A 461,373-nucleotide genomic window follows, 5' to 3' on the forward strand; every position below is an offset into this window, starting at 1 on the left:
TCGAATTTAAAACTACCTGTACCGAATGGTTGTGATTTTTGTTCCCATACGGGCTTTACAGGACGTACTGCGATTTATGAAATTGTGCCGATTGATGAGCAGATGCGCCGTTTGATTCATGGTAATGCAGCAGAATATGAGCTTGAAGAATATGCACGTAAAGATGCAGGTTCAATTCGAGATGATGGTTTACGTAAAGTATTAGCGGGTAAAACCACAATGGAAGAGGTTTTACGTGTTACCAATGAAGCGGCTGAATAATTGAAAATTATTTATCTATCTTTTTAAAATTTTCTCAGAGTATGCTTTAGGCTTTATAATTTAGCTATAAATTCTACAGAGCCTTTAGTTACTTTTATAAGTATAGTTTCTGGTTCGTTCTCAGGTGTTAAAATAATCTGCTTATTTATTAAATTCGAAATACAAATCATGTAGTTGATGATTTTTTCATGGTCTTGTAGTGAATTAATATCATTTGGATTAATATCATTTTCAATTTTGTCGACTAAGAAAAAATGATTATTTATCTGAGTTTTGTCTAAATAGAGATTAGCATGTCAACATAGATTATGAGCGTCATTTAAACATTCTTGAAGGACTTCAAAATTAATTTGGCTCTCATTCTTTTGTGTCTGCTGGTTAAGCCATTTGATTGTATAATTTTCATTTACAAAGGCAGTCCATTTTTCAGGTCTTTAATATTAGTATCGAATATATAAAGGTCTCTTAGAGTATCATCGCAATAATATATTTTATCTTTTAGTTCTACCCAGTCCATAAAAAACCAACCAGAAAAATAAAAGTAAGCATTACCCCTACCTAAAAATAAATTTATACTTCTAGGTAGGTTTTATCATAGCATTAAACAATCACATTCAATGTCACATCAATATTGCCACGAGTCGCATTTGAATATGGACAAACGATATGTGCAGCATCTACTAATTTCTGTGCTTCTTCTTGCTCTAAACCTTCTAAATGAATATTTAAAGTCACTTGAATACCAAAACCAGTAGTAATTGGACCAATACCAACATCACCTTCGATATAAACATCTGGGGTAATTTTTAAATGATCACGATTTGCAACGAACTTCATCGCACCAAGGAAGCAAGCAGAATAACCTGCTGCAAAAAGTTGTTCAGGATTGGTACCACCACCAGCCCCGCCCATTTCTTTAGGCACTGCTAATTTAACATCTAAAATTCCGTCTGATGATGTTGCACGACCATCACGACCGCCAGTTGCTTTTGCATGTGCTGTATAAACCACTTTTTCTAAAGACATCGGAAATCTTCCATTTTTGATTGTGTTCAATTATATCGTATACGATATAAATATTTAAACAAGTAGCGTTTGTGTAAAATTTGATAACTTTAGTTTGAAATATTTTCGCGTAAATTTGAAAGAAGATCTTTCAATTGAGTAATGCTGTCTAAATCACAAGCACTGGCTTGAGCAACTTGTAATGGAATATCCACTGCTTTTAATTTTAGTGCATGACCTTCAGCAGTGAGGCTGATAATCACTTGACGTTCATCTTTCGTAGAACGTTCGCGGTTAACAATACCATTACTTTGTAATTTTTTGAGTAAGGGGGTAAGCGTAGATGATTCTAAAAAGAGTTTTTCACCGATTTCAGACACAGTTAGACCATCTTTTTCCCAAAGCACTAACATAACTAAATACTGTGGATAGGTCAGTCCTAGTGGTGTGAGTAATTTACGATAAAGTTGATTTAATGCTAAGTTTGTAGAGTAAACAAGAAAGCAGAGTTGATGATCAAGATTTAAGTTTGAATAGTCTTGTTGCATGCTTGTCTCGTGAAGATATTACGCCTCACAAGTATAACGTTGTTTTGTCTTGTTCAGGAAATAAAAGTCATTAATGGCAATACGGACTTAGAATGACATCAATTTGCGATGTTGCATTAAAGGCATTGATTCACGAATTGAGCGCTGCTCATTCAAATTAAAAGGAACTGTCATCAATTGCGCACCTTCTGCATCTGTGATCGCTAAAATTTGTCCACGACTATTAGTTGCGCCAGCATGTCCCCAGGTTTGACGTTTTTCACCATGCCAACCTTGTTGTGCTGCACCTAAAACATGACATTGACTGTCCATCGCACGTGCTTGAAGTAATAACTGCCAATGCATTTGGCCTGTGGTATAGGTAAATGCAGCTGGTGCAGTCAAAATATTTGCACCTTGCGCTCTCAAGGTGAGTGCAAGTTCTGGAAAGCGTAAGTCGTAGCAAACCATCAAACCGATTTGTCCAAAAGGTGTTTTCGCGACAACAACATCACTGCCTGGTTCAAAAAACTGAGATTCTTGATACCCGCCAACAGCGTCACCCACGTGTACATCAAACAAGTGAATTTTGTCATAACGTGCTTCAGTGCCTTCTGGACTGATACATAGGCTGACAGTACGAACTCGACCATCAGCAATAATTGAACCATCTGGACGGAAAGGGCAAGGTAAAGTCCCTGCAACAATCCATATTTGATAATGATGTGCTAAGTTTTCTAAACGCTTTTGAATTTCTTCAAAACGTGCAGCAGTTTCCCGTTGTTTACCTGCGGCAAAGCAGACAAAATTTTCAGGAAACACAATCAAAGAAGCGCCATCAGCTTTACTTTGTTGTATCAATGACTCAATCACACTGAAGTTTGCTTCGATGTCATTTTGAGAGTTCATTTGAACAACGGAAAGTAAAGTCATGGGCTATCCCTGATAAAGCAATCTTGAGATGATTAAGCGTTTTGCTGGTTTGAAGATACACATTCCATAGTATCTTGCTGCTTTTCAAGTTGTTTAACTAATGGCTCGAACATATTTTGGTTGTTTTCATTGAGCTTCATTAAAGTTTTATGTGCATCGAGAACGGTACACAGCATTGTGCTGTGATTAACATTATCGTCAATCAAAGCATTGGTGCACACTTGAGGGTCACCACAGTAATTTAAAATGACAAAAACCTGCCCTAAGCCCATGCTATTGGCTAGAGTGGTAATATCTGGATTTGTGGACAGCATCACCGCTTGGATGTGGTGTACTTGTTTCAACTTTAAGCCAAGCTTGGCAAGTATTCCAAGAACTGTACTATCAATAAATGTGGTTTGGGTTAAATCAACAATTGCGCCAATGACGTTTTTTTGTTGTTCAATCCTTGCCAAAAGTTTGTCTAAACTAATACAAGATTGGGCTCGCACTTCACCAATAAGTTTGAAAATATGCGTTCCATTCAAGCTTGCATATTCAACATGACCTGTTGACATATAAATGCCATTTGCAGAGAAGGATAGGAAAATTATCACATAGCGCAAGTCTATACTCAAGCGTTTGCGTATAGGTTATTAGTCTAATTTGTTATATATGTTTGATTATATTGTTAATTCATTCTGCGGAGACTGAGGATTGCTATGTCATCTGCTACATGTTCTGGTGCACGGAATGATTGATTTTGCAAATGATAGACCAATTGTGAGAACTGTTCATTCAAACCACCCGAGAATGGTTCAAGGGCACCATCAGAACAAATAATAAACCGCGCATGCTTAGTTAAGGTACATTGAAACTCTTCAACCTCTAAGTCTTCGGTGAGTCCTAAAGGAAAACTGCTGGTATTCAAAACACGAGGGGCTTGGTTGGGTTCAAAAATAATGGGGGGAGGGTAATGCCCTGCACTTGACCATTTTAAAGCATGTGTTTCTAGATTTAGAATTCCAGCCAACATTGTGATATGTTTTTCAATATTTTCTTGAACCAGCATACCATTGAGTTTTTTAATCAATTCTCTTGGTGTTTTCGAGCGACCATGAAAGGCAGCCATCCAAGATGTCAGTAAAGAGCTGGTTACCCCATGACCCGATACATCGGCCAAATAGAACATGATTTCTTTATCACTGATTTTCCAGTAATCATACCAGTCACCAGACAAATACGCAGAAGGCTGGAAAAGCGTCTCAACTTTATAGTTTTGTAGTTCAATTGGATTTGGAAGAAGTTTTTTTTGTAGTTCTGCGGCAGAAGGTAAATCACGGCTATCTTGATTACGTTTATATTGCGCATCAATTTTTAATAAAGAATCTTCAAGATTGGCGGGAAGCTTGGTCCAGATCCAACCCGCAAGGGCGCCAAGCTCCCATGCTTGGGAAAGTTCGCTTCCTTCATTTTCTTGCGCAATCACAATGGTAGGCAAAGCCCATTGGTACTGTAAAAAATCGTGGACGTCTGCAATTGCAATAATTGTTGGATCATAACGATGAATGTCTTCAATGGTAATCATCTGCAAGCTAGGAAGCGTATCTAATACTTGTTCTAAGCTTGAAATTTGGCGACTGGGTTGAATGAAATACATAGAAGAAATGAATGATCCTTAATCGGTATAAAAGCATTATCCAGTAGATTTACTATAGATGACACCACAATGCTAGTAAAACCATATGAATTACTAGCAAATAAGTTTAACAAAATATTGTGGTTATTTGTCTGCGTTTGTATCAGCAGGACTATTGCTATCATCCTCGTCATCATCTACAAACGCCACAGCTTCCTGTCCACGGCCTTTTTTCTCAGCGATTTGGAATGCTAAACGTTGTAAATAGATATCGCGAATTGCTGAGTAACGATCACCTTGCAATACACTTTCCACATCTAGAAGTTTAGAACGAGTATTAATCCCACCTAATGCACGGTTACCCCAGATTAAACCCGTTTGATGGTTGTTATCCATTGGATAGGTAAGCGGATTGGCATAACCTTCAGCAACATAATCAACTGAGTGACGAAGTGTGCTTGGCCCTAAGATAGGCAGCATGACATAAGGACCACTTGGAATACCGTAGTAACCTAATGTGGTACCTAAGCTTTCTTCTTCAGTTGCTAAACCTAAGCGAGTTGCAGGATCAGCTAAACCTAAAGAGCTGACGGTGTTAATGGTAAAACGACCTAGAGACTTGGCTGCACGACTAAAACGCCCTTGAGCAAGTTGGTTGACTGCATTCCATGGTTCACTTAAGTTTTTACGAAATAAACTATATGAAGAACGTACATCACCAGGCACTTTTGCTTTGTACTGAACAGCAATAGGTCGAGCAACATTACGGTCGATCATGTCATTAAACGCATAAATTTCACGGTTCAATGGTTGTAGTGGATCTTTTACAGCATCTGGTTGAGCTGCATTGGCATTCACTTTTAAGTCATTTTTTGTGATGTTTTTAAGCTCTCTAAGGGCTTCAATTCTTGGGTGTTTAGAAGCTGCTTCGTTTTCTAGTACCGAAGAATTCTCTTGAGACGACTTATCATCTGAATCAGAGTTTGTAGAAACAGCATTGTCCGAATTCTCTTGAGCAGATAATTCGTCTTGAGCAAATACATGGCTAGTCAGACCAATGCTAAGTAAACAAGCCCAAAGTACATGATAAGGACGCATAGAATTCCTTGAAATATTCTTAAAGTAAAAGTAGTCGATAATGATATAGCTATATTAAAGACTTCATAATCGTATTCTAACAGTAGTTATTGCATATGTATTAAAGCAAATTTGATTAAAAAGTGTGAATAAATATGATAAACGAACATTATTTGTTCGAACAATTAAAATAATTAAAAAAAGGGGTTGTGTTGAGTTGTTAATGCTGTAGAATGCACATCCATCGGCGGTGATGTTAAATAAAACTTCTGATAAATCAGGCACTTGATTAAGTTGTTAAGATTTCGAATTGAGATTTTAAGATAAGGTTAGAGTTGGGTTTGTTAGAAAAAATAATTAACATTATGGATTGACTTTTTAGAGATAGAGAGTAGTATAGCCGACCTAGCTTGATGCTGACGAAGCATTGAGAAGATCATTAAGAGAATATGAAGAACAACTTGTGTGGATTTTTACTAATTGATTGATCGAAATATTATCATTGATTGATTGGTTTAAATTACTCGAAGTTTATTTGAGAGAATTTGTCAGTACATTGATGAGCCAGAATTGTGACCTTAAGTCACTAATGATTTTTAACTGAAGAGTTTGATCATGGCTCAGATTGAACGCTGGCGGCAGGCTTAACACATGCAAGTCGAGCGGGGGAGATTACTTCGGTAATTGACCTAGCGGCGGACGGGTGAGTAATACTTAGGAATCTGCCTATTAATGGGGGACAACATCTCGAAAGGGATGCTAATACCGCATACGCCCTACGGGGGAAAGCAGGGGATCACTTGTGACCTTGCGTTAATAGATGAGCCTAAGTCGGATTAGCTAGTTGGTGGGGTAAAGGCCTACCAAGGCGACGATCTGTAGCGGGTCTGAGAGGATGATCCGCCACACTGGGACTGAGACACGGCCCAGACTCCTACGGGAGGCAGCAGTGGGGAATATTGGACAATGGGGGGAACCCTGATCCAGCCATGCCGCGTGTGTGAAGAAGGCCTTATGGTTGTAAAGCACTTTAAGCGAGGAGGAGGCTCTTCTAGTTAATACCTAGGATGAGTGGACGTTACTCGCAGAATAAGCACCGGCTAACTCTGTGCCAGCAGCCGCGGTAATACAGAGGGTGCGAGCGTTAATCGGATTTACTGGGCGTAAAGCGTGCGTAGGCGGCTTTTTAAGTCGGATGTGAAATCCCCGAGCTTAACTTGGGAATTGCATTCGATACTGGGAAGCTAGAGTATGGGAGAGGATGGTAGAATTCCAGGTGTAGCGGTGAAATGCGTAGAGATCTGGAGGAATACCGATGGCGAAGGCAGCCATCTGGCCTAATACTGACGCTGAGGTACGAAAGCATGGGGAGCAAACAGGATTAGATACCCTGGTAGTCCATGCCGTAAACGATGTCTACTAGCCGTTGGGGCCTTTGAGGCTTTAGTGGCGCAGCTAACGCGATAAGTAGACCGCCTGGGGAGTACGGTCGCAAGACTAAAACTCAAATGAATTGACGGGGGCCCGCACAAGCGGTGGAGCATGTGGTTTAATTCGATGCAACGCGAAGAACCTTACCTGGTCTTGACATAGTAAGAACTTTCCAGAGATGGATTGGTGCCTTCGGGAACTTACATACAGGTGCTGCATGGCTGTCGTCAGCTCGTGTCGTGAGATGTTGGGTTAAGTCCCGCAACGAGCGCAACCCTTTTCCTTATTTGCCAGCACTTCGGGTGGGAACTTTAAGGATACTGCCAGTGACAAACTGGAGGAAGGCGGGGACGACGTCAAGTCATCATGGCCCTTACGACCAGGGCTACACACGTGCTACAATGGTCGGTACAAAGGGTTGCTACCTAGCGATAGGATGCTAATCTCAAAAAGCCGATCGTAGTCCGGATTGGAGTCTGCAACTCGACTCCATGAAGTCGGAATCGCTAGTAATCGCGGATCAGAATGCCGCGGTGAATACGTTCCCGGGCCTTGTACACACCGCCCGTCACACCATGGGAGTTTGTTGCACCAGAAGTAGGTAGTCTAACCGTAAGGAGGACGCTTACCACGGTGTGGCCGATGACTGGGGTGAAGTCGTAACAAGGTAGCCGTAGGGGAACCTGCGGCTGGATCACCTCCTTAACGAAAGATTGACGATTGGTAAGAATCCACAACAAGTTGTTCTTCATTGATGTATCTGAGGGTCTGTAGCTCAGTTGGTTAGAGCACACGCTTGATAAGCGTGGGGTCACAAGTTCAAGTCTTGTCAGACCCACCAAGTCTACTGAACACAGAAGAGCAGATATATTAAGATCTTAAGCTGGGGACTTAGCTTAGTTGGTAGAGCGCCTGCTTTGCACGCAGGAGGTCAACGGTTCGACTCCGTTAGTCTCCACCACTAATTACAGACTAAGTGATTACAGAACTTAGTAAGCCGATAGCTTATTAAGTTCTGTGATTTATCACAGTTAACTACTCGCTGACGAGGCGGTAGTGAATCATTAACAGAATATATTTGAGTTGAAATAATTGTTTAACTCGTTTTAGTTGATGTTAGCAAGCAATTGTTAATATTGAATGAAATGAGAACTAGCGATAAAACTGAATCAAGCGTTTTGGTATATGAATTAAATTGAAGCTGTATAGTGATTAAATTCACAGGCAACAAATAGAAGTGGTTGAATCCATATTGTTGATCCTCCTTGTAGGGATTAGCGACTGTTTGGGGTTGTATAGTCAAGTAATTAAGTGCATGTGGTGGATGCCTTGGCAGTCAGAGGCGATGAAAGACGTAATAGCCTGCGATAAGCTTCGGGGAGGCGGCAAATATCCTGTGATCCGGAGATTTCTGAATGGGGAAACCCACTTACCATAAGGTAGGTATCGCATGATGAATACATAGTCATGCGAGGCGAACGAGGGGAAGTGAAACATCTCAGTACCCTTAGGAAAAGAAATCAATTGAGATTCCCTCAGTAGCGGCGAGCGAACGGGGATCAGCCCATTAAGTTATATGTGTTTTAGCGGAAAGCTCTGGGAAGTGCTACCGTAGAGGGTGATAGTCCCGTACACGAAAGGGCACATATAATGATGACGAGTAGGGCGAGGCACGTGAAACCTTGTCTGAATATGGGGGGACCATCCTCCAAGGCTAAATACTCCTGACTGACCGATAGTGAACCAGTACCGTGAGGGAAAGGCGAAAAGAACCCCTGTGAGGGGAGTGAAATAGATCCTGAAACCGCATGCATACAAGCAGTGGGAGCCGACTTGTTCGGTGACTGCGTACCTTTTGTATAATGGGTCAGCGACTTATATTCAGTAGCAAGGTTAACCGTATAGGGGAGCCGTAGAGAAATCGAGTCTTAATAGGGCGTTTAGTTGCTGGGTATAGACCCGAAACCGGGTGATCTATCCATGAGCAGGTTGAAGGTTGGGTAACACTAACTGGAGGACCGAACCCACTGTCGTTGAAAAGCCAGGGGATGACTTGTGGATAGGGGTGAAAGGCTAATCAAACTCGGTGATAGCTGGTTCTCCCCGAAAGCTATTTAGGTAGCGCCTCGGACGAATACCATAGGGGGTAGAGCACTGTTTCGGCTAGGGGGTCATCCCGACTTACCAAACCGATGCAAACTCCGAATACCTATGAGTACTATCCGGGAGACAGACTGCGGGTGCTAACGTCCGTAGTCAAGAGGAAAACAATCCAGACCGCCAGCTAAGGCCCCAAAATTATAGTTAAGTGGGAAACGATGTGGGAAGGCATAGACAGCTAGGAGGTTGGCTTAGAAGCAGCCACCCTTTAAAGAAAGCGTAATAGCTCACTAGTCGAGTCGGCCTGCGCGGAAGATGTAACGGGGCTAAAACTATATGCCGAAGCTGCGGATGTATACTTAGTATACGTGGTAGGGGAGCGTTCTGTAAGCCGATGAAGGTGTATTGAGAAGTATGCTGGAGGTATCAGAAGTGCGAATGCTGACGTGAGTAACGACAATGCGAGTGAAAAACTCGCACGCTGAAAGACCAAGGGTTCCAGTCCAACGTTAATCGGGGCTGGGTGAGTCGACCCCTAAGGCGAGGCCGAGAGGCGTAGTCGATGGGAAATTGGTTAATATTCCAATACTTCTGTGTAATGCGATGAGAGGACGGAGAAAGTTAAGTCAGCCTGGCGTTGGTTGTCCAGGTGAAAGGCAGTAGGCATGCATCTTAGGCAAATCCGGGGTGCTCTATGCTGAGAGCTGATAGCAAGCTAGTTTACTAGCGAAGTGGCTGATACTATGCTTCCAGGAAAAGTCTCTAAGCTTCAGTTACACAGGAATCGTACCCGAAACCGACACAGGTGGTCAGGTCGAGTAGACCAAAGCGCTTGAGAGAACTCTGCTGAAGGAACTAGGCAAAATGGTACCGTAACTTCGGGAGAAGGTACGCTGCTGACGGTGATAGGACTTGCTCCTTGAGCTATTGGCAGCCACAGAAACCAGGCCCCTGCAACTGTTTATTAAAAACATAGCACTCTGCAAACACGAAAGTGGACGTATAGGGTGTGATGCCTGCCCGGTGCTGGAAGGTTAATTGATGGGGTTAGCGTAAGCGAAGCTCTTGATCGAAGCCCCAGTAAACGGCGGCCGTAACTATAACGGTCCTAAGGTAGCGAAATTCCTTGTCGGGTAAGTTCCGACCTGCACGAATGGCATAATGATGGGGGCGCTGTCTCCAGCAGAGACTCAGTGAAATCGAATTCGCCGTGAAGATGCGGTGTACCCGCGGCTAGACGGAAAGACCCCGTGAACCTTTACTGCAGCTTGACATTGAACTTTGATCTTACTTGTGTAGGATAGGTGGGAGGCTTTGAAGTAGTGACGCCAGTTGCTATGGAGCCATCCTTGAAATACCACCCTGGTAATATTGAGGTTCTAACTCTGTCCCGTTATCCGGGACGAGGACCATGTCTGGTGGGTAGTTTGACTGGGGCGGTCTCCTCCTAAAGAGTAACGGAGGAGTACGAAGGTGCGCTCAGCGTGGTCGGAAATCACGCGTAGAGTATAAAGGCAAAAGCGCGCTTAACTGCGAGACCCACAAGTCGAGCAGGTACGAAAGTAGGTCTTAGTGATCCGGTGGTTCTGTATGGAAGGGCCATCGCTCAACGGATAAAAGGTACTCTGGGGATAACAGGCTGATACCGCCCAAGAGTTCATATCGACGGCGGTGTTTGGCACCTCGATGTCGGCTCATCTCATCCTGGGGCTGAAGCAGGTCCCAAGGGTATGGCTGTTCGCCATTTAAAGAGGTACGCGAGCTGGGTTTAGAACGTCGTGAGACAGTTCGGTCCCTATCTACCGTGGGCGTTGGAAATTTGAGAGGATCTGCTCCTAGTACGAGAGGACCAGAGTGGACGAACCTCTGGTGTACCGGTTGTGACGCCAGTCGCATCGCCGGGTAGCTATGTTCGGAAGGGATAACCGCTGAAAGCATCTAAGCGGGAAGCCTACCTCAAGATAAGATTTCCCTAGGACTTTATGTCCTCTAAAGAGCCGTTGAAGACTACGACGTTGATAGGTTGGATGTGGAAGTGCGGTGACGCATGAAGCTGACCAATACTAATTGCTCGTGAGGCTTGACTATACAACACCCAAGCAGTTGTATACGAACTTCGAAAGAAGTAAGCATCATTTGATTCATAAAAGATCAAACATACTTGATTTAGTTGTAAAGCTAGTTAAAATATTCAACTCAAATGTTCTGTTAAACTCATTTGGTACGAAGTAAGGCATTTAAATAAGACCCGAACAAGTCCATAACAGTTTGCTGGCGACAATAGCAAGAGTGAACCACCTGATCCCTTCCCGAACTCAGAAGTGAAACCTCTTAGCGCTGATGGTAGTGTGGGGTTACCCATGTGAGAGTAAGTCATCGCCAGCTTTTAAATCTAAAACACCCCGGTCTCTAGCGAGAACGGGGTGTTTTTTATGCGTATTATTTTTAAGTGTTTTATTATTTTTAAAGACATAAATATAAAATCTAGACCAAGAATTTTTTATCATTAAATGATAAATTAATTGCTTTACCTAACATGAAAAAAATATAGGAATATAAAAAATGTCAGAATACACCTTGCCGCATTTTGGAACACTGAAATTAGAATCCCTAGAAGAATATTATCAAGTGGATATTGAGCTTAATGGCAAAGCCATTCAAGTTGATTTAAATTTTGAAGCGAACACTTTGGACGTAGAAACTTTTCAACGAATTAAGTCTTTTATTGAAAATATAGAAAAATTTGATCAAAAAAACCAAGATTATATTCAGCAAGATCTTGAAAATGAAAAGGAAGGGACTGTTAAAGAATATGTGGATTTTCATATTGAAGAATTAGGCGATGATTTCTTAGAAAAAATTGGGATTGCTAATCCAATAGACAAAGCACAGCAGTTTTTAACCAAATTATATTTAACAAGAGTTGGGCTTTATCCAGATGGAAAGTATGATACATCGTATTTTGCTGTCTTTGATTACACTACAAATAGAGAGTTAACTGATCAGTTAATCGTCGTTAAAACAGATCATTACGGTAATTTGGATCATTTAAGTTGGGAAAGCTAACGATGCAGTGAAGTGAAGCAACGGTATTCAACAGTCTATAGATTTTAAAACAATGTAGGTATAAAAAAGAAAACCCCATCACGATGACGGGGGCTTCATATTGATGCATTAGATCTAGCTTTTGTTAAATTTCACACCTTATCTTTAAAGTTTCAATCCAACAAACTCATGACATCATCTTCAGATAATTTCACTTCATTTTCATGATCGATACTTAGAATAGATTTAGCAAGATCAGCTTTATTTTTCTGTAAGGCTAAAATCTTTTCTTCAATACTTTGGTTAGTAATTAACTTATAAACGAATACAGGTTTATCTTGACCAATGCGCCATGCACGATCAGACGCTTGATCTTCAGCAGCTGGGTTCCACCAAGGATCATAATGAATCACAGTATCAGCAGCAGTGAGATTAAGCCCGACACCGCCTGCCTTTAAACTGATGAGGAAAACAGGAATATCGCCTGCTTGGAATGCGGTGATGACTTCATCACGCTTCTTGGTTTGTCCAGTAAGTTTTACATTTCGGATATTTAAGGTTTTTAAATGCTCTTCAATGAGTTGTAGCATCGTGGTGAATTGAGAGAAGATTAAAATCTTACGTCCTTCCTCAACCATATCTTGAACCATTTCTAATAAATGATCTAATTTTGCTGATTCAACATTTTGATTTTTGATTTGATCCAGTTGTAAAAGGCTTGGATGGCAGCAAACTTGTCGAAGTTTAAGTAATGCACTTAAAATTTGAATCTGACTACGATGGAAGCCTTTAGCTGCAATCAACTCACGAATATTCTTTTGCATTGTTGCACGAACAGCTTCGTAGAGCTTAGATTGCTGTTCATTCATATCAATATTGACTTCAATCGTGGTTTTTTCAGGAAGCTCTTTCGCCACCTCTGTTTTTAAACGACGCAACATAAACGGTTTAATACGAGAAATGAGTTTGGTTTTAACCTGAAGATCTGCATATTTCTCGATAGGATTGCGATATTTTTTATTAAACAATTCCTGACTATATAAAAAACCAGGCATTAAGAAATGGAACAATGACCATAACTCACCCAAATGGTTTTCCATCGGCGTACCAGTTAAGCATAGACGATGTTTTGCTTTGATTTGTCGTACAACTTGAGAGGCTTTGGCACGTGGATTTTTAATGTTTTGTGCTTCATCCAAAATCAATAAATGATATTGATAAGGCAGTAAAAACTCTTCATCACGGCCCAAAAGTGGGTAGGTACTGAGCACAATATCTACATTTTTAATCTCTTGAAAATGCTCAACTCGATCATGCCCTTGTAAGACCAAAACTTTTAATTCAGGAGTGAACTTCTCAGCTTCTTTACGCCAGTTATGCATTAAAGATGTTGGTGCAATAATCAAGGCAGGTCGTTGATTTAATCTGCCTGCTTGCTTTTCTAATAGAATATGTGCAAGTGTTTGTGCGGTTTTACCGAGTCCCATATCATCTGCAAGGATACCACCATGTTCAGTTTCACGTAAAAACTGTAGCCATGCTAAACCTTGTTGTTGATATGGGCGTAGTTCGCCTTGGAAACCTTGTGGTGTACAGATTTGATCTTGATAACTATTTTGAAGCTTTTCAGCAAATATTTTCAGGCGTTCGTTGGTGCGCCAAGGCATGCCCAAATGATGCTGTAAGTCTAAGAATTGAGCGGCATCGTATTGATCTAATGTTGCAGATTCAGGATGTCGTAAAATTTCTTTTAAATAGATCAGGATGGGCTTAATTTCTTGATTTCTAAGTGCCAGTTGTGTTTGAGCTTCTCTTAAATGAACAATTAAGAAGCTGTCACTGTCCATTTTTTCAATATAGTCATCTTCTAAAAGATGTGGATTATGCTGTATCGCATAGCCAAGAAGATCAATCAGGTTATAGGTGTTGCCATTCATATCCTGAATCGTCGCACCGACATTAAACCAGTCTTGTTTTTTTTCAGATTCATTTAATGAGAGTTGCAGGTTTTGTGTTGCACTTAAATTGAACTGACTATCTAGGGTATGTTCAACTTTCCAGCCAAGACCTTCGATTTTATTTTCAGGAACCAGTTGCTCAACCCAAGCCATGGGATCTGCATACACAATTGAGTTTTCAGTGATGTCATCAAAAGCAGGGCGTTTGCTCTTTGGTAGCTTGCTAATCCGTTGCATGGATTTAACTGAATGAATTAATTCATCAATATGTTTCTTTTCAGCAACTAAGTCGCGTTGTTGGCGAACTGCTTTTTCATCAATATTGATAATGAAGCTGTCATCAGGGAAACCCGCTTTAATTCGTCCAGCTGAGTATTCAAATTCAATTTCAGCAATTGCATAATGATGCATATGACCAAGACGATCATATTGCGGATGTGTTCCAAAACGTAAAATAGGTGTGGGTTTGCCTTTTAATATTTCTATACTTTGTGTAAATGGCGCTTGAGGTAAATCTTCAAAAAATGCATAGGGTTGAATCACTTGCTCAAATTCAGCCATTAATTCCACAGGCATTTGTGGCATATTCAGCAATTCTTCGATCATTTCACTAGAATATAACGACTCAAGTACACCGACTTGGTTTTTAAGGGTATCGAGATAACTTAATGGATGAGAATGAATAATATAAATTTGTTCAGCATGGTCAGGTGAAATTTCTAGATGATTTTCATCAAAAAATTGTGCCTTGAGTTTTTCTGTTTGCTGTTCTGTACGCGTTTGCCAGTTGAATTCAATTTTATAAGATTGATCAGACCATGTTAAAGGTAATCTTTGTACATCTAGTGCAAAACAAGCGCTACTTTGAATAGCCGTTCTTAGATGTTCTTGATAGATTCCTGAAATATCCCATGACGCTGGATAAAAATGAACATCGCTAAAATTTAGCTTAGCGAAAAAGTACAAATGACTAAAGATTTTCTTTTCTTCTTTACTCACTTTAAGACGTTCATTTAATACATTGTCATAGCTGGTGTAGAGTGCAGTATCTCTAATTTTTCCATCTTTGTTACGCCGAACTTTAAAAACACTCAGTTGTAATTTGGCGGTGTTATTTTTTGGTTGGAAAATATAAATAAGTTGGTGCTGTACTGGCGTTTCAGTACGTTGAACTTGTGCCAATTGTTGTTTAAATTGAGCGAGCCAAGCTTTTGCCGTGGTGTGGGTAGAGCTATTTGTTGTGGTTTGAGCTTGGTCTAATGGGTTTAGTTTTTGACGAGCAGCTGGGTTGGAAAGTTGTTGATCATAAAAATAACGTGCAAGTGCAGCCGAATGCTTACAATCGTAACCAACAGGGCAACTACAGTCAGTATCCACAATTTTATTTGTTAAAGGATTATAGATAACAGCCGTTTCATAATAATCCGTTCCCTGAATTTGAGCTTCGATGACTAAATTATCCCGATCAGGGTAGACCTCTAAGGATTTTAGATCAATTTTTTTGACATAACTCAAGCTTCTTTGAATGGTTGCAGGGTTAAAACGTGATAAAAATTGATTCAATGTCGCCATTATTTATAGAGCTAAAAATTAAAAGGAAATTACTAACAGTGTAACGGATTTTTGAGCATGAATCTGAAATTAATATAAGAGTTTTGATCAAAAATGACATGTTTTTAAATACAAATTGATCGTTTCTGCAACTTTAAATTAAATAAAATCTGTCAGTATAAGTTTTTCAAAATAATGCTGGGAAGCAAATCAAGATGAAGCATAATCCAATTTACTATACAGATCAGCATTTTGCATTTGCAGATTCCATTCGAAAGTTTGTTCAAAAAGAATTAATGCCACATATCAATCAATGGGAAGAGGCAGAAACCTTTCCAAAAGAACTTTATAAAAAAGCCGCAGATATTGGCTTATTGGGGATAGGTTTTGACGAAAACTATGGGGGAATTCCAGAAACCGATGCTTTTCATGTGTTGTTGTCTTCGATTGAGTTAGCCAAAACAGGTTCAGGTGGTCTATGTGCTTCCTTATTGTCACATTCGATTGGCGCACCTCCAATCAACCATTTTGCTTCAGATGAGATTAAACAAACTGTACTGACTCAAATCTTGGCAGGTGAAAAAGTTTCAGCGTTGGCGATTACTGAACCTACGGGTGGTTCTGATGTGGCAGCACTTAAAACCAAAGCTGTAAGGGATGGTCAAGACTATATTGTTAGTGGTGAAAAAACCTTTATTACATCGGGCATTCGTGCGGATTATTATACCGTTGCGGTACGTACAGATCCTGATGCTAAAGGCCCGAATGGTATCTCGATGTTATTGATTGATGCTCATAGTGACGGCATAAGCAAATCAAAACTCGATAAAATGGGATGGTGGGCTTCGGATACGGCTCATCTCCATTTTGATCAGGTTCGTGTTCCTGCAAGCAATTTGTTGGGGGCAGAAAATATGGGTTTCCTTGTGATTATGAATAACTTCAATATGGAGCGTTTTTTCCTTGCTGCCAGTAGTTATGGTTTTGCATTAACCTGTTATGAAGAAGCATTGGAATGGGCACGAGAACGAAAAACCTTTGGTAAACGTTTAGTTGATCATCAAGTGGTTCGGCATAAATTAGTTGATATGGCGACTCGCTTAACCACAACACTTGCTTTGTTGGAGGATACTGCTTATCGCTTAGGGAAGCCTGAAATGCAGGGCAATGAGTTAATTGCACAAATCTGTATGCTTAAAAATGTGGCCACTCAAACCATGCAGTTTTGTGCAGATGCAGCTGTACAAACTTTAGGGGGCATGGGCTTTATGCGAGGTACCAAGTCTGAACGGATTTACCGTGATGTTAAAGTCAATATGATTGGTGGTGGGGCAGAAGAAATTATGAAAGACCTCGCGAGTCGTCAATTGGGCTATTAGAATATCGAGAATGGATTAAACTAGAACTGTACACAATAAATCGCAATAAAAATAAGCAGGGAACAACAAGATATGGATCATTTAAATAACCCGATTTACTACACCGCTGAGCATCGTGTATTTGCAGAGAGTGTGAAGAAATTTGTTGAAAAAGAGATTTCTCCTTTTGTGAATGAATGGGATGAGGCTGAAACTTTTCCTCGTGCGCTTTATCAAAAGGCTGCTGCAATTGGTCTATTGGGCTTAGGCTTTGATGATGAGCATGGGGGAATCTCAGATGCAGATGCATTTCATGTGTTCTTAGCAGCAGTTGAAACAGCCAAAGCTGGCTCTGGTGGTGTACATATTTCTTTGATGATTCATACCATAGGTACACCTCCCATTCATCATTTTGCCCAGCCACATATTCGTGACAAGGTGATGCCACAAATTATTTCAGGTGAAAAAATTTCTGCACTTGCGATTACCGAACCAAGCGGCGGTTCTGATGTTGCTGCACTACAAACCAAAGCAATCCGCGAAGGTGATTTTTATTTGGTGAGTGGTGAAAAAACCTTTATTACTTCAGGTATGCGCGCAGATTATTATACGGTTGCAGTGAGAACCGATCCTGAAAATAAAGGTGCAAATGGTATTTCGATGTTATTGGTTGATGCACACAGTTCTGGCATTACTAAATCACCTTTAAAAAAAATGGGCTGGTGGGCATCGGATACTGCTCATTTGCATTTTGACCAAGTCAAAGTTCCTGTCGAAAATCTTCTTGGTGAAGAAAATGCTGGGTTTAAGGTCATTATGAAAAACTTCAATATGGAACGCTTTTGGTTGGCTTCTATGGCCTATGGTTATGCCTTGGTCTGTTATCAAGAGGCTTTAGAATGGTCTAAAGCGCGTAAGACTTTTGGAAAACGCTTAGTTGATCATCAAGTAGTACGTCATAAGTTAGTTGATATGGCGACGCGTTTAACCTCAACACGCGCATTATTGGAAGATACTGCTTATCGTATGGGGCAAGTTGAACTACAGGGCAGTGATTTAATTGCCCAAATTTGTATGTCAAAAAATGTCGCAACCCAAACTATGCAGTTCTGTGCAGATGCTGCAGTGCAAACCTTGGGGGGGATGGGCTTTATGCGAGGGACTAAATCTGAGCGTATTTATCGTGAAGTCAAAGTAAATATGATTGGTGGTGGTGCTGAGGAAATCATGAAAGATTTGATTAGTAAGCAGTTGGGGTTTTAATGAGGCATTTTTAAGTGATAAAAGCTTACAATGCTGCTTTCTGTAAAAAATAACCATAGGTGCGCTATAGACCTATTGGTTATTATCAACTTAAGGAGTTCTTATGAAAGTAACAAAGACTTTTCAATCAGGACAGAGTCAGGCCGTTCTTTTACCTACGGCATTTCATTTTAAAGGCAAAGCAGTTGTGGTTAAACACTTTGGTAATGGTGTTTTGCTATTACCTTTAAATAATCCTTGGAAAATTATGCAAGAGGCTGTGTTTGAGTTTGAAGATAGTTTTTTGCTTGAGCGGGAAGATCAAGGTACTTAAAGTTGAGAAAAATTGTTGTAACTTCTCAAAAGTTTTCACTTTTAGAACAACTCAATGCCTAAATCTAATGCTGCTCTTATTGTGTGATTTTTAGATGATTCCGAAGTTTAATTTTACGTAGATATGGCGTTATTCTCCAACAAAGATTGTAAGCTGAATTTCCACATGCCCAATAACAAATGGTCGTTGCATGAATGTCTAGATTGTCTTGTAAAATTTGAAGAATCGTCATCCATTGTCGATCTGAGCCTAGTATTTTCGATGATTCCTCAAACGATTGTAAAAGTGTTTCCATAAGTGCAAATTTTTCGTCATCGTTAAGTTCATTTGAAAGATAAGCATGCATAAATTCATCAATACGACTGGGATCTGCAACTTCGTATTGCCAATCTTGCATATAAGGATCAGTGGGTAAATTGAAACGTTGAGCTAATGCGTTAATTGCCGAAGCTATAATGTACCGTTGAGGGTATATTTTATAAATTATTTCTGTCTGTTTTATCATGCAAGCAAATGTTAAGTTATTTTGGTTCTATAGAACTTAGAACAAGTGAAGCTGAGAAATTAACCATTGCTTGTCAATCTTCGGCCCAATCCTCATTAATTATCGCCCAACGTTGATGATCCATCCATTGCTGACCACCAATCCGCAAATATTGTCGAGAAAAGCCTTCCTGAATAAAGCCAGCACCCGCAACAAGGCGAATGGAAGCAGTATTCTCAGGTTGTATATTTGCCTCTAAACGATGCAAATTTAAAACATGGAATGCTTCATTCAACAATAAATTGATGCCTAAACGCATGTAGCCATGTCCTTGAAAAGGCTCAAAAACCTCATAACCTAAATAAGCAGAATGAAAATAACCGCGAATGATATTGGAAATGTTAAAGGTACCTATAATTTGATGGGTTTCAGTCAGACAAAGGAAATATCTGCCTTCTTGTTGTAGGTAATGTTGAAAATCATTAGGAGGATATGTCCAAGGATGATGAAGTATTTGGCTTTTTTTATAGGCCTTTTCGATTTCTTCAAGATCTGAAATGTTGGGCTTGCGAAGATAAACTGTGCTCATTTCAAAGCCATTTCCAAAACGATTTCAGTCAGTTCATCTAAGCTCATTTTACCATTGGGATTATACCAAGTGACGGTCCAAGCAATCGCACCGCCCAGCAAACGGCGCCAAATAAAAGCATCATGCTGAACTTTACCGAGGTCACGTAATTTTTCAATCACAGCGAACCAGATATCCTCATAATCATTTCGCAGTTTAAGGAGTTCTTCTTGCCGTTGTTTTGACAATGCAAACCATTCATAAACTAAAACAGCCATGGCTGAACCCGTATCTCCCGTAATCGAAATTAACTCAGCTTTGATTAAGTGTTTTAACTGTTGTTCAGCATCATCCGATTTTTGGATCGCATCAAGCATACGGGCATGATTGTAAATAATGGTTTCATGCATGACATGGGCAAGAATATCATCCTTGCTTTTAAAATGATGAAACAAACTACCTGATTGAATTCCAATAAAATTTGCTAACTCACGAACTGTGGTTTTGGCATAACCTTGCTTATGAAATAAATAGGCAGCACCAAGTAATAAACGACCTTTAGGGCTGTCATCAAAACATGCGATTGGTTGGATATCATCGATTGAGTGAGCAATCATCGGATCATTTTTTCCATAAAGTTAAGCAAATTATTCATTGTTAGAAACGCGTTTTAACACATTTGCCAATTCAGGATAACATTTTGCTCTTTACAAACCAAGCGCTTGCTTGGTAGATTGGAGTATAAATTTTATTCAGAACAATGAAAACAAGATAGGTGTGAAAATGGAAGATCAGCGTATTGTAAAAATTGGATGTGCTTCAGGTTTCTGGGGGGACACCAATACTGCAGCATTTCAGTTGGTACATTTATCTGACATCAATTATTTGGTTTTTGATTACCTTTCAGAAATTACCATGTCTATCATGGCAAAAGCGATGATGACCAATCCAGAACATGGTTATGCTTTGGATTTTGTCAGTCGGGTGATGACACCGCTGCTTAAAAAAATCAGTGATAAAAAAATAAAAGTGATTAGCAATGCTGGTGGTGTCAATCCATTGGCATGTCGTGATGCCTTACAGAAAGTGCTTGCAGCACAAGGATTGGATTTAAAAATTGCAGTGGTATTAGGAGATGACCTATTGCCACAACAAGCCGAATTAAAAACACAAAATATTAAAGAAATGTTTAGTGGCGAAGATTTACCCAGCCAATTAGCCAGTTGTAACGCTTACTTAGGAGCTGTTCCAATTCGAGACGCACTTGATCAAGGTGCAGATATTGTCATCACTGGGCGAGTGGTGGATTCAGCTGTGGTGCTTGCACCTTTGTTGCATGAATATCAATGGTCCTTAGAGGATTATGACAAGCTATCCCAAGGTTCTTTAGCAGGGCATATCATTGAGTGTGGTGCACAATGTACCGGTGGCAATTTCACGGATTGGCGCTTAGTACAAGGCTTTGACAATATGGGGTTTCCAATTGTTGAGGTGAAAGCAGATGCATCATTTATTGTAACTAAACCCAAAGGAACCGGTGGACTGGTTTCGGTTGCAACTGTTGCTGAACAAGTTGTCTATGAAATTGGCAATCCGCAAGCGTATTTACTGCCCGATGTTACTGCTGACTTCAGCCAAGTGAAATTAGAACAAGTGGGTGAGGATCGAGTTTTAGTGACTGGTGCAAAAGGTAGAGCACCGACACAACAATATAAAGTCAGTGCAACCTATCCCGATGGTTATCGTGTTTTGGTGAGCTTCCTGATTGCAGGACGCGAAGCCCCTGAAAAAGCCCAAGTTATTGCAGATGCGATATTAAATAAGTGTGAGCGTGTTTTAGCATTACGTTCAGTTCCGCCATTCTCAGAAAAATCAGTTGAAATATTGGGTATTGAAAGTACCTATGGCGCAAATGCGCAGCAGATTAATAGTCGAGAAGTAGTTGTCAAAATCGCTGTAAAGCACATGTTTAAAGAAGCATGTATGTTCTTTGCTTCTGAAATTGCCCAAGCATCTACCGGAATGGCACCTGCATTGGCTGGAATTGTTGGGGGGCGTCCCAAAGCTTCCCCTGTGATTAAGTTGTTCTCATTTTTAGTGGATAAATCAAAACTAAGTGTTGCGATTGATATTAATGGTCAGCGTCAAAATATACAGATTCCATCAGGTTGCTCAGATCAATCTTTTGATGCTGTTGCAGTAGGTGAGGTTGCTCAATTTACGGGGCAGGAGATTGAAGTTCCTTTAGTTGAAATTGCCCATGCTCGGAGCGGTGATAAAGGCAATCACAGTAATATTGGAGTGATCGCACGTCAGCCTGAATATCTACCCTGGATTCGCGCCAATTTGACTGAAGAAAAGGTCAAAGAATATATGCAGCATGTTTTAGACCCTGAAAAGTCTAAAGTGATTCGTTATGAAATCACGGGATTTAATGCCTTAAATTTTATGCTGGAAAACGCATTAGGTGGTGGAGGAATTGCCAGTTTACGTATTGATCCACAAGGTAAAGCTTTTGCACAGCAGCTTTTAGATATGTCAGTCAAAATTCCAGCGAGTTTAAAGTCCCTCTAATCCTTCTTTAAGAAAGTAGGGGGAATTCGTCGCTTTTTAAAAGGGAGCTTGGAGTGGTATTTAAGCAAGTTAAACGACAACAATTTGGATATAAAAATGCATTATCACTCAATATTTAGATCGGATGCTTTTCAGGGCCAAGTCATCATTGTGACCGGTGGTGGTTCGGGTATAGGACGCTGTACTGCTCATGAACTGGCTGCTTTAGGGGCTCAAGTGGTGATTACAGGGCGGAAAATTGAAAAGCTGGAAAATGTCAGCAAAGAAATCATCGAAGATGGTGGCAAAGTTCATTTTATCGTTTGTGATAATCGCGAAGAACAAAACGTGAAAGAGATGATTGCTGAAGTGATTGAAAAATTTGGCAGACTCGATGGCCTTGTCAATAATGCTGGCGGTCAGTTTCCCTCAAATTTAGAAGGGATTTCTGCCAATGGTTTTGATGCAGTGGTGCGGAACAACCTGCATGCGACCTTCTATTTAATGAAAGAAGCCTATAACCAATGGATGGCAAAACATGGTGGCAGTATTGTCAATATGGCAGCTGATATGTGGGGTGGCATGCCGGGGATGGGACACTCTGGTGCAGCCCGTGCTGGGGTAGATAATTTAACCAAAACAGCAGCGGTGGAGTGGGGACGTTCTGGCGTACGTGTTAATTGTGTTGCACCTGGCTGGGTTGTTTCTTCAGGAATGGATAATTATACCGGTGATTTTGCCAAATTTATTATCCCAAGTTTGGCGGGAAATGTGCCATTGAAACGGATGGGCACGGAATCTGAAATTTCTTCTGCCATTTGTTATTTACTTTCAGAAGCCGCAGGTTTTATTTCTGGCATGACGATTCGTATTGATGGTGCTGCATCCTTAGGTACTCGAATGTACCCATTGGCAGATGCTTCAAATAGTGAGTCGTTTAATGGCTTCCATCGTGCCTTTATTCCAGATGTATTAAAACAACAATTGAGTGATCAAACCAATAACCAACAGACAGGGGAAAACTCATGACTGTTCTCCAATCCGAAATTACAGTTGGTAGTGAGCAATTTGAACAGAACAAGCAGGCATTACTTGCTCAAATTGCCGAAGTGCGTGCAGTACAAAATAAGAATATTGAAAAATCTTATGCAGCCAAACCTAAGTTTGACAAGAAAGGTAAAATTTTACCGCATGAACGTGTCCGTTTAGCCCTTGATGCTGATTCGCCATTTGTTGAACTGTGTGGCTTGGTGGGTTATGCCATGCATGATGACAAAGATGGGTCAGATGCAGGTGGTGGGATTATTTCAGGGATCGGTTTTGTCAGCGGTGTTCGTTGTCTGATTTCAGCAAGTAACAGTGCAATCAAAGGCGGAACAATGTCACCGATGGGGGTACAAAAAACCTTACGTTTGCAGGCGATTGCTTTTGAACAAAAATTACCGATGTTGACTCTCACTGAAAGTGGGGGTGCCAACTTAAATTACGCAGCTGAAGTATTTACTTATGGTGGAATGACCTTTGCCAATCAGGCACGACTGTCTGCCGCAGGTTTACCCCAAGTCTCTGTGGTACATGGCAATGCAACAGCGGGTGGAGCGTATCAACCGGGTCTATCTGATTATGTGATTGCAGTTCGTAAGCAAACTGAGATGTTACTCGCAGGGCCACCTTTACTTTTGGCGGCAACCGGAGAAGTGGCAACAGCAGAGGAACTCGGTGGTGCAGAGATGCATGCACAGGTTGCTGGAACAGCCGAATTCTTAGCCGAGAATGATGCTGATGGGATTCGTATTGCCCGTGAGGTTTTTGAGCATCTTAACTGGAAAGAGCAAACTCAAAAGTTAAACTTAAGCTATAAAGAGCCACGTTATCCTGCCGAGGAGCTGTTAGGGATCATTCCTGCAAGTCCGAAGCAGCCTTTTGACATGAAAGATGTGATTGCACGAATTGTTGATGACTCTGAATTCTTTGAAGTAAAACAAGAATATGATGCATTGACCGTGTGTGGCTGGGCAAAAATTGGTGGATTACATATCGGAATTATCACCAACAACGGACCGATTACCCCACAAGGCGCCACCAAAGCTACACAGTTCATTCACCTCTGTGAACAGACCAAACGCCCATTACTTTTTTTACATAACACCACAGGCTTTATGGTCGGAACTGATGCTGAACAGAACGGCATTATTAAGCATGGTTCGAAATTGATTCAGGCCGTTGCCAATACCACTGTGCCGAAAATTTCTATCGTTGTGGCAGGTTCCTATGGTGCGGGCAATTACGCGATGTGTGGACGTCCATTGTCACCGCAATTTATTTTTGCATGGCCAAACTCGCATGTGGCGGTGATGGGTTCAGCTCAGGCAGGCAAGGTATTACGTATCGTAGCGGAAGGAAAGCAAAAAGCTTCAGGGATGGAGCCTAACGAGCAGATGCTGGATTTCTTAGAGCAAAGTACAGCAGCAAAATTAGAACAGCAGTCAACCGCCTTATTTAATACGGCCATGTTGCATGATGATGGAATTATCGACCCGCGTGATACACGCAAAGTCCTGATCTTCTTATTAGAAACAATTTATGAAGCAGAACATCGCAAACTAAATCCAATACGATTTGGTGTATCGAGGCTTTAAAAGTACTCACCCTTGCGAAACTCATTATTCCTCATCTTTTAAAAGTGAGGTGTTCTCCGCTTTATTAAAGCGAGTGAGAGAAGATTAAATTTAAGGAAAAAAACAATGAAATTTACCACAGAGCATGAAGCACTACGCCGTACTACACGTCAGTTTGTTGAGACTGAACTCAATCCTTATATTCCGACATGGGAAGCTGAAGGGCGATTTCCTATTCATGATGTGTTTAAAAAACTGTCGGATTTAGGTTTGCTGGGGATTTGTAAGCCTGAAGAAAATGGCGGATTAGGCTTAGATTATTCTTATAACCTTGTGGTTGCAGAAGAGTTAGGACGGGCCGCCTGTGGTGGAGTACCTTTGGCGATTGGTGTGCAAACGGATATGGCAACACCAGCTTTGGCCCGCTTTGGTAGTCAAGAATTACGAGATGAATTTTTAACACCTGCAATTGCGGGTGAATATGTTGCTTCGATTGCTGTATCGGAAGTACATGCAGGATCAGATGTCGCAGCCATCAAAACAACCGCAAAAAAACAGGGTGATGATTATGTGATTAATGGCAGCAAAATGTGGATTACCAATTCACTTCAAGCTGACTTTTTTTGCTTATTGGCCAATACCTCTGATGATAAACCGCATGTCAATAAGTCCATGATTATTGTTCCTGCAAAATCCGCTGGCATCTCTTTCTCTGAACCGCTTAATAAATTGGGAATGCGTTCAACCACGACAGCAGAAGTCTATTTTGACAATGTTCGTGTACCACAACGCTACTTGGTGGGTGCAGAAGGTATGGGCTTTATGATGCAAATGATGCAGTTCCAAGAAGAACGAATGTGGGCGGCTGCCAATGCAATTGGTGGTTTGGAAAATGTGATTCAACAAACCATTCAATATACCAAAGAACGAAGCACCTTTGGACAACCATTGATTAACAACCAATATGTACATTTTCGTTTTGCGGAGTTGATGACCGAAGTGGAAGCTTTACGTGCCTTAACCTATCGTGCTTGTGAAATCCACATTGACGGCGGGAATGCAACAGAAATTGCCTCTATGGCAAAACTTAAAGCAGGTCGTTTGACGCGAGAAGTTGCAGACAGTTGCTTACAGTTCTGGGGTGGAAATGGTTTTATGTGGGATAACCCCGCTTCTCAGCTGTACCGTGATGGCCGTTTAGGTTCGATTGGTGGCGGTGCAGATGAAATTATGCTTGGAATTATTTGTAAGTTGATGGATATTCTTCCATCTAAACGTCAATAACAAGGAGAATAAATATGGCACTTTCGCAATCTCTAACAATACAACAATTTGATCGCAGTATTGAGCTTGAGCAAGAGGGCAGCATTTTAACCCTATGGCTCAATCGACCTGAGAGTCGCAATGCCATGAGTTTGAATATGGTCAAAGCGATTCAACAGGTGTTTAAAACGATTCAAGATGACATCTCCATTCGTGCAGTCATTTTACGTGGTAAAGATGGACATTTTTGCGCAGGCGGTGACATTAAAGATATGGCACAACTGCGTGGTGAGGCTACCAGTGTTGGTTCTAATCAGCCTTATGTTGATTTCAATCGTCAATTTGGATATATGCTGGAGCAAGTGGATCAAGCACCACAAACCGTTGTTGCGGTTTTAGAAGGTGCGGTGTTGGGTGGTGGTTTTGGCTTGGCCTGTGTTTCAGATATTGCAATTAGTCTTGCCGATGCCAAATTTGGTTTACCTGAAACAGGATTAGGGGTTATTCCCGCCCAGATTGCCCCATTTGTGGTAAAGCGAATTGGCTTAACTCAAGCGCGCCGTTTGGCTTTACTTGGCGCACGTTTTGAGGGGCATACTGCATTGAAAGTTGGTGTTGTACATGAAGTGGTTGAGAATGAAAAAGCACTGGAAGTTTTATTGATCGAAACCATTCAGCAGATTAAACGTACTGCCCCACAAGCATCTCGTGTGACCAAAGCTTTATTGCACCGTACTTTAAATGAAGCTTTGACGCCTTTATTGGATGATGCCGCACAACAATTTGCCAATGCTGTGGGTGGTGAAGAAGGCATAGAAGGCACAATGGCCTTTATCCAAAAGCGTCATCCAAATTGGTTTGATGCATAAGTCTAACAATGCGGATCACTGATCTTGATTGAGATCGGTGTGATTCAACCAAGATAATCAAGTGAATATAAAACCAAAAATAGGGAAAACGAGAATGGCATTTTCAAAAATATTGGTGGCGAATCGTGGTGAAATTGCTGTTCGCGTGATGAAAACAGCAAAAGCAATGGGCTATCAGACTGTGGCTGTCTATTCAGATGCAGATCGTTATGCACGTCATGTACAGCTTGCAGATGAGGCTGTATATATTGGTGCTTCAAAAGTTTCAGCGTCTTATTTATCTATTCAGAATATTATCGATGCATGTAAAAAAACGGGAGCTGATGCTGTTCATCCCGGTTATGGCTTCCTTTCTGAAAATACCGATTTTGCAGCAGCTTGTGCGAAAAATGGAATTACCTTTATTGGCCCACCTGCACCTGCAATTGAATTGATGGGCAGTAAACGCCTGTCAAAAATTGCCATGATTCAGGCGGGTGTACCATGTGTACCAGGCTATGAAGGTGATCAGCAAGATATAGAGTATTTAGAACAACAAGCCAATAAAATTGGTTATCCACTGATGGTCAAAGCTTCAGCAGGCGGTGGTGGGCGCGGTATGCGTCTGGTACAGCAATCTGCTGATATTGTTGAAGCCTTAAAAACAGCGCGCTCTGAAGCAGAAAATGCCTTTGGTTCAGGTGAGCTGATTCTTGAAAAAGCTGTGATTGCTCCACGCCATGTTGAGATACAGGTATTTGGCGATACCCACGGCAATTATGTGTATTTATTTGAGCGTGATTGTTCGATACAGCGTCGTCATCAAAAAGTGGTTGAGGAAGCTCCATGCCCAGTGATGACTGAAAACTTACGCCAACAAATGGGTGAGGCTGCTGTTGCAGCAGCGAAATCATGTGATTATGTCGGTGCAGGAACGGTTGAGTTTCTATTGGATCAATCAGGTGAGTTTTATTTCCTCGAAATGAATACACGTTTGCAAGTTGAGCATCCAGTAACAGAGCTGATCACGGGTTTAGATCTGGTGGAATGGCAACTGCGTGTGGCCAATGGTGAAACCTTGCCCTTACAACAATCTGAATTGACCTTGTCAGGGCATGCGATAGAAGTTCGCTTATATGCAGAAGACCCACGCCAAGACTTCTTGCCACAGACTGGTCAAATACAGCGCTGGCAAGCTGCTGATTTACCCAATGTTCGAATTGATCATGGTTTGTTGCAACAGGATGAAATTAGTCCGTTTTACGACCCAATGGTGGCAAAAGTCATTGCATATGGTCAAACCCGTCAGGATGCCATTCGGCTCTTGGCGCGTGCTGTAGATGATTGTGTATTGTTGGGGGTGAATAGTAATAAGCAGTTTTTAGTGAATTTATTAAGACACCCTATTATTGTTAAAGGAGACACCAATACTGCCTTTATTCAAGAACATTTCCAAACAGATGGCAGCTTACATAAACAGGCTTTGGGCTTAGAACACCTAGCTGTTGCTGCGGCACTGTTGACCAATGCTTCCAGTCAAAGCAGTTGGAATACCGGAATTGCGTTATCTTTACCTTTAAAACTCAAACATGATGATCAGTTATTACAGCTTTTAGTGAAACGTGATCAAAACCAAGTGAGCGTTGAAATTTGTGGGCAGACACTTGGGATCAGCATTATTGAACAGCAAGCAGAAAAATTCATTTATGAGGTGGATGGTGTACGCCGTTCGATTGACTATGTCTTAGATGGAAATCAGCTGTATTTAGATGCGGTAAATGGCAATATCAGCATTGAAAATATCACCTATGCAGCACCTGAAACTTCCGATGTCGCAGGCGATGGTCACATTCGTGCACCAATGGATGGTGCAATTATCAATATCTTGGTAAATGCGGGTGATGCCGTGACTAAAGGTCAAACTTTGTTGATTTTAGAAGCGATGAAGATTCAGCAACAGATTAAGTCTGATGTTGATGGGGTCGTGAATGAGATTATTGGGCAAGTTGGACAACAGGTAAAGAAACGTCAGTTGGTATTGAATATTCAGGCTTGATTGATCAGATCAAGCGCATTGTATAGTGACTTAAAAACTTCAATATCCTTGTGTATTGGAGTTTTTTTGATTGCTGAAAATAATAAAGCATGTACATGCTTGACAGCTTTTTAGTCTATTGTTATTTTTCGGCAATTCTTCTCAATATGCGATCCACATGCCGATTGATGATGGCTTTGTTTATCAGCCTCCTTTAGATCCACTTGACATTATTTTTGAAGATAATGACTTTGTTGCCATCAATAAACCCGCAGGGTTACTTTCAGTTCCGGGGCGTTTGCCTGAACATCACGACAGCGCTTATTTTCGAGTATTAGCAATATATCCAAATGCCAAGATTACCCATCGTTTGGATATGGCAACCTCGGGTATTCTGTTGTTCGCCAAACATCGTGATGCGGAAGTTGCAGCAAGTAAAATGTTTCAAGCGAGAACTGTTAAAAAAAATTATATTGCTTTGGTGCAAGGGCAAATCAATAGCAATGGTCGTGTGGATGTGCCTTTGATTACCGATTGGGAAAATCGTCCACGCCAGATCGTGCATTTTGAGTTAGGCAAACCCGCTCAAACTTTATTTGAATCTGTAAGCTATGATGCTGAAAAGGATGTAAGTCGAGTGCTACTTACACCGATTACAGGACGTTCTCATCAATTACGGGTGCATATGCAACATATTGGGCATCCGATTATGCGCGATAAGCTTTACCATCCTACGCCGTTTAACACCGATTTAGCGCGTATGGCATTACATGCAAGCTATTTGTCTTTTATGCAGCCTTTTAATAATCTACTGGTTGAGATTGTATCTGAGCCTGAGTTTTAGCATTTCGCTAAATCAAAAAAGCCTGCAAAATTGCAGGCTTTGATCATTGAGAGGGTGATTAAACTTGGTTGTTAACATCATCATGTTTTGTTTCACGAATGGCCAAGAATGCTAACAGTGAAAGAATGGATGCTGCTGTCAAGTAGTAACCCACCGCTTGTAAGCCATATTTGGTTGCAAGTTCAGTTGCGATCAGAGGTGCAAAAGATGCGCCTAAAATACCTGCCAAGTTAAAGGTTAATGCAGAGCCTGTATAACGTACAGAAATTGGGAAAATCTCAGACAAGACTGTACCAATTGGACCGTATGTCATTCCCATCAATGCTAAACCTACACATAAGAACAAGAATACAATCACGGTACTGCCAGACTCAAGCATGCTAGCAAATACTAAACCAAAAAGTGCAGAGGCAATACATACCCCAATAGAGGTTGCTTTACGCCCAAACTTCTCAGCAAATACAGCAGAAAGTGGAATAAACGCAGCAAAACACAGTGTTGCGACCAGTTGCATCTCTAAGAATTCTGCACGTGAGTAACCCAGTTGTTTGGTTCCCCAGTTGAGTGCAAATACTGTTGTGAGATAGAACACCACGAATGTACACACAGCAGCAATTGTGCCGAGGAAGAGCATTTTATAATGTTTGGTCACAACTTCTTTAAATGGAACATTAACTTCTTTTTGTTTGTCTAATACTTTTTGGAACGCTGGGGTTTCATGCAATTTTAAGCGAATATATAAACCCACAATCACCAATGCAGCACTTGCAAGGAATGGAATACGCCAGCCCCATTGCATAAAGTCTGCTTCAGACATCAATGCGCCAAGACCAAGGAATGAACCCGTTGCCAAGATAAAACCGATCGGTGCGCCCAGTTGTGGGAACATCCCATACCAAGCACGTTTGCCTTCAGGTGCATTTTCGGTTGCAAGCAGGACTGCGCCAGACCATTCACCACCAAGACCTAAGCCTTGACCTAAACGACAAAGTGCAAGTAATAGCGGTGCAACGATACCAATCTGTGCATAGGTTGGAAGTAGACCAATACACACTGTTGAAACACCCATGGTCAATAAAGCCGCGACGAGGGTTGCTTTACGACCAATACGATCACCTAAGTGACCAAAGATTGCTGCGCCAATAGGGCGGGCAATAAATGCGATGGCAAATGTTGCGAGTGATTGAATTGTTGCCGTCATCGGATCTGTACTTGCAGGGAAGAACAGATGCGGAAAAATGAGGACTGCAGCAGTTGCATAGATATAAAAATCGAAGAATTCGATTGTTGTACCCACAAGACTTGCGAAAAGCACACGAGTCTTTGAATTTGTTTGAATTTCTGGAGTAGCAGTAGATAATGACGCCATGGTGAACCTTACACTTTTAAAAGTAAAACGAGTCTTTAAAGCGTAATCTTTTTAAAAAAGGCGTAATTTCTTAAAAAAACAACGAGATCAACCCAAATTCACTCCATCAGGGTCACTGAATTTTGAGTGTCTATGAATTAAATGACGTAAAGATAGATTGCAAGGAAATGTGATCCTGCACCGACCAAAACAAATATATGCCAAATAGCATGAGTGTATCTTACTCTTTTTAAGGCATAAAACAATGCGCCTATTGTATATGCTAAACCACCAATGACCAATAATTTTAATGCTTCTGGTTTTAAATACTGTTGCATATCATCCATTACAAGCACGGCAAGCCAACCCATGACCAAATAAGCAATCAGTGAAATTTTTTCAAAACGATGAATGAATATTAACTTGAATAGTGTTCCAATGGCCGCGATGACCCAAAGTGCAATCAATAAATAATGTGCTTTTGCTGTTGGGATGGCAATTGCCAAAAAGGGCGTATAGGTTCCCGCAATTAAATAATAAATCGCGGTATGATCCAGCTTTTTATACCACTGGCGTTTTTTTTCATCGACAGAAAAATGATAAATCGCTGAACTGGAAAACAGTAGAATCATACTTAGACCATAGACAAGCAATCCAAAAAATTGCCATCCATGTAGATAGTTGCCTTTAATCAGCATCAAAACAGTCGCTATCGCAGCCAAAATCGCACCAAATGCATGACTCAATGCATTAATACGTTCTTCTTGTGGTGCATAGATGTGAATCAATTTATCTGTCGACATTGGACCTTATTATCCTAAAAATACAATTGTATAGTAATGGAGTTTTACCTTTAAAGTAAGACGTCTTAAAATAGGTAACTTAATTAATACGAGTTTTGATTATGTCCAATGTGGCAAGCTTATCTGTTCAGGAACAACAATTTTTTGATAGCGTACAGCAAGCTATTGATAATCAAAGCTTAGATCGTTTGATTTTAAGTCAGTATAAAGGAGAATTGGTTGATTTAGAGAAAATGACCTTTCGCGTCATTCAGCTACAGAATGAAACGGTTCTAAGCTGTCTATATCGTTATAAAACCAATGATATTACTAAAAACTATCCACTTCCCCATGCGTTAACGACAATTCAGGGGCTGGCTGAGGATTGTAAACAAGCCAATTTATTTACCGATGAGGCTGAAACGCAGCTGAAGAAAAATAAAAAGAAAGCCTTGCTGACCATCAGTAAAAATAAGCTGGATAAAACCGCTAAAAACCAACAACAAGGGCATGATCGTACAAAACATCGTTTTGTCGACCAAGAAAGCTATTTTCTCCAACCGCTCGGCATTACCGATGCCAATGCACAAATTATTCCAAGCATGGCACGTAAGTGGAAGCAGATTAACAAATTTGTTGAAATCTTTTCAGGTGCTTTAGTGCATATTCAACAGTCAGAGACTTTAGTGCATGATGGAAAAACCAAAGAGCAGGCTTTAAAAATTGTCGATTTTGGTTCAGGAAAAGGCTATTTAACGTTTGCTTTATATGATTATTTGGCAAAACAACATCAAACCCCATTTGTAACGGGTGTTGAGCTGAATGACAAAATGGTGAAATTTTGCCAAGAGGTTGCGCAAAAGTCCGATTTTAATCAATTGGATTTTTTCCAAGGTGATGTGAGAACGTATCATCCATCTCATTTGGATATTATGATCGCCTTACATGCGTGTGATGTTGCAACAGATTTTGCGATACATACAGGTATCCGTTTAAACGCTCAAATGATTATGTGTGCACCATGTTGCCATAAAGAATTACGCCCACAATTGAACAGTCCGCAAGTGCTACAACCAATGTTGCAATTCGGTATTCATGCAGGACAACAAGCTGAAATGCTGACAGATACCATGCGAGCTCTGTTGCTGAAAGCGTATGGTTATGAAACCAAAGTCTTTGAATTTGTGGCATTAGAACATACCAGTAAAAACAAAATGATTTTGGCAACCAAGCGTAAAGATTTCACTGCACCTGATCAAACAGTCTTAGATCAAATTCGTGCTTTAAAAGAGATGTATGGGATTCAAAAGCAATCCTTAGAATTATTATTGAATGATCAGTGGGACCAGCAAGACATTGGCGCTAAGTGCTAGCGCGTTGTGAGGAGAGAAAGCAGGTTTAACTGCTTTCTCTCTTGGTACTATTTAGATAAATTATTTTATTGCTGATTCATTTCATCAAGCTCAGCTTCGCTTGAGCCCGTGGTTTTTTGAGAAATAGTATCTGGAAAATATTGCGGATCATCCATTTCTGGAATCAATTGTTCACCCATTTTATGAATCAAGATATTGGTTTTTAATGTTTCTGTTGGGGCTTTAACCAGTAGTTCTGTCAGAAAGTCTGTTGCTTTAGCTGCAAATTGCGCATCACTTTCTTTGCTAGCACGTTCAGGCATTTGGACATTGTCTAAATTAAGCACAGGGACTTTACAGGTTAACGGTACTTGAAAACTTTGACTATTTTCAATAATTTTACCATCCTGTTTACAGCTTTGATATGCAACACTTTGAGCTTTCATTTGGCGTTCAAATGCTGGCGCGACAATTTTAAAATCGTTGGCATTAAATTGTTCTTTGAGTATTTCCTTCATCTTTTCAGATGCAGTGGCTTGTTTTTCGCCACTTTCATCGCGGTTTTTTTTAGCTTCAGCCTCTGAGATACCTGCAATTGCGGCACTCATTTTTAAATTAAGCTGATCTTGATTTGGGTCTTGAGAAAATAAGCCAATCATGCTTTTTGAGATAATGTTCACACGATCTAGCTCGGATGTTTTTGCATAAATACTTTGAGTCGTCAGTAAAATTGCGCTATAAATAAATACTTTAAATTTATGATTTAGAAACATAATTATTCTACAAGTTTAGTTAAGTTGGTGGAAGTGAGCGTATTGTCACTGTGCATTACATTAACATAATTGCAAGAATGAAGGATCAATTTCTCAACCATTAGGATTTAAATAATGAGTCAATTTGTCATTCAATCTGGGCCGTGGAGCCAGCTTCAACATGATGCGAAATTGATTCGAAGCATGGTTTTTATCGAAGAACAAAACATCAGTGAAGCAGATGAATGGGATGAGCAGGATGCCATTTCATTGCATTTTGTTGTATATGCGCAAGATCAAGCCATTGCTACAGCGCGGTTATTGGAAAATAACAGTATTGGTCGAGTTGCTGTGTTGCAACAATATCGAGGTGAGGGGATTGGTAAACTGCTCATGCAACATATTATTCAAGTTGCAAAACAGCAAAATAGAGCATTTCTTCAATTATCTGCTCAAGTCTATGCAATACGCTTTTATGAAAACTTAGGCTTTCAGGTACAAGGTGAAGAATATTTAGATTGTGAGATTCCACATATCGATATGGGGTTAAGTTTAAAAAATGAATGAATTGTAATAAACCAACATTGAAATAAGCCAAGATTGAAATAAACCAAGAGAATCGATTTGCCCATGCTCAGTATAAAAACCCCGTTAATACAATCTTTAGTTTTAAGCCAACTGAATCAATGTCAGGTGTGGTTAAAAATGGAAGCCTTACAACCGTCGGCATCATTTAAACAACGAAGTATTAGCCATGCCTGTCAGAAATATTTTGAACAAGGTGCCCAGCGTTTTATCAGTTCATCGGGTGGCAATGCAGGCTTAGCTGTTGCTTATACAGGTCGACAACTGGGTGTTCCAGTGACCGTCGTTGTTCCTGAAACCACAGCACAACGTGCGAGAGAATTAATTGCCCAGCAAGGGGCAGAGGTTATTGTACATGGCGCTTCATGGACTGAAGCCAATGCTTTAGCGCAGTCCTTATTAACACAGCATGATGTATTTATTCATCCTTTTGATCATCCACTGTTATGGGAAGGCATTATCCCGATGATTGATGAAGTCATTGCAGAAGGGGTTACTCCAGATGCAGTGGTCTTATCTGTGGGTGGCGGAAGTTTACTTTCAGGTGTTGCAGCAGGATTAAAGAAACATGGTTTAGCCCATATTCCAATTTATGCGGTTGAAACCCAAGGTACAGCATCCTTACATGCTTCGATTGTCGCTAAGCAACATGTTGAATTGGATCAAGTGAGTGGTATAGCAACAACACTTGCAGCAAAAAAAGTTTGTCAAAATGCATTTGAAGTGGGCCAAGAACTTGAAGTTCGTAGTTTGGTAGTTTCAGATCAAGACACTGTAGATGCTTGTTTAAAATTTGTGGATGATCATCGTATTTTGGTTGAGCCGGCATGTGGTGCAACGTTATCAGTGCTTTATGATCAGACGATTCAATTTAAACCCGCTGATCAGGTCTTGGTGATTGTATGTGGTGGCGCAGGGATTACCCTAGAAACACTACAAGCATTCAATGGATAGATCGGATTGAATAGATAATCAATGATTATAATCTATTGATCCTTTAGCAAGTCTTTTCGATTTAGAGGATGGTGAGATGATTCAAGTTATACTTTTTGATTTAGATCAAACCTTACTTGATCGCACCTCCTCCCTAAAGGCTTTTTTAAATTGGCAGGTAAATTTCTTTGAGCTGGTTGAGATACAACAGAAACCACAATTTATTCGGCGCTTTATGGAGCTGGATAACAATGGTTCTGTATGGAAAGATCAGGTGTATGCTCAACTTATTCAAGAGTTTCAAATATCTAACTATTCAACACAAGCGCTATTAGAGAATTATATTCTAGACTTTAATAAATTTTGTCGAAGCTTTAGCGATGTTGATCTGGTTATTTATAGCTTATTTAAGGCAAATTTTTCTCTTGGATTAATTTCTAATGGAAAGACACCTTTTCAGGAAGATAATTTCAAAGCCTTAGGTTTAAGTGAGTATTTTTCGAGTGTGATTGTGTCAGAAGCTGTTGGACTGCGAAAGCCTCATCCAGAAATTTTCCAATTGGCATGTCAGCAGCTCGGTGTTATTCCTCAGCACTGCGTTTTTGTTGGCGATCATGAGATAGCAGACATTCGCGGTGCAAAAGCGTTGGGTATGAAAACGATCTTATTTGATCCTCAACAAAAAGAAACATCGACACAGGCCGATCATCGTGTAAAGTCTTTTCAAGACATACTTAGTATTTTAAAAATAAAATGAAAAGATTATATAAGCACGGCATGGTAAAGTTTCAGGTTTTATTTTTATTTGGAGTTGTATCTCAATTCAGTGTATTTGCACAAGCCGAAACAGATAAACAACAACCGTTAGCCTATGAGTTGCAGGTAGAAACAAAGCCAAAAACTTATGATCCAGCGACACAGTCACGGATTCGGGTCTATCGAAAGGGTGCGACAAAAACTTTAATTCAACATTCATTTGATTGTGCAGGAAGAAAAGCTGGGATACGGGATTACTTAAGTGGAAATGGTGCATTATCTGCGCTAAAAGCGTATGCCAGAATCACCTTTAATATCGAAGAAGGGATGCCTCGTAGTGCGATTCAGAAAGAAGCTGAAAGCAATGCTATGCGAACTTACCAACTGATTTCTTATAAAGAGTTTATTTTAAATGCAGACCAACCTGTGAATTTATATGGTTTTGTATTTGGAGCGACTGATTCATCTCGGACAAAAGCACAAGTTTTTGATCAATGTGTGGATGCTGTTGCTTCGTTCAGACCACAGGCTGGACACGATTATGAAATTTTAGGTAAATATCAAAATAACCAATGCCAATTTCAAGTATTTGATCTCAAAACCAATGATCAAATCCCTATTTCTGACAAACTTTATACTTGCCCTGAAAAGTCATGGAAGTTTTGGAAAAAGGATCAGTAAATGAAAAGTGCAATACTCGGTATTTTTTTGATGATGGGTCTTATTGTGCCCAATTTGACCTGGGCATCTTATCTCAATAAATGTCTCTTAACGGTTAAAGTCTTAGAAGAAACCTCAACCATGACGATGGCAATCAATGGGCCACAAGGTGAGTTTGAAAAAAGTAAATTGACGATGTATATTAAAATATTAAAAGCTGAAAAGAATGGAAGAGCTGACAGTGGATGTCAATCACTGGTCAATCAACGCATGCGGATTACGATTGAACAGCCACCTTTGATCAGTTTAGTCAAAGGGCAAGTTGTACAAGTAGAAAGCATCACTCAGGATGCTTTTCCACAAGAAAGATATGTCACGCAATACAAGCTAAAAAACTAATTTGTGGGGAACTTCGCTTTTAGCCTTTGTGTGTGTTGCTCCAGTCTTCTATAGCTTTTTGTCCGCTTTCTAAGCCAACTTCATAGGTATATTGCAATTTGCGTTTATCTTTACATAAACGGCCTGCTAACTTTTTATTGTCAGGTGGGCAGATTTCCAAAATTCTTTGTTGAGTATTTTGGCGGATAAAATCGACTGTTTGGTTATAACGAGTACAACGGTTTTTCAGACTATCTGCAAAGCCAGTATGTTGATTAAGCAAATATTTTGCAAAGAATTGATCTGCTTTACTGCTCGCTTTAAAGTAATTTTGTGTACGCGTACGAATCACCAAGAGATTTTGAATATTTGCTTGTTGCGCTGCCCATTGAACAGGGAGGGCATCTGCGACACCACCATCAAAATAAGGCTCTCCAAAGATTTCTACAGCCTGTCGTGTTAGATAGGGAATAGAACTAGAAGCACGTAAGCCATCAATAATATTGTCTTTCCCAGCACGTAAATATTCAGGATAACCTGTACGAGCATGAGTCAAAACCATATAAAAGTCAGGATTTTGACTAAATAATGCCTGTTGATCTAGAGGATTCTCTTTCTCGACAATATTCCACATCCACTGCATATCCAGTAAATCCCCACCTTTAAAAAAGCGAGCATAACGAATAAATTCAGGTCGAAGTGAGTGGTCTAAATAGAGTTCGATATTGCGACCTTGTTGTCGAGCAAGGTAATTGGCGAGGTTTGTTGAACCAGAAGACACCCCAACAAAAAGATCAAAAGGGTTAAAATTTTGTTGTAGGAAAGCATCAAGTACACCGCAGGTAAAAGCCCCACGCATACCACCACCTTCTACGACAAGCGCATTACGTGAATCATTGATCATAGATTGTTTAGTTTGCATGTTCTGGCTGAGCTGAGTTGTGTGGCATGTTTTTCATTTCATCATTCGACATTTGCTGCGTGTCATGTGGAGGTGCTGTACCGGTATGCTCAGTCTGAGGCGTCGCTATCTGCTTATTTTGCTGACTCGGCATATAATCTGGTTCATTGGTTACAGCCATATAGAAGAATACAAGGAATAAACAGCTAAAGATTGTTGCGAAAATTACTGCTTTAGATTTCCACAACGGTTTTTTGGGAGAGTTAACATCGTTCATAGGAAAATTCCTAAAAGAATGAAATGTGTAGCTATTTTATAACATAAAGCAGTAGTAAAGTTGGCATTGCTATAAAAGACATAAATTAAATGAGGCTTATGTATATAAACCCAACATGAATTGATCAGTATTGAATACATATCAGACATAACAAGCAGGCTGAGATTAAAATTGAAATCAAGCATATAAAAAAGATTATTTTGAGCTTGATTTTAGGTGTTTGTGGAAATAAATAATGTTGATTTATTAGAAATATGTGAATATTTAAACTGCAATTTTAGTAAGATTATTTATTTAATTTTTCAACAATTAATCAAAAAATCTATTTGAATTTAAGTATTTTTAGTAAAGAAATTGTTTTTTTAAATAGAAAAATTTTAGAATTAATTTATAATAGAGGCAATTAAAATGAATAAATTATTAAAATGAACAGCTTAGTAAATAGCATTTATAAAATATTGGATCAGCTTGGACTAAACGCACAAAAACGAGCTTTGCATATCCAATTTAGCAATACAGACTTAAACAACCAAGTCTTCTTACAACGCATCGATGGACAACATGGTCTAAACCAAGGCGTGTCTATTGAACTGATTTGCCTTGCCACTTCGGCTGTGATTCCACTTAAACAATTTATCGGTAGCCAAGTGGCGATTGATCAAGTCACAGATCATGGACAACTGTTTCGTAGCACAGGGGTGATTACCGAAGCAGCACAAGGGCAAAGTGATGGTGCGCTGACGCTATATAAACTCAAACTCGAAGATGGCACTTCACTGTGGCATAAACGCCGTAATAGCCGAGTGTTTATGAACAAGTCGGTTGTGCAAGTGATAGAAACGCTGTTTAAAGAATGGCAAGACAAAAGCCCCCTCTTTGCATCGAGTCTAAGCCTTGATAAAAGTGGACTGAAAAAAGATTACGATATCCGCCCATTCATTATGCAGAGTAACGAAAGTGACTATGCATTTTTAACCCGCTTGATGCGCAGTGAAGGGATCAACTGGCTGATTGATGAGGCGCAATTGATTGTGCCTAGTTCTGCGACTCAAATTCAACCACAAAAACTGCGTTTAGTGGATGACAACAGCGAATACAAAGCGCTAGAACGAAGAAAAATTCGTTTCCATCTTAGCAGTGCCGCAGAGCAACAAGACAGCATCACCAGCTTTATCGGGCAACGCAGCTTACAACCCACTGCTGTCCATGTACAACGCTGGCAAGCAGATGTGTTAGAACAAGAAGAAGGTGCAGGCAGTGTTCAAAGTAAACATCAACATAGCCAAAACCAAAACAATGCCAGTCTTGGTTTAGAACAAGCTTGGCATATCAGTCCAGCATGGATTCAAGACCTGAATGGTGAAGATCAAGCAACCGCTTCAAATAACAATCAGATTGAAAAGATTAACCAAAACCTGAGCCATTATTACGATGCTCAATCCAAACAATTTATAGCCAATTCCACTGTACGCGATGCACAAGTGGGGTATTGGTTTGAGCTAAACGAACACCCAGAAATAGACCAACACATTGGCTCAGACAAAGAATTTCTGATCACGTCAAAGACATTCTATAACCAGAACAACTTACCCAAAGACCTGAACGAGCAAATCAATCGCTTGCTCCAACAAAGTGATTGGGTCAATTCAAATGTAGACTCAAACAACCCAGAACGCCAAGCCAATCAATTGGTACTACAACGCCGTAATATCACCACTGTTCCTGAATACCACCCACTACAACATCGTCCAAGTACCCATCCACAACGAGCCAAAGTGGTTGGGCCAAGTGGAGAAGAAATCCATGTCGATGAATGGGGACGTATTAAAGTTCGCTTCCTATTTACCCGTAATGAAGATCATAGTCATGATGGTGGTGCAGGGAGCAATGACAACGATACTGATTCCGCTTGGGTGGATGTACTGACCCCGTGGGCAGGTGAAGACTATGGTGCGCGGTTCTTACCGAGGATTGGTGAGATTGTCGTGATAGATTTCTTTGATGGCAATATTGACCGACCATTTGTGGTGGGGCGTATCCATGAAGCGCAACGAAGCCCAACGAAATTTGATGACAAAGGCCAATTGCCTGATACTAAAAAACTAGCAGGGATCAAAAGTCGAGAAGTTAAAGGCAGTGGCTATGGCCAGCTTAGATTTGATGATACCACAGACCAAATTAGCAGCCAGCTACAAAGCAGTCACGGTGCGAGTCAACTTAACCTTGGTAATCTGAGTCATCCTAAAGAAACGGATACGAGTGAAGGACGAGGCGAAGGCTTTGAACTAAGAACAGACCAATGGGGTGCAGTGCGTGCAGGGCAAGGTCTATTGCTGAGTACCCATGCTCAAGACTCAGCTTCAGGTAATCATCTTGATGCAACAGCCGCGAAAAGTCAGTTAGAAAGTAGTCTAAATAATTCCAAGGCCCTAAGTGAAGTTGCCAAGAATCAGCAAACTGATCCACTAGATGTATTGGAAAATCTCAAGCAATTTCTTGATCAAATCGAAAAAGGTGAAAAAGACAAAGCGGATGCATTTAAACAAGCTTTGATGATTTTAGCTGCACCGAATTCAATCGCATTGGCAAGTAATGAAGACTTACATCTTTCTGCGGATAAACAAATCAGTTATACCGCAGGTGACAGTATCAACCTGAGTACGCAAAAGAATTTAGTTGCACATGCACAATCAAAGATCAGTCTTTTTGCGGCACAAGAAGGTGCAAGACTTTTTGCTGGGAAAGGTAAGGTTGAGATCCAAGCACAAGGCGATGGTGCGGATTTGATTGCACGTAAAGGTATTCAAATTATTTCGACTGAAGAGATGATTGAGCTCAAGAGTCTCAAAGAAATTATTATCACATCTGGTGGCTCTCAATTAAAAATTAATGGTTCAGGTGTATTTGTGACCACGGCTGCTAAGTTCGAAGTGAAGGCAGGGCAACATAGTTTTATTGGTGGAGCAAAAGTCGATTATTCACTTCCATCATTCTATGAAAATATCTGTAAGCCTTGTTTGTTGGATGCAGCAAAGTTTGGAATGGCATTTGTTGATAAATAAAATGAAAAGAAAAATTGTTCCATTTAAAAATATAAAAAGTTGTATCGAAGATGATCGACATGATTTGAACATGTATTTAATCTTGGATGCGGCGCAAGTTTCAGATCAAACTTTGCACTTTATCAATACATGGCGAAATGACGCAAGGTTAGAGTTTTATTCATTATTTTCAGGTACAACGGAGGGCAATGCACCTTTTGAAGTTGCCCCTGTACTTGTCTTAATCAATGATTTAGAGGCGCTCGAAGAAGATGGATTTAGCTTTATTCATCAAACATGGAAAGACGAACAGGCTTTAAATCTGGTATTCAGTTCATTGGATTTGGCTCAGTTTGTTAAAAAAATGAAACGCTATCTCACAGTAGAATTTCCTGATGGTACACAAAAATTATTTAGATGGTTTGATCCAAGAATTGTTAAAAAAATTCATAAAATACTGACAGATCAACAAGAAGATGAGTTTTTTGAGGGTATTACAAAATGGATCATTTCAATTCGAAATTATCAGGATGTAGATTCTAATCAATTAATGGTATTGGAGAATGCATAATGCTCATACTCAGCCAAGAAAAATTATATGAATTAGATGTTGAGCAAAATAAAGAATTTTTATATGACCTTGTCTATGAAATTATAAAAGAAAACCCAGCCCTTAAACTGAATGGGCAATTTGATCAGCTATTAGAACCTGTCCAAAGCCTGATCAATCTATATGTTGAAAAAGGTATCAATCAAATTTATACACTCAAATATATGGTGAAGAGCCATGTTTATTTGGGAATAGATTATACAAATGATCCGCAATATCTTTGGCTCAAAAATGAAATGCAGCATTACAATATTGCGGAGCAAGTGTCCTATGTAGATGCTTTTTATACACTTTTGGAAAGCTATAAAAGTGTAGTTTTAGGACATAATTTTAAATTTGTTTTTAAAGCAATAGACCAGTTAAATCAGAGTTTTAGTCATTCCAATCTTCAAGAAAATCTTTCAATTATTTATCCAGAAAAAATAGAGTTTTTAAAACAAAAAGATTTATTGGGTTCACTTCAAGAAAATTATTCCAATGATATCCAATCATATAAAGAGTATGTATTGGGAAAAGAATTTCATCATAACGTTTTTATAAAAAATTTGATTAATTTGGAGGTTTAAGATGGATGTTGTGGTGCAAGTCCTACAGCGGGCGCTTCATGTGCAACGTGTTTGAAAAAATTTTTAGTTCATTTTCGGAGACCCTATAATTTTCAAAAAAGAACAAAAGAATATAAGGGAGAGTTTGGATTTGATTGGTTAAGAGATGAGTACATATTCCCTGTTTTTGAAATAAATAGAAAAATGCAGCCTGCGTTAATTAATAAAAATTACATTAGTGGTTTAAAGAAAGTATATATAGATGGTACACGGAAAATAACCCCTTGGGGTATAGAGTACATCCCATCTCATTTAGCAATTTTTGCAACTAAGGTAAAAGATAAAAATGCAAGTTCTAAAATTAATGTAGATGGTGCACTATTATCTATTGAACTTCACCAAGTTGTCGGGGATGATGAAGTACCTCTACAAGATGATGGTACAAAAATAATATTTGAAACTAATGAAAAATGTATAAAAATTTCTACATCAACTGGTAATGAAAAAAGTAATCGTCTGGAGTTACCAATTTCTTTTTTCATAAAAAATAGGAAAAAAACAGATTTGGTAGATCAGTCTAGGTGGAGTTACAGTACTAAAAATGCAATTAGAATATCTTGTGAAGGAGCAACAACTAAAGGTGCTCTAATTAGTGTAAAAGCAATAAAAGGGAATAATATTTTTGAAGTTGGGCAAATGAGCGTTTTTGCAAATGATAAAGTTCCAATAGCTAAAATATGCTTTGTTGATGTTAGTTTTAATCAAAATAAAGTTCAACGGCCTACAGGTACAGGATTGGAATATAGTTTAAAATATGAATCTTTTAATCAAGCACTTATACGACCTAAAATAGTAAGAGATACAATTTTTAATATAAAGGACATGTTAGATAAAAATAAAACATGGGACTTGGAAGGATTTTATAATAAATATTATGTAAATCAAACGAAAAATAGTTTAGGTAATAGTATAATTAGCAATACTTTAGATGATGAATTTAAGCACGATTTAATCTTTTTATTTCAGAAATATGCAAAAGTTAATGGTTTAATAAATTCTGATTCTAATGATGTTACATATGTTTTTTTTACAAATACACAATGTTCATATACCAAAAATGGTCAAATTTTTAATAGAAAAGGTAGTGCTATTTTTGCACCTGAAGCAGGATCTAATAGGAAAAAAGTATGGGGGAACTCAGTTGTTATTTATCATCATGGAGCAACTGAATTGGAGACTGTAGTTCATGAAATAGTTCATAGCTTTGGATTATCCCATGTATTCCAAAATGGGAAAGATATACCATATTGTTTTCATAAAGGTTTTACCGATAATTTTATGGATTATGAGGATACTGATGAAGATCCACCTAAAAAATCGCTTTATAAAGGTAATCAAATAGCTTTATTTAGGCATCAATGGTTACTTATGCGTAACGATAGAAGCTTAGATTACAATGGATAAAGATATTATGAAATTTTTGATTTTATTAGTAGTAATTTTAAGTCTGTCTGCTTGCTCATTTGACTCAAATAAGGATAATTGTAGTTTAAAAAATAGTGAAAATATAAAAAATGAAAATGGCTATGATGTTCGAGTAGCTAGAGATATATCATCATTTGTTGAAAATAATAAAATTTATTTAAATTATGATCAAAATGAAATTGTTAAAAGATATTTTGAGTTAAATAGTCATTATTTAGTATTGAAAGTTCTAGATAGTCTTTCTCCTGAAGTAGGTTTTAGTGATGGTACTGTTAATAATAATGTGAAGAGGAATTTTGATTACATTTCTCGTCTTTCAGCTAATAGTAATTTAAAGGGTAATCATATGTTTTTTAGTAGTGATAACTATGTTCCTTATAGTGAGCAATTAGAAGAAGAAATTGTATCTATGGTTAAAGATCAGATTTATGTGGTAAGTGGTGATAAAGTGGGTGGGGTAGATTTGAATAGTAAAGTTAGTACTTTTATAAAAAAACTAAAATGTAGTAATTCAAATGAACCTGAAGTAGAAGAATGGAATGTAAATGATATGCACATTGTTTTGGAAGCTGATGGAAAACAAATTAAAAATAGGAAATATAATAGTTTGAATTTTTTTATTTATTTTACAAAGAAAACGGATAAAAAATATGAGACATCAATATATTAGTGTTTTATATCTATGATATTGAAAATCATATAAAAATTTTATACCTTTGATAAGGCTTAATAAGTTATGAGGAAAATTTTAACTATTTTTATATATTCTTTTTTTCTATTTGCATGTGCTCCTAATGAGCCATTAGATCATCTATGCCAGATAAATAACAAAACTAAGAAAAGCGATACTCGAAGTGACGTAAAGGAAATATCGAGAGATATTAATTTATTTGTTGTTAATCATGATTTGTATTTGGACTATAATTTTAAAAAAATATATAGCAAATATAAGGAAATGAATTCAAATTATTTGAAGTTAAAAGTTATAGATCGATTATCTGCTACTCAAGGTTTTGATAATGGAATAGTTCACAATGAAAATTTTGAAGATAATTATCATCATATGTCTACATTAGAAGTACGAACTACAGGACAAGGTCCAAATACAAATTATTATGCTAGTGATAATTTCGTTCCATTTGATGAAAATATCCATAAAAATATCGATCAATCAATTTCTGATCAAATTTTTTTAATAAATTCAGTAGCTTTAGATAAAAGCAGTCTTGATAACTTCATAGAAAATTTTTTAACTAAAGGGCGATGTCAAGGTGGGGATCAGTACAGAAAGGTTATTTCTGAAAAGAATTTTAATGGTGTACATATTATCTTGGAATCTGAACCTGAATGGTTTGTAAGCAAAGGTCAAGTCAATAGTTTTGCTTATACTGTATACTATACAAAAATGACAGATAAAAATTATGAAAAATCATTATATTATTAAATTTAAAACTGTATTCCTGATATGTTTTTCTTTGACATCCTATAGTTTTGGAGCGAATGTAGAAAATCGAATTTTTAATTTTGAAGATAAAGAAATATCAGCGTTATCTTCTGAAATAAATTACTCAAGATTTGCACCAGTAAACCAGCTTAATTTAAAAGCAATGTCTGTAGATTTAGGCGAAATAATAAAGAACCTTGAAAAAATAGATTATATCAATAGGGATACAGTCTCGCATAGTAAACGCTATGAAGTGCTATCCTATGGTTTGACGACCAAGAAAATTTATTTTTTTAATAATAGCAGTCAAACATCTGATCTCTTTTCTGAGATTTATGCAACGAACTCTAAATTTAATCAACTCAAAAGCATTCGTCTAGGGTTAAGTGTTGAATACAATGGGAAAAGATTTAAAAAAATGAATACAGATCCGATTGTTCCCACAAGTTTTATTTCTGCTCTGAATGTGATTGATGAGAGGAAATCAAAAGAGGTGTATGTTTCACTCATGAAGCAACATATTTTAAATATAAAAAATAATGTGAATGAGTATTGTGAATTTTTAGTGACGACGAGAGTAAATGTTAAGGATTATTGGTTAGAATTAAATACTGAACTCACAAAGAATAATACTTATTTCAATATTTACCAAAGTAAAGGAATTCCTCAAAAATGCAATTTGTGAAATTCTTTGTTTGGATTTTTTGCTTAGTCCCTTTTCCGGCATCCTGTGGTGATTATAGAAAAACTAATAGTGATGGTGATTTCGTATCCCCTCAGCAGTAGATGCTTTATGAATATAGTTTCCTAAACGAGATTAAAGCTTTTATAATAATTTAAATTCAATAGCTTAAATCTTGATAATTTGAAATTCGAGGCTTAAGGATATCCAATTGAGCACTCAGATCAATTCCATATCTACCGTGAATAAGCTATATTAATGGCACCAAAAATAGACAATCAACAACATGCAAAATTTACAACAACTCTTTATCAACACCCAAGAAAACTACGAATTGATCCCTGATTTTATCGATCTGCTTTTAGCATCGGATATTTATTGTTTGGGAACACAAGATCAGCATAAAAAAATTCAATTCCGTATTCTAGAAACACCCGAAGGTGATCAAGCAATACCATTCTTCATAGAGCTAGAAACCATTCAAAATGATATTGGAGTCGATGCTGAATATATCGCTTTAAATACACGGCAGTTTTTTGAAATGACTCAAGGGGCAACATTGGTATTGAATCCAACTTCTGAATTATCAAAAGAATTTCAACCTGAAGAAATTAAAGCAATTTTAGAGATTGATGAAGCAATTTAAAAATGTGCAGGATTCAATTTCTCCAGCACTTCATCAATTTTTTTCAACCGTTTGATTTCATCCCATAAGGCTTTGGCTTCGGGGTAATGCTTAGACATCATCCCAATCCATTGTTTATAACGGCCGACCATGTTCAGCTCTTTTTTATATGGACCATTTAAAAAACGAATTTGTAAATTTAATAGTTCAGACCAAGTGATAAGTGGTTCATCTGTATTTTTACGAATACATTGTGTGAGATCTGGTGTAGTCACAGCACCACGACCAATCATCAAATCTTGGCAACCTGATTCAAGTTGGCATTGCTTCGCATCAGCATTGGTCCAGATTTCACCATTGGCAATCACATTGATCTTGAGTGCTTCACGAATCGGCTGTAGCTGATCCCAAAATGCTGGAGGGGTGTACCCATCAGCTTTGGTCCGAGCATGGACAGTGACCCAAGCTGCGCCAGCATCTTCAATGGCATGCGCATTTTCAAGGGTAAAATTTCGGTCCATATAACCTAAACGCATTTTTGCAGATACAGGAATATGTTTGGGTACTGCATCACGTACAGCCTTGACCAACTCATGTACAACCTCAGGCTCATCGAGAAGTACTGAACCACCTCTATGACGGTTTACTGTTTTAGCAGGACAACCAAAATTCATATCGATTGCAGGAGCACCTAATTCAGCAGCGCGTACCGCATTGGCTGCGAGCATTACAGGATTATTTCCTAAAAACTGAACATGTACTGGTGTGCCAGCAGCTGTTTTGCCTTGATTGTTTAGTTCTGGACAATAGCTATGGTAAACATGGTCAGGTAAGACCGAATCCGTTACACGGATAAACTCAGTCACGCACCAGTCAAAGCTACCGACATGTGTGAGAACGTCACGCATGATAGGGTCGGTTAAGCCTTCCATTGGGGCGAGTATAAGTTTCACGATTGTTACCTGATGAGATGAAAACAGCGTTATACGCATTTTTGTAGGAGATGTCTACTGATGCAAATATATTCTAGATCAGTGCTAAATGGAGTGTTATTGAAAAGTTGATCCATAAATTTTCATTATCGAAACCTCTATATAAAGTCGAGTTTTTTGCTGTGTATACATGTTTTTAGAACCTAAATGTGATTCACAATCCTTCTCATTGGCTAAACTATGAAATCCTTTGCCTTATTTAACGATCACCCTTTGAGGGTAGAAACACAAGATCTCGGTTTCAATGTTTTGCCCAATGTAAAATTTGTTCGTTAATTCATCCAATCACTTAAATATTTAGAGATCGATTGATTCCAAAAATTTAAAAACTTAACATTTTCAATGGGAATAATTTCGTCTAAAACGTCAGAAAAACTTCTTTCAGCTAAGAGAAAATGTGCTTGTTCTATGTTTAAATTTGTATTGGATGCTGAGTTAAGCTGTCACCAGAATTGATCTAAGGCAGTAATATTCCAGATCTAACTCATATAAAACAATTTCTTCTGCTTCTGTATTAATATACTTAATAGTAAGAATACAAAATACTGCCCATTTTTGTTCAGTGCTGCGTTTATCAACGATGCAAAATCATTTCCAAAACAAATTTAGAACCAATAAAGCCAACTGCCAATAAAAAGAATCCAATCATGGTAAAGCGAATGGCTTTCTGACCACGCCAGCCAAACTTATAGTGACCAATTAACAACGCACCGTAAACAAACCAAGACACAATACTAAACACAGTCTTATGTGCTAGGTGCTGTGCAAAGAAGTCATCAATGGTAAAGAAACCAAAAGATAAAGCGACAGTTAATAAAACAAAACCAGTAATGAGCATATCAAAAAGTAAGGATTCCATGGCTTGATATGATGGTAAGAAGTTGACCCAAATACGTTTTTTTTGTTTCTTTTTGAGTTCGCGGTTTTGAAACCAAATCAAAACGGCTTGTATGGTTGCCATGAGTAAAACGGCATAAGCAGATAAAGACAGAATGATATGGATGTCTAAACCGATAGAATGCTGTTCAATAAATTGATCTGGTTTACTAAAACAAAATCCTAAAATCAGACCAAAGGCTGCAACCGGAATGCCAATCAAATTTAGTGAAATAACAGGACGATAGGTACTATAAAGCATACTTAGAACCAACATTAACGCAGAGGTAAAAGACATCAAGTTAAAGACGTCGTAATTAATCCCTAGTGGTGTAAGTATGTCGTTATGCAGTACACTTGCATGTAATATCAGCCCTAAACCTGACATGATGCCAATAAACCAAGGGTTTGCGGAACGTTTAGCCATTAAGTGCATGAACAAATACCAAAATGAAGAGGTATAGGCAATTAATGCTAAAATCGTATAAACCAAGGGTAGGCTAATCATGTCAAACCTTTTTCAGGATGATGAATATTCATGTTATAAGATATAAATTCCATGTGAACTACAGTATCCTATAGCATCTTGAGCATAAATTTTCTATTTTAAGAAAGATTTTTTTGCTACTAGCTATTTTAAGCGGATTTTGCAATGTTTGATACCTTAACAGAACGACTCACGCAGAGTCTCAGAAATGTTACTGGCTCTGGGCAGCTAACCGAAGATAATATTAAAGATACCTTACGTGAAGTGCGTATGGCACTTCTTGAAGCCGATGTTGCTTTGCCTGTAACTCGTGAGTTTATTGCGAAAGTTAAGGAAGAAGCATTGGGTCAAGAAGTCATGACTCAGCTTTCACCAGGTCAAGCTTTCGTTAAAATTGTGTATGACGAACTCACCAAAATGATGGGTGAGGCAAACGAAAGCCTAGACTTAGCTGCAAAACCTCCTGTTGTGATTCTTCTCGCAGGTTTACAAGGTGCTGGTAAAACCACGACAGCTGCAAAACTTGGACGTTTCTTAAAAGAACGTCAAAAGAAAAAAGTGGCGATGGTTTCTGCCGATGTTTACCGTCCTGCTGCGATCAAGCAACTGCAAACAGTTGCTGCTGAAGTGGGTGTTGATTTTATTGAATCGGACGCTTCTGAAGATCCGATTAAAATTGCACAACGTGCAATTGGTCAAGCCAAAATTAACTTTAACGATGTTTTGATTGTCGATACGGCAGGTCGTTTGCATGTCGATGATGACATGATGGACGAAATTAAAGCATTACACGCTGCAATTGGCCCAACAGAAACCCTATTTGTCGTTGATGCAATGACAGGTCAGGATGCAGCAAATACCGCTAAAGCTTTCAATGATGCATTACCATTAACGGGTGTTATCCTCACCAAAACCGATGGTGATGCACGTGGTGGTGCGGCGCTTTCGGTACGTGCGATTACCGGTAAGCCAATTAAATTCTTAGGTATGGGTGAAAAACTCGATGCCTTAGAGCCATTCCATCCTGAGCGTGTTGCACAACGTATCTTAGGTATGGGTGACGTACTTTCTTTAGTCGAAGAAGTTGAACGTAAAATCGACAAAGAAAAAGCCGAAAAAATGGCGAAAAAATTGCAAAAGGGCGGGAGCTTCAACTTTGAAGACATGCTGATGCAATTTGAACAGATGAACAAAATGGGCGGTATGATGGGCTTCTTGGATAAGTTGCCTGGTATGAGCAATTCAGGCATTCAAGATGCGATTGCACAAGCAAATCCTGAAAAGCAAGTGAAAAAGATGGAAGCGATTATTCAATCGATGACCATTAAAGAACGTCGTAACCCAGACTTAATGAATCCGAGCCGTAAAAAGCGTATTGCAGCAGGCTGTGGTATGGATGTGGTTGAAGTCAATAAACTGATCAAACAACATGCGCAAATGGCGAAAATGATGAAGAAATTTGCCAATCCATCGGGTATGGCAAAAATGATGCGCTCATTGGGCGGGATGCAAAAACAGTTTGGCGGTGGTGGCGGTATGGGACCATTGTTTGGTAATAACGATAAAAAATAAGCCTCATTTATTTTATAAAAAGCGCCTTCGGGCGCTTTTTTGTTAAATAAAAATAACATACTTTTATTGGTTGTTTAGATATTCTAAGCACATTATTTGAATATGATTTAAACAATAATTGATAAGTAGTCTATTTATGAAAAAAGTATTTATCGTACACAGTTATAAAGACTCCCCTGAACAGCATTGGTATCCTTGGTTGAAGCAGCAAGTATTGGCTATAGGGCATACATGTGAAATTATTCATCTAGAACATGCAGAACAACCTCGCTATGAGGTGTGGAAGCATAATATTACTCAGCAAATTAAGTCACTCAATGAAGATACCATCATTGTGGCACATGGCTTAGGTGGTATTGCCACTCTGGATTTCCTTTCAAGTGAAATATTGGGGCGAAAATTAGGTGCTTTGTTTTTAGTAGCAGGATTTAGTAAAAATTTATCCGTTGTACCTGAACTTAATTCATTTTTACAACAAGCCGAGGTTGACGATGCATTGTTAAGAATGAATATTCTCAATCGTTTTGTCTTTTTCTCCAACAATGATCCTTTTGTTCCAGCACCGATCAGTATTCAACAGGGTTATTCTCTGAATTCACAAATGATTGAAGTGAAAGATGCTGGGCATTTTATGGCAGCTGAGGGATATACTCGCTTAAACGTACTTTGGGAAAAGTTAGCGGTTTTATTACAACCTGAATCTCAATCTCGCACTCAAGTCGTATACTAGATTTATCTCGATTTTCTTTTGTTTTATTGATTTAGTTTTTGATAAAGCTCGTCAAGAATCTCCTGAGCGCGTTGCTCATCTTGAATCAAATTGCCTTGTTGATCCCAAACTTTACTGTCTAGAATCGAATAATCTTCACTTGGGCTTAATTTTAGTTCTGCTGCAGGTTTGCCATCTTCATACCATACCTTTTGAACGATGGGCTGAGCATCAAGATGTTCTTCCTGTAGCCCAAGTTGACCATTTGAATAGTACGTTTCAGTTTTTCCAACTAATCTCTGGTCTTGGCTGGTCGATTTAAAGCTGACTTTTCCATTTTCAAAATAGCCCACAACTTCACCATCGACATATTTACTATCAAAGCTATTTAAGCCTTGAGGGGCTTTAATCCAAAAGGTATCAGATTGTTTTTTACGACTATTTTGATAGAAGTCCTGAACTAAGAAACGGCCATCTTTATCACGACCTAATAATTTTCTGAAATATCCATTTTCTACGGGTGTGAGTGAATAACCCTGATCCATGATTAAACCGCAGTCACAGGCTTCTTCACCTGCATCTGGAGCAAAGTAAGCAATAACGGGTTCAGTTGTTGCCATGGTTGTTGAAGATGAGTGCGTAGTTTGTAAACTGGTACACCCCACCATTGTGAAGCTCATTAAACAGGCACTAAGCAGTAAGGGTATCGTTTTCATAATGATTGCTCTTTTATCGTGTTTATGGTTGTATTTATTAAAAATGGAAGATTGCTGATCTTCCATTAAATTGTATTTGGGTTTAAGCAGTTTGTCGATCTATATAGAACTGTAAGCCTTTAAGTAATAAATCTGATTCAATTCTTGGTTGATATTTCTCAAGAAATTGTGCAAATAGATTGGCATCACCGCCTGTTAAAATAAGCTTGCGTGGTTGTTGCTCAAGCACTTTTTCAATGGTGCTTAACAGTCCTAAGAAAATGCCATGATGTACTGCATCTATGGTATTTCGACCTGGACTCAGCTCTGAAAAAGCCGCATCTGGAATTTTAATACCTTTGGTTTTTTGAATTAAAGAATCGCGTTGTAAATAGAGGTTAGGCAGAATATAACCGCCTAAATGTTGTAAGCCTTGGGTTAAATCAATTGTTAAAGCTGTACCACAGCTAATCACACACAAGTCATCATCAGCTTTCGCCACGGCCAAAACTTGTAACCAACGATCGATTCCAAGTTGTTCTATATGGTCATAGCCACAACGTAATCCTGCATATTCAGCATGCACTTTGGCAAAAGTCACCGGAATATCGAGTAATTTTAAAATCTGGACAATGCGTTCGTTGTTCTTTTTATCTTGGACTGAGGAGATTCCAATTTTGTCTAAGCCTAAACCACGAAAATGTTGAATTAAACCCAGTAGCAGATCCGCAGGGGATTGGAGATGTAATTCTGCTGCCTGTTGGATAATTTGATTATTTTCAGTAATCCAATATTTTAGACGGGTATTTCCAATATCTAACCAAAGTGCTTTCATGATTTTGCCTAATTGAAACTGAACACAATCTGCATAATTATTTTATTTGAAAATATTGAACGACTTAGAGAGCCTCTCAATCTGATCAATCAAATAGGGCAAATAACCTGCGGTTCATTTTGCTGAACGTTGTTCCGTACTGTTAGTAACTGTTTGCTATGATCTTTGGATCAATACGATTACTGCGCAATATATAGCGAAATGTATAGCGAAAAAAGCCCTGTTTTAAATAGGGTCTGTTGATAATTCGTCTATGTTTGCGACTACGTGTGTTTTTTAGGCGATACTAGGCGCGAAATACGAAATTTAGTTATTCTAAATCAGTAGTTCGTAACAACGTAGCGGCAAAAAACACGCTAGTCCCCCGCTGCGCCTTGCGCTGCAAACAAAGCAGTGCTTTGTTCTTGCTCAGGGTTGTGGCTAAAATTATCTCAGCCTTCGTTATGAAACTCGAAAATAGTCTCGCTATTCTCTCCGTTTCATGCCTTGCCTGCTCAATTTTAACCTACAACGCAAGCCATTTATGAAATGTCAACAGCCCCTAATTGCCGATCACTTTTTCACGATACATCTGATCAATCCATCTCATTTTAGAAAACAGATCACCTCGTTATTTATGCTTCAGCTAAGCGTAAACGCCCCTGATAGACATTGACTAAACCTTGAGCCGTCAATAAATTCAGTGCACCATCATCAGAAATCCCTTTGAAAATACCTTCAATTGAATTTTGAATTTGTTCAAAATAAACCTGCTGATCCATAAAGGCAGCATAGTGATTAAATCGTGCTGAGAGGTTATAGCAACCATGATCAAACCATTGTCCAGCTTGTTGAATTGCCAAATACATTTCTGCAATGATTTGGATTCGATTTGGAAATTGTAGGCCTAATTGCATTAGCGAGGTAGCTTGTTGAGTCACATTTTCTTTAGGGATCGGAAATAAGTTGATCCCGATTCCAACAATGGCTTGATGTGGTGAAATGGGCTCAACCAAAATTCCGCCCCATTTTCCTTGAGGGCTATATAGGTCATTGGGCCATTTAATTTGTAATTCTGGTAAATTCTTAAGTGTTGGCATTTGTAAGATATTTAAAGCAATTTCCAATGCTAAACGCCCATCTAAGGGTGTTCGTGTTTCAAGCAATGTGCTTAAATAAATATTACCAATTGGCGAAACCCATTCCCGTTGGTGCTGACCTCGTCCTTGAGTCTGAGTTTCACTACAGACCAAAACTGTCTTGACGCCGCTGAGCGCAATTTCACGCACATCATCATTGGTCGATGCTGTAGTCTGCTTTAAAAGCAGCACTTCAGGGAGCTCATTTGCTTGTGTAAGAAGTTGTCTAAGATGACGAGTCTCTAAATCCATGTTGAATCTGAGAAGAGTGAAGGAACATTTATGGAGTTAATCATATATTTAGGTATTGGTGCAATCGCAGGATTTGCTGCTGGGCTATTTGGTGTTGGCGGTGGCTTAATTATTGTACCAATTCTCTATGTGGTCTTTACCAAAATGGGCTATGATCCTTCGGTCATTATGCACATGGCATTGGGAACTTCACTTGCAACTATTATTGTAACTTCAATTAGTTCTGTAACAGCGCATCATAAAAAAGGTGCAGTACTTTGGAGTGTTTTTAAAAACTTAGCTCCAGGTTTGGTGATTGGCTCATTTATTGGTGCTGGCATTGCAGATATTTTATCAGGTCAGCATTTACAATTGATTATTGGGGCATTTGCAATTTGGGTGGCATTTAAAATGTTTAAAGGGGCCAATGTCAAAGTCGATGAATCTAAACAATTGCCGACTGCACCTATGCAAATGCTGGCTGGTGGGGGAATCGGGGTCGCATCGGCAATTTTTGGTATTGGTGGCGGAAGTTTAACTGTTCCATATCTCAACAAAAATGGTGTGGTGATGCAAAAAGCCGTTGCAACATCAGCAGCTTGTGGGTTACCGATTGCAATCGCAGGGGCATTAGGCTTCATGTTCTTCGGCGCGCAAGAACCAATTGAAATTAAAAATTCAATTGGTTATGTCCATATCTATGCCTTTATTGGGATCAGTGTGATGAGTTTTATCACCGCCAAATTCGGCGCAAAGGTTGCGCATGCGCTTTCTCCAGCCATGTTGAAAAAATGTTTTGCATGTTTACTTACAGTTGTTGGTCTTTATTTTATTTATCAAGGAATTACTAAGTAGATTCCGATCAAAGGTACTTTTTCTAAACACTAAATTGACTTAAAATGCATTAAAATTGTCGGACAATGTCATGGTTTCAATTGAATTAAATCAGGTAAAACTAAAATAATGACAATTGACATTGTCTGAGAAAGAATAATAAACCCAAGATAGGAATTATATGCATTCGGAAGAAGTGGATAGCCTTTCAGAACAAATTGCCAAACATATTAGTGAACAAATTATTAGTGGCGAGTTGGTTGAAGGAGAAAGAATACAAGAACTACGTATTGCCAAAGAACTGGATGTCAGTCGTGGCTCAGTACGAGAAGCCCTTTTGCTTTTAGAAAGAACCCACTTGATTGAAATTTATCCTCGCCGTGGTGCTATTGTCTCAGAAATGTCAGCTCAACAAGTACGCGCATTATTTGATACCAGTGCACTGTTATTAGGTCAAATCGTGCAACGTATGAGTGAAACATGGCGTAATCATGAGGCTGAAGCGATCCAGCAGATGATGAATCATTTGGTTGAGCAAGTGAAGCAAGGCAATACTGAAAAGTTTTATGATGGTATTTTTCAATTTTTATCGGGGCAACAAGACATGGTGGGGAATCCCTACCTGATGAAATTTTATAAAGAGTTGTTACCCTCACTCCGAAGAAGTTATTTTTTAACCTTAAATACTTCAAGACGCGAGCTTCAAGAAGCTTTAGAATTGCTTAAGTTGGTGATTGACGCAATTTTAATCCGAAAATCACAACAAGCTACTTTATTTATGGAAGATTTTTGTCGACACTTACGTAATCTGGTGTTGGAATCTCTGACACGGATGAAACAAATCGAACTCGCTTGGGCGCGGAGATCGCGTCGGTAATTACTAGGACATTATGCGTTTAAGCAGCTTAAAACTTTCAGGCTTCAAATCTTTTGCCGATAGTACAACACTACAATTCAAAGATAACCGTACAGCGGTGGTTGGTCCTAATGGTTGTGGTAAATCCAATGTGATTGATGCTATCCGTTGGGTGATGGGGGAATCCAGTGCACGCCAGCTCCGTGGTGGCAGTATGCAGGATGTTATTTTTACAGGAACGGCAAAACGTAAACCTGTAGGTATGGCAAGTGTAGAACTGCGCTTTGAAAACACCTATGGCAAATTAGGTGGGGCCTATAACGCGTATACTGAACTTGCTGTTCGCCGTCAAGTGAATCGTGATGGAAAATCTGAATACTTTCTCAATGGGACGAAGTGTCGACGTCGTGATATTACCGACATTTTCTTGGGTACAGGCTTAGGTCCTCGTTCCTACGCAATCATCGAACAGGGAATGATTAACCGTTTGGTTGATGCCAAACCTGAAGAAATGCGTATTTTTCTTGAAGAGGCTGCTGGGGTTTCTCGTTATCAGGCTCGTCGTCGTGAAACACTACAACACTTAGAACATACCACGCAGAACTTAGACCGTCTCGAAGATATTGCTTCAGAACTCAAATCACAGCTTAAAACCTTAAAACGTCAGTCTGAAACTGCGGTTCAATATAAGACTTTAGAAACTGAAATTCGTACATTAAAGATAGAAATTCTATCTTTTCAGTGTGATCGTAGTTCCCGTTTACAAGAACAATATACGGTTGAAATGAACGAATTGGGGGAGCACTTTAAATTGGTGCGCTCTGATATGAGTACCTTGGAACATGATCTGACTTCAACCAATGAGTTGTTCCAACGTCTGATTCAACAGTCCACGCCTTTGCAAAATGAGTGGCAACAAGCTGAGAAAAAACTCTCTGAGTTGAAAATGACTTTGGAACAGAAACAAAGTTTATTTCAACAAAACTCAGAAGCTTTGGGAAGTTTTGAACAGCAAAAAGCTCAAACCAAAGAAAAAATTCAGTTGATGGAATTGCAATTGGAAACCTTGCACAGTCAATTGGAGCAGCAGACTGAACATTTACAACATGCTGAGGCTGATACACAACAACGTAGCCAAGCATTTACCGATTTAAAAGCGCAGCAATTGCAAGCACAACAACAATATGAACAGGTCAAAGTTCAAGTTGAAAAGCAACAGCAGCAAAAAGCACAAATGCAGGCGCAAATTGAACAACTTGCAAAAAATGTTGCACGTATTGAGCAGCAGAAAGACACCTTAAAAACCCAAGCAGTTCAGGTTCAAAGTCAATTTAAAATTGAAGATGTTCAACAACTTGAGCAAGAAAAATTAGCAATACAAGCTGCGATTGTTGAATTAGAACAAAAAATTAATCAAGCAAAGCAGCAGTTTGAACAGCTACACGAGCGCATTAATCAGCAAAAAGCTCAGATTTCAGCTTTAAAATCTGATGTACAAGTGTTGCAATCTGAACAGAAAAACCTCACCCAATTAATGGCGAAGAGTGCTGTAAATAGTAAGGCTGATACTGTGCAATTGATGCAGGTATTAACGCTGAATGAACATGGCAAAGCACATGCACAGCTGGTTGAAAAATTTTTAGCCAAATGGTTGTCAGCCCATATTGTTGATCAAAATGCTGATTTTGCTGAAAGTATGGCACGCCAGCTTAAAGCATCAGGCTCACAAGATAAAATTCAAATGAATGGAGTGGCGTGTCTAGCAGATTGGATTGAATCTCCACAGTATTCACTGTGGAGTCAAGTTGTTGTAATTGAAAACCTTGCTCAAGCTTTAACGGAAAAAGCACAGTTAAAAGTAGGGCAAAGCATATTGACGCTGGATGGTTATCATGTCGGTCAAGATTGGGTGATTGGTTTGTTCTTTGATGAGTCGAGTCAGGCTGCACAGGGTGCACTCAGTCATCGTATTCGCCTTGAAGAAATTGAAACACAACTTACGCAGCTACAACCACAGTTGATTGAAGCTGAAACTATATTGCCGAGTTTAAATCAGCAATTGCAGGATCTGCAAAAACAGATTCAAATAGAGCAAGATACGCTAAAACATCAGCAAAAACAGCTACAACTTTTTGATGTGCAAATTGCTAAGCAGCAAAGTGCTTCACAAGCATTTGAGTTGCAGAAAGTTCAGCTCAATAGTCAATTGCAACAGTTAGATGAGCAACTTGAAGAAGATGCAATGCAGAAAGATGATCTTGAAATCGATATGCACTCGGTCATCCTCAAGCTTGAACAAAATCTTCCTGAGTTTAAAACCTTGCAATTCAAATTGGACGAGCTCAATGAGCACGTTGAAGAACAACAACAGCAATTACAGCTTAAACAACAAGATTCCGAAACCACACGTCGTCTAGCTGAACAAAATAAACAGCAAATTGAATTATTAGACAAAGACCTATCTTTCTCTAAAACGCAATATCAACAAATTATTGCGCAAATGGAGCAAGCCAAGAAGTTTGTAGATCCAATTCAATTGGAATTACCAAGTCTAGAATCGCAATATGCTGAGCAGGCACAACAAACTGAAAAACTGCAAAGAACTTGGAGTGAGTGGCAAGTTGAATTGAATAATATTCAATCTAAACAGCAACAACTTACAGAAATGCGCCATTTGCATCAGCAAAATGATGAGCAATTGCGTACAAAACTGGAAGAGCGACGTTTAGCTTGGCAAGCGGCAAAATCAGATTTCCAGCATTATTCAGATCAACTCAAAGAGATGAATGCTGAAGTTAAGCAAGGTGTATTGATTGATTTACCTGCACATCAAGAAAAATTTGAGAAAGCACAGCGTCAGTTTGAGAAATTAGGCGCGGTCAATTTAGCAGCTTCAGAAGAATATGAAGAAGTTTCTAAGCGCTTTGAAGATCTAACCCATCAAATGCAAGATTTGGAAAATACGGTTGGGCAATTGAAAGATGCCATGAAGACCATTGACCAAGAAACCAAAAAATTATTTATGGGGACTTTTGATCAGGTTAATGCTGAATTAAAAGTACTATTTCCAAAAGTCTTCAATGGTGGTGAAGCCAGTTTAAGCCTTGAGGATGATTGGCAGTCTGGCGTAAAGCTGATGGCACGCCCACCGGGTAAGAAAAATAGTTCATTGGCTTTGTTATCTGGTGGTGAAAAAGCATTAACGGCATTGGCTTTGGTATTTGCTATTTTCCGCTTGAATCCTGCACCTTTCTGTGTTTTGGATGAAGTTGATGCGCCTTTAGACGATGCTAACGTTGGTCGTTTTTGTAATTTAGTAAAAGAGCTTTCTGATCAAGTCCAATTCATTTACATTACACATAATAAAGTTGCAATGACGATGGCAACCGATTTGCTGGGTGTGACGATGCCTGAACCAGGCACATCAAAGCTCGTCACTGTGAATTTGGAAGAGGCAAGAGAATACGGTTTAGCCGCGGAGTCATAGTATGGAAGTCACCACAATTATTGGAATTGTTGTTGCAGTAATCATCATTCTGGTGGGTTTAAGGATGGTGCTACGAAAGCCCAATGATGCCGCACCTTCTTTAGAGTCTGAATTGCATATCAATGAAGATTGTAAGCAACCCGTGATTCCTCGTCATGTACGAGATCAATTGCGAACAGATCGTGAGTCTCAAGAGCAAGTGCGTGTTGAACCGAATTTAACTGCTTTAGACTCGGTCGAAGTTGTAGATGAAAAACAGCAAAAGATTGAGGATGCAGCAGCGGAGTCGAATGTTGTTCAGTCAACTGAGCTTGAGCATGCAGCAATTACACAACAAACTGAAAAGACGGATACAGTGGCAAGTGCTGAATCCACAACAGAATCTGAAAAAGCACTTAATGTGCAAACAGAACCGACGACTCAAACTAATGATTCTGCCAAAGTCGTAATCAGTCAGGACAAAGAGGAAGCTTTTCAGTTTAATGCCAATGTTGAAACAGCTGAAATCAAAGAGTTTGATGAGGAAAGCAGTATTTTAGATGTTCATTTAAACGAGCAACAAAAATATGATGATGAAAGCGTATTGTCTACGGCTGAAACTATTATTGCACTGAATGTTTATCCGAATCCACGTAAAGCATTGTCCGGGGATAAAACCTTAAAAATGTTGTTAAAATATGGTTTACGTTTTGGTGAACTCTCTTGCTTCCATCGTTATGAGAATCCAGAGGAAGAAAGCCATTTACTGTTTTCTGTATTACGTGTCACCGACAACGGTCCAGATGGTTTTGATTTAGAAACCTTATCGACTGAACAAGTTCAAGGTTTGGCTTTTTTCTTGGCACTCCCTCATTCAGATGTGCAAAAAGGCTTTGATACCATGGTCAGTATTGCTGGCTTAATTGCTCGTGAAATAGACGGTACGGTCTATGATGAGAACAATCTTGAATTTACCCCACAACTGAAAGAGCATTGGCGCCATAAAGCGATCGATTATCGTTCAGGGCATGACGCTTAGCATAACGTCATATTTACTTTATAATTGGTATTCAGAATTTTGGGCGGAGTATTCCGCCTTTTTATGGTGAAAAAAATTTATGGAAAATAATCCTGTCGTAACGCAAATGCGTCAATTGATTCAACTCATTGCGAAACATAATCATGCTTATTATGTGATGGATCAGCCGAGTATTGAAGACAGTGAATATGATCAGTTATTTCACCAACTCAAAGCCTTAGAGCAACAACACCCAGAATTGGTTCAGGCAGATAGCCCAATCAATAAAGTGGGTGGAAAACCACTGTCTAAATTTGAAACCATTACCCATACTGTACCGATGTTGTCCTTGGGCAATGTATTTAATCAGGACGAATTATTTGCCTTTGCTCGCCGTATCGAAGAACGATTGCCCAATCAAAAGATTCAATATGATGTTGAGCTAAAATTTGACGGATTGGCGATTTCGCTCTGGTATGAAAATGGAGTCTTGACACGTGGTGTAACCCGTGGTGATGGTGAAACAGGCGAAGTAATTACGCAAAATGTAAAAACCATTCGTAATTTACCGAAAGTCTTGTCTTCGGATAAAGTGGCAGTGCCACGCTTGTTGGAAGTTCGTGGTGAAGTATTGATGCCAAAAGCTGGCTTTGAGCGACTCAATGCTGAAAATGAAGCGAAAGGCGAAAAGACCTTTGCCAATCCTCGAAATGCTGCGGCTGGTAGTCTACGTCAACTTGATCCAAGTATTGCAGCATCTCGCCCGTTGGCTTTTTATGCTTATGGTATTGCACAATGTGAACCGCATCATGGCATTGAGTCAATGTCAGCGAGTCTTGAATGGTTGACTAACTTTGGCTTTGCTGTGGGAGAACGTCATTTTATTTGTGAAAGTATTCAAGAAGTGCAAGAAAAATATCAGCAAATCAACCAAGAGCGCCCGAACTTAGCGGTTGAAATTGATGGCATGGTGATCAAAGTTGATGATCTTCAACAACAACAAAAGCTGGGCTTTTTAAGTCGTGAACCGCGTTGGGCAACGGCGTATAAGTTTCCTGCAGTTGCAGCATTAACAACAGTTGAAAATATTGATTGGCAAGTCGGACGTACTGGGACTTTAACCCCTGTAGCACGCTTAAATCCCGTGGCTGTGGGGGGGGTAACCGTTTCTAATGTGACTTTGCACAATATTGGTGAAATTCACCGTTTGGACGTTCGTATTGGCGATACGGTCAGTGTCTATCGTAGTGGTGATGTGATTCCCAAAGTTGAAAAAGTATGGTTAGAATTCCGGCCAAATGACGTGACAGAAGTACATTTACCTGAAAATTGTCCAGTATGTTCTTCTCCAGTGGTCATGCCAGAAGGCGAGGCTTTAGCACGTTGCTCAGGTGGTCTATATTGTTCTGCACAACGTATTGAAGCCATTCGTCACTTTGTTTCTCGTAAAGCAATGGATATTGAAGGTCTCGGTGATCGCTGGGTAGAGTCATTATTACATCTTGATTTATTAAAGGATGTCGCCGATATTTACCATTTACATGAGCATCGTGAACAGTTACTGACCATTGAAAAAATGGGTGAAAAATCTGTCCAAAATTTATTGGATGCGATTGAGAACAGTAAGAAAACCACACTTGCTGCATTTATTTATGCCTTGGGTATTCGTGGTGTAGGTGAAACGACAGCACGTATGCTGGCCAACACTTTCCAGACGCTGGATGCGATTCGTCATGCTGATCTTGAAGCATTGAAGAAAACTCCAGATGTTGGTGATATTACCGCTGAGTGGATTGTTGATTTTTTCCAAGCCCCACATAACCTTGAAGTGATTGATCGTTTACTTGCAGCTGGGATCCATTGGGATGCACCAGTTGCACCCACCCGTCAGCCTTTAAATGGTGAGAGTTGGGTGATTACAGGCACATTGGCAACCATGGGGCGTGATGATGCGACTCAAATGCTACAAGCACTTGGTGCGCGTGTCAGTGGCAGTGTGTCGAGTAAAACTAAATGTGTGGTTGCGGGTGAAAAAGCCGGTTCTAAGCTTGAAAAAGCAGAGAAACTGGGTGTCGCTGTACTGAATGAACAGGAGTTTTTAGCATTAATGGCTGAGTATGGACAGGCATAGATTCGTTTAAACTAACTCTAAAATTACTGTAAAGATACAGGTGTTGTATCTTTGCAGTTTTCAAAAATTAAAATCATCAATTTGAGATTGATGCGATAGCAAATCAACAAGTCATCATTTTTTAATAAAACTTTGAGCACTGTATTTTAGCGATTGTATTTCGCAAGGTTGCTTGATCTATCATTAGCACGCTATATGATAATAATTCTTATTTATTAGAATTTTCCATTAAACTTAACTTTAGATGAGAAATTACAATTCTTAACAATTGTGAAAGTATATATAATAATCATTATCATTTAAAAAGTGTCTTATTATTTATATGAAAAATTTTTCTCGAACATTTCTAGTCAATTCTATTTCAATCGTGCTTTTTGGTGGGGGACTTACACAAATAATCTGGGCAAATAATGAAATTACTGCTTTGCCTACGATTAAAGTCGCTGCTGAAAAGGAACAAGAAAAACCAACATTTGCCAACGGTGCTTTGCAAAAAAATACAGATTTGGGGTCATTGGGAAATAAGAAAATCATAGACACGCCGTTTAGTATCACGTCTTATTCAGCACAATTGATTGAAAATCAACAAGCAAGCACTGCGGGGGAAGTGTTAAAAAATGATGTCAGTATTCGCACCACAACCAATCAAGGACATTTAAATGAAAACTTTAAAATCCGTGGTTTCGATGTCAATCATGAAGATTTAAATTATAACGGCTTTTATGGCGTTGCACCTTATGGTCGGATGCCTACGGAATTTTTAGAGTCAGTGACTGTGCTTAAGGGTCCAAATGCATTGGTTGCAGGTGTTGCACCTACAGGCAGTGTAGGCGGTATTGTGATGGGGCATTCTAAACGGGCAGATCAAGAACTCACTCGAGTTTCTGCATCGTTTCAAGATGAAGGATATTATCAATCAGGCTTTGATGTATCTCGTCGTTTTGGTGAGAACAAAGAGTTTGGTCTGCGTGTGAATGGTGCTTATGCAGATGGTGAACATATCATTGATGGAATGAATGATCGTCAAGCTTTGGGGGCAATTGCTGCGGATTACACCACGGATAAACTAAAGATTAATTTAGATGCTTATGCGGTCAAAGGAAATCGTAAAGGCGGTTCACCTGCAATGGTTGCCATGGGTGGTAAGGGCAGTGTTAATCATGTACTTGCAGCACCTAAAGGGGATTTAAACTACTTTTCAAACTTAGAAGGCAATACCGACAGTCAATTTGTAGGTTTGTCAGGTGAATATAAATTTACCCCTGATATCAAAGCATTTACAGGCATTGGATATGTAGAAAAATCATATGATGGTCATCTTTTTGGCACACGTATGATTGTCAATAATTTAAATGGAAATGCAACCTCACAATATTATCGAGTGGGATCAAAAGAACATAACACTGCTGCTAATGCAGGCTTTGAAGCAAAATTTGATACAGGGGCGATCAAGCATACTTTGGGATTGCGCACTGATTATTTAACCCGCAAATATTCACAACATAGATCCGCAACTAGTTCAGGGTTTACGACCAATTTATATGAGCCATCAAATACAGGTACAATGCCAACAACTTACCCAGAAATTGTTCCTTATGGTGATAATGAGTATATGAGTTATACCTTAACGGATCAGCTTTCAATGTTGGATGATAAATTACAACTTATTTTAGGTGGACGTTATCAAGATATCGATACTAAGAATCTTGTCAAAAAATCAGCTTATAGTGCAGACAAGCTATCACCAAGTTTGGGGGTTGTCGTCAAACCATTTGGTGAGGATTTATCTTTTTATGCAAGCTATGTCGAGGGTTTAGCTGAGGGGGTAACGGTCTCTGAAATGACCTATCCAACAGCAACAAATAGGGGCGAAACACTTGCACCTTATCAAACCAAGCAATATGAGTTAGGTGTAAAATATCAGTTGGGTTCGTGGTTAAATACTTTGGCACTTTATCAGATTAAAAAGCCTGAGGCTTATCAGGACACCATAAGTAATAAAGTCAAAGATGATGCTGAAACGCGTTCTCGTGGGGTAGAATGGTCATTCTCTGGCAATGTTACAGATACTTTATCTGTGATGGGGAATTTGGCCTATATCGATGCTGAATACGTGAAATCAGCTAAGGTCGCTTTCGAAGGTAATAAAGTATATGGTGTACCCGATTTTACTGCTTCGTTAGGGCTTGATTATGCCATTCCTAATGTTGAGGGGCTTCATATTAATACTCGTGTGAGTTATGTGAGTGAGCAATATTTGAATGAAGAGAATACGTTAGAGCTACCTGACTATACGATTGTTGACTTAGGCGCCCGCTATAAAACCAAACTTGGTGGGGTAAATACCACCTTCCTCGCCAATGTTGATAATGTCGCCAATAAAAAATATTGGGAAGGTGTGTTTAATTCAAACTATGCTTTAGTCGGTGGTGCAAGAACTTATAAAGTCGGTGTAACTTTTGATTTCTAAGCCTTAGCTGATATTGAGCGCTATAAGCCAAAAAGCCTTTTTCATGATTGAAAAAGGCTTTTTTGATTTAACAATCATTTGAGCTGTTATTAAATATATTTCTTTACCACACCGTCATCAAGAAGCTGCTGGAAATGCTCGACTAAACTGATTTCAATATTACGATAACTCATCCCCAATTCTTGTTTGCTTTTATCAGCATTAAAAAAGATAGGGTAGCCCATATTCTTTTCAATAAAATCACGTGAATAGCCAAATACAGGTCCAATGAATTTAAACGCTTTTTTCGGGACTTGGTTGCGTGGAAAAGGAAATTTTTGTCCAAAATTTTGACGTAAAATTTTACCCATTTCCAAGAGGCTGAGTGAACCACCACTAATAACGTAACGTCCAGCTGCATTTTCCTTGAATGCTGCCAAAAGATGTGCATCGGCAACATCACGCACATCTACAATACCATTCCACATCGGTGGGACACCGAGTAAGGTCATGCCGTTGGCAAACTGCTCTAAAACTTCCACACTCCCTGACTGTGTATTTGCGGTCAGTGATGGACCAAGTACCAATGCAGGGTTGACACAGATCAGCGTCCAACGATTTTGTGCTTCCGCCATTTCCCATGCTTTACGCTCTGCCATAACTTTCGAATAAGGGTACGGTTGGTGCGTGGTTGAACTGGTGGTATTCCAGTGAGATTCATCAAACTGATTATGCTGTGTTTTTAAAATATCAATTGCATCGCCATAAGTAGAGGCGATACTTGAGGTCACAATAACGCGTTTGACAGAATCTATTTTATTGACACTATTTAAGACATTTTCCGTGCCTAAAATTGCCGGTTCAATAATATCTTTAACGGCATCTTTATAATTGGTTACAACAAATGGTGAAGCCATATGTAACACAACTTCACAGCCTTGCATGGCTTCATCAAAAGAACCATTTTCTAAAAGGTTAGCTTTAAATAGTTTTAGTGTACCAGAGCTTGCTTGTGCGATTTTCTCTAAATGTGCAAAGCTTTGTTTTTTATTCAGATCACGTACTGTCGCATGCACGGTATAACCTTGCTCAAGTAATTTTTTAATCACCCAACTGGCGATATAGCCTGTTGCACCTGTAACTAGAATGGGTGCTGATGTGTTTCCCTGAGACATTATTTTTTTCCTGCTAATTGTTAATATTCAATATCATAAATATTAAAGTTAAAATTGTCTTGAAATATTAGTATTAAAAAAAGCCAATAAGATAAAGGGATGGGGCTGTCATTGAAAATGAACAGAAAATAGAATAATGAGGATGAATAAGAAGCATTTTTAATGGTTACAAAATAAATCATTTAGAATTTGAAAGAAAAAAATACCAATCAACCATCAGTGCAAGATTGTAAGCAGTTATTTTATATATGGAAAAATGCTTATTCAAATTGCAAATGCGTATGCTTATCATTTTAATTTTATAAAAATCATAAACTTACACATTTTGTCTTTTGCAAATCTTGTGGAATTTGTCCATACTATTGCAAAAGAATGTGGAGTAAGTGAAATGCGTGGCAATCCAGAAGTCATAGACTATCTAAACATGTTGATCGGTGGCGAACTGGCTGCTCGTGATCAGTATCTTATTCATTCACGTATGTATGAAGATTGGGGCTTAAGCAAAATTTATGAACGTATTGATCATGAAATGCAAGAAGAAGCTTCACATGCAGATTCTTTAATTCGCCGCGTACTTTTCCTTGAAGGTACGCCGAACATGAATCGTGACGATATTGTCACAGGTGAAGATGTTGTAACTTGTTTAAAAGCCGATTTGGCATTGGAATATCATGTGCGTGAAAAACTGGCGCAAGGCGTAAAGCTATGTGAAGAAAAAGGCGATTACGTGACCCGTGATATGCTTCGTCAACAAATGAACGATACTGAAGAAGATCATACTTACTGGCTTGAAAAACAATTAGGTTTGATTGAGCTAATTGGTTTACAGAATTATATTCAATCTCAAATGTAAGACACACTAAGCTTCTTGCTTAAGGTGAGACGTTTTAGATTAAAAAAGCCTTTAGACATTCATCTAAAGGCTTTTTTTATACTTCAGTCTTCATTTTTTTGAAAACTTCTGAATATCCGCTAAAACTTGATCAGCATGGGTTTGAGTATTTACACTACTATAGTGATAAACAATTGTTCCTTGTGGATCAATCAAAAAAGTTTCTCGTTTTGCTATTTTGGCGATACCTAAGTTTCGGATAATTCCAAATTGGTCTGCGAGTTGATGATTACTATCGGCAAGAATTGGAAAATTTAGTCCCAGCTTTTCGGAGAATTTTTGATGAGATTTCACATCATCCAAACTTACACCGAGTACCACCGCATTGTTTTTTATAAATTGTGGGTAGAGTGATTTAAACTGATTGGCCTCTTGAGTACAGCCAGGTGAATCATCTTTTGGGTAAAAATATAAAACAACCCATTTACCTTTATATTGACTCAGATCATGCCATTTTGAATTTTGATCTTGTAGTTTAAAACTTGGTGCAGGCTTACCTACCCATTGCTTTTGGTTGGAATCCAGTTTGGAGAGGATAGAGCTTTCCGCATGGCTGGGCGTGTTCAATACGCATAAAGCTGAAACGGAAAGTAAGCTAATACTGAACAGTCGTGATAATTTCATGACAAACACTTTCCTAAATTGATCCTGATTTGATCTTAGCAAATTTTAAGGTTTTGCCGGTATGTAAAATGTTTTGCAATTGTTCACATGCTATTTACGATGAAAGTACATTTAAAATAAATAGGACGTAGAATTATGGACGTTGGTGCAGTATTGATTCAATTAAAAGTGGCCATGATGGACGATGTTATTACATGGCAAAATGAGTTGAATAGGCGTAAGCATGAAGCGATTGAAACACTTCAGGCTGAAGGTGTGCATATTGAATCATGGTTCCATGTGGAACTCGATGGACTAGATTATTTGATTGCTTATACTCGTGCAGATGATATTGCAAAAGCACATGAAATTTCGAAAAAAAGTCAGTTTGCAATCGATCAAGTACATCAGCAATTTAAACGCACTTGGCAAAAAGTCATTCCAGCTAACTTATTGGTCGATTTACAAGATCAGAAATAGTTGTAAGTCTGATTGTCCTTCAATTTTAAGCATGATCTAATAAAACATCTTTACAGTTTTATAGTGATTTAAATTGAATCAATGTATTTTGCTGATCACCGGTTGGGGCGGTGGAACCAACCTACTCCATGCTTTACAACAGGTTCTACAACAGCAAGGCCATGAAGTTGTATTAATCAATATCTTTAATGCATTGGATGAAAGTGTCTTACAACAGCATGTGGAAATAGCCAAAGATTTTGATGTGATTTGTGGGTGGTCTTTAGGGGGGCAATTGGCGACTTTGTTAGTCAAGCAAATTGAACAGCAATATCAACAGCAAAAAGTCTTGATTACACTGGCTTCTAATCCTTGTTTCGTCGCAAATGCTGAATGGCAAACCGCAATGAGCCAAGCAATGTTTCATAACTTTAAACAGTCCTTTGAACATGATGCGATAGCGACATTAAAGAAATTTGGTTTTATGGTTTGCCAGGGTACCGCAACCACACGAGAAGATTTTGTACATTTGCAAAGTTTGGTTCAGCCACAAAATTTAGAGTTACTGAAACAGGGTTTGGCCTGTCTTGAACAATTAAATAATGTGGCTATCTTAAATAACTATGCAGGCAAACAGTATCATATATTTGCTCAACAGGATTTCTTAGTTAGTCACAAAGTCTATGAGAAATTTAAAAATTTCACAGCAAAGTTTTTAGATGTTGAGCTGGTCAATGGTTCACATGGTGTTCCAGTTTTTGATTTTTTAAGTCTAAGTGACAAAATCTGCCAATATTTACAAAAAATAGAATAAATCTATGGATCAGTGGTGAATCTCGCAATTTATTTTTATTGCGCGCAGGTTTAACATCGCTAAACTGTTTTTTGCTGTAATTGTAATGCACATGGAGTGAACGGATGACCGATTTAAACAATGGGTTTGATGATGTCAATCTTGAACAATCAAAGTTAGATGATCTGGACTTTGATCGGCAACATATTTGGCATCCATATACTTCTATGACCAATCCGTTACCGACCTTCAAGGTTAAAAAAGCCTATGCTGCAACTATTGAACTTGAAGATGGCCGCCAATTGATAGATGGGATGTCTTCGTGGTGGTGTGCCATTCATGGTTATAACCATCCTGAGTTGAATCAAGCGGTGACAGATCAGTTAAAGGATATGTCACATATCATGTTTGGTGGATTTACCCATGATCCTGCGATTCAGCTTGGAAAATTACTGGTTCAACTGACCCCGCCTAATTTAGATAAAGTGTTCTTTGCCGATTCTGGTTCTGTCGCTGTAGAAGTGGCATTAAAGATGGCGGTACAGTTTTGGTCTTCACAGGGCTATACAGAGAAAACTAATTTTGTCACTCCGCGATCTGGCTATCATGGCGATACTTGGAATGCGATGTCTGTCTGTGACCCTGTAACAGGCATGCATCAAATTTTTGGTTCAAGTTTGCCCAATCGCTTATTTGTTCCAGCACCACAAGTCGGATTCTATGAGCAATGGGATCAAAGTGATATTACTGAACTTGAGAAAAGCTTGGCTGAACAACATGCAACGATTGCAGGTTTAATTCTTGAACCGATTGTGCAAGGTGCGGGAGGGATGCGTTTTTACCATCCTGAATATTTGCGTCAAGCCAAACTACTTTGCGAAAAATACAATGTTCTGCTGATTTTTGACGAAATCGCTACGGGTTTTGGGCGTACAGGGAAACTATTTGCTTGGGAGCATGCACAAGTTGAACCTGACATTATGTGTATCGGTAAAAGTTTAACCGGTGGCTATATGACGCTTTCTGCGACATTAACCACCAAACATATTGCTGAAACGATAAGTCAGGGTGAAGTGGGGGTGTTTATGCATGGCCCAACCTTTATGGCAAATCCCTTGGCATGCGCGGTTGCTGTCAAAAGTACACAATTATTAATTTCTCAAGATTGGCAGAGCAATATTCAACGAATTGAAGCTCAGCTTAGACATGCTTTACAGCCCTTACAGTCCTTTAATCATGTTCATGACGTGCGAGTTCTTGGTGCGATAGGGGTGGTTGAATTGACTGTGAATGTCGATATGAAAACCTTACAGCAGGAGTTTGTACGTCGTGGTATCTGGATACGACCATTTGGTAAATTGGTCTATGTTATGCCTCCATATATCATCACAGCACAAGAATTACAAACTTTACTTGAGCAATTGGTTGAGGTGGTCAAGGCTATGGAGCAAAGCGCATGAGCTTGATCAATACACATCTTGAACATTTTTCACAGCAGCTTGATGGGCTTAAGCAGCAAGGCAATTTACGCCAATTTCGTTCGAATGTTCAGCAAGGTCGCTATATCTGCCTTGATCAGCATCAAATGCTCAATTTGGCTTCAAATGATTATCTAGGATTGGCATCTGATCTCACATTACGTGAACAGTTTTTTGATGAAACACCCCATGATCAACGACGAATGAGTTCTTCATCCTCACGTTTGTTGACGGGAAATTTTCCAGAATATGAACTACTTGAAAATAGTTTAAGTCAGGCTTTCCATGGTCGGGCGGCATTGTTATTTAACAGCGGTTATCATATGAATATTGGTATTTTACCTGCACTTGCAGACAGTAAAACGCTGATTCTGGCAGATAAATTGATTCATGCCAGTATGATTGATGGCATTCGTTTATCCTCAGCCAAATATGTACGTTATCGCCATAATGATTTAAATCATTTGACTCAGCTTTTACAAAAATATCATGCAGATGAGGCTTTTGAGCGCATTATTGTGGTGACTGAGTCGATTTTTAGTATGGATGGCGATGAAACTGACTTAGCAGCATTGGTGAGTATTAAGCAACAATTTTCAAAAGTCATGCTCTATGTGGACGAAGCACATGCAATTGGGGTGCGTGGTGAGCAGGGCTTAGGTTGTGCTGAACAATATACAGTGATTGATGATATTGATCTACTTGTGGGGACTTTTGGTAAGGCAATCGCTTCGGTTGGCGGTTATTTAATTTGTCATGCGGTAATTCGGGAATATTTGATTAATTCTATGCGCCCTTTGATTTTCAGTACTGCACAACCGCCAATGTGTATGGCATGGACAAACTTTATTTTTCAAAAAGTTTTAGGCTTAGATCAGCGCCGTCAACATTTACAATCTAAAAGTCAGTATCTACAACAGGCTGTTCAAAACAAAGGTTTTGAGTGCCCCTCAACATCACATATTGTTCCTATTATTCTGGGTGATTCGATTAAAACGGTTGAAAAAGCCAAAGCCTTACAAGATGAGGGTTTTTATATTATGCCTGTACGTCCTCCGACTGTGCCGCAACACAGCTCACGTCTACGAATTTGCTTAACTGCTCAAATCACCCAAGCTGATCTAGATCAGCTGATTCCGTTGTTGTGAGTTGAATGTGACCCCCCCAGAAATTGATAAATCACAGGTTGCCTTGCGTTTTGCACAGGCAGGGCAGAGCTATACCGAGCATGCAGTTGTGCAAAAGAGTATTGCACAACAACTGTTTAATTTAATAAGTGAATATTGCCCAGCACAATATGAAAATGTGTTTGAAATCGGTTGTGGTTCAGGAAATTTAACTGAGCTTTTACTGCAAAATTTTCAAATTAAACATTTGATTTTAAATGATCTATATCCGGAAGTTCAGCAGCATTTTCCTGCGGATAAACCGATTAAATATCGGATTGGCGATATAGAGCAGCTTGAATTTCCAAAACATTTAGACTTAATTAGCTCAAGTTCGGTTTTACAATGGATGAGTGATTTAAATGGTATTTTTCAACAAGCCTTTCATCATTTAAATCCTAATGCGTATTTTTGTTTTTCAACTTTTGGACAGCATAATTTACTGGAAATTAAAAGCTTAACGGGGCAAGGTCTGAATTACTTATCTCTTGACGATCTGCAACAACAATTAAAGCGAAATGGTTTTGAAATTCTACATATTTCCGAGCAAATAGAGCATCTCAATTTTCCACATCCCAAATATATTTTGCAGCATTTAAAAGCCACAGGAGTGACTGCGACAGCATCTGGCTTTAGATGGACAAAGCAGAGTCTCTCCGATTTTTATCATCACTATCAACAGTTTTCACAGGCTGATCAGTCAGGCAATATACGCTACTCACTGACTTATCATCCTATTTATTGTATTTTGCGGAGAATGTCATGACTGGATCGGTTTACTTTATCAGTGGAATAGATACCGGAATTGGCAAAACCTATACCACGGGGTATTTAGCCAAATTATGGAATGAGCAGGGTCAGAAAACCATTACTCAGAAATTAATCCAAACTGGTAATACCGATATTTCAGAAGATATCGAACAACATCGTGAGATTATGGGAATGGGGTGGTTTCCAGAGGATGAAACCAAGCTGACTATGCCTGAAATCTTTAGCTATCCCGCATCTCCTCATTTAGCCAGCAAAATTGACGGACGTGAGGTTGATTTTCAAAAAATTGCAGATGCAACTCAACAACTTACAGAAAAGTATGATGTTGTCTTGTTAGAGGGTGCGGGTGGATTGATGGTACCCCTAACAACTACTTTGCTTTCAATTGATTATGTGGCAGAGAAAAAGTTTCCTGTGATTTTAGTCAGTTCAGGGCGATTGGGTAGCATTAACCATACTATTTTGAGTTTAGAAGCTTTAAAAAATCGTGGGTTAGAACTTTATGCACTTGCTTATAATTTAAATGATGAATCTCAGGATGCTGTCATTTCAAAAGATACTGCAGAATTTTTAAAGCATCATTTAATGAAACATTTTCCGAACAGTGCATGGATTGATATTCCAGTAATCTCTTAATTTGATTTCTTAATTGAGTGCTGAGACACAAGATTCACTATTTTGATTCTCTGTGTTTTTATTGCTTAAAAATTTGAATGCTTTAAAAAAGCGATGTGTATAAAAGGTAATCCTGATGAGTTTTAAAATTCAAATTGAGTTATTTAAAGAACTTGAAATAACTTACCTTGATTTTGAAAGTAATGCGGCGACACAAATCTTGAGTAGTTTTGATCAGATTGATTGGATGCAGCAAGCTGTATGGGGATACATGGAAGAGCACAATGGTGATTTTCCATTTTTTCAGATTGAGCATATTCAAACTGGACGTAAGTTTGGTGGATTATTTGTGGTTTATAGTCGCAATGAATTTAACTTTAATACACATGCTGAGCTCTACCAAAAGCAACAAAAATCGCATTTGTTTGGGCTATTTAAATCTGAAGCGATGCCAAGTTTTGATAATGATGATGTTCCTTTTGCTGTATTTCGAGATTGTTTAGAAAATTTTTTACGTGGCAATGATGTTGAAATAGAGCGTTTAATGAAAACAGTCTATCCAAGTTATACCAATACTGGTTTTTTTGATCATTAAACTTGGAATCAAAATTTAAAGTCATTTTTTGATGGCTTTAAAATTTTATATGATTTTGATAATAAAATGAATTTTCGTAATTTGGGTTTTGTGGCAATGCAGGATTACATAAAGAATAAAGTTATAACAAATTAATCTTTTTTAAACATGCAAAGTCATTTATATTTCATATCAGTAGCGTACTTTATGTTCAATCAGCGCTGTGAAATAAAATAAACCGAAAATAATGAAGAGGTGAAGCATGTCAGGATGGTATGAAATTAGTCAAGCTAAAGATGGTCAATATCGCTTTGTATTAAAAGCCGGAAATGGGGAAATTATTCTCACCAGCGAGCTTTATAAAGCTAAAGCTTCTGCACAAAATGGGATTGCATCCGTGCAAAAAAATAGCCCTGATGATGCACGTTATGATCGTTTAGAAGCGAAAAATGGTAAACCTTATTTCAACTTAAAAGCAGCAAATCATCAAATTATCGGAACAAGTCAATTCTATTCAGGCGATGCTGCTCGAGATAATGGTATTGAGTCAGTTAAGAAAAATGGTCTATCAGAGAAAGTAAAAGATTTAACAGAACAGGCATAGGATCAGCAATAAATTACCCACATCAATCACTAAAAGCATGTCATTGCAATGATGTGCTTTTTTTTGAACCAAAAACAAACGATAAAAAAATGTATTATTAAGTTGTATAGAATAATTACCCTAATCACAATATATTCGCTTTAGGTCGGTATCGGTTTAGAGAGTTTATCTATATTTTTGGCTTTGAATTTCTCCTTATACTCAACAGTTAATATGATTTTTTTTCATGATCTTTTATGATTTTTTTAAAGCTTTTTAAAAGTTTAAATATGTTAGGCTAACTTCAATATTAAATAAAAGGAGAATGATTATTTAATAAAAGATTCAACATTAATTAAAATTATTATTAACTTTAATTAATGAGTTTTTAAAGTATTATTAATCAAATTAAGAGGTAAGTTTTTGATGATGAAAGACTAACTTAATATATCTATTTGTATTATTGAGTGATTTATTTTTGTGAAAGGTTTTGTTTATCTCTAAGCATAATATTGTTGTTTTATAAACTGATTAAATCGAATTAAGTAACTGTGATATTTGATTTAAATTGATTATGCTGGAAAAAATAAACAAAAAACTTCACATAATACTTATTAAGTGTTAAATTCATCACAAACAAGAATAATGAGGTTTTATGATGAAAATAGCAATCGATGGTAATGTGAAAATTGCTGACGAGATAATATCTCAAATTGAATTATGGGATGCTGCTGTTCTTGGTAATAAAATTGATCATCTCTTAGATCAATGTGCCGATGATGTCAATATGTTTGATGTGAGTATACAATTAGACGGTGTTGATGCATACAAAAAAGAATGGGAGAAGTTCAGTCCATATTTTAGTGAAAATGTGCAGATTGTACGTCGAAATATGAAAATTTATGTATCAAACGATTTAGCTGTATTGCATTGCCATTCAAAAGTGGAGAATGCTGTGCTTAAAGAAAAGATACAGATGCCATGGTGCCGAACGACATTATGCCTTAAAAAGAAAGGAGGCCAATGGTTAGTGGTTCATCAACATATTTCTATGCCAATTGATATGAGCACTGGTAAAGCCATCGTGATCAAGGATATTTCTAAATTGAAATTAGTGGTTTAGCCCAATAGATTTATTCGTTATTAAGCCCTTTGATTGGGCTTTTTATTGATGAATTTTTAAATTTTTCCGATACATTTTGGATCATTAACAAAATTGTCAAAAGAACTCAGTTTTTTACTTGAATGAAAGCTAGAGTTTTGAAAAAATCATGATAATAATCCCAATAATGTGAAAATAATGCCAAATTCATTATTTGTAAAATATGGGTGGTTAAAGCCACTTGCTCCACGAAATCCGCACGAACCACATCGCGCAGCAACCTCATTAGAATTATTATTTGACTTAATTTTTGTCGTAGCCATTGCCACAGCAGGGCAACAATTACACCATAGCATTATCGAAAATCATTTATCCCATGGCTTAACACTTTATTTTATGGTGTTTTTTGCATTGTGGTGGGCATGGATGAACTTTAGCTGGTTTGCATCTGCCTATGACAATGATGATGTATTTTATCGAATCATGACCTTTGTGCAGATTATTGGTTCACTTGTGATTGCAGCAGGGATACCTAGCGCATTTCAACAACAAGATTTTGATGTGATCATTATTGGTTATGTCATCATGCGTTTGGGCCTCGTTACACAATGGTTTCGTGTTGCTAAAAATGATCCTGAGCGTAAACAAACAGCATTGAGATATGCAACTGGTATTATCATCGTACAGATTGGCTGGTTACTTTTTCATTTTACGCCGATCAATTTCACCCTTTATTTGTTTCTACTTTTGGTGGTCGCTGAACTGACTGTGCCAATCTTTGCTGAAGCACATAATATGACGCCTTGGCATCCACATCATATTTCCGAGCGTTATGCCTTACTTACGATTATTGTCCTTGGTGAATCGATCATTGGTAGTTTTGCTGCAATTTCTGATGCATTAAACAATCAGTTATTAAGCCAAGAGTTAATCTTTTTGATGATTGGTGGGCTACTCATTATGTTTACTATGTGGTGGGCTTATTTTGATCATGATGTTGCTGAACGACTCAATAGCCGTAAGCGTGCATTTTCATGGGGCTATGGTCATTTTTTTATTTTCGTGAGTATTGCAGCTCTTGGCGCAGGTTTAGCTGCTGCCGTGGATGTTGTGACGCATAAAGCTGAAATCTCGGCTGACATTGTTAGCTATTTTGTTGCAATCTCTTTGATTGTCTATACTGCGAGCCTTTGGTTATTGCAGGAAATTCACCATCTTTCAGGGATTAAGAAATGGTTTTATCCAATTACAGCAGCCATTGTACTCTGTATTCCGATGATATTTACGCAAGTGGGTTATGCTGTTTTTGCTATGGCAATTGTTTATGCGCTACGTTTGATTTTTTCAAAATGTTATTTGGCAAGATAATAAATTAATTGGGTTCTGAGCAATGGGATTTCATGATTTTTATCGTTTGAGTTCGCACGCTGTGATTTTTAATGAAAATCGACAAGTCTTATTATTGAAAGCGACTTATGCTGATTGTGCATGGGGTTTACCTGGTGGTGGATTGGATCAAGGTGAAACAGTGCATGAAGCGCTAATTCGTGAATGCCAAGAAGAATTAGGTTGTGAAGTTTCGATCGAATATTTATCAGGGGTTTATTATCATTCTGCAGTAAATTCCCACGCATTTATGTTTAAGTGTACATTGCAGAGCGATCAGCCAATCAATTTAAGTGATGAGCATTCAGAGTATCGATGGTTTGATTTTGACCAACTTTCACCTGTGCAAAAAATTCGTATTGAAGATTGTTTTCATTTTGATGGTCAGGTAAAGAGCAGGGCATTTTAAGGATTGGATATCGCTATCAAACAGGGGATAGAATATCCGTCTCATTCAAAAAGCAGATTCACTTTCAAACAATGGTATGGGTTAAAATAAAGCAATAAAAAACAGGTCATCAAGACCTGTTTTTTATTTACCTCAATTTAATATTATTTATCTGGTAATGCATAAGCAACGATAGAGTCACCCATTTTGGTACCAAATGAACCATGACCACCCGCCATGATCACAACGTATTGTTTACCATTGCTTTCATAGGTCATTGGTGTTGCTTGCCCGCCCGCAGGTAGACGACCTTTCCATAGCTCATCACCATTGCTGACATTGATCGCTCGGATGTAATCATCTTGAGTTGCTCCAATGAACATCACATTACCCGCAGTTGAGATCGAACCACCTAACATTGGCACACCCATTTTAAATGGTGGCAATGGAATACCTGGCATACTGTCACGAATTGTACCAATACGACGTTTCCAAGCAACATCATGCGTTTTCAAATCTACACCAGCAACATAACCCCATGCAGGTTGTTTGCATGGTAAGCCAAATGGTGAAAGGAATGCACTGATTTCAACACCGTAAGGAACACCGTACATGGGTTGAACACCCGCTTCTGTGCCTGCACCTTTAGCTGTTTGTTTACGGTTAGGATCAGCAGGAATCAATCGACTGACAAAAGGTAGGCCAATTGGATTCATGACCGCGATTTGACGATCAGGGTTAAGTGATAAGCCACCCCATTCAAATACACCCAAGTTACCAGGGAAAACTAAAGTTCCGTTTTCTGAAGGTGGGGTATAAATACCGTCATAATTTAACTTGTGGAATGACACACGACAAATTAACTGGTCAAACATGGTTGCACCCCACATTTGTTTATCCGTTAATTTTTCTTGAGGAGCTAAGTTAAAGTCTGAGAACGGTTGTGTTGGAGAATAAAACTCACCTTTAGTTTGCGGACCACGTTTTACACTTTGTGGTACTGGACGTTCGTTAATCGGTACAATTGCTTTACCATTACGGCGGTCCAAAACAAAGGCATTTCCTGTTTTAGTCAATACATAGATTGCTGGAACAGTTTGCCCAGTTTTATCTTTGATATCCGCTAAGGTTGGTTGTGATGGTACATCCATATCCCATAAATCATGGTGAGTTGTTTGGAAGTTCCAGATCAATTTACCTGTTGTAGCATTGATTGCTAGCATTGAGTTTGCATAACGTTCATGCAGTTTTGTACGGTTACCACCCCAAATATCTGGTGTACCTACACCTGTTGGTACATAAACGATATCGAGTTTTGCATCATATGCCAGCGGAGCCCATGCATTCGGTGAGTTTTGGACATATTTCTGACCAGGACCCGGAATTTGATTCGGATTTTCAGCACCAGTATCAAATACCCAAAGCAATGCACCTGTATTTACATCATAACCACGGATAACACCAGAAGGCTCTTGAGTAGAATAGTTATCAGTTGTTGAACCACCAATAATAATGGTAGTGCCTGTTACAACTGGAGGTGATGTTGGAATATAACCACCTGGATAAGGGAATGGCATGTCTTTCTGTAAATCAACTTCACCGTTATGACCAAAGTCAGAACATGCTTTACCTGTTTCAGCGTTTACAGCAACAATACGACCATCATTGACTGGTAAAATAACTTTACGAGGACATTCTGTAGAAGCCGATTTTTTAGCTTGTAAACTTGCAGCGAACCCAACGGTATTATCTGCATCGTAATAAGAAACACCACGACAAGTTAAATGTTGGAAAGTATTATCGGCTTTGAGTTTAGGATCAAATACCCATTTCTCTTTACCTGTAGAAGGATCAAGAGAAACCAATTTTTGGTGTGTTGTACACAGGTACATGTTGTTACCGATTTTAATCGGTGTGACTTGATTGGTCGTCTCGCCTGAGTCATTTTCCGTCTTGACTTCGCCTGTACGATAGGTCCAAGCAACTTTAAGATCTTTAACATTCTCTGAGTTGATTTGGTTCAGAGGCGAATAGCGTAAACCTGATTGAGTCCGACCATAAGCTGGCCAGTCTGCATCTGCAATACCATCAATCGCTGCTGGTGTTGGCTGTTTACTGGTTAATGTCCCACGAATTTCTTGTGGATCATTAAAGATAGAATAAGCCATAACCGCTATGGTGATCGCCAATGTACCTGAGAGTGCAATTTTAGCACCTTTGGCATCGAAACCACGTGTCACTGCTGGAATGAGTAGCCATAAGCCAAACACACCTAAAATATCTAAACGCGGTGCAAGCGCGAAGAAGTCTGAACCGACTTCCCATAGTCCCCAGACAACTGTGCCGAGTACTAATGCTGAATAGACGTATAAAGCAGAACTATTTAATTTGCGTAATAAGATTGCTGTTGCAATGAAAAGTATACCGGCAATGATGTAGTACCAAGACCCACCCAGTGCTGCCAGCCATACTCCGCCGCCTAATAGAACTACACCGAAAACAATTGCAATCACAACTGTTAGGGTTCTGAGTCCTGAAGATGGAGTTTGCATATTGACCACCTATCTATTTGATTAATTTTCTACGCTTTACCTTCCCATTAAGGAGTGATGAAGCACATTGTTTAAATTTTTAGATTTTAAATATTTCGATGCGAGGGGAGAGAAAGAGTTAAAATGGCATCGAAATATTTATGATCTATAACACTAGAATGCAGTTTGGAATTTGATACCGCCAACCCATGCATTTTCACCATCTTTATATGCACCTACATGACGAATATATTGCACATTTGGACGGATCGTCAGCCAATTTGTTGCATGTACACCGTAGTAAATTTCAGTGTTGTACTCTTCATCTTGTTGACGAATTTGAGTGTTATTCACATCATTGTTGATGCTGATACGAGAAAAACCAATTGCGACATCATCTTGAGGACGCGCATCGAAAGGACCTTTATAGACCAATCCAATATTTTGCATATTGTCGACAGTGTTTGTGTCTGAGTCATGAAGGGTTAAATTAATGAAACCCGTTAAGCCACGACGTGCATCACCGTGATGTGCTGTAAGTTGTTGCTTGGCAACCAGCCATCCACCTTGTTTATGATCTGTTTCATTTGGATTTTTAATGCGTTGTGTATCGACAGTACTGTAGTAATAGCCCAAACGGTATTCACCTGGCAATTTTGCAACACTGAGTTTCGGTTGCCAAACGATTTCCGCAGGAATAATTGCACCATGTGAACCATCTGTACTTAAGTTAAATCCTTTGCCACGTTCTAAGTTTTCAGGATTATATTCATAAGCGCCAACTTGAGCATATAAGTCAGATTGGATGTTATATTTAACCCGCGCAGCCCATTGGCTAACAGGCCAGTTATACCACTGATCGCCTACCCAGTTACCCACTTGAGAGCCACAAAGTGCGAGATTTTGAAAATCACAGTCAAAGCTGTTAAAATCCTCACCTTCGCCAAAACGACCCATTTTAATATCTAATTTTTGATCAAAGAATTTTTTCTTGATCCAAAAATCAGTTAAGCGCCAAGTTTGACCACGACCCCAAACTTCTTGGGTTGAGCTGAGTTGTCCTGCAAGGGCATCAGAGGTTTGAGACAATGAACGACCATTACGTTCAGTGATGGTGATTTGGGCTTCAGTGTCTTTCCATCCAAGCACTTTTTCCAAGTCTACATGACTACCAATTGCAAACTGGTCTGCATACTCAGTTCCATGGCTTGAATGGTTTTTTGAATCTAATAAGGTGGCTAATTCGCCAGTGTAGCCGAAGCTGAAGTCATAACCTTTTTGTTGGAGCTCGGTTCTTTTTCCGTTCCAATCACCAAACATCCATGGGCTTTCTGCATTAAATGCTTCAGCTGCATGAGCACTTTGAAAAGAACTACATAAAGATAATAAGCTGATAGCCCAATAAAAGTGACCTTTAGATTTATTCATATTTGGTGACCTTGATAACACTTTGTAACTAATTATTTATAATACTCTCATATTTGTATAAAAATCTATTATTTTTGACTTTTAATTGTAATTAATGTGAGTATTTTATCTCATGGTGATAATTTTTTAATAAATGAATATTGGCTTTTTGAATATTTTTGGTTAATTTAATCTATTGTTTTTAAACCACTAAATTTTATTTAAAAATTAATTAAAAACGATGGATTAAAATTGATTCGAGAAAATTAGGCCACCTGTGTAACTTATTTAGAATTAAGATTACACAGGATGCTGAGCTTACAAATTATACAAATTGTAAAGAAAATGACAGAATTGTAATTTTATTTAACTTGAATTGTGTTGTATTAACTGGGTAATTACCATTTCCCTTCACCCAATTGCTGGCCAATATAGTGATATTGCATTTGTGATCTTGAAAACTTAATTGGACAGGCTAACTGTGGTTCAGTTTGATCAGAATTGGGCTTCAATGGAACATTAACCACCCAATTGCGTTGTTGTGAAATTTGGGACTGTAGTGCTTCATCTAATCTCAGTACGGGTTCTACGCAAACGTCCAGTTGCTCAAACAGTTGATTCCATTCAGCCAGATTTTTACTTTTAATTTTATCTCGAATCGCTTGTTTGACCATTTGACGATCTTCAGTATCGAAAGAAGCACCTTTTTGTAGAAGGATTGGCAATTCTAAGGCGCTTGCCAGTCCTGTCATAAATTGTGGCTCTAAGCTACCAATAGATAAATAACGAGCATCGGCAGTTTCATAGTAATCATAAAAGGTTCCTCCATTGAGCTGTTCTGATTCACGTTGTTGGTGCTGACCACCAGCTAAACTGGCTGCTGCTGCCATATTATTGAGTCCCACCACACAATCGGTCATGGAAATATCAATATATTGACCCAGACCGCTACTTTGACGTTCCACTACAGCAGCAAGAATGCCAATGACAGCATGTAAGGAGCCTCCTGCCACATCTGCGATTTGAATCCCCATTGGCGGTGGCCCACTGTCTTGACGACCACAATGTCCAGCGATACCAGACAGTGCAATATAGTTAATATCATGTCCAGCTTTGTCTTTATATGAGCCTGTTTGACCATAACCCGTAATTGAACAGTAAATTAAACGCGGGTTAATTTCAGCCAAGGTTGGATAATCTAAGCCCAAACGTTGCATTACCCCCGGACGAAACTGTTCAACAACAATATCAAACTCGGAAATCTTTTGTTTGACTTGTTCAATACTGATAGGGTCTTTTAAATCTAAAGTGACGGATTGCTTATTTCTGTTGAGATAACTGTGTGAAGTTGCTTGTCCATTGGCATAAGGCGGGAACAAGCGAACCAGATCTGGACGCGTTGGTGATTCAATGTGGATCACTTCTGCACCTAAGTCTGCAAGGTATAAAGTTGCAAATGGACCGGGTAATAAAGTGGAAAAATCGAGTACTTTCAATCCCTTTAAAGCTGTTGTCATAATTGTTTTTACCAATAGTGTCTTGATTTTAGACCCATAATAGAAATATAAAATTAACAAAACAATGTCATGTTCAGCCATTTACCTTGATCATTTCGGCAATTTATGATGTAAAAAGGTGATCTGCACTGTTGTAAATCGCCAATAAAACATTTTTTAGCGTCATTTAGGTCAATTGTTAGTGAACATCAAAGAGAGTGAAGGATTTACCATGAGTCGTGATACGATCAGTATCCATTTTGTGAATGCCGCCTTAACAGGTGTGAAGCGTCTAGGAATGGACGTTGACACCTTACTTTCACATGTTGGCATAGAAGCAGAGTTACTTCGCCAACCTAAAGCACGTATTTCACCAGAGCAATATACACGTTTTGTAAAAATGCTGTGGATGGTGACCCAAGATGAACATGTTGGCTTTGATATCCAACCTCGTCGTTTGGGGTCTTTTGCCATTATGTGCCAATTGATTATCCACGCTAAAACTTTGGGTGATGCTTTAGAGTTATCATCACAATTTTATAAATTATTTGGGGATGAGTGGTCGGTCGCAGTTGAACGTGATAAACATGAAGCGCGTTTAGTACCACTGATTCCAAAAACCATGGATCCTGATCATTTTATTACTGAAAGTATGCTGATGATTTGGCATGGTTTAGCTTCATGGTTAATTGAACGTCGTATTCCTTTAGAACGGGTACATTTTGGTTACCCACGTCCAAATCATGCAGATGAGTATGATGCGCTGTTTTTTGCACCTGTGATGCAATTTGATATGCCACGTACTGAAATTACTTTTGCCGCTGACTATTTGGATTTACCGATTCGTCAGGATGAAGCAAGTTTAGAAGAGTTTTTAAAAGCTGCGCCTGCTCAGCTTTTGGTGAAGTTTAAAAATACCAATTCTTTAACTTCGCGTATTCGTGAAGTCTTAAAGAGTCAAATTGGTGAAGAAATGCCAACCTTAAATGATGTGGCTTCAATGTTGTATTTATCACCACAAACCTTGCGCCGCCGCTTAGCTGCAGAAGGTAAGAGTTACCAAGGCGTTAAAGATGCCTTGCGTCGTGATGCAGCGATTCATTTGTTGTTAAATCCGGATTTAACCTTGGAGGATGTAGCACAACAAGTGGGCTTTAGTGAAACCAGTACCTTCCATCGCGCATTTAAAAAATGGACAGGGGTTACCCCAGGGCTTTATCGTCAATTGCATGGTTATCATTAATCAAACATAGATGAATTCAAAAGTATTTTTGTTGATCCTAAGCCCAAGTATCACTTGGGCTTTTTTATGCCTGATCATTTCAGCTAAAATATCTTGTAAGATATAAGCGATAAAGCAAAAGAATTTTAAACAAATAGGGTATTAAAAAATGATTAGGCTGGCTGAGTTTGATGATATGCAGGTACAAGATTTACTCAGAATTCACTTACATGGTATGCATAAAAACTCACCGATTGAGCATAGTTTTGCATTAGATCTAACTGCGTTACAACAACCAGAAATTAGCTTTTTTACCCTTTGGGAGCAAAATGAACTTTTAGCTTGTGGTGCAATTCAAGAGCTTTCATCTACACATGCCGAATTAAAGTCCATGCGGACACATCCCAAACATTTACGTAAAGGTGCTGCAACAGAAATGCTGAAACATCTTTTAATGATTGCTCAACAACGTAAATACCAAAAATTGAGTTTGGAAACGGGAACACACTTATCTTTTGAACCTGCAATTTGCTTGTATAAAAAATTTGGCTTTATTAAAGGTGCTTCTTTTTCAGAATATCAGGAGTCTGATTTTAATCAATTCTATCATTTAGATTTATCCACTCAATAGCGCATTGAATAATATTAGTGATGATTGTGAAAAAAGAGAATATCGCACCTGCTTATTTTAGATTTGAGCTAAGTAATTAGGTGAGATTTGAATGTTTTTATACTGGATACATAGATGGCATGTTTAATTAGAAAAATTAATCCTTCGGATATAGCGCAACTGATCGAAATAGAAAAATCTGCTACACAAGCATTTTCAAGTATTCCCGAGTTATCTTGGCTTGTCGAAAGCCCCGTATTGTCAGCACAAGATCACTTACAATTGATTTCTTCTGCTTATGCATTTATCGCGATTAATCAAAAGAATCAAGCTACAGGCTTTTTATATGCAGAAAGACAAGCACTTGATTTATATATCATTGAACTAGATGTGAGTGCCGCATTTCAAAAACAAGGGATTGGTCGGCAATTGATTGAATATGCGATTACTATAGCTCAGGGAGAGGGCTGTGATGCTGTGACATTAACTACCTTTCATAATGTGATTTGGAATCGGCCATTTTATGAAAAATTAGGCTTTGAAAAGATCAATGCGCTTGAGATGCCTCTCTATCTTGAGCATAAACTTGAGTATGAAGTTGCATGTGGTTTTTCTCGTAACAGCAGATGTGCAATGAGATTGGCACTTAATTGAAATACGCGATTTGTTTTCGTTTTCCCATTCAGAACGAACCAGCCAATTGACAAAAAATATCAACTGACTATTTCGTTCTCGTCATTGAACTCTCAACTTTATAACGTACACTCAAAGCAGATAACAACCTAGAAGTCATAAGAAGGAACAGCTATGAGCGAGGCTTACATCATTGATGCTATTCGCACACCACGCGGAAAAGGAAAAAAAGATGGTTCACTGTATGAAGTGAAACCAATTACATTATTAACCACATTGCTCAATGAATTGAAAGATCGTCATCAGCTTGATACTTCAAAAGTAGACGATATCGTACTGGGTTGTGTAACACCAATTGCCGATCAAGGCGGTGATATTGCTAAAACTGCTGCAATTGCAGCAGGTTGGGACAATGATGTTGCCGGTGTGCAAATCAACCGTTTCTGTGCTTCAGGTCTTGAAGCCGTCAATATGGCTGCACAAAAAGTACGTTCAGGCTGGGAAGACATTATTGTTGCTGGCGGCGTAGAGTCTATGTCACGTATTCCAATGGGTTCTGATGGTGGACCTTGGGCGTTAGACCCTGAAACAAATTTAAAATCACATTTTGTTCCTCAAGGGATTGGAGCGGACTTAATTGCCACGCTAGATGGTTATAGTCGTACAGATGTGGATGAGTTTGCTGCCAACTCCCAACGTAAAGCTGCTGCTGCACAGGCTGCGGGTCGCTTTGATCAGTCAGTGGTTGCTGTTAAAGATAAAGCTGGTGTTACGATTCTTGACAAAGATGAATTCATTAAACCAACTACAACTGCTGAAGGCTTGGCAAAACTCAATCCAAGTTTTGAAATGATGGGTGGAATGGGCTTTGATGCGATTGCATTACAACAATATCCAGAAGCGCAAAAAATTAACCATGTACATCATGCTGGAAACTCATCGGGTATCGTAGATGGTGCAGCAGTGGTGCTGATTGCTTCTGAAAAAGCAGTCAAAGAGCAAGGTTTAAAGCCACGTGCAAAAGTGTTGGCAACGGCATTGGTTGGAACAGATCCAACCATCATGCTAACAGGCCCTGCACCTGCTGCGCGTAAGGCGTTGGCAAAAGCAGGTCTTAGCATAGATGATATTGATCTCTTTGAAGTGAATGAAGCATTTGCATCTGTAGTGATGCGCTTTATGACTGAACTTAAAGTCCCAGCTGAAAAAGTCAATGTGAATGGGGGGGCAATTGCAATGGGGCATCCGTTGGGTGCAACAGGTGCAATGATTCTCGGTACGTTACTCGATGAATTAGAACGTCAAGGTAAAAAACGTGGTCTAGCAACATTATGTGTAGGTGGTGGCATGGGTATTGCGACCATTATTGAGTTGGTATAAGGAGAATAATAATGAGTGCAATTCAATATGAAAAAAATGCGGATGGTATTGTTATTTTAACGATGGACTCTCCCAACCAGTCTGCAAATACCATGAATGCTGATTTTCGTGTGGCTTTAGAAAATATTGTTTCTAAACTTAAATCTGAAACAGACCTAACAGGTGTGATTTATCGCTCTGCGAAAAAAACTTTTTTTGCGGGCGGTGATCTGGATGAGCTGATCGAGGCCACGCCAGAACATGCCACTGAATTCTTTGATATGACTGCAAAGCTAAAAGGTGATCTTCGTACAATTGATACTTTAGGTGTTCCTGTGGTTGCGGCAATTAACGGAACAGCATTAGGTGGTGGATGGGAAATTGCTTTAAGTTGTCATTATCGTATTGCTTTAAATGATCCTAAAACCAAATTAGGTCTACCTGAAGTAACACTGGGCTTACTTCCTGGCGGCGGTGGTGTCGTGCGTATGGTGCGTTTGCTTGGTTTGCAAAATGCATTCCCATTCCTCATGGAAGGTAAGCAATTTGGAGTAGATAAAGCCAAGTCTCTAGGCTTAGTCAATGAGCTTGCAGATAATGAGCAAGACATGATGAATAAAGCGATTGCTTGGATCAAAGCCAATCCAAAATCACAACAACCTTATGATGTAAAAGGTTATAAAATTCCGGGTGGAGACCCAAAAACCCCTGCAGTTGCTCAAGTTCTCGCAATTGCTCCTGCAATGCTACGTGATAAAACCAAGGGCTGTTATCCGGCGCCTGAAGCGATCATGGCTGCTGCCGTTGAAGGGGCTCAAGTTGATGTAGATACAGCTTTCCGTATAGAGGGGCGCTACTTTACTTACCTTGCAACAGGGCAAGTTGCAAAGAATATGATTGGAACATTCTGGCACGGCTTGAATGCAATCAAAGCAGGTGTAAGCCGACCTAAAAATATTGCCAAGTGGCAAGCGACCAAAGTCGGTGTTCTTGGTGCTGGCATGATGGGGGCTGGTATTGCGTATTCGACAGCAATCAAAGGTATTCAAGTCGTTCTAAAAGATGTATCTACTGAAAATGCTGAAAAGGGTAAAGCATATAGCCAAAAACTATTAGATAAACGTGTTTCACAAGGTCGTATGACCGCTGAAAAACGTGATCAAGTTTTAAGTTTAATTACAGCAACTGCATCCGCAGAGGATTTAAAAGGCTGCGATCTGATTATTGAAGCGGTTTTTGAAAACCAAGAATTAAAAGCCAAAGTGACGCAAGAAGCGGAACAATTTCTTGCAGATGATGGTGTTATGGCTTCCAATACATCAACATTACCGATCACAGGTTTAGCTAAAGCTTCTAAAGACGATACGCATTTTATTGGTCTACATTTCTTTAGCCCTGTCGATAAAATGCAACTGGTCGAAATCATCAAAGGTAAAAATACCTCTGCTGAAACTTTGGCAAAAGCCTATGATTATGTGCAACAAATTGGTAAAACACCTATTGTAGTCAATGATAGTCGTGGATTTTTTACCAGCCGTGTGTTTGGTACATTTGTGCAAGAAGGTTTACGCTTGCTGCATGAGGGTGTGCATCCTGCGCGTATTGAGATGGCTGCACTTAAAGCAGGAATGCCAGTTGGTCCATTGGCAATTCAAGATGAAGTGGCACTCACACTTTCTGAACATGTTGCTAAAGAAACTCGTAAAGCACTTCAAGCAGAAGGTAAAGACTTACCACTTTCAGGCGCAGATGATGTCATTGAAACCATGATTCATACATTTGAACGTAAAGGAAAGGCTGCAGGAGCAGGATTTTACGAGTATCCAGAAGGTGGCAAAAAGCATCTGTGGGATGGTTTAAGTCACTGGAAGAAAGATGTTGATATTTCAGAACAAGAAATGATTGACCGTTTCTTATTTGTTCAGGCTTTAGATACTTTACGTTGCTATGAAGAGAATGTATTGGAATCTGTGATTGATGCCAATATTGGTTCAATTTTTGGTATTGGTTTTGCACCATGGACAGGAGGTGCGATTCAATTTTTGAATCAATATGGTTTAGAGAAAGCTTTAGTTCGAGCAAACACGCTTGAAGCAAAATATGGCGAGCGTTTTAAAGCACCACAAAAGTTAATTGATCAAATTCCACATGGAAAGATTATCTGATTTTATATATTGCTTTAAAAGTTGTAGATGAAGAGTCAATTCTAGGTTAGACAATGATTTAAAAAAGAGGCCAAGCGCCTCTTTTTTTGACTAGATTTAACTTTTAATTAAATAAATGTGTGAGAAAAATAGGCAGAACCCGTTAAGATTGACTACAGCTTGAGTGCAAAAACTCTATTAACATATATAACATAAACGGAGAAAATCAATATTACACAATAGAACTAAAAATTAATATAATTCAATCGATTGGTTTAAAATATCTAAGTAACTACATCAACTTTTCTGAACTCGCTCGCCATAATGAATAAAAGTTCTTGATGTGGATACAGTTGGTGCGCTTATCATTGTAGTGATTATCTATTCAATCATTTTTAAGAAACTATCGTTATTGTATCTTATCTCTTCAATAGCATTTATAGTGCCTAGAATATCAGTCCTTTCTTGTCGTTTACATGATGCGTGAAGAGTTGGTGGGTGATACCTGATCGTTTTTATTCCCTTTTATTCCCTTAGGTGTTTGGTATTAATCTACTTGTAAATTTCAGATATCAAGCCTCAGACAAAACTGTGGCGGGCTACAAAGTAATATTTTACATATCAACCAAATGGTCGATAGGTTTAATCATGATAAAAATGGATTGATTGGGTGTGAGATAGTGTTGCTATATTCAAAAAAATAGCAATAATCAAAGAACCGACTAAAGTCTAATATTTCCCTTATAAAAGGATTGGGAATTCACATGGATTTAATACAAAGCAATGGTCAACCCCGTTATGGGCGTTTTAAAGATATTCCAAGTAAGATTAATGTCAATCAATACATCTACAAAACACCGTATGGCAAAGTATTAACTGGTTGGCGTAAGCATTTAAAATATAAAAAATTTAAATTTTGTGGTATCCAGCATGAACATTATTCAATTGGTATCGCAATTGCAGATATTGGTTGGGCTGGGCATGGTTTTATTTATATATATGACCATTCTAATAATGACGTTTTTGAATGGAATGCCAATACAATCTTAGGGCGTGGCACAGCTTTAGATGAACAACCTTTATACAGCCAAAGCCACTTTAATAAGTCACCTTTTGAATTTGAAATGCAACATGCGAATGGTGTGCGTTATATTCGAGCGACAAGAAGTGGAGAAGAGCAGTTAAAAGCCCGCATTTTCTGTGCAGGAACAGAACCTTTAAGCTTATGTAGCCCCAACGGCATTAATGGTTGGACCTATACGCAAAAAAAAACAACATTGGCTGTAGAAGGTTTCTTTATCAATAAAAATAAAGTGCGTATAGATTTTAATGAAAAAACATTGGCATCTCTAGATGATACTTGTGGGTTTTTAAGACCAGAAACAGCGTGGTTTTGGCTATCGTGTAACTTTTGGGATACGCAAGGAAATCGTATAGGGTTAAATCTAGCTTCAGGGGTGAATGAGAGTTTTGGCAATGAAAATTGTCTTTGGGTCAATGGTATTCTATACCCAGTTGCAGATGTGCTTTTTGAAAAGTTAGATGTAAACGTGTGGTCAATTCGTTCTTTAGATCATAAATTAAATCTGACAGTGGAAACAGGCTGGCGTAGGTTTGAAAATCTAAATTTACGTTTGGTAGGAAGCCAGTTTAGTCAATGGCAATCACGTATTAGTGGAACTGTAGAATCTGAAATTGGTGAGTGTATTCAATTAAATCAAGTCTATGGTTTGTTGGAACAGCATTATGCTAAATGGTAAAGCTGTTCCGACTCTAAGGTTTTTAATTTTATAAAGCTGCTTTCCAAAAAGCTTCACCGGCTTGAATAGGATCATTGGTTTCAGCCAACACATCTATCCAAACCTGATATTGTCGTATCACAGGATGTTGGCTAGGATGAAAATTAGGCTTAAACCAGTCTAGATATTGTTCACGCATTGCAGATAATTTACCTTGTTTCCCAAAAAACCATGGAATGCCTTTGATAGCAAATTTAGCGCGTTGGAAACGACTAAATCCATCATATTTGAGCATGACATTGGCACGGTAGAAGGTAAATCCAAACATTTGTAAAGTGACAAAGGCAAGCGCAAATTTACGTAAGTTTTCAGGGACTTCTCCAACCTCTTTCATGACATCAAAAGCAACATCTCGATGTTCCATTTCTTCAATTGCATGCCAAGCAAATAGGGCCCGCACAAAAGGATGAACATCGGCTAAAGTTTCCCTTTTACTATAAAAAGTTTCTGCCATTAACGCTGTGAGATGCTCTGCTGCGGCAGTCATAGCAATGTTGTACTGTTTGGAACGATGTTTGAGTATATGTTCGAAATGCGCACTCATAAATTTTACAAACTGGTCAACAGGCATGCCTTGGTGCAGCATTTCTTCATTCATTTTGTCATGAGCAATACCATGCTGTGCTTCCTGTCGAATAAAATCTGTGACACGTTGCTGTAAATCTGGATCGGTAATTTTGTCACGCAGTGCCCGAACACTTTGAATGAAATATCTTTCCCCTACAGGAAAGGTCAAACTCAGGGCATCAAACATACGGGTACGAAAAGGGTCATTATCAAACCAAAAGCGTGGAACTTCATTCAATCTAAAGTCTAAATTGCTGCGAACCACAGGATCAACTTGGTGTTTTACATATGCATTCATTGTTTTATTTCTCGCATTATTCAGTTCAAAGCCTTATTCAAGACAGAACTGATCAGTTTATATCAAGACGGCTATAATCCAGCCTGCCAAAATGCTTCACCTGCTTGAATAGGATCATTGGTTTCAGCCATCGTATCGACCCAAACTTGATATTGTCGAATTACAGGGTGTTGACTAGGATGAAAATCTTTTTTAAACCAGTCCAAATATTCACCTTTCATTGCAGATAAAATCCCTTTTTTACCGAAGAACCAAGGTAATCCTTGTGTTGCCATTTTTAAACGTTCTATACGGCTGAATCCATCATGTTTAAGCATGATATTGGCACGGTATAGGGTAAAGTTGAACATCATTATTGTGGTAAAGGCTAAAGCAAATCGACGTAAGTTATCTGGCACCTCTCCAACCTGTTTCATGACATCAAAAGCAACATCACGATGTTCCATTTCTTCAATAGAATGCCATGCCAGTAACGCTCGTACATAAGGATGTGCTTCAGATAGCGTTACTTTATGGCGATAAAATGTTTCTGCCATCAAAGCAGTTAAGTGTTCTGCTGCTGCTGTCATAGCAATATTGTATTGAGGCGAGCGCTGAGTCAGTTCAAATTTAAAAATTTTACTTAAAAACTGGATAAATTGATCAACAGGCATGCCTTGATCTTTCATGACTTGATTCATTTTGTCATGGGCAATGCCATGTTGTGCTTCTTGACGAATAAAATCCGCAACACGTTGTTGTAAATCTGGATCGGTGATTTTGTCACGAAATAGACGGACACTTTCAATGAAATAGCGCTCACCATCTGGGAAGGTAAGACTTAGTGCGTCAAATAGTCGCGTGCGGAATGGATCTCCTCCAAACCAGAAGCGCGGTACTTCTTCAAGTTTAAAGTTGAGTTTGGTTCGAACCACAGGATCGACCTGATATTTAACTAATGCATTCATTTTATTTTACTTGCATTGCTGTTGATGAATTCAGTATGTCGGGAATTTGCAAGTTTGTTTTGACAGATATTGCCATTTTTTATACATTTTACGACAAAATGAAAATTTGGAATGTCAGTTTTTTACTTTAATGATCATAAAAGAGTGCAAGACTATGCATGAATTACAGATCCCTAATGGTTATTTTCATCTCTGGCAGATGTATTTGTCTGAACAAGGGATTGATCTTGCGACCCTTGATTTCTTACAAGCGGATGAAAAAAAACATTTAATTGAAATTCTATCGCAGCCGATTGATACACAATCTTCCTATTTCTTCTTTCATCAACTGATTGAAAAAACCAAACAAGTGCTAGATTGTCCTCAGATTGTTTTTGAAATGGCAGAATATGTTCGACCTGAACATTTTGGGGTTTTGGGCTATATGGCATCGCGAAGTACAACTGTCGCAGAAGCGTTACAAAATATTATGCGTTTTAGCCGTTTGGTGATTGATGGTGATGAAGTTATTCCAATGCAAATGCGGCTCAAGGGGGAATATGTACATTTAATTTGGCCCTTTCATCATGAAAAATACATTCTTATAAATGAATTTACCAATGCGTTAATGATGCATCTCGCACGTAAAATTGTACCGCCAAATCAATTTCCATTACATGCGGTGCGTTTTGCTCATGCACCACAAATGGCAATGTATCATTATCAAAAGTTCTACGACTGTGAAGTCTCTTTCCATCAACCGCAATACAGTTTTGTCTTAGCCTCAGCAGGTTTAAATTTAAAAATCCAACAGGCAGATCCATCCTTAATGCAGCTGTTGGTCAAGCAGGCAGAGGAGGCCATTGCGTCTAAACCGCGTTATGAAACCATTGCTCAACGCTTACATTTGATTGTGGCGGAATATTTAAAATTAAAACAACAAGCACCAAAAATAGAAGAACTCACTCAAGAACTTCATATATCTACACGGACTTTACAACGACAGTTAAGTGACTTACAGACATCGTTTAAGAAAATTGTAGAAATTGAGCGAATGAAACGTTGTGAATTTTTATTGGAAAGCCAAATGCCATTCAGTGAAATTGCAATGCATTTAGGTTATTCAGATCAGTCTGCTTTAACCAGAGCATATAAGGCTTTTAGTGGGCAAACCTTATTAGAGAAAAAACAAAAGTTGAAGTCAACATAAAAAACCAGTGCAAATAAAGTTAGCTTCAAAAGTCAAGCACCTTAGATCGCGTTACTGCGATCAAAGTGCTTAGTATGATTGTATTTTTTTAATTTATGTACAAAGCGCTGGTTGATCTGATTGTTGAATTGGTTTTTAAAACCCTGATTTAACATGGTTTCAAGTTCTTTTTAACTTAGGAAATCTAAATACGATTGCCAATACTGCAAATATCGCCAATACCCAACAATAATAAATTGAACCAATTAGTTCAACAGGGGACAGTTTGGCAATTGAGCATGCAAGTAAAAGTTGAGCGCCGTATGGAATCAAACCCTGAACCACACAAGAGAAAATATCCATAAATGCGGCTGCACGTTTGGGATCAACAGCATATTCTTTGGCAACTTCTCTTGCCATGTCTCCAGATAAGATGATGGCAACCGTATTATTTGCAACAAACACATTTGAGAAAACCACAAGAAAGCTAATTCCAATTTCTCCCGCATGTTGCTGACCGATTTTAAATCGGCGGGTTAAGGCATAAATATGTTGAATTAACCATTCTAACCCCCCTTCTTTTTGCATAATGGCAGATAAACCACCTAAGAACATAGAAAGTAAGGCAACTTCAAACATACCAACAAAACCATCATAAATAGCGGTATTGTATTTAAGCAGGGTAAATTCAGGATTTTCAATGATGCCAAGACAACCAGAAAGTACTATTCCAATGGTCAGTACTGCAAGCACATGCAAACGTGTAAATGCTAAAAAGAATACGATTACATAAGGCAAAATAAGCCATAGGTTATAACTTTTATATTCAATAGTTTGTGCATGATGGCTGGTCAAAATATAAATTAATATGGTGATGATCGCAGCAGGAAGTGCAATCCAGATATTTACCCGAAATTTATCACGCAGTTCTACATTTAGGCTTCGAGTAGCTGCAATGGTGGTGTCTGAAATCATGGACAAATTATCACCAAACATTGCCCCACTGACCACAGCACCAATTGCATAAATAGGTTGAATGTCCGTTGCTTGAGAAAAACCAAAAGCAATCGGTGCACATGCTGCAATGGTTCCCATCGATGTTCCCATTGCTGTGGCAATAAATGCTGAAATGATGAAAAGCATCGGAAGGACAAATTCAGATGGAATAATTGATAAACCAAATTGAACAGTGGAGTCCACACTACCGATTGCACTGGTTACGCTGGCAAAGGCCCCTGCAAGCATAAAGACCATAAACATCAAAATTAAATTGGGATGGCTTGCACCATGCAAAAATGTTTCTATAGCGGCATTGATTTTCCCTCTATACAGCAGGATGGCTAAAATAATTGCAGGAAGAGCAGCAATAGGGGCTTTCACTTGATAAAAAGCAAATTCAGTACCAATGATCGTGTGATAAATACCACTGCCTAAAAAAATGGCTAAAAAAACAATAAGCGGCAAGAGCGCAAGCACGCTGGCTTGCACTTTAGCCTGAGAATGTGTGGTCATAAGAGGAGATAAAAAATCAGAATCCTGACTAGTATAAACAGCTTTTGCAATTTCTGAAAAATAATTAAGTAATGTGGGTGATAAGGTTTTTAGTTATAGGATTATGATTTAACTTTATTTTTTACTTATATTGATATTTTTTCACAAGCTTAAAAATAGGTAGCTTTGATCATTGTCCTCAACTTGAAAATAGCGCTAAATGTATCCATGGGTTGTTTTATTATTTGTGATATAAAACAAGATATGCGAGAGCGACTATGTGACTCTATCCTTTGAGTAAAAAATAGCGTTACAATGCAGTGTCTTGTATTTATACATTTGGATGATTAAACCGTAAATAAATCTATTTTGAGTTTGTTTACTGGCGTTTAATGATCTAAAAACTCCTCAAGTTTGAACAATTCAAGGAATGTACAATCCTATGTCACGTTTAGCCACTCGTTTTGCACAGCTTAAATCTCAACAGCGTAAGGCTTTGGTTTCTTATGTTATGGCGGGTGATCCTCAACCACATGTAACCGTACCATTGTTACATCAAATGGTTGCAGCAGGCGTAGACGTAGTTGAACTTGGATTGCCATTTTCCGATCCTATGGCAGATGGTCCAGTGATTGCACTTGCAGCAGAGCGCGCTTTAGCTGCGGGTACAAATACCTTTGATGCCTTGAATATGGTTAAAGAATTTCGCCAAAAAGACACGACAACGCCGGTTGTTTTAATGGGGTACTTAAACCCTGTTGAAGTGATTGGTTATGAAAAGTTTGTGGCTTATGCGAATGACTGTGGTGTTGATGGGGTACTTCTTGTGGATTTACCACCTGAAGAAGCACAAGATTTAGATGAAGTATTGCAAAAGTACAATATGGATCAAATCTTTTTGCTTGCACCAACCTCTACCGATGAACGTATTCAGCATGTAGTGAAACAAGCAAGTGGCTTTATTTACTATGTGTCTTTAAAAGGCGTAACGGGTGCAGCAACATTGGATACAACGGAAGTTGCAGCACGTATTGAAAAAATCAAAACCTTTACCGATATTCCAGTTGGGGTAGGTTTTGGGATTAGTGATGCCGCTTCTGCAAAAGCAGTAGGTCAAGTTGCTGATGCAGTGATTGTCGGAAGTGCTTTTGTCAAACCATTTGCAAATCTTGCACCAGAACAAGCTGTTGAAGCAGCAGTGAATAAAGTCAAGGAGCTTCGAGCCGCGCTCGATGAGTTAGTATGAATCAAGAAGTGAAATCAGGGAAAATCCTCAGCGCAACAACGCCGTGGACAGATCGTACAGTTCCAGGCATTCATATGCCTGACCAACAACAAACACTCAAAGCGACGTTTACAGAACCAACCATTGAGTGCCCTGAATGTCATGCACTCGTGACTCGTACTGCAATGTCTTTCAATGCTTATGTTTGTCCGTCATGCGATGAACATTTGAAAATGAAAGCACGTGATCGTTTAAATTGGTTTTTTGATAATGTGACCACTGAACTTGGTCAAGAATTTGCTGCAAAAGATCCTCTGCATTTTGTAGACAGCAAGCCTTATCCAGAGCGTATTAAAGAAGCGCAGGAAAAAACAGGTGAAACTGAAGCCCTTGTGGTGATGCAAGGTCAAGTTAAAAATATTGCAATGGTTGCATGCGCATTTGAATTCGACTTTATGGCTGGATCAATGGGTACTGTGGTCGGTGACCGTTTTGTACAAGCTGCTGAAAAAGCGATTAAAGACAAGCAACCACTGATTTGTTTTGCTGCTTCAGGTGGTGCTCGTATGCAGGAAGGCATGTTGTCTTTGATGCAAATGGCGCGTACCTCTGCGGCGATTCAAAAAATGAAAGATGCGCATCTTCCTTATATCGTGGTATTAACCCATCCTGTGTATGGTGGTGTAACAGCATCATTGGCAATGTTAGGTGATGTACATATTGCTGAACCTAAAGCGATGATTGGCTTTGCAGGTAAACGTGTGATTGAACAAACTGTACGTGAGAAGCTGGAAGAACCATTCCAACGTGCGGAATTTTTGCTTGATCATGGTGTAATCGATCAAATTGTTCATCGTCACGCATTACGTGATACTGTATATCGTATTGTAGCGAAACTGATGAATTTGCCTTGAACAACCAAACAGCACCTTTAAATACTGATGATTTACAAACATGGCTCAATTATTGGAGCCATGTTCACGTTACAGGGATTGATTTAGGCTTAGAGCGCGTGATTCCTGTGGCAGAACAACTTGGAGTGATCAATCCCAAAGCCAAAGTGATTACCGTTGCGGGAACAAATGGCAAAGGTTCAACCACAACTACACTCGCTGCGATTCTCAATGCCCAAGGATTGAATGTTGGTTTATACCAGTCTCCACATATTTATCGTTTTAATGAGCGGGTTAAACTGGCTGGACAAGAAGTTGATGATCAAACTTTGATTGATGCTTTTGTTGCGGTTGATCAAGCCCGCCGTATTTGTGATTTATCTTTATCTTTTTTTGAAGCCACAACTTTGGCTGCATTTGTTATTTTTAAACAAAAACAATGTGATGTTTGGGTACTTGAAGTCGGTCTTGGTGGTCGTCTGGATGTGGTCAATGTGATTGATCCAGATGTGGCTGTGATTACCAATATTGGCTTAGACCATACCGATTGGCTTGGCGATACGATTGAAAAAATTGCTTTTGAAAAAGCGGGCATTATTCGGGCAAATATCCCCGTTATTTTTGCAGGTGCACAAGACATACCACAAGCTATACAACATAAAGTACAAGAAACCAATGCTACGCTATATACGTTAAACCACGATTATTTTTATGATAACTCAGAAGATGGCCAATCTTGGAATTTTGCAAGCTCAGGAACGACTTTAAAACTTCCTTTGGGACACTTGGCACTGGAAAATATTTCTGCGGCTGTCGCTGCAATTTTGGTGAGTGGTTTAACAGTTTCACAACAGGCAATTTCGCAAGGTATCCTGAACGCACAATTGTCAGGGCGCTTTGAGATTAGAAAAATACACGATAAAACAGTAATTTTTGATGCGGGACACAATCCGCATGGTGTAGAATTTTTGTTAAAGCAATTGCGAAAATTCCTAGAATACAATAAACAGTACACAGAAGTTGTCTCTGTTTTTTCAATGTTGTCCGACAAAGATGTAGATTCTGTGGTCAAGTTGTTGAAAAATACTGTATTAAAGTGGAAAATTGCACCATTAACTGTGCCTCGTGCGGCATCATTGGAACAATTACAAACTGCTTTACAGTATGAGACAGTTGAACAGTTTGATTGTGTACAAGCAGCATTTCAATCAGCGCTTGCAGAAACCAATAATAATCAGCTGATTTTGGTGTGTGGTTCATTCCATACCTTAGAAGCGGTCTGGGAGTATTTAGACGAATGTCAATGAATAACAAACAACGCTGGATGGGTGGTGTTGTTTTATTAAGTGGTGGTGTTCTATTGGCGGCATTGCTTCTAAAAGGTAAAGAAGAAATCCACCAAAGCCAAGTAGAGACACAGCCGACAAGCCAAGCTCAGCAAAATAAAGCGACACCTGCAGGTGAGCCTGTACAATTGCAGCCGTTGACTGTCGACGTTGCGACTGAAAAACGTCTGTTAGAAGAGCAGAAGCGTGCCCGTGAAAAAGCGGTTGCTGAACAAGAAGCAAAAGCAGCTGATTTTTTACGTACGCAACAACAGGCAGAAGCAGATGCTGCACGTAAAGCAGCTGAAGAGTATGCCGCTGCAAATGCAAGACGTGGTGCAGCTGCTGCGGCAGCACAGGAAGGGGCTGATATTCCTCCTGAGCTGGTACAGGATGAAAAAGCCAAAGCGCAACAGAAAGCAGCAGAGCAGAAAAAACTTGAACAGCAAAATGCTCAATTAAAGCAAAAAGCCGATGCTGAAAAAAAGTTAGCTGAGCAGAAGCGTCAAGCTACCGCAGAAGCAGATAAAAAAGCCGCTGAAGACAAGAAACGTAAATTAGAAGAACAACAAAAAGCAGATGAAAAACGTAAGCTAGATGCTGAAAAGAAAGCTGCTGCTGAGAAAAAGCAAGCGGAAGACAAGAAAGTAGAAGCGGATAAAAAACATAGAGCACAAGAAGAAGCAAAGAAAAAAGCGGAAGCTGAAAAAGCACGTGATTTGCTTGAAAATGGTGATAAGCAATGGATGGTACAAGTTGCGCTTGCCGCCAATGAAGCCAATGCAGATGCTGTCGCTGCTAAACTACGTGCCAAGGGCTACAAAGTGACTAAGAGTCCAACCTCAAAAGGTATTCGTATTATGGTTGGACCATCGAAAGATCGAGAGACTGCTGATTCAGCACGTAAGAAGATCAATTCTGATGCGAGTCTAGGCATGAAGTCGGCTTGGGTAATCGAGTGGGTACCTCTAGACCGACGTTAAACGCTATGAATTAGGTCTTTGTGGTTAAAGATGGATTCGCGAGTTGCTCACGGATCCATTTTATATTTTCAGGGGTAAAAAGTTTTTCAATATTGCCCCAGATTGGATGGAAGCCATAACCGCCATGCTTCATTTCATTTAAAGCATCCTTCACAGACCAGTTCTCAAAAATAATTCGGTACATTGCAACACTTGCCCCAGTACGATCAGAACCATGATAGCAATGGATTAAAACCTTCTGGTTTTGGGCTTTTGCGATTTGAATTGTTTTCATGACATTGAGTAGATCATGACGATCAATTGCCCAAGTATTGATCGGGATATGAACCAATTGAAAGTTTTGTTTTGAAAAGACGGTTTTATCTTTATTGCGACTTCTTAAATTAATAACGACATCAATATGATTGGTTTTTAACTCAGGAATAAGTTCAGCACTGGGTTGTTCACTACGAAAAACGGTGTCACTGATTCGATAAAAATTATACTGTGGAGCAACAATAGTTCCCCATTGTTTTGGGCGCTCATGATCTGGAAGTGCAGCTGTTGTCATACATGCTGAAAGCTGTACGCTGAGTGCGAAGATAGTGGTATAACGTAATAATTGAGATTTAAGCATGCTTTAAATATCGGTCTAGTTCAACAGGATCGTGGGCACAGATAATTTCAATTTTTGCTTTATTCTGTGCAAGCTGTTGCAGTTGTGATAATGTTTTTAAGCGCAATGTATTATCTTCTGCTAGGAGATATTCAATTTTGTCGAGCGCGCGTAATTTATTCTTAGGGTTGAGTTCTAGATGATTAAAATAAGCATCGCCACAGAACAATAACCATCTCTCTTGTTGTTTGATCGCTATACCGCAATGTCCTACAGTATGACCGACTAAAGGAATTAATAAAATTTCATCATTGAAAATATTAAAACCTTGAACTTTTTGGAAGTTAAACCATGCTTCGCCATTTATAGGTTCAAGAAAATTCCAGTAGCGATGATTTTTAAATTGTTGTGGTCGATAGCGCAATTTATTCATGACTGAAAGTTTTTGTGCAGCATTAAACTCACTGGATAAGATGTGAACCGTGGCATTGGGAAAGTCTGAAATACCACCTGCATGATCTAAGTCTAAATGGCTGACCAAAATATGTTGAACATCGGATGGTTTAAAACCCAATTGTTGAATTTGAGAAATGGCTGTGAGATTGAAATCAGCTTGTATGCCACTTATTTTAGTAAAAGCTTTACCTAAACGTGTTTGTGGGTGAAGGTAGTCTTGCATCCCAAAACCGGTATCGACCAAAACAAGCCCCTTGTCTGTTTCAATCAATAGGCAATGACACACCATTTTTCCATACAAACCTTTTTGTCCGTATAGTGGTGCACACATCGGACACATGGTTCCACAATGTAAATGATGTACCTTATAAATCATAATTAAGCATTTGTTTTTAGGATTGTGCTTTGTTTATAAACTGAATTGAGAAAAATACCAATCTAAAAATACAATTGTTGTGTTTAATAGAGCTCAAATCACAGCTCATGGAATGAAGATTTTTAAGCGTTTACGTGTTGAAAAACCAGAGCCGTTGTTTCCCCAGATTGAAACAATATAAGTTTCATTTTTTAATAGGCACGGTTTTACTGTGGGGTGTTGAAATGCGCTTCCCCAAATACTCAGTTCATCATTGATCCCTTTTTTGAGTCTGATCTGTTGCTTATTATTTGCTTGATGAATGCTTACTTGATGAGTATTAATCTTTTGCCGATCTGCAGGGTAAAGAATGTGAGGGTGTTCAATTTCACAAATAAGGGTATGATTTTGTATAGATTGAATTTTTAGTTTATTGAAACCTCAATAATACTCACCTAAGAAAATGTTTTCTAAAATGATTTCATGCTCTTCATGATAAATACGAACATTAGGTGATTTAATAAAGGGATAACTGATAAGTAATCCAAGAATAATGACCAAGACATAAAGAATTTTTTTCATATTTAATCTAAGTTTTAAAGATGTTGAATAATTTTATTTTTTTCAAGGACATGTTCGATAATTAAATAGCACAGCTCTATTAAACAAACATTTCGAGTTTCAAACTGCAAGACTAAGTGTTTTAGTTCATTGACTACTAGATAGAACTGAAATTTTTTTGCTAAGGGATTTTTTAGCGAAAGAGACATGTAACACAGTAACTTGTGATTCAGGTGTCCAAGGCTTTTCAACAAATAAAATTTGATCATTTTGTACGTTATTAATATTTAATAACGTGGTGAATAAATCCATCGCATCTTACTTCTATCAAGCCTTGATTCTTTAATCACGTATCAGCGATTAAATGCAGTTTGGAGCTTACTCAAAAGCGCTTACATCGCCTACACCACGACGAATAATTTCAGGGTTCGCTCCTGATAAATCAACGATACTAGTGGTGGTTAAGGTACCTAAACCACTGTCAATAAACACATCAATACGTTTTTCCAGTAATTGTTCAATATCGTAGGGATCATCCATTGGTGCATCTTGACCAGGTAAAATCAAAGTACTGGTCAGTAAGGGTTCTCCCAACTCTTTTAATAGTATCTGACAGACGGGATTACTTGGAACACGTAAGCCGATAGTTTTTTTCTTGGGATGCATCAAGCGTCGTGGAACTTCACTGGTTGCGGGTAAAATATATGTGGTTACGGCTGGGGTATTGGCTTTAAGTAGACGATACATTGCATTGTCTACTTTGGCATAGGTTGCAATATCAGATAAATCTGCACAGATAATCGCGTACTGATGCTTTGCCCCTAGACCGCGGATCTGAGCAATACGCTCCATTGCACTTTTATTTCCAATTTGACAGCCGATTGCATAAGCGGCATCAGTTGGGTAAACCACAACATCACCTGCTCGAATTCTTTCGACTGCTTGGCTGATTAAACGTGGTTGAGGATTGTCAGGATGTACTCTTAAATGCAGCATATTTATTCTCCTGATTTATTGTTAATTCAATTATTACTTGGGAAAGTAAATCGTTGCAATCAATGTTTTAAAAAAATTACGGGTTTAATCAAGATCGTTACGATTAAATTCAGTGCTTTGTAATGTTTTGCCACCTCGAGTACATAGACAAATACACTGAATTAAATGTTTTGCATCGCGTGGAAGTTTGGCTTTACCCGAAAAAAATTCCTGCACTTGTACATAGACATTGTCTTTAAATGTCGAGCCGTCACCACCTTCACCAGTCAGATTATCCAGCGAAACTCGAAATTTTCGTCCAAATGCTTTGGAAAATAACCATTCAATGGCTTGAGGCTTGATTTCAACTTGCTCAAATAAGGCTTGTTGTTCAGCTGTACGACCATCGGGTGCATACCAGTAACCGAGATCAGGCAATAAACGGCGTTGTTCTCCGGCAATGCTCCAATGACTGATTTCATGCAGAGCACTGTTGAAAAAACCATGTGCAAACTGAATACGGGCAGGGCTGTGTTCGCTAGCAGGGAAATACTCTGGTTCAAAATCACCACGAACAAGCGTCACATTTAGGTGGGAAAACCAGTGATTAAAGTGTAAGATAAGCCAATCAACGTGTTGTACTTCTGTTTGTAAGTTAGCCCATGATAAGCGTTGCACATCGGCGGCTTGCAATATGTTTTCAGAAGTTGAATGCGTATTGAATTGTAATGAAGTAGTGACTTCAGGTTGCGGCTGCAACTGATGCATGGCTTGTATTACTCAAGAGATCTGTCTAAATAAGTACAAAATTGTATCTTAATCTTTGACAGAGTACCTATGAATTTGTAGAATTGCCGCCTTAATTATGTCAGCAAATACCTTTCCGGCACAGATAGAGCCGTTTAAATGGGCTGAACAAGGCTTTACATGGTCAGGTACCCTGCCATTGTCTCGCTTTGTTCGTATTTCCCGTGAAGCTGTTGGATCAATTGATGATCAATTGATCAATATAGACTGTAAGCTATCAATGGATGCGTATCATCGTATTGTTTGGCTAGATGGTCATGTAGATACTAAAGTTCCAATGGAATGTCAGCGTTGTCTGGATTCTGTTGAAATTACACTAGTTTCTGATTTCCATTTAGCTTTAATAGATGATGAGTCACTGATAGAGCGCTTGGATGAGGATGCTGATTTCATCGTACTAGGTGAAAGTGAAGCAACAATTAAAGGGGATTATTTAACCAATACTCCTGCAACTGTTGATTTACTTGCACTTTTAGAAGATGAATTGTTATTGTTGATGCCTCTGTCTCCTAAGCATGATGCTTGTGAACATAAGCACCAACCAGCCGTTCAGGACACTGTTGAAGAAAAACGGGATAATCCGTTTGAAGTTTTGGCAGGTTTGAAGGGTAAACTTAACTAAATTTTGTGTTATACTGTTAAGTTAAGACAACCGAATTTGTTCTGATCCATTTTTTCGATTTGTAAGGAGCCATCATGGCCGTTCAGCAAAACCGTAAAAGTCGCTCTCGCCGTGACATGCGCCGTTCACATGACGCTTTAACCGAGAATGCACTAACTGTAGACCAAACTACTGGTGAAACTCACCGTCGTCACCATGTGACTAAAGATGGTTTCTACCGTGGTCGTCAATTATTCGCTAAAGCAGCTGATGCTGAATAATTGGTAAGTATTAAGCGCAAGCTTAGTAAAAAATGGGAGCGAAAGCTCCCTTTTTTTGTTTTGAATGACTGGTTTTTTTGTTGTATTTCGCAATTAAATTAATTTTTTTTTAATGTAAAATTGCGCCATCGGAAACGATCAAGATTAAATAAGGGACTTTTTATATGTCTGCCAAACGATTCGAACAAGCAGCTCAAGCAACAAAAACTGCATTTTTGTTTCCAGGTCAAGGTTCACAAAAAGTGGGTATGCTTGCTGAACTTGCAGAACAGTTTAGTGGTGTACAAGAAACCTTTACTGAAGCATCAGATGCCATCGGTTTTGATTTATGGCACATTGCACAAAGCGGTGAAGGTTTAGATCAAACTGAAAATACCCAACCTGTTTTATTGACAGCAAGTATTGCTTTATGGCGTGTATGGTTAGATCTTGGTGGTGTTGTACCAAAATACCTCGCAGGTCATTCATTAGGCGAATACAGTGCTTTAGTTGCTGCAGAGTCGATGACTTTGGCAGATGCAGTCAAGTTGGTAAATTTACGCGGTAAATTGATGCAAAGCGCTGTGCCTCAGGGGCAAGGCGCAATGGCCGCCATTCTCGGTCTAGATGATGCGAAAGTACTTGAATTGTGCGAGCAAGCCAATGTGCAAGGTCGTGGTTCTGTTGAAGCTGCAAACTATAATGCGCAAGGTCAAGTTGTTATCGCAGGTGACAAAACTCTAGTCGAAGCTGTCATGATCGTTGCGAAAGAAAACGGCGGTAAAGCAATTGCATTACCTGTATCTGTACCATCACATTGTTCTCTAATGAAACCTGCTGCTGTACAGTTTGCAGAAGCTTTGGAACAAACTGCCATTGAGCTACCAAGCATTCCTGTAATACAAAATGTCAATGCTGGAATCGCGACAGATACAAGCCAATTGCGCTTAGCGTTAACAGCACAGTTGTATCAGTCAGTACAGTGGACTAAAACCATGCAATTCATTCAAGACCAAGGCATTCAGTATGTTGCTGAATGTGGTCCAGGGAATGTATTGGCGAATTTAGCAAAACGTTTACCAAATATCGAAAAAGCATTTCCACTCGATACACAAAGTCGTATGGAAGATGCACTGAATGCTATCTTAGTGGCTGAAGGGAAAATTGCATGACACAAGAACGCAAAGTCGCATTAGTGACAGGCGCGAGCCGAGGGATTGGTGCTGCCATCGCTCAGCAATTAATTCAAGATGGTTATTTTGTTGTAGGTACAGCAACATCGGCAGCGGGTGCAGAAAAACTTTCAACAGTTTTTGCTGAAAATGGTGCTGGTGCATTACTAGATGTACGTGATGGTGCAGCAATTGATGCATTGGTATCAGACATTGAACAAAAATATGGTTCAGTGATGATACTGGTGAATAATGCTGGAATTACCAAAGACAATTTATTGTTGCGTATGTCTGAAGAGGATTGGGACGATATTCTCAATATCCATCTAAAAGCTGTATTCCGCTTATCTAAACGTGTATTGAAAGGTATGACCAAAGCTCGCTTTGGGCGCATTATCAATATTAGTTCTGTTGTTGCACATTTTGCTAATCCAGGGCAAGCCAACTATTCTGCTGCAAAAGCAGGGATTGAAGCTTTCAGTCGCAGTCTCGCAAAAGAAATGGGAAGCCGTCAGATTACAGTCAACTGTATTGCACCAGGTTTTATTGCAACAGAAATGACTGAGCAGTTGAGTGAAGATATTCGCAAAAAAATGAGTGATCAAGTTGCGTTAAATCGATTTGGTCAACCAGAAGATATTGCAAATGCAGTAAGTTTTTTGGCTTCTGACAAAGCCAGTTACATTACAGGCACAGTATTACACGTAAATGGTGGTTTATACATGGCGTAATGCGATGTATAAACTTTGAAAAAAGTAAATATTCAATTAAACTATCAGGCAATTAAAAGCCGCCACAAGCAATGAGGAGAATTCCTGTGAGCGATATCGAACAACGCATTAAACAAGCTGTTGCAGAACAATTAGGTATCAAAGCTGAAGAAATCAAAAACGAAGCATCTTTCATGGATGATTTGGGTGCTGATTCTCTAGACCTAGTAGAACTTGTTATGTCTTTCGAAAATGACTTCGACATCACTATTCCAGATGAAGATTCTAACGAAATCACAACTGTTCAATCAGCTATCGACTATGTAACTAAAAAACTTGGTTAATGTGTTGATTGTATAACACGGTGTTGTTATACGTAAAAAGACCACCTTTGGGTGGTTTTTTTATGCCTGAAGTTAGGGTTTCGAGCGAATCTTTGATTGGCGATGACTCAACCATTAATAACAACTAAATAAGTTTAAAATCAAAACATTGGTTACATATCGTTACCTTTTTATCACCAATGACAACGCACATCCTGATACTTTTTAGCTATAAAAATAGAGTTCGTAAATTTGTATAACAGTTCACAGTAATACATTCTCAGTAAAACAATTTTCAATAATGATATGGAGTACTAAATATGGGTCTTTTTGATTTTATTAAAGGAATTGGTAAGAAAAATACAGCACCAGCTGAGCCACAAGCAGCACCAGCAACGCCATCAGAACCATCTGCACAAGAAATAGCCAATAAGTTATTGGGACACATTAAAGCGTTAGGTTTACCAGTAACAGGACTTTCCGTAAGTTATAACGGTGCTTCTGATTTGGCGACAATTCATGGTCAAGTACAAACTCAGGCAGATAAAGAGAAAATCATTCTTGCTGTGGGAAACATTGATCATGTTGCGCAAGTTGATGACCAAATGACAGTTGCAACACCTGAACCTGAAAGTAAGTTTTATACGGTTAAATCAGGTGATAATTTGTCTAAAATTTCAAAAGAATTTTATGGTGATGCCAACCAATATAATAAAATTTTTGAAGCGAACCGCCCTTTGTTAAAAAATGCGGATGATATTTTCCCAGGACAAGTTTTACGTATTCCTGCATAATATTTGTTCGCTGATCTTTGATCATAAAAGGCACTTCGGTGTCTTTTATATTTTTTAATGATTTTATTGTTGTTTGAAGTGTTTTTTAAAGTGTATTGAAAATATTTTTTTATAACAAAAGGATGTAAAAAAAGATCACATAAAATTGCTATGTGATCTTTTGAAGTTAATCGCTTTATTCTAAAAAATTCAATATTGTATATTATTTATTGGGTTGTGGAGTAAGACGAAGATAGGGCTTAACCGCCGTATAACCTTTTGGGAAGCGTTGCTTCAGCTCCGCTTCATCTTTGATCGACGGGATAATGACCACATCTTCACCATCTTGCCAATTTGCAGGTGTGGCAACTTTATAATTGTCAGTCAGTTGTAATGAATCAATCACACGTAGAATTTCTTTAAAATTACGTCCAGTTGATGCAGGGTAGGTAATGATTAAGCGAACTTTCTTATTGGGATCAATAATAACTAAAGACCGCACGGTGAGAGTTTCACTGGCATTTGGATGAATGAAATCATACAGCGTCGACACCTTACGATCTTTGTCTGCAATGATTGGAAAGTTTACAGTGGTATTTTGCGTTTCATTGATGTCGTTGATCCAACCTTTATGCGATTCCACATCATCCACTGAAAGGGCAATGGCTTTTACCCCCCGTTGTTCAAACTCATCTTTTAGTTTTGCGGTATAACCCAACTCAGTGGTACATACTGGCGTATAATCGGCAGGGTGTGAGAATAAAACACCCCAACTGTCGCCCAAGTAATCATAAAACTTAATTGGACCTTCACTAGATTCCTGAGTGAAATCTGGTGCAATGTCACCTAATCGTAAAGTCATTTTGAAACCTCAATATCTAAAAATGTTGTTTGTTATTTGGCTCGTCCAAACTACTATTACCCAGTTTTTTTATAATTAAAAATAGTGTTTTTGTATTTCTTTATGAAGAAAATAGATATTAATAAAAGAAGCATATGAAAAAAAACATATAATTGATCTCTACCTCACTGCAAATATCGGTTAAATTTGCTACATTAATGCGCCTTAGCTGATACGTGCTAGAACTAATCGTCAGATTTTTTTGATTGGATTTGTGCAAAACCCTTGTACTTCAAATTTCTACCACCATAATATCGTCTGAGAAAAATTTATTTCACAAAGATTTAGAGAGTTTATATGTTGGCAAGTCTGATCGGAGGAATCTTCGGTACTAAAAACGAGCGCGAACTAAAACGTATGCGTAAAATTGTCGATAAGATTAATGCGCTCGAGCCGACGACATCTGCACTCAGCGATGCAGACTTATCTGCAAAAACTGAAGAATTCAAACAAAGATATAAGAAAGGTGAAAGCCTAGATAAATTAATGCCAGAAGCGTTTGCGGTGTGTCGTGAAGCAGCAAAACGTGTCATGGGTATGCGTCATTATGATGTGCAGCTCATTGGTGGTATTACTTTGCATGAAGGAAAAATTGCAGAAATGCGTACAGGTGAAGGTAAAACCCTGATGGGTACTTTGGCTGTATATTTAAATGCAATTAGTGAGCAAGGTGTTCATGTCATCACGGTCAACGATTACTTGGCACAACGTGATGCTGAATTAAACCGTCCGCTTTATGAGTTCTTGGGTTTAAGCGTTGGTGTAATCTATTCGATGCAATCACCGATAGAGAAAGCTGAAGCATATCGTTCAGATATTACTTACGGTACCAATAATGAATTTGGTTTCGATTATCTGCGCGATAACATGGTTTTCTCTATGGCTGAGAAAAAGCAACGTGGTTTGATTTATGCGATTATCGATGAGGTCGATTCGATCTTGATCGATGAAGCACGTACACCGTTGATTATTTCGGGTCAAAGTGATGACTCATCACAGCTTTATGTTGCAATCAATAGTATTCCACCGAAGTTGCATGCTCAAAAAGAAGAAAAAGTCGCAGATGGCGGTCATTTCTGGATTGATGAAAAGCAACGCCAAGTTGAAATGACTGAAGTCGGTTATGAAACTGTTGAAGATGAATTGATTAAAATGGGCTTGTTGGCTGAAGGCGAAAGCTTATATTCACCATCAAATCTAAATCTCGTTCATCATGTGTCTGCTGCAATTCGTGCACATTTCCTTTATCAACGTAATGTTCATTACATCGTACATGATGGTGAAGTAATTATTGTTGATGAGAATACTGGTCGTACCATGCCAGGTCGTCGTTGGTCTGAAGGTTTACATCAAGCCGTTGAAGCCAAAGAGGGCTTAGACGTTCAACCTGAAAACCAAACTTTGGCAACTACGACATTCCAAAACTATTTCCGTTTATACAAAAAACTTTCAGGTATGACAGGTACTGCTGATACTGAAGCTGCGGAAATGAAAGAAATCTATGGTTTGGATGTGGTGCTTATTCCAACCCATCGTCCGATGATTCGTAATGACCAAAACGATTTAATTTATTTAAATCGTAATGGTAAATACAATGCAATTATTGAAGAAATTCAGAAAATTCATGAAGCAGGTGTTGCACCTATCTTGATTGGTACTGCAACCATTGAAGCATCAGAAATTTTATCTGATAAGTTGCGAGATGCAGGTATTACCCATGAAGTCTTGAACGCTAAACAACATGAGCGTGAAGCAGATATTATTGCTCAAGCAGGTTCACCACGTGCAGTAACCATTGCAACGAATATGGCTGGTCGTGGTACAGATATTTTGCTTGGTGGTAACTGGAAAGCAAAACTTGCCAAAATTGAAAACTATACTGCTGAAGACGAAGCTCGTCTTAAAGCGGAATGGGAACAAAACAACGAAATGGTGTTGAGTTCAGGTGGTTTACACATCATTGGTTCTGAGCGCCATGAATCGCGTCGGATCGATAATCAGTTGCGTGGGCGTTCTGGTCGTCAAGGTGACCCCGGTGTTTCACGTTTCTTCTTGTCATTAGAAGATGATTTGATGCGTATTTTCGCAGGTGATCGTGTTGTGGCAATGATGCGTGCGATGGGATTACAAGAGAATGAAGCCATTGAACATAAAATGGTGTCACGCTCTATTGAAAATGCACAGCGCAAAGTTGAAGCACGTAACTTTGATATTCGTAAAAATTTATTGAAATACGATGATGTAAATAATGAACAACGTAAAATTATTTATTCGCAGCGTGATGAAATCTTAGAGGAAAGTTCACTTCAAGATTATATTGAAGAAATGCACCGTGAAGTCGTGAAAGGTTTAATCGAAACCTATATTCCACCTGAATCTATCCATGATCAATGGGATATTCAAGGGCTTGAAAATGCATTGAATGAAGATTTGGGGATTAATCTTCCTGTAAATCAATGGTTGGAAGAAGATCGTCGTCTAGATGAAGAAGCCTTGGTTGAGCGTATTTCTGATGAGATCGTTACACGTTACCGTAATCGTCGTGAACAGATGGGGGATGATACTGCTGCGACACTTGAACGTCACTTCATGTTGGGTTCATTAGACCGTCATTGGAAAGACCATTTGGCTGCGATGGACTATTTGCGTCAAGGGATTCACTTACGTGGTTATGCACAAAAGAACCCTGAACAAGAATATAAGAAGGAAGCCTTCAATTTATTCGTCAATATGTTGGGTGTGATTAAGTCAGACGTGGTTACTGATATTTCTCGTGTGCATATCCCAACACCTGAAGAGCTTGCTGAAATGGAAGCTCAACAACAGGCTCAAGCTGAATCTATGCGTCTTAACTTTGCACATGATGAAGTGGATGGTTTAAGCGGTACGGTCAGTAATGAAATTGTTGATGCACAATTCACTGATAGTGATGAGGTTGTTGCACCAGAAAGCCGAAATGCACCTTGTCCTTGTGGCTCAGGTTTGAAATACAAACAATGTCACGGCAAAATCTAATTAGTGAATAGACCCTGAAAGTGTTACGAAAAAGCAGAACAATTGTTCTGCTTTTTTTACAAGTTATTACCATGCGTTAATTTTTATTGCAGGAAATGTGATTAAGTGGTATTAAGTTGCTCAATTGGAAAAGATCTTTGGGAAGATAATGAAAAAATTATTAAAACCTTTATTTGTTGCAACTTTAGCAGTTCCAGCATTGGCATTTGCAGATACAGCACCACAAACGACGACAGTGGAAAAAGTACAAGCTGCTACAGGCGCAGTGACAGCCCAAGCAGAAGTAAAAAATGAAACCACGACTGTAATCAGTCCACGTACTGGTATTCGTTATACTTTAGGTAATACAGGCGGACGCCCAATTATTTTAAAAACTGCGGCAATTGCTGCGGTAACACCGGCCACGATTAATCGTGTTGTTGCTTCGAATCCAGCCTTGTCAGTATCTAGTCAAGAAAAAGTAAAGCAAGCATTGTTGGCTGCAGATACAACAACTGCTATTCAACAGTGATACGTTGCTGATGTAAAGCCAGTATATTTACTGGCTTTTTTATTTTATATTCAAATGAATAAGCTTTTCTTATAGTAAAAATAAATAAGCATTTTAATAAGCTCGATTTTTATGGAGAATTCTAATAAGCTGTATTTTCATTTTAATTCATGTGGACATTTGAAAATGGCTGTTGGTGACGTGTCTATGCCGCATATGCATGTGGTACAAGGTGTAAAAATTGGCTCTGCTGAGGCGTATGTCCGTTATCCAAATCGACGAGATTTAGTTATTTTTGAATTTGCACAAGGTACCAATGTTGCGGGTGTATTTACCCAAAATGCATTTTGCGCAGCACCAGTTCATGTGTCGAAAGCGCATTTAGCACAAGCTAATCCGCGCTATTTGGTCATCAATACTGGGAATGCTAATGCGGGTACAGGCAAATTGGGCATGCAAAATGCACAATTGACCTGTTTAAAGCTTGCTGAGTTAGCGCAGGTAGAAGAATTTGAGGTATTGCCATTCTCTACAGGGGTTATTGGTGAACAACTGCCCATTGAGCGTTTAACGCAAGGTTTACAGCCTGCACTAAATAGTTTGAATGACTCCACTTGGACAGACGCTGCGACTGGGATCATGACCACGGATACTACACCAAAAGGCGCCTCAGAACAGTTCGAGCTTGATGGTATAACCTATACAATGACTGGGATTTCTAAAGGTGCAGGCATGATTCGCCCCAATATGGCGACCATGTTGAGTTTTGTTGCAACCGATGCGCCAATTGCACGAAATCTTGTGCAAAAAATGTTAAAAATTAGTGCAGACCAATCATTTAATCGGATTACTGTGGATGGTGATACTTCTACCAATGATTCATGCATCTTTGCTGCAACCGGAATGGCTGGTGGTATAGAAATTAGCAGTGAAGATGATGCTCGTTATACTGTGATCTTGGATGTTTTATCGCGTGTGATGAAGCGTTTGGCGCAACTGATTATTCGTGATGGGGAAGGGGCGACCAAATTCATTACTATCACGGTTGATGGTGGAAATGACACACAAGAATGCTGTGATATTGCTTATAGCATTGCCCATTCACCATTGGTTAAAACGGCAATTTTTGCGTCTGATCCAAACTGGGGGCGTATTCTTGCTGCGATTGGTTATGCTGGCGTGAAAGATTTGGATGTTGAAAAAATTCAAGTCTGGTTAGACGACGTGCAAATTTGTAAAGATGGTGGTGCTGCTGAAGACTATACCGAAGAAGCTGGTGCGCGTGTAATGTCACAGACAGAAATGACCATTCATGTAAACCTTGGTCGAGGGCAGGCCAAAGATACGGTATATACCTGTGACCTATCATATGATTATGTGAAAATTAATGCGGACTATCGTTCTTAACTACTGATTTTTTAAGGAGCCTCATTCGTGAGGCTTTTTTATAACAAAACATTTTTCGTGGTGAATTTATGTGCGCTAAACCGTACAATCAATTCACAAGTGTATAAACGCTAGCATGATGCCAGCGACAAGGAAAGAGAAGACCTCTTATGAATGATGCGAATAATTTAATTGCCAACGAAGCAAAATCGGTTGTGCAAGCGCATTTAGATCGTTTAGGTGAACCTAAGGACAATAGTCTGAGTCCAGTGGTAAAACAGCAGAAGTTTGCGCAAATTAAAGCTGAGTTGCAAAAAAACAATGCTGTTTTGGTGGCACATTATTATTGTGATCCAGATGTACAAGAACTTGCGGAAGCGACGGGTGGTTGTGTTTCTGATTCTTTGGAAATGGCACGTTTTGGACGTGATCATGAGGCAACTACTCTGGTTGTCGCTGGGGTTAAATTTATGGGAGAAACCTCAAAAATTCTTTCTCCTGAAAAAACAGTACTTATGCCAACTTTGGAAGCAACCTGTTCGCTTGATCTAGGTTGTCCTGTAGATGAATTTACTGCATTTTGTGATGCGCATCCTGAACATACTGTTGTGGTCTATGCCAATACCTCAGCAGCAGTTAAAGCACGTGCTGATTGGGTGGTGACTTCAAGTTGTGCTGTAGAGATCATTGAACACTTAGACAGTTTGGGCGAGAAAATTATTTGGGCACCAGACCAACATTTAGGCCGTTATATTCAAAAGAAAACTGGTGCTGATATGTTGCTTTGGGATGGTGCCTGTATCGTGCATGAGGAGTTTCGTGCCCGTGGTATTGAAAAGATGAAAGCACTGTATCCGAACGCAGCTGTATTGGTACATCCTGAGTCACCAGAATCAGTGATTGATATTGCGGATGCGGTGGGAAGTACTTCACAACTAATCAAAGCAGCTCAAACATTGCCACAAGACACTTTGATTGTGGCTACAGACCGTGGCATTTTCTATAAAATGCAACAAGCTGTACCGCATAAGACCTTGATTGAAGCACCTACAGCAGGTGAGGGTGCAACTTGTCGTTCTTGCGCACATTGCCCGTGGATGGCAATGAATGAATTAGATGGCATTTTGTCAGTTTTGCAAAAGGCTGATCAAGAAATATTCGTAGATGCAGCTTTGGCTGAACGTGCTAAATTACCTTTAGATCGTATGTTGAACTTTAGCGCTCAATTAAAACGATAGAAATTGTATAAAAAACATCTGAAATGTTTGATTAATATACATTTGACGTGTTTTTTTAACTTTTTTTCAAGATAGGTGTTGACGTCTTGTGGCGTCACGCCTAGAATGCACACCGTACCGCACGATGTGCGATACACAAAAGCTGAGATGAACGGAGCATAGCACAGCCTGGTAGTGCACCTGGTTTGGGACCAGGGGGTCGTAGGTTCGAATCCTACTGCTCCGACCAATTCTTCAAGGCAAGTTAATCTGTGATATTAGTATCATTGGTCATGCGCCTGTAGCTCAGTTGGATAGAGCATCCGCCTTCTAAGCGGATGGTCACAGGTTCGAATCCTGTCAGGCGCACCATATGTTGCTTGATACTATAGATCCTAAAACTTAATGTGACGGTGGATGTAGCTCAGTTGGTAGAGCCCCGGATTGTGATTCCGGTTGTCGTGGGTTCGAGCCCCATCATTCACCCCAATTCCTTAAGTTTGTTGTAAATTCGGAGCATAGCACAGCCTGGTAGTGCACCTGGTTTGGGACCAGGGGGTCGTAGGTTCGAATCCTACTGCTCCGACCATTTAAGTATTAGCTTAAGTATAAATTATCCGCTTAGATGCGGTTTTTTTATGCCTAAAATTTGTGCTTGTCAACGAGTGTCAAATTCTATAGATCTAAAAAAAGATCTCCGTAGAGATCTTTTTCAATAAAGAGAAGATTATCAAGGAATAATAATCACAGCAACACGACGGTTTTCAGCTTTATTTTCTTCTGAATCATTTTCTTTAAGTGGCTGGTCAGCCCCTTTTCCAATCACTTGGATATTTTGTGGATTGAATTTTTGCTCAATAAATATATTTGAAACATTTTGAGCACGTTCTTTGGATAATTTTAAATTGTATTCAGGATTTCCGATATTATCGGTATGACCTACAATTTTAAGCTTATCGAGATGATATTTGTTTAATTGCGTGGCTAAACGAACCAATTCAGTTTGTCGCTCGGTATTAATATTCGATTCATTAAAACCAAACAATAAACGTTCTGGTAGTCCTAGACTCCAGCCTTCATCCGTTAATACAAAACCTTCTTTCTTGAGTACACGAGCTTGTTTATAGCTCAATCCACCTAGATTCATACAACCCGTAAGTGCTAGGCAGAGTATTGCAAGAATAGAAAGTTGTACGTTTTTTAAAGTCATAAAAACCCCCTAATATTATGAATGGTAAATAAACCAATGATGCTGTAAAGATTTTGCTTTGTACATGGCTTGATCTGCTTGAGAAATTAAGTCTTCTGGGCTTGATGCCTGACTAGAGATGGCAATACCGATACTAAAGCTAAAAGAAATCGATTGTCCTTTATAAATTAAAGGATCTTCACAACATTTAATCAGATTTTCCGCAATAGAGATGAGGTGTTCAATTTTAGAAATGGAACGTAATATAATTGCAAACTCATCTCCCGCAAGGCGCGCGACAAAATCATCTTGACGAATATGGCGTCTTAATCGTGAAGCCATTTCTTTTAAAACTTCATCACCGACCAAATGTCCATATTGATCATTAATGGCTTTAAAATTATTATTATCAATAAATAATAAAGCTAAATTCTCACGTTGATTGGTATCTTCATATAGATTACATAACACTTGATAAAAATAATTACGATTAGGTAATTCGGTTAAATGATCATGTTGAACTTGATAAGAAAGTTCACTATTCTCGTTTTGAAGATGGGTGTGCCAAGATTGAATTTCATCTAAGAGTTGGTTGAACACACTGTTTAAGTCTTGAAATTCTTTTACATCACTTTTGGGGAATCTTAAGTTGTATGCTTTCTGATTCCTTAATAGTTGTGCAATTTGTATAATCGGTAAAAATGACCCCATAATATGGCGATAAGTTAAGTTTACTGACCACCATACAGCAAAAACCATAAATAGCATGCCAAATGCTAAGCCCGTAAAAATTTTAAAAATAAACATTAAAATTTCATTGGAACTTCCATAGAGCACAACTTGGCCGACAAGCTTTCCTTGATGTTGCACATTTAGCTTGATGGCATCTTTTAAAAAGATATGGTCAAAAAAGTTTTGAATATAGGAATAGTGTTCAACATTTTTTAGGCTTTCAGCAACTTTATGACCTTGATTATCATAAACCTCAATCAGACGTACTGAATGTTGAAAGGTATATTCATTGATAATCTGTGAAATCGCGATTCTATCAGAGAAGACTAGCGCAGGTTGAACACGTTCAGACACGGTTCGACTGATTAATAATAGGTTTTGTTTCGCATAAGATTCAACGGTAAATACTGAAATCGTGACAAAAGTAGACGTACTAATAAATAAAGTGATTGCAAAGGTCGTAAATTGAGATTTACGAAACAATGTTTGTAAGGAACTCGATTTAAAAAATTTATTCATCATTATTTTAATCCGAATTCTTTGCCAGCAATAAAACACGTGGATCAACATGTATTTTAGACTGAGCTAAACTATCTAAATTCACTTTAAAAATAGTATTTCCTGTTTTGTTGGTGGATAAGCAAAAAACGCTGCCAATTTCACATTCAGAATTACTTGAACTAAACGATAAAATAGATGAATTTAATGATTTCCCAATAAGGGCCTGTTCGGTTTGTGCTGAAGTATTCGAAAAAAATACCGCATCACAATGACGATTTTTTAGATCAGCGGAATGTATTGAATTTATATTAAAAGGAGACTTATTTGATTTGATATAAGCAGAAAATTGGTTTGCATAGGATGCATTATCAACGACGCACAATTCTGGATTAGGAGTGTTCCATTTGGCATAGCTTAATATAGACAATGTCATCATGAAAATATTATGTGACGAATTGGCTGAGGAATAGTTGCAACATAAGAGCAAAATTCCTAAACAGAAGCTTCTTCTATTTATAAAACGGGCCATATTCGACTTAATTTATTAAATGATAAAATTATTTCAAATAGTTTAAAGAAAAAAAACAAATATAAATAGCTTAAAATTTAAATAAAAACATGAAAGGGGTTGCTCTTATGATGAAAAAAGCGACAAAAAATAGCGGAAAAAGGACTTATTTTGCCATTTTGGTCGAAAAAATGTCCAACTGATAAAAAAGTTTAAAAAAAGGGGTTGTGTTGGGAATGGAATGCTGTAGAATGCACATCCATCGGCGGTGATGTTAAATAAAACTTCTGATAAATCAGGCACTTGATTAAGTTGTTAAGATTTCGAATTGAGATTTTAAGATGAGATTGAAGTTGGGTTTGTTGGAAAAAATAATTAACATTATAGATTGACTTTTTAGAGATAGAGAGTAGTATAGCCGACCTAGCTTGATGCTGACGAAGCATTGAGAAGATCATTAAGAGAATATGAAGAACAACTTGTGTGGATTTTTACTAATTGATTGATCGAAATATTATCATTGATTGATTGGTTTAAATTACTCGAAGTTTATTTGAGAGAATTTGTCAGTACATTGATGAGCCAGAATTGTGACCTTAAGTCACTAATGATTTTTAACTGAAGAGTTTGATCATGGCTCAGATTGAACGCTGGCGGCAGGCTTAACACATGCAAGTCGAGCGGGGGAGATTGCTTCGGTAATTGACCTAGCGGCGGACGGGTGAGTAATACTTAGGAATCTGCCTATTAATGGGGGACAACATCTCGAAAGGGATGCTAATACCGCATACGCCCTACGGGGGAAAGCAGGGGATCACTTGTGACCTTGCGTTAATAGATGAGCCTAAGTCGGATTAGCTAGTTGGTGGGGTAAAGGCCTACCAAGGCGACGATCTGTAGCGGGTCTGAGAGGATGATCCGCCACACTGGGACTGAGACACGGCCCAGACTCCTACGGGAGGCAGCAGTGGGGAATATTGGACAATGGGGGGAACCCTGATCCAGCCATGCCGCGTGTGTGAAGAAGGCCTTATGGTTGTAAAGCACTTTAAGCGAGGAGGAGGCTCTTCTAGTTAATACCTAGGATGAGTGGACGTTACTCGCAGAATAAGCACCGGCTAACTCTGTGCCAGCAGCCGCGGTAATACAGAGGGTGCGAGCGTTAATCGGATTTACTGGGCGTAAAGCGTGCGTAGGCGGCTTTTTAAGTCGGATGTGAAATCCCCGAGCTTAACTTGGGAATTGCATTCGATACTGGGAAGCTAGAGTATGGGAGAGGATGGTAGAATTCCAGGTGTAGCGGTGAAATGCGTAGAGATCTGGAGGAATACCGATGGCGAAGGCAGCCATCTGGCCTAATACTGACGCTGAGGTACGAAAGCATGGGGAGCAAACAGGATTAGATACCCTGGTAGTCCATGCCGTAAACGATGTCTACTAGCCGTTGGGGCCTTTGAGGCTTTAGTGGCGCAGCTAACGCGATAAGTAGACCGCCTGGGGAGTACGGTCGCAAGACTAAAACTCAAATGAATTGACGGGGGCCCGCACAAGCGGTGGAGCATGTGGTTTAATTCGATGCAACGCGAAGAACCTTACCTGGTCTTGACATAGTAAGAACTTTCCAGAGATGGATTGGTGCCTTCGGGAACTTACATACAGGTGCTGCATGGCTGTCGTCAGCTCGTGTCGTGAGATGTTGGGTTAAGTCCCGCAACGAGCGCAACCCTTTTCCTTATTTGCCAGCACTTCGGGTGGGAACTTTAAGGATACTGCCAGTGACAAACTGGAGGAAGGCGGGGACGACGTCAAGTCATCATGGCCCTTACGACCAGGGCTACACACGTGCTACAATGGTCGGTACAAAGGGTTGCTACCTAGCGATAGGATGCTAATCTCAAAAAGCCGATCGTAGTCCGGATTGGAGTCTGCAACTCGACTCCATGAAGTCGGAATCGCTAGTAATCGCGGATCAGAATGCCGCGGTGAATACGTTCCCGGGCCTTGTACACACCGCCCGTCACACCATGGGAGTTTGTTGCACCAGAAGTAGGTAGTCTAACCGTAAGGAGGACGCTTACCACGGTGTGGCCGATGACTGGGGTGAAGTCGTAACAAGGTAGCCGTAGGGGAACCTGCGGCTGGATCACCTCCTTAACGAAAGATTGACGATTGGTAAGAATCCACAACAAGTTGTTCTTCATTGATGTATCTGAGGGTCTGTAGCTCAGTTGGTTAGAGCACACGCTTGATAAGCGTGGGGTCACAAGTTCAAGTCTTGTCAGACCCACCAAGTCTACTGAACACAGAAGAGCAGATATATTAAGATCTTAAGCTGGGGACTTAGCTTAGTTGGTAGAGCGCCTGCTTTGCACGCAGGAGGTCAACGGTTCGACTCCGTTAGTCTCCACCACTAATTACAGACTAAGTGATTACAGAACTTAGTAAGCCGATAGCTTATTAAGTTCTGTGATTTATCACAGTTAACTACTCGCTGACGAGGCGGTAGTGAATCATTAACAGAATATATTTGAGTTGAAATAATTGTTTAACTCGTTTTAGTTGATGTTAGCAAGCAATTGTTAATATTGAATGAAATGAGAACTAGCGATAAAACTGAATCAAGCGTTTTGGTATATGAATTAAATTGAAGCTGTATAGTGATTAAATTCACAGGCAACAAATAGAAGTGGTTGAATCCATATTGTTGATCCTCCTTGTAGGGATTAGCGACTGTTTGGGGTTGTATAGTCAAGTAATTAAGTGCATGTGGTGGATGCCTTGGCAGTCAGAGGCGATGAAAGACGTAATAGCCTGCGATAAGCTTCGGGGAGGCGGCAAATATCCTGTGATCCGGAGATTTCTGAATGGGGAAACCCACTTACCATAAGGTAGGTATCGCATGATGAATACATAGTCATGCGAGGCGAACGAGGGGAAGTGAAACATCTCAGTACCCTTAGGAAAAGAAATCAATTGAGATTCCCTCAGTAGCGGCGAGCGAACGGGGATCAGCCCATTAAGTTATATGTGTTTTAGCGGAAAGCTCTGGGAAGTGCTACCGTAGAGGGTGATAGTCCCGTACACGAAAGGGCACATATAATGATGACGAGTAGGGCGAGGCACGTGAAACCTTGTCTGAATATGGGGGGACCATCCTCCAAGGCTAAATACTCCTGACTGACCGATAGTGAACCAGTACCGTGAGGGAAAGGCGAAAAGAACCCCTGTGAGGGGAGTGAAATAGATCCTGAAACCGCATGCATACAAGCAGTGGGAGCCGACTTGTTCGGTGACTGCGTACCTTTTGTATAATGGGTCAGCGACTTATATTCAGTAGCAAGGTTAACCGTATAGGGGAGCCGTAGAGAAATCGAGTCTTAATAGGGCGTTTAGTTGCTGGGTATAGACCCGAAACCGGGTGATCTATCCATGAGCAGGTTGAAGGTTGGGTAACACTAACTGGAGGACCGAACCCACTGTCGTTGAAAAGCCAGGGGATGACTTGTGGATAGGGGTGAAAGGCTAATCAAACTCGGTGATAGCTGGTTCTCCCCGAAAGCTATTTAGGTAGCGCCTCGGACGAATACCATAGGGGGTAGAGCACTGTTTCGGCTAGGGGGTCATCCCGACTTACCAAACCGATGCAAACTCCGAATACCTATGAGTACTATCCGGGAGACAGACTGCGGGTGCTAACGTCCGTAGTCAAGAGGAAAACAATCCAGACCGCCAGCTAAGGCCCCAAAATTATAGTTAAGTGGGAAACGATGTGGGAAGGCATAGACAGCTAGGAGGTTGGCTTAGAAGCAGCCACCCTTTAAAGAAAGCGTAATAGCTCACTAGTCGAGTCGGCCTGCGCGGAAGATGTAACGGGGCTAAAACTATATGCCGAAGCTGCGGATGTATACTTAGTATACGTGGTAGGGGAGCGTTCTGTAAGCCGATGAAGGTGTATTGAGAAGTATGCTGGAGGTATCAGAAGTGCGAATGCTGACGTGAGTAACGACAATGCGAGTGAAAAACTCGCACGCTGAAAGACCAAGGGTTCCAGTCCAACGTTAATCGGGGCTGGGTGAGTCGACCCCTAAGGCGAGGCCGAGAGGCGTAGTCGATGGGAAATTGGTTAATATTCCAATACTTCTGTGTAATGCGATGAGAGGACGGAGAAAGTTAAGTCAGCCTGGCGTTGGTTGTCCAGGTGAAAGGCAGTAGGCATGCATCTTAGGCAAATCCGGGGTGCTCTATGCTGAGAGCTGATAGCAAGCTAGTTTACTAGCGAAGTGGCTGATACTATGCTTCCAGGAAAAGTCTCTAAGCTTCAGTTACACAGGAATCGTACCCGAAACCGACACAGGTGGTCAGGTCGAGTAGACCAAAGCGCTTGAGAGAACTCTGCTGAAGGAACTAGGCAAAATGGTACCGTAACTTCGGGAGAAGGTACGCTGCTGACGGTGATAGGACTTGCTCCTTGAGCTATTGGCAGCCACAGAAACCAGGCCCCTGCAACTGTTTATTAAAAACATAGCACTCTGCAAACACGAAAGTGGACGTATAGGGTGTGATGCCTGCCCGGTGCTGGAAGGTTAATTGATGGGGTTAGCGTAAGCGAAGCTCTTGATCGAAGCCCCAGTAAACGGCGGCCGTAACTATAACGGTCCTAAGGTAGCGAAATTCCTTGTCGGGTAAGTTCCGACCTGCACGAATGGCATAATGATGGGGGCGCTGTCTCCAGCAGAGACTCAGTGAAATCGAATTCGCCGTGAAGATGCGGTGTACCCGCGGCTAGACGGAAAGACCCCGTGAACCTTTACTGCAGCTTGACATTGAACTTTGATCTTACTTGTGTAGGATAGGTGGGAGGCTTTGAAGTAGTGACGCCAGTTGCTATGGAGCCATCCTTGAAATACCACCCTGGTAATATTGAGGTTCTAACTCTGTCCCGTTATCCGGGACGAGGACCATGTCTGGTGGGTAGTTTGACTGGGGCGGTCTCCTCCTAAAGAGTAACGGAGGAGTACGAAGGTGCGCTCAGCGTGGTCGGAAATCACGCGTAGAGTATAAAGGCAAAAGCGCGCTTAACTGCGAGACCCACAAGTCGAGCAGGTACGAAAGTAGGTCTTAGTGATCCGGTGGTTCTGTATGGAAGGGCCATCGCTCAACGGATAAAAGGTACTCTGGGGATAACAGGCTGATACCGCCCAAGAGTTCATATCGACGGCGGTGTTTGGCACCTCGATGTCGGCTCATCTCATCCTGGGGCTGAAGCAGGTCCCAAGGGTATGGCTGTTCGCCATTTAAAGAGGTACGCGAGCTGGGTTTAGAACGTCGTGAGACAGTTCGGTCCCTATCTACCGTGGGCGTTGGAAATTTGAGAGGATCTGCTCCTAGTACGAGAGGACCAGAGTGGACGAACCTCTGGTGTACCGGTTGTGACGCCAGTCGCATCGCCGGGTAGCTATGTTCGGAAGGGATAACCGCTGAAAGCATCTAAGCGGGAAGCCTACCTCAAGATAAGATTTCCCTAGGACTTTATGTCCTCTAAAGAGCCGTTGAAGACTACGACGTTGATAGGTTGGATGTGGAAGTGCGGTGACGCATGAAGCTGACCAATACTAATTGCTCGTGAGGCTTGACTATACAACACCCAAGCAGTTGTATACGAACTTCGAAAGAAGTAAGCATCATTTGATTCATAAAAGATCAAACATACTTGATTTAGTTGTAAAGCTAGTTAAAATATTCAACTCAAATGTTCTGTTAAACTCATTTGGTACGAAGTAAGGCATTTAAATAAGACCCGAACAAGTCCATAACAGTTTGCTGGCGACAATAGCAAGAGTGAACCACCTGATCCCTTCCCGAACTCAGAAGTGAAACCTCTTAGCGCTGATGGTAGTGTGGGGTTACCCATGTGAGAGTAAGTCATCGCCAGCTTTTAAATCTAAAACACCCCGGTCTCGTTAGAGAACGGGGTGTTTTTTATGCGCAGATGAAAGAAAAAGATAAGAAATTAAGAAGCAAAATAAAAGCTCTAGCCTTAGCAGGAGCTTTTAAAGATCATTAAAAAGATTCTACTTAAACAATAAAATCATTAATCTTTAAAATGAACAGGAATCCATTGATAGCTCTTCCCATCTGCTGAGTAAATATGTCCAATGCCTGGGAAAGGCAAATGGGGTGCTGCGATGGTTGGTCCACGTTTTGCATAATCAGCAAACTGCTTTAATCGGGTTTGAACAGCTATTTTCGGGTCAATATCATATTCTATTGCTGTTTCAGGTTTATCGAATTGTACTGTATGAGAGTGGACAATATCCCCAATAAAAACAATATCTTCACCCGTTGTTTTTAGTTTGTAACTAAAATGTCCCGGGGTATGACCTGCTGTGTTGATCACTTCAAATCCATTGATGTTGTCACCCAGTTTAAATGTTTTAAACTGCTTTTTAGCTTGATAGGGTGTAAGGGCGGCTTTGATCTTTTCTACAGTTGCTAAGTAATTGGCACGTTTATCTTGTGCTATTTTTTCAGCCTGTTTCGGATTCAACCAATAATTTTCTTCATCTTCAGAGACATAGATAGTGGCATTTGGGTAGTTTGCTATGCCATTTTTACTGACACCACAGGAATGATCAGGATGTAAATGTGTCAGTAAAATCGTATTGACTTGTTCAGGTTGATGACCTGAAGCTTTGAGATTTTTTAATACAGAGCCTAGATGCGCACCGAAACAATCTGCAGTACCACTATCCACCAAAACCAGTGATTTACCTGTGTTAACTAAAAATGCATTCACCGATGTTTGTACACCTTTGGCTTGATCTGCATGATATTTCTTTAAAATTTCTTGAACCTTGTCCTGTGAAATATCTTTAAATAGTGTGGGAGACATAAAGTTGGTGCCATCTAGCAAGGCGGTAATTTGTGTATTGCCCAGCTGATGTTGGTAAAACCCTGCTACTTGCGCTTGTTGTTCAATGATCGGCAATGTTTTGGTGACTTCTGCTTGTGATGTAAGAGGGAATAAGCCGAATAAAAGGACTGATAATGATAGGGCAGTTTTTTTCATTGGATTTGATCAAAATTAATTTAACGAATTATTTTTTAACATGGATTGGTTCATCACGGCGCTTTTTATATATGAAAAAAAATCTACTTTTGTAAGCGAATTTTTTATTAATATGCACAATGATCGAATCAGCTATGGGAGGTCATTCGTTTATATTCTGACGATTTCTGGCTCTTATCCATTCAATAAAAGTACAAATCAGCGTTGTTGGTAGTATAAGGACAAACTGGAGGTAAAGAAAAGTAAATAAAGGGGAAGGCGTAACTATAGCGATGATAAGAATAAAAGGAGCTAGCATAAAGCCTAAAAGACACCCATAGATTAAACTATAACGCCAAGAGGCTAAGGCTAATTTACTTGCAAAAAAGTGTTTAAATAAGAGATTGGTAATGATAGCTGGAATGCACCCTAGGAGATAACCAAATGGAGTAATCAAGATGAATGCAGCGATCATTGGAAATATAATAGATGGTGTAATGAGTCCTTTTAAAAACCGCATTGGATTATAAAAAATAATTTCGCTGTGAAATGTGATTGCGATAATAAATGTACCGATGAATGGACCACAGAGGATAAATGCAGATATTTTTCTTTTGTTATTTTTTGACATATCCATATTGAGGCTAGCCCTTTTTTCATTTTTATAATGATAGTATAGTAAAACATTAGTATAAAAAAAGACTTCCGAAGAAGCCTTTTAGTGATTTATGATCGTCTAGGATGAGACAATCAATAATTAAGAAACTTTATCACCTGGTTTTGCACCAGATTCAGGTGAAATCACCCAAACACCATCACCATTTCCAGCAGCAAGCACCATACCATTTGAAATACCAAAACGCATTTTACGCGGAGCAAGGTTTGCAACCATAACCACCAATTTGCCAGTTAAGTCTTCAGGTTTGTAGAACTCACGGATCCCACTGAATACATTACGTGGTTCAGCTTCACCGACATTTAGAGTCAATTGAAGCAACTTATCAGAACCTTCTACTGTTGCTGCTTCTAAGACTTCAGCAACACGCAAGTCAACTTTGATAAAGTCATCAATCGTAATGATTTCTGCTTCACCCACTTTGGCTTCAGACTTTTTCTCTTTGGTTTTTTCAGTTTTCTTTTCTGCTTTCGCTGGTGTTACCGCAGCTAAAGATTCTTTTGATGCATCAACCATTGCAGCAACTGCTTTTGGATCAACACGTTGCATCAATGGCTGGAATTGAGCAATTTCATGCGCAACTAAAACCGTTTTTCCTGAAGCAAAATCAAAACTTTCAAGTTTTAAGAAGTCTTGAACTTGTGTTGCCAAAGTTGGAAGTACTGGTGCCAAGTAAACAGCCAATTGACGGAATAGGTTGATTCCAACAGAACAGACATCATGAACTTGTTGTTCCTGGCCTTCTTGTTTCGCCAAAGCCCATGGTTTTTTCTCATCAATATACTGATTTGCACGATCAGCAAGTGCCATGATTTCACGTATAGCGGTTGAAAACTCACGAGCTTCATAAGATTGAGCAATCGAGTCACCCGCATCAATAAAGCTTTGAACCAGTTCAGGTTCAGCACATGTTGCAGACAAGCGATTGTTAAAATTGCTGTTAATGAATTTTGCACAACGACTGGCAATATTCACAACTTTTCCTACTAAATCTGAATTTACTTTTTGTACAAAGTCATCAAGATTTAAATCAGAATCTTCAACTTTATCAGAGAGTTTTGATGCAAAGTAATAACGTAAATATTCAGGATTTAAGTGCTGTAAATAGGTTTCAGCTTTAATAAATGTGCCACGCGATTTTGACATTTTTTGACCATTTACAGTCAAGAAACCATTTACAAATAAACCTGTAGGGGTGCGGTAATTTGCACCTTCTAACATCGCAGGCCAGAACAATGCATGGAAATATACAATGTCTTTACCAATGAAGTGATACACCTCATTTTTAGAATCTTTTTTCCAGTAGTCGTCAAAGCTTAATTCTGGGCGTTTCGTTTTGATGTAATTTTCAAAACTTGACATATAGCCAATCGGGGCATCAACCCAAACATAGAAATATTTATTAGGTGCATCTGGAATTTCAAAGCCGAAATAAGGTGCATCACGAGAGATATCCCAATCGTTTAGACCATTTTCAAACCATTCATCTAACTTATTGGCGATCGAAACAGGTAAACGACCTTCATCACGCGTCCATTTTTGCAAGTATTCAGCAAAGTTTGGAAGTTTAAAGAAATAATGATCTGATGATTTTTCAACAGGTGTGGCACCACTTAATGTTGAGCGTGGATTTAATAGCTCTGTCGCATTATAGGTCGTACCACACACTTCGCAAGAGTCGCCATACTGATCTTCTGATTTACATTTTGGGCAAGTCCCTTTAATGAAACGGTCTGACAAGAACATGCTTTTTTCAGGATCAAACAACTGAGTAACAGGACGAATCGCAATATTGCCTGCCTCACGGTTTTTAATATAGATTTCTTCCGAGCGTGTTTTATTTTCATCGCTATTGGTTGAATCATAGTGATCGAAATGTACCCCAAAGCCATCAAAATCACGGATATGCTCTTTTTGCACATTGGCAATTTGTACTTCTGGACTAATCCCATTTGCTTCTGCACGGAGCATGATTGCTGTACCGTGCGCATCATCCGCGCAGACATAAGTCACTTCATGACCCATTGCACGCATGGCACGAACCCAGATATCTGCTTGGATGTAGCCGAGTAGGTGACCCATATGAATAGGACCATTTGCGTATGGAAGGGCGTTAGTGACTAAAATATTTCGCACGGATATAACTCTCTTTCTCAAAGTTAATGCAAGGGCATTGATTTTAGCGTAATTGCTATGAAGATGCACAACAGAATAGGTGAATTCTTTTCAAATGTAGATTTTTATGCTTATTCTTATAACTGCCAATTCATTATTATAGAATGGTGTATTCGTGTATTTCTTAAGAGCAATAAATCTATGATTGATGATGAATATTTTGATGATGACCAGCCTGTAATCCGTATTCCACAAAATCAAAATAGTAAAAATCTAATTGAAAAAAATATTCTGAAACAAGCTGAACGCTATTTTGAAGATATTTCAGAAAATGAACATCAGTATCTTATTGAAACACTCAATGGGTTTGCTCAGGAGGAGGCTTATTTTGAAGTTTTAGCCAATCAATTGAATCAGCCTGTTGGGACTAAAATTGCCAATGACGCTCTTAATCTATTGTATTTTTGGCAATTGATACATGAAGCTAAAGATATTACTCAGTTTAATCTTTTAGATGTGATCAACAGTGAGTTTTTTCAGTCTGAAATGTTTAAAGCTTTTGATCAATTAGCGTTGGGCGAGCAGAAGCCACAATATCAAGCTGTGTTAGAACAAAGCTTTAAACTCTATCAATTAGAGTTGTATGCGGGATGTATTCCATTGCTTTATGCCCAATTGGAAGGTTTGTTAACAGCTGTTTTAGTTCAAAATGGTTATTTAAAACAACAGGACACCAAGTTTATTGATGTCTATAAAATCGTTCCTGGGTTAAAAGGTCATGAGATTAAAAGTTTGTGGCATAAAGCTAAAATTGCCAATGAATTGAATCATTATTTTTTAGAGTTGGCTGCTTATAAGATGGATAGCAGCTCAACGGTAAGCATGACCCGGCATAACATTCTACATGGTACAGATTTGAATCATTTTAATCAGGAGCGCAGTTTCGTATTGTTTATTTGGCTGTTTGCGGCAGTCAGTTTTATGGGAAATGTCCGATCATAAAGTTCGAATCGTGATGATTCTTCACCTAAACTTCACATCCTAATCAAACACGCTACATTTTAATTTTAGAAACTAACACCAAGATCGAAGAAGGAGAAAATCATGCGGTCTTGGTATGTATTTGTTGCCTCAGCAATTGCCAGTTTGGCGGCTGTTCTCAGTTTAGTTGTGCCATTTTGTTTTTTTCTATATTTTTATCAAGGTGATTTATTTATTTCGGCTTCAGAACGAAGCCCAACACAGGGTATTCAAGTCGTGTTTTATCTCACCCCGTGTTTTCTGCTGGTCGGGTGTTTTAGCTACACAGTTATTTTTAAAGTATTTAAAGCACCTCAAAAAATCATCGAAACAACACAAATTATAAAATCTATAACTTTGATCTTTATCATGATGCTAAGTTTTTTATTCTTAGTTTTATGTTTAGATGGTGCTCTATATAGCTTTATCGAGGTATTGAGTTATTTAATTTTGGTTTATTTACTGTTATTGCTCCCGTTTTGTATAGGTTTAAGCTTCGGAAATGCTGTTTACTTAATTTTAAATAAAAAATTTAATACTCAGAAGATATTTAGAAAACAAGTGCATCATTGGGTTTAATTGAATGATTGCCTATAGGTTAACATTTCATGTTATGTTCAAGCTTTGATATCAATAAGAAATCATCCATGCTTAAACTGATTGCCGAAGACTTTATCCAAGTGGATAAAATTGATTTAGTTTTACCATTATATAAAGAGTTAGTTGAGAAAACCAAACAAGAAGCAGGCTGTATTGCCTATGATTTATATCATGATTTACGCAACAGAGGGCATTTTGTATTTATTGAGGAATGGATTGATCGTGCTGCTTTAGACGCCCATGTTCAATCCTTCCATTTTCAGGATTTAGTTCCGAAAATTGATCAACATAGAAGACAAGATGGAATTTTTACCCATATGCAGCATTATGATGAATTGTTTAAAAAAATGAATACTTAGTCTTCATTTTCGATCATTTTCTTAATTTTTATTGCCTTTTCAAAATGATCAAGTTGATGGGTTTTAATCCACCATTCTGCCACTTGCATTAAGGTTTCAGGAGCATCATTTTTATTGGCAAAGAATGCATAAAAGGATAAACCAACATCATCTCCCTTTTTGGCAATTTTATCATTACAGACTCGGATAATTTTTTCTTTCATTATTTGTTGCATTAAATAGACTCAGTGTTTGTTTTAATTGAAGGATTTTTCAATCAATCAGAATAAGCTATTTTATTCATTTTGAAACAAAAAAACACATCGATACAAACTGTGTATGAATTGTTAAAGAAATGCATCTTTTTACATTTTATGGAGTTTCTGTTGTTATAACTAGGGTGAGACTTAATTAAATAGGAAGAAAATCATGACAAATTTAGACGATTTAAAAAACAAAGCTTCTGAAGTAATTGATGACGTGAAGTTAAAAGCCAAAGAAGCAAAATTAGGTGCTGAAAAGGTTGCAGATGATCTCAAACATAAAGCAAAAGAAACACTGCTTAAAGGTGAGCAAGCTGTAAATGATTTGAAGCACAAAAAAGATGATGAAAATTAAATGGAACAATCACTGAACAGCGTCACGCTGTTCAGTGATACCTTGTAGTTAATATTTTTTACGAATCCACTCAATTTCATAAATCTGATTATTCACCACAGTAAAACTATCATTTAAATGATCAATCTCATAGGTATAGTTAGATACTGTCACTGTTGTTTTCTTTTTGTACGTTCATAAGTGTTCATTGAAATTGGAGATTGGTCAATACGTTATGACATTTCCGTCAAACTATCACCTACAGAAACCAATTGTGCTTAATGCTTAAGATGTACGTACGCAGTTGGAAGTTGTAGACGTTCTAGCAAAAGCTAAACTTAAAATGATTAAAGATAAAAATAATAGAAACTCCATAGATGGATCTTATTATTGTCAAGAATTACATAAAGTTGTTATTGACCCAATGTGACTATAGCTATTTTTTATCCAGTATTTGTATGGGAATTATTAACACAGAGTTTGCCATAGAAATCTAAATGATAAAAACTAAAAGTTCATTCTGAACAAGCAGATAAAATGATTAAATGGACTATTTTGGATATTAAAACCAACTAAATAAGTAGGATTAATAATGACATTCAAAAAGCTGAATAGAAGTTTACTTAACCTCACGTCAATTTACAGTTAAACTAGCTGTCTCAGTATTTATTGTATTTGCAAATTTGGAGCAAATCTATGTCGTGGCTTTCTTCGCTTAAATCAGTTTTTTCTCCTGCACAGGAGGTGAAAGAGGAAGAAGTCCAATCTGTTTTGCAAAACTATATTTTGCCAAATTCCAGTGTTTTAAAAGAACGTATTACCCAAGTCAATGTTGTAGGTCGGGTATTACAACTGACAATTAATACTTATCCTGAAGAAGCAGATCATTTACAAAAAATTCATGATGATCTTGCAGATGAATTGGAGAAGTGCGGTATTCAAGAGTTGAATCTGCATGTGATTCAACAAAAAATTCAACATGATTCGAGTTGTGCTAGTGATCAGCATGGAAAAGCAGGACATAGTTGCTCTTCAAAGCCAAAAGCTGAACACACTAATCTTCCTCCTGTTGTTGATGCTTCTACTAAAATGGCAAACACACAAGTAGATCCTAATAATCCGCCAATTCAAAAAGCAGCACCACAACAACGAGATATTCCGAAGCATCCTCGAATTCAAAATGTCATCCTTATATCATCGGGTAAAGGTGGTGTGGGTAAATCAACCACCACAGTAAATATCGCATTGGCTTTGCACAAACTAGGCTTAAAAGTCGGGGTTTTAGATGCTGATATTTATGGTCCAAGTATTCCAACAATGTTGGGGAATGCAGGACAAACACCTAAAATTGAAGGTGAAAATTTTGTTCCACTAGAAGCTTATGGAATGGCGGTACTTTCGATCGGTCATTTAATTGGGAAAGAAAATACGCCAGTTGCTTGGCGTGGTGCAAAAGCTACAGGTGCATTGATGCAACTGTTTAATCAAGCGCTATGGCCTGATTTAGATGTTCTAGTCATTGATATGCCACCTGGTACAGGAGATATCCAATTAACCCTTGCCCAACGTATTCCTGTGACAGGTGCCGTGATTGTGACAACACCTCAGAATGTTGCGTTAATGGATGCAGTTAAAGGTATTGAACTGTTTAATAAAGTACATATTCCTGTCATGGGGGTTGTAGAAAATATGTCAACGCATATTTGCTCAAACTGTGGTCATGAAGAACAAATTTTTGGTACAGGTGGTGGAGATCAATTGTCTGAGCAATATAATATCCCGTTGCTGGGTCGATTGCCTTTAAATGTTCAAATCCGTGAAAATGCTGATGCAGGCAAGCCTTCTGTAATTGCAGGAGATGTTGCTGCAGAAAACTATATGGCTATTGCTGAAAAAATTGCACAAGCTTTACCTAAAGCCGAAAAAGATCCACATAGAATTTTCTAAGAATCAACTTCAAAAGCGTCCTCTCTTTATTTTAGAGACCGAATTAAAGAGAGGAAAATTGAGAATGAATCAATGAAATATTTAAACTTACTCGATAATAAGATTTTATACGCACTGCCCATTTTTAGTATCCTTAAAAATCAAATAATTAATGCTAAATATGAGGAGTAAGGTAAAATAGGGCTAATCAGCGTACTATGCTAAAATGATTAAAAATATTCTTAATTCAATAATAGAATTTAAATCATCTTCTCTTTAATATCGATATAAAAATATAGAAAATTGATCAACTGGTATATTCATTGCTTAGGTATAATTTCTAATTTAAACCATTGAGTAGACCATGCTATTAAAAAATTTTTTATGTGCTTTGGGAATCTGTAGTTCGATGTTCTTGGCTGCATGTAACGATAGTGATTCAGATAAAACAAGTTCTAATTCAACGACCCAGAAAACTTTACAACCCATCGTCATTCAAGGTGCATTACCTGTAGAGTCTGAGCAAATGGCCTCAAAACTAAGCAATTCTACAGTTGAAACTTTTGGTGGCTGGACGTTTTGGAAGGGTAGCTATCAAGGGTATCCTGTGATTATCTCTAAAACAAGAATGGGAATGAGCAACTCTGCTGCTGCAACAGCAATTGCGATTGAACGTTATAAACCTATCGCAATTATTAACCAAGGAACATCGGGTGGCCATGATCCAGATCTTAATGTCTATGATATTGTTTTAGGTCGTTACACCACCAATATTGGTGCATTTAGAACACCTAAAAAAGCTGTTGGAGAGGGTTCGAATTCTCTTGAATGGACAGAAGCTTTTGATGTGCTTCCTACGGATGAGTCTGATCCTGAACCGATTGCGATTCGTAAATTTGAAGCAGATAAAGAGCTGTTATTGGCAGCGCAGCGTGCAAAAACTAATTATAGTAAGGGTCGTGTGGTTGAAGGTACTATTGGTTCAGCTGATGTATGGAACAATGAATTAGATCGAATTGCATTTTTCCATAAAAATTATGGCACTTCTGTAGAGGAAATGGAGGCGGCATCGGTAGCACAGATTGCCAGCCAATATAAAGTACCATTCCTTGGTGTTCGTATTTTATCGAACAATATTACCAACGGGGGCGCATATGACCCAGGTACTGGAGAAGCATGCCAGCATTATGTTTTAGATATCGTTGTTGAATACATGAAAGCTAAACAAGCCACTTTGAAGTAAAGTTTTACCAGAATAAGTTGGAGCTTGCTTAGAGAGTATTTGGCTGCTTTTTACGGTTATTCCACTTCTTAATCACGCTCCAACGCCAATAAATACGTGTCACAATAAAGAGTAGCGATGCAAATACAAATGCTTCAATAAACAAACCCGTCGCAAGAATTTTAGCTAGGCTAAAGTCAATATGTCCGTGTCCAAAGTTTTTGATCCAATGAATGATTTGATGGAAAACGCCGAGTAGCATTTCCTTATTGATCATATGTACATGATAAATTTTGGAACCAATCCAAAAGGCAAAAATCAAAATCGGGACAATAGTTAAGGGATTCATGATCCAAGCTAAAATTAAACCAATGGGTAGGTTTGCTTCAAAGAATAATACTGAAAAAATAATTAATAAGGTGTGGAATGGAATAGGCAAGATGCCCCAAAACGTGCCAATAAACATTGCCTTAGAAATCGATTTTCGATTGACATACCAAAGCTGAGGACTTAAGGCTTTATCGCCAAAAATCTTCATGAATTTCAAATTGTTGACTCGCTCTGGACTCGGGAGCCAAGACTGAAAAAAATGCTTTGCCATAAAAGTAGAAAATGCAAGAAAGGTCACTATTGTGCATCAATGTAGATAAAAACGACAACCTTTCTGACAAAAACCTAATGAGTAAGGGAAAAATATGGATAAAGAATAGTCAATAAAACTGAAAATTTACTTAAAAAAGCCCTCTATTCGTAACTAGATCTGCCTATATTGGAACTACTTCTTATTTTATGGCTAATCAATGTTCTATTTTGGAATAAACATACTGATTTAAAAGATATTATTATTAATTTTTAAGTTTAAATTTGGACATAAAGCAGTATTTCTTCGACCAGTGACTTTGCAGTTTTTATCGGATTTTAAGTTATCAATGCATTGAAAATTAAATGTATTTTAATCTGGGATAATGTTCTTTAATAAGTTCTCTTACAATTATTTTTTTGCCAATTCAATTTAAAAGATTTAATCTGCGGTCAATCCATTGATGAGGTCATTTGATGATTTCATGGTTTTTTATTGGCTTGGTGGTGACGATTCTTTTGACACCAGGACCAACCAATACACTTTTAGCATCTTCTGGGATTCAAGTTGGAATTAGAAAATCTCTTGCATTAATTCCAGCAGAAGCACTTGGCTATCTGATCTCCATTTCGATTTGGGGATTAATTATTGGATCTGTGTCTAAACAGTTTCCAAGTGTACCTGTTATTCTTAAATTATTTAGTGCAGGTTATATTTTATTTCTTGCTTTAAAATTATGGCGTACAGCAAATCGAGATGAAAACTTTAGTCATGCGACAATTCGGGCGCGTGAGTTATTTTTTGCAACCCTTTTAAACCCGAAAGCACTTCTTTTTGCTTCTGCAATTTTCCCAACATACGTTTGGCAAAATGCATCTGCTTATACTTCACATATGTTGGTGTTTTTATTGTTAATCATCCCCATTGCATTTTTTTGGACATTTATTGGTTCTGTAATTTGCAGTAATAAAGTGACGTGGCTCAATCAGCGCAATATGCAAAGAACTGCATCTTTAGTTTTAGTGAGTTTTACTGTACCTCTGAGCTATTCAGCACTTTTAAGCCTTTAAAAATCGATGTTAGTTAAACTTAAGTTTGTACGTTTACTTACAGACTTGGGTTGCTCTATTTCGTCATAAACATTCCTTTCAAAAGCAATTTCAGTTAAAGTACAGCGCAGTAAATAGCACAGTTTTGGGATAGAGATAAATGGCAATTAAGTCTGATCGTTGGATTCGTGAAATGAGCGAAAAGCACGGTATGATTGAACCTTATGCAGAAAACCAAGTGCGTTATGATGAACAAGGTGAAAAGCTAATTTCTTATGGCGTATCTAGCTATGGTTATGATGTACGTTGTGCACGTGAGTTTAAAGTCTTTACCAATGTTCACTCTGCCATTGTAGACCCTAAAAATTTCGATGAGCGTAGTTTTATCGATATTGAGTCTGATGTCTGTATCATCCCTCCAAATTCATTTGCATTAGCACGTACAGTTGAATATTTCCGTATTCCTCGTAATGTTTTGACGATCTGCTTAGGTAAATCGACTTATGCTCGTTGTGGTATCATTGTAAACGTCACACCTCTTGAACCCGAGTGGGAAGGTCATGTGACATTAGAGTTTTCAAATACAACGAATTTACCTGCACGTATTTATGCTGGTGAAGGTGTTGCTCAAATGCTGTTTTTTGAATCTGATGAAGTCTGTGAAACTTCTTATAAAGATCGTGGTGGTAAATACCAAGGTCAGGTTGGGGTAACCTTACCTAAAGCTTAAATTAAAAAATGAGATGAAAGAAGCAAGTGTATATCACTTGCTTCTTTATGTGTTCACCAACATAATAAATATGATTTAGACATTATTTTATAATAAAAATTTTGTAATAGAATGAGAGTTAAGTTTAGTTAAATAAAATTTTAATTTATGTGAAATTATTGTTTTTTATCGGAAAATACAAATTTTTATTCGGTCTGAATTTCGATCTATGATACAAATAAACATTAAATCTAAATGTAATTTATATCATGTTATTTATTCTTATCTCGAAGGATAATTTGGCATAAGTAATAAGGTCAAGCTTTGCTAAGGATGGAAGCGTAAGATGTCCCAAAGAAAATATTTAAGTTTTGTATTGCTAGCATTGAGTGGTTTAGGGATAAATGCTACTTATGCTGCAACATTACAAGCACTGACTGATGAGCAATTATCAGAAACGACAGGTCAAGCATTGATGAGTTTGACGTATACAGCACCTACAGATGCTAGCAATCTTGAATCTCAGCGAGTGAATGGTGCGAAAAATGTTGGTTTTTATAAATTAGGCTTAGAAGCAGAAGTATCAATAAATGCGAACATAAAAAAATTACAACTTGGTTGTGGTGGTATGAATGGTGCTGGAGATTGTGACATTGATATTGATAATTTAAGTTTGAGCGGCTTAAAATTAAATAGTGACGGGAATGTCGCTATGACTAACGAAGAAAGAGCCTCTTCAGATGCAGTACTAACTAATCCATTTCTTGAGTTTGCAATAAAGAACCCGGATAAAGCGTCTACAAGGGAAATAGTTGGTTTACGATTAAGTGCTGATAAAATAGTCGGTCTATTGTCGGCTGGAACTAATAATAATACACCTAATGGAATCAATACATTATCTGGTTTCATGCAAATTAGTGGGTATGGTACAGCAACGACCGCGCAATCAACGTTTGGTTTAAAAAATTCTGAACAAGTTACATCTTATGCGGATGTAAATGTTTTACCTCCGTTGTGTACTAGTGGTTGTGGTAGTAATCAAAAGTATACAGCTGGTAATGTGAACAGTGATAATAAAGGAATTGTGATTCCTTCACTAAAAGCAGACTTTGTTATTAATAATGCACAAGTACTGGGCAATCGTATGAAGTCAGCAAATGTACTAGCTGTCACGGATATTCCTGCTATTCCTTTGACTGAAACAGCTGGGCAATTAGGTGTTCATATGGCTGATTGTATTAAGATTTTAGGCATATGTGCAAAACAAGATACTTTTATTAAACTAAATACAAATCTAGTTAATTTAAAAGGGGATATTCAGTTTAGTGAAGGGTTAGGCTATATCCATAATATACCAATCAGTAGTGCAGGTTATTTGTCATTGCAAGCGGGGCAAATCCAGTGGCCCGGAGCTAAAGAGGTTGCTCAAAATGGATGGTGGTTATCTATGCAAGATCCAATTAATTTAGGTAAGTTAAACCCGCAAGGAGAAGTTGATATTTCTTCAGTATATAGCCAAGTAGCGTCAATTTTAGGTACATATCTTGCTACTGCACCTTATAAAGTTTCAGTTGATAGTGCTGATGGTATAAATGCATTATTTGGAAGTGGTATTACAAAAACATTGCCAAATATTGATTTAAGTGGTCAACGAGTAAATATACCTTTGTCAAATCTGATCTTGACTTCTCAAAATGTAGTATCGAACTGCTATGGCTCATTAAAATTCTGTTAGTTTTATCACGTTATAGCGATTTCAAAAAGCTTTAATATTTTGATGAATTAATTTTCTGTATAAATATTTTAAAACCCACTTTTGTGGGTTTTTATATGTTAAATACGATTACCGCAGATATCTTTGGTGTTGGAAGAGTATTTTAAAGTCAGTTAGTGGCTGTCAAAGATAAGTGTTTCCATTGGCTGATAAGTTCCTTTAAATAATACTAGATAGCTATCTATAAGACCAAAAATTTGGAAACTGATTCTTATAGTGCTGTATTATTAATATAGTCTTTATCTACACCATTTAAATTTATTCCAATTTGTTTTGAATCTTGCTCTAAATAAAAACCAATTCTGAATAGCCATCGATTTTATAGACGTCCTTAGCTTTGGGTTGATAGTTGAATTTGCGTGGATTTTTCCTTGTAATGAGTTTTAGAGTTTTTTTATTTTATAGCATCATAATTTTTCAATAAAAATTACAATCATTTTGTCGGAAATTTAGTCTTAACAGAAATATATTGTGATAGATTAATCACAATATATTTCTCTATTGAAAACTAAAATACATTTTTGTAGCGCTAACAGCCTAAATTTTATGAGATTTATCTAAGAACTGGCTGCGTTATTAAAATAATAGAGATTCACAATTTTGAACATAGTCTAAGGATAAGGAGATGTTCATGCTGAAAATAAAGCCTTTATGTTTAACACTTTTTTCTTTAAGTGCTTTTGCAGTATTTAATGTATACGCAGAACCTACAACTTTAAAAAGTATGTCAGATGAACAACTGTCTGAAACCACAGGCCAAGCTTTGATGAGTCTAGCTTATCTTGCACCAAATGATTCTACTAATTTAATGAGTAAATATAGTAGTGGTTCAAACGTTGGTTTTTATAAACTTGGACTTGAAGCAGAAATGGACTTAAATGCAAATATTAAAAACTTGCAGCTAGGTTGTGGTGGTGCAAATGGTGCTGGTGCATGTGATGTTGATATTAAAAATTTATCATTGAGTGGGTTACCTGCAAATTACGATTCCTCAAGTGGTAATTCCCCTGATTTCGGAAGTGCGGGTCGAGCATCTACTAGCGCAAAATTAAGCAATCCATTCATGGAGTTTGCTGTAAAAAATCCAAACTCCGCTTCAACTCGTGAAATTGTTGGTTTACGTTTTAGTGCTGAGAAAATTACGGGGCTTTTAACAGCAGGTTTAACCAATGGAAGCACTCCTTCTTCAACAGATGGCATCCAGTCACTTAGTGGCTTTATGCGTATAGCACAGACACAAGGGGAAGTTGATACTTTAGGTGGTAAATTTGGTTTGGTAAAAGATCAATCAATTGGTGGAAATATTAAGTTATTAGGAGGGGCTATAAATAAATGGATTCAAAGTTATCCAAATGCACAAGACAATATACTCAATGGTACAACAGGTATTACTGTTCCTGAAATTAATGGAGTAGGTTTCACATTACCATCATTTCAGGTAAATGGTTCTCGACTAAATGCTGCAATAGCAAAAGATATTTTGTTAACACTTCCTTCAATTCCTTTGGCAACTCCTGATAATTGTACTGGAGGGGCAACATATTGTAATCAATGGGCAAATGATCAATTAAAAGTAAATTTAAGAGATACGGGTAATCATAATGCTGAGTCATGTATTTTATGGTTATGTGATGCAACTTTCAAAATGGGTCAAGGTTCAAATTTAAGTAATTTAAATTTAAATGTAACTTTTAATCAGGCTTTAAGTATGTTTCATAATATTCCATTACAAGGAACAGGTGGTTATTTAAGTTTGCAACAAATGGCTTTACTATGGCCAGGAAGTTATGTGGATTCATCTGATACTACTGGTAAGACATTAAACCAAATGACAAAAACTGATGTTGCTCAAAAGGGGTGGTGGATGTCTTTTGCTGATCCTGTGCAGCTAGGCTATTTAAAAGGTGGGGATAAAGTTGACATTTCTCCCGTTTTGCCACAATTAGCAGTTCTGATTACTAAACAATTAGCAGATAATCCAATTGATTTAGGACTTGGAGATGCAATTACAGCATTAGTCAGTGCGCCAATTACCAAAACTCTGAATATTGATATTGGTCCATATACGGCCACAAATCCAGCAAGATTAACACTTCAAAATTTAAAATTAACGAACCAAGAAGTTTCAACCAACTGTTATGGTTCTTTAAAATTTTGTTAACCCAACTATTTGAAGATCTATAAAGCAATAGCGTTAAAGGCTATTGCTTTTCATTGTCTACGAATATTCGTTTATCGGAAAATCGTATATTTTACATAAAAGACTTTGTCATAATAAAAAATATTGCATAATATAAAATGTGATATAGATAACAAAACTGTATGAACAAGGGAAGATAATTTTATACAGTTGAAGTGAAAATTTAAGAAATAAAATAAAATATGGTGCGGAGCATCGTATAACACAGGAAGGTCGTGGATGACTACACTCAATTATACGGTAAAATTTCATAAAACCGTTTTAGCGAGTTTTATTGGCTTATTGATCAGTCAATCTTGCTTCGCACTTGAAGAAATGTCAGATGAAAAGTTAAGTAATACAACGGGTGAAGGGATTGCCTTACTTCCTCAAGATGCTTATATGGTTTTTCGTGGCGTTGGTGTTAATGAAACAGCTACACAATTATTAGATCGAACTAAAGATACGGGATCTATTAACTATATTCCTGTTGGACCATTAAGTCTTACGGCCGCAGACACTAATAAAAATAACAGCATTGATTCTGGTGATTTGGCTGTAGGAAAAGCGGATTTATTTTTATACGGTTTAGCACTTTCTAAAGCCAATGATGCAGATCCAAATGATATCAATGAACGGGTGGGAATGCTTAAAAACACTTCAGGTGTTGCAACAGCAATTAATGCAATCAAAAGCTGGGGAACTGCAACTAATCCTTGGATTTTGAAAGTAGATACGATGGATGCAGTCCCAACATTTACGCCAGATATTGCAGGTGGCTCAAAAAATACGGACACAGGCAAAGTCACTTATTTAGCTTTAGAAGCACCTGCTTTTGAGACTGGAACATTGGATGCCGAGGGTTCAGATGCTTATAAGCTTAAACTAGGGATGTGGGCAGATGCTTTTGTCCGAAATCCAAACAAAAAAGATGGTGATCCAAACCAGTTTCAATATGGAACAAGTACAGGCACTCGAGGTAATGGAACCGAAATAACAAATCGAGAAAATCGGATTCGGTTGCAAGCAATTTGGAATAACTTTAGTTTAAATGGTAGTAAAATTCAGTTATTTCAAACTTTAGATGGTGCAACTAATACTGGTGGTTTGAGTCCATTTTATAATAAAACTTTGGGTTTAGCGGGTGTAATCCGTTTAAATAGTGGTGATGCTGCTAATTTGAAGCTAAACTCTTCGGATGTAATAACTGAAAATAATGGCACGTTTTCAGCGTGGAATACGATTCATGCTGGAGCAAACTCAGGTTTGAGTGCGTCTTCTACAGGGGATTGTGGAAATGCGGGAACTGGAGCTTTCGGTACAGGAACTGGTTGTCAATATATAGTACAGAATCGCTCACGTACTGACTCCAAGACTTTAACACGAAGCTGGTCTTTACCCGCAGAATATCAAAATAGAGTATTACGTTTAAGCACTCAAGAAACCACAGATACTAATTTACTGTACACACCAGCATTAGATACTTCTGGAAATGCAAAAGCACCAACATTTGCAAAAGACGAAGGTATTTTTATTTATAATTTAAATACCAACTTGGTTTTAGGTTCTCTGTACCAGCCTTTAATTTTAGGATCTGATGGTAAGAATTTTAGTTTGGAAATTGCACGTATTCCAAATAAAGAGTCGATCTATAAAAAGATTTATACGGATTATACTGGAGCCGATTCATCCTATTTGGGTTCAACTTGTAATATTTACCAATGTGGTACTTCTAGTATTTCAGGCTATCAAGGTAACAATGCAACCCACAGTAGTATTAGTATCGGAACCGTTTATAGTGATGACGGTGGAAAAACTTTAAAAGCGTATACAGGAGCAGATGCTGTGGGGGTGTCTTTTGGGAATTTAGCCCAATCACGTTCTGCAACTACTACTGCAACGGGTCGTGAAGTTAGGTATGCGCAACGTCAGCTTAATGATTACAATTGGAGACAGGGTTATACTTGTACATGGACTGGAAGTTGTACAACTACAACGGGATCCCTCAAACAGTGGGAATATTACACTGGTACTGCATGGTTAATAAAAGATCCACAAACAAAATATCCAGACACGCCAACCTGTTCAACAGGATTTCTCACTGGATGTACTAGTCCGAATTCTGGAACAACACCATTGTATGGCTCAACAGCTAATCGTACATGGTCCGATTCAAATTTAAATGGAGCCGCTTGGCGGACAATTTCAAATACTACAGTGGATAATTTTATAGGATCAGGTAATGGTATTACAGGGACGACAATGTCGAATAACGTAGCGCCAACACCGACTATGTCAGCAACACCCTTGAACAATTTAGGTTCAGCCTTAATTGATGGAATGCTGATTCAGCATATGAAAATAACCACCAAAGGCTTATAAGATAAGGAGAAATATGATGAAAAAAAGTGTGCTTCTTATTTTAACCAGTTTGGTAAGTTTTCATTTGGCCGCTATGGAAGCTTTAACTGATTCCGATTTGCAACAGGTTGAGGGGCAAGCTGGCGCAGATTTATCTTTAAAATTGGTGTTGAATCAGGTTAATGCAAGTGACTCATATTACGCTACTGGAAATGCTTATAAGTTCGATAGTGATACTGGTGGGGTGTGTGCAAAATTAGAGTTTTGCCGCTTAGCACTTTCAGTAAACAATAGATATGTAGATGCTGGTGGCGCTGCAAACAGTGTCAGTGGCAATAAACTGTGGGTGGTATTTAAAGGAATTCAAGGTACGATTAATATTCAGAAACTTGGATTAGATGGTGTGGACTTAGTCTACAGAGGTATTGACGCTGCTGGGACACCATGGATTAAACCTGCGATTCAGCTGGGTTTTGATGCAACAAATCCAATTCAAATTCGAAACTTTGGTTTTAATGCATTATCGATTGAAAAGGATGAGTTCACAAGCCAGACCAATGCAAATGGAACAGTCACTGAAAACTCTTCTGGAGCAACAGCCGATAAGTACGGCTATTTAAAAAAGACCATCTATGATGCAACGACTGCAGCCAACTCCACTTATGACCAAGGTAACGAAACCGGTTTTATGGGCATGCGTATGAATGGAAATTTGGCATTGCAAGGTAAAATCATGATGTTTAGTTGTAATTCTACGAGTAACAAGCGTTGCTAAGATAAAGTAAATCTGAGGGTTTAGGAATGAACATAAAAAAACAAGACCATGGAAAAAGATTTATTTTAAATACATTAGCTTTGAGCTTGTTGGCTATACATATACCAGCTTATGCGTTGCAAGCTTTAGATGATAGTGATTTAAGAAACGTAAATGGTCAAGATGGTGTACATATTGAGGCAAGCTTAAAAGAAGCCAATATTAAAACATTATATTGGACAGATCAGGTCGGTCGCGCAGAATCAGATGCAACCAGTCAAGCGCTTATTGCAACAGCAGATACGGTTAAAATACAACAGAGCAATACTTCTACAGATCCATTAAAAGCCGATATGAAGCTTAATATAGGGACTGTTGCAGGAAAAACTGGAGTGAATTTAGATTTATCCCTCTCTCCTATGCTTATGACTGTCGATTCATTTCGTGTTTGTGATAGTGATCCAAGTGGAGCACGTTGTAGTGCAAAACTGGGCAATTTAGCGGTACAAACGGCGTCAAATACAAGTATTGGATTAAAAACCAGCAATGGCCTTTTAAGTAAAACAGATCAGGTTGAGCTGACTTTAGGACTTCAAAATGCCAACATCTATTTGGGGCAGAGTAGTGCAAAAAGTGAGTTAAATCAACTAATTCTAAAAAACTTTAATTTTAATTTTAAAGGTAAAGGCTTTGCATTTATAGATGCCGCTGAAGGTTTTAAATTACAAACGAATTCTGGAAGCAATATAGCAGGTGCAAGTCAGGCACCCGATACTAATTATGGCTATGTGGATTTAACACGAGTGGTTGATCCAGCTTCATCAAAAGCAGGTTTTATTAATACAGGTAGTTATGGAAACGGAAGTTCTACAACAAATGCCGGACTAAACCTTGAAATTATGGTGAATAATAAAGGAATAAATCCTACCTCTCTTTATGATGTAGATAATTATAATACGCCAACGGGAGCAAAAGGACTGATTCGCGTAGGTGCAAGTGGGCGTATGGTGAATGGCTCACTCCAATTTCGTGGTGTGCAAAATGCCAGTAGTTTAATTGGTTCTGCTGTTAATTCGAGTGGTACAGATACAGGAAAAGATATCGTTGGTAGTTCAGGTATCGCCTTTCGTATGAAGACGGATTTCACCAAAGAGGGCGATACTATGCTGACTGGCGGTGGAGATGCAACAACTTTGGAAATTGGTGGTGCAGGATTAAATAGTTATGGCTTCGAGTTTGGTAATTTAACAGGTTTACAAAAAGGAACTCGTGCTTCTTTTGATACGGGAAATATTTTTTTAAACCTAACTGATTCTAAGCAAGTCACCATACCTGTAAATGCAACCTTTCAAAATTCAAGTTTTGGTAATGGTCAAGCTTTAACTAGTTTGAATGATTATAAACAAGATATTTATACGACCCTATCGGCAGCTAATCGTCCTTATGCTGTGGTAGCTTCAATCCGTGGTGGAGAGTTCCAAGCCATCTCCAGACGAGGACGATTTACTACTACTGCTGGTGTTGCAGCGGGGAATTTATTTACCGAGAACGGTCTAAATAATCGATGGGGGCTGGCTTTACCATTTTATAACTTAAATGCTAATTTAGCGATGTATGGTACAACAGTTGATGCTGATAAAGCCTATTACTACTTAACTGATGGTACTAAAAACAGTGTAGCAGCAACAGCTGGTACTCAAACCTCTCGACTTGGATTTTCTTTAGGTCTTAGTACGGACGGTGTGGATAAAAATGGGACAACTAAGCTTGGCAATAAAACCACATCTATTCTGGTGATTGATGGTGGTCAGGTGAAAAATGATGCTGGTGTTCCTATAGCAGGTACTTCTAGGGACTATTATTTAGGCTTAAGAAACATTGATATGTTGCTGAAAGGGAATGGCAGCATAGGCGTTGAGAATGGAAGTTTAAATTTAAGTTTAAAAAACATGCTGGTGGTAATGGCGGCAGAAGTGGCAGCAGGTTATTTGCCTGGAACCACATATGCATCATGTGCTGGTGGTATTGCGACAGCAAGTGTAGCTTGTGGAAATAAGCGTGTTTCAGATTCTAATAATTTCGCCAAAAGTGATGATGTGCTATTTGGTCTAAAACTTCGCTTTGGTGGTGATATGGATTTGTCACTTATTCCAAATAGTGAAATTAAAGCAGATGGAACAGGAAATCGATTAACTGTGGTCGGTGATTTAAAATTGGCAACTACAAATAATACAATTCAAATTAGTGATCCAGCAAATGGTTCTACACTTGGTTTAGATAATTTGACAGGCGATATTCGCTTTAACAATGCGATTGTGATCAGCAAAAACTCAACCACTGGGAATGGTCAGGTTGGATTTAATGCAAGTTTACAATTTAATCCAACACAATCGGTTGATGGTGTATTTAGAGCGAGAGATTTAAACTTTTATCCACCTTCAATGAATGGTGCTTTGGTTTCAGGTGCGCGTTTAGGTGAAATGGCGTTGACAGGTGGTCGTTTAACCAGTGAATTCAACATTATTCCACGGAACTAATGCGTTATTGGTCGGGTTATGCTTTTATCATAAAGAATTTCTGATTAGACTGTGACGTGGTAGGCAGTATATAAATTTTCCTAAGGATTAGGATAATGAAAAAAAATAGAAAGCTAGGATGTATATCATTATTGATACTAAGTCCAGTTGCGATGGCAATGGAACCTATGGATGATCAAAGTCTTTCCCAAACAACAGGGCAAGATGGAATTAATGTTGGTATAAATCTGAGTAAGGTTCAACTGAATCAACTGTCAATCATTGATCGTGATGGATTTGGTTCGACTGTGAATGATGCCAATAAAGCATCCCTAGTTCTTGCGGGTAAAAGTGCAACTACTGTTGCTGACCAAAGCGTTAATATTACTTTTCTTGGGGCTTCAAATACCCCAACCATGAATATTGTCATGGACACAGATAGTGGAATAAGTGGTAAACCTTTTGCCAATATAGGAATGAGCTTTGCAAGCAATGTTTCGGGTATTAAAGTTTCACCATTTGCACTTTACTTGGTTGGGGCGAATTCATCTTCTGGGCCTACAGGATCTCAATCTATTTTTACAGGAACCAGTGAAAAGTCAGATGTCATTAAATTTTTAAAAATGGATAACGGTTTTGATATTAACTTTACTGCAGCTAAACCATCGATTAATTTGCAGCTTGGAAATGCACCTCAAGGACGTATGATTGTATTTGGTGGGGCAATTCAATCAATTTGTGGTACGGGAACAGGCTGTGCTATTACACTTTTATCGGATGATAGTGATATTGGTGCAAATTTTAATTTCCAGTTAACAGGAACAGATAAAACCAATGGTTTTTCATTAAAAGGTTTCTATGCTGGTGTTGAACCAACAGGTTTTGTATTTGGTAATACAGGTGAATCGAGTAAGTTTGATCTTGGAATCAATCAGATGATTATGGGAACAAGTGGAGCAAGTGCAGCAGGAGCTTTTAATGGTTTGCAAAATGGCTCGATGGGGAACTTTGGGGCAATCGGGACATCCGTTACAGATTTAAAAGTAAAAATTAATGGGCTGTAATAATGTTTTATAAATAGTAAAGTATTAAAAAACCCGCATGCAGTGGGTTTTTTAATACTATTGAAAAAACTATTTTACTAATTTAGCCAATAACTCATCTTTACTTAGATTTATAGATTCTGCATCTCTACGACCTTTATATTCGAAAGTACCAGCATCTAAGCCTTTTTCACCAATGACAATACGGTGAGGAATACCCGTTAACTCTAAGTCAGAGAATTTAACGCCTGGACGTTCATTACGATCATCGAGTAAAACATCGTAGCCTGCAGCCTGTAATTCAGCATAAAATATTTCAGCAGCCTCAAGTGTACGTGGAGATTTTTGAGCATTCATTGGAACAATTGCAACTTCAAAGGGTGCAATCGCAGATGGCCAAATAATACCTTTCTCATCAAAGTTTTGTTCTATTGCTGAAGCGACTACACGTGTTACACCAATCCCGTAACACCCCATCGTCACGACTAAAGGTTTGCCATCATCACCTAAAACTTTACAACCTAATGCTTCAGAATATTTTGTACCTAATTGGAAAATATGACCAACTTCAATACCTCGTTTAATTAAAATTGTTCCTTGACCATCTGGAGAGGGATCACCTTCAACCACATTACGTAAGTCAAAAACTTCTGTAAATTTTGCATCACGCTCCCAATTTATTCCAGTTGCATGTTTATCAACTTCATTGGCACCAGCAACAAAATCAGAAAGTACTGAGGCTGCACGGTCAACAATTACAGTTAAACCTTTATCTACGAGTCCTTGTGGACCACAGAATCCTGCGGTTAAACCTAGAGCATTCAGTTGAGCATCTGTTGCAAATGTTAAAGGTGCAGCAATGAGTGGATGCTTTTCAGCTTTAATTTCATTAAGCTCGTGGTCGCCACGTAAGAATAACGCGATAACTGGGACATGGCCCTTTTCATCAACAACACCTTGTACAAGTAAGGCTTTTACAGATTGAGCTGGATCTGTATTTAAAAATACAGAAACGTCAGCAATTGTTTTTTTATTTGGTGTATCTACAATTTTTAGATCTTGAGTTGGTTCAGCACGCTCACCAGTCAATACTGCTTCAGCCATTTCAACATTGGCCGCATAGTCCGATACTGTTGAAAAGGCGATATCGTCTTCGCCACTTGAAGCAAGTACATGAAACTCATGTGAACCTGAACCACCAATGGAGCCAGTGTCAGCTTGAACAGGGCGAAAATTTAAACCTAAGCGTGTGAAAATTCGGCAATATGTGTCATACATGACATCATAAGTTTCTTGTAATGAGGCTTGATCGACATGAAAAGAATAAGCATCTTTCATAATAAATTCACGAGAACGCATTACGCCGAAACGTGGACGAATTTCATCACGGAATTTAGTTTGAATTTGATAAAAATTCATCGGAAGTTGTTTATAACTTTTTAATTCATTACGAGCTAAATCTGTGATGACTTCCTCATGTGTAGGACCTAATACAAAATCATTGCTATGACGGTCTTTAAAACGCAGCAGTTCTGGACCATATTGTACATAACGACCAGATTCCTCCCATAGCGAAGCTGGTTGTGTTACGGGCATTAATGTTTCCAAAGAGCCTGCACGATTCATTTCCTCACGAACAATCGCTTCAACTTTATTGAGCACACGCACACCCATTGGCAGCCAAGTGTATAAACCTGAAGCCAATTTACGGATCATCCCAGCACGTAACATGAGCTGATGTGAAATGACTTCAGCATCATTTGGGGTTTCTCTTAACGTTGCAAATAAAAAGCGACTCGCGCGCATGGAAACTGTCCTAAAATTTTTAGATTTAAAAAAGGATTATACGATAAAAAAATACGATAAAAAAATAAGCTGAACATTTTTAATGATTGTTTAAATTGAAAACTTTATATTCTTACGCTATCGATGTGATCTGACTTTGCTTTTAACTTAAAAGCATCCAACATTGCGGGTGGCTGTTGTCAAAGTTTAGATTTTTTGTTAAGATTTCTTTAATAATAAAGCTGAAAAACTTTTAATTAAAAGGTGATTATTCAAGCTTTTTGAGGCGGTTAATAATATCATCATAGTGTGTTTGTGTAGAGCGATAGTTGTTTTGTAGGTTTTCGATATAATTTTTTGTTTTTTCGATATTTTCTGAGTTGTATTTGATCCGATCTTTAAGTGTTACAGGGACGGTATTTCCTTTGCGATAATATTCCATTTCCTGTCGTTTAAGTATAATTCTTGCACTTTGAAGCTGTTTAAGTGTTTGGTTTTGAAGTGCTATTTGTTGTTTTAGACTGTTTAGAAGTTCATTTCTTTTGTTGATTGCAACAGATGAGTTGCCATAAGCACGCTTTAAACGTGCATCTTGTTCTAACTTACGTACTTTAGATGCGCGTGAAGTCGATTGTTGCAAATCTTTTTCGACATTATAAGCTTGGTTGCGTTTGATGACTTGCATATTGCGATCAAGTGCTTCATAACCATTTTTAATGTGTGCCGGTGTAACCGATGTGCTGATGTTAGCAACCCCATTTTTATCATAATACCTATACCATACTGCCTTAGCCGGAGGTGTATCAGCATAGACCGATAACGTGTAAATGAGTAAGCAAACTGAGAGCAAAATACTGAATATTTTTTTTATTTTTGAACCTAAATTTTGGTAATAGATTATTCTATCCATTTAAAGTCTGCCATCCCCAAAAAATCAATGTAAGTTATATGATTTTGAAACTATCTTTGGCCATTTTATGTGGTTACAAAATTTTAATAAACAATTAACTTCTAAAAAAAAGCATAATATTTTTTTTTATGTGAGCTTTGCTGTGTTTTACTGTTTGAAGTGAGATTTCCGACAAGAAATGCTCATTGATAAAGTGAGTTAATATATGTTAAAAAAACATGCTTAATTGTAAAAATAAATCTGTACAGCACAATTCATTCCAAGCTTACGGAAAGGGGCATTAAATGGACGATAAATTTCAAAATTTAAAAGTCATGGTGATCGATGATTCTAAAACTATTCGTCGTACTGCTGAAACATTATTACAAAGAGAAGGTTGTGAGGTTGTCACTGCTGTAGACGGTTTTGAAGCTTTATCTAAAATTGCTGAAGCAAATCCAGATATTGTTTTTGTCGATATCATGATGCCTCGTCTTGATGGCTATCAAACCTGCGCTTTGATTAAAAATTCTCAAAATTATCAAAATATTCCAGTCATCATGTTATCAAGTAAAGATGGCCTGTTTGATCAAGCAAAAGGTCGTGTTGTCGGTTCGGACGAATATTTAACAAAACCATTTAGTAAAGATGAACTATTAAATGCTATTCGCAATCATGTAACTGCTTAACGGTTAATTTGGGGGAAATAATGACAAAAATTTTAATAGTTGATGATTCACCGACAGAAATGTTTAGATTTAAAGAAATTCTAGCTAAACATGGATTCGAGGTGATTGAAGCGACCAATGGGGCAGATGGTATAACACTCGCGCAAGCTGAATTGCCTGATCTTGTTTTAATGGATGTTGTTATGCCAGGTGTAAATGGTTTCCAAGCGACTCGTCAGATCGCGCGCGGTGCGGTCACCAAGCATATTCCGATTGTGATTGTAAGTACTAAAGATCAAGAAACCGACCGCGTTTGGGGAAAACGTCAAGGGGCTTGTGACTACTTAACAAAGCCAATTGATGAGAATCAGCTGATCAATACGATTAAGCAACATCTACAAGCAGGGTAGTGTATGGCAGCAAATGGATTTATCGAATTACTTCGATTGTCTAAGCGAGGAAATAAAAATTACGCTGACAATGAAAATGAAGTAAACCGATGGTCAGGCATTGCATTTGAAATGATGGGGCAATATTTTGTTGCTCCTTTGGGTGAGGTTTCAGAAGTTATTTATCCGCCAAAATATACACCTGTTCCTAATGTTCAAGGTTGGGTGAAAGGTTTAGCAAATATTCGCGGACGATTATTATCAGTTTCTGATTTGGCTTTTTATTTAACGGGGCATAGAAGCCAATTTCTACCTACTCAAAAAGTCTTATGTATTAGTCATAATGACCACTATGTTGGGCTGATCGTAGATCAGGTTTTGGGGATTCAACATTTTAATAAAAAAGGTTTTTTTTCTAAAAACAATGAATTAGAAGAAAACCTTCAAACTTACTGTCAGGGATATTTTCAGCAGCATAATCAAGCTTGGAATATATTCTTATTTAGTCGTTTGTTAAATGATCCTCAATACATGAATGCATCAGAAAAATTTATAAACTAGCTTTGACGCCTAATTAAGAGTTAAGCGAATCGGGAGAAGCTGAATGGGCTTTAAACTAAAGAAGAAAAATACAGGGGATACTGCTCAAAAAAGTAGTTCAGGTGTAGTAACCAAAACCAAATCAAAAATTGATGAATTTGCAAAGTTGTTTGGGGAAAGCGACAAATCTAAGCCATTTATTCAAATGGCCATTGCCAGTATCATCGTTGCGATTATTTTGCTTTTGGTTTTATTCTATACAGTTCCTCGAAATAACGACTTAACTCGTAGTTTGGGTGAATTAAAACTTTTATCACAGACATTATCTCGTCAAGCAACTGAAGCGACGGCATCTGGTTCAGCAGAATCAATTAGTGCTTTAGTTACATCACAAAAGAAATTTAAAGAAAACTTAGATGTCGTCAAAGATATTCATGCGTCTTCAAAACAAGTAGAGGGTGTTGAAAAAATTTGGCAACAAGTTTCTGCTGATATCGACATGATCGCGACACATCAGAAAATTATTAACCAATTATATGATACCAACATTGCTGTTGCTGATGTGATTCCTGGGATGCAGGCTGAATATAACGCAATGGTTGACCAGATGGCTCGTGATAATATGCCAAGTACCCAGGTTGTCATCGCGAAGAACCAAGTATTTCTTGCGGAACGTATTTTACGTTCTATTGGTTCAGTACTAGGTGGTTCTGATAATACACGTGCTTCAGCTGACGACTTTAATGCGGATACCGAAACTTTTGGTACCTACTTAAATGCTCAATTAGATGGTAGTGCTGATTTAGGTGTAACACGTATTGATAAACCTGAACTACGCGAGTCTTTAGAGAGTATTAAAGCTGATTACAATGAAATTGTGCAACTTGCTTCGACTTCTGTATTGAAGAACTCGGATCAGATTTTTAAAGTACGTCAAGCATCGTCAGACATCTTTGCTCAATCGGATAATTTATTAAAAGGTTTGGATCGACTTTCAGTGAATACTGGTGTGGGTACGATTTTACCTGCATTGATTTTAATCCTTGCCCTCGTCGCATTTTTATTTGCAGTATTTAAACTACTCGGTTTACGTAGTGAGTCGGATAAAGTCCGTGTAACACGCTTACAAGATGAGTATGACCGTAACCAGAATGCGATTTTACGTTTACTTGATGAAATTGCCGATTTGGCAGATGGTGATTTAAGTTCGTATGCAACAGTATCGGAAGACTTTACGGGTGCTATTGCCGATTCGATTAACTTTGCGATTGACCAATTACGTGATCTGGTATCTCGAATTAACGATACTTCTCAAGAAGTTGCACAATATACTCAGAATACGCAACAGATTACTAACCAATTGGCTGAAGCCTCTGAGCATCAGGCTCAAGAGATTGCAGGGGCATCAACAGCGATTAATGAAATTGCACAGTCCATTGACCACGTATCTGCAAATGCGGCTGAATCAGCAGAAGTAGCACAGCGTTCAGTACAAATTGCATCCAATGGTGCAGATGTGGTAAACCGCTCAATCGAAGGTATGGATACCATTCGTGAACAGATTCAAGAAACTTCTAAGCGTATTAAACGTTTGGGTGAATCTTCTCAAGAGATTGGTAACATTGTATCGCTAATTAATGATATTGCCGACCAAACCAACATTCTGGCATTGAATGCAGCAATTCAGGCATCTATGGCTGGTGAAGCGGGACGTGGTTTCGCTGTGGTTGCGGATGAGGTACAGCGCCTTGCTGAACGTTCAGCATCTGCAACGAAACAGATTGAAACGCTGGTTAAAACCATTCAGACCGATACCAACGAAGCTGTAATTTCAATGGAACAAACCACATCGGAAGTTGTGCGTGGTGCGAACCTTGCAAAAGATGCGGGCGTTGCTTTGGGTGAAATTCAAACGGTATCAAGTAATTTGGCTGGTTTGATTGAAAGTATTTCTGAGTCGGCTAAATTGCAGTCTGCTTCAGCAGGTCATATTGCAAATACGATGAATGTCGTACAAGAAATTACTTCACAAACTACAGGGGCAACGTTTGATACAGCCCGTTCGGTTTCTGAATTGGCAAGTATGGCGGATTCATTACGTCAATCAGTTTCAGACTTTAAATTACCTGACTAAAACGATTGATACTTTATACGTGCAATATCTCCTGTAACAAGTGGGTATTGCACTGAATGGAAAGCCTTCTAAAGCCATTCAGATTGACTGTATTTTGAAAGGTTTTAGTCCCAAAGACGGGAACTAACATAGAAGCCTGAGCTATGAAAGAAATATTAAAACATTTAGTGGAACATGTCACTTTACCTGAAGATGAGTATCTTGGTCAGGATGATGAAATTTTAGAAATTTTTGTAGAAGAACTCGAAGAAATTTTTGAATTGTTACAAACGTCTCTTGATCGCTGGCAACTCGAAGAGTTTAAAGATACAGAATTGGTCAATATTCGCCGTTATTTTCATACTCTTAAAGGGTCTGGACGCATGGTGGGGGCTAAACGTTCTGGTGAGCTTGCTTGGACTGTTGAAGATACATTAAATCGTACTATTACGAAAAATCTGGAACTTACTGCTGAGATTCAACAATATGTACGCGCAGTATTTAATATTTATAAGTTTAAACTGTATTCAGAGTTTTTAAATAGAAAACCGCATCATTTAGCTTTAGCACCTTTGGTGTATTTGGGGCAACAATTACAACAGAAACAAAGCTTAGAACCTGCTTTAGGCGAGTTACTGGCATTATCAAATACACTAGATAATGAAAATGTCATTACGGGGTTGGAGATTGGCGAAGATACGGTAATAGCAGACCTAATCTCTATGACAACTCCGCATGTGATTGATCCAGTTGTAAGTGGTTCCTTAAATACTGTTGAAGATGTAGTGCTTGAATCGACGATTTTAGATGATAGTTTAACATCTGAAACCTTGGAGATTTTTGTCGAAGAGTCAGAGGAACATCTGGCGGCAATTAAAGACTTTTTGCACTTAGAAGAACATACGCCTGATCAATATAATCGCTTGATTCGTGCCTTACATACTTTGCGTGGTAGTTCTTCAATGGCGCATGTCAATGAGGTCTTTGAAGCAAGTGGTAAAGTAGAGCATTTATTTAAAGTATTGGTTCAAGAAGATACTGAATCTTCAAAAAATGAAAATGCTTTACTAACCTACTATGCTGAATTTGTCAGTGACTATCTCTATGTTTTAAAGCTGAAAGGTAATCAAGCCATTGAGCTGAAAACTATATATCAAAAATTTAATGATGCTTGGGAGCGTTATGATTTCCAACACCAATATCAGCATTCACAAACGGGGTTAGTCACACAATTAGTTGATCTGGAGATTGATCTACTGTTAGATGCCGAGTTTGAGTTTGATAAGCGAGCCCAAGTTGAATATCCAGCATATTTCCAACAGCTAACACAACAAGCACAGATGCTGATTGATCATACTAATAATCGTGCTGCACAAGGCATCCATGATTTTAGTCTGGCTTTAAAAGATGGCTATGAGCAAGTTATTCGCAAGCCTGATTTATTAAATACTGATTATGCTTTTGAAATGTTTTCTAAGGCGCATCAAGAATTTATTCATTTATTCGACACCTTGGCCTCAGGCCAACGGGTCAGCTTAAATGATTCAACACAAGCGATTCTGGCTGAGTTACATGACTATTTACACCAAGAAATAGACACAAGTATTGATGATCAGACTATTGAAACAAGTATAGAGCCGGAAATTGAGCAACAGTCAAGTACAGTATTCATTGAAGTAAATCCTGTTGAATCAGTGGGTAATTATGTACTGACACAAATTAATCTTGATAAACAGAATATTGACTCAGAGCATAGTCAGCGTGAATTTGATGCAGATGTCTTAGACATTTTTATTGAAGAAGCGGATGAGTTGTTGGTTGGGATGGATCATGACTTAAATACTTGGTCAAGCCATCCTGATGACACAACTGCATTAAATAATTTGATGCGTTATTTGCATACCTTAAAAGGTGGGGCAAATATGGTTCAAGCCACCTTTATTGGTTTGATTGCACATGAGTTAGAAACGATTTATGAACGAGTGATCAAAGGTCAGCTCAAAGCTGAACCACATCTTATTCAATCTATTCGTTTAATTCAGGATGATGTGGCAGATCGTATTCAATTGATTCGTGAAAAAGCAATCGATTATCCTGCGACTTACATTCTCAATGTTTTACAAAATATTGATCAGCAACGTCCGATTGACACGAGCCAAGCTTCAACAGCACTTGAATCGCAATTTACCCATGATTTATCAGATTTGCATGAAGTTGAATATATTGAAGATGAAATTGTTTTAACGAACGATCCAATATCGGAACAGCTTGAAATTGAACAATCTGATAAAGATCATCAATCAGCAATTAATGATCATCACTTGTTTGTAGATATTGATCAAGATCTGAATTTGGATCCTGTTGAAATGATTGCTCAAGAAACTTTTATTGAAGAGGCTCGAGAGCTGATTGATGAAGGTCTAAGCATTTTAACTCAATGGTTTGATCACCGAAGTAATCGTAGCTTCTTACTCCAATTACAACGTATTGCACACAGCTTAAAAGGTGGTGCGAAGATGGTGAAATTGGAAGAAGTCGCGGATATTGCTTATGAGTTGGAAAATGCATTTGAACAATTTGGTTTACATAATTTTAACTCAAATGTTTATGATGGCTTGCTGGAAAAAACCTTTCATTGGCTAGATACAGCTATTTTTAAACATGATTATGACAACTTTGAAAGCTTAAAATCGAGTTTAAATAGCATTGAATATGTTGATGTATCTGCACAGCTTCCAGAAAAATTATCCCGTACCAATTTAATTTTTGAGCAATCAATTAATGAGTTTGTTCAGGGGGATGGCACTGAGCCACCGTCAATGTTGGGTGAATGGGATCTTTCACAAAAAACTGAATCCAACAATGAGATGATCCGTATCTCTGCGGATTTAGTCGAAAAAATGATTGATCTTTCTGGTGAGAATGCAATTAACCGTTCACGTATTGAGATGGATCTAGGGCAGTTAGGTAATACCTTGACTGATATGGAGTTGGCAATCCAACGTTTGGCTGATCAGCTACGCCGAATGGAAGGCGAGTTGGAAAGTCAAATCATTGCAAAACATGGTGATTTAAGCTCTCGTTATGCCGATTTTGACCCTTTAGAAATGGATCAATATTCATCTCTAAATCAGTTATCAAAATCGCTGGCTGAATCTGCATCTGACTTGGTTGATTTTAAGACCACACTGGCTGAAAAGATTCGTGATACTGAAGGCTTATTGCTGCAGCAATCTCGTATTCAAGCTGAAATTCAGGAAAGCTTGATGCGTACTCGTCTTGTACCATTCTCAAGATTGTTACCTCGATTACAGCGCTTGGTTCGCCAGACCTCTTCAACAGTTAATAAGCCCACTGAGCTTTTAGTCAATAATACTGAAGGGGAATTGGACCGCAATATTCTGGAAAAGTTAGTTTCGCCGTTAGAACATATGCTACGTAATGCGATTGACCACGGGATAGAAGATGCCGAACAGCGTCAGAAATCTGGCAAAGCGTTGACAGGTCGAATTGATTTGAATATTAGTCGTCAAGGTACAGATGTGCTTGTATCGTTTAAAGATGATGGTAAAGGAATTGATCCAAAAGTTATTCGTGACAAAGCGATCGAAAAAGGGTTGATCAAAACTGATCAACAGTTAGAGCCTGAGGAAATACTTCAGTTTATTTTCCATCCTGGTTTCAGTACAGCACAGCAAGTAACACAAATCTCTGGTCGTGGTGTTGGCTTGGATGTCGTGCAAAGTGAAATTAAATCACTTGGTGGACAAGTGAGTGTCAGTTCTGAATTAGGTTACGGCTCAACCTTTACAATTACTGTACCCACAACAGTTGCGGTTAGTGATGCCTTGATGGTGAAAGTGGGTGATCAGCAATTTGCAGTGCCATTATCGCAAATTGATCGTATTGTTCGAATTTCTCCAGCTGCTTTGGAAGAGTATTTTGAAACTCAAAATGACTATTTTGACATCGATTTCCAGAGCTATAAACTACGTTATTTAGGTGAGTTCACAGCGAGTCAAGTCACTCCACGTTTACACGGGCTTGCACATTCATTACCGGTATTGCTGATCAAGGGAAGCTTAGGGCAATCCATTGCCATTCTTGTCGATCAATTAATTGGTTCACGCTCACAAATTGTGGTCAAACCAATTGGTAAGCAGTTTGCAACAATCAATGCGATTGCAGGTGCAACCATTCTTGGTGATGGGCAGGTTTGTTTGATTCTTGATGGGCAAAATATTGCACGACAGGTTCAGGCATCTACTCGTAGTAGTGCTGAACATCTTCAACAGGACAAACAACGTCATCGTGATCAACGCCGTTTGATTATGATTGTGGATGACTCAGTTACAGTTCGTAAGGTCACTTCACGTTTGCTAGAGCGTCAAGGTTTCGATGTGATTACTGCCAAAGATGGCGTGGATGCGATTGAACAACTTGAAAATGTCAAACCAGACTTGATGTTGCTGGATATTGAAATGCCTCGAATGGATGGCTTTGAAGTCACAAATTTGGTTCGCCACCATGAAATTCACCGCGATTTGCCTATTATTATGATTACGTCACGAACAGGGGAAAAACATCGTGAACGTGCATTTAGCTTAGGGGTGACAAATTATATGGGTAAACCATTCCAAGAAGCTGATTTATTGGAAAATATTGATGCTTTGTTGACGGTTAAATAGGAGCACTCATGATAAAGAATATCGAAAAATCTTCTATTGATAAAATTAGCACACGGGAATTACAGCACTTAATTACGGTGTCTACTGGATTTATTGATGCATATATTATTGATTGTTATGATAAAGCACCGATGTTGTTACCACAAAATGTGGTGCTTTCTGCTCAGAATAGTCCGACCTATGTTAATGTCGTAGAATGGCATGAAAAGAAGTTACCGACTTTTAGTGTGAATGATCCTAAAAAGACACTGGGTGTCGCATTGATCATTGAAGGGGAAGACGCAGATGAGCGTTTTGCCTTGATGTGCAATGAAATGCCAAGTTCGATACGGTTACGTATTTCTGAAGTAGTCGATGCAGAGGATACAGTTAAAGATAAAACTATTTTACAGTATGTGAAAATTGGTGATCAGACTTATCATGTGCCAGATCTAGATCAAATTCAGTTACAGATTGGGATAAAGAAGACTTAATCTGTCATAACTCCAAAGAATATCAATAAAAAGGACGCGTTTGCGTCCTTTTTATTGATTGAAAATTATAAAACTTAAGCAAGTAATTCGACTAAGATTTGTTCGTAGATCTCAGCTAATGGCTCTAATTCATCAATGTTTACATGTTCATTAATTTGGTGAATAGTTGCATTCAAAACACCTAACTCTAGCACTTGAGCACCTGTAGGCGCAATAAAACGTCCATCAGAAGTACCACCACTGGTTGATAGTTTGGTCTCTGTTCCTGTCACGTTCTTAATTGCAGTTTGTGCAGCATTGACCAACTCGCCAACTGGAGTTAAAAACGGCAAACCTGATAAAGTCCATTCAATATCATGTTCAACATTATGAAGATTTAGAATTTCAACAACGCGTCGTTTAAGCTGATCCGCAGTAACTTCAGTAGAATAACGGAAGTTAAAGGTTACTGTCATGCTGCCAGGTACAACATTGGTTGCTCCAGTACCTGCTTGAATATTGGAAATCTGAAAAGAAGTTGCTGGGAAATACTCATTGCCATTGTCCCAAACAGTATCACATAATTCAGATAAGGCTTTTGATGCAGTATGAATTGGGTTAATGGCTAAATGTGGATAGGCAACATGACCTTGCTTACCTTTTACAGTTAATACTGCATTTAATGAGCCACGACGACCATTTTTTACTATATCCCCCAACGTATCTGTACTTGAAGGCTCACCTACCAGACACCATGTCATTTTTTCATTACGTGCTTCTAAAGTTTCAACTACTTTAACCGTACCATTGATAGAAGGGCCTTCTTCATCAGAAGTAATTAAAAAAGCAATAGAACCTTTATGGTTGGGATGATTTTTCACAAAACGTTCTGATGCAACCACCATTGCGGCCAATGCTGTTTTCATATCAGCACTACCACGACCATAAAGTTTACCATCTCGAATTTCAGGTAAGAATGGATCAGACTCCCATGCATCTAGATGCCCTGTAGGTACCACATCGGTATGACCTGCAAAACAGAAAACTGGAGATGCTGTTCCGCGTCTTGCCCAAAGATTATCAACATCCTCAAAACGCATATTTTCAATATTAAAGCCGATAGCAGATAGACGATCTGCCATAATGGTTTGGCAAGTGTGATCTATAGGTGTCACAGAAGGCTGGCGAAGAAGTTGTAAACTCAGTTCTAAAGTATCCGAATGATTCATGGACATTGATCAAGTAAGTAAATTGAATAATATAATAGAGGAAGATAAAACCGAATGAAAACCTAAAAACGAGAGAAAGTAGAAAACTATTTAAATCAGCATTAAAAAGCCTTATCTAATTAGATAAGGCTCATGTTGTAGAATAAAATTGAGAATTACAATTTATTTTCAACTTTTTCTGCAGAATTCGATACAGCATCCCCCGCTTTAGAGACATCCTTGCCAACACCTTTAAATGTGTTGCAACCAGCTAAAACAAAAGCGAATAACATTGAAACTGCTAAAATTTTTTTCATTACTATCTCCGTGTTTCACGCGTTAATTAGAATTTTAGTATACGAGTATCTCGTAAATATATCGTTATGCTTTTATGAGTGAATTCGTTAATCCATGTATAAGAAACGTGAATAATTAAGCATTTATGTCAAAAGAAAATACCAGAGGGGGCTTGGCGGTACATATAAAATTGTAGGGTACTTGTGTTGTGATATAAGCCATTACACCACCATTGTGCAACAGGTGAGCTTTGCTCTAGATCTGGACAAATCCATTCATGCCGCTGTAACCGATAATACCCTGTTTCAATATGATGACCCCACTGTCCCAATCGATGTTGAGTATTGATCCATGAGGGAAGTACAGTAAGGTCTGCAAGATTTGGCAAATAAAGTTGTCCTTTCATTATAGCCAGCCTCTTTTCAATTTTAAAATCTAAAGCCTGTGTAAATTGAAATTGTTTTTTTGAGAAATGATTAAGTTTTCGTAAAAGAGTGTCACTACGGTTTAGACCATACCAATGCATTAATTGTAAGTTTGATTCGCCTAAATAGTACTTTAAAGCAACTTCCCAATGCTCGATCTGTTTTGTGGCCTGATTACGAACAAGGAAATCAATTTCGCCTAATGTATTCTTTGCTTCAATGATTTGGATACTATGCTGAATGAGTTGATAATGTTGATTGGCTTCATCTTGCAACCAGAACCAAAATAAATATTCAAAACGTAACCCTAAACGTGTACTTTTGAGTTGTTGCAAAAATTCAATGAGTGGGGTGGGGTCGTGATCGAGTTGATCTAAGCGCGTTTGAAAATCTATATATTGTTGTTGCCAAAACCCCGTGTCGTGTACTTCAAAACGATTTTTAATTTCTAATTCATCAGGCAGATGCTGAATAATATTGGGACTGGCAATGCAAAAAGCCAATTGACGAACAAGAGGGTGTTTGTACTTTAACCAAGGCTCAAAGTAGTCTGTCATTGTATGCTGTCCTAAGCTGAGGACTCACTCAGTTTATTTTTAAAGAAAAGGTTTTTAGTGTATTGAGATTCAAGCAAATAAGTAGATATACATGCAAGCTCAATTTGACTGTATTGGAAATGATGAACATCGTGATTTTAAAATACAATGATTTCAATTGATTTAAAATATACTGGCAAAATCATTTGGGCGGTATACTAGTCGAATGGGCAGATTGAGTTAATCTATGAAAGTTTTGTTTTGGCGAACATTGGTGATTGTTTTTATTGTACTCGGGTTTATCGGGGCAATATTACCGGGAATGCCAACGACAGTTTTCCTCATCTTGGCAGCTTGGGCGGCATCAAAAGGTTGGCCACAGGTTGATGCTTGGTTACTCAATCATCCCAAATATGGTGCAACGCTTCGTGCATGGCGTGAAAATGGCACAGTACCACGTAAAGCAAAGTGGATCGCCAGTATTATGATGTTGATCAGTGGGGTGATTATGTTATTCACCAATGCGCCATTGGCTGTGAAAATTTTTACCGATGTGACCATGTTAATTGTGGCTATCTGGCTTTGGTTACGTCCTGAACCAAAACTTACTATAAAAAATCTGAATGAAGTGGATAAATCCGAATAGCCTTTATTCGGTATTTTTAATCACTGAAAATCTTATTAAGTCTAGATGAAATGAATAATACGATTAAAATAGTGATTAAATGATCAGCTAAATTTATTTAAATACAGGTTTTAAAACTTTATAAATAGATAAATAATAAACAAAAAACACCAATTAAAACAAAAATGATCTATTTTTTAATCACTCAAACCTAAAATAGGTAAAACATCGAGAAAAGCGTTTGACACTCAGTAAAGATTCTCTATAATGCACCTCACAAACGATGAAGTCGTTAGGGCGCTTAGCTCAGTTGGTAGAGCGTCTGCCTTACAAGCAGAATGTCGGCGGTTCGATCCCGTCAGCGCCCACCAAGCTTTAACGTTGAATTTTTTAGTGCAGCGGTAGTTCAGTTGGTTAGAATATCGGCCTGTCACGCCGAGGGTCGCGGGTTCGAGTCCCGTCCGCTGCGCCACTTAAATTCAATCATCGTATGTGTAGCAATTTTATTGTTAAAAGTGCAGCGGTAGTTCAGTTGGTTAGAATATCGGCCTGTCACGCCGAGGGTCGCGGGTTCGAGTCCCGTCCGCTGCGCCACTTTACAATGATTTTGTAGTAAGATGTAATACCTAATTAGAATTTAAATAGTTTTTTATTTTTTCTAGTTTAGGGCGCTTAGCTCAGTTGGTAGAGCGTCTGCCTTACAAGCAGAATGTCGGCGGTTCGATCCCGTCAGCGCCCACCATATACAACGCAGCGGTAGTTCAGTTGGTTAGAATATCGGCCTGTCACGCCGAGGGTCGCGGGTTCGAGTCCCGTCCGCTGCGCCATTTATCTTTTTTCCTGAGATCAAGATATTTGGAAGTATAGGAATTTGAAAGAGAATTTTGTTTTCTTTTATCTTCTGATAAAGTAATATTGTGATGATCCTCACTAAGGGCGCTTAGCTCAGTTGGTAGAGCGTCTGCCTTACAAGCAGAATGTCGGCGGTTCGATCCCGTCAGCGCCCACCATATACAACGCAGCGGTAGTTCAGTTGGTTAGAATATCGGCCTGTCACGCCGAGGGTCGCGGGTTCGAGTCCCGTCCGCTGCGCCATTTATCTTTTTTCCTGAGATTAAGATATTTGGAACTGTAAGAATTCAAAGTTTTTGATTTTTAAAGATCAAATATTATATGCTTTGTATAGCTTATCCCCATCTTTAGGATAGAACTTAAAATTAAATCATCGATTTTCTATAGGTTCAAACAGAGTTAACAACTTTGTTCATCCTCGCTCAGGGCGCTTAGCTCAGTTGGTAGAGCGTCTGCCTTACAAGCAGAATGTCGGCGGTTCGATCCCGTCAGCGCCCACCATGTTTTCCGATCTAGTTATTTGTTTAGAACTTCTATATAATATATAAGCATAAGTATTTTAAGAATAAATTTTCAATGAGAAATCCATATCAACGTAAAGCTGCGTCCGCAACTCAAAAAAACTCAGTACAAACTCTAGATCAATACAAACATTTTGTGGAAACGATTGTTTCACAAACTAAGGTTTTTGTACTTTATGATGATGGTTGGGCTTTATGTGCATCACCTACCGGGCAACAGTCTTTAGCCGTTTGGCAAAGCCGAAATTTGGCACAAATTTTGATTAAAGATAACTGGAGCCGTTATGCGGTTCAAGAAATTGAACTCATTGTTTTTATTGAACAGATGATTCCTTTTATTAAACAAAATAATACTGCGATTTCTATAAATTTAACCCCAGAAGGGCAAAATATTTTAGTTTCAACAAATAAATTTCTACTTGATATAAAGAATTATTTATATCGAATGTATACGACTCAACCAGAACTATTTCAAAACAATAAGCGCTTGCCTTTACCACGTAAAATTCGCTTACATTAGTAAAGTCGTATACATAATCAACGTGATTGCGTTGTGCATTTTAATATTCGCCTAAAATCCAACCACTGATATAGGCAAAATACTCTCTTAACCATGCGTTATAGCGTGTCCTGAGTGGGGTTTCAGCGCCTACTGTAATGAAATTGTGATAGCCTTGTTTTCTTGCGATTGCTGCGGCACGTAAAGTATGAAAATCACTGGTGACAATTGCAATTTTAGAATTTAAAGTCAAATCATGTTCTTTTAAAATCGCTTGGCTATTTTTAAGATTTAAGTCAGTACTGGTGCTTTTATTTTCTTGTAAGATTCTACTGGCTTTGATTTGCAGATTTTCTTGTAAATATTGCGACATAATTTCTGCTTCAGTTTTTTCTTCACCAAAATCTAAACCACCACTGACAATGATCCAAGCCTGTGACTGTTGTTTGGCAATTTTACCCGCTTGATCTAAACGTTTTGCAAGAGTCGGTGAGGCTTTTCCTTGGGTAATGCCACTGCCTAAAACAATAAGCGCTTGTAGATCATTTTCTGTTGTGTTTTGTTGGGATTTCAAGTGGATATAGCTAAAGAAGCCGATTAAGCTGACTACCCAAATTGTAAATAGAACCCATCCTAAACGCCAGATTTTCTTTAACTTTAAGTGTTGTGCTAAATACTGCTGAATGCGTTGACTCCATAGCGCTGTAGTGATAAAGACTAAGCCAATCAGCAAAGGGAGTATAGTTCCTAAGTGGATTTTTTTATATAAAATTAAAATAAATCCATCGAGGAATAAGACAAATCCCAGCAAAAAAAAGACAATGTAGAAGAGTTTATTGTTATACATGGGTGAAAACAAATCATTAAAAATTAGTCTAATTCTAAACGAAATCTGTGCATTTATTATATATGAATCAAAAAAAACCGAGCAATTGAGCTCGGTTTTGGTGGGTAAATTTATTCAATAGACCCTAATAAACATCACGACGATAACGACCATCTAAACGTAATTGTTCAACTGTGTCTTCTCCAAGGATATCAATTAAAGCGAGATCAACATCAGTCGCCATACCATTGATACTGCCACAGACATAGATCACCGCATCATTTGCAATCCATTTTTTCAGTTCTTCGGCATGATCACGCAGTTTATGATGTACATAAATTTTTTCAGCTTGATCACGAGAGAAAGCTAAATCAATACGTTTTAGCATTGCTGTATTTTGCCAAGCTTGAATTGTATCTTTAAAGAAATAATCGTTTGCTTGTTGGCGTTCACCAAAAATCAACCAGTTTTCAGTATAGTCCATACGGACACGGGCATGAATCAAACTCATTAATCCAGCAATTCCTGTACCATTTCCAATGCAAATAATCGGACGGTTATCCGTAATTAAATGGAATGATTCATTATTACGAATTCTCAACGCAATTTTATCACGTAATTGAACATGTTCCGTCAGCCAACCAGAGCCTAGACCAAGTTCACCTTGAGCATTCAGTTGCTGGCGAACTACTAAACGCAATACTTGCTGACTTGGAATACTGGCAATCGAATACTCACGAGTAGGTAGTGCAGGGAGTTGCTCTAGTAAATGCTGCATGTTGGCAAAAGGTTCAACATCAACCGTTAAATCGCGATCCCAAAGTGCTTCTTGAATACTTTGCTCGAGTGAATCCACGGTTGTATCTGCATGAACTTGATATTTATTTAAAAACAATTGAATACGTTCAGGACTATTCCCAGTTTGAATTTCTGCAATATCGCCAGCTTGCCAATCCGTATCATAGCTTGTTTGTAATTCAAGATTAAATGCGGGTGCGCCTAAGCTGTTTGGATTGAGTAATTCTCGTTTTGTTAGACGCCATTGATCAAATACTTTATCAATAGACATTGTTTGTAGATCGAGTTTTGTGGCTTTTGCTAAAGCATCATTCCAATGTTGGATATCTGCATTATTACCATTGTTGACTTCAAGCGTAGCAAACAATTGTTGCGCGCCAGAATGTTTTAACCATGCATCTATGCGATGCCCAAAGCTACAATAGGTCTCAGGATAGTCTTGTGAACCCAATGCTAGAACCGCATATTTCAAATGCGAAAGATCCAATGATGTAGCCATAAGCTTTTTCTCAAAGTGCGAGGCTAAGTCAGGTGCTTCACCTGTACCATAGGTACTTGCAATCAAGAGAATTTGTTTGGCTTGCTTGAGGTCATCTTCAGAGATTTGTTGTACAGCTTTTACTGTTGTTGGCTGATGGGCTTCTTGCAGACTGGTTGAGGTGCGCCATGCCAATTGCTCAGACATTCCTGTTTGAGAGGCATAAGCAATTAACCAAGGTGTTGCGTTGGGATCAATTTGAATCGCTGAACCAGATTGTTTTGCAGCAAGGGTGAGTCGCTTTTGCTTACGACGTTTTAAATACAGCATCCATCCAGTAACAAAAAATAATGGCATTGCCAATGCTGCAAGCATTGCGATGAATTGAAAAACTGGGCCAAAGAAACTACCACGGTGCACAGGGAGCATACTTCCCATGATTTTTTCATTGAGTGGTTTACTTTCGTATAAGTCTAATTTTTCAATTTGTGCAGTTTGATAGTTATAGGTTGCTTTGTTTCGTGCACGCTCATGTTGTGGAATAGCATCAACAAAGGTGAGTTCAACTTTACCATCTGGCTTTTTAGGAATCGAAACAGTTAGTGTCGAATAGTCACGTTTAATTTGAGCATTAAACCCATTCCATGTTTGAGTAAGTACATGTTGAATTTGTTCTGGTTTTAAACCTTCTTTATTCTCATGCTTATTTTCACGACCTGATTGTGCTTGATGACCTGCCGTTGGATTTTGCTTTTCGCCATGTTGTTGTTGAGGATTGCCAGAAGCCCCTTGACGTCCTTGACCTTCTCCACCGCGTACCGCTTGCATTTCAGGCTGAGGTCGTTCAACCCCCATTACTTTAAACATACCATTACGCCACCAGTCATACGACCAATACAGCCCTGTACATGCTAAAAGTAAATAAAAGATCACCACCCATGTTCCGACAACAGCATGTAGATCCCAAAGGAAATTACGACCTTTGAGTTTAGGCTTAATGGCAAACCATTGTTTAAAAGAATGCTTTTTCGGCCAGCGTAAATAGAGACCACTGAGTACAAAGAAAATTAACATCAAGGTACTGGCACCAGTAATTTGTTTACCGACTTCACCCACAGTTAAGTTACGATGTAATTGCTGTATAAATTGAAAAAAATCTTTGCCTTTCACTTCAGGAAGAACTTCGGCCGTGTAAGGGTTTACCATCATGGTATAACCTCTACGTGCGCCTTCTTTGACAATATTAATATTTGAAGCTTCTTCAGCGGCTTTCGCAACCGTAATACTGTTGATCTTCATTTCAGGGTTTTGGGTTTGGAAATGCTGATAAATTTCAGCAGGCGTGAGTTTTGCCTGATTTTCAACTTTTACCGTGTAGCTATCTGGGTTTAACCATCTTTGAATAGGTTGTTCATAAGAATAGATTGCACCAGTCACTCCCATAATTGAGAGAATTAAACCAGCTGTAATCCCTAGAAACCAGTGAATTTGAAAAAAAGTCTTTTTAAACATGGCAATGCAAAGGGCAGAATATTTTTGATAGCAAATTATAGCTGAATAAATTGGAGAGATAATGAATTTTGCAGATAATATTTATTCTCATTATCATTTTTATTAAAATAGCGAAGTACAAAAAACCTCCAAAAATGGAGGTCTTTTAAAATTTTAAATTAAAGTGTCTTGGGTTCACCAACAACTTCTTTTAAATGTTTACGCAGTGTTTCAAAGGGGAAATTCTTGCTATCCATACGTTTAGGTAGAATATATGCGCCTTGTTGGCCTTTTACTTTAAAGTTTACCAGTAAGAATTCAGGGGTGTTGTACCATTCATAAATGTCTTTCCAAGCCACTGTTCCAACACCTTCTTGTACACCCATTTGTTGACGCATCACAATACCGCTTGGCTGTACACCTAATTTTACACCTTTGATTTCCTGAACTGGAAATTCATTCATCTTGCGTTTTACATACCATTCAAGACCGAACTTGCGAACCAAAAGATAGATGGCAACTGCAGCAAGAACCACCCAAAAAATAATGGTTGAATAGTTTTTAATTAAAGCGATGCCAAGTAATGAGAGTGTGACTGCTACACCCATGATTGCCCAAGCTTTAATCCCAATTTTATTGGTACTACGCCAAATTGCAAGTTGAGCGCCGCGTTGTTCGGCTTCCGAAACTTCGTACGGAACAGGTTGTAAGGTATAAGCGTAAATATTCTTGGCAGTCATAGTGTCAGTAATGTATGTAAATCTAGTCAGAGTTTAGCACTAAATCTCAAGATTTAGTGCACCTATTGTACCAAATAACGATGCAATTTTGATGCAGATTTATAAAGAAGCCAATTCAGTAGATTGATCATCTCGTTCATGGCTTAAATTTTGTTTCAAGCTACTCAGTTGCTTTAAAATACTGAACATTAATGACAATTGTTGAAGAATAATGAGTGATTTAGAGTCTTCTGACTCAGATTGGCTTAAACGGGCACGAATGGCTTTCAACATATTATGCGCGGTTAAATCAGGCATTTCATCCCGTAATAAAGCCCCAGAGATATCATCTAAAGCTTGATCCAATAGATTAAGTACCTGTTGGTCTTTCACTTGCTCACGATGTGCACCGAGTGCTGCGATATAGCTAAGGAATGTATGATTTAGACATAAGAACTCAAAAGCTAAGCTTTTTTGACTTGGGTCAAAATCTGGTTCAGTGGCAAGGGTTGAAATCAGTGAGGCAACATCTGCATCGCGATTATGCGCAGCACGACGAACAATTCGATAATCTAAACTATTGTTGCGTCCCTGATGATATTGAACGACAACGTTTGCCAAATAATTGCATTGAGCTTCCAGTGAGCGTTGAATGGTGCGGGGTAAACGACGGAACTTCCAGTCAGGGAAAATAAAACTGACACCGAACCAGGCGAGGGCACAGCCAATAACAGTGTCGATCATACGGGGCAGAGCGGCTTCATACCCCAATCCGTCCAAGTTGAAATTGATCAATGCCATGATGGTAATAAAGGCTGTGGCTTGAGCATATTGTTTACTGCGTAAATCAAAAAACAATACACCACTGAGTACGAGTAATAAGAGTTGTCCTTCAATAGATGGCACAAAATACAAAATCATATAACCTAAAATAATACCACCCAATGTTCCAATAATCCGTAATCTCAAACGACGCTTGGTGGCGTTAAAGTTCGGTTGACTGACAAACAGCGCGGTTAATAGAATCCAGTAACCGTATTCAATATTGGTGAGTTGCACAAAAACGTAGCCAATAAACAAAACAATCGAAACGCGAATTGCATGTCTAAAAAGTACAGACTCGGGGGTTAAATTTTGTTTGATTCGAATGGCAATATCATCCCATCCTTTGAGGTCATCATCTTTGAGTTGGTTTTCAAAATTTTTACTTTGATCGTATTTTATATGTCGTTCAGTTTCGAGATTTTGTAATTGTGCATCAATCGACTTTAAGTTTTGATAAAGCGCAAACAGTGAATTGACCCAAATTAAGTCATAATTTTCTTCTTTTTTGAGTTTATCCAGCGAGTATCTGAGGTTTTTAAAAGCATGCTCAAAACGGACATTATGCTGGTAGGTGGTACGGTGTAAGATACTATCGCTTAGATCCTTGCAGGCTTTGCCTTGCAGCGCTAAAATGCGTTGAAAACGAAATAACACATCACTATGTTCAAACATTTTGGCCAGCTTTTGATAATCAATATGTGCTGAATCGGCCCGTTCATGAATATCTTGTGCAACAAAGTAATATTGTAAACTACGACGCGTATCTCGTTGACCTCGGTCACCCTTTAAACGCGTCAACAAGGCAGTACGCATATCATTAAAAATGCTGATGAGCTGCCCATTTTCCATAGACAAACTAATCATACTGTCTTGATAGCTGGTTGGTGTCATATCGACATCAAACAAATTGGATTTGGAAAATAGAAAATTACCTAATGATGAAAAACATTGAGACAATTTGTCTTGAACTTGCCGTACAGGGAACAGTAAAAAACTGATGGTTGAAATAAGCCCATACCAAATTGCACCAACCACCAATAGACTTGGCTGGATATACCATTGATCAAATAAATGCACCCCAAGCATGGAATACACAGAAACCACCAAACAGCCATAAGAAATGGTGGCATAGCGACGTCCCAAAGAACCCAATAAAATCCAACCGATACAAGAAACAATCAAACCTAAGGCAAACAGAATAGGGTAAGGAAAGAGCAGGCTCACTGAGGCAGCGGTGATAAAGAATCCAATATAGGTATAGATCAAATTCATGATACGTACAGAGAAGCGATCGTCTATATCACTGAGACCTGCTGCAACCACACCTAATGTAAGAGGAATAGTCATTAACTGCTGCCCCAACAGATAAGGTACAAATGCAGTCCCTGTAAAGGCAATGATCATTCTCAAGTTATACATGAAACTTGTGTTGTAGGTTGCTTTTCTGAGTTTTAACAGCCAAGTGTTCAAAGGAAATCCTTGTTAAATCAATAGGGTGTTATTTACTTGGGCAATGCGATTTGGCTTATATGGCTTTTCACTTATCTTTGTGACAAATCATACAATGGACAGTGTAAACTTGTCTGCAACATTCCTTATCAAATTATAAACCATCTATGTCTGAAAAAAACGTTGGTCAGCAGTATTCAACGGGCTGGATTATGCTTTTGGCTTTATTTACCTCTTTGGGCCCATTATCCATTGATATGTATTTGCCAGCATTGCCACAAATGGCGCAAGATTTTAATGTGACGACCCAGCAGATCGCCAATACCTTGCCGGCGTATTTTTTTGGTCTTGCTGTTGGTCAATTGATTTATGGACCAATCAGTGACCGTATCGGGCGTAAGAAACCGCTTTATTTTGGTATGACCTTGTTTGCTTTTGCTAGCTTGTTGTGTGTTTTAGCACCTGATCATTGGTCGTTGATTGCCGCACGTGTTTTACAAGCCTTAGGGGGCTGTGTGGGGGTGGTGATGGCACGGGCTGCAATTCGAGACCGTTTAGATGTGCAAGGTTCGGCGCAAGCTTTTTCCAGTATGATGATTGTGATGGGGATTGCCCCAATTCTTGCTCCAACCTTGGGTGCAGTGATTCTACAATTCTTTAGTTGGCAAAGTGTATTTATCGCTTTGTTTATAATTGGATTATTTTGCTTGTTTTGTGTACATTTTTACTTTAAAGAAACACTAGAATCAGAACGCAGGTTGCATCTCAATTTTAAACAAGTTTTTATCCTCTATGCTTCTATTTTTAAAGACCGAAGCTTTCGTTTTCCAATGTTGGCAGGTTGTTTTACCGGAGCAGCATTATTTTGTTATATCAGTTCCGCAGCAGCAGTGTTGATGGATGGCTATCATTTAACTCAGCAACAGTTTGCTATTGCCTTTGGTTTTAATGCTTTCGGTATTATTTTGCTGTCTTCTATCAATAAGCATTTAGCCAACCGACTCTCGGTGATTCTACGTTTAAAAATTGGTGGTGTGATTCAAGTAATAGGTGGGCTGATTGTTGTCTATGCAGGTTTCATGTCTATTGCGCCACTGGCGATTGTGATGTTGGGTTTATTCCTTACGGTTTCAGGTATTGGTTTTACTGGGCCGAATGCGATGGCATTAGCGATGTCTGAACAAGGCTCAAGAGCAGGAACTGCAAGTGCAATTATGGGCAGTATGCAGTTTGCTTGTGGTCTATTGGGTGGTGTTATATTGAATTTTCTCGTATGGAATCATTTATTGAATATGGGAATTTTGATGTTGGCTTTTACAGTCGCTGGGTTTATGGCGATTTTAAAAGTGGCTCAACAGTTCAAAATGAAGCAAACTTCACATTGAGCAGATGTTTAACCAGAGATTGTCTTACTTATTGACACTACAAAAAAGTGAAAATTGTTTTATCAACTACAAGGTGATTTATACATTTTTATTGAGGCATGATTTTAATTGCAAGTTTTAAAATTTTTTGTCTTAGAACGAGTACACAAAGCACATGTAAGTTTTATCAGCAGAAACGCTAGAAACATAAACGCCAGAAAAACAAAAGCCGACGATTCGAGTGATGAGTAAATCGTCGGCCAAAATACTTCGTTATAAAGATTCAGGCTGCTAAGTTGAATCTTAAGAAGCATAAGTTTTTAGTTTCTCTGAGAGAAGGTCTCCAAATTTTTTTGCGGATGCCGTGCAATCAATTTGGTTGCTGCAGACCTTATACTTATATAACGACAACAGTTTCAAATTGGTTGACAAGAAAATGAAAAAAAGTTGAAAAAAAATTATAATATTGTTCTTTATGCAATCAAGGCTGTATTCATGGTGTCTTTAAACAAATATTTTTTGTGGTTTTTGCTGCTTTGTTTAGTCTTGACCATGATTGCAGGTGTATTGGCTGCATTATTGCCCAATGAAATTGCTGGCGTGTTAACCGCAATACCTTATTTGATTGCGATGATTATCGTGTTATATCGTTTTCTCAAACAACAACGCCGTGCGCCTACAGACCAAGAGCGTAAAAAACTGACCCTTGGTTATACTGCAATATTTTGGGGCTATAATTTACTTGGGGTATTTGCGGGTGTTTGGTTTTTTTCTCAGAATGATCCAGAAGTGTGGAAAACCTTTGTGATGTATCTGCAAAATACTCAATTTTTGCTCACTGCATTGATCATGTTGCTGATGTTAGCAATCCCTTTATATTTAATTACCTATTGGTTTTATGGAAAGCAAGCGCAGCGTATGGCAGCTAAAATGTTTGGTCAATGAGCTATTTAAATTGTTGACTTTACTTTGAGAAATCAAAGTCATTGATGAAATTTGTATTAATACAAATAAGTAAAAAATAAATCTTATTTTTAAGCTATGGATATGCTGTTAGTGTACGAACATATCCATAAATTCGCGTAATTCTTGAATGGCAATTTCAATGTCTGTTGTTAACCACGTCGGTTCAAAGATCCCTGCATAATGTTCTAAACGATCTTGAGGTACAACAAGTCGTATAGGGCAGTCTTCTTCAAGTAAACGCCATGGCACGATTGGAACTTCGTTATCCAGAAATGGCACAATATTGCGAATATCAATAATCATGGCATTGATACATTCTGGGAATGGCATAACTGATAATTCATCTGTACGGCGACGGAAATACTCCAAATCGCCCCATTTTAGAATATAACTTGGCTTATTAAATTCAATAATTCCAATGAGATGATCATCTCTTGAGGTATGTGTGAAGCATTGATGCGTGACATCAGTGTCCAAGTCCAACTCGACACTTTGTCGTTGATAAGCCATATCTACAATAGCCAAAAAATGGGGTACATATTATAGCTCATTTATCTTTCAAGAACTGCCCGAATTAAAATTTACTTTTGCTTAAAATATTTTTACACACAGATCACAAATAGCCTGTTAGTATAAAAATACATCAATTGATGGAGGTGGACGTCATGAAACACGATTTCAATAAACCATCTTATGTAACAAGTACTGAAGATATAACGCATAAGAATCGCTTACCCATTTATATGCTAATTCTTGTGGGGCTATTTCTCGTTTCCTTGCTTGTTTACATGATCGCTGACTGGCTTTAATTTTTATTTATCACATATAAATAAAATATTCATAAGACAAGACTCTAGCTTTAAAGCTGGAGTTTTTTATTTTTTGCATGCTTTTGTTGTATTTATGCAGTTAAATTTGCTCGTTATATAAGCAATAGATAAAGTAGAAGAGTAATTCATCAAGTATTCAATTCAAATAAAGAATGTTGCTTAAAGTCATTTGAGCACGCTCATATTGCTATAAATCTATAACTTGAGGGAATAAAAATGAATGAAATTTTACAAACAAGGGGTCGATTTGATGCCATGTATTATTGGGATCAATTCCATCCGATTCTTGCTGCTGTAGCCATCCTTATTGTTGGATGGATTATTGCACTTATTGTTGCAGCAGGAATTAAAAAAATCCTAGAAAAATTAGGTACAAATACAAAATTATCTTCCGCAACAGGTCATCGTTCAAATATTGAAAATATTCTTTCACGAATTATTTTTTGGGTCGTGATGGTGATTGCTGTGATTGGTGCATTAAATGTGCTTAATCTTACCAGCGTAAGTAGCCCATTCAGTTTGATGATTCAGCAATTCTTATTATTTATTCCACAATTACTTGCTGCTGTAGCTATTGGATTTATTGGTTGGATTGTAGCAAATCTGGTTAAAGTTGGTTTAAAAAAAGCGTTGGATCGTACTCAGCTTGATGAAAAATTAAGTGCAGATGTGGGAGTGAGCCCGATCAGCCAAAATATCGCTGATATTGTTTATTGGCTCATTTTATTACTATTCTTACCAATTGTTTTGTCAATTCTAGGTTTACAAGGTTTATTGCTTCCAGTGCAGAATATGTTGACTGAAGCAGTCTCTTATATTCCAAATATTTTCATTGCGGGTGTAATCGTCTTTGTAGGCTATATCTTGGCAAAAATCCTACGAGGGATTGTCGAAGGTTTAATCAACAGTTTAAATTTACAAACCCAAATTGAAAAGGTAGGACTATTTAAAAACTCAAATCAAGGTTTAGCTAAGTTTTTAGGTTCTTTTGTTTTCGCAATTGTCATGATTACTGCTTTAATTGTGGCATTTGAAGCACTTGGTATACAAGCTATTTCACAGCCGGCAACCGCTATGCTGGGTGAAATCATGTATGCGATTCCACATATTATTGCAGCTGGATTAATTTTAATTGTGGCTTATGTGGTGTCTCGTTTTGTGGGGCGTTTGGTTTCAGAAGTTGTTGCTGGAACAGGTGTTGATGAGATTCCTGCAAAATTAGATTTGCAACGCTTTTTGGGTGACACTAAAGTTTCTTGTATCATTGGTTATCTGATTGTTTTCTTTACCATGTTATTTGCAGTTTCCGAAGCGGCAAATCGACTTGGATTTGAACAAGTCAGTCATTTGATCTCCATGTTTATTTACTTTGGTGCCAACATTTTGTTAGGCGCAGTAATTTTGGTGATTGGTTTTTGGTTGGCCAATATCGTGGCGAATGTGGTACAGCGTGGTGAGTACAATAGCTCAAGATGGTTAGGCAACTTGGTTCGGGTTTTGATCATGGGCTTGGTTATCGCAATGGGCTTAAAAGCTATGGGAATTGCTGACTCGATTGTTAACCTTGCATTTGGTTTAACCTTGGGTTCTGTTGCGGTTGCTTTTGCATTGGCTTTTGGTCTAGGTGGCCGTCAACCTGCAGAACGCGTTTTAACCGATTTAATTGATAAAGCCAAGAAAGAGGCAAATCAGCCGAATCCTTTAAAGCAAGAAAATACTTATTCATCACAGCCAAGTAGTACAGATGCTACGCAAGTAACAGCAGATACTCCTACGATTGAAAATGAGTACAAATCACTTACTGATTCGCTCAAACAGGATAAAGATGACCCGAATTAACATTTAAATTCTTTTAAAGATCGATCAGGATTGATGCTTGATCGATCTTTTTATTTTTAGGGCAAAAGTGAGAGGAAAATAAAGATGTCAAAGAAAAAGCCAAATAATTTTATTGCGCCGATTGTGATTGCAGGAATCACTGTAGGTTTTTTAGCAAGTGCTTATAAATTTGTATTTGCAAAACCCAAAAAGCAACCATCAGAAATCGTTAAGCAACAACATGAATCTCAAAACAAATCTCAAGAGTGATTGTATTTGCAACGCATGAATTTTATCGGCTTTTTTAAAGAAAATAGATAGACATCAGATGATTTATTGTCTAAATTTGATGGATAAATATGTAGGCGATATAAAATTTATATATCTGATAAATATCATTTTCAAAGGAATTGAAATGAAGATAATCTTTTTTTTAAACAAAATTCATCAGTCGTTATTTGCAAAAAACAATGATCTAAAGTCGATGGACTTGGCGATTCAACGGGTGACGCAGAAGCAGCAAATCCAAAGCCATCTTATTTTATTTAAAACAGATTATTTAGAATAAGCTTTCTATTGATCACTTTAGATTAAACATATTCTGAAGCGGCATGTGCTGAAGCCCATGCCCACTGAAAATTAAAACCGCCTAAATGACCTGTCACATCTAATATCTCACCAATAAAAAATAAACCTTTTTGTTTTTTACTTTCCATGGTTTTTGATGAAACTTCAGCGGTGTTGACACCACCTAAAGTGACTTCTGCAGTACGATAACCTTCAGTGCCAGAAGGCTTAACTTCAAATTTCTGTAATTTATTGGCTATATTTTCTAGTTTTTCATCACTTAATTGTCCAATCGCCGTTTCAGCCCACTCGGACCAAATGAGATTTTGGAGTTCAATCACCACACTTTTAGGTAGATGTTCAGTCAGTAAGGTTCTGATTAACACCTTCGGTTGGCTTTGCTTTTTGCGCTTTAAAAAATCAAACAGCTCAAGACTTGGTAGAAAGTTAATGTGGAATGCTTGTCCTGCATGCCAATAATTTGAAAGTTGTAATGAGCTTGGTCCGCTTAAGCCACGATGTGTAAACAACAACGCTTCAGTAAATGCAATTAGCTCGTTAGAAAGCGTGGCTTCAACCGCATTCCCGCTTAAACGAGTCGTAACTTCTTTAAATTGATCTGAAAAAGTGAAGGGAACTAAACCTGCGCGTGTAGGATAGATATGATGCCCAAATTGTTTGGCAATTTCATAGCCGATGCCAGAGCCACCCAATGTTGGTATAGATAAGCCACCTGAGGCAACAACAACAGATTCAGCTTGAAAATAGCCTAAATTGGTGGCGACTTGAAAAGTCTGATCGTCAACGGTATTTATCGCTTTGACTTCACAACTAGTTTTGATCTCAACACGATGTGTTTTTTCACATTCGTTGAGCAGCATGCTTAAGATTTCTTTTGCGCCATTTAAGGTAAACAGTTGTCCATGTTTGCGTTCTTCGTAGTCAATGCCATATTCACAGACCATTCCAATAAAGTCCCAATTGGTATAACGCGTCAGGGCAGAGATGACAAAATGTGGGTTATGTGAAATAAAATTTTCAGGCTCGACATAAAGATTGGTGAAGTTGCATTTACCACCACCTGACATGAGGATTTTTTTACCAATTTTATTGGCTTTCTCAACCACTAAGACTTTACGACCACGGGCAGCTGCTTTTGCCGCAAGCATTAAACCTGAAGCACCTGCGCCGAGGACAATCACATCATATTGGTTAGAAGACATATTACACTCATGGAATCTTTGAGCATGGGATTATAGACAAATTTAAATTAATTTTCAGGACAAATATAAACTGATGTGATTCAGCTACGTCCTTGCAAACCACCACTATGCAGGATCAAAATTTTTGAATTTTCTTTAAAGTAACCTTTTGAAATCAAATCAAAAACTCCATAAAACATTTTTCCAGTATAAATCTGTTCAAGCGGAATGCGATATTGCTGCTCAAAGTTATTTATAAAGCTAAGTAATTCATCATTGGTTTTGGCATAACCTCCAAAACAATAATCATCCAATATTTGCCAATTTTTTTTATGAGTGAGTTGACTGATATCTTGTTGTAAAAAATCACCTTTAAGTGCTGAAAATCCTAAAATTTCCTGCTGCGGTGAACTTGCGTTAATCAGACCGGTCATTGTGCCACCTGTTCCTACCGCACAGCAAATTACATCATAATGATTTAAATCTTTTATAGTTAAAATTTCCTGACAACCTTGTATAGCAAGCTCATTGGTTCCACCTTCAGGAATAATATAAGTGTTCGGATAATGTTGGGTTAATTCATCTATCCAGTAATGATTATTTTTTTGCCTATATTTTTCACGTGAAACAAAAACTAGCTGCATACCCAATTGTTGTGCTGTTGTCAGTGTCGGGTTGAGCGGTTTATGCGCTAACTCCTCACCCCTAATTATGCCGATGCTTTTAAATCCAAATAACTGTGCTGCATATGCTGTTGCAGCGATATGATTGGAATAAGCACCACCGAAAGTCAGAATCTGTTTTAGGCCAAGCTGACGTGCTTCAATCAAATTATATTTGAGTTTAAAAAATTTATTGCCAGAAATTTGTGGATGGATTAGATCAAGCCGTTTAACTATAAGTTGAACAGATCCAGCAACATCTAAATTTTGGTAGGGAATAGCTTGGGCAATATGATCAAACATGCTGATTTTTAACTGAATGGGGTTATATGAATCGCTTTGAATTAAGCCTGTTCAAGATATTCTAATCAAACCTGTAAAACAAGACAGGTTTGATTTAGTTTCATCCCTATATGCGTTTTTCAATCTCTAGGTTTTTAACTCAAGCTTTTCAATTAGGCGGATCATGGAGTGCTGGTATCTACGGAAGTCACTACAGACATCCCTGGTCGTAAAAATTCTAAACCTTTCTGATTGGGATCAATCGCGATTCGCACAGAAATACGCTGCACGACCTTGGTAAAATTACCTGTGGTATTGTCAGGTTTAAGTACACTAAACTCAGCACCAGCAGCAGGAGAAATCTGTTCAATACGGCCAGTAAATTTTTGATGTTTCATGGCATCTACTGTAAATGATGCTTTTTGTCCGATGTGCATATCGGCAATTTGTGTTTCTTTGAAATTGGCAATCACCCATGTTTGTTGTGGAATCAGATACATTAACTGGGTTCCAGCTGCAACATATTGTCCCACACGAGGGCTAACTTCGCCCAACTGCCCATCCATTGGTGCCGTAATCAGGCTGTAATCCTTTGTCGTTACCGCTTGATCAAATTGTGCCTTGGCATTGGTGACTTGTGCTTTTAAGCCCGATTGAGCCACTTGTGCTGTTTTTAATGCTTCTTGAGCAACCAATACATTGGCTTCAGCTTGTTTGAGTAAGGCTAAATTATTTTTTACATCCGCAGCCGCTTTGTCTTGCTCTGTTTTGGAGGTTGCACCACTATTTCCCAATTGTTGATAACGATTGAGCTGTGCTGTTGAAAGTTCATAACTTGCTTTGGCTTGTTCAACTTTGGCTTGTGCAGCCACAATGTCCGCTTTACGTTGTTCAATAGTTTGGGTTTGATTGGCTAAAGTGGTGTTGGCCTGATCAACTCCAGCTTCAGCCTGAGTCACTTTTTGATCATAGGTTGTAGTATCAATATGCATTAACGGCTGCCCCTTTTTGACATGGTCAAAATCAGTCACCAACACATCTTTGACATAACCATTAATTTGAGAAGATAAAACTGTGGTTCTGCCTTTGATATAACTATTGTCGGTGGATTCTATGGTGCTATCAAAAGGACCAATTTTCCAAGCGCGCATAATCACAGCAATTCCCACTAACAAGACCAAGAGCATCAACAGCAATGTTCTTTTCGCTGTTGGAATAAGCTTACTGGATGGTGGTGGCGCTGCTGCTGTTGCAGGTGCTTGTGGTGGTGTTACTGCTGTTTGCTCTGTTGGTTTTTGATCTTGCGACATAAGAATTCTCAAATATTTTTTAATACATAGCGTGACATCATGGATCATCTGATCTAGAAATAGCCTGAGATCTGTCTAACTGCTATTGAGGAGCTGTTGCTGTTTTTTGAGTTGATAGCGTGTCCAAGCAATATTAAAGCTACTCCAAATCAACAGTAAAATGGCGAAAATTCCATTTAATGCAATCACATCATTATAGGCACGCACTTGCGCTTCTCGTGTCACAATCTGGTTTAAATTGCGATAAGCTTGGTTCTGTTCAAGTGCTACATCTAAAGTATATTTATTGGCTGCTTGCTGATAGGCTGCAAGTCGTTGTACCACCAATGGATCAGTTGGTGACAAGTCACTGACAATTTCAGCCCGATAATTTTGGGTGCGTAATTGTTGATAGGTTGAAAAAAATGAATTTCCAATTAAACCACCAAAGCTTTGTGTTGCAGAGAACAACACCACAAAAGTGACCATGTGTGATGGGCCTTTTTGTAAGGCATTAATAATCCCTGTCAGCAATAATGGTCCAATAAACATACCACTGGCAAAGCCAACGATAAATTGGCTGCGGTAAAAATTTTCTGGTCGTACATCACTGGTGAGGTGATAGTCTAGAGCGCAGGCAATAAGAACCAAGACCACAGCACCGACCAAGTGCCATGAGATGCGTTCTCTTTTAAAGGTCATGGCGCTAAAAACCGTGCCGAGCACAATGCCAAGAAAAATTACGCTATACAAGGTAACGAACTGATCAGGTCCCATGCCCATAGTTTTTAAAAAGTTAACAGCCGCATAACTTTGCTCAGACATAAGCAAACGAATTGCCAATGCACCAAACACAAACTTAAGTGTGGTGGCTGAGCCTAGCCAACGAGTGATGATAAGTGGATTGACACGGTAATGTTCATAAGTCAGTCCTATAATAATAAGACTGAATCCAGCAATTAAGGCATAACCTAACCATTTGACTTCAAACCACCAAAGGATTGGGCCTTGGGTCAAGACGATACATAGCAGCGCAAAACCAGGTGCAAGTAAGGAAAAAGTGAAAAAATCCTGTTTTTCAAAGACTTCGATTCTTAAGCTGCGTGGCAGTTTTAAAGAAACCACCATTGCCAAACAACATATCGCTAAACCTAACTCAAAGGTATAGAGCACAATCCAGTCATTTACATCGACCAGAGATGGGGAAATGATCCATGCTAGTGGAATACCCAATTGCTGAAAGCCCAGTGCGAGATAAATTCCTCGCCCAAAGTTTTCTCGTTTAAAGGCCTGCATGATGTAATACATGCCTAAAGAACTAAGAGGGGCAGCAACTAAACCACTGATCACACGGACAAATAATGCCATTTCAAAGGTATGCACAAAGATATGCAGCAGCAATACACAAATAAAAAGCACTAAACCAATTTCAGAAAAAAGCCGTAATCCATATTGTTGTCGAGCTTTAAACAGAATCATGTTGGAACTAATATTTGCCATCACATAAGCTGCGGGAATCCATGCGGCTTCTGAAGGCGTTAGCGAGTATTCACCCTGAATAAGTGGTAAATTTGCGGTAATAAAACCATTACTTAAACTGCCTGAAATGGCAACAAACAGACCAATAAAAAAATAAATCAGTTTTTTATGTGTTGGATGAGCGATAGCCGCAGGCGAACCTGGTAAGGTTGGACGCTCTTCAGGTGTCCAATCTGGAGCGGGTTCAAGTAAACGTGGCGATTTATCCATAACTGCCTCAATTACGCCTTGATGCCATCAATTAGTAAGTCGACTGCCCGTGCGGCCAGTTGAACTTGCTCTTCATCGGTTAATCCTTGAAAGGAAGCTCTTAGAATACCCGTAATCAGCGCATAGTCTTTTGGGGTGAGATCTGGTCGGCAAATATGATGGTTAATGGCTTGATCAATCAGCGGTTGAAGAATTGCATCACGCCGTTGGTAAATATCCACCATACTTGGGTCATTACGATCAATCACGCGCCAATATTCCATCAATGCGGTGAGATAAGGCAGATTCTCGACATGGTTGCGAATTAACCGAATCAAACCATCAGGATATTCTGAAAAGCTTTTTGCACGTTCGTCTAGACGAGTTAATGCTTGTTCCATTAAGGCGATGACCAACTCACGGCGATCTTGAAAATTTCGATAAAAGGTTGCTCGTCCAACACCAGCTTCATCAATCACAAGCTGTAATGGCGCACGAATCCCTTGTTTACGGAATATTTTCAGTGCAGCATTGAGCAAATCTTCGCGATTTTGTGCCGCTTGTTTTTGACGTATACGCATAGGGGAAATTGCATTAAATTTTATTATGATATTTAACGGACATTTTTGTCCGTTGTAAATTACTAACTCTGTGGATTTTTGTAAATAGCAGCTTTAAAGTGAATGAGATTGGTTAGAATGACTTATGGCAATGATTAATAAATCGTATAAATAGGTTTAGATTTCTAAATATTTACCCTTTAAAATAAAACAATAAGTGTGCTGAAATTGTGAAAATTTTTAAAAATATTGTTATTTCGATCTGCTGCATCGGTGTATTAGTTTTCAATGCCTGTACGCCATCTGAGAAAAAAGCAGATCAGGCCACATCTTCAAGAAAATCATCAGATCAACAGATTGAACAACAATTCAAGCTTTGGAAGGCGCAACAAGACCCCCAATTATTGGCAGATTATTATCAGTTTATGTCGCAGTATTTAAAACACCCGCCTAGTCTGATGGAGCTGACAACCAGCCGAAACTATATGCCAGAACAGTGTTACTCAAAACGTTTTGCCATTCCACCTAAAGCCTTTTGGAAAAATGTGGTGAGTAGTTTACAATTGGTAGAAAAATTAAATCGAAATGACTATTTTAAAACATATACGATTTCAGCGATCTATCGTGCCCCTGAATTAAATAAATGCATAGGTGGGGCTGAAAAAAGTAAGCATTTAAGTAATTATGCAGTTGATTTTCATGTGCTATCTCCCAAAGAAACGATTAAAAAAGATCGCGAAGTATTACTTAAAAAAATGTGTCATTTTTGGCAAGTGGAAGGCAAAAGTTATAAAATGGGTTTAGGCGTTTATGGTAATAATCGCTATCATATTGATACTCAAGGATATCGTACTTGGGGTAAGGACTTTAAATCGAAAAGTTCGCCGTGTGTAAAAAGTTAAAATTGTATTTTTTGAGCAAGAATTGAACTTGCATCTATATTAAAAAATGTTGAGATATCGGGAACGTTATTTATGTTGAAAATAATAAAGAGTTGTTTATTTGCTCTGCCTTTTTTGAGTAGCTGTTCTGCTTTTGCGCAAGCTGATACTGCTGTCGAAGTTGATTCTGAATACGAAGTATTGGGGCGTGCAGGAAAACTGAAAATTCAAAAAGAGTCGTGTACTCAGTATGGTTCTAGTTGTGACTATGTGCTCTATGATGCGAAAGGAAAGAAGCAGGTATTAATGGAAAAATGGAGTAAAACCGCAAACGTTTATCAATTTAATCCAAATTTAATGGGTTTTTTGTTGGGGGTAACAGGAAGTGAGTATAATCTCACTGTGATTAACGATAAAAACCAACAAAAAGATTATGGCAGTTTTCTTGCGATGAATGCGCAGCAAAGTTGTTTTACAACTTTTGAATCGAATTTAAAAAATATGCCAAATTCATTGGTATTTTATAGCATTCCTGATTTTCGGGTACGTTTAGTGCTCAATAACAAAGTGCCGCAATTTAAAAAACTGAACTATCCTACAACGGCGAATTTTGAGGATAATGGTGATTTTTCATTTAACTATAATATCAAGATCGGAAACGAGATGGGGGTACAGGATGTCATCATTCAAAACCCGTGTCAGTCTGATTATCGGGTGATCATGAGCTAACAATAAAATAAAGTTATTAATTTTATTAAAATTCATTATTTTTATTTTTAAATTGAGTTGTCTATTGTAGTTTTATTCAACAAGAAGGACACGATAATGACCACTCAACAGCAAGTTAATCAGTCACAATATCAAAATAAATCAGAAGCATACTTAAATAGCCAAGTACATGCACAAGGCATTGAGTTTGAAAAAATGCAAAATTTAATCCAACAGCATCAATTAAAGCGAGTTTTGGATCTTGGCTGTGGCGGTGGGCATGTGACTTATCAGATTGCAGCATTGACTGAGCAAGTGATTGCTTATGATATTACGCCTGAAATGGTCAATCTTGTGACTGCGCAATCTCAAAACAAGGGATTCAATCATGTCATAGGGCAGGTTGGTGCGGCAGAACAATTGGACTTTCCTGTTGAGCATTTTGATTGTGTGATCAGTCGTTATTCTGCGCATCATTGGCAAAGTATCACTCAAGCGATTCATGAAATTTACCGTGTATTACGCGCTGATGGTAAAGTAATCTTGTTTGATATTATTGGTAATTCTAACCCTATTTTAGATACCTTTATTCAGACTATAGAAACCATTCGTGATCCAAGCCATGTTCGAAATTATAGTTTGGCGGAATGGGTAACAATCGTTGAACAAGCGGGCTTTAAGGTAGAAACCATTGAAAAGCAAAGTTTACAGTTAAATTTTCAAAGTTGGGTAGAGCGTATGCAAACACCCTTAGAGGGGATCAATACCATTCGCTATTTACAGTCCAAAGCCGCTGATCAAGTACAACAGTATTATCAGATTCAGCAAGATGGTACATTTACCAGTGAGGCTGTATATTTGGTATTGAGTAAAACTTGATTAGAAGTCTGATGCCAAAAAAAATAATCAATACAATATTTCCGATATTATTAAGCATGATGGCTTATACAAGCAGTAGTTATGCTGAGCAGATTCATCGCACAGTGGCGAAGATAGGACAATTTTCAGTCATTCAGCAAACATGCGATGAAGATGCAAATTATCATTGTGATTTTGTACTCTATGAAGGTGATGATTATAGATTGCCCTTGGTCATGGATTGGGAGCGTGGTTTAAATGTCGAAAACCAAACCGAGGATTTCTTGCATTTAAGCTATGGGTATACTTTTAATGTTCATCATAGTCTTTTCATTTCGAAGGTGGGGATTGTTCAGGCTTTAGACAACGTTGTTGCTGTGGATGAAAACACCGGATGTATCGCTCGATTTGAATTAAAAGATGCGCCTATGATTATTTTCCAAAAAGCATTTACCGCGAAAATTTTAAACAAAATTCAACTTCAGCCAGAGCAACACCCTAAAATTGAGTCTGTAAGTGTAGATGCTTTTCAATATTTTAGTGACATGGAGTTTGATGGAAATGGTGGCTTTCACTATCGTTACAAAAATAAAAATGGTGAAGATCAAGCTGTTTTAATGATACATTCTTGTGATGTATAGCTACTTTCTATAGATAGACACCTTTTGAAATAAAAAATAGCTGTATTTTTAATCAGAACTGTTATGCTCGAACTATAAATAAAACAAAAAATGGAGGAGATACTATGAAAAAGCTAGCCATCAGTGTGAGTGTAATACTTGCAGTATTTTTGGTTGGGTGTGAAAAGAAACCACCTACACCAACAAAAACTGAAGTTCGTTCAATCCATATTGCAGGTATGCCTGTGTATGAAAAAGATTATCGTCTCAGTGCTCGTTCAGTGGATTCACAACCTTGATTTGTATTCAAAATATAAAAACGAGTGCATGAAAAGAGGATGCACTCGTTTGGTTTTAATTCTATTTAACTCAGTTGATTTTAAATGAATTAATGAAAAACAGTTTCTAAAGCTTTTAATCCGACTTTAGGATCAAGTAATCCATTATAGATCTCAGGAATTTTACGTTCTACGCCAAAGAACTCATAAATTGCAATCATGGCACCACGAACAGAATATTCAACAGTAAAAACCACATCATCTTCAATTTCAACAAATTGGCCCAAGAATGCGAAGTTTTTTGCACCTTGTGGAATAACCTGTGGGCGGTCACCAGGCTTACGACAGGCAAATAACGCCGATGCATAAGGCATCATTGCAGTTGTTACAATGGTATTTGCTAGAACATGCTCAAGAATTTCATCAAAACCGAGTTGTAGAATTAGTTCAGTAAGTATTTCATTACCTGTTGCTTGTGACATTGGTTTTTTGATGTAGTCACCAGTTTGATCAATTTGAAAGCCATAACCCCAGAGGGTAAATGTGCCTTTTGGCAAATTTGCAAAATGAGGTTGAGCAGGTACTACAATTGATAAATGCCAGCCCGATTCAAACCAAGTCATCAGTGCCCCAGTACCTGGCTGGTTGCCTGTGTAATCAATGATGCGATTTAACAGAACATCATCTTTCATGGTGAGGGTAAAAGACTCCCATTTATGTTCATCAATGTTGCCATAAAAGGTCATTGGTCGACCAAAGTCAGGTGCTTTTTTCGCAAGGGTTTCCCATAGCGTCCAACCATGATCAAGTCGATCACGAATAAGCGCTGGAACATCATCATTCCCTGCATAACGAGAATCTGCTGTAATTGAACCTAAAGTAAATATGGCTAGATCATTCTCCTGAAGGTCAATTTGCTCTGTACCTTCAGGAAGGTTGACATACAAGCGTGTTGCACGACGCTCTAGGGTTGCTTCATCGGTTAGAAAGTCTGCATCTGTCACATAATTGCTAAAACGAACGTCTACGCCTTGTGCAATCAACCAACGTTGTAGCGGCAAAATCATTGAATCATATTGATTGTATTTAGTTCTTTTTACTCCAGCTAGGGTATGAATGCGTGGTAACTCTTGGATAAAACGTAAGAAATAGCGACGAAGTTCTGCAGCACTGTGCCATTTTTGGAAGGCAAATGTAGTGCGCCACATACGCCAAAAGTTCGTTTCAAAGAAGATCTCATCAAAAAACTCATCAATACGACGACTGCCAATTTTTTCTTCTTTCGCTGCCAATAAGCGTAGCATCTGCGCACGATGGCGTGTATTTAAACCCAGTTTAGCGGCGTCTGAAATCACATGTTGCGCATCAATTAAACGGGCTTGTGCATGAGTTTTGACTTGTTCATTGAACTCACGACATTCTTCACGAACAGAAATTTCAGGATTTTCTAAGGATGGAATACTCGAAAATAAGTCCCAAAGGCATAAATATGTTTCATCTGTTAGCATCCGCCCACCACGGGTAACCCATGCTTGCGCAGCATGTGGTGTATGACCGCCATCCATTGAACCACCTGAGACATCTAACTCTTCGAGAATGTGGATATTTTTAGCGGGTACTTTAGCATCACGTATGGCAAATGCGGCAGCTGCCATTCCTGCAATTCCACCACCAATGATCCATAGATGTGCTTGGTTTGCATCTAAACGATTCGTTTTGTTGTTGTGCATTTTTTACCCCTAAGTATAAATATTGATTTTGGATAATTTAAAACCATAGTTTTATTATGGTTTTTTATAGCCTATAAATACATGAAAATGGAAGTTAATTTTTGTGATTAAAATGGTCGATTTCATAATTTTTTAGGATGTTTTATATACGTTGATGATTTTATTGATATAATTAAAATATTGAAAAATAAAATTTTTATTGAGTTTTTGCTCTAAAATAATTTATTTGCTCTGTGCATAATAATACACAAGTGTATTTAAATTCATGATTGAGACTTTAATGAATTTGCATTGAATAAAAGCGTGGTCGCGAAATAATAAAGATTTTTATATCTTCAAAAATCGGTTGTAGCGTAAAATATCTATTCTTAAAAATAGTTTGGGTTGGGGTGTCTCTTGGAATCATTATTGATTTTAGGTTCAATTGCATTGGCATTAATGCTAGGCGCAATTAGCCCTGGTCCTACATTTGTTTATGTGGCTAAAAATTCAATTGCGATTTCTCGTAAACATGGTCTGTTTACCGCTTTAGGGACTGGCACGGGCGCAGCTTTATTTGGTTTTTTAGCTGTAATGGGGTTACAAGCAATTTTATTGGCTGTACCTTCTGCATATTTAGCTTTAAAAATTTGTGGTGGTCTGTATTTACTTTGGCTGGCCTATAAAATTATTAAACATGCTAAAGATCCAATGGCACAAGCATCTGACTCATCCACGGTGATGAGTTATCAACAAGCGTTTCGTCTAGGTTTAATTACTCAATTAAGTAATCCTAAAATTGCGATTATTTTAGCCAGTATTTTTACTGCGCTTTTACCCAAAGAAATTCCAACGTATTTTTATTTTGTTTTGCCTATCTTGTGCTTCTTTATCGATGCAGGCTGGTATTCACTGGTTGCTGTTGCGCTTTCAGCGGAAAAACCGCGTCGTGTTTATTTAAAGTTTAAAAAAGTCTTCGATCGAATCGCGGGTGGTGTTATGACATTACTTGGTTTAAAGCTAATTTTTGGTATGAAATGATTGTTTTTACTAAAAAAATAGTTATGCATTTTATCAGTAAATTCTATTTGTTAAAAATTAATTAATGGTATGTTTATTTTTTATTATATATTTATTCATTATAATGGTTCAAACTTTAGAGAGATGTAATTTTGAAAAAAATATTATTGATTGCTGCCTTAAATGGCTTGGTACTTACAGCTTGTTCTACCACTGAAAGTTCTAAAACCATCCAAGCACCCCAAGTGGCTGTAGCGACTTCAGCGGTTAAATATTCAGGTGTGAAAACAGCAGTTTCGATTGGTAAGTTTGATAACCGCTCAAGTTATATGCGTGGAATTTTCTCTGATAATGTAGATCGTTTAGGCGGTCAAGCAAAAACGATTTTAGAAACACACTTGCAACAAACAGGTTATTTTTCAGTCTTAAATCGAGACAACTTATCTGAACTGCAACAAGAGGCTGGTTTTGGTAAAGCATCTCAATCAATTAAGGGCGCACGTTATGTGCTTACTGGGGATGTGTCTGAATTTGGGCGCAAAGAAGTGGGCGACCATCAATTGTTTGGGCTATTAGGGCGTGGTAAAACTCAAATTGCCTATGCAAAAGTCAATATTAATGTTGTTGATGTAAATACAGCAGAAGTTGTCCATTCTGTGCAGGGTGCAGGTGAATACGCGCTCAGTGAACGTGAAATTTTAGGTTTTGGTTCTACAGCATCTTATGACTCAACTTTAAATGGTAAGGTTCTAGATCTGGCTGTACGCGAAGCGGTTAATCACCTTGTCACAGATATTCAAACAAACAAGTGGTCCGTACAATAGGTTTGAATAAATGAAACGGGTTTTATTATTCTTAAGTTTTTTTTCTACGTTAACTTTAGTTGGGTGTGCATCTGGAACACACTCTTTATATAGTTGGGGCGGATATCCACAGCAGACTTATTTAATGCTGGCGGTTCCTGAAAAAACTTCGCCTCAGCAACAAATTTTAGCGCTCGAAAAAGATGTTGAGAAAGCAAAAGCAAAAAATGCTGCAGTGCCGCCAGGTTTATATGCACATCTGGGGCTATTAAATCTTAATATTCAAAATGGCCCACGTGCAATTCAGTATTTTGAGTTAGAGCGCCAAATTTATCCTGAGTCAACTGTATTGATGGATCGTTTATTGAAGAAAATGACCACTCAATCGACTGAGGTAAATTCCAAATGAAAAATATGAAACAATTATTCATCCTTGGTTTACTGATGATGCTTTTTACAGGTTGTGCGGTGTCACCTAAACAAAATCGTGATTTAGCAGCATATCGTGAGCATATCCCTAAGTCGATTTTGGTACTTCCTCCAATCAATGAGTCTCCTGATACCCGTGCAACCTATGGATACTGGTCAACAGTAACATTGCCTGTGGCTGAGGCTGGTTATTATGTATTTCCAATTTCGGTTGTTGATATAATGTTTAAAGAGAATGGGGTGACCAATGGATTTGATGCTCAAGCAATCCCACCTCAAAAGTTAAAAGAAATTTTCGGTGCTGATGCTGCGTTATATATTAAAGTTAAAGAGTATGGTTCTAAATATCAGGTGATTCAATCTGTAGCAGCAGTTGCAGTAGAAGCCAAACTTATAGATTTGCAAACTGGCACATTACTTTGGCAAGGTGAGCAGAGACTTCAGCAAGCCAATGATAATAGTAATGCTGGTTTGATTGGCGCATTGGTGGGTGCTTTAGTTGATCAAATATCTAATCATCTGTCAGACAAAGCCTATACTTTATCCAATACTGTAAGTTCGCAACTATATTCACCGAGTATAAATCAGCAAAAAGGTCTGTTATATGGACCACGATCTCCAAACTTTAGCCAAAATGCGGCGAAACCTTAAGTACTGGTATTGTTTGTAGGTATTAAATAAAAACCCCAATTAAAAATTGGGGTTTTTATGTTTAATGCATATTGCTGATTAGTGCACCATAGAAATCTTGTCTAAGAAGAATTTGGTTCTTTCGTGACGCTCATCAGGCTTATTAAAAAAGTCATCTGTTGCACAGTCTTCCAAAATCTTACCTTGATCCATGAAAATAACCCGGCTTGAGACTTTACGGGCAAAGCCCATCTCATGAGTTACACACATCATGGTCATGCCTTCTTTTGCCAATTGACTCATTACTTCAAGCACTTCACCCACCATTTCAGGGTCTAATGCAGAAGTAGGTTCATCAAATAACATGCACACAGGATCCATACACAGACCGCGAGCAATTGCAACACGTTGTTGCTGACCACCAGACAGTTGTCCTGGGAACTTGTTTTTGTGGGCTGCCAAACCAACGCGATCTAAATATTGCAACGCTTTTTTCTCAGCCTCTGCTTTAGAACGATTTAATACCTTAAGTTGTCCAATGGTTAAATTATCCAAAACAGTCATATGAGGGAATAATTCAAAATGTTGGAAGACCATTCCCACACGAGAACGGAATTTAGCCAGATCAGTTTTTGAGTCTTTTAACGCAGTTCCATCAACGACAATATTACCTTCTTGGAATGGTTCTAATGCATTCACAGTTTTAATCAGGGTAGATTTACCCGAACCTGAAGGCCCACACACCACCACAACTTCACCCTTTTCAATTGAAGTAGTGCAATCTGTAAGAACTTGAAAATCTCCATACCATTTTGAGATATGTTGTATTTCTATCATTGGCATATTGATTCTCCAATTATCGAATTATTGCTATTTTTTGATGTAAACGCTTCACAAGTCGTGAAAGCGCAAAGGAGATACAGAAGTAAACAACGGCTACAATCAGGTAGAAAGTTGCTTTGGTTTCAGCACCGTATGTATTTGCTAAGGTATTGGCATTACCCAAGAAGTCTGGCGCACTAATCACGTAAACTAATGATACGTCTTGGAAAAGTACGATAGATTGAGTCAGAATTACAGGGAGCATGTTTCTGAAAGCCTGTGGTAACACCACATTAGACATGGTTTGACCATAGGTAAAACCAAGTGCATAGCCTGCATTGACTTGACCTTTAGAGACAGACTGAATGCCTGACCGGACGATTTCTGAAAAGAATGCGGCTTCAAAAATTGCAAAGGTCACCACACTTGAAAACAGTGGGCCATAATAAGTATCCGACTGAAATTCAAAAATCTTTGGCAATAAAAAATAAAAAATGAAGATGACTTGAATCAGTGGCACACCACGGAAGAAATCGACATAAACTTTAGCAAAATTACTAGCGACTTTATTGTTAGATAAACGCATCATGGCCAAAGGTGTGCCAATCAGAATTCCACCAATAATGGATAGAATCGTCACAGTAACTGTAAATTTAAACCCTGCGAGTAGCGTTTGAATGACATCTTGATTTTGTAAAATACTAAAATCCATGACTATTTACCCCCCGAGCCTAGGCCAGGAACAGCCATACGTTTTTCAACCCAAGCCATGATCAATTTAATGGTATAGGTAATGACTAAGTAAACTGGTGTCGAAAGAATAAGAATAACAATATCTTGAGATGTTTCTTCACGCATGGTTTTAGTATAAGCAAAGAAGTTCAAAACACTGAGCGCATAAAGCACCGCAGAGTTTTTGAAAATATTCATTGCTTCAGAAGTGAGCGTTGGCCAAACAATACGATAAGCGACAGGGAGAATGACATAGCGATAACTTTGGCTTTGATTTAAACCAATTGCAAAAGCTGCATTTTTTTGTCCATTTGAAACCGTATTAATGCCAGAGCGTACTTGTTCAGCAATACGTGCAGCGGTATACAGACCGAGTGCAAATACCCCAACCACTGCGGGATTGTCATTGAGAATATTTTGCCACCATCCACCATGAACCATCTCACCACTACCCGTACTTAAGCTGAGTGGTAGTAATTGCGGGAATACGAATGCCCAGAAAAACAGTTGTACGATCAAGGGAATATTTCGGAAAAGTTCGACATAGCAGGTACCAATAAATGAAAGCGGTTTATTGGGTAATGTGCGTAAAATCCCGATCAGAGAACCAAGAAGAAATGCAATGAAAAATGCAGCAATCGCGGTCCAGACCATTGTCCAAACACCTGAACCTAGGAGTTGTAACCATGTTGGTGCATCTGCAACCGGGGAATAACTTTCACCACCAATTGCTTTACAGACAGATTCAGCCCATGCAGCTTTATCAAGACTATATTCATTCGAGGGGAGACAATAAGCTGTCCAGTTAAGTGAGCCTACGGACATGTGTGCTCCTTGTGTTTTTAATTTTATAAAAATTTATAGACCAGACTTTAAATATAATCTGATCTATAAACCGTTGTTTTAAACTACGTTTTTAGTTAATACCAGCATCCGTAGGATTCGCTTTAAGTTTTAAATATGATGAGCTCATTGGCATATTTAAATTGACATTTTTAGGTGCAATTGGTGATTGGAACCATTTTTTATATAGCGCCGCCATTTGACCATTTTTCCACATCGTCGTTACAGTTTTATCAGCAATTGCTTTATATGCTGCATCGCCTTTAGGTAACATAATGCCGTATGGTTCTGAAGAAAGTACTGGACCTACAATTTTAAAATCTTTTGGATTTGATGATTTTGCGATTAACCCTGCAAGAATATTATCATCCATCACAAATGCAGCAGCACGCCCAGAAGCCACCATTGCAAATGAGTCTGAGTGATCTTTACCATAAACATTGTTTACGTTAACTTTTTCGCCTTTCTCACCCATTTTGATATATTTGTCAGATGTTGTACCTTGTGTGGTAACTACCGCTTTACCATTTAAATCTGCAATCGTTTTAATTGGTGCACTCGCTTTAACTGCCATGCGTACTTCTGTTGCATAATAGTTTGTAGAGAAGCTTACTTGTTGTTGGCGTTGAATAGAGTTTGTCGTTGTACCACACTCCATATCAATGTTACCTGCTAACATTTCCGGAATACGCGTAGAAGAAGTGACAGCTTTATATTCAACTTTAAGATTTGGCATCTTGAGCGTTTTTTTCAGCTCATTGGCAAAGTTATTACAAATATCGACTGCATATCCCATTGGTTTACCACCAATAACATAGGAAATTGGATCAGATGACTCACGATATCCAATAATCACTTTTCCTGATTGCTTGATCTTTGCTAATGTGTCTGCTGCTTGAACCTGTGAAAAAGCACCGCCAGCCATAAGTACACCAAGCGCTGTGGTTAAAACTTTTTTTGATAGTGTTTTTGTAGATAGTGTCATTTTGAGTTCTCCATTACATGATTTTTTTGGCAGTTTAAGCCGCTCGTTTCTAAAATTAAGCAGTTATCGTGCCAAACCTTTTCCTTGAAACTACGATTCATCATATTTCTTTATATCATTATTTTTATACTCACTATTCCAATAAGTAAAGGATAAAAATAATAAATTTCAAAAACTAGAAATGTGACTGTTCTCACAAAGTGGAAACTATTTTATTTAAATATTTTGAAATAAATAGCCCTAAAGCCATTTATTTTTGCTTATAAGTTTTAAATCACTATTTATATAATTGATGACTATTTCAGCGCACCTAGAACTGATGATTTTTAAAAAAACTGAATAAAAAAACGACATAATTATAATTTATCTTTAATTGATAAATAACAAACATTTTTATGTAACGTATTCATTTTTTTTACTAGTCCTAATCTATTTCCTGTGATATAAAAAATGAGTAGGCATGAATTTTGCATTGCTTATTCACATAAGATGAAATGAAATAATACAGTGTGGGAACTATGGGTATGAAGTTATCGGTTGGATTAAAAGTTGCAAATTCGTTGTCGCTTACGCCACAACTGCAACAAGCCATTCGATTACTGCAATTATCGAGTTTGGAGCTTGAACAAGAAATTCAAATTCAACTTGATAGTAATCCTTTGCTTGAAAAGGTTGAAGAAGAGACACATGAAAGCCCTGAAAATGTAAAACAAGAACAACAAGAGTATGAACTTTCAGATTCTTTAAATGCCAATCACTTACCTGATGAGTTGCCTGTAGATACGGATTGGGATGATGTCTATACCCATCAAACAACAGCTATGGAGCGCCCTGAGTTTGAAGATCGTGAAGATAATCGTCATTCAGAAGCATCATTAAAAGAGCATATGTTAGGGCAAGTTAATTTATTGCATTTTTCTCCAGTCGATAAATTGATTGCATATTGTATTGTGGATGCTCTAGATGAAAAAGGATTTTTGGCTGCCGATATTGAAGAAATAGTGAGCTCTGTACAACATCTACTACAACAAATGGATTATGACATTGACGTTGAAGAGGATGAGGTTTTGGTGGTTTTAAAACATATCCAACGCTTAGAACCTCTTGGTATTGGTGCTCGTAGTCTTGCAGAATGTCTTTTTGTACAAATTGAGGCTTTACCTACAACTACATTGTTTAGGAAAGAAGCGCTGATGTTGTTGAAACATTATGAGCTTTTGGTGAGTAATGACTTAAATAAATTGATTAAGCAAACGGGTTTAAATGCTGAGTTATTAAAATCAGCAATTGATTTATTGAAAACACTTAAACCTTATCCGGGTGCTGAATTCGACCAAAAAGAATCAGATTATCAAATTCCAGATGTGGTTGTGTCTAAGAAAAATGACCATTGGTATGTCCAACTTAACCCTGATATTTTACCAAAACTTCGAATTAACTCATTTTATTCAGGCATGATTAAACGTGCTGATCAAAGCGATGATAATCAATATTTACGCAATCAAATGCTTGAAGCTAAAAACTTTATCAAAAGTGTCGATGAGCGTCACAAAACTTTATTAAAAGTTGCAAGTTGCATTGTGCAACATCAACGTGAGTTTTTGGAAATCGGCGCTGAAGGAATGAAACCCTTGGTATTGCGCGATGTTGCAGAAGAAGTTGAATTACATGAGTCCACGGTTTCTCGTGTCACCACAAATAAGTTTTTGTTGACACCACGTGGCTTATTTGAGCTGAAATATTTCTTTTCTAGCCATGTGGGAACAACTACTGGGGGAGAGGCATCGTCGACTGCCATTCGAGCAAAAATCAAAAAACTTGTTGCCGATGAAAACCCACGTAAGCCATTGTCAGACAATACAATTGCCAATTTATTAAAAGAAGAGGGAATTGATGTGGCAAGAAGGACAGTCGCAAAATATCGTGAATCGTTACATATTCCGTCTTCATCTGACCGAAAAGTGTTGATCTAAATTTTAAAGTGTGGCTATTCTAATTGTTCATTATGACGAAATAATGAATCGCTTTTTGTCTTTTGGAGTAACTTAAATGATTGCATGATATAGAGCAAAGTTTTCCTTAGCGAAGGCTGTCATGAGATCGTTTGGGTTATGACTTTCATATTCCTATATAAGGAGAGGGATAAAGCTATGCAAATTACAATCCGTGGACATCATTTAAGTATTACACCCGCAATAGAAGAAAACATTCGAGATCGATTTACCCAAATGACCAAGCATATTGATCAGGTGAACAGTATGCAGGTCAAACTCAGTAAAGATCATCAATTGGATAAAAGATCAAAAAAAGGCAGTGCAAATCATATTGCAGAGGCAATTGTTCGTTTGCCAGGTATAGAGCTTTTTGCTCAAGCCACAGCAGATGATATGTATAATGCGATTACAAAATTGACTGACAAATTAAAAAGGCAATTACACAAGCATCGTAAAATGCAGTTGGATTATCAACCTGTAGAGATTTTAGCGACGTAAAATTGATATTTTTAAAAAGAGGTTGCAAAGACCTCTTTTTTTTATCTATATTTTTTGTACGAGTTAATGAATTATTTCGGTGAGTTATAGTAAAATAGCCAGTTTTTACACTGTCAGTCCTATAAGAGGTCGATGCAATGAATAGTGAACAGCTCACTGAAATCTTAAAAGCAGCTTTTCCTGATGCTGAAGTTGCTGTCAGTGGACAAGCAGGTAAATTTGACCTCCGTATTGTCGACAATCAGTTTGAAGGGAAACGTCCAGTTCCTCGTCAACAAGCTGTTTATGCGCCACTTAACTCTTATATTGCCAGTGGTGAGGTACATGCGGTAACTATTCGTGCAATGACTAAAGAAGAATGGCGCAAAGCCAGTATGTTTGGAGCTTAAGCGTCAATGGATAAATTTGTTATTCAAGGTGGTGTAAAACTCGAAGGTGAAGTTCGTATTTCTGGTGCAAAAAATGCGGCTTTACCTTTATTGGCTGCAATGATTCTTGCAGATACCCCGATTACATTAAAAAATGTTCCAGATCTTAAAGACGTTCGTACTTTAGTCAAGTTGATTGGTGGTTTAGGTATCACCATGAATTATGAGGGAGACACGGTTGTCGCAGATACATCTACACTGGATAATCAATTTGCTCCCTATGAACTGGTTAAAACCATGCGTGCATCTATTTTGGTGCTTGGTCCACTCTTGGCGCGCTATGGTAGTGCAAAAGTTTCACTTCCTGGTGGATGTGCGATTGGCTCACGCCCTGTTGATCAGCATTTAAAGGCTTTAGAGGCTTTGGGTGCACAAATTGAGGTCGAAGCAGGCTATGTACATGCCAAAGTGGATGGCCGTTTAAAAGGTGGCGAAGTCATCTTTGATATGGTGACTGTAGGTGGGACTGAAAATATTTTAACTGCAGCAGTATTGGCAGATGGTGTTACTACCATCCGCAATGCAGCCCGTGAACCTGAAATCACAGACCTTGCACTTATGCTCATTAAAATGGGTGCAAAAATTGAGGGTTTAGATACAGATACATTAGTAGTAACTGGTGTGGAAAGTCTACATGGTTGTGAATATTCTGTGGTTGCTGACCGTATTGAAACGGGCTCATATTTAGCCGCCGCAGCCATAACGGGTGGTAAGGTAAAAACCACACATACTGACCCAAATCTTCTTGAATCTGTTTTAGATAAATTTGAAGAAATGGGTGCAGAAGTCACACGTGGTGAAGACTGGATCGAATTGGATATGCTGGGGAAACGTCCGAAAGCAGTTAGCTTCCGTACCTTGCCCCATCCAGAATTCCCAACGGATATGCAAGCACAAATCATGGCGGTAAATGCCATTGGACGTGGTTTTGCAACAATTTCTGAAACGATTTTTGAAAATCGTTTTATGCATGTACCTGAGTTAGCTCGTATGGGCGCAAATATTCAGGTTGAAGGTAATGATGCTGTTGTAACAGGTGTGGAAAAACTATCTGCTGCGCCTGTTATGGCAACTGACCTACGTGCTTCGTTTTCTTTAGTTTTGGCTGCTTTAGCTGCTGAAGGGGAAACCATCATTGATCGTATTTATCATATTGATCGTGGTTATGAAGATATCGAAGCAAAGTTACAAGGTCTAGGTGCCCAAATTAAGCGAGTGAGCGAGTAAGTTAATGAGCGATATGAGAAACGATGATCCAAACTTTGACGTAATGGGCAATTTTGATCATGGTTTAACTTTGGCATTGAGTAAAGGGCGTATTTTAAAAGAAACGTTGCCTTTACTTGAAACTGCGGGAATTAACTTATTGGAAGATCCTGATAAATCTCGTAAGTTGATTTTTCCAACCACACATAAATCCGTTCGTATTTTAATCTTGCGTGCTTCTGATGTACCAACTTATGTGGAAAATGGTGCAGCGGACATAGGTGTAGCGGGCAAAGATGTGTTGATGGAACATGGCGCTCAAAATGTCTATGAACCATTGGATTTAAAGATTGCCAACTGTAAATTAATGACAGCTGGTAAAGTAGGCATGGTTCGTCCTAAAGGGCGTTTAAAAATTGCCACTAAGTATGTAAATTTAACTCGTCAATATTATGCAAGCTTAGGTGAGCAAGTTGATGTGATTAAACTTTACGGCTCAATGGAATTAGCCCCATTGGTTGGTTTGGGCGATTATATTGTTGATGTGGTGGATACTGGGAACACTTTGCGTGCCAATGGTCTAGAGCCTTTGGAAGAAATTTGTAAAGTCTCTTCACGTTTAATTGTGAATAAAGCGAGCTTTAAGCGTAAGCAAACTTTATTAAATCCAATTCTTACTCAGCTTGAAAAAGCAGTAGAAGAGCGTCAAAAAAACAATTAATCCATTCATGTTTGTTCAATAAAGATGCCGTCTAATTTTAGGCGGTTTTTTATGTAATTTATGTTAAAAAATAACCATGCATGAATCAAAAAAGAGCTTATGAAAACACCTCAACAACGCAAAGAACAGTCTATTTTAAAACTTAAAAATTATTCAATTCCTTATATTGACTGGTTACCTGTGATTGAATCTGCAGAAGATGTTCAAGCACGCAGTGCAGAACAAATTGCAAAACGCGCGATTGCTTGTTTATGGGTGATTCAGGTCGCATGTGACCTGAATAATGATCAATATGATGATGAAACAAAGATATTTATATTTGATGTTTTAAAAAAAATGCAAGTTTTTGATGCTTTAACAGAAAAAGAACAGGCAATTTTAAATCGTGATGCTTCCGCACAAGATGTCATCAATATGGTGTGGAAATATGAAGCATATTGGGTGCTGTTATGGGCTTTGGGTATTGTGGATGATTTGAGTTATCCGGTAGATATCGTTGATTGTGATTTTGCAATTCAAGCCGTTTCATCGTGCGATACATTTGCTGCATTTATGGAAAAAGTCCAATTACGAGATATTGAAGAAATCTTAGATCAGGCTGATTTAATTTATCGTTATGATTGGGCATGTGTAAATGCGCGTTTAAAGCAACAGGATGCACCTGAAAATTTAAATTCATCTGTTGTTGTGGAACGGCATGGCGCCTTGAACTGGCTGATTCAGACTGATAGTGACTGGGATTATCCTGATGTGAGTACCTAAATAAAAATTTGCTATATCAAAAGTCATTTGCAATCAAACTTTCCTCTGAAAGTAAATTGAAATGTTGCGGTGATGTTGCCCACAAGATACTTAAAACAAGGTAAACTAAATCTTTCTTAAACAACCTTGTGGGTAAATTGATGCGACGTTTATCGACTCAAGAGCAGAACTTTAAACAAGTCTTTGCTGACTTGTTAGCTTTTGAAACAGTGAGTGATCCTGAGCTTTTAAAAACAGTAGACCAAATTATTGCAGATGTGCGCCTACATGGGGATGCACATGTACTTAAACTCACTCAACAGTTCGATCGACATCCAGCGCATCAATTTTCAGATTTAGAACTGACACAAGAGCAACTTAAAGTTGCATTTGAAGGTTTAACTTCAGAAGTACGTGAAGCTTTGGAAATGGCGGCCAATCGTGTTCGCTCATTCCATCAGGCTCAAAAACAAGACGGTTGGTCCTATGTGGATGAATTAGGAAATACCCTTGGTCAAAAAGTTACCCCTTTAGACCGTGTGGGTATTTACGTTCCAGGTGGTTTGGCTTCTTATCCATCCTCTGTGCTGATGAATGCTCTACCCGCGCACGTGGCTGGGGTAGCAGAAATTATTATGGTGGTGCCTGCGCCAAATGGTGATTTAAATCCTTTGGTATTGGCGGCTGCTTATTTAGCGGGTGTAAGTCGTGTGTTTACGATTGGCGGTGCGCAAGCAGTTGCCGCACTTGCTTATGGAACAGAAACGATTCCAGCGGTAGATAAAATTACAGGACCGGGTAACCGTTTCGTTGCTGCCGCAAAACGTGCTGTTTTTGGTCAAGTTGGTATTGACATGATTGCAGGACCTTCTGAAATTTTGGTTTATGCAGAAGGTCATAATGACGCTAAATGGTTGGCGATGGATGTTTTGTCACAAGCTGAACATGATACGGTTGCGCAAGCGATTTTTATTACGCCTGATGAACAGCTGTTAAATGATGTCGAGCAAGCCCTTGAAGAACATTTGGCTACATTACCCAAAGCTGAAATTGCACGAACTTCGATTGCAAATCGAGGTGCTTTGGTCTTGGTTAAAGATCGCCAAGAAGCCATTGATTTGATTAATCAAGTTGCGCCTGAGCATTTGGAATTGTGCTTAGATGATGCTGAGCAGATGTCAGAAAGTATTCGCCATGCAGGTGCAATCTTTATGGGGCGCTATACACCAGAAGCGATTGGTGATTATTGTGCGGGACCTAACCATGTCCTACCTACTTCTGGTACAGCACGTTTTTCATCACCTTTAGGTGTTTATGATTTTCAAAAACGTTCAAGTTTGATCATGTGTTCTGAGCAAGGAGTTAAATCGCTTGCTAAGGCCGCAGATATTCTTGCTCAACAAGAAAATTTAGATGCGCATGCCCGATCAGCTAGATATCGTTATCAATAATTTACCAATGGCCCAGTATCCGTACAAATCCTTCTCCCTTAGGGATAAGGTGAGGATGAGGGCGTAAAAATTTAACTGACTTACGTTTGGGGATTCTATTGAAATGCCCAAACCCTCTCCTAGAGTGAGAGCGCTTATATAAAGTAAGTCATGTGAGAAAAAATACGAGATAAAAATGCCAAATATTAGCCCTGAGCAAATGCGTTTTTGGAGTCCTGAAGTACGTGAGTTAGAACCGTATGTCCCAGGTGAGCAGCCTAAAATCCAAAACTTATTAAAACTGAATACCAATGAAAACCCATATCCACCATCGCCAAAAGTGGTTGCAGCAGTTCAGTCTGTACTTATAGATTCAGCAGATGTATTGCGCCTATATCCAGATCCAGATGCATCAGCACTCAAACAAGCGATTGCTAAGCAACAGCATGTAGCAGTAAAAAATGTCTTTGTTGGTAATGGTTCGGATGAAGTTTTAGCACATATTTTTAAAGCATTTTTTGTTCAAGAAAAGCCAATTCTATACCCAGATATTACCTATAGCTTTTATCCTGTTTATAGTCAGTTTTTTGGAATTTCAACCCAAACTAAAATCTTGCCTTTAAATGAGAATTTTGAAATTGATGTGGCTGATTATAAACAGCCGAATGGTGGGATTATCATTACCAATCCCAATGCACCAACCAGTATTGCATTAGAGATATCTGCAATTGAACAAGTCTTGCAAGCCAATCCAGATTCTGTAGTTGTGATTGATGAAGCGTATGTAGATTTTGGTGCTGAGTCAGCCGTGAATCTGGTGGAAAAATACGAAAACTTAGTCGTTTGTCAAACCACTTCAAAATCTCGCTCTTTAGCTGGTTTACGAGTTGGCTTTGCAATTGCACAGCCACATTTGATCGCCGCATTGGAAGCTGTAAAAAATAGCTTTAACTCCTATCCAATTGATCGTTTTGCAATTGCAGCAGCTGTCGCATCATTTGAAGATCAAGAATACTTTGCAGCACAATGTCAAAAAGTGATTGTAAGTCGTGACAAACTTGTTGCAGATCTAGAGTTGCTAGGATTTAAAGTATTACCATCCTCAGCCAACTTTATTTTTGCTTGTTTACCCTCAAAAGATGCTGGTGAATTGGCAAAAGCATTACGTGAACATGGCATTATTGTTCGATATTTTAATAAGCCACGGATTGATCAATTCTTACGTATCACTATTGGTACAGATGAACAAAATCAACGCCTTGTTGATACGCTAAAGCATGAGATTTTAGTCTAGGATTCATTTTGAGGCTGATGCCATGTGTTGAGTAAATCTAGCATGGCAGAAACTTTATCAAAACATTCTTGATATTCTGCATTACAATCTGAAGCAATGGTGATCCCACCACCTGCCCACAATGAAACTTCATCTTGATATTTTTGAATTGAACGAATCAAAATATTCCAAGAACCAGTTCCATCAAAATTAAAATACCCCAGTGAGCCGCAATAAGCGCCTCTTGGTGCACTTTCGAGTTCTTCAATAATTTGCATCGCGCGAATTTTGGGTGCGCCGGTAATTGAACCGCCTGGTAGTGCGGTGAATAAAACCTCAAATGGATTTACATCCGATTTTAAGGTTGCAGTGACTTCACTTACCATATGATGTACCTGCTTAAAAGATTCAATATTAAACAGTTTTGGGGTTTTTACTGAACCTGTTTCAGCATATACACTTAAATCATTGCGTAATAAGTCCACAATCATGACATTTTCAGCCTGATCTTTTTCAGAGTGAATCAAGGTATTTTTTGACTGCTCATCTAAAATTGGATCGTCATAACGAGGCATTGTCCCTTTAATGGGTTTGGTGGTGATTTTACGATCAGTCTCGAAATCAATAAATAACTCAGGTGAACAACTGAGTAACTCAAAATCATCAATTTTTAAATAACCTGAATAAGGGGCATCAGTGAGTTTCCAAAAATTTTCGGCTGTATCTAACAGTGAACCGTTTGCTTTTCCTATGAATTCTTGAGTTAAATTAATCTGATAACAATCACCAGCTTTAATATATTTTTGAATTTGTGCAAATGCTTGATCATATTGTGATTTTGTCCAAGTCGCACTACATTTTGATAAAAGTTTAAATTTTTGATTATTTAAGGATTGTGTTGCTAATAACTGTTGTATAAATTTAAAAAATGCTTCTGCGCAAGCTTCTAAACTATAAAAAAATAATTGCCCTTTTTCTTGTTTAATAAAGGTTTTATAAATCCCCACATAAAAATTGGGTTGAGATTTTGTATTAGCGTCAATGTGTTGCCGACTGGCATAGTTGTAATCAATAAAACCCATATATCCCCCCTGAAAAGTATGCTGTGTTTTTGGGGCAGATTGAGTTGTGAAATTAAAAAAGTGATTCAAAGAAGGATTGGTTTTGTCTTTTTGATAATGTGTAAAATGATTTCTTGAATAGCTAAAAAGTTGTTGCTGGATTGAAATGCAATATTGTTCAGGTGAAAAAGCAATAATGTCTTCACCTGAGTTTTTTAAATAGATACAACCGAATAATGAATCAAGTCGGTGTAATAAATCTGCAATGCCATTTGATGGAAAATCTAATAACTTCCGAAACATAGGGAGGTTTAACTCGAGCGCGAAAAGGGTTTGTAAAGCATTATTCTACCTGAAAATAGGACTTATAAAAGTGTTTACCGTTTATCGGTTTAATTGGCTTTTTGATAAACAGCAGTTGAACAAAAAGTAACATACAGTTAATTTAAAAGGGCAAAACGGACTACTCAAGGATTGGTGTTCTAAGTTGTAAAACAACTAAAACAACAGGGAACTACGGAGAGTGGTTAAAAATGAAAAAAAATGCTCTTGGGAGAGTACAGGTTATGAAATTATTTACTAAACTTGCTTTGGTTTCAGCTATCGCTATCAGTTCAAATGCAATGGCAATGCAAGCAATGGATGATGCAGCACTCAGTGCAACAACTGGTCAAGATGGTATTTCTATTGGAATTGGTATTTCAAAAGTTGAAATTGATAAAGTTCATGTGTTTGATGGTGATGGTTTATCTGCAACAGCTAAATTGGCGGATGGTGTAAATGGTACTACCGATGGGACAGCTATCACGGGTGGTACGGCAACAGCTGGTGCAATAACAATTAATAATATTGTATTAACTGCAAATACTGCATCTTTATTACAAAGCCATAATTTGGCAGATATTACTATTGATACTGATGGTAATGCGGGTAGTCCATTCCTAAATATTGGTGCTGCGGTTTCAGGTTTAAATATTTCTTTGGGTAAAATTGAAGTTAATGATGTAGATGCAACGACTACTACAAGCCCTTATAAAGTGGGTACTGGTACTGCAACTATTTTAAATGGTTTAACTTTGACTACGGGTAAAACTGCTGCAAATATCCAATTGGGTAACACTCCACAAGGTGCGATGATTAAATTGGCTGGTAGCATGACTGGTGGTTTAACAATTAGTAATCTTTCATTGCATGATGCATCAACTGGTGGTGGTGGTGATATTGTTCTTGGATCAATTAAATTGACAGATACAGGTTCTAATAACTTATCTACTGATGCAGCTATTGCTGTACGAGCAACAGGTGTGAGCGGTGCTACTGCAGATGGTCTTCAAATTACAGCGATGACTAAACCGACTGATATTTATATTCAAAAAATTCAACTGGGTAGTGCGTCAGCAGCTTCAATTGGTGATATTGCGATTAGTGGTTTGAAAGTTTATAACGGTAGTGCTGGTACAACTCCAGGTGCTGTGATCACAATTTCTGGTCACTAAGTTTAGTTATTAGAAAATGAAAGACGCATGCAACGCATGCGTCTTTTTTTTACAAAAAAGCTGAGTAAAAGCGACAAAAGTTGAAAAAAAAACTGTTTTTTTTTTCAAAAAACGTTATCTTCTAATCACAGGGAAGTAGAGTGTTCACTCTAAAAATAAAATCAGCACTTTAGGCAAAATACTGCCGATACTTGATAGTTAAAATTATGTTAGAAATTACTTTAGGTTCGGCATTAATGTATTATTTTGCCAACCATGCCCTAGATGTGAAACCCAAGCCAAAGGATGCAATTTACTATACTGAGCTTGCGGATTCCAGAGATAAATCGTTTACACGTAACCATCGTGAAATGGTACATGTTAAACCCGCCTTGGAAAATCAATTCCGTGGCATTGTACGTCAAGCATATGACTATAGCTGTGGTTCTGCTGCATTAACAACACTTTTAAATGGTTATGTTGGGACAAATTTAACTGAACAGCAAACCATGGAAGGTTTATTACGCTTTGGAGAATACAATCGTATTATTGAGCGTCGAAGTTTCTCATTGCTGGATATGAAGCGTTTTGTTGCTGCAATTGGATATGAGAGTGGTGGTTATAAGGGGGAGTTCACCGATTTAATCAACCAAAATCAACCCGTAATTGTTCCGATTTCTTATGCTGGTTTTAAACATTTTGTTGTATTTAAAGCATATAAAGATGGCCGAGTTTATGTCGCGGATCCTGCATTGGGGAATATTAGTTTTGATCAAGAGCGATTTAAGGACGTTTGGGAAAACAACACATTATTTGTGATCAATGCTCCTAAAGATCAACAACGGAATATGTTGGCCTTACAGGATGCCGATATGCGCCATGTGGATGATGCAACTATTAACCGCTATGCTTTAGTTGAAGCACAATATTCAACCGATTATACCAATAAATTAGCCGATAAGGCTTCTACGATGCGTAAGGTGATTGACCAAGATACCAAGTCTGCGACATACAATCAGCCAATTACATCCTATATGCGACTCTATTATAAACGTAAGTAAAGATGGATTAAAAATTACATAACTGAATTGGATTTTTGGAATAGGAATAATATGAATAATCAATGGATGAAAAGAACTTTACTTGCAATGAGTATTCAGTTTGCAATTGGAAGTTTATATGCAGCGGAGACAGATACAAGTGCTGAGGTTGCAGTAGATCAGGCTACAAGCACAGACAATAACAGTTCTGAAAACACGAGCCAAACAGTTCCTGTTACAGATGTTAAAGAAGATGTAATAATTAATAAAGATGAAACAAAATCTTTAGCACCTAAGCCTGGTACGCAAGCGGCAGAAGCATTACAGAAAAAAGAAGGCGATGCCTCACAAGAAACTAATTTACAAGAAGTTTTTACATCTAATGAGCGTCAATACTCTTTAATTAAAAAGGGTGAAATCTCAACTTTTTATGATTTAGATTATTCATACTATCGTGATTCACAGTTAAATTTAGGGATTAATGAAGGAACAGCCTACCAGCTCCGTGTTGATGAGGATGCTAGCCATACCATCAGTAATACTTTTACTGCGCAGTATGGGGTACGGGATAATTTAACCTTTACCGCATCTATCCCTTTTATTGCCAAATCAGATAGCTTGAAAGATGCCACGGCTGCAGGTTTGGGGGATATTAATTTAGGTGCTCGTTGGGAACCTTTCCCACTGAAAGCAGGACGATTACCTTTAATTTTATTTGGTAGCTTATCGACCAAAACTGGTGACAGTCCATATGAAATAAACCCTGAAAAAGACCTTTCAACAGGTAAAGGGTATTATTCAGTAGGAGTCGGTGCAAGTACCCGTAAATATATCGATCCAGTCGTACTCTTTGCATCTGTTTCTGCTAATTATGGATTTAAAGAAACTGGCTTGAATCAAGTCCGTGGTGGAGGTAATGCTAATGGGCAAGGTGGGGATCAGACTTATCAACGCGTTTTAGAAGAGTTTGATCCTGGTATGACAGGTGGTTTCTCTTTTGGTTTTGCATATTCATTTAACTATGATGTTTCGATGACTATGTCATACCAACAATCATTTAATATGAATACTTCATTTAAATATAAACCAACAGAGGGACTTGCAGATTCATATAAAGCAGCTGACCAATCTAGTGGAATGTTTTCAATTGCTTTAGGGGTTCGTGTTAATCCAGATACGATTGTAAATGGAACATTGGGTATTGGTTTAACTGAAGATTCACCAGATATTTCACTTGGCTTGTCTTTCCCATTGGACATCTTAGGCTTCGGTAAGAAGAAAGCTCACTAAAGGAGTGTAAAGTATGAAAAACATACGTTTGCGCCCATTAGTTACAGCGATTTTATTAACAGGGTGTTCGACTCAAGTATTTGCACATTTAGGACTTAACCTATCTGTAGATATACGCTCATTAACAATGGGGAATGCGGTAACTGCAGACCCACCGGGGATCAGTGCGATTCATTTTAACCCTGCCGGGTTAACTAAACTCAAAGGTTTGCAAACTGATGTACAGGGAATTATTGCAAACTTTGATGTACAGCGTGAATTTTCAGCCCCTCCTGGTTATAACGTGTTTGGGTATTCTGATGATCCTCTCATCTGTAATGATACGCCAGATAATCCTTCAAGTCTTTGTACAGATTATAAGGATTCAGTGCGTGGGGACGTGGAATACGCAAGTTTATATATTCCTATTCTAAAGAAAGTGGTGGATTTGGGGCCCGGTTGGCCAGTTTTAGCACCAACGGGGGGTATTTCTTATAATCCCCCTGGCTCAAAATTGACCTATGCAACAGCTGCATATGCTCCAATGGTTGCAGGCTTTGGTTCGGAAGATGGCAATCCTGGTAATTTTATGGGGCAACAAGTTGCGATTGAAAGGATAACCTACTTATCTCCATCTGTTGCCTACCAAGTCAGTGATGAACTGTCTATTGGTGCTTCAATAGGAATGTCATATAACGCAATGGCATTAAAAACCGATTTAAGATTTCCGAATGAAATGATCGGCGTTTTACGAATGATTGATGAGTCTGTTTGTGGTCCTTTCCGAAATAATTCAAATGTGATTACTGACCTCCTGCTATTTGGTATTTGTAATGCCGATGAAGGAATGAATCCTTTTGGCCAATTCGGAAAAATGCAGGTTAGTCTGGAGCAGAGTTTAAGTCCAAGTTATAACTTAGGCTTAATGTGGGAACCTACAGAGAATTTTGGTTTTGGTATGGTTTATCAAAGCTCAGCTAAAATGCGTATGAAAGGTAAATACTTTATCGACAATGCTAATGCACCACGAGAGCTGATAAAAGGTTTGAACTCTTCGGCAACAGGGCAAATTCTTGCTGCGATTTTAGGTTTTCCTGGTTATATCCCACCAACTGAATCTGGTTTGATTTCAATGGATTTGGAATATCCAGCTCACTTCCAAGCGGGTATAAAATATAAGGTTTTACCTGATTTACAGGTAAACTTTGACGTGGGCTGGACAGATTTTAAAGCATGGGAAAAGTTTCAGTTCGAATTCGATCGGCAAATTTCAGCATTAAAAATTGCAAAATTATTATCTAATCAAGTTACAGATACATCATTGGCTTTTCCATTGGGCTTTAAGTCTCCATGGAGTTGGGGTATCGGTGTTGAGTATTCTGCAAATGATCGCTTAAAGCTTCGTGCAGGTTATGAACCTCGTGCTAGTGCAATCCCAGATGATAAGCGTAATACCATGGTTCCGATTAACAATGCGCAATTATTTGGTTTAGGTTTGGGCTATCGTTTTGATGAAGATACGGATATTGACTTGTCTGTGGGTTTCCTGCGTAGTCGAGATAATATTCCTGCAAACACAAGTAGTTTGGCAAACAAAACAGGGGTAGATAACTTGCTACTGAACCCTTATGCTGGTTTGAATGTAAAAACCAATACAAAAGTTACAATTCTAGGGATTAACTACAGAACGAGATGGTAATGCGTTTAAACCTTGAAAAAAAAACAGTCGTAACCTCTTTGTGGCTAGCTTTAAGTTTTAGCTCAACCACATCTGTTTCTTATGCTGCCAATTTTTATACCATTATTGGCCCTGATGGGCATCCAATGATTGTTCAGAAGCCTGAAACTAGTCCCAAAGGGGAAGTAAAGCAAAAAAACAAACAAATACAAGAAACTAAACAAATACAAGAAACTAAAGTTACAAAGTCAAATGTGCAAGGGATAGAAACCCTACCTGTAGTTAAACATAATCAGAAAGAGATTGAGCCGAAGAGTGCTTCATTGACTGTTCCGACTTCTCAGCCTGCCAGCCAACCTCCTTTAATGGATAACAACAAAGCTAAAGCTCAAATGAATCCTGTTCCGGCAACAGATCAGTCTTCATCGTCAGTATCACGAAAAACAACTCCTCAACTTGTCGTCGAACAGTCTTCACGGAAGCCCATTAGTACTGTTCAACAAAAAAATAAAGTCGAAAAACTAGCGAAAGAGAGTACACCACGCCAAGATGAAGTAAAGATCAATCAAGAGGTTGTGCCGAAAAATACTCAACCTGTAGAAGATCAGCATTTTACTGTCATTGATGGTGAAAAATATGTAAATAATGAGTATTTAGAAGATCGCGAATTCAATTTAGAAGGTAAAAAAAGATTTTATATGACGCCAGAAATTGGCGCAGTTCATGGGCGATATGAAACTATTGAACGACAAAAAGGGCTTAGTGCGAGTCTTTTAAACCGTATTCGTGGGAATTCAGAATCTGAAGAAAAGAAGCCCGTTGTTTTATCTTCTACCTATTTTCGTTTAGCTAAAGATGAGGTTGTTCAAAATTTAGAACAATCATGTTTCTCTGGAAAAAAATTAGTTAAAGCGAAAGATTTATCAATAAAAAATCAAGAAATTGGGCTTTGGCCAGTCGCACCAATTAAAGAAAGTTTTGCCTATGAAGTGGTGAAATTAGACCCTAAAGTGCAAAATGTGTTATTAACATCGTATGCATCTTCTTCAAAGATCCAAAGTTATTATTGGCCATTAGTTGTATTTTTAGATGGACAAGGTTGTGTCCTTGAAGGTGTGAGTGGTTTTAAAAATGATGAATCTCACGACAATAATTTACAATACGCAGCGATGGAAGGCGTTTTAAGAAAACCAGATCAGGCAGTATATCTATTTTTAACACCATTATCCTCAGCATTAGATGTGGAAAATAAACAGTTAACAAATCATGGACAAATTAAGCTGAGTGTTATTCAGTAAGGATGAAAATATGAAAAAAAGATTATTAGCCCCTTTCGTTTTAACGAGTTTAGGCTTAGCACTCGCAGGTTGTGGCGGTGAAAGTTCGACAGTGAATGAAGATCCTTATAAAGGCATTAAAACGTATTCAAATGGTTGTGATGCTGATACTACAGAAAAATGTTTAGGTTTTTATGTTGACTATCCTGTTGATGGTTTAAATTTTGATTGTAGTACCGATACGAAAAATCATTATGTAACTAAACTTGAGGGTGGGTTAGCACTTGGTGGTTGTTTAATTGGAGATAAAGCGAAGTTCTTTATCCAAGGTTCTGAATCGGAAAGAAAAATCATTTTAGGTGATGTTGATCTTGCAAAAATTCGTCCGTTGAAAGTTCGTGGTCAACCTGCTGCTATTGGCTTGATCGATATTGCAAGTGCCATGACAGGTAAACAACCAGAAAGTATGACCATGAGTGATGATACGTTCAAGGTGATGGTTGGGTTGGTCCGAGTTTTCCAAGCGATAGGATTGGAACAGGATGCCAATCAAATAGGGGATGTACAACCAATTGAATTATCAGATAATATTAAAAATAATTTAAAAGCAGTTGATGCCAATATTGTCGTAACTGATTTTATTAATGGCAGTTATGTTGCAAAACTAAAACCATGGATCAATGTAGAAGCTGTTAATGAGGCTTCGGCAATTGCGACTGCGCAACGTTTGGTTCAACAGTCACTGGTTAATATTTATTCGACAAATTTCCTTATATTTAGTGGTGCGAACGTTGATATTCAAGGCTTTACAGGTAAAAGTGATTTAAGTACCAAGGATGAATCTATTGCCAACATGTATGTTGTTACTGACCGTCAAGGCTATACCTCAGGATATGCTATGCAATGGGTTGGTGTACCTCAAAAAGTGGAAGAGAGTACAATTGCTGACTCACTGTTAAAATTTTTACTGCTAAATCAAGTTGTTCCACAAAAACTTAATGTAAATGCCCAACAAGGTTGGATTAACCCACTCACACGTAAAATTACATCTCCACTTGTGTTTAAAAAAGATCAAAGTTCAACGGATAAACTTGAAATTTATCAGGGAGCTTTGCTGAATAATACCAATGTTGCTGGCACAGAGTATATGTATAAGCGAGCAACAGGCGCAACAACAGCACCTACCGATCCAACAGTATACGGGAAATGGCGTCAAACTTTAAATGGTGATCAGCTTTCTGGGGGGATTGATATTTATAAAACTAATCCTGCTAATTACTTAGATCGCAAAGTTTTCCTGACTAAAAATACAGTAAAAACTGGTGAAAAATATTACTTCCCACTGTATGCAAATATTACATTTACGTTTGATAACAAAGAAGTTTCTCCAAATACGCAAACACTCGGTATTGTGATTGATGAAAATGGAGATATACGTACCAATTTAGGTAAAAATAGTGCTCTAAATTCAGATACATGTGCTGATGTAGATCCAAGCACTTATATTGACAAAGAAACAGGGGTACAACAATATCGTATTGGAACCACAGGTACAGCCTATATTAATGGGAATGTTGAAAAGTCGATTACAATGCGTATGATTTTAGCAAATCCTGTATTTGGCAGCCTTGATGGTGCATTAGCAGGTTTAAATGAAACATTAGTGATTACACCAACTAGCGGTTCATCTAATGATGATTTAGCCAAAGCATCTGTATCTTCTGGTGGTATACGTTTAAATCTTCAGAGATTAATCAATGAACAAAACACATCCAGTGGTGTAAATATTACCAGTTGGAATGGGGATCAAACGATTACTGCAACATGGGTAAATCTACAGGCAGTTTATCAATCAATCTATAACAATGTTGAAGCAAATAAAGAGAAAGTTACAGCTGAGCAAAAAGAGTTAGCGAAACGTTTATCGGGGACATTAACTGTAAGTTTACCGCAGTGTTATAGCATTAAAACCAAGTAATTTATGTCGATTAAAAAGCCTCAATTCAAGTGATTAGAATTGAGGCTTTTTTTACTCATATTTTTAATACTGGGCAGTTGATCAAAGGAATATCTATTCGATATTATCCTGTTTGGTCTAATCGAGTGCCCAAAGTTTCAAGATGCATTGGAAATGTATTGGTTTTCCGGTCTTCAAAATAATGTCTTAAGGTGCGTTCTACACTTGGAAAAGCTAAATCGTTCCAAGGAATTTCATGTTCATCAAATAAACGACTTTCAATGGTTTCTTCACCAGCACCAAATACACCATCTTTTATTTGTGTTTTAAATAAAACATAAACTTGCCCAATCCGTGGAATATTATACATGCAGTAGAGCTGTTCAATCTCAACCTCAGCTTCAGATTCTTCACGTGTTTCACGAGCTGCGCCTTGTTCCATGGTTTCAAATAGTTCCATATAACCAGCAGGCAAAGTCCATAGTCCATAACGTGGTTCAATAGCACGCCGACAGAGTAAAACTTTATTTTCCCAGATCGCCAGTGCACCACAAATAACTTTGGGGTTAATATAATGAATGGTGCCACAGTGTGTACAAACTTTACGGATTTTTTGATCACCTAAAGGAATTTTTTCTATGGTTGTATGACCACATGCACTGCAAAAACTCATAAGCTTCATTAAAAATGTGAGATAACTCAGCATAACTGAAAAATTCTACTTTCGCATCATTTATAGCCTTATCGATAAAATTTCCTATATGATAGAACAAGAACAAAAAAGATAGAGTGAGATCAATGAAGGATGATGAGCTAACCCAAGTATTGCAAAATAGATTACGTTTTGGCAAAAGAACCTATCCAGCCAATGCCGCAGTGCTCATTGCTATTACTCAAGAAGCTGATCCTAAAATTTTGCTGACAAGACGTTCTGCTTACCTATCAAATCATGCTGGAGAAGTTTCCTTTCCTGGTGGTAAACGCGATCCAAATGATACCAGTAATATCGTTGTGGCTTTGCGAGAAGCATGGGAAGAAACCGCACTCAATCCATTTGATGTCAAGCTGATTGGTGATTTACCCATGGAGCGGGCAAAAAGTGGAATAACGGTAAAACCTGTGGTGGGATTAATCCCGCCTGACATTCAGTTGATTGCTCAGCCAAGTGAAATTGATCGTATATTCTATGCCCCGATTAAAAAAATGATGGAATCACAGCCTATTCCTTATGAAGTACGTTTGGCACATCAATCGGTGTATTTTCCCAGTTTAAGAATTGAAAATGAAATCATTTGGGGTTTAACCGCTCGAATTCTGATTTCATTATTTAAATATGGTTTGGATTATCAAAAAAACTGGCCGTTTTTATTGAACTCTCCATCTTTTAAGTCACAAATATTCAATAAGAAGTAATGCTAAAAAGTTATGATCAAAGCCAATGGTCTCAAAATATCTCAAAGGAATGTAATACCATGATGTATAAATTTAAAGGTTTTGCACCACAAGCTTTGCATGCACCTTTTGATGGTTGGATTGCGGATAATGCTACAGTGATTGGCCAAGTGGAACTCGGGCAACAAGTCAGTGTATGGTTTGGTGCAGTCATTCGTGCGGACAACGCTAAAATTCATATTGGGAATTTTAGTAATGTTCAAGAAAATGCCGTTTTACATACAGATACAGGGATTGAATTAATCGTTGGCGATTATGTGACCATCGGGCATCAAGCCATGTTGCATGGTTGTACGATAGGCGATAATAGTTTAATTGGTATTAACGCTGTAGTTTTAAATCATGCTGTGATTGGTAAAAATTGTATCATAGGTGCAAATAGTTTGATTCCAGAAGGTAAAGTTATTCCTGATAATTCCTTGGTGGTGGGTTCGCCGGGTAAAGTCGTAAGAACGTTGGATGAGAATGCGGAGAACTTATTAAAAATGAGTGCTTTGCATTATGCCTCCCATTACAAGAATTTTATTGATTTAGAAGAGTTTAAATTTGAATAAATGACTAGTTTTAAAATTTGTCACTTAAATGCCAAGCACAATGTCTTGGCATTTTTATGGATTATTTTGATCTAATGGATTTTATCTGACAGGCTTTATCTCTAAGCTCTCGCGCTATTGAAATGAGTGGAGTATCATAGGCAACATTTTTAACATGGTAAGGTTGTGCATGAAATTGCTGGCATTGGAAACTGCCAATGAGCAGTGTTCCGTTTCGATTGTTGATGAAACTCAAACACTCTATTTTCAACTTGATACGCGAGCAAAAGCACAAACTCAAACCATTTTGCCGATGATTGAGCAAGGTTTTGAGCAAAATAAAATTTCCAATAAAGACTTGACTGCAATTGCATTTAGTCGTGGACCAGGCTCTTTTAGTGGTGTACGTATCAATGCTGCTGTGACTCAAGCTTTGGCATGGGCAAATGATATTCCTGTGATTCCAGTTTCAACCTTGCAAGCGCTGGCTCAAGCTTCTTATCGTCAGGCCCAATTGACTGAAGTGACCGCTGTTTTAGATGCGCGTATGCAGGAAGTCTATATGGCAAGTTTTAAGCTTGACCAAAATAACATTATGCAACTTGTAGACGAAGAAAAATTATTGGACTATCAACACGCTGCGGAATATCAAAAATATATCTTGATCGGTTCAGGTTCAGCTTTGGTGAATGTTGAGGCAATAGCGTTTCAACAAATTGCTGCTTCCGCTGATGATATTGCCACAATTGCGCGTCAAAATGCACTGCAAAAGCAATGGTTCAGTGCAGAGCAGGCCTTACCTGTATATTTACGTGATAATGCATGGAAGAAAATTCCAGAACAAGGTAAACCATAATCGTTTTTCGCTTTAATTTTTAGGATTTCACAATGGATCTTTTACTGCTACTCAAAGCAGCCATTATGGGTATTGTTGAAGGTATTACCGAATTCTTACCTATTTCAAGTACAGGGCATTTAATTCTTGCATCCGAGCTAATGAATTTCTGGACCAAAGAAAAGAGTGATTTATTTGTTGTTGCCATTCAAATGGGCGCGATCGCTGCAGTGATTTATGAGTATTGGAGCAAGCTTTGGGGCGCAGCAACTGGTTTGTTTTCAGGTGAACCGAAAGGCCGTCATCTTGGGATCAGTATTATTGCGGCCTCTATTCCAATTATGCTTGTTGGCTTGACATTTGGGGATATCGTAAAAGAGCTGCTGTTTAATGATATTTCTGTTGCGATTGGTTTGATTGTCGGTGGTTTAATCATTTGGTGGGTTGAAAAAAATCCTCCAAAAGTCAATGCAGTTGAAGTGGATAATATTTCTATTAAAGAAGCCATTTATATTGGTTTAATCCAAGTATTGGCGCTTATTCCGGGAACTTCACGCTCAGGTGCAACCATTATTGGTGGCATGATGTTGGGTGTATCCCGTAAGGCTGCGACTGAATTTTCATTTTTCCTTGGCATACCTGTAATTGTCGGCGCAGGTTTATTAGATCTTTTTAAGAATTACCATATTTATGAAACGACACAAGATTGGACTGTATTCTTTGTGGGTCTTATCGTTTCTTTTGTTTCTGCTTTAATTTTGATCCGTATTTTGGTGGCTTATGTTTCTAAGCGTGATTTCATGGTCTTTGCTTGGTATCGTATTGCTTCAGGTTTGTTGATTTTATTGTTTGCATTAACAGGTTGGAAATTATGGTAAGTGAAATTCGCTTATTTACTGAATCCACATTTTTTGAGAAAGCACAGTCCTACCAAACTGTGCTTTCTTTACGTGGTGTCATAGTAAACATTGCAACAATTGAAAACCTCAATGCACGGTTTTTAAGGCTGAACCCTGAACTTGCCTTGTGTGTCGATGAACAAGGTTTAAGCCTGTGCGCCAATGGCATGAAAATGCAACCTGACTGGAAAGCTGAAATCCCACGTTTAAAACGTGCCAGTTTAAAATCTGAAATGATTGCACGGGCATGTAGTATTTCAGAAAAACCAAACTTAATTGATGCAACTGCGGGTCTAGGACATGACGCATTATTGATGGCGCATTTAGGGGCAAAAATAACCCTGATCGAACGTCATCCAATTTTATTTACTTTACTGGAAGATTCAAAAAAACAGCTAGAAAACGATCCATTTTTAGCCAAAGTTGTTGAGCGTATTGATTTGGTTTTTTCTGATTCAGCTGAATATTTACAACAATTGATAATCACGCATAAAACTGTTGATGTTGTTTATTTAGATCCGATGTTTCCGCAACGGGATCAAAATCAGCAAGCCATAAAAAAACAGGCTCAAGTCAAAAAGCAAATGCAGCTATTACACATGCTTTTACCAGAAGATGGTGAAATGGATTTAGGCGATCATCTTTTAGTCCTAGCACGGCAAATTGCGAAGCGAGTTGTGGTAAAACGTCCTAGACTGGCTGTATTTTTAAATGATCAGGCAACCGATCATCAATGGCAAGGTGATGCTTGTCGTTTTGATGCCTATTTTAACAGCAAACTTATTGAGTAATTTGGTAACTGTTTCAATAATAGTCGAATTATTGATATATAGTTAAATCAAAGATTGATAATTTTTTAGCCAAGCCTAAACTAGATAGGCTGATTGAAGCCACTGCCTTAACAGAATCTTTATGATAGATCTTAAACCCTCGATTAACTTTTGGCATGATTTGAAAAGTAACCAACGTGCAGGGATTTGGTTATTCTTAGGTTCGCGAAAGTCTTTACAAATTGTTCGTCCATCTATTCTTCAACTGATTTTTTGGGGACTGTTGGGTGCAGGTGCCAATACACTGTTTAGCTGGTTAGTTGCTGGTGATGGTGGTGTTTTTAATCGACAGGGTCTTGTCAGCTATGCATTGTGGCCTTTTATTGCCTTGATTGTGGGGATTTTTCTATCACAACGTACCAATAATCCACGCTTGATGTTGGTTCCAGCACTGTTATGGTTAGTGCTTGATACGCATATCATGTTGTTTCAATGTTTGCTTCAATATTTGGGCAACCAAGATCTACTGCCTTATTTCACTTATGATGTGATCCCATTGCTATTTTTTGCTTTGTTTATTTGGCAAAGCCTTGCTGTAGTATGGGTTTTTTCAAGAGAATTACAATGGCCATGGTGGGAACGTGCCTTAATCATGTTTGCTACAATAGCCACTTTGTTCACTTGGCAGGTTTCGATCAAGGAACAGCCAATTTGGAAAGTAGAAGAAGTTCCTCCGAGTCTCAGTGAAAGTGCTTTTTATGCACAAAGTCATTTGCTCAATAAAGCATTGGAACAGGTGCAGTTTGGTGAGTTTGCTCAAACACATTGGTACTTTTTGGGTGTTGCGGGTGCTAGTTATCAAGACGTGTTTAAATTTGAAATTGATCGAATTAAAGAACAATTTGATACCCGTTTTGGAACTTTTGGACGCTCTGTTGAGTTGGTTAATAACCCACAAAGCATTAAAGACACTCCTATTGCATCTAAAACCAGTATCGACCTTGCTTTACGCCGTATTGGTCAACAGATGAATCGCGAAAGTGATGTATTGTTTCTTTATATGACTTCTCATGGCTTACCTAATCGTTTTGAACTAGAAAATGAACCGATTAATTTGGATGATGTCGATCCAAAATGGTTAAGAGAAACCCTAGACAAATCGGGTATTCGTTGGAAAGTGATTGTGATTTCAGCCTGTTATTCAGGTAGCTTTGTTTCAGCACTCCAATCACCAGATACTTTGATTATTACTGCTTCTGCAGCAGACCGTGCTTCATTTGGTTGTTCAAATGAAGCTGATTATACTTATTTTGGTCGAGCTTTCTTTGATCAGGCAATGCGTGAACAAGGCTCTCTCAAAGCCGCATTTAAAGAAGCGACTGAAACAGTTGCGAAATGGGAAAATGCACAAGGCTTTGATCCATCTGAACCGCAATGGGTGATTGGGAAAAATATGGAAATGATGTTACCGCAATTGGAACAACATTTATTTCCTCAACAAGGGGCTATTACTACTGCTCAAACTCAAAATGTAAAACTGAATACACAACAAAAGCCATGATAAATAGCGGCGCTTTAAATGCGAAAGCAAAAGCGCTTTTAATTTATATTTAGGTTGATTGTATTGATGCTTTAAGACTGTAGTTCTAAACAATTTAAAGATCGAAATATGGAGCGATGCGCGAATGGAACTTTTAAGTAAAAATATCTGTTTTGATGGTGAACAAAGAATTTACCAAATTCAGTCAAATTATTTAAAAGGGGCAACGAAGTTTGCGACATATCTTCCGCCTCAAGCATTAAAAGGACAGAAATGTCCTGCATTATTCTATTTAGCAGGACTGACTTGTACGGAAGAAACCTTTATTATTAAAGCACATGCGCAACGGTTGGCATCTCAGCTTGGCTTGATCTTGATTACACCAGATACATCGCCTCGTGGTGAACAGGTTGCGCAAGGTGATTCATGGGATTTGGGACAGGGTGCCGGATTTTATATTAATGCAACTCAAGCACCTTGGGCTGAGCATTTTCAGATGGAAAGTTATATTGTAGATGAACTTTATCCATTACTGATAAAAACTTTTCCAATTCAATCTGAGGCAGTGGGAATATTTGGTCACAGCATGGGCGGGCATGGCGCATTAACACTTGCTTGGAAACATCCAAATTATTTTAAATCAGTGTCCGCATTTGCCCCGATTTGTGCGCCTACTGAATGCCCTTGGGGTGAGAAGGCTTTTTCTCATTATTTAGGATCGAATAATCGTTCAGAATGGGCAAAGCATGATGCAACCCAGTTACTGCTTTCTAAAGGTCAGTTATTTGACGAAATACTTATCGATCAAGGCTTAAAAGATCAGTTTTTTAGTCAATTGAATCCTGAGAAATACCAGAAAGCCTGTAATAAAGTAGGGCAAAAAATCACATTAAGATTTCATGAAGGCTATGATCATGGTTATTATTTCATTCAAAGCTTTATTGATGACCATTTACAGTTTCATGCTTTGCAATTGCAAAAATAGTTGGGTCACCTAACAAAAAATTAAATTTTGAGTAAAAGTAAACTATAGTTTACTTTTACTCTATTTCTTTCAGCTTAGAAAAAATATAAACTACTTTTTGAGGTTTTATTTCATATCATTTTAGATTGTCATTAAATAATTTAAATAAAGAGAAGAATATGCAAGAACAAATACCGCCTCCATTTCCAAGTCATTTGAATTTGGAAAAGGGCGCTACACCACCAGAAATACAGCAACCCATAGACCAGCAGTATCCTAAAATTCATCGTTTTAAATTTCACGGTGATGCGATGGAATATTTTGGTATATGGATTGTGAATATCCTATTGACCATCATCACCTTAAGTTTGTATGCACCTTGGGCGAAAGTGCGTCGTTTACGTTATTTTTATGGCAATACTGAATTCTTTAAAAGACGTTTTGACTTCACGGGTATTCCAACCAAGATTTTAGTTGGACGATTGATTGCATTGGGTATTTATGCAGCCTTTTCAATTTCCTCGCAGTATTCCATGATTGCAACGGTAGTTGGTCTAGTTGTGCTATATGCAGCAGTACCTTGGCTTATTCGAGCAACAATGCGCTTTACTGCAAGAAATAGTAAGTTTGGAAATAGTCGTTTTTATTTTGCGGGAACCACAAAAGAATCCTATAAAGTCTTTTTTCTTAGTATTTTAATTTATATTTTTAGTTTAGGTATATTTTCTCCTGTTGCGATCTGGTTGTATAAAAAATACTACATTGATCATTTATATGCAGGTCAGTTGGATTTTAAATTGAATGCCGATTGGTCAGCTTATATGGGTGCAGTCTACATTCCAATTTTTATGTCTTTTGGAATCATGCTTGTATTTGGCATTATCTATTTTGGTATTATCGGTTTTATTGCTGGGTATACACCAAACTTTTTTATCTTTGGTGTCTTTGCAATGTATGCTGTGGCAGGTTTGTTTATTTATCCATTGATCGCAGCACGTATTTTTATTACTACATGGAACAATACAACGGTGGGGAGTAGCCAATTTAAAACAGATTGTAATCAATGGCGTTATGCATGGATTGTGGCATCAAATTGGCTGGTTAAAATTCTAAGCATTGGTTTAATGTCTGCATGGGCGGCAATTCGTATTCACAAATATCAAGTTGATTCGATGAGTTTAATTTTGCATGATGATCCAGATCAAATGATGAATCTTGCACAGCAAGAGCAAAGTGCTTTAGCTGAAGAAATTAGTGACATCTTCGACATTGATATTTCTTTATAATGATATGAGTTGAATAATTTATGTCACGACCAATAGAAGTCATTTTCTATGATGGTGTGGTGTCTAAACCACACCATGCCCAACTTTCTGCTCAATCTGAGTTCGAAGTGCTGATTCAGTATGGTGAGCGTTTAGAGCATCAACGCCGTTATGCATATCGCGATATGGAATTAATTGGCGCACTGGGGCAATTAAATCCTGCGATTGAGCTTAAAGATGACGCTAGGATTGAGTTTCAGGGGGCTTTACCAGAATGGTTTAATTTTGGGACTAAAAATGTTCAGCATTCAATTTGGAAATTAGAACGTTCTCCAAGTTTAATTGTATTCAGTATCGTCTTTGTCGCGGTTTTTGTTTTTGCTTTAGTGAAATGGGGTGTTCCAGCAGCATCACATTATGTTGCTTTTCAGCTGCCTGAAAATAGTTTGAATAAATTAGGTGATGAAGCGGAAAAATATGTATTGAATAATTGGACTAACCCCAGTCATTTGGCACAAGGTCAAAAAGATCTAATTTCCAAGCAATATCTAAATACCATCGCTGAAGGAAAACCTGCAAAATTGGTCTTCCGTGAAGGTGGGCAATTGGGTGCCAATGCAGTGGCTTTACCCAACAATACCATTATTATCACTGATGAGTTGATTGAAATGGCGCATAGTGATCAAGAGATTTTAGGTGTATTGGCTCATGAGCAAGGGCATTTGGTTGAACGGCATAGTTTACAACAAGGCTTGACCAGTCTGGGGTTGAGTGTGTTGTATATTGCCATGACGGGTGATAGTTCAGACCTATTGACCTCGTTACCTGCCGCGATGATCGGTGCAAATTATTCACGTAAATTTGAAGCTGAGGCGGATATGTATGCGCTGAAATTGATGGATCGTAAAGGCATTGAAGTGTCTCATTTTGCGAATTTCTTACAACGCTTAAGTGATGAAACTGCACTGGAAGAAAAACCAAAGCAATCAGGTAAAACAGCAGAAGCTGATAAAAAAGCGGATCCAAATAAAAAACAACCTCAAAATGAATCTAGTGAAAAAGAAAGCTCTCTAGAGATTTTTGATGCCTTATCTTCACATCCTGCAACTGAAGAACGCGTTAAAATGGTTCGTGATTTTGAGAAAAAACAACAGGCTAAACCTTAAGCAGTATAGATAAGCGATGTTTTATCTATAGATTGTGCAAGGTGGTGGTGACTTGATCTAGGGCTTAATGAAGCCCTTTATTTTTTTGTATTTTCTCAAAAGATTAGATTATTCGCTAAAACCCATATCATCAAGTAATAGACAGTCACTCATTCAATCAGATTAATTGCTATGACCTGATAAATGACCAAGATAAGTAAAACTGTTGCTTTTTAAAACAACCCAATAAGGTAAGTTTGTTATAATGGGAAAAATATTTCTCTTTGCCAGGTTGTTTCATGTCCAAGCCATTTCTGATTGCACCTTCAATTTTATCTGCCGATTTTGCCCGTCTGGGTGAAGATGTGGAAAAAGTATTGGCAGCTGGTGCAGATGTTGTCCACTTTGATGTCATGGATAACCACTATGTTCCAAACCTAACTTTTGGTGCGGGTATATGTAAGGCATTAAAGAAATATGGGATCAAAGCCCCGATTGATGTGCATCTTATGGTTTCACCTGTGGATCGTATGATTGGTGATTTCTTAGAAGCAGGCGCAGATATTATTACTTTTCATCCTGAAGCAACACATCATATTGACCGTTCATTACAATTGATTAAAGATGGTGGTGCTAAAGCAGGTTTGGTATTTAATCCAGCAACACCTTTGCATTATCTCGACTATGTTTTAGATAAAGTGGATCAAGTGCTTTTAATGAGTGTAAACCCTGGCTTTGGCGGCCAAAAATTTATTCCAACGACTTTGGATAAATTACGCGAAGCGCGTAAAATTATTGATGCTTCAGGTCGTGACATTCGGTTAGAAATTGATGGCGGTGTTGGCCCAGCAAATATCCGTGAAATTGCTGAAGCAGGAGCTGATATGTTTGTTGCTGGTTCGGCGATTTTTAGTAAACCTGATTATCAAGCTGTGATTAACGAAATGCGTGCTGAATTAGCAAAAGTTGGACAAGTTTCGGCTTAAACTTTTCCACAAGTGTATTGTGTGAATTGTGGATAACTCTGATGATAACTATATGGATAACCATGTTGATAAGCATATGGATAAGCTGGGTATAGATTAATCAAAGGGTGATCAATCGTTTATCATGTATGCAATTTCTGTTTAAAAAGAGCCCAAATGGGCTCTTTTGTTATAAAAATTATCTGCTCTTCATCAATTTGATTATTCATTTTTTATTCAAAGTAGAATTGATGCTAAATTATTCAGTGATATTGGCAATCTTTCCACATGATATTTGCCAAAATCGTTATTATTGGCTATGCTCTTAGCTTCATTATGGATTAAAACATAGGTTTTAGTTTTGTTTAGACAACTGCACAAACAGCTTTGGTTTGTTTGTCTTATGGTTTTTGCCATAGGTTGGAGCAGTGTGTCTATTGCATCTGTAAATATGATGCAACATGCGCAAATGATGAATGCATCACTTTTAGATGAACATCAATCGATGATGAAAAACAGTACTGTAAAAGAAATGAAACAACACTGTTTAGACATACAACAAAAACAAAATGATCAAAAATTGCGTCTCAATCATGAGCAGCAGGTGCAAAATTTAAAAGATTGCCATAATCTACAGGTTCAATCTCAAGATACGCAGCAGAGCAAATGCCTAGACTGTGCTGCATTATCATGCCAATCTTCAGTGGTTTGGTTCAATCCTGATATTCCCAAATTGATTGCACCCGATCATCTGCACAACACTCAAGCCTATCAAATCAATTACCAAGCTCAGCACCTCGCAGGGCATTGGCAGGAAATCCTACGTCCTCCAAAAGCTTAATCTGATTTTAGACACTTTTTTATTCAAAATTGCTTGTTAAAATTTAGGTTAAGTTATGTTTATTCAGTTATCTCAAAAGCGATTAGCTCAAAGCTTGGTTGCCACATTGTGCTTGGTCTCCTCAACTTGGGGAATTGCCGCAATCAAAGAATATCAACTCAGCATTGATGAAGGAATCGTCAATGTAACAGGTAAACCGGTAAAACGAATTACTGTAAATGGCCAGTTTCCCGCACCACTTTTAGAATTTGAAGAAGGTGATGAAGCGGTGATTCGTGTTAAAAATAATTTAAAGAATCAGGATTCATCGATCCACTGGCATGGCCTATTATTGCCCGGCATTATGGATGGTGTACCTGGCTTTAATGGTTATAACGGGATCAAACCCAACGAAGAATTTGTCTATAAGTTCAAAGTTCGTCAGAGTGGAACCTATTGGTATCATGCCCATTCGAAAGGCCAAGAACAAGATGGTTTATATGGTTCTTTAGTGATTTATCCAAAGAATAAAAAACCGCTGGCAGCGCATGAACGCACAGATCGTGATTATGTGGTGATGTTGTCGGATTTCCATGAGCAAACCAGTGACCAGATCCAAAAAAATCTAAAGGTTTCCGCAGAATATTATCAAAATCGACGTGAAACATTAGGGGATGTTTGGAAACAGTTACAACGTGATGGTTTAAAAGCAACATGGTCTGATCGCAAAATGTGGAATCAGATGCGTATGTTAAAAACAGATATGTCTGATGTGACGGGTTACACCTTTCTTGTAAACGGGAAAACGCCTGAACAAAATTGGACAGGTCAGTTTAAGCCAAATGAAAAAGTTCGACTCCGCTTTGTGAATGCATCGGCAATGTCGTTCTTTGATGTACGCATCCCTCAGCTAAAAATGACAGTGGTCAGTGCCGATGGTCAACCAGTAAAACCTGTGAGTGTGGATGAGTTTCGTATTGGTACAGCAGAAACCTATGATGTGATTGTTGAACCTAAAATCAGTCATTATCAGATCGAAGCAGAGTCTATTGACCGTTCAGGATTTGCGATTGGAACACTCCACAATGAATTAACAGCAAAAAGTGCTGCTATTCATATGCCTGCTGCTCGTCCACGTGCTCTGCTAACTATGGATGATATGGGAGGTCATGGTGGCGGAGGGATGGATCACTCCAAGATGAGTATGGGTGATATGTCAGGCATGGATCATTCAAAAATGAATGGGAATGATATGCAGGGTATGGACCATTCAAAAATGAGTGCTGACGATATGCAAGGCATGGACCATTCAAAAATGAATACTGATGCTATGCAAGGCATGGATCACTCGAAAATGAGTGCGAATGATATGCAGGGCATGGACCATTCAAAAATGAGTGCTGATGCTATGCAAGGTATGGACCATTCAGAAATGAATGCCAATGATACGCAAGCTATGGATCATTCACAGCATAGCAATTCATCGGCAGCTCAAAAAAAAGACCAAGTGGTTTATGGTTGGGCAAATGCATCGACGCTGCAAGGAGATAAAGCACTGCAATACAGTGATTTAAAATCACTAACCCCTCAACCTGATACTCGTGATGCCACCAGTGAATTGGTGATTCGCTTAGGCGGAACCATGGAGCGTTATGTTTGGACGATCAATGGTAAAAAATTCAGTGATGCTGAACCACTCAAAGTGAAATATGGCGAACGTATCCGAATTAAATTTATCAATAACAGTATGATGGCGCATCCAATGCATTTACATGGCATGTTTATGCAACTGGAAAATGGTCAGCCTGCTGTGGATATGCCCAATAAACACACCATTGTTGTACCACCTGCAAAAACAGTTACAGCATTATTAACCGCTGATGAATTGGGTGAATGGGCAATCCATTGTCATTTGCTCTACCACATGAGTGCAGGGATGATGAATAAATTGATTGTTGCCAATGTGAGTGATGGCAAAGTGTCCACCCAGCCAGTTCAAACAACAAATACCACTCAAAAGGCTGAAGTGAAAGGGGACGAACATGCAAATCATTAATCTTTTTTCTAAATCAGCTCTGGCTAGTTCATTACTTATGCTGAGTGGTTTGGCTTTGGCCCATGAAGGGCATCAGATGCAAAGTGATGAGAGTATTGCGACTGAATCAACTGTAGTGACTGATTATTCAAGCATGGATCATTCAAAAATGAATCAGTTGGATAAGCAAAGCAATGTTGTAGATCATACACAGCATCAAGCGATTACAACCACTAAGGGGGCGGAAAGCGTAGCTTCGCATAGTACCCATGATCATGGTAAAGAACATGGTGCGCAGGTTTATCAGCGAGTGACTATTGATAATGCTTGGATGCTGGATGAAGATGGAAAAGGTACTTTAGATTCATCTTTAGAGTTACGCATAGGTACTGATGAAAATAAGTTATTCATTAAAGGGAGCTCCAGTAAGGCTGAATCAGACAAAATAGAATATGATCTAAGTGCCCTCTATAGCCGTAACATTGCTGATTTTTGGGATGTACAGGCGGGTGTGCGTTACAGTGATAATCCTGAGCGAACCACTGATCAGGAACGTGTAGATGCGGCTTTGGGTTTACACGGCTTGGCGCAGTACTTTTTTGAAACAGATGCTTATCTGTATTTCGGACAGGACAGTCAGGTTGCATTTAGCCTAGAAACTGAACGTGATTTATTATTGACACAAAAGCTGATTTTAAAGCCTTATTTAGATTTAAATGTGGTATTTAGCGATGATTCACGCTATGCCCAAAAAACAGGCCTAAACAGTATTAAAACAGGTTTAGAAACCCGTTATGAAATTACAAAAAAGGTGATGCCTTATGTGAGTGTGGCCTATACATATTCTAAAGGTAAAAAAGAGACAGCATGGCAAACTGCAACTAAGTCCGAATCAGGTTGGTTATATGGTGCAGGTCTGCGTTTTAGATTCTAAGCTTTAGTTTTTTGTATAAAGCAAAAGGTCACTTCTTTAGGAGTGACCTTTTACGTTTCTGCAATGCCAGCGACACATTCAAGCTGATTATTTACAAACTTAAATTCCATTCCATGCTCTGTATCTAAATCATAGTGAATAGAGAGGGTTAAGCTATCGGGTGCGCTCACACGCAAATTTAACATGGTCTGAATATAAGGATTATGGGATTCCACATCCTGAATATTCAATGCAGCCTTACCGGATTTTTCTGGATTTTCATAATAATGTGCATAAAGCTTTTGATAGCGTTCAAAAGCATGTTGCTGAATGGTCTGAATATGTTGTTCAATACTGTTGATAAATAATTGGTAGGTTTTTGCAAAAGCGTTGAGTTGATCAAGATTGGGTGCTTCTTCGATCTCTTCGCCATCTTCATCAAACTCTTCCCCTAAGAAAATCTCCCGATCAGCATTTTGATTAAAAAAACAATGTGAAAAAAATGTTTCTGAACTAAACCCAGCCCAGCTCGGGTGGATATCACCCCAATAATCATGTTTCATGGTTTTGATTCCTGATTTTTATATTTAGCATGCTTGATCATAAAGTAAGCCTCACGAAAAAAAATTATTCGAAATGTAAAAAAGGTCAAATTTTGTAAATTTTAATAAACTCCTCAACATGAGTTGATATAATTAGCGTTCTTCAGGAGGAACGACCTCCCTCAATTTGAGAAAAATCGTCAGGACGGCCTGATTCTAATTTAAATTTGGAGCTGGTCATGGCTTGGGTTTTTCTTATTTTCGCAGGTATCTTTGAAATCGTTTGGGCATATAGCATGAAATTGTCCGAAGGTTTTACAAAGCTTACACCAAGTATTGTCACCTTATTTTTCATGATTTTAAGCTTTGGTCTATTGGCATATGCGATGCGTACTTTGCCATTGGGAACTGCTTATACCATTTGGACTGGGATTGGAGCGATAGGCTCATTCTTGGTTGGTATTTTTATTTTAGGCGAACCTGCAACAGCAATGCGTATGTTCGCTGCTGTACTGATTGTTTCTGGCTTAGTTTTAATGAAACTTTCTTCGTCTTAATTTATTTAAATATTTAAGTGCTATTTCTGTAGGAGGTAGCACTTTTTTTATGTGTAGTTCATGGTGTAATCAATATTGGAAACACCCAATAGAAAATGGTGAATATATAATGGCATGGGTTTTATTGGCAGTTGCTGGTTTGTTTGAAGTGGTTTGGGCATATTTTATGAAGGTGTCTGATGGGTTTACTAAATTGACACCTAGTATTTTGACCATCATCTTTATGATCGCAAGTTTTGCTTTACTTTCTTATGCAATGAAAACATTACCACTTGGTACCGCTTATACGGTGTGGACAGGGATTGGTGCGATTGGTTCATTTGCCGTCGGAATTTTCTTTTTAGGTGAACCAGCCTCAGCGATGCGGATGTTGGCTGCTGTATTGATTATTTCAGGTCTTATTTTGATGAAATTATCTTCAAGCTAAGTTAAGCTGTTGCTGAGTTGGAAAGGGAATAAGGACATGCAACTTGCATTTATGGAAATGAGTTCCCCAGTCGGGATATTAAAATTAGTCGCCCATGATCATGCCTTGGTTGCAGTACTTTGGGAAAATGAAAATCCTAAACGGGTTCGTCTGGCTGAATTAATTAAAAACAATACGCATCCAGTTTTGTTGGAGACGGCGAAACAATTGAATGAATATTTTCAAGGAAAAAGAACCCAGTTTGATTTACCGCTAGATTTTGCGGGGACTGAGTTTCAGCAAAAAGTTTGGCAAGCTTTATTGACGATTCCATTTGGTGAAACGCGTAGCTATAAAGAGATCGCAGAACAGATTGGAAATGTCAAAGCGGTTCGGGCAGTGGGTGCAGCGAATGGTAAAAATCCCATCTCTATTATTGCACCATGTCATCGTGTGGTCGGGGCAGATGGTAAATTAGTGGGTTTTGCGGGTGGGTTGGATAATAAGGATATTCTTTTAAAAATTGAACAAGTGCCATAGACTCAACTCTATTTATTATTAAATTACAATTTAAAATGCTTGCTCAAATTTTTACATCATTCTTATCAAATCTAGGTTGGATCGTTTTACTTTTCGTTGCGATTACGCTAGTTAAATTATTTAAGCCCTTTTTAAAAGGGAAAATAGGTGAATTTGCTGTCAGTACCCATGTAAAAGTCTATTTAGATAAAGAAAATTATATTTTATTAAATGATTGTACTCTGCCTGATGCGCAAAATCAGACCACCCAAATAGATCATATTTTATTAAGTCTTTATGGTGTTTTTGTCATTGAAACAAAGAATTATAAAGGTTGGATATTTGGTGGCGAGCGTCAAAAGATTTATAAAAAGAGCTATAAGTTCCAAAACCCATTACATCAAAATTATAAGCATCAAAAAGTTTTAGAAAGTGTGCTCACAGATATTGTTGATTCCACTCAGATCCATTCAATCGTGGTTTTTATGTCTGATTGAGAATTTAAAACCAAAATGCCAAACAATGTCTTTCGTGGTGCAGGTTGGACAGATTATGTAAAACAATTTAAGCAAATCAACATTCCTCCAATGAAATTAAAACGTATTCAGTATCGTCTAGAGAAAGAAATTTTAGAAAATTCGTGGAAAACCAATCGCCAACATATACAAAGTCTTAAAGATAAATATACTGAGAAATGAAGATATTACGCATAATCAACATTCTACAGATTAAATTATATTTTTTGTATGATTGGATGCTTATATTATATCTATAGCATTAAGTTCAGTAGAGGATGAAGCGAAAATTCATTCATCCTCCACTTTAGATTTTAACCATTTCCATTGCCCATTTTTAAATTGATACGTGTCGACCCACCATCTTGCGCCACCTCGACATGAGCTGGTCATTTGTTTCTTGTGGGTAATCAGTTTGAGATCCGTCAATCCAGAACACTGTGCATGACTAAAATCAATTTTTCCTTGGTTCAACACTTGATAGTCTTTACTTTTAGGTTGATAGAGAAAAATATCAAAAATTGAATAAACCCCCATTCCCATATCAGGTGTAGACACAGCAATATCGGTAAATCCATCAAAATTGTAGTCTTGAAAATGAATTTGTCTTTTACGTTCAAATGGTAATTCTGCAAGATCAAATGCTTGCTGTTTAGCCGGTGTTTGAATGATGAGTTGACCTGATTCGTCATCGCCATCTTTAAAAATAAAATGGGTTTTTTGCCCATTCACTACATCGTTAATATTGCGACTTACAGTTTGTTGTTGAGGTTGGGCAAATGCGAATGGGGTTAAAAGTAAACTTGATAGCATTATTGTCGTGAGTGTTTTATGCATTGTTATTCTCGTTGTCATTCCCATTGTTTTAGGGGATTTCCAAGTTTCAGCTGTTTATTGAAACTTGGATGCTATTTTCAAAAGTGCAGAGTAATATTCAACATTTAAAAGCGCTTTGGAATTTTTTGGCCACCTTCAATCGGCGTTTCGGCATTTTTTAATACACCAAATAACCATGTTTCAGCATGTTGTACCGCGATTTTAAGCGGATCTCCTAGTGCTAAACGTCCTGCAATAAAGCTTGCCAATGAACAACCTGAACCATGGTATTCACCTTCTAAACGGGGACATTTAGATTCAGCGATCATTTCACCGTTCACATATAAGGCATTACGAATATAGTTTGGGGTATCTTCATGACCACCTTTTACCAGAACAGCTTGTGCGCCCATTTCAAACAGCTTGGCTGTGGCTTTTTCTATGTCCTGTTCTGCTGTTAATGCGCGTAATTCCACCGTATTTGGGGTAATGATTGTTGCCAGAGGAATCAGTTCGATAAAGGCTTTAACCAAGGTCTCTTGATTACCCAGTGAACCACCACTATTTGCCACTAAAACAGGATCAAGTACATATAGATAATCTGGATGTTCACGTAAAAACTCAGCCAGTGCAGCAATATTATCTGTCGTTCCCAACATCCCCGATTTGATGGCTTTAATGGGTAAATCACCAACAACTGCATTGGCCTGAGCAAGCAGTAGTTCTTTGGAGCTGGCTTTAAAACCAAAAACTTGTTGAGAGTTTTGAATGGTTAATGCTGTACAAGCAATTGCCGCATGTGCGCCACTTTGACCAATCGCTTCAATATCAGCCTGTATACCAGCACCACCAGAAGGGTCTAGACCTGAAAAACAAAGTACAGTAGGGCGCACGATGATGTCCTTAATTCACAAATTTACGTTAGTATAGGCAAGTTTGCGAGAACACTCGATAGTAATTTGATAATTGTTTCAAACACAGATTTAAAGGATTGGATGGTGATAAAGAATATTTTAATTGATCTCGATGGCACATTAACCGACCCAAAAGTAGGCATTACGACATCTGCACGTTATGGACTTGCAAAGGTTGGGCATCCGATTCCTGACAGTGAAAATATCGACTGGATTATTGGTCCACCGTTAAAGGCATCATTGGCAAAGCTACTCAAAGTTGAAGCAAATGATATTTTAGCTGAGCAAGCTTTATTAGGTTATCGTGAACGTTTTGCTGTAACTGGCCTATTTGAAAACCATGTTTTTGATGATGTAGTACAAACCTTGGAAGCCTTAAAAAGTAAGGGCTATCGACTGTTTTTAGCCACTGCAAAACCTGAAGTCTATGCACGGCAAATCTTAGATCATTTTGATTTATTAAAATATTTTGATTATCCCTATGGCAGTGAGTTAAATGGCGAGCGCACCAATAAAGGTGAGTTAATCACTTATATCCTTGAAAAAGAAAAGTTAAATCCAAAAGAGTGTTTGATGGTGGGAGACCGGGAACATGATATTTTTGGTGCACGTAAAAATGGCATTGAAACCATTGCGGTAGAATATGGATATGGTTCAAAACAAGAGTTGGACGAAGCAGTGCCGAAAGCAAGAATTGCAAAGTTTTCTGAATTGTTAAATCTGGTTTAAATCTAGGTTATTGGAGTAATTCGAATCAAATTAATCATCCCCAACACATCGATAAGATATTCTCGGTTGGGGATTTTACTTGTAATCACATAGTGAGTAGCAATCACACATTTAAACAGGGACTGAATCCCCCGATAATCTTTTAATGTCATTCACTCAATTGGGTAGAGATACCGCATGATGGGGAAGCGTTAAACTCTTAAGTCCATCACCGCTCAATTTAAGATCTACTTGCAGTAAAATTTGGATCTAATGTGGAGAGATATTCAAATCTGCAATGCACCACATCAATCCATCTAAAAATAAAAAATGATGGATTAGCGAACGTCCAAATACAATGATTCCTTAATTTCTTCCATTACAATATAGCTGTGTGAAGAAGCAGAGGAGGGAAGTTTTTTTAGTAAATCACCCAGTAAGCGTCGGTAAGCACTCATTTCTTTTAATCGGGCTTTGACTAAATAATCAAAATCTCCCGAAATAAGATGGCACTCTTGTACTTCTGGTATTTCCATTAAGTCCTTGGCCACTTGTTCAAACACGTCACCAGACTTTGCTGATAAGCTAATTTCTAGAAAAACCAATAAGTTGCGATCAAGATGTTTCGGATTTAGTCGTGCATGATAGCCCATAATGATGCCATCTCGCTCCAAACGTTTGACGCGTTCAGAACAAGGTGTGGTCGATAAACTGACCCGTGAAGCCAACTCGCTGATGGCAATTCGACCCTCATTTTGAAGAATATCTAAAATCATTCGATCTATACGGTCTAATTTACGCATCAATTATTCCCTTTTTTTTAATCATTTTTCACGACAATAAATTAAAACACCTAAATTTTAGCATTAAAAATAGTGAAATAAACTATTGAACCAAAAATATACTAGTGAAATAAACTAGTAAATGCATAAAGGATAAGAAATGCGTGTAATAGTATTAGGTAGTGGTGTGATTGGCGTAGCAAGTGCATATTACCTCGCGCAGCAAGGAGCACAAGTTACAGTTTTAGACCGTCAAGCAGGTCCAGCTGAAGAAACCAGCTTTGGTAATGCAGGTCAAATTTCTCCAGGATATTCGACACCGTGGGCTGCACCCGGTATTCCGTTTAAAGCGGTTAAGTGGATGTTTCAACATCATGCACCACTTGCGATTAATATCGATGGCAGTATGTGGCAGTTACAGTGGATGGCGCAAATGCTTAAAAACTGTAACTCAGAAAGTTATGCGATTAACAAAGAACGTATGACACGTGTTGCAGAATATAGCCGTGACTGTTTAAGAGAACTGCGTAAAGATACTGGCATTGAATACGAAAACCGTTCAAAAGGCACGTTGCAAGTTTTCCGTAATGAAGCTCAATTAGAAATGGTTCAGCGTGATATTGCTGTACTCAAAGAATGTGGTGTTCCACATGAGTTATTGCTTAAAGATGATCTTGCTAAAGTAGAACCAGCACTAGAACATGCCAAAGATAAATTGGTCGGTGGTTTACATCTTCCAAATGATGAAACAGGCGACTGCTACTTATTTACCAATGCTTTAGCCAATTTAGCCAAAGGTTTAGGTGTCGAGTTTAAATTCAACCAAAATGTTGAAAGATTGGTGGTTGAAGGTGATCAAATCAAAGGTGTAGTGGTTAATGGTGACGTGTTAACTGCTGATCGCTATGTATTGGCTTTTGGTAGCTATTCACGTGATTTCTTAAAGCCGCTGGAATTGAATTTACCAGTTTACCCAGTGAAAGGTTATTCTTTAACGATCCCGATTGTTGATCCAACATTTGCACCACAATCTACAGTTTTGGATGAAACCTATAAAATTGCGATTACTCGTTTTGATCAACGTATTCGTGTTGGTGGAATGGCAGAATTAAGCGGTTTTAATCATGGTTTAAATGCTGATCGTCGTGGCACGTTGGAAATGGTGACCCAAGATTTATTCCCGGGTGGTGATTTGGCACAAGCGTCATTTTGGACCGGTCTTCGCCCAATGACCCCAGACAGCACACCAATTATTGGCGCAACACGTTTTAAAAATTTATTCCTTAATACAGGGCATGGCACTTTAGGCTGGACCATGGCATGTGGTTCAGGAAAATTAATCAGCGATCTAGTACTTAATCATCAAACTGATATTAGTACCGAAGGCTTATCTATTCAGCGTTATCCACACGCTGCTTAAGTCAGCCACATTGTTAAAACAGTAATCAATAAATTGTTTAGCGATAAATAATTTACAACGCCAATCCATATTCAGGGATGAATAAAATGCCTAGACCAATTACTGCTGTCATTCATCAGGATGCTTTGTTGCATAACTTGAATGTCGCCCGTCAATTTATGCCACAAAGTAAAGTTTTTACCGTGGTCAAGGCCAATGCTTATGGACACGGTATTGAGCGTGTCTATGATGCATTCAAATCCGCAGATGGTTTTGCTTTGTTAGATATCGATGAAGCAAAACGCCTAAGAACATCGGGATGGACAGGTCCAATTCTGCTCTTAGAAGGTATTTTTTCAGCAGATGATTTATTGGACTGTGAAAAGTATCAATTAAGTTTTAGCCTACATAATGAAGAACAAGTGAATTGGCTAGAACAATTTCAAAGCCAATCTCTCAAAGACAATCCAGCACAGACTCAATTCGATGTATTTTTAAAAATGAATACAGGAATGAATCGCCTTGGTTTTAAAGCTGATGCGTATCGCGCAATGTGGCAAAGATTAAAGCAATTCGATGTGGTGAAATCTATCACGCATATGATGCATTTTTCAGATGCAGATGGTGAGCGTTTGGGGCAATCTGGGATTGCCTACCAGCAGGCTATTTTTGAACAAACCATTCAAGATTTAGACGGAGAGCGTTCAGTTTCAAATAGTGCGGCCATTCTCCGACATTCACAAGATTTACGTTCAGATTATATTCGCAGTGGGATTATGCTGTACGGCAGTTCTCCTGACTATCCAACACACTCAATTCAAGACTGGAATCTTAAACCAAGCATGAGTTTACGCAGTGAAATCATCGCAATTCAAGATTTACAGCCGAGTGAAACAGTGGGTTATGGATCTAAATTTACTGCAACCCAAGCCATGAAAATCGGAATCGTGGCATGTGGTTATGCAGATGGTTACCAACGTATTTCGATGGATGCACCAGTATTGGTCAATTCTGTACGAACACAAACTATTGGTCGTGTCAGTATGGATATGTTGGCGGTTGATTTAACTCATATCCCAGATGCGCGAGTTGGAAGCGAAGTGGTACTTTGGGGACAGTCTTCAAATGGAACTGTACTGCCGATTGATGAAGTTGCAGCAAGTTCTGGAACCGTAGGTTATGAGCTCATGTGTGGTGTAACTGCACGGGTAAATTTTAAAATTTCAAAATAAGGACATCAACATGTCAAACAACGTTCAACACCCAGACATTCAAAAACTCAACAGCAATCAAGTAATGAGTGCAGTCACCATTTTCAATAAAGTGGTTTATTTGTCAGGCCAAGTTCCTAAAAACACCCAACAGGATATTATTGGTCAAACTCAAGAAATCTTAGCAACGATTGATCAATTATTGCTTGAGGCAAATACCGATAAATCACGTTTATTGTCTGCGCATGTCTACATCAAAAATTTAGATGATTTTGCAACTTTTAACACCATTTGGATTGATTGGTTAGAAGGTTGTGTTGCTCCATCTCGCGCAACAATTCAAGCTGATTTGGTTAATCCAGATTGGTTGATTGAGATCGCAGTTATTGCGGCGCAGGCATAAATTAACCGCTTGTCATAAAGTAGAATTGATTATTGTCAACAATTAAAGCAGTATTTGCCCCGAATTAAAGCTGGTCACATGTAAACCATGTGGCCCAGTTCGCGTTAGGTAGAACAATAGAACGGGAATGTTCTTATGCCACAAGCGGGTTTTACCTCCAAAAAATTGTCAAAAAGGATATTTTTATGACAACTTCAAGCCATTCAGATGACGTACCATCGTCGCCAAATGAGCTACAACGGAAATTATCCAATCGTCACCTACAATTAATTGCGATTGGTGGTGCAATTGGTACTGGCTTATTTATGGGTTCAGGGAAAACCATTTCCCTTGCAGGCCCTTCAATTCTGATCATTTATATGATCATTGGTGCAATGTTCTTTTTCCTGATGCGCGCATTGGGTGAAATTTTACTTTCAAATCTGCACTACAAATCCTTTATTGATATGGCACATGACTTAATTGGTCCGGGTGCTGGCTATTATATTGGCTGGTCATACTGGCTCGGTTGGATCTTAGTGGGTATTGCGGATTTAGCTGCAATTATTAATTATCTCAATTTTTGGCTTCCTGACGGAACCGCCTTTACCCCCATGGGACAAGCCTTAATTAGTGCTGGATGCGTACTCTTGGTATTGGGAATTAATCTCCTCACAGTAAAGTTGTTTGGTGAAATTGAGTTTTGGTTTGCTTTGATCAAAATTTTAGCCATTGTTGGATTGATTCTTATTGGTGGCTATATGGTGTTGAGCCATTTCCAAGCACCGACAGGTTCAGTTGCAAGCTTTAGCAATGTCTGGTCGCATGGTGGCATGTTCCCGAAAGGCGCAAGTGGCTTTTTAGCAGGTTTCCAAATTGCCTTGTTTGCTTTTGTCGGTGTCGAGCTGATTGGTACTATGGCGGCAGAAACCAAAGATCCTGAAAAGAACTTACCTAAAGCGGTCAATGCGATTCCGACCCGTATTATTTTGTTCTATGTATTGGCACTCTTTATCGTGATGTCGGTAACCCCTTGGAATGAAATTCCTGCGGATCAAAGCCCATTTGTCACATTGTTCCTACATGCTGGTATTGGTGCAGCAGCTGTGATTATGAACTTGGTGGTTTTATCCTCGGTAATGTCATCGATGAACAGTGGTGTATTTTCAACCAGTCGTATGTTGTTTGGATTGGCTAAAGAAGGGCAAGCACCGACTAAGTTGGCTGAGCTGTCTAAACGCGCCGTTCCTGCAAAAGGTTTGTTGTTCTCTTGTGGCTTTATTATGGCAGGTGCAGCACTACAATATTTTGTTCCAAATACCGTCGAAGCATTTACCTTAGCCAGTTCTTTATGTGTGATTTTATTCATTAGTATCTGGAGTATTATTATGGTGTGTTATATACGCTACCGTAAATTACGCCCAGAATTACATGAGAAATCAAACTTTAAAATGCCAGGTGGTGTATGGATGTCTTATCTTGTTTTGATCTTCCTTGCCTTTACTTTGGTGATTTTAAGTCTTGAGCCTGATACTTTAAAAGCTTTAATCATCAGCCCGTTGTGGGTGATTATTTTAGCGGTGACCTATCAAATGATGTATAAACCGCGTATGAAAAAACGTAATCAACAGCTTTAATGTTGAATATTCAATTGATCAGGAGATGGTGTTAGATCATCTCCTGAATAACTATGATATGAAAAATTTTGATATAAATTAACTCTAAAAATTAAACGCTTAGATTAAATATAAAATGCTCAAGTTTTTGGTTTTATCCGTGATTGATTACATAGATTAAATGTAGAATTTAACAAATTATTCAAAATAACATACTGAAATAAAAATAAAAAACACGTTTAATAGCATCATTTATGATAAGCAATAGCAGATATGCGCAATAACAAGATCGATCTCTTACGTGGAATTTCAATTTTATTGGTCCTTCTCCACCATTTTAATATTCCTTATAAACTGCATGACACATTTCTAGGTATACAGATCTTTGGAGAAAGCTTAAGTACTTTAATTGCCCGCAATGGTAATTATGGAGTGACTTTATTTTTTGTGATTTCGGGTTTTTTAATCACTCAACATACTTTACAAAGAAGTGGGACACTTGCACAGATTAAACTCAAAGATTTCTATATTCGCCGTATTGCCCGAATTATGCCTTGTTTGGTCCTACTGGTGGTGCTGGTCACAGTACTGGGTGCAATGGGGTTAAAACCCTTTCTCAATCAAGCGCCAAACGGTATTGAAGTTTCTTACGGCTTAACTGTATTTTCTGCTTTTACCTTTTGGATGAATATCCTAATCATTGAAAATGGCTGGGTGAATTATGCGCTAGGCGTGCTATGGTCTTTATCTGTGGAGGAAGTCTTCTACTTAGCATTTCCAATTTTGTGTGTTGTATTAGGCCGTGGTAAAGGGTTTATTATATTTTTATTGGCAATCATCATTTATGCACCTTATTTCCGTTCATTGCATTTTGCTGAGGAAAGCGGGGCTTATCTTTATCATTACTTCTCAAGTTTTGACGGAATTGCGATTGGTTGCTTAACTGCTTTAATGAATCAGCGGATGGGACAAAAAATTCAGGTTTCCAAAATCGTGGTTCCAATCATTGTCGTGTTGATAGCTGCTGTTTATTTATATGCACCAATCAAAGAGGTTAGTACGTGGGGAATCAGCATTTTTGCCATATTGTCAGCAATGCTGATCTTCTGTTTTGCTCAGAACCCACACACTGAATCTCGCTCTATATTGTCAAAAGGTGTAGCGTGGATTGGGCAACGTAGTTATGAAATGTACTTATTTCATTTGATTATCTTGGGTTTATTTAAAGTTTTTTATTTTCCTCAAGAAACCTTAGCTGTTGAAAAATTAATGCTATTGCCAATTTATTTTATTGCTGTTTTTGTATTGAGTTGGGCCATTGAAAAGTATTATTCAACACCGATGAATGCAAAAATTAGAAATTGGCTAATTAAGAGCCATTGAAAGAAATCCTATATATATTGAGTTTGCACAAGCAAATGATTATTCCGGAACAGATCTAATGGACTGATGTTGAGCGCAATAGAGTGATTGTGCAGTGTTTAAGGTAATAACAACTACTTTTTACATTATTGAATCGTGCATGCGCAAGGTTTGCTGTCCCCTACGAAAAATGGGGCATTGCCAGCACAAATGAAATTAAACCTTGTATCTAAGATGTGACAGTGAAGCCTCTATAAAGGCATGTATTAAGTGTTTTTAATGATATTGTTGATTAAGTTTTTATAATTTCATGTTGCTGAATTTATTAAAAAATTATTTAGGTGGGCCTGTAAATTACATACAATCAATAAAAAACCTCCATTTAGGAGGTTTCTATCTACAATTTAAAATGTGGGTTTAACCACCACTAAAATCACCACTGCAAATAAAATCAGGGTTGGCATCTCATTGAAAAATCGCCAAAACTTATGCGATTTATAATGTGCATTGCCAATCAGTTTTTTACGGTAATAACCGCAGACAAAGTGGTAAATCACCAAAAGACCAACTAAACCGACTTTTAGATAAAACCATAAAGCTTCATGGTAATGACGTGTTGCATCGCCCCAGTCTACGAGAAAATGTGCGGTGATCAAAGTTGCGATCATCGATGGCCACATAATGCCCCGATATAATTTACGCTCCATGATCTCGAAACGCTGATGACTTAGATTATCATCGCTCATGGCATGGTAGACAAACAAACGCGGGAGATAAAACAGTGCTGCAAACCAACACACGACTGCAATGATATGTAAAGCTTTTACCCAAAGGAAAGCTTCTGAAGGAGCATCCATCAATTTACCCTTTTAAGGGCAGTGTGGGAGATGCCGATCATCCAAACTTATTATAAATTTGAATGATCAACAATTCTTTGTTTAGCCTTCCCATTTTTTAAAAATGAGACAAGCATTGACACCGCCAAAACCGAAACTATTACTCATCACAGTATTCAATTTTGTATCACGTTTTTCAAGTACGATGTCATAACCTTTTGTGCCTTCATCTAGTTCTGTGACATTGATGTTTGGCGCGATAAAGTCATTTTGCATCATCAATACAGAATAAATGGCTTCTTGAACACCAGCAGCCCCCAGACTGTGACCTGTCATAGACTTGGTTGAGCTTAATGGTGGAACATTACCTTCACCAAATGCACGACCCATCGCAAGAAGTTCAGTCACGTCACCAGCAGGTGTTGAAGTACCATGGGTATTTACGTAGTCAATCTGATCCACGCCATGTTGTTTTGCTTCTTCTAAAGCCATCAAAATACAACGGGTAGCACCTTCACCTGATGGTGCAACCATATCCGCACCATCCGAATTTGCAGCATAAGCAACAACTTCTGCAAGAATATTTGCACCACGTGCTTGAGCATGTTCAAGTGATTCAAGTACAACAAAACCACCACCACCCGCAATCACAAAACCGTCACGGTCAGCTGAGTATGGGCGTGACGCTGTTTCTGGAGCATAATTATATTTAGAACATAGTGCGCCCATCGCATCAAACAATAAGCTTTGTGACCAGTGATCTTCTTCACCGCCACCCGCCAACATTAAATCTTGTTTACCTAATTGAATCAGGTTGTAAGCATAACCAATTGCATCAGCTGAAGTTGCACAAGCACTGGTGATTGAATGAGCAACACCTTGTAATTTGAATGCAACACCGACATTGGCAGTAATGGTGTTAGACATATTACGTGGTACGAAGAACGGGCCAATTTTACGTGCACCTTTTTCTTCTAAAAGTTTAACCATCTCTGTAACAGATGCAGTTGAGTTACCACCTGAACCCCCTGCAATACCGTAACGAGGATTACCGCCCAGTTGCTCTGGTGTTAGGCCAGCATGTTCTACAGCTGCAAGTGCTGAATTGTAGGCATACATTGCACATACGCCCATGAAGCGTTTAAGTTTACGGTCAATACCATCAAAATCTTGTTCAGCTGCGGCACTGACATGACTTTTAAAATTAAGTTCTTCGTAAGTTGAATTATGACGTGTCCCTGAAATACCATTTTCCAAAGAGTGCTTAACAGCTTCCAATGTATTACCGATACATGAGTTAATACCCATACCAGTGATGACAACACGACGGTTCATGCAAAGTCCTTTATTTTAGAATACAGAATGAATGTTTACATTTAAACGCGTTTACTTTTTTAGTTCAATGGCGAAAGATATTGATTCTTGTGCATCATTTAAAACCTTATATTGTATGCTCAAAAGTTAATTAAGTGGCTGAAAATAAATATATTTATTATTTTTATAATAATATGAATTCATGATGGATATTTACATCAATTAGGCAAAACCATCCATAAGCAGGACTAATTAGAGAGGGTTTGAAGCAGTAATTTTTGAAATAAATTTTAAATACTGGAATGAGCATGGTGTTTTATTGCCTATTGTAGAACGATGTCTGTATTTACATGCTGAATCGAATTACCCATATAACCGATATGATGACTATCAACAGTCATCATATCGGTTGCAATACAGCTGACATCCCCTGTAGCAAGTCTAAACAAAAATTCTTAGTCTTTATGAATTACCAAGGCGTTTTCTTTTCCCACTCTGGATCAAAACCTGATGTCGATGCAGCAACTTTTAAATAGTCTGCATAGCTCTCAGCCAATAAAATTGGTGGGATCTGTTTAAGTGGAAGTTCATTGTTATTCCAAGATCGACTGGCTTTTTTGCTAAAGGTGAGTTCATAAAGTACAGCTGGAATATTTTCCTCTGGTACATAACTTCCACTAAATGTAATTTCTACATCTATACCCAACTGTTTATAAGGTTTGGTATAGCGGTCAAATGAGCCACCATCTTCAATGCTGGCACGTTGATAGCCTAATTTGGTTACAACACCACGTAGGGTAAATGTGTCTGTAAGCCAGCCGTTATGATCCTTGATTTCAGTGACATTATCATCTTCAAGCTTCGGTAGGTGATGGGTCATCTGTTCAAATAAGAATTTTACTTTATAGTCTTTAAAATGTGCAATCCAATCTTTCGCTTCCTTTTCACCGACCAAAACCGCATGAGAAATTTGAATTTTACTGTCTGTGCAAAGCTCGATTTCATCATCGTCTAAATTCAGTAATGCACCATCATCACTTGGTCTAAAACTGATTTTTTCACCATTGGTTTTGATCTCAAGCCAAATCAGTTTTTGGATTAAGCGTCTCATGATTGGGTGGGCAAAGATATATTCTTGCCACTCAGCAACATTCCACTGACGTTCGCTACACATTGCCTCGTACAAACGACCTGTTTGCATATCAACGACTTGTTTAAACTCTTTTTTACTGGTACTAAACAGTGCTTTGGCTTCTTTGATCAGGCTTTCATCATCATTTTGGCGGGCAGCAGGTAGCGCTTTAACTTCTTTACCTTCTTCATTTTTAAGAATGAATTTATCTTTATCATCAACAATTGCACTAAAGTTACGTGAACCATATTGTAGCTGTAACACTCCATTTTCATCTAAACCTGCTGTTGGAATAGTGCGATCGGCCAACTCATCACTTGTCCATTGATTACGTTCAGCAATTTCAGCAACCAATGTGTTTGCAAGTGTTTGCACCGAAGCGGTACGGTAACGACGTGAAAGTGAAAGCAACAGTTGGATGATTAATGGATCATTACTGATCGATAATGCACTAATCATGGCTTCAATTTGTGAGCGACGAGGGTAGTGTTGCTTCATATAGTTCTGCAATTGTTTTACTGCGAAACTTCCTTGCGCATTGGCCGTCAGTGAAAGCATACCTTTACTTTTGATCGCGGAACCCAGATAAAGTCCTAAACGTTCGCGTTTAATCTCTTCAATCACTTCTTCTAAGGTGATGGTGCCGTATTTGGCATAATGTTCAGGATATTTTTCACCATAACGTTTGTATGAATCACGATAAGAACTCAGACGGCCAGGTGCTTCTGTGGTTGCATATTGTGTTGCTTCATCCAATGGTGTTTGTAAGGTATCTTGATGAATAAAACTGTGTAATAAATGATTGGCAAGTTGTACCTGATCTTTTTGATCGAGTAAGCCACTATAGCGTTGCAATAGGGCATTGGCTCTAGGCTCTTTCAATTTTTCAGCCAATATCACCCACCATTTGACAATTCTAGGGTCAACCTCTTTGCCATTCTGCCATTTCACTTTTGGCAATGTTTCAAAATCAAACCATGTAAAACTGCTTGAAAGTTTGCCTTTCAAACCGTCTTCTGCTTCTTTCAACAGCACTTCTGGTTTGAGATAAGCATTAATATCTTGCCCAAGCTTTTCCAATGCAGTTAAAAGTGCAGCTCGAACAATTTCTTTTTTCTCTTTTTTAAGTAAAGCATTCAGAGGTTTTACTGCATCCTGATTTTGTAGACGTGCCAACCATTCAATTGCGGTGATTCGAATGTCTTGTTTACCTGACTCTAAGGCTTCTATGGCACGTTGATGAATGTCAGGAAGATGTTGTAAGGTTTCTTGCGCTTCATAACGCAAACGCTTATTTTCACCCAATGCAAATTCGAGTAAACGTGGAATAAACTGTACTGGCAAGGATGGGAAGCATTTAAGTACAAAGATGGCATCTGATGGATTAAAGCTTTGGTATTCATTTTGTTCTAAAGATGGAGAAAGTCCCAATGCTTCAGTTAAATACTCTTGATTTTCCGCAAAAAATGGCCAAATTTTATCTTTCTCATAAATATGATCTTGTAAACTTTGATAATAGGATGATCCCGCTAGAATCCCTTGAGCAACTCGACGTTTTGGATTATTAAATTTTGCCGCATCCAAGGCCTGAACGATATGGCGAAGTTCATAATTGGCATATTCTTCAGGTTTAAGCATTTCAAATAAATTAGGCCAATAGATCCAATTCCGATTGCGTATCGCAATGATTCTCATGGCATGATTAATGGAAAATTCAGGATATTTTTTATATTTATTTTTATGGGTAATAATATTTTCAACTTGGTGTACATTTTTAAAAGATGCATCACCGTTCAGTTGGTCAACAATCGACGTTAAAGTTTGATGATTGATTTTTTTAAGTTGCTTTAAATGATCTTGAGCCCAAGTTCTTTTATAACTTGCTGTTTTATTCTCTTCAATTTCATCGGCAGCATTCTGTTCAGCTTTTGCCAAAATTTCTTGATAATTTTCTAAAATAACCTCGGTAAAACTTGCTGGAATTTTTTGTTCAACAAACGGTTGAAAGATTGGTGCTTCAAAATCTTGTTGTAATTGCGCAGTATCAACAGATCTTAAGCGTTGAATCGCCATTTGTAAGATTTGTTGTACAGATTTTTGTTTTTCCAGTTCAAATGCTTGTTCTAGTACAGTCAGGTTGTCAGCACCTAAACGTGCCAATAGATCTGCAGAGAAACCTCGTTCCTGACTTGAACCTTCCAATAGATTTTGATTTAAATATTTTTGGCTATCTTCTGGATTTAAATTCGTCAATAGACTGGTGGCTTTAGTACGAATAGTTTTAGATTTCCCTACAGAAAGTTTTACAATCAAGTCAGGGATTTGTTTGATCAATATTGTTTGTTTGGCGATATAGTCTAAAAAGTTTTCTTGTCCAATGATACTCAGTGTTGGAATAAGTTTTCTGAGTTGATCTAATCGGGCTGAAATGAAATCTTGGGTGTCCTTGAGTAATAATATTTTATCTAATTTACTAGAATGATAACTGTCGATATTTTGGCGTTCAAATAGATAAGGTAGCAGTTCATCGCCTAAACCCTGTTGATCACTTTCAAGTAAATCAAATAGTTTTTGTTGGGTCCAATTTTGCTTTAACAATTTATTCGGATCTGCTTCGCTAAAATGCTGGCTATCAAAAGCGGTAATAAATGTGTCTACTGTGAGATAAATAAACCAAGTGGGTACTTTTTCATAAATATTGGTAAAATTTTTCTGTTGTGTTGCAGCTTCAAGCACTTTGGCAAAACGAATGATTTGTTCAAACTCTAATTCTTCAAAGATCTCACCATAATAACGACGGCGTAGTTTTAGTGCTGCTTCAGCAAGCTTATTTTCTTTTTTATCCAGTGATTGATTGTTTTGAGGCCAGTACCAGCTATAGGTACCCGGCTTTCCCAGTAAAAGTAGTGCTTTTTCATTAGGGTATTGCTGTAATTTAAGTAATATTTCCGGATTTTCTCCATCCAAAATAAACAAAACCACATTTTGATCAAGTTGCTCTTCAATGACGGCCAAAGGCTGGAAAATATGGTAGAGCTTTTCAACTTTATTTTTTAGATCTTCATTATATTTTTGAATATGGTCATGATCATTGGTTGAGTTTGCTTGTTGTGCTTTAACCGCCTTATCCTCAGGCTTTAAAAACATCGACTCAATTTTTGAAAAAAGTTTATTTAACATCTGTATTCCTTTTGAGCAAATCGCTGTTGCTTTTCTATAGGCGCTAATACTTTAGGCTTTAATACTGTGCTTGGTAGTTCACTAAAATTATAGAAAAATATCATCAATTTAAATAGCAAGCTTAATTTATCACGACGTAACTTGTCCTTCTAAAGCGATTCTATGATTTAGGCGTTGTAGTTGTAATAAAACATGTCGCCATTTTAAAAGCTGACTGGCTAAACTGTGCTGGGTGGAATCTGATTTGAGTGAGTTTTGAATAAAGCTTAAACCCAAATCTGCAAACTTTTCAGCAAAATCATCTAGTTTAACCAAATCATCCGTATCCAATTTTGAACGACCTGTATTCGCATAGAATTCAAACAAGGCTTGTGACTCCAAGATCAAAAGGTCTAATACAGATAAATGTTGCTGCTGTTTCCACTGCTTTTTTTGTTCGAGCAGTTTTTCAATACGACCCGTAATCAGCTCAACCAAGCTACTTTTCTTCTGTACAGGATGGTCATAATCCAGACTGAATATTTTTAAACCTTTTGGCGTTGTTAAAAATACACTACATGGAATGAATTGAATTTGTTGCTGTGTTGTTTCGATACGTACCAACGTTGCGATAATTTTTTCATTATGAATCAGTTGGGTGAGATGTTTAATTCGTGCACGGTATTCAGGTTCTATCGGAATGACCAGTTTGAGTGCTCTATTTTCATCGTCAGTGATACGGTATTCAAAATATTGCTCTAGCTCGTTGAGTTCAGGTGCTGTGATACTTTTATGGCGAAGCAGTACATAACGTGATTTAAGCTGTTCTAGGCTTGAATGCGGAAGAAGCATTTGCTGTAAAGATTGCCATGTTGAAATGCCAATATTCATTTGTTCTAAATCGGATTGGCTAAGTGCATTCAACATGCCTTTTGGTAAAAAACGAGTATCTGTGCTGGCACTAAGTTGTGTCTCTGAACTGGATTTTGCATGGGTTAATTCAAGTTGATGTTGCAGTAAAAAGCTGAGAGAACTCCCCCAGATCCCAGTATTGGCTGCACTGTGCATATCAAAGGTGCGATCTAAATGATTGGCACGTGCCTGAGTCACTTCTTTGAGTTGTTGCTCTTTTACATCCCAGAAGCATACTGTTAGACCATGTGCACCACTCTCTGTATTCCACCATTCACAACCAAGAGGGATCAGATGCGCTATGCTTTCTTGTTGATAGTCACGTTGTACAGCACCTCGAAGTTGTCGCAATGCTTCGGCTTGAACATCTGGATTTAAATGCTCGATTTCTGACAGTGCAGCCAAATAGGCATACAAATGTGCCAATTGATTAAAAATCTGTTGCTCATCAACCTGTATATCTGCTTCTAAAAACTGCTTCATTGAACCATGTAAAGCACGCAATAAGCTCCCTAAACGTGGTAAGTTTTGTGCGCGTGCTTGCATATTTAAAATATGCAGTGACATGACCATTTCTTTGGCCAAATGTGACAAACCTTGCTGAATAAAGTTTTGACAAATGATTTTAAGTTCTTGGATCAATACCCGATCATCAGGTGAAAGTTGCTGTGTAGGATGGTGTTGTTGCGCTGTTATATCAATTGACCATTGCCATTTTTCAGGGACATTTTTGAGAAATAAATAAGCAATACATGCCAAATGCCCAGCAACTTTTTGTTTGTCTGCGATTTCTGACAACATGCCTTCAAACCCTGTTGCGGGGTAGAGAACAACTGGATTGGGACTTAAATCGGTTTGAAAAATGATTTTATATTCTTGAATACCAATTTGACAATGTTCAGATTGAAGCAACCAATTTTGTACAAATTCATAGGCCAAACGAATATTGGCTTTGCCTGCTTGTTTTTGGATTTTACTTAGATCAAATTCTAAAACAGTTTCAAGGGCCGATGTTGTAGCTTGTTTAGATGTCTCAGTATGTTGAGATGCTTCCTGTTGAGCGAGCAGTACTGTATCTTCTCGATTATTGTTAGGGCTATTTTCACTTGGGGTATTTGCGGTCGTCAGGAGTGTTTCATGTTCCTGAACCCATAAAATACTGCTGAGAATGTGTTTACAACAACCTTGTGCTGAACAACTACACAATGCTTTGGTGATGCCTTCAAAGGGCAGTTTAACTTCACATTCTTCGACTTTAAATACCAGTTGATCGTGCTCTTGTTGCAGTAGTTCAACAGCATCTAAGGCTTTACGGGCACGACGTAGAAGACCAGCATTGCTGTGCATGGTTAGGCTGTCTTCATCGTATTGAGTATAAATATGCCAACTCATTGCATCACCTCTGCAAACCATGTCGCCAAATGTTCGGGGGTCATTGCAGCGATTTGCATACCGCGTTCTTGGAGTTTTTGTGCCATATTGATGTCATAAACAGGATTGGCTGCTTGATCCAGCGCCGCAAGCCCAAGTAGTTTGCAGCCTTGTTGGTTGAGTTGACTGGTGGTGTTGAGCATTTGTTGAACGGATGCACCTTCTTCAAAGTCACTGATCAAGACTAAAATACTGCGATTGGGTTGTTTAATCTTTTTTTGACAGTATTGCAAAGCTTGACCAATGTTGGTTCCGCCACCGAGTTGAATGGTCAGTAAGACTTCAACTGGGTCATGTGCCAAATGGCTTAAATCAACAATTTGAGTGTCAAATAGGACTAGACTAATATTGACCGCAGGCAGAGCTGCCAAAATACTGGCACATACTGCTGCATACATGATCGAATCCATCATCGAGCCACTTTGGTCGACACACAGTACAATTTCCCATGGCAAATGCTTCTGTACACGGGCATTAAAATAAGGGGTTTGGATAATCAGTTTTTGTAAATCAGGCTGATAATTTTTGAGATTGGCTTGAATGGTCCGTTTCCAATCAAAGTTTTGTGCCTGTTTAAGATGTGAACGCTTAAAACGATTACGGCGACCTTGTAACGCTTTTAAAAATTGTGTGCGGATTTTTTGTAAGAGCTCTTCCACGACTTTTTGAATTAATTCTCGAATCGCATCTTTCATTTCATTACTTAAACGACCGCGCATACTCAGCAAAGCTTTGGCAACCGCAGGGTTGGGTTCAAGTTGTCTTACATGCTCTGGATTTTTAAATAATTCAGTTAACTCATAACGTTCTATGGCTTGTTTTTGCATACGTTCAAAGGTTGATTTTGGGAACAGTTTTCGACTTTGGTTGAGCCAGTTAATCGCGTTAAGTTGAGAGGCTTCTAAACCGCCATGGCGGTTTTTCCCTTGTTGGATGCCCCGACGCTTATATTCATTTTGGTAGAGATAATCGAGATTGCGTTCAAGTTTAAGTTGATCGCCTGACAATGCCGCTGTTGATAAATTCTGGTCGGCATATCGACCGAGCATCAAGCGCCAACGGCGTGCTTGATCCATGGCATCAAGAGAAGCAGGGGGATCGGAGTTTTCATCAAGATTTGGTTCAGGAGGTAATTGACTCATTTATTCACTCCTTGTTGTTCTGATTGCTGTTCAAGCTGTTGTTCTTGATTAGAGCGATTGATTGCCCAGCGATCTAAGTGATCATATTCAAATATTTTTTGCAGTAGCTGGTTAAGTTGTATGCCCTGGAATACATCCTGCTCCCCAATATGACTAAGCACTTGATCGAGAATGACATTCTCTCCTAGTCCTGTGGTTTTAGCGATAATTTTAGATACTTTGGTGCTTTGCTTTGGGGTGAGCTGACTAAAGATATAGCGTAAATCAGGTAAAATCCGAATAAAGGTGTCTTCCGTCCAATGACTGACCAATTGGTGAAGTGCATCAATTGCAACATTGGATTGCACAAAGATTTCAGGCGCAATAAAAAACATGCCATGTAGGTATTGCACAGCGTTTTCAGGATCGCTTCCCACTGCAAAAGCCAGTTGTAATTGTTGTTGAAGTTGATTTTGCTCAATTTGATGATCTAAAAATTGCAAAGTATTTAGCGCGCCTTTGAGTGAGCTAAGATGAAATTCATCAATTTTTGCCAGATCAATTTGGCTATACATCAGTTCCAGTAAATCCACAGCTTGTGCATTCACGACTGCATGTTGTAGTGAAGAATTCCGTTGCTTGATATTTAAAATCAGTTCATGCAAGGTTTTTAAGTTGCTAAGATTTTGTTCAATTTTTTCTTCATGGGTATCGTAAATTTGATCAAGTAAGAAACAGGCCTGATAGACGGCAAAACTTAAACTTTGTATCACGATTTTTTCGGGTAAATTTAACAGTTTGTGACCATGCCATAAATAATACAATTGCTGTGCTGCACCAATCACCGATGCAAGGTTTTGATCGCTTTCTAAAAAAGTATCGAGTTGTTGACTGAGCAATTCTAAATGTTGCTTTAATCCTAAGCGGCACGCCAAAGCCAGCAATTTGGCAGTTTCAAAGGCAGATTGCCCGACACCTTTTGCTTCATTTCCTTGCTGTAGTTGAATAATTTTAAGCAGTGCAATTTGTTCGAGTTGGTTGCCCATTTCTGCCAGTTCAATCAAACGTGCTTCAACACTTGGTGTCCATGCATAGCGCCATTCCTCAAACAACAAATCCAGACTGGCACCCTGTACAAAATCTGGACCTGAAATACGTTGGGCAAAATTACAGCCTACAAATTCCAGTAAATGCAAATATTGGCTAATGTTCTGATGTAAAGGTTTGCGATAAATATCGAGTTTTCGATTGCGTATAATGGTGTCATTTAAATTAAAACGATAGGCTTTAATCTGTTGATAGGTATTTTGTAATAATGCAGGACTGTGCTGATTTTGAGCAACCTTACCAAGTTGTTGTCCACTTAAAAACTGAAAAATTAGGGTAAATAAATGCTGTTGTCCATCATCCATTTCCCCTTTGATGAGTGCTGATTGCAACGCATCGAGTAAATCATAACGGCTTGGTTGATGATGTCCACGAAGGCAAGCCAATTGCCAAGCAAGTTCAGCGGTATTTTTTAGTGCGATATAAGGCGTTACATCCAGTGCATTTTCTTGGTTTAAAAAATGGCACAACTTATTTAAATATTGAAAAAATTGCAGTTGTGTCTGTTCAACTGTTGGATTGTTTGCAGATTTTAAATTTTGCCAATGTTGTTGATAATATGCAGGTGAGGGCATACCTGAAGCATAGCCATTTAAAGCATCTAAACGATCGAAACTATAGCGAATCAGCCAAGCTTGCTCTTGCCAGTTTTGCTTTTGATCTTGGACAATAAAACGTTCTGCTTGCTGTGGGGCTACTAGATTTTCAATTAAGGCAAGACTATGAAAGCCACCCGTGATCACCAAAATTTTATGCTTGGGATCAATACTGTCTTGGATGCAATTCCACATCACATCTTCACGATGTAATGAAGCATCTTGCAAAAGTACCTCACGCTCATAATCCAAACGTGCTAATGAACACCAAGCAAAAACATCATCAAAAAATGTTTGAGCATGTTGCAGTTGTTCAACATTTTGCAGCTCGAATAAATGATCCCAAAGTTCATCATGATTTCGGCAATGCATCGTTTCAGCAAGTTTTTGGATATATTGGCTATGTGCAAAATAACGTTCAGACAGCAGACTTTTTTGTTGCCAGTCCAAATCAGACTGTTGCGTTTTTAAGGCACTTTGTTTTGCCCAATCCAAGTCAATAAATTTAACGTCTGCTCGAATGTGTTTTGCCTGTTGGATAGCGACCCATTCAGGGGAGTATTCACAAAAAGGGAAGTGGGCAGAAAAGATTTCTGGTTGAACTTCTGCATTACTTTCATGTGCTTCGTCAGCACCATTTCTATTTGCAGCGCCTTTTTGGGGGGAGGTTTTATTTGAAGAACGTTGCGCTTGTGCAAATATTGCCACAGGAGGCTGAGTGGCTTGGTTCTGTAAGCTTTCAATTAAGAATTCAAAACTTGTTGGTGCTTCGATTAAAATGTGTGTGGGCTTAAGTTCATCGATATATTGCTTGAGCGCGTATGCACAAGCGGGGCTATGATGGCGGATTGGCGCAAAAAAAACGTTTTGTTTTGCCAGTTGCTGTTTCAGTTGAAATGCCTGTTTTAAGCGTGCAGGCATTTCCCCTCTCTCTATATTTCGATCCAGCAGCTGCATGATTAAAACTCTCGGCTGGCTTCATAGAAACTTTTCCAATCAGCATCCTTACGTGCACGCTCTTTCACCACAGTATCAAGATAGTAACGCAGGCGTTTAGCATCATCTGGATTATCTTTAAACACAACCCCAATCAATTGTTGTGCGAGGTGTTCTGCTTTTAATTTTCCATCACTGAGATAAATGGCTTGTAGACCTGCCGCATGGGCAATATTGACTGCTTCAGCAGTAGACATAACAGCATCAGGCGTTTTAAGTGTTGCGCCTTGCAGACTTTGTCCTGTTCTAAGCTCATTGAAAATGGTCACCAAGAGTTCGATGACTTCTGGGCGAACTTGGATTTCACTGTATAAATCAGCAAGCTGGTTCTTAAGTTGTAATCCCACCAGTTCGATTTCAAATTTTTGGTCACGAATCGGTTTTACCGTTTCAAAGTTAAAGCGACGCTTTAATGCTGCTGACATTTCATGTACGCCACGATCACGCAAGTTTGCTGTTGCGATGATGTTAAATCCTTGTGTTGCTTGCAAACTAAAATCTTGTCCCATTTCAGGGATCATCATTTGCTTTTCAGACAGTAAAGACACCAATACATCCTGAATTTCAGGTGGGCAACGTGTGATTTCTTCAAAGCGGGCAATTTGTCCATTTTTCATAGCATAGAAGAGCGGGGAGGGAATTAATGATTTATCTGTTGGTCCTTCCGATAAAAGTAATGCGTAGTTCCAAGAATATTTAATATGGTCTTCGGTCGTCCCCGCTGTTCCTTGAATCGTGAGCTGAGAATTGGCTGAAATTGCAGCACTAAATAGCTCTGAAAGCATTGATTTTGCTGTACCTGGTTCACCCACCAGCATCAAACCCTGATTGCCCATCAAGGTAACCAAGGCACGGTCAACTAAAGCATCGTCACCATAAAATTTTTTTTGAATATCAAGTTTGGCATCACCCAAAATAAATGAGCGAACAGCGTAGGCAGAAAGTTGCCAACCTGCTGGCTTTCTATGTTGATCTTGTTCTTTTAAGCGTTCTAGTTCTGCTTGATATTTTTGTTCTGAACTGTGTTTAATTTGATTTTGAAAATTTTGCTTCATAATGATTCTGTATATTTTATCCAATGAATCTATCATAACTGGCAAAGACTAAGATGACCACTAGTACGTAAGTCGCCCGCGACAAATTATGACATCTGTTTGTTATAGAAAGTATTTTTAAGTAAATTGAGTACTGTAATTGCAAGTGAACTAGGGTTAGATTGTTTATAATTGTATAGTATGATGATCTGTATTGAAATTTTGTGAAATAGTGATTGTATTGATTCGCAAATCAGTACATTAATGTAAGCGTTGAGAAACTATTTAATACAAGCTTTAGTGTTTGAAAAACCACAGTTACGAGGGTGCACATGGCAAATTCTAATAAAAAACAATCCGGCGGATTTATTTCAAATGCTTTTGGCGTAGCCAAAAAGCTAAGCGAAACAGGTTTAAGTGTGGTCAATCATGTTGCTCCTGGTACGGTGAGTAAATTGAGCCACAGTCCTAAAGTTGAATCCGTTGTGCAAGGTACTGCTCAAGAAAGAAGTGCTTTTGAGCGTAAACAATATGAAAATCCTCAACAGATGCTACGAGAGCATCTACCGAATGTAACGGGACAGCTTTTGGGGAAACATTTTAAAAAAATCAATAATGTCGCTTCGTTTATTTCGCCAGATTTAAACGATAAATTGTCTGATTTTATTTTTGATAAGCTCAATGAGTTTGTTTCAGAATTGACGTCTGTAGATGCTGTTCTAAAAGAAGTGGGTGCAAAAAGCTTGGCAGAATTGGCTAAGGATACTGAACGTTCACAACGAATCAGTATTGCATTGGCAAATCAGAATAAAATTATAGCTGCAATTCAAGGTGCGGTTACTGGTGCGTTTGGTGGCGTAGGTGCAATTCTTGATGTACCTAGTTCACTGGCTTTGGCACTTCGAAGTGTTTATCACACTGGAAGAGCGCATGGTTTTGAGTTGAATGCAAAAGATCATGCTGTTGTTGAATACATCTTTAAACAAATTGATCTAGGCACTGTTGCTGAAAAACACGCATTAATGGCGGCAATACGAACTTTTGCAGGGGTGTTGCAAACTCACAATGTGAGCCAATTGCAACAGCTTTTAGGTTCAAGCAATGATATAGAGCTGTTAAAAAAATGGGTGGCAAATGAGGATGGTACATTTAAGTTGCCGTGGATGAATAATCTTCCACATTTTAGCTTGCTGACACGACTTACACCCCTAGCTACGATGGGAATCAGTGCTGTATATAGCTGGAAGTTAGTCGATGATGCAACTGATAAAGCTCAAATCGTATTTTCAGGTGCAAGGCAATATTTGTTACAGCATTCTGATGAAAAAATTGATGTATTAGAGGCTTATGAAAAATTTAGTCAATTGATCTCAGATGCGCATCCCTTGCTTTTAGACGACAGTAAAGCACAAACACTTACAGAGAAAGCAGAGCCTCAGGTTGAAAATGAAGCAATTACTCATGTTGAAGTGAAGGAAAAAACCAGTGAAACTGTTGATGAGCCCAATGCTGAGGAAAAAGTTGGGCAGGGGATTCAAAAACTGGCTGAAACTCACATTGAAGATAAACATGCGACTCAATTGGAAAATAAAGCGACACCAGTAAAACCTCAACGCACTGGGCAAAAGAAAGCAGTAACAGTGAATGCTTCTACAGAGAAAGCAAAAGAAGTAGCGAAAACATCGGCACCTGCGAAAACTGTAACAAAAAAGCGCACCCCTATAAAAGCTAAAGCGACTGCAGAAAATGTGGTAAAATTAACTGAAAAATCGCAAGAAGTTACTGAAACAAAATCAGAAAATAAGCCTGATTAGGTTGAATCATCTATTCAGCCAAAGCTTGAAATGGTCAATATTTGACACCATGTTGAATGTTGACCATTTTTACTTCTTGGCTTACAATTGCATGCCCTCAAAAAGTGGTAATTTTTTGAGGCTTTTTATTAACGGGAGAATTGCCATATGGCAACAACAAATCAGTTGATCCGTAAGGGTCGCACAACTTTGATTGAAAAATCAAAAGTTCCTGCGTTGAAGGCTTGTCCACAACGTCGTGGTGTTTGTACACGTGTTTATACAACTACACCTAAAAAACCTAACTCAGCAATGCGTAAAGTTTGCCGTGTTCGCTTAACTTCAGGTTTCGAAGTTTCTAGCTATATCGGTGGTGAAGGCCATAACCTACAAGAGCACAGTGTTGTTCTTATCCGTGGTGGTCGTGTTAAAGACTTACCAGGTGTACGTTACCATACCGTTCGTGGTTCTTTGGACTGTGCTGGTGTTAAAGATCGTAACCAGTCTCGTTCAAAATACGGTACTAAACGTCCTAAGAAATAATCTTTTAAAGATTAGCTTCTTAAGAAGATAGAGCCGCAATCCTTTAGCGTCTCGCTTGTCTGATTTCTGCATTAATTTTGTGAAATTCAAGCGACGTGTAGTAAGGCCAGTGAATAGCACACGACACTTTGTGCTGATGCTGGATAAACCTGAAGTGTCATATTTATAGGTAGATTAAAATGCCAAGACGTCGCGTAGTCGCTGCTCGTGAAATCCTTCCGGATCCTAAGTTCAGTAGCCAAACAATCGCTAAATTCATGAACCACGTAATGCAAGATGGTAAAAAGTCTATTGCTGAAAGTATCGTTTACGGTGCTTTAGACCGCGTTCAAGAAAAAAACAAAGTAGACCCAGTTGAATTTTTTGAGACTACTCTTGAAAAAGTTCGTCCTATGGTCGAAGTAAAAGCACGCCGTGTTGGTGGTGCTACTTATCAAGTACCTATGGAAGTACGCCCATCCCGTCGTACTGCCTTAGCTATGCGTTGGTTGGTAGATGCTGCTGCTAAGCGTTCTGAAAAAACTATGGCGTTACGTCTTGCTGGTGAGTTGCTTGATGCAGCTGAAGGTAAAGGCGCAGCGATCAAAAAACGTGAAGATGTGCATCGTATGGCTGAAGCTAACAAAGCCTTCTCTCACTACCGCTTCTAAGCGGCTAAAACAGTCCCTAATCAGGAGAATACTCATGCGTACTGCAGCACGATTTAACATCGCCCTCTACCAAAGTGGGGGATTTGCGGGTATTTAAGTTGCCCATTACGTATTGAGTATCCGTACGCATCAATGCTTCATTGATGCGTCCTGTTTTAAACAACAAAATTTAGGAATGCAAGAAATCATGGCTCGTCAAACCCCAATTTCTCGTTATCGTAACATTGGTATTTCTGCGCACATTGATGCGGGTAAAACTACAACTACTGAACGTATTTTGTTCTACACTGGTGTATCTCACAAAATTGGTGAAGTACATGACGGTGCAGCAACAATGGACTGGATGGAACAAGAGCAAGAACGTGGTATTACAATCACTTCAGCTGCTACGACGTGTTTCTGGTCTGGTATGGGTAAGCAGTTCCCTGAACACCGTATCAACGTAATTGATACACCGGGACACGTAGACTTCACAATTGAAGTTGAACGTTCTATGCGTGTTCTTGACGGTGCGTGCATGGTTTACTGTGCTGTAGGTGGTGTTCAACCTCAGTCAGAAACTGTATGGCGTCAAGCAAATAAATATAAAGTGCCTCGTTTAGCATTCGTGAACAAGATGGACCGTACTGGTGCAAACTTCTTCCGTGTTGTTGAACAAATGCGTACTCGTTTAGGTGCTCATCCTGTACCTGTAGTGATTCCGATTGGTGCTGAAGAAAATTTCCAAGGTGTTGTTGACCTGATCGAAATGAAAGCAATCATTTGGGATGAAGCTTCTCAAGGTATGCAGTTCGAATATGGTGATATTCCTGCTGATCTTCAAGCATCTGCTGAAGAATGGCGCACCAATATGGTTGAAGCTGCTGCAGAAGCATCTGAAGAGTTGATGGACAAGTACCTTGAAGAAGGCGATCTTTCTAAAGAAGACATCGTTGCGGGTATTCGTGCGCAAACTTTGGCTGGCGAAATCCAACCAATGCTTTGTGGTACAGCATTCAAAAACAAAGGTGTTCAACGTATGTTGGACGCTGTAATTGAATTCTTACCATCGCCTACTGAAGTTAAGCCTATCGAAGGTATTCTTGACGACAAAGCTGAAACTAAAGCGATTCGTGAAGCATCTGATGAAGCGCCATTCTCTGCATTAGCGTTCAAAATCATGAACGATAAGTTCGTAGGTAACTTGACTTTCGTACGTGTTTATTCTGGTGTTCTTAAACAAGGTGACCCAGTATATAACCCAGTTAAGTCTAAACGTGAACGTATTGGTCGTATCGTACAAATGCACGCAAATGATCGTCAAGACGTTGAAGAAATTCGCGCTGGTGACATCGCTGCATGTGTAGGTCTTAAAGACGTGACAACTGGTGATACGTTGTGTGATGAGAAAAACATCATTACGCTAGAGCGTATGGAATTCCCAGAGCCAGTAATTTCTCTTGCTGTTGAGCCAAAAACTAAGGCTGACCAAGAAAAAATGTCTATCGCTCTTGGTCGTTTGGCTAAAGAAGATCCATCGTTCCGTGTACGCACAGACGAAGAATCTGGTCAAACGATTATTGCGGGTATGGGTGAGCTTCACCTTGACATCCTTGTTGATCGTATGAAGCGTGAATTTAACGTTGAAGCGAACATTGGTAAACCAATGGTTGCTTACCGCGAAACAATCAAAAAGACTGTTGAGCAAGAAGGTAAATTCGTACGTCAAACAGGTGGTAAAGGTAAATTCGGTCATGTATATGTTCGTTTAGAGCCTATGGATGTTGAAGAAGCTGGTAAAGAATACCAATTCGCTGAAGAAGTTGTAGGTGGTGTAGTACCTAAAGAATTCTTCGGTGCGGTTGACAAAGGTATTCAAGAACGTATGAAGAATGGTGTATTGGCTGGTTACCCTGTTGTGGGTATCAAAGCGACATTATTTGATGGTTCTTACCATGATGTCGATTCTGACGAATTATCGTTCAAAATGGCAGGTTCTTACGCATTCCGTGATGGTTTCATGAAAGCAGATCCTATCTTGCTTGAACCAATCATGAAAGTTGAAGTAGAAACTCCAGAAGACTACATGGGCGATATCATGGGTGACTTAAACCGTCGTCGTGGTATGGTTCAGGGTATGGACGACTTACCTGGCGGTACTAAAGCAATTCGTGCTGAAGTTCCACTTGCTGAGATGTTTGGTTACGCGACTCAAATGCGTTCTATGTCTCAAGGTCGTGCGACATATTCTATGGAATTTGCTAAATATGCTGAAACTCCACGTAACGTGGCTGAAGGCATCATTTCTAAATTCCAGTCTGGCGGTAAAAAAGGTGACGACGAGTAATCTTTCGATTACTATAAGCCCAAACTAATTCATAGTTAAAAACCAAGTGCTCATGCAGTGACCCTGCATGAGTAGTTTAAAAAGGAAGCTCTCATGGCTAAGGCTAAGTTTGAACGTAATAAGCCACACGTAAACGTGGGTACAATTGGTCACGTCGACCATGGTAAAACAACTTTAACTGCTGCAATTGCAACAATTTGTGCAAAAACTTACGGCGGTGAAGCTAAAGACTACGCAGCAATCGATTCTGCACCAGAAGAAAAAGCACGTGGTATTACAATTAATACTTCACACGTAGAATACGATTCTCCAATTCGTCACTACGCTCACGTAGACTGCCCAGGTCACGCCGATTATGTTAAAAACATGATCACTGGTGCTGCTCAGATGGATGGTGCGATCCTTGTATGTGCTGCGACTGATGGTCCAATGCCACAAACTCGTGAACACATCCTTCTTTCTCGCCAAGTAGGCGTACCTTATATTCTTGTATTCCTTAACAAGTGTGACCTTGTTGATGATGAAGAATTACTTGAATTGGTAGAAATGGAAGTTCGTGAACTTCTATCTACTTATGACTTCCCAGGTGATGACACGCCTATCATCCGTGGTTCAGCACTTGCTGCACTTAATGGTGATGCTGGTCAATATGGCGAATCAGCTGTACTTTCACTTGTTGAAGCGCTTGACTCTTATATCCCAGAACCAGAACGTGCTATCGATAAAGCATTCTTGATGCCAATCGAAGATGTATTCTCTATTTCTGGTCGTGGTACAGTGGTAACAGGTCGTGTAGAGTCTGGTATCGTTAAAGTCGGCGAAGAAGTTGAAATCGTTGGTATTAAAGATACAGTTAAAACAACTGTAACTGGCGTAGAAATGTTCCGTAAACTTCTTGACGAAGGTCGTGCGGGCGAGAACTGTGGTGTTCTTTTACGTGGTACTAAGCGTGAAGACGTACAACGTGGTCAAGTACTTGCTAAACCAGGTACAATCAAGCCGCACACTAAATTCGACGCAGAAGTATATGTACTTTCTAAAGAAGAAGGTGGTCGTCATACTCCGTTCCTTAACGGTTACCGTCCACAGTTCTACTTCCGTACAACTGATGTAACTGGTGCAATCCAATTACAAGACGGCGTTGAAATGGTTATGCCAGGTGACAACGTTGAAATGTCAGTAGAACTTATCCACCCAATCGCAATGGACCCAGGTCTACGTTTTGCGATCCGTGAAGGTGGTCGTACAGTTGGTGCTGGTGTAGTTGCTAAAGTAACTGCATAATCGCTGATTGTGTAAAAAGAGCGCTCCTTTGGAGCGCTTTTTTTATCGATAAAATAAACCCAGCTATAAATTGTTAGACAATACCTATCAAAAGCTGTCCTTAACTGATATTTGTGTGACCTAATCTGCAATTATTAAACTTTCATAAAAACGTAATATAAAGAAAGAGAAAAACAAACATAAAGAATTTAAGTGAATCTCACTTAATAGGAGGAATCGCAATGAATGCAAAAGTGAATATTTCAAACCGTGCTGGTGCATCTTTCCCTGTACGTCGTATGGATTTTAATTTTGACGACGTACCTGAATATTGGGCAAGTGGTTCGGCGGGTATTACACATTTCATGACTGCATTGTCAGCATTGTTCCCAGATGGCGAAAAACTTTTCATCGACTCAGTACGTGCGGTGCGTTATCACCCTGCGATTAAGGACAATGAAGCATTACAAAAAGAGATTAGTGCTTTCATTGGTCAAGAAGCCATGCATACCAAAGAGCATGAAAACTTTAATGCTTCAGCAAAAAAGTTTGGTCATGATGTTGAGAAATACGAGCGTGAAACAGGTGTGTTAATTCAGGGTGCACGTAAATGGTTTGCACGTGCAGTCAAACCATTTGGTATGACTCAAGAAATGGTGGATTTAACCGCGACGACTGCATTAGAGCATTTTACTGCAACAATTGCTTCGCAACTGTTAGTCAATGGACATATCCAAAAGTTAATGACTGATCCAACCATGTCGTATATGTGGTATTGGCATGCTGTGGAAGAAAATGAACATAAAGCAGTAGCTTATGATGTTTATGAAGCTGTATTTGGTAAAGGTATCAAAGCTTATGGTTTACGTACCACAGCTTTAGTTTTTGCAATGGTACTGATCTTTATGGCGCAATCATCTTTTGTAGTGCGTTTATTAAAAGAGGATGGAAAGCTCAACCTAAAAGAGCTCGGTATTATTTATAAATATGCTTATAGCCCATCTAAAGGCATTATCACAGGAATGACCAAAGAAATGTTGGCATACTTTAAACCAGGTTTCCATCCAAATGACCTAGATACTGTAAGTTTGCTCGAGACATGGAAAGCGAAACTGGGTCTGTAAGGCTTTTAAAGTGAGTATTTAAATTAAGGAGCAACAATTGTTGCTCTTTTTATTAGACTTATTGGTTTAATTTCTTATAATTCATTTTTTATATTGAGTTGATAAACGCAGATGATTCGTTTAATGCAATCTTCAGATCTGCACACTGTTTCTCAAATTGAAGACTTGGTACAAAGTCATCCTTGGAAAAAAAGTCAATTTGAAGAGTCCATAACAAGTTATCTAAGTACGGTGATTGAACAAGACCATCAAGTGGTGGGTTTTTGTATTCTGCAACCTGTTTTAGATGAAGCGAATTTATTACTCATGGCGATTCATCCGAGCCAGCAAGGTAAAGGGCTAGGCTATCAACTGTTAGATGAATCAATTGCATTATTAAAAAATAATCCAGTACAAATCTTTCTTGAAGTGCGTGAGTCAAATAAAGCTGCGATTGCGCTTTATGAAAAAGCCAACTTTCATCAAATTGATTTAAGAAAAAATTATTATCCAAATCAACAGGGTGGCCGTGAACATGCAATTATTATGGTCAAATCCTGTAGTGATGATTTTTCAAAGTTATTTAAATAAGTTCTAATAATTTATAGAATGTTTACAGTGAAAGCCGATTATTTAATAATCGGCTCATTCCATTCTGAAGGCAGGGTGGTCATCAGCATATCGCCCAATTCTTCAATTTCTTTGGCCTCCAAGTGACGATTGATCCGTCGCCATTGCCCATCTAATAATAATTCAAATGGTGCATATTGAGATTTGTAATTCATTTTTTCAGCATGTGGAACCCAATACCCGAGGTAAACAAAATCTAAATCCAACGATTTTACATATTCAATTTGTTTGAGAATCGCAAAAACCCCCAGTGAGCGCTTACTTTCATTTGGATCAAAGAAGGTATACACCGCAGAGACCCCATCATCCAATTGATCGCAGGTAGAGACACTAATTAAACGATCATCTTTCCATAGTTCAAGGAAAAAGCTGTTGGTACAGCTATGGATCAGGAATTTTTCAAATTGGTCATAGCTGGGTGGGAACATATCACCATCAGCATGTCTTTCAATAATATAGCGCTCATATAAATGGTAATGCGTTTGTGTCGCCTCTTGGGTCGAAATAATTTTAACGGTTAAATCTTGATTGCGTTTCCATGCTTTTTTTTGAGCACTGCTCATTTTAAATTCAGCAACTGGCACCCGACAAGATAAACATTGACGGCAAAGATGACATTCAGGGCGATAAACAAAGTCACCACTGCGTCTAAAACCTACACGCGATAATTCGGAAAGTGTGACAACATCAATACGATGTACAGGATCGAGAAACACCATACGTGCAGATTTATTTTCTAGATAACTGCAATCATGTGGTGGCGTAATATAGTATTGTAAGTCGTTTAATAGGGACTTAGGATGATAAGAATTCATAAATCATGTCCCTCCTTTTATTTTCATTCCATTAAGCGCGATAAAATCGCTATTGTTTTACTTGAAAATACACGCTCTTGATAATTTTTCCAATCTATTGAGGGTTGTTTTATTACATCTTGTAACGATTTAAGGTATTCATGGCGAGAAAGTGTACAAGCACCGAGGCTGAGTAAGTGATCATTGACCAACTGACAGTCAATCCACGGTAAGTTATTTTCTCGGCCCAATAACATCAGTGTATAAAAAGCCATTTTAGAAACATCGGTTTGAGTGCTAAACATCGACTCACCAAAACAACCATGCCCAATCGTCACACCATACAATCCACCTACAATTTTATCTTGATCCCAGACTTCAACGCTATAGGCATAGCCAGCCTCAAACAGTTGGCAATAACCGTGAATAATCTCTTCAGAAATCCACGTTTCATCCGCATAGCTACGTGGGAGTGAACAGGAACGGATGACCTGTTCAAAAGCATGATTGATGGTAATTTTATAATCAAACTTTTTCATATTTCGCAGTAGTGATTTACTTGGATGATAATCCTGAGGGCGAATGATGCAACGAGGTTCTGGACACCACCAACATATTGGCTCACCTTCGGAAAACCATGGAAATAAGCCATGTGTATAGGCTTCATATAATGTAGAAGGTGCTAAGTCTGCGCCTATACAAATCAAGCCTTGTTCATCTGGATCAGCTTCTATTGGATCTGGAAAAATAAATTGTGAAGGGGAGATTTGATTCACGAGAATTCATCAATAAAAAAGATCAGCTTTATCTTAGCTGATCATGTGATTAAATGTCTAAACAGACCCTATGCAAAAAGTTTCAAATGTTTTGCAATTTTGAGTTTATCACTATCTAGAAAGAATTGAGCTTTCTCTTGAATGACTTCAAGGCTGGTTTTTGGATCTGAAACAGTATTGCCTTGTTGATCTAATACTAACCAGCCTAATTGGATTAGCACATCCCAAACATATTGTGCAAATTGTGCGGCAGAGTCTAAACCATCGATAAAATGAGCGCGGTAGAAGAGTTGGGTAAACTGATCGGCTGGAATACCAATCCCGGTTAGTGGACAGGCCAAGACTTGATAATTGGTATGATAGCTAGCTTGCTCAAGGAAATAACGATTTAATTTCTGAGCATGTTCAACCATATCTTGATTTGAAGCTGCCTGACACGGTTGTGCTAAACCTAAGTGGCATAAAATCACCAAGGCATTGAGCAACTTAGAATAGGTAATATCAGGGATGGCTTGTTCAAGTTCTGCAATCGTCTGTGGCTTATAGTCACATTGTTTAAAATAGGCACCGAGTGGTTGATAAATCTCTTGGATTAAATCGAACTCACCTAAGTATCCTGAAATTGTTTTTGGTAATTTTTCTGGAGCTGTTAATAAGACAAAGGCTGTGTTTCTCAAGCGATGTTGAATTTCTAATGCGGTTAAGGTGTTTTTCCCGCGTATATATAAATCTTTTCTAAATTGTGTATTGGCAAAATAATCACGGCATTGCTCTTTAAAAACAGGGTGTTCAATGGTATTTAAAAATTGCTGATGCTGTTCACTAAAATTAATATTATCTAGATGCGAATTTAAATCTGTTGAACCTGCGTAGGTCAGTTTAATTTCTTCTAAAATTCTTACCACTTGTTGAAAAGAGAAACACTGCCAGTCTTGATTCAGGTATTCATGAATCAAATAGTTTGGATTTTGTTTTTTTAAGTCTTGCACTTTGTTGAGTGCATTTGGATTTCTCTGAGCAAATAGGGGATTTTGCGCTAACAGCTCTTCACTAAAGTTAAGTGAATCATTTACTTTTTGTAGCGGGTTGGTACTGGTGCTATTAAATTTAAAATGACTGTGAAATAACTCGCGGATTGGCATATTGGCAGCCCAACCTGTCAGGCAGTTATAGCTAATATAGACAATCCCATTGGGGCTTAAAAATTTTCGGATAAATTGCAAAATAATATGCTGGTTTTCGTGGCTAATCCAACTCCAGATCCCGTGTAAACTAATCGAGTCAAACATCGGTAAGTCTTTGTTGAGTAACTCTTCAAAACTTGCGTCATAAAAGTGATGTGGGACTTGATTTTGTTCAGCCAAGACATTGGCATGGGCAGCATGAGCAGGGTTAAAGTCTGTACCGAAAAATAAACCAAAACTGGATGCAGCATGAATATTTAGACTGACACCTTGACCAAAGCCGAGTTCACAATGTTTGTGGCGTTCATTGGTAGGTGGACAATCAACCCCATTGAGTAACAAGCAAAACTTTTGGTAATTCGGGCTTAAGTCTCTATAGTAACCATAGGTGTAATTTACTTCGGTCTGATAGCCATCTGTCCATGCTGTTGTCATGTTTTTTCCTATAATTTGTATTCATTTAAAGTCATTGGTCTTGTTTATTTATAAATCAAAAATAAACAAACCGCCATGTAGGCGGTTTGTTTTTACACAAAATAAATCAATTATTCTAAGCCATCTAAATAGCGGTCAGCGTCAAGTGCAGCCATACAGCCTGAACCTGCAGATGTGATTGCTTGGCGATAAACATCGTCAGCAACATCACCCGCAGCAAATACACCTGCTACAGATGTCGCTGTGGCATTGCCAGCAGTACCGCTACGTACTTGAATATAGCCATTACGCAATTCAAGTTGATTTTCAAACATTGCTGTATTTGGTTTGTGACCAATCGCTACAAACATACCCGATACGTCAACATCTTGAGTTGAATCATCTTGGGTAGACTTAATACGTACAGAAGTTACACCAGAGTTACTATCACCTAAAACTTCATCAACTTGATGGTTCCAAATGATTGAAATTTTACCTTCTTTAACTTTTTCATTGAGATGGTCTTGAAGAATTTTTTCAGAACGTAATTTGTCACGACGGTGTACCAAGGTCACGTGTGAGGCGATGTTCGAAAGATATAATGCTTCTTCAACAGCAGTGTTACCACCACCCACAACCATGACTTTTTGGTTTTTATAGAAGAAACCATCACAAGTAGCACAAGCACTTACACCTTGACCCATATAAGCCTGTTCAGACTCAAGTCCTAGATATTGCGCTGTTGCACCTGTTGCAATAATTAATGCATCACAAGTGTACTCATCCATATCGCCTTTAAGCACGAAAGGGCGAACCTGAAGATCAACTTCATTGATATGATCATATAAAATTTCAGTACCAAAACGTTCAGCATGCGCTTGCATACGATCCATTAATGCAGGACCTGTTAAACCTTCAGCATCACCAGGCCAGTTCTCAACATCAGTCGTGGTGGTTAATTGACCGCCGAGTTGCATACCAGCAATTAAAGTTGGTTTTAAATTTGCACGCGCTGCATAAACAGCAGCACTATAACCAGCAGGTCCAGAACCTAAAATAATTAACCGAGAGTGGCGAGCGCTCATGAGTCATCCTTTTTTATGAAAAATATAGAAATTGTTTGAATTATACGTGAAACTTTATCAAAGTTGTGTGGCTTCAATGTCGATAATATTGATCATCTAAATCGAATTGAGCTATATAGAATAATCAAATAATACTGTTTAGCATTTTTATCGAAATAAAAGCTTAAATTTCTAACAATGCTTTACAACACAAGTAAATAATAGTGCATCTTTTTTTTAAGAACAGGTGCATAATATAAAAATTTCTTCTCTCAAGAAAGCTGATCAAGCTTCAGAAAAGAGTAATTTGAACAATTGGTTACAGGATAGTATATGACTGCGGTGTCAAATGTTTATGCACAGCGCTTTTTAACAACAATATTCTTGATTTCATTTGGGATATATCTGTTCCTTGCAACAGTGACATATACTCCATTTGATCCAGGCTGGATGCATATTTCGAGTGATACACAACAGGTTTCAAATGCCAGTGGTGTAGCGGGTGCTTGGATTGCTGATTTGTTGTTTGGTTTTTTAGGTTGGGCAAGCTTACTCATTCCTGTATTTATTTTTATAGAAGCAGTCCAAGTGTGGTGGCCAAGAAGTTTTGTGAGTCGCCCGTTTCGTTACGCTGCTCAATTTTTTATTTTGCTTGCGAGCTCAAGCCTATTGTATTTGCTTTGGAATGTACCAGCAGACACATTAGCCAATGCTTCTGGTGGAATCATTGGTTATGAGCTCGGTGAAAGCCTATCCCAACTGATGAGTATTTATGGCGCAGTTGTATTTATTTTGCTCTTGCTCATTGTTCTATTTACCTTAGCATTTGGTATTCAATGGAACAGAACGTGGACAACACTCAAAGCCATACCTGCTTATTTACAAGATTTGTTTTATAAAAATGTTCCTGAAAGTGAATCTGCTTTTGATTTGACATCCCCTCAAAAAAATAAAAATCATGCGCATACGCATAAGGTTGAACCAATAACAGCTCAAGCTGAATTCGTTGAAGCTGATGATCAGGTATCAGTAAAAGAGCATTTGATTGTTAAAAATACTAAACATAATCAAACAGCTGAACGCTTATTTGATGACATGATTGAACAAGAAAATAAAACTCAACATCATGTTCAATTTGATCAAGATGATATTGATGATTTGGAATTTGAGCGGACTTTAGAAAAAGCACATCGTCTAGAACAAGACAGTCAACGTACTGTTTCATCTGGTGAAGTATGGAAAGCCTTGCATCAAGATCAAGACCATAATCGTGATATTGATGCCTTGATCAAAGCTTCAGAAGATCAAACTGAAGAAAAATATGCAGATCATTTACCACGCGAGCATCAACATGTTGTTGATCATAGGCAGATCAATAAAAAATCTTCGCTTGATTGGGATGATGATCAAGTGTTTGATGAGTTGCTGTCAGTTGTGCCAAATGGACAAACAGCCACAGATATCCATACCCCATTTAATACTCCTACGGCGCAGACTCAAGTGGAATCTGGTTATGTAGATACTGCTGTTCATGGTGGAGTAAGCTTTGCGAGTGGGGTGGCTGCAGCAACAAGTTCAGGGGTGGCAATACAAAATTTAGCCAATGAATTAGATGAGCTTGCATCGCTTGCAGATGAAGAGCTTACTGAAAGCCCAACTGCGTACCAACAAAATCAGCAATCTGCAGAAGTTCGCACAACCAGTAATTATGCTCAATCTACACCATTTACTCGTGCCAATATTCAAACTAATCTAAATAGTTCGACCTTGGTCAGTGAAGAAGAAAAGTCTTTAATTGTTGCAGATAAAGATGCATTTAGAGATGCTTGGCAAGAAACTGCAGGAAAACCGCTTGATGAGTCAGAAAATGAATTGGCAGCGCTGGATGATGAGTTTGACTTAGATGCACCATTAACAGATGCATTTGGTCGTCCGATGTCACGTGCAATGCAAGTTGCAAATAAGCGTCGAGACTTACCAACATTGCCAGGTTATGAATTGTTGGATAAAGTCGATCCAAATAAAAAAGTTAACTTTACCGCAGAACAACTGTCACGTTTATCAGAACTGTTAGAAATTAAACTTCAAGAATTTAATGTCAAAGCCAAAGTCATCGAAGCCCAACCTGGGCCAGTGGTTACACGTTTTGAGTTAGATTTGGCGCCCGGTGTAAAAGCCTCGAAAGTAACCAATATTTCCCGAGATTTAGCACGTTCTATGTCGATGGCATCTGTGCGTGTGGTTGAAGTGATTCCTGGGAAGCCTTATATCGGGATTGAAGTACCGAATAGCAGCCGTGAAATGGTACGCCTGATTGAACTGCTAGAAACTCCTGTTTTTAAAGATCCAAATGGATTGCTTTCAATGGCAATGGGTAAGGATATTTCGGGTAATCCTGTAATTACTGACTTAGGTAAAGCCCCGCATATGTTGGTTGCAGGGACGACAGGTTCAGGTAAATCAGTTGCTGTAAACTCAATGATCTTGTCGATGTTGTTGAAATATACACCTGATCAATTGCGTTTGATTCTGATCGATCCAAAACAATTGGAATTAGCGAACTACAACGATATTCCTCATTTATTGACACCTGTTGTAACCGACATGAAAGATGCTGTCAGTGCATTGAATTGGTGTGTCAATGAAATGGAACGTCGTTATAAGCTGATGTCTTTTTTAAAGATCCGTAAATTAGCAGACTATAACCGTAAAGTGGAAGAAGCCATTGCAAATGGTGAGGATCTCATTGATCCAACTTGGAAGCCAAGTGATTCTGCGACACAAGATAGAGCACCGCGTTTGCAACCATTGCCTTCGATTGTGATTGTAGCTGATGAATTTGCAGATATGATCATGCAAGTGGGTAAAAAGGCAGAGGAAATGATTACCCGTCTGGCACAAAAATCGCGTGCAGCAGGAATTCATTTACTTTTAGCGACGCAACGTCCATCGGTAGATGTCATTACTGGTTTGATCAAAGCCAATATTCCGACTCGTGTGGCGTTACGTGTAAACAGCAAAATTGATTCTCGTACTATTCTGGATGGTGGTGGTGCAGAAGATCTCTTGGGTCATGGAGATATGTTATTCCTAGGTCCGGGTAAAATTGATCCTGAGCGTGTACATGGTGCATTTATTTCCGATGATGAAGTCAACCGTATTTGTGACGCATGGCGTGAACGTGGTGAACCGAATTATGTTGATGAAATTCTTACGCCGTTTGATGAAGAACCGGCCACACGTGGTTTTGAAGATGGTGATGGTGATCCGAACCGTGATGCACTCTATGATCAATGTGTTTCATTTGTCTTAGAAACACGTAAAGTGTCTGTATCCTCACTGCAACGTAAGTTTAGCTTAGGTTATAACCGTGCCGCCCGTATTGTTGATCAAATGCAGGAGCAGGGTATTGTCAGTGAACAAGGACCAAATGGTAAGCGAGATATTTTGGTCTAATTTAAACAGCTTGCAATGAGCTTAGGCTCATTGCAATGATGTAGGTTTGAGAAATAGGTCGATTAAATACAAGAGCCAAAAAATAGAAAATAACATGATAAGTACCATTTGAGCTTTACTAAATTGCTTTTGTTCAATGACCATAAATTGATTGGCTTGCTGTTTGGCAAAACTGAGAGTTTTAAAGGCAGGTAGAGAAAATGAAATTCAATACAGTAATCGGGTCATAAGATTCAGGTAGTTTAATCAGTACTGAAAAAACAATAAATCCTATAGACATCAAGTCTTATGAGAAATTTTCTGTATATCCTTGTTGCTTGGTATAGTTGTTTAATTATCAAAAGTTTGTCATGTTAAACTTTATATCCAAAGTTTAAATACCTTTGTGTAGGCGATGCCTCACTTTTCGTAGGGGATGCCAAACCTTGTGCTGCAAACAAAGCAATGCTTTGTTTTTGCTCATGGGCGAGGGGGACGTGCTGTACTCACGACCAACAGAGAGATTCGTGTCGCCCCGCAGTAGAATAACCATCTATGATTCAAAAGTAAAAAACGAATGAGTAATCAATAATTTCTAAAAGTTCCTACAAAAACATAATCTTCATTGATGATCAATGAATTGATGGAAATTACTTGTATGAATAATTAGGTGGTTTAACTATTGTGATCAGTATAAAGAATTTTATGGATGTACAGATATCGATGGAAAAACATGAATTTTCACACTAATATTAATCTGTCTCACTGAACGGAATCTGGTCCATGTTGATCGCATTATGTACGTTAATCTTTATTCATTTTTGTGCCCTGATTACACCAGGCCCTGATTTCTTTCTGGTCTCGCAAACCGCAATTAGCCGTTCAAGAAAGCAATCTATTTTTGTGGTTTTGGGGATTACCGCAGGGGTGATGTTTTGGGCTTTTTTAGCTTTGGCTGGGTTGAATATCATTTTTGAAAAAATGGCATGGTTAAAGCAAGTAATGTTGGTTGTTGGTGGGATTTATCTGTGCTGGTTAGGCTACCAAATGCTTAGATCTGCTTTGAGTAAGAAAGAGACTGTGTCACAGCATCATTTTGAGTTACCGCAAAGCAATCTGCGTTTCTTTCTTAAAGGTTTCTTAACCAATTTATCAAATCCTAAAGCGGTGATTTATTTCGGTAGTGTATTTTCAGTGTTTTTAGCCAATCCACATTTAGATGGGGTGCATTCATTATTATTTATAATTGTTTCCGTAGAAACGCTGATCTGGTTTAGCTTTGTTGCCTTTGTATTTTCATTACCCAGCTTTAAAGCCGCTTACCAAAATGCCTCAAGATGGATTGATGGTATCTCAGGTGGGATCTTTACGCTCTTTGGTGCATATTTGATTGGCCATCGCTAAAAGCATGCTCCAAAATTTAAAAAAACCTGCTTGAAGCAGGTTTTATTTGGGTCTGTAGACATTTCATAAATGGCTTGCGTTGTAGGTTAAAATTGAGCAGGCAAGGCATGAAACGAAGAGAATAGCGAGACTATTTTCGAGTTTCATAACGTAGGCTGAGATAATTTTAGCCACAACCCTGAGCAAGAACAAAGCAGTGCTTTGTTTGCAGCGCAAGGCGCAGCGGGGACTAGTGTGTTTTTTGCCGTTACGTCGTTACGAACTACTTATTTAGAATGACTAAATTTCGTATTTCGCGCCTAGTATCGCCTAAAAAACACACGTAGTCGCAAACCTAGACGAATTGTCAACAGACCCTATGCTGTTCTTCGGAAATAATTTAAAAATTATTCCACGTCTTTGGTTAATTGATAAAGTTCAGCATTTGGACCTTCAATCTTTTCACCCGTTGCAAAACTACGTGCTTCTAACATATTTTCGCCAACAAAGTATTTGCGGTTATCTGCATTTTTATCTAGACCGATAATCGATCCAGATTCATCAAAACTAAAATGACCTTGAGTTTTAAATTCTTTGCCTTCACCTTTAACCCCTTCATATTCTTCAGTCAGTTCATAAGTGTGATCTGATTTGAGGATGAGTTTGGTTTTGATTCCTGAGCAATCAGCACACGGAAGTAAGCCTTTGTATTCCCCAGCCCAGTCCAAGCTACTTTGAGCATTGTGTTCTGAATCAATCGTTGGGGTTGCTGCTTCATGCGATGCAGCAGCCTGTGTTTGAGCTGTCGCTTTGATATCCTCTGATGCATTATGAGTCGGCTTAGAACAAGCGCTTAATGACAGCGCTAAAATAGACATGACGAAGAGTGTTTTTTTCATAACATAACCCAAATGAATAAATAATTATATGCGAATGATTTTATCCAGAATATAAATTATCTCCCTGATATGAAATGTGAATTATGTAAGAAATTGCTGAGTAATGTAGTTCGATGTTAAAAAGTTAGGCTATTATAGAGTTTCTCTTATTGTGCTATTTTAAGTAGTCGAATCTATGTCTCATTTGGCTGAATATGTTGCTCGTATTTACAATGAAAAAAACCACAATCAAAAAAGCAATGATTAAATTAAAATTGAAAATGTCATTTTGCAATGCGAAAAAAATTATGAGCAAGATATAGAGATCATTCAGACTAGCAAAATTTATACTTTTCAGATGGGACACAATTGAAACAAAGCATAGAACAAGACAATCAGTTGTTTGAAGTGGTGTCTTGTCTAGGAAGCTGGATTGAATATCAGGTCCTTCACCAGTTAAATGTGAATATTCAGCCGTAAAAAATTCATTTTGATAATCATTGTGGTGAATTATATTGGATTAACTATTTTAACCAAACGAAAAATTGATATATGCAAATTCATTGCAGAATTTCATCAAAACTGAATATTTACTGACAAGTTTTTCGATGAATTAATTTTATACATTTATATATTAATTGCTGGTTTTTTATACGAAGTGGATTTTTATCTGATCTATTGGTTGCTACAATCCAGCGCAAATTCTTTATATTTTGGTGTGCTGGGTGTTTGAAAAATTAGCTGAACAAAGTTTAGGCTGGATGGGATGGCAAATTGATAACCATTGGGATTTAAACATCGACCAATGTGTCATGATTGCAGCGCCCCATACTAGTAATTGGGATGCACTATATGCACGTTTAGCGCTGAAAGCTTTGGGCGTTCATGTACGTATTACCATTAAAGACAGCTATATGAAATTGCCTTTTGGACCTTTTGTGCGTGCTATGGGCGGAATTGGGATTGATCGCCGTCCTAAGCAGGATGGAGAGAAACGTCCAAGTATGGTTCAACTGATGAGTGAGCTGTTTAAGACCCACCCTAAATTGGTGATGCTGGTGACTCCGGAGGGAACGCGTGCAAAGCAAGAACAGTGGAAAACAGGCTTTTATCATGTCGCCACTAATGCTGGTGTACCTATTGCATTGGCGTATATGGATTATAAAAATAAGAAAACTGGGATTGGTAAAATTGTTTATCCAACTGGAAATTATGAACAGGACATGGCTGAAATCATGGGATTTTATGCTCAGATCAATCCGAAACATCCAGATTTATTTAGTATAGATACTCGATTTACTCACGCCTAAAATTAATATGTTATATATCTTTGAGACTGATTTAACACAATGATAGTCACTGTAGTGTGGAAAAGCGGCGAATAGCCTATATGCTTTTTCACATTATTTTTTTAAATACCAAGATATAAAAGCACTATGATTTTAAAACATAATGCTTTGCAATATTCAACAGTAAGCGGCTTATTTATTTTTAGCGTTGCTTACTATTGAGTGTTGTACACCGCCGAGAGATTCACAGGCTGTTTTATAAATATCGTATTGCTGTTGAACAACTTCGTCGAGAGGAATTTTAAATAGTTCATCTCCAGATTTATAGCGATCGATGTACTCAGTGGCTTTTTCTTTACTCACTACAAGTGAGCGTTCATGATAAGTATTAATTGAACTATGCGCTAATTCTGCTGTTTCAATATTATTACATTGAAATTGGCTAAGTAGTTTTTCCGCAGTTTTAATTTCACTAGATGTGCCAAGTACACATCCTGTTAAGAGAATACTGGCACTTAACAAAAATGAGTTTTTCATCACAGATATTTAAGAAAAATGAGTGGCGGAATTGTAGGATGAATCGGGTATTAAAAATAGAGCCGCTCGGATATTGTTTGCATTTTAGCAACCAGTTGTTGAATAAATAGCCAGTGAAATTCATTCAATTTTCTCTTTATTTTGCTAAAACAATGATGTTAGCAATAAGAAACAACCTGAGGCGAATAATAAACTCAGCACCAATTGTTTAAATTGTTTTTCTGATATTTTATAAAACATTTGCGCACCAATCAGCGCTGGAATACTCACTGTCAGTATGATGAGTGCAAAATAGGGGAGATGGATCTTATGGATGGTTCCTTGCCACAGATAAATAATAATTGTGAATAATTGAATTGCAAAATTAAAATGTCTTAAAATATAACGTTGTTGTTGTTTGGGTAGGTTTTTAAGCATGACCCAAGCTGATGGTGCTGCACCACAAAAACCGCCGAGACCACCTAAAATACCACCAATAAAACCAATGCTTCCATCTGCAACTTTACCCAATGCTTGAATACGAGTAAACACAGGTGCAAAGAACATGGTTGGACACCAAATCACTAAAAATAACCCAAGAATGGTCTTAAAGGTATTTCCATCAATGAGGTGTAAAAGATAGGTACCGAGAGGTACACCGATCAATCCTGCAATAATATAGGGGAGAACAAGGGAAAACGGGAGTTGATGTTTTTGTTCTTTTCCTAATGCAATGATATGACTCCATAGCGAAGCAAACACCACCAATGGTGCTGCCAACTGTGGTGGTAATACCCAAATCCAAAAAGACATCGCAATTAAAGCAAAGGCAAAACCGGTTAGACCTTGAACAAATCCGGCAATCATGGCACCGAGAATAAAAATAAACCAAGTCATTTTAAACAAAATTGGATAGAGTTAGAGCATAGCATTGAGATGAGTAATCTTGGTTGAATCAGCCAATTTTAAAAGAAATCATGGGTTTCCATCATGACTTATTTTGATAAGCATATCTGTATCGTTAACATGTATACCATTAAAAACGATCAAATCATGAATAAAAATTTATGTAATAAAAAGCCCCTGATGACAGAGGCTGGGAATTAATTAAATAGGAGATGAGTTGTATTAGTCATTGCTTGGTTTTAACGATTGCGTTAAACCATTAATATCTCCGCCTTTAATGTCTAACTCATTCATTAAGCTATCAATCAGTGGGGCTTGAGAACGATAGCGCAGCGCACTATTGACCACTTGATCAGACAAAGCAATTTGATTTTGTTCACCAGATTCACCTGTTGCATTTGAACCTGCCATACTGCCTAAACCATTGACCTGAAGAATCTTGATATCATCAATATTCTCCATTGGTTTAACACTTTCACGAATGATTTCAGGTAAGTATTTCAATAAGGCTAAACGGATTTGCATCTCAACTTGTTCTGTTGATAGCACGTTGTTGGCTTCATTGACTGCACGCGTACCTTCAGCGTCGACTTGATATTGCTTTTCTTGTGCCGCAGCAAGCAACATTTTTGCATCTGCTTCACCTTTGGCTTTTAAACGTATTTTTTCAGCATCCGCTTGTGCTGCAATACGGACTGCTTCAGCATCATCTGCAGCTGCCTGTTTAGCGGCCTCTGCTGCTACAGTAATCGCAATCGCATCTGTTTCAGCAACTTGCTTTGCAGCCACCAATTCAACGGCTTTTAAACGCTCTGCACGCTGAGTTTCACGAACAGTTGTCACTTCTTCTTCCGCTTTTACAGCTTGTGCACGTGCTTGGTCAGCCAATGCTTTAGCTTCAGATTCAGCACGTGATTTTTCAGCAATCGCAATTGCACGATCTTGTTCGGCCAATTCAATGGTTTTCTTCTGTTCAACTTGGGCTTTTTGGATCAGCTGTGCTTTTTGAATATTTTCATTTTCAACATCACGTGCAGACGCAATACGCTTTAATTCGACTTCACGTTCAGCGGCAATCTGAGCTTCTTCTGCTTCGCGTTTTTTTGCGGCTTCTTGTGTTGCAATTTCTGCCGATTGCTCAGCTTTACGAATGGCGATTTCACGTTCTTGCTGAAGTTTTGCATATTCCTCTTCACGTAGAATTTGCAAGCGTGCTTGTTCTGTTTCTAAGTTTTTTGCTTTAATGGCTAAGTCATTGTCTTGTTCAATGTCATTGCGTTTTTTACGGCGGTCTTCAATTGTTTCAGTTAGTTTAGTTAAACCTTCTGCATCGAAAGCATTTTGAGGATTAAAATATTCAAAACTGGTTTGGTCTAAACCGGTCAGTGAAACCGTTTCTAATTCTAAGCCATTTTTAAACAGATCTTCAGAAACAACTTGCTGAACTTTTTGAACAAAATCAACCCGTTTTTCATGTAATTCCTCCATTGCCATTTCAGCGGCAACAGCACGCAGTGAGTCTACAAATTTACCTTCCACCAAATCTTTGAGTTCTTGTGGTGACATCGTTTTTTTACCCAAGGTTTGGGCAGCTGTCGCAATAGATTCAGCGGTTGGTTTAACACGTACATAAAATTCAGCCATCACATCCACACGCATACGATCACGAGTAATCAACGCTTGATCTGTGGCACGTTTGACTTCAAGACGAAGGGTGTTCATATTGACGGGAATCACTTCATGTAAAACTGGCAATACAATTGCGCCACCATTTAAAATGACTTTTTCACCGCCAAAACCAGTACGGACAAAAGAAACTTCTTTACTTGAGCGTTTATACAGGCGGGCGATAATAACCCCGATGACAATCAGTGCCATCAATATAATGCCTGCTAAAACAAGGATTTGATATAAATTTGAATTCAACATTTTATTATACCTAGGTTTGTTATTGAAAAATTAAAGTGGAGTTGCTTGAAAGCCTAGTTTTGTTCTTTGTGTCAAAATCACACTTTGACCTTGTTGGAAGATTTCATTTAATTCTGGTTCAACCAAAATATAATGTGTCTGTCCAAATTGATCGATAACTTTGGCTTGTGCAGGATAGTTTTGTTTTGCTTCGCCTAAAATAATCTGAGCTGTACGACCAATCAATTCGTCACTGTGAATTGCAGTGGTTTCATCTTTTGGTAAAATTTTTGCAATGAGTGCTGCACACACTCGCACAATCGGCATAGATAAAAAAAGACTGGCTGGCGCAATAATCCAAATTGAAAAATAATTTCCAGTGAAATTGAAAAAAATACTTTGCGCAATAAAACCAAATAACGCATAAACAGTTAGAAAAATGATCAACCAAACCAAGACGGGGACACGGCCAAGATAGAGCCAATCTAACAGCTGAACCAAAAGATTGTGATCTGTATGAATGTCTACATCTGCATGATGAGTTTCTAAGAGTTGATCTGGAATAAACTGGTCTAAGAAACCTTGTGAGGTTGAACCAATAATAAGGAGTAAACACTCCACAATACCCAATAAAAACATCAGGCAAAGACTCACGCTAAACAGTAAGTTGGATGAGTGTGTAAAAAATTCCCACATATTGTTCTACTCTAAATTATTGTCGCGCGTTTTTATAAATAAAATTTTTAATTTGAACTGAATAATTAAATGATCATCAGTTAATTCAATTAATAAATTAAGTTTATCGGTTTTGTCGTATTGTTGCAACAAAATATTTTATGATATTAATTAAAATCAATATCTTATAATTTAATATATTGTTTCATATTATGAGAATTGGTTGAAAAGTAATGCTTGCATTTTAGCCAACTATTCCTTATAACTGATTGAGTTTACAGAGGGAACTGAAGACAAAAAAATACGCAATGATTGGGGTGATCACTGCGTAGAACAACGAATCTGCTTTCACAGTTCGGTTAAGGAGAAATGTTATGAACATTGGGGATTGTTCATAACTTAAGTTTGATAGTAGAGGTTCCCCTCTGTAAATTCATTGGTATTCACGTAAACAAGTGTTAAATCTCGTAAAGATGATTGAAATGTGATCGACATCAACTAAAAATAATACCTTAATAAATGTTTTTAAACATATTATTGACTGGAAATATGCTCTGTTGCGCTTTTTTTTAATCAGTTATTTATGTGATTTTTAAATGTAAAACAGACAGTTTCTATGCGCTATTAGGTTGATTTTTCCATATTTCAAATCTTAAATTGCATATTTCAAAAGAAATGATCAATTCGTCGTGGAGGATTGATTTATCTATTTGGTATCATCTTTAAAGAGGCACCATTTAAAAAATTATATTCGCAAATTGTAATTTAAAGACAATTCTATATTTTTTAATGAATTCTTCTTATTGCCGTAGCCATTAAAATAAACGCAAAACAATAACGTTTTTTGGGAATTTTGATTCAAAAATTATATTTCAGATCCTCATCTCAATTTTAGTGTTCGTTTTGCTTGCAATCATCCTGTATTTTTTCATAATAGCCTTAACTCTCATTATTAGCTTTTTACCATGTCACCATTAGAAATATTTGCGGTTATTATCAGTATTATTGGTGTCACATTGACGATTAAGCGAAATATGTGGTGTTGGGTATTTAATTTCTTTGCCTTTGTTTTATATGCCTATTTATTCTTTGAATTTAAATTATATGGTGAGACAATCTTACAATTGTTCTTTATGGTGGTGAATTTTTATGGCTTTTATCACTGGCTAAAAGGCAAGCAGCAAGATCATGAGATTCGAATAGAGCCGATTGCCGTACAAACCGTAATTCTACAAATGATCATCGCTGCTGTTGGAGGGGGAGTATTTGGGTTATCGTTGCACTATTTTACTGATGCAGCTTTGCCTATGTTAGATTCCCAATTGGCTGCATTTAGTTTACTGGCAACCTATTGGACCAGCCGTAAACATATTGCGACTTGGGTGCTTTGGGTCTTTGTTGATATTGTCTATGTCGGCATGTTTATGTATAAAGAATTATTCCTAACAGCTGCTTTGTATGCAGCGTTTGTCGGACTGGCTGCATTTGGATGGTGGCAATGGGAACAGGTCAAAAAGAAACAAACGAGTAGCATGTATAATGGAATTTAACATCATTTAAGGGGCTGCCATGATTATTGATTTTGTTCAATTACAAAAACAAAATTTTGAACAACTTGTTGAAAAAATCATGGCTCAACCTGAGCATTATCTTGACTTTGATTCAGTCTCTGATTTTTACAAAGCCCAATGGTTAGATCAATTTCCACAGGGTACAATTTGGAATACTTCTGGTTTGGATGATGGCGCAGAAGAATTTTGTATTCAGATCAAATTTAGAGAGCTGATTTTTAATATAGAAATTCAATCAACTTCTATCGTTTTAAAACTTAACAGTAAAAATATTAGAGTTTATAAAAAAATATAAAGCCAAGTATGTTTGTTAAGTGTTTGAAAAAAATATTTTTATTTGATTTTTACTTCAATTGTATTTTAGTAATTTTGGAGAGATGATGATAAAGTGATGTATGTACTGAATTTAAATAAAAGTAGTGATGGCTTGTTGTTTTAAAACAGTATGATGATTAATACTCAGGTCCCAGATCAAGACTAGCCTAATTGGATATTTCAATTTTTGACACGGCTGAAATTAACTTTTAGAAAGTTAAAATATAAAATAAAAATAAATTAGAGTAAATTAACAATAAAAATGATAAAGGCGGAAAATCTTATTTTAAAAAGTGCTTGTATCCAACTCAACGTATATGTCCAAATAGGCTAAAGGTTGACAAATAAAGCTATTAAAAAATAGTTGAATTCGGTCAAAGTGGGTAAGTGAAAATAACTTTACTCATTGAAATTTTAGGAAAACTTAAAATCTAAATTGATAAAATAAACGTAATAAAATGATAGTTCTTTAGGAAATATTTGCAAGGAATATGAAGGTTAATATCCTAACCTTAAGGTTTATTTAGAATAAAAATCTATGTTTTGAAATACATTTACATAAAATAGCTAGAATTTTATATTTAAGTGATAGATACAGATAAATAAAACAACGGATAGAAATTTACAAATTTATGGATTAGTTATTATATGAAACAAAAAAATAGAGTGGCAATACAGTGCTCAACGGAACACTTCATGCATGATTTCATGATTATGAATTGGAGTAATCTTAAGAAGTGTACTCTTGTGCTCCTCTTGGGAGGTGTTGCTGTTTTATCATGGATTGTCTGGTGGTTTTTTAGCAACGCTCAAGTTGAGCTACAAGCTTGGATTAATCAGGATTTTTATCCAACCTACATCAGATTATTGTCTTTTTCAGCATTGGGTTTTTTACGCTTATTTTTATTATTCGTGCTTTAAATAAAATTTCTATTTTTGAAATAATAATACCGTATATAACCATCGCATATTTTGGTCTTATCTTTGTTTTTGGTGCACATTGCATCGGAGTTTTTAGTCCAGCATCAAGTGCAGGTTATGTCAGCTTAGTCACGGTGGCACTGGTATTATTTGAACGAAAAGTGGTGTATCTCATCATCATTCCAATCACTGGTTTTATGTTGATCAGCCTTGGATTAAGCCTAATGAATAAAATGACTTATGCACCAATTTTTAGTGAACACTTACAATCGATGTCGCTATATAAAAATACATTTTGGGTGTTTTGCATGTTGTATTTTTATATTCCGATTTTTTTTGCAAGTCTAGTTTTATTCGAGGTTCTCTTAATTCAATGGCGCAAAAGAGAGCAAATGATTCAGCGAATTAGCGTTCTAGATCCACTTACAGGTATTTATAACAGAAGGAGGATTGGTGAGAATATTGATTTATTAAAACAGCAGCAAAGCTCTTTTGCGATTGTGTTATTAGATTTAGATTATTTTAAGAGTGTTAATGATCAGTATGGACACGATATTGGGGATGCAGTTTTAAAACAGGTTGCAAAAATTTTGACTGAAAATATTCGTGAACAGGATGTTGTTGGACGATTTGGGGGAGAAGAGTTTATTATTCTCTTGAACAATGGTGCATTAGAAAATGCGCTGAGACTGGCTGAGAGATGCCGTCAAGCAATTGAAAAAGAAGAAATACGATTAGATCATCAACAGACGCTCAAAGTGACAGCTAGTTTTGGTGTCGCAGTATCAACGAATCCTTTTTTAACAACAAAAGAGGAGTTGATTCGTCAGGCTGATCAGGCCCTATATTTGGCAAAAAATAAGGGGCGCAATCAGGTTTGTCATTTCTTTGAAGTAGAACTTCCGCATTCATTTGAATATAAACAACGCCGTTAAACTGTTTCAAATTTTTTACGATAAACTAGACTTGTGATAAGGGTGATTAGACAAAGCACAACAATATAGTACACAGCACCAATATCACGATATAAACTTATCCATTGGACTAATGGCAGGGTCAGGCCACCTGCAATCGCGTATGCAACATTGTATGAAAATGATATTCCTGAAAAGCGAATTGGGGCGGGAAACATCTTGACCAAGCTATAGGAAACCACACCGACTGTGCCAGAAAATAGCCCAAGTAACATGTACAATCCGAAGATCGTTGAATGAGCGGTATGACCTAAGCTGTAATAAAAAATACTTGCGGTGATTGCCACACTGAGCGATCCCAAACAAATAACGCGCCCTGAACCAAAACGGTCAGCGAGCAAACCTGCCAATATACAACCCAGCATTTGCATGAGAATCGCCATGCTTTGCATCTGAAATGCGTCTGCACGTTGAAAGTTAAATGTGGTGGTCAGTAAATTTGGAGTAGATAGGATAATCACTACAACACAACCAGTTAAGAACCAAGTGAACAACATCCCAATTAAAACAGCAGATTTATGTGATGCCAAAACTTGCTTGATGGGTAGATCTTTTGAGAGTTCTTTACGCGCCTCCATCGCTTTAAATACAGGAGTTTCTTTAAGATAACTTCTTAGATATAAGGCAATTAATCCAAAAACTCCGCCGACTATAAACGGGAGACGCCAAGCCCAAGCATGGATTTCTGCTTCACTAAACTTTAGTGAAATAAACAGCGACATCACAGCGCCTAATAAGATCCCCAGTGACAAACCCGCGGTAAGCAAACCATTGGCAAAACCAATTTTCTTTGTCGGTACATGCTCTGAAACAAATGTCCATGCCGCAGGAATTTCTCCACCAATTGCAATGCCTTGAACCACGCGCATTAACAACAATAACAGCGGGGCAGCTAAACCAATGTCTGCATATGTTGGCATTATACCGATGAACAAAGTAGGGAGTGCCATCAGTAAAATGGATAAGCTAAACAGTCTCTTACGTCCTACGAGGTCACCAAAATGCGCCATGATCACGCCACCTAACGGACGGAAGAAATATCCTGCCGCAAAAATTCCATAAGTATTCAGCATTGCCCAAAATGGACTTAAAGAGCTGGGGAAAAATAGTTCAGCAATGATTTTTGCGTAAAATACATAAATAACGAAATCATAAAATTCGAGCGCACCGCCCAAAGAAGACAACGCAAGCGTTCTTTTCGCTTCCTTATTGAGGCCCAATTTTTCGTCCATGATGATGCAATGCCTTAAAATATAGATTGAATGTAATCATTTTAATTGACTATTTTTTACTTAAAAAATCAATATTTATTTTTATACATCCTACTTATTTTTATACGTGATCGAGGTTATTTAAAAATCATTTTTCTTTAAAAGGATTGCACTAAGCTAAATTTCAATCGGGTTGAATATTGATCATTTACATGCGAATTAACCACGGAATAAGACTCAGAATAATACCGCATACAGACATAATCATTGTATTTTCAATAAAATAAGGAAAAATCATCAAAGTCATGCCACAGATAAAAGGTATATTCATTCTCTGTCTTTTTCCATAAATAAAATAGCCTAAGCCAATTGAGCTAAAGATCAAGCCTAAAAATAGGGATGCTGTATTCATTATTTTCAACGATAGACTGGACGTTTGTTATTTACACGATCATGATTAAAAACGGCTTAAAAGACAAGCTGTCATTTGGTTTGGATAAATAGAAACTCATTTGTACATAATCACATACTTTTGCACAATAATTGAATTGGAAATCGCATTTCAAATGCTAAACTCATATTTATTCGATTTACATTTGATCAAGGTACAAGATAATGAGTGCCATGCTACCTGTCGCCCAACGTGGCGAAGACGTTTTAAAATTAATCGCAGTGCCTGTGGCTGAAGCTGAGTTTTCAAGTACTTGGTTAAACGAATTATCCAAGGCCTTACAGGCCACCATGTTAGAGCGTAATGGTGTTGGGATCGCAGCACCACAAGTGTATGTTTCTAAACGGGTGATTATTGTTGCTTCAAGAGCGAATCCACGTTATCCAGATGCTCCTGAAATGGATGCAATTACAATGATTAATCCTGAAATCTTAGAAAAATCTGAACAGACTATCTTGGGTGAGGAAGGATGTTTAAGTGTGCCCAATGAAAGAGGGCAAGTGGCTCGTGCTGAAGCAGTTACTGTACAATTTTTTACCCTCACTGGCGAAAAGATTATTCAGCAATTTCATGGTTTTCCTGCACGTATTGTACAACATGAAATCGACCATTTAAATGGGGTACTGTTTGTTGAAAGACTTTAAACTGAGCAAGCTTGGCTAAAATTTCATCTTGAATTTTATCTTTCACTTTAGCCAAGCTTTTCTAAGCAGAATTGTTAATTGGACTTTGCACGCTGCAACGCACCATTCCATAAGCTTAGGTGATATTGTCTTTGGTCTGCGCTCATCTTCGGCTCAAAAGCACGATCTAATTGCCAAGATTCGGAAATTTCACTGAGATTATTAAAAACACCTGCCTTTAATCCTGCTAATGCCGCAGCGCCCCAAGCGGTAGATTCTAAAAGTTTAGGGCGTAGCACAGGTACATTTAAAATATCTGCCTGAAATTGCATTAGCATATCATTTTGACTTGCACCACCATCCACACGTAATTGTTTTAAGGGGTGGGCGATATCTGATTGCATTGCAGTTAAAACGTCTGAAACTTGAAAAGCAATTGATTCTAAGGCAGCTCTGGCAATATGTGATTTATTGGTTCCACGTGACATTCCACAGAGTAAAGCGCGTGCTTCACTATCCCAATGTGGTGCTCCTAGACCTGTAAATGCAGGAACCAGAACGACACCATCTGTAGTGTCGACTTGGCAAGCTAACTTTTCAACTTCAGCACTATTTTTGATAATTCCTAAACCATCTCTTAACCATTGCACAATCGCCCCAGCCATAAATACACTGCCTTCTAAGGCATAATGCGATTGGTCCTGGCATTTCCATGCTAAGGTGGTGAGTAATTTATTTTTGCTATATTGAATATCAGTTCCTGTATTGAACAGCATAAAGCAGCCTGTCCCATAAGTATTTTTGGCTGTTCCAGCTTCAAAGCATGATTGCCCAAAGAGTGCAGACTGTTGATCCCCTAATACACCACAAATTGGAATTTCCGCACCAAGAAGCCCTGTGGCTGTATTGGCAATATAACAATCGGATTGAATGATTTTAGGTAGAACACTCACCGGGATATTAAAAAATTCAATTAATTCAGCATCCCATTGCTGTGTTTTTAAATTCATCAGCATGGTGCGTGAAGCATTACTTGCTTCGATGACATGCTCTGAACCTTGGGTTAAATTCCAAATTAACCAGCTGTCGACTGTCCCGAATGCCACATGATTTTGTTCAGCAAGCGCTCTTAAGCCTTGTATATTTTCCAATAACCAAACCAGTTTTCCAGCACTAAAATAAGGATCTATTCTTAATCCGGTTTTTTTGTGTATTTTTTCAGATAAATTGTTTTGAACTAACTGATTGCACCAGTCTGTAGCGCGTCGGTCTTGCCATACAATGGCAGGAGCAAGTGGTTTTCCTGTTCTCTTATCCCAAACCACCGTAGTTTCACGTTGGTTGGTTAAACCAAGTGCTTTAATGTCTTTGGCCAATAGTCTTGCCGATGCGATTGCTTGCTGTACGACGGTGATTTGTGTTGTCCAAATCTCCATCGCATCTTGTTCAACCCATCCAGAATGCGGGGTTTTAATTTGGGTTTCGCGTTGAGCAGAGGCATATACCTTTCCACGCTCATCGAAGATAATTGCTCTGCTAGAGGTCGTTCCTTGATCAAGTGAGAGTAAATAGCTCATCTTTTTTATATTTGTCCCTTGAAAAATAGTGATAGTAGCGCAATTATAGAACTAGGCGCATCATTTGATATAAATGTAGTGAATTATCTGCTTAATTTGCAACAATTATGTTATGATAGCTGTGTTATCTGGGGATGTTATTGGCTTCGACGCCGATGATGAAGCTCATAGATGCATGCCGAGAGCGCATTTTCTCTCGTAAATCAAATTTGCATATTTTAGTCGCAAACGACGAATCTTACGCTCTAGCTGCCTAAGGGCAGCTTGTCCGCTTCACTGAATACTTGTGGTCAGTGGACCCGACTGTAGCGCACGCACACAAGTCCGTATAAAGTCAAGCCTCGGGGCTTTATACTAAACTTAGAGGATCGCGTTTTGTACCCTGTTCGTCGGGTCACTTAATGTTAAAATAATTGACGATATCTAAGCATGTAGTATTCTCGAGTGTAGTGTTGGCGGACGCGGGTTCAACTCCCGCCATCTCCACCAAATTCTTGTTATAAAAAAGCCACTTATTAAGTGCGCGTATTTAGTTTTGCCATCTCTTTCCTGTTTTTATCACCATGAATCCATTTTGCATATCGTTTGATTTGCATTTGTAAGCTGTTGTGCAAGGTATTGCAAATGGTTTGCAGTCAGTAGCAGAGTTTGTTATTTTTAATTTTATGCATGACATTTTAACATGAAAAGTTGATTAAAATAATTTTGTTAGTAGCTTGAAATAAAGCGTTGGTACTACCTTAGTTATTATTTTGTCACTAATTGAACTAATATTTTATTGAATAATAAGCAATCAAAAATCTGCGTAAATACTGCAAAACTCAATTGGAAATCAGCTTTAGTAATTACTTTGCCTAGTATCTAAATTGCTATATTAATTTTATTTTCAATTGATTAGACTTAAGTAATCCTTAATTTAATATCAAGGTTTACTTTATAAATAGATATGAATATTTTGAATTAGGGAGGCTATTGGTTGTATGAAATATTTATTTTTCTTAGCAATAATAGCATCACTACTCATAATTCTATATAAACCTAGTATTCCTTCAGAAAATAAAAAGAGTAAAGAATTTCCTAGACTAGGGACAGTACTAACGGAATGTCAGGGCATAGACCCCCCAAAAGAGCTGGATAAGAAAAAGTATTACGATTACTGTAGTTGCGTTAAGAACTCGGTTGATACACGAAATAAGGAAGAAAAAGAGAAAAGTTGTATTGAAGATTTAAGAAGCGCGAATTAATCGGGCTTATTTAATTGTTCAGCGTAAAGTTTGACAGCTTCAGTGATAATTTTTGCTTGAGACTCTCCAGTAGATTATGAAAGTACTTTGATTTGCTCAACCGTACTTTCATGAAGCTTATAACTTTTGCTCAGAATACCACGACGCTCATTACTTCCTTGATTAATTTCTGATCTTGATTTGGTCATAAGTATGTCCTAATACGGCTTTGTTGCACAAAGGTGTTGGTAAGGTCTGATTCAGTAATATAATTTCCGAATGAATAAGTCTGCACCTAAAACCTATCGTACAACGAATTGGTCTTCTTACAACCAAGCTTTGGTGAATCGAGGGAATCTCTCGATCTGGTTTGATCCTACTACCCAATGGTATGCGCCATTAAAAGGCACACAAGGACGAAATCAAACCTACTCCGATACAGCAATTCAATGCTGTTTGATGATCAAATCTCTATTTCGTTTAACTTTACGAATGACCTCGGGATTTATTTAAAGCCTCATTCAAATTTGTGGTTTAGATTGGGCAGCACCAGATTACTCAACTCTTTGCAGAAGACTAAAGCATATTGATATTGCGATTGGCTATCAAAAAAGCAGTAATGGATTACATCTACTTGTGGATTCTACTAGTTTAAAGTTTTTAGGTGAAGGTGGATGGAAAAGGAAGAAACACCAACCCGAGTATCGTCGCCAATGACGTCAATTACACATAGAGATAGATGCTAAAACCCTGCAAATACATGCAGTTCAGCTCACAACAAACAATCTCAATGATTCACAGGTACTCGGTGATTTATTTCATCAAATTCCACAAGAAGAACAAATAGACTCAATCTATGCCGATGGTGCTTATGACACTGAGATTTGCTGTCAATTGATTGCATCTAGAAAAGCTCATGTCGTTATTCCACCAAGAAAGAATGCGAAGCTGTGGAAAGATATAAAAACTCATTCACTAGAAAGAAATGAACGATTAAGAACGATTAAGCATTTGGGCAGTACGATATGGAAAAATTGGATAGGCTATCATCGAAGAAGTTTAGTGGAAACTAAGATGCACTGTATCAAACTATTAGGAGATAAACTGACTGCTGGGAACTTCCAAAGCCAAGTGAGTGAGATTCACGCACGCGTAGCAGTGCTCAATAAATTTACTAAATTAGGTCGTCCATATACTAGAGTTGTGACTTAAATTTATGTCACTTAGGAAAACTCTAACTTTCAAGACTTTGTGCAACAAGCCGATTAAAACTCAAAAAACCACTCACCCGAGTGGGTTTTCATTGCGACACACATTTAATTCAATAAAAGACATGATAAACCAAACCACCCTAAGGTGGTTTTTAGCTAAGAATTATTTTAAGATTTAGATCAAATAAATATTTCACCTATTAAATTACAAACACGGATGAAACAATTATGACTAAATACAATAGACCGCAGAGCATTCAATATTTTATATCATTAATTTGTGTGGCTCTATTTTCAATTATTATTTCTGGTGCTGCACATGCTGAGGGGAATTGTCCTCCGGGGTATTATCCTGTCGGTGGTCAAGGTGTACAAGGCTGTGCGCCTATTCCCGGTGGTGGTAATGGGGGGTATTCAGGTTCAAGCTCACGTACACCAAGTACAGAAGGCTACGTAGCTTCGAGTACAAATGGCGTTATTGGTTTTGCTACTGCGAAGATTTTCCGTGGAAAGTTGGAAGAAAAAGCATTGCAAGATTGTGAAAAAAAAGGTGGGACTGATTGTAGAATTTGGTTCACTTATGATGACAATCATTGTGCGACTGTAGGGCAAGCGGTTGGGACAAATAAATTATATAAAGCTAGAACAACAGCAGGAGAAGTAAGTGATGTTGTTCCTATGTTGGTTCCTGGTAGTAGAAAAGCTTTGGGGCGGAAAAAAGTTTTAGAGGCATGTAGTTATGATGGCTTTCCTGAGAGTCAATGCAAAATTATTTATGAAGATTGCCGTAGACTCAATCTTCCATAAGATTTTTTTTTGTGATTAAAATATGAAATGCAAAGCTTGGGAATAAGGATTCGGAATCGAGCTAATATGATTTTTTAGGATAACAAAAACTACTTTCGGGTAGTTTTTGTTTAATGGATGATTCTAGCTTGGTACTGAAAATACCTGCTATTTCGTATAGGAATCATTTTGTTAATGGAGGAAGTTTCGAGCTAGGGTGATCAAATTTTGTATTGTTTCTTTCTTATGCTTTAATATCAATGTAATGGGCAGAGGAGTAGTGCTACAAACATTAGAGCGGACTTTACCTGATTCTGTCTATGACCCATATAATTATGAATTAAATAAAGATACAGATTTTAAAAAATTGAATCCTGAGCAACAGGCTAATATTGTAGCTGATTATTTTGGATTAATTGAAGGATATAATCAGATTAATTTCAGTTTAGCTTGGCGAAATCATAAAGCTGATAATTCACAATATATAAGACAGGTAATGCAACCGATTATAAGTAATCCTTCAGGATATACATTGGTTTCTAATTGTACTCCGACTCCACTAGTTCCTTTAATTTTTTTAATTTACTGAATTATCATCTCATGAAAAATATTAATATATTAAGTGTTTTTTTTATATCAATAATATTAATTGGTTGTAAAGAGAAACGTGTAGCTGATTTCCAATATGAAATATTAGAAGATAAGAGCATTTGTTCATTAAAACCCCAAGAAATTTATGATTCTAATGAATTTTCAATGTTTGACACATCATTTAAAAATGAAAGTGGAAGTTTCAATGATGAATTATCAAACAAAATATATGCACAAAGTTTAGAAAATTTATCTAATAAAGATAGTAAGTATATTTTTTGCTTTTCAAAAGATATGCTTATGTCAAATTATTTAGAGACTCAGATCCGTATTGAGTTAAAAAAAGGAAAATCCTTTAGACAATATGAATTTATAAATTACTTCTGTCTAAGTAAAAAAAATTCAATTATGAATTTCAATAGTCGGGATAAGAGTATACAAGAATGCCAATAATTCGGATTTCCGTAAAATTGCCATAATACAGGTGACTTGAAATCTTACTTTCAACATCTATATCTTAGCCAAAGCAGTTTTATAATTCACTATGCTGAAATAGTTTTACCGAATAAGTCGTAAGTTTTCAGAAATGGGCTTTGATTTGTTTATCTGCCGTTCTGCATCGTATTTTTTGCTGTTCTATAGGTAAACCAATGAGTTCATCATAAGCATTCATTACCTGTTCATCTGTAGGCTCAATCTGTTCACGGGAAACTTTACATTTCTTTTGATTTTTTAAAAACAAAGCACTTAAGCTTTTTCCGTAAGTTGAATTTTCATCTTTATCACAAAGACTACTAAGAGCAACTAAACGAGCAAATTTTAATTGTTGAGCTTGGATTTGACATAATGATTTGGATTTTGGCAACTCAGCCCAAGTTTCACCACTAATTAAGAGGAAGAGAAGTAGGAATTTTTTCATTTTTTGATCCTTTATTTTGTTTATTCAATGATAGATTTTTTATTGGAAAGAAAATTTCTAACTTTATCTTGTTTTTGAATTAACACATAAGGCGAGTCAATACCAAGATATAAAAGAGTCAAAATATAGTTTTAAAAAGTTTGAAGGCGAAAGTGGCTAAGGTTTAAGTGGATGTATTGCAATTGCTTTAAAAATAGCTGCCTTATTCAAATTGCATTATGCTGATGTCATCAACACATTTAATATCTTATGCCGATTTTTATAAGTTTTATCAACATATCTATATATATACGTGTCGAATTTTTCATTAAATATCGACATGAGGCTTTACGGATTTTACCCTTTGACTTCGATATTGAAGTGGGATGTAAAAAGAGGGAAAGATTTATATGTATTAGCTCAAATTTGAGCTGGCAGTTCCCTTTTTAGGGAATATCTGTTTTATTTTGGGGGGAAGTATTCTGATCATAAGTGATGCTATGCTTGGTCTACGCTTTTTTCGCCCGAATTTTATCTGGTGATTGAATGCCGATTTTAGCAATATTGTGATTTATCTTAGAACAATAGCAAAAATCTCCGGTGACTCGGTCTCATTTTTCCTTTTAATCTTTCAATCCTTATGTAAATGGGGTGTTGTGATTTGTTTCGTATTATTTTTGAATTTGTAGGTTCTGTTATACTCAGCTCGCAAATCTTTCCTTAAAAGGGGAAGTAATGAAAGTGTATCACCAATTTGTTTACTAATTTTTTGGTCTGTGGCGATTAGCATAGTATGCATTTGACAGGTGTTGGTAGGAAGTTTCGACTCTAACGCGCTGTTCTGGTATATCGTTCTCTATCATTATTGTGCTGTATATGTTTGGCTCAGCCAATACACTTAAAGAGGACCAATTTAGTCCTTTAGCAATGCAAGTGATAAAGACATTAACTCAGTCATCACATAACTGAAAAAATCTGAAACATTTTAATTGGGTAAATAACTTTTGTTTTTCATTTTCTATTCAAATATTTATTTTCATTGATTTAGCGATGGAAAGACGTAGATGAATATCTTCTTTTTCTTCTCTAACTTCCTGAGGATTGTATGGCGACAGATAATCCAAGAGCGGTTGATGATGCTACATTAGCGAATAAAGATCATTTGAATCGTGTGGTCTTTTATGTTTCAGCTCTACTTATTTTAACATTTGCACTTGTTACGATTTTATTTAATGACTTTGCCAATCATTTATTGAATGTGGTATTGGCTTGGGTCAGTGATAAATTCAGTTGGTATTATTTATTAGCTGCAACATTGTATTTAATCTTTGTGATTTTTATTGCCTTTTCACGTTATGGCGATATCAAACTTGGTCCTAAACACTCGAAACCTGAGTTTAGTTTACTGAGTTGGTCAGCGATGTTGTTCGCTGCGGGGATTGGGACAGACTTAATGTTCTTCTCGGTTGCGGAGCCGTTATCACACTATATGAATCCACCCATAGGTGAAGGACAGACTTATGAAGCTGCACGTCAGGGCATGGTCTGGACATTATTCCACTATGGTTTAACAGGGTGGGGGATGTATGCTTTGGTGGGGATGGCATTGGGATATTTTAGTTACCGCTATAATTTGCCATTAACCATTCGTTCTGCACTATATCCAATCTTTGGTAAAAAAATTGATGGTCCTATTGGGCATACTGTGGATATTGCTGCCGTGATCGGCACAATCTTTGGTATTGCTACTACCTGCGGTATTGCAGTAGTTCAGATCAATTATGGTCTACATGTGCTGTTTGATATCCCAGAAAATCTCTGGGTTCAGGTTGCCCTGATTTTAGTCGCTGTGATTGTGACCATTATTTCGGTGACTGCTGGGGTAAATAAAGGCATCAAGGTCCTGTCAGAAATTAATATCTATGCTGCAATTGGCTTGATGCTGTTCGTATTATTCCTCGGAAATACTGAATTTCTGCTGAATGCGCTGGTACAAAACTTTGGTGATTATATTAGTCGCTTCCCAAGTTTAGCTTTGGAAAGTTTTGCCTTTGATCGACCAAAAGACTGGATGAATAGCTGGACCTTGTTCTTCTGGGCATGGTGGGTAGCATGGTCTCCATTTGTAGGCTTATTTCTGGCGAGGATTTCTCGTGGTCGTACGATCCGTGAATTCGTCTGCGGTACTTTGATCATTCCGCTATTGTTCACCATCACATGGTTGTCTATTTTCGGTAATAGTGCCTTACATAGCGTGATCTTTGATGGTAATACCACATTGGCACAAACCGTATTGACCAATCCCGCACATGGCTTCTATGATTTACTTGCTCAGTATCCAGGCTTTGCCTTTATTGCGGGTATTGCCACAATTACCGGTTTACTATTCTATGTCACTTCGGCAGATTCAGGAGCTTTGGTTCTTGGGAACTTCACGACCAAATTCTCAAATGTTGATAATGATGCACCTCGTTGGTTGCGTATCTTCTGGGCTACTGCAATCGGCTTACTGACTATAGCCATGCTGATGGCTAATGGAATTACCGCCTTGCAAAGTGCAACGGTCATCATGGGATTACCCTTCAGTTTTGTCATGTTGTTAGTGATGGCAGGTTTGTATAAATCCTTGCGCTTAGAGGATTATCGTAAAGCGAGTCGTAGCCCAAATGCAGCGCCTGTTGTAGGTAATGTTGATATTCTAAATTGGAAGCAACGTTTGTCTCGCGTCATGTATCATCCTGGCAGCAGCGAAACACTAAGTATGCTCGATAGTGTGTGTAAACCTGCAGTTCAGACGGTTGCGGATGAGTTGGTTAAACGTGGGATGAATATCGAAGTAATGCAGGGAGAGGTTGAAGATAGTGATACGCTGTATCATCTTGATTTAACCATCTACATCGAAGAAGAGTTTAATTTCGTTTATCAGATCTGGCCTGTGCGTTATATTGCGCCGACTTTTAGTGAACGGGGTAAACGCGGTATGCAATATTATTATCGTTTAGAAACCTTCTTGTACGAAGGTTCACAGGACAATGACTTGGTTGGATACACCAAAGAGCAGGTAATTAATGACATTCTGGATAAGTACGAACGTCATATGACCTTTTTGCATATCAACCGAATTAGTCCCGGAAATCGTCCTTTGTATCCTGACTCACAAGACTAGTGTCTTAACATAAAAATACCCCATGAGTTGTGCTCAACTTATGGGGTCAGTTCACTATGAGTCTAATTTAAAATCTATTTTCTATATATTTTTACTGACGATTGTCTAAAATTCATAGTAACCACGCAACAAATTGAACAAGTCAAATTGTTGAGTAAAAGGTAGTTGTAATAGATGTCTAAGTAGTTTTTTTATTTGTTGAGATTGGGTAAGATTACTGAAAATTTAGTACTTTATAAAATGTAGATTAGGATGATGATGAAAAAAATTTTAGTGATCGCCTTAGGGATATTGCCAGTATTTGTACAAGCACAAAGCTTCAAATACAAAAACACCGAGTCTGGTTTTAAAAATTATCAGGGACTAGCCACTTTAACTGGAAAATTTTCACGTAATTTAGACCCTGAATATTTGGATTATATGGGCGATGATATTTGCTTTGAACCCAACAAAACATCAGCTACACTCATTCCACGTCCAAAAGGTGATACCCGAGATGTATGGTTTTGCTTTAGCAACTTTGATGTCGCAAAAAAGACGTTTAAATTACCAAACAATATTAAAAAAGGGTATTGCCAATATGAAGGACAGGCAACGATTCAAATTAAAGACTATTATTTATTTATAGAGGAAACAGAAGGTTTTGATTCAACTCAATTAGTTTCAGCGACCAATATTACTCCCGCAAAAGCAATAAAATGTAAAGTGCAGAATTAAGACTGTTTGAATACTGTGATGAGATTTGATAACTACAAGTAAATAGAGCTTAACTTGGTTAGCTATTCGCAAACAAAAAAGATCGCATTAATGCGATCTTTTTTAAAACAAATACTTAATCTATTTATACTCATTTATTCTTTTTGCTGACTTTTTTATATTCCAGATAGGCTTCTTCAGCAAATTTTCGTAATGAAGTCCCGATTGCTGCATATTGGAATTCATTTAAGTTGGCTAGCGAGGCGCGTGCAGAAGGGTGTTGAACACCAAAACCTGAACCCGGAAGTAGTACTACACCTGTCTCATCAGCAACTCGGAAAAGTAATTCTGTTGGATTCTTATTTTTCATCACCCAATCAGCAAATGCATCACCATATAGTTTTCGCGAGGTATTTTCTAAATTGACCAAGGTATAGTAATCAACGGCATTCGGATCTTGCGGAACTTCAACGCCAAGCTGTCTATAAAGCGCAGTATCACGTTCTCGAACCACAGATTTCACTGCTTTTTTATAGCTTTGACGAGAATCCATCATATTAAATAAAGCAAAAAGAACCATTTGTACTTGTTGAGGTGTGGATAATCCAGCCGTGTGATTTAAAGCAACATTACGGCTATCGGCAACAAGGCGATCAATAAACTTAATACTAGATGGATCTGTGGTGAGGGATGAGTAACGTTCTTCGAGTTCTTTCTTGTCTTTTTTAGAAAGCGCCGCAATTTTTTTATCTAAAATATTATGATTACTCAAGGCAATGACCCCAAGTCTCCAGCCAGTTGCACCAAAATATTTAGAGAAAGAATAAACCAGAATGGTATTGTCAGGGCAAATTGCAAATAAGGATTTAAAGTTATCTGCAAATGTGCCATAAACATCATCTGTTAAAATAATCAGGTCAGGACGTTTTTTAACAATATCAGCCAAAATCGCTAAACCTTCATCACTCATTTTAACCGAAGGTGGATTGCTTGGATTTACCAAGAAAAATACTCTAGAGAAATGAGCTTCTAACTTGCGTAATGAAAATTTATTGGATCTATGAGGGAAATCTAGTATTCAAAAGAATTAAATTATTTTATTAAAATTCATAGTTTTTAAAACCTTGAATTAAAAATTTTTATAATTAAAAATGATTGAATAAATAAAAATATATTTATCTCTATCTAGAGGAGGATTTTTTTGTTATAAATTTTATTTATTAAATATTTAGCAAATAAAAGCTCTTGAAATGTGAGGTAAAATTTAAAAAAATTATCTACGTTATAAAATTTGAGTGTTGAAAAAATGAATAAAGAGCAACTCATCAAAGCTTTGGAAAAAGCAGAAAAAGAAATAAGCAGCCTTTGTTCTGAGAATGAGCAATTACTTGCGATCGTTATTGACTCCACACAACATGTTATAAATGCTCAGAATAGGGCAGAGAATTATCAGAACATGTTTGATGAGTTGGTTTACCTTATTAAAAGAAAATATGATGCTGATTTTAAAATTGAAGATATTCCCAGATTGTTGGATTAGTAAATTATTTTAAGAGATAATTAAATTAATTTATATTTTTTTGTTTAATCGAGTAAAATATGAGTTTTTTAAAATAATAGATATAAGTTTAATATTAAAAAATGTAAATAAATCATGTAATTTAATGCACTAAATAAAAACAGGAATTTTTAGGATTTGGATTTATCTAATTTTTATTGGATATTTACCTAATAAATATTTAACAAACTAAACCGCTCTTTATTTATGAACAAATTTATTGAAATTTAACCTCTCAATACGCTCATAAGTAAATTTTTTATGTACTTTATTCAGAAATGGTTTCTAAAAAATGTATTTAAATTTAAATAAAATTGAAATAATTTTGTTTAGTCTATATTATTAAAGTTAAGAAAAACGCTTTGTTAAGTTTATATACCCATCTTTCCCCAAAGCATGGGTATTTTTTTCTAATATATATTTTATAAGTATTTATTTGGCACTCATAAATTCTTCTTGATGTCATCTGGATATAGATTGTATTTGATTAGATGAGATAAAGTTATGATCATAATTCCGGCCTATGAGGCAAAGAAAATCTCAGATTCATCTCAGGATGATTCTCTATATCAACTTAAAAGTAACTTGATCAATAATATTATAGCCAATGCTGGTCGTGGAGAAAAATTTGCTAATGAATATATTGCAAGTGGTATTAGTTTATCTGAAATTGATGCTTTGACAAAAGAATTTAAAAGTGCAGGTTATAGCGTTAAGATCACACATATCGTTAATCAAAAAAATTTTTCAATTTCATGGTGAGAATTAAACTATTTATTTTAATACTCTAGGCAACGAGTAAAATAAAATCTGATAATATAGATTAGGCCAGATAAAGATTATTGAAGCTTAGATAAAAATATAGAATGTTGTAGGCCTCTGAGTATAGTTTAAAAAGGCGATTAGAAGGGAGTTTTCTACTAATTCATGAGATAAATTTAATAAGTTTTATATATGTTTAATTTTTCTTGATTCAAGCTCGAATTTTAGGCTTTTATAAACTAAATCTTTGCGTAAACATTACTTTAACATTGGTGAAAATACTTTCAAATAAAAAGCTTTCTTCAGGTGTTTTTTATGTTCTGATTTTTATACATATCTGAATAAGAAGGTTATTAAGATTTGACAATAAGAGCGAATACCTATAGCGTGTAAATGATTTGTATTATCATTTAAGTGGAAGTCTGATGAATAAAAGTTTAAAAACCTTAGTCGTTGCGGTAATCGCAGGGCTGAGTTTTTCTGCGAACGCTGAATTCAAGCAAGCACCATTACCTTATAGTGTTAATGCACTAGAGCCGGCAATTGATCAAACAACCATGGAGATCCATTTCGGCAAGCACCATAAAGCTTATGTTGATAATTTAAATGCACAAATTAAGAACTATCCTGCTTTAGATAAATTAAATATTGAAGCCATCCAAGCTCAAATTTCAAAGTATAACGCAGCAGTTCGCAACAATGGTGGTGGACATTTCAACCATGCTTTTTTCTGGGAAAGCTTAACCCCCGTATCCAAATCAGGAAAACCTTCAGTAGCATTGTTAAAACAAATTAATAATGACTTTGGCTCATTTGAAAATTTCCAGAAAAAATTTAATGAAGCTGCCACAGGACGTTTTGGCTCAGGCTGGGCTTGGTTGATTGTGACACCAGAAGGTAAGCTGGATGTAAGCTCTACCCCAAATCAAGATAATCCACTAATGGATATTGCTGAAGTCAAAGGCAAGCCTTTACTTGGTTTGGATGTTTGGGAACATGCGTATTATTTAAAATATCAAAATCGCAGAGCTGACTATACCAAAGCATTTTGGTCAGTTGTGAATTGGCAGAAAGTTAGTGACCGTTATGCGCAGGCGATTAAATAGTATCTGATTTTTAAAAAGCACCTTCGGGTGTTTTTTCAATTATGAATGCTTGAGGCTTGATGATGTGAGTTTATAGGCACTATCAAGCTTAGATGAATCCGCCTAAGAACACCCTCAGTGCACTATGATAAAGCGAATGATGAGTATATTGGTCAAAAGAGTAAGACTATAAATATGCGCAAACTACTAAAAATTGGTGTGGTAGCCGTTTTAACAATAGCGCTACTCATAACTATAGGATGTACGGGTACTATACTAAAAGCATTTTAAAATATTGTTCCTAAAACTCAAGCACCTAAAGAACCATTGCGTAAATTGAATCTTAATCCACAACATACTTATAAAATTCACCCCACTTTAAAAAATCCACATGGAGATTTTCAAAAAGTGCTTTAGACAGCTCAATTGAATGTGTAAAACTTAGCATGTGTGAAGATTCATCCTTTATCGGGAGCAGTTACCACTATAAACAGTAATGAATATTTTTGAATTAACTCAAGTTTCAGAAAATAAATATGATAATAATACGGTGAATGATTTTGGTAGAATAGGTCGAATTGAACCATTGTTCCCTAATCTGCTGCCTTTTTACATAAAAGCCAGCTATTTCTAAAATAAAAAAGGTATTTAGTAATTTCGGTATTCATAAAAAAGTTTTTGGAATAATTTTAAACCATACTTCTCAATTCATAAGCTGTATTTCTTAGTAATGGTAAGACCTGCTGAATCAGTTGTTCTTCAGTGACCCGATATGTTTGTGCAATACAGTTTAATGCAGCGACTGCTTTGCCTTGTGCATTTAATACGGGGACTGCAATGGCAATAACCCCTAATTCATGTTGTTCTTTTGATAAACAATAATCTTGTTTTTGAATTTCTGCCAATACTTGGTAAAACTGAGCTTCATCTTGAATGGTATAAGCGGTGAGGCGTTTCAAACTATAGTTATTTACCCAGTGTTTTTGTTCTTCTAAATTTAATGCTGCCAATAAAACCTTGCCTGTTGAAGTTGCATGTGCAGGCAAACGATTGCCCAAATGCATCCCATAAGGGCTTAAGCGCAAATTATCGTGTTGAGGTAAGTAGCTTCGGGCAATCGGAACGACTTCATGTTCATCTAAAACTACCAGTGAAAAAGTTAGACTGGTTTGTGCGCTTAACAGATTGAGAATAGGTTGCACAACTTTAGGCAAATGTGCAGAACTTAAATAGGAGCTCGATAAGCGTAATACTTTGTGAGTTAACCAAAAATAGTGGTCATCAGTTTCTAAATAACCTAAATATTTTAAAGTTCGTAAATATCTTCGTGCCGCTGTACGGCTCAATCCAGTGCGTTCTGCAATTTGGGTCGAATTGAGTTTTTGGCGATCAACCCCAAAGGCTTCAAGTAAACTTAGTCCTTTGGCCAGTCCAGCGATGTAATCATCTTGCTTAATGGTTTCACCTGAAACTTCGTTCTCAATTAAATCGTATCTCATCGTTCATCCCTTCCCGATTATGATTTTATGGCCGATATACGGTCATTATTGCCACTATACGGTGATTATCCAGTTTTCACCATATCAAAAATAGATCAAAAAAATTAATTTAATGGTCAGGATATGGAGAAAATGTTATGGAAAATTTAACCACACAAGTTGCGATTATTGGTTCAGGCCCAGCCGGTCTATTGCTTGGACAGCTGTTGTTTAAAGCGGGTATCTCGCATGTGCTCATTGAGCAACGTAGTGCTGAATATGTAGCTGCACGTATTCGAGCAGGGATACTTGAACAAGTATCGGTTGATTTATTGAAGCAAGCGGGTGTGGATGAAAATCTCAAGAAGTTTGGCTTAGCGCATGATGGTATTGAAATTTTAACCAATGGCTTGAAACATCGTGTGGATTTATCTGAGTTAACTCAGGGTAAACAAGTTACGGTTTATGGACAAACGGAAGTCACAAAAGATTTAATGCATGCACGTGAAGCGGCAGGTTTATGCACTTACTATGAAGCTGAGCATGTGCAAATTCATGATTTTGAGCAAAACCCGTATGTTAGCTTTCAGCAAAATGGTCAATCCTACCAGCTTAGATGTGATTTTATTGCAGGCTGTGATGGCTATCATGGGATCTGTCGTGCAAGTGTGCCACAAGATAAAATCAAAACTTTTGAAAAGATTTATCCATTCGGTTGGTTGGGGGTACTTGCAGATGTTCCACCTGTTTCAGATGAGTTGATCTATGTGCAGTCAGAGCGTGGTTTTGCTTTATGTAGTATGCGTTCAAAAACCCGTAGCCGATATTATTTGCAAGTTCCTGTGACAGATCATGTTGATGAATGGTCTGACGAACGATTTTGGGATGAATTAAAAAATCGCCTTGATGAAGAAAGTCGTAAAAATTTAGTTACAGGCACTTCAATTGAAAAAAGTATCGCACCTTTACGCAGTTTTGTGACTGAGCCGATGCGATTTGGCAAACTATTTCTAGCTGGTGATGCGGCGCATATCGTTCCGCCAACAGGAGCAAAAGGTTTAAATTTAGCTGCATCTGATATCGCTTATTTGTCAAATGCCTTTATTGAATTTTATCTCAATGGTTCAGAACAAGGCATCGAGGAATATTCTGAAAAATGCTTAAAACGTGTGTGGAAAGCAGAACGTTTTTCATGGTGGATGACGCATTTATTGCATCGTTTTGAAACGGAAAGTGAGTTTGATCATAAAATTAAGCAGGCTGAATTGAGTTATATTTTAGACTCACATGCGGGTTTAACTACATTGGCTGAAAACTATGTGGGTTTACCTTATGAAATTAAAACGCTTAATGAGATAAAGGGGCACTATTCAGACTTGGTTAGTTATTAATTTTGAAAAATAGAAAGTTACCTATTTTGAGCAAGGTTTTAAATCTTGATTAAAGATGGTGGCTTTCTTTTTTCAGGGGCTATGTCAGATCAAGCCGAAACTAATACAATTAAGGGCATAGTCCATATTTTCGCTTCCCATTGCTTGGGATGCCTAGCTGCAAGAACTCTAAATGATCTCCGTCAAAAGCGACTGTCCAGACAACGCCATCTATATAGTAATTGTCAACTTCTGGCATTTTGCGTTTTGGTGTGCCAAGCTTCTTTTCAATAACTTCTCTGCTGTCATTTGCTTTGAGCTCATAGGGGAGTAAGCCTGAATAAAGCCCGTTTTTCTTTTCATCTCCAAATAGTCGTATTTCAAGCTGGCTAAATATAAAGGTTCCCTCACTTTTGGGTGTGATTCCGCTTGCTCCGGCATCAATATCAAAAGACATCGAAAGCCCTTGTCCGTGGATTGGAATAATGGTGTCTAATGCGCGACCGATTTTTGGTCGGTTGTTTACATCATGCTGAGTCAAGAAGTCGTTAAATTCAGCATAGACACTGCTATGACCTAGGAATTTTATCAGTTCTAATAAACACATTTTTGACCTTTATAAATCCAGCGATTTTAAGCTTTCCACAATACTAATCATGACATCGGCACAATCTTGACGAGCAAGCCTTGCTTTAGCGTATTCTTCTGAATGATAACAAGCTTGTGCTGTTTCTAAATCAGCAAATTCAATAATGACATGACGTTCATAAGATTTTCCTTCCATGCAAATAGAATTTCCACCTCTCGCAAGAAATTTTGCATTATATTTTTCAAACGCTAAGGGGGCTAAAGCCATGTATTGTTTATATTGTTCTAAATTATGAATGGTAACGTGCGCAATCCAGTATGCAGACATGGCTTTAATCCTTTAATTTCTTAAACCTTTATGTATTTAAAATATTCTTTGCAATCGAAGCAGCTTCAGCAATATGGGCAGCAACAGCTTGTTTGGCTTTTTCAGCATCTTGGTCTAAATAAATTGCTTCGCATATATTTTTGATTCGTTGAAAACCTGAAACTTCGCGTTTAGTTGAATTCATTGTCATTGCGCGAAGTCGACTAATACGACCATTTAAGCGTTGTACCACTTCCAAGGCGATATGATGTTTTGCTGTGGTAAAAATCGTTTCATAGAGTTTTGATGAGACTGAAATAATCAAATTAATGTCGTCTATAGCAAAAGCGTGTTCAAGCTCTATCACTAAAGCTTTTAAAGTTTCGGTGGTTTGCGGGGTGAGATTTCGAGTGCAATCTGCAACTGCACTCTGTTCAAGTAATAGTCGAATTTCATAAATTTGTGATGCAATTTCCCAGTTCAGCAAAGAAACAATTGGCCCTTTATTTGGCAAAATCTCAACCAAGCCTTCAGCTTCTAAATAACGAATGACCTCCCGTACAACAGAGCGACTCACACCCAGTTCTTCACATAAGCTTCTTTCAACCAGTCTTTTTCCAGAAGGAAAATAGCCAGTAATGATGGCATTGCGAACTTTGTCTAAACATAGCTCACGCAAGGTCACGGGTGGATTTTCAATTTTAAGATTCATAGAGGTTTAATCATTCCTGATTTTGCGAATACACAATTTTGTTACAAGTTCCTTGCTTAAAAAATAGCATAGCAAACTATTGCATTTTTTGCATTATATATTATGGTATACCATAATACGGACTGCAAAATTAATTAACCAGCAAGGAAAAACAATGAATCTGATACGTAAAACGGTGCTTCATGTCGAAACCACATATATCGATGGTGCTAAGGATGCACCTATACCCTTAAAAATGGTTGCAGCAGCAGCTGTGATTCAAAACCCGTGGGCAGGGCAAGGTTATGTTGAAAATCTTTCCCCAGAAATTCGTCGTATTGCACCAGTACTGAGTGAGCATTTAACCAAGCTTATTTTGGATGAAGTCGGTTCTGGTGAAGCAGTACAAGCATTTGGTAAGAGTGCAGTGGTGGGTTTGAACGGTGAGATTGAACATGCATCAGCCCTAATTCATACCCTACATTTTGGAAATACTTACCGTAGTGCGGTCGGGGCAAAATCATATCTTGCATTTAACAACACCCGTGGCCCTGCAAATGCACCGATTTTAATTCCAATGATGGATAAAAATGATGAAGGGCGCCGTTCTCATTATTTAACCTTACAGTTTGCTATTCCAGATGCGCCAGCTGCTGATGAGTTAGTCATTGTGATTGGTGCTGCAACAGGTGGTCGTCCACATCATCGTATTGGGGATCGTTATCAAGATTTGGAAGAGTTAGGTCATGATCTCAAAAACCCTGCAGCTGTCAAATAATCGCCTTGCTCACTATTTTGAGCAGGGTCAAGGAGAACCTTTAGTTCTGATTCATGGTGTTGGAATGCAAGCCGAGGCATGGTATCCGCAAATTGAGTTCTTCTCAAAAGCTTATCGCGTGATCTCAGTGGATATGCCCGGGCATGGGAAAAGTACAAAGTTAGCCCATGATGCATCGTTACAAGCCTTTGTGGATTGGATGATTGAGTTTCTGACAAAACTGGATATTGGTGCTGTCAATTTGGCTGGGCATTCAATGGGTTCACTGATTACAACAGGTGTAAGTGCAACTTGTCCAAATCTGGTGAAACGTATGGCGGTATTGAATGGTGTTTATAAACGTTCAGAAAAAGCCAAGAATGCAGTGCTTTACCGCGCTGAAGCGATAAAAGCAGGTCAGCTTGATATAGAAACACCACTACAACGTTGGTTTGGTGACAGTGAGGCAGAGCGCCAAGCTGCATTAAAAGTGAAATCGTGGTTACAGCAAGTAGATCTGTCAGGCTATGCAACTGCTTATTCCGCCTTTGCTCGAGGTGATTCAATTTATGCCAATGACTGGTCAAAAATCACCTGTCCAGCTTTGATTCTCACGGGGACTGGTGATCCTAACTCTACAGCAGAAATGGCAATACAGATGGCCAGCCAAGCTCAAAATGCCAAGGCTATTGTGATTGAAAATGAAAGACATATGGTGAATTTAACTGCACCAGATAAAGTGAATAATGCAATGCAAGCATGGTTGGAAACCAGCGTCTAAATTGCTTGATAAAGGAATATAGCAATGAGTGAAATGGATACAATAAATAAAATACGGGAACTACGTGATGCTTTTGGGTCATTTATGACAGGCGTGACCATAGTGACCACCTGTAAGGACGATGGAACACCATTAGGTTTTACAGCGAACTCTTTTGCTTCGGTGTCTTTGGACCCAGCTTTGCTTTTGGTTAGCATTGCTAAGACATCGAGCAATTATGATTATTTTGCACAGGCAACACATTTTGCCATCAATATTTTGGCAGAAGAACAAAAGGATATTTCCAATACTTTTGCTCGACCAAGTGATGATCGTTTTGCAAATTTGGATTGGCGCAAAAGCGATTGCCAAAATCCGATTATTGACCAAGTGAGTGCATGGTTTGACTGTACCACTTACCAAGTTGTTGATGCAGGAGATCATGCTGTATTGATCGGTAAGGTAGAAGGTTTTACTTCAACAGGTTTTGCCGGACTGGGGTATTACCGTGGTGCTTATTTTACCCCCGCTAAATCTTCAACGGATGTGATCTCTGGCATGAAGGTTATGATGATGGCATTAATCGGTCATGAAAACCAAATCTTGCTTGAGCAAACCTCGCAGCAAAAATGGACATTGCCACATTTGCTTGTAGATAAAGACGGTGCAGAAAAAACGCTGGAGAAAATCTTTGCGGTTTACCAGCCTGAAGCTTCGCCAAGCTTTATTTATTCTGTCTACGACGATATCACCACACAACAACAATATATTGCTTTTTTATGTAATACCCCCATTCCTGAAGCCCACAAAGGTCAATTTGTGGATTTAAATGACCTTGAGCAACTCACTTTTGTCGATAGTGCTTTGGAAAGTATGTTAATGCGCTATCGCAAAGAAAATCATCTTAAAACTTATGGTGTTTATTACGGGAATCAAACCACTGGAACGGTTCGTCAAATTGTTAAAGAGGAAGTTTAACTATGCGTTTTTCATTATTTGTACACATGGAACGTGTTTCTGATCAAGAAACACATAAGCAACTTTATGATGAAATGATAGAGCTTTGCCAAATTGCTGATCGGGGCGGAATGCATGCGATTTGGATGGGTGAACATCATGCAATGAATTTTACCATTGCACCCAATCCATTTATTAATTTGGTTGATCTTGCCAACAAGACTCAAAATGTTCGCTTAGGCACAGGTACCGTAGTTGCGCCGTTTTGGCATCCGATAAAGTTGGCTGGTGAAGCTGCCATGGCAGACATCATTTGCAATGGTCGTTTAGATATTGGCATAGCGCGAGGCGCATATTCATTTGAATATGAGCGTATGGTACCGGGGATGGATGCATGGAGTGCAGGTCAGCGGTTACGCGAAATGATTCCTGCAATTAAAAACCTATGGAAAGGCGATTATGAGCATAAGGGGGAGTTTTGGCAGTTCCCGAAAACCACTGCTTCACCACAACCTTTACAACAGCCACATCCATCGATTTGGGTTGCTGCTCGTGATCCCAATAGCCATGAGTTTGCAGTACAAAATGGCTGTAATGTACAGGTTACACCTTTGCACTTAGGTGATGAGGAAGTCGAAAAGTTGATGGGGCATTTCAATACGGCTTGTGAAAAGTTTGCTGATGTAGCTCGTCCTGAAATTATGTTACTACGGCATACCTACGTTGCTGACAGTGAGCAAGATGCACAGCTTGCAGCAGATGAAATGAATACATTCTATAATTATTTTGGGGCGTGGTTTAAAAATGAGCGGGAAATTACCCAAGGGCTTATTGCACCACTGAGTCAAGAAGAAATCGCACAACATCCATTTTATACAGCTGAAGCCATGCGTAAAAATAACGTCATTGGTCAGGCACAGGAAGTCATTGATCGTCTGAAAGTCTATGAGGCGATGGGGTATAACGAATATTCCTTCTGGATCGATACAGGAATGAGCTTTGAACGTAAAAAAGCCTCATTAGAACGTATGATTAATGAAGTGATGCCAGCATTTGCATAGGAGAGAAGAGTATGGCTTCTCCATTTCAGTTATATATTAATGGTCAATTTGAGAATGGTGCTGCGCAATTTGACAGTATCAATCCAGCAACTGGGCAGGTTTGGGCAAAAATGCCAGAAGCTCGAACAGCTGAGGTTAATCGTGCGGTTTCTGCGGCATCTCAGGCTTTACAAAACGCGGCATGGTCAGGTTTAACCGCTTCGCAACGTGGAAAATTGCTTTATAAACTTGCGGATTTGATAGAAAAAGCTGCACCGCAACTGGCACAGTATGAAACGTATGACACTGGTAAAATCATTCGTGAAACCTCAAGCCAAATTGCTTATGTGGCTGAATATTATCGTTATTACGCAGGTATTGCAGACAAGCTAGAAGGTCGCTATTTACCGATTGATAAGCAAGACATGCAAGCTTGGACTATTCGTGAACCTGTGGGTGTAGTCGCTGCGATTGTGCCATGGAACAGTCAATTATTTTTATCCGCTGTCAAAGTCGGTCCTGCTTTAGCAGCAGGCTGTACGGTTGTGTTAAAAGCCTCAGAGCAAGGGCCTGCACCATTACTGGCATTTGCTCGCTTGGTTCATGACGCTGGTTTTCCAGCAGGTGTCGTGAATGTGATTACGGGTTTTGCAACTGAATGTGGAGCGGTTTTAACGCGTCATCCTGAGGTTGCGCATGTGGCATTTACTGGTGGTCCTGAAACAGCACAACATATCGTACGTAATTCCGCCGAAAACCTTGCCAAAGTATCGCTTGAACTGGGTGGAAAATCGCCATTTATTGTTTTTGCAGATGCTGATTTACAAAGTGCTGTAAATGCCCAAGTCGCTGCGATTTTTGCCGCAACGGGGCAAAGTTGTGTTGCAGGTTCACGCTTACTGATCGAAGAAAGTATTAAAGATGAGTTTCTTCAACGTTTGGTTGAGCGGGTTCAACGGATCAAAATTGGTTTGCCGGATGATATGGCAACGGAATTTGGTCCACTGTGTACTTTAGCTCAACGCCAGAAGATTGAGCAAGTGGTGGCAAGTTCAATTCAGCAGGGTGCACAACTACTCACAGGTGGACAAGCCATTGATCGTGCAGGTTATTACTATCCACCTACGATTCTAGATTGTAGTGATGCTCCGCAGGCCGATTGTGTCATGACTGAATTGTTTGGCCCTGTATTGTCGGTGGTTAGTTTTTGCACTGAAGCGGAAGCAATTCAAACAGCCAATCATACTGCGTATGGACTTGCCGCTGGGATATTTACCCATAACTTAAGTCGTGCTCATCGGATGACCAAAGCGATGCGGTCAGGCATTGTTTGGTTGAATACTTATCGGGCAGTTTCACCACTCGCACCCTTTGGTGGTCATGGTTTATCTGGTCATGGTCGTGAAGGTGGTTTTGAGGCGGTATTCGATTACACCACGACAAAAACCGTTTGGTTACGTACTTCAGATGAACCTATTGATGATCCTTTTGTGATGCGATAAATCTTAAAAGGTCTGATTTAGAAATTTTAAATTCAAGGATGAAAATATATGCACAACACTGAAATCCCATAAATTTTACTGCGGTTTAAAAATACCTTTTGTTGAGCTTTTAAAAGCCTCAACTGGAGCATTTTTATCTTTTTTTAATGATTGATTAAAACTGCTGAAAATCAATGTACAGAATAAGAGCAATAAAGGTCAGGTCATCTCGCTATGGTTCTGACAAGGCAGGTTGTGAAACCTAGGTTTATGCTCACAAATAAATTGATATTGAGGAAAATGAATTCCTCAAAGAGAGATTAAGGATATGAATCAAAATGAAAAAAATGCTTTTGTGATAGAAAGCCATTCAATTGACTATGTCGATCCATCAGAACGCCATGGAAAAGTTCGGGATCTTTTTACCCTGTGGTTTTGTACCAATATCGCACCCTTAGCGGTGATTACCGGTGCAATGTCAATGTTAACGTTTAATCTGAATTTGGTCAGCGCTTTAATTGCAATTTGTGCTGGGCATTTCTTTGGGGCCGTAATTTTGGCATTGACTTCAGCTCAAGGACCACAAGTGGGTATTCCGCAAATGATCCAGAGCCGCGCACAGTTTGGGCGTTATGGTGCATTGTTGGTTGTATTATTTACCACCCTGATTTATTTGGGGTTCTTTATTTCAAATATTATTTTATCTGGCAAAACTTTACATACCGTTGTACCTGCAATACCTGTACCGATAGCCACGGTGATTGGGGCAATTGCTGCAACCACGATTGGTATAGTGGGTTATCACCTTATTCATAAGTTCAATAAGATTGGCACGTGGTTTATGGGAGGCGCATTATTAATTGGTCTGATGATTATGCTTCCACACATCAATGCAGATGTCTTGGCAAAAGGTGCTTTTAATATGAAAGGCTGGTTTGCCATGTTTGGTTTATGCGCTGTTTGGCAAATTAGTTTTTCACCCTACACCTCAGATTATTCAAGATATCTACCTAAAAGTATTGGGATTTTTAAGCCTTTTATTTTTACCTATTGGGGCGCATCTCTAGGAACGATTTTTGCCATGGTATTTGGCACAGTGGCAGTCAGTATCGGTTCTACTACAGATGCAATGGAAGCGGTCAAATCGGGGACAGGATTGTTTGGCTATGCACTGATGATTTTATTCCTCTGTAATATTATTGGTCACAATGCCATGAATTTATATGGTGCGGTCTTATCTTGTATTACATCGATTCAAACCTTTGCCGGTCAATGGATACCAAGTAAAAATATTCGTGTGGCTTTATCTATTGTGGTACTTGTTCTCGCTACATTTACTGCGCTTTGGGCATCTAGTAACTTTATTAGTTTCTTCCTCAATGTGGTTTTTGCCTTGCTATTTATCTTGGTGCCGTGGGTATCGATTAACTTGTTGGATTTCTATGTGGTGAATAAGAAATCCTATGATATTCACTCTATTTTTGCTCAAGATGGTGGCATTTACGGCAAGTTTAATGCAAAAGCTTTAACCGCCTATTTTATTGGGATTGCAATTCAAATCCCATTCCTGACCAATGCATTTTTTACAGGACCTTTCGCCAATGTTATTCCAAATGTTGATGTGTCATGGGTGATAGGTTTAGTGGTTAGTTTTGTTGTGTATTACCTATTTAATCTTGGAAAGATTAAAGGGGGATTAGAAAGGAATCTGCAAAATGAAAAAAAATAATTTACAACTGATCGTTGCTTCAATTCTCGTTGCTTTTATTTCGCCATGTTATGCAGGAATCAGTTTTGGTGATCGTAATAGTGAAACTGGTCAGCTCACGGTATCGGGTTATGTGCGAGGTAATTACCAACTTAAGCAGTATGGTGAAAATGCCGATGATCAAAAAATTCGTTTTGATGCAGCACAACTCAAACTAGATTATGCGCGTGGTGATCTGTTTGGGCATGCTGAGTATAGATGTTATCAATATGAACGGCTGTGTGACTTTTCGACCATGATTGATGCTTATGTGGGATACCGTCTCAATAAAACCGATCAGCTTGTAGTTGGGATGCAACCGATTCCATTTGGTCCAGGACGTTTCTGGGGCAATAGTCTATTTGGTAGTATCAATACCACTGCTGGGTTGGAAGATGTGCATAATGTTGGTGTGAATTATCATGCTGAATTGCCGACAGCAACCAAGTTTGATTTAGGTTATTTTGCTATAGATGGTGGTCATTATTCAGGAACATATACACCTAATTCAGGGCGTTATACTGCGAATTATGTGCGTTCAGATGATGAGTCACAAACCAATTTACAGGAAAAAAATATGTGGGTTGGGCGTATTACGCAGGATATACCTTTGGCTGTTGAGGGGCTGAATACACAGATCGGTGCATCATACTGGATCTCAGAAATTGACAATAAAAAGACCAATCAAACAGGTCGTCGTAAAGCGTGGTCAGTATTTAGCAAACTCAATTATGGTGCTTTAGGACTAACATTAACAGGAGGTGAAAATGACATCAGCAATAAAGATCTGATTCACCCTGATACCTCGTTGATGGGATCGTATGACAGTGAATATGCTGTTGCCAATAAAGCAACTTATTATACCGCTGACCTTGGGTATACCTTTAAAGATGTTCAACAGATTGGCAATATTACCCCTTATTTTATGCACAGCCGTTACAACAAAGATCTGTCAGGATCACAAGATTCTACGCGTAATATTTTAGGTGTCTCGATTGATCATAAACAGCTTTCTTTGCTTGCTGAATATATCGTGAGTAAAAATGATCCATTTATTGGTGGTAATTTTTCATCATTGGCGCAGGGTGATGATAACAAATGGAATAAGTTGTTGAATTTGACTTTATTCTATTATTTCTAAAACAAAGCAAATCACATTCGGGCAACCGAAAATTTTTTCACGATTCTTTTGGTATGCCATCATACAAGATGATGATAAATAGATCATTGATCAACTGATTTGATGATCTATTTCTCCTTACCAGAGTCTAACAAGGATAATTTGTATGCAACTTAATGCAATGCCACTTTTCCATCAACAGGCTTTCGTTGCTGGTCAATGGTGTGATGCCGATAGTCATCAAAGCGCTGATATTTATAACCCAGCAACACAAGAAATAATTGGAAGCGTGCCAAATATGGGCAAGGCAGAAGCTGAACGGGCGATTAAAGCTGCTGTTACAGGTTGGGCAGCGTGGAAAAACAAGACCGCAAAAGATCGTTCAATCATTTTAAAAAAATGGTTTGACCTGATGATTGAAAAGGCGGATGAGCTGGCATTTATTTTAACCAGTGAACAAGGCAAACCTTTAGCGGAGGCGAGAGGAGAAATTTTATATGCCGCCAGTTTTGTCGAGTGGTTTGCTGAAGAAGCGAAGCGTGTGTATGGCGATGTTATTCCAAGTCCTTATACCGATGCACGTATTGTTGTACAGAAACAAGCAATTGGTGTTGTCGCAGCAATTACGCCTTGGAATTTCCCAGCTGCAATGATTACCCGTAAAGTTGCACCAGCATTGGCAGCGGGTTGTCCGTGTATCGTGAAGCCCGCACCTGAAACGCCATTTACAGCTTTAGCTTTGGTGGATTTGGCCGTTCAGGCGGGAGTGCCTGCTGATATTTTCAGTGTGATTACTGGTGATGCAGTAAGTATTGGAGGTGCAATTTTTGAAAGTCATGAGGTGCGTAAGTTTACTTTTACCGGTTCTACCCCTGTGGGAAAGCTGCTTTATCAACGTTCAGCACAGACCTTAAAGAAAGTATCTCTTGAATTAGGGGGAAATGCGCCGTTTATTGTTTTTGATGATGCCGATTTAGATGCAGCGGTTGAAGGTGCACTGATTGCAAAGTATCGCAATGCAGGTCAAACCTGTGTTTGTGTCAATCGTTTTCTGGTACAAGCTGGGATTTATCACAAATTTATTGCTGGATTAAGTGAAAAGGTGAACGCTTTAAAAATTGGTAATGGTTTAGATCAAGGGATTGAAATTGGTCCCTTAATTAATAGCAATGCTGTTAAAAAAGTCGAAGCGCATGTTGCAGATGCATTAGCCAAATCGGCGCGTTTGGTTACAGGCGGTAAACGACATCATGCAGGCGAATTGTTTTATCAACCCACTATTATTGCTGATGCCAATGCAGACATGGATGTTGCCACACAAGAAACATTTGGTCCTCTTGCCGCCGTATTTAAATTTGAAACCGAACAACAAGCCCTAGATATGGCAAATGCCACGGAATTTGGTTTAGCTGCATATTGCTATACCAAAGATTTAGGACGGGCTTGGCGCATGAGTGAACAGCTTGAATATGGCATGGTTGGAATCAATAAGGGGCTCATCTCAAATGAAGTTGCTCCTTTTGGCGGAATGAAGCAGTCAGGTTTAGGCCGTGAGGGATCTAAATATGGAATTGAAGATTATCTTGAAATTAAATACACCTTATTCGGAGGATTAAATACATGAGCAATGACAAATTTGAAAAAGGCCTCGCAATTCGTAAACAAGTGTTGGGCGAGGCCTATGTAAATCACTCCATCAATAATGCCGATGATTTTAATTTACCTTTACAAGAGCTGGTTACGGAATATTGCTGGGGTGCTGTTTGGGGACGTGACGAACTGAGTAAGCCTGAACGCAGTTTAATTAATCTTGCGATGATTTCTGCACTTAATCGCCCACATGAGTTGAAACTACATGTTAAAGGTGCATTGAGAAATGGTTTATCTAAAACTCAAATTCGTGAAGTGCTTTTACAAGTTGCCATTTACTGTGGTGTACCTGCTGCAGTCGATAGTTTTCGTATTGCAAAAGAGGCAATTTTAGAATATGAACAAGAACGTAATGAATAAAACGTTATCGGTTATGCAAATGTCCTCTTCTCAGTGAATGTTATTTGTATAAAAAATCTATGTTTCGTCAGAGTGGATCAACGATATCTTTCTGACGATTTTTAAGTATGTGAATATAAAACCATTATAAAAGCAGAAAGTACTCGATTTATAAATGAGTACAGCATTGATTTGATTATGGTTTGTTAGCAAGTGATTTTAGTCCTGACTCATGGTTTGATTTTTGAGCCATAGACAAAAGGCCTCAATTTTTGGCCAGTGGCGATCTTTCAGTGAAGTGATATAGTAATGTTGCTCGCAGAGTAAAAACTGATCGGGGAATGGTGCGATTAGTTCGCCATTTTTAATGGCTTTTTCAACCAATCGTTTTCTCCCCATTGTCACTCCAAGGTTATTTTTGGCAGCAATAGAAGCGAGATCTGATCGGTTGAAGTAAAGCGCTGAAGGGGTATTAATATTGATATTAAAATGTACGGCCCAACTGTCCCATTCCCCCGTTCCAGTCTTATTGCACCATGCATGGCTGTCATGAAGTAAAGTACACTGGTTTAAATTCTGCCAATTGTCTACAAGGTTGAATTTTTCAGCATACTCAGGACTACATACAGGTAAAATATGTTCATCCATTAAGTATTGATAATTCAATTGCGGGCAGGGTTGGTTATCAAAATAAAGTGCTAAATCTATCCCTTCTCGTTGCAAATTAACATTTTCATTGCCAGTCAAAATGGACAATTCAATAAAAGGATAGCGCTGTATAAAGTCAGATAGTTTGGGAACCAACCAATTTTGTGTAATCGATGGCCTAGCATAAATCGTGAGTGGCCCAGATAAAGTTTGATTTTGGATGGCCTTAATTTCAGTATTGAGATGGCCTAAAGAAGACTGCAATGCCCAAAAAATGTGCTTGCCTTCAGCCGTGAGTTCAACTTTACGGTGTAAGCGTAAAAATAGTTTTATATTGAGTTCTTTCTCTAATAAATTGATTTGGTGGCTAACAGCACTAGGTGTTAAACATAACTCTTTTGCCGCTAATGAAAAAGACTCATGCCTTGCAGCTACTTCAAATGTATGAAGTTTAGATAATTGAAAACCTGTTAATGACTTATCTAAGTTCATCACTTTATTGCTCGCTGTCATATATTTTATAATTCATGTGAAATATTAAATAAAAATTTTAAAATAGATACTGCTTTCTAAATCAAAATATATTTAAAGATCAATATTTAACCTTATGTTTTTTCAGGTGAATTATTTTAACCCAAAGGCAAATTTTTATCATTTGACGTATTAACCCTAATTCATTATTTTTGCGTACCTTAAATATTAAACCGTGAAATATGTCACGAAAAAACGTGTTTTTAGGCAGCCTTACTGAAATTTAAAATATTGGTCTCGCTGTCTAAAAGGTTTTTATGTGCAACCTCTACGAAGCTTAAACGTTTCGTTGTAGAGGTTTTTTACTTTTAAATTCTGTAAGGAACAAATTTTAATGATGGTCACAAATAAAGGCTTGTTGGTCACAACACTACTCCTCAGCTCAATCTTGTCTGGATGTGCTGTAAAAGGTGGTAGTAATGGTACGGCTGTTGAAAAGTGGCATAACTTTGAAAATCAAAAAATTAATGAAAAAGTAAATAAAAATAAAGCAAATGTTGTTTTTGTTCGTGATGAGAAAATTGAGGGAAAAGCGGTAAATATTTTTGTAGGTGGAGAATATTTGACTTCATTGTTACCCAATGCTTATAAAGAGCTTGAAGTTTGTCCTGATAACCAAAAGTTGGTTGCAATTGAAACGGATGTCAAAGATCGCTATGCAACTAAAGAAAAAGGCGGGCAATACTATAATTTACCTCTCGAAAAAACCACCTATTTACGTGTGAGTCTGGATCAGAATGGGCAGACTTATTTCTTAGCAATGAATGAGGATGAAATTAAAAAAGCTCAGCAGCATTTAAAAGAACAAGTCCATACCTTGCCACGTGTTGATCGCGATTTAAAGTGTAAGCCTACCGTTAAAATGTTGAAGAAATTTACATTACAAGCTGGCGCTTTGTTTCAGTTTGATAAATCAGATGAAGCAAATATGTTAACTCAGGGTAAACAAGAAATTAAGGATGTTGCAGATGCCATTCGTAATGAAACAGCCGAAATTACCCATATAGATGTTATTGGTTATACAGATCCAGACGGTACGGAAAGTTATAACCAAGTGTTGTCAGCACATCGTGCGCAAAGTGTAAAAAATATGATGGTAAATTATGGTTTATCTGCTGATTTAATTGCTGCCGAAGGCCGTGGTAAAACAAATTTATTGATCACAGATTGTTCTGAAAAACACACTCAAAATCGTACTGCGCGTTTGGCATGTAATCAGCCCAATCGTCGAGTTGAGATCCTTCTTTATGGTACTCAGCCGTAATTACGCTTCATTTCAAAACTTAGTATTTTGATTCTATTAATTAATGCTTAATTATTGAAATTAAGGAAATAAACGTGACTGTAAAGAATATTGTTCTCAAAATTAATGCTAAAAAATCAACACTCGATACCTTGAATATTGAAGGGGGCGAGTTTGGTCGTGGTTCTCAAGGTAAACCATTAAAAATTGCTGCAAAAGCAAATGTTCATTATGAGTTTACTGATAAAGAGACTTCATTTGGGCCAGAAAATATTGCGACTAAACGCCATGATAAGGATTTGTGGATTAGTTTCGAAGGTGGGGATGTTGATCAGCCAGATCTAATTATTGAAAACTATTATGCTGCAAATGGTGAGTTGGGCTATTCAGAAGGGGAGTCTAACTTACTGATCGGTCAGCATGAAAATGGCAAATATTACCCTTATGTCCCAGAAAGTGCAGAAAAAAGTGATGCCGTGAGTTTGCTTGCGGATCAAGTTGAAGCTGGTCAGGCTTTAGGTGGTGAAGAAGTTGCAGCATTTTGGGCCTTTAATCCATTATGGCTATTGGCTTTGGTTCCGATAGCGGCAGTGGCTACTGGTCAAGGTCATGATAACAATAAAAAATCACCTGTAATTGAACATCCTCAGCATGTTCCTATCGCAGAAAAAGACAGCGCTGAAACTAAAGAAGATACCCCAATCATTATTGATGTGACTTCAAATGACACTGATAAAGATGGTGACTTAGATCCAAGTACGGTGGTGATCACGAAACAGCCTCAAAACGGTACTGTTAGTGTTGATCCAATCACAGGTGAAGTGACTTATACCCCAAACAAGGGTTATGTTGGTCCAGATGCATTTGAATATACCGTCAAAGATAAAGCTGGCAATGTTTCTGATCCTGCAACTGTGGTGATTGATATCACCGCCAATCCAGTTGCGCTTGATGATAGCGCTGAAACCAAAGAAGACACGCCAATCATTATTGATGTGACTTCAAATGATAGTGACAAAGATGGTGACTTAGATCCAAGTACGGTGGTGATTAGCAAACAACCTCAGCATGGTACTGTTAGTGTTGATCCAATCACAGGTGAAGTGACTTATACCCCAAACAAGGGTTATGTTGGTCCAGATGCATTTGAATATACCGTCAAAGATAAAGCTGGCAATGTTTCTGATCCTGCAACTGTGGTGATTGATATCACCGCCAATCCAGTTGCGCTTGATGATAGCGCTGAAACCAAAGAAGACACGCCAATCATTATTGATGTGACTTCAAATGATAGTGACAAAGATGGTGACTTAGATCCAAGTACGGTGGTGATTAGCAAACAACCTCAGCATGGTACTGTTAGTGTTGATCCAATCACAGGTGAAGTGACTTATACCCCAAACAAGGGTTATGTTGGTCCAGATGCATTTGAATATACCGTCAAAGACAAAGCGGGGAATGTTTCTGATCCAGCGACTGTGGTGATTGAGGTAAGCGCAAATCCAGTTGCGGTTGATGATAGCGCTGAAACCAAAGAAGACACGCCAATCATTATTGATGTGACTTCAAATGATAGTGACAAAGATGGTGACTTAGATCCAAGTACGGTGGTGATTAGCAAACAACCTCAGCATGGTACTGTTAGTGTTGATCCAATCACAGGTGAAGTGACTTATACCCCAAACAAGGGTTATGTTGGTCCAGATGCATTTGAATATACCGTCAAAGACAAAGCGGGGAATGTGTCTGATCCTGCAACTGTGGTAATTGATATCACTGCCAATCCTGTTGCAGTTGATGACAGTGCTAACACCAAAGAAGGCACCCCAATCATTATTGATGTGACTGCAAATGATACCGATAAAGATGGTGACTTAGATCCAAGCACTGTGGTGGTCACGAAACAGCCTCAGAACGGTACGGTCAGCGTTGATCCAATCACAGGCGAAGTAACTTATACCCCAAACAAGGGTTATGTTGGTCCAGATGCATTTGAATATACCGTCAAAGACAAAGCGGGGAATGTGTCTGATCCTGCGACTGTGGTAATCGATATTACCGCTAATCCAGTTGCAGTTGATGACAGTGCTAACACCAAAGAAAACACACCAATCATTATTGATGTGACTTCGAACGATACCGATAAAGATGGTGATTTAGATCCAAGCACTGTAGTGATCACGAAACAGCCTCAGAACGGTACGGTCAGCGTTGATCCAATCACAGGCGAAGTAACTTATACCCCAAACAAGGGTTATGTTGGTCCAGATGCATTTGAATATACCGTCAAAGACAAAGCGGGGAATGTGTCTGATCCTGCGACTGTGGTAATCGATATTACCGCTAATCCAGTTGCAGTTGATGACAGTGCTAACACCAAAGAAAACACACCAATCATTATTGATGTGACTTCGAACGATACCGATAAAGATGGTGATTTAGATCCAAGCACTGTAGTGATCACGAAACAGCCTCAGAACGGTACGGTCAGCGTTGATCCAATCACAGGCGAAGTAACTTATACCCCCAACAAGGGTTATGTTGGTCCAGATGCATTTGAATATACCGTCAAAGACAAAGCGGGGAATGTGTCTGATCCTGCGACTGTGGTAATCGATATTACCGCTAATCCAGTTGCAGTTGATGACAGTGCTAACACCAAAGAAAACACACCAATCATTATTGATGTGACTTCGAACGATACCGATAAAGATGGTGATTTAGATCCAAGCACTTTAGTGATCACGAAACAGCCTCAGAATGGTACTGTTAGTGTTGATCCAATCACAGGTGAAGTGACTTATACCCCCAACAAGGGTTATGTTGGTACAGATGCATTTGAATATACCGTCAAAGACAAAGCTGGCAATGTGTCTGATCCTGCAACTGTGGTAATTGATATCACTGCCAATCCAGTTGCAGTTGATGATAGTGCTGAAACTAAAGAAGATACCCCAATCATTATTGATGTGACTTCGAATGATACCGATAAAGATGGTGATTTAGATTCAAGCACTGTGGTGATCACGAAACAGCCTCAAAACGGTACTGTCAATATTGATCCAATCACAGGCGAAGTGACTTATACCCCAAACAAGGGTTATGTTGGTCCAGACCAGTTTGAATATACCGTCAAAGACAAAGCGGGCAATGTATCTGATCCAGCGACGGTGGTAATTGATATCACCGCCAATCCAGTTGCGGTTGATGATAGTGCTAACACTAAAGAAGATACCCCAATCATCATTGATGTGACTTCAAACGACACTGATAAAGATGGTGACTTAGATCCAAGCACTGTGGTGATCACGAAACAACCACAACATGGTACTGTTAGTGTTGATCCAATCACAGGTGAAGTGACTTATACCCCAAACAAGGGTTATGTTGGTCCAGATGAATTTGAATATACAGTCAAAGACAAAGCGGGGAATGTATCTGATCCAGCGACTGTGGTAATTGATATCACCGCCAATCCAGTTGCAGTTGATGATAGTGCTGAAACTAAAGAAGATACCCCAATCATTATTGATGTGACTTCGAATGATACCGATAAAGATGGTGATTTAGATTCAAGCACTGTGGTGATCACGAAACAGCCTCAAAACGGTACTGTTAGTGTTGATCCAATCACAGGTGAAGTGACTTATACCCCAAACAAGGGTTATGTTGGTCCAGATGAATTTGAATATACAGTCAAAGACAAAGCGGGGAATGTATCTGATCCAGCGACTGTGGTAATTGATATCACCGCCAATCCAGTTGCAGTTGATGATAGTGCTGAAACTAAAGAAGATACCCCAATCATTATTGATGTGACTTCGAATGATACCGATAAAGATGGTGATTTAGATTCAAGCACTGTGGTGATCACGAAACAGCCTCAAAACGGTACTGTTAGTGTTGATCCAATCACAGGTGAAGTGACTTATACCCCAAACAAGGGTTATGTTGGTCCAGATGAATTTGAATATACAGTCAAAGACAAAGCGGGGAATGTATCTGATCCAGCGACTGTGGTAATTGATATCACCGCCAATCCAGTTGCAGTTGATGATAGTGCTGAAACTAAAGAAGATACCCCAATCATTATTGATGTGACTTCGAATGATACCGATAAAGATGGTGATTTAGATTCAAGCACTGTGGTGATCACGAAACAGCCTCAAAACGGTACTGTTAGTGTTGATCCAATCACAGGTGAAGTGACTTATACCCCAAACAAGGGTTATGTCGGTCCAGATGCATTTGAATATACCGTCAAAGACAAAGCGGGCAATGTATCTGATCCAGCTCACGTAACTCTAGATATAAGCCCTACAGGTACCTTAACCGAGATACTCAAAGAAGCTGATTTAGGCGATGGTTCAACAGCCGCTGTTGTAAATGGTGAATTGAGTTTAGATAACCCTAGTAATGCTGACATTAGCGATATCTTAATGACATTGCCAACAGTGGATGTCACTTCTGGTGGTGAGACAATAAACTGGACTCAAACAGCAAATGGCGGCTTAGTTGGAACCACGCCAAGCGGTCAAGAAGTGATGTCGATTACTTTGGGTACACCAGTGACCAGCAATGGTAAAACCACAATTCCTTATGAAATTGGTCTTAAAGCGCCAGTGGATCATGTTGGTGAGAACAGTGAACGTTTAGATCTTGATTTTGGTATCAATACGAATATTGGCGATGCTAACCTTATTATTACTGTGGAAGATGATAAATCAGTAGCAGCGCCAATATCTGTAGTTGCAGATGGTGAGACGACTTTTTATGCAAACGTGATCATTAGTCTGGATCTCTCTAGCAGTATGGGTGCAAGAGATAGTGGTATTCCAGATCCGGTAAATGGTGGCGAGAAAATGCGTATGAACGCAGCTGTCGAAGCGATTGAAACGATGCTAGATAAGTATCAGGAGCAACTTGACAGTGTAGCCCCAGGTAATGGAGACGTGAAAGTGAATATTATTGGCTTCTCAAAATTAGCCAAGCATCTTTCGCTACCTGGTCAAACAGATACATGGGTGTCATTAGACGATGCCAAGAAAATAGTGAAAGGATTATATAATTTTGGCACTCGACCAAAAGATATTGGTGTAGATACCAACTACGATGCGGCTTTACAAGAGGTTATTCATAGTTATTTGAATAATCAAGGTGCTGGTCCAGTTGTAGGTGTGGACGGTGCGAAGGTGAACAATAGTTTGCTCTTTGTCAGTGATGGCATTCCAAACTTTGGTAATGGCGCTGATGGAGTACGTGGTATCCAACCAACGTCACCATCAAATTATGAACCAGGCAATCAAAATATCGATATCGGTGAAGATAAGTGGACAGCGTTCTTAAAAGAACAAAACATAAAATCTATTGCGATTGGTATTGGTCCTCAAATGGATGAGGGTGCAGATTTCTTAAAACCAATTGCTTTCGATGGCGAAAAAGGCATCAACAAAGATGGTTCGAGTGACATTATTATTTTGAAAGATATGTCTGATCTCGGCGGTATTATGTCTGAGTTGGTTCCAGAAGCTACGGATACTCAGGGTTCTATTCGTACGGATGATGTGGGCAATATTGTTTCATCTTTCGGTGCCGATGGTGCTGGTCAGTTAATCATTCAGATTGATGGGTATGACTATACTTATGACTATGCAACAAACCAAATCACCAGTAGCAATAGCAATGCGGATATTTGGCAAGATGCTGGTAATGGTGTACTGATGGTGAAAACAGAGATCGGTGGTAGCTTTAAATTGAATATGTCAGCAGATAAGTTTGGTGACTTTAGCTATAACCCAGCTTCGACTCGTCCTGTAGGTAAAACCCAAGAAGAATTTACATTTACGCTTGTCGATAAAGATGGCGATAAATCTAGTGATAAATTGCTCATTGACATTCAATTAATTCCTGAAGCAAGTGCCAATAAAACAGCACTGAGCATGAGTAATCAGTTGGATCATTTAGAGGTTTTTAATGCAGTTGGTCATACTTTAGATGGCTTTGCCAATACGCCAAATCCAGCCGAAGCTGTGAATACAAACCATATCAATGTCTCACAACATTTAGAGCAACTCAGTGTTGAGCAGCCTAACTTAATTTAAGTCTAATTAAACCGCACAAAAAGCATTTTCTACATCCTGTAGCGAATGCTTTTTGTATATTTATCTGGGTTTTTTAGTGTGGTATGGCACGCACATGATGGTGCTATACCACATTTAAATAATACTTCAATGCAAATTTATTAAAAATACAGTTAAAACAAATGGTTATGTTTACAGCCATTGATTGTATTTCTGGTAGCCGATAGAACTCATCAATGCAAATGAATAGAAAACTGACACGGTCAATATCTCTGTGTTTTATAGGGATGTTGGCAATACATGGCCCATTACTACATGCAGCGACGTTAAAAGAGATACTCAAACAAGCGCTGGTCAATGATCCTGTGATACAGGAAGCTCAGGCAAATGTGTCTTTTGCACATAGTACGATGCAGACGACTAAGGCTGAACATTATCCGATTGTCAGTGCTATAGGGACTCAGGTACTCGGTCAACAACATAAATATGAAAGCAATGCACGAGAAACGCATTTTGCTCCTGGTCTACGCGCGACAGTCAATGTTTATGCTTGGGGCGGGATCGAAGCAGCCGTTGATCGAGATAAGAGAAAAGAAGCTTATTATCAATATACTGCTGAACAAACCAGAGAAGACCTTGGTTATAAAATCAGTACATTGTATTTAACCGCATTAAGGACCAAAGAGTCTTTGGTTGTTGCAGAACGAAATTTAAAACGTCACGATAAAATGCTGCATGATTTAAATATTATTGTGCAACATGATTCTGGTCGGCTCAGTGAGTTGGCTCAAGCTCAGGCTCATCGACTAAAAGTAGAAACTGGTATTGCTGAATTACGGCGCACTTTAGGTTTAACAGTGAGTCGATTAGAAGTCTACACGCAAGATTTTTTAGCACCAGATACGATTGTTGATCCTTTTTATGGAATGACATCTCAAGATTTTATTACCCAATATCATCGTGCTGAAGTTGATCAAATACCCAGTTATTTAGCACAAAAAGCAGAGCATGAAAGTGCAATTGAAGATATTAAAGTGTCTAAAGCGGCTCAAATGCCGAGTATTAATTTAGAAGGGACGGCAAGTCCAGATAATAAAGAAATCTATTTAAGAATGTCATGGGACATCTTTAACCAAGGTTCAAAGCATAAAATCTCACAGAAAAATCAAACCAAGATCGCTGTAGCGTCGCGTATGCAACAAAGCTTACGCGATACCATTGAACGTAGTCGAACAGCCATGTTCGATATGTCTCAAAATGAACAACGCGTTAAATTAGTGAATCAATATATTGATGTTCAAAAAAAAGTCGTTTGGGCTTATGAACAACAATTCAAAATCTCTCGTCGGACATTAATTGATGTACTCGATGCTTATAACGAGCTTGCAAATATTGAAGCAACAGAAGTAGAAGCTCGTAATGATTTTAGAGCTGCAACTTTAGAGTATTTATTGGCTCAAGCCAAAATCAGTCAGTGGGCTGGTGTCACAAACTAACTTGGTTTCCCGATTATTTTCAAAGTATTTATTTAAGTAGAACAACATGAAATCTATTATTTCACATATCGCATTAACGACTAAATTATTAGGTAGTCCGATTAGTGAAGCTGCTTTATTGGCGCGGGTTGGGCGTGATCAAGACTTAAAGATTGATTATGGCACGCTCACAGAGGTTTTACGGAGTTATGGTTTTGATAACCAATTGTCGAAGCGATCTTTACAAGATATTCCAACACTTGCTTTACCTGCCACGATCTTATTAAAAAATGAAGAAGCTGCGGTGATTACCGAGGTTACATATCATGATGACGAACGGAGTTATCATTTATTGCAAACAGATGGGATGACCAAAGTCATCACTGCGATGCAGTTGGAACAATTGTACTTAGGATTTTGTTGGTTTATTAAGCCAAAAGTTCAATCAGATTTACGTTCTGATTTACCAGAATATCATTTGCCGAAAGCTTGGTTTTGGAAGGTGATTTGGCGATTTAGAAAATATTATTATCAAGTTGTATTGGCAACATTGATGATTAATTTTTTAGCTTTATTAAGTTCATTATACGTTATGAACGTATATGACCGTGTTATTCCAAACCAAGCTTTTGAAACATTATGGGTATTAAGTATCGGTGTGATTAGCGCGATTAGTTTTGAGTTTATTTCTAAATTAATTCGTTCTTATTTAACTGATATTGCGGGTAAAAAAGCAGATTTAATTATTAGCTCGGCACTCTTTAGACGCGTTATGCAGTTACGTTTGGTCGATCGTCCAAGTTCGGCTGGGGCTTATGCCAATAATCTACGTGAGTTTGAAGCAGTTCGCGAGTTTATGACCAGTGCGAGTTTACTGACCATTGTTGATTTGCCTTTTCTATTTTTATTTATCAGTGTGATTGGATTAGTCGGTGGCAAGCTGGCCTTTGTGCCCTTGGCCTTAATCCCAATTATGATTGCAGTGGGCTTCTTTGTGCAAAGACCATTGGCTCGCTATATCAATGAGTCTATGAAGGAGTCATCTCAAAGACAAGGTTTGGCAGTTGAAGCAATTGATGGAATTGAGACGTTAAAAACCAATAATGCCACAAATTGGGCGCAGCAACGTTGGGATAATTTCACTGCAAAAACTTCTGTATCTTCAATTAAAGTTCGAAATTTAAGTAATTTGGTGGTGAATTTTGCCGCAAGTATGCAGCAGTTAAATACCGTCTTCTTGGTGGTATTCGGGACTTATTTAATTCACAGCAGTAATCCCGATTATAAAATTACTATGGGGGCATTGATTGCTTCGGTGATTTTATCTGGTCGAGCACTTGCGCCATTATCCCAAATAGCCAGTTTAGCGATTAAATTTCAGTCAGCCAAATTGGCCTTACAAGGGATTAATAATATTGTTGCAAGACCTATTGAGCGCGATCCTAGCCGGCAATATATCAGTTTAGCATCGGTCGAAGGTCAGATCGCTTTTGAGCATATCCAATTTCAATATCAACGAGATGCAGCACCAGCAGTCAAAGACATAACTTTAAATATTAACTCAGGTGAAAAAGTTGCCATTTTGGGACATATTGGGAGTGGAAAAAGTACTTTATTAAAACTCGCAAGTGGTCTTTATGAGGCCAATGCAGGTCATGTTACTTTAGATAATATTGATATACGTCAAATCGACCCAAGTGATTTACGAAGCAAAGTCAGTTTACTTAGCCAAAGTCCTCGCTTATTTTTGGGTACGCTTAGGGACAATCTCGAATTGGCAAGAACTGATCATTTTTCAACTGATCAACAGTTAATGCAGGTCTTACATCAGTTTGGTCTCGATAAGGTGATCAATCAGCATCCGCAAGGCTTAGATATGCAACTCGGTGAAAACGGCTTAGGGTTATCTGGAGGGCAAAAGCAACTCATTGCTTTAGCAAGATTAACCTTACGAGATCCACAAGTTGTACTGCTTGATGAACCCACCACTGGACTAGATCAAGAAACAGAATTGTCTGCCTTAGATGAGCTTCAAAACTGGGCAAAACAAAGAACATTATTGGTGGTTACCCATCGTCCCCAAGTCCTTGCATTGGTTGATCGTATTATTGTGATGGAAAATGGCACCATTGCGATGGATGGTCCTAAAGCAGAGATTCTTGCCAAATTAGTTCAACAACAGCCCCAAAATATTCCTCCTGCAAAACCCAGAGTTCATCGAGTGAGTGTAAGTGCTCGGATCCGTAAATAAACTGATGTTTTGAACGTCAAGATTTGGTCGGATGAGAAATGATGTTGTTATGATTATGCAGATTAAGTAAGTGAAAGAAATGAAAAAACAAACTAAACAGCCACCAATCAGCCAATCTGATTTGAAGCTGTTAAACGATTTGAATGGCGCTTTACAGCAAGAAAAACATTATGGCTATTTTGCGGTGATTGTTTTGCTATTCGTCTTAATCGTCGTATTTTTAATTTGGGCGTATAACAGTACCTTAGAAGAGGTGACGCGAGGCCAAGGAAGTATTATCTCTAGTAGTCGTGAGCAAATTATTCAAAGCTTAGACCCCGGAATTATCATGGAAATGAGAGTGAAAGAAGGGGATGTTGTTGAAAAAAATCAAATTCTACTCAAACTGGATGATACTCGCAGTTCTGCTATTTTAAGAGAGAGCGAGGCTAAGGTTGAAAATTTAACCGCAATTGCAGCACGACTGAAAGCGGAAACTACAGAGACGAAGCCGATATTTCCTCAAGAGATTTCAAGTGAATTAAAGCAAAGAGAATATCAGGCTTATACGGTAAGACGACAGTCCATGGTCGATGCAATCGAAGCATTAAAAGCCAGTAAAAGTTTCTTGGATCATGAGATTTCGATTACCCAACCGCTGGCACAGCAGGGATTGGTTTCAAATGTGGAAGTATTGCGTATGCAACGACAATCGGCAGATCTGGGTGCGCAAATTTTAGATCGGAAAAATCGTTATTTAACCGATGCGAATAATGAGTTGGTAAAAACAGAAGCTGAATTGGCACAGGCTCGAGAAAATATGGCGATGCGTGCGGATCCTGTTGATCGTTCATTCATTCAAGCTCCGCTTCGCGGTATTGTGAAAAATATTAAAATTAATACAGTGGGCGGTGTGGTCAATGCGGGACAAGATATTTTAGAAATTGTTCCTTTAGATGACAAACTTTTGGTAGAAGCTTATATACGTCCACAGGATGTAGCTTTTCTTCGTCCCGGATTGCCTGCTGTCGTTAAAATAAGTGCCTATGATTATTCGATTTATGGCGGTTTAGAGGGTGTCGTGACACTGATTAGTCCAGATACCCTGAGTAATGATAAACGTAATAGTGAATTGAAATTAAACCAGAATGAAGTCTACTATCGTATCTTGGTCAAAACCGATGCAAATAGTTTAGTGGATAAACAAGGGAAAAAGCTTCCGATTATTCCCGGCATGGTGACCACTGTTGATGTAAAGACCGGTGAAAAGACCGTATTTCAATACTTGATTAAACCGATTACGCGGATGAAACAAGCTTTACAAGAACGATAAAAACCACAGGACTAAACAATTAAGTTAGAACCATTTCATGTTTTTGATCTATCCCCCAAATATGACCTTTCCGTTGATAGGTCAAGATTGGGGGATTTAAAACAGATGATGCTGTTTATACTTTGAATTGATATAACCAAAAAAATGTTGAAAATCTAGATATAGTGTGTTTTTAATATGTTTTATTTGTAAATGATAAACTTTTTATAAATCAATAGTATATTTGAATTAATGCGTTGATTATTTATTTTTTGTTTACATAACTATACCAATTGGTAATAATTTAATAAAATTATCTTACACTAACTTCAATATGAATTTTAAATTTAATAAACTTACTTTGAGTGTTTTTTTTACGATTTTAGCAACAACAATACAAGCTGCAGAACCACAGCCGCGTCCAGAGTTAGAATTAGATGCTGTTCAGCGCCAGCAACAACGTGATGAAGCATTACAAAAGCAATTACAGCCCGAAGCTATAGTGCAAACGGGATTAGAAAAACAACTTCAAACCCAAACACAACTGCACTATCTAAAATCAAACAGTGAAGATGTATGTTTTGAAATTAAAAAATTTGTGTTGATGGGAGAGGATGCGCATCAATTTACTTTTGCTATGCGCTCTGTCACGCAAGGTGAACATAATCTCATTGGCCGATGTATTGGGGTACAAGGCTTAAACCAAGCCTTAGATCTGATTCAAAACAGTATTATTAGTCATGGTTATGTCACCACCCGCATGCTGCTCCCTCAACAAAATATTGCTTCGGGTGAGATTAAACTACAAGTGATTGCTGGGAAAGTAGATCAAATTCAATTTGTTCAAGGGACGTCTAAGCGTGCTCACAAATTTAACGCCTTGCCTGTTCGATCGGGAGATATTTTAAATATTCGGGATATTGAACAAGGCTTAGAAAACTTTAAACGCGTGCCGACTGTTGAGGCTGACTTTAAAATCAAACCCTCAGAACAACGTAATCAACCCGGCTATAGTGATTTAGAACTGGCATGGCAACAATCAAAACCCTATCGGATTCATTTAGGTGTTGATGATGCAGGCTCAGATTCAACTGGGAAGTATCAAGGTACGGCAACCTTATCTTTAGACCATCTGTTTACTGCAAATGACCTGTTTTATGGTAGTTATAACCATGATTTGGGCGGAGGAGATCAAGGTAAACGAGGTACAGATGGCTATTACTTAAGTTATAGCATTCCACTCAAATATTGGTTACTTAGCACCAGTTATAGTCAGTCTGATCATAACCAAACGGTTGCAGGTGATAGCCAAAGCTATAACTATAGCGGCAAAAGCAAACTGATCGGGGCTGATTTATCTCGGGTACTTTATCGTGATGCCAAACGAAAAACTACAGCCAGTGTAGGAGGCTGGTATCGGGAATCACAAAACTTTATCAATGATGTAGAAATTGAAGTACAACGTCGAAAAACTGGTGGCTGGAAAGCCAGTCTGGATCATATAGAATATCTAGCCAATGCGACATTAACAGGCAATTTAACCTATAAACGAGGCACAGGTGCATTTAATGCAATGCATGCACCTGAAGAAGAGTTTGGCGAAGCCTATACTCATGTGGGTATTTTACAAGCCAATGCCGGTCTGCAAGTGCCATTTAAAGTCGGTAATCAATCGCTACAGTATCTCGCTGAATGGCGAACACAGTACAGTAAAAAACCACTGACCCCACAAGATCGATTCTCGATTGGGAATCGCTATACCGTAAGAGGGTTTGATGGTGAACAAACTTTATTGGCAGATAATGGATTTTTAGTGCGTAATGAAATCAGTGGCTCGATGTTTAAGCTTCCGATGCAATGGTACACCGGAATTGACTATGGTGAAGTGGGGGGTAAAACCGCACATGAGCCAAATCCATTGCTGGGAACAAGTTTAATGGGTGCTGCCTTTGGATTACGTGGGCAAGTCTTAAAATCGGTCAATTATGACGTTTTTGTTGGGACGCCGTTAAAAAAACCAGACCACTTTAAAACAGACAATGTGACGACAGGATTTAGCCTGAACTGGATGTATTAATCCATTACATTCAATGTCCATATGCAACATTCAATCTTGAAAAAATATTAAAACATTTAGGTAAAACATTATGAATAAGAATCGTTATCGCGTTATTTTTAGCCAAGCACGTGGCATGTTTATTGCGGTTGCTGAGATTGTAAAAAGCCGTACCAAAACAGCGGGGCAATCACATGCTGTTGGTGAAATCGAGATAGAGGATGTCACGGGAGCATCTTCAATCACTTATAAAAAACTCAATCCTGTTAATTTTGCTGTGGTGAGCCTATTGGGTGCAGCAATTTACACCTTGCCGATGGCGACGATTGCTGAAAGTCAAATTGTGGCAGATCGATCAGCACCAAACTCACAACAAGCCACCATTCTCAACAGCAGCAATGGCTTGACCCAAGTCAATATTCAAACCCCAAGTGCCGGTGGTGTTTCTCGCAATACCTATAGCCAGTTTGATGTGGGGCAGGAAGGTGCGATTCTAAATAACGCACGAAATAATACCCAAACCCAATTGGGTGGATGGGTACAAGGCAATCCATGGCTCGCCAAAGGTGAAGCCAAGGTAATCCTGAATGAAGTGAACAGCAGTAATCCGAGTCAATTAAAGGGCTATTTGGAGGTTGCGGGTAAACAAGCGCAAGTGGTGATTGCCAATCCATCTGGTTTGGTCTGTGATGGCTGTGGGGTGATTAACGCAGATCGTTTTACCTTAACCACGGGTCAAGCAGTAATGCATCAAGGTTATCTTGATTCATTCCGAGTACGTGAAGGGCAAGTTACGATTGAAGGGAAAGGCTTAAATGGAAGCTTAACCCCTTATACCGATATTTATGCACGTGCTTTAAATGTCAATGCGGGTCTATATGCCAATGAGCTAAAAACCGTGTTGGGTCAAAACGACATCAATGTTCAAGATCCAAACTCAGCAAAAATTAGTGCAACAACAAGTACCCCATCTTCACCTACACCGAGCTTTGCGCTTGATGTTGGAAAATTAGGTGGGATGTATGCTGGAAAAATCTATTTGGTCGGTACTGAAAAAGGTTTAGGAGTGCGTAATGCCGGGTCACTCAATGCTTTGAGCGGTCAAATGCATTTAAATGCCAATGGTGACTTAATCAATACAGGCAATATGATCGCCAATAAAGATCAATTGCAATTAAATGCAGAAAATATTAAAAATACAGGAAATATCAGTAGTGCTACCTCACAAGTTAAAGTAGATAGCCAAAATTTGGATAACTCAGGTTTAATCAGCAGTGCAGATGAACTGTATTTAAACCAACAAAAAACTTTAACCAATGCAGGAATATTAAACACGGCACGTATTGTGCTGGATGCCGAGAGCTTAAAAAACAGTGGCTCAATTGAGCAGACTGGGGCGCAATCACTAGATTTAATCTCAGGCTCAATAAGTAATACTGGCGGCAGAATTGGTCTTGCTAAAAATTCAGCAACCTCAGGTGACACTGATGTTAATAATCAAGGAAGTGCAGGTGAAACAAGTGGTTCAGGTTCAACTGCAGTAAAACCAAACAATCCGGCTCAAGATGGTGGCAGTGTTGAGATTGCCAAGGACAGTTCTACGACAAATGTTCCAAAAGACTATGATAAGGGTTATATCCATGTCAAGGAACAGTTGAATAATGATCAAGGCGCGATTATTGCCCGTGGTGTAATTGATTTGGATACAAATAATATTTTGGCGAATCAAGAGGGTAAGCTGAATCTAGGTCATATTAAAGTTCAGGGCGAAAACTTTAATAATGATCAAGGTCAATTAACAGTTCAACAGGCAGATATTCTCAGCACAATCTTGAGTAATCAATCAGGTCAGATTGCAGTCAATAAAAGCTTAAAGGTTCAATCAACAAGTGCGAATAATAACAAAGGCACCATTCAAGCTGTTGAGCAAGTTGATATTAATATCACCGACTCGTTAAATAATAGCGAAGGAAAAATTGCGAGCGGACAACAGCTGAGTATTCAGGCAGGACAAGTTAATAATCAATCTGGCCTACTCTATTCTGAGCAACAAGATATTGGTCTAGACGTTCAACAAGCATTAGATAACACATCAGGTATTATTCAAGCGAAAACCCAGCTGAATCTGAATAGCCAAAACTTAAATAACAACTCAGGTCAAATTCTAGCTGAAAATGTTCAGCAAAAACATGGTTCAGTCGATAATACTCTAGGATCCATTGTTGCAAAACAAAACCTAATCAGTAGTGCCATTCAATTTGATAATAATCAGGGACAGATTCAAGCTAATAATATTGAATTTGAACATAAACAATTGAATAACAGTGGCAGTATTTATGCTGATCAAAATCTGAATATCATAGGGCAAAACTTACAAAATACCGGATCTTTGAGCGCAGGACAGGAAATTCAGCTCAAGAGCGAAACCTTGCAACATCAACAGTCTGGTTTAATCGCAGCAGGGTTGGACCGTCAAGGTAAACTAGGTACAACAGGCAATCTTAAGATTATTGCAGATCAGGTGGAGCTACATGGACAAAGCTTTGCAGGTGAAAATCTTAATGTGCAAAGTCAAAATCACATCGATGCGAGTAAAGGGCAACTTCAATCCAAAAATATTGAATTAAATAGTCAGTTAGGCAATATCTCGACGCATTCAGCTCAGATGATTGCAGAACACTTATCATTGAATAGTCATGATGTTATTAATAATCAGCAAGGTACTTTAAGTGCTAAAGACCTTAAGCTAAATGCCAATAGTTTAGATAATAGTCAAGGTCATATCTTACACACTGGAACTGATCTGTTGGATTTGAATTTTAGTCAGACCCTAAATAACCAGTCAGGTGAGATTCGTAGTAATGCAACACAGGTCAATCTCAATACGACATCATTAAATAATACTGCAGGTCAACTTATCCATGCAGGAACAGGACAACTCGATATTCAGGTTGATCAGTTACAGGGTAATCAAGGAAAAATACTCAGTAATGGTCAATTACAATTACAAGCAGGAATTCTTGATTTAAGTCAGGGTGTAACTTCAGCTGAACACATTATCCTGAAAGCGAATCAATTAAATCATCAGCAAGGACAGCTTATCCAGCGTGGTAAGCAGAGCCCTCTGACTTTAGCGATACAGCAACAACTGAATAATCAGTTGGGTTTTATCCAAAGCCAGACAGTATTAAATATGGATACGGGGGCCTTAAATAATCAGGGTGGAACACTTAGTACAGCACAGGGACAGGATCTGAACCTTAAGGTCAAAGGGCTTTTAGACAATAGTCATTCAGGTAAAATTTATGTAGGTAATAATGCCAATATTCAGGCAGGTTCGATTGATAACCATACGCAAGGTCAAATCAATGTTCAACAAAATCTTAAATTAAATAGCCAGTTACAGGTTAACAATCAAACTGGACAAATTGCAGCAAATGCCGATGTTCAAATTCAATCTCAGGGTATTGATAATAGTGAAGGTCAAATCAGTTCTGTACAGGGTAGATTAGAGTTAGATGCCGGTACAGGATTACTGAGTAACCAATCAGGATCACTGCAATCAGCGAAAGACATTGAGATCAAAGCAGAGCGCTTACATAGCCAGTCGGGTTTAATCAATGCGCAAGGCTCGATACAAGCACAAATTCAACAAGAGATTGATAACAATGCAGGACAGATCATTGCAAATCAATCAGTGCAGCTCAACAGTCAGGGCTTAAATAATAATGCGGGTCAAATCGGCAGTGTTGAAAGCACACTGAAGGTAGATGCTGGTCAAGGTGTAATCAGCAACCAACAAGGCAAACTGCAGTCTAAACAAGACCTGAGTTTGAATGCACAAGGGATTGATAACCAGTCAGGTTTAATCGCGACCCAAGGCCATCTTGAATTACAACAACACTGGTTAAAAAATAATAAAGGGCAAGTGATCTCAGGTGAAAGCCTGAATTTAACAGGCCAAGATTTAAATAATCAGGGTGGATTACTGCAAAGTGGTCGAGACTTAAGTTTTAAACTGATTGGCAAACTAGACAATAGCCAATCAGGGCAGCTGATTAGTGGCGGTCATACGCAGATTGATGCACAGCAATTAGAGAATGGCCAGCAGGGTTTAATCAATGCACAAGGCAGCTTGAGCATTAGGACTCAGCAAGGCGTCAATAACAATGCAGGTATCATTGCAGCCAACAAGTTTGTCGAAATTCAGAGTCAAGGACTAGATAATAGCCAAGGCCAACTTGGCAGTGTCAAAGAACAGGTGACGATCAACACAGGCAAGGGCGCACTGCTTAACCAATCTGGTACGCTACAGTCGACAGGTGATTTAAACGTACAGAGTACGGGGCTGAACAACAATAAAGGTACACTGAATAGTTTAGGCAAAGTCGACTTAGTCAGTGATGGTGATCTCAGTAATGATGGTGGTCAAATTGCTTCAAATGGTCAGTTAGAGATTACAGCAAATGACTTAAGTAACCAGTCAGGATTGATCCAGACAGGCGAGAAGTCGAATCTAAATCTTAAGTTGGGTGGCGCATTAAGCAACCAGACAGGTCAAATCCACAGTGGTGCAGACCAGCAGATTACAGCGCAAAGTGTTGATAACAGTGCACAAGGTCAAATGACTGCACAGGGACAGCTTAACATTCAGAGCCAAGCTGAGATTAATAACCAGACGGGTAAACTGATCGCCAATGGATTATTACAGGTTAAAGGCGAAGGGCTTAACAATACCCAAGGACAGATCGGCAGCTTACAAGATCAGGTGGTAGTTCAAGCTGGACAAGACGCATTGACCAATCAGTCGGGTACAATCCAAGCGAAGAAAGACTTAAGTGTTACAGCACAAAGTATAGATAACCAGTCTGGTCAAATGAACAGTCAGGGACACTTACAACTGACTAGCCAACAGGCGATCAATAACCTAGAAGGTTTAATTGCAGCGGATTTGGGGTTAAAACTCAACAGCCAAGGTTTAAATAACAACCGAGGTCAGATCGGAAGTGCGCAGGGTGATGTTGATCTGAATGCAGGCAATGGCTTATTGAGCAATCAGGCAGGCGTGGTGTTGTCAGGCAAAGCGTTAACGCTCAATGCAGGCCAAGTCGATAACAGCAACAAGGGACAGATCAATAGCCAAGCAGATTTAGCGATCAGCACGGTAAAAGAGATCAATAACCAAAGTGGTGTAATTGCTTCAAACCAACAACTGAGCTTAAAGAGTCAGGGACTCAATAACAATGCAGGACAGATCGGCAGTATTCATGCAGGCGTTGTAGTCGATAGTGGTTCAGGAGTTGTTGATAACAATTCTGGTGTGATACAGGCACAGAATGATATCCAGCTTAAGGCTCAACAACTCAATAGTCATTTGGGTAAGATCAGTTCAGAAAAAGCCATTGAACTGAATATAGATCAAGCTATAGACAACAGTGCGGGTCAGATTGTTGCCAACGATGCGATTGCTATTCAAAGTCAGGGACTGAACAATGATCAAGGTCAAATTGCCAGTATCAAAGCGCAATTAAGTATTAATGCAGGTACAGGATTGCTGAGTAACCAATCAGGATCACTGCAATCAGCGAAAGACATCGAGATCAAAGCAGAGCGCTTACATAGTCAGTCGGGTTTAATCAATGCGCAAGGCTCGATACAAGCACAGATTCAACAAGAGATTGATAACAATGCGGGACAGATCATTGCAAATCAATCGGTGCAGCTTAATAGTCAGGGCTTAAATAATAATGCTGGTCAAATCGGTAGTGTTGAAAGCACACTGAAGGTAGATGCTGGTCAAGGTGTAATCAGCAACCAACAAGGCAAACTGCAGTCTAAACAAGACCTGAGTTTGAATGCACAAGGGATTGATAACCAGTCAGGTTTAATCGCGACCCAAGGCCATCTTGAATTACAACAACACTGGTTAAAAAATAATAAAGGGCAAGTGATCTCAGGTGAAAGCCTGAATTTAACAGGCCAAGATTTAAATAATCAGGGTGGATTACTGCAAAGTGGTCGAGACTTAAGTTTTAAACTGATTGGAAAATTGGACAATAGCCAATCAGGGCAGCTGATCAGTGGTGGTGACACGCAGATTGATGCCCAGCAACTAGAGAATAGCCAGCAGGGTTTAATCAATGCGCAAGGCAGCTTGAGCATTAGGACTCAGCAAGACGTCAATAACAATGCGGGTATCATTGCCGCCAACAAGTTTGTCGAAATTCAGAGTCAAGGATTAGACAATAGCCAAGGCCAACTTGGCAGTGTCAAAGAACAGGTGACGATCAGCACAGGCAAGGGCGCACTGCTTAACCAATCTGGTACGCTACAATCGACAGGTGATTTAAACGTACAGAGTACGGGGCTGAACAACAATAAAGGAACACTGAATAGTTTAGGCAAAGTCAGCTTAGTGAGTGATGGTGATCTCAGTAATGATGGCGGTCAAATTGCTTCAAATGGTCAATTAGAGATTACAGCAAATGACTTAAGTAACCAGACAGGATTGATCCAGACAGGAGAGGAGTCGAATCTAAGTCTTAAGTTGGGTGGCGCATTAAGCAACCAGACCGGTCAAATCCATAGTGGAGCAGACCAGCAGATCACAGCGCAAAGTGTTGATAACAGTGCACAAGGTCAAATTACCGCACAGGGACAGCTTAACATTCAGAGCCAAGCTGAGATTAATAATCAGACGGGTCAACTGATCGCCAATGGATTATTACAGGTGAAAGGCGAAGGGCTCAACAATACCCAAGGACAGATCGGCAGCTTACAAGATCAGGTGATTGTTCAAGCTGGACAAGGTGCCTTGACCAATCAGTCGGGTACAATCCAAGCGAAGAAAGACTTGAGTGTTACAGCACAAAGTGTAGATAACCAGTCTGGGCAAATGAACAGTCAGGGACACTTACAACTGACTAGCCAACAGGCGATCAACAACCTAGAAGGTTTAATTGCAGCGGATTTGGGGTTAAAACTCAACAGCCAAGGTTTAAATAACAACCGAGGTCAGATCGGAAGTGCACAGGGTGATGTTGCTCTGAATGCAGGCAATGGCTTATTGAGCAATCAGGCAGGCGTGGTGTTGTCAGGCAAAGCGTTAACGCTCAATGCAGGCCAAGTCGATAACAGCAACAAGGGACAGATCAACAGCCAAGCAGATTTAGCGATCAGCACGGTAAAAGAGATCAATAACCAAAGTGGTGTAATTGCTTCAAACCAACAACTGAGCTTAAAGAGTCAGGGATTGAATAACAATGCAGGACAGATCGGCAGTATTCATGCAGGCGTTGTAGTCGATAGTGGTTCAGGAGTTGTTGATAACAATTCTGGTGTGATACAGGCACAGAATGATATCCAGCTTAAGGCTCAAGAATTAAATAGCCATTTGGGTAAGATCAGTTCAGAGAAGAGTATTGAACTCAGCATTGACCAAGCTATAGACAACAGTGCGGGTCAGATTGTTGCTAATGATGCGGTGACCATTCAAAGTCATGGATTGAACAATGACCAAGGTCAAATTGCCAGTATCAAAGAACACTTGACCATTGATGCAGGCACAGGATTACTGAGTAACCAATCGGGATCACTGCAATCAGCGAAAGACATTGCGATCAAAGCAGAGCGCTTACATAGCCAGTCAGGCTTAATCAATGCGCAAGGATCGATACAAGCACAGATTCAACAAGAGATTGATAACAATGCAGGACAGATCATTGCAAATCAATCAGTGCAGCTCAACAGTCAGGGCTTAAATAATAATGCGGGTCAAATCGGCAGTGTTGAAAGCACACTGAAGGTAGATGCTGGTCAAGGTGTAATTAGCAACCAGCAAGGCAAACTGCAGTCTAAACAAGACCTGAGTGTGAAGGCACAAGGGATTGATAACCAGTCAGGTTTAATCGCGACCCAAGGCCATCTTGAATTACAACAACACTGGTTAAACAATCATAAAGGGCAAGTGATCTCAGGTGAAAGCCTGAATTTAACAGGCCAAGATTTAAATAATCAGGGTGGATTACTGCAAAGCGGTCGAGACTTAAGTTTTAAACTGATTGGCAAACTAGACAATAGCCAATCAGGGCAGCTGATTAGTGGCGGTGACACGCAGATAGATGCCCAGCAATTAGAGAATAGCCAGCAGGGTTTAATCAATGCGCAAGGCAGCTTGAGCATTAGGACTCAGCAAGACGTCAATAACAATGCGGGTATCATTGCCGCCAACAAGTTTGTCGAAATTCAGAGTCAAGGATTAGACAATAGCCAAGGCCAACTTGGCAGTGTCAAAGAACAGGTGACGATCAACACAGGCAAGGGCGCATTGCTTAACCAATCTGGTACGCTACAATCGACAGGTGATTTAAACGTACAGAGTACGGGGCTGAACAACAATAAAGGAACATTGAATAGTTTAGGCAAAGTCAGCTTAGTGAGTGATGGTGATCTCAGTAATGATGGCGGTCAAATTGCTTCAAATGGTCAATTAGAGATTACAGCAAATGACTTAAGTAACCAGTCAGGATTGATCCAGACAGGAGAGGAGTCGAATCTAAGTCTTAAGTTGGGTGGCGCATTAATCAACCAGACCGGTCAAATTCACAGTGGAGCAGACCAGCAGATCACAGCGCAAAGTGTTGATAACAGTGCACAAGGTCAAATTACCGCACAGGGACAGCTTAACATTCAGAGCCAAGCTGAGATTAATAACCAGACGGGTCAACTGATCGCCAATGGATTATTACAGGTGAAAGGCGAAGGGCTCAACAATACTCAAGGACAGATCGGCAGCTTACAAGATCAGGTGATTGTTCAAGCTGGACAAGGTGCCTTGACCAATCAGTCGGGTACAATCCAAGCGAAGAAAGACTTGAGTGTTACAGCACAAAGTGTAGATAACCAGTCTGGGCAAATGAACAGTCAGGGACACTTACAACTGACTAGCCAACAGGCGATCAACAACCTAGAAGGTTTAATTGCAGCGGATTTGGGGTTAAAACTCAACAGCCAAGGTTTAAATAACAACCGAGGTCAGATCGGAAGTGCACAGGGTGATGTTGCTCTGAATGCAGGCAATGGCTTATTGAGCAATCAGGCAGGCGTGGTATTGTCAGGCAAAGCGTTAACGCTCAATGCAGGCCAAGTCGATAACAGCAACAAGGGACAGATCAACAGCCAAGCAGATTTAGCGATCAGCACGGTAAAAGAGATCAATAACCAAAGTGGTGTAATTGCTTCAAACCAACAACTGAGCTTAAAGAGTCAGGGATTGAATAACAATGCAGGACAGATCGGCAGTATTCATGCAGGCGTTGTAGTCGATAGTGGTTCAGGAGTTGTTGATAACAATTCTGGTGTGATACAGGCACAGAATGATATCCAGCTTAAGGCTCAAGAATTAAATAGCCATTTGGGTAAGATCAGTTCAGAGAAGAGTATTGAACTCAGCATTGACCAAGGCATAGACAACAGTGCGGGTCAGATTGTTGCTAATGATGCGGTGACCATTCAAAGTCATGGACTGAACAATGACCAAGGTCAAATTGCCAGTATCAAAGAACACTTGACCATTGATGCAGGTACAGGATTACTGAGTAATCAATCGGGATCACTACAATCAGCGAAAGACATTGCGATCAAAGCAGAACGCTTACATAGTCAGTCAGGTTTAATCAATGCGCAAGGATCGATACAAGCACAGATTCAACAAGAGATTGATAACAATGCAGGACAGATCATTGCAAATCAATCGGTGCAGCTTAATAGTCAGGGCTTAAATAATAATGCGGGTCAAATCGGCAGTGTTGAAAGCACACTGAAGGTAGATGCTGGTCAAGGTGTAATTAGCAACCAACAAGGCAAACTGCAGTCTAAACAAGACCTGAGTGTGAAGGCACAAGGGATTGATAACCAGTCAGGTTTAATCGCGACCCAAGAGAATCTGGTCTTAGAACAACACTGGTTAAACAATCATAAAGGGCAAGTGATCTCAGGTGAAAGCCTGAATTTAACAGGTCAAGATTTCAATAATCAGGGTGGATTACTGCAAAGTGGTCGAGACTTAAGTTTTAAACTGATTGGCAAATTGGACAATAGCCAATCAGGGCAATTGATCAGTGGTGGTGACACGCAGATTGATGCCCAGCAATTAGAGAATAGCCAGCAGGGTTTAATCAGTACTCAGGGTGATCTTCGTATTACCAGTGTGCAAGACATAAACAATGCAGCAGGCATCATGGTTGCGAAACAAAATATAAATTTAAGTAGTCAAGGTTTAAACAATAATAACGGTCAGATTGGTACTGAACAGGGAGATTTGAAGATTCAGACTGGTCAGAAAGGCCTAGACAACCTTACAGGACAAATTCAGTCAGCTAAGACACTTAATATCAGCAGTAGTGGTCTAACGAACAGCGGTGTAATTAGTGCATTAAATACACTCAATATTGATAGTCAGGGTGATCTTCATAATGATGGCGGTCAAATTGCTTCAAATGGTCAGTTAGAGATTACAGCAAATGACTTAAGTAACCAGTCAGGATTGATCCAGACAGGAGAGAAGTCGAATCTAAATCTTAAGTTGGGTGGCGCATTAAGCAACCAGACAGGTCAAATCCACAGTGGAGCAGACCAGCAGATTACAGCGCAAAGTATTGATAACAGTGCACAAGGTCAAATTAGCGCACAGGGACAGCTTAACATTCAGAGCCAAGCTGAGATTAATAACCAGACAGGTCAACTGATCGCCAATGGATTATTACAGGTTAAAGGCGAAGGGCTCAACAATACTCAAGGACAGATCGGCAGCTTACAAGATCAGGTGATTGTTCAAGCTGGACAAGGTGCCTTGACCAATCAGTCGGGTACAATCCAAGCGAAGAAAGACTTGAGTGTTACAGCACAAAGTGTAGATAACCAGTCTGGTCAAATGAACAGTCAGGGACACTTACAACTGACTAGCCAACAGGCGATCAACAACCTAGAAGGTTTAATTGCAGCGGATTTGGGGTTAAAACTCAACAGCCAAGGTTTAAATAACAACCGAGGTCAGATCGGAAGTGCACAGGGTGATGTTGCTCTGAATGCAGGCAATGGCTTATTGAGCAATCAGGCAGGCGTGGTGTTGTCAGGCAAAGCGTTAACGCTCAATGCAGGCCAAGTCGATAACAGCAACAAGGGACAGATCAACAGCCAAGCAGATTTAGCGATCAGCACGGTAAAAGAGATCAATAACCAAAGTGGTGTAATTGCTTCAAACCAACAACTGAGCTTAAAGAGTCAGGGACTCAATAACAATGCAGGACAGATCGGCAGTGTTCAAGGACAGATTCAACTGGATGCAGGACAATTACGTCTTGAAAATCAACAAGGGCTAATCCAAGCTGGTCAAGGGATCAATATTGTCGCGAATGGTGTCAATAACGCTCAGGGGCAAATCAATAGTAAAAATTTACTACAACTCAATAGCCAAGGGCAGCTACTGGATAACAGTCAGGGAACGTTAAGTTCTGAAAGTATTAAAATTGACTCTGGACGATTAAACAATAATCAAGGGTTGATTCAGGCTCAGCAAACCATCCAGATTGATACTCACAATCAGGATCTTGTAAACACCAATAGTGGTCAACAAGGAGGCATACTGAGTCAAGGTGATATACAACTAAGTAATGTTAAAACGTTGAATAATTCACAGGGATATCTTGCAAGTGCTAAAGAGCTAGGTATCCAAGTCAATCAAGTATTGAATCAACAAGGCACAATACTCGCAGGGAAACAATTAAATATTTGGGGAACAGGACAAAACCAACTACTGGATAATCAGTCTGGGCAATTGTTGTCTATGGCGGGAATGACACTCAATATTGATCGAATTAATAACAATGGTAAGTTAAAGCCGAGTGATGCTGATAGTCATATCATGGCAGTAGGTGACTTAAATATCACTACACAACAATTGGATAATCAAAATACCCTGACAACCAGTCCAACTGACACATCAATTCAGGGGATTGATGCAAATAATTTAAATATCACGACTAATATTTTAAATAACCAAACAGGTGCTATCCGTAGTAGTGGTAACCAAAATCTGAATATTCGTCAAATATTGAATAATCAGTCAGGTCAAATCAGCAGTGAAAAACAACTGATCATTGTGGGCGATCAACTGGAAATTAATAACTTAAAAGGGCAAATTTTATCAGGCACTGGACTGAATTTGACAGCGAAATCCCTTTCAGGGGGTGGCAAAGTTTTAAGTTTGGGCGATGCTCAAGTGAACTTAAAAGAGAGCTATACTCATAGTGTAGGTGCTCAATTACAAGCCAATCAAAACTTAAGTCTGATTACTCAAGGCAATGTGATTAACTATGGAACGATCAATTCAGGTAATCGACTGGATATAAATGCCGTCAATATTGGCAATATGGTTGATGCTAAAATTGAAAGTCATGAAACCCGATTGACTGCACAAAATGAGTTGAATAATACCGGATTGATCAATGGTGATTATACTCGCCTACAAGCGAATACACTCAACAATCAAGGTACGGGACGTATTTATGGAACAACGCTTGCGATCAATGCAAATACTTTAAATAATCAACCTAATAGTGCTGGTGTTGCGCCAGTGATTGCCTCTCGTGGAGATATGCATCTAGGTGTTCAAGTTTTGAATAACTTGGCAAACACAGCTGACTATGCAAGCCAATCACTGATTTTTAGTGCTGGTAACTTATATCTCGGTGGTGGATTAGATACCAATGACAAGACTGTTGGGCAAGCTTTAGTAATCAATAATGAAAGTGCGACCATTGAATCCTTAGGCAATATGCGTTTGTCAGCGAAGCAAATCAACAATATTAATAAGAACTTTAAGACCCAACTGGTTGAAATTGAGCGCAAGGATAATCTTGAAAAATTTTATCAGGGTGATTGGAAAACATTTGATGGGGTACTTATTGCAAGAAAAGATAAAAAGGAAGATTGGGCCAAATATACTTATAGCCAAGTGACTTCTGAGACGCGAGTCATGGAATCCGCACCTGGTCAAATTAAAGCGGGTGGTGCTTTAAATCTCGATGGTGCTCAAGTCCTCAATGATAAAAGCCAAATCTTGGCAGGTGGCGTGCTTTCTAATTTGGGCGGTAGTATCACATCTGGTGATCTTGAGGATACTAAAGGTATTAGAAAGGTTGTAGCAACTGGTACACAGCGTTTATCTGAAATTGTATATAACAGTTGGGGGAAGAAGAAGCGTAAAACCAAAAATAAATCTTTTACAAATACTCAAACAGATACATTTGATTTAGCGGTCAGTCAAGCTTTGGGCAACCAGAAGCTAAACCAAAATCAAATTGTGACAACTTTGGTATCTAATAATCAAAGTGGAGATAAAACTCAATCAAGTCAAACTCAGCAGACCAATCTAAATGGATTAAAAGAGACTCATAATTCAACCCAAATTGAGCAAGCTCAAAACTCTCAAGGCGAGAATTTAACTGTAAAACAAGCTGAGAATATATCAAACAGCACACAATCTCAAACAGGACAGCAAAACCAATCATCATTGCAGTCTAAAGATTTGGATTTAAATGTGTCAGGGTCACAAGTCACGGTATCAAAGGTTGAACATGCCAATGCGCAAAATTTGACTACTGGTCAGGCATCTGATATCACCAATAGCATTCAAACTCAGAAGGGTCAAGGGGCTCAAGTTTCATTACAATCAAAAGATTTGGATGTAAATGCTTCAGGGGTAAATGTCAATATATTGCAAGCTGAGCAGGTCAATGGCAAAAACCTAACAACGGGTCATTCAGCTGATTTAACGAATACAATCCAAACTCAGGCAGGTCAACTCAATCAGCCATCACAACAATCAAAAGATTTAAATGCAAATCTGCTTGATGAAAATGTAAGTTTATCAAAAGCAGGACAAGTGAATGATCGAAACCAGCAGCTTAATGATACAAAGCAAGTCAATAATAGTAGTCAATTGAATGATTTACAGAAAAATTTATCTTCATTACAGTCTAAAGATTTAAATATTTCTGTAGGGCAAACATCGCAAAAACAAGGTGATGCTGCTGGTCAAGCACAAGCTAATAATTTTACTCAACAGGCCAATGCACCTAGTGAAGCCGATGAATCAACACAATATGAAATAAGAACGCTACAATCCACTGAGATAAAAGTTCCAAATAGCGCTTTATATCGTGTCAATGCAAACAGTAAAGCAGGATATCTTGTTGAAACAGATCCGAGCTTTACCAATTATAAAACTTGGTTATCTTCTGACTATATGTTGGATGCACTTGGATTAGACCCAGCTTTGCAACAAAAGCGCCTAGCTGATGGCCTATATGAACAACGTTTAGTGCAAGATCAGATTGCGAACTTAACCGGTTATCGCTTCTTAGAAGGTTATGCCAATGATGATGAGCAATATAAAGCACTCATGAATAATGGGGTAAGTTTCGCTAAGTTGTATGGTCTACGCCCTGGTATTGCATTAACTGCTGCTCAAACTGCGCAGTTGACCAGTGATATTGTTTGGCTCGTTGAACAAACTGTGATCTTACCAAATGGCACAAAGACTCAAGCCCTTGTTCCACAAGTATATGTTAAAGCACGAGTCGGTGACTTAAAAGGAGATGGTACCTTACTTTCTGGTGATGCCATTCAGTTTAAGTTAGATGGTGATTTGATCAATGGCGCAACGATTGCTGGACGCCAAGCAGTGCAAATTACTGCTGATAATATGCAAAATTTAAATGGACGTATTCATGGTAATCAAGTTGCTATAGAAACCAAAAAAGATTTGAACAATATCGGTGGTCAAATTAGTGCCAACGAATCTATGGCGTTGAAGGTTGGCGGGAATTTGAATATTGAATCAACTACGCTTTCAACCGAATCGAAAGTTGGTGGTTTTAGTTCATCACAAACCAATATCGATCGCGTGGCGGGAATTTATGTCGGTTCAGGCAGTCAGAACAAGATTGACCCAAGCCAAACTACATTACTGATAAATGTCGCGGGAAATACCAACTTAAAAGCTGCGCAAATCAATAATAGTCAAGGTACGACCATCTTCAATACTTTGGGTAATCTTGATATTGGAACAGTAACCACAAGTAAAACAGAACAATTGAAAATTGATTCAAAAAGTGGTTACCAGTATAAAAAGCAACTGGACATAGGCAGTCAAATCAGCAGCGAAGGGTCGTTACTCATAAATGCCCAAAATATTAGTGGTAAAGCGGTTGACCTGAACAGCAAACAAGGCAGTATTCAACTTTCTGCCCAAAACAATATTTTACTTGAGAATGGGTTAGACCTGAGTTCTATGTCTAGCCAATTTCATTCAAAAGGTTCATTTGGTAGTAAGAAATCATCAACTTATGATGAGAATACAACCATTTCAATCGCCAATCAGCTAAATGCTGGGAAAAATATTATTTTAAATAGCCAACAAGGCAATATCACTGCGACACATTTACAAGTAGGTGCTGGTGATAGTATCCAGATTCAAGCTTTACAAGGTAATGTCAACCTACTCTCAACAATCAATGAAAAGAGCGTAAGCGAAACATCTTCAAAATCTAACTTTGCGACCTATAACAATCGTCAAAAGGGTTATATTGATCAAGAAGTTTCCCAAACCCAGTTGGTTGCTGGAAAAAATATTGATATCAATGCAGCTAAAAATATAGAGTTACAAGCCAACGATATCACGGCTGGGCAAAGTATTTTTGTAGGCAATACTTTGATGCAACGTCAAGTCGATGGGACATTGAAATCTGCTGACGGTTCATTGATGCCTGAAAATGTAAAACTGACTACGCTGGAAACACAAGATCAGCAGTGGGATGAACAACAGAAAGGTTATCGTGGCGTTGTTAAAGAGTTAATGAAAGTCACCGAAGTTGGTCTGGCTGGCGTTCAATCTTTATTCCCTGGCGTTAAAGTAGATACCAAACTTACAGTGGGTGAGTCCAACAGCAAACGTGAAGAGCAAATTAAGCAAACGGGTACAAATTTAACAGCGAACAATGTTTATGTTGGATCATCAGGTCAAACTACACTCACCAGTGCTGATATTACTGCAAAGAATACGATACTTTCAGGTCAAAAGGTGACATTGAATGCGGCCGAAGAGCAAAACATTTCAGTCACTTCACATAGTAAGGAAACCATTGAAGGCTTAGGTGTTAAGCTCAACAAAGATAGCGTGCGTTTAGGTGGTTTTGTTTCAGAAGATACTACGCAAAGTACTAAAACTACTGAAATAACCCATAAAGCAGGTTCAATCCAGACTGAAAACCTTAAAATACAAGGTGCTGAAGGGGTGGACATACTCGGTCAAAATATCAAAGCGACAGGTGATACTGTTATTGATCATGGTCGAGGTGATTTAAATATTGGTGGTTATGAAAATAAAACCACGATTGAAGATAAGACCAAAAAGGAAACGATTAGTGCAGAAGTTGGTGTGCGAAATGCATACTTGGATGCCGCGCTTGCAGTAGGTGCGGTCAAGGATGCAGCCGAGTCCGTCAAACAAGCCAAAGATCAATACAGTCAGGCACAGCGTGACTATGCATCAGGTAAAATCACCAAAGAAGCACTGGACGATACCAAAGCCAATGTTGCAATGGCAACCGCCAATCTTGCCAATGCACAGATTGCGATAGGTTCGGCAGCAGCAACCGCAGCTGCAAGTTCAGCAACTTACGGCTTTACCATTGGTGCAAACGGTGAACGTATCGAAACCACCACCACCACAAATACCACCCAAGGCAAATGGCAAGGTAGTAATCTTGATCTAAACAACCTCACGCTTAAATCTGAAAAACAGGATGTGAATGTACAAGGCAGTCGCTTAACCGCAACTGGAACGACCACATTCGATGGAACGAAAGACTTAAATGTAAGTGCTGGGAAAGAACAGAGTCAACAAAATACCAGCAGTAAAACCAACAACCAAAGTGTGAGTTACACTTATGGCGGTGGTGGTAGCGTATCGGTGGGCAAGCAAACATCGAAATCACATGATGAAAGTCTGACAAATGTAAATAGTACGGTTGATCTCAACACAGTATCTGGATCTTTAAATAAGTTAAATATCCAAGGTGGAGTAGTCAGTATTGCAGATCGTGGCGATATAAAAGTCAATCAAATCCATGTTGAAAGTTTACAAGATACAGCAACAGGCAACAGTAGCAGTAAAGGTGGTTCTGTTGGTGTAGGCATTGGTTCAGGTGGTGGCAATGTCACGGCAAGTTATAATCAAGCCAAAGGTCAAAACGATAAAGCTTGGGTGAATGAAACCAGCAAATTGCTTATCGGCAATGCTCAAAATGATGCAGACCTCGATGCGATGGGTGTGCAAAAGGTGAGTAATATTGGTGGTGTGATTGCCAATGCAAATAAGAATGCTGATGGAACTTTAATAGATCATGGCAAACTGAATTATACAGGGGCACTTGAGCTTAAAGATATTCAAGATCATAGTTCTGACAGTAATCGAGGATTCAATGTATCGACCAGTGTGGGTACATCGATCAAAGGAGAGAGTAAGGAGAGTTCATTCCATCCAAGTGGTAGTACAACGGTTGGCTTGCAAAGTACCGGGAATGAAAAAGAGCAGTTAACTAAAGCGACAATGGGTCAAGGCACAGTGAAAAATAGCACTGAGCTGACCAACCGTGATATTAATAATACTCAAGAAATCACCCGAGACCAAGTGACAGGTTTATTAAATGGTTCAGTGACTGTAGACAATCGTTTATTGACAGAGAGTGGACGTGCTCAGATTATTCAAGAGCAGAAGGATTTACCGCAGAACAGTAAAATTATTGCAGGTTCAACAGCGACAGGCGGGTTAATTTTAGGCTCTGGTATTGTTGGGTTGTTGGATGAAAAAGGTTCAGTACAAGATGCAACAACATTAACTAAAAATAATGCGAACGTAGCGTATGATGCTGAAATGGCTGCTAACTTACAGCTCATCCAAGATGGAATATCCAATAATATTGTGGATAACCAAAAACTGATCAATGAATATAATGATCAGTTGACCAAAGGAACATCTATAAAAAATACAGATGTTAGTTTGGTCGAAAGTTTATTCAATGAAAATTATTTAAAAGCGGATGCAACGACCAATATCACCAATAAAACAGATATTTATCTTGATAAGGACGCTCAGAAAAATACTGTAAATCTGGTGACACATGAAGATGCGCATCAGTTTGGTTTTGGAGAGAAATCATCAGAAGCTTTAGGTTGGATGGGAGAAGCTGCATTTAATGTCAATAGTTGGGTAAATTCATCAAATATTGATACTGCTAAAACCCAAATTCAGAATATTCCAAAAGTTGAAGTTGCAGGTATTAATGATGCTCAAACACAACTGAATTTATTAAAAGCTAATACTGAAAAATACGAGTCGCAGATAGCAAATAATGATGAATTTGATGAGCATTTGACGAATAAAAGATTTGTAGATTTACAGAAGTATTTGGAAATTTGCAAATCATCGCCAAACGCAAATGGGTGTAGTCAAGCAGATAAAAATAAACTTGTTGCTAAGATAAAGCAAATAAGTGCTGATAATTTATCAGTATATAAATCCTGCAAAGCATCTGGTCAATCTGCCTGTATGGAGAAAAATGTACAACAAATTTGGGCAGCTGAACAATTTGATGATAATAAGTTAAAACAATTATTAGGATCAACGAATGTTGGACTCGCCTCTAATTATGATGTTAAAGCAGCAGATCCTCAATTGTTTAAGCAATTAGAGTTTTTGCAGTATGCTCAAAAAAATTGCCAAGGTATGAGCTATGGTGACTGTGGTACAAAATATACAGTTAGTCATCGCAGTGCTGCGGAAAATATATTAATTCCTGCAAAATCTAAAGTATTGGATTATATCGTTGGAGAAAAACCAAGATCTGGGGCGAGTTACTATCTTGCTGGTATAGGCTATGTCGCTACAGAAATTCTATTTCCAGAGAGTGGGACAGATGTAGCACTAATGGCAATTGGTGGAGCTGCGACTAAAGGTGCAAAACTGGCAAGTGCTGAAGCTAAAGCAGGAGAAAATTTAGCAAGTATAACTGAGAGTCAATATAAGCACTTAACTTGTTCATTCCGGGGAGATATGCAAGTTAAAACAAACCATGGATATACGCCAATACAGCAAATTTCTGTTGGGGATTGGGTGTATTCATTAAACGAAACTACTGGAAACGGCAGTTATAAGCAGGTTCTTGCACAATACAGTAACCCTTATAAAGAGACAGTATATGTCACAGTTAGGAGTAAAACTGGTCAAGAGCAAACAATAGTTTCTAATAAAATTCATCCTTATTTTACAGTTCCATATAATGATGTACCGCAATCATCTGAAGGACATGTATACCATGGAGTTGTAAACGGTGGAAAATGGGTAGATGCATCAAATTTAAAGGCAGGTTATAAGTTATTAGTAAGTAATAACGAATGGTATGAAGTTATATCAGTTGATGTTAAATCTGAAGCATTACAAGCGTATAATTTAACTGTTGATACAAATCATACTTATTTTATTAAAGGTTTGAATGTTAATCTTGATGGAGTTTGGGTTCATAATAATTGTGATAGAACTAAGCCACCAGCAGGGCAACAAGTAAGTGGTGGAAATCCATCTGTTAAAAATGATCCATATCATCCAGATACAGTAAATAATAGACAGTTAACCGTTGAACAAAAACAAGCTTGGATGGACTCATTACCTAAGACAATCGAAAATCAACCAATTATGGTGAATGATCGTATAGTAAGAACAAATGTTAATCTTGAGCCAACATTACAACGAATATTAAATAATCAACCGAGTTCAGCTTTGAAGGACGGGAAGGTTTACGGAAATGGAACAAATCCAAAATTACCAAATGGACCAACTTATACAGAATGGGTAGTTCCTACTCAAGGTGTAAATGGGCGTGGTCCACAACGGATTGTAGTAGGCAGTGATGGGTCAATGTGGTACTCACCGAATCATTATGGTGATATTAGACCAGATATGAGCAGACCAATATCACAAACAAATAAACCATACGGAATTACGTGGAGGAAATTGAAATGAGTAGCCCAAAATTATATGCCTTTTTTTGTGCTGAAGAATGTAAAAAAAATGAAGAGCTAATTTTAAAGATTGATAATAATCTTAAAACAATTTATGAAGTTTATTCGTATTTTTCAATTAATATATATAATAAATATAAATATATAAACTCAATACTACCTGAGAATAAATTATTTTTTGGTGCTAGTCCTGATGGTTTTTCAGATTGTTTAACTGAATTTTTAGATCAAAATGTAAATTTATTACGTATTGAAATAATAGATAAAGGTGCTGAAATTTCAGAAAATGAAATTTATGTATTCTTGCATGGTCTTTTAGCTAATATATTAAATCATGATTATGATTCAAAATTAAGGATTTTTGTTTCAAAAGAAATATTAAATATATATCTAAAAGAATCTAGGCGATTACTTGATTTAGATACACATCCAGATGATTTTGTTATTTATTAAATTTCTCCTCTTATGCTTTTTTAGTAAAATTTAGATGAATATATTCTGCTAAAGAAGCATATTTAAATTAAGAAAAATAATTTTATAAATATTAAATCTCTTGTATAAGTCAAAATTTGAGTAGACATGATCTTTGATTTATAAGGTATTGCATAAAGCCCAAATGATTTATATAGCTACTTTCGCAAGAGGTCTAGATAGTGAATCAAGAAAATTAAAAAATCAATATGGTGATAAAATTAAGATTGTATCTGGTAAAAGTGAATTGGAAAATATATTGAAAGGTAAATAATATGGGGCATTCTGCTTGGATTGTTGAAGAACAAAAAAATAATCAATATGATTTTTATTCAGAGATTTTAAATCTTAAGAAAATTTTTGCTGAGAATGGTATGGTATTGGATTTAGCAGATCTTGTTGCTAATGCTGAGGTTGTAAATATTAAGAGTGAAATTGAAATATATGTACATGGTGAAACATATATCGATGAAAATGGTGAAGAAAGTGTTGAAACTTTGGAAATTTTTTTACTAATCTAAGTATTGATAGTGATTTTTATATGGATGCTGATAAAAATTTTGTTAAGTTAATTAAAAGTGTAGAAGAAAATTTTTATAAGCGTCAGTTTTATATTCATGATATTAATTGGTGTATTGATAAAGCATTTAGAATAATTTTGAGCTATATGAGGTCGAAAAAAAATCAAAATCCATTGTTCTTTTCAGAATCAATAGTCGGTTTTTTAACACTAAGTGACTTAGAACGCTTATATGAATATTATGGTGGAAATTATATTAAAATTAAACCAGATATTTGGTGCGGTGTGGCTTGGGAGAAAATATTGGAAATGAGAAGGTCTTAATTTTTTATTTAATTAATAAAATTTTTTAATTGAGTATGTGATAGCTTGTTATTATCTTGTTGTAAAATAAGAGTCAATAAAAATGACTCTATATCTAATAAAGATTAGCAGGCTCATATTTAGAGCTGGTATTTTAATAAGTCTTAACATTCGACCAAATAGAATTTAATGTTGGAAGATATATAAAATAGTGTAAATCCTAATTTTCAATAAGGCTAATTTTTAGTAAGTAATGTTTAATAATGGTGCTAATCGAAGAAGACTACAACGGATTGTAGAAGGTAGTGATGGATCAATGTGGTACTCACCGAATCATTATGGGCAAAGTCGACCTGATCCAAATAAAGCAATTTCACCTAGCAATAAACCTTATGGTAATACCTGGAGAAAATTAAAATGAGTGAATCCAAATTATATGCTTTTTTTTGCGCGGAACACTACGAAAAAAATATACCAATTATAGAAATTATGATCGACAAATCATTAAATTTTATTGGCGATATAACTGATTTTATTGGTCAACATGTTTATAAAGATTATCCTCATGATAATCCTATAATTTCAGGCTATAAATATTATTTTGGCGGTACAAGTCCTGATGCTTTTTTTGATTGCTTGACAGATTATTTAAATTTAAGAAATAAGAATGTTATGCTACGTTTAAATATATTAAGTAAAGGAAATGAAATAACAGATAAAGAACTATTTTTGTTTCTAGATACAATTGCAACTGCTATGCTTCATTATGAATATGATTCTAGATTGAATGTTTTTGTTTCAAAAGAAATATTAAATATATATTTAAGAGAATCAAAGCGATTACTTGATTTAGATACACATCCAGATGATTTTGTTATTTATTGATTTTTCTCCTTTCTATGTTTTTTTAGTAAGGTGGAGAGGATATATTATGTTGGAAAGAAATCTTTAAATAAAGGTAAGTAATTAATTGTGGAAATCATTTCTTATAGAGACTATGGTGAGATTGATACATCTATTATTGTTGATTTTTTGATCAAAAAGGGATTGGACTACTCAAAAGTTATATTAATTTATTGTCCAAATATAATGCTCTTAGACCACTAAAAGAGCATTTTTATTTTAAAGAGTATAATGGTGAAGTTGGAATAGCAGATATATCGTTTCATGGTTATGGTTATGGTTATGGTTATGGTTATGGTTATGGTTATGGTTATGGTTATGAAAAAAAGGAAGTTTACGATCAGGAAGATTTCCTAATATTTCAGAACTCTATAAAGGAATCAAATGCAATTGAACGTAACCAACCTGATGAATATAGCTATGATAAAGTAATTGTATTTGGTAATACTGCTAGAGGTGATTATATAGCCTTTGATTATCGCAAAAACCCTGCGACTGATGATCCACTAGTGGTAATTATGTAGAAGATGAAAATGGTGATAGTAAGATGCATGTTATAAAAGTAGCAGATACTTTTGATGAATTTTTAAATCTACTGCATGATTAGTAGGTATCGATAAAATAAAAGGGCTGTTATTCATGTGAACTGACCCTATAAGTTGGACACAACTTATAGGGTATTTTTATGAAATACGATTTAAAGTTTAAACAAGCAGTCATTGCTTATTATGCTCAAGGCCATTCTAGCTTATCAACAGCCAAGCATTTTTCGATTAGTGATAAGGATGTCTCTAAATGGTTGGCTCAATTCGACTTAGGTGGAATTGATGAAATAAAGTCAAAACAGAATAAGACAATTTATGCAGCTGAATTTAAATATAACGTATTAACAACTATGCAGGATGAGCGATTAAGTTTATCTAATACTTCTCTTCGTTTTGGTATTTCTTCCCCGAGTTTGATTAGTGTATGGCGTAAAATCTATCAAACCGATGGTATACTTGGACTAGAACCAAAGTCTAAAGGAAGAGTATCCATGTCTAAAAATAAATATATTGTTGATAAACCAGATCATGAAAAAACAACTGCTGAACTTCAACGTGAACTACTCTATTTACGCGCTGAGAATGCTTACTTAAAAAAGCTCGACGCCTTGCTGAATATTAATGCAATTATTATAGGAAAGTAAAATGAAAGTTTCTGATTTGATTTTTTTGAATATTGATTATTTAGAGAAAAAAGTAGAAGTGGAGGGATGGTTAACTATCTTAAATAATAATTTATTTTTTTTAGATGAGGTTTTGCAAATAAATTATAAAGATACGGTGAAATTAAAAATTTCAAATAGGGATATTATTTATATTCTTAATGAAAAAGTAATATTTCCTATAGGAGGTGAGTCTTTTTTATTTCATAGAGCTTCCATTATTGGTTATTTAAAAAAACTTGAAAATGAATTGGTGTTAAATGTTGAAAAAATTTTATTGGAAGAGGATAGTCCTAATGAAAAAAATAAAAAAATATTAATTCCAATTGAGATTAATTTAGAATCTATTGAAAAGGCAAAAAAAAATAACCCTAATTTATTACAGGAAAATCCATCACAGGACTGGTTGGATTGGTGTTAGTTAATTACTGAGGTTTAATGAATAGCAATTTAGACTGTTTACATCAATAAACTCTTCACACAATTTAACTCGATGAGGCCAAATTGACCAATGTTTCATGTAGATAAACCCAATAACATTGACCAGATTCAACTTTGATACAAGCCGTCGATATGCGTAATGTATCAGGTTCATGGCTTTGTTGATGTTCTTGGTATTGAATCCAGCAGTGGTTGTTTGCTTCAAATAAAGCACGTGTATTCAAGATTTTAATTTTTAACGCAGGTTTATTACCTACATTTTGGCTAAACAAGGCATTTATTTCGGGTAAACCAATGACATTGCCTTGCGGCGTAATCATTTTAAAATTTGGGTCAAAACTGGCTAAGAGTTGATTTAGGCTTTCTTTTGCATTTTGACCTGTAAATACGTTTTCAATCAAAATATGTAAATCGATGACATGTTGTAATGCATTGTCCATAGGATTAGACATGGGTTTTCTCCTTGAAAATGGAAATTAATGATAAAAGGCACAGCACAGCTGCAAGCAAAAAAGTATGCTGATAACGTATTAAGTCATTTGCAGCAGGCAACAGACTAAAGATTGAAATAAGGGCAACTGTACCTAAACTAAAAGCGACTTGTCGATTAATGTTCCACAGCACACTGCCTTGTAATAAGTCTTGGCCGTTAAAATCGATGAGGGCACTGATTTGGGCAGTATTGGCACTTAGACCACCCCCCATTCCCATCAGTAGATAAGCAACAATTAAGGTACTTAAATCATTGGCATTTGAAACCCAGAACAGCAGTGAAATTCCTAAACTATGTAGTGTAATACCGATTATAAAAAGCTGCTTTTTACCGAGATGACGATAGAGAAGCCCACCACTGGTCATCGATACCAATGCACCCACTGCATAGAGCAGCATAAATAAGCCAGTCTGTTTTGCATTAAACCCAAGGTTACGTTGTAAATTAAAGATACTCAGTAAATTCACACCAGTGAAAATACCGGGTACTGCGTAATAAACGATAAATGCATTGCGTAAATTATAATTTTTTAGCAATTGCAAATTAAGAATCGGATGAGCAGATCCTTTCGCGTATTTGAGGTAAATCAGAAGCATTGTGACGGAAAGTAGAAAGCTACTGATCGCGAGTACAACACTATGGTAATCGTTAAATAATGAGAAAGAGAGTAACAAACACAACAGGCTGACATTGACCATAAATAGTCCTAAAAAGTCAGGTTTCCCAGACGTTTTAGCTTTATTTTCTTTGATCCATCGCCACGCTAAAAAAGCAGTGATCATGGTAAAGGGAATATTGGCAAAAAACACCCAACGCCAAGATAAAGCATCAATAATTATGCCGCCAATCGTTGGTGAAAAGGCTGGTGCAATTAATGCAATTGCCATGATCATTGTGGAGATACGTTGCCGTTCATGGTTTGGAAACAGTGCAAATACCAATGCTTGACCGACAGGGATTAATAATCCGCCAGCCACACCTTGAACAAATCTCCAAAAAATTAAACTATGGATTGATTCACTCATGCCAATCAACCAAACGCTGACGGAAAAGAGCAGCATTGAATAACACAGCAATTTCCGATCACCCAATACGCTTGCTAACCATAAGCTCATGGGCATGATTAAAACCAAACCTAAAATATAAGCATTGCTTACCCATGCAACCATCGATGGGCTGACTGAGAAAGCTGTTGCTATATCGGGTAAGGCAATTGCAGACATGAAAATATTGATGCAATCAATAAAGAACCCAAGTAAAAACACTGTTGCTATTTTATAGCGATATGACATAGCGACCTCCAAGATGCAGGAGGGTACGATTCAGTCCTTTTATTGTCGATGCATGCGAAGTAAAATCATTGTTTAATAATTTCAAACAATCAGTGTGATTATGCAAAAAAACCTAAAACAGATTATAAGTTTTCTGCAAGTGGTTGATTCAGGATCATTTACCAAGGCAGCAGAGATTTTGGGTTTAAGTCGATCGATGGTGAGTATTGATATCAAGCATTTAGAACAGCATTTAAATGTGAGTTTGCTGATCCGTAATACGCGTAATATCGCACTGACTGAAATAGGCAAAAGCTTTTATGAGGATTTCAAACACATTCAATTGCAAATCGAAGAAGCTTTTGAGCGCAGTCAAAACTTAGCCACAAGTATCACAGGGATATTACGTTTTTCATCGACCAATGAATTTGGGCGGAAATTCATCTTGCCTTTGCTGGGGGAGTTTTGCCACCAATATCCTCAATTACAACTACAATATTCTTTTAATTCCTCTTTAGATGATTTGGTCACTGAAAAATTAGATTTGGTCATTCGGTTAGGAAACTTAAAAGACTCATCCATGCGGACACGAAAAATTGCTGAATATCCGATTTATTTAGTTGCCAGCCCTGAATTTTTAAAACGTTATCCGATCAATAGTATTGCTGATTTAGCACATGTTCCTTGGATTGGTCATCGTTTATTGAATTGGCAGGATGCGCAATATGTTTTACAAAATGATCAAGGTGAAAAACATACATTGCCTTTTGTTAGAAGTCAGTATGAATCTAATTCGGCAGAAGCGATACATCAGATGACACTTGCTTCATTGGGTGTTGCGATATCTCCAGCTTGGTTGGTCGATGAAGATATTCAGCAAAATCGTTTAACTCGGGTGTTAGCTGATTTTGATTTACCTGTACAAAACGTCCAATTGCTTTATCCGAATACGGGAACCTTGCCTGCAAAAACCCGTGTCTTTATCGATTTTTTGGTGCAACGACTGTGTATTTAATCATGTCAAAATATATGTTGATATTGAGAATAGATAAAATGCATGGTCAATTGTTAGACTAGATTTCGCCAGATCAATTGTTTATATAAAACCAACAGGATATCATCAAAAAATATCACAACTCATCTGTATACATCTCAGTAAAATATAGCAAGATGAGCTTCGGTCTAAAAAGAATCTATAAAATGGTGTTGATGTTCTATGCGTGAGCCGTCCTCCTATCCGCCAGTTTCTGTGCCCATGAATCAGCAAGCATTGATTCAAAAAGGTGATATTGCACCGCAAACGCTGGTTGCCTGTGAGGAATGTGACACGCTCTATCATCGAATTCAGCTGACCCAAGGTGAACGTGCTTATTGTCTCTGTTGTGGTGCTGAGCTTTATCGGCAAAGCAAGCCATTTAGTGTTTTATTGGCAATGGTCACAACAGCGCTGATCGTATTTGTGATTGCCAATAGTTTTCCGATTGTTAAGGTGGAATTGCAGGGTAATGATTCCCAGACAACCCTACTGGGTGCTGCATGGGCGATGTTTCATGCTGGGCAAGGGCCGGTAGGTGTGCTGATTCTTATCACGACTTTCGTGGTGCCTCTATTGGATTTGTTACTGCTGTTCTATGTCCTTTCATCAGTTCATTTCTGTAAAGTTCGGCCTCGTTATTTAGTTGCAGCATTTCGTACCTTGTTTTTATTTAGAACATGGGGAATGGTTGAGGTATTTTTGATTGGGGTATTGGTTACCTTGGTTAAACTGGTCGGAATGGTTGTGGTGATTCCAGGCGTTGCATTATGGGGATTCTCCATACTGAGTGTATTACTGGTTTATATTGCCTCAGTAAAAGTCAAAGATCTTTGGGATGAGATCGACAGGAGACTTACATGAAAACTGAACCGTCTCAGGCTAATTTTTCAAAATACTCAGCGAATATAGACAGTAACAATTCGCTGCAATATCCAAGAGCCAAAGATTTGTCTTTAGTGCTTTGTCATTGCTGTGGAACGCTCAATAAAGAGGTTCCAGAGGCTGAAGCAAAACACGCTTCACATTGCTTGAAATGTCATAGTGTGCTGCATCAACGTAAACCAAAGAGCTTAGACAGAACCCTTGCTTTGGTGATTGCTGCGAGTATTTTGTATATTCCAGCCAATGTACTTCCGATGACCGTCACAGATTCTTTGTTAGGTAGTCAGCAAGATACGATCATGAGTGGTGTGATCTATTTTTGGCAGAATGGGGATTATTTGGTTTCTGCTGTTATTTTTATGGCCAGTATCTTTATTCCCATGTTAAAACTTTTGATTCTGTGTTTTCTGTTGATTGCAGTAAAAATGCAGTCTTCTAAACGTTTGCATTTTTCACCTGAGCATTGCTCAATGCTTTATCGGATCGTTGAGTTTATCGGTCGATGGTCGATGATTGATGTTTTTGTGGTGGCTTTATTGACCGCCCTGATTCAGATTCAATCACTGGCAACTATTCTTGCTGGACCAGGCGCGGTTGCTTTTGGTGCAGTCGTGGTTTTAACCATGTTTGCTTCACTGAGTTTTGACCCGCGTATTATTTGGGATAATTATTCTGCTGCCCAGAATACGCGTAACAAGAACGGGCTTTCCCTGCAAGGCTCAGATGTGATTCACGTGGATCATCCTCCCTTGAATCATGATTTATCTAATTCCAGTCAATAAAACAATGATGGGTGTGTATGTCTGAAAATAAAACCAATAACGAAAGCTCAGATCATCAGGATCCTCATGCTGTAGATGAAACGCAGCAGATTTTACCTGAACCTGAGAAAAATAAAGGACGCTGGCGACCATCGTTGATCTGGCTGATTCCGTTTATTGCATTGCTGATCGGTCTGTCGTTGGCAGTCAAAGCGGTATTAGATACTGGTCCGACCATTAATGTTGCTTTTAGAACCGCTGAAGGGTTGGTTGCAGGTAAGACAACCGTTCGCTTTAAACAAGTGGATATCGGTCTTGTTCGCCAAATTGATCTTGCTGATGATCATTCACATGTTATTGCCAAAATTGAACTACGTAAGGATGCCAGTAATTTTGCTGCAAAAGATTCACGATTCTGGGTGGTTCGTCCTCGCATTGGTGCCAGTGGTGTTTCAGGAATTGATACCTTATTGTCGGGTGCTTATATTGAGGTTGATGGCGGTAAGGCTGAACAAAAACAGGATGAATTCACTGGCTTAGAAGTTCCTCCAGTCATTTCATCAGATGTACCGGGGAAAATCTTTTTCCTCAAAGCCAATAATTTAGGTTCACTGGATATTGGCTCTCCTATTTATTATCGTCAGATCAATGTGGGTCAAATTACTGCTTATCAATTGGCCAAAGATGGAAAGAGTGTTGAGCTACAGACCTTTATTCAAGCACCTTATGATAAGTTCGTGACAACCGATGCACGTTTCTGGCAGGCCAGTGGTGTCGATGTCAGCTTAAGTGCATCAGGATTTAAGCTAGATACCCAGTCTTTAGTGAGTATTATCGCAGGCGGTATTGCATTCGGTTATCCTGAGAATTCACATGCTGCTGTTGCTTCGGATCAAAGCCGTTTTAATTTATGGGATTCTCGTACTGAAGCATTGAAAGAGCCTGATGGAAATCCTCATCGCATTATTATGTATTTTGATCAGTCTCTACGTGGTTTGTCAGCAGGTGCACCGATTGACTTTATGGGAATTGAAATTGGTAATATACAGTCAATTAATGCTGAATTTGATGCAAATTACACTCAGATTCGTATGCGGGCTGAGGGGGTGATTTATCCATCTCGTTTAGCCAACGGTAAAGAGCTAGACCCTGATGGTGAAATTTTTAAACGCTTCATCGAAAGAGGCTGGCGTGCTCAAATGCGTACAGGAAATTTACTCACAGGGCAGAACTATATTGCCTTTGATCTATTCCCTAAAGCAAAACCAGCAAACTTAATCATCCGATCAAATGGTGTGATTGAGGTTCCAACCACACCAACCGAGTTGAAGGGATTACAAGCACAAGTATCGCAAATTGCAGATAAATTGAATAAATTCCCATTGGTAGAAATTGGGCAGGATGTACGTAAAACCCTCAATAATATGAACTCAGCGATTAGCTCAACAGATAAATTAGTGAAGCAGTTAGATGGTAAAGTTGCACCAGGACTACAAGCGACTTTGGATGATGTACGTAAAACCATGCGCTCTACTGAAACTATTTTGTCGAGTGACGCGCCAATGCAACAGGATGTTCGCCGTGCTTTACAGCAAATGACACGTGCTGCCGCATCTTTACAGTTAATGGCAGACTATATTGAACAACACCCTGAATCACTCATTCGTGGGAAAACGCCTGAGGTTAAAAATGGTAAATAAAAAAAATAGTCCACATTTTATGTCCTATTTACCGCAGTCTAGTCGAGCAGGTTGTGGACTGCTACTGGCCATTGTAGGTTTAATTGGCTGTTCCAGTTCGCCTACTCCAAATTACTATACCTTGACCCCAACAGTTAAACCCTTGGTGAGTTCAAATGTACGGGTAATTGAAGTACTGCCAGTGGGATTGCCAGACCGTTTAAACAGGGCACCCTTAGTCTTACAGGACAGCAGTGGTAAATCTAATGTATTGGATAATGAACGCTGGACGTCCACTTTGGCCGCTGAGTTACGTGATGGGTTGTCTGCAGGCTTACAACAGAAATTAGGTGCTGTAGATCGTTATAGTAGTGGTATGACTGGTGGTAAAGTGTCATACCGTGTTGCAACCGACTTTTCTCGGTTTGATATTATCGAACACTCCAACACACGTTCGTTAATGGGAGCGATGAATCGGGATATTGAGGTGGCGGTTGCTTGGATTATTAAACGTGATGATCCAGCCCGCCCCTTAAATCAGCCAACAGCAACACACAATGCTGTGTTGCCCAACCGACAACTCAGTTGTCGAATGGCATTTACCGACGCAGTTGGTGCAGATGGCAACAAAATTGTTGATATAGTCAGTGTTTCACGGCAGTCATTGAGTAAGGTGGTTGAAGCGATTGCCGCTTCTGTAGTTGCAACAGAAGCCAATAAAGCTGTGGTGATGGAAGGGGTGACCTGTTCCTAAGCAAGCACTAAAAAAAGCACCCCAGTTTTAAATAAAATCTGAGGTGCTGTTAAATTTGATTCAGTGTTAACAATCTAAAAAATTGAATATTTACAATTGCTTAAATATTAAACCATCGCTGGATCACTGACAGAATCTGCTCCTGTTTCAACGCGTCCTGCAAAGCGTCGATAAAACTTAGTATCCTGAGTACAAGTTACTGCAAAATCATACCATTGCCATGTATCTTTCAGTTCCCAATGTCGTGTTGATGTTTGACCTGCTTTTACAGTGATTTTTAACGCTGCGTCACTACGATAGACGACTGGATTAATGACCAGTTCAACATCTTTTGTGCCCGTATTGGTCAGGTCTAAATAAACATTACCATTGGCAATATCATAACACACACGAATTTCAGGATTGATTTGCAGGGTTTGATTACGATTTAAATCACCTTTGAAATGGCGATGAAAACCATTCGGTCCCATTACCCAAAGATCATACAAACCTTGATTATCCTTTTTCACATTCCAAACATCATCCAGTGTTTTACCCGCTTCTACAATGTAACGACGTGGGACACGGCTGAGATTTAACTTGTCATAGACATGAAAAACTGCGCCTTGAGTCCCTGTATTTGAGAACATGAGTTTAACTGTTCCATCATTTTGACAACGTGCACTGGTGTGTAATTCATAAGGCAATGCTTTAGACGGGCGAATACCACTGGCTTGAATTGGAAGTTGTAAATTGGTTGGAATCGGAACATTGGGCAGCTTTTGTTGAGCTGAACGAAGTTGATCTGCTTGCTCACGGGTTTGTTTACCTGTTAATTCTGGCAGAACATCTTCATTTGGGGTTTTAAAATTAAATGCTGAGGTTAAATCACCACAAATGGCACGACGATAAGGGCTGATATTCGTTTCTTTTACCCCAAAGCGTTGTTCTAAAAACATTAATACGGACGTATGATCAAACACTTGAGAGTTAACCACACCACCACGACTCCACGGTGAAATTACAAAGAGTGGTACTCGTGGGCCCGGTCCATAAACACCATTGTCTTTTTTAGGCTGGCTGTTGCTTCCTAGTGGCGCATCATGTAGATAATATTCATACTGCATATCAGCTTGGCTAAGTGTGGATTTACCTGCATACGTATTGTCTGCTTGTAAGGTCGGTGCTGATGGAGACGGAACATGGTCAAAATAACCATCATTTTCATCAAAATTGATCAAGAAAACGGTTTTACTCCAAACCTCTGGCACTGCTGTTAAAGCATCTAAGATTTCTTGAATAAACCAAGAACCTTGTACTGGGCTTGATGGACCTGGATGTTCACAATAGATGGATGGTGCATTGATCCAAGACACTTGGGGAAGTTTGCCTGTTTTGATATCATTTTTAAAAGCATCTAAAAACTCTTCGGGTTTATTGCCGGGCAGAGTGTTTGCGATACCTTTATACAGTGGATTTTTAGCATTATCGGTTGTGGCATCATAAGCTTTATAAGGTAACGGTTGCGCTGCTTTATTGTATGGGCTATTCGGCGCACCACCACTTGAAACTGGGTAACCTGAGGCAATATTGGCTTTTTTAAAGGTACGGAATGCACCGAGCATGTTATCACCCCATTCATCCGGCATATTTTGATAGCAAATCCAGTTAACACCTGCCTCTTCTAAACGTTCAGCATAGGTTTTCCAAGTGTAGCCGACATCAACGTTTTTGGGATCACCATCAATCCAATCCCATTCATTATTCACAAACGCAGTACTGGTCGGTACTGCACCATTGGTGCCCGTTAAATGAAATGAACGATTGGCATCTGTACCCGTGTGCATTGAACAGTGATACGCATCGCAAATGGTAAAAGCATTGGCTAAAGCAAACTGATAAGGGATTTCCTGCTCTTTAAAATAACCCATTGCATAATCAGTTTTATGGGTGGGCCAGTTTGACATACGGCCGTTGTCCCATGCTTTTTGGCTATCCACCCAAGTATGATTTGTACCGGGTGCACGTTGTGCATTATTACTCGATCCATCTAAATGAAAAGGTGTTAATAAAGCACCATTACTTCGTTGTTGTTGCCATACAGTACGATCATTTTGCAAAGGAATGGTTAAGCGGTCGGCAAAACCACGAACGCCTTTTAGTGTACCAAAATAATGGTCAAATGAACGGTTTTCCTGCATCAGGATAACCACATGTTCGACATCCTGAATGGTTCCTGTTTTATTATTTGCAGGAATAGCCAATGCTTTTTGAATGCTGGCTGGAAATGTAGATAAGGCAGCAGCACCAAAACTTGTTTTAAGTGTATTTGCTAAAAATTGACGACGATTAATCACAATATTTCCCTTTGGTATTTTTATGTTTATGGTGCGCAACGCATTAATGGTTTTTTAGATCCATCAGGCTGTGTGGTGGTCTTATCATCATTTGAATCATTACAAGCTGTGAGTGCTAGTAAAATGGGGAAAATATAAATGTACGATAGCCATTGTTTTGATTTTCTTAACATGTGTTTCATCCATTATAAAGATGCCCACACATTAGACAGCGCTTGTGACAGCAAGGTGTCACCTTTATGACAAATCATTGACATGGCAATAGCGTTAGAAATCGAGACAGAAATCCAGATAGAAATAGAAAATAAAATTGGAAAAGCTTAATCGGTTTTGATGGAGAGGTTAGAGGGGAATGTTTAATTTTAATTTGAACTGTTGTTGAAATCTAGATATCAATTCAGTATTTTTATTTTAAGTGGTTAATTTTATTGTTTATATTTTATGGGGTGCGTAATCATGCATCTGGTCAAAAAGTGATGGATGAAAACAGTTTTTAAGTTTTTTTACTTAGATCGATTGTCTTTATAGGAACAGGTCTGTCATTTAAGGACAACCTGAAGCTTTAACGTATTCACATCATTGACAAGATCAACATGGATCATTATTTTAACTTATCAAGTTCTTTTTTAGAACTTGTTATTTTAAGATAAATTCTTGAGGTGAACCATGTCTATATCAGCGGTGAAAGAAAAATCAAAGCAAAAAACACCTGCATCATTTCCAGTACGTCGTATGGATTATGAATTTCAGGATATGCCCAAGTATTGGTGTAATGACGAACCAACCTTTACCCATTACTTCACAGGTTTATCGACGCTTTTTCCTGAAGGTGAGTCGTACTTTGTCCGTTCAGTGCGCGCTTTGCGTGAAAAAATTAAAAACAATCCACAATTAGATCGTGATATTGGTGCCTTTATTGGACAAGAAGCCATGCACTCTAAAGAACATCATGCTTTTCATGTTAGTGCACAACAATATGGTTTAGATCCTGAATCTTTAGAAAAAGTCACAGGAATCATATTAAAAGCGATTGAACGCACTTTCCCTAAGAAATGGAATCTCTTGGTGACTGTGGGTCTAGAACATTACACCGCAGTTTTGGTGGTAGAAATGATGAAAAATGTCAATGAGTTAATGACCGATACTACCATTCGTAATTTATGGTTATGGCACAGTGTAGAAGAAACTGAACATAAGGCCGTGGCTTATGACATGTATGAATACTTATATGGCAAGGGCTTAGATGCCTACATTCCTCGCGTAGCGATTTTTACATTTAGTCTTGTGCTGATCACGCTATTTTCTAATGTATATCAAGTGGTGTTGATGTCGAGAGATAAACAATTATTAAACCTTAAGTCTTGGACTAAGTTTGCTGGGTTTACAGTGCAAGCCTATCGTAAGCTGGTACCGCAATTTTTCTCTTATTATCAGTTTAATTTTCATCCGAATGATACCGATGAATCTGAAATTGTCGCACAAACTAAAGTAAAAATTGGTTTATCCCCTGAACAATCAACATTTATTCAATAAATATTTATCAAAATAGGAAATAGTGATGAACCCACTCAATATGACGGGTCTGGAAATTATGCAAGCATTCCAAAAAGGACTGGTGCCAGCGCCTGGTATTGCAAAAACTATGGGAATGGAGGAAGTAGGAGACGTTGAATACGGTCGGATTGTATTTATCGCAATTGCGGATGAACGTCATAGCAATCCATTGGGTGGGGTACATGGTGGTTTTGCTGCAACTGTACTTGATTCGGCTACAGGTTGTGCCACCCATACAGTATTAGCTGCGGGTGAAGGTTATGGAACAACAGATCTGGCGATAAAAATGTGCCGGCCGATGCCGTTTAATAAAAAGCTGATTGCAGAAGGAAAAGTGATTAACGTAGGGAAAAATTTAGTTATATCTGAAGGTTATCTTCGAGATGAAGATGGAAAATTGTATGCACATGCCACAGCAACCAATATGATCATCCGTCGTTGAAAGACTTTGTTTCTGCATCATGGATTTGAACCAGAATTTTTGGATCATGGCTTTTAATTCAGGTTTTTTGATTTATCGCCTTTGAATCAGGTCTGTGATGTATTAAGCGTTGATCTTGTGATGTCGCTCTTCAAATGTCAATCGACCCAAAGTTAAGCTGAGAATATAAAATGAATCCAGTTGTATTACATCAATGGGAAATTTCACCATTTTGCCAAAAAGTTGCCAGAATGTTGCAATTTAAAGGGATTGCTTATCGGACTGTGGATTATAACGGTGTACTGGGTGCAAAGGTGCCAATGCTCAGTAAAGCAGGCAAGATTCCGGTACTAGATATTGATGGTCAACGTATTCAGGACAGTACACGTATTGCGCGTTATCTAGATGAGGCTTACCCAGCTTTACCACGGTTATATCCTATTGATCCCTTACAAAAGGCTTATGTTGAACTTTGGGAAGATTGGTCAGACGAGTTGTTATATTTCTATGAAATGCACTTTCGTGTGAATGATGCTGATGCCTTAGATTATGCGGTTGAAATGAGTGCAAAAGGTCGCCCCAAACATGAAATATATCTGTTAAAACCCTTGCTCAAAGCAACATTAAACCTGCAACTTAAAATGCAGGGTACAGGTCGTATGGCTAAGCAGGATATTGAAGCGGAATTTACTCGTCATTTAGAGCGTATCGAATTGGTGTTGGCGCAAACAGGATGGCTGGTTGGCGAGGTTAAAACACTGGCTGATATTGCAGTAGGTTCGCAGCTTTTAGAGATTGTCCGCACCAGTAAAATTTGGGGCGCTAAAATTAAAGCTTATCCTTCTATTGCTCAATGGTTAGACTTGCTATGAATACGCAGAATGCAACATCTCAAAATATAGCAACACTTCCATGTGTGGTTGTTATGGGCGTAGGGGCTGAACAAGGAATTGGAGCAGCAGTTTGTCGTCGTTTTGCTCAAGAAAAATTAAAAGTACATGTTGTGGGGCGTACTTTAGCGAAAGTGCAAGCCGTGGCTGATTCAATCAATGCGCAAGGTGGACACGCCGTAGCACATGCTTTGGATGCTGAAAATGAACAACAAGTGCAGACTTTTTTTGCGGAGAGGAATGCGCAAAAGGAGCATCTCGTCGCTGTTATTCACAATGTGGGGGGCAATATTCCCTCAATTTTTTTAAAGACCTCTCTTCAATTTTTTACTCAAATGTGGCGTTCTACTTTTTTATCGGCTTTTTTAGTGTCGCAACAAGCCTTAAAAATCTTTGAACAACAGCAATATGGCACGTTGATTTTTACTGGGGCAAGTGCATCTCTTCGTGGTAAACCTTTTTTTGCGGCATTTACTATGGGCAAATCCGCATTACGCACCTATGCACTGCATCTCGCCCAGATATATAAGCCTCAAAATATCCATGTTGCACATATTATTGTTGATGGCATGGTCAATGGTGATCGGGTCAATAAGGCTGTATTAGGTTTAGGACGCTTACTGAGACTAACACGAGGCACAGGTGGATTAAATATCGAAGCGATTGCTGAGAATTATTGGATGCTTTATCAACAAAATCGTGATTTATGGACCCATGAACTGGATTTACGTCCTTATCAGGAGAAATTCTAATATGTACAATTTAATTCCTCCATTGCTGAGAAAAAAATCCAAACTACAGGGCTGTATTGTTGTTATTGGCAATGAAACCCACTCGCTCAGCCAGCTTTTTGTGGATCAAGCACATAACAGGGCAATGCCTGTATATCAAGTTCAGCATGATCCTATGCAAACCAATCTAAAGATTGAGCAACAAGATTCAGGTCTAAAGCGGGTTCGTTTGAATCTGATCAATCCGACTGCTTTAAAAAACTTAGTGGGCTATATTCACCGCACAGGGCATTCAGTTGAACTGTGTATTTTCCAAGCTGATTTTTCAAAATCATTGTCGAATTCCGATGCTTCAGCCCAACAGATCGAACAACTTTGGCAAAACACTGGTTTGGCTGCGGTAAATATTTCCCAAGCGATCATTCGACAGATGCTGATTAAGTCACAAGGAACTTTGATCTTTCTAGGAACACAGCCCAACCTGATCGCTGAAAATAATGGCTTAACTCAGAGTATGTTTGCCAGTATTCGGGCATTGGCACAATCTTTGGCAAGAGAGTTTCATCCTAAAGGTATCCATATCACTTATTGTATGTTGGAAAGTTGGGATAGTCAGAATATTGCCTTGATGGATTCGGTTAAAAATATGTGTTGGCATCTTTATCACCAACCTGATTCAACTTGGAGTCAGGAATTGAGTGTTGGTGTATAAATGCTATGGGGATTAATGCGAGAGAGCGCTAGTTAATCATATCCATCCCAAGCAGCGTGATTCAAACTTCAAAGCAATCGATTATCCTGAAACAATCGTACAATCCATTCGATAAAAACTTTTTGTCGTGGTGAAACCAGTGTTTTTGATGGATAAAGTAAAGAAATAGGCAGGGATGGAACAGGATAGTCAGTTAAAATTTGACAAAGTGTGCCTTGTTCTAGCTCAGATAAATAACCATAACGTGGTGCTTGGATGATCCCAAAATGCTGTTTGGCTGCTGCTGCATAGGTATTTGCACCATTGACTTGAATCTTCAACGGCAACTCAAAAACCTGTGTTTTCTTGCCTGTCAGAAACTCAAGCGGCAGTGGCTTTTGTCGAGCAGATGAATAAAATCCGACCATAAAATGTGCTTGCAGATCTTCTAAGCGTTGTGGTGTGCCATATTTTTCTAAGTATTTTGGACTGGCTAAAGTCACTTGTTGAATATCGCCCAGATGCCTGACAATTAACTCACTGTTATTGAGCTGACCTATACGAATCACACAATCAATGCCTTCTTTTATCAGATCTACATAACGGTCGCTTTCGGTGAGTTGCAACTGTATCTGTGGAAACTCTGTTAAAAAATCATCTAATTTTGGCAGAATAAAATACGCAGCAAAAATACCATGAACTGCGATTTTTAAAGGCCCTTGAGGTTTTGCATCAAGAAAATCATGATCAGACTCATTGATATAACCTAAGATATATTTGCAACGCTCATAATAAATATGGCCTTCATCTGTTGCTTTTACCTGACGAGTTGTACGCAACAATAAGCGCGTATTGAGTTGGAATTCTAATTGTTTAATTGCATCAGTCAGCGTTGAGCGTGGCAGGTTTAAGATCTGCGCAGCTTTGGTAAAACTTTGTTGTTCTACCACATTGACGAAAGCAGACATTGCATTGAGTTTATCCATACGCCATTCCAATTGTTCGATTTATTCGGATAAAGATGTCAGATTTAACTAGATTATCTGGTTTTATCTGAACAGTATCATAGACGCGATTAGAGGTATATTTTATTCCATGAGGTCATCACCATGCATACAACAGGTCAAACACAGCAAGAAAAAGTGATTTTAATTACAGGCGCTTCTCGCGGGATTGGTGCATTTACTGCCAGCTTATTGGCTCAGCAAGGCCATAAAATCATTATTAATTATGCCAGTAATGATAAAGAGGCGGAGCATGTTTTGAGCAGTATTCAAGCGTTAGGCGGAACAGCGAGTTTATTTAAAGCCAACATTAGCCATTCTAATGAAGTGACTGCATTATTTGATTATGCAATTCAAACCTATGGTCGATTGGACGTGCTGATTAACAATGCAGGGATTTTGAAATTAAGTAAGATTGAACAATTAGACGATGAAAGTATTGATCAAGTTTTAGCAATTAATATTAAAGGCCCTTTATATACCATGCGTGAAGCTGCTAAGCGACTGCAAAAGGGCGGTAAAATTATTAATTTATCTAGCAGTGTAGTGGGGATGAAGCTCGAAACTTATGGTGTTTATACTGCATCAAAAGCTGCCATAGAATCCTTAACGGCTATTTTAGCCAAAGAGTTAAGAGGAAAAAATATTACGGTAAATGCAATTGCACCTGGGCCTACGGCAACTGAACTTTTCCTTGAAGGCAAAAGTGATGCATTGATTGCTCAGTTAAGTAAAGCTGCACCTTTAGAGCGTTTAGGCACTGTAGAAGATATTGCCGCAGTGCTGGATTTCGCCGTAAATGAGGCGAGTAATTGGGTCAATGCCCAAGTCCTTCGAGTCAATGGTGGGATCGTTTAATTCCATAGGGAAAATCCGGACCCAAGTCTTTAATGGGGGGCGATAGAGGATAATCACTTTATTTATCTGCTATCGCCCCAGATTCTGATGAGATCAAGGTCTGTGAGAATCAAGGCTATACAAATTATTTTTTATAGGCTTTCGCTTGGGTTAAATATTTTTCCATTTCTTCATCTGGAACCATTCCTCCTCCAGTCCCCCAGACAATATGATTGGCATTTTCCAATTGCTGTTGGCTAAAGTGATGTAGCGCGGCATAGTCTTGATGTTGATTGGTCAAAATTGGTCCAAGCATACCCGCCAACGCAGAAGGTTCTAATTTAAGCTGTTCTGCATCATTGAGCATGCCCAAGAGTACATACATAGTTTCATCCGTTAATGTATAAAAACCGTCTAATAACCTTTGCATGGCTCGACCCACAAAGCCAGATGCTCGCCCAACAGCGAGACCATCAGCAGCAGTGATATTGTCTATACCCAGATCTTGAACTGAAATTTCATCATGTAAACCTGTTGCAACACCGAGTAACATACATGGTGAATGGGTCGGCTCGGCAAAAATACAATGTACATGATCACCAAAAGCCATTTTTAAGCCAAATGCAACGCCACCGGGGCCTCCGCCAACACCACAAGGTAAATAAACAAATAAAGGATGTTGTTGATCAACCAAAATTTTTTTTTGTTCTAATTGCTGTTTTAAACGTTGCCCAGCAACTGCATAACCTAAGAATAAGGTTTGTGAGTTTTCATCATCGATAAAAAAACAGTTTGGATTTTCTAATGCTGCTTTTCGGCCCTGTTCCACGGCAACACCATAATCTTCAGCATATTCAACTACTGTGACATTGTGCGCACGTAACTTATCTTTTTTCCATTGACGTGCATCTGCTGACATATGCACAGTCACATCAAAGCCTAATTTTGCACTCATGATGCCAATAGAAAGGCCTAGATTTCCAGTAGAACCGACCGCAATACTGTATTGACTAAAAAACTGTTTAAACTCTGGACTATTCAGTTTTGCATAATCATCTTCAATGTTTAGGCGTTGTGCTTGAATCGCAAGCTTTTCAGCATGACAAAGCACCTCATAGATGCCACCACGGGCTTTGATTGAACCCGATATTGGAAGATGACTGTCTTTTTTAAGCCATAATTGACCATGGATCGCTTGCCCAAAATGCTGTTCCAACTGTTGCTGCATTTGAGGAATAGCTGTCAGTTCGGATTCTATAATACCTTGGGATACTACTGTTTCTGGAAAAGCTTTCATCAAATAGGGTGCAAAGCGTGTCAAACGTGCACTGGCATCATCAATATCTTTTTGCTTCAACCCGACATAGGGCAGCCCTTCTACCAGTGAGGTAAAATTGGGATTAAACCATGCCACTTCTTTGAGTGCGATAAGGTCTTTAACAATCGGGTATTGGGCAATCAGCTGATGAATCTGTTGAGCGTTCATAAAATACTCCTAAAGGCTTAAATAAAATGAGAAAGCAGGAAGGTGCAGCCCAATGCGGTGAGCGAGGCAAGAAAAGTTGCAGAGGTATAGTATTTAAAGGTTTCGTTTAATGTAGCACCACAGTATTGTTTGACTAACCAAAATAAAGAGTCTGTCACAATGGTAAAACCGATGGCACCTGAACCAATCGCAATCGCCATGATCTCGGGACTAATATTAGGGTAGAGCGTTAACATCGGTGCAACGATAGCGGTTGCACCCATCATTGCAACAGTTGCAGAGCCTACAGCTGCATGTAAAATCAGAGCAACCAACCACGCAAGTAAAATTGGATGCATATGCAAGTGGGAAAGCGTGACTGCCATTGAGTCAGCTAAACCACTGGCTTTTAAAATACTGTTAAATGCACCGCCAGCCCCAATGATGAATAGGATGTTGGCAATTGAAGAAAAAGAGTCTTCGGTGGCTTTTAATAAACTTCCCATCTGCATATTACGGCGTAGACCGAGGGTGTAGTAAGCAACAAATACCGCAATAAACATCGCGGTGATCGGATTGCCGATAAAGCCTAAAATGTGTGAAAGCTGAGTGGATGTATGATTATTTAATTCAGCCACTGTTTTGATTAACATTAACCCGATTGGAAGAAATACCGTAAATAAGGTGATTTTTAAAGAAGGTAAGTTGTGTTCTTCTTTTAAGGTAAGCTTTGAAAATTCGACAGGTACGGCTTTAAACGGTAAACGTTGACCAACTAATTTTAAAAACAATGGGCCACCAACCAGTGCAGCGGCTAAACCCACCATTAAGCCAAAAATAATCACGGTACCGACATCAGCCCCTAGTTTATTGGTGACATAAAGTGCGGCAGGGTGAGGCGGTACCACACAATGTACAGCCATTAATGCGGTGCATAATGGAATCGCCAATTTAAACAAAGAGGTTTTGGTATGCTGCGCTATAGAAAAAGCCAAAGGAATTAATAAAACTACACCAACTTCTACAAATAAAGTGATACCACAAAATAGCCCAATCAGCACCATGACCACATCACTGGATATCCAGTGACATCGTTGCAAAGACAGGGCGATACGTTCAGCAGCACCAGAGATTTCCATCATTTTGCCGAGAATAGTACCCAGTGCAATGACTGTGGCAAGGAAACCCAAGGTGCTTCCGATCCCATTTTCAATTGCATTGACCATATCCAGTAATGGCATTTTCATTGCTACACCGACAAAGAAACTTGCCAGAAGTAAAGCTAAAAAGGGATGCAGTTTAAATTTTAAAATAGTGAAAATAATTAACCCGATACTGGTTAATAATATACCGACATCCACGAAATTGGTTTCCATACCATATATCTCTGTGACAAAAGTTGTTCTTGGTCTATTGAAGTTAAACCAGAGAAATCCGTCAAACGATGATATTTGATCTACGGGTTAAAATAATTCACTTGAAAAATAAATCCTAAATAAATTTTGATTTTTAAATGATTTATACGTTATTTATATGGGCATAGGACAGCAAGAAGCATGTGATCAATCATTTTGTTTCAGCAAAAAGGAAAAATGCATGACCACCGCACATAAAAATCTAACTGGTTTTCAGCTCTCAAAACTGTATACATTTGAAGTTGCGGCAAGACATGAGTCTTTTGCACTCGCCGCTGAAGAACTGTCTTTAACCCCAAGTGCGGTAAGTCACCAAATTAATTTGTTAGAAAAAGAACTTAATATCAAACTGTTTTTACGTTTGCATCGTAAAGTAAAGTTAACCACTGAGGGACAGCGGATTTTAGCTGCTTTACAATTTTCATTAGACTCGTTAAATGTTGAAATTAAGGCACTGCAAAATCAGCAACTTGTCGGCTCACTCACGATTTATGCGAGACCATCGATTGCTCAGTGTTGGTTAGTGCCCCAATTGCCTGATTTCATCCAACGCTATCCATTGATCCAACTTTCAGTTTTAACGGGTAATGAGGATGTAAATTTTCAACGTAGCGGAATTGATATTGCGCTTTATTTTGACAATCAACCGTCTTTTCAGTTGAATTATCAGTATTTAATGGACGAATATATTATCCCCGTATGTAGTCCGGCATATGCTGAAAAATTTAACCTCTACGATCATCTAGACAACTTAAAAAACTGCACATTGCTGCATGACTGCCAAGCATGGAGTAACGGCACAGGCGCAGATGAATGGAACAGTTGGACGCAGCACTTTAATGTAAATATGGATCATTCTTCAGAGATGAGTTTTGACCGATCTGATCTGGCTTTAATAGCTGCTAAAAATCACTTGGGTATTACCATGGGGCGTAAAAAGCTCGTAGAAAAAGACTTAGAAAGTGGTGAGTTGGTAATGCCATTTAAAAATATGTATTTAAAATGCGATCAGCATTACTATATTACGTCATTGAAAAATAATGAATTACCTAAAGTTAAAGCATTTAGTGACTGGATAAAAGCACGAGCAAACTCAGAGATTGGGTATCAATGAAAAAGCTTTGAATAAAAATAACAAAATCAATTTTACGCTAAAACGTAAAAATTAATTTTTTGCCGTTAGAACTTTTATAAGACTTGATTATTATGGTTAATAGACTTCTTTCATAAGTCCTTTTTAAAACCATAAATCAACATAAAAGCGCCCTCATCCTAGCCTTCTCCCAAAGGGAGAAGGAACTTTCAATACCAATATGATTCACTCCACATGATCATTATTTGATTTATGAAAGATCTTTAATATTTGAGTGTTTATATTTTAATAACGCTAATCTAAATAAAAAATTGAACAAAGCTAAATATAACGAGAAATTAAAGAGATATAAAAAGGAAAGATGCTATAAGTTTTTATATTATAAAAATAGAATAATTGGGGTGGAAAAGCTAAACGGAAAATGACATTGTAAAACTATAAACAACAACAAAATATACGAATTCTAAGGCAATAAGATCATCCAAAAATACAGATTCTCACTTAAAATCATGTACAAATTTTGATAAAAGAGTTAATTTTTAATTATAAATATTTATTATTTTTCAATATCTTAATTATTTTTTTTGATGCTTTAAAATACATCTGGTAGTACTGTTATTGTAAATGATATTGTTATTGATTATTATTCTCATTTGATAGATTGTATGTGTATATTTGTAATCCATGTTTTGACTCCCGATTTGAACATATTGGATGAGTCTAAATATACACATTTAATGATGATTAATATCATTTAATAAGGTTTCTCCCTCATGAATTTAAACCCTGTTGCGCTATATAATATAGCCAAGTCTGATACTGTGGTTTTAAAACCACGTTATTTGTCATTATGTTTGCTTGCGTTAATGACAGCAAGCATCACTACGGTAGGCTATGCAGAAGAGAATAATTCCGAAAAGCGTAAATTGGAAAAGAATGAGAATGCTTTGACGACGATTACGGTCTATGCCGAATATAAAAATGATGCGCCTGTTTCTCGAACTTCAATCAACCGAGAAAACATGGATAAGACGGGCGTAACCGATATGGCCGGTATAGTGAAATATTTGCCTTTGGTCAATGCACCGTTTTCCGTTGGAGGGAGTGGAACATTTTTTGATGGTACTGGCACCAGTAGTTATAACATCCGTGGTATAGATGCAAATCGAATTGGCTTAGATGTAGATGGGATAGATTTAGCAGAGGCAACAGTAAGTACTTATATACCACCTAAAAGCATGAGCAAGCGCGGTGCTGGTCGGGATTATATTGAACCAGAGATGTTTACCAGTGTCGATATTGTTTCAGGAACAACTGATGTATCAACAGATGGTATTGGTGGTCGGGTTTCTTTTAAAAATAAATCACCAGAAGATTATTTGGTTGATGGTAAAACCGCCGCTGGAACATTAAAAGCAGGTTATAGCTCTGCGGACAGCGCATGGTTAAGTTCTGTGACAGGCGCTGTCGGCAATGATAATCTCAAAGCACTTGTGGCTTATGCACATCGTGAGGGGAGTGAAACTAAACCAAATTCAAAAACGGCAGCTTTTCCAGCAGATTGGACCTCGGATGCAGTGCTTACCCGATTATTGTGGAATCTATCTGACCAACACCAACTCAATTTTACTGCGGATTATTATAAGAAAAAGTCTGACACAGATAATATTGCAGCCGATTTATTCTCTAATTTTAAGAGCGATGCAAAACAACACCAAGATATAGATCGAACACAATTGAGTATTGATCATATTTATCGACCGAATGACTTTGTGCTCTTTGATACATTAAACAGTAAAATATGGTATCAGGAATCGAACAATGATACTGATACTTCATTTATGAATAGTGCGACAGTTGCACGTGATTTTTCAACCACTTATAAAGAGAAAAATACTGGTATAAAAATTGAAGCAAGCAAAGAACTTACTAACCAAAAGCTTAAATATGGCATTACAGCAGACAAGAAAGATTACGCAAGTACTAAATTAGATCTTCGTAATGGCGTTCCAATTACAAGCATATATCAAGGTAGTTATTTATTAAATTCTGAATTAAAACGTTACTCTGCTTATGTTGCTGATGATATCCGATTGGATGTATTGGGACGAGATTTAACTCTAACTCCAGCGATTCGTTTTGAACGTCAGGAGTTTAGACCTGAAATTACCTCTTATAGTGATATACAAGCCAAAGACTATAATTATGTTTCGCCAAGTTTTTCTGCAAGTTATCAGTTTACCCCAGATAATTATAGCTATTTAAAATATTCAAGAGGTAATCGTATTCCATCGCCAACTGAAATTGGCGGGATTTATCAAACAATGTTAGCTAATCCTGCTTATATTGTGGTGGGTAATTCGAACTTAAAAAAAGAAACCAGTGATGCTTTCGAAGTGGGTTTAAGAAACACCTCAATTGAAGGGATTAAATTTGATTTGACAGGTTTCTACAGCAAATACAAAGGTTTTATCGACTACTTTAACTATGGCAATACACCTCAATATCCTTTTGGCTACTATCGTGCAGAAAACTTGGCTAATGCACAGATCTGGGGTGGAGAGCTTTCAACACGAATTGACTTAGGTCAGTTTATTCCAAACTCAGATGGCTATAGTCTTGCACTTGTTGCAGGTAAAACCAAAGGCTCGGCAAAAAATAAAAATGGCGGAAAAAGTGGCGTAAATTCCGTTCAGCCAGAAAAAGGCAGCTTTACCTTTGCTTATGATGATCCAAATAAAGTCTTTGGTTTAGGTATGACTGCAACTGCTGTTGGTGGAAGGATGGCAACGCGAGATGTCAGTTCTTATCAGGATGATATCAAATATCAGAATGTGGCAGGTTATACCGTATTTGACTTATCCGCATATTGGAATGTGACCAAGTTTACCAAGCTGAACGTAGCATTGAATAACATCTTTGATAAGACCTATTGGGATTATGCTGCTGTGGGAACAATTACAGGAGCGAATCAGGCTAGTGTAATCGATCGTGCTGCTGAACCAGGACGTAATGTTGTGGCAAGTATTGAATTTAAATATTGATTTTTTAAATAGCACAATGGAAAGAATTTTTTAATTCAACAAATATTCACCTACAAGGAAACGAACATGAAAAAATTGGCGCTATGGATGACCAGTTTAACTGCAATGGCAACTGCTGGTTCAGCGATTGCTGAAACAGTAGATCAACCCAATGCTTATCAACAGGCATATGCATTGTATGTGCTTTACCATCCTAATAATAAAGAGCAGAACAGTAGCACCTTAATTAAACAATATACTCAGGACTATGCCGAATTGTTTAAGGCGAATAAAAAAGTCAATCAAGTGCAGTTTGTTCAATACGAGCAAGCTCGTTTAGAGCCATTACTTAAACAGCGCCGTGAAATGTCAGAAAAACAGGCGCATGTACGTTATGGCATTCTCGATAATAATAAAGACCAGAAACTGACTTTAAAGGAATTTCAGGAGACAGGTTTAAAAACCTTTAATGAGTTTGATAAAAACTTGGATGGTTTAGTAAATGCAGAAGATGCCAAATTAGCGGGCAATAGTAATGCAACGCATGATGGATTACGTATGAAACTACCAATTTCAATGCCAATGCCTAGCAACATCAACGAATTTATTAGTCAATATGGTCAAGGGAAAAACTATGTAACGCTTGGAGATTATCTAACAGCGCGTGACAAACAATATTTTGCAACCGATGCGAATGGTGATCATATTGTCACTGAAAAGGAATATGTGGATGAGTTTATGCAACGTTTTGATGCCAATATTGCAACAGGTAAAGTCAAAATGCAGGAAACGGCAGCACAACAATTTCAAGTGATTGGTAAAGGTAAAACAACAATTCAAGCCAGTGATATTCAAAAATTTGCTAAAAATATAGATCAAGCGATTAGCAAATAAATTATAGTCAATACCTAATAAACAGTTTCTCGGTCATCTTGAGGATGATCGAGAAATTTTTTTATTTAAAAGTGATAAGTTTTTGATAAAATTATAATAATTTTGAATTAAATTTTGTTTAAGATTTACCATATATCCCATTCGAGTATGTTGCGTAGTCTTATAAATAAGTTGGATAAATTAAAAAATTAATTAAAAGGGCAAACAGAGCGCTCATTTGCTTTATTTTTTGCTATGATATTGCTAATAATTCTCATTATCGTTAAATATGTCTGATCCTATTAGCATGCTATATCGTCATCACCATTCTTGGTTATATCAATGGTTAAAACGTCGCCTCAACCATAGTGAAGATGCCGCTGATTTAGCCCATGATACTTTTCTGCGTATCTTAAAGCGTAAAGATGAATTGTATTTTGATCAGCCGCGTGCAATTTTAACCACAGTTGCCAAGGGAATTTTGATTAATTGGTATCAACGTAAATCGATTGAAAAAGCCTATTTAGAGGCGATTTCAAGCAGACCTGAATATGATGAAATTACACCTGAGCAAAAAATATCAGCAATTGAATCTTTATGTTTGATTAATCAATTACTCAATCAATTGCCTGAGCGCCAGCAACAGGTCTTTATTTGGTCACAATTAGAAGGGTTGACCCAACAGGAAATTGCAAAACGCTTAAATATTTCTACCCGTACGGTAATGCGTGATCTGGTCTCAGTGTTGAGCCAATGTTTAGCTGTTATGGATTAATGCCTGCATGTTGCATGATCAAATTTATCGAGAAACAGCGCAATGGATCATTAAAATCCAACACGCCCCCCTAAATGAAACTGAACAGCTTGAATTTGAAAAATGGAAACAGCAAAGTTCCCAACACCAAGCTGCATGGTCTAAAGCCGAACGCTTATTGTATAGCCTTGAGGAATTTCCCGAAGATGGGCAACAGCTGATTCAGCAAGGCAAGAAAAATGCCCAATTTAATTTAACCAAACAATTGTTGCTTGCCTGTTTTCTGTGTTTTGGCAGTGTCATGCTATGGAACTCGGATTATCGCTATAGATGGTTATCGGATTATCGTACTGCGGTGGGTCAGCAGAAACAGCTTGAACTGGAAGATGGGACACAACTTCAATTAAATACCCATACGGCTTTGGACGTGCGTTATACAGCACATCAACGTATTGTAAAATTACATTATGGTGAAATACAAATACGTACGGCCAAAGAAAAAAATCATGCTTATCGCCCATTCTTGGTCGAAACTGAATCGGCAAATCTGCAAGCACTTGGCACTGTATTTAATGTTCAGTATTTCAACAACAGTGAAAATCAAACCTGTCTAGGCGTCATAGAAAGCGCAGTGAAAGTCAGTTTGAACCAGTCCAAACACATTAAAATTGTCCATGCTGGTGAGCAGCTCTGCTTTGATGATCGTAATTTCAAAGCATTACAAAGTTTAGATCCGAATATATTGGCATGGAAAAACCACATGGTCATGGCTTTTGAAATGCCATTGGAAAAATTGCTTCAAGAGATTGGGCGCTATCAACATCAATATATAGACATTGACCCTCAATTGAAGTCGTTAAAAGTTTCAGGTTCATATCCAGTCAATGACTTTGGCACCTTACAAACAGCATTGCAATTCAGCTATCCAATCAAAGTAGAACGTTATTTCGGGGATCGTGTGTTGAGTATTCAGCCGAAACCTGAAAATCAGAAAAGTAAAAATAATTAAGAAATGATGTCAGTTTTTACAGACAAGGCGGGTAATACAGTTAAACCAAACAAACTGGAGAAAATTGATGAGCACCTCATTCACACTCAACCGCCTTGCATCTCGTTTAAAAATAGAGACAGCCAGTCAACATGAATATATGCATCAATTAATGGAAAAAGCCCAAGTATTTAAAGACGTCGCACATTATGCAAAATTTACTTTGTCACAGTATTATTTTCAAAAAAATGTCGAATATTTATTTCAACATCCCAAGGTTGCAGCCTTGATTTCTGATTTAGATATTCGTGGACGTTCGCAAGCAGCTTACTTAGACCTACAAGACCTTCAGATCGAACCAGAATCGTTGGCCTTGGTTACTGAAAAGATCGGCTTTCCTGAAGCGCTGGGTTGGATCTATGTATCTGAAGGTTCTACGCTGGGTGCAGCATTCTTATTTAAACAAGCGCAACAAAGTTTGGGGTTTTCCGCAGATTTTGCTGCGAGAAATTTAGCTGCCTATCCAGAAGGGCGGGCCAAAGTCTGGAAACACTTTATTGAGGAACTTGATCAGGCTGACTTTACTCAAGATGAGCAAGATCGCGTCATTTACGCTGCTCAACAAGCCTTTGATTATTTTGGCGCATTATTAAAAGACATTCATTCAACATGAAGAAAGCGTCTTCTGTCAGCAATCACACCCAAGGCAAAGACTTAACGCTGTTAGCGTCTTTGCCAGTAACGCCATCCGCAAATTTACATTCATCCTCAGTGGTGCGTGTGATCTGCATCATCTTGGCAATTTTATGTCTTGTTCTCGCTGTGGTGGGCATTGTATTGCCGGGGATCCCAACTTTTGATTTCCTCTTTTTAGCAACGATTTTTGCCTCAAAAGGTTCAGCACGCTTGCATTGTTGGTTACATCAAAATCGTTATATTGCAATGTTGCTCGCACAGTATCGTGGCGGTTTTAAACAGATTTCGCGTTCACGTAAATGGATGATGACATTGAGTATTTTATTCGGTACGACCATGTTAATGGTGTCTTCACTGCATTTGCACTTAAAACTTAGCCTGCTGGTCATTTTGCTGATTGGGTTGATCGGGATTTGGACCAGACCAGAAAAAATATAAATTTTCATGTCATGTTTTAACAATTCACTGGGTAATGATTATTGAAAATGAAAATCATTCACAAGTGTGGGCGTTCCTATGAAGTTTAAAAAACAAACTCTAGCCATGTTAATACAGTGCTTTTGTATCAGTGGTGTTTATGCACAAATGACTCCAAATGTTTCAATGGCAGCGAAAAAAGCGCCAGAAAAATATTATCAAATTTCAGAGAATCAGTTGGGCTATGTGTTATCAAGTTTTGCAGCACAGTCGGGTATTGCCTTAAGTTATGATGCAAATATTTTAAAAGGGCTAAAAAGTAAAGGAATTACCGGGCATTATAGTGTAAAGCAAGGCTTCGATTACTTGCTTGCAGATCACCCTTATCGGGTAGAGCAGCAAGGTTCGACTTATGTCTTAATCGTTAAATCTGGCTCAGCTAAACCGAATACAGATAAAAACACTGCGATTGCAAATACAAGCACTCCGTTAAATAACCCTTTGCTTTTCAATAATACGGACAGTGATGTTGTTACGCTTCCTCAGATTAAAGTCAATGCTGTACAACAAAAACAAAAGGTCAATACAACACAGCTGAATCGTGAACACATTAGCCGATTTAGAGGCACGGGGAATGGCGATGTGTTTTCTGATATCGCTGGCGTGCAAGTCAATAGCCTACGTAACGAAGCGGGTGCAATTGATATTGGTATCCGTGGAGTACAAGGTGAGGGGCGTGTCCCTGTAATTATTGATGGTAGCCTACAATCCAGTCATACCTTTCGAGGCTATCAAGGAGAGAGTGACCGAACTTATATCGATATGGATTTGATTAGTCAGATTGAAGTCGAAAAAGGCGCATCGCGAGCGAAATTTAGTGTGGGCGGTATTGGCGGAATCGTGAAAATGCGTACACTCAGTGCAAACGATATTTTGCTGCCTAATCGTCAATCAGGTGTCATGCTAAAAGGCAGTTTTTATAACAATAACAAAGCACCACAGACCTCAGATAATGAGCGTGAGCAGATGTCTTATCTGCTTCGTAATAAACTGTCCTCGAATAATTTTCAAAATGGCGCTGGCACAATCGCTGCTGCTTATCGGAATGATGTATTCGATCTGGTGGCTGCTTATAGTAAACGGGAAGTCGGTAATTACTATGCTGGAAAACATGGCATTGATTATTATGAAGCGCGAGATATTGTTGATGTTGGACCCGGTCAAGAGGTGGTAAACACCAGTTATAAAAGTGATTCAGGCATCATCAAAGCGGGTATGAATATTACAGACGAACATCGTGTTGAAGTGAATATGCGCCGCCATATGCAAAAAGCGGGTGAGGTCATGGCTTTTTATTGGAATAGATCGCAAGTGATTGATCCCAACTCTCCACCTTGGGGATACATCGATGGTGATTATGTTCTACCCAAATATATAGAGGGCGCATATACCATGCCACAATGGTCCCTTGGAACCGCAGCGATTAATGCATTCAGTGCCAACTATACCTATAAGCCCAAGAATAATCAGTGGTTTGATTTAGAGTTAGGGGTTTGGCATACCAATGCCAAATATCGCCAGCACAATGGTATGCTTGGTATTGCGAATTCACAGTATGGTGATCAATATTGGGGGAGTTTTCAGGACTACCGTAGCGGGATTAATTTAGAAAATACCAGTAAAATTGATGCTTTAACCTTGAATTATGGTCTGACATATGATGAGCAACGGATGAAGCCACAAAATCTTATTGATAATGAAATCGCACGTGATGGATTACGTCAGGAATCCTCTCTATTTCTCAATGGCGATTATCTCTTTAAAGATTTTACTTTGAGTTTAGGCAGCAAATGGCATAAGGCAAAAATTAAGGATTATGGAGACCAGTATGTCGCAATGAGACCGGTCGCCAATTCAGATTTAAATGACAAAGGCTATGCGCTTCGAGACTATGACGGAAAGATCGACTGGATGGCGCAGCTGAATTATCAGTTGCTGAATGGTATTGATGTCTATGCAAAACTTTCCAATATGTACCGCAGTCCAAGTTTGTTTGAATCGACAGTTTCCAAACAAACCTTTAGTTATGATCCAGATTTGCCGATTAAATCAGAGAATTCTCGTCTTGTTGAGTTTGGCTTTATTGGGCACAACGATAACGTTTTCACTGAAGCAGATCAGTTAAAATTCAATATCAATTATTTCCGTAATCAAACCCAAAATTTCCTGACCCAAGGAGTACAACGTAAAGATATTGTTAATGAGATTACGCCTGATTTTATTTTGCCTTATACCACCTCCTATACTTTCCTAAATTATGAGCAAGTTGTATTGAAAGGTTTAGAGTTTAGTCTTGCTTACCATCATCCAAGTTTCTTTGTAAACATGAATGGAACTTTATATCAAGCACCGAAAGTATGCCCAGCGACGAAAGATGATTGTAATGAGGTCGGTGATTCTTGGAGTTTGATTTCAACACGCTTGCCACCACGTAAACTTTTTAATATGAGCTTAGGCAAGAGTTTGTTTGAAAATAAACTTAATGTGGGGGTACGTGCTAGATATCATTCTGAAAAGAAAAATCCTAAAGGTTGGTTACAGGGTACAGGGGTGAGTGGGCGTGCGGTGACCGAAATTTCTTCGGAAACCTTAGTTGATATTTTTGCGAGCTATAAACTGAATCCAAATCTAAATCTCTCGTTTAATGTTGATAACTTAACCAATCGTTATAACTTTGATCCTGGTACAGTGATTGGTATGCCGATTCCCGGCCGTACCATCAAAGCAGGGTTCGAAATGAGATTCTAGAATCATAAAACAATCAAATCGGCAAAACTCAACTGTAAAAATATGAGTGAACCATGTCGTTAAAAATCAGTCGCTTTAAATCAGTGGTTAGAATCACGCATTAAAAAATTGATAAAGTTCTATAGATATAGAACTTTATCAATAAAAAATTATATTCAAGCGATCTGATCATACACAGAAGCTTAGACAGCAGCATGCTGGATGTTCAACCCATTCAACGTCATGATTTTTGCTCATGTTGGTCAATCTGTTGTAGCTCGTGTAAACGGCTAGAGTGAAGGTCTTGATTGTGTTGACGAGCCAACAGACTGTAAATAGTAGGTAAGACAAAAAGCGTAAAGAAGGTCCCGATCAACATACCACAAACAATTACAAGCCCTAGACCAAAGCGACTATGTGCGCCAGCGCCTGTGGCAAAAAGAAGAGGAATCAGCCCAAACACCATTGCCGCCGTGGTCATCAAAATTGGACGTAAACGAATTTGAGCAGCTTTTAGAATAGCCGCTCGCCGATCTAAACCTTCATGAACTTGTAATTCATTGGCAAACTCAACCATTAAAATACCATGCTTACTAATCAGTCCAATCAGTGTGACTAAACCAATCTGAGTGTAGATATTGACTGTGGCAAGTCCAAAAGCCAAGGGGATTAATGCGCCACAGATCGACAGCGGAACCGTAATTAAAATAATAAATGGATCCACTAGGCTTTCATATTGAGCGGCTAAAACCAGATAAATCACAATCAGCGCGGCTAAAAATGCAAACATCAAAGCGTTACCTTCCTGTACATACTGACGTGCATCGGCTTGCCAGTCGTAACTAAATCCAGTCGGTAATTCAGAGGCAGCCTGTTTCAGAAAACTTAAAGCTTGACCTAAGGAAATCCCAGCGGCGGGGATTGCCTGAAAAGTTGCAGCATTTTGTTGATTAAATTGAGTGAGTTTATTGGGTTCTACCTGTTCACTTAGACTGACCACAGTCGATAAGGGAATCAGTGTACCTTGGTCGGTACGAATAAACTGTCGTGTCAGTGCTTGAGCTGTCACACGTTGTGTATTGATGCTTTGAGGAATCACATCATAGGCACGACCTTGCATACTAAAACGATTGATATAATTCTCACCAACCAATGTCGCCAAGGCTTCGCCGATATCTTGCATACGAATACCCAGACTATTGGCTTTGGCCCGGTCAACCTCGATTCGAATCACGGGGTTATTAAAGTCTAGATCACTGTCGACCACCACAAAAAGGCCACTTTCACGGGCTTTTTGCTTGATGTTCTGCATCGCCTGATAAATGGTTGAATAGTCTTGTGCACTACGTAACACCATTTGTACGGGTAAACCACCTGTTGAACCGGGAAGCGCAGGATTTTGGAATACAAAAATACTGCTGCCTTCTACATCACCAACTTTGGCTTGAAGTTGCTGTTGAATTTCATCCGCAGAATGCACTCGCTCAGACCATGTGGAAAGGGTTGTTCCACCAAAACTTGATGCAGGCCCATCTGTACCATTAATAATCCACGTGGTACTGGTTTCAGGGAAAGTCCAGAAGATTTCATCAAGTTTTTGATTAAAGTGTTCAGCATAATTCAGATTGGCATGTTGTGGTGTTTTGATGGCTGCCAATACACTGGCTTGATCTTCATTGGGCGCCAATTCTTTTTGAGGAAGTTGGTAAAGCAATGGAAGGCTAATAAAAATAGCGATCGCAAAAACCACTGTGATCCAACGATGATGTAAGGAAAAATTGAGCAATTTACTGTAAAGCTGAGTCAAATGTTCAAAGAACCATTCGGCTGCTTTTGCCATTTTACCTTCTTGCTGTTTGGATTGAAGTAGAAATGAACTCATAACAGGAGACAGGGTTAAGGCAATAATCCCTGAAACCAAAACTGCGCCCGCTAAAGTAAAAGCAAATTCTTTAAATAAGGAACCAGTCAATCCACCCATTAAACCAATCGGAGCATACACTGCGGCCAGTGTAATGGTCATTGCAATTACAGGGCCTGCGACTTCTCGTGCCCCGATCAAAGCTGCTGTAACTGGGGGTGCTCCTTCTTCAATATGCCGATGGACATTTTCAACCACCACGATTGCATCATCTACAACCAAGCCTATGGCGAGTACCATGGCTAAAAGTGTGAGTAAATTGATGCTAAAGCCACATAACAGCATTAAACCCAAGGCACCTAACATTGACAGTGGAATTGTCACTACAGGGATCAAGACACTACGTAAAGAACCTAAACACAGATAGATCACCGCAATAACAATAATCAGCGCTTCGATAAAAGTATGTAAAACTTCATCAATAGAGGCATCAATAAAACGGGCTGTTTCATAGGCAAGATTAACTGTAACCCCCGGTGGCAAAGTTTTTTTGATCTCAGGCAATTTATCTTTAATTCCCTGTACGATCACCAAGGGGTTGCCTGTAGGCGTCGCTTGTAGACCAACAAAAATTGCAGGTTTACCATCCATAGAGGCACTTGTTTCTGTCGAAGCAGCGCCAAGTTCAACTGTTGCCACATCTTGTAGACGAATTAGATTTTGAGCATCATTGCGTATCACCAGATTTTTAAAGTCCTGAATACTGGTGAGATCTGTGGAAACATTGACATTTGAAACCACCAATTCGCCTTTGACCTGACCCGGTGCGGCTTGATAGTTATTTTGACGGATCGCATTGGCGACATCGGCGGCAGTTACCCCACGACTGGCCAAACGATCGGCATCCAACCAAATCCGCATAGCCAAACGCTGACTGCCATAGGTCTGTACCTTAGCAACGCCATCAATGGTAGACAGCATGGGCTCTACCACCCTAGACAAATAATCGGTTAATTCAGCCAAGGACAGTTGTTCGCTGGAAAATCCGATATAGGCAACATCGGTAGATTCACCTGAAGAACGTTCAATGACTGGATCAAATGCCTGTTCTGGTAGTTTGTAACGGACTTGATTAACCTTTGCCATCACCTCTGTTAATGCTTGGGTTGAGTCACGATTTAATTGCATGCGTAAGGTTACAGCACTACGACCTTGTACAGTAGAAGAACTGAGATAGTCGATGCCTTCTACCGAAGACACTGCTTGAGCAATGGGTTGGGTGACAAAACCTTGCATAAGCTCAGCAGATGCACCGGGATATTCTGTATTGATACTTATCGTTGAAGTTTCAAGTAAAGGATACTGTCGGATAGGCAGTTTATTCAGGGAAAACAAGCCCGCCAGCAAGATCAAGGTGCTGACGACCAAGGCCAATACAGGGCGTTTTACAAAAAGGTCAGTAAATTTCATTCGCTTATCTCCCTAGACTTTGGGCTTGATCGAGGAAGGTTGGGGATGCTCAAGTGTATTTATGGTCGGCTCAACTTGCATACCATCACTTAATTTAAGTTGTCCTGATACAACAACTTGATCACCTGCTTTGAGCCCAGATTTGACTACAACTTTGGCTTGATGGCGCTCACCGAGCACTACCGCCACACGTTGCACAATCAGCTTGTTCTGGTCTTGTTTTGCAAGGAAGACAGTATTGCCATAAGCCGTATAGGTAATTGCAGTTTCAGGAACGACCAAGCTTGGGCGTTCAGATTCTTGGATGTCTAATTTGGCATACATGCCCGGTTTTAACTGTTGATCATGGTTATTTAAAATTGCTTGCCCCTGCACAGTTCGCGATGTTGTGATCATCGGTTCGATTGCACTGACCACAGCTGTAAAGGACTTTTCAGGAAATGCATCAATTTTGAGTTGTACAGATTGTCCGATTTTCAACCTTGCTGCCAATTGTTCATCCAATGTGAAATTGGCAAGAATTTGTCGAAAGTCGACCAGATTAGCAATACCAGTGCCTGCCTCTAAATATTGTCCTTGATGTACTTGGCGTATTCCCATGACACCAGAAAAGGGGGCTCGAATCGCTTTCTGTTTTATGCTGGCTTGTAGCTGTTGGATTTCTGCACGCGTCATATCTCGATCAGCCAATGCGGTATCCATTTCTGCCCGTGAAATCGCATGACTATCAATCAAAAGTTTGCTGCGGTGATAGGCCATTTCGGCTTGTTTCAATTTGGCTTGCAAGCGACCTAATTGAGCTTGTTCCACATCGGTATTGAGTTGAACCAGTATTTGACCTTGTTGAACAGCTTGTCCAGATTGGAAATAAATCTGTTTGATCATACCTGTTGTTTCTGTAGACACTTTGACTTGTCGGATTGCTTCCAACTCACCAATACTGGAAAGTGTCTGTGGAATACTTTGTTCGACCACTGTACTCAAGGCCACTTTGACTGGAGGGTAAGCGCCAGATTGATGCGTTTCACTGGAACGAGAATTTAAATAAAAATAGATTGCGACACCCACGAGAATTAACGTGAGCGCGATTAGAAAAAGCCATTTGTTATTTTTCATGCGACAACTCCAAGGTTGCGGAGTTGTTGTCGCAAATGACTGGCAATGGTCAGCGCTAAAAGACCGCCAATCACTGAAATATGTTCAAGTGCAAAGTAAAAGGCGATATTGGCTTGAAGACCAGTCATGTTCCAAAAGTGATGCACAATCACAATTGTCAGTGCTAAAAATACGGAAAGAATCAGTGTGCCAAACCACATATGTCGCTCAAATAAAATACAATAAGCGCCCACAAGCAGAATCAACGCAGAAGCATAATTAAATAACCACGCCGGCTCTAGACCAGCCGCCTGCATTTCCAAAAATCCTGTTTCAACAGCAAGAATTTTACTAAGTCCTGAACTTAGAAACAGAAGCGCAAGACAACATCTGCTGATGGCCCACAGCCATTGGCTTTCTAAACTTAATTTAATGAAATATGGCATGAGAATATTTCCTGAAGAAATAAGACTGGATGATTAAAACCTTTAAAATGAATAGCTTGTTGTTACTCGTAACAGCTGTGGCAAGCAGTCTAAAACCTCAAGTTATATTTAGGTCAATGGGCTTTGATCAGAAAATTTGTAGAGGGATAAGATTTTTATAATGGCTTAAATTGGCGATAACGTTTTTTGTATTTTGAGTTGTAATGATGAAAAGCCATGGCAGCTAAGATCAATTGACAAATGTACTTTGCTGAATTATAAAACCTCAAGTAATGTTGAGAAATATCAATATGCAGGCAGAAGAAAAAATTGATTTTAATCGAATGATGACAGTAGGAGAGGTGGCTAAACGGAGTGGTGTAGCCGTTTCAACCTTGCATTTTTATGAGTCGAAAGGACTAATTAAAAGTATTAGAACAAATGGAAATCAGCGTCGTTTTCCATCAATTGTCTTACGTTATATTGGAATTATTAAGGTTGCACAAAAAGTCGGAATTTCTCTGGAAGAAATTAAAAATGCATTAAGTGTTTATCCTACGGGAAGCAAATTAACCGCAGAACAATGGTCAGTGTTATCATCGCATTGGCGTAAGGATTTAGATGAGCGTATTCAAAAACTAACACGTTTAAGAGATGAAATGGATTGGTGTATCGGTTGTGGTTGTTTATCTCTAAAACAATGTCCTTTACGTAATCCAGAAGATGTATTGAGACACGAAGGATCTGGTCCCCGTATTTTAGAGCGTGAATAAGAACCCAATATTAATATTATATACGTTTGATATTTTAGCTTTTTATCTTGAGCTGTTGATCACTTATGTTTGGTGAAAAAACTCTAAGCGCGCTTTCAAGTTTTTAATCAGTGCAAATGACCATTATCAATAATGATATTGAGCTAAAACGGGCATATTCAAAACCTAGTGAGTGTTGTGTAAATAACCAATAATAAATAGACAGGTCTGTATAGACAGTCCACCTAACTTTTTAGTAGAATACATCACAATTTAAAATTAAATAATAATGCATGTCTAACAATATTTACGCTGCTTTGGAGCAGCTTGGCTTATCAGCACAAAAACGTGCGATTCACGTACAATTTTCTAATTCGGCGTTGAGCCAACAAGTGTTCCTACAACGTATCGATGGAACACATCAAATCAATGAGGGTGTTCGGCTCCAACTCATCTGTCTTGCAACGTCAGCAACTATCCCTTTAAAAAGCTTTATTGGAACTCAAGCTGCGATTGATATCGTCACAGATAAATCTGAGTTAACCCGTATTTCAGGAATTGTGACCCAAGCCGATATTGGCGCATCTGATGGTTCTCTTACCATCTATCGTTTGACTGTAGAAGACCCAACAGCACTTTGGAAACATCGTAGAAACTCTCGAGTATTTATGAATAAGTCGGTTGTGGATGTGATCCAGACCGTGTTTCAAGAATGGGCACAACGCAGCCCACTGTTTGCCTCAAGTCTGAGTCTAGATAAGAGTGGCTTAAGCAAAGACTATGATGTGCGTCCATTCATTATGCAGGCATCTGAAAGTGACTTTGACTTCCTGACCCGTTTGATGAGAAGTGAAGGGATTAACTGGCTGATCGATGAAGCACAACTTAAAGTGTCGAGTTCAACAGAACAAATCCAAGCACAAAAGCTTCGTTTAATCGATGATAATTCGCAATTTAGTGCCTTAGAACGCCGCAATATTCGCTTCCATAGAAGCAGCGCCGTAGAAAAAACTGATTCAATTACCAATTTTATTGGTCAGCGTTCCATTCAACCGACTTCAGTGTATATCCAACGTTGGCAAGCTGATGTATTGGATATCGATGAAGGCGCTGGCAGTGTCCAAAGTAAACATAGCCATAGTGAAAATTATGACAATGCCAGTCTAGCTTTAGAACAAGCATGGCACTTTAGCCCTGCATGGATACAAGACCTTAATGGCGAAGATGGTGCAACGCCATCGAGCAACAGTCAGATTGAAAAGTTTAATCAAAACCTCAGTAACTACTACGATTCACAAGCCAAACAATTTACAGCAACGTCAACAGTGCGCGATGCACATGTTGGTTATTGGTTTGAACTGAATGAACACCCTGAGATAGATCAACACTCAGGTGCAGACAAAGAATTTTTAATCACGGCTAAAAGCTTTTATAACCAAAATAACTTACCTAAAGATCTCACCGATCAAGTCACAGCTTTAGTCCAACAAAGCAATTGGCAAACAAGTCAAATCACCAGCAACACGAGTGATGAACGTCAAGCCAGCAATTTAACCATTCAACGTCGTAATATCAGCACGGTTCCAGCCTATAACCCATTACAACACCGACCGGTTGCATCACCACAACGGGCCAAAGTGGTGGGGCCAAGTGGAGAAGAAATCCATGTCGATGAATGGGGGCGTATTAAAGTTCGCTTCCTGTTTAGCCGTAATGAAGACAATACCCATGATGGCGGTGCGGGTTCCAATGACAATGACACAGATTCAGCGTGGGTCGATGTCCTGACCCCATGGGCAGGCGAAGGCTATGGTGCGAGGTTCTTACCGAGAATTGGTGAGATTGTCGTGATTGACTTCTTTGATGGCAACATTGACCGTCCATTTGTGGTTGGGCGCATCCATGAAGCACAACGTCATCCAAGCAAGTTTGATGACAAAGGTAAACTGCCTGACACCAAGAAACTGGCAGGAATAAAAAGTCGAGAGTATCAAGGCAGTGGCTACAATCAACTGAGGTTTGACGATACTACTGGCCAAATCAGCAGCCAGTTACAGAGTAGTCATGGCGCCAGCCAACTCAACTTGGGCAAACTGAGTCATCCAAAAGACAAAGCAGAAAGTGATGATCGTGGTGAAGGTTTTGAACTTCGTACTGACCAATGGGGGGCCGTTCGCGCAGGGCAAGGTTTACTGCTTTCGACCTATAAACAAGACCAAGCCAAAGGTGATCACCTTGATTCAGAGCTTGCCAAAAAGCAACTTGAAGGTAGCCAGACCAACAGTAAAGCCTTAAGTGATATTGCCAAGAATCAAAAGACGGATGAAATAGAATCGATTGAGCAACTAAAAGAATTTACAGAACAGCTCGAGCAAAAAATTGCTAAATTTAATAAAGCCTTGCTTTTATTAAGCTCACAAGATGGGATTGCCTTAAGTACCCCTGAAGATATTCATATCTCCGCAGATTCGCAGATCAATCAAATTGCAGGCGATAGCATCAACTTGAGTACGCAAAAGAATTTGATTGCACACGCGCAAAACAAACTCAGTTTATTTGCTGCTCAAGGTGGCATTAAAGCCATTGCAGCGCAAAGTAAAGTTGAAATTCAGGCACAGTCAGATGCTTTAGATGTATTTGCCAAGCTGGGGATTACCATTTCATCTACTGATGACAAAGTAGTGATTAGTAGTCCTAAAGAGGTTGTGATTACAGGTGGTTCATCGCAAATTGCACTGAATAATTCAGGAATTTTCCCAAAAACAGGTGGAAAGTTTGAGGTGAATGCTGGGCAGCATGTGTTTAAACCTGGAGCGCATATCAATACTTCACAGCAATCATTGAAGTCAAATAATGCCAAAGGTGTGTTGGAGCTTTTCAATAGCTATATTCATGGTGAGGCGATAAAACAAGGGAAATTTAAAGTAGTTGATGTTAAGGGTAAAGAGTATCAAGGCGTGCTTGATGATAAAGGTTTTGCACGTGTTACAGGTATTGTTCCTGGCTCAGTTAAAGTATTTTTTGAAGGGGATCAAAGAGACCCTTGGGCTGAAACTAGCGATTTAAAAAGACAAGCTGAATGGCCAACAGTACAACAATTAGAAGGTTTTAATCCAGATATGATATTTAATTCGATTTCAAAAATGAAAAATACAAGATCAGATGTGTCTAAGGCATTTAGTAATGCTTCAAGTTTGGTAGCTAATCTTCATAAATTAAAAAAATAAGGAATAAAACATGGGTCTATTAGGCATGGTTCCTTCAAAGCCAGGAAACCAAACTCCAGAACAAAAACAAGCAATAGTAACATTAGCAAATAGTTTAAAAACACAAGTAGTGGTTGCCCCACTTCAAAGTATTGCACCTCAAGATATTGTATCAAGTCGAAATAGCATCAATGATTGGCTAAAACAAAATATTAGTCCTGATTTTGATTTAAATACTCTTGCTCAAGTTGCAGGCGTTATCCCTGTAGTCGGTAATATTATTGCTCTTGTTGATGTGGTCGAAGGTATTATCAATTTGGTTAACAATCCAAATCCAGCCATATTAGATTGGGTAGATCTTTGTATTAATTTGATTGGTGTTATTCCAGTCCCTCCAGGAATGAATACAGCTCGTATGACCCTAAGGCCGATGGTCATGGCGGCAAGAAATGCAGTATCTACAGGTAAAACAACTTTAGCCTTGGCTGTGGAAAGTGCAATACAAGCTAGTTTAAATGATGCTCTTGCGGGTCAAATACAACCTTTCGTAGATAAAGCGACAGGGCAAATTGATACTTTAATCAATGGCTGTTCGGATTATGCGATGAAAATATCTAATGATTTTTCATCGGGCTTAATCAATATTGCAAATGGTCAGGCTGTTAACCCTATAGCGATTGCAAATGCTCAAAAAGATGCACAGAAAAGTTTTAGCAAGGTGACTACAGGTAGTTTAATCCGAGATCCTAAAAATACCTTTGATAACTTGTTTAAAGCACTCACCTTATCTGCCTCAGCGCAAGTGGGACAAGTTGCAAATCAAGTTTTACAAAAAATCTTGGCAAGATTGGGGGCAGCTGGGAAAGCGGCACTTTTAGCAGTTGCAACTAAAATAAAAACATTTGGTGCAAAAGCTGCTCAAGCAATTAAGGCAAAAGCAAAGACGTATCTATTAAAATTTATTGAAATATTAAAATCAGTATTAAAAAGAAGACCAAAAGGTGGTGCTGTAAAACCAAACACAACAACACAAGTTAAAAGCGTTACACCCGCGGCGCCTTTGGAAAGTAAATCAAAAGTTACAAAACCTAAAAAAGATCCAAATCCATGTAATTGTGGTGGGGCTGTCGCAAGTAAAAAAAGTATTAGTTTTATAACTGGTGTTGAATCTCTCACTCATCTTGATGCTGACATATTTTCAACAAGAGGAATTTACCAAACTCGAAGCTACGCTTCTAATTTGGAAGGCTATGATAAGAGTGAGTTTGGTGCAAGATGGCTTACACCTTGGACACTGAAAATTTTTGTTGAAGATGACAAATTTTTATATGTCGATGAGACAGGGCGAATTATTCATCTTCCTAAACTCGCTGAAAATACAACTTATTTATCTGTTGCTGAAAATTTGTATATTACCAATCTTGGTAATAGTTTGGTCATTGAGTATAAAAATAAGGAACAATATTTATTTGAAAAATATAAAGATCACTACATTCTGAAAGCAATTGTAAAACCTGATCAAAGCACCATACTTATTGGGCATGAAGAAGGTATATTAAATAAGATCGAGTTTTTTAATGATAAAAAACTGGACTGTTATATTGAATGCATAAAAAATTCAAATCAAAAAATTGAAAAGCTGATTCTTAACAAAGATGGTAAGCGTTCGGATATAGCAAGTTATTCTTATGATCAGCAAGGTGATTTAATACAGGCAACCACTCGAGATCATGCGAATTATCACTATTCTTATCATAAACATTTACTTACCCGTTATACGGACTTAACCAATCGAGCAATAAATCTAGAATGGGATGGTGAAACATATGAAGCCAGAGCATTTCATGAATGGGCAGATGACGGTAGCCAAGAATTATCTTTAGCATGGCTAGATGATAAGCGTTGTACCTTAGTAATTGATGGCGAGGGTTATGTAACTCAGTATCATTATGATATTGATGGTTATAATTATCGTATTGTTTACCCTGATGAACTAGAAGAATGGTTTATCCGTGATAGTAATTCAAAAATCACTCAGCACTTTACAACGACTGGTGAAGTCTATATTTATCGGTATAACGATCAGGGTGATTTATTAGAATCTATCAATCCCGATGGCAGTTCAGTCGAATATAAATATGAAAATGGTAATCCAGTAGAAATTAAAAATGCTGAAGGAGCTATCTGGAAAAATGAATATGATAATAAAGATCAGTTGATCAAAGAAATAGATCCGTTACAGCGTGAAACTTCATACAGTTATAGTGCTCAAGGATTACCGACCAGTATTATTGATGCCAAAGGTGGCTCGAAATCATTTAAATATGATGCACAGGGTAATTTACTCAGTTATCAGGATTGTTCAGGCAAAGAAACCAAATGGGGATATGATGAGCGTGGTCGGGTTAAGTTTGCCGAGAATGCATTAAAACAAAAAGTCGAATACTTTTATTCTGAATCAGACCTTGAACAAAGAACGGCCATTATTAAAGGTGTTCCATTAAATGCTTTAGGACAACTTGAAAAAATCAAACATGCTGATGGCACTGAAGAACATTTTGTACATGATGCCGAAGGGCGGTTACTTGCGCACCTTGATCCAAATCAACAACAAACCCGATACGAGTATGATGAGTCGGGTCTAATCACTGTGCGAACAGATGCATTAGGTCATAAGCTTAAGTACAAATGGGATCAGCTTGGTCGCCTGCAGAGGTTAATAAATGAAAATGGTGCAAGTTACCAGTTCTTCTATGACGTCATGGGGCGTTTGCTGAAAGAAATTGATTTCGATGGAAAAGAAACAGTCTATAAATACGATGACAGAACTAAACAACTGACAACCAGTATCGAAGTTGCTTCTGCTTATGGTCAGGATTTAAAAGACCGTGTTGTACAAAAAGACCGTATACAGCAATTTGTATTTGACAGCATGGGACGACTTGAACAGCGTACGGCAGGTTATGGCTATGACTCTCATGAAGTTGAACAGCAACAAATAGAAGAGTTTGCCTATGACAGCAATGGGCAACTTGTCTTAGCAAGAAATGCAGACAGTGCTGCACACTGGTTCTATGATGCGGTTGGTAATCAAATCCGTGAACATCATCAGGATTTAAAAACCAATAAAACAGCCGTGTGGAAACATACTTACGATGAGCTGAATGTGCGGATTCAGACGATTCGACCTGATGGGCAAAATATCGACTGGCTCACTTATGGCAGTGGTCATGTTCAAAGCCTAATCTTGAATGGTGAAGATGTTGTTAGCTTTGAGCGTGATGATTTACACAGAGAAACCGCACGGCACTATGCCAATGGAATTAGCCAAGAACAGAAATATGATGATATCGGACGCTTAACACAGCAAAGGATTGTCAATGGTCATGAATTTGGTTATCGATCTCAAACCCAACAGCAAAATAATGCAATCAATACAACCCAGCAACTGATTCAGCGTTTATATCAGTACGATAAAACAGGACAGCTCACAGGTATTCAAGATACACGTCGCGGGAATATTAACTACAAATATGACCCTGTAGGACGTTTATTGGATGCAACGAGCAAACTAGGCAAGGAAACATTCCGTTTTGACCCTGCCAACAATATTATTGACCCTTACAATATGGCTTCTGATAAGTCATCTAAGCAAAATACAGAAGAAGGACATTATGGCTATAACCGTCTGGTCAATAATATTGTTAAAGAATATTTAGAACAACAATATCAGTATGATGAATTTGGGCAGCTCGTTCGACAAAAGAACGCTCAGGGTGATTTACATCTTGAATGGGATGTATTTGGTCGTTTGATGAAAAGCCGTAATGCTGAATATACAGCTGAGTATTGTTACGATGCGCTAGGTCGTCGTATTCAGAAACGTAGTAAGCACCATCATACAGGTGCTGAACAGAATGTGTTTTATGGATGGGATGGAGATACAGTTGCTTTTGAATCTACTGAAGATTACACCAAACATTATATTTATGAAAAAGGCAGTTTTATTCCTTTAGTTCAAGCGGTTTATTTGGGTGAGGTAGAAGTACATCAAAGTGTAGATTGGAGTAATAAACCTTATAGTATTTATCGTGATCCGTTATGGAAAACAACGAAGAAGAGCAAAGGCTTTAATGATGTATGGTTCTATCATTGTGACCATTTAGGTACACCGCAAGAAATGAGTGACCATACAGGTGCAATCATTTGGAAGGCGCAATATAAGGCATGGGGTGAGTGTAGAGCTGAGAAAAACAAATCTAATTTCTTTGAGAACTCAGAAATTATAAGCAACAACATTCGCTTCCAAGGGCAGTATTTCGATGAAGAAACGGGACTTCACTATAACCGTTATAGGTATTATTCACCTTATGTAGGAAGGTTTGTTAGTAAAGACCCGATTGGGTTGTTGGGTGGAAGCAATATTTATCAGTATGCTCCTAATCCGATTGAGTGGGTAGATCCTTATGGTTTACAGGCAACTAAAAATACTTGTAAAGTATCCTTTGGACATAAAATTACAAGATATGTTTCTAAAGCGGAAGCTTTGGCAATTAAAGCAAATAATGGGTTAGTTCCTATTATTGGAAGTAATGGAAAACCAAGCGCTAAAGCTATTTGGGTTAATGATGGATCAGATTTTAATCCAGGAAAAGAAAAAACGAGAGTTGTTATTACTGTGACAGAGAAGGGGCGAGCTATTCTCAATAAAAATGTAGTAAATGATGAGATGTTATCCGGTGAAAGTACACATCCAGATGGTATTATGGTTAAAACAAATGAACCTGGTGCAAAAGGGATTGGAAGAAATGTCGTTCCTGAGCTTAATAAAGAAATAGAGAATATTTGTATTCAAACTAAAGGTAGTGATGGAAAATGGAAATAAACAACCTATTAAATAGCCATTGTTCTTTGTTTTTAAATTCAAGAAGTAATGACGAGTTTTTAATCGAAGATAGCTGGGTTCTGAAAAAGGATTTTGATAATGACTTCAGTTTATTTTATGTGAATGGAAATGAAGAAATTGATTTGGTAGAAAGCATAAAAGATTTTTTTTCGTTAAATTATATATCAAATTTATACGATTTTTTAAATAAACAGGGGTATGAAGATAAAGAAATTGAATATGCAATAAATATTATTCAGTCTGTTGTTATTTCATTTTGTTTTAGAACAGAGTTACAATACTATGAAAATCAGTTTATAAAAACTTTTTTTTTATTTCAATTGATTTTTGGAAGCAAAGATAACTATTTGTATAATTTAAGTAACTTTTTCAAGTATGTTTATGCTGATAAAGAGTTATGGTCAAATTTTAGTATTGATGAACGTGTGTTTTTAATTGTTGAATCTAAGAAATTGGATGTAATGAAAATTTTGGAAGTGATCTTAGGTAGAATGGAAAATAAAAAAATTTCAAAATTCTTGAATAAGTTATTTGTACATATTTTTAATGTGAGTGAATTTGAAAATAAATTTGATAATTTTTATTCTATAAAGAGTGATAAATTTTATAAATATATAATTTGGGATTCTAAATATTTTAATTGTAAAGATTATTTAAATGTTATTTTGGATTGTATTAAAATAAACCAAACCACCTTAAATATATTTGTTTCAAAAATGATATTGAATGGATTTGTTCATTACTTCTTGTCAAAAAAACATGATGATTTAAATGAAATTAATGAGTTTTTTATTCAAGAAAGTAATGATAATAAAATTTTAAGTAAGCTATATACAGTACTTTATAATTTAAATCAGGTTAAGTTGAGTTTTTTTGATTCAATTCCATACGTTGAAAAAAATATTGATCAATTTTATAAGTATGAAATTGTATATGGATTATGTTATGGGGATAATAATTTTATTATTAATGAATATGTAGGATGAAAGTTTTTTAATCAAGATTATTCGGTTTTTCACTTTTAAGTTCAATTATTTTGAGGGGGATTACCGTTTATTTGGTGGTCTTAATTTTTATCAATACACACATAACCCTATAGATTGGGTTGACCCTCTAGGGTTGAAACAAAGAAGTTTAGATGAAATAAAAGCAGATAGGCGACGTAGGGAAAATTCTAAATCAGGAGTGTATTTAAAACATACACAAGCAAAATGTAAAGATACTGCAATAAAATATTCTAGTTATGGAAAACCTGCTCAATACTGGGGGGATAGTTTAGGTTGTAGTGCGACAACACCAAAAGTTACAGCTTTCAGAAATAAAATTGAAAAAGAAGGCTTATCAAAAGGCATAGAATATGAGAATGATGGTAAAGGTTCACATTATTATATTTATGATGCCGGAAGAATAATTGGCTACAATGAAGGAAAACCAACACAATATATGCGTATTGAAGTTTCTTCAAGTACTAACGAGTTTCATGGGCATCCAATATCAGAAGCACGTTATAATGGTTATTATCGTAAAAGGATTAATTAAGTATGAGTTATGAATCTTTTTTAAATGAAAATTATTTGCTTTCATTAAAGGTTACTAGAAATTGGACGATTGTAAAAAATTATTTATATAATATTGATTTACAATGGTTGAATTCATTAGATGATGATGAGAAGTTTGATGTAATAGATGCATACTTTTATACAAATATTTTTTATGCGTCAAGTGAAGTTGATGTGAAATCAGTTAGATATAAATTAATTTTAGATGTATATATTATTCCTATAATTGAAAATGATATATATTTAGATTTTGAGTATGAGCTTACAGTAAATTTAATTAATTTAAATAAAAAAAATGAAAGTTTAGATACGATTGAATTTGAAGTGAAAAAAATAAGTAATTTATTGAAATTGATTGATAAAACTATGTCTTATGTATCCTTAGACTTAATTAATAACATTGAAAGTAATGATTTTAAAATTGGTCTAGTTCTAGAGAATATTGTTAATTCACTAAACCTAGGAAGAAAGATAATAAGGGATCAGTAATGGCTTTGTTTACACAAAACTATTATTAAAGGCATCTTTAGCAATAAATTGATATTAAATTTAGATCAAAACCATGTTTAAAAGGGATGAGATGTGAAAGTTTCGGTTTTAGAGTATTTAAAAACCATGAACTTGATGATTTAAGCCCAAAAGCGATATACAAAATAAATTATGAAATGAAGCATAGAAGATTAACATTTAAATTAAATCCTAAATTTTATATCAAAGAGAATGTAAGTTTATTTGATAAAGCATTTCAAATTAAGCTAGAAGAAACAGATAAATTTGAAGAAAAATTAGGATTTATTGCGCAAAATGAAATTTTTTCATTGGCATTAATGAATCGAGAGGATCGAGAGTTTGGCGTGCTAAATGATGCGTCTGATACTGTTGAATTCAAATTTGTACAATACTTAAATGAAAATCAAAAAAGTGATTTTGAGATAAATACTTTAGAAACTTTCAAAAAATTTAATATAAATTGGGATAGTGGTATTTGGGTAACGGACGATAGTCAAGTTTTTCGAATACATAATAGTGATAACTAAACTATATTTGTTTTGGCGGCAGTATTTTTTGAGGAAATAGGGCTTCATTATAACCTTCATAGATACTACTCACCTTATGTAGGACGATTGAGTCTACAGAAGATTACACCAAACATTATATATACGAAAAAGACAACTTTGTACCAATGTTACAAGCGGTTTATCAAAGCTCAATAGAACTACACCAAACACTTGATTGGACAGATAAACCTTATAGTATTTATCGTGATCCTATATGGAAAACCATCAAGAAAAGTAAAGGCTTTGATGATGTATGGTTCTACCACTGTGACCACTTAGGTACACCACAGGAAATGAGTGATCATACAGATTCAATCATTTGGAAAGCGCAATATAAGGTATGGGGTGAGTGTAGAGCTGAGAAAAACAAATCTAATTTCTTTGAGAACTCAGAAATTATAAGCAACAACATTCGTTTCCAAGGTGCATGAGCAAAGACAGAGCATTGCTCTGTCTGAAGCGCAAGGATCAAGAAACGGGACTTCACTATAACCGTTATAGGTATTATTCACCTTATGTAGGAAGGTTTGTTAGTAAAGACCCGATTGGGTTGTTGGGTGGGCACAATGTTTATGCTTATGCACCAAATCCTGTTGCGTGGATTGATCCTTATGGGTTAAGTGCTTGTCCAATAAAGGTAGATATAGTTCGATACAAAAAGGATAAAGTTACTCCTTTAGCTGGTAGTTATACAAGTGGTATAAACAGAGCTTGGGCTTTAGAGAAGCAACTAGTTACATTGACAGGCTATGGTACAACTAATTGGACAGAAGCTCAAAAAACTGAATTAAAAACTACTGGTAAGGTTAAAGGTTATACAGGTCATCATATAAATAATGCTGCTTCTGCACCTGAATGGGAGGGAGATCCTAGAAATATTGTATTCTTAACTAACTCTCCAAATGGTGGGGAACACAAAAATGGTTTACAAGGACACAGAAACAGTCAAACTGAAACCACACGCAAATGGACTAATCCAACAACTGGAAGACTAATTGATAGGGCGGAAATGATGAGGTAATACAATCTAGCAAAAGACAAAATGGATAAAAAAGGATGTAAATTATGAGTTTAGACAATTTAAAGAAATATGCTGAATTTGATAAAATTACAGAAGGAAAAAAAGTTAATATTGAATTACCATCTGATTTTTTAAGTTTTGTAAATGCTGTTGGTTCAGATAGTCTTATATTTGATTGGTCGGCTGAGAATATTACCTTATATGGTATTTATGATATTTATGATATGCAAGATGTGTATTCAAATGATCTGAGTTTATACGTTTTAGGGGATATTATAGCTAATCCAATTTTTTATAGTTCAACTACTGATTATAAAGTAAAAATTGCTAAACATGGGGTTGGAAAAATAGAATTAGAACCCTTAGCCAAAAATTTTGAGGAGTTTATAGCTATATTAGATTGTTATGTACAATTGTTTTATATTACTTACAATAAAAAAATACTTAATGATGATTACGAAGTATTAAATGACTTTAAGGATAATTTGATTGGGGAATTATTAAACATTACTGATGAAAATTGTATAAATACATTTATTAAGTTTTTATAAGTAATTCATATTTATTTAAGTCAAATTATTTTAAATAATATTTTTTCCATTCAATACCAATATGATGCCAATGGTCAACTAATTCGACAAAAAACGAGACAAGGTGATTTAAATCTTGAATGGGATGTATTTGGTCGATTAATCAAAAGTCGAAATACTGAATATACCGCAGAGTATCTTTACGATGCATTAAGTAGACGTATTCAAAAACGTAGTAAACATCATCACACAGGTGCTGAACAGAATGTGATTTATGGTTTGGATGGGGATACAGTAGCCTTTGAATCCACTCAAGATTATACAAAACATTATATCTATGAAAAAGATAGTTTTATTCCATTACTCCAATCTGTTTATATGGGTGGAGCAGAAGTACATCAGAGTGTAGATTGGAGCAATAAACCTTATAGTCTTTATCATGATCCATTGTGGAAAATGACTAAGCATAGTAAAGGTTTTGATGATGTATGGTTCTATCATTGTGACCACTTAGGTACGCCACAGGAAATGAGTGACCATACAGGTGCAATCATTTGGAAGGCGCAATATAAGGCATGGGGTGAGCTCGTGTCAGCAAAGCAACGCTTTGCACGAGCGCAAGACGAGAGCTATGCTCGAAGTGGTAAGTCTGAAAAAGTGAAATCTAACTTCTTTGAAAACTCAGAAATTATTTCAAATAATATCCGTTTTCAAGGTGCATGAGCAAAGACAGAGCATTGCTCTGTCTGAAGCGCAAGGATCAAGAAACAGGACTGCATTACAACCGTTATCGTTACTATTCACCTTATGTGGGGCGGTTTGTAAGTAAAGATCCGATTGGGTTGTTGGGAGGGAATAATAATTATCAATATACTCAAAATCCAATAGATTGGATGGATCCCTTAGGGTTGTCAGCATGCAAATTGAATAAAAAAGTTAATGTTGATGCGATTGTAAAAAAATATGGTGGAAAACATATCACATCTGATTATTATGAGATGCCGTCACATAAAGCAGCGAAGCAAGCAGCATCAGAAATTGCTGGTAACTTATCAAGTGCACCGAAAACGACACGTAGGCAAGACTATCGAGGTGGACCGAGAACATGGAGTAATAGTAATGGTGTAATCGGAAAGAATAGTGGAGGAGATAATCCTTGCTCTGGTTGGCGAGATGATTCACCAGGTCATTCATTTAATGATAAAAATGGTAAAACCGAAATACCATCTCATTTGAATGCTTGGAATAAGCTAGGAGGAGTAGAGAATGTGCATTTGTTATATAAGAAGGGTTTAATCGTTAATGGAAAAAAATACTAATGAAAAATAAGCCTTGGAAAAAGTTTAAATATCAAACAGAGTCTAATAAATTTTATTATATTTTAGCTGGTGAAGATTTCAACAAAGAAGATGGTGTTAAACTGAATCCATTTTTGAATAGTGAGAATTTAATGGATAAAGAAGTTATTATTGTTCAACAAGAAGACTTGGCTGATTCACCATGCTTTAATATTAAGAATACTGATACTGGTATTTTTTTGGAAATATATAGCTTAAATAAAGCAGAAATATATATTGTTAATAAAAATTTTGATATGCCTGATTTAATTGAGCTCATTTTTAAATTAAGCCAATTTAGTTATGTGGCTGCTTTGAAATATATTAAGTTTAAATATGGATTCAGAGAAAACTATCTTTTTTTTGAAAGCTAGTCTAAATTGTTAATATAATTATAGCCTAAGGATTAATAGTGCTTAATAATCATGATCTTGGTTTTAACCAAACTTCGATGATAATAGCCTGACCATTTTTTCATAGTGTCCTGCCGAAACGTTTAACCGTCCAAAGTAGTTCATTTCGCTTTCGCGAATGAACTTTTGTATCTTTCCAAGGCTTTACATTTTTTCTGGGTCGAATCGTGGGCGAAGAGGGCAATTTTATTAAGAGGCAGTATGATTGAATTTAAGTCACTCATTAAAATTAATGAAAATTATGTAGATATCAATGATTTTACTTTATCTCATCAAGTAAAGAGTCTTGATTGGGACTATGTGCAAGGAAAAATCATAATTTTTTATTATGGGAAGGAAATTTTTGGATCAGAAATTGTAGATGATATTAATTGGTTTTGGGGATTTATTGCTGATGGATTTAATGATTTTTTTGAAAAAGGAGTTTATGATATTGGCTTTCCTTCGCAGGATATACGTTTTGTTTTGGTAAAAATTAAAAAAAATATTATTAGTCTTGAAATTACATCAGAAAATATGGTTTATTTAAAGAAAGAATTTGATTTGATTGATTTTTTAAATTCATTTTTTAATGGTGCTATTAATTATTTTGTTTTTGAAAAAAAATTTAATAAAGATGAAAATGTTGAAATGGATAGAAAAATTGGTTTAATAGAATTATATAAGAGAAATCTTTGAAGTTTAAATAGGATCTTATTTCTGAAATAATAACATATGAAATATTCAAATGAAGGTTTAGAAAGTAATGATTTTTACTTCTGTGTACAAGGTGTAAAATGAAAAAAGTTTTTTTTTAACGTATGCTTCAAAACTTAAAGTATTTGATTTGGCTGAAATTTTTGAAAAAAATTGATATTTCTTTTATTGAACATAGCAGCGATTATTTGGGAAATTATTACTCTTATGAGGGATTATTTTGTGATAATTTTAAAATATTGAAAAATAGGTTACCTGATAGTGATTTGCAAATAAATGACGGTGGAATAGAAACTATTTTGAAATTGGGTTTTTTAAATGGAAAAAATAAAGAAAAACAAAGTAAGTATGAATTTATGAAAAAACAATTAGCGAGTTTGAATAATATAAATTTACATTCATTTGATATTTTTGAAGAGGAATGAAGGCACTAATATGATAAGAGACCATGTGAAAGGAACATAAATGAAGACTTGGGATCAAGTAGTAGAAAGTGCAGCTGAATTTATATCTTTTTTGGAAAAAGGTAATTTTTATAATACTAAGTTTAGTACTGAAAAAGATTACAAGATTATTTTTGATGCTAATGTAGGGATAGATTATGCGACTAATGATAGTTTTGATGATTTTGATGAATGGGAAACTGTGACTGATCCCCCCGATATTTTTCTAGAAAGCTTTGAATGGAACGATCGGATTAAATATAAATTAAAACAAAAAAATTATTTTGGATTTGAAAATCAAGACTTTAACGGAGCTAAAGAAAAATGGATAACGGGTGAAGCTTGTCTGATAGTAGAATTAATGTAATGTATAGAGATATAGGTATAATATTTCAATGTTATGCAAATGACTATTTTCCTACAATCTGGAAAGAAATTTTAGAAATATATTTAAATGGTGGTTTTCCGTGTGGATGGGATGGTCATCTACCTGAAGGGAAAATTGTAGTTTTTTCTAATCAATAAAATTTAAAATCAGATAAGTTATTTCAAATTATACAAAGCTCAATGATAGCTTCATTGAGCTTATTTTTATTTTAATGATTCATATAACGTACGCCAAAATTTGCTATCGAAAACTACCAAGCAAAGCAAAGGCTTTGATGATGTATGGTTCTATCATTGTGATCATCTTGGTACACCACAAGAAATGTCAGATCACACTGGGGCAATTATTTGGAAAGCTGAATATAAGGCATGGGGTGAGCTCGTGTCAGCAAAGCAACGCTTTGCACGAGCGCAAGACGAGAGCTATGCTCGAAGTGGTAAGTCTGAAAAAGCTAAATCCAGTTTCTTTGAAAACTCTGAAATCATCAGCAACAACATTCGTTTTCAAGGGCAGTATTTCGATTTAGAGACGGGTTTACACTATAACCGTTATCGTTATTACTCGCCTTATGTAGGGAGATTTGTAAGTAAGGATCCTATAAAACACAATGGTGGGTTTAATCTTTATCAATATGCTGCGAATAGTATAGGTTGGACAGATCCGTTTGGCTTAAGTCCTGTAAATACGCTTAAGAAAATTGCTGAAGTACGCGCTGGTCGTAGTGTAACAGCCTGTTCATATAAAGAAGCTGGTGCAATTTTATTTGGAGCTTTCCCTGATGCACAAAAATCGGCTGGGGCTAGCGACAAATCATCTGAAAAAACAGCAAAAGATAAAAAAGCTTTTAAACAAAATAGACAAAACTCAACAAACAGGGCTTCATATCATATGGATTATAAAATTAATCCATTGACAGGTGTCTTATTTGGACATGAGTCTTTACCAGATGGCCATCCTCACAAAACTATTCCACATATCAATATATTTACACCTGAAGGTAAAAAAGTTGATATTTTTGTAGAACCACCTAAAAATTGTCCTGTTAGAAAATAAAGAGGTAACTTTAATGAGTGAATTTTATGATAGCATTGAAAAATTGTTTTTGAAAAAAAACCCTATATTGATTTCAAATGTAGATAACACCAATAATAATGAATATGTATTAGATTTATTTTTAAAGAAAAATAATAATAATATTAATTTTGCATTCTCTAAGTATTTGGGTAAGTATGGTGATGCTTTAGATTTATACGATATATATGATTATAGAGAATTTAAAAATTTGGATGATTTCTTTTTTTATTTTAATGAGAGGTATAATGAGTATGAAGATGTGTTAAATGAAATTTTAAAATCAGATTATGTTAGATATCTTAAATAGCAATTGATTTAATATTAATAATTTTATTTGATTGAAAATATTTTATTAATTAGTATGAAAATAGATCGAGATCGTTAATTGATATTGAATTAAATTTAAAAAAATTTGATAGTTTTAGTGGTGAGAAATCAAAGTAATTGAATAAGGGTTTAAAAAACAGAAAGGAAGGTATAAGGTGAAAAAAAGCTTTTTTTTAATATATACTTCAAAACTTAAAATATTTGATTTGGCTGAAATTTTTCAAAATAAATTTGATATTTCTTTTATTAAACATAGTAGTGATTACTTAGGTGAATACTACTCATATGAGGGATTGTTTTGTGATCATTTTAAATTATTAAATAATAAGTTGACTGATGATAATTATCAAATAATTGATAGTGAAATTTTAACTATTTTAAAGTTAAGTTTTTTCAATGGGAAAAATAAAGAAAAGCAAAGTAAATACGAATTTATGAAAAAACAATTGGAGGAAATTAATAATTTGAATTTATATTTATTTGAAGTTTTTGAAGAATAGTAGTGATTTTTTAGAGATTTTAGTTTTTTTATTTTTCAAGATTTAAATAATTATGAAAGCCTTTTATTAAATCAAATGTTGTAAGTTTATTTAGCAGGTGGTTGGGAGGTTTCATATCCTGAAGGTCATTTATAGTAGTTTTATATAATGAGTAATTTCATGATTTTATAAAAAATAATTTAAAGCTCAGTGTGATGTCGCTGAGCTTTTCTCATTCTAATAGTCTTCAAAGTATAAATATTCATCCATCGTAATCCAACTGAGTACATTGATGCCTAAACTTGGAGCTACTACTGACCAATGGAAAGAAATTTTAACTAAGTTTAAATAAAAGGAGCTAGAAGATGAGTGAACTTGAAATATTCACCAAGATGGACAATGTAGTTTCTGATTTAATTAATCTAATTCAATCAGAAAATTTTCTTGATGGTATGTATATTGATTCAAAAAGTATTATTATTAACGATACTGAGGATACTATTACTTTTGCTACAGATCAGGATGTAGACTATGTTAAAGGAAAAGAGTATCAATATTGGACTCATATTATTGAAATGCAAGGAGATGGTGCTTATTTACATGATTTTGAATTAGAGTTACCACAGGATGTTTATGAAAAATATCAAGATAAGCGTTCACAATCATATGAAAGAATAAACAAAGTATTATTTGAAATAGCTGATAATAAAAAAATTGATGAAGATCTCCAAAATTGTTTAAGCGGAGAATTTTTCTATTTATTCAAATATCTTGTTTTTGTAGATGCTTTACCAGAATTTTGGGAAAATATACTCAATATATTGAAGAAAGGGGGGATGCCATGTGGATGGAAAGGCGAGTTTCCAAAAGGTCAAATGATTGTTTATAACCATAAAGATTAAGCTTTATACATATAATTAAACCCAGTCAAAAACTGGGTTTTTTATATTTTATTATTGTAAAAACACAGTATATTTCTACATCTAGAACATATGCACAAGCAGTAGCAAATTCAGCTAAATATGGTACTGCTAAAGAACGGATTATAAGTATTGATTTAAGTCAAGTTAAAGATTCAACGGACTTAAATGGTCCATGTAGTCCATTGAAAGGAAATACTGCAATTAATAGAGCAAAAGCTTCTGGTGAAATATTAATTATTGGACATATCCCTGCATCGGCTATTAAAATTGTCAGACCATAAAGGAGTCAATATGAACACAAACGATGCAATTAAACTATTTATACAAAAATATTTAGATTTTGATTTACTGATAAGGGAAAAAAAAGGGTTTGATGATGCTTCATTAAATGAGTTAATTACTTTATTAATTAAAATAAAAGAAAACTTAATTCACAGTGATAGCATTCCAAAAGAATTAGCAGAAATTTTTTTGGATATGTGGGGAGCTTTGACGAGTAGTGCGGATTTGTATGAAGAATCTAAAAGGAATCAAATCTATGAAGCTGCGGATTTGCTTTGTTATCATGCTAGAAATATATGTACAAGTTAAATTTGATGAGCACAAGTTGAGTTTTATATGGCTAATAGACCAGTATTTATACCGAAGCAAGATGGTAAACAGTTAGTTGAGGTTAAATATATAGATTTTGAATGGTTTGCTGGACTGCACTATTCCCAGAAACAAAAATCTATTCGTTCCTTACATGATGCTTTTTTAAAAGAAAGTCCTTGCGCTCAAATTTTAGAGATTTCAAGTAAGTCAGAAAACACACTAGGCATTGATCTCAGTGCTTTCAATTTAATTTACAATTCTCAAAATAATAAAGATATAAGTGTTGAAGCCATTTTCCAATCTTCTAAAGTCTTTTCAAAAGGAGGTCCATATAAGGACATATTAGAAAAAAACTCTAAAGATGCTAAAAGGGATGAAAGGCTTAGAACTTCAGGAGCATTAATTTCATTCGAATGTGATAGTGTAAATTGGGAACTGGAACCTAAAACTGCATTTTATGATTGGATTTATCTGAATGCTTTAGATAAAAATAGCGACCTTAAAAAACAAGTTTTAGTATACGATGCTTTTACTGATATTGAATTTAATCCTAAAAAATCCATAAATTGCCAAGCTTATTCATTAGCATTATATGTCTCTTTAGTAAAAAGGAATTTGGATGTAACAAAAATTATTTCTGAAAAGAAAAGTTATTTATCTTTAATAGAAAGCTTTGAAATTTAAGCATCTTTGAAAACTCTGAAATTATCAGCAATAACATTTGTTTCCAAGAACAATATTTCGATTTAGAAACAGGACTTTACTACAACAGCTATCGTTATTACTCGCCTTATGTGGGACGGTTTGTAAGTAAAGATCCAATTGGGTTGTGGGGTGGATTGAACAAATATCAATATGCTCCAAGCTCTACACAATGGGCTGATGTACTTGGTTTAAATAAGTATTTCATTGGCAGTATGGACCAAATGCCTTTTAAAGCTTCTGCGTTAAAACCATTAGTACCGTACTCTAAAGAATGGATGGAAACTTATAACAATTCCAAGTTAATTTTCATTTTGTTCAATCCATTGAACCAAATCATAAATTTTTTCAGCGACTTCAACTCCTTTATTTTCAGATAAAGAATATTCTACATGTGGCGGAATAATTGGATATTCCTTACGAATCACAAAACCATCATTTTCCAAATCACGTAAAGTTTGAGTCAACATTTTTTCACTGATGCCATCAATTCTACGTCTTAACTCACTAAAACGGTGAGTCCCTCTTCTTAAACAGAACATGACCAAAACGCCCCAACGATTGGTTAAATGCATAAGCTTAACCCGAGAGGGGCAATTCTTTGACAACACATTTGCGGCTAAACAAGATTCATCAGTATTCATAAACTTTCCACGACTAAAAAACACTTACTTTTTAGTAAGTACTTACAAAAAGTAAGTTTATTATTTACTATAACAAATATCAGCAAAACTGTGTGGCTTTTCACATATTTTGAATCATATATTTATAGATGAGAGTTAATTTATGGCTTCTCCAATTCTACACTGGATTATCGACCCGATCTGCGGCTGGAGTTATGGTGCACTGCCTTTAATTAATGCAGTCGAAGAAAAATTTCCAAATCTACAACGTCTACATTTTGGTGGACTTTATAGTGAAGATCATCAACCACAAATGACAGCAGCAATGCGAACACAGATCATTCACTATGATGAACAAATCCATCAACTCACAGGTGTTGATTTTGGTGATGATTATAAAAATGGTTTGCTTAAAGACAGCACACTGATCATGAACTCTATCCCTGCAACTCATGCTTTACTGAGTATTCAGCAGGGGGTAGGGCATAGCGCGATGATATCGTTATTAAATTTAATACAACAGGGCTACTATCAAAAAGGTCTAAATGTCACACAATATAGTGTACTGGCGCAATTTGCTGTCGAGTTAGGACTGAATAATGACCAATGGTCAAAATATTTAGATGTGATCGATCAAGATCAACAAGATGAATATATTCAACATGCACGCCAATTATTATCCCATGTTCGAGGACAAGGTTTTCCAACATTGGTGTATGAAAATCAACATGGTGAAATGGGCAAAATACCGCTTCATGGTTTTTATAATAAATCAGAGGATTTTGTACGTTTTTTAGAGCAACAACTACTTAAATCTTAATTTAATTCTAAAGAGAGCCAACAATATGAAATTATTTTTAAAATCACTTCTTGCAAGTTCAGTGATGTTGAGTGCTTCTGCATTTGCAGCAGAGTTAAGCTATAAAGTTTATAACCCACAAGCACAAGGCATTTTTCCAGTTACATCTACACTTATTTCGGGTGAAAAAGATGCAGTGCTGGTCGATGCGCAATTCAGTGTTAACGATGCAAAGAACTTGGTTAAAATCATTCAAGACAGCGGTAAAAACCTTAAATATATTGTGATTACAGCGGGTGATCCAGATTTTTATTTTGGTTTAGAGCCACTGGTACAAGCGTTTCCAGATGCAAAAGTGATTGCAACCCCAGAAGTTGTTAAACATATTGAAGCAACCAAAGAAGGCAAGTTTGCTTATTGGGGACCTATCTTAAAAAATGGTGCGCCATCTCAAGTGATTGTACCGAGTGCCAGTGAAGATAAAACCATTGTGCTAGAAGGTGAAAAAATTGAGATCAAATCACCGGGTAAATACGCATCTTATCTTTGGGTTCCAAGCAATCGTACAATTCTAGGTGGTGTAGGGTTATCTTCAGGGATTCATCTGTGGACAGCAGATGCACAAACTGAAAAAGAGCGTAATGAGTGGAGAAAAACGGTAAAACAAATGAATCGTTTAAACCCTCGTGCAGTGATTCCTGGACATTATATTGGTGATATTCCAACAGGAACTCAAGCAATCGACTTTACTTATCAATATCTTGTGGATGTTGATCAAGTTTTAAAAGATCATAAAGATTCAGCATCAGTGATTGCTGCTTTAAAAGAAAAATACCCGAACTTGGCCGAAGAAAGTTCTTTGGAGTTAAGCTCTAAAGTGTTGACGGGTGAGATGGAATGGAAATAATTTAACGATGACCTATTGTTTTAAATTCATGAACTTCGTCATTGTTTGTGAACGAGAATAATGGGTTAATCTAATCAGGTGAAACTTAATCTAAGATCACGGTTAAGTTTCATCATTAAAGCCATTGATTTTTTTTAAGCGGCATTTTGAGTTTCAAAGCCAATACACAATCGACATTTAAAAAATCTCTCCCAGTATTCCATTTCATCGCCACGTTGTATTTCTGTATCGAAGGTGAGTATTGATCGTAGAAAATATAAAATTTTCTTAAAATCTAATTAAATAAAAATCAGATACTTACTGTTAATAAAAGCAGGGTTTATTGGCAGTGATAGCCTGATAAAAATTGAATTCAGCATATGTTTTAAAATTGTAGAAATAGGGGTTTTCCCTCATTCAAAAATCTTTTTAGGGCAGAATATACTGTGCATGTTGAATATATCCTCTATAAGAACGCTTGGAGTAAAAATGACTGAACTAAGTAAAATACCTACACCAGATACTGCTGAAGATAATGCATTTTTTCCATCCCCTTATTCTTTAAGCCAGTACACCGCATCGAAAACAGATTATGACGGTACGACTTATCCCAACCCATATCGTGGCGACAAAAAAATTCTGATGATTGCAACGGATGAGCGCTATATCCTAATGCAGAACGGAAAATTCTTTTCTACAGGAAATCATCCAGTTGAAATGTTACTCCCAGTATTTCATTTAGACAATGCAGGCTTTGAGTTTGATATTGCAACGCTTTCAGGCAATCCTGCCAAGCTGGAAATGTGGGCGATGCCGAATGAAGATAAGGTAGTTTTAGATACTTATGCAAAGTATGCTGAAAAACTTAAAAACCCGTTAAAGCTTGATGATATTTTGGACGAGATCATTGCTGGAAACTCGCCATATGCAGGGGTTTTCATTCCCGGTGGTCATGGTGTACTCGCGAAAATTCCTGAAAGTAAAAGTGTAAAAAAAGTTTTAGAATGGGCGATAAACAACGATAAATATGTGATTACACTGTGTCATGGACCCGCAGCTTTACTTGCCGCAGCCGTCGATGAAAAACCAGAAAACTATATATTTAAAGATTATGAAATTTGTGTATTTCCTGACTTTTTAGATAAAGGCGCAAATATTGAAATTGGTTATATGCCGGGACCATTACAATGGTTGGTGGGTGAAAATCTCGATAAATTAGGCGTTAAAATCCTAAATAAAGGTATTACAGGGCAGGTCCATAAAGACCGAAAACTTCTGACTGGAGACAGTCCTTTGGCATCGCATAATTTAGGTAAGTTAGCCGCTGAAACATTATTGGCTGATCCTGAATTGGTATAAGCATCAATCAAGAGGTTGTTTCTATTTAGACGCAACTTTTTATCTCAATATTGGAGATCTAGAGGCGATTTGCTGCTGATCTTCAATATTTTTAGTTTTAAGCGTTCAGTTTAGTGAGAAGACGGCTTTATGAGACTTGCAAGCAATCAACTGGCTGATTTATTGTTTCAGACTGTTCACCAATTGAGACAAGCACGTGACCTCGAAAGTCTATTTAAAATTCTGGTGGGATTTGCTGCTCAGCTAAATTTTGATCGGATTATTGTATGTAGTGTTTCACCTCAAAACCAACATGAATGGATTGATGAGGTTTTCTTTGTCCATGGTAACTGGGTTGATCGCAGCAATATCGAAGAGCGTGAAGTATATTTACGCCGCTGCCCAATCACCAAGCATATTTTTGAATACGATCAAGCCTTTTTTTGGGCAAAGAGCTTGCATAAAAAAACTGCAAAAGAAACCTATCGGATTATCAAAAGCCCTCTGCATCTTGGTGAGGTCAATGGAATACAAGTGCCCGTATTTGGTCGAACAGGTTTAGAGGGTGCAATTTCATTTGCGGGTGAAATTTCGGATATGGGTGCTGATTTTAAACTCACAGTACAGATGGTTTGTAATATTGCTTTTGGTGAAATTCTACATAAACAAAAGCATAGAATTGCGCATAAAAAAATACTGACCAAACGTGAAAAAGAAGTTTTAAAATGGGCAGCAGTGGGTCAAAAGCATTTTGAGATTGCCGACATTTTAAAAATTTCAGAGAGAACTGTTGAAAATCATTTACGCAGTATAAGAAAGCGCTTAGGAGTAAAATCTACTGCTCAAGCAATTGCTTCTGCCATCATCAGCAGAGAAATTGAATTATAAAGCAGCCCGATGTTTGCGACTTTTAAACATGCAGGCTTAGTCAAAAATATAGTGATTCTTTTACGAAGCATAGCGTGAGCATTGAGATTTTAAGTCCCCCCTCAAAAAAAAGAAGAAAAGAAATAAAATAATAATGATCGCCAAATAAAAACCAGAAGGACTTTTTCTTTGGCGTGTATATCTAGAAAATTTTGTCTGTATTCATGATGCCCAAATTGAAGTAATTAGATTTTATCGATGCCTAAAAATAAATAAATTTTGAAATTTTATCGGCATACTCAACCACATTTTGAGAAATTTCACCCCTAAATAAATCTTCTGTATAGGTGCTCAATGGGCAGCTTACAGATAATACGGCAGCGATTTCTTGAGTTGCCTGACTATAAATCGGTGCAGCACTGGCAGCCATGTCGGTATTAAAGTGGCCCCAACTGATCATAAAATCCTGACTGCGGACATAGTTTAAACGCTCTAATAAACTCGCCAAATCATGTGGTGTACGATCAGAATAGACTTTCCAATCGGTAAAATGTTCATAACGCTTAACCACTTCAGCCTCGGAAAGGCGAGATAAAATTAATTGTCCAATTACGGTGGCATGGGCATGCCAACGTGTACCAATATGCACATTACTGGTAAATGAACCAATAGATTGGGCATTGCTGATAAAGACAATATCAGTGCCTTCTAAAATCGAAAGATGCACAGCAATTTTAATTTTATCGCGTAATTCACGCATGATGGGGCTAGCCAGATCAGTCAGCGATGATTTGGATAAGCTGTTAAAACCAAGTTCCATCACGTTGCTGTTCAGCGCATAAGTCTTTTGCGACATTTTTCTTAAATAACCACAAAACTCTAAGGTGTGGATTAAACGAAAAGCACTCGAACGGTTTACATCTAATTTTTCTGCGATTTCAGAAATGGTCATTTCCTGATGCTGTTGATCAAATAATTTTAAAATGGCTAAGCCACGCACCAAACCCGGTACTAAATAACGTTCATCATTATTGGGTTCAGCATTTTGCTCCAAGAGAGCATCATTTATTAAGTTCATTGCCAAGTTGCCCTGTGTTTATTTTGAAATTCCTGCACATGGAATACCACTATAGTAATCATCAATTTTTCTAATCTCAATGTTTATATATAAAACATTTTTTTGATTAAGAAACATCTAAAAATATAACTTTTTATTAATCCATTGAAAAACATAAAAATATAGTATTTGACAAGCAAAATGATCAAAGCTTATGCTATTCATTATGTTTTAAATGCTAAATTAAGTTTTATATATAAAACAAATAAGGATGCAAAAATGAGTTGGATCTCAGTTTGTCAGCAAGATGACATTACCGAAGACGAGCCGAAAGCCATAGAAGTCGAGGGTAAGAAAATTGGTGTTTTTTTTATCGATGACAATTATTTTGCGATCGAGAATGTTTGCCCACATGCCTTTGCGTTGCTAACAGAAGGTTTTATTGAAGATCAAACTGTGGAATGCCCATTACATGAGGCAATTTTTGATATTCAAACAGGTGAGCTAAAGAGTGGACCGGGATGTCGTGATTTGTGTACTTATCCCGTACGTGTTGAAGGGCAGGACGTTCAAATTCAACTATAAGTCTTATTTATAAGGATGGAATCTCATGAAAACGTTTAATGAGAAGCTAGCGAACTGGATTCATGCCACGCCAGCGACCGAAGCAGGGATCAACAATATTCAAATACCGGGACAGCCAGAACTTCTGGTTTGGCAAACACGCTATAAAGTGCCAACAGTCTATGAGCAGGATTTTGTTCAACATTTAATTCAAGCCTTTTCTTCAGGCGTAACAGAACTTACTGATTTGGTTCAATCTTTAAATCAACAAGGTTTTCGTTGCGAGTCTGGTGATCTTTGGACTTCTGAAACATTTTCTGAAGAAATGCAACGTTTAGGTTATTGATTCAAGGAAGAACAGTGATGAATGCAGCAGTAACAGTGACTCCGAGTGTTGAGGAGTATTTAGATTTAGGTTTACGTGATCAATGGCATCCGGTACTGGCAAGTTGGGAAGTCGCAGCCAATCCTGTGGGTATTACCCGTTTAGGTGAAAATATCGTGGTTTGGCGTGATGACCAAGGTCAGGTGCATGCTTTAGAAGATCGTTGTCCGCACCGTGGTGCGCGTCTTTCTTTAGGCTGGAACTTAGGTAATCGCGTGGCATGTTGGTATCACGGCGTTGAAGTTCGCTATGATGGCAAGGTTGAAGATGTACCCGCAGTAAATGAATGCCCAATGAAAGGCACAACCTGTGTGAAAAGCTACCCAGTGATTGAACAACATGGTGCAATTTTCCTGTGGTTTGGGATTGATCCAAATGAAGTCGCTAAACCCCTTGATTTTCCTGAGCAATTGGCGAGTGAGGAGTGGAGTTCATTCCTATGCCAAGCGGATTGGAAGGTCAATCATCAATATGCGATTGATAATGTGATGGACCCAATGCATGGCACTTATTTGCATTGTACCTCGCACTCAATGGCAGACGGTGAACGTACCGCAGAAATGAAACACCGTTCAACAGAAAATGGCTTTGTCTTTGAAAAAGAAGGGCAAACAGGGGTCAATTTTGACTGGGTTGAATATGCCAATACCGGTGCAAGTTGGTTGCGTCTTTCGATTCCTTATCGTAAAGATTTTGGTCCAGGCGGTGAGTTTTGGATTGTGGGTTATGCCACACCGATTGATGCTCAAAATACCCGTGTTTTCTTCTGGCGTTGTCGTAAAGTCAGTGGTTGGCAACGTAATGTTTGGCGTTTTCTTTATCGCAATCATTTAGAAAAACTGCATTGGGATGTCTTGGAACAAGATCGAATTATTTTAGAAAATCTTGCGCCAAACGCACGTCAACATGAATTCCTCTATCAACATGATGTCGGTTTATCGCGCTTACGCCGTTTAATGAAAAAAGAAGCGGAAAAGCAGTTAAAGAAAATTGCGAGCTTGAATAGCTCAAACCGTATTGAAATGCAGGAACAAGTTCATGGTTAATGTCGCATTGTTGCAGGGCAAGAAAGTCTTTGTTACAGGCGCAGCAAGAGGCTTGGGACGAGACTTTGCACAGGCCATTGCCGAAGCCGGTGCTCAAGTGGTCATGGCGGATATCTTGACAGATCTTGTGCAACAAGAAGCAGCAGTATTGCAGGCACAGGGTTTACAGGTGACTGCGGTCACGATTGACTTGGCTGATGCTGATTCGATTCAACAGGCTGTTCAGCAAGCAGCTGAACATTTAGCTGGAATAGATGGTTTGGTGAATTGCGCTGCACTTGCGACCAATGTGGGTGGTAAAAGCTTGATGGATTATGACGCCGATCTATGGGACCGGGTCATGAACATCAATGTCAAAGGGACGTGGTTGGTCACCAAAGCATGTGTGCCATATCTCAAGCAGTCCGATGCAGGCAAGGTAATTAATGTGGCATCGGATACGGCTTTATGGGGCGCACCTAACTTGATGGCTTATGTTGCAAGTAAAGGTGCTTTGCTGGCAATGACCCGTTCGATGGCAAGAGAGTTAGGGCCATTTAATATTTGTATCAATACGCTTTCTCCAGGATTGACGCTGGTTGAAGCAACAGAATATGTACCGCAAGATCGTCATGATTTATATGTAAATGGCCGTGCCATTCAACGTCAGCAGTTACCACAGGATCTGAACGGAACAGCACTTTATTTACTTTCGGATTTGTCCTCATTTGTGACTGGACAGAATATTCCCGTAAATGGTGGTTTTGTCTTTAATTAAGGAATTGTTTCATGATTACAGGGATTGAGATTTTAAAGTTTGGCGTTGAGGATCGGGCTGCTTCAAATAAATTTTTGGCAGATTTTGGTTTAAAGCCAAGCCAATCAGATATTGAGGGTACGGATCTTTACCAAACCCAGAACGGTAGTAAAATTTATTTATTTGATTGTGATGATCAGCGTCTACCACAGGCCATCGAGTCAGGCTCAACTTTACGTGAAGTGACTTGGGGCTTGGATGATGCAGCACAGGATTTGGCTGATTTAGCAACTCGCCTGAAAGATGTAGATGGTTATCAAGCCACGGCTGACATGCTGCAATGCTTAGACCCAAATGGGATGACCATTCGCTTTCAAGCCAGCTTTACCCAAGAGCTACCTGCGTTAAAAACAGAAGGGATTAATCAATACGGCAGTATCACTCGTGTCAATGCAGCTAGTCCAGTGTATGAAAAAGGGCAACCTGTTGCGATTGGACATGTGGTGTTCTTTACCCCAGATTTAGAAAAAACAGAATCGTTCTATATCGAAAAGCTCGGTTTCTTCTTATCGGATGCTTATCGTAATCGTGGTGCTTTTTTACGTTGTCGTGGCAAAGGCTATCACCATGATTTGTTTTTGCTTTCGGTACCCAATAAACCTGCTGGACTCAATCATGTGGCCTTTGTGGTGCGTGATATTCATGAAGTGATTGGCGGTGGCTTAAACATGAACCGTTCTGAATGGTCTACTTTTATTGGTCCGGGTCGTCATCCAATTTCTTCGGCTTACTTCTGGTATGTCAACTCACCTTTGGGTGGTGCATTTGAATACTACACCAATGATGATTATTTGACGGAAGAATGGCAACCACGTGTTGAAGAACATTGTTTAGAACTGTTTACTGAGTGGGCGGTTGAAGGTGGTTTAGATGACCACACTCGTCGCCAAGTCAAACCTGTATAAGCAGTTGGAACAGAGAGATTAAGCTATGCAAAGAATTGTCATCGTTGGCGCAGGACAAGCCGCAGGTTGGGCGGTCAGCACACTCCGTCAACATGGATTTCTAGGTGAAATTCATGTGGTATCCAATGAGGAACGGGTATTTTACGAACGCCCACCGCTGTCAAAACAAGTCCTCTCCAAAGAAGCCAGTTATGACAGTTTGCATCTGTTCTCTGCTGAACAGGTTCAAGATTTTAATATCGAGTGGCATAAACCAGCTGTGGCAACTCAAGTGGATCGCCAACAAAAACATGTGGTTTTAGAAAGCGGTCAAGTTTTGCCTTATGACAAATTATTGATTGCGACTGGAAGCCGAGCACGTGTGCCAGTCAATACATGGCAGTTTATTCCCAATGTGGTGACTTTACGTAATGTACAAGACTGTGAACGTTTAGCCGAAATCTTACAACATACGCAAAAGTTAGCAGTAATTGGTGGTGGTTGGATCGGCTTGGAAATTGCAGCAACGGCACGGAAACAAGGCAAACAAGTGCATGTTTTTGAATACGGTGATCGACTTTGTGCACGTAGCGTTAGCCCTGATGTGTCTGAATTTCTGCAAAATATGCATCAACAACAAGGTACTCAGATCCATTTAAATAGTAAAAATGTGCATTTGATTGAAGCAGGTCAACAGCAAGTTGAAGTGGTGAATCATCCAAATGCCAGTGAACTGTTTGATTGTGTAGTAGTGGGTGCGGGTGCTGATATTGCCAAAGAGCTGGGTGTGAGTGCTGGTTTAGACGTTAAAGATGGCATTGTCGTCAATGGTTTTGGACAAACTTCAGACCAAGACATTTATGCCGCAGGTGATGTGGCGATACATCCAAGTTTGGGCTATTGCATTCAGTCTTGGGCCAATGCACAAAATCAAGCCATTGCCACGGCAAAGTCAATGTTAGGTATGGATACGGAATATCTGGATATTCCTTGGTTATGGTCAGATCAGTATCACTACAACATTCAGATTTTAGGAACTTACCAACCTGAAAAAACTAAGCAGATTGTGCTACGTCAAAATGCAGCAGATCAGTGCAGTTATCTTTATCTGGATGAGCAAAACTGTTTGATCAACATGATTGCAATCAATGACTCAAAACTGGTCAAACTGGCAAAACGCTGGATGCAATCCAATACCGTGTTAGACCCTCAATTATTAGCAGACCCTGAATTTAATGTAATGAAATTAAAACCGTAAACCTTAGAGTCTGTTGATATTTAAACCATTGTGAAATGTCAACAGCACCTAGATCCGGTTCATGACTCAATCGAAGGAATGAAATATGAGTAATGAAGAGAAAAGTGGATTGAAGCATTGGGTTCCTGCTTTTGTCCTGATGATCTGTGTCGTTCTGGCATTTTTCGACAAAATTAGTATCGCAGTCTTATTTGCTGACCCGCACTTTCAGGACGCGATGGGGATTGCCCAAGACAAAGCAAAACTTGGATGGTTAATGACCAGCTTTTTATTGGCTTATGGTTTTTCCTCTGTGTTCTTAAGCTTCTTAGGCGATATTTTTAGCCCTAAAAAAATGCTGTTTTGGAGTGTCTTATCTTGGGGAATACTCATGTTCTGTATGGGTTTTACCACCAATTATACAGGGATGTTGGTCCTCCGCGTTCTGCTTGGATTAGCTGAAGGCCCATTATTTGCCTTGGCTTATACCATCGTGAAACAAACCTATACAGATCGTCAGCAAGCACGTGCTTCTACCATGTTTTTGTTGGGTACACCGATTGGTGCCTTCTTAGGTTTTCCAATTACCGCCGCTGTTCTCGCAAACCATGATTGGCATACCACCTTCTTTGTGATGGCTGGTTTAACTGTAATTGCACTGATTGCGATTGTCTTTGGCTTACGTAATTTACAACTCAAGAAAACCATTGAGCTGGAGGCGACCAGTAAACGTGTCAATTTTAAAGGGCATATCCATAACACCAAGGTGCTATTACAGAACGGTTCATTTTGGTTGGTGTGTATTTTCAATATTGCACTGATGACTTATCTGTGGGGATTAAACAGTTGGGTTCCATCCTACCTGATTCAAGACAAGGGCTTTAACCTTAAAGAGTTTGGAATTTATTCAAGTTTCCCATTTATCGCCATGTTGATTGGTGAAGTGATTGGTGCATTTCTTTCTGACAAGTTAGGTCGTCGTGCCATTCAAGTTTTTAGTGGCTTATTGGTGGCCGGCATCTTTATGTATGTCATGGTCATTATGACAGATCCAATTTTAGTGATTGTTGCAATGTCTCTTAGCGCAATGGCTTGGGGCTTTGGTGTCGCAGCAATATTTGCACTACTTGCTCGTGTGACCACTGCTGATGTGGGCGCGACTGCGGGTGGGATTTTTAATGGACTGGGTAATTTTGCCAGTGCAATTGCACCCGTTCTGATCGGTTACATCGTGATGCAAACCCATAGTTTTAATTTAGGAATTACCTTCTTAGCAGCAGTTGCTGTGATTGGATCGTTCTTCTTAGTTCCTTTACTAAAACGTTATTAATTCAAGATATCTAGGAGTTAAAACATGACTACTCAACAATTCGAATCATGGTCACAGCCTGAAGGTACAAGCTTACAAGATTGGTTAAATACCCGTATCGCACGTTTTGAAACACGTAAATATGATTTTGATGCCTTGAAGTTCCAAGCGGACTATGACCCCAAATATCGTCGTGCCCAAATGCGTTATATGGGCACGGGTGCAACAGGTGTAGTGAATGATGGCAACACTGTTCCAGCAGAAAACTTCACTTTTTCAACCATGGTTTTACCTCCGCAGTGCGAAGGGCCTTTGCATATTCATCATGATGTTGAGGAAGTGTTTTTTATGTTGCGTGGTGAGATTGACCTATTTATCGAACATAACGGTGAGAAATTTCAAACCAAACTTAAAGAGCGTGATCTGATTTCAATTCCACCTGGAATTTACCGTGGCTTGTTTAATCCAGGTCAGGAAGATGCCTTGATGTGTGTGATGTTAGGTGCGGGTAAACCGACCATTCCGAACTATCCACCAGAACATCCATTGTCGCAAATCAAACGTTGATTGAATCGACAAAGCCCAGCCCTACAGCAAAGGAATCCAGCCATGACATTGCTTAATCGATTAGCCAAATATCCAGTCAAAACCATTGTAGTTGATGGACAAGTACACGCCTATCGTGAGGCGGGTCAAGGCCAGCCGTTGATTTTGCTACATGGGATTAGTTCGGGTTCTGCTTCATGGATCAACCAACTTGATGTACTGAGTCAGTCTTTTCGTGTGATTGCTTGGGATGCACCGGGTTATGGCTTATCAGAAGGTTTAAATACAGCGCAACCGAATGCAGAAGATTATGCACAACGTTTGTTGGGTTTAATCGATGCTTTGGCAATTTCGCAAGCCATTTTGGTTGGTCATTCCCTTGGGGCTTTACAGGCCAGTGCTTTTGCTCATCTTTATCCTGAACGTGTACAGACTTTGCTGATTGCCAATGTAGCACAAGGTTATCAACGTTCAGATGAGGAAAGCAAATCACAGGTTTATCAAAAACGACCAATGCTGTTGAAAAGCTTAGGTCATGCAGGCATGGCGGCAAGTCGTGGACCGCATTTAATTTATAAACAAGATACTCAAGCTTTGGCTTTGGTCACAGCGGTGATGCAGGATTTGACCCTAGACGGTTTTACCCATGCATCGTATTTGTTGGCCTATGACGAAATTAGAAATTATTTAACAGATATTCGTGTTCCTTGCGTCGCGATTGCAGGCGATCAGGACCAAATTACACCTGCACAAGGTACCCAAGACCTTGTCGCAGAAATGCAATTGAGCCGATGTCATCTGATTACAGATGCAGGTCATCTGAGTTATGTCGATCAACCACAACAGTTTAACGACATTATTTTATCGGCACGTTAATACTCAAACGAGAGAAAAAAATGAGCTTCCAAGTTGAAGGAAAAATAGCAGTAGTAACAGGTGGCTCGTCAGGCATTGGTTTGGCTGCTGTCGAAATTTTAGTTGCAGAAGGTGCCCAAGTGGCATGGTGTGGTCGGGATGAACAGCGTTTAGCAGAATCAAAAAATTATATTTTGGAAAAGTATCCGCAAGCCCATATTTTTACTCAAGCCTGCAATGTTTTAGACAAACAAGATGTAAAACGCTTTGCACAACAGGTCAATCAAAATTTAGGCAATGTCGACATGTTGATCAATAACGCAGGTCAAGGGCGTGTATCCAATTTTGAAGACACCCAAGATGAAGATTGGATGAAAGAAATTGAATTGAAGTATTTCAGTGTTTTGCATCCTGTACGTGCATTTTTAGATGATTTAAAAAATTCGGCGTGTGGATCAATCACCAATGTCAATTCCTTACTGGCCTTGCAACCTGAACCACACATGATCGCGACTTCATCGGCACGCGCCGCTTTGCTGAATTTAACTCATTCCTTAGCACATGAATTTAGCCAGTATGGGATTCGGGTGAATTCAATTTTATTGGGCATGGTGGAGTCAGCACAGTGGAAACGCCGTTTTGAAACACGTTCAGATAGCCAAGCGTCATGGGAACAGTGGACAGGCAATATTGCAAAAAACCGTGGTATTCCAATGCAACGTCTAGGTAAACCTGAAGAACCAGCAAACGCTTTGGTCTTCTTGGCTTCACCATTGGCATCCTATACCACGGGTGCAGCCTTGGATGTCTCTGGTGGATTTAACAAACATTTATAAGGTGTGCCCATGAAACAGTTGATGATGATTGGTTTCGGTGCAATGGCAGCAGAAGTGTACGCACATATGCCACAAGATTTACAGCTTAAATGGATTGTGGTGCCTGCACGCAGTGTTGAAAAAGTACAGGCACAAGTATCCGCTCAGGTACAAGTAATTAGTTCGATTGATGCATGCCTTGGCACGCCTGATTATGTGATCGAAGTGGCAGGCCAAGCGGCGGTAAAAGAACATGCCCAAAAGGTGTTAGAGAAAGGTTGGACCATTGGTCTGATTTCAGTAGGAACCTTAGCCGATAGCGAATTTTTCTCTCAACTGAAACAGACTGCGGAACAACACGATGCCCATCTGCATCTTTTAGCGGGTGCGATTGCGGGGATCGATGGTATCTCTGCGGCAAAAGAAGGTGGTTTGGAAAAGGTCACCTATAAAGGCTGTAAAAGCCCGAAGAGTTGGCGTGGCAGTTATGCTGAACAATTGGTTGATCTTGATCAGGTCAGTGAAGCCATGGTTTTTTTTCGTGGTACAGCCAGAGAAGCAGCACTGAAGTTTCCAGCCAATGCCAATGTTGCAGCAACCATTGCACTCGCAGGTTTAGGCATGGATGAAACCATGGTTGAGCTTACGGTTGATCCAAAAACTAATAAGAACAAGCACACCATTGTGGCAGAAGGCGTGTTTGGTGAAATGACCATTGAATTGGTGGGTGTGCCTTTGGCAAGCAATCCTAAAACCTCAACTTTGGCTGCGCTTAGCGTGATTCGTGCATGTCGCAATAGCGTTGAAGCAATTCAGATTTAAAAGGATTTGATCATGGTAAAGGAAATTTATATCGCAGGTGAATGGCGATTAGGTAAAGGCAATACGATTCAAAGTCTGTTTCCAGCAGATCAATCTGTCAATGCTGAAATTTCTACAGCGAGTTTAGATGATGTCAATGAAGCAATTGAAAAGGCAGACTTGGCATGGCGACAAGTGGGCTGGCGCAATAGCATGCCACATGAACGTGCGCGTATTTTGTATAAAGTGGCAGAGATTATTGAAACGCGTGTAGATGAGCTTGCAAAATTACAAACCCGTGATAATGGTAAGCCACTGGCTGAAACACGTGGTTTAGTGATGAGTGCAGCCGCGACAGCACGCTATGTTGCCGCAGCATGTGAAACGCTGAATGATGAACTCACCACACAACGTGCGGCTGACTTTATGACCATAAGTGTGCATGAACCTGTCGGTGTGGTGGCCGCGATTACACCGTGGAATTCACCGATTGCCAGTGAAGTTCAAAAACTTGCCCCTGCGCTTGCTGCTGGAAATGCGGTGATCCTTAAACCGGCAGAGGCAACGTCTTTAATTGCCTTGGAACTTGCGAAAATTTTTGAACAAGCAGGACTGCCAAAAGGCTTACTCAGTGTTTTAGTGGGCCGTGGTTCTGTAATTGGTGATGCCATCGTAAAGCATCCTTTGGTCCGCAAAATTTCATTTACTGGCGGAACCACTACAGGGCGTCATTTGGCTCATCTTGCCGCAGATAAATTGATTACCACCTCATTAGAGCTTGGTGGAAAATCCCCTACGATTGTTATGCCTGATGCAGACATTGAATTGGCTGCTAAAGGTGTGGCTTATGGGATCTTTAGTTCCGCAGGACAAGCCTGTATTGCAGGTTCACGACTCTTCGTGCATCACAGTATTTACGATCAGTTCCTTAAGCGTTTGGTTGAAATTACCAAAGCTTTACGAGTGGGACATCCAGAAACCGCGGGTGTACATTTGGGCTCTTTAATTAATCCAAAGCATTTGGCTTCTGTCGATGCCTATGTGCAATTGGCCAAGCAAGAAGGTGGTCAAGTTTTAGTGGGTGGTCAAGCGCTGACGGATGGTGATTTGGCGAAAGGAAGTTATTACTTACCGACCATCATCACCGGCTTAAATAATACTGCACAAACCTGTCAGGAAGAGATTTTTGGTCCAGTCTTGGTGGTGATGAAGTATCACGATGAAGCTGATTTAATCACCCAAGCCAACGACAGTTGTTTTGGGCTTGCAGCAGGAATCTGGACTGAAAATTACCGTAAAGCTTGGCAAATTGCGCGTGCTTTGGAAGTCGGTACAGTCTGGATTAATACCTATAAAAAATTCTCTATTTCGGCACCGTTTGGTGGCTTTAAAGAAAGTGGTATCGGGCGTGAAAAAGGGCGTTTAGGTATTTTGTCTTATATGCAGCAAAAAAGTATTTATATGGGATTAAGCGAACAGCCAAATCCTTGGTGTGAATAATAAATTCATGGAATGAAAAAGTTTTTGAGGAATAAACAATGACAGAACGTGTAAATGTAGGCGAAGCAATCGCGCGTGTTTTAGAAGCACACCAAGTGGAAAGTATCTATGGGGTGATTTCAATTCATAACCTACCAATTGCAGATGCCGTAGGGCGTCGTGAAAAAATTCGTTTTGTGGCAGCGCGTGGCGAAGCAGGTGCAGTCACGATGGCAGATGGTCACTCACGCTTTAAAGGTTTAGGGGTTGCTTTGACCAGTACCGGTGCTGGGGCAGGCAATGCAGTAGGTTCATTGATTGAAGCGATGAATGCTGGAAGTCCTGTGTTGCATTTAACAGGGCAAGTTGAACGTGAATATCTTGATCGTGATGCTAGCTTTATCCATGAAACCAAAGATCAACTGACCTTCTTACGTGCTTCAAGCAAAGCTGCATTTCGTATTACCAGCCCAGACAATGCAGTGGGTGTAATTCGTGAAGCAATTCGTGTTGCAACCACAGTACCGATGGGGCCTGTAAGTGTTGAGCTCCCGATTGATGTGCAAGCTGCAGAAATTGACTTGCCATTGAATTTAGGTCCTGTCAAAGCGCTTGAATTACCGCAGGCTGAGCAAGTTGAAATAGATTTAATTGTTGAAGAAGTTAAAAAAGCCAAACGCCCCATCTTCTGGATTGGTGGTGGCACATTAAATAGTGTTGATGAAGTGAAAGCCATTGCGGATCTTGGGATTCCTGTTGTTTCTTCTACCCATGCTCGTGGTGTGTTAGCGGATGAGCATCCACGTAGTTTAGGTGCATTCCATAATTCAGCAGGGGTTGAGCAACTGTTAAAAGAGGCTGACTTATTGGTGGTGGTGGGCTCGCGTTTACGCAGCAATGAAACTAAAACCTATTCGGTACAATTCCCTGATAATCTGATTCAGATTGATGCCAATCCAGTAGCACAGCAACGTAATTATAAAGTTCGTAACTTCATTTGTGGTGATGCCAAAGATGTATTACAACGTGTGCTCACAGGGCTAAGCGGTATCTCAAAAGTTGATGCAGATTATGATGCAGCGGTTGTTGCGGCAAAACAGTCAGCTATTGAGGCGTTGCGTACTCAGCTGGATCAATATGCCCTGATCTGTGATCACTTACGTGCGGCACTACCTCAAGACGGCATCTTTGTTCGTGACATTACCATGTCTGGCAGTACTTGGGGCAGCCGATTATTTCCAGTACAAGCACCAAATCAAAATATTCACTCACTTGCAGGGGCAATTGGTCTTGGTTTAGCCACAGCAATTGGTGCTTCTATTGCCAATCCAGATAAAAAAGTGATCGGCTTAGTAGGGGATGGTGGTTTGATGCTCGGTATCGGTGAGATTGCCACCATGGCACAAGAAAATACCAACATGGTGCTGATGATCATGAACGATGGTGGTTATGGCGTCATGCGTGGTATCCAAAAGAATTACTTTGAAGGGCGTCAATATTTCAATGAATTGCATACCCCAGATTATAAAATCTTAGGGGAAGCAATGGGAGTGAAAAGCTGGAAAGTGGGCAGTGCAGATGAGTTTAAAAGCGTGATTCAACAAGCGGTCGATTTTCAAGGGCCAAGTGTGATCGAATTGGATATGAATTCGATTGGACCACTGAACTTTGCAGGACCACCGCAGAAAAAACTCTATTAAACCCAGTTGAACATCCGATGCTGGCATCGGATGTTCAGCAAAAGCTCCGGCAAATTTTTTTGCTCAAAATACAATAAAAACTATGTTTTATAGGTAAAACAAAAGTCCAACAGGATCGTTGGAACACAAGGGAAGGACGCAATTATGAAAAAGACATCAATCGCGATGCTACTTGCAGCAATTTATTTGGGTACCACATCCAATGTTTTGGCGCAAAGCTCAGCATTAGAATGGAAAAGTGAAGATGGGACGGACTCTATAAAATTGGGTGGCGTGGTGCGATTAAACCAACGCTATGAAAATTGGGAAGGGCCCAATGATGGCTTTGGCAAACTCTATTTTGATATTTTTAGAGTCGATGTAAAGGGTAAATTTGACGATGCCTATTTTAATGCAAGTTATCTGTTTCAAGATCAAGAGAAGCGCTCGATTGAAAAAGCTTATGTGGGCTACAATTTAGACCAACAGAATAGTCTAGAAGCAGGATTTGTATATAAGCCTTTTGCGATTTATCCTTATCCGCAAAATGGTTGGACTTACCATATCCCATTCTTTTTGGGCTATGGCAATAACATTGCGCCAGGTTTGAACTGGAATTTTCATAATCAGGACTGGGATGTAAAATTGGGCTATTACCCTGAAATGCTGGCAACCAATCTGCGCTATTCGCCCGAAAGTGCCACTTATGATGACCTAGCCGACAATGCATTTCCAAGTCAAAAAGCCTATCAAAATGAAAAGCGCCATCAATTCAATACGCGGATTGTGCGCAAGCTAGACACCAAAGTGGGTAAGCAGGAAGTCGGGGTATCAGGGGCAATTGCGCAATTGCATAATAAAACCACCGATAAAAATGGTCAATATTATGCAGTAGGGGTGCATAGCGATAACAATTACAAACGCTTTAATTTACAAAGCTCTGTGATTCATTATCAATATGATGCAAAGAATCCTGATGGGGTCAATAATGATATGACTTTAATGGGGAATAACGGATTTACCCCTGCTTATTTTATTGCCTCTGAAGCGACAGTTGCCAGTTTAAATCTTGCCTATACCTTACCTATGCAAAATATGGGCAAACTCAAAGCGATCCGATTCTACAATGATTATAGTTATATGGATAAGAAACGTGATGATTGGTCAGATTCTCAAATGAATACCACTGGGATGATGTTTATTGCGTCACCCTTTATGGTGTGGGCCGATTATACTTGGGGGAAAAATGCCAATATTATTGGTGGTGCAATGAATTCAACCGGTTTTAGCTCGACCGTTTCACCCTATAGTGACCAATGGTTGTATCGTATCAATTTAAACCTTGGATTTAGTTTTTAGAAAGCTAATTTGGGAATTGATTTGTTTGTTACGCCGATATTTGCTATGGCAATAACCGCTTTGTTGCACTTAGATTTAAACACCGCTGGATGACATTTACTTATCATTTGAGTATCTGTCAAAGCAGCGGATCGGCTGTGTATGCAACAAAGCATGTTTATCGGATCAATTTTATAACTTCACAAGCGCATACGACGATCGTTTACGCTTGTTTTGCTAAGGCCATCAACGACTTTAATTGCTGAACTTCCAGTGGGGTAGCATGTTGTAACGGTTTTCTTGGTTCACCTACAGAAAAACCTAATTCATTTAAACCCGCTTTGACTGTTTTAGGTAAGCCACCTTGTACAATAAAGCGCAGCAAAGGCAATTGACGATAAAACAAGGCTTTGGCGTGGTCTAAATCACCATCTTTGACTGCCTGATATAACTGACTTGGTAGCTCACCGAGTAGATTTGGCGCCACAGTACACCAGCCACTTGCCCCTGCACAAAATGCCTCAAGTGCCAAAGGATTACAACCATTATAAAAGGGCAACTGTCCTTGAGATAATTCATGAAATTTATGCATGCGCTGAATATCGCCGGTACTGTCTTTAACCATGCAAATATTCTCAATTTCTTGAAACATTTTCACGATCAATTCTGGTGACATATCTACTCCACTGGTTGCAGGGTTGTTATATACCATGATTGGCAGCTTGGTCGATGCAGCAATTTGCTGGTAATAATCATAGATTTCTTGATCATTGAGTTTCCAGTAAGACACTGGTATCACCATAATTAGATCAGCGCCAAGCTCCTCAGCTTTTTGGGCTTTTTGAATCGCCATCGCCGTTGTGAGTTCAGAAATTCCCAACATGACTGGGACACGTTGATTAACGACTTCGATACTTTTTTGTGCGACTTGTTGCCATTCTTGCCAAGATAAATAGGCACTTTCACCAGCACTGCCCAATGGCACAATCGCATTACATTGTTGTTCTAGCAGAGCATTTAATGTGATGGTCAGCGCATCAACATCGACAGCTTGGGTGTCTGGGTGAAATGGTGTGATTGGGTATGCAATAATGCCTTCTAATTTCATTTTCATTACTCCTCGATACAGTCCGCATGATTTTTTAAAGCTTTACGCGCATAGTAGGCAAAATTGACATGATTACGCTTGTTGGTAGAGACCCAGTCATGAGCTTCTTTTGCCAGTTCATGTGGGATAGGTTGAATTTGTCCAGCAGCCATTGCCAAAAGCTGAAGTCGGGCAGCGCGTTCAATTAAAATGGCTAAGTTGCAAGCCTCTTCAATGGTTTTACCTGCCACCAGCTGACCATGATGTGACAGTAGTACAGCGCGGTTTTTACCTAAGGCTTCTGAAATAAAGATACCTTCTTCATTGCCGACAGGGACTCCCGGCCACTCTTCCACAAAAGAACAGTCTTCGTATAAAGCGCAAGTATCCATTTGTGCGATCGCTAAGGGCACACGGAGCATTGACAACGCTGCAATATGTGTTGGATGGGTATGGATAATGCAATTCACTTCAGGATGTTGTTTATAGATCCATGTATGAAAGCGATTTGCAGGATTTGCCATACCTTGTTGGTCAAGTGGTTTTAGATCTTCATCAACTTCCAATAAATTTTGCGCTGTAATTTCATCAAAGCCGAGACCAAAACGCTGAGTGATAAAGGTATTGCCTTGCGTGGTACGACAAGTGATTTGTCCAGCTAAGCCAGCATCATGTCCGTGATCAAATAAAATACGGCAGGTTAATGCCAACTTTTGTCGATCTGTATAGCTTGAATCTTGAATAAATTGCTGCATGTTTTGCTGTGCATTTTGCATCAATTGCTGTTTGTCTAGTTGTGCCGTTTGCATAAATAAAACCTCTCGCTGAGTTGATTTTCACATCGCCTAAGTACAGAATAAAAATTCTGTGGATGGATTAAAATATCCAGTTTCTAAAACTTATATGGGCCAGAGAGTTATGCGTCAGCCTTGGAAAATTCGGCTACATTTAGAAGATCGTGAAGAAAAGACCCTTTTTTTAAAGTTGGCAAATCAGATTATTCAAGAGATTTTATCTGGCAGAATTACTCAGGGAACACGCTTGCCTGGTTCACGCACTCTGGCAGATGAACTTGGGATTAACCGAAAAACCGTACAATCGGTATATGAAGATTTGGAGGCACAGGGGTGGCTGGTCTCAAAAGCCAGACAAGGCACTTTTGTTTCAGAAAACTTACCAGACCTAAAAGTGCAGTCATCGCCTACACTCAAACAGATTGATATCACTCCCGTTTTTCCTACGCAGATACTTATCAAAAATGATGGTGTGCCAGACAATCGGTTGATCCCCTATGAATTGTTTTCTCGGGCTTATCGGCATGCATTGATTCAAGTGACACGCCATCAAACCATGGGATATGGAGATCCTCAGGGCAGTTTAGAACTTCGTCAAGCCTTATTAAATATGTTATCTATGGAGCGTTTTATACAAACCTCTATGGAAAACATTTGTGTGGTTCGTGGCAGTCAAATGGGGATTTTTCTAGCTGCGCGGGTTCTGGCTCAACATCAGTCTCAGCGTCATATGATTGTGGTAGAGCAATGGGCTTACCCACCGGCAGTAGAAACATTTCTTTCTAATCATTATCAAATTATTCGCGTGCGTTTGGATAAGCATGGTTTAGATACCGATCATTTAACTGAAATTTTATCCAGCCATGCAGTTGCTGCGGTCTACACCACACCCCATCATCAATATCCAACGACAGTGACGATGTCTATGGATCGACGATTAAAACTATTAGAGCTGTCTAAAGCCTTTGATTTCTATATTATTGAAGATGATTATGACCATGAGTTTCATTATGACAGCCGACCCATTCCGCCGTTAATTAGCTTACCAGCAGCAGACAAAGTGATTCATATCGGCTCTTTGTCTAAAGTATTCGCGCCCAGTTTAAGAATTGGTTATGTGGTGACCAATGTACAGATTATTCAGGCGATGAAACAAGATATTTTGCTGATCGATAAACAGGGCAATGCGATTACTGAATTGGCAATGGCTGAGCTGATGCAGCAGGGTGAAATTAAGCGACATATCCGTAAAATGCGCAAGATTTATCAGCAACGTCGAGATTTTGCTGTGATGGCTTTTCAACAGACGTTTGAAGATAGGGTTAAAATAGCCACACCGGCAGGTGGCATGGCGTTGTGGGTAAAATTTAAGTTGCCTTATCAACAGCAGTTTTTAATGTTTTTAAAACAATTACATATTGATTCTGAATATGATTTTGGTTCGGTATGGCATCATTCAGATGATAGTTTTTATATTCGTTTTGGTTTTGCAGCCCTGACCGAATTGGAAATCCGTCAAACTGTTGAAAAGTTATATCAGGTTTTTGTGAGTTCATGATGCTCAAGAGATTGAAAAATCAGCTTAAGTCATGTTGAACTGACTTTAGAACGGTTTAGGTTTAAGTAAAGATGCTACAAATTGAAATAATCACAATATATTGAGATTTAAGTAAAAACCAGAAGCATTGTGTTTCTGGTTTTTTATGGATTAATTTAAAGGCATACGATATTCAATGACCCCTGGTTTTTCAGCAATCCAGTCATAGAGTTTTTGTGCAGTTTGATTGCTTTGTTGAGTGTGCCAATACAAACGCGCGCAGGGTTGAACTATAGCTTGCTGTTGTACATATTCAATCAGGCGCTTGCCTACATGTTGACCTCTTGCCTGTGGAGAAACATATAAGTCTTCTAGATAGCAAAAGTTGGTCTCGGCCCATGTCGAGCGATGGATCACATAATGTACAAAGCCAAGAACATGCTCAGCTTGTTTAGCAACAGCACAATATATCGGCTCTTGATCATCAAAAAAACGTTGCCAAGTGGTTTGCGTAACAGTGTTGGATAAAGCCACTTTGTAAAAGTCTTGATAAGCCAGCCAATACTCCAGCCATTGTTTATAGTCTTGTTGTGCAACAGGCACAATTTGAACCACTAAATTTTCCATAGGTATTCTCCAGTTGTCGGGAAAGAAAGAGGAGAAATGAGTTTAAGTGTGATTGTGGTATTGAAATAAGATACACTTTGAGTATTTTTAACAGTACCAGTTTTGTTTATGGTGACAGTAACTTCTGCTTATTTCCCTCATTTGATCTTACCTAAAGGGGTGATTAAAGAGGGTTTATATAGCGTCTTACGTGATGCAATTTTAGATGGTCGTCTAGCTTCTGGAACCAAACTGCCCTCTAGTCGTGTCTTGGCAGAAATGATGTCGATTTCTAGAAATTCAGTCTTGGCTGCAATGGACCGTTTACTGGATGAAGGCTATATTGTGACCAAGCCAAGCTCTGGTACTTATGTCGCAGAGCTGATTCCTGATCAATTAATTTCTATACAAGAGATACCGACAGAATCTTCATCTGATATCTGTCACAAGCTAAATATTAATCCGCATATCGCAAGCTTATTACCTGCTTGGCAGAAACAAAATGTATCTGGGCAGGGTGAAAAAATATTTCATGTCGGCGTTGGTTGTATCGATTTATTCCCACATTCGCTTTGGGGGAAATTATTGGGACGTGCTTGGCGGCAGTCTCATCAGCAATTGGGGCAGTTTCATGATTGTCGAGGCTATTTGCCTTTACGTCAGGCAATTTGTGATTATGTTCGTTCTACACGGGGACTAAAATGTGATGTACAACAAATTTTGATTGTAAATGGTACCCAACAAGCGATTCATCTTGCAGCTTATGCATTATTACAACCTTTGGATCAGATCTGTTTAGATGAGCCGGGCTATGATGCCGCTTTAAATATTTTTCGGAGTTTTGGCATTCAAGTTCATCCTGTATCAAGTGATCACGAAGGGATGAAAGTTGCCGAGATTATTCAGCATTATTCCGAAAGTAAATTAATCTATACCGCACCTTCTCATCAGTTCCCTTTAGGTGGAACACTCAGTTTAAGTCGACGATTGGCCCTGTTGGAATGGGCAGCGAGTCAGCAAAAATGGATTTTTGAAGATGATTATAATAGTGAGTTTAGATATGGAACTCATCCAATTCAAGCCTTACAGGGCTTAGACCAACAACAAAGAGTGATCTATTCTGGTACTTTTTCTAAAATGATGTTTCCGGAGTTCCGACTTGGATTTATGGTGGTTCCAGAATCGCTGATAGAAACATTGAGTCTGGCAAAATACTATACTGATACGCGGAGTGCTTATTTAGAACAAGCTGCTTTGGCTTTGTTTATCAAAGAGGGGCATTATGCACGCCATGTACGTAAAGTGCGTAAAGCTTGCCAAGAACGTCAACAGGCATTAATTGCTGCGATTCAACAATTTCTTGCAGATGTATTGACTGTTCAGCCAACCGACTCAGGGATTCATGTGATTTGTTGGCTAAATGCCCCATGGACTGAGCAAAGCTTTATTGACCAGTGTCTTGCCATTCATTTGGCTGTTCAGCCTTTATCCCGCTACTGTCAACAACCTTATGAAAAAGCTGCGGTATTGTTTGGCTATGCAGCGCATACTCCAGATGAGATTAGCATGAATATTCAGAAGCTGGCGCAACAGATCAAGCACAAGTAACACGGATTCCAGTTTCATTTTCTATATTTCTTCATTTCCTATATAAATCGCTAGCTGGTCTAGCTGTATAAGCACTGATGATAATTGTTGTACATCTGTTTATGTAATGTTATAACATAACAATAAATTACAATTCGGAATCCATGATGCGTCACCATACTTTAGCAATCGCTATTTCTTTACCGGTCTTTCCTGCATATGCGATTGAAAACAAACAACTGACTGTACTTCCAGTGATTCGAGTCAATGCCGAAAATGATCCATTTATCAATCAAAGTATTGTTGTAGAAAATAGAAATGCAGACAATAAAACTTTAGGTGATGCTTTAAAGCATCTTTCAGGGGTACAAAGTAGCGCTTTTGGTCCCAATTCAGGTGCGCCTGTGATTCGCAGTTTAAGTGGAAACCGAGTGCAGATTTTGGAAGATGGTCAGTCTATTTATGGAATGAATAGTATCAGCGGCAATATTAATATCCCTTTTGATCCTTTATTCACTCAATCTGTTACTGTCAATAAATCTTCAGACAGTGTACGTTATGGTGGCAACGCCATTGGCGGAAGTGTGAATATTGATTCTGGTCTAATCGATACAGCGATGCCGAATAAAAGTTCTCAATTAGAGCTGGTAGCGAAAAAGGGCTGGAATGATTTTGATGCCAAAGGTTTTAAGCTCAATCTCAATAACCAAAGTAATTTTTCCACCAATTTATTGTTTTCTAGCCAAGATATGTCAGCTTATAAAATTCCGGGAGAGGGTAAAGCGAGCGTATGTAATAGTGGCGTATTTCCAGCGACGGGTGGGGTTAATACAGCATTGGCAGATGCTTGCCAAAAAGAAGCACGCATTCAAAAAAATTATAACACTGCATCTCAGCCTTATATTAACCAGTTTATGACAGAAAACCCTGATTGGGCAGATGGTTCATTTTCCTTCTATACGGATCAACCAACTACTGAGATGCGTGGAAAAACCTATACCAATCCGATAAACCCTAAATATGTGTCCAATACCCAGCAATATACTGAAAACAAAATTAATAAAGATGTCACACCCAACTATAAAAAAAAGCTGGGCAATAGCTATTTAGACAATCAACACTTTGCGATTGGAAGCACTTATTTTCTTAACAATGGACGTATTGGGCTCAGTGCTGATTCAAAAAAAAGTGAATATGGGGTACCCGGATTTTCTCTTGAAAATAAATCTTTTCAATCTACCAGTGACAGCATACCAGTCGGGGTGAAAACAGATCAGCGAAGATATGCCTTAGACAGCGAGTTTAATTTTAGCCCGTTGTTATTGAAACAAATACAATTTGATGTGAGTAAGAGCGTTAATACATCAGGAGAATATTTAGGATCAAAAATGGCCAATAACTATAAATTTGATACCCAACAGGCTGAATTATTACTTATGCATAGACCTGTTGAATTTTGGAATGGTTTTATTGGCTTTAATCAGATTGATCGTAAAGTGGTAGGGCATGGAAATTTACGTTATTTACCGAATATCAATACGCAAACACAAGCCGTGTTTATCAAGGAAAAATTAGACTTTGATTGGCTAGAACTCGATGCTGGTTATCGTAACGAAAAGGTTGAACATAAAATTCAAAAAAGTGATTTTGTACCATCCAGAAACTCACCGAATACAAAACTCACCGATACGAAATTTAATCTTGAAAGCTATAGTTTCGGTTCATTCTTAAAATATAATGATCTATTGGGTTTAAAGTTGCGTTATTCAGTATCAGATAGAGCACCTGAAATTAATGAACTTTATGCCAGCCATCCACATTATTCAATTATGTTACAAGAAGAAGGTAACCAAAAACTCAAAGAAGAACAGTCCAAAAATCTTGAGTTAACAGGTCTGTTCAATTATAAAAATTTTAATTTTGAAGCCACTGTATATAAGATGAAATATGACAAGTATTTGTATTTGACGCATTCAGGGGCACAAATGCGTAATCGTTTGCCACTCAAATATTGGACCCAGACAGATGCTGAAATTACTGGATTTGAAATTGATTTAAAACAAAAGTTTGAACTCAATCAGTATGGCAATCTTTTGATCTCTGCTTTTGCTGATTTGGTGAAAAATAAAAACTTGAATCCAAACAAAACCAGTTTAGCAAATGATGGAAATTACTTACCTAATATGCCAACGAACCGTTATGGGTTAAATCTTGAATGGAATAAAAATGATTGGTTAGCACGCTTATCCAATATTTACTATGATCAAGCTCAGTATTTAGGCAAAAATGTGTCTAAAGAAATTCCATTGCCGTCTTATAACTTGCTTGATCTACAAATTCAGAAACACTTCAAATTACAAAATGCCAATTTTGATGTTTTCCTCAATGGATCTAATTTGTTAAATGAAGATGCACGACCACAGAACTCGCCATTAAAATACATTGCACCTCTTCCTGGGCGTGGGGTACAGCTGGGTATAAGTATGAAAATTTAATCGCTTAACTTTTGTTGGCTAAATTTTATATGCGAGATCTTAACTTAAGATTTATTATCGGGGGCAATAAGTTGCTGTTGTCTAGAAGACTTCAAGCAACATGTTGGCCCCTTTATTTTGATAGATTGAGAGTAACAAATTGATGTGATTAAATTAAAAAATAGCTGTTAAAAATAGTCTATTCGATTCAATCATTACAGCTTGATTTATTACAGCGTGAATTGTTTAACATGCGATTGCTGCTTCACGTTCAAAAATAGATTCAACACTTTCAAATACCAAATGACAAGTTTGGTTTTGATATTGTCGCGCATAGCTGTTTACTGCATTTTCAAGCACTTGTAAAAAATCATTATAATTCTGTTCAAAGTCTAATAAGTCGAGTAAATCTGATTTTTTGCTGTTATGGCAGTTATATTTTTGAATAAAATCAAGCATTATTTTTTGAATAGGGGCGTGAGTAAAATAAATTAAATAAGTCGCTGCCGAACCACAATGCAAACAACCTTGTTCAAGATAAATTTCTTCACTGTTTAACCAGCAACATTGTAAGGTAAAAAATGCTCGAATCGCTTCAGTCGCTAGAGTAGGCTGTTCCAAAGTGTTCACCAATCTTTAGATAATGAAATTGATAATCATTATCAATTATATTTTGCAAAAAGTCTATTTGATAATCATTAAATTTCTTAAATGGTGTGCTGAAAGCTGTATTGTGAAATTTAAAAAGCTTTTATAAGAAAAAATCGATTTAACAAAGACTGCAACTACAGAGTTCAAATATACCAATTATTTTTAATTGCTTAATAATTAAATGATATTTATTGTTTTTTTGAGATTATTTACATTTTGTGTTAAGTTTTGCTTATTAATTTTAGGCTATAAGAATAAATAAATGTTGAACAATATTTTTACTTTCTTCAATAGCTAAAAATACTTATACATCTGATAACGCTTATCTAAAAAGGAAATATTAATGAATAAACTATTTTCTTCTTTATTACTCACCACTTGCATGATCACGACAAGTTGCGCATTTGCACAATCAGCAATAAAAAATACTGGAAATAATATGATCAATTTAGAAAAAACTAAAACTTATTGTATTGGGCGTTATGTGGTTGATATTCCTGCTGAGGCTAATCCATTAGAACGTTATGATAAATATGATTCTTTTACTATTAAGGTTCAAACTAAAGCAACACGTCAAGATTTTGATGAAGCAGTTCAAAAAGTGAGAAAAGAATATTCTGAAGACGGTTGGTTTATCACTGATGATCCTCAAGAACAAAAAATTGATAGTCGAGTCACTAAAATTATCAAAGGTAAGACATCAAAACATAAAGGCGATCCTTTAGATGTCTTTGGTTTCGTATGGGATAAAAATACTTTATTTTTAATTGAAGGTGGGCATAGTGACTCCCCTGAAAGAACCAAGAGAAGTAACGAGGCGATTCATAATTTAGTGAAAAATTTACGCTATCGTAATGAACATGAGATTCCCAAGGAAGCAGGACAATGTATTTACCAAGGCTTTATTAAAGATCAAACCAAACAGTACCGCTATAGTATCCAAAAGCTTGGTTTTAGATTTAAGGACTATCCAACAGTGGTGTTACGTTTTGAGGCAGAAACAAATGATGAATATGTCTTGCCAATGATTCCACGGATAGAAAAAAAGTTTAAAGAGGTCGGGCAAAGCCAGCGTCAAATTGATAAAGGCAATATTCGTAAAGGTGAAAAAAATACTGGGCATTTAACGGGACAAGAATGGATTTCAGTAGAAAAAATGAAAGGGAAAAATGGCATTAGTGCCTTATGGGAACATACAGGCAGTGCCAATAATAACCAAGATCCATTGATTAGTTTTGAGGTAGATACGGCACGTTCTTCACCTCTTACACAGAGTAGTAGCCTAGAACAATATGACGCCTTAAAACTATATGAATCGATTCTAAAAACCATTCGTAAATTCGGAGAATAATAATTTTAAACAATGCTTATAGATCTGATAACGCTTATCTAAAAAGGAAATATTAATGAATAAACTATTTTCTTCTTTATTACTCACCACTTGCATGATCACGACAAGTTGCGCATTTGCACAATCAGCAATAAAAAATACTGGAAATAATATGATCAATTTAGAAAAAACTAAAACTTATTGTATTGGGCGTTATGTGGTTGATATTCCTGCTGAGGCTAATCCATTAGAACGTTATGATAAATATGATTCTTTTACTATTAAGGTTCAAACTAAAGCAACACGTCAAGATTTTGATGAAGCAGTTCAAAAATGGAGAAATGATTATTCCAAAGGTAATCGAAAAATTTTTGAAGACCCACAAGAACAAGTATTCGATGGTCGATTGACTAAGATTTTTAAAGGGAAATTAGCAGATAAAAAAATACTACCTTATGATGTTTTTGGATTTGTACTCGATAAAAATACTTTATTTTTAATAGAGGGAATGCATAGTGATACACCACAGTTGACAGCCGAAAGTAATGAAGCGATTCATAATTTAGTGAAAAACTTACGCTATCGTAATGAACATGAGATTCCTAAGGAAGCAGGACAATGTATTTACCAAGGCTTTATCAAAGATCAAACCAAACAATACCGCTATAGTATCCAAAAGCTTGGTTTTAGATTTAAGGACTATCCAACAGTGGTGTTACGTTTTGAGGCAGAAACAAATGATGAATATGTCTTGCCAATGATTCCACGGATAGAAAAAAAGTTTAAAGAGGTCGGGCAAAGCCAGCGTCAAATTGATAAAGGCAATATTCGTAAAGGTGAAAAAAATACTGGGCATTTAACGGGACAAGAATGGATTTCAGTAGAAAAAATGAAAGGGAAAAATGGCATTAGTGCCTTATGGGAACATACAGGCAGTGCCAATAATAACCAAGATCCATTGATTAGTTTTGAGGTAGATACGGCACGTTCTTCACCTCTTACACAGAGCAGTAGCCTAGAACAATATGATGCCTTAAAACTATATGAATCGATTCTAAAAACCATCCGTAAATTCGGAGAATAATAATGTCAAATAATGTCCATCGTCATGAAGCCTATGAAATACTTTACGAATCTGGAAGTGTGTCTTATGTTTCATATACCACACCAGATAGTGTTAATTCCGAGTGTGTAATTCCTGCACCTGTCAAATATGTCGTGCCGATTATTTTTATTCCAGGGATTATGGGGTCAAATATTAAAGATACCGCTGATGATAAAGAGGTTTGGTATCCCCGAATATCACTGTCTACGATTATTGAATACAGTAAACGAGATGCACGAGAACGACAGATTGCCCTGAACCCAGCAACAACTCAGGTTGGGTACGATGGCGATGTAAAAATAAGTAAAAAAGCAATTCCATATATGACCAAAGACTTGGCTTTGGCACGCGGTTGGGGTTCAGTGATTACCATGGGTTATGCAAATTTACTGATTTATTTGGAGAGTAATTTAAATCAACCCTTCAAGAAATTAAAAGATCAAGAGAAGGATAAGTTTAATGGTACAGCTGAATGGGAAAAAATTGTCCAACCCGGCAATGCAGATACGGAAAAAATACTTAAAAATTGGTCGTCGCTAAAAACCGTTGAATTATTAGGTCTAGAACAGCATGAGGAGTTGGCAGATTATGCTTTTCCAGTGTTTGCCTGTGGCTATAACTGGTTACAAAGTAATATGAAGTCAGCAGATCATGTTGCAGACCGACTGAATAATCAAGTTATGGCGCAAGTTAAAAAAGAATTTCCTACAGCAAAATTTAAAAAATTTATTATCGTTAGCCACTCTATGGGGGGCTTAGTGACTCGCGCCTTGATCCAAAATGCTAAGGTTAAAGATAAGATTGCTGGTGTGATACATGGTGCGATGCCTGCCAGTGGTGCGCCAGCAGTATATCAACGCCTCACTGTAGGCTGGGATGGTTGGAAAGCCTCAACAGGACTTTTCAAAAGTGCTGTAGCTTGGGCAACCAAATTTATGTTTGGGAATACTTCTGAACGTCTCACCGCAACATTGGCAAATGCGCCCGGTGGCTTAGAGTTATTACCTTTTTCAAATTATTCCAATGTTGGGGATTTTCCCAAAAATTCTCAAGCATGGTTGGTCATTAAAGCTAAAACGCCTACAGGTGAAATGACTGCCACATTGCCAAAAAGCAATGATCCTTATAATGATCTCTATAAAAGAAAAGACTGTTGGTGGGCGATGATCAATCCTGATTTTATCGATCCTGCTGGATTGGTTGCAAAAACGGTAGATAAAGAAGGATATGATAGTATTTTTGATGTTTATAGTAAGAATATAAATATAGTCAAAAAATTGCATGATCATATAAAAGATACCTATCATGCCAATACTTATGCAAGCTATGGTGCTGACGAAGGGTTTAAAGCATTTGGTCAAGTGGTGTGGCGTTGTAAAGAAGAGTTAAATATTAGCAGTGAAAATGAACTAATTGAATTAATGAACTTATATGGCAAGAAAAATTTAATTGAACTTCCAGATATAAAAGATCGAAGTGATATAAAAGAAGACGATGTAAAACATGTTCAGGAAGATGATGCTGAATTAAGTATAAAAGGTTCGAAAATCCATAATTTACTAGACAATGCCTATAAAAAAGATGGCATAAGGGAAGTCTTGCTAGATGAAAAGTCCAAAATTTCTAAAACCAATAAAGCCACATTTTATTTAGATATTAAACCAACTTCAAAGGGAGACGGAACGGTTTGTTATCAGTCTGGACAGGATGTGCGTGCTGATGGTCGTAGTCCAATTGAAACATTTATTATCAATGGTTATGAACATGCAAGTAGTTATGATAATGCGCATGTTCAATTAAATACCATCTACTGTATCGCAAATATTGTTGACATTATGAAGCAAGCTTCAGCAGCAGAAGTGTGTAAAAGTGAAATAAACAGACCATAAGCTAACTTTAGTAAACCAAACCATAGCTGTTGTTTAAGAAATTGATCAAACAGCACAGTCAACGATGATGGCGCTGTTTAATCCAATAGATTTTGTCATCAGAACATGCAGTTAAATGACGGTTTTAAACTTATTTGCTGTTTAAACGATGCCCTGATTTAAAACCATTTTCACTTGCTAAAAATACAATACATAACCCCAATAATGATAAGGCGATGATACAAACAAAAAATGAGTCTATTCCTACATTTTGCAGTAGGATGCCGCCAAAAATACCGCCCCCTGCAACAGCAAGATTGAACACTGTCACCAGCATTGATTGGGCAATATCTACATTTTCACCTGCAACATCTGCCAGCGCAGTTTGTAGTAGGGTTGGTGCACCACCAAAAGTCATTCCCCAAAGTACGATACCTAGCATCACAAGCCAGATGTGATGACCGCTCAAGCCCATCAAAAGAGCAGCGATTGCAAAACCTGTTAAACTGATCAGGATTAATTTGCGTAATGATCTATCTATCCAAATCCCTGTAATCCAAATGCCGAATATTGAAGAAAGACCAAAAATAAGCAGGATAAGATCAATATGCTCACTCAGCTGGACAGCTGATAAATAAGGAGAAATAAAGGTATAAAGTATGTTGTGTGCCAAAATCCAAACAAAAATAACTGTCAAAATTGCGCCTATACCAGGGTGAACCAAGACTTTGAGGATAGATTGTTGCTTACTCGGGGGTTGTCCAGCCAAATGAGGAAGGCTTACTTTAATCCAGATGATTAGGATTAAGGCAAGCCCTGAAATCATCCAGAAAACCCCACGCCAGCCAAACAGATTGCCCAACCAAATGGCTAAAGGCACACCCATACATAATGCGATGGGTTGACCAACCCCAACGATTGCCATCGCTCTGCCTTGTAGATGGGCAGGAACCAGATTTCGAGCATAACCAGCCAAGATACCCCAGATAATTCCAGCAGACATTCCGGCAATAAATCGTGAAATCAGGATGACGATATAGCTAGAAGATAGCGCTGTTAGACTATTGAAGATAAACAAGCCGGCGATTGCCAATAATAATAAAGGTTTTCTTGACCAACTTCGTGTTGCAGCAACCACAGGGATCGCCGCAATGACCGATCCTAAGGCATAAACTGAAATCATTTGCCCTGCTAAAGCTTGAGAAACTTCTAAGTCATGACTGATTAATGCCAATAAGCCAGCTGGTATGATTTCCGTCATAATGGTAATAAAACCTGCAACCGTAAAGGCCAATAATTTCCAAATTGGTAAGCTTGACGCAGATCGATTCAGCTCTGGTCTGTTGTTGAGCTGATTCATGCGTTATACCTCTGTGTATGATTAACAGAAAGATCATCTCGCTTAAGGAATATAGGCATCACAAAATATTGAAGATAAATATCCATACTAAACACCATGTTGTCATTATAATGGAACGATCGTTCCATTTTAGGGTAAATAAAATCCTCAGCATTGCAAATTGGACAGTCTGCTAAGGGGTAACTCGAAATTAATACAAGATATTCAATGCTACTTCAGCAACATTCTCTAGATATTGCTGACGATTTTCTGGGCTACAGCCTTTGCTTAAAACGCGAATGCCTTGAATGGTATTCACGAAAAAAAGAGCTAAAGCTTGTGGCGAACTATGTAGGATGATTTCACCAGATTGCTTTCCTCTGATTATGAGCTGTTCTAGTGCAAGTTGTAATCGTTCAAAATTATACGTGACAGATTCAGCTGTCTTTTGATCATGTCCTGCTAACTCCAAACAGGCATTGGCCATTAGGCAGCCCCGTTGTTGCGGATCGTTTAATTCATCTTCAATGATACGAGATAGTAATTGTTGGATGATACTTTTGACTGATCCATCACTGGATAATAAGTCGATATTTGATTTACTAATCAGGCGTTGATAGCGAGATAAGGCTTGTTGGTATAGCTGCTCTTTATTGTTAAAGGAACTATATAAACTGCTGCGTGAAAGTCCAGTTTCCTCAACCAAATCTTGAATGGATGTCGCTGCAAACCCTTTACGCCAGAAAACTTGCATAACGGCATTTTCAACTTCTTCTGGATCAAACGCTTTAGTGCGCATAATGTTAATTCATACTGGAACAATCGTTCCTGATACTTTATACAAACAATCAATGGCTGTCTAATGATAATTCAACAGTATGGGGAGATTTGAGTTTGCTTTATTGAATTAAGCCAAGATATAAGTCAATCTGTCAAAAAAGCTCAGACATAATAATATAATTTTTTTTAATGAATATTTTTAATTAAATCAATTGCATGAGAAAATAAATTATTTAATTATAAAAAGCTTGCAATGCCACACCTTACATTCAAACTTTAAATAGCTTTGCGTAGGCGATGCCTCACTTTCGTAAGAGGTGCCAAACCTTGCGCTTCAAACAAAGCAGTGCTTTGTTTTTGCTCATGTTGGGCGAGGGGTAGGATCACCATCTATAATTCAAAAGTAAAAAAAATGAATTGATACCCAACAGTTTCTAAAAGCACATACAAAAACATAAGTTCATTTCTGATCAATGACTTGATAGAAATCACTTATATGAATAATTAGGGGGGTGACTATAGACATTAAAAAACCACGCTCTTGGAGGGCATGGTTTTTGGTTAATCTATAACAGGTTACTAAATATCTAAACTTTAGCTTAAAACTTTTTAGTGAGTGAAAAAGTGAGGGTGGAATCAATTGGATTTGAAACATTGGCATTGGGATTGCCATTGCTGTATTTTTGATAATATCCGTTTTTGTCCCATGCTTTGCTATAACTTAAACTGGAAGATAAGCCATAAGGTAGCACTTTATTAATGGCAAAACTGGCATCTTGAAAGCTTGCGGCAGAAAAGTTTTTTATACGTTGATTGCCATAATGCATATTCACCGACCAGCCTTGAGCGATGGGTTGTAACCAATTTACATCTAAATAGCCTGAACCTCGAGAGTGCTTATTGGAACCAATTGCTAAAGTGTCAGAATTATTGCCAAAATAATCTTGGGTATAGGTGATTGCATATTTAACACTCAGCGGACCATAGCTGATTTCTGGAATAATTTCACCATAATCAAAACGGGTATGACCTGTTTCAGCAGTGGTTTTTGCCCCAGGATAGTAGTAATAAGCGACTTTAGTAGCCAGATTTAACTGACCGAAACTACGGCTATAACCAGTATAGACATCCCATTCAACATTGGCATCACGGATGAAGTCATCACTCACAGTAGAAGCCCAAGTTCCTGCATAAAAACCATTGGGATGTGCATAATCAAATCCGCCTTGTATAGCAGGGTTGCCCCAGGTCTGTTGAAAACCACGTGAGATATATTGGCTGGCCACTGTCAAATTTGCACTATAAGGAGATGGTGTTTCTACACCTGATTCATTGGCATGTATGGTTTGAAAAAATAGACTCAAAGGGATGGTCAATAATAATTTTTTTCTCATTTTATTCGTCCTTGCAAGATGCGACACACTCAGTCAAAACTCAGGTGTCGCTAAAATATGAATACTTTTACACGATCGGACGTAAAGGTGCTTTGCGCACGGGTGCAGTGCCAGCTTTGTAATAACCCGCTTCAGAACGTGGCAATTTTTGACCACGAATTTGATCTGCGATTTTTTCAGCGATCATGATCGTTGTGGCATTTAAATTTCCAGTAATGATCAGTGGCATTATCGAAGCATCAACAACCCGCAAGCCTTGTAGACCGTGTACACGACCTTGACCGTCAACCACTGCCATTTCGTCTTCACCCATCTTGCAACTACATGAAGGATGGTATGCTGTTTCAGCATGGTTGCGCACGAAGTCATCCAGTTCCGCATCAGTTTGCACCTGTTTTCCAGGACTGATTTCCTCGCCACGATATGCATCCAGTGCAGGCTGTTGCATGATTTCACGTGTGATACGAATGGCATCACGGAATTCACGCCAGTCTTGCTCAGTCGACATATAGTTGAACAGGATGCTTGGATGCTCAAAAGGATCTTTTGATTTCAGCTTAATTCTACCACGTGAAGGTGAGCGCATAGAACCGACATGGGCTTGGAAGCCATGTTCTTTGACGGGATTACTGCCGTTATAGTTAATCGCAACAGGTAAGAAGTGATATTGAATATTTGGCCAGTCAAATTCATCTGAGCTGCGGATAAAACCACCTGCTTCAAACTGATTACTTGCGCCAATACCAGTCCCATTAAATAACCATTCAGCGCCAATCGCAGGCTGGTTAAACCATTTTAAAGCGGGGTAGAGTGAAACAGGTTGCTTACATTTGTATTGTAAGTACATTTCCAAATGGTCTTGTAAGTTTTCACCGACACCCGGTAAATCATGTACCACGTCGATGTCCATCGATTTAAGGAAATTACTTTCGCCAACACCCGAACGTTGTAAAATTTGTGGGGATGCAATCGCGCCTGCACAAAGCAAGACTTCACGGTTTGCGCGTGCTTGTGTGAGATTGGCTTGATCTGCACCAATAATATATTCCACACCAATGGCATGTTTTTGATTAAATAAAATTTTATTGGTGGTGGCATGGGTCACGATAGTTAAATTAGGGCGACCCTTTGCCATGTCTAAATAACCACGCGCAGTACTAGAGCGACGGCCTTTTGGTGTCACAGTACGATCCATTGGACCGAAACCTTCTTGTTGATAACCATTCAAGTCATCTGTACGTGGATAGCCTGCTTGTACACCTGCTTCAACCATGGCATGGAACAAGACATTATTGCCATTTTTAGGGGTTGCCACAGATACAGGGCCATCGCCACCGTGGTAGTCATTGCCACCAATATCGCGGGTTTCAGCTTTTTTATAATACGGTAAGCAGTCTGCATAGCTCCAGTCTTCTAGCCCTTTGAGCGTCGACCAGTGATCTAAGTCCATCGCATTACCGCGGATATAACACATCCCGTTAATCAATGATGAACCACCTAAACCTTTACCACGGCCACATTCCATACGGCGATTATTCATATGTGGTTCAGGATCAGTGAGATATGCCCAGTTGTAACGGCGTCCTTGTAGTGGATAAGCCAACGCTGCTGGCATTTGAGTACGGAAATCTAAACGGTAGTCTGGGCCACCTGCTTCCAAGAGTAAAACTGTAATGTCTTTGTCTTCAGTTAAACGTGTTGCGAGCACATTTCCGGCAGATCCTGCGCCGATGATAATGTAGTCATATGCTAGAGTATTCATAATTATCCTTTTTGTATTTTTAAAAGTGCCAATGCAATCAGGTGATGACATGGCACATAGGATTGATATACGGAGAAAGCCTGAGTGCATTAAAAAATGCTTTGATACTCACCTAACTCAACTTGAACTGACTTGATACGGGTGTAATGTCCAAGTGTGGTTAAACCATTTTCACGGCCGACACCTGATTGTTTATAGCCACCCACTGGCATTTCAGCAGGGGATTCGCCCCAAGTGTTGATCCAGCAAATACCTGCTTCGATTTGATGAATAATACGATGTGCTTTGGTGATGTCTTGTGTGACAACACCTGCCGCTAAACCAAAAGTGGTGTCATTGGCACGACGAATGACTTCTTCTTCAGTTTCATAACTGAGAATGCTCATGACAGGGCCAAAGATTTCTTCTTCAACGATGCGCATATCATCTTGGCAGTCACTGAAAACTGTCGGCAACACATAAGCACCTTGCGCCAATTCAGCTTCTGTCGCACGACCACCACCAATCAACAGTTTGGCACCTTGTTGTTTACCTGACTCAATGAACGACAAGACTTTTTCCATATGTGGGAAGCTGGTGAGTGGACCAAAGTTGGTTTGCTCAGCCATTGGATCACCAATACGGATCCGTTTTACCCGTTCTACAATAGCGGCTTCAAAATCTGCCAACAGGGCTTTTGGAACAAAAACACGTGTACCATTGGTACATACTTGACCTGAACTAAAGAAGTTAGCCATCACCGCAATGTCTGCTGCTCGATTGAGGTCAGCATCATCACAAATAATTAAAGGGGATTTACCGCCGAGTTCCATGGTCACTTCTTTGAGTGTAGAGCCTGCGGCACTTGCCATAACTTTCTTGCCTGTTTCAACACCACCAGTGAAAGAAATTTTTTCAATAACAGGATGTTCAGTTAACCATTGTCCAATCTCACGGCCTGCACCTTGTACCACGTTAAATACGCCATCTGGTAGTCCCGCTTCAGTATAGATTTCAGCAAGTTTGAATACGCTCAGCGGTGTGGTTTCACTTGGTTTAAAGATCATGGCGTTCCCAGCAGCTAGAGCAGGGGCAGATTTCCATAATGCGATTTGAATTGGATAGTTCCAAGCACCGATTCCCGCGACAACACCAAGTGGTTCACGACGGGTATAGAAAAAGCTTGATTCACGAAGCGGAACTTGCTCTCCCTGAATTGCAGTCGCGAGACCTGCGTAATATTCGAGGACATCAGCACCTGTGACAATATCAACGGTCGATGTTTCGCTAAAGGCTTTACCTGTATCGAGGGTTTCTAAGCGAGCGAGTTCATCATTACGCTCACGTAAGATGTCGACAGCGCGACGTAAAATACGAGAACGTTCCATCGCTGTCATTGCGGCCCAAATTTTTTGACCTTGTTGTGCGCTTTGAACAGCCGCTTCGATGTCTTGTTGTGATGCTTGTTGAAGGGTTGCAATCACTTCACCATTGGCAGGGTTAATACTGGTAAAGGTCTTACCACTGGTCGCTGCTACATAGCGACCATGGATGTACAATTGATGAACTTGTGAATCACTCATTCTGTCTCTCCTGCAAAGGCTTTTCCGCAAATTGTAATTGCGTTTTTACATAATCGTAAGCAATGGAACGTGCCAGTTGGCTGTCAAATTCATCATGACTGCTTAGACTGCCACGTAACCATAATCCGTCAATCAATGCCGCTAAACCACGAGCGGCAATGCTTGCCTGTTCTTTGTCCAATAACTTGAGAAAGTGAAACTTCAAGTTTGAGTACAGGCGTTGATCATTAATTTGTTGCAAGCGCCCAAGTTCGGGTAGATGCATGCTTGCAGACCAAAAGTCTAACCAGATGCGCATGGCTTGTTTATTGACCTGACTAATATCAAAGTTAGAATCAATAATCGCTTTAAGTTGGCTTTCTGGATGCTCGTCTGCTTCAGTTTTATTTTGGTCGGTTTTGCGACGTAAAACATTCAACATTTCTTGCATGCAGGTATTTATTAATCCCTGTTTATCACCAAAATAGTGACTCACAATACCTGTGGATAGCTCGGCTTTCTTTGCGATTTGTGCAATGGTCATATTGGATAAACCCACTTCATAAATCACATCAAATGCGGCGTTAATAATTTCTTCACGTCGCACATGCTCTGGTTTGACTCTACGTTTTGTCATGTATATCCACTTAAAGTGCTGAAAAGGCACTTTTTATTTAACATTACTCAATGTAGAACATCTTAGCATTTTTTTATAATACTTTTTATTGATTGAACGTTCAATTAATAAAAAGTATAATCTACAAAAATCAATAATTTTTTGATGAGTAATAAGAAATGTAAGTGTATACATCAACATTCTGATCCATCAGAATGTTCAGTAAAAAGAGTACATATCCTATTATTTTTTAAGAAAATACACCAATTGCAAGGAGCAATAGCATGGTGTCAAATAGCCATAAAGGATATTCATCCGAACGGATTCGGTTAAATTTATTTGTGTTTGGAAGTTCTGCAATCAGTATCGGTATTTTTGGTCTATTGTTTGTTTTATTTCCAAAAAAAAGTCAGTTTTGGCTAACCTATGTACAAGAGCAGGCCAATCAACTCTTTGGTTGGTATTACATGCTGGTGATTGTGGCATGTCTAGGTTTTGTTGGATGGTTGGCTTTTTCTCGTGCTGGACAACTTCCACTTGGAAAAGATGGCGATAAACCTGAGTTTGGTTACTTGGCTTGGGTATCTATGCTGTTTTCCGCAGGTATCGGTATTGCCTTACTGTATTATGGTGTTGCTGAACCTGTCGATCATTTTTTAAGACCACCTGAAGGCGAGGGTGGCACAATCCAAGCTGCCAGAGATGCCATGATGTATAGCTTCTTACATTGGGGTATACATGGCTGGGTGCTCTATGCCTTGTTAGGTGTCACTTTGGGCTATTTTGCTTTTCGCTTAGATTTACCCCTAGCTTTACGTTCTGCACTTTATCCAATTTTTGGCGATCGGATCTATGGTTTGATCGGTGACTTCGTAGATGGTTTTGGGATTTTAGCCACGGTGATATCTTTGGTCACCAATCTAGGTATAGGTGCTTTGGTATTGGTTTCGGGCATCAGTTATTTAGTCCCAGCCATTCCAGACAACAATGTTACTCTGATCGCAGTGGTATTGGTGATGATGTCTGTTGCGACCATCACCACAGTGGTGGGGATTGAAAAAGGACTGGCTTGGCTTTCACGGATTAACTTACGTTTACTCTATGGCTTATTGTTATTTGTATTCTTAACAGGCCCAACCAATCATTTGCTCAATGGTTTGGTACAGAACGTGGGTGACTATCTCAACCATTTTGTCGCGAAAAGTTTTGATGTGTATTTATACAATTCACAAGCGAAAGGCTGGCTCGGTTCTTGGACGGTGTTTTATTGGGCTTGGTGGATTGCTTGGGCACCTTTCGTTGGGATGTTTATTGCGCGTATTTCAAAAGGGCGCACCATTCGTGAAGTAGTCTTGGGTGTGTGTCTAATCCCTTTAGGCTTTACTTTGGCTTGGATTTCCATTTTCGGTAATACTGCAATTGAATTAATTTTGAATCAAAAACAAAAAGTTTTGGGCGATATGGTTCTCACCGATCCAGCTTTATCTTTGTTTAAGTTACTCGAATATTTACCTTTTAATCCTTATGTGGCTGGGATTGTTGTGGTGATATGTTTTGTGCTGTTTTTGACTCCAGTGGGTTCTGGCACGCTGATGATTGCAAATCTGTCTACAAAAGGCGGAAGTAATGAAAGTGATTCACCGATTTGGTTGCGAATTTTCTGGTCGGTGGTGATTACTATTGTCAGTATTGGTTTATTGTTAGCAGGTAGTTTCCATTCGATGCAAAGTGCTGTGGTATTATGTGGATTACCATTCTCGGTGATTATTTTGCTGTATATGTTTGGTTTAACCAAAGCAATTAATCAGGACTTAGCTGATCAAGCCCCCAAAAAAGTCATCAACAAACCCATTGAATCCTCAGATCGGAACAAATAAAAATCAGAAATACTATAGTTTTATGATTCTTCTTTGTGCTTGGTTTAGCTTTGCCTTTTCCTCCACTAGACAGTGAAAAGGCATAGCTAAAGATAGGGCTTGAGTTTTAAAAAATTCAATGCTCAAAATAAATAATAAAATCCGCAGATTAACCGGGTGATTTAAGACCAAATTAGGTTGATGTTAGCGTAGGATGAAATGAGATCAGTGATTTTGGAACAATAGTAAAAGCTGACTGAATAGTTGAAACTTCCCCATGCAGTATGATGTTTGTCTATTACCTAGAGGAAGTCAGTTAAACCTGATTAAAACTTATATTTAAGTCCTAAATTATAATTACGACCTTCGCCCCATGTATACGTGCTATACCAGCTAAAAATCGTATAATATTTTTCATCTAGAAGATTGTTTACATTAAAAGAAACGGATAATTGATCATTTACTTCATAGTTTGCCATTGCATCAAATAACCAATAATCAGACACCACATGTTTAACAGGATCTTTATACAGTGGATTGGTGACATCGCCCCAAGTCTTATCTTGCCAACGTGCACCACCACCAACAGTTAAACCATCCACCCATTGATTGAGCTTATAGCTGGTATAAAGGCTAAATTCATTTTCAGGAGTCAAAGTGCTCTGTTTTATCCCATCTTGTTTAGAGATTTTATGATTAAAGCCAGCATGTAAATTCCAACCAGGACGAATTTCACCAGTAACTTCGAGTTCAGCCCCTTTGGTTTTGACACCTTGGAGCGCTTCAGATGCGACACCACCAGATGGTGTAAGGACGTTTGGAATCTCTTTCGCAAAATTGTCTTGTTTGAGTTGGTAATATGCCAAACTTGCATTTAAGCGACCATCAAAAAATTCACCTTTGATTCCAGCTTCGTAGTTTTCTCCCTCAAGCGGATCAAGTGTTTTACCGTTTGGATTTTGTGCAGATTGAGGTTTAAATATGGTGCTGTAGCTTGCATAAACTGAGTATTGGTCATTTAAATCATAAACCGCACCGACATAAGGTATAAAGATACCTGACTCTTTAGTCTCTTCTGACTTATAGTTTGCAATACGTCCACCCAAAATGACTTTTAAATCATCATGTAAATTCAAACGTGAGGTGAGATAAAATCCATTCTGCTTGGTGGTTTCATTGTTTGACCAATGATTACCTTTTTGCCAATCAGGCTCCGCAACGTTCCCATTCCATTGATAATATTGATCTACACTGGTTTTATAACCAGTTGGTGCACTATAACCATTATTTTTCCAAGTGCTCTCAGAAATGCTTGCGCCTACAACCAGCTCGTGTTCACGGCCAAAAAGTTGAAAAGGACCTGTTGCATAGATGTCTGCAGCATCACTTTTGGTTTCGCCCTTATAGTTTCCAGCCCACATTGAAACACCAGTTCCCGTCGATGGATTTGGATGACCACCTGCCGCTGCGCCTAATTGTGCATCATAGCCATTGATTTGATGATTTAACTGGATTTTTGCGACCCAATCATTATCAAACTTATGCTCTAAAGTTGAGAAAATAGTTCGAGTATATTGTTCCCAATTACTCCAATTTGCACCATTGTTAAAGCCACGCGACATTTTATTAAATTGACCCGCTGAATTATAAATTGGGATACCGCCCCACGTTGAGCCCTTAGGTTTATTGTCTTGATAATCTGCGCCTATAGTCAGTAGGGTATTCTCAGTTAAATCTGCTTCTAATATGCCGTAGAACACAGGAGTCTTGCGTTCATAGCGATCTAATTGAGATTCTTTGTCTTGATACGCAGCAACGCCACGTCCACGAATACTGCCCGTTTGGTTAAGTGGACCGCTTAAATCAATTTGGCCGCGGTAGTTATTCCATGTGCCTAGACCCAGAGAAACATTCCCTTGAAAATCTTTGGTTGGTTTTTTACGAATCAAATTAATCGTTGCACCAGGATCACCCACCCCAGTTAAAAGCCCCGTTGCTCCTTTTAAAACTTCGATACGATCATAAATCGCCATATCACTTAGAGTATTTCCTGCTGAGTAGGCCGAATCACGATTCATCGGGATCCCATCGTACTGGAAGTTTTGTATTGCAAAACCACGGGAGTAATATTCTGTCCGTTCACTGTCATAGGTCACCACACTAACACCCGGGGTATGCCGCATAACATCATCGATAGAGTTGAGATTAAAATCATCCATTTCTTGGCGAGTAATCACACTAATTGTTTGTGGGGTTTCTTTGGGTTTTAAAACCAAACGCGTTGCTGTGGCAATTGAACCCGGAGTATAGACACCACTGTTTTCTGTAATTTCACCCAATTGGTTTGCTGTAAACTTGAGCGTTGGCAATGCAAGAGGTTCTGCATTATTTTGAGTTATCTCTTCAGTAGCATGCAAAAGGGTAGAAGCAACTACAGAAGTGAGACCTAACATGATCATTTGAATCATTTTTGACAGGTATTTTTTGTCTGCCATTTGTATTCTTGTTGATGACATCGAAAGCGGCCTTATAAGATGTGAGGAGTATGCTTATAATGTCGTTTGAGATTTAAAAAAGGATCAAATAAATTTATCCCTGTCATTTTGAGATTGCATGGGCCTATCTGTGAACGAGGGAAGATTGATTTTAAGCTTTGCACTTGGCTAGAGAAAAATAAGCTTGGCAATCATGTTTTCAGCAATTACATCACCATGTTTTCGCCGTTGTTATAATTAGCCATCATGTAAAAATGTTGTAGTGGATTCGCTTTGGATCTTTAAGCAGACCATGATGTAAAGATATGCAACACAGGCTGTGCAATGAATAATATAAAGACTTGGATCGTAAGATCCAAGTCGAGTGCTGTTAATTGTGTTGGGTCATCATTGAGTTAGGCCATAATAATGCCAGAGTATCAACCTCAAAGATTGATTTACATTCCAAATACTCCCTCTAAATAATCGTCTTAAGAAAACTGAGATGGGGGGCAAATAGGTCAATGATTTCATTTAAACAGGCATATCTAGATCATCAAATGTTTCTAGCGTTTTACCTTGTTCTAGGTGTTTTTGATAATATGCGACTCTGCTTAGATCTAATGTTGAGCTGGACATGCCGACATTCCAATAGCCGGCCACACGAATATCATCTTTACTCAAATGACCGTGTTGGGTAAACAGCTTCCGTATCGCTCTTGCTTCATTACGTTCACAGGCTGCCCAAATGCTAATATCTTCACGATCTTTAAAATGTTCGGCAACTTTAAGTAGTAAGCCCAATTTACCCGCTTGCTGTGATTTTCCCCGATGAAGTAAATGAATATTTACGCCATGATATTTTGGTAAATCATCAATAATATTGGCGTCACAACTTTCAATATAAATCTCTCCCTGAATTCCCATTTGCCATTGCTGTAAAATTGAATAGACGGCTGGAATGGCGGTTTCATCGGCAAACATCACCACGCGTTTAGCTGGGGTAAAATTGGGGAGAAAGTGCGGTCTTGGACCCGTAAGTTGAATTTTAGTGCCAATTTTTGCTGAATCTAGCCAAAGCATTGCTGGACTTGGGTCAGCATGTAGAACAAAGTCAATTTCAATTTGACGAGTACTTGGATCAAAGCAACGCACGGTATATACACGTGATATAGGTAAGCTGTCTGCTTGTTGATGCACTTCTAAACGAATAGCAAGGTTAGGTGTTGTCCATAAGTCTGGCTGTGTTGTATTGATTTCGCCCCGAATACGTACAATTGATGGAAAAGGATGAGAAATCGCCGTTATCGTCATCTCAATGACTTCCAGATTCCGCATATGATCATCTTGTTTCAGTATCGCTTTTTGATCTGATACTGTTTTTTTGTCTGAAACCTTTTTTTGGTCTGGTACTATTTTTTGATCTAATGTCGTTTGTTGTTGGCTATTCATCATTAAGTCTACCTATCTTTATTGAGCAATAAACCACAATTGCCTTTCTTTAAGTGCTGAGCGGATCGAGAAAATCTGCATGGTGTTAAATGTAAAATATAATCATTATCATTTAAAGGGCATTTATGTTTAAATTACTTGTATTTTAATTTTAGCAATCGATTTATTGCGGAGAGAGGTAAGATTGTGAGACGTTGTAGTATTGATCAGGCTCATGGTTTATTTTAATTGCGTGAAAAATATATTAATTTTAATCTTATAATTTTCTATATAGTCAAATCACCTAATTATTTCATACAAGTGATTTGCATCAAGTCATTGAGCATAAATGAAGCTTATGTTTTTGTATGAACTATTAAAAATTGTTGGTTATCAATTCATTTTTGTACTTTTGAATCATAGCTGGTGATCCTACCCCTCGCTCAACATGAGCAAAAACAAAGCACTGCTTTGTTTGAAGCGCAAGGTTTGGCACCTCCTACGAAAGTGAGGCATCGCCTACGCAAAGGGATTTAAACTTTGAATGTAAGATGTGGCAGTGTAAGCTTTTATATAATTAAACAAACTATTTCATCATATTATTGATTTAATTAAAAATATTAATTAAGAGAAATTATATTATTGTGTCTGATTTTTTTTGACAGGTTGACTATATTTACCGTGCATTTTCTGTCGTTGGCTTTAAAAATTAGTCTTAGATTGATTCACTTATTATTTTTATACAGAGCAACTTTATAGCCTTAAACATCAGGGCAAAACAGAGCTGTGCTATCAGTTGTGCAATAAAATATCTAAGTTCATTGAGCCTAAAGTAATTTTAAAAAATACGCACGATGCTGACTTTGTTCAGGCAATAATTCCAGTACCCGTTGTATTGCATCATTACGTTCAGGAAGACGACTAATAATTTTTAAAAGCGGGTCAATATCCTGAATTTGATAAATCAGATGACTTAAACGCGCATCGAAACAATCACGCCATGTGGTCAAGAAAGGGCTTTCTGATTTCGCCAAAAAACTTCCTTTGTAGAGTGAAAATGTACTGGCGAGAAAACCTGCATTGAGGGATTGTTCAGCTCTGGTAAAGTCGGTTTGAATCTCACAAACTAACTTATACGGGCGCGATAAAATACAGTTAGGGAGCAAGGTGCGTAATTGTGACATTTCTGCTTTTAAGGTTTTTTCACTAATGTCCCGATCACCGTATAACGCATAGTGCAGTTCATCTAGGTTAATACCCTCTGGGTGTAACACAAGAATGCATAGAATTTCAATTTGTCGATGGGTCAAAGTTAAAAGCTGTTGGTTAAATTGAACTTTAGGTGTACCAAAAACTTTAAGGTAAAGCATGTTTTTTTGTTCAAATTGAATCGCACGTTGAACCAACTCTGCGCAGCGCTCTACAGCCAATACACCCAGTGAAGTATGCTTCTTGTACTTGGTCGATAAATTAATCACACCATGAAATTGTCCAGATACAGGGTCAACAATCGGCGCGGCATAACAAACCCAATCCTGTACACTGTTCATCTGATTTTCATGTGAATAAACACAGCTAGAGAGATGATTATTTAAAGCCAAACCAATCGCATTTGTACCGACAGCCTGTGTTGACCAATGTCCACCTTCGACAAAATGCACTTGCTCAGCAGAGGAGAGCATAGCACGGCTGCTCCATGTCCAAAGTAATGTGCCATGATGATCTGTGATTCCAATTGCCATTTCAGAATCATCTGCAATTTTTAGTAAATCCGCATAATTATGTTGAAGAGAACGACGAAACAGTGACGGTTCTAGTTCGGTAGGTAAAGCGAGAAGTGGCGCAGCAGTGACGGATTCGATATTGACAAAATGTGTGGTCTGTAAACGAAGCGCTTGTGGCTGTAATTGATTCAATAGCTTCATATCATATTCCTTTATGATGAATGGTTATGCCATTAATACCTTGTATTCTTTGTCGTTGTGTCTGGTGATTTTAGTTGATGATCACACCAGATTTTAAGCTATATTCAAACAAATAGTGTTCCGAAAATAATCATCTTTATTAATTCATTTATTTTACTTTAGAAGTTAATGTTTCGCTTTGAAATGAGTTTTCTGCTCACAAATGTTAAATAAAGTTACCAATAAAAAGACAGTGTGATCTTTTTAGTACTCATTTTTTAGTACTCATTGTTTAATGTTTAGGCGTCCATATTCACTTTGAACACTGAATCATCCTAAATTTCTGTGACAATGTTTTCACGTGTAAACGGCTTGGGTACAGGCTCGCCCTTGTATTGACGATCAGCAAAATAGCTGGAACGAACCATTGGCGCACTCCATATATTTTTAAACCCTAATAACTCACCATGTGCTTGATAATGTTCAAACTCTTTCAATGAAACAAAACGATGTATTGAGGCATGAGATTTAGACGGCTGTAAGTATTGACCAATGGTGACATAGTCCACCTGATAGTCACTGAGGTCATTCAGCAACACAATAACTTCTGCTTCGACTTCACCTAATCCCACCATCAAGCCACATTTCGTTGCGATGTCTGGGCGTAAATGCTTAAACCGTTTTAACAGTTCCAGTGAATGTTGATAATCTGAACCTGGACGCATTGCACGGTACAAACGAGGGACCGTTTCAATATTATGATTAAATACATCTGGCGGGGTTTCGCTCAGAATGTTGAGGGCAACTTCTAATCTGCCTCGAAAATCAGGGACTAAAATCTCAATCAGCGTATCTGGACTACTTTTACGGATTTCTCGAATACATGCAGCAAAGTGTTCTGCTCCACCGTCAATAAGATCATCACGGTCTACTGAGGTAATCACCACATAGTTTAAATTTAGATTTTTAACAGTTTCTGCTAAATGTTTCGGTTCATCAGCATCTAAAATATTTGGACGTCCATGCGCCACATCACAAAATGGGCATCGACGGGTACAAATATCTCCCATAATCATAAAGGTCGCTGTTCCACCACCAAAGCATTGTGGCAAATTGGGGCACGCGGCTTCTTCACATACGGTATGTAGTTTTTGTTGACGTAATAAATTTTTAATACGTTGCACTTCTTCAGGCTGGCTGATCTTGGCACGAATCCATTCAGGCTTTTGAGGGATCTGTTCTGTACTGATAATTTTTACTGGAATACGTGCCAATTTATCTGCACCACGTAGTTTTTGTCCTGTGGTGACTGAAACTTTTAAATCCATTTTAAATAGTCCATTAAATAATATAACTTAATATAAGATGACATTTTTATTTTCGATGTCAATTATATTTAAAATTTTTTTAAATATAATAAAAGAGTGAAAAATATTAATATTATAAAATAAAGGTTGGTTAAAGGTTTGATTTTTTAAGTTTTTGAAAATTATAAAAATTTACAAATATTTTTTGCTTTGTAAGGTGCTGTTTTTAATATTTTTATTGTGTTTTATAAAGAGATATTTTTTTAGTCTAATATTAATTTTTAATGAAATAATTTTATATAAATATACGGGTTTTAAATACCAATATTTATTTTTAAATATATGGTTTTTACTTTTAACTGTGAGCATGAAGGAATAAGTATATGCAATTAACGGAAGAGCAATTGCTAGCAGCATACAGACGGATGCGAGATATTCGTGAGTTTGAGGATCGACTTCACGATGAAAATAATACAGGTGATATTCCCGGATTTATCCATCTTTACAGTGGTGAAGAAGCGGTAGCCGTTGGAATTTGTGAAAATTTGACTGACAAAGATTTTATTACCTCAACCCATCGTGGTCACGGTCACTGCATTGCCAAAGGATGTGATATTCACGGCATGATGTTGGAAATTTTTGGTAAAGATGATGGTTTGTGCCGTGGCAAAGGCGGTTCAATGCATATTGCTGATCTAGACAAAGGTATGCTGGGAGCCAACGGAATTGTTGGTGGTGGGCCACCTTTGGCAATTGGTGCAGCGTTAACCGCAAAAACCTTAAAGACGGGTGGAGTTGGTTTGTCATTTACTGGGGATGGTGGTTCTAACCAAGGTCTGACCTTTGAAGCCATGAATATGGCTGTGGTTTTAAAACTTCCCGTGATTTTTGTTTTTGAAAATAATGGTTTTGGTGAAGGTACTGCGCATGATTATGCAGTCGGAAGCAAAGACATTGCAGGTCGTGCTGCGGCTTTTGGGATGCCTGCTGAAAAAGTAGATGGGACAGATTTCTTTGCTGTGTATGAGGTCGCCCAAAAAGCCATTGAACGTGCACGGCGTGGCGAAGGCCCAAGTGTGATTGAAACCATTACCAATCGTTTTTATGGACACTTTGAAGGTGACCCAGGACTGATTCGTTCCAAAGAAGAACTCGATTATGTCAAAGAGCATAAAGATCCGTTGAAAATTTTCCGTGAAAAAGTCAAAGGCAAGATTGCTGAAGCCACGCTGGATGCAATTGATGTTGAATCAAAAGCCAATGTCGATGCTGCTGTCGCAAATGCACGTGCTGCCAATTATCCAGAACTTTCTCAACTTCTTACTGACGTTTATGTCTCTTACTAAAGGAATAGTAAAACAATGCCAAATAAAAGTTATCGAAACGCGATTAAAGAAGCGATTGAATCAGAAATGCGCCGTGACCCAAGTGTGATTGTTGTCGGTGAAGATGTGCGTGGCGGGCATGGCGGTAAAAATACAGATGACAATAAACTCGAAGGCTTTGGGGGCGTACTTGGTGTCACCAAAGGGCTATGGACAGAGTTTGGCTCTGAGCGTGTGATTGATACCCCGATCACTGAATCTGCAATTATTGGAATGGCGGCAGGGGCTGCTGCAACAGGTTTACGACCTGTGGCTGACCTGATGTTTATGGACTTCTATGGCGTATGTCATGACATGTTGTATAACCAAGCGGCCAAATTTCGTTATATGTTTGGTGGAAAAGCCAAAGCGCCTTTGGTGGTTCGAGGCATGATCGGCGCAGGCTTTTCTGCTGCCGCACAACATTCACAATCCCCGTATAACGTGTTTGCTGCTGTACCCGGTTTAAAAGTCGTGGTGCCGTCCAGTGCATATGATGTAAAAGGCTTATTGATCCAAGCCATCCGTGATGATGACCCAGTGGTTTTTTGTGAACATAAATTGCTTTATGACATCAAAGGTGAAGTGCCAGATGAACCATATACCATTCCTTTTGGTGTAGCAAATTACACCCGTGAAGGAACCGATGTCACGATTATTGCCTTAAGTTTAATGGTGCATCGTGCTAATGAAGTCGCGGATAAGCTTGCTAAGGAGGGAATTTCTGTCGAAGTTGTCGATCCACGAACGATTTCTCCATTGGATGAAGAAGGCATTTTAGAATCTGTAGCGTCAACAGGGCGTGTGGTGATTGTTGATGAGTCTGCTGCCCGTTGTGGTTTTGGGCATGATGTGGCCGCACTGATTGCACAAAAAGGCTTTCATTATCTCAAAGCACCCATTGAACTGGTGACACCACCGCATTCACCTGTGCCATTTTCACCCGTATTAGAAAAACAATGGCTACCAAGTGTAGAACGTATCGAACAGGCTGTACGTAAAACGTTGGAGGCTTAGGATGAGCGAAATTAAAACTTTAGAAATCCCAAAATGGGGTTTGTCGATGGAAGAGGGCACCATTGCCCAATGGTTGATTCAAGCAGGCGAGCAGTTTAGTAAAGGACAAGAAATTTGTGAAATTGAGACCACAAAAATCGTCAATGTCCTTGAAGCACCGTTTGATAGTACCTTGCGTAAAATCATTGCCAATAATGGCGATACTTTAGTGGTGGGCGGGATCATTGCAATTTGTGCAGATGCGCAAGTTTCCGATGCTGAAATTGATGCCTTTGCTCAATCTTTGGCTGGCGCACCTATTCTCAATGAAAGCAAAGCTGTTGAAGTGGTTACTGAAAAGCTGACGGCAACGCAGCCTGAAACCAAGCCACAAACTGCGCCTAAACAGAATCGTATTGAGCAGGTATCAAAAGCTGTTGCCCAAAATGGTTATGTAATTCCTGCTGCATTACAAGGTTATCAACATGTTGAGGATGTTTTTGCAACACCGCATGCCTTGAAATTGGCTGAAAAGCATCAAGTGAATTTGGCGCTGGTTTCAGGCTCAGGGCGTGGAGGTCGTATCAGTGTGCAAGACATTCAAAACGCAGTTCAAGCTGCGGGTGGATCATGGCCCGATATTCGGCAGCAACCGAGTGGTAAAGTGGCGAAATCTAAAGCTGATGATAGCCAAGTGTTGGCAACACCAGTTGCACGTCGTTTAGCCAAACAATGGGGCATTAATTTACATGACTGTCGTGCCTCAGGATCAAGAGGGCGTATTTGTAAGGAAGATGTTGAAGCAGTTCATCAGCGTGAAAACCCTGCACTTGCCCAAAATAGCGCTGATGTAATGCGAACTGAAACTGCCAAGGTGACCACCATTGCGATGAATGGTATGCGTAAAGCCATTGCTTCACGCTTACAGGCAGCAAAACGTAATGCACCACACTTCCGTTTAACCGTAAATTTAAATGTGGATGCTATTCAGGGACTACGTCAACAGATTAATGCCACTGTGCCGCAAGTGAAATTGTCAATCAATGACATGTTGATTAAAGCGGCAGCAGCTGCATTGATCAAAGTGCCACAGGTCAATGTTCAGTTTGATGAAGAGAATCAGCAGATTTTGCAGTTTGATCAGGCGGATATCTCTGTTGCTGTAGCGATTGAGAATGGCCTCATCACTCCAATCATTAAAGCTGCCAATACCAAGTCTTTGGCACAAATTTCCAATGATATGCGTGATCTTGCAACACGTGCCAAAACTGGCAAATTGGCGCCTGATGAATTTCAGGGCGGTAGTTTCAGTATTTCGAATTTAGGTATGCTCGGCGTTCAACAGTTTGACGCGATTATTAACCCACCCCAAGGTGCGATTTTAGCTTTAGGTGCAGCAGAAAAACGGGCAATTGTTGAAAATGAGAGCATCGTGATTCGACAGATGGTCACCGCGACCTTGTCTTGTGATCATCGGGTGATTGATGGGGCGTTAGGTGCACAGTTCTTGGCAGCATTTAAGCAGTTTGTTGAAAATCCTGCATTGATTTTGGTGTAGGAGTATGAGCATGTCAGACACACAATTTGATCTCATTGTGATTGGCGCTGGTCCAGGTGGCTATGTGGCTGCGATACGTGCAGCCCAACTGGGTTTAAAAACCGCCATTGTAGAAGAAAAGCATTTGGGTGGAATTTGCCTGAATTGGGGCTGTATTCCAACCAAAGCTTTATTGAGTGGAGCGGCACTTGCACAGCAATTTAAACATTCACAACAGTTTGGTTTTTCTTTAGGTTCTATTGATTTTGATATCCAACAACTGGTTCGTCATAGCCGTCAGGTTTCTGAACAGTTGGTACAAGGGATTGGGCAATTACTGAAAAAGAATCAAGTTACTGTATTTAATGCAAGCGCTCAATTTATCGAGAAAGAAAGCTTAGAACTGACTGATGCAAAGGGTCAAAAACAGCAGATTTCTGCACCGCATATTATTGTGGCTACGGGCGCCAGAGCCGCCAATTTAGCGCATGTCCCTGTCGATGGACAGCATGTCTGGAGTTATAAAGAAGCTTTAGTCCCAGAACACTTGCCGAAATCACTTTTGGTAATTGGTTCAGGGGCCATTGGCAGTGAGTTTGCCAGTTTATATCAGGACTTAGGTTGCCAAGTGACTTTGGTTGATATTGCCAAACAGATCCTACCTAGTGAAGACATTGAAGTTGCCAAATATGTGCAAAAGCAATTTGAACAGCATGGTATGACGGTTTTGACTGAAGCTGCTGTACAAAACATCGAAATAGATAAGGACCAAGTACATTGCCATGTTGAAACCGCAACAGGTGTACAAATCATTACTGTTGAAAAAGTCCTTTCCGCAATTGGTGTACAACCTAATACTCAAAATTTGGGTTTAGAAAAATTGGGTATTGAGTTTGAGCATAGTTTTATCAAAGTTGATCCGTGGTGTAAGACCAATGTAGTTGGAGTTTATGCCATTGGTGATGTCGCTGGTGCGCCGTGCTTGGCGCATAAAGCCAGTCATGAAGCAATTTTATGTGTAGAAAAAATTGCAGGGCTGACGCATGTACATGCTTTAGATCGTAGCCAAATTCCAGGGTGTATTTTTACCCATCCGCAGGTGGCAAGTATTGGTCTAAGCGAGCAAAAAGCCAAAGCAGCTGGTTTTACAATCAATGTGGGTAGATTCCCTTTACAAGCCAATGGTAAAGCTTTGGCTTTAAGCGAGACCACAGGATTTGTAAAAACTATTTTTAATCAAGAAACAGGGGAATTATTGGGGGCACACATGGTGGGTCATGAGGTCACTGAACATATTCAGGGCTTTGCCATCGCTAAATATTTAGAAGCCACTGATGAAAGCCTAGCACAGGTTATTTTCCCACATCCTACGTTATCTGAGGCGATGCATGAGTCGGTTTTATCGGCAATGCAACGTGCAATCCATATTTAAGGAGTCGCAACATGCCTAGAGGTCTAAACAATAAAGTCGCATTAATTACTGGTGCCGCACAGGGCATAGGACGCGGTATTGCTTTACGCTTGGCACAAGAGGGCGTACATATTGCCTTGGTTGATCTTCACCAAGAAAAGTTAACTGCTGTTCAGCAAGAGATTCAAGCATTTGGGGTTAAAGCCACCACATTTATTGCAGATGTTGCTGATCCTGTACAAATCAGCAGTGCGATTGACCATGCAGAATCAACATTAAATGGCTTTGATATCATTATTAATAATGCAGGGATTGCCCAAGTCCAAGCCTTGGCAGAGGTCAGTCCAGATGAATTTAATCGGATTATGAATATCAATGTGGGTGGTGTGCTGTGGGGGATTCAGGCCGCTGCCGATAAATTTAAACAGCGCCGAAATTCTGGCAAAATTATCAATGCATGTTCGATTGCTGGGCATGAAGGTTTTGCTTTGCTTGGTGTCTATTCAGCTACTAAATTTGCCGTTCGTGCTTTGACTCAAACAGCAGCAAAAGAATATGCCAGTGCTGGTATCACTGTGAATAGTTACTGTCCCGGTGTAGTTGGTACAGATATGTGGGTGGAAATAGATCAACGTTTCGCTGATATCACTGGTGCACCCGTTGGTGAAACATATCAGAAATATGTGGATGGAATTGCTTTAGGACGTGCCGAAACCCCAGATGATGTTGCCGCATTGGTTGCTTTTCTAGCCAGTGAGGACGCTGATTATATTACTGGACAGTCAATTTTGACCGATGGCGGAATGGTTTATCGTTAATATTGGAATGAGGAATGCATCTATGAAAGCAGCTCGTTTTTATGATAAAGGGGATATCCGAATAGAGGATATTCCAGAACCACAGGTACAACCAGGAACAGTTGGCATTCAAGTCGCATGGTGTGGTATTTGTGGCACAGATTTACATGAATTTATCGATGGTCCAATTTTTATTCCTCCGTGTGGTCATCCGCACCCGATTTCGGGTGAAGCTGCACCTGTAACCATGGGGCATGAGTTTTCAGGTGTGGTGTACGCTGTAGGGGATGGCGTTGATGATATTCAGGTGGGGCAACATGTTGTGGTTGAGCCTTATATCATTGCGGATGATGTTCCGACTGGACCGCATGACAATTATCACTTGTCAAAAAATATGAATTTTATTGGTCTAGGTGGTCGCGGTGGTGGGCTATCTGAAAAAATTGCGGTACAACGCCGTTGGGTACATCCCATTTCTGCCCAAATTCCGTTGGATCAAGCCGCATTGATTGAGCCTTTATCTGTCGGGCATCATGCCTTTGTAAGAAGTGGAGCAAAGTCAGGTGATATTGCCTTGGTGGGTGGAGCGGGCCCGATTGGATTGTTATTGTCTGCAATTTTAAAGGCCAAAGGCTTAACCGTCATCATTACCGAGCTCAGTGCAAAACGTAAAGAAAAAGCCTTAGAAGCGGGTGTTGCCGACTATGTGCTAGATCCGTCTCAAGTGGATGTTGTGGCTGAAGTCATGAAAATCACCCAAGACCGTGGGGTAGACGTGGCTTTTGAATGCAGTAGTGTCAATAAGGTCATGGATACACTGGTGGCAGCTATGAAACCAACTGGTGTGGTAGTGATAGTTTCGATCTGGAGTCATCCTGCAACGATTAATGTGCATAGTGTGGTGATGAAAGAGCTGGATATTCGCGGTACGATAGCCTATGTTAATGACCATCAAGAAACCATTCGCTTGGTTGAGCAAGGTAAAATCAATTTAGAACCTTTTATTACCCAAAGAATTGCTTTAGATGATTTGGTTTCGCAAGGCTTTGAAACCTTGATTCATAACAACGAATCTGCGGTCAAGATTATTGTGCATCCCTAGAAATCATACTACTCAATAAGGCATGTTATTGGTTAATGAATCGTGTGTGGGAGGGCTTCACAATTACTGATCAATAATCAATAACAAGTTTTAGCTGAAGTGAAATTGAATGGAGCTTCTTTGGAGCACCTATTGCGAATCTTGGTGTAATCGGTGGTGTTGCCTATATTGATCCTGAATTAACCCAAACTGCAGGTGGTAAAAATCAAGGCAATATTGCGACTGGGGTTGCCAAGCAACAGGCGAAATTAGGTATGGAGTGGGATATTTCGATTTTGCAGGGTTTAATCTAGACTGGAAATGCCACAGCAGTTTCAAAGCAATATATCAATCAGGAACATACACTACATGCTTCTGAACGAACACTGTTTGATGTTGAGGCGAGATATAAGACCAATGTTTCAAGTTTTCCACTAAACTTAGCTGCGAGTATCAATAACGTGACCAATAAGGCGTATTGGGGCATGCCACAATTGTCCAGTTTAGCCTTGGGTGCACCTCGAACTTTTATGCTGTCGGCTTCTATCGATTTTTAATTTAAGCGATACAGCACTATATTTTTATATGGTGCTGTATGTTGATTCAATGAGGGGCTTTAAATCTGTTCAATCAAAAAATAATGCGGATGGGATTTTTGTCTCAGGGCAGGCTTGCTTAAAGCGCTGTTGATAAAACAACACTAAATCTAAAACAAGTGATGAAATCTAAACATTTATTAAAATTAGATTTTGTATAAGATATTGAAAATTATAAAAATAAATATTGGCATAAAAGCTGCTCAATACAAGTGATATGAAATTGGAAGTATCTTAAGGAATACCTATGTCACTTGTCATCGATAAAAAAGAAAATTCTAAAGAGTTTGTAAAAAGTACTTTATCTGAAATTTGGGTCACACGATGTCCTGTACCCACTGCAACAGGAATCTCATTAAAACGCGGCACCTTAGTCGAAAAATTTGAGCGACATGGTATTGATGTTGCGGTATTGCAAGATGCGCGTAAAGGCTTGTCTGTGCATCATTTTGATCATCAGCTCCCGGCTTTATTCCGTGAAGGAGGTAATGTACCTGCTTTGGCTGCGCGTTCAGAAGGTGCCCCAAGTCGTCTGATTGGATTAACTTGGATTGATGAATGGCAAGTGATTATTGTTCGACCAGATTCAGCAATTCGTCAGCCTGAAGATTTAAAAAATACCAAAGTGGCTTTACCTGAATATGCCGATAAACGTGCAGGCAGTATTTTTAGAGCCATGTCATTACAAGGTATTCGAGGGGCTTTACAACTTGCAAATTTAAGTTTCCGTGATGTTGATTTTATTGAAGTTCCTGAGCGAGCTGAATCGAAACAAGATCGTGATGCCAGTGCCTATTGGTCAGGCCTTGATGCCTTGATTACAGGTGAGGTGGATGCCGTGTATGTCAAAGGGGCATCGGCTGTTGAGGCAGCCACCAAACGTGGTTTAAAAGTCGGTATCGATTTAGATCAATTTACAGATGTGACTTCGCGTGTGAACAACGGGACACCTCGACCTATCACGGTACATGAAGATTTATTGGAACATCACTTTGATGTCGTCGTTGACTTTTTGGAAGAGCTTTTTGATACCGCAGATTGGGCAGAAGATCATTTAGATGAAGTGCTGGTTATTCTACAAGATGAAACCATTGCGGGTGCTGAAAGTGTGGCTACAGCGTATCGTAATAATTTTCATAAATCTTTACATCCTTCATTAAGTGCAGAACGCCTTGAGCTTTTAAAACAACAAAAAGATTTCCTTTGGTTACATGGCTTCCTTGAAAAAGACGTCGATCTTGATACATGGGTCGATCATCGCCCATTACTCGAAGTTTTAAAGCGTCGCCAAAATAAACAACGTTAAAACAGGATATTTATCATGACTACACTGATTCAATCGCCACTTTCCCCTGAACTTAATGATTTTATTGAACGCAACCGTCAAAAAGCTGAATTTGCATTTGAGGTGTTCCGTGAGACGGGCACCATCACTGCCAATGGCACAGTCAATTTTGTTGAACGCGCCCCTGAAAATACCTTGGTGACCTTTAACTATGCAGGTCCTTGGTCACGAGATAAAAAAAGCAAAGTATTGGTAGAGAAACTTGATGGTGAAGTTTTATTGGGACGAAAAGGTGCGGGTGGCCGTTATAACAAACTATTTTGTGAACATGCAGATGTCACCACAATCTCTCATGTACATGCACCGAATTTAGGTGCTTGGGCCCAAACACACCGAACCCTACCGATTCGTTATGTGCCTGTTCAGCGTTTTCATTTATTTAATGAACTGCCGATTTATATCGATCGCCGTCAAGCAGAAGTCGATTTTATTTTAGATCAACTCAAGATTGATATTGAGCATCGGGCTATTTTGGAAGCCAATGGCGGTGCCACAGTTTGGGGGCGTCAAGGTCTACAAGAAACTGCTGAATTTATTTTATTGCTTGAAGAAGGTGCTCAAATTCAACTGTTAGCAGAACTGGTTGGGGGAAGTCGTGAATATGGGCAAGGGGTGCTACAGCAACAGTGGAAAATGAGTGGATTGACTGAAAAAGCAAAATCACTGGGATTACTTCCACTCCATTAGAAACATGATTTAAAAACAAATATAGAGAATATTATGGCTGTAAAACTTTTATGGTATCTCACCTCTCCTGATGGTCCCTATCCTTGGTTGGAGTCGGGACGCTGGGATACCGATTATGAACATTTACAACAAATTGCAATTACCGCAGATCGTCTGGGGTTTTACGGTTCACTCATGGGTACAAGTGAGTATGAAACACTGGCAGTTGCTGCGAGTTTAATTCCTTTTACTGAGCGCCTGAAGTTTTTGGTGGCGCAGCATCCAGGTGAAGTTCAACCCGCAGTTTTAGCCAAATATGCACAAACTTTTGACTCTTTCTCTCAGGGACGTTTGTTGTTTAATGTGGTCAATGGCAATGATCAGGGACTTGCCGCATTGGGTATTCATTATTCACATGATGAACGCTATGACTTTAGTAAAGAATACTGGAGCACATTTCAACAGAATTATTTAGGCGATAAATCTGGCTTTCAGGGTGAGTTTATTCAAGTTGCTCCACGTCAAGAGGGGGCTTCACCGATGTCAAAATGGCATGGGGCAACCCAAAAACAAGGCGTACCGCTGTGGGGAGCTGGCACATCAGCCAAAGGGGTACAACATTCAGTGGAATTGCTGGATGTGTATTTAAGCTTTGCCAACACACCGCCGCTGCTGGGAGAAAAATTCAGTAAAGTTGCAAAAGAAGCCGCTAAAGTTGGACGAACTTTGCAGTATGGAACTCGCTTACAAATTATCGTTCGTGAAACCGAAGAAGAAGCGTGGCAATACGCGCAGTCTCTACTCGATAAAATTGATGTGAATTATGCGATTGAAGCTGTAAAACGTCAGCTTCCACCCAATGAAACTTTCGAAAGCTATCAGAGTAGTAACCCGATTGTTCAAAAAAATTTAGAACGCTTACGTCAGGGGATATTACCTCAAGCTAAAGACTTTGAAATTTATCCAAATATTTGGACAGGGCCATCACTGTTTGGTTTTGATATCTTAAATCCCGCTGCGGGGACCGCATTGGTCGGGAGCGCTGAAAATATTGCTCAACGTATCCAAGAATATGAAAGCTACGGTACATCTGCATTTATTTTGTCAGGTTTTCCTTTAATTACGGAAGTTTATCGTGTTGCAGACTTGTTGTTTCCTTTACTTGAGCTCGATCATGGTTTTGAGTTACCGAAGTTAAAAAAATGCTCGTCTGTAGATTCTCTGTTGAATCAAGAAACTGTGGTTTAAAAGGAGAATCCTATGAGTAAAATTACGCGCAGAGTATTAATTAAAAATACGGGTTTAGGTCTAGGTACGATTGCAGCAGCAAGCCTGATTGGGTGTTCTCGTTCCGATTCCTCAGCATCAAATGAAGCTGCTGCACATACAAGCCAGCATACCACACCGCAAAAAGGTGGAGTGATCAAAATTGGGGTGATTAATGGTAATCAAGCTGGAAATTTAGATGCCCATAAGCCGATTGGGATGTCGAGTGCCTTTAGAGGTTGGCCGTTATATGCCAAATTATGGGAATGGGGGCGAGATATTCAACCTAAATTGGCGCTTGCTGAATTTGCAGAACCCAATGAGGATGGCACTAAATGGACGATTCGGCTAAAGAAAGGGCTTGAGTTTCATCATGGTAAAACCATTACAGCCGATGATGTCATTTTCTCTTTACGTCGTTTGACCGATCCTAAACTGGCGTCTCCCTTTGCGGCTTATCTGTATTCACTACAGCGCGATGCGATTAAAAAGCGGGATGATTACACCGTTGAAATTCCATTTGCTCAAGGCAAAGGCTTAGTAGCCCTACCTGAAGCATGGATGAGTTGGGGCGGTATTGTTCCAACAGATTATGACCCAATCAAGAATGTCGTCGGAGCAGGCCCGTTTAAGCTAGAAAGTTTTACCCCAGGTCAACGTTCCCGTTTCGTACGTTTTGAAAATTATTGGAAAGACAATCAGCCTTATGCAGATGCCATTGAAATTATAGATTTTAAAGAGCAAACCGGGCGTCTTGCTGCTTTGCAATCAGGGCAAATTGATATTGCATCAGGTATTAGTGCCGAGCATTTATCTTTGATTCAAGCCAATAAACGACTGAGTGTTGTTTCATCTGAAACAGATGCTTGGCAATCCTTCGATATGAATACCACTAAAGCACCGTTTAATGATCCTCGTGTCAGACAAGCATTTCGTTTGATTGCCAATCGGGATGATTTAGTGAAACGGGCATTGGCGGGTCAAGGACGAATTGCCAACGATCTGTATTCATTTAGTGATCCTGTTTATAACCATGAAATTCCACAGCGTAAGCAAGATTTAGCCAAAGCTAAAACACTATTAAAAGCTGCTGGTTTTGATCAAAACTTAAAAGTTGATTTATATACAGGACCAGATAGCAATGCCGCCTTGGTGTTTGCGCAACATGCAGCGCAAGCTGGCGTGATTGTAAACGTTAAACAAGTTGAAGCTGCAACATTTGCAGATGCAGTCAAACAAGATTGGGCATTGAGTACAGGTTCAAATGTTTCTCGTCCATTTTTATTGACGGTATTGCAGATTGATGGACCCGGTGCAGCCAATAACAAAACCCGTTTTAATCAAGCCCGTTTTACGGAGCTGGTGCATCACGCATTGCAACAGCCTGATCTGGAAAAACGCAAAGTTCTGGTGCATGAGGCACAGCAAATTCAACATGAACAAGGTGGCTTACTGATTTGGGGTTTTAACAATGTTTTAGATGCACATTCTCATCAGATTGGTGGTGTAACACCTGATCGAACCGGTTTTGCAGCATGGCGAACTGATGAGTTTTGGCGTAAAGGGGAGTAATGATGACGACTCAAGCCAGCAAAATTGAAAGCTCGATTCAACATCCAGCTATCGCCAAGTCGTTTGAATTTCCTGCATGGTTACCTTGGTTTTTGACCCGTATCGTGTCAGGAATTTTAGTGATTTTTGTGATTAGTTTAATTGTATTTATCGCGACTCAAGCGCTTCCATCTGACCCTGCGCGGGTCATTTTAGGGCCAGAAGCACCAGAAGCTACGGTTCAAATACTGCGTGAACAATTGGGGCTGACTCAACCGATATTGGTGCAATACTGGAATTGGCTGACTCAATTATTACAAGGTAATTTTGGACGCTCAATTGATTCTAATGTACCTGTGTTACAGATTATTCAAAACTATTTTGGTAATACGCTTGCTTTGAGTAGCTTGGTAGTGGCAATCACTGTGCCGATTTCAGTTTTACTTGGGGTTTGGTTATCGCTACGTCGTGATAGCAAACTAGACCGAATCATTGTATCTAGCTCGAT

375 protein-coding genes, 16 tRNA genes, 6 rRNA genes, 1 other RNA gene and 10 pseudogenes (2 of these 408 running past the window's edge) are annotated in these 461,373 nt (G+C 38.4%); 288 read left to right on the forward strand and 120 right to left on the reverse strand.

The window, feature by feature from the left end; translation table 11 throughout:
- Positions 1-261 carry the end of a type II secretion system ATPase GspE gene (gene gspE / locus AC2G3J_RS02770; RefSeq protein ID WP_004725986.1) on the forward strand. 1,227 nt of this gene lie to the left of the window's left edge, so the window shows 261 of its 1,488 coding nt (coding positions 1,228-1,488); its start codon lies off the left edge, out of view; its stop codon occupies positions 259-261.
- Positions 262-861: 600 nt separating this feature from the next.
- Here gspE and AC2G3J_RS02775 read toward each other — a convergent pair.
- The 6 genes from AC2G3J_RS02775 to AC2G3J_RS02800 form a co-directional block, all read right to left on the reverse strand.
- Positions 862-1,287 carry an organic hydroperoxide resistance protein gene (locus tag AC2G3J_RS02775; protein WP_419327637.1) on the reverse strand — a complete coding sequence of 142 codons (426 nt, stop codon included), beginning with the start codon at positions 1,285-1,287 and terminating at the stop codon, positions 862-864.
- An 89-nt stretch (positions 1,288-1,376) separates the two neighbouring features.
- The gene (locus AC2G3J_RS02780) at positions 1,377-1,814 is read right to left on the reverse strand and encodes a MarR family winged helix-turn-helix transcriptional regulator (RefSeq protein WP_419358876.1); all 438 of its coding nucleotides are present in this window, start codon (positions 1,812-1,814) and stop codon (positions 1,377-1,379) included.
- A gap of 87 nt (positions 1,815-1,901) precedes the next feature.
- Complete coding sequence (locus tag AC2G3J_RS02785) at positions 1,902-2,726, reverse strand: carbon-nitrogen hydrolase family protein (protein ID WP_336953598.1); 825 nt, start codon at positions 2,724-2,726, stop codon at positions 1,902-1,904.
- Between the two features lie 32 nt (positions 2,727-2,758).
- Positions 2,759-3,283 (reverse strand): anti-anti-sigma factor GigB, encoded by a 525-nt coding sequence (gene gigB / locus AC2G3J_RS02790; RefSeq protein ID WP_016539397.1) that lies wholly within the window; start codon positions 3,281-3,283, stop codon positions 2,759-2,761.
- Positions 3,284-3,396: 113 nt separating this feature from the next.
- Positions 3,397-4,365, reverse strand: a complete 969-nt coding sequence (gene gigA / locus AC2G3J_RS02795; protein ID WP_004725998.1) for an RsbU family protein phosphatase GigA — start codon at positions 4,363-4,365, stop codon at positions 3,397-3,399.
- 123 nt (positions 4,366-4,488) lie between these two features.
- Positions 4,489-5,442 (reverse strand): MlaA family lipoprotein, encoded by a 954-nt coding sequence (locus AC2G3J_RS02800; protein ID WP_336953599.1) that lies wholly within the window; start codon positions 5,440-5,442, stop codon positions 4,489-4,491.
- Between the two features lie 576 nt (positions 5,443-6,018).
- Between AC2G3J_RS02800 and AC2G3J_RS02805 the strand changes: the two genes are divergently transcribed.
- From AC2G3J_RS02805 to AC2G3J_RS02830, 6 genes are all read left to right on the forward strand, one after another.
- A 16S ribosomal RNA gene (locus AC2G3J_RS02805) occupies positions 6,019-7,557 on the forward strand.
- A gap of 59 nt (positions 7,558-7,616) precedes the next feature.
- A tRNA-Ile gene (locus tag AC2G3J_RS02810) sits at positions 7,617-7,693 on the forward strand.
- A gap of 44 nt (positions 7,694-7,737) precedes the next feature.
- Positions 7,738-7,813, forward strand: a tRNA-Ala gene (locus AC2G3J_RS02815).
- Between the two features lie 336 nt (positions 7,814-8,149).
- A 23S ribosomal RNA gene (locus AC2G3J_RS02820) occupies positions 8,150-11,040 on the forward strand.
- 182 nt (positions 11,041-11,222) lie between these two features.
- Positions 11,223-11,337: ribosomal RNA gene (gene rrf, locus AC2G3J_RS02825) — 5S ribosomal RNA — on the forward strand.
- The 16S, 23S and 5S rRNA genes sit together here with 2 tRNA genes alongside, the layout of an rRNA operon.
- A 177-nt stretch (positions 11,338-11,514) precedes the next feature.
- Positions 11,515-12,018, forward strand: a complete 504-nt coding sequence (locus AC2G3J_RS02830) for a DUF2004 domain-containing protein (RefSeq protein WP_419360609.1) — start codon at positions 11,515-11,517, stop codon at positions 12,016-12,018.
- A 152-nt stretch (positions 12,019-12,170) separates the two neighbouring features.
- On the opposite strand, the gene AC2G3J_RS02835 is transcribed toward AC2G3J_RS02830, so the two are convergent.
- A complete protein-coding gene (locus tag AC2G3J_RS02835) occupies positions 12,171-15,527 on the reverse strand; it encodes a DEAD/DEAH box helicase (protein ID WP_336954294.1) in 3,357 nt (1,118 codons plus the stop codon).
- Positions 15,528-15,721: 194 nt separating this feature from the next.
- On the opposite strand from AC2G3J_RS02835, the gene AC2G3J_RS02840 reads away from it, so the two are divergent.
- From AC2G3J_RS02840 to AC2G3J_RS02850, 3 genes are all read left to right on the forward strand, one after another.
- The gene (locus AC2G3J_RS02840) at positions 15,722-16,885 is read left to right on the forward strand and encodes an acyl-CoA dehydrogenase family protein (protein ID WP_336954295.1); all 1,164 of its coding nucleotides are present in this window, start codon (positions 15,722-15,724) and stop codon (positions 16,883-16,885) included.
- 72 nt (positions 16,886-16,957) lie between these two features.
- On the forward strand, positions 16,958-18,127 hold the full coding sequence (locus tag AC2G3J_RS02845; RefSeq protein WP_483770631.1) for an acyl-CoA dehydrogenase family protein: 1,170 nt from the start codon (positions 16,958-16,960) through the stop codon (positions 18,125-18,127).
- A gap of 103 nt (positions 18,128-18,230) precedes the next feature.
- Positions 18,231-18,440 (forward strand): antitoxin, encoded by a 210-nt coding sequence (locus AC2G3J_RS02850; RefSeq protein WP_336954297.1) that lies wholly within the window; start codon positions 18,231-18,233, stop codon positions 18,438-18,440.
- Between the two features lie 76 nt (positions 18,441-18,516).
- Here AC2G3J_RS02850 and AC2G3J_RS02855 read toward each other — a convergent pair whose 3' ends face one another.
- The 3 genes from AC2G3J_RS02855 to AC2G3J_RS02865 form a co-directional block, all read right to left on the reverse strand.
- Positions 18,517-18,837, reverse strand: coding sequence for a hypothetical protein (locus tag AC2G3J_RS02855; RefSeq protein ID WP_336954298.1), 321 nt, complete (start codon positions 18,835-18,837; stop codon positions 18,517-18,519).
- Between the two features lie 181 nt (positions 18,838-19,018).
- Entirely contained in the window at positions 19,019-19,513 is a 495-nt protein-coding gene (locus AC2G3J_RS02860; RefSeq protein ID WP_419360618.1) for a GNAT family N-acetyltransferase, read from the reverse strand.
- Positions 19,510-20,109, reverse strand: a complete 600-nt coding sequence (locus tag AC2G3J_RS02865) for a TetR/AcrR family transcriptional regulator (RefSeq protein WP_336954300.1) — start codon at positions 20,107-20,109, stop codon at positions 19,510-19,512. Before AC2G3J_RS02865 ends, AC2G3J_RS02860 begins: the two co-directional genes overlap by 4 nt.
- A gap of 166 nt (positions 20,110-20,275) precedes the next feature.
- Between AC2G3J_RS02865 and AC2G3J_RS02870 the strand changes: the two genes are divergently transcribed.
- The 7 genes from AC2G3J_RS02870 (at position 20,276) to AC2G3J_RS02900 (ending at position 29,653) form a co-directional block, all read left to right on the forward strand.
- Positions 20,276-22,066, forward strand: coding sequence for an acyclic terpene utilization AtuA family protein (locus tag AC2G3J_RS02870; protein WP_336954301.1), 1,791 nt, complete (start codon positions 20,276-20,278; stop codon positions 22,064-22,066).
- Positions 22,067-22,162: 96 nt separating this feature from the next.
- Positions 22,163-23,074, forward strand: coding sequence for an SDR family oxidoreductase (locus tag AC2G3J_RS02875; RefSeq protein WP_483770632.1), 912 nt, complete (start codon positions 22,163-22,165; stop codon positions 23,072-23,074).
- Positions 23,071-24,684: an acyl-CoA carboxylase subunit beta gene (locus AC2G3J_RS02880; RefSeq protein ID WP_483770633.1), complete on the forward strand. Its 1,614-nt coding sequence runs from the start codon at positions 23,071-23,073 to the stop codon at positions 24,682-24,684. Before AC2G3J_RS02875 ends, AC2G3J_RS02880 begins: the two co-directional genes overlap by 4 nt.
- A 105-nt stretch (positions 24,685-24,789) precedes the next feature.
- Positions 24,790-25,947, forward strand: coding sequence for an acyl-CoA dehydrogenase family protein (locus AC2G3J_RS02885; RefSeq protein WP_004817872.1), 1,158 nt, complete (start codon positions 24,790-24,792; stop codon positions 25,945-25,947).
- A gap of 14 nt (positions 25,948-25,961) precedes the next feature.
- Positions 25,962-26,795: an enoyl-CoA hydratase/isomerase family protein gene (locus AC2G3J_RS02890; RefSeq protein WP_483770634.1), complete on the forward strand. Its 834-nt coding sequence runs from the start codon at positions 25,962-25,964 to the stop codon at positions 26,793-26,795.
- A 94-nt stretch (positions 26,796-26,889) separates the two neighbouring features.
- The gene (locus tag AC2G3J_RS02895) at positions 26,890-28,830 is read left to right on the forward strand and encodes an acetyl/propionyl/methylcrotonyl-CoA carboxylase subunit alpha (protein ID WP_483770635.1); all 1,941 of its coding nucleotides are present in this window, start codon (positions 26,890-26,892) and stop codon (positions 28,828-28,830) included.
- A gap of 157 nt (positions 28,831-28,987) precedes the next feature.
- Complete coding sequence (locus tag AC2G3J_RS02900) at positions 28,988-29,653, forward strand: RluA family pseudouridine synthase (RefSeq protein WP_336954310.1); 666 nt, start codon at positions 28,988-28,990, stop codon at positions 29,651-29,653.
- Between the two features lie 58 nt (positions 29,654-29,711).
- Here the strand turns inward: AC2G3J_RS02900 and AC2G3J_RS02905 are convergent, their stop codons facing one another.
- Positions 29,712-31,022: an MFS transporter gene (locus tag AC2G3J_RS02905; RefSeq protein ID WP_004817867.1), complete on the reverse strand. Its 1,311-nt coding sequence runs from the start codon at positions 31,020-31,022 to the stop codon at positions 29,712-29,714.
- A 137-nt stretch (positions 31,023-31,159) separates the two neighbouring features.
- Positions 31,160-31,804 carry a PAQR family membrane homeostasis protein TrhA gene (gene trhA, locus AC2G3J_RS02910; protein ID WP_151957606.1) on the reverse strand — a complete coding sequence of 215 codons (645 nt, stop codon included), beginning with the start codon at positions 31,802-31,804 and terminating at the stop codon, positions 31,160-31,162.
- Positions 31,805-31,905: 101 nt separating this feature from the next.
- Between trhA and AC2G3J_RS02915 the strand changes: the two genes are divergently transcribed.
- Entirely contained in the window at positions 31,906-33,156 is a 1,251-nt protein-coding gene (locus AC2G3J_RS02915; RefSeq protein WP_419360629.1) for a class I SAM-dependent methyltransferase, read from the forward strand.
- Positions 33,157-33,221: 65 nt separating this feature from the next.
- On the opposite strand, the gene AC2G3J_RS02920 is transcribed toward AC2G3J_RS02915, so the two are convergent.
- Positions 33,222-33,908 (reverse strand): hypothetical protein, encoded by a 687-nt coding sequence (locus tag AC2G3J_RS02920; protein WP_419360631.1) that lies wholly within the window; start codon positions 33,906-33,908, stop codon positions 33,222-33,224.
- A 114-nt stretch (positions 33,909-34,022) separates the two neighbouring features.
- On the opposite strand from AC2G3J_RS02920, the gene AC2G3J_RS02925 reads away from it, so the two are divergent.
- The 5 genes from AC2G3J_RS02925 (at position 34,023) to AC2G3J_RS02945 (ending at position 37,220) form a co-directional block, all read left to right on the forward strand.
- On the forward strand, positions 34,023-34,454 hold the full coding sequence (locus AC2G3J_RS02925) for a GNAT family N-acetyltransferase (protein WP_483770636.1): 432 nt from the start codon (positions 34,023-34,025) through the stop codon (positions 34,452-34,454).
- 63 nt (positions 34,455-34,517) lie between these two features.
- A complete protein-coding gene (locus tag AC2G3J_RS02930) occupies positions 34,518-35,426 on the forward strand; it encodes a pyridoxal-phosphate dependent enzyme (protein WP_336954317.1) in 909 nt (302 codons plus the stop codon).
- A 76-nt stretch (positions 35,427-35,502) separates the two neighbouring features.
- On the forward strand, positions 35,503-36,162 hold the full coding sequence (locus tag AC2G3J_RS02935; protein WP_419360636.1) for an HAD family hydrolase: 660 nt from the start codon (positions 35,503-35,505) through the stop codon (positions 36,160-36,162).
- Positions 36,159-36,842 (forward strand): hypothetical protein, encoded by a 684-nt coding sequence (locus AC2G3J_RS02940; protein ID WP_336954319.1) that lies wholly within the window; start codon positions 36,159-36,161, stop codon positions 36,840-36,842. The genes AC2G3J_RS02935 and AC2G3J_RS02940 overlap by 4 nt, the downstream gene beginning before the upstream one ends.
- Positions 36,843-37,220 (forward strand): hypothetical protein, encoded by a 378-nt coding sequence (locus AC2G3J_RS02945; RefSeq protein WP_336954320.1) that lies wholly within the window; start codon positions 36,843-36,845, stop codon positions 37,218-37,220.
- Positions 37,221-37,239: 19 nt separating this feature from the next.
- Here the strand turns inward: AC2G3J_RS02945 and AC2G3J_RS02950 are convergent, their stop codons facing one another.
- Positions 37,240-38,103 carry a patatin-like phospholipase family protein gene (locus tag AC2G3J_RS02950; protein ID WP_419360683.1) on the reverse strand — a complete coding sequence of 288 codons (864 nt, stop codon included), beginning with the start codon at positions 38,101-38,103 and terminating at the stop codon, positions 37,240-37,242.
- Between the two features lie 7 nt (positions 38,104-38,110).
- Positions 38,111-38,377: a hypothetical protein gene (locus AC2G3J_RS02955; RefSeq protein ID WP_483770637.1), complete on the reverse strand. Its 267-nt coding sequence runs from the start codon at positions 38,375-38,377 to the stop codon at positions 38,111-38,113.
- A 425-nt stretch (positions 38,378-38,802) separates the two neighbouring features.
- On the opposite strand from AC2G3J_RS02955, the gene AC2G3J_RS02960 reads away from it, so the two are divergent.
- The 8 genes from AC2G3J_RS02960 (at position 38,803) to AC2G3J_RS02995 (ending at position 46,830) form a co-directional block, all read left to right on the forward strand.
- On the forward strand, positions 38,803-41,439 hold the full coding sequence (locus AC2G3J_RS02960) for a type VI secretion system Vgr family protein (protein ID WP_483770638.1): 2,637 nt from the start codon (positions 38,803-38,805) through the stop codon (positions 41,437-41,439).
- A 1-nt stretch (position 41,440) separates the two neighbouring features.
- Positions 41,441-41,989, forward strand: a complete 549-nt coding sequence (locus AC2G3J_RS02965; RefSeq protein ID WP_483770639.1) for a DUF4123 domain-containing protein — start codon at positions 41,441-41,443, stop codon at positions 41,987-41,989.
- Positions 41,989-42,594 (forward strand): hypothetical protein, encoded by a 606-nt coding sequence (locus AC2G3J_RS02970; RefSeq protein ID WP_483770640.1) that lies wholly within the window; start codon positions 41,989-41,991, stop codon positions 42,592-42,594. The genes AC2G3J_RS02965 and AC2G3J_RS02970 overlap by 1 nt, the downstream gene beginning before the upstream one ends.
- A gap of 51 nt (positions 42,595-42,645) precedes the next feature.
- Positions 42,646-44,037 carry a zinc metalloprotease gene (locus AC2G3J_RS02975; RefSeq protein ID WP_483770641.1) on the forward strand — a complete coding sequence of 464 codons (1,392 nt, stop codon included), beginning with the start codon at positions 42,646-42,648 and terminating at the stop codon, positions 44,035-44,037.
- Positions 44,038-44,044: 7 nt separating this feature from the next.
- A complete protein-coding gene (locus AC2G3J_RS02980; RefSeq protein ID WP_335954537.1) occupies positions 44,045-44,728 on the forward strand; it encodes a hypothetical protein in 684 nt (227 codons plus the stop codon).
- Positions 44,729-44,794: 66 nt separating this feature from the next.
- Positions 44,795-45,502, forward strand: a complete 708-nt coding sequence (locus AC2G3J_RS02985; RefSeq protein ID WP_336954326.1) for a hypothetical protein — start codon at positions 44,795-44,797, stop codon at positions 45,500-45,502.
- A complete protein-coding gene (locus AC2G3J_RS02990; protein ID WP_483770642.1) occupies positions 45,480-46,187 on the forward strand; it encodes a hypothetical protein in 708 nt (235 codons plus the stop codon). The genes AC2G3J_RS02985 and AC2G3J_RS02990 overlap by 23 nt, the downstream gene beginning before the upstream one ends.
- A gap of 283 nt (positions 46,188-46,470) precedes the next feature.
- Entirely contained in the window at positions 46,471-46,830 is a 360-nt protein-coding gene (locus AC2G3J_RS02995) for an SseB family protein (protein ID WP_483770643.1), read from the forward strand.
- Here the strand turns inward: AC2G3J_RS02995 and AC2G3J_RS03000 are convergent.
- The gene (locus AC2G3J_RS03000) at positions 46,827-47,762 is read right to left on the reverse strand and encodes a tRNA dihydrouridine synthase (RefSeq protein ID WP_336954328.1); all 936 of its coding nucleotides are present in this window, start codon (positions 47,760-47,762) and stop codon (positions 46,827-46,829) included. The genes AC2G3J_RS02995 and AC2G3J_RS03000 overlap by 4 nt on opposite strands.
- Positions 47,763-48,375: 613 nt before the next feature.
- Positions 48,376-49,185, reverse strand: a complete 810-nt coding sequence (locus AC2G3J_RS03005; RefSeq protein WP_336954330.1) for a cytochrome C assembly family protein — start codon at positions 49,183-49,185, stop codon at positions 48,376-48,378.
- 144 nt (positions 49,186-49,329) lie between these two features.
- On the opposite strand from AC2G3J_RS03005, the gene ffh reads away from it, so the two are divergent.
- Together ffh and AC2G3J_RS03015 are read left to right on the forward strand one after the other, a co-directional pair.
- Positions 49,330-50,736, forward strand: a complete 1,407-nt coding sequence (ffh, locus tag AC2G3J_RS03010; protein ID WP_004817818.1) for a signal recognition particle protein — start codon at positions 49,330-49,332, stop codon at positions 50,734-50,736.
- 136 nt (positions 50,737-50,872) lie between these two features.
- The gene (locus AC2G3J_RS03015; protein WP_419360655.1) at positions 50,873-51,466 is read left to right on the forward strand and encodes an RBBP9/YdeN family alpha/beta hydrolase; all 594 of its coding nucleotides are present in this window, start codon (positions 50,873-50,875) and stop codon (positions 51,464-51,466) included.
- A 23-nt stretch (positions 51,467-51,489) separates the two neighbouring features.
- Here AC2G3J_RS03015 and AC2G3J_RS03020 read toward each other — a convergent pair whose 3' ends face one another.
- The 3 genes from AC2G3J_RS03020 to AC2G3J_RS03030 form a co-directional block, all read right to left on the reverse strand.
- Positions 51,490-52,161, reverse strand: coding sequence for a toxin-antitoxin system YwqK family antitoxin (locus AC2G3J_RS03020; RefSeq protein ID WP_483770644.1), 672 nt, complete (start codon positions 52,159-52,161; stop codon positions 51,490-51,492).
- A gap of 82 nt (positions 52,162-52,243) precedes the next feature.
- Positions 52,244-52,975, reverse strand: a complete 732-nt coding sequence (locus AC2G3J_RS03025) for a type III pantothenate kinase (protein WP_004724053.1) — start codon at positions 52,973-52,975, stop codon at positions 52,244-52,246.
- A 614-nt stretch (positions 52,976-53,589) separates the two neighbouring features.
- On the reverse strand, positions 53,590-54,345 hold the full coding sequence (locus AC2G3J_RS03030; protein WP_336954334.1) for a biotin--[acetyl-CoA-carboxylase] ligase: 756 nt from the start codon (positions 54,343-54,345) through the stop codon (positions 53,590-53,592).
- A gap of 30 nt (positions 54,346-54,375) precedes the next feature.
- Between AC2G3J_RS03030 and AC2G3J_RS03035 the strand changes: the two genes are divergently transcribed.
- From AC2G3J_RS03035 to AC2G3J_RS03060, 6 genes are all read left to right on the forward strand, one after another.
- Positions 54,376-55,179, forward strand: a complete 804-nt coding sequence (locus tag AC2G3J_RS03035) for a sulfite exporter TauE/SafE family protein (protein WP_336954335.1) — start codon at positions 54,376-54,378, stop codon at positions 55,177-55,179.
- A 160-nt stretch (positions 55,180-55,339) separates the two neighbouring features.
- The gene (locus tag AC2G3J_RS03040) at positions 55,340-56,035 is read left to right on the forward strand and encodes a GntR family transcriptional regulator (RefSeq protein ID WP_004724049.1); all 696 of its coding nucleotides are present in this window, start codon (positions 55,340-55,342) and stop codon (positions 56,033-56,035) included.
- Between the two features lie 13 nt (positions 56,036-56,048).
- The gene (gene smc, locus AC2G3J_RS03045) at positions 56,049-59,501 is read left to right on the forward strand and encodes a chromosome segregation protein SMC (protein WP_483770645.1); all 3,453 of its coding nucleotides are present in this window, start codon (positions 56,049-56,051) and stop codon (positions 59,499-59,501) included.
- Between the two features lies 1 nt (position 59,502).
- Positions 59,503-60,519 carry a cell division protein ZipA C-terminal FtsZ-binding domain-containing protein gene (locus tag AC2G3J_RS03050; protein WP_419360663.1) on the forward strand — a complete coding sequence of 339 codons (1,017 nt, stop codon included), beginning with the start codon at positions 59,503-59,505 and terminating at the stop codon, positions 60,517-60,519.
- 79 nt (positions 60,520-60,598) lie between these two features.
- Positions 60,599-62,629: an NAD-dependent DNA ligase LigA gene (ligA, locus tag AC2G3J_RS03055; RefSeq protein WP_035370689.1), complete on the forward strand. Its 2,031-nt coding sequence runs from the start codon at positions 60,599-60,601 to the stop codon at positions 62,627-62,629.
- A gap of 322 nt (positions 62,630-62,951) precedes the next feature.
- Positions 62,952-65,099: a TonB-dependent receptor gene (locus AC2G3J_RS03060; RefSeq protein ID WP_483770646.1), complete on the forward strand. Its 2,148-nt coding sequence runs from the start codon at positions 62,952-62,954 to the stop codon at positions 65,097-65,099.
- Between the two features lie 89 nt (positions 65,100-65,188).
- On the opposite strand, the gene AC2G3J_RS03065 is transcribed toward AC2G3J_RS03060, so the two are convergent.
- On the reverse strand, positions 65,189-66,253 hold the full coding sequence (locus tag AC2G3J_RS03065) for an SDR family oxidoreductase (RefSeq protein WP_336954343.1): 1,065 nt from the start codon (positions 66,251-66,253) through the stop codon (positions 65,189-65,191).
- 388 nt (positions 66,254-66,641) lie between these two features.
- Between AC2G3J_RS03065 and ftn the strand changes: the two genes are divergently transcribed.
- Complete coding sequence (gene ftn / locus AC2G3J_RS03070) at positions 66,642-67,106, forward strand: heteropolymeric bacterioferritin subunit Ftn (protein WP_336954344.1); 465 nt, start codon at positions 66,642-66,644, stop codon at positions 67,104-67,106.
- 90 nt (positions 67,107-67,196) lie between these two features.
- Here ftn and AC2G3J_RS03075 read toward each other — a convergent pair whose 3' ends face one another.
- Positions 67,197-67,769: a peroxiredoxin gene (locus AC2G3J_RS03075; RefSeq protein ID WP_336954345.1), complete on the reverse strand. Its 573-nt coding sequence runs from the start codon at positions 67,767-67,769 to the stop codon at positions 67,197-67,199.
- 135 nt (positions 67,770-67,904) lie between these two features.
- Here AC2G3J_RS03075 and AC2G3J_RS03080 point away from each other — a divergent pair, with 135 nt between their 5' ends.
- The 11 genes from AC2G3J_RS03080 to AC2G3J_RS03130 all read left to right on the forward strand — a co-directional run bounded on the left by AC2G3J_RS03080 (position 67,905) and on the right by AC2G3J_RS03130 (position 77,084).
- Entirely contained in the window at positions 67,905-68,228 is a 324-nt protein-coding gene (locus AC2G3J_RS03080) for a DUF6176 family protein (RefSeq protein ID WP_336954346.1), read from the forward strand.
- Between the two features lie 73 nt (positions 68,229-68,301).
- Positions 68,302-69,021 (forward strand): alpha/beta hydrolase family protein, encoded by a 720-nt coding sequence (locus tag AC2G3J_RS03085; protein WP_336954347.1) that lies wholly within the window; start codon positions 68,302-68,304, stop codon positions 69,019-69,021.
- A gap of 206 nt (positions 69,022-69,227) precedes the next feature.
- Positions 69,228-70,460 (forward strand): adenosylmethionine--8-amino-7-oxononanoate transaminase, encoded by a 1,233-nt coding sequence (gene bioA, locus AC2G3J_RS03090; protein WP_419820747.1) that lies wholly within the window; start codon positions 69,228-69,230, stop codon positions 70,458-70,460.
- Positions 70,457-71,626: an 8-amino-7-oxononanoate synthase gene (locus AC2G3J_RS03095; RefSeq protein ID WP_336954349.1), complete on the forward strand. Its 1,170-nt coding sequence runs from the start codon at positions 70,457-70,459 to the stop codon at positions 71,624-71,626. Before bioA ends, AC2G3J_RS03095 begins: the two co-directional genes overlap by 4 nt.
- Before the next feature lie 7 nt (positions 71,627-71,633).
- Positions 71,634-72,410: a malonyl-ACP O-methyltransferase BioC gene (gene bioC, locus AC2G3J_RS03100; RefSeq protein ID WP_336954350.1), complete on the forward strand. Its 777-nt coding sequence runs from the start codon at positions 71,634-71,636 to the stop codon at positions 72,408-72,410.
- The gene (gene bioD, locus AC2G3J_RS03105; RefSeq protein ID WP_336954352.1) at positions 72,407-73,051 is read left to right on the forward strand and encodes a dethiobiotin synthase; all 645 of its coding nucleotides are present in this window, start codon (positions 72,407-72,409) and stop codon (positions 73,049-73,051) included. The genes bioC and bioD overlap by 4 nt, the downstream gene beginning before the upstream one ends.
- A gap of 115 nt (positions 73,052-73,166) precedes the next feature.
- Positions 73,167-73,625: a hypothetical protein gene (locus tag AC2G3J_RS03110; RefSeq protein ID WP_336954353.1), complete on the forward strand. Its 459-nt coding sequence runs from the start codon at positions 73,167-73,169 to the stop codon at positions 73,623-73,625.
- Positions 73,626-73,866: 241 nt separating this feature from the next.
- Complete coding sequence (locus AC2G3J_RS03115) at positions 73,867-74,208, forward strand: YegP family protein (RefSeq protein ID WP_336954354.1); 342 nt, start codon at positions 73,867-73,869, stop codon at positions 74,206-74,208.
- A gap of 637 nt (positions 74,209-74,845) precedes the next feature.
- Positions 74,846-75,310 carry a YybH family protein gene (locus tag AC2G3J_RS03120; protein WP_336954398.1) on the forward strand — a complete coding sequence of 155 codons (465 nt, stop codon included), beginning with the start codon at positions 74,846-74,848 and terminating at the stop codon, positions 75,308-75,310.
- A gap of 177 nt (positions 75,311-75,487) precedes the next feature.
- Positions 75,488-76,657 carry a low temperature requirement protein A gene (locus AC2G3J_RS03125; RefSeq protein WP_336954355.1) on the forward strand — a complete coding sequence of 390 codons (1,170 nt, stop codon included), beginning with the start codon at positions 75,488-75,490 and terminating at the stop codon, positions 76,655-76,657.
- A gap of 22 nt (positions 76,658-76,679) precedes the next feature.
- Positions 76,680-77,084 carry an NUDIX hydrolase gene (locus AC2G3J_RS03130; RefSeq protein ID WP_336954356.1) on the forward strand — a complete coding sequence of 135 codons (405 nt, stop codon included), beginning with the start codon at positions 76,680-76,682 and terminating at the stop codon, positions 77,082-77,084.
- A 143-nt stretch (positions 77,085-77,227) separates the two neighbouring features.
- Here the strand turns inward: AC2G3J_RS03130 and AC2G3J_RS03135 are convergent, their stop codons facing one another.
- From AC2G3J_RS03135 to AC2G3J_RS03145, 3 genes are all read right to left on the reverse strand, one after another.
- Positions 77,228-79,615 (reverse strand): glucose/quinate/shikimate family membrane-bound PQQ-dependent dehydrogenase, encoded by a 2,388-nt coding sequence (locus tag AC2G3J_RS03135; protein ID WP_419360666.1) that lies wholly within the window; start codon positions 79,613-79,615, stop codon positions 77,228-77,230.
- A gap of 153 nt (positions 79,616-79,768) precedes the next feature.
- The gene (locus AC2G3J_RS03140; RefSeq protein WP_336954358.1) at positions 79,769-81,022 is read right to left on the reverse strand and encodes a carbohydrate porin; all 1,254 of its coding nucleotides are present in this window, start codon (positions 81,020-81,022) and stop codon (positions 79,769-79,771) included.
- Positions 81,023-81,399: 377 nt separating this feature from the next.
- The gene (locus AC2G3J_RS03145) at positions 81,400-82,518 is read right to left on the reverse strand and encodes a CaiB/BaiF CoA transferase family protein (RefSeq protein WP_336954359.1); all 1,119 of its coding nucleotides are present in this window, start codon (positions 82,516-82,518) and stop codon (positions 81,400-81,402) included.
- Between the two features lie 211 nt (positions 82,519-82,729).
- Between AC2G3J_RS03145 and AC2G3J_RS03150 the strand changes: the two genes are divergently transcribed.
- The 6 genes from AC2G3J_RS03150 (at position 82,730) to AC2G3J_RS03175 (ending at position 90,225) form a co-directional block, all read left to right on the forward strand.
- Positions 82,730-83,740, forward strand: coding sequence for an AraC family transcriptional regulator (locus tag AC2G3J_RS03150; RefSeq protein ID WP_004724010.1), 1,011 nt, complete (start codon positions 82,730-82,732; stop codon positions 83,738-83,740).
- Positions 83,741-83,888: 148 nt separating this feature from the next.
- Positions 83,889-84,350 (forward strand): GNAT family N-acetyltransferase, encoded by a 462-nt coding sequence (locus AC2G3J_RS03155; protein ID WP_336954360.1) that lies wholly within the window; start codon positions 83,889-83,891, stop codon positions 84,348-84,350.
- A gap of 114 nt (positions 84,351-84,464) precedes the next feature.
- Positions 84,465-84,983, forward strand: coding sequence for a GNAT family N-acetyltransferase (locus AC2G3J_RS03160; RefSeq protein ID WP_336954361.1), 519 nt, complete (start codon positions 84,465-84,467; stop codon positions 84,981-84,983).
- Positions 84,984-85,136: 153 nt separating this feature from the next.
- The gene (locus AC2G3J_RS03165) at positions 85,137-86,342 is read left to right on the forward strand and encodes an acetyl-CoA C-acetyltransferase (protein WP_483770647.1); all 1,206 of its coding nucleotides are present in this window, start codon (positions 85,137-85,139) and stop codon (positions 86,340-86,342) included.
- Between the two features lie 11 nt (positions 86,343-86,353).
- Positions 86,354-88,486: a 3-hydroxyacyl-CoA dehydrogenase NAD-binding domain-containing protein gene (locus AC2G3J_RS03170; protein WP_336954362.1), complete on the forward strand. Its 2,133-nt coding sequence runs from the start codon at positions 86,354-86,356 to the stop codon at positions 88,484-88,486.
- A gap of 743 nt (positions 88,487-89,229) precedes the next feature.
- Positions 89,230-90,225, forward strand: a complete 996-nt coding sequence (locus AC2G3J_RS03175; RefSeq protein ID WP_336954363.1) for a DUF2804 domain-containing protein — start codon at positions 89,230-89,232, stop codon at positions 90,223-90,225.
- Positions 90,226-90,253: 28 nt separating this feature from the next.
- Here the strand turns inward: AC2G3J_RS03175 and AC2G3J_RS03180 are convergent, their stop codons facing one another.
- Complete coding sequence (locus tag AC2G3J_RS03180) at positions 90,254-91,129, reverse strand: metal-dependent hydrolase (RefSeq protein ID WP_483770648.1); 876 nt, start codon at positions 91,127-91,129, stop codon at positions 90,254-90,256.
- A gap of 71 nt (positions 91,130-91,200) precedes the next feature.
- A complete protein-coding gene (locus AC2G3J_RS03185; RefSeq protein WP_336954365.1) occupies positions 91,201-92,076 on the reverse strand; it encodes a metal-dependent hydrolase in 876 nt (291 codons plus the stop codon).
- A gap of 154 nt (positions 92,077-92,230) precedes the next feature.
- On the opposite strand from AC2G3J_RS03185, the gene AC2G3J_RS03190 reads away from it, so the two are divergent.
- Entirely contained in the window at positions 92,231-93,265 is a 1,035-nt protein-coding gene (locus AC2G3J_RS03190) for an AraC family transcriptional regulator (RefSeq protein WP_419328400.1), read from the forward strand.
- A gap of 159 nt (positions 93,266-93,424) precedes the next feature.
- Here the strand turns inward: AC2G3J_RS03190 and AC2G3J_RS03195 are convergent, their stop codons facing one another.
- A complete protein-coding gene (locus AC2G3J_RS03195; RefSeq protein WP_483770649.1) occupies positions 93,425-94,756 on the reverse strand; it encodes a Na+/H+ antiporter NhaC family protein in 1,332 nt (443 codons plus the stop codon).
- Between the two features lie 421 nt (positions 94,757-95,177).
- Between AC2G3J_RS03195 and trpA the strand changes: the two genes are divergently transcribed.
- Genes trpA through AC2G3J_RS03215 form a run of 4 tightly spaced genes read left to right on the forward strand, consistent with a single transcriptional unit; the run spans position 95,178 to position 99,161 of the window.
- Positions 95,178-95,981 carry a tryptophan synthase subunit alpha gene (trpA, locus tag AC2G3J_RS03200; protein WP_004723986.1) on the forward strand — a complete coding sequence of 268 codons (804 nt, stop codon included), beginning with the start codon at positions 95,178-95,180 and terminating at the stop codon, positions 95,979-95,981.
- Positions 95,978-96,874, forward strand: coding sequence for an acetyl-CoA carboxylase, carboxyltransferase subunit beta (gene accD, locus AC2G3J_RS03205; protein WP_336954371.1), 897 nt, complete (start codon positions 95,978-95,980; stop codon positions 96,872-96,874). The genes trpA and accD overlap by 4 nt, the downstream gene beginning before the upstream one ends.
- Complete coding sequence (gene folC / locus AC2G3J_RS03210) at positions 96,871-98,160, forward strand: bifunctional tetrahydrofolate synthase/dihydrofolate synthase (protein ID WP_483770650.1); 1,290 nt, start codon at positions 96,871-96,873, stop codon at positions 98,158-98,160. The genes accD and folC overlap by 4 nt, the downstream gene beginning before the upstream one ends.
- Positions 98,151-99,161 (forward strand): SPOR domain-containing protein, encoded by a 1,011-nt coding sequence (locus tag AC2G3J_RS03215; protein WP_336954374.1) that lies wholly within the window; start codon positions 98,151-98,153, stop codon positions 99,159-99,161. Before folC ends, AC2G3J_RS03215 begins: the two co-directional genes overlap by 10 nt.
- Before the next feature lie 10 nt (positions 99,162-99,171).
- Here AC2G3J_RS03215 and AC2G3J_RS03220 read toward each other — a convergent pair whose 3' ends face one another.
- The 4 genes from AC2G3J_RS03220 to AC2G3J_RS03235 form a co-directional block, all read right to left on the reverse strand.
- The gene (locus AC2G3J_RS03220) at positions 99,172-99,777 is read right to left on the reverse strand and encodes a dual specificity protein phosphatase family protein (protein ID WP_336954375.1); all 606 of its coding nucleotides are present in this window, start codon (positions 99,775-99,777) and stop codon (positions 99,172-99,174) included.
- Positions 99,770-100,588 (reverse strand): MBL fold metallo-hydrolase, encoded by an 819-nt coding sequence (locus AC2G3J_RS03225; protein ID WP_336954376.1) that lies wholly within the window; start codon positions 100,586-100,588, stop codon positions 99,770-99,772. Before AC2G3J_RS03225 ends, AC2G3J_RS03220 begins: the two co-directional genes overlap by 8 nt.
- A 918-nt stretch (positions 100,589-101,506) precedes the next feature.
- The gene (locus tag AC2G3J_RS03230) at positions 101,507-102,124 is read right to left on the reverse strand and encodes an L-threonylcarbamoyladenylate synthase (protein ID WP_336954379.1); all 618 of its coding nucleotides are present in this window, start codon (positions 102,122-102,124) and stop codon (positions 101,507-101,509) included.
- Between the two features lie 84 nt (positions 102,125-102,208).
- On the reverse strand, positions 102,209-102,871 hold the full coding sequence (locus AC2G3J_RS03235) for an elongation factor P hydroxylase (protein ID WP_419360681.1): 663 nt from the start codon (positions 102,869-102,871) through the stop codon (positions 102,209-102,211).
- Positions 102,872-102,968: 97 nt separating this feature from the next.
- Here AC2G3J_RS03235 and AC2G3J_RS03240 point away from each other — a divergent pair, with 97 nt between their 5' ends.
- The 6 genes from AC2G3J_RS03240 to lysM all read left to right on the forward strand — a co-directional run bounded on the left by AC2G3J_RS03240 (position 102,969) and on the right by lysM (position 106,770).
- Complete coding sequence (locus AC2G3J_RS03240) at positions 102,969-103,532, forward strand: YceD family protein (RefSeq protein ID WP_336954381.1); 564 nt, start codon at positions 102,969-102,971, stop codon at positions 103,530-103,532.
- A gap of 74 nt (positions 103,533-103,606) precedes the next feature.
- The gene (rpmF, locus tag AC2G3J_RS03245) at positions 103,607-103,792 is read left to right on the forward strand and encodes a 50S ribosomal protein L32 (protein ID WP_004723964.1); all 186 of its coding nucleotides are present in this window, start codon (positions 103,607-103,609) and stop codon (positions 103,790-103,792) included.
- A gap of 164 nt (positions 103,793-103,956) precedes the next feature.
- A complete protein-coding gene (gene fabD, locus AC2G3J_RS03250) occupies positions 103,957-104,943 on the forward strand; it encodes an ACP S-malonyltransferase (protein ID WP_336954383.1) in 987 nt (328 codons plus the stop codon).
- Positions 104,940-105,674: a 3-oxoacyl-ACP reductase FabG gene (gene fabG, locus AC2G3J_RS03255; RefSeq protein WP_336954385.1), complete on the forward strand. Its 735-nt coding sequence runs from the start codon at positions 104,940-104,942 to the stop codon at positions 105,672-105,674. The genes fabD and fabG overlap by 4 nt, the downstream gene beginning before the upstream one ends.
- Before the next feature lie 86 nt (positions 105,675-105,760).
- Positions 105,761-105,997 (forward strand): acyl carrier protein, encoded by a 237-nt coding sequence (gene acpP, locus AC2G3J_RS03260; protein WP_004723957.1) that lies wholly within the window; start codon positions 105,761-105,763, stop codon positions 105,995-105,997.
- A gap of 299 nt (positions 105,998-106,296) precedes the next feature.
- Entirely contained in the window at positions 106,297-106,770 is a 474-nt protein-coding gene (gene lysM / locus AC2G3J_RS03265) for a peptidoglycan-binding protein LysM (RefSeq protein WP_336954387.1), read from the forward strand.
- Positions 106,771-106,972: 202 nt separating this feature from the next.
- Here the strand turns inward: lysM and AC2G3J_RS03270 are convergent, their stop codons facing one another.
- Complete coding sequence (locus tag AC2G3J_RS03270) at positions 106,973-107,611, reverse strand: peroxiredoxin (protein ID WP_336954388.1); 639 nt, start codon at positions 107,609-107,611, stop codon at positions 106,973-106,975.
- A gap of 336 nt (positions 107,612-107,947) precedes the next feature.
- Here AC2G3J_RS03270 and secA point away from each other — a divergent pair, with 336 nt between their 5' ends.
- The 8 genes from secA (at position 107,948) to AC2G3J_RS03310 (ending at position 114,347) form a co-directional block, all read left to right on the forward strand.
- The gene (secA, locus tag AC2G3J_RS03275; RefSeq protein WP_483770651.1) at positions 107,948-110,665 is read left to right on the forward strand and encodes a preprotein translocase subunit SecA; all 2,718 of its coding nucleotides are present in this window, start codon (positions 107,948-107,950) and stop codon (positions 110,663-110,665) included.
- A gap of 148 nt (positions 110,666-110,813) precedes the next feature.
- Positions 110,814-111,176, forward strand: a complete 363-nt coding sequence (locus AC2G3J_RS03280; protein ID WP_336954391.1) for a hypothetical protein — start codon at positions 110,814-110,816, stop codon at positions 111,174-111,176.
- A 165-nt stretch (positions 111,177-111,341) separates the two neighbouring features.
- On the forward strand, positions 111,342-112,562 hold the full coding sequence (argJ, locus tag AC2G3J_RS03285) for a bifunctional glutamate N-acetyltransferase/amino-acid acetyltransferase ArgJ (protein ID WP_483770652.1): 1,221 nt from the start codon (positions 111,342-111,344) through the stop codon (positions 112,560-112,562).
- A 149-nt stretch (positions 112,563-112,711) separates the two neighbouring features.
- Entirely contained in the window at positions 112,712-113,779 is a 1,068-nt protein-coding gene (gene nadA / locus AC2G3J_RS03290; protein WP_336954393.1) for a quinolinate synthase NadA, read from the forward strand.
- A 152-nt stretch (positions 113,780-113,931) separates the two neighbouring features.
- Positions 113,932-114,008: transfer RNA gene (locus tag AC2G3J_RS03295), tRNA-Pro, on the forward strand.
- A 45-nt stretch (positions 114,009-114,053) separates the two neighbouring features.
- Positions 114,054-114,130 (forward strand) — tRNA-Arg (locus AC2G3J_RS03300).
- A gap of 41 nt (positions 114,131-114,171) precedes the next feature.
- Positions 114,172-114,247 (forward strand) — tRNA-His (locus AC2G3J_RS03305).
- Between the two features lie 23 nt (positions 114,248-114,270).
- Positions 114,271-114,347, forward strand: a tRNA-Pro gene (locus AC2G3J_RS03310).
- Positions 114,348-114,488: 141 nt separating this feature from the next.
- Here the strand turns inward: AC2G3J_RS03310 and yfiB are convergent.
- Genes yfiB through yfiR form a run of 3 tightly spaced genes read right to left on the reverse strand, consistent with a single transcriptional unit; the run spans position 114,489 to position 116,616 of the window.
- Positions 114,489-114,968: an outer membrane lipoprotein YfiB gene (yfiB, locus tag AC2G3J_RS03315; protein WP_483770653.1), complete on the reverse strand. Its 480-nt coding sequence runs from the start codon at positions 114,966-114,968 to the stop codon at positions 114,489-114,491.
- A 15-nt stretch (positions 114,969-114,983) separates the two neighbouring features.
- Positions 114,984-116,201, reverse strand: a complete 1,218-nt coding sequence (dgcN, locus tag AC2G3J_RS03320; RefSeq protein ID WP_151958163.1) for a diguanylate cyclase DgcN/YfiN — start codon at positions 116,199-116,201, stop codon at positions 114,984-114,986.
- Positions 116,202-116,205: 4 nt separating this feature from the next.
- Positions 116,206-116,616: a regulatory sequestration protein YfiR gene (gene yfiR / locus AC2G3J_RS03325; RefSeq protein ID WP_483770654.1), complete on the reverse strand. Its 411-nt coding sequence runs from the start codon at positions 116,614-116,616 to the stop codon at positions 116,206-116,208.
- Between the two features lie 687 nt (positions 116,617-117,303).
- Between yfiR and AC2G3J_RS03330 the strand changes: the two genes are divergently transcribed.
- From AC2G3J_RS03330 to rrf (AC2G3J_RS03350), 5 genes are all read left to right on the forward strand, one after another.
- A 16S ribosomal RNA gene (locus AC2G3J_RS03330) occupies positions 117,304-118,842 on the forward strand.
- Positions 118,843-118,901: 59 nt separating this feature from the next.
- Positions 118,902-118,978, forward strand: a tRNA-Ile gene (locus AC2G3J_RS03335).
- 44 nt (positions 118,979-119,022) lie between these two features.
- Positions 119,023-119,098, forward strand: a tRNA-Ala gene (locus tag AC2G3J_RS03340).
- Positions 119,099-119,434: 336 nt separating this feature from the next.
- Positions 119,435-122,325: ribosomal RNA gene (locus AC2G3J_RS03345) — 23S ribosomal RNA — on the forward strand.
- 182 nt (positions 122,326-122,507) lie between these two features.
- Positions 122,508-122,622 (forward strand): 5S ribosomal RNA (gene rrf / locus AC2G3J_RS03350).
- Positions 122,623-122,779: 157 nt separating this feature from the next.
- Here the strand turns inward: rrf (AC2G3J_RS03350) and AC2G3J_RS03355 are convergent.
- The 3 genes from AC2G3J_RS03355 to metG form a co-directional block, all read right to left on the reverse strand.
- Positions 122,780-123,757, reverse strand: a complete 978-nt coding sequence (locus AC2G3J_RS03355) for an MBL fold metallo-hydrolase (protein ID WP_419361319.1) — start codon at positions 123,755-123,757, stop codon at positions 122,780-122,782.
- A gap of 142 nt (positions 123,758-123,899) precedes the next feature.
- Positions 123,900-124,373 carry a hypothetical protein gene (locus AC2G3J_RS03360; RefSeq protein WP_336954683.1) on the reverse strand — a complete coding sequence of 158 codons (474 nt, stop codon included), beginning with the start codon at positions 124,371-124,373 and terminating at the stop codon, positions 123,900-123,902.
- Positions 124,374-124,493: 120 nt separating this feature from the next.
- Entirely contained in the window at positions 124,494-126,548 is a 2,055-nt protein-coding gene (metG, locus tag AC2G3J_RS03365; protein ID WP_483770655.1) for a methionine--tRNA ligase, read from the reverse strand.
- A gap of 180 nt (positions 126,549-126,728) precedes the next feature.
- Here metG and AC2G3J_RS03370 point away from each other — a divergent pair, with 180 nt between their 5' ends.
- The 3 genes from AC2G3J_RS03370 (at position 126,729) to AC2G3J_RS03380 (ending at position 128,506) form a co-directional block, all read left to right on the forward strand.
- Positions 126,729-127,529, forward strand: a complete 801-nt coding sequence (locus AC2G3J_RS03370) for a hypothetical protein (protein WP_336954680.1) — start codon at positions 126,729-126,731, stop codon at positions 127,527-127,529.
- 102 nt (positions 127,530-127,631) lie between these two features.
- Positions 127,632-128,126: a hypothetical protein gene (locus tag AC2G3J_RS03375; protein ID WP_483770656.1), complete on the forward strand. Its 495-nt coding sequence runs from the start codon at positions 127,632-127,634 to the stop codon at positions 128,124-128,126.
- Positions 128,127-128,194: 68 nt separating this feature from the next.
- Positions 128,195-128,506, forward strand: coding sequence for a putative quinol monooxygenase (locus AC2G3J_RS03380; RefSeq protein WP_336954686.1), 312 nt, complete (start codon positions 128,195-128,197; stop codon positions 128,504-128,506).
- On the opposite strand, the gene AC2G3J_RS03385 is transcribed toward AC2G3J_RS03380, so the two are convergent.
- The gene (locus AC2G3J_RS03385) at positions 128,503-128,721 is read right to left on the reverse strand and encodes a DUF6500 family protein (RefSeq protein ID WP_483770657.1); all 219 of its coding nucleotides are present in this window, start codon (positions 128,719-128,721) and stop codon (positions 128,503-128,505) included. The two genes, AC2G3J_RS03380 and AC2G3J_RS03385, sit on opposite strands and share 4 nt — an antisense overlap.
- 193 nt (positions 128,722-128,914) lie before the next feature.
- Here AC2G3J_RS03385 and AC2G3J_RS03390 point away from each other — a divergent pair, with 193 nt between their 5' ends.
- The 3 genes from AC2G3J_RS03390 to AC2G3J_RS03400 all read left to right on the forward strand — a co-directional run bounded on the left by AC2G3J_RS03390 (position 128,915) and on the right by AC2G3J_RS03400 (position 132,251).
- A complete protein-coding gene (locus AC2G3J_RS03390) occupies positions 128,915-129,103 on the forward strand; it encodes a hypothetical protein (protein WP_336954677.1) in 189 nt (62 codons plus the stop codon).
- 675 nt (positions 129,104-129,778) lie between these two features.
- Positions 129,779-131,029, forward strand: a complete 1,251-nt coding sequence (apbC, locus tag AC2G3J_RS03395; RefSeq protein WP_483770658.1) for an iron-sulfur cluster carrier protein ApbC — start codon at positions 129,779-129,781, stop codon at positions 131,027-131,029.
- A gap of 343 nt (positions 131,030-131,372) precedes the next feature.
- On the forward strand, positions 131,373-132,251 hold the full coding sequence (locus AC2G3J_RS03400; RefSeq protein WP_419329179.1) for a 5'-methylthioadenosine/S-adenosylhomocysteine nucleosidase: 879 nt from the start codon (positions 131,373-131,375) through the stop codon (positions 132,249-132,251).
- 28 nt (positions 132,252-132,279) lie between these two features.
- Here AC2G3J_RS03400 and AC2G3J_RS03405 read toward each other — a convergent pair whose 3' ends face one another.
- On the reverse strand, positions 132,280-132,831 hold the full coding sequence (locus tag AC2G3J_RS03405) for a DUF2062 domain-containing protein (RefSeq protein ID WP_336954673.1): 552 nt from the start codon (positions 132,829-132,831) through the stop codon (positions 132,280-132,282).
- Between the two features lie 455 nt (positions 132,832-133,286).
- Here AC2G3J_RS03405 and AC2G3J_RS03410 point away from each other — a divergent pair, with 455 nt between their 5' ends.
- The 8 genes from AC2G3J_RS03410 to AC2G3J_RS03445 all read left to right on the forward strand — a co-directional run bounded on the left by AC2G3J_RS03410 (position 133,287) and on the right by AC2G3J_RS03445 (position 145,216).
- Positions 133,287-133,880 carry a LysE family translocator gene (locus AC2G3J_RS03410; protein ID WP_336954672.1) on the forward strand — a complete coding sequence of 198 codons (594 nt, stop codon included), beginning with the start codon at positions 133,287-133,289 and terminating at the stop codon, positions 133,878-133,880.
- Between the two features lie 139 nt (positions 133,881-134,019).
- Positions 134,020-134,589 carry a dCTP deaminase gene (gene dcd / locus AC2G3J_RS03415; protein ID WP_056515236.1) on the forward strand — a complete coding sequence of 190 codons (570 nt, stop codon included), beginning with the start codon at positions 134,020-134,022 and terminating at the stop codon, positions 134,587-134,589.
- A 325-nt stretch (positions 134,590-134,914) separates the two neighbouring features.
- A complete protein-coding gene (locus AC2G3J_RS03420; protein ID WP_419329181.1) occupies positions 134,915-136,303 on the forward strand; it encodes a hypothetical protein in 1,389 nt (462 codons plus the stop codon).
- Positions 136,304-136,973: 670 nt separating this feature from the next.
- A complete protein-coding gene (locus tag AC2G3J_RS03425) occupies positions 136,974-138,503 on the forward strand; it encodes a hypothetical protein (protein ID WP_336954665.1) in 1,530 nt (509 codons plus the stop codon).
- Between the two features lie 258 nt (positions 138,504-138,761).
- Positions 138,762-140,903 carry a hypothetical protein gene (locus AC2G3J_RS03430; protein ID WP_419820018.1) on the forward strand — a complete coding sequence of 714 codons (2,142 nt, stop codon included), beginning with the start codon at positions 138,762-138,764 and terminating at the stop codon, positions 140,901-140,903.
- Between the two features lie 16 nt (positions 140,904-140,919).
- Entirely contained in the window at positions 140,920-141,657 is a 738-nt protein-coding gene (locus AC2G3J_RS03435; protein WP_336954663.1) for a hypothetical protein, read from the forward strand.
- Between the two features lie 26 nt (positions 141,658-141,683).
- Positions 141,684-144,173: a DUF6160 family protein gene (locus tag AC2G3J_RS03440; protein ID WP_336954662.1), complete on the forward strand. Its 2,490-nt coding sequence runs from the start codon at positions 141,684-141,686 to the stop codon at positions 144,171-144,173.
- A 95-nt stretch (positions 144,174-144,268) separates the two neighbouring features.
- Entirely contained in the window at positions 144,269-145,216 is a 948-nt protein-coding gene (locus AC2G3J_RS03445) for a DUF6160 family protein (protein WP_483770659.1), read from the forward strand.
- A 69-nt stretch (positions 145,217-145,285) separates the two neighbouring features.
- On the opposite strand, the gene AC2G3J_RS03450 is transcribed toward AC2G3J_RS03445, so the two are convergent.
- Together AC2G3J_RS03450 and AC2G3J_RS03455 are read right to left on the reverse strand one after the other, a co-directional pair.
- Positions 145,286-147,001, reverse strand: coding sequence for a proline--tRNA ligase (locus tag AC2G3J_RS03450; RefSeq protein ID WP_483770660.1), 1,716 nt, complete (start codon positions 146,999-147,001; stop codon positions 145,286-145,288).
- A gap of 247 nt (positions 147,002-147,248) precedes the next feature.
- A complete protein-coding gene (locus tag AC2G3J_RS03455; protein WP_483770661.1) occupies positions 147,249-147,890 on the reverse strand; it encodes a hypothetical protein in 642 nt (213 codons plus the stop codon).
- A gap of 284 nt (positions 147,891-148,174) precedes the next feature.
- Between AC2G3J_RS03455 and pilG the strand changes: the two genes are divergently transcribed.
- From pilG to AC2G3J_RS03485, 6 genes are all read left to right on the forward strand, one after another.
- A complete protein-coding gene (pilG, locus tag AC2G3J_RS03460) occupies positions 148,175-148,558 on the forward strand; it encodes a twitching motility response regulator PilG (RefSeq protein ID WP_004723803.1) in 384 nt (127 codons plus the stop codon).
- A 20-nt stretch (positions 148,559-148,578) separates the two neighbouring features.
- Positions 148,579-148,947, forward strand: coding sequence for a response regulator (locus AC2G3J_RS03465; RefSeq protein ID WP_483770662.1), 369 nt, complete (start codon positions 148,579-148,581; stop codon positions 148,945-148,947).
- Positions 148,948-148,950: 3 nt separating this feature from the next.
- Complete coding sequence (locus AC2G3J_RS03470; RefSeq protein ID WP_336954656.1) at positions 148,951-149,487, forward strand: chemotaxis protein CheW; 537 nt, start codon at positions 148,951-148,953, stop codon at positions 149,485-149,487.
- A 43-nt stretch (positions 149,488-149,530) separates the two neighbouring features.
- Positions 149,531-151,600, forward strand: a complete 2,070-nt coding sequence (locus AC2G3J_RS03475) for a methyl-accepting chemotaxis protein (RefSeq protein WP_336954655.1) — start codon at positions 149,531-149,533, stop codon at positions 151,598-151,600.
- A gap of 143 nt (positions 151,601-151,743) precedes the next feature.
- Positions 151,744-156,267 (forward strand): hybrid sensor histidine kinase/response regulator, encoded by a 4,524-nt coding sequence (locus AC2G3J_RS03480; protein WP_483770663.1) that lies wholly within the window; start codon positions 151,744-151,746, stop codon positions 156,265-156,267.
- 8 nt (positions 156,268-156,275) lie between these two features.
- Positions 156,276-156,740, forward strand: a complete 465-nt coding sequence (locus AC2G3J_RS03485; RefSeq protein WP_419329189.1) for a hypothetical protein — start codon at positions 156,276-156,278, stop codon at positions 156,738-156,740.
- 74 nt (positions 156,741-156,814) lie between these two features.
- Here AC2G3J_RS03485 and dapE read toward each other — a convergent pair whose 3' ends face one another.
- The 3 genes from dapE to AC2G3J_RS03500 form a co-directional block, all read right to left on the reverse strand.
- Positions 156,815-157,948 carry a succinyl-diaminopimelate desuccinylase gene (gene dapE / locus AC2G3J_RS03490; RefSeq protein ID WP_336954650.1) on the reverse strand — a complete coding sequence of 378 codons (1,134 nt, stop codon included), beginning with the start codon at positions 157,946-157,948 and terminating at the stop codon, positions 156,815-156,817.
- Between the two features lie 155 nt (positions 157,949-158,103).
- The gene (locus tag AC2G3J_RS03495; protein WP_336954649.1) at positions 158,104-158,244 is read right to left on the reverse strand and encodes an entericidin A/B family lipoprotein; all 141 of its coding nucleotides are present in this window, start codon (positions 158,242-158,244) and stop codon (positions 158,104-158,106) included.
- A gap of 128 nt (positions 158,245-158,372) precedes the next feature.
- Positions 158,373-159,206 (reverse strand): DUF1853 family protein, encoded by an 834-nt coding sequence (locus AC2G3J_RS03500; protein WP_483770664.1) that lies wholly within the window; start codon positions 159,204-159,206, stop codon positions 158,373-158,375.
- Between the two features lie 226 nt (positions 159,207-159,432).
- Between AC2G3J_RS03500 and AC2G3J_RS03505 the strand changes: the two genes are divergently transcribed.
- From AC2G3J_RS03505 to AC2G3J_RS03550, 10 genes are all read left to right on the forward strand, one after another.
- The gene (locus AC2G3J_RS03505) at positions 159,433-159,831 is read left to right on the forward strand and encodes a YbaN family protein (protein ID WP_336954645.1); all 399 of its coding nucleotides are present in this window, start codon (positions 159,433-159,435) and stop codon (positions 159,829-159,831) included.
- Positions 159,832-160,105: 274 nt separating this feature from the next.
- Positions 160,106-160,181, forward strand: a tRNA-Val gene (locus tag AC2G3J_RS03510).
- A 24-nt stretch (positions 160,182-160,205) separates the two neighbouring features.
- Positions 160,206-160,282, forward strand: a tRNA-Asp gene (locus tag AC2G3J_RS03515).
- A 45-nt stretch (positions 160,283-160,327) separates the two neighbouring features.
- Positions 160,328-160,404: transfer RNA gene (locus AC2G3J_RS03520), tRNA-Asp, on the forward strand.
- 72 nt (positions 160,405-160,476) lie between these two features.
- Positions 160,477-160,552 (forward strand) — tRNA-Val (locus AC2G3J_RS03525).
- A gap of 8 nt (positions 160,553-160,560) precedes the next feature.
- A tRNA-Asp gene (locus AC2G3J_RS03530) sits at positions 160,561-160,637 on the forward strand.
- A 107-nt stretch (positions 160,638-160,744) separates the two neighbouring features.
- Positions 160,745-160,820 (forward strand) — tRNA-Val (locus AC2G3J_RS03535).
- Between the two features lie 8 nt (positions 160,821-160,828).
- Positions 160,829-160,905 (forward strand) — tRNA-Asp (locus AC2G3J_RS03540).
- 182 nt (positions 160,906-161,087) lie between these two features.
- Positions 161,088-161,163: transfer RNA gene (locus tag AC2G3J_RS03545), tRNA-Val, on the forward strand.
- A 75-nt stretch (positions 161,164-161,238) separates the two neighbouring features.
- Entirely contained in the window at positions 161,239-161,703 is a 465-nt protein-coding gene (locus AC2G3J_RS03550) for a DUF2750 domain-containing protein (protein WP_419328179.1), read from the forward strand.
- A 40-nt stretch (positions 161,704-161,743) separates the two neighbouring features.
- Here AC2G3J_RS03550 and AC2G3J_RS03555 read toward each other — a convergent pair whose 3' ends face one another.
- The 4 genes from AC2G3J_RS03555 to yccS form a co-directional block, all read right to left on the reverse strand.
- Positions 161,744-162,529, reverse strand: coding sequence for a YdcF family protein (locus AC2G3J_RS03555; protein WP_483770665.1), 786 nt, complete (start codon positions 162,527-162,529; stop codon positions 161,744-161,746).
- Between the two features lie 124 nt (positions 162,530-162,653).
- Positions 162,654-165,296: a PepSY domain-containing protein gene (locus AC2G3J_RS03560; protein WP_483770666.1), complete on the reverse strand. Its 2,643-nt coding sequence runs from the start codon at positions 165,294-165,296 to the stop codon at positions 162,654-162,656.
- A gap of 158 nt (positions 165,297-165,454) precedes the next feature.
- Positions 165,455-166,015 carry a hypothetical protein gene (locus AC2G3J_RS03565; RefSeq protein WP_483770667.1) on the reverse strand — a complete coding sequence of 187 codons (561 nt, stop codon included), beginning with the start codon at positions 166,013-166,015 and terminating at the stop codon, positions 165,455-165,457.
- A gap of 99 nt (positions 166,016-166,114) precedes the next feature.
- Entirely contained in the window at positions 166,115-168,238 is a 2,124-nt protein-coding gene (gene yccS / locus AC2G3J_RS03570; RefSeq protein WP_419820749.1) for a YccS family putative transporter, read from the reverse strand.
- 197 nt (positions 168,239-168,435) lie between these two features.
- On the opposite strand from yccS, the gene AC2G3J_RS03575 reads away from it, so the two are divergent.
- Together AC2G3J_RS03575 and AC2G3J_RS03580 are read left to right on the forward strand one after the other, a co-directional pair.
- The gene (locus AC2G3J_RS03575; protein WP_483770668.1) at positions 168,436-169,653 is read left to right on the forward strand and encodes a multidrug effflux MFS transporter; all 1,218 of its coding nucleotides are present in this window, start codon (positions 168,436-168,438) and stop codon (positions 169,651-169,653) included.
- 474 nt (positions 169,654-170,127) lie between these two features.
- The gene (locus tag AC2G3J_RS03580) at positions 170,128-170,577 is read left to right on the forward strand and encodes an ABZJ_00895 family protein (RefSeq protein WP_483770669.1); all 450 of its coding nucleotides are present in this window, start codon (positions 170,128-170,130) and stop codon (positions 170,575-170,577) included.
- A 108-nt stretch (positions 170,578-170,685) separates the two neighbouring features.
- On the opposite strand, the gene AC2G3J_RS03585 is transcribed toward AC2G3J_RS03580, so the two are convergent.
- Positions 170,686-171,108, reverse strand: a complete 423-nt coding sequence (locus AC2G3J_RS03585; protein ID WP_004817681.1) for a hypothetical protein — start codon at positions 171,106-171,108, stop codon at positions 170,686-170,688.
- A gap of 536 nt (positions 171,109-171,644) precedes the next feature.
- On the opposite strand from AC2G3J_RS03585, the gene AC2G3J_RS03590 reads away from it, so the two are divergent.
- From AC2G3J_RS03590 to AC2G3J_RS03600, 3 genes are all read left to right on the forward strand, one after another.
- Positions 171,645-173,267: a mechanosensitive ion channel gene (locus AC2G3J_RS03590; protein WP_336952119.1), complete on the forward strand. Its 1,623-nt coding sequence runs from the start codon at positions 171,645-171,647 to the stop codon at positions 173,265-173,267.
- Between the two features lie 84 nt (positions 173,268-173,351).
- Positions 173,352-173,516, forward strand: a complete 165-nt coding sequence (locus AC2G3J_RS03595; RefSeq protein ID WP_004723765.1) for a hypothetical protein — start codon at positions 173,352-173,354, stop codon at positions 173,514-173,516.
- A 145-nt stretch (positions 173,517-173,661) separates the two neighbouring features.
- A complete protein-coding gene (locus AC2G3J_RS03600; RefSeq protein WP_336952118.1) occupies positions 173,662-173,814 on the forward strand; it encodes a hypothetical protein in 153 nt (50 codons plus the stop codon).
- Positions 173,815-173,836: 22 nt separating this feature from the next.
- On the opposite strand, the gene AC2G3J_RS03605 is transcribed toward AC2G3J_RS03600, so the two are convergent.
- The 5 genes from AC2G3J_RS03605 to AC2G3J_RS03625 form a co-directional block, all read right to left on the reverse strand.
- Positions 173,837-175,036 carry a BaiN/RdsA family NAD(P)/FAD-dependent oxidoreductase gene (locus AC2G3J_RS03605; protein WP_419328185.1) on the reverse strand — a complete coding sequence of 400 codons (1,200 nt, stop codon included), beginning with the start codon at positions 175,034-175,036 and terminating at the stop codon, positions 173,837-173,839.
- Positions 175,037-175,116: 80 nt separating this feature from the next.
- Positions 175,117-175,980 (reverse strand): 1-aminocyclopropane-1-carboxylate deaminase/D-cysteine desulfhydrase, encoded by an 864-nt coding sequence (locus AC2G3J_RS03610; protein ID WP_419328186.1) that lies wholly within the window; start codon positions 175,978-175,980, stop codon positions 175,117-175,119.
- A 161-nt stretch (positions 175,981-176,141) separates the two neighbouring features.
- Positions 176,142-177,269 (reverse strand): HlyD family secretion protein, encoded by a 1,128-nt coding sequence (locus AC2G3J_RS03615; RefSeq protein WP_336952114.1) that lies wholly within the window; start codon positions 177,267-177,269, stop codon positions 176,142-176,144.
- 75 nt (positions 177,270-177,344) lie between these two features.
- A complete protein-coding gene (locus AC2G3J_RS03620; RefSeq protein WP_483770670.1) occupies positions 177,345-178,997 on the reverse strand; it encodes an MFS transporter in 1,653 nt (550 codons plus the stop codon).
- Positions 178,998-179,008: 11 nt separating this feature from the next.
- On the reverse strand, positions 179,009-179,557 hold the full coding sequence (locus AC2G3J_RS03625) for a TetR/AcrR family transcriptional regulator (RefSeq protein ID WP_419328191.1): 549 nt from the start codon (positions 179,555-179,557) through the stop codon (positions 179,009-179,011).
- A 209-nt stretch (positions 179,558-179,766) separates the two neighbouring features.
- Here AC2G3J_RS03625 and AC2G3J_RS03630 point away from each other — a divergent pair, with 209 nt between their 5' ends.
- The 5 genes from AC2G3J_RS03630 to AC2G3J_RS03650 all read left to right on the forward strand — a co-directional run bounded on the left by AC2G3J_RS03630 (position 179,767) and on the right by AC2G3J_RS03650 (position 182,902).
- Positions 179,767-180,438: a D-Ala-D-Ala carboxypeptidase family metallohydrolase gene (locus tag AC2G3J_RS03630; RefSeq protein WP_419328192.1), complete on the forward strand. Its 672-nt coding sequence runs from the start codon at positions 179,767-179,769 to the stop codon at positions 180,436-180,438.
- 72 nt (positions 180,439-180,510) lie between these two features.
- Positions 180,511-181,146 (forward strand): hypothetical protein, encoded by a 636-nt coding sequence (locus AC2G3J_RS03635; RefSeq protein WP_336952110.1) that lies wholly within the window; start codon positions 180,511-180,513, stop codon positions 181,144-181,146.
- A 96-nt stretch (positions 181,147-181,242) separates the two neighbouring features.
- Entirely contained in the window at positions 181,243-182,004 is a 762-nt protein-coding gene (locus AC2G3J_RS03640) for a class I SAM-dependent methyltransferase (RefSeq protein ID WP_336952109.1), read from the forward strand.
- Positions 182,005-182,063: 59 nt separating this feature from the next.
- Positions 182,064-182,624 (forward strand): hypothetical protein, encoded by a 561-nt coding sequence (locus tag AC2G3J_RS03645; RefSeq protein ID WP_419328235.1) that lies wholly within the window; start codon positions 182,064-182,066, stop codon positions 182,622-182,624.
- 104 nt (positions 182,625-182,728) lie between these two features.
- Positions 182,729-182,902, forward strand: coding sequence for an NF038215 family lipoprotein (locus AC2G3J_RS03650; RefSeq protein WP_336952108.1), 174 nt, complete (start codon positions 182,729-182,731; stop codon positions 182,900-182,902).
- Between the two features lie 89 nt (positions 182,903-182,991).
- Here AC2G3J_RS03650 and AC2G3J_RS03655 read toward each other — a convergent pair whose 3' ends face one another.
- Positions 182,992-184,611 (reverse strand): oleate hydratase, encoded by a 1,620-nt coding sequence (locus tag AC2G3J_RS03655; RefSeq protein ID WP_419360695.1) that lies wholly within the window; start codon positions 184,609-184,611, stop codon positions 182,992-182,994.
- Positions 184,612-185,007: 396 nt separating this feature from the next.
- Between AC2G3J_RS03655 and AC2G3J_RS03660 the strand changes: the two genes are divergently transcribed.
- The 4 genes from AC2G3J_RS03660 (at position 185,008) to AC2G3J_RS03675 (ending at position 187,493) form a co-directional block, all read left to right on the forward strand.
- Positions 185,008-185,631: a LysE family translocator gene (locus tag AC2G3J_RS03660; RefSeq protein ID WP_336952106.1), complete on the forward strand. Its 624-nt coding sequence runs from the start codon at positions 185,008-185,010 to the stop codon at positions 185,629-185,631.
- Positions 185,632-185,762: 131 nt separating this feature from the next.
- Positions 185,763-186,434, forward strand: a complete 672-nt coding sequence (locus AC2G3J_RS03665; RefSeq protein WP_336952105.1) for a CsgG/HfaB family protein — start codon at positions 185,763-185,765, stop codon at positions 186,432-186,434.
- Positions 186,435-186,444: 10 nt separating this feature from the next.
- Positions 186,445-186,822 carry a DUF4810 domain-containing protein gene (locus AC2G3J_RS03670; RefSeq protein ID WP_336952104.1) on the forward strand — a complete coding sequence of 126 codons (378 nt, stop codon included), beginning with the start codon at positions 186,445-186,447 and terminating at the stop codon, positions 186,820-186,822.
- Positions 186,819-187,493 carry a DUF799 domain-containing protein gene (locus tag AC2G3J_RS03675; RefSeq protein ID WP_336952103.1) on the forward strand — a complete coding sequence of 225 codons (675 nt, stop codon included), beginning with the start codon at positions 186,819-186,821 and terminating at the stop codon, positions 187,491-187,493. Before AC2G3J_RS03670 ends, AC2G3J_RS03675 begins: the two co-directional genes overlap by 4 nt.
- Positions 187,494-187,571: 78 nt before the next feature.
- Here the strand turns inward: AC2G3J_RS03675 and AC2G3J_RS03680 are convergent, their stop codons facing one another.
- The 4 genes from AC2G3J_RS03680 to AC2G3J_RS03695 all read right to left on the reverse strand — a co-directional run bounded on the left by AC2G3J_RS03680 (position 187,572) and on the right by AC2G3J_RS03695 (position 190,854).
- Positions 187,572-188,315: an amino acid ABC transporter ATP-binding protein gene (locus AC2G3J_RS03680; RefSeq protein WP_004723740.1), complete on the reverse strand. Its 744-nt coding sequence runs from the start codon at positions 188,313-188,315 to the stop codon at positions 187,572-187,574.
- A gap of 13 nt (positions 188,316-188,328) precedes the next feature.
- Entirely contained in the window at positions 188,329-189,006 is a 678-nt protein-coding gene (locus AC2G3J_RS03685; RefSeq protein ID WP_336952102.1) for an amino acid ABC transporter permease, read from the reverse strand.
- 2 nt (positions 189,007-189,008) lie between these two features.
- A complete protein-coding gene (locus AC2G3J_RS03690) occupies positions 189,009-189,851 on the reverse strand; it encodes an amino acid ABC transporter permease (protein ID WP_336952101.1) in 843 nt (280 codons plus the stop codon).
- 91 nt (positions 189,852-189,942) lie between these two features.
- Positions 189,943-190,854 carry an amino acid ABC transporter substrate-binding protein gene (locus AC2G3J_RS03695; RefSeq protein ID WP_004723734.1) on the reverse strand — a complete coding sequence of 304 codons (912 nt, stop codon included), beginning with the start codon at positions 190,852-190,854 and terminating at the stop codon, positions 189,943-189,945.
- Between the two features lie 524 nt (positions 190,855-191,378).
- On the opposite strand from AC2G3J_RS03695, the gene AC2G3J_RS03700 reads away from it, so the two are divergent.
- The 8 genes from AC2G3J_RS03700 (at position 191,379) to hisC (ending at position 199,166) form a co-directional block, all read left to right on the forward strand.
- On the forward strand, positions 191,379-192,827 hold the full coding sequence (locus AC2G3J_RS03700; RefSeq protein ID WP_419328197.1) for an RNA polymerase factor sigma-54: 1,449 nt from the start codon (positions 191,379-191,381) through the stop codon (positions 192,825-192,827).
- Between the two features lie 177 nt (positions 192,828-193,004).
- Positions 193,005-193,346 (forward strand): ribosome hibernation-promoting factor, HPF/YfiA family, encoded by a 342-nt coding sequence (hpf, locus tag AC2G3J_RS03705; RefSeq protein WP_336952098.1) that lies wholly within the window; start codon positions 193,005-193,007, stop codon positions 193,344-193,346.
- Positions 193,347-193,483: 137 nt separating this feature from the next.
- Positions 193,484-193,735, forward strand: a complete 252-nt coding sequence (gene ibaG / locus AC2G3J_RS03710; RefSeq protein ID WP_004723729.1) for a BolA family iron metabolism protein IbaG — start codon at positions 193,484-193,486, stop codon at positions 193,733-193,735.
- A gap of 6 nt (positions 193,736-193,741) precedes the next feature.
- The gene (murA, locus tag AC2G3J_RS03715; protein ID WP_336952097.1) at positions 193,742-195,001 is read left to right on the forward strand and encodes a UDP-N-acetylglucosamine 1-carboxyvinyltransferase; all 1,260 of its coding nucleotides are present in this window, start codon (positions 193,742-193,744) and stop codon (positions 194,999-195,001) included.
- A gap of 4 nt (positions 195,002-195,005) precedes the next feature.
- The gene (gene hisG / locus AC2G3J_RS03720; protein WP_056515646.1) at positions 195,006-195,701 is read left to right on the forward strand and encodes an ATP phosphoribosyltransferase; all 696 of its coding nucleotides are present in this window, start codon (positions 195,006-195,008) and stop codon (positions 195,699-195,701) included.
- A gap of 99 nt (positions 195,702-195,800) precedes the next feature.
- Complete coding sequence (locus AC2G3J_RS03725) at positions 195,801-196,463, forward strand: DUF4272 domain-containing protein (protein ID WP_336952096.1); 663 nt, start codon at positions 195,801-195,803, stop codon at positions 196,461-196,463.
- Between the two features lie 128 nt (positions 196,464-196,591).
- On the forward strand, positions 196,592-197,893 hold the full coding sequence (hisD, locus tag AC2G3J_RS03730) for a histidinol dehydrogenase (RefSeq protein ID WP_483770671.1): 1,302 nt from the start codon (positions 196,592-196,594) through the stop codon (positions 197,891-197,893).
- A gap of 175 nt (positions 197,894-198,068) precedes the next feature.
- Positions 198,069-199,166, forward strand: coding sequence for a histidinol-phosphate transaminase (gene hisC, locus AC2G3J_RS03735; RefSeq protein ID WP_483770672.1), 1,098 nt, complete (start codon positions 198,069-198,071; stop codon positions 199,164-199,166).
- On the opposite strand, the gene AC2G3J_RS03740 is transcribed toward hisC, so the two are convergent.
- The gene (locus AC2G3J_RS03740) at positions 199,163-200,509 is read right to left on the reverse strand and encodes an anthranilate synthase component I family protein (protein WP_419330486.1); all 1,347 of its coding nucleotides are present in this window, start codon (positions 200,507-200,509) and stop codon (positions 199,163-199,165) included. The genes hisC and AC2G3J_RS03740 overlap by 4 nt on opposite strands.
- Positions 200,510-200,772: 263 nt before the next feature.
- On the opposite strand from AC2G3J_RS03740, the gene filA reads away from it, so the two are divergent.
- From filA to filF, 6 genes are all read left to right on the forward strand, one after another.
- Positions 200,773-201,702, forward strand: a complete 930-nt coding sequence (filA, locus tag AC2G3J_RS03745) for a putative pilus system protein FilA (RefSeq protein WP_336952091.1) — start codon at positions 200,773-200,775, stop codon at positions 201,700-201,702.
- 206 nt (positions 201,703-201,908) lie between these two features.
- Positions 201,909-202,742, forward strand: a complete 834-nt coding sequence (filB, locus tag AC2G3J_RS03750) for a putative pilus system C39 family peptidase FilB (protein WP_336952090.1) — start codon at positions 201,909-201,911, stop codon at positions 202,740-202,742.
- A 51-nt stretch (positions 202,743-202,793) separates the two neighbouring features.
- The gene (gene filC / locus AC2G3J_RS03755) at positions 202,794-204,011 is read left to right on the forward strand and encodes a putative pilus system protein FilC (protein ID WP_336952089.1); all 1,218 of its coding nucleotides are present in this window, start codon (positions 202,794-202,796) and stop codon (positions 204,009-204,011) included.
- A 13-nt stretch (positions 204,012-204,024) separates the two neighbouring features.
- Positions 204,025-205,689: a putative pilus system OmpP1/FadL family transporter FilD gene (gene filD / locus AC2G3J_RS03760; protein ID WP_336952088.1), complete on the forward strand. Its 1,665-nt coding sequence runs from the start codon at positions 204,025-204,027 to the stop codon at positions 205,687-205,689.
- The gene (gene filE, locus AC2G3J_RS03765) at positions 205,689-206,966 is read left to right on the forward strand and encodes a putative pilus assembly protein FilE (protein WP_483770673.1); all 1,278 of its coding nucleotides are present in this window, start codon (positions 205,689-205,691) and stop codon (positions 206,964-206,966) included. The genes filD and filE overlap by 1 nt, the downstream gene beginning before the upstream one ends.
- A 10-nt stretch (positions 206,967-206,976) precedes the next feature.
- Positions 206,977-208,923 carry a putative pilus system protein FilF gene (gene filF / locus AC2G3J_RS03770; protein WP_483770674.1) on the forward strand — a complete coding sequence of 649 codons (1,947 nt, stop codon included), beginning with the start codon at positions 206,977-206,979 and terminating at the stop codon, positions 208,921-208,923.
- A gap of 103 nt (positions 208,924-209,026) precedes the next feature.
- Here the strand turns inward: filF and AC2G3J_RS03775 are convergent, their stop codons facing one another.
- Positions 209,027-209,575, reverse strand: a complete 549-nt coding sequence (locus AC2G3J_RS03775; RefSeq protein ID WP_336952085.1) for an NUDIX hydrolase — start codon at positions 209,573-209,575, stop codon at positions 209,027-209,029.
- 125 nt (positions 209,576-209,700) lie between these two features.
- On the opposite strand from AC2G3J_RS03775, the gene AC2G3J_RS03780 reads away from it, so the two are divergent.
- The 13 genes from AC2G3J_RS03780 to AC2G3J_RS03840 all read left to right on the forward strand — a co-directional run bounded on the left by AC2G3J_RS03780 (position 209,701) and on the right by AC2G3J_RS03840 (position 223,059).
- Positions 209,701-210,315, forward strand: coding sequence for a CoA pyrophosphatase (locus tag AC2G3J_RS03780; protein WP_336952084.1), 615 nt, complete (start codon positions 209,701-209,703; stop codon positions 210,313-210,315).
- Between the two features lie 59 nt (positions 210,316-210,374).
- Complete coding sequence (locus tag AC2G3J_RS03785; RefSeq protein WP_336952083.1) at positions 210,375-210,908, forward strand: gamma carbonic anhydrase family protein; 534 nt, start codon at positions 210,375-210,377, stop codon at positions 210,906-210,908.
- Positions 210,909-211,077: 169 nt separating this feature from the next.
- A complete protein-coding gene (gene tsaB, locus AC2G3J_RS03790) occupies positions 211,078-211,743 on the forward strand; it encodes a tRNA (adenosine(37)-N6)-threonylcarbamoyltransferase complex dimerization subunit type 1 TsaB (protein WP_336952082.1) in 666 nt (221 codons plus the stop codon).
- Between the two features lie 32 nt (positions 211,744-211,775).
- Positions 211,776-212,600 carry an undecaprenyl-diphosphate phosphatase gene (locus tag AC2G3J_RS03795; RefSeq protein WP_336952081.1) on the forward strand — a complete coding sequence of 275 codons (825 nt, stop codon included), beginning with the start codon at positions 211,776-211,778 and terminating at the stop codon, positions 212,598-212,600.
- Complete coding sequence (locus AC2G3J_RS03800; protein WP_419820030.1) at positions 212,594-213,412, forward strand: class I SAM-dependent methyltransferase; 819 nt, start codon at positions 212,594-212,596, stop codon at positions 213,410-213,412. The genes AC2G3J_RS03795 and AC2G3J_RS03800 overlap by 7 nt, the downstream gene beginning before the upstream one ends.
- A 121-nt stretch (positions 213,413-213,533) precedes the next feature.
- A complete protein-coding gene (locus tag AC2G3J_RS03805) occupies positions 213,534-214,952 on the forward strand; it encodes a C13 family peptidase (protein ID WP_336952080.1) in 1,419 nt (472 codons plus the stop codon).
- Between the two features lie 124 nt (positions 214,953-215,076).
- The gene (fghA, locus tag AC2G3J_RS03810) at positions 215,077-215,916 is read left to right on the forward strand and encodes an S-formylglutathione hydrolase (protein ID WP_336952079.1); all 840 of its coding nucleotides are present in this window, start codon (positions 215,077-215,079) and stop codon (positions 215,914-215,916) included.
- A gap of 158 nt (positions 215,917-216,074) precedes the next feature.
- A complete protein-coding gene (locus AC2G3J_RS03815; RefSeq protein WP_336952078.1) occupies positions 216,075-217,181 on the forward strand; it encodes a YjgN family protein in 1,107 nt (368 codons plus the stop codon).
- 20 nt (positions 217,182-217,201) lie between these two features.
- Positions 217,202-218,326, forward strand: coding sequence for a M48 family metallopeptidase (locus AC2G3J_RS03820; protein WP_336952077.1), 1,125 nt, complete (start codon positions 217,202-217,204; stop codon positions 218,324-218,326).
- A 278-nt stretch (positions 218,327-218,604) separates the two neighbouring features.
- Positions 218,605-219,291 (forward strand): ribulose-phosphate 3-epimerase, encoded by a 687-nt coding sequence (gene rpe, locus AC2G3J_RS03825; RefSeq protein WP_419330484.1) that lies wholly within the window; start codon positions 218,605-218,607, stop codon positions 219,289-219,291.
- Positions 219,292-219,700: 409 nt separating this feature from the next.
- The gene (locus tag AC2G3J_RS03830; RefSeq protein WP_336952075.1) at positions 219,701-220,111 is read left to right on the forward strand and encodes a hypothetical protein; all 411 of its coding nucleotides are present in this window, start codon (positions 219,701-219,703) and stop codon (positions 220,109-220,111) included.
- Between the two features lie 55 nt (positions 220,112-220,166).
- Positions 220,167-222,146: a multicopper oxidase domain-containing protein gene (locus tag AC2G3J_RS03835; RefSeq protein ID WP_483770675.1), complete on the forward strand. Its 1,980-nt coding sequence runs from the start codon at positions 220,167-220,169 to the stop codon at positions 222,144-222,146.
- Positions 222,133-223,059, forward strand: a complete 927-nt coding sequence (locus tag AC2G3J_RS03840) for a copper resistance protein B (RefSeq protein ID WP_419328212.1) — start codon at positions 222,133-222,135, stop codon at positions 223,057-223,059. Before AC2G3J_RS03835 ends, AC2G3J_RS03840 begins: the two co-directional genes overlap by 14 nt.
- A 50-nt stretch (positions 223,060-223,109) precedes the next feature.
- Here AC2G3J_RS03840 and AC2G3J_RS03845 read toward each other — a convergent pair whose 3' ends face one another.
- Entirely contained in the window at positions 223,110-223,601 is a 492-nt protein-coding gene (locus AC2G3J_RS03845) for a DUF6985 domain-containing protein (RefSeq protein ID WP_419328213.1), read from the reverse strand.
- A gap of 218 nt (positions 223,602-223,819) precedes the next feature.
- Between AC2G3J_RS03845 and AC2G3J_RS03850 the strand changes: the two genes are divergently transcribed.
- From AC2G3J_RS03850 to AC2G3J_RS03865, 4 genes and pseudogenes are all read left to right on the forward strand, one after another.
- Positions 223,820-224,137 (forward strand): DMT family transporter, encoded by a 318-nt coding sequence (locus AC2G3J_RS03850; protein ID WP_004723678.1) that lies wholly within the window; start codon positions 223,820-223,822, stop codon positions 224,135-224,137.
- Between the two features lie 109 nt (positions 224,138-224,246).
- The gene (locus AC2G3J_RS03855; protein ID WP_336952070.1) at positions 224,247-224,564 is read left to right on the forward strand and encodes a DMT family transporter; all 318 of its coding nucleotides are present in this window, start codon (positions 224,247-224,249) and stop codon (positions 224,562-224,564) included.
- A 36-nt stretch (positions 224,565-224,600) separates the two neighbouring features.
- Positions 224,601-225,083 carry a methylated-DNA--[protein]-cysteine S-methyltransferase gene (locus AC2G3J_RS03860; protein ID WP_336952069.1) on the forward strand — a complete coding sequence of 161 codons (483 nt, stop codon included), beginning with the start codon at positions 224,601-224,603 and terminating at the stop codon, positions 225,081-225,083.
- A 35-nt stretch (positions 225,084-225,118) separates the two neighbouring features.
- Positions 225,119-225,760 (forward strand): annotated as a pseudogene (locus AC2G3J_RS03865) (nuclease-related domain-containing protein).
- 108 nt (positions 225,761-225,868) lie between these two features.
- Here the strand turns inward: AC2G3J_RS03865 and AC2G3J_RS03870 are convergent.
- Both AC2G3J_RS03870 and AC2G3J_RS03875 read right to left on the reverse strand, forming a co-directional pair.
- Positions 225,869-226,414, reverse strand: a complete 546-nt coding sequence (locus AC2G3J_RS03870; RefSeq protein WP_336952067.1) for an XAC2610-related protein — start codon at positions 226,412-226,414, stop codon at positions 225,869-225,871.
- 104 nt (positions 226,415-226,518) lie between these two features.
- Positions 226,519-227,286: a hydroxymethylpyrimidine/phosphomethylpyrimidine kinase gene (locus tag AC2G3J_RS03875; protein WP_336952066.1), complete on the reverse strand. Its 768-nt coding sequence runs from the start codon at positions 227,284-227,286 to the stop codon at positions 226,519-226,521.
- A 102-nt stretch (positions 227,287-227,388) separates the two neighbouring features.
- Between AC2G3J_RS03875 and AC2G3J_RS03880 the strand changes: the two genes are divergently transcribed.
- Positions 227,389-228,036 (forward strand): HAD-IA family hydrolase, encoded by a 648-nt coding sequence (locus AC2G3J_RS03880; protein ID WP_419328215.1) that lies wholly within the window; start codon positions 227,389-227,391, stop codon positions 228,034-228,036.
- Between the two features lie 317 nt (positions 228,037-228,353).
- Here AC2G3J_RS03880 and AC2G3J_RS03885 read toward each other — a convergent pair whose 3' ends face one another.
- Positions 228,354-228,818 (reverse strand): Lrp/AsnC ligand binding domain-containing protein, encoded by a 465-nt coding sequence (locus AC2G3J_RS03885; RefSeq protein WP_004723670.1) that lies wholly within the window; start codon positions 228,816-228,818, stop codon positions 228,354-228,356.
- A gap of 139 nt (positions 228,819-228,957) precedes the next feature.
- On the opposite strand from AC2G3J_RS03885, the gene AC2G3J_RS03890 reads away from it, so the two are divergent.
- The 5 genes from AC2G3J_RS03890 to AC2G3J_RS03910 all read left to right on the forward strand — a co-directional run bounded on the left by AC2G3J_RS03890 (position 228,958) and on the right by AC2G3J_RS03910 (position 234,788).
- Positions 228,958-230,217: a D-amino acid dehydrogenase gene (locus AC2G3J_RS03890; RefSeq protein ID WP_336952064.1), complete on the forward strand. Its 1,260-nt coding sequence runs from the start codon at positions 228,958-228,960 to the stop codon at positions 230,215-230,217.
- 86 nt (positions 230,218-230,303) lie between these two features.
- A complete protein-coding gene (alr, locus tag AC2G3J_RS03895) occupies positions 230,304-231,428 on the forward strand; it encodes an alanine racemase (protein ID WP_483770676.1) in 1,125 nt (374 codons plus the stop codon).
- Positions 231,429-231,438: 10 nt separating this feature from the next.
- The gene (locus AC2G3J_RS03900; protein WP_336952061.1) at positions 231,439-231,810 is read left to right on the forward strand and encodes a RidA family protein; all 372 of its coding nucleotides are present in this window, start codon (positions 231,439-231,441) and stop codon (positions 231,808-231,810) included.
- A gap of 185 nt (positions 231,811-231,995) precedes the next feature.
- Positions 231,996-233,426: an amino acid permease gene (locus AC2G3J_RS03905; protein ID WP_004723666.1), complete on the forward strand. Its 1,431-nt coding sequence runs from the start codon at positions 231,996-231,998 to the stop codon at positions 233,424-233,426.
- A 252-nt stretch (positions 233,427-233,678) separates the two neighbouring features.
- The gene (locus AC2G3J_RS03910) at positions 233,679-234,788 is read left to right on the forward strand and encodes an acyltransferase family protein (protein ID WP_336952060.1); all 1,110 of its coding nucleotides are present in this window, start codon (positions 233,679-233,681) and stop codon (positions 234,786-234,788) included.
- Positions 234,789-235,171: 383 nt separating this feature from the next.
- On the opposite strand, the gene hemJ is transcribed toward AC2G3J_RS03910, so the two are convergent.
- The 8 genes from hemJ to AC2G3J_RS03950 form a co-directional block, all read right to left on the reverse strand.
- Positions 235,172-235,624, reverse strand: coding sequence for a protoporphyrinogen oxidase HemJ (gene hemJ, locus AC2G3J_RS03915; RefSeq protein WP_004723664.1), 453 nt, complete (start codon positions 235,622-235,624; stop codon positions 235,172-235,174).
- Between the two features lie 81 nt (positions 235,625-235,705).
- Positions 235,706-236,938 (reverse strand): beta-ketoacyl synthase N-terminal-like domain-containing protein, encoded by a 1,233-nt coding sequence (locus AC2G3J_RS03920; RefSeq protein ID WP_483770677.1) that lies wholly within the window; start codon positions 236,936-236,938, stop codon positions 235,706-235,708.
- A 302-nt stretch (positions 236,939-237,240) separates the two neighbouring features.
- A complete protein-coding gene (locus tag AC2G3J_RS03925; RefSeq protein ID WP_336952058.1) occupies positions 237,241-237,366 on the reverse strand; it encodes a hypothetical protein in 126 nt (41 codons plus the stop codon).
- 20 nt (positions 237,367-237,386) lie between these two features.
- Positions 237,387-241,229 carry a DUF4132 domain-containing protein gene (locus tag AC2G3J_RS03930; protein WP_419328216.1) on the reverse strand — a complete coding sequence of 1,281 codons (3,843 nt, stop codon included), beginning with the start codon at positions 241,227-241,229 and terminating at the stop codon, positions 237,387-237,389.
- 129 nt (positions 241,230-241,358) lie between these two features.
- Positions 241,359-243,512, reverse strand: coding sequence for a hypothetical protein (locus AC2G3J_RS03935; RefSeq protein ID WP_419360714.1), 2,154 nt, complete (start codon positions 243,510-243,512; stop codon positions 241,359-241,361).
- A complete protein-coding gene (locus AC2G3J_RS03940; protein ID WP_419820043.1) occupies positions 243,509-244,693 on the reverse strand; it encodes a VWA domain-containing protein in 1,185 nt (394 codons plus the stop codon). The genes AC2G3J_RS03935 and AC2G3J_RS03940 overlap by 4 nt, the downstream gene beginning before the upstream one ends.
- Positions 244,690-247,296 carry a DUF5682 family protein gene (locus AC2G3J_RS03945; protein WP_483770678.1) on the reverse strand — a complete coding sequence of 869 codons (2,607 nt, stop codon included), beginning with the start codon at positions 247,294-247,296 and terminating at the stop codon, positions 244,690-244,692. Before AC2G3J_RS03945 ends, AC2G3J_RS03940 begins: the two co-directional genes overlap by 4 nt.
- Before the next feature lie 38 nt (positions 247,297-247,334).
- Positions 247,335-248,426, reverse strand: a complete 1,092-nt coding sequence (locus AC2G3J_RS03950) for an ATP-binding protein (protein WP_336952053.1) — start codon at positions 248,424-248,426, stop codon at positions 247,335-247,337.
- Positions 248,427-248,737: 311 nt separating this feature from the next.
- Between AC2G3J_RS03950 and AC2G3J_RS03955 the strand changes: the two genes are divergently transcribed.
- From AC2G3J_RS03955 to rimI, 7 genes are all read left to right on the forward strand, one after another.
- A complete protein-coding gene (locus AC2G3J_RS03955; RefSeq protein WP_483770679.1) occupies positions 248,738-250,219 on the forward strand; it encodes an EcsC family protein in 1,482 nt (493 codons plus the stop codon).
- 147 nt (positions 250,220-250,366) lie between these two features.
- Entirely contained in the window at positions 250,367-250,741 is a 375-nt protein-coding gene (gene rpsL / locus AC2G3J_RS03960; protein WP_004648013.1) for a 30S ribosomal protein S12, read from the forward strand.
- Between the two features lie 179 nt (positions 250,742-250,920).
- Entirely contained in the window at positions 250,921-251,391 is a 471-nt protein-coding gene (gene rpsG, locus AC2G3J_RS03965; protein WP_004655203.1) for a 30S ribosomal protein S7, read from the forward strand.
- A gap of 187 nt (positions 251,392-251,578) precedes the next feature.
- Positions 251,579-253,717: an elongation factor G gene (fusA, locus tag AC2G3J_RS03970; protein ID WP_336952051.1), complete on the forward strand. Its 2,139-nt coding sequence runs from the start codon at positions 251,579-251,581 to the stop codon at positions 253,715-253,717.
- Between the two features lie 93 nt (positions 253,718-253,810).
- Entirely contained in the window at positions 253,811-255,001 is a 1,191-nt protein-coding gene (tuf, locus tag AC2G3J_RS03975; protein ID WP_004723653.1) for an elongation factor Tu, read from the forward strand.
- A gap of 221 nt (positions 255,002-255,222) precedes the next feature.
- Positions 255,223-256,104, forward strand: a complete 882-nt coding sequence (locus AC2G3J_RS03980) for a metal-dependent hydrolase (RefSeq protein ID WP_096735010.1) — start codon at positions 255,223-255,225, stop codon at positions 256,102-256,104.
- A gap of 111 nt (positions 256,105-256,215) precedes the next feature.
- Positions 256,216-256,674, forward strand: coding sequence for a ribosomal protein S18-alanine N-acetyltransferase (gene rimI, locus AC2G3J_RS03985; protein ID WP_336952050.1), 459 nt, complete (start codon positions 256,216-256,218; stop codon positions 256,672-256,674).
- 38 nt (positions 256,675-256,712) lie between these two features.
- Here the strand turns inward: rimI and AC2G3J_RS03990 are convergent, their stop codons facing one another.
- From AC2G3J_RS03990 to trxB, 4 genes are all read right to left on the reverse strand, one after another.
- Complete coding sequence (locus AC2G3J_RS03990; RefSeq protein WP_336952049.1) at positions 256,713-257,528, reverse strand: arginyltransferase; 816 nt, start codon at positions 257,526-257,528, stop codon at positions 256,713-256,715.
- Between the two features lie 23 nt (positions 257,529-257,551).
- Entirely contained in the window at positions 257,552-258,283 is a 732-nt protein-coding gene (gene aat, locus AC2G3J_RS03995; RefSeq protein WP_336952048.1) for a leucyl/phenylalanyl-tRNA--protein transferase, read from the reverse strand.
- A 68-nt stretch (positions 258,284-258,351) separates the two neighbouring features.
- On the reverse strand, positions 258,352-259,902 hold the full coding sequence (locus AC2G3J_RS04000) for a methyltransferase regulatory domain-containing protein (RefSeq protein WP_336952047.1): 1,551 nt from the start codon (positions 259,900-259,902) through the stop codon (positions 258,352-258,354).
- 110 nt (positions 259,903-260,012) lie between these two features.
- Entirely contained in the window at positions 260,013-260,966 is a 954-nt protein-coding gene (gene trxB, locus AC2G3J_RS04005) for a thioredoxin-disulfide reductase (protein ID WP_004723647.1), read from the reverse strand.
- A gap of 312 nt (positions 260,967-261,278) precedes the next feature.
- On the opposite strand from trxB, the gene AC2G3J_RS04010 reads away from it, so the two are divergent.
- Together AC2G3J_RS04010 and rhtC are read left to right on the forward strand one after the other, a co-directional pair.
- The gene (locus tag AC2G3J_RS04010) at positions 261,279-264,401 is read left to right on the forward strand and encodes a DNA translocase FtsK (RefSeq protein WP_336952046.1); all 3,123 of its coding nucleotides are present in this window, start codon (positions 261,279-261,281) and stop codon (positions 264,399-264,401) included.
- 762 nt (positions 264,402-265,163) lie between these two features.
- On the forward strand, positions 265,164-265,784 hold the full coding sequence (rhtC, locus tag AC2G3J_RS04015; protein ID WP_151957848.1) for a threonine export protein RhtC: 621 nt from the start codon (positions 265,164-265,166) through the stop codon (positions 265,782-265,784).
- A 386-nt stretch (positions 265,785-266,170) separates the two neighbouring features.
- Here the strand turns inward: rhtC and AC2G3J_RS04020 are convergent, their stop codons facing one another.
- Positions 266,171-266,662: a copper resistance protein NlpE gene (locus AC2G3J_RS04020; protein ID WP_336952045.1), complete on the reverse strand. Its 492-nt coding sequence runs from the start codon at positions 266,660-266,662 to the stop codon at positions 266,171-266,173.
- Positions 266,663-267,366: 704 nt separating this feature from the next.
- Here AC2G3J_RS04020 and AC2G3J_RS04025 point away from each other — a divergent pair.
- Positions 267,367-267,951, forward strand: a complete 585-nt coding sequence (locus AC2G3J_RS04025; protein WP_336952044.1) for a 1-acyl-sn-glycerol-3-phosphate acyltransferase — start codon at positions 267,367-267,369, stop codon at positions 267,949-267,951.
- Between the two features lie 171 nt (positions 267,952-268,122).
- On the opposite strand, the gene AC2G3J_RS04030 is transcribed toward AC2G3J_RS04025, so the two are convergent.
- From AC2G3J_RS04030 to AC2G3J_RS04045, 4 genes are all read right to left on the reverse strand, one after another.
- Complete coding sequence (locus tag AC2G3J_RS04030; protein WP_336952043.1) at positions 268,123-268,467, reverse strand: hypothetical protein; 345 nt, start codon at positions 268,465-268,467, stop codon at positions 268,123-268,125.
- 144 nt (positions 268,468-268,611) lie between these two features.
- A complete protein-coding gene (locus AC2G3J_RS04035; RefSeq protein ID WP_419328223.1) occupies positions 268,612-269,343 on the reverse strand; it encodes a sulfite exporter TauE/SafE family protein in 732 nt (243 codons plus the stop codon).
- Between the two features lie 231 nt (positions 269,344-269,574).
- Positions 269,575-271,281 (reverse strand): flotillin family protein, encoded by a 1,707-nt coding sequence (locus tag AC2G3J_RS04040; protein WP_483770680.1) that lies wholly within the window; start codon positions 271,279-271,281, stop codon positions 269,575-269,577.
- Positions 271,282-271,311: 30 nt separating this feature from the next.
- Positions 271,312-271,956 carry a YqiJ family protein gene (locus AC2G3J_RS04045; protein WP_483770681.1) on the reverse strand — a complete coding sequence of 215 codons (645 nt, stop codon included), beginning with the start codon at positions 271,954-271,956 and terminating at the stop codon, positions 271,312-271,314.
- 944 nt (positions 271,957-272,900) lie between these two features.
- Between AC2G3J_RS04045 and pnuC the strand changes: the two genes are divergently transcribed.
- The 3 genes from pnuC (at position 272,901) to AC2G3J_RS04060 (ending at position 275,677) form a co-directional block, all read left to right on the forward strand.
- The gene (gene pnuC, locus AC2G3J_RS04050) at positions 272,901-273,485 is read left to right on the forward strand and encodes a nicotinamide riboside transporter PnuC (protein ID WP_336952038.1); all 585 of its coding nucleotides are present in this window, start codon (positions 272,901-272,903) and stop codon (positions 273,483-273,485) included.
- Between the two features lie 19 nt (positions 273,486-273,504).
- Positions 273,505-273,801: a hypothetical protein gene (locus AC2G3J_RS04055; RefSeq protein WP_483770682.1), complete on the forward strand. Its 297-nt coding sequence runs from the start codon at positions 273,505-273,507 to the stop codon at positions 273,799-273,801.
- A gap of 1,075 nt (positions 273,802-274,876) precedes the next feature.
- Positions 274,877-275,677 carry a GGDEF domain-containing protein gene (locus AC2G3J_RS04060; protein ID WP_483770683.1) on the forward strand — a complete coding sequence of 267 codons (801 nt, stop codon included), beginning with the start codon at positions 274,877-274,879 and terminating at the stop codon, positions 275,675-275,677.
- Here AC2G3J_RS04060 and AC2G3J_RS04065 read toward each other — a convergent pair.
- A complete protein-coding gene (locus AC2G3J_RS04065; RefSeq protein WP_336952035.1) occupies positions 275,674-276,948 on the reverse strand; it encodes an MFS transporter in 1,275 nt (424 codons plus the stop codon). The genes AC2G3J_RS04060 and AC2G3J_RS04065 overlap by 4 nt on opposite strands.
- Positions 276,949-277,135: 187 nt before the next feature.
- Positions 277,136-277,339 (reverse strand): amino acid transport protein, encoded by a 204-nt coding sequence (locus AC2G3J_RS04070; protein ID WP_419328228.1) that lies wholly within the window; start codon positions 277,337-277,339, stop codon positions 277,136-277,138.
- A gap of 203 nt (positions 277,340-277,542) precedes the next feature.
- On the opposite strand from AC2G3J_RS04070, the gene def reads away from it, so the two are divergent.
- Positions 277,543-278,022, forward strand: coding sequence for a peptide deformylase (gene def / locus AC2G3J_RS04075; protein ID WP_336952032.1), 480 nt, complete (start codon positions 277,543-277,545; stop codon positions 278,020-278,022).
- 74 nt (positions 278,023-278,096) lie between these two features.
- Here the strand turns inward: def and glpK are convergent, their stop codons facing one another.
- On the reverse strand, positions 278,097-279,578 hold the full coding sequence (gene glpK / locus AC2G3J_RS04080; RefSeq protein ID WP_419328229.1) for a glycerol kinase GlpK: 1,482 nt from the start codon (positions 279,576-279,578) through the stop codon (positions 278,097-278,099).
- 130 nt (positions 279,579-279,708) lie between these two features.
- On the opposite strand from glpK, the gene ssrA reads away from it, so the two are divergent.
- The 5 genes and pseudogenes from ssrA (at position 279,709) to AC2G3J_RS04105 (ending at position 283,842) form a co-directional block, all read left to right on the forward strand.
- Positions 279,709-280,067: a transfer-messenger RNA gene (ssrA, locus tag AC2G3J_RS04085) on the forward strand.
- Between the two features lie 1,013 nt (positions 280,068-281,080).
- Positions 281,081-282,013, forward strand: a pseudogene (locus tag AC2G3J_RS04090) (IS5 family transposase).
- Between the two features lie 227 nt (positions 282,014-282,240).
- Entirely contained in the window at positions 282,241-282,819 is a 579-nt protein-coding gene (locus tag AC2G3J_RS04095) for a DUF4189 domain-containing protein (RefSeq protein ID WP_336952009.1), read from the forward strand.
- A 259-nt stretch (positions 282,820-283,078) separates the two neighbouring features.
- Entirely contained in the window at positions 283,079-283,387 is a 309-nt protein-coding gene (locus AC2G3J_RS04100) for a hypothetical protein (protein WP_483770684.1), read from the forward strand.
- 11 nt (positions 283,388-283,398) lie between these two features.
- Positions 283,399-283,842 carry a hypothetical protein gene (locus tag AC2G3J_RS04105; protein ID WP_336952007.1) on the forward strand — a complete coding sequence of 148 codons (444 nt, stop codon included), beginning with the start codon at positions 283,399-283,401 and terminating at the stop codon, positions 283,840-283,842.
- A gap of 127 nt (positions 283,843-283,969) precedes the next feature.
- On the opposite strand, the gene AC2G3J_RS04110 is transcribed toward AC2G3J_RS04105, so the two are convergent.
- Positions 283,970-284,308, reverse strand: a complete 339-nt coding sequence (locus AC2G3J_RS04110) for a hypothetical protein (RefSeq protein ID WP_336952006.1) — start codon at positions 284,306-284,308, stop codon at positions 283,970-283,972.
- Positions 284,309-284,940: 632 nt separating this feature from the next.
- Here AC2G3J_RS04110 and AC2G3J_RS04115 point away from each other — a divergent pair.
- The 3 genes and pseudogenes from AC2G3J_RS04115 to AC2G3J_RS04125 all read left to right on the forward strand — a co-directional run.
- Positions 284,941-285,256, forward strand: a pseudogene (locus tag AC2G3J_RS04115) (BCCT family transporter); the annotation flags it as partial.
- Between the two features lie 136 nt (positions 285,257-285,392).
- Entirely contained in the window at positions 285,393-287,453 is a 2,061-nt protein-coding gene (locus AC2G3J_RS04120; RefSeq protein ID WP_336952005.1) for a choline transporter, read from the forward strand.
- Positions 287,454-287,711: 258 nt separating this feature from the next.
- Positions 287,712-288,170: a hypothetical protein gene (locus tag AC2G3J_RS04125; RefSeq protein WP_483770685.1), complete on the forward strand. Its 459-nt coding sequence runs from the start codon at positions 287,712-287,714 to the stop codon at positions 288,168-288,170.
- Between the two features lie 130 nt (positions 288,171-288,300).
- Here the strand turns inward: AC2G3J_RS04125 and AC2G3J_RS04130 are convergent.
- Positions 288,301-289,191 (reverse strand): annotated as a pseudogene (locus tag AC2G3J_RS04130) (bifunctional aspartate transaminase/aspartate 4-decarboxylase); the annotation flags it as partial.
- Positions 289,192-289,455: 264 nt separating this feature from the next.
- Between AC2G3J_RS04130 and AC2G3J_RS04135 the strand changes: the two are divergent.
- The 3 genes from AC2G3J_RS04135 (at position 289,456) to AC2G3J_RS04145 (ending at position 291,575) form a co-directional block, all read left to right on the forward strand.
- A complete protein-coding gene (locus AC2G3J_RS04135; protein WP_483770686.1) occupies positions 289,456-289,689 on the forward strand; it encodes a hypothetical protein in 234 nt (77 codons plus the stop codon).
- Positions 289,690-290,211: 522 nt separating this feature from the next.
- Positions 290,212-290,469 carry a hypothetical protein gene (locus AC2G3J_RS04140; RefSeq protein WP_483770687.1) on the forward strand — a complete coding sequence of 86 codons (258 nt, stop codon included), beginning with the start codon at positions 290,212-290,214 and terminating at the stop codon, positions 290,467-290,469.
- Between the two features lie 425 nt (positions 290,470-290,894).
- Positions 290,895-291,575, forward strand: a complete 681-nt coding sequence (locus AC2G3J_RS04145) for a superoxide dismutase (protein ID WP_336952001.1) — start codon at positions 290,895-290,897, stop codon at positions 291,573-291,575.
- 668 nt (positions 291,576-292,243) lie between these two features.
- On the opposite strand, the gene AC2G3J_RS04150 is transcribed toward AC2G3J_RS04145, so the two are convergent.
- A complete protein-coding gene (locus AC2G3J_RS04150; protein ID WP_336952000.1) occupies positions 292,244-293,053 on the reverse strand; it encodes an IclR family transcriptional regulator domain-containing protein in 810 nt (269 codons plus the stop codon).
- Positions 293,054-293,190: 137 nt separating this feature from the next.
- Here AC2G3J_RS04150 and pobA point away from each other — a divergent pair, with 137 nt between their 5' ends.
- A complete protein-coding gene (gene pobA, locus AC2G3J_RS04155; RefSeq protein ID WP_419820095.1) occupies positions 293,191-294,423 on the forward strand; it encodes a 4-hydroxybenzoate 3-monooxygenase in 1,233 nt (410 codons plus the stop codon).
- A 109-nt stretch (positions 294,424-294,532) separates the two neighbouring features.
- On the opposite strand, the gene AC2G3J_RS04160 is transcribed toward pobA, so the two are convergent.
- From AC2G3J_RS04160 to AC2G3J_RS04170, 3 genes are read right to left on the reverse strand one after another with little or no spacing between them, the layout of a single operon-like run.
- The gene (locus AC2G3J_RS04160; RefSeq protein WP_419329143.1) at positions 294,533-295,009 is read right to left on the reverse strand and encodes a hypothetical protein; all 477 of its coding nucleotides are present in this window, start codon (positions 295,007-295,009) and stop codon (positions 294,533-294,535) included.
- A gap of 9 nt (positions 295,010-295,018) precedes the next feature.
- Positions 295,019-295,318 (reverse strand): DUF1330 domain-containing protein, encoded by a 300-nt coding sequence (locus tag AC2G3J_RS04165; protein WP_333668123.1) that lies wholly within the window; start codon positions 295,316-295,318, stop codon positions 295,019-295,021.
- Positions 295,319-295,346: 28 nt separating this feature from the next.
- Positions 295,347-296,009 (reverse strand): GntR family transcriptional regulator, encoded by a 663-nt coding sequence (locus tag AC2G3J_RS04170; RefSeq protein ID WP_004817253.1) that lies wholly within the window; start codon positions 296,007-296,009, stop codon positions 295,347-295,349.
- Positions 296,010-296,163: 154 nt separating this feature from the next.
- Between AC2G3J_RS04170 and AC2G3J_RS04175 the strand changes: the two genes are divergently transcribed.
- From AC2G3J_RS04175 to AC2G3J_RS04215, 9 genes are all read left to right on the forward strand, one after another.
- On the forward strand, positions 296,164-296,766 hold the full coding sequence (locus AC2G3J_RS04175; RefSeq protein WP_419329142.1) for an amino acid synthesis family protein: 603 nt from the start codon (positions 296,164-296,166) through the stop codon (positions 296,764-296,766).
- The gene (locus tag AC2G3J_RS04180) at positions 296,735-297,526 is read left to right on the forward strand and encodes an alpha/beta fold hydrolase (protein ID WP_419329140.1); all 792 of its coding nucleotides are present in this window, start codon (positions 296,735-296,737) and stop codon (positions 297,524-297,526) included. The genes AC2G3J_RS04175 and AC2G3J_RS04180 overlap by 32 nt, the downstream gene beginning before the upstream one ends.
- Positions 297,527-297,550: 24 nt before the next feature.
- Positions 297,551-298,483: a flavin-dependent trigonelline monooxygenase reductase component gene (gene tgnA / locus AC2G3J_RS04185; protein ID WP_419329138.1), complete on the forward strand. Its 933-nt coding sequence runs from the start codon at positions 297,551-297,553 to the stop codon at positions 298,481-298,483.
- A 2-nt stretch (positions 298,484-298,485) separates the two neighbouring features.
- Positions 298,486-299,523: a flavin-dependent trigonelline monooxygenase oxygenase component gene (gene tgnB / locus AC2G3J_RS04190; protein WP_419285300.1), complete on the forward strand. Its 1,038-nt coding sequence runs from the start codon at positions 298,486-298,488 to the stop codon at positions 299,521-299,523.
- A gap of 11 nt (positions 299,524-299,534) precedes the next feature.
- Positions 299,535-301,004 (forward strand): (Z)-2-((N-methylformamido)methylene)-5-hydroxybutyrolactone dehydrogenase, encoded by a 1,470-nt coding sequence (gene tgnC, locus AC2G3J_RS04195; RefSeq protein WP_419329137.1) that lies wholly within the window; start codon positions 299,535-299,537, stop codon positions 301,002-301,004.
- Between the two features lie 307 nt (positions 301,005-301,311).
- Positions 301,312-302,712 (forward strand): purine-cytosine permease family protein, encoded by a 1,401-nt coding sequence (locus AC2G3J_RS04200; protein WP_483770688.1) that lies wholly within the window; start codon positions 301,312-301,314, stop codon positions 302,710-302,712.
- Entirely contained in the window at positions 302,699-303,871 is a 1,173-nt protein-coding gene (locus AC2G3J_RS04205; protein WP_483770689.1) for a hypothetical protein, read from the forward strand. The genes AC2G3J_RS04200 and AC2G3J_RS04205 overlap by 14 nt, the downstream gene beginning before the upstream one ends.
- Positions 303,872-304,016: 145 nt before the next feature.
- Positions 304,017-305,474, forward strand: a complete 1,458-nt coding sequence (locus AC2G3J_RS04210) for an NAD-dependent succinate-semialdehyde dehydrogenase (RefSeq protein ID WP_483770690.1) — start codon at positions 304,017-304,019, stop codon at positions 305,472-305,474.
- On the forward strand, positions 305,471-305,860 hold the full coding sequence (locus AC2G3J_RS04215; protein ID WP_096734946.1) for a carboxymuconolactone decarboxylase family protein: 390 nt from the start codon (positions 305,471-305,473) through the stop codon (positions 305,858-305,860). The genes AC2G3J_RS04210 and AC2G3J_RS04215 overlap by 4 nt, the downstream gene beginning before the upstream one ends.
- Positions 305,861-306,058: 198 nt before the next feature.
- On the opposite strand, the gene dsdC (AC2G3J_RS04220) is transcribed toward AC2G3J_RS04215, so the two are convergent.
- Positions 306,059-306,979: a DNA-binding transcriptional regulator DsdC gene (gene dsdC, locus AC2G3J_RS04220; protein ID WP_483770691.1), complete on the reverse strand. Its 921-nt coding sequence runs from the start codon at positions 306,977-306,979 to the stop codon at positions 306,059-306,061.
- 373 nt (positions 306,980-307,352) lie between these two features.
- On the opposite strand from dsdC (AC2G3J_RS04220), the gene AC2G3J_RS04225 reads away from it, so the two are divergent.
- From AC2G3J_RS04225 to AC2G3J_RS04290, 14 genes are all read left to right on the forward strand, one after another.
- Positions 307,353-308,282, forward strand: a complete 930-nt coding sequence (locus tag AC2G3J_RS04225; protein WP_483770692.1) for an OmpA family protein — start codon at positions 307,353-307,355, stop codon at positions 308,280-308,282.
- Between the two features lie 74 nt (positions 308,283-308,356).
- Positions 308,357-314,362, forward strand: coding sequence for a cadherin-like domain-containing protein (locus AC2G3J_RS04230; protein WP_483770693.1), 6,006 nt, complete (start codon positions 308,357-308,359; stop codon positions 314,360-314,362).
- A gap of 266 nt (positions 314,363-314,628) precedes the next feature.
- The gene (locus AC2G3J_RS04235; protein ID WP_483770694.1) at positions 314,629-315,837 is read left to right on the forward strand and encodes a TolC family protein; all 1,209 of its coding nucleotides are present in this window, start codon (positions 314,629-314,631) and stop codon (positions 315,835-315,837) included.
- A 46-nt stretch (positions 315,838-315,883) separates the two neighbouring features.
- Complete coding sequence (locus tag AC2G3J_RS04240) at positions 315,884-318,067, forward strand: type I secretion system permease/ATPase (RefSeq protein WP_483770695.1); 2,184 nt, start codon at positions 315,884-315,886, stop codon at positions 318,065-318,067.
- A gap of 79 nt (positions 318,068-318,146) precedes the next feature.
- Positions 318,147-319,379 carry a beta-barrel domain-containing protein gene (locus AC2G3J_RS04245; protein WP_004817233.1) on the forward strand — a complete coding sequence of 411 codons (1,233 nt, stop codon included), beginning with the start codon at positions 318,147-318,149 and terminating at the stop codon, positions 319,377-319,379.
- Between the two features lie 313 nt (positions 319,380-319,692).
- A complete protein-coding gene (locus AC2G3J_RS04250; RefSeq protein WP_483770696.1) occupies positions 319,693-321,435 on the forward strand; it encodes a ShlB/FhaC/HecB family hemolysin secretion/activation protein in 1,743 nt (580 codons plus the stop codon).
- Positions 321,436-321,505: 70 nt separating this feature from the next.
- Positions 321,506-341,554, forward strand: a complete 20,049-nt coding sequence (locus AC2G3J_RS04255) for a polymorphic toxin-type HINT domain-containing protein (protein ID WP_483770697.1) — start codon at positions 321,506-321,508, stop codon at positions 341,552-341,554.
- Positions 341,551-342,006: a hypothetical protein gene (locus AC2G3J_RS04260; protein WP_419359826.1), complete on the forward strand. Its 456-nt coding sequence runs from the start codon at positions 341,551-341,553 to the stop codon at positions 342,004-342,006. Before AC2G3J_RS04255 ends, AC2G3J_RS04260 begins: the two co-directional genes overlap by 4 nt.
- A gap of 293 nt (positions 342,007-342,299) precedes the next feature.
- Positions 342,300-342,545 (forward strand): hypothetical protein, encoded by a 246-nt coding sequence (locus AC2G3J_RS04265; RefSeq protein ID WP_483770698.1) that lies wholly within the window; start codon positions 342,300-342,302, stop codon positions 342,543-342,545.
- Between the two features lie 20 nt (positions 342,546-342,565).
- Entirely contained in the window at positions 342,566-342,868 is a 303-nt protein-coding gene (locus tag AC2G3J_RS04270; RefSeq protein ID WP_483770699.1) for a hypothetical protein, read from the forward strand.
- Positions 342,869-343,264: 396 nt separating this feature from the next.
- Complete coding sequence (locus tag AC2G3J_RS04275; protein WP_419359822.1) at positions 343,265-343,732, forward strand: hypothetical protein; 468 nt, start codon at positions 343,265-343,267, stop codon at positions 343,730-343,732.
- A gap of 191 nt (positions 343,733-343,923) precedes the next feature.
- Complete coding sequence (locus AC2G3J_RS04280; RefSeq protein WP_483770700.1) at positions 343,924-344,274, forward strand: hypothetical protein; 351 nt, start codon at positions 343,924-343,926, stop codon at positions 344,272-344,274.
- A 161-nt stretch (positions 344,275-344,435) separates the two neighbouring features.
- Positions 344,436-344,939 (forward strand): helix-turn-helix domain-containing protein, encoded by a 504-nt coding sequence (locus tag AC2G3J_RS04285; protein WP_419359820.1) that lies wholly within the window; start codon positions 344,436-344,438, stop codon positions 344,937-344,939.
- Between the two features lies 1 nt (position 344,940).
- A complete protein-coding gene (locus AC2G3J_RS04290) occupies positions 344,941-345,378 on the forward strand; it encodes a hypothetical protein (protein ID WP_419359818.1) in 438 nt (145 codons plus the stop codon).
- A gap of 64 nt (positions 345,379-345,442) precedes the next feature.
- On the opposite strand, the gene AC2G3J_RS04295 is transcribed toward AC2G3J_RS04290, so the two are convergent.
- Both AC2G3J_RS04295 and AC2G3J_RS04300 read right to left on the reverse strand, forming a co-directional pair.
- Positions 345,443-345,850 carry a hypothetical protein gene (locus AC2G3J_RS04295; protein WP_483770701.1) on the reverse strand — a complete coding sequence of 136 codons (408 nt, stop codon included), beginning with the start codon at positions 345,848-345,850 and terminating at the stop codon, positions 345,443-345,445.
- Positions 345,843-347,183, reverse strand: coding sequence for an MFS transporter (locus tag AC2G3J_RS04300; RefSeq protein ID WP_483770702.1), 1,341 nt, complete (start codon positions 347,181-347,183; stop codon positions 345,843-345,845). Before AC2G3J_RS04300 ends, AC2G3J_RS04295 begins: the two co-directional genes overlap by 8 nt.
- A gap of 100 nt (positions 347,184-347,283) precedes the next feature.
- Here AC2G3J_RS04300 and AC2G3J_RS04305 point away from each other — a divergent pair, with 100 nt between their 5' ends.
- The 5 genes from AC2G3J_RS04305 to AC2G3J_RS04325 all read left to right on the forward strand — a co-directional run bounded on the left by AC2G3J_RS04305 (position 347,284) and on the right by AC2G3J_RS04325 (position 352,274).
- On the forward strand, positions 347,284-348,177 hold the full coding sequence (locus AC2G3J_RS04305) for a LysR family transcriptional regulator (RefSeq protein ID WP_336951996.1): 894 nt from the start codon (positions 347,284-347,286) through the stop codon (positions 348,175-348,177).
- A 240-nt stretch (positions 348,178-348,417) separates the two neighbouring features.
- On the forward strand, positions 348,418-349,059 hold the full coding sequence (locus AC2G3J_RS04310; RefSeq protein WP_419329022.1) for a paraquat-inducible protein A: 642 nt from the start codon (positions 348,418-348,420) through the stop codon (positions 349,057-349,059).
- Positions 349,056-349,862 carry a paraquat-inducible protein A gene (locus AC2G3J_RS04315; protein ID WP_336951995.1) on the forward strand — a complete coding sequence of 269 codons (807 nt, stop codon included), beginning with the start codon at positions 349,056-349,058 and terminating at the stop codon, positions 349,860-349,862. Before AC2G3J_RS04310 ends, AC2G3J_RS04315 begins: the two co-directional genes overlap by 4 nt.
- Positions 349,863-349,873: 11 nt before the next feature.
- Positions 349,874-351,541 carry a PqiB family protein gene (locus AC2G3J_RS04320; protein ID WP_336951994.1) on the forward strand — a complete coding sequence of 556 codons (1,668 nt, stop codon included), beginning with the start codon at positions 349,874-349,876 and terminating at the stop codon, positions 351,539-351,541.
- Positions 351,531-352,274: a PqiC family protein gene (locus AC2G3J_RS04325; RefSeq protein ID WP_419359812.1), complete on the forward strand. Its 744-nt coding sequence runs from the start codon at positions 351,531-351,533 to the stop codon at positions 352,272-352,274. Before AC2G3J_RS04320 ends, AC2G3J_RS04325 begins: the two co-directional genes overlap by 11 nt.
- 107 nt (positions 352,275-352,381) lie before the next feature.
- On the opposite strand, the gene AC2G3J_RS04330 is transcribed toward AC2G3J_RS04325, so the two are convergent.
- Entirely contained in the window at positions 352,382-354,610 is a 2,229-nt protein-coding gene (locus AC2G3J_RS04330; RefSeq protein ID WP_419329008.1) for a phosphocholine-specific phospholipase C, read from the reverse strand.
- 666 nt (positions 354,611-355,276) lie between these two features.
- Here AC2G3J_RS04330 and AC2G3J_RS04335 point away from each other — a divergent pair.
- From AC2G3J_RS04335 to AC2G3J_RS04355, 5 genes are all read left to right on the forward strand, one after another.
- Positions 355,277-356,143, forward strand: a complete 867-nt coding sequence (locus AC2G3J_RS04335) for a metal-dependent hydrolase (RefSeq protein ID WP_419820098.1) — start codon at positions 355,277-355,279, stop codon at positions 356,141-356,143.
- A gap of 25 nt (positions 356,144-356,168) precedes the next feature.
- Positions 356,169-356,606 carry a PaaI family thioesterase gene (locus AC2G3J_RS04340; protein ID WP_419359810.1) on the forward strand — a complete coding sequence of 146 codons (438 nt, stop codon included), beginning with the start codon at positions 356,169-356,171 and terminating at the stop codon, positions 356,604-356,606.
- A 170-nt stretch (positions 356,607-356,776) separates the two neighbouring features.
- Positions 356,777-357,457, forward strand: a complete 681-nt coding sequence (locus tag AC2G3J_RS04345) for a glutathione S-transferase family protein (protein WP_483770703.1) — start codon at positions 356,777-356,779, stop codon at positions 357,455-357,457.
- Positions 357,454-358,227: an SDR family NAD(P)-dependent oxidoreductase gene (locus AC2G3J_RS04350; protein ID WP_336951987.1), complete on the forward strand. Its 774-nt coding sequence runs from the start codon at positions 357,454-357,456 to the stop codon at positions 358,225-358,227. Before AC2G3J_RS04345 ends, AC2G3J_RS04350 begins: the two co-directional genes overlap by 4 nt.
- Before the next feature lies 1 nt (position 358,228).
- The gene (locus tag AC2G3J_RS04355; protein WP_483770704.1) at positions 358,229-358,918 is read left to right on the forward strand and encodes a Rossmann-fold NAD(P)-binding domain-containing protein; all 690 of its coding nucleotides are present in this window, start codon (positions 358,229-358,231) and stop codon (positions 358,916-358,918) included.
- Positions 358,919-358,986: 68 nt separating this feature from the next.
- Here the strand turns inward: AC2G3J_RS04355 and AC2G3J_RS04360 are convergent, their stop codons facing one another.
- The gene (locus AC2G3J_RS04360) at positions 358,987-359,883 is read right to left on the reverse strand and encodes a LysR family transcriptional regulator (RefSeq protein WP_336951984.1); all 897 of its coding nucleotides are present in this window, start codon (positions 359,881-359,883) and stop codon (positions 358,987-358,989) included.
- Between the two features lie 123 nt (positions 359,884-360,006).
- Between AC2G3J_RS04360 and AC2G3J_RS04365 the strand changes: the two genes are divergently transcribed.
- The gene (locus tag AC2G3J_RS04365) at positions 360,007-360,759 is read left to right on the forward strand and encodes an SDR family oxidoreductase (protein ID WP_483770705.1); all 753 of its coding nucleotides are present in this window, start codon (positions 360,007-360,009) and stop codon (positions 360,757-360,759) included.
- Between the two features lie 124 nt (positions 360,760-360,883).
- On the opposite strand, the gene AC2G3J_RS04370 is transcribed toward AC2G3J_RS04365, so the two are convergent.
- Positions 360,884-362,224 (reverse strand): D-serine ammonia-lyase, encoded by a 1,341-nt coding sequence (locus tag AC2G3J_RS04370; RefSeq protein ID WP_483770706.1) that lies wholly within the window; start codon positions 362,222-362,224, stop codon positions 360,884-360,886.
- 17 nt (positions 362,225-362,241) lie between these two features.
- Complete coding sequence (gene dsdX, locus AC2G3J_RS04375) at positions 362,242-363,579, reverse strand: D-serine transporter DsdX (protein ID WP_419359806.1); 1,338 nt, start codon at positions 363,577-363,579, stop codon at positions 362,242-362,244.
- A gap of 220 nt (positions 363,580-363,799) precedes the next feature.
- Between dsdX and dsdC (AC2G3J_RS04380) the strand changes: the two genes are divergently transcribed.
- The 8 genes from dsdC (AC2G3J_RS04380) (at position 363,800) to AC2G3J_RS04415 (ending at position 374,270) form a co-directional block, all read left to right on the forward strand.
- Complete coding sequence (dsdC, locus tag AC2G3J_RS04380) at positions 363,800-364,732, forward strand: DNA-binding transcriptional regulator DsdC (protein ID WP_419359804.1); 933 nt, start codon at positions 363,800-363,802, stop codon at positions 364,730-364,732.
- 752 nt (positions 364,733-365,484) lie between these two features.
- Positions 365,485-367,755: a TonB-dependent receptor domain-containing protein gene (locus AC2G3J_RS04385; protein WP_483770707.1), complete on the forward strand. Its 2,271-nt coding sequence runs from the start codon at positions 365,485-365,487 to the stop codon at positions 367,753-367,755.
- 66 nt (positions 367,756-367,821) lie between these two features.
- On the forward strand, positions 367,822-368,628 hold the full coding sequence (locus AC2G3J_RS04390; RefSeq protein ID WP_419820104.1) for a hypothetical protein: 807 nt from the start codon (positions 367,822-367,824) through the stop codon (positions 368,626-368,628).
- Positions 368,629-368,896: 268 nt separating this feature from the next.
- A complete protein-coding gene (locus AC2G3J_RS04395) occupies positions 368,897-369,382 on the forward strand; it encodes a sigma-70 family RNA polymerase sigma factor (RefSeq protein WP_419359801.1) in 486 nt (161 codons plus the stop codon).
- A gap of 7 nt (positions 369,383-369,389) precedes the next feature.
- Complete coding sequence (locus AC2G3J_RS04400) at positions 369,390-370,370, forward strand: FecR domain-containing protein (RefSeq protein WP_419359800.1); 981 nt, start codon at positions 369,390-369,392, stop codon at positions 370,368-370,370.
- Positions 370,371-370,437: 67 nt separating this feature from the next.
- Positions 370,438-371,022 carry a biliverdin-producing heme oxygenase gene (locus AC2G3J_RS04405; protein WP_483770708.1) on the forward strand — a complete coding sequence of 195 codons (585 nt, stop codon included), beginning with the start codon at positions 370,438-370,440 and terminating at the stop codon, positions 371,020-371,022.
- Positions 371,019-371,483, forward strand: coding sequence for a YbaN family protein (locus tag AC2G3J_RS04410; protein WP_336951967.1), 465 nt, complete (start codon positions 371,019-371,021; stop codon positions 371,481-371,483). Before AC2G3J_RS04405 ends, AC2G3J_RS04410 begins: the two co-directional genes overlap by 4 nt.
- Positions 371,484-371,561: 78 nt before the next feature.
- Positions 371,562-374,270 carry a TonB-dependent receptor gene (locus tag AC2G3J_RS04415; protein ID WP_483770709.1) on the forward strand — a complete coding sequence of 903 codons (2,709 nt, stop codon included), beginning with the start codon at positions 371,562-371,564 and terminating at the stop codon, positions 374,268-374,270.
- A gap of 220 nt (positions 374,271-374,490) precedes the next feature.
- On the opposite strand, the gene AC2G3J_RS04420 is transcribed toward AC2G3J_RS04415, so the two are convergent.
- From AC2G3J_RS04420 to AC2G3J_RS04430, 3 genes are read right to left on the reverse strand one after another with little or no spacing between them, the layout of a single operon-like run.
- The gene (locus AC2G3J_RS04420) at positions 374,491-377,580 is read right to left on the reverse strand and encodes a MexW/MexI family multidrug efflux RND transporter permease subunit (RefSeq protein WP_483770710.1); all 3,090 of its coding nucleotides are present in this window, start codon (positions 377,578-377,580) and stop codon (positions 374,491-374,493) included.
- 12 nt (positions 377,581-377,592) lie between these two features.
- Positions 377,593-378,696 carry an efflux RND transporter periplasmic adaptor subunit gene (locus AC2G3J_RS04425; protein ID WP_483770711.1) on the reverse strand — a complete coding sequence of 368 codons (1,104 nt, stop codon included), beginning with the start codon at positions 378,694-378,696 and terminating at the stop codon, positions 377,593-377,595.
- Positions 378,693-379,121: a DoxX family protein gene (locus AC2G3J_RS04430; protein ID WP_483770712.1), complete on the reverse strand. Its 429-nt coding sequence runs from the start codon at positions 379,119-379,121 to the stop codon at positions 378,693-378,695. The genes AC2G3J_RS04425 and AC2G3J_RS04430 overlap by 4 nt, the downstream gene beginning before the upstream one ends.
- A gap of 290 nt (positions 379,122-379,411) precedes the next feature.
- Between AC2G3J_RS04430 and soxR the strand changes: the two genes are divergently transcribed.
- The 11 genes and pseudogenes from soxR to AC2G3J_RS04485 all read left to right on the forward strand — a co-directional run bounded on the left by soxR (position 379,412) and on the right by AC2G3J_RS04485 (position 393,843).
- Positions 379,412-379,873 carry a redox-sensitive transcriptional activator SoxR gene (soxR, locus tag AC2G3J_RS04435; RefSeq protein WP_483770713.1) on the forward strand — a complete coding sequence of 154 codons (462 nt, stop codon included), beginning with the start codon at positions 379,412-379,414 and terminating at the stop codon, positions 379,871-379,873.
- Between the two features lie 272 nt (positions 379,874-380,145).
- Entirely contained in the window at positions 380,146-383,079 is a 2,934-nt protein-coding gene (locus tag AC2G3J_RS04440; protein WP_483770714.1) for a type VI secretion system Vgr family protein, read from the forward strand.
- Positions 383,080-383,089: 10 nt separating this feature from the next.
- The gene (locus tag AC2G3J_RS04445) at positions 383,090-387,943 is read left to right on the forward strand and encodes an RHS repeat-associated core domain-containing protein (protein ID WP_483770715.1); all 4,854 of its coding nucleotides are present in this window, start codon (positions 383,090-383,092) and stop codon (positions 387,941-387,943) included.
- Complete coding sequence (locus tag AC2G3J_RS04450; RefSeq protein ID WP_336951955.1) at positions 387,934-388,950, forward strand: hypothetical protein; 1,017 nt, start codon at positions 387,934-387,936, stop codon at positions 388,948-388,950. The genes AC2G3J_RS04445 and AC2G3J_RS04450 overlap by 10 nt, the downstream gene beginning before the upstream one ends.
- Before the next feature lie 133 nt (positions 388,951-389,083).
- Positions 389,084-389,503 (forward strand): hypothetical protein, encoded by a 420-nt coding sequence (locus tag AC2G3J_RS04455; protein WP_336951954.1) that lies wholly within the window; start codon positions 389,084-389,086, stop codon positions 389,501-389,503.
- 2 nt (positions 389,504-389,505) lie between these two features.
- Complete coding sequence (locus AC2G3J_RS04460; protein ID WP_336951953.1) at positions 389,506-390,012, forward strand: hypothetical protein; 507 nt, start codon at positions 389,506-389,508, stop codon at positions 390,010-390,012.
- Positions 390,013-390,098: 86 nt separating this feature from the next.
- Positions 390,099-390,560 carry a hypothetical protein gene (locus AC2G3J_RS04465; protein ID WP_336951952.1) on the forward strand — a complete coding sequence of 154 codons (462 nt, stop codon included), beginning with the start codon at positions 390,099-390,101 and terminating at the stop codon, positions 390,558-390,560.
- Between the two features lie 89 nt (positions 390,561-390,649).
- Positions 390,650-391,602 (forward strand): annotated as a pseudogene (locus AC2G3J_RS04470) (RHS repeat-associated core domain-containing protein); the annotation flags it as partial.
- 44 nt (positions 391,603-391,646) lie between these two features.
- Complete coding sequence (locus AC2G3J_RS04475; RefSeq protein ID WP_262783028.1) at positions 391,647-392,153, forward strand: hypothetical protein; 507 nt, start codon at positions 391,647-391,649, stop codon at positions 392,151-392,153.
- 51 nt (positions 392,154-392,204) lie between these two features.
- Positions 392,205-393,058 (forward strand): annotated as a pseudogene (locus AC2G3J_RS04480) (RHS repeat domain-containing protein); the annotation flags it as partial.
- A gap of 392 nt (positions 393,059-393,450) precedes the next feature.
- Entirely contained in the window at positions 393,451-393,843 is a 393-nt protein-coding gene (locus AC2G3J_RS04485) for a hypothetical protein (RefSeq protein WP_056513207.1), read from the forward strand.
- A 41-nt stretch (positions 393,844-393,884) separates the two neighbouring features.
- Here AC2G3J_RS04485 and AC2G3J_RS04490 read toward each other — a convergent pair.
- Positions 393,885-394,048 (reverse strand): annotated as a pseudogene (locus AC2G3J_RS04490) (IS5/IS1182 family transposase); the annotation flags it as partial.
- A gap of 35 nt (positions 394,049-394,083) precedes the next feature.
- Between AC2G3J_RS04490 and AC2G3J_RS04495 the strand changes: the two are divergent.
- The 10 genes and pseudogenes from AC2G3J_RS04495 to AC2G3J_RS04540 form a co-directional block, all read left to right on the forward strand.
- Positions 394,084-394,560, forward strand: a complete 477-nt coding sequence (locus AC2G3J_RS04495) for a hypothetical protein (RefSeq protein WP_483770716.1) — start codon at positions 394,084-394,086, stop codon at positions 394,558-394,560.
- Between the two features lie 161 nt (positions 394,561-394,721).
- Positions 394,722-395,003 (forward strand): hypothetical protein, encoded by a 282-nt coding sequence (locus AC2G3J_RS04500; RefSeq protein WP_483770717.1) that lies wholly within the window; start codon positions 394,722-394,724, stop codon positions 395,001-395,003.
- Positions 395,004-395,043: 40 nt separating this feature from the next.
- Positions 395,044-395,388 (forward strand): hypothetical protein, encoded by a 345-nt coding sequence (locus AC2G3J_RS04505; protein WP_353161412.1) that lies wholly within the window; start codon positions 395,044-395,046, stop codon positions 395,386-395,388.
- Between the two features lie 240 nt (positions 395,389-395,628).
- Positions 395,629-396,102: pseudogene (locus AC2G3J_RS04510) on the forward strand (RHS repeat domain-containing protein); the annotation flags it as partial.
- A 373-nt stretch (positions 396,103-396,475) separates the two neighbouring features.
- Entirely contained in the window at positions 396,476-396,790 is a 315-nt protein-coding gene (locus AC2G3J_RS04515; protein WP_244013748.1) for a hypothetical protein, read from the forward strand.
- Between the two features lie 175 nt (positions 396,791-396,965).
- Positions 396,966-397,310: a hypothetical protein gene (locus AC2G3J_RS04520; protein WP_244013746.1), complete on the forward strand. Its 345-nt coding sequence runs from the start codon at positions 396,966-396,968 to the stop codon at positions 397,308-397,310.
- A gap of 344 nt (positions 397,311-397,654) precedes the next feature.
- A complete protein-coding gene (locus AC2G3J_RS04525; protein ID WP_483770718.1) occupies positions 397,655-398,191 on the forward strand; it encodes a hypothetical protein in 537 nt (178 codons plus the stop codon).
- Positions 398,192-398,503: 312 nt separating this feature from the next.
- The gene (locus tag AC2G3J_RS04530; RefSeq protein WP_483770719.1) at positions 398,504-398,803 is read left to right on the forward strand and encodes a hypothetical protein; all 300 of its coding nucleotides are present in this window, start codon (positions 398,504-398,506) and stop codon (positions 398,801-398,803) included.
- Between the two features lie 27 nt (positions 398,804-398,830).
- Positions 398,831-399,490 carry a DarT1-associated NADAR antitoxin family protein gene (locus AC2G3J_RS04535; RefSeq protein ID WP_483770720.1) on the forward strand — a complete coding sequence of 220 codons (660 nt, stop codon included), beginning with the start codon at positions 398,831-398,833 and terminating at the stop codon, positions 399,488-399,490.
- Positions 399,490-399,708 (forward strand): annotated as a pseudogene (locus AC2G3J_RS04540) (RHS repeat-associated core domain-containing protein); the annotation flags it as partial. The gene AC2G3J_RS04535 and the pseudogene AC2G3J_RS04540, both read left to right, overlap by 1 nt.
- Positions 399,709-399,810: 102 nt before the next feature.
- On the opposite strand, the gene AC2G3J_RS04545 reads toward AC2G3J_RS04540, so the two are convergent.
- Complete coding sequence (locus AC2G3J_RS04545; protein ID WP_004717650.1) at positions 399,811-400,152, reverse strand: winged helix-turn-helix transcriptional regulator; 342 nt, start codon at positions 400,150-400,152, stop codon at positions 399,811-399,813.
- A 142-nt stretch (positions 400,153-400,294) separates the two neighbouring features.
- Between AC2G3J_RS04545 and AC2G3J_RS04550 the strand changes: the two genes are divergently transcribed.
- The 4 genes from AC2G3J_RS04550 to AC2G3J_RS04565 all read left to right on the forward strand — a co-directional run bounded on the left by AC2G3J_RS04550 (position 400,295) and on the right by AC2G3J_RS04565 (position 404,042).
- A complete protein-coding gene (locus tag AC2G3J_RS04550) occupies positions 400,295-400,951 on the forward strand; it encodes a DsbA family protein (protein WP_483770721.1) in 657 nt (218 codons plus the stop codon).
- 25 nt (positions 400,952-400,976) lie between these two features.
- Positions 400,977-401,837: a Vmh family MBL fold metallo-hydrolase gene (locus AC2G3J_RS04555; RefSeq protein ID WP_419327088.1), complete on the forward strand. Its 861-nt coding sequence runs from the start codon at positions 400,977-400,979 to the stop codon at positions 401,835-401,837.
- Positions 401,838-402,305: 468 nt separating this feature from the next.
- Complete coding sequence (gene hchA, locus AC2G3J_RS04560; RefSeq protein WP_166781975.1) at positions 402,306-403,175, forward strand: glyoxalase III HchA; 870 nt, start codon at positions 402,306-402,308, stop codon at positions 403,173-403,175.
- Between the two features lie 129 nt (positions 403,176-403,304).
- A complete protein-coding gene (locus tag AC2G3J_RS04565; protein ID WP_483770722.1) occupies positions 403,305-404,042 on the forward strand; it encodes a PA1136 family autoinducer-binding transcriptional regulator in 738 nt (245 codons plus the stop codon).
- A gap of 241 nt (positions 404,043-404,283) precedes the next feature.
- On the opposite strand, the gene AC2G3J_RS04570 is transcribed toward AC2G3J_RS04565, so the two are convergent.
- Complete coding sequence (locus AC2G3J_RS04570; protein WP_483770723.1) at positions 404,284-405,099, reverse strand: IclR family transcriptional regulator; 816 nt, start codon at positions 405,097-405,099, stop codon at positions 404,284-404,286.
- Positions 405,100-405,357: 258 nt separating this feature from the next.
- Between AC2G3J_RS04570 and AC2G3J_RS04575 the strand changes: the two genes are divergently transcribed.
- The 14 genes from AC2G3J_RS04575 to AC2G3J_RS04640 all read left to right on the forward strand — a co-directional run bounded on the left by AC2G3J_RS04575 (position 405,358) and on the right by AC2G3J_RS04640 (position 418,833).
- On the forward strand, positions 405,358-405,663 hold the full coding sequence (locus tag AC2G3J_RS04575) for a non-heme iron oxygenase ferredoxin subunit (protein WP_034615827.1): 306 nt from the start codon (positions 405,358-405,360) through the stop codon (positions 405,661-405,663).
- 25 nt (positions 405,664-405,688) lie between these two features.
- A complete protein-coding gene (locus AC2G3J_RS04580) occupies positions 405,689-405,988 on the forward strand; it encodes a recombinase-like helix-turn-helix domain-containing protein (protein WP_419327090.1) in 300 nt (99 codons plus the stop codon).
- A 17-nt stretch (positions 405,989-406,005) separates the two neighbouring features.
- Entirely contained in the window at positions 406,006-407,073 is a 1,068-nt protein-coding gene (locus AC2G3J_RS04585) for a Rieske 2Fe-2S domain-containing protein (protein ID WP_483770724.1), read from the forward strand.
- Entirely contained in the window at positions 407,066-407,830 is a 765-nt protein-coding gene (locus tag AC2G3J_RS04590) for an SDR family oxidoreductase (protein WP_239045101.1), read from the forward strand. Before AC2G3J_RS04585 ends, AC2G3J_RS04590 begins: the two co-directional genes overlap by 8 nt.
- Positions 407,831-407,841: 11 nt before the next feature.
- Complete coding sequence (locus tag AC2G3J_RS04595) at positions 407,842-408,774, forward strand: VOC family protein (protein ID WP_004823457.1); 933 nt, start codon at positions 407,842-407,844, stop codon at positions 408,772-408,774.
- Between the two features lie 25 nt (positions 408,775-408,799).
- A complete protein-coding gene (locus AC2G3J_RS04600; RefSeq protein ID WP_483770725.1) occupies positions 408,800-410,011 on the forward strand; it encodes an NAD(P)/FAD-dependent oxidoreductase in 1,212 nt (403 codons plus the stop codon).
- A gap of 85 nt (positions 410,012-410,096) precedes the next feature.
- Complete coding sequence (locus AC2G3J_RS04605) at positions 410,097-411,320, forward strand: MFS transporter (protein ID WP_483770726.1); 1,224 nt, start codon at positions 410,097-410,099, stop codon at positions 411,318-411,320.
- A gap of 24 nt (positions 411,321-411,344) precedes the next feature.
- Positions 411,345-411,866: a cupin domain-containing protein gene (locus tag AC2G3J_RS04610; protein ID WP_004717620.1), complete on the forward strand. Its 522-nt coding sequence runs from the start codon at positions 411,345-411,347 to the stop codon at positions 411,864-411,866.
- A 42-nt stretch (positions 411,867-411,908) separates the two neighbouring features.
- On the forward strand, positions 411,909-412,721 hold the full coding sequence (locus AC2G3J_RS04615) for an alpha/beta fold hydrolase (RefSeq protein ID WP_419327093.1): 813 nt from the start codon (positions 411,909-411,911) through the stop codon (positions 412,719-412,721).
- A 20-nt stretch (positions 412,722-412,741) separates the two neighbouring features.
- Entirely contained in the window at positions 412,742-413,536 is a 795-nt protein-coding gene (locus AC2G3J_RS04620; RefSeq protein ID WP_336951933.1) for an SDR family oxidoreductase, read from the forward strand.
- 9 nt (positions 413,537-413,545) lie between these two features.
- Positions 413,546-414,337: an aspartate dehydrogenase gene (locus AC2G3J_RS04625; protein WP_336951932.1), complete on the forward strand. Its 792-nt coding sequence runs from the start codon at positions 413,546-413,548 to the stop codon at positions 414,335-414,337.
- 12 nt (positions 414,338-414,349) lie between these two features.
- Positions 414,350-415,816, forward strand: coding sequence for an aldehyde dehydrogenase (locus AC2G3J_RS04630; protein ID WP_483770727.1), 1,467 nt, complete (start codon positions 414,350-414,352; stop codon positions 415,814-415,816).
- A gap of 38 nt (positions 415,817-415,854) precedes the next feature.
- Complete coding sequence (locus AC2G3J_RS04635; protein WP_419327096.1) at positions 415,855-417,495, forward strand: thiamine pyrophosphate-binding protein; 1,641 nt, start codon at positions 415,855-415,857, stop codon at positions 417,493-417,495.
- A 144-nt stretch (positions 417,496-417,639) separates the two neighbouring features.
- The gene (locus tag AC2G3J_RS04640) at positions 417,640-418,833 is read left to right on the forward strand and encodes a hypothetical protein (protein WP_419820123.1); all 1,194 of its coding nucleotides are present in this window, start codon (positions 417,640-417,642) and stop codon (positions 418,831-418,833) included.
- 202 nt (positions 418,834-419,035) lie between these two features.
- Here the strand turns inward: AC2G3J_RS04640 and AC2G3J_RS04645 are convergent, their stop codons facing one another.
- Together AC2G3J_RS04645 and AC2G3J_RS04650 are read right to left on the reverse strand one after the other, a co-directional pair.
- Positions 419,036-419,920: a dihydrodipicolinate synthase family protein gene (locus tag AC2G3J_RS04645; protein WP_262780939.1), complete on the reverse strand. Its 885-nt coding sequence runs from the start codon at positions 419,918-419,920 to the stop codon at positions 419,036-419,038.
- A 5-nt stretch (positions 419,921-419,925) separates the two neighbouring features.
- A complete protein-coding gene (locus AC2G3J_RS04650; RefSeq protein ID WP_336951929.1) occupies positions 419,926-420,708 on the reverse strand; it encodes an aldolase in 783 nt (260 codons plus the stop codon).
- 109 nt (positions 420,709-420,817) lie between these two features.
- Here AC2G3J_RS04650 and pdxR (AC2G3J_RS04655) point away from each other — a divergent pair, with 109 nt between their 5' ends.
- A complete protein-coding gene (gene pdxR / locus AC2G3J_RS04655) occupies positions 420,818-422,251 on the forward strand; it encodes a MocR-like pyridoxine biosynthesis transcription factor PdxR (RefSeq protein WP_483770728.1) in 1,434 nt (477 codons plus the stop codon).
- A gap of 150 nt (positions 422,252-422,401) precedes the next feature.
- Here the strand turns inward: pdxR (AC2G3J_RS04655) and AC2G3J_RS04660 are convergent, their stop codons facing one another.
- A complete protein-coding gene (locus AC2G3J_RS04660) occupies positions 422,402-422,857 on the reverse strand; it encodes a GNAT family N-acetyltransferase (protein WP_336951927.1) in 456 nt (151 codons plus the stop codon).
- Between the two features lie 108 nt (positions 422,858-422,965).
- Here AC2G3J_RS04660 and pdxR (AC2G3J_RS04665) point away from each other — a divergent pair, with 108 nt between their 5' ends.
- Together pdxR (AC2G3J_RS04665) and AC2G3J_RS04670 are read left to right on the forward strand one after the other, a co-directional pair.
- Positions 422,966-424,444 carry a MocR-like pyridoxine biosynthesis transcription factor PdxR gene (pdxR, locus tag AC2G3J_RS04665; protein ID WP_483770729.1) on the forward strand — a complete coding sequence of 493 codons (1,479 nt, stop codon included), beginning with the start codon at positions 422,966-422,968 and terminating at the stop codon, positions 424,442-424,444.
- 146 nt (positions 424,445-424,590) lie between these two features.
- Entirely contained in the window at positions 424,591-426,918 is a 2,328-nt protein-coding gene (locus tag AC2G3J_RS04670; protein WP_483770730.1) for a TonB-dependent receptor domain-containing protein, read from the forward strand.
- Between the two features lie 225 nt (positions 426,919-427,143).
- Here the strand turns inward: AC2G3J_RS04670 and AC2G3J_RS04675 are convergent, their stop codons facing one another.
- Positions 427,144-427,527, reverse strand: coding sequence for a hypothetical protein (locus AC2G3J_RS04675; RefSeq protein WP_336951924.1), 384 nt, complete (start codon positions 427,525-427,527; stop codon positions 427,144-427,146).
- 364 nt (positions 427,528-427,891) lie between these two features.
- Here AC2G3J_RS04675 and AC2G3J_RS04680 point away from each other — a divergent pair, with 364 nt between their 5' ends.
- Genes AC2G3J_RS04680 through AC2G3J_RS04690 form a run of 3 tightly spaced genes read left to right on the forward strand, consistent with a single transcriptional unit; the run spans position 427,892 to position 431,872 of the window.
- Positions 427,892-428,899: a T6SS immunity protein Tli4 family protein gene (locus tag AC2G3J_RS04680; protein WP_483770731.1), complete on the forward strand. Its 1,008-nt coding sequence runs from the start codon at positions 427,892-427,894 to the stop codon at positions 428,897-428,899.
- 55 nt (positions 428,900-428,954) lie between these two features.
- Complete coding sequence (locus tag AC2G3J_RS04685; protein ID WP_483770732.1) at positions 428,955-429,962, forward strand: T6SS immunity protein Tli4 family protein; 1,008 nt, start codon at positions 428,955-428,957, stop codon at positions 429,960-429,962.
- Between the two features lie 2 nt (positions 429,963-429,964).
- Entirely contained in the window at positions 429,965-431,872 is a 1,908-nt protein-coding gene (locus AC2G3J_RS04690) for a Tle4 family T6SS lipase effector (RefSeq protein ID WP_483770733.1), read from the forward strand.
- Positions 431,873-432,002: 130 nt separating this feature from the next.
- Here AC2G3J_RS04690 and AC2G3J_RS04695 read toward each other — a convergent pair whose 3' ends face one another.
- From AC2G3J_RS04695 to betI, 6 genes are all read right to left on the reverse strand, one after another.
- Positions 432,003-433,211, reverse strand: a complete 1,209-nt coding sequence (locus tag AC2G3J_RS04695; protein ID WP_483770734.1) for an MFS transporter — start codon at positions 433,209-433,211, stop codon at positions 432,003-432,005.
- Positions 433,212-433,401: 190 nt separating this feature from the next.
- Complete coding sequence (locus tag AC2G3J_RS04700) at positions 433,402-433,989, reverse strand: TetR/AcrR family transcriptional regulator (RefSeq protein ID WP_336951919.1); 588 nt, start codon at positions 433,987-433,989, stop codon at positions 433,402-433,404.
- Between the two features lie 580 nt (positions 433,990-434,569).
- Positions 434,570-435,364 (reverse strand): TorF family putative porin, encoded by a 795-nt coding sequence (locus AC2G3J_RS04705; RefSeq protein WP_419359780.1) that lies wholly within the window; start codon positions 435,362-435,364, stop codon positions 434,570-434,572.
- Between the two features lie 67 nt (positions 435,365-435,431).
- Complete coding sequence (gene betA / locus AC2G3J_RS04710) at positions 435,432-437,126, reverse strand: choline dehydrogenase (protein WP_336951917.1); 1,695 nt, start codon at positions 437,124-437,126, stop codon at positions 435,432-435,434.
- Positions 437,127-437,215: 89 nt separating this feature from the next.
- Positions 437,216-438,688 (reverse strand): betaine-aldehyde dehydrogenase, encoded by a 1,473-nt coding sequence (gene betB, locus AC2G3J_RS04715; RefSeq protein ID WP_336951916.1) that lies wholly within the window; start codon positions 438,686-438,688, stop codon positions 437,216-437,218.
- Positions 438,681-439,304: a transcriptional regulator BetI gene (betI, locus tag AC2G3J_RS04720; protein ID WP_336951915.1), complete on the reverse strand. Its 624-nt coding sequence runs from the start codon at positions 439,302-439,304 to the stop codon at positions 438,681-438,683. The genes betB and betI overlap by 8 nt, the downstream gene beginning before the upstream one ends.
- A 263-nt stretch (positions 439,305-439,567) precedes the next feature.
- Between betI and AC2G3J_RS04725 the strand changes: the two genes are divergently transcribed.
- Positions 439,568-441,160 (forward strand): BCCT family transporter, encoded by a 1,593-nt coding sequence (locus AC2G3J_RS04725; protein WP_336951914.1) that lies wholly within the window; start codon positions 439,568-439,570, stop codon positions 441,158-441,160.
- A gap of 305 nt (positions 441,161-441,465) precedes the next feature.
- On the opposite strand, the gene AC2G3J_RS04730 is transcribed toward AC2G3J_RS04725, so the two are convergent.
- From AC2G3J_RS04730 to lipA, 4 genes are all read right to left on the reverse strand, one after another.
- Positions 441,466-443,634 (reverse strand): TonB-dependent siderophore receptor, encoded by a 2,169-nt coding sequence (locus AC2G3J_RS04730; protein WP_336951912.1) that lies wholly within the window; start codon positions 443,632-443,634, stop codon positions 441,466-441,468.
- A 513-nt stretch (positions 443,635-444,147) separates the two neighbouring features.
- Positions 444,148-445,065, reverse strand: a complete 918-nt coding sequence (locus AC2G3J_RS04735) for a siderophore-interacting protein (RefSeq protein WP_483771061.1) — start codon at positions 445,063-445,065, stop codon at positions 444,148-444,150.
- Positions 445,066-445,871: 806 nt separating this feature from the next.
- Positions 445,872-446,969 (reverse strand): helix-turn-helix domain-containing protein, encoded by a 1,098-nt coding sequence (locus tag AC2G3J_RS04740; RefSeq protein ID WP_004717563.1) that lies wholly within the window; start codon positions 446,967-446,969, stop codon positions 445,872-445,874.
- Between the two features lie 314 nt (positions 446,970-447,283).
- A complete protein-coding gene (lipA, locus tag AC2G3J_RS04745; protein WP_483770735.1) occupies positions 447,284-448,276 on the reverse strand; it encodes a lipoyl synthase in 993 nt (330 codons plus the stop codon).
- A gap of 362 nt (positions 448,277-448,638) precedes the next feature.
- Between lipA and AC2G3J_RS04750 the strand changes: the two genes are divergently transcribed.
- The 12 genes and pseudogenes from AC2G3J_RS04750 to AC2G3J_RS04805 form a co-directional block, all read left to right on the forward strand.
- Complete coding sequence (locus AC2G3J_RS04750; protein ID WP_336951909.1) at positions 448,639-449,601, forward strand: thiamine pyrophosphate-dependent dehydrogenase E1 component subunit alpha; 963 nt, start codon at positions 448,639-448,641, stop codon at positions 449,599-449,601.
- A 15-nt stretch (positions 449,602-449,616) separates the two neighbouring features.
- A complete protein-coding gene (locus tag AC2G3J_RS04755; protein ID WP_004717558.1) occupies positions 449,617-450,636 on the forward strand; it encodes an alpha-ketoacid dehydrogenase subunit beta in 1,020 nt (339 codons plus the stop codon).
- 1 nt (position 450,637) lies between these two features.
- Complete coding sequence (locus AC2G3J_RS04760) at positions 450,638-452,173, forward strand: dihydrolipoamide acetyltransferase family protein (RefSeq protein ID WP_336951908.1); 1,536 nt, start codon at positions 450,638-450,640, stop codon at positions 452,171-452,173.
- A gap of 10 nt (positions 452,174-452,183) precedes the next feature.
- Positions 452,184-453,584, forward strand: coding sequence for a dihydrolipoyl dehydrogenase (gene lpdA / locus AC2G3J_RS04765; RefSeq protein WP_336951907.1), 1,401 nt, complete (start codon positions 452,184-452,186; stop codon positions 453,582-453,584).
- A gap of 11 nt (positions 453,585-453,595) precedes the next feature.
- Positions 453,596-454,381 carry an acetoin reductase gene (locus AC2G3J_RS04770; RefSeq protein WP_336951906.1) on the forward strand — a complete coding sequence of 262 codons (786 nt, stop codon included), beginning with the start codon at positions 453,596-453,598 and terminating at the stop codon, positions 454,379-454,381.
- A 22-nt stretch (positions 454,382-454,403) separates the two neighbouring features.
- Positions 454,404-455,462: a 2,3-butanediol dehydrogenase gene (locus AC2G3J_RS04775; protein WP_483770736.1), complete on the forward strand. Its 1,059-nt coding sequence runs from the start codon at positions 454,404-454,406 to the stop codon at positions 455,460-455,462.
- Positions 455,463-455,566: 104 nt separating this feature from the next.
- Positions 455,567-455,998: pseudogene (locus tag AC2G3J_RS04780) on the forward strand (TonB-dependent siderophore receptor); the annotation flags it as partial.
- A 286-nt stretch (positions 455,999-456,284) separates the two neighbouring features.
- Entirely contained in the window at positions 456,285-457,343 is a 1,059-nt protein-coding gene (locus AC2G3J_RS04785) for an ABC transporter substrate-binding protein (protein ID WP_336951904.1), read from the forward strand.
- Positions 457,344-457,358: 15 nt separating this feature from the next.
- Positions 457,359-458,069, forward strand: coding sequence for a class II aldolase/adducin family protein (locus AC2G3J_RS04790; RefSeq protein ID WP_336951903.1), 711 nt, complete (start codon positions 457,359-457,361; stop codon positions 458,067-458,069).
- Positions 458,070-458,102: 33 nt separating this feature from the next.
- Entirely contained in the window at positions 458,103-459,296 is a 1,194-nt protein-coding gene (locus AC2G3J_RS04795; RefSeq protein ID WP_336951902.1) for an LLM class flavin-dependent oxidoreductase, read from the forward strand.
- A gap of 12 nt (positions 459,297-459,308) precedes the next feature.
- Positions 459,309-460,886 carry an ABC transporter substrate-binding protein gene (locus tag AC2G3J_RS04800; RefSeq protein ID WP_336951901.1) on the forward strand — a complete coding sequence of 526 codons (1,578 nt, stop codon included), beginning with the start codon at positions 459,309-459,311 and terminating at the stop codon, positions 460,884-460,886.
- Positions 460,887-460,888: 2 nt separating this feature from the next.
- Positions 460,889-461,373, forward strand: partial view of an ABC transporter permease gene (locus AC2G3J_RS04805; protein ID WP_224965543.1) — the start only. The gene runs 667 nt beyond the window's last position; the window shows 485 of its 1,152 coding nt (coding positions 1-485); its start codon is at positions 460,889-460,891; the stop codon falls past the right edge of the window.

The organism is Acinetobacter legionensis, from assembly GCF_057165765.1.

Excerpts from the sequence above, each read along its gene's own strand:
- AC2G3J_RS03065 (WP_336954343.1), bottom strand. The coding sequence starts at position 66,253 with ATGTCTCAGGGAAACACATCAGCACCCATTCTAGTTACAGGTGCAACA.
- AC2G3J_RS02780 (WP_419358876.1), bottom strand. The coding sequence starts at position 1,814 with ATGCAACAAGACTATTCAAACTTAAATCTTGATCATCAACTCTGCTTT.
- AC2G3J_RS04640 (WP_419820123.1), top strand. The coding sequence starts at position 417,640 with ATGAAAAAGACATCAATCGCGATGCTACTTGCAGCAATTTATTTGGGT.
- AC2G3J_RS03880 (WP_419328215.1), top strand. The coding sequence starts at position 227,389 with ATGGTGATAAAGAATATTTTAATTGATCTCGATGGCACATTAACCGAC.
- AC2G3J_RS04150 (WP_336952000.1), bottom strand. The coding sequence starts at position 293,053 with ATGAGATACGATTTAATTGAGAACGAAGTTTCAGGTGAAACCATTAAG.
- AC2G3J_RS02965 (WP_483770639.1), top strand. The coding sequence starts at position 41,441 with ATGAAAAGAAAAATTGTTCCATTTAAAAATATAAAAAGTTGTATCGAA.
- AC2G3J_RS03725 (WP_336952096.1), top strand. The coding sequence starts at position 195,801 with ATGAAAACACCTCAACAACGCAAAGAACAGTCTATTTTAAAACTTAAA.
- AC2G3J_RS02875 (WP_483770632.1), top strand. The coding sequence starts at position 22,163 with ATGCATTATCACTCAATATTTAGATCGGATGCTTTTCAGGGCCAAGTC.
- AC2G3J_RS04420 (WP_483770710.1), bottom strand. The coding sequence starts at position 377,580 with ATGAAATTTACTGACCTTTTTGTAAAACGCCCTGTATTGGCCTTGGTC.
- AC2G3J_RS04730 (WP_336951912.1), bottom strand. The coding sequence starts at position 443,634 with ATGGCAGACAAAAAATACCTGTCAAAAATGATTCAAATGATCATGTTA.
- AC2G3J_RS04260 (WP_419359826.1), top strand. The coding sequence starts at position 341,551 with ATGAGTAGCCCAAAATTATATGCCTTTTTTTGTGCTGAAGAATGTAAA.
- AC2G3J_RS04430 (WP_483770712.1), bottom strand. The coding sequence starts at position 379,121 with ATGCCATATTTCATTAAATTAAGTTTAGAAAGCCAATGGCTGTGGGCC.
- ftn (WP_336954344.1), top strand. The coding sequence starts at position 66,642 with ATGCGTGGCAATCCAGAAGTCATAGACTATCTAAACATGTTGATCGGT.
- AC2G3J_RS04505 (WP_353161412.1), top strand. The coding sequence starts at position 395,044 with ATGAAGACTTGGGATCAAGTAGTAGAAAGTGCAGCTGAATTTATATCT.
- AC2G3J_RS02900 (WP_336954310.1), top strand. The coding sequence starts at position 28,988 with ATGCCGATTGATGATGGCTTTGTTTATCAGCCTCCTTTAGATCCACTT.
- AC2G3J_RS04735 (WP_483771061.1), bottom strand. The coding sequence starts at position 445,065 with ATGAATAGCCAACAACAAACGACATTAGATCAAAAAATAGTACCAGAC.
- murA (WP_336952097.1), top strand. The coding sequence starts at position 193,742 with ATGGATAAATTTGTTATTCAAGGTGGTGTAAAACTCGAAGGTGAAGTT.
- ibaG (WP_004723729.1), top strand. The coding sequence starts at position 193,484 with ATGAATAGTGAACAGCTCACTGAAATCTTAAAAGCAGCTTTTCCTGAT.
- AC2G3J_RS03410 (WP_336954672.1), top strand. The coding sequence starts at position 133,287 with ATGATTTCATGGTTTTTTATTGGCTTGGTGGTGACGATTCTTTTGACA.
- AC2G3J_RS02865 (WP_336954300.1), bottom strand. The coding sequence starts at position 20,109 with ATGATTGCTCACTCAATCGATGATATCCAACCAATCGCATGTTTTGAT.
- rpsL (WP_004648013.1), top strand. The coding sequence starts at position 250,367 with ATGGCAACAACAAATCAGTTGATCCGTAAGGGTCGCACAACTTTGATT.
- AC2G3J_RS03130 (WP_336954356.1), top strand. The coding sequence starts at position 76,680 with ATGGGATTTCATGATTTTTATCGTTTGAGTTCGCACGCTGTGATTTTT.
- AC2G3J_RS04565 (WP_483770722.1), top strand. The coding sequence starts at position 403,305 with ATGAGACTTGCAAGCAATCAACTGGCTGATTTATTGTTTCAGACTGTT.
- AC2G3J_RS03050 (WP_419360663.1), top strand. The coding sequence starts at position 59,503 with ATGGAAGTCACCACAATTATTGGAATTGTTGTTGCAGTAATCATCATT.
- AC2G3J_RS04275 (WP_419359822.1), top strand. The coding sequence starts at position 343,265 with ATGAGTGAATCCAAATTATATGCTTTTTTTTGCGCGGAACACTACGAA.
- AC2G3J_RS03890 (WP_336952064.1), top strand. The coding sequence starts at position 228,958 with ATGCGTGTAATAGTATTAGGTAGTGGTGTGATTGGCGTAGCAAGTGCA.
- AC2G3J_RS02950 (WP_419360683.1), bottom strand. The coding sequence starts at position 38,103 with ATGATCAATGATTCACGTAATGCGCTTGTCGTAGAAGGTGGTGGTATG.
- AC2G3J_RS03180 (WP_483770648.1), bottom strand. The coding sequence starts at position 91,129 with ATGAATGCATATGTAAAACACCAAGTTGATCCTGTGGTTCGCAGCAAT.
- AC2G3J_RS04340 (WP_419359810.1), top strand. The coding sequence starts at position 356,169 with ATGAACCCACTCAATATGACGGGTCTGGAAATTATGCAAGCATTCCAA.
- AC2G3J_RS04160 (WP_419329143.1), bottom strand. The coding sequence starts at position 295,009 with ATGTGTTTATTAGAACTGATAAAATTCCTAGGTCATAGCAGTGTCTAT.
- AC2G3J_RS04690 (WP_483770733.1), top strand. The coding sequence starts at position 429,965 with ATGTCAAATAATGTCCATCGTCATGAAGCCTATGAAATACTTTACGAA.
- AC2G3J_RS04315 (WP_336951995.1), top strand. The coding sequence starts at position 349,056 with ATGAAAACTGAACCGTCTCAGGCTAATTTTTCAAAATACTCAGCGAAT.
- AC2G3J_RS03595 (WP_004723765.1), top strand. The coding sequence starts at position 173,352 with ATGTCAAAGAAAAAGCCAAATAATTTTATTGCGCCGATTGTGATTGCA.
- AC2G3J_RS04625 (WP_336951932.1), top strand. The coding sequence starts at position 413,546 with ATGAAACAGTTGATGATGATTGGTTTCGGTGCAATGGCAGCAGAAGTG.
- AC2G3J_RS04400 (WP_419359800.1), top strand. The coding sequence starts at position 369,390 with ATGTTGCATGATCAAATTTATCGAGAAACAGCGCAATGGATCATTAAA.
- AC2G3J_RS03560 (WP_483770666.1), bottom strand. The coding sequence starts at position 165,296 with ATGTTTAAAAAGACTTTTTTTCAAATTCACTGGTTTCTAGGGATTACA.
- AC2G3J_RS04000 (WP_336952047.1), bottom strand. The coding sequence starts at position 259,902 with ATGACAACAGCATGGACAGATGGCTATCAGACCGAAGTAAATTACACC.
- fusA (WP_336952051.1), top strand. The coding sequence starts at position 251,579 with ATGGCTCGTCAAACCCCAATTTCTCGTTATCGTAACATTGGTATTTCT.
- AC2G3J_RS03235 (WP_419360681.1), bottom strand. The coding sequence starts at position 102,871 with ATGCATCAGTTGCAGCCGCAACCTGAAGTCACTACTTCATTACAATTC.
- AC2G3J_RS03940 (WP_419820043.1), bottom strand. The coding sequence starts at position 244,693 with ATGAGTCAATTACCTCCTGAACCAAATCTTGATGAAAACTCCGATCCC.
- AC2G3J_RS03400 (WP_419329179.1), top strand. The coding sequence starts at position 131,373 with ATGCTATTAAAAAATTTTTTATGTGCTTTGGGAATCTGTAGTTCGATG.
- AC2G3J_RS04210 (WP_483770690.1), top strand. The coding sequence starts at position 304,017 with ATGCAACTTAATGCAATGCCACTTTTCCATCAACAGGCTTTCGTTGCT.
- AC2G3J_RS04785 (WP_336951904.1), top strand. The coding sequence starts at position 456,285 with ATGTCACTTGTCATCGATAAAAAAGAAAATTCTAAAGAGTTTGTAAAA.
- AC2G3J_RS03800 (WP_419820030.1), top strand. The coding sequence starts at position 212,594 with ATGGTAAGTGAAATTCGCTTATTTACTGAATCCACATTTTTTGAGAAA.
- AC2G3J_RS03775 (WP_336952085.1), bottom strand. The coding sequence starts at position 209,575 with ATGAGTTTTTGCAGTGCATGTGGTCATACAACCATAGAAAAAATTCCT.
- AC2G3J_RS03075 (WP_336954345.1), bottom strand. The coding sequence starts at position 67,769 with ATGAAATTATCACGACTGTTCAGTATTAGCTTACTTTCCGTTTCAGCT.
- AC2G3J_RS04255 (WP_483770697.1), top strand. The coding sequence starts at position 321,506 with ATGAATAAGAATCGTTATCGCGTTATTTTTAGCCAAGCACGTGGCATG.
- AC2G3J_RS04700 (WP_336951919.1), bottom strand. The coding sequence starts at position 433,989 with ATGCGCACTAAAGCGTTTGATCCAGAAGAAGTTGAAAATGCCGTTATG.
- lysM (WP_336954387.1), top strand. The coding sequence starts at position 106,297 with ATGGGTCTTTTTGATTTTATTAAAGGAATTGGTAAGAAAAATACAGCA.
- AC2G3J_RS04345 (WP_483770703.1), top strand. The coding sequence starts at position 356,777 with ATGAATCCAGTTGTATTACATCAATGGGAAATTTCACCATTTTGCCAA.
- pnuC (WP_336952038.1), top strand. The coding sequence starts at position 272,901 with ATGTCACCATTAGAAATATTTGCGGTTATTATCAGTATTATTGGTGTC.
- AC2G3J_RS03150 (WP_004724010.1), top strand. The coding sequence starts at position 82,730 with ATGAGTCGTGATACGATCAGTATCCATTTTGTGAATGCCGCCTTAACA.
- AC2G3J_RS03155 (WP_336954360.1), top strand. The coding sequence starts at position 83,889 with ATGATTAGGCTGGCTGAGTTTGATGATATGCAGGTACAAGATTTACTC.
- hisG (WP_056515646.1), top strand. The coding sequence starts at position 195,006 with ATGAGCGATATGAGAAACGATGATCCAAACTTTGACGTAATGGGCAAT.
- AC2G3J_RS03125 (WP_336954355.1), top strand. The coding sequence starts at position 75,488 with ATGCCAAATTCATTATTTGTAAAATATGGGTGGTTAAAGCCACTTGCT.
- AC2G3J_RS03035 (WP_336954335.1), top strand. The coding sequence starts at position 54,376 with ATGGAGTTAATCATATATTTAGGTATTGGTGCAATCGCAGGATTTGCT.
- AC2G3J_RS04775 (WP_483770736.1), top strand. The coding sequence starts at position 454,404 with ATGAAAGCAGCTCGTTTTTATGATAAAGGGGATATCCGAATAGAGGAT.
- AC2G3J_RS04390 (WP_419820104.1), top strand. The coding sequence starts at position 367,822 with ATGAAAAAATTGGCGCTATGGATGACCAGTTTAACTGCAATGGCAACT.
- AC2G3J_RS04110 (WP_336952006.1), bottom strand. The coding sequence starts at position 284,308 with ATGAAAAAATTCCTACTTCTCTTCCTCTTAATTAGTGGTGAAACTTGG.
- AC2G3J_RS04350 (WP_336951987.1), top strand. The coding sequence starts at position 357,454 with ATGAATACGCAGAATGCAACATCTCAAAATATAGCAACACTTCCATGT.
- AC2G3J_RS04235 (WP_483770694.1), top strand. The coding sequence starts at position 314,629 with ATGTTGGCAATACATGGCCCATTACTACATGCAGCGACGTTAAAAGAG.
- AC2G3J_RS04460 (WP_336951953.1), top strand. The coding sequence starts at position 389,506 with ATGAGTTATGAATCTTTTTTAAATGAAAATTATTTGCTTTCATTAAAG.
- AC2G3J_RS03935 (WP_419360714.1), bottom strand. The coding sequence starts at position 243,512 with ATGAGTTGGCATATTTATACTCAATACGATGAAGACAGCCTAACCATG.
- pdxR (WP_483770729.1), top strand. The coding sequence starts at position 422,966 with ATGGTGACAGTAACTTCTGCTTATTTCCCTCATTTGATCTTACCTAAA.
- AC2G3J_RS03990 (WP_336952049.1), bottom strand. The coding sequence starts at position 257,528 with ATGAATTCTTATCATCCTAAGTCCCTATTAAACGACTTACAATACTAT.
- AC2G3J_RS04095 (WP_336952009.1), top strand. The coding sequence starts at position 282,241 with ATGACTAAATACAATAGACCGCAGAGCATTCAATATTTTATATCATTA.
- AC2G3J_RS03060 (WP_483770646.1), top strand. The coding sequence starts at position 62,952 with ATGAAAAATTTTTCTCGAACATTTCTAGTCAATTCTATTTCAATCGTG.
- AC2G3J_RS03950 (WP_336952053.1), bottom strand. The coding sequence starts at position 248,426 with ATGAAGCAAAATTTTCAAAATCAAATTAAACACAGTTCAGAACAAAAA.
- AC2G3J_RS03220 (WP_336954375.1), bottom strand. The coding sequence starts at position 99,777 with ATGCTTAAATCTCAATTATTACGTTATACCACTATCTTCGCACTCAGC.
- AC2G3J_RS02995 (WP_483770643.1), top strand. The coding sequence starts at position 46,471 with ATGCAAAATTTACAACAACTCTTTATCAACACCCAAGAAAACTACGAA.
- rhtC (WP_151957848.1), top strand. The coding sequence starts at position 265,164 with ATGTTGATCGCATTATGTACGTTAATCTTTATTCATTTTTGTGCCCTG.
- AC2G3J_RS03605 (WP_419328185.1), bottom strand. The coding sequence starts at position 175,036 with ATGTCTTCTAACCAATATGATGTGATTGTCCTCGGCGCAGGTGCTTCA.
- AC2G3J_RS03110 (WP_336954353.1), top strand. The coding sequence starts at position 73,167 with ATGAGTTTTAAAATTCAAATTGAGTTATTTAAAGAACTTGAAATAACT.
- AC2G3J_RS03185 (WP_336954365.1), bottom strand. The coding sequence starts at position 92,076 with ATGAATGCATTAGTTAAATATCAGGTCGATCCTGTGGTTCGAACCAAA.
- pobA (WP_419820095.1), top strand. The coding sequence starts at position 293,191 with ATGGAAAATTTAACCACACAAGTTGCGATTATTGGTTCAGGCCCAGCC.
- AC2G3J_RS02775 (WP_419327637.1), bottom strand. The coding sequence starts at position 1,287 with ATGTCTTTAGAAAAAGTGGTTTATACAGCACATGCAAAAGCAACTGGC.
- AC2G3J_RS04535 (WP_483770720.1), top strand. The coding sequence starts at position 398,831 with ATGGCTAATAGACCAGTATTTATACCGAAGCAAGATGGTAAACAGTTA.
- AC2G3J_RS03480 (WP_483770663.1), top strand. The coding sequence starts at position 151,744 with ATGAAAGAAATATTAAAACATTTAGTGGAACATGTCACTTTACCTGAA.
- AC2G3J_RS03405 (WP_336954673.1), bottom strand. The coding sequence starts at position 132,831 with ATGGCAAAGCATTTTTTTCAGTCTTGGCTCCCGAGTCCAGAGCGAGTC.
- nadA (WP_336954393.1), top strand. The coding sequence starts at position 112,712 with ATGAATGATGCGAATAATTTAATTGCCAACGAAGCAAAATCGGTTGTG.
- AC2G3J_RS04065 (WP_336952035.1), bottom strand. The coding sequence starts at position 276,948 with ATGGACGAAAAATTGGGCCTCAATAAGGAAGCGAAAAGAACGCTTGCG.
- smc (WP_483770645.1), top strand. The coding sequence starts at position 56,049 with ATGCGTTTAAGCAGCTTAAAACTTTCAGGCTTCAAATCTTTTGCCGAT.
- AC2G3J_RS04790 (WP_336951903.1), top strand. The coding sequence starts at position 457,359 with ATGACTACACTGATTCAATCGCCACTTTCCCCTGAACTTAATGATTTT.
- dapE (WP_336954650.1), bottom strand. The coding sequence starts at position 157,948 with ATGAATCATTCGGATACTTTAGAACTGAGTTTACAACTTCTTCGCCAG.
- AC2G3J_RS03795 (WP_336952081.1), top strand. The coding sequence starts at position 211,776 with ATGGATCTTTTACTGCTACTCAAAGCAGCCATTATGGGTATTGTTGAA.
- AC2G3J_RS02905 (WP_004817867.1), bottom strand. The coding sequence starts at position 31,022 with ATGGCGTCATTATCTACTGCTACTCCAGAAATTCAAACAAATTCAAAG.
- AC2G3J_RS04605 (WP_483770726.1), top strand. The coding sequence starts at position 410,097 with ATGAGTAATGAAGAGAAAAGTGGATTGAAGCATTGGGTTCCTGCTTTT.
- AC2G3J_RS02895 (WP_483770635.1), top strand. The coding sequence starts at position 26,890 with ATGGCATTTTCAAAAATATTGGTGGCGAATCGTGGTGAAATTGCTGTT.
- AC2G3J_RS03440 (WP_336954662.1), top strand. The coding sequence starts at position 141,684 with ATGAACATAAAAAAACAAGACCATGGAAAAAGATTTATTTTAAATACA.
- AC2G3J_RS02890 (WP_483770634.1), top strand. The coding sequence starts at position 25,962 with ATGGCACTTTCGCAATCTCTAACAATACAACAATTTGATCGCAGTATT.
- AC2G3J_RS03850 (WP_004723678.1), top strand. The coding sequence starts at position 223,820 with ATGGCTTGGGTTTTTCTTATTTTCGCAGGTATCTTTGAAATCGTTTGG.
- AC2G3J_RS04750 (WP_336951909.1), top strand. The coding sequence starts at position 448,639 with ATGCAATTAACGGAAGAGCAATTGCTAGCAGCATACAGACGGATGCGA.
- filD (WP_336952088.1), top strand. The coding sequence starts at position 204,025 with ATGAAAAACATACGTTTGCGCCCATTAGTTACAGCGATTTTATTAACA.
- AC2G3J_RS02845 (WP_483770631.1), top strand. The coding sequence starts at position 16,958 with ATGGATCATTTAAATAACCCGATTTACTACACCGCTGAGCATCGTGTA.
- AC2G3J_RS04245 (WP_004817233.1), top strand. The coding sequence starts at position 318,147 with ATGAAAAAACAAACTAAACAGCCACCAATCAGCCAATCTGATTTGAAG.
- AC2G3J_RS03840 (WP_419328212.1), top strand. The coding sequence starts at position 222,133 with ATGCAAATCATTAATCTTTTTTCTAAATCAGCTCTGGCTAGTTCATTA.
- AC2G3J_RS03655 (WP_419360695.1), bottom strand. The coding sequence starts at position 184,611 with ATGCACAACAACAAAACGAATCGTTTAGATGCAAACCAAGCACATCTA.
- AC2G3J_RS03690 (WP_336952101.1), bottom strand. The coding sequence starts at position 189,851 with ATGTCCGTAGGCTCACTTAACTGGACAGCTTATTGTCTCCCCTCGAAT.
- AC2G3J_RS04140 (WP_483770687.1), top strand. The coding sequence starts at position 290,212 with ATGATCATAATTCCGGCCTATGAGGCAAAGAAAATCTCAGATTCATCT.
- AC2G3J_RS03610 (WP_419328186.1), bottom strand. The coding sequence starts at position 175,980 with ATGTTTGATCATATTGCCCAAGCTATTCCCTACCAAAATTTAGATGTT.
- AC2G3J_RS02830 (WP_419360609.1), top strand. The coding sequence starts at position 11,515 with ATGTCAGAATACACCTTGCCGCATTTTGGAACACTGAAATTAGAATCC.
- AC2G3J_RS03500 (WP_483770664.1), bottom strand. The coding sequence starts at position 159,206 with ATGACAGACTACTTTGAGCCTTGGTTAAAGTACAAACACCCTCTTGTT.
- AC2G3J_RS04175 (WP_419329142.1), top strand. The coding sequence starts at position 296,164 with ATGAATCTGATACGTAAAACGGTGCTTCATGTCGAAACCACATATATC.
- def (WP_336952032.1), top strand. The coding sequence starts at position 277,543 with ATGAGTGCCATGCTACCTGTCGCCCAACGTGGCGAAGACGTTTTAAAA.
- AC2G3J_RS04485 (WP_056513207.1), top strand. The coding sequence starts at position 393,451 with ATGAAAAATAAGCCTTGGAAAAAGTTTAAATATCAAACAGAGTCTAAT.
- AC2G3J_RS03505 (WP_336954645.1), top strand. The coding sequence starts at position 159,433 with ATGAAAGTTTTGTTTTGGCGAACATTGGTGATTGTTTTTATTGTACTC.
- AC2G3J_RS03450 (WP_483770660.1), bottom strand. The coding sequence starts at position 147,001 with ATGCGCGCGAGTCGCTTTTTATTTGCAACGTTAAGAGAAACCCCAAAT.
- AC2G3J_RS03430 (WP_419820018.1), top strand. The coding sequence starts at position 138,762 with ATGACTACACTCAATTATACGGTAAAATTTCATAAAACCGTTTTAGCG.
- AC2G3J_RS04515 (WP_244013748.1), top strand. The coding sequence starts at position 396,476 with ATGAGTGAATTTTATGATAGCATTGAAAAATTGTTTTTGAAAAAAAAC.
- AC2G3J_RS03635 (WP_336952110.1), top strand. The coding sequence starts at position 180,511 with ATGTTGAAAATAATAAAGAGTTGTTTATTTGCTCTGCCTTTTTTGAGT.
- AC2G3J_RS04550 (WP_483770721.1), top strand. The coding sequence starts at position 400,295 with ATGGCTTCTCCAATTCTACACTGGATTATCGACCCGATCTGCGGCTGG.
- AC2G3J_RS04240 (WP_483770695.1), top strand. The coding sequence starts at position 315,884 with ATGAAATCTATTATTTCACATATCGCATTAACGACTAAATTATTAGGT.
- argJ (WP_483770652.1), top strand. The coding sequence starts at position 111,342 with ATGGCTGTTGGTGACGTGTCTATGCCGCATATGCATGTGGTACAAGGT.
- AC2G3J_RS02885 (WP_004817872.1), top strand. The coding sequence starts at position 24,790 with ATGAAATTTACCACAGAGCATGAAGCACTACGCCGTACTACACGTCAG.
- AC2G3J_RS03855 (WP_336952070.1), top strand. The coding sequence starts at position 224,247 with ATGGCATGGGTTTTATTGGCAGTTGCTGGTTTGTTTGAAGTGGTTTGG.
- AC2G3J_RS04415 (WP_483770709.1), top strand. The coding sequence starts at position 371,562 with ATGAAGTTTAAAAAACAAACTCTAGCCATGTTAATACAGTGCTTTTGT.
- AC2G3J_RS04795 (WP_336951902.1), top strand. The coding sequence starts at position 458,103 with ATGGCTGTAAAACTTTTATGGTATCTCACCTCTCCTGATGGTCCCTAT.
- AC2G3J_RS04285 (WP_419359820.1), top strand. The coding sequence starts at position 344,436 with ATGAAATACGATTTAAAGTTTAAACAAGCAGTCATTGCTTATTATGCT.
- AC2G3J_RS04755 (WP_004717558.1), top strand. The coding sequence starts at position 449,617 with ATGCCAAATAAAAGTTATCGAAACGCGATTAAAGAAGCGATTGAATCA.
- AC2G3J_RS04650 (WP_336951929.1), bottom strand. The coding sequence starts at position 420,708 with ATGCAAACGGCACAACTAGACAAACAGCAATTGATGCAAAATGCACAG.
- AC2G3J_RS04040 (WP_483770680.1), bottom strand. The coding sequence starts at position 271,281 with ATGTTGAATTCAAATTTATATCAAATCCTTGTTTTAGCAGGCATTATA.
- AC2G3J_RS04530 (WP_483770719.1), top strand. The coding sequence starts at position 398,504 with ATGAACACAAACGATGCAATTAAACTATTTATACAAAAATATTTAGAT.
- tgnB (WP_419285300.1), top strand. The coding sequence starts at position 298,486 with ATGCGTTTTTCATTATTTGTACACATGGAACGTGTTTCTGATCAAGAA.
- filF (WP_483770674.1), top strand. The coding sequence starts at position 206,977 with ATGAAAAAAAGATTATTAGCCCCTTTCGTTTTAACGAGTTTAGGCTTA.
- rpmF (WP_004723964.1), top strand. The coding sequence starts at position 103,607 with ATGGCCGTTCAGCAAAACCGTAAAAGTCGCTCTCGCCGTGACATGCGC.
- AC2G3J_RS03785 (WP_336952083.1), top strand. The coding sequence starts at position 210,375 with ATGATGTATAAATTTAAAGGTTTTGCACCACAAGCTTTGCATGCACCT.
- AC2G3J_RS04010 (WP_336952046.1), top strand. The coding sequence starts at position 261,279 with ATGACTGCGGTGTCAAATGTTTATGCACAGCGCTTTTTAACAACAATA.
- AC2G3J_RS03270 (WP_336954388.1), bottom strand. The coding sequence starts at position 107,611 with ATGACTTTACGATTAGGTGACATTGCACCAGATTTCACTCAGGAATCT.
- apbC (WP_483770658.1), top strand. The coding sequence starts at position 129,779 with ATGTCGTGGCTTTCTTCGCTTAAATCAGTTTTTTCTCCTGCACAGGAG.
- AC2G3J_RS04250 (WP_483770696.1), top strand. The coding sequence starts at position 319,693 with ATGAATTTTAAATTTAATAAACTTACTTTGAGTGTTTTTTTTACGATT.
- AC2G3J_RS03870 (WP_336952067.1), bottom strand. The coding sequence starts at position 226,414 with ATGCATAAAACACTCACGACAATAATGCTATCAAGTTTACTTTTAACC.
- AC2G3J_RS04170 (WP_004817253.1), bottom strand. The coding sequence starts at position 296,009 with ATGAATCTTAAAATTGAAAATCCACCCGTGACCTTGCGTGAGCTATGT.
- AC2G3J_RS02960 (WP_483770638.1), top strand. The coding sequence starts at position 38,803 with ATGAACAGCTTAGTAAATAGCATTTATAAAATATTGGATCAGCTTGGA.
- AC2G3J_RS03425 (WP_336954665.1), top strand. The coding sequence starts at position 136,974 with ATGCTGAAAATAAAGCCTTTATGTTTAACACTTTTTTCTTTAAGTGCT.
- dsdC (WP_483770691.1), bottom strand. The coding sequence starts at position 306,979 with ATGAACTTAGATAAGTCATTAACAGGTTTTCAATTATCTAAACTTCAT.
- AC2G3J_RS03215 (WP_336954374.1), top strand. The coding sequence starts at position 98,151 with ATGTCAATGAATAACAAACAACGCTGGATGGGTGGTGTTGTTTTATTA.
- AC2G3J_RS03280 (WP_336954391.1), top strand. The coding sequence starts at position 110,814 with ATGAAAAAATTATTAAAACCTTTATTTGTTGCAACTTTAGCAGTTCCA.
- dgcN (WP_151958163.1), bottom strand. The coding sequence starts at position 116,201 with ATGATGAATAAATTTTTTAAATCGAGTTCCTTACAAACATTGTTTCGT.
- AC2G3J_RS04410 (WP_336951967.1), top strand. The coding sequence starts at position 371,019 with ATGAAGAAAGCGTCTTCTGTCAGCAATCACACCCAAGGCAAAGACTTA.
- rpsG (WP_004655203.1), top strand. The coding sequence starts at position 250,921 with ATGCCAAGACGTCGCGTAGTCGCTGCTCGTGAAATCCTTCCGGATCCT.
- AC2G3J_RS02945 (WP_336954320.1), top strand. The coding sequence starts at position 36,843 with ATGAAAAGTGCAATACTCGGTATTTTTTTGATGATGGGTCTTATTGTG.
- AC2G3J_RS04580 (WP_419327090.1), top strand. The coding sequence starts at position 405,689 with ATGAAAACGTTTAATGAGAAGCTAGCGAACTGGATTCATGCCACGCCA.
- AC2G3J_RS03580 (WP_483770669.1), top strand. The coding sequence starts at position 170,128 with ATGGTGTCTTTAAACAAATATTTTTTGTGGTTTTTGCTGCTTTGTTTA.
- AC2G3J_RS03145 (WP_336954359.1), bottom strand. The coding sequence starts at position 82,518 with ATGACAACAGCTTTAAAGGGATTGAAAGTACTCGATTTTTCCACTTTA.
- AC2G3J_RS03375 (WP_483770656.1), top strand. The coding sequence starts at position 127,632 with ATGCGGTCTTGGTATGTATTTGTTGCCTCAGCAATTGCCAGTTTGGCG.
- AC2G3J_RS04265 (WP_483770698.1), top strand. The coding sequence starts at position 342,300 with ATGGGGCATTCTGCTTGGATTGTTGAAGAACAAAAAAATAATCAATAT.
- AC2G3J_RS04660 (WP_336951927.1), bottom strand. The coding sequence starts at position 422,857 with ATGGAAAATTTAGTGGTTCAAATTGTGCCTGTTGCACAACAAGACTAT.
- AC2G3J_RS04290 (WP_419359818.1), top strand. The coding sequence starts at position 344,941 with ATGAAAGTTTCTGATTTGATTTTTTTGAATATTGATTATTTAGAGAAA.
- AC2G3J_RS04270 (WP_483770699.1), top strand. The coding sequence starts at position 342,566 with ATGGATGCTGATAAAAATTTTGTTAAGTTAATTAAAAGTGTAGAAGAA.
- glpK (WP_419328229.1), bottom strand. The coding sequence starts at position 279,578 with ATGAGCTATTTACTCTCACTTGATCAAGGAACGACCTCTAGCAGAGCA.
- AC2G3J_RS04465 (WP_336951952.1), top strand. The coding sequence starts at position 390,099 with ATGAGATGTGAAAGTTTCGGTTTTAGAGTATTTAAAAACCATGAACTT.
- AC2G3J_RS04705 (WP_419359780.1), bottom strand. The coding sequence starts at position 435,364 with ATGAGAAAAAAATTATTATTGACCATCCCTTTGAGTCTATTTTTTCAA.
- AC2G3J_RS03905 (WP_004723666.1), top strand. The coding sequence starts at position 231,996 with ATGACAACTTCAAGCCATTCAGATGACGTACCATCGTCGCCAAATGAG.
- AC2G3J_RS04205 (WP_483770689.1), top strand. The coding sequence starts at position 302,699 with ATGAAAAAAAATAATTTACAACTGATCGTTGCTTCAATTCTCGTTGCT.
- betB (WP_336951916.1), bottom strand. The coding sequence starts at position 438,688 with ATGAGTGATTCACAAGTTCATCAATTGTACATCCATGGTCGCTATGTA.
- AC2G3J_RS03695 (WP_004723734.1), bottom strand. The coding sequence starts at position 190,854 with ATGACACTATCTACAAAAACACTATCAAAAAAAGTTTTAACCACAGCG.
- AC2G3J_RS04475 (WP_262783028.1), top strand. The coding sequence starts at position 391,647 with ATGAGTTTAGACAATTTAAAGAAATATGCTGAATTTGATAAAATTACA.
- AC2G3J_RS03370 (WP_336954680.1), top strand. The coding sequence starts at position 126,729 with ATGATTGATGATGAATATTTTGATGATGACCAGCCTGTAATCCGTATT.
- tsaB (WP_336952082.1), top strand. The coding sequence starts at position 211,078 with ATGAAATTGCTGGCATTGGAAACTGCCAATGAGCAGTGTTCCGTTTCG.
- AC2G3J_RS04445 (WP_483770715.1), top strand. The coding sequence starts at position 383,090 with ATGGGTCTATTAGGCATGGTTCCTTCAAAGCCAGGAAACCAAACTCCA.
- yccS (WP_419820749.1), bottom strand. The coding sequence starts at position 168,238 with ATGTATAACTTGAGAATGATCATTGCCTTTACAGGGACTGCATTTGTA.
- AC2G3J_RS02835 (WP_336954294.1), bottom strand. The coding sequence starts at position 15,527 with ATGGCGACATTGAATCAATTTTTATCACGTTTTAACCCTGCAACCATT.
- AC2G3J_RS02940 (WP_336954319.1), top strand. The coding sequence starts at position 36,159 with ATGAAAAGATTATATAAGCACGGCATGGTAAAGTTTCAGGTTTTATTT.
- AC2G3J_RS02930 (WP_336954317.1), top strand. The coding sequence starts at position 34,518 with ATGCTCAGTATAAAAACCCCGTTAATACAATCTTTAGTTTTAAGCCAA.
- hpf (WP_336952098.1), top strand. The coding sequence starts at position 193,005 with ATGCAAATTACAATCCGTGGACATCATTTAAGTATTACACCCGCAATA.
- AC2G3J_RS03230 (WP_336954379.1), bottom strand. The coding sequence starts at position 102,124 with ATGCTGCATTTAAGAGTACATCCTGACAATCCTCAACCACGTTTAATC.
- AC2G3J_RS04305 (WP_336951996.1), top strand. The coding sequence starts at position 347,284 with ATGCAAAAAAACCTAAAACAGATTATAAGTTTTCTGCAAGTGGTTGAT.
- filB (WP_336952090.1), top strand. The coding sequence starts at position 201,909 with ATGTTAGAAATTACTTTAGGTTCGGCATTAATGTATTATTTTGCCAAC.
- AC2G3J_RS02850 (WP_336954297.1), top strand. The coding sequence starts at position 18,231 with ATGAAAGTAACAAAGACTTTTCAATCAGGACAGAGTCAGGCCGTTCTT.
- AC2G3J_RS04300 (WP_483770702.1), bottom strand. The coding sequence starts at position 347,183 with ATGTCATATCGCTATAAAATAGCAACAGTGTTTTTACTTGGGTTCTTT.
- gigB (WP_016539397.1), bottom strand. The coding sequence starts at position 3,283 with ATGTCAACAGGTCATGTTGAATATGCAAGCTTGAATGGAACGCATATT.
- AC2G3J_RS04740 (WP_004717563.1), bottom strand. The coding sequence starts at position 446,969 with ATGAAGCTATTGAATCAATTACAGCCACAAGCGCTTCGTTTACAGACC.
- AC2G3J_RS03470 (WP_336954656.1), top strand. The coding sequence starts at position 148,951 with ATGGCAGCAAATGGATTTATCGAATTACTTCGATTGTCTAAGCGAGGA.
- AC2G3J_RS04635 (WP_419327096.1), top strand. The coding sequence starts at position 415,855 with ATGACAGAACGTGTAAATGTAGGCGAAGCAATCGCGCGTGTTTTAGAA.
- alr (WP_483770676.1), top strand. The coding sequence starts at position 230,304 with ATGCCTAGACCAATTACTGCTGTCATTCATCAGGATGCTTTGTTGCAT.
- AC2G3J_RS04215 (WP_096734946.1), top strand. The coding sequence starts at position 305,471 with ATGAGCAATGACAAATTTGAAAAAGGCCTCGCAATTCGTAAACAAGTG.
- AC2G3J_RS03575 (WP_483770668.1), top strand. The coding sequence starts at position 168,436 with ATGTCTGAAAAAAACGTTGGTCAGCAGTATTCAACGGGCTGGATTATG.
- bioA (WP_419820747.1), top strand. The coding sequence starts at position 69,228 with ATGACCAATCCGTTACCGACCTTCAAGGTTAAAAAAGCCTATGCTGCA.
- AC2G3J_RS02920 (WP_419360631.1), bottom strand. The coding sequence starts at position 33,908 with ATGTTTCTAAATCATAAATTTAAAGTATTTATTTATAGCGCAATTTTA.
- AC2G3J_RS04620 (WP_336951933.1), top strand. The coding sequence starts at position 412,742 with ATGAGCTTCCAAGTTGAAGGAAAAATAGCAGTAGTAACAGGTGGCTCG.
- soxR (WP_483770713.1), top strand. The coding sequence starts at position 379,412 with ATGCAGGCAGAAGAAAAAATTGATTTTAATCGAATGATGACAGTAGGA.
- AC2G3J_RS02915 (WP_419360629.1), top strand. The coding sequence starts at position 31,906 with ATGTCCAATGTGGCAAGCTTATCTGTTCAGGAACAACAATTTTTTGAT.
- AC2G3J_RS04595 (WP_004823457.1), top strand. The coding sequence starts at position 407,842 with ATGATTACAGGGATTGAGATTTTAAAGTTTGGCGTTGAGGATCGGGCT.
- AC2G3J_RS03005 (WP_336954330.1), bottom strand. The coding sequence starts at position 49,185 with ATGATTAGCCTACCCTTGGTTTATACGATTTTAGCATTAATTGCCTAT.
- AC2G3J_RS02970 (WP_483770640.1), top strand. The coding sequence starts at position 41,989 with ATGCTCATACTCAGCCAAGAAAAATTATATGAATTAGATGTTGAGCAA.
- AC2G3J_RS02880 (WP_483770633.1), top strand. The coding sequence starts at position 23,071 with ATGACTGTTCTCCAATCCGAAATTACAGTTGGTAGTGAGCAATTTGAA.
- AC2G3J_RS03225 (WP_336954376.1), bottom strand. The coding sequence starts at position 100,588 with ATGATTTATAAGGTACATCATTTACATTGTGGAACCATGTGTCCGATG.
- AC2G3J_RS04585 (WP_483770724.1), top strand. The coding sequence starts at position 406,006 with ATGAATGCAGCAGTAACAGTGACTCCGAGTGTTGAGGAGTATTTAGAT.
- AC2G3J_RS04645 (WP_262780939.1), bottom strand. The coding sequence starts at position 419,920 with ATGAAATTAGAAGGCATTATTGCATACCCAATCACACCATTTCACCCA.
- AC2G3J_RS03015 (WP_419360655.1), top strand. The coding sequence starts at position 50,873 with ATGAAAAAAGTATTTATCGTACACAGTTATAAAGACTCCCCTGAACAG.
- AC2G3J_RS03675 (WP_336952103.1), top strand. The coding sequence starts at position 186,819 with ATGAAAAATATGAAACAATTATTCATCCTTGGTTTACTGATGATGCTT.
- AC2G3J_RS03020 (WP_483770644.1), bottom strand. The coding sequence starts at position 52,161 with ATGAAAACGATACCCTTACTGCTTAGTGCCTGTTTAATGAGCTTCACA.
- yfiR (WP_483770654.1), bottom strand. The coding sequence starts at position 116,616 with ATGATGACATTGTCTATATTAAGCTATGCCAAATGGAACACTCCTAAT.
- AC2G3J_RS04370 (WP_483770706.1), bottom strand. The coding sequence starts at position 362,224 with ATGAACGCTCAACAGATTCATCAGCTGATTGCCCAATACCCGATTGTT.
- AC2G3J_RS04200 (WP_483770688.1), top strand. The coding sequence starts at position 301,312 with ATGAATCAAAATGAAAAAAATGCTTTTGTGATAGAAAGCCATTCAATT.
- AC2G3J_RS03025 (WP_004724053.1), bottom strand. The coding sequence starts at position 52,975 with ATGAAAGCACTTTGGTTAGATATTGGAAATACCCGTCTAAAATATTGG.
- AC2G3J_RS03385 (WP_483770657.1), bottom strand. The coding sequence starts at position 128,721 with ATGCAACAAATAATGAAAGAAAAAATTATCCGAGTCTGTAATGATAAA.
- AC2G3J_RS03680 (WP_004723740.1), bottom strand. The coding sequence starts at position 188,315 with ATGCCAATGATAGAAATACAACATATCTCAAAATGGTATGGAGATTTT.
- AC2G3J_RS04105 (WP_336952007.1), top strand. The coding sequence starts at position 283,399 with ATGAAAAATATTAATATATTAAGTGTTTTTTTTATATCAATAATATTA.
- AC2G3J_RS03355 (WP_419361319.1), bottom strand. The coding sequence starts at position 123,757 with ATGAAAAAAACTGCCCTATCATTATCAGTCCTTTTATTCGGCTTATTC.
- AC2G3J_RS03485 (WP_419329189.1), top strand. The coding sequence starts at position 156,276 with ATGATAAAGAATATCGAAAAATCTTCTATTGATAAAATTAGCACACGG.
- AC2G3J_RS02840 (WP_336954295.1), top strand. The coding sequence starts at position 15,722 with ATGAAGCATAATCCAATTTACTATACAGATCAGCATTTTGCATTTGCA.
- AC2G3J_RS04425 (WP_483770711.1), bottom strand. The coding sequence starts at position 378,696 with ATGAAAAATAACAAATGGCTTTTTCTAATCGCGCTCACGTTAATTCTC.
- lipA (WP_483770735.1), bottom strand. The coding sequence starts at position 448,276 with ATGGATTTAAAAGTTTCAGTCACCACAGGACAAAAACTACGTGGTGCA.
- AC2G3J_RS04120 (WP_336952005.1), top strand. The coding sequence starts at position 285,393 with ATGGCGACAGATAATCCAAGAGCGGTTGATGATGCTACATTAGCGAAT.
- AC2G3J_RS04045 (WP_483770681.1), bottom strand. The coding sequence starts at position 271,956 with ATGTGGGAATTTTTTACACACTCATCCAACTTACTGTTTAGCGTGAGT.
- accD (WP_336954371.1), top strand. The coding sequence starts at position 95,978 with ATGAATCAAGAAGTGAAATCAGGGAAAATCCTCAGCGCAACAACGCCG.
- AC2G3J_RS03585 (WP_004817681.1), bottom strand. The coding sequence starts at position 171,108 with ATGGCTTATCAACGACAAAGTGTCGAGTTGGACTTGGACACTGATGTC.
- AC2G3J_RS03835 (WP_483770675.1), top strand. The coding sequence starts at position 220,167 with ATGTTTATTCAGTTATCTCAAAAGCGATTAGCTCAAAGCTTGGTTGCC.
- AC2G3J_RS04685 (WP_483770732.1), top strand. The coding sequence starts at position 428,955 with ATGAATAAACTATTTTCTTCTTTATTACTCACCACTTGCATGATCACG.
- AC2G3J_RS03640 (WP_336952109.1), top strand. The coding sequence starts at position 181,243 with ATGACCACTCAACAGCAAGTTAATCAGTCACAATATCAAAATAAATCA.
- fabG (WP_336954385.1), top strand. The coding sequence starts at position 104,940 with ATGACACAAGAACGCAAAGTCGCATTAGTGACAGGCGCGAGCCGAGGG.
- AC2G3J_RS04035 (WP_419328223.1), bottom strand. The coding sequence starts at position 269,343 with ATGACTTGGTTTATTTTTATTCTCGGTGCCATGATTGCCGGATTTGTT.
- AC2G3J_RS03980 (WP_096735010.1), top strand. The coding sequence starts at position 255,223 with ATGAATGCAAAAGTGAATATTTCAAACCGTGCTGGTGCATCTTTCCCT.
- AC2G3J_RS04630 (WP_483770727.1), top strand. The coding sequence starts at position 414,350 with ATGGTAAAGGAAATTTATATCGCAGGTGAATGGCGATTAGGTAAAGGC.
- tgnA (WP_419329138.1), top strand. The coding sequence starts at position 297,551 with ATGAGTGAAATGGATACAATAAATAAAATACGGGAACTACGTGATGCT.
- AC2G3J_RS03495 (WP_336954649.1), bottom strand. The coding sequence starts at position 158,244 with ATGAAAAAAATTTTAGCAGTTTCAATGTTATTCGCTTTTGTTTTAGCT.
- AC2G3J_RS02870 (WP_336954301.1), top strand. The coding sequence starts at position 20,276 with ATGGAAGATCAGCGTATTGTAAAAATTGGATGTGCTTCAGGTTTCTGG.
- tgnC (WP_419329137.1), top strand. The coding sequence starts at position 299,535 with ATGGCTTCTCCATTTCAGTTATATATTAATGGTCAATTTGAGAATGGT.
- AC2G3J_RS04570 (WP_483770723.1), bottom strand. The coding sequence starts at position 405,099 with ATGAACTTAATAAATGATGCTCTCTTGGAGCAAAATGCTGAACCCAAT.
- AC2G3J_RS04365 (WP_483770705.1), top strand. The coding sequence starts at position 360,007 with ATGCATACAACAGGTCAAACACAGCAAGAAAAAGTGATTTTAATTACA.
- AC2G3J_RS04610 (WP_004717620.1), top strand. The coding sequence starts at position 411,345 with ATGACTACTCAACAATTCGAATCATGGTCACAGCCTGAAGGTACAAGC.
- AC2G3J_RS03620 (WP_483770670.1), bottom strand. The coding sequence starts at position 178,997 with ATGGATAAATCGCCACGTTTACTTGAACCCGCTCCAGATTGGACACCT.
- AC2G3J_RS03920 (WP_483770677.1), bottom strand. The coding sequence starts at position 236,938 with ATGAACCGTCGTGTTGTCATCACTGGTATGGGTATTAACTCATGTATC.
- AC2G3J_RS03955 (WP_483770679.1), top strand. The coding sequence starts at position 248,738 with ATGGCAAATTCTAATAAAAAACAATCCGGCGGATTTATTTCAAATGCT.
- trxB (WP_004723647.1), bottom strand. The coding sequence starts at position 260,966 with ATGAGCGCTCGCCACTCTCGGTTAATTATTTTAGGTTCTGGACCTGCT.
- AC2G3J_RS04450 (WP_336951955.1), top strand. The coding sequence starts at position 387,934 with ATGGAAATAAACAACCTATTAAATAGCCATTGTTCTTTGTTTTTAAAT.
- AC2G3J_RS03845 (WP_419328213.1), bottom strand. The coding sequence starts at position 223,601 with ATGAAACATGATTATTGGGGTGATATCCACCCGAGCTGGGCTGGGTTT.
- AC2G3J_RS04680 (WP_483770731.1), top strand. The coding sequence starts at position 427,892 with ATGAATAAACTATTTTCTTCTTTATTACTCACCACTTGCATGATCACG.
- AC2G3J_RS03080 (WP_336954346.1), top strand. The coding sequence starts at position 67,905 with ATGGACGTTGGTGCAGTATTGATTCAATTAAAAGTGGCCATGATGGAC.
- AC2G3J_RS03420 (WP_419329181.1), top strand. The coding sequence starts at position 134,915 with ATGTCCCAAAGAAAATATTTAAGTTTTGTATTGCTAGCATTGAGTGGT.
- lpdA (WP_336951907.1), top strand. The coding sequence starts at position 452,184 with ATGTCAGACACACAATTTGATCTCATTGTGATTGGCGCTGGTCCAGGT.
- AC2G3J_RS03140 (WP_336954358.1), bottom strand. The coding sequence starts at position 81,022 with ATGAATAAATCTAAAGGTCACTTTTATTGGGCTATCAGCTTATTATCT.
- AC2G3J_RS03805 (WP_336952080.1), top strand. The coding sequence starts at position 213,534 with ATGATAGATCTTAAACCCTCGATTAACTTTTGGCATGATTTGAAAAGT.
- AC2G3J_RS03190 (WP_419328400.1), top strand. The coding sequence starts at position 92,231 with ATGCATGAATTACAGATCCCTAATGGTTATTTTCATCTCTGGCAGATG.
- AC2G3J_RS04405 (WP_483770708.1), top strand. The coding sequence starts at position 370,438 with ATGAGCACCTCATTCACACTCAACCGCCTTGCATCTCGTTTAAAAATA.
- hemJ (WP_004723664.1), bottom strand. The coding sequence starts at position 235,624 with ATGGATGCTCCTTCAGAAGCTTTCCTTTGGGTAAAAGCTTTACATATC.
- AC2G3J_RS03910 (WP_336952060.1), top strand. The coding sequence starts at position 233,679 with ATGCGCAATAACAAGATCGATCTCTTACGTGGAATTTCAATTTTATTG.
- AC2G3J_RS03115 (WP_336954354.1), top strand. The coding sequence starts at position 73,867 with ATGTCAGGATGGTATGAAATTAGTCAAGCTAAAGATGGTCAATATCGC.
- tuf (WP_004723653.1), top strand. The coding sequence starts at position 253,811 with ATGGCTAAGGCTAAGTTTGAACGTAATAAGCCACACGTAAACGTGGGT.
- AC2G3J_RS03195 (WP_483770649.1), bottom strand. The coding sequence starts at position 94,756 with ATGACCACACATTCTCAGGCTAAAGTGCAAGCCAGCGTGCTTGCGCTC.
- AC2G3J_RS04225 (WP_483770692.1), top strand. The coding sequence starts at position 307,353 with ATGATGGTCACAAATAAAGGCTTGTTGGTCACAACACTACTCCTCAGC.
- AC2G3J_RS04525 (WP_483770718.1), top strand. The coding sequence starts at position 397,655 with ATGAGTGAACTTGAAATATTCACCAAGATGGACAATGTAGTTTCTGAT.
- AC2G3J_RS04760 (WP_336951908.1), top strand. The coding sequence starts at position 450,638 with ATGAGCGAAATTAAAACTTTAGAAATCCCAAAATGGGGTTTGTCGATG.
- trpA (WP_004723986.1), top strand. The coding sequence starts at position 95,178 with ATGTCACGTTTAGCCACTCGTTTTGCACAGCTTAAATCTCAACAGCGT.
- AC2G3J_RS02925 (WP_483770636.1), top strand. The coding sequence starts at position 34,023 with ATGAGTCAATTTGTCATTCAATCTGGGCCGTGGAGCCAGCTTCAACAT.
- AC2G3J_RS04670 (WP_483770730.1), top strand. The coding sequence starts at position 424,591 with ATGCGTCACCATACTTTAGCAATCGCTATTTCTTTACCGGTCTTTCCT.
- AC2G3J_RS03600 (WP_336952118.1), top strand. The coding sequence starts at position 173,662 with ATGAAGATAATCTTTTTTTTAAACAAAATTCATCAGTCGTTATTTGCA.
- AC2G3J_RS04770 (WP_336951906.1), top strand. The coding sequence starts at position 453,596 with ATGCCTAGAGGTCTAAACAATAAAGTCGCATTAATTACTGGTGCCGCA.
- AC2G3J_RS03815 (WP_336952078.1), top strand. The coding sequence starts at position 216,075 with ATGCAAGAACAAATACCGCCTCCATTTCCAAGTCATTTGAATTTGGAA.
- AC2G3J_RS04575 (WP_034615827.1), top strand. The coding sequence starts at position 405,358 with ATGAGTTGGATCTCAGTTTGTCAGCAAGATGACATTACCGAAGACGAG.
- AC2G3J_RS03820 (WP_336952077.1), top strand. The coding sequence starts at position 217,202 with ATGTCACGACCAATAGAAGTCATTTTCTATGATGGTGTGGTGTCTAAA.
- AC2G3J_RS04360 (WP_336951984.1), bottom strand. The coding sequence starts at position 359,883 with ATGGATAAACTCAATGCAATGTCTGCTTTCGTCAATGTGGTAGAACAA.
- AC2G3J_RS03030 (WP_336954334.1), bottom strand. The coding sequence starts at position 54,345 with ATGGATTTAGAGACTCGTCATCTTAGACAACTTCTTACACAAGCAAAT.
- AC2G3J_RS03465 (WP_483770662.1), top strand. The coding sequence starts at position 148,579 with ATGACAAAAATTTTAATAGTTGATGATTCACCGACAGAAATGTTTAGA.
- AC2G3J_RS04355 (WP_483770704.1), top strand. The coding sequence starts at position 358,229 with ATGTACAATTTAATTCCTCCATTGCTGAGAAAAAAATCCAAACTACAG.
- hchA (WP_166781975.1), top strand. The coding sequence starts at position 402,306 with ATGACTGAACTAAGTAAAATACCTACACCAGATACTGCTGAAGATAAT.
- filE (WP_483770673.1), top strand. The coding sequence starts at position 205,689 with ATGCGTTTAAACCTTGAAAAAAAAACAGTCGTAACCTCTTTGTGGCTA.
- AC2G3J_RS03555 (WP_483770665.1), bottom strand. The coding sequence starts at position 162,529 with ATGTATAACAATAAACTCTTCTACATTGTCTTTTTTTTGCTGGGATTT.
- AC2G3J_RS04030 (WP_336952043.1), bottom strand. The coding sequence starts at position 268,467 with ATGAAAAACTCATTTTTGTTAAGTGCCAGTATTCTCTTAACAGGATGT.
- betA (WP_336951917.1), bottom strand. The coding sequence starts at position 437,126 with ATGAATACTCTAGCATATGACTACATTATCATCGGCGCAGGATCTGCC.
- AC2G3J_RS03550 (WP_419328179.1), top strand. The coding sequence starts at position 161,239 with ATGAGAAATCCATATCAACGTAAAGCTGCGTCCGCAACTCAAAAAAAC.
- yfiB (WP_483770653.1), bottom strand. The coding sequence starts at position 114,968 with ATGACTTTAAAAAACGTACAACTTTCTATTCTTGCAATACTCTGCCTA.
- trhA (WP_151957606.1), bottom strand. The coding sequence starts at position 31,804 with ATGTCGACAGATAAATTGATTCACATCTATGCACCACAAGAAGAACGT.
- AC2G3J_RS03930 (WP_419328216.1), bottom strand. The coding sequence starts at position 241,229 with ATGTTAAATAAACTTTTTTCAAAAATTGAGTCGATGTTTTTAAAGCCT.
- AC2G3J_RS03170 (WP_336954362.1), top strand. The coding sequence starts at position 86,354 with ATGAGTGCAATTCAATATGAAAAAAATGCGGATGGTATTGTTATTTTA.
- AC2G3J_RS03625 (WP_419328191.1), bottom strand. The coding sequence starts at position 179,557 with ATGCGTATACGTCAAAAACAAGCGGCACAAAATCGCGAAGATTTGCTC.
- AC2G3J_RS03380 (WP_336954686.1), top strand. The coding sequence starts at position 128,195 with ATGCTTAAACTGATTGCCGAAGACTTTATCCAAGTGGATAAAATTGAT.
- AC2G3J_RS03135 (WP_419360666.1), bottom strand. The coding sequence starts at position 79,615 with ATGCAAACTCCATCTTCAGGACTCAGAACCCTAACAGTTGTGATTGCA.
- AC2G3J_RS02860 (WP_419360618.1), bottom strand. The coding sequence starts at position 19,513 with ATGAGCACAGTTTATCTTCGCAAGCCCAACATTTCAGATCTTGAAGAA.
- dsdX (WP_419359806.1), bottom strand. The coding sequence starts at position 363,579 with ATGGAAACCAATTTCGTGGATGTCGGTATATTATTAACCAGTATCGGG.
- AC2G3J_RS04145 (WP_336952001.1), top strand. The coding sequence starts at position 290,895 with ATGAATAAAAGTTTAAAAACCTTAGTCGTTGCGGTAATCGCAGGGCTG.
- ffh (WP_004817818.1), top strand. The coding sequence starts at position 49,330 with ATGTTTGATACCTTAACAGAACGACTCACGCAGAGTCTCAGAAATGTT.
- AC2G3J_RS04055 (WP_483770682.1), top strand. The coding sequence starts at position 273,505 with ATGATTATTGATTTTGTTCAATTACAAAAACAAAATTTTGAACAACTT.
- AC2G3J_RS03435 (WP_336954663.1), top strand. The coding sequence starts at position 140,920 with ATGAAAAAAAGTGTGCTTCTTATTTTAACCAGTTTGGTAAGTTTTCAT.
- AC2G3J_RS04335 (WP_419820098.1), top strand. The coding sequence starts at position 355,277 with ATGTCTATATCAGCGGTGAAAGAAAAATCAAAGCAAAAAACACCTGCA.
- AC2G3J_RS04800 (WP_336951901.1), top strand. The coding sequence starts at position 459,309 with ATGAGTAAAATTACGCGCAGAGTATTAATTAAAAATACGGGTTTAGGT.
- AC2G3J_RS04555 (WP_419327088.1), top strand. The coding sequence starts at position 400,977 with ATGAAATTATTTTTAAAATCACTTCTTGCAAGTTCAGTGATGTTGAGT.
- pilG (WP_004723803.1), top strand. The coding sequence starts at position 148,175 with ATGGACGATAAATTTCAAAATTTAAAAGTCATGGTGATCGATGATTCT.
- AC2G3J_RS04600 (WP_483770725.1), top strand. The coding sequence starts at position 408,800 with ATGCAAAGAATTGTCATCGTTGGCGCAGGACAAGCCGCAGGTTGGGCG.
- gigA (WP_004725998.1), bottom strand. The coding sequence starts at position 4,365 with ATGTATTTCATTCAACCCAGTCGCCAAATTTCAAGCTTAGAACAAGTA.
- AC2G3J_RS04325 (WP_419359812.1), top strand. The coding sequence starts at position 351,531 with ATGGTAAATAAAAAAAATAGTCCACATTTTATGTCCTATTTACCGCAG.
- AC2G3J_RS04495 (WP_483770716.1), top strand. The coding sequence starts at position 394,084 with ATGATTGAATTTAAGTCACTCATTAAAATTAATGAAAATTATGTAGAT.
- AC2G3J_RS04590 (WP_239045101.1), top strand. The coding sequence starts at position 407,066 with ATGGTTAATGTCGCATTGTTGCAGGGCAAGAAAGTCTTTGTTACAGGC.
- AC2G3J_RS04395 (WP_419359801.1), top strand. The coding sequence starts at position 368,897 with ATGTCTGATCCTATTAGCATGCTATATCGTCATCACCATTCTTGGTTA.
- AC2G3J_RS03885 (WP_004723670.1), bottom strand. The coding sequence starts at position 228,818 with ATGCGTAAATTAGACCGTATAGATCGAATGATTTTAGATATTCTTCAA.
- AC2G3J_RS03650 (WP_336952108.1), top strand. The coding sequence starts at position 182,729 with ATGAAAAAGCTAGCCATCAGTGTGAGTGTAATACTTGCAGTATTTTTG.
- pdxR (WP_483770728.1), top strand. The coding sequence starts at position 420,818 with ATGCGTCAGCCTTGGAAAATTCGGCTACATTTAGAAGATCGTGAAGAA.
- AC2G3J_RS04135 (WP_483770686.1), top strand. The coding sequence starts at position 289,456 with ATGAATAAAGAGCAACTCATCAAAGCTTTGGAAAAAGCAGAAAAAGAA.
- AC2G3J_RS03445 (WP_483770659.1), top strand. The coding sequence starts at position 144,269 with ATGAAAAAAAATAGAAAGCTAGGATGTATATCATTATTGATACTAAGT.
- AC2G3J_RS03945 (WP_483770678.1), bottom strand. The coding sequence starts at position 247,296 with ATGCCTGCACGCTTAAAACAGGCATTTCAACTGAAACAGCAACTGGCA.
- fabD (WP_336954383.1), top strand. The coding sequence starts at position 103,957 with ATGTCTGCCAAACGATTCGAACAAGCAGCTCAAGCAACAAAAACTGCA.
- AC2G3J_RS03120 (WP_336954398.1), top strand. The coding sequence starts at position 74,846 with ATGAAAATAGCAATCGATGGTAATGTGAAAATTGCTGACGAGATAATA.
- AC2G3J_RS04545 (WP_004717650.1), bottom strand. The coding sequence starts at position 400,152 with ATGAATACTGATGAATCTTGTTTAGCCGCAAATGTGTTGTCAAAGAAT.
- AC2G3J_RS03240 (WP_336954381.1), top strand. The coding sequence starts at position 102,969 with ATGTCAGCAAATACCTTTCCGGCACAGATAGAGCCGTTTAAATGGGCT.
- AC2G3J_RS03670 (WP_336952104.1), top strand. The coding sequence starts at position 186,445 with ATGAAACGGGTTTTATTATTCTTAAGTTTTTTTTCTACGTTAACTTTA.
- filA (WP_336952091.1), top strand. The coding sequence starts at position 200,773 with ATGAAATTATTTACTAAACTTGCTTTGGTTTCAGCTATCGCTATCAGT.
- AC2G3J_RS03040 (WP_004724049.1), top strand. The coding sequence starts at position 55,340 with ATGCATTCGGAAGAAGTGGATAGCCTTTCAGAACAAATTGCCAAACAT.
- AC2G3J_RS04725 (WP_336951914.1), top strand. The coding sequence starts at position 439,568 with ATGGTGTCAAATAGCCATAAAGGATATTCATCCGAACGGATTCGGTTA.
- AC2G3J_RS02990 (WP_483770642.1), top strand. The coding sequence starts at position 45,480 with ATGAAAAATCATTATATTATTAAATTTAAAACTGTATTCCTGATATGT.
- betI (WP_336951915.1), bottom strand. The coding sequence starts at position 439,304 with ATGACAAAACGTAGAGTCAAACCAGAGCATGTGCGACGTGAAGAAATT.
- AC2G3J_RS03390 (WP_336954677.1), top strand. The coding sequence starts at position 128,915 with ATGACAAATTTAGACGATTTAAAAAACAAAGCTTCTGAAGTAATTGAT.
- AC2G3J_RS03165 (WP_483770647.1), top strand. The coding sequence starts at position 85,137 with ATGAGCGAGGCTTACATCATTGATGCTATTCGCACACCACGCGGAAAA.
- secA (WP_483770651.1), top strand. The coding sequence starts at position 107,948 with ATGTTGGCAAGTCTGATCGGAGGAATCTTCGGTACTAAAAACGAGCGC.
- AC2G3J_RS02985 (WP_336954326.1), top strand. The coding sequence starts at position 44,795 with ATGAGGAAAATTTTAACTATTTTTATATATTCTTTTTTTCTATTTGCA.
- AC2G3J_RS03160 (WP_336954361.1), top strand. The coding sequence starts at position 84,465 with ATGGCATGTTTAATTAGAAAAATTAATCCTTCGGATATAGCGCAACTG.
- AC2G3J_RS03455 (WP_483770661.1), bottom strand. The coding sequence starts at position 147,890 with ATGGATAGAATAATCTATTACCAAAATTTAGGTTCAAAAATAAAAAAA.
- AC2G3J_RS02785 (WP_336953598.1), bottom strand. The coding sequence starts at position 2,726 with ATGACTTTACTTTCCGTTGTTCAAATGAACTCTCAAAATGACATCGAA.
- ligA (WP_035370689.1), top strand. The coding sequence starts at position 60,599 with ATGGAAAATAATCCTGTCGTAACGCAAATGCGTCAATTGATTCAACTC.
- AC2G3J_RS02955 (WP_483770637.1), bottom strand. The coding sequence starts at position 38,377 with ATGAACGATGTTAACTCTCCCAAAAAACCGTTGTGGAAATCTAAAGCA.
- AC2G3J_RS03360 (WP_336954683.1), bottom strand. The coding sequence starts at position 124,373 with ATGGATATGTCAAAAAATAACAAAAGAAAAATATCTGCATTTATCCTC.
- AC2G3J_RS04180 (WP_419329140.1), top strand. The coding sequence starts at position 296,735 with ATGATCTCAAAAACCCTGCAGCTGTCAAATAATCGCCTTGCTCACTAT.
- AC2G3J_RS03685 (WP_336952102.1), bottom strand. The coding sequence starts at position 189,006 with ATGGATTTTAGTATTTTACAAAATCAAGATGTCATTCAAACGCTACTC.
- AC2G3J_RS03860 (WP_336952069.1), top strand. The coding sequence starts at position 224,601 with ATGCAACTTGCATTTATGGAAATGAGTTCCCCAGTCGGGATATTAAAA.
- AC2G3J_RS02855 (WP_336954298.1), bottom strand. The coding sequence starts at position 18,837 with ATGCAAGATTGGCAATACGAAGTTGCAGATCCCAGTCGTATTGATGAA.
- rpe (WP_419330484.1), top strand. The coding sequence starts at position 218,605 with ATGTCCAAGCCATTTCTGATTGCACCTTCAATTTTATCTGCCGATTTT.
- AC2G3J_RS04695 (WP_483770734.1), bottom strand. The coding sequence starts at position 433,211 with ATGAATCAGCTCAACAACAGACCAGAGCTGAATCGATCTGCGTCAAGC.
- AC2G3J_RS03740 (WP_419330486.1), bottom strand. The coding sequence starts at position 200,509 with ATGTTTCGGAAGTTATTAGATTTTCCATCAAATGGCATTGCAGATTTA.
- AC2G3J_RS04615 (WP_419327093.1), top strand. The coding sequence starts at position 411,909 with ATGACATTGCTTAATCGATTAGCCAAATATCCAGTCAAAACCATTGTA.
- AC2G3J_RS03590 (WP_336952119.1), top strand. The coding sequence starts at position 171,645 with ATGAATGAAATTTTACAAACAAGGGGTCGATTTGATGCCATGTATTAT.
- AC2G3J_RS03615 (WP_336952114.1), bottom strand. The coding sequence starts at position 177,269 with ATGTCGCAAGATCAAAAACCAACAGAGCAAACAGCAGTAACACCACCA.
- AC2G3J_RS04440 (WP_483770714.1), top strand. The coding sequence starts at position 380,146 with ATGTCTAACAATATTTACGCTGCTTTGGAGCAGCTTGGCTTATCAGCA.
- AC2G3J_RS04295 (WP_483770701.1), bottom strand. The coding sequence starts at position 345,850 with ATGTCTAATCCTATGGACAATGCATTACAACATGTCATCGATTTACAT.
- AC2G3J_RS03645 (WP_419328235.1), top strand. The coding sequence starts at position 182,064 with ATGGCTTATACAAGCAGTAGTTATGCTGAGCAGATTCATCGCACAGTG.
- bioD (WP_336954352.1), top strand. The coding sequence starts at position 72,407 with ATGACTGGATCGGTTTACTTTATCAGTGGAATAGATACCGGAATTGGC.
- AC2G3J_RS04070 (WP_419328228.1), bottom strand. The coding sequence starts at position 277,339 with ATGAATACAGCATCCCTATTTTTAGGCTTGATCTTTAGCTCAATTGGC.
- dcd (WP_056515236.1), top strand. The coding sequence starts at position 134,020 with ATGGCAATTAAGTCTGATCGTTGGATTCGTGAAATGAGCGAAAAGCAC.
- AC2G3J_RS03700 (WP_419328197.1), top strand. The coding sequence starts at position 191,379 with ATGAAGTTATCGGTTGGATTAAAAGTTGCAAATTCGTTGTCGCTTACG.
- filC (WP_336952089.1), top strand. The coding sequence starts at position 202,794 with ATGAATAATCAATGGATGAAAAGAACTTTACTTGCAATGAGTATTCAG.
- AC2G3J_RS03900 (WP_336952061.1), top strand. The coding sequence starts at position 231,439 with ATGTCAAACAACGTTCAACACCCAGACATTCAAAAACTCAACAGCAAT.
- AC2G3J_RS03175 (WP_336954363.1), top strand. The coding sequence starts at position 89,230 with ATGGATTTAATACAAAGCAATGGTCAACCCCGTTATGGGCGTTTTAAA.
- AC2G3J_RS04310 (WP_419329022.1), top strand. The coding sequence starts at position 348,418 with ATGAATCAGCAAGCATTGATTCAAAAAGGTGATATTGCACCGCAAACG.
- AC2G3J_RS03475 (WP_336954655.1), top strand. The coding sequence starts at position 149,531 with ATGGGCTTTAAACTAAAGAAGAAAAATACAGGGGATACTGCTCAAAAA.
- AC2G3J_RS03095 (WP_336954349.1), top strand. The coding sequence starts at position 70,457 with ATGAGCTTGATCAATACACATCTTGAACATTTTTCACAGCAGCTTGAT.
- AC2G3J_RS02800 (WP_336953599.1), bottom strand. The coding sequence starts at position 5,442 with ATGCGTCCTTATCATGTACTTTGGGCTTGTTTACTTAGCATTGGTCTG.
- AC2G3J_RS03780 (WP_336952084.1), top strand. The coding sequence starts at position 209,701 with ATGAAGGATGATGAGCTAACCCAAGTATTGCAAAATAGATTACGTTTT.
- AC2G3J_RS04020 (WP_336952045.1), bottom strand. The coding sequence starts at position 266,662 with ATGAAAAAAACACTCTTCGTCATGTCTATTTTAGCGCTGTCATTAAGC.
- AC2G3J_RS04165 (WP_333668123.1), bottom strand. The coding sequence starts at position 295,318 with ATGTCTGCATACTGGATTGCGCACGTTACCATTCATAATTTAGAACAA.
- fghA (WP_336952079.1), top strand. The coding sequence starts at position 215,077 with ATGGAACTTTTAAGTAAAAATATCTGTTTTGATGGTGAACAAAGAATT.
- hisC (WP_483770672.1), top strand. The coding sequence starts at position 198,069 with ATGCCAAATATTAGCCCTGAGCAAATGCGTTTTTGGAGTCCTGAAGTA.
- AC2G3J_RS03565 (WP_483770667.1), bottom strand. The coding sequence starts at position 166,015 with ATGACTGCCAAGAATATTTACGCTTATACCTTACAACCTGTTCCGTAC.
- AC2G3J_RS02980 (WP_335954537.1), top strand. The coding sequence starts at position 44,045 with ATGAAATTTTTGATTTTATTAGTAGTAATTTTAAGTCTGTCTGCTTGC.
- rimI (WP_336952050.1), top strand. The coding sequence starts at position 256,216 with ATGATTCGTTTAATGCAATCTTCAGATCTGCACACTGTTTCTCAAATT.
- AC2G3J_RS02935 (WP_419360636.1), top strand. The coding sequence starts at position 35,503 with ATGATTCAAGTTATACTTTTTGATTTAGATCAAACCTTACTTGATCGC.
- AC2G3J_RS04125 (WP_483770685.1), top strand. The coding sequence starts at position 287,712 with ATGAAAAAAATTTTAGTGATCGCCTTAGGGATATTGCCAGTATTTGTA.
- AC2G3J_RS04385 (WP_483770707.1), top strand. The coding sequence starts at position 365,485 with ATGAATTTAAACCCTGTTGCGCTATATAATATAGCCAAGTCTGATACT.
- dsdC (WP_419359804.1), top strand. The coding sequence starts at position 363,800 with ATGACCACCGCACATAAAAATCTAACTGGTTTTCAGCTCTCAAAACTG.